This window comes from Buttiauxella ferragutiae (genome assembly GCF_022637515.1).
Taxonomy (GTDB): Bacteria; Pseudomonadota; Gammaproteobacteria; order Enterobacterales; family Enterobacteriaceae; genus Buttiauxella; species Buttiauxella ferragutiae.
Genome location: NZ_CP093332.1, coordinates 115,343 through 576,715, shown reverse-complemented (window position 1 = coordinate 576,715; position 461,373 = coordinate 115,343). Strand labels below are relative to the sequence as shown.

Annotated in this window: 427 protein-coding genes, 5 tRNA genes, 4 rRNA genes and 2 pseudogenes (1 of these 438 running past the window's edge); 172 read left to right on the top strand and 266 right to left on the bottom strand. The window is 50.8% G+C overall.

Annotated elements, in window-relative coordinates; all coding sequences use genetic code 11:
* The 3 genes in view from uhpA to rraB are tightly spaced (at most 57 nt apart) and all read right to left on the bottom strand, a layout consistent with a single transcriptional unit that may run on beyond the window.
* On the bottom strand, positions 1 to 339 hold the 5' portion of the coding sequence (gene uhpA / locus MNO13_RS02705; RefSeq protein ID WP_121814833.1) for a response regulator transcription factor UhpA. It extends 252 nt beyond the left edge of the window; only the first 339 of its 591 coding nucleotides appear in the window; it begins with the start codon at positions 337 to 339; its stop codon lies beyond the left edge, outside the window.
* A 55-nt stretch (positions 340 to 394) separates the two neighbouring features.
* Positions 395 to 1,171, bottom strand: coding sequence for a tRNA isopentenyl-2-thiomethyl-A-37 hydroxylase MiaE (gene miaE, locus MNO13_RS02700; protein ID WP_064543218.1), 777 nt, complete (start codon positions 1,169 to 1,171; stop codon positions 395 to 397).
* Between the two features lie 57 nt (positions 1,172 to 1,228).
* Positions 1,229 to 1,654: a ribonuclease E inhibitor RraB gene (gene rraB / locus MNO13_RS02695; protein WP_064543216.1), complete on the bottom strand. Its 426-nt coding sequence runs from the start codon at positions 1,652 to 1,654 to the stop codon at positions 1,229 to 1,231.
* Positions 1,655 to 1,818: 164 nt separating this feature from the next.
* Between rraB and argF the strand changes: the two genes are divergently transcribed.
* Entirely contained in the window at positions 1,819 to 2,823 is a 1,005-nt protein-coding gene (argF, locus tag MNO13_RS02690; RefSeq protein ID WP_064543214.1) for an ornithine carbamoyltransferase, read from the top strand.
* A gap of 179 nt (positions 2,824 to 3,002) precedes the next feature.
* Here argF and MNO13_RS02685 read toward each other — a convergent pair whose 3' ends face one another.
* On the bottom strand, positions 3,003 to 3,455 hold the full coding sequence (locus MNO13_RS02685; RefSeq protein ID WP_064543212.1) for a YhcH/YjgK/YiaL family protein: 453 nt from the start codon (positions 3,453 to 3,455) through the stop codon (positions 3,003 to 3,005).
* A gap of 624 nt (positions 3,456 to 4,079) precedes the next feature.
* On the opposite strand from MNO13_RS02685, the gene speFL reads away from it, so the two are divergent.
* The 6 genes from speFL (at position 4,080) to ridA (ending at position 10,306) form a co-directional block, all read left to right on the top strand.
* Complete coding sequence (gene speFL, locus MNO13_RS02680; RefSeq protein ID WP_121814831.1) at positions 4,080 to 4,184, top strand: leader peptide SpeFL; 105 nt, start codon at positions 4,080 to 4,082, stop codon at positions 4,182 to 4,184.
* Positions 4,185 to 4,509: 325 nt separating this feature from the next.
* Positions 4,510 to 6,672, top strand: a complete 2,163-nt coding sequence (gene speF / locus MNO13_RS02675) for an ornithine decarboxylase SpeF (protein WP_064543210.1) — start codon at positions 4,510 to 4,512, stop codon at positions 6,670 to 6,672.
* 118 nt (positions 6,673 to 6,790) lie between these two features.
* Positions 6,791 to 8,113, top strand: a complete 1,323-nt coding sequence (gene potE / locus MNO13_RS02670) for a putrescine-ornithine antiporter (RefSeq protein WP_064543205.1) — start codon at positions 6,791 to 6,793, stop codon at positions 8,111 to 8,113.
* Between the two features lie 283 nt (positions 8,114 to 8,396).
* Positions 8,397 to 9,329 carry an aspartate carbamoyltransferase gene (pyrB, locus tag MNO13_RS02665; protein WP_064543203.1) on the top strand — a complete coding sequence of 311 codons (933 nt, stop codon included), beginning with the start codon at positions 8,397 to 8,399 and terminating at the stop codon, positions 9,327 to 9,329.
* 17 nt (positions 9,330 to 9,346) lie between these two features.
* Positions 9,347 to 9,808, top strand: a complete 462-nt coding sequence (pyrI, locus tag MNO13_RS02660; RefSeq protein ID WP_064543200.1) for an aspartate carbamoyltransferase regulatory subunit — start codon at positions 9,347 to 9,349, stop codon at positions 9,806 to 9,808.
* A gap of 111 nt (positions 9,809 to 9,919) precedes the next feature.
* The gene (ridA, locus tag MNO13_RS02655; RefSeq protein ID WP_064543197.1) at positions 9,920 to 10,306 is read left to right on the top strand and encodes a 2-iminobutanoate/2-iminopropanoate deaminase; all 387 of its coding nucleotides are present in this window, start codon (positions 9,920 to 9,922) and stop codon (positions 10,304 to 10,306) included.
* A 40-nt stretch (positions 10,307 to 10,346) separates the two neighbouring features.
* Here ridA and MNO13_RS02650 read toward each other — a convergent pair whose 3' ends face one another.
* Both MNO13_RS02650 and mgtA read right to left on the bottom strand, forming a co-directional pair.
* The gene (locus MNO13_RS02650) at positions 10,347 to 12,740 is read right to left on the bottom strand and encodes a beta-N-acetylhexosaminidase (RefSeq protein WP_241939493.1); all 2,394 of its coding nucleotides are present in this window, start codon (positions 12,738 to 12,740) and stop codon (positions 10,347 to 10,349) included.
* A gap of 250 nt (positions 12,741 to 12,990) precedes the next feature.
* Positions 12,991 to 15,702, bottom strand: coding sequence for a magnesium-translocating P-type ATPase (gene mgtA, locus MNO13_RS02645; protein WP_133522303.1), 2,712 nt, complete (start codon positions 15,700 to 15,702; stop codon positions 12,991 to 12,993).
* A gap of 363 nt (positions 15,703 to 16,065) precedes the next feature.
* On the opposite strand from mgtA, the gene treR reads away from it, so the two are divergent.
* The 5 genes from treR (at position 16,066) to nrdG (ending at position 23,292) form a co-directional block, all read left to right on the top strand.
* Positions 16,066 to 17,013 carry a trehalose operon repressor TreR gene (treR, locus tag MNO13_RS02640; protein ID WP_133522273.1) on the top strand — a complete coding sequence of 316 codons (948 nt, stop codon included), beginning with the start codon at positions 16,066 to 16,068 and terminating at the stop codon, positions 17,011 to 17,013.
* 122 nt (positions 17,014 to 17,135) lie between these two features.
* Complete coding sequence (gene treB, locus MNO13_RS02635; protein WP_064543193.1) at positions 17,136 to 18,554, top strand: PTS trehalose transporter subunit IIBC; 1,419 nt, start codon at positions 17,136 to 17,138, stop codon at positions 18,552 to 18,554.
* Between the two features lie 130 nt (positions 18,555 to 18,684).
* Positions 18,685 to 20,343 (top strand): alpha,alpha-phosphotrehalase, encoded by a 1,659-nt coding sequence (treC, locus tag MNO13_RS02630; protein WP_133522274.1) that lies wholly within the window; start codon positions 18,685 to 18,687, stop codon positions 20,341 to 20,343.
* 348 nt (positions 20,344 to 20,691) lie between these two features.
* Positions 20,692 to 22,827: an anaerobic ribonucleoside-triphosphate reductase gene (gene nrdD, locus MNO13_RS02625; RefSeq protein ID WP_241939492.1), complete on the top strand. Its 2,136-nt coding sequence runs from the start codon at positions 20,692 to 20,694 to the stop codon at positions 22,825 to 22,827.
* The gene (gene nrdG / locus MNO13_RS02620; protein ID WP_241939491.1) at positions 22,828 to 23,292 is read left to right on the top strand and encodes an anaerobic ribonucleoside-triphosphate reductase-activating protein; all 465 of its coding nucleotides are present in this window, start codon (positions 22,828 to 22,830) and stop codon (positions 23,290 to 23,292) included. It begins immediately after the preceding gene.
* Positions 23,293 to 23,387: 95 nt separating this feature from the next.
* Here nrdG and MNO13_RS02615 read toward each other — a convergent pair whose 3' ends face one another.
* On the bottom strand, positions 23,388 to 24,029 hold the full coding sequence (locus MNO13_RS02615) for an NAD(P)H-binding protein (RefSeq protein WP_241939490.1): 642 nt from the start codon (positions 24,027 to 24,029) through the stop codon (positions 23,388 to 23,390).
* A gap of 15 nt (positions 24,030 to 24,044) precedes the next feature.
* The gene (locus tag MNO13_RS02610; RefSeq protein ID WP_121814820.1) at positions 24,045 to 24,488 is read right to left on the bottom strand and encodes a YhbP family protein; all 444 of its coding nucleotides are present in this window, start codon (positions 24,486 to 24,488) and stop codon (positions 24,045 to 24,047) included.
* Between the two features lie 53 nt (positions 24,489 to 24,541).
* On the opposite strand from MNO13_RS02610, the gene MNO13_RS02605 reads away from it, so the two are divergent.
* Positions 24,542 to 24,850: a GIY-YIG nuclease family protein gene (locus MNO13_RS02605; RefSeq protein WP_232886461.1), complete on the top strand. Its 309-nt coding sequence runs from the start codon at positions 24,542 to 24,544 to the stop codon at positions 24,848 to 24,850.
* Here the strand turns inward: MNO13_RS02605 and MNO13_RS02600 are convergent.
* Positions 24,834 to 25,340, bottom strand: coding sequence for a GNAT family N-acetyltransferase (locus MNO13_RS02600; RefSeq protein ID WP_064543180.1), 507 nt, complete (start codon positions 25,338 to 25,340; stop codon positions 24,834 to 24,836). The two genes, MNO13_RS02605 and MNO13_RS02600, sit on opposite strands and share 17 nt — an antisense overlap.
* Positions 25,334 to 25,858, bottom strand: a complete 525-nt coding sequence (ubiT, locus tag MNO13_RS02595; RefSeq protein WP_064543178.1) for a ubiquinone anaerobic biosynthesis accessory factor UbiT — start codon at positions 25,856 to 25,858, stop codon at positions 25,334 to 25,336. Before ubiT ends, MNO13_RS02600 begins: the two co-directional genes overlap by 7 nt.
* A gap of 258 nt (positions 25,859 to 26,116) precedes the next feature.
* Here ubiT and ubiU point away from each other — a divergent pair, with 258 nt between their 5' ends.
* The 3 genes from ubiU (at position 26,117) to MNO13_RS02580 (ending at position 29,109) form a co-directional block, all read left to right on the top strand.
* Entirely contained in the window at positions 26,117 to 27,112 is a 996-nt protein-coding gene (gene ubiU / locus MNO13_RS02590) for a ubiquinone anaerobic biosynthesis protein UbiU (RefSeq protein ID WP_064543176.1), read from the top strand.
* 8 nt (positions 27,113 to 27,120) lie between these two features.
* Entirely contained in the window at positions 27,121 to 28,005 is an 885-nt protein-coding gene (locus tag MNO13_RS02585; protein WP_121814819.1) for a U32 family peptidase, read from the top strand.
* A 93-nt stretch (positions 28,006 to 28,098) separates the two neighbouring features.
* Positions 28,099 to 29,109 (top strand): luciferase-like monooxygenase, encoded by a 1,011-nt coding sequence (locus MNO13_RS02580; protein ID WP_237931852.1) that lies wholly within the window; start codon positions 28,099 to 28,101, stop codon positions 29,107 to 29,109.
* Positions 29,110 to 29,837: 728 nt separating this feature from the next.
* Here MNO13_RS02580 and mtr read toward each other — a convergent pair.
* The 18 genes from mtr to rlmE form a co-directional block, all read right to left on the bottom strand.
* A complete protein-coding gene (mtr, locus tag MNO13_RS02575) occupies positions 29,838 to 31,082 on the bottom strand; it encodes a tryptophan permease (protein WP_133522278.1) in 1,245 nt (414 codons plus the stop codon).
* Positions 31,083 to 31,241: 159 nt separating this feature from the next.
* A complete protein-coding gene (locus tag MNO13_RS02570; protein WP_064543165.1) occupies positions 31,242 to 33,233 on the bottom strand; it encodes a DEAD/DEAH family ATP-dependent RNA helicase in 1,992 nt (663 codons plus the stop codon).
* On the bottom strand, positions 33,226 to 33,303 hold the full coding sequence (yrbN, locus tag MNO13_RS02565; protein ID WP_110510645.1) for a protein YrbN: 78 nt from the start codon (positions 33,301 to 33,303) through the stop codon (positions 33,226 to 33,228). Before yrbN ends, MNO13_RS02570 begins: the two co-directional genes overlap by 8 nt.
* 110 nt (positions 33,304 to 33,413) lie before the next feature.
* Positions 33,414 to 34,298, bottom strand: coding sequence for a lipoprotein NlpI (nlpI, locus tag MNO13_RS02560; protein ID WP_064543163.1), 885 nt, complete (start codon positions 34,296 to 34,298; stop codon positions 33,414 to 33,416).
* A 117-nt stretch (positions 34,299 to 34,415) separates the two neighbouring features.
* On the bottom strand, positions 34,416 to 36,545 hold the full coding sequence (pnp, locus tag MNO13_RS02555; protein ID WP_064543161.1) for a polyribonucleotide nucleotidyltransferase: 2,130 nt from the start codon (positions 36,543 to 36,545) through the stop codon (positions 34,416 to 34,418).
* A 245-nt stretch (positions 36,546 to 36,790) separates the two neighbouring features.
* Positions 36,791 to 37,060 (bottom strand): 30S ribosomal protein S15, encoded by a 270-nt coding sequence (gene rpsO, locus MNO13_RS02550; protein WP_002434239.1) that lies wholly within the window; start codon positions 37,058 to 37,060, stop codon positions 36,791 to 36,793.
* A 153-nt stretch (positions 37,061 to 37,213) separates the two neighbouring features.
* Complete coding sequence (gene truB / locus MNO13_RS02545; protein ID WP_064543159.1) at positions 37,214 to 38,158, bottom strand: tRNA pseudouridine(55) synthase TruB; 945 nt, start codon at positions 38,156 to 38,158, stop codon at positions 37,214 to 37,216.
* Entirely contained in the window at positions 38,158 to 38,562 is a 405-nt protein-coding gene (gene rbfA / locus MNO13_RS02540) for a 30S ribosome-binding factor RbfA (protein ID WP_034459684.1), read from the bottom strand. The genes truB and rbfA overlap by 1 nt, the downstream gene beginning before the upstream one ends.
* Positions 38,563 to 38,632: 70 nt before the next feature.
* A complete protein-coding gene (infB, locus tag MNO13_RS02535) occupies positions 38,633 to 41,317 on the bottom strand; it encodes a translation initiation factor IF-2 (protein WP_064543157.1) in 2,685 nt (894 codons plus the stop codon).
* A gap of 24 nt (positions 41,318 to 41,341) precedes the next feature.
* Positions 41,342 to 42,829, bottom strand: a complete 1,488-nt coding sequence (nusA, locus tag MNO13_RS02530; RefSeq protein WP_034459687.1) for a transcription termination factor NusA — start codon at positions 42,827 to 42,829, stop codon at positions 41,342 to 41,344.
* Between the two features lie 27 nt (positions 42,830 to 42,856).
* The gene (gene rimP, locus MNO13_RS02525) at positions 42,857 to 43,309 is read right to left on the bottom strand and encodes a ribosome maturation factor RimP (protein ID WP_241939489.1); all 453 of its coding nucleotides are present in this window, start codon (positions 43,307 to 43,309) and stop codon (positions 42,857 to 42,859) included.
* A gap of 210 nt (positions 43,310 to 43,519) precedes the next feature.
* Positions 43,520 to 43,596: transfer RNA gene (locus tag MNO13_RS02520), tRNA-Met, on the bottom strand.
* A gap of 60 nt (positions 43,597 to 43,656) precedes the next feature.
* Positions 43,657 to 43,743: transfer RNA gene (locus MNO13_RS02515), tRNA-Leu, on the bottom strand.
* A gap of 48 nt (positions 43,744 to 43,791) precedes the next feature.
* Positions 43,792 to 44,121, bottom strand: a complete 330-nt coding sequence (gene secG / locus MNO13_RS02510) for a preprotein translocase subunit SecG (RefSeq protein WP_034498820.1) — start codon at positions 44,119 to 44,121, stop codon at positions 43,792 to 43,794.
* A 231-nt stretch (positions 44,122 to 44,352) separates the two neighbouring features.
* Positions 44,353 to 45,690, bottom strand: coding sequence for a phosphoglucosamine mutase (glmM, locus tag MNO13_RS02505; RefSeq protein ID WP_064543155.1), 1,338 nt, complete (start codon positions 45,688 to 45,690; stop codon positions 44,353 to 44,355).
* Positions 45,683 to 46,531, bottom strand: a complete 849-nt coding sequence (gene folP / locus MNO13_RS02500; protein ID WP_064543154.1) for a dihydropteroate synthase — start codon at positions 46,529 to 46,531, stop codon at positions 45,683 to 45,685. Before folP ends, glmM begins: the two co-directional genes overlap by 8 nt.
* 99 nt (positions 46,532 to 46,630) lie before the next feature.
* On the bottom strand, positions 46,631 to 48,568 hold the full coding sequence (gene ftsH, locus MNO13_RS02495; RefSeq protein ID WP_064543152.1) for an ATP-dependent zinc metalloprotease FtsH: 1,938 nt from the start codon (positions 48,566 to 48,568) through the stop codon (positions 46,631 to 46,633).
* 56 nt (positions 48,569 to 48,624) lie between these two features.
* Positions 48,625 to 49,254 (bottom strand): 23S rRNA (uridine(2552)-2'-O)-methyltransferase RlmE, encoded by a 630-nt coding sequence (gene rlmE, locus MNO13_RS02490; protein WP_064543150.1) that lies wholly within the window; start codon positions 49,252 to 49,254, stop codon positions 48,625 to 48,627.
* A 125-nt stretch (positions 49,255 to 49,379) separates the two neighbouring features.
* Here rlmE and yhbY point away from each other — a divergent pair, with 125 nt between their 5' ends.
* Positions 49,380 to 49,673, top strand: coding sequence for a ribosome assembly RNA-binding protein YhbY (yhbY, locus tag MNO13_RS02485; RefSeq protein ID WP_034498826.1), 294 nt, complete (start codon positions 49,380 to 49,382; stop codon positions 49,671 to 49,673).
* A gap of 106 nt (positions 49,674 to 49,779) precedes the next feature.
* Here the strand turns inward: yhbY and greA are convergent, their stop codons facing one another.
* Positions 49,780 to 50,256 (bottom strand): transcription elongation factor GreA, encoded by a 477-nt coding sequence (gene greA, locus MNO13_RS02480; protein ID WP_064543148.1) that lies wholly within the window; start codon positions 50,254 to 50,256, stop codon positions 49,780 to 49,782.
* A gap of 253 nt (positions 50,257 to 50,509) precedes the next feature.
* Here greA and dacB point away from each other — a divergent pair, with 253 nt between their 5' ends.
* From dacB to pmrB, 3 genes are read left to right on the top strand one after another with little or no spacing between them, the layout of a single operon-like run.
* Positions 50,510 to 51,943 carry a serine-type D-Ala-D-Ala carboxypeptidase gene (gene dacB, locus MNO13_RS02475; RefSeq protein WP_232886464.1) on the top strand — a complete coding sequence of 478 codons (1,434 nt, stop codon included), beginning with the start codon at positions 50,510 to 50,512 and terminating at the stop codon, positions 51,941 to 51,943.
* Positions 51,944 to 51,946: 3 nt separating this feature from the next.
* The gene (gene pmrA, locus MNO13_RS02470) at positions 51,947 to 52,609 is read left to right on the top strand and encodes a two-component system response regulator PmrA (RefSeq protein WP_064543141.1); all 663 of its coding nucleotides are present in this window, start codon (positions 51,947 to 51,949) and stop codon (positions 52,607 to 52,609) included.
* The gene (pmrB, locus tag MNO13_RS02465; protein WP_064543139.1) at positions 52,606 to 53,664 is read left to right on the top strand and encodes a two-component system sensor histidine kinase PmrB; all 1,059 of its coding nucleotides are present in this window, start codon (positions 52,606 to 52,608) and stop codon (positions 53,662 to 53,664) included. The genes pmrA and pmrB overlap by 4 nt, the downstream gene beginning before the upstream one ends.
* A 39-nt stretch (positions 53,665 to 53,703) precedes the next feature.
* On the opposite strand, the gene cgtA is transcribed toward pmrB, so the two are convergent.
* The 4 genes from cgtA to rplU all read right to left on the bottom strand — a co-directional run bounded on the left by cgtA (position 53,704) and on the right by rplU (position 56,544).
* Entirely contained in the window at positions 53,704 to 54,876 is a 1,173-nt protein-coding gene (cgtA, locus tag MNO13_RS02460) for an Obg family GTPase CgtA (RefSeq protein WP_064543137.1), read from the bottom strand.
* 16 nt (positions 54,877 to 54,892) lie between these two features.
* Complete coding sequence (locus tag MNO13_RS02455) at positions 54,893 to 55,858, bottom strand: DMT family transporter (RefSeq protein WP_064543135.1); 966 nt, start codon at positions 55,856 to 55,858, stop codon at positions 54,893 to 54,895.
* Between the two features lie 98 nt (positions 55,859 to 55,956).
* Positions 55,957 to 56,214, bottom strand: coding sequence for a 50S ribosomal protein L27 (rpmA, locus tag MNO13_RS02450; RefSeq protein WP_024549632.1), 258 nt, complete (start codon positions 56,212 to 56,214; stop codon positions 55,957 to 55,959).
* A gap of 18 nt (positions 56,215 to 56,232) precedes the next feature.
* Positions 56,233 to 56,544, bottom strand: coding sequence for a 50S ribosomal protein L21 (gene rplU, locus MNO13_RS02445; protein ID WP_064543133.1), 312 nt, complete (start codon positions 56,542 to 56,544; stop codon positions 56,233 to 56,235).
* Positions 56,545 to 56,805: 261 nt separating this feature from the next.
* Here rplU and ispB point away from each other — a divergent pair, with 261 nt between their 5' ends.
* Positions 56,806 to 57,777, top strand: coding sequence for an octaprenyl diphosphate synthase (gene ispB / locus MNO13_RS02440; RefSeq protein WP_064543131.1), 972 nt, complete (start codon positions 56,806 to 56,808; stop codon positions 57,775 to 57,777).
* Between the two features lie 224 nt (positions 57,778 to 58,001).
* Positions 58,002 to 58,265, top strand: coding sequence for a DNA-binding transcriptional regulator SfsB (sfsB, locus tag MNO13_RS02435; protein ID WP_074388515.1), 264 nt, complete (start codon positions 58,002 to 58,004; stop codon positions 58,263 to 58,265).
* Positions 58,266 to 58,307: 42 nt separating this feature from the next.
* Here the strand turns inward: sfsB and murA are convergent, their stop codons facing one another.
* From murA to mlaF, 7 genes are all read right to left on the bottom strand, one after another.
* A complete protein-coding gene (murA, locus tag MNO13_RS02430) occupies positions 58,308 to 59,576 on the bottom strand; it encodes a UDP-N-acetylglucosamine 1-carboxyvinyltransferase (RefSeq protein WP_121814815.1) in 1,269 nt (422 codons plus the stop codon).
* A 53-nt stretch (positions 59,577 to 59,629) separates the two neighbouring features.
* Positions 59,630 to 59,884, bottom strand: coding sequence for a BolA family iron metabolism protein IbaG (gene ibaG, locus MNO13_RS02425; RefSeq protein WP_034459734.1), 255 nt, complete (start codon positions 59,882 to 59,884; stop codon positions 59,630 to 59,632).
* 125 nt (positions 59,885 to 60,009) lie between these two features.
* Positions 60,010 to 60,312 carry a lipid asymmetry maintenance protein MlaB gene (mlaB, locus tag MNO13_RS02420; RefSeq protein WP_064543128.1) on the bottom strand — a complete coding sequence of 101 codons (303 nt, stop codon included), beginning with the start codon at positions 60,310 to 60,312 and terminating at the stop codon, positions 60,010 to 60,012.
* Complete coding sequence (mlaC, locus tag MNO13_RS02415) at positions 60,312 to 60,941, bottom strand: phospholipid-binding protein MlaC (protein ID WP_064543126.1); 630 nt, start codon at positions 60,939 to 60,941, stop codon at positions 60,312 to 60,314. Before mlaC ends, mlaB begins: the two co-directional genes overlap by 1 nt.
* Positions 60,942 to 60,959: 18 nt before the next feature.
* Positions 60,960 to 61,511 (bottom strand): outer membrane lipid asymmetry maintenance protein MlaD, encoded by a 552-nt coding sequence (mlaD, locus tag MNO13_RS02410; protein WP_064543124.1) that lies wholly within the window; start codon positions 61,509 to 61,511, stop codon positions 60,960 to 60,962.
* Positions 61,512 to 61,515: 4 nt separating this feature from the next.
* A complete protein-coding gene (gene mlaE / locus MNO13_RS02405; RefSeq protein WP_064543170.1) occupies positions 61,516 to 62,298 on the bottom strand; it encodes a lipid asymmetry maintenance ABC transporter permease subunit MlaE in 783 nt (260 codons plus the stop codon).
* Between the two features lie 7 nt (positions 62,299 to 62,305).
* Positions 62,306 to 63,121 (bottom strand): phospholipid ABC transporter ATP-binding protein MlaF, encoded by an 816-nt coding sequence (mlaF, locus tag MNO13_RS02400; RefSeq protein WP_064543121.1) that lies wholly within the window; start codon positions 63,119 to 63,121, stop codon positions 62,306 to 62,308.
* A 230-nt stretch (positions 63,122 to 63,351) separates the two neighbouring features.
* Between mlaF and MNO13_RS02395 the strand changes: the two genes are divergently transcribed.
* The 11 genes from MNO13_RS02395 to npr all read left to right on the top strand — a co-directional run bounded on the left by MNO13_RS02395 (position 63,352) and on the right by npr (position 71,543).
* The gene (locus tag MNO13_RS02395) at positions 63,352 to 64,329 is read left to right on the top strand and encodes a calcium/sodium antiporter (protein WP_064543119.1); all 978 of its coding nucleotides are present in this window, start codon (positions 63,352 to 63,354) and stop codon (positions 64,327 to 64,329) included.
* Positions 64,330 to 64,344: 15 nt separating this feature from the next.
* Positions 64,345 to 65,331, top strand: a complete 987-nt coding sequence (kdsD, locus tag MNO13_RS02390; RefSeq protein ID WP_064543117.1) for an arabinose-5-phosphate isomerase KdsD — start codon at positions 64,345 to 64,347, stop codon at positions 65,329 to 65,331.
* Between the two features lie 16 nt (positions 65,332 to 65,347).
* On the top strand, positions 65,348 to 65,914 hold the full coding sequence (kdsC, locus tag MNO13_RS02385) for a 3-deoxy-manno-octulosonate-8-phosphatase KdsC (RefSeq protein ID WP_064543115.1): 567 nt from the start codon (positions 65,348 to 65,350) through the stop codon (positions 65,912 to 65,914).
* Positions 65,911 to 66,486, top strand: a complete 576-nt coding sequence (lptC, locus tag MNO13_RS02380) for an LPS export ABC transporter periplasmic protein LptC (protein ID WP_064543113.1) — start codon at positions 65,911 to 65,913, stop codon at positions 66,484 to 66,486. Before kdsC ends, lptC begins: the two co-directional genes overlap by 4 nt.
* A complete protein-coding gene (lptA, locus tag MNO13_RS02375; RefSeq protein ID WP_064543111.1) occupies positions 66,455 to 67,018 on the top strand; it encodes a lipopolysaccharide ABC transporter substrate-binding protein LptA in 564 nt (187 codons plus the stop codon). The genes lptC and lptA overlap by 32 nt, the downstream gene beginning before the upstream one ends.
* Positions 67,019 to 67,024: 6 nt before the next feature.
* Positions 67,025 to 67,750 (top strand): LPS export ABC transporter ATP-binding protein, encoded by a 726-nt coding sequence (gene lptB, locus MNO13_RS02370; RefSeq protein WP_064543110.1) that lies wholly within the window; start codon positions 67,025 to 67,027, stop codon positions 67,748 to 67,750.
* 173 nt (positions 67,751 to 67,923) lie between these two features.
* The gene (rpoN, locus tag MNO13_RS02365) at positions 67,924 to 69,357 is read left to right on the top strand and encodes an RNA polymerase factor sigma-54 (RefSeq protein ID WP_064543108.1); all 1,434 of its coding nucleotides are present in this window, start codon (positions 67,924 to 67,926) and stop codon (positions 69,355 to 69,357) included.
* 22 nt (positions 69,358 to 69,379) lie between these two features.
* A complete protein-coding gene (gene hpf / locus MNO13_RS02360; RefSeq protein ID WP_064543106.1) occupies positions 69,380 to 69,667 on the top strand; it encodes a ribosome hibernation promoting factor in 288 nt (95 codons plus the stop codon).
* Between the two features lie 207 nt (positions 69,668 to 69,874).
* Positions 69,875 to 70,366, top strand: coding sequence for a PTS IIA-like nitrogen regulatory protein PtsN (gene ptsN / locus MNO13_RS02355; RefSeq protein ID WP_064543104.1), 492 nt, complete (start codon positions 69,875 to 69,877; stop codon positions 70,364 to 70,366).
* A 53-nt stretch (positions 70,367 to 70,419) separates the two neighbouring features.
* A complete protein-coding gene (gene rapZ, locus MNO13_RS02350; RefSeq protein ID WP_120064597.1) occupies positions 70,420 to 71,274 on the top strand; it encodes an RNase adapter RapZ in 855 nt (284 codons plus the stop codon).
* Positions 71,271 to 71,543: a PTS phosphocarrier protein NPr gene (npr, locus tag MNO13_RS02345; protein WP_064543100.1), complete on the top strand. Its 273-nt coding sequence runs from the start codon at positions 71,271 to 71,273 to the stop codon at positions 71,541 to 71,543. Before rapZ ends, npr begins: the two co-directional genes overlap by 4 nt.
* A 5-nt stretch (positions 71,544 to 71,548) precedes the next feature.
* On the opposite strand, the gene mtgA is transcribed toward npr, so the two are convergent.
* The 4 genes from mtgA to mnmL form a co-directional block, all read right to left on the bottom strand.
* Positions 71,549 to 72,277, bottom strand: a complete 729-nt coding sequence (mtgA, locus tag MNO13_RS02340) for a monofunctional biosynthetic peptidoglycan transglycosylase (protein ID WP_121814814.1) — start codon at positions 72,275 to 72,277, stop codon at positions 71,549 to 71,551.
* Positions 72,274 to 72,927, bottom strand: a complete 654-nt coding sequence (gene elbB, locus MNO13_RS02335; protein ID WP_064543096.1) for an isoprenoid biosynthesis glyoxalase ElbB — start codon at positions 72,925 to 72,927, stop codon at positions 72,274 to 72,276. The genes mtgA and elbB overlap by 4 nt, the downstream gene beginning before the upstream one ends.
* A gap of 235 nt (positions 72,928 to 73,162) precedes the next feature.
* Positions 73,163 to 75,511: an aerobic respiration two-component sensor histidine kinase ArcB gene (gene arcB / locus MNO13_RS02330; protein ID WP_241939488.1), complete on the bottom strand. Its 2,349-nt coding sequence runs from the start codon at positions 75,509 to 75,511 to the stop codon at positions 73,163 to 73,165.
* A gap of 50 nt (positions 75,512 to 75,561) precedes the next feature.
* On the bottom strand, positions 75,562 to 76,494 hold the full coding sequence (mnmL, locus tag MNO13_RS02325) for a tRNA modification radical SAM protein MnmL/YtqA (protein ID WP_237929908.1): 933 nt from the start codon (positions 76,492 to 76,494) through the stop codon (positions 75,562 to 75,564).
* Between the two features lie 680 nt (positions 76,495 to 77,174).
* Between mnmL and gltB the strand changes: the two genes are divergently transcribed.
* Together gltB and MNO13_RS02315 are read left to right on the top strand one after the other, a co-directional pair.
* Positions 77,175 to 81,632, top strand: a complete 4,458-nt coding sequence (gltB, locus tag MNO13_RS02320; protein ID WP_121814811.1) for a glutamate synthase large subunit — start codon at positions 77,175 to 77,177, stop codon at positions 81,630 to 81,632.
* Positions 81,633 to 81,641: 9 nt separating this feature from the next.
* On the top strand, positions 81,642 to 83,060 hold the full coding sequence (locus MNO13_RS02315) for a glutamate synthase small subunit (protein WP_064543090.1): 1,419 nt from the start codon (positions 81,642 to 81,644) through the stop codon (positions 83,058 to 83,060).
* Between the two features lie 50 nt (positions 83,061 to 83,110).
* Here MNO13_RS02315 and nanQ read toward each other — a convergent pair whose 3' ends face one another.
* From nanQ to zapE, 11 genes are all read right to left on the bottom strand, one after another.
* Positions 83,111 to 83,578 carry an N-acetylneuraminate anomerase gene (nanQ, locus tag MNO13_RS02310; RefSeq protein ID WP_241939487.1) on the bottom strand — a complete coding sequence of 156 codons (468 nt, stop codon included), beginning with the start codon at positions 83,576 to 83,578 and terminating at the stop codon, positions 83,111 to 83,113.
* Positions 83,575 to 84,450 carry an N-acetylmannosamine kinase gene (nanK, locus tag MNO13_RS02305; protein ID WP_241939486.1) on the bottom strand — a complete coding sequence of 292 codons (876 nt, stop codon included), beginning with the start codon at positions 84,448 to 84,450 and terminating at the stop codon, positions 83,575 to 83,577. The genes nanQ and nanK overlap by 4 nt, the downstream gene beginning before the upstream one ends.
* Positions 84,447 to 85,136, bottom strand: a complete 690-nt coding sequence (locus MNO13_RS02300; RefSeq protein WP_064543084.1) for an N-acetylmannosamine-6-phosphate 2-epimerase — start codon at positions 85,134 to 85,136, stop codon at positions 84,447 to 84,449. The genes nanK and MNO13_RS02300 overlap by 4 nt, the downstream gene beginning before the upstream one ends.
* 1 nt (position 85,137) lies before the next feature.
* On the bottom strand, positions 85,138 to 86,622 hold the full coding sequence (locus MNO13_RS02295; protein ID WP_241939485.1) for an MFS transporter: 1,485 nt from the start codon (positions 86,620 to 86,622) through the stop codon (positions 85,138 to 85,140).
* A gap of 86 nt (positions 86,623 to 86,708) precedes the next feature.
* Positions 86,709 to 87,608 (bottom strand): N-acetylneuraminate lyase, encoded by a 900-nt coding sequence (gene nanA / locus MNO13_RS02290; RefSeq protein WP_241939484.1) that lies wholly within the window; start codon positions 87,606 to 87,608, stop codon positions 86,709 to 86,711.
* 181 nt (positions 87,609 to 87,789) lie between these two features.
* Complete coding sequence (locus tag MNO13_RS02285; protein WP_064543077.1) at positions 87,790 to 88,572, bottom strand: transcriptional regulator NanR; 783 nt, start codon at positions 88,570 to 88,572, stop codon at positions 87,790 to 87,792.
* Positions 88,573 to 88,736: 164 nt separating this feature from the next.
* Complete coding sequence (gene sspB / locus MNO13_RS02280; protein ID WP_064543074.1) at positions 88,737 to 89,234, bottom strand: ClpXP protease specificity-enhancing factor; 498 nt, start codon at positions 89,232 to 89,234, stop codon at positions 88,737 to 88,739.
* A gap of 3 nt (positions 89,235 to 89,237) precedes the next feature.
* On the bottom strand, positions 89,238 to 89,879 hold the full coding sequence (sspA, locus tag MNO13_RS02275; RefSeq protein ID WP_241939483.1) for a stringent starvation protein SspA: 642 nt from the start codon (positions 89,877 to 89,879) through the stop codon (positions 89,238 to 89,240).
* 321 nt (positions 89,880 to 90,200) lie between these two features.
* A complete protein-coding gene (gene rpsI, locus MNO13_RS02270) occupies positions 90,201 to 90,593 on the bottom strand; it encodes a 30S ribosomal protein S9 (protein ID WP_064543072.1) in 393 nt (130 codons plus the stop codon).
* A 14-nt stretch (positions 90,594 to 90,607) separates the two neighbouring features.
* On the bottom strand, positions 90,608 to 91,036 hold the full coding sequence (rplM, locus tag MNO13_RS02265; RefSeq protein ID WP_034459800.1) for a 50S ribosomal protein L13: 429 nt from the start codon (positions 91,034 to 91,036) through the stop codon (positions 90,608 to 90,610).
* Between the two features lie 248 nt (positions 91,037 to 91,284).
* Complete coding sequence (gene zapE, locus MNO13_RS02260; RefSeq protein WP_121814806.1) at positions 91,285 to 92,403, bottom strand: cell division protein ZapE; 1,119 nt, start codon at positions 92,401 to 92,403, stop codon at positions 91,285 to 91,287.
* 180 nt (positions 92,404 to 92,583) lie between these two features.
* Here zapE and zapG point away from each other — a divergent pair, with 180 nt between their 5' ends.
* The 3 genes from zapG to degS all read left to right on the top strand — a co-directional run bounded on the left by zapG (position 92,584) and on the right by degS (position 95,693).
* Positions 92,584 to 92,985 carry a Z-ring associated protein ZapG gene (zapG, locus tag MNO13_RS02255; RefSeq protein WP_064543068.1) on the top strand — a complete coding sequence of 134 codons (402 nt, stop codon included), beginning with the start codon at positions 92,584 to 92,586 and terminating at the stop codon, positions 92,983 to 92,985.
* A 183-nt stretch (positions 92,986 to 93,168) separates the two neighbouring features.
* The gene (gene degQ / locus MNO13_RS02250) at positions 93,169 to 94,539 is read left to right on the top strand and encodes a serine endoprotease DegQ (protein WP_064543066.1); all 1,371 of its coding nucleotides are present in this window, start codon (positions 93,169 to 93,171) and stop codon (positions 94,537 to 94,539) included.
* Between the two features lie 86 nt (positions 94,540 to 94,625).
* The gene (degS, locus tag MNO13_RS02245) at positions 94,626 to 95,693 is read left to right on the top strand and encodes an outer membrane-stress sensor serine endopeptidase DegS (protein WP_064543064.1); all 1,068 of its coding nucleotides are present in this window, start codon (positions 94,626 to 94,628) and stop codon (positions 95,691 to 95,693) included.
* A 64-nt stretch (positions 95,694 to 95,757) separates the two neighbouring features.
* On the opposite strand, the gene mdh is transcribed toward degS, so the two are convergent.
* On the bottom strand, positions 95,758 to 96,696 hold the full coding sequence (gene mdh, locus MNO13_RS02240) for a malate dehydrogenase (protein ID WP_133522285.1): 939 nt from the start codon (positions 96,694 to 96,696) through the stop codon (positions 95,758 to 95,760).
* A 433-nt stretch (positions 96,697 to 97,129) separates the two neighbouring features.
* Here mdh and argR point away from each other — a divergent pair, with 433 nt between their 5' ends.
* From argR to yhcN (MNO13_RS02225), 3 genes are all read left to right on the top strand, one after another.
* Positions 97,130 to 97,600 (top strand): transcriptional regulator ArgR, encoded by a 471-nt coding sequence (argR, locus tag MNO13_RS02235; RefSeq protein WP_064543060.1) that lies wholly within the window; start codon positions 97,130 to 97,132, stop codon positions 97,598 to 97,600.
* A 383-nt stretch (positions 97,601 to 97,983) separates the two neighbouring features.
* Positions 97,984 to 98,247, top strand: coding sequence for a peroxide/acid stress response protein YhcN (yhcN, locus tag MNO13_RS02230; protein WP_064543059.1), 264 nt, complete (start codon positions 97,984 to 97,986; stop codon positions 98,245 to 98,247).
* Between the two features lie 115 nt (positions 98,248 to 98,362).
* Positions 98,363 to 98,629 (top strand): peroxide/acid stress response protein YhcN, encoded by a 267-nt coding sequence (gene yhcN, locus MNO13_RS02225; RefSeq protein WP_064543057.1) that lies wholly within the window; start codon positions 98,363 to 98,365, stop codon positions 98,627 to 98,629.
* 68 nt (positions 98,630 to 98,697) lie between these two features.
* On the opposite strand, the gene MNO13_RS02220 is transcribed toward yhcN (MNO13_RS02225), so the two are convergent.
* The 5 genes from MNO13_RS02220 to aaeX form a co-directional block, all read right to left on the bottom strand.
* A complete protein-coding gene (locus tag MNO13_RS02220) occupies positions 98,698 to 98,970 on the bottom strand; it encodes a barstar family protein (RefSeq protein ID WP_064543055.1) in 273 nt (90 codons plus the stop codon).
* A gap of 41 nt (positions 98,971 to 99,011) precedes the next feature.
* On the bottom strand, positions 99,012 to 100,466 hold the full coding sequence (locus tag MNO13_RS02215) for an NAD-dependent succinate-semialdehyde dehydrogenase (RefSeq protein WP_241939482.1): 1,455 nt from the start codon (positions 100,464 to 100,466) through the stop codon (positions 99,012 to 99,014).
* Between the two features lie 73 nt (positions 100,467 to 100,539).
* Positions 100,540 to 102,501, bottom strand: a complete 1,962-nt coding sequence (gene aaeB, locus MNO13_RS02210) for a p-hydroxybenzoic acid efflux pump subunit AaeB (protein WP_241939481.1) — start codon at positions 102,499 to 102,501, stop codon at positions 100,540 to 100,542.
* A gap of 12 nt (positions 102,502 to 102,513) precedes the next feature.
* Entirely contained in the window at positions 102,514 to 103,446 is a 933-nt protein-coding gene (gene aaeA, locus MNO13_RS02205; RefSeq protein ID WP_064543049.1) for a p-hydroxybenzoic acid efflux pump subunit AaeA, read from the bottom strand.
* A 7-nt stretch (positions 103,447 to 103,453) separates the two neighbouring features.
* Positions 103,454 to 103,657, bottom strand: a complete 204-nt coding sequence (gene aaeX, locus MNO13_RS02200; protein WP_034498893.1) for a p-hydroxybenzoic acid efflux pump operon protein AaeX — start codon at positions 103,655 to 103,657, stop codon at positions 103,454 to 103,456.
* A 159-nt stretch (positions 103,658 to 103,816) separates the two neighbouring features.
* Between aaeX and aaeR the strand changes: the two genes are divergently transcribed.
* Complete coding sequence (aaeR, locus tag MNO13_RS02195) at positions 103,817 to 104,764, top strand: HTH-type transcriptional activator AaeR (RefSeq protein WP_064543048.1); 948 nt, start codon at positions 103,817 to 103,819, stop codon at positions 104,762 to 104,764.
* A gap of 17 nt (positions 104,765 to 104,781) precedes the next feature.
* Here aaeR and tldD read toward each other — a convergent pair whose 3' ends face one another.
* From tldD to csrD, 8 genes are all read right to left on the bottom strand, one after another.
* Complete coding sequence (gene tldD / locus MNO13_RS02190; protein ID WP_064543046.1) at positions 104,782 to 106,227, bottom strand: metalloprotease TldD; 1,446 nt, start codon at positions 106,225 to 106,227, stop codon at positions 104,782 to 104,784.
* A gap of 84 nt (positions 106,228 to 106,311) precedes the next feature.
* Positions 106,312 to 110,112, bottom strand: a complete 3,801-nt coding sequence (gene yhdP / locus MNO13_RS02185) for an AsmA2 domain-containing protein YhdP (protein WP_241939480.1) — start codon at positions 110,110 to 110,112, stop codon at positions 106,312 to 106,314.
* 59 nt (positions 110,113 to 110,171) lie between these two features.
* On the bottom strand, positions 110,172 to 111,641 hold the full coding sequence (gene rng / locus MNO13_RS02180) for a ribonuclease G (RefSeq protein ID WP_064543042.1): 1,470 nt from the start codon (positions 111,639 to 111,641) through the stop codon (positions 110,172 to 110,174).
* On the bottom strand, positions 111,631 to 112,224 hold the full coding sequence (locus MNO13_RS02175) for a Maf family protein (RefSeq protein ID WP_064543040.1): 594 nt from the start codon (positions 112,222 to 112,224) through the stop codon (positions 111,631 to 111,633). The genes rng and MNO13_RS02175 overlap by 11 nt, the downstream gene beginning before the upstream one ends.
* Positions 112,225 to 112,232: 8 nt before the next feature.
* The gene (gene mreD / locus MNO13_RS02170) at positions 112,233 to 112,721 is read right to left on the bottom strand and encodes a rod shape-determining protein MreD (protein ID WP_034459838.1); all 489 of its coding nucleotides are present in this window, start codon (positions 112,719 to 112,721) and stop codon (positions 112,233 to 112,235) included.
* Positions 112,721 to 113,725 (bottom strand): rod shape-determining protein MreC, encoded by a 1,005-nt coding sequence (mreC, locus tag MNO13_RS02165; RefSeq protein WP_064543039.1) that lies wholly within the window; start codon positions 113,723 to 113,725, stop codon positions 112,721 to 112,723. Before mreC ends, mreD begins: the two co-directional genes overlap by 1 nt.
* 67 nt (positions 113,726 to 113,792) lie before the next feature.
* Entirely contained in the window at positions 113,793 to 114,836 is a 1,044-nt protein-coding gene (gene mreB, locus MNO13_RS02160; protein WP_034498906.1) for a rod shape-determining protein MreB, read from the bottom strand.
* A gap of 308 nt (positions 114,837 to 115,144) precedes the next feature.
* Positions 115,145 to 117,085 (bottom strand): RNase E specificity factor CsrD, encoded by a 1,941-nt coding sequence (gene csrD / locus MNO13_RS02155; protein ID WP_121814803.1) that lies wholly within the window; start codon positions 117,083 to 117,085, stop codon positions 115,145 to 115,147.
* 284 nt (positions 117,086 to 117,369) lie between these two features.
* Between csrD and msrP the strand changes: the two genes are divergently transcribed.
* From msrP to fis, 11 genes are all read left to right on the top strand, one after another.
* Positions 117,370 to 118,374 (top strand): protein-methionine-sulfoxide reductase catalytic subunit MsrP, encoded by a 1,005-nt coding sequence (gene msrP / locus MNO13_RS02150; RefSeq protein ID WP_064543035.1) that lies wholly within the window; start codon positions 117,370 to 117,372, stop codon positions 118,372 to 118,374.
* A 1-nt stretch (position 118,375) separates the two neighbouring features.
* Positions 118,376 to 118,975 carry a protein-methionine-sulfoxide reductase heme-binding subunit MsrQ gene (msrQ, locus tag MNO13_RS02145; protein WP_064543033.1) on the top strand — a complete coding sequence of 200 codons (600 nt, stop codon included), beginning with the start codon at positions 118,376 to 118,378 and terminating at the stop codon, positions 118,973 to 118,975.
* Between the two features lie 232 nt (positions 118,976 to 119,207).
* Positions 119,208 to 119,660, top strand: coding sequence for a type II 3-dehydroquinate dehydratase (gene aroQ / locus MNO13_RS02140; protein ID WP_034459855.1), 453 nt, complete (start codon positions 119,208 to 119,210; stop codon positions 119,658 to 119,660).
* A gap of 21 nt (positions 119,661 to 119,681) precedes the next feature.
* Positions 119,682 to 120,155: an acetyl-CoA carboxylase biotin carboxyl carrier protein gene (accB, locus tag MNO13_RS02135; RefSeq protein WP_064543031.1), complete on the top strand. Its 474-nt coding sequence runs from the start codon at positions 119,682 to 119,684 to the stop codon at positions 120,153 to 120,155.
* A 10-nt stretch (positions 120,156 to 120,165) separates the two neighbouring features.
* Positions 120,166 to 121,512 carry an acetyl-CoA carboxylase biotin carboxylase subunit gene (gene accC / locus MNO13_RS02130; protein ID WP_064543029.1) on the top strand — a complete coding sequence of 449 codons (1,347 nt, stop codon included), beginning with the start codon at positions 120,166 to 120,168 and terminating at the stop codon, positions 121,510 to 121,512.
* Between the two features lie 116 nt (positions 121,513 to 121,628).
* On the top strand, positions 121,629 to 121,871 hold the full coding sequence (locus MNO13_RS02125; protein ID WP_064543027.1) for a YhdT family protein: 243 nt from the start codon (positions 121,629 to 121,631) through the stop codon (positions 121,869 to 121,871).
* Entirely contained in the window at positions 121,861 to 123,315 is a 1,455-nt protein-coding gene (gene panF / locus MNO13_RS02120) for a sodium/pantothenate symporter (protein WP_064543024.1), read from the top strand. Before MNO13_RS02125 ends, panF begins: the two co-directional genes overlap by 11 nt.
* 11 nt (positions 123,316 to 123,326) lie before the next feature.
* Positions 123,327 to 124,208 (top strand): 50S ribosomal protein L11 methyltransferase, encoded by an 882-nt coding sequence (gene prmA, locus MNO13_RS02115; protein ID WP_064543022.1) that lies wholly within the window; start codon positions 123,327 to 123,329, stop codon positions 124,206 to 124,208.
* A 175-nt stretch (positions 124,209 to 124,383) separates the two neighbouring features.
* Complete coding sequence (locus MNO13_RS02110) at positions 124,384 to 125,124, top strand: carbonic anhydrase (protein ID WP_064543020.1); 741 nt, start codon at positions 124,384 to 124,386, stop codon at positions 125,122 to 125,124.
* A 375-nt stretch (positions 125,125 to 125,499) separates the two neighbouring features.
* On the top strand, positions 125,500 to 126,465 hold the full coding sequence (gene dusB / locus MNO13_RS02105) for a tRNA dihydrouridine synthase DusB (RefSeq protein WP_034459869.1): 966 nt from the start codon (positions 125,500 to 125,502) through the stop codon (positions 126,463 to 126,465).
* Positions 126,466 to 126,490: 25 nt separating this feature from the next.
* Entirely contained in the window at positions 126,491 to 126,787 is a 297-nt protein-coding gene (fis, locus tag MNO13_RS02100) for a DNA-binding transcriptional regulator Fis (protein ID WP_003855228.1), read from the top strand.
* Between the two features lie 369 nt (positions 126,788 to 127,156).
* On the opposite strand, the gene MNO13_RS02095 is transcribed toward fis, so the two are convergent.
* Positions 127,157 to 127,423, bottom strand: a complete 267-nt coding sequence (locus MNO13_RS02095) for a hypothetical protein (protein ID WP_064543018.1) — start codon at positions 127,421 to 127,423, stop codon at positions 127,157 to 127,159.
* Between the two features lie 140 nt (positions 127,424 to 127,563).
* On the opposite strand from MNO13_RS02095, the gene MNO13_RS02090 reads away from it, so the two are divergent.
* The 6 genes from MNO13_RS02090 to MNO13_RS02065 all read left to right on the top strand — a co-directional run bounded on the left by MNO13_RS02090 (position 127,564) and on the right by MNO13_RS02065 (position 133,650).
* Positions 127,564 to 128,448, top strand: coding sequence for a LysR family transcriptional regulator (locus MNO13_RS02090; RefSeq protein ID WP_064543016.1), 885 nt, complete (start codon positions 127,564 to 127,566; stop codon positions 128,446 to 128,448).
* 319 nt (positions 128,449 to 128,767) lie between these two features.
* Entirely contained in the window at positions 128,768 to 128,989 is a 222-nt protein-coding gene (locus tag MNO13_RS02085) for a hypothetical protein (RefSeq protein WP_121814786.1), read from the top strand.
* Between the two features lie 504 nt (positions 128,990 to 129,493).
* The gene (locus MNO13_RS02080) at positions 129,494 to 130,519 is read left to right on the top strand and encodes an amino acid ABC transporter substrate-binding protein (RefSeq protein ID WP_064543014.1); all 1,026 of its coding nucleotides are present in this window, start codon (positions 129,494 to 129,496) and stop codon (positions 130,517 to 130,519) included.
* A gap of 70 nt (positions 130,520 to 130,589) precedes the next feature.
* On the top strand, positions 130,590 to 131,771 hold the full coding sequence (locus MNO13_RS02075; RefSeq protein WP_133522290.1) for an amino acid ABC transporter permease: 1,182 nt from the start codon (positions 130,590 to 130,592) through the stop codon (positions 131,769 to 131,771).
* A gap of 9 nt (positions 131,772 to 131,780) precedes the next feature.
* The gene (locus MNO13_RS02070; RefSeq protein ID WP_064543009.1) at positions 131,781 to 132,881 is read left to right on the top strand and encodes an amino acid ABC transporter permease; all 1,101 of its coding nucleotides are present in this window, start codon (positions 131,781 to 131,783) and stop codon (positions 132,879 to 132,881) included.
* Positions 132,882 to 132,891: 10 nt separating this feature from the next.
* Positions 132,892 to 133,650, top strand: coding sequence for an amino acid ABC transporter ATP-binding protein (locus tag MNO13_RS02065; protein ID WP_064514184.1), 759 nt, complete (start codon positions 132,892 to 132,894; stop codon positions 133,648 to 133,650).
* Positions 133,651 to 133,748: 98 nt separating this feature from the next.
* Here the strand turns inward: MNO13_RS02065 and rrf (MNO13_RS02060) are convergent.
* From rrf (MNO13_RS02060) to MNO13_RS02035, 6 genes are all read right to left on the bottom strand, one after another.
* Positions 133,749 to 133,864: ribosomal RNA gene (rrf, locus tag MNO13_RS02060) — 5S ribosomal RNA — on the bottom strand.
* A 39-nt stretch (positions 133,865 to 133,903) separates the two neighbouring features.
* Positions 133,904 to 133,979: transfer RNA gene (locus MNO13_RS02055), tRNA-Thr, on the bottom strand.
* Between the two features lie 15 nt (positions 133,980 to 133,994).
* A 5S ribosomal RNA gene (rrf, locus tag MNO13_RS02050) occupies positions 133,995 to 134,110 on the bottom strand.
* 111 nt (positions 134,111 to 134,221) lie between these two features.
* Positions 134,222 to 137,130: ribosomal RNA gene (locus MNO13_RS02045) — 23S ribosomal RNA — on the bottom strand.
* 221 nt (positions 137,131 to 137,351) lie between these two features.
* Positions 137,352 to 137,427 (bottom strand) — tRNA-Glu (locus MNO13_RS02040).
* Between the two features lie 90 nt (positions 137,428 to 137,517).
* A 16S ribosomal RNA gene (locus tag MNO13_RS02035) occupies positions 137,518 to 139,057 on the bottom strand.
* Together the 16S, 23S and 5S rRNA genes with 2 tRNA genes alongside form the textbook arrangement of a ribosomal RNA operon.
* Positions 139,058 to 139,567: 510 nt before the next feature.
* Between MNO13_RS02035 and MNO13_RS02030 the strand changes: the two genes are divergently transcribed.
* Positions 139,568 to 140,122 (top strand): gamma carbonic anhydrase family protein, encoded by a 555-nt coding sequence (locus tag MNO13_RS02030; protein WP_241939479.1) that lies wholly within the window; start codon positions 139,568 to 139,570, stop codon positions 140,120 to 140,122.
* Here the strand turns inward: MNO13_RS02030 and MNO13_RS02025 are convergent.
* From MNO13_RS02025 to dprA, 6 genes are read right to left on the bottom strand one after another with little or no spacing between them, the layout of a single operon-like run.
* Positions 140,098 to 140,355, bottom strand: a complete 258-nt coding sequence (locus MNO13_RS02025) for a DUF1488 family protein (protein WP_241939478.1) — start codon at positions 140,353 to 140,355, stop codon at positions 140,098 to 140,100. The two genes, MNO13_RS02030 and MNO13_RS02025, sit on opposite strands and share 25 nt — an antisense overlap.
* Positions 140,352 to 141,170 (bottom strand): shikimate dehydrogenase, encoded by an 819-nt coding sequence (gene aroE, locus MNO13_RS02020; protein ID WP_241939477.1) that lies wholly within the window; start codon positions 141,168 to 141,170, stop codon positions 140,352 to 140,354. The genes MNO13_RS02025 and aroE overlap by 4 nt, the downstream gene beginning before the upstream one ends.
* Positions 141,171 to 141,173: 3 nt before the next feature.
* Positions 141,174 to 141,746, bottom strand: coding sequence for an L-threonylcarbamoyladenylate synthase type 1 TsaC (gene tsaC, locus MNO13_RS02015; RefSeq protein ID WP_064542999.1), 573 nt, complete (start codon positions 141,744 to 141,746; stop codon positions 141,174 to 141,176).
* Positions 141,747 to 141,752: 6 nt separating this feature from the next.
* On the bottom strand, positions 141,753 to 142,295 hold the full coding sequence (locus MNO13_RS02010; RefSeq protein ID WP_064542996.1) for a DNA topoisomerase family protein: 543 nt from the start codon (positions 142,293 to 142,295) through the stop codon (positions 141,753 to 141,755).
* Between the two features lie 24 nt (positions 142,296 to 142,319).
* Entirely contained in the window at positions 142,320 to 142,793 is a 474-nt protein-coding gene (gene smg, locus MNO13_RS02005) for a DUF494 family protein Smg (RefSeq protein ID WP_064542994.1), read from the bottom strand.
* A complete protein-coding gene (gene dprA / locus MNO13_RS02000; RefSeq protein ID WP_064542992.1) occupies positions 142,765 to 143,889 on the bottom strand; it encodes a DNA-protecting protein DprA in 1,125 nt (374 codons plus the stop codon). Before dprA ends, smg begins: the two co-directional genes overlap by 29 nt.
* 128 nt (positions 143,890 to 144,017) lie before the next feature.
* Between dprA and def the strand changes: the two genes are divergently transcribed.
* From def to mscL, 5 genes are all read left to right on the top strand, one after another.
* A complete protein-coding gene (gene def, locus MNO13_RS01995; RefSeq protein ID WP_064542990.1) occupies positions 144,018 to 144,527 on the top strand; it encodes a peptide deformylase in 510 nt (169 codons plus the stop codon).
* Positions 144,528 to 144,548: 21 nt separating this feature from the next.
* Complete coding sequence (gene fmt / locus MNO13_RS01990) at positions 144,549 to 145,496, top strand: methionyl-tRNA formyltransferase (RefSeq protein WP_133522084.1); 948 nt, start codon at positions 144,549 to 144,551, stop codon at positions 145,494 to 145,496.
* Between the two features lie 76 nt (positions 145,497 to 145,572).
* Positions 145,573 to 146,862 carry a 16S rRNA (cytosine(967)-C(5))-methyltransferase RsmB gene (rsmB, locus tag MNO13_RS01985; RefSeq protein ID WP_121814780.1) on the top strand — a complete coding sequence of 430 codons (1,290 nt, stop codon included), beginning with the start codon at positions 145,573 to 145,575 and terminating at the stop codon, positions 146,860 to 146,862.
* 48 nt (positions 146,863 to 146,910) lie between these two features.
* Complete coding sequence (trkA, locus tag MNO13_RS01980; RefSeq protein WP_064542983.1) at positions 146,911 to 148,287, top strand: Trk system potassium transporter TrkA; 1,377 nt, start codon at positions 146,911 to 146,913, stop codon at positions 148,285 to 148,287.
* Positions 148,288 to 148,447: 160 nt separating this feature from the next.
* A complete protein-coding gene (gene mscL, locus MNO13_RS01975) occupies positions 148,448 to 148,861 on the top strand; it encodes a large-conductance mechanosensitive channel protein MscL (protein ID WP_241939476.1) in 414 nt (137 codons plus the stop codon).
* On the opposite strand, the gene MNO13_RS01970 is transcribed toward mscL, so the two are convergent.
* The 31 genes and pseudogenes from MNO13_RS01970 to rpsJ all read right to left on the bottom strand — a co-directional run bounded on the left by MNO13_RS01970 (position 148,815) and on the right by rpsJ (position 163,698).
* On the bottom strand, positions 148,815 to 149,078 hold the full coding sequence (locus MNO13_RS01970) for an alternative ribosome-rescue factor A (RefSeq protein WP_237931890.1): 264 nt from the start codon (positions 149,076 to 149,078) through the stop codon (positions 148,815 to 148,817). The two genes, mscL and MNO13_RS01970, sit on opposite strands and share 47 nt — an antisense overlap.
* A 62-nt stretch (positions 149,079 to 149,140) precedes the next feature.
* Positions 149,141 to 149,560 carry a Zn(2+)-responsive transcriptional regulator gene (gene zntR, locus MNO13_RS01965; protein WP_064543007.1) on the bottom strand — a complete coding sequence of 140 codons (420 nt, stop codon included), beginning with the start codon at positions 149,558 to 149,560 and terminating at the stop codon, positions 149,141 to 149,143.
* Positions 149,561 to 149,566: 6 nt separating this feature from the next.
* Positions 149,567 to 149,933, bottom strand: a pseudogene (locus tag MNO13_RS01960) (DnaJ family domain-containing protein).
* Positions 149,934 to 150,047: 114 nt separating this feature from the next.
* The gene (gene rplQ / locus MNO13_RS01955; RefSeq protein ID WP_034461760.1) at positions 150,048 to 150,434 is read right to left on the bottom strand and encodes a 50S ribosomal protein L17; all 387 of its coding nucleotides are present in this window, start codon (positions 150,432 to 150,434) and stop codon (positions 150,048 to 150,050) included.
* Between the two features lie 40 nt (positions 150,435 to 150,474).
* Positions 150,475 to 151,464, bottom strand: a complete 990-nt coding sequence (locus tag MNO13_RS01950; RefSeq protein WP_034461761.1) for a DNA-directed RNA polymerase subunit alpha — start codon at positions 151,462 to 151,464, stop codon at positions 150,475 to 150,477.
* A gap of 25 nt (positions 151,465 to 151,489) precedes the next feature.
* Positions 151,490 to 152,110 (bottom strand): 30S ribosomal protein S4, encoded by a 621-nt coding sequence (gene rpsD, locus MNO13_RS01945; RefSeq protein WP_034461762.1) that lies wholly within the window; start codon positions 152,108 to 152,110, stop codon positions 151,490 to 151,492.
* 31 nt (positions 152,111 to 152,141) lie between these two features.
* Positions 152,142 to 152,531, bottom strand: a complete 390-nt coding sequence (gene rpsK, locus MNO13_RS01940; protein WP_002438687.1) for a 30S ribosomal protein S11 — start codon at positions 152,529 to 152,531, stop codon at positions 152,142 to 152,144.
* A gap of 16 nt (positions 152,532 to 152,547) precedes the next feature.
* A complete protein-coding gene (rpsM, locus tag MNO13_RS01935) occupies positions 152,548 to 152,904 on the bottom strand; it encodes a 30S ribosomal protein S13 (protein WP_034461763.1) in 357 nt (118 codons plus the stop codon).
* Between the two features lie 146 nt (positions 152,905 to 153,050).
* On the bottom strand, positions 153,051 to 153,167 hold the full coding sequence (rpmJ, locus tag MNO13_RS01930; protein WP_000868187.1) for a 50S ribosomal protein L36: 117 nt from the start codon (positions 153,165 to 153,167) through the stop codon (positions 153,051 to 153,053).
* Between the two features lie 30 nt (positions 153,168 to 153,197).
* The gene (gene secY, locus MNO13_RS01925) at positions 153,198 to 154,529 is read right to left on the bottom strand and encodes a preprotein translocase subunit SecY (RefSeq protein ID WP_034499015.1); all 1,332 of its coding nucleotides are present in this window, start codon (positions 154,527 to 154,529) and stop codon (positions 153,198 to 153,200) included.
* A gap of 7 nt (positions 154,530 to 154,536) precedes the next feature.
* On the bottom strand, positions 154,537 to 154,971 hold the full coding sequence (gene rplO / locus MNO13_RS01920) for a 50S ribosomal protein L15 (RefSeq protein ID WP_034461765.1): 435 nt from the start codon (positions 154,969 to 154,971) through the stop codon (positions 154,537 to 154,539).
* 3 nt (positions 154,972 to 154,974) lie between these two features.
* Entirely contained in the window at positions 154,975 to 155,154 is a 180-nt protein-coding gene (gene rpmD, locus MNO13_RS01915; RefSeq protein ID WP_004846568.1) for a 50S ribosomal protein L30, read from the bottom strand.
* 6 nt (positions 155,155 to 155,160) lie between these two features.
* Complete coding sequence (gene rpsE / locus MNO13_RS01910) at positions 155,161 to 155,661, bottom strand: 30S ribosomal protein S5 (RefSeq protein WP_034461766.1); 501 nt, start codon at positions 155,659 to 155,661, stop codon at positions 155,161 to 155,163.
* Between the two features lie 14 nt (positions 155,662 to 155,675).
* The gene (gene rplR, locus MNO13_RS01905) at positions 155,676 to 156,029 is read right to left on the bottom strand and encodes a 50S ribosomal protein L18 (protein WP_034461768.1); all 354 of its coding nucleotides are present in this window, start codon (positions 156,027 to 156,029) and stop codon (positions 155,676 to 155,678) included.
* A gap of 9 nt (positions 156,030 to 156,038) precedes the next feature.
* Positions 156,039 to 156,572, bottom strand: a complete 534-nt coding sequence (gene rplF / locus MNO13_RS01900; protein ID WP_034461769.1) for a 50S ribosomal protein L6 — start codon at positions 156,570 to 156,572, stop codon at positions 156,039 to 156,041.
* 13 nt (positions 156,573 to 156,585) lie between these two features.
* On the bottom strand, positions 156,586 to 156,978 hold the full coding sequence (rpsH, locus tag MNO13_RS01895) for a 30S ribosomal protein S8 (RefSeq protein WP_034461770.1): 393 nt from the start codon (positions 156,976 to 156,978) through the stop codon (positions 156,586 to 156,588).
* A 30-nt stretch (positions 156,979 to 157,008) separates the two neighbouring features.
* Positions 157,009 to 157,314, bottom strand: coding sequence for a 30S ribosomal protein S14 (rpsN, locus tag MNO13_RS01890; RefSeq protein ID WP_034499021.1), 306 nt, complete (start codon positions 157,312 to 157,314; stop codon positions 157,009 to 157,011).
* A 13-nt stretch (positions 157,315 to 157,327) separates the two neighbouring features.
* Positions 157,328 to 157,867, bottom strand: a complete 540-nt coding sequence (gene rplE, locus MNO13_RS01885; protein WP_034461772.1) for a 50S ribosomal protein L5 — start codon at positions 157,865 to 157,867, stop codon at positions 157,328 to 157,330.
* Positions 157,868 to 157,881: 14 nt separating this feature from the next.
* Positions 157,882 to 158,196, bottom strand: coding sequence for a 50S ribosomal protein L24 (gene rplX, locus MNO13_RS01880; RefSeq protein ID WP_034461774.1), 315 nt, complete (start codon positions 158,194 to 158,196; stop codon positions 157,882 to 157,884).
* A gap of 10 nt (positions 158,197 to 158,206) precedes the next feature.
* Positions 158,207 to 158,578 (bottom strand): 50S ribosomal protein L14, encoded by a 372-nt coding sequence (gene rplN / locus MNO13_RS01875; protein ID WP_002438705.1) that lies wholly within the window; start codon positions 158,576 to 158,578, stop codon positions 158,207 to 158,209.
* Positions 158,579 to 158,744: 166 nt separating this feature from the next.
* Positions 158,745 to 158,999 (bottom strand): 30S ribosomal protein S17, encoded by a 255-nt coding sequence (gene rpsQ / locus MNO13_RS01870; protein ID WP_034499024.1) that lies wholly within the window; start codon positions 158,997 to 158,999, stop codon positions 158,745 to 158,747.
* Entirely contained in the window at positions 158,999 to 159,190 is a 192-nt protein-coding gene (gene rpmC, locus MNO13_RS01865; RefSeq protein WP_008457158.1) for a 50S ribosomal protein L29, read from the bottom strand. Before rpmC ends, rpsQ begins: the two co-directional genes overlap by 1 nt.
* Entirely contained in the window at positions 159,190 to 159,600 is a 411-nt protein-coding gene (gene rplP / locus MNO13_RS01860) for a 50S ribosomal protein L16 (protein ID WP_008927134.1), read from the bottom strand. The genes rpmC and rplP overlap by 1 nt, the downstream gene beginning before the upstream one ends.
* Positions 159,601 to 159,611: 11 nt before the next feature.
* Positions 159,612 to 160,313, bottom strand: a complete 702-nt coding sequence (gene rpsC / locus MNO13_RS01855) for a 30S ribosomal protein S3 (protein WP_000529945.1) — start codon at positions 160,311 to 160,313, stop codon at positions 159,612 to 159,614.
* Between the two features lie 17 nt (positions 160,314 to 160,330).
* Complete coding sequence (gene rplV, locus MNO13_RS01850; RefSeq protein ID WP_034461779.1) at positions 160,331 to 160,663, bottom strand: 50S ribosomal protein L22; 333 nt, start codon at positions 160,661 to 160,663, stop codon at positions 160,331 to 160,333.
* Between the two features lie 13 nt (positions 160,664 to 160,676).
* Complete coding sequence (rpsS, locus tag MNO13_RS01845) at positions 160,677 to 160,955, bottom strand: 30S ribosomal protein S19 (protein WP_001138115.1); 279 nt, start codon at positions 160,953 to 160,955, stop codon at positions 160,677 to 160,679.
* Between the two features lie 16 nt (positions 160,956 to 160,971).
* Positions 160,972 to 161,793, bottom strand: coding sequence for a 50S ribosomal protein L2 (gene rplB, locus MNO13_RS01840; RefSeq protein ID WP_034499027.1), 822 nt, complete (start codon positions 161,791 to 161,793; stop codon positions 160,972 to 160,974).
* Between the two features lie 17 nt (positions 161,794 to 161,810).
* A complete protein-coding gene (gene rplW / locus MNO13_RS01835) occupies positions 161,811 to 162,113 on the bottom strand; it encodes a 50S ribosomal protein L23 (protein WP_034499029.1) in 303 nt (100 codons plus the stop codon).
* Entirely contained in the window at positions 162,110 to 162,715 is a 606-nt protein-coding gene (gene rplD, locus MNO13_RS01830) for a 50S ribosomal protein L4 (protein WP_034461782.1), read from the bottom strand. The genes rplW and rplD overlap by 4 nt, the downstream gene beginning before the upstream one ends.
* Before the next feature lie 10 nt (positions 162,716 to 162,725).
* On the bottom strand, positions 162,726 to 163,355 hold the full coding sequence (gene rplC / locus MNO13_RS01825) for a 50S ribosomal protein L3 (RefSeq protein WP_034461783.1): 630 nt from the start codon (positions 163,353 to 163,355) through the stop codon (positions 162,726 to 162,728).
* 31 nt (positions 163,356 to 163,386) lie between these two features.
* A complete protein-coding gene (gene rpsJ, locus MNO13_RS01820; RefSeq protein ID WP_034461784.1) occupies positions 163,387 to 163,698 on the bottom strand; it encodes a 30S ribosomal protein S10 in 312 nt (103 codons plus the stop codon).
* A gap of 386 nt (positions 163,699 to 164,084) precedes the next feature.
* Between rpsJ and MNO13_RS24405 the strand changes: the two genes are divergently transcribed.
* Positions 164,085 to 164,597: a prepilin peptidase gene (locus MNO13_RS24405; RefSeq protein WP_074388513.1), complete on the top strand. Its 513-nt coding sequence runs from the start codon at positions 164,085 to 164,087 to the stop codon at positions 164,595 to 164,597.
* Here the strand turns inward: MNO13_RS24405 and bfr are convergent.
* The 11 genes from bfr to fkpA all read right to left on the bottom strand — a co-directional run bounded on the left by bfr (position 164,581) and on the right by fkpA (position 172,783).
* Positions 164,581 to 165,057 carry a bacterioferritin gene (bfr, locus tag MNO13_RS01815; protein WP_064542973.1) on the bottom strand — a complete coding sequence of 159 codons (477 nt, stop codon included), beginning with the start codon at positions 165,055 to 165,057 and terminating at the stop codon, positions 164,581 to 164,583. The genes MNO13_RS24405 and bfr overlap by 17 nt on opposite strands.
* A 72-nt stretch (positions 165,058 to 165,129) precedes the next feature.
* Positions 165,130 to 165,324: a bacterioferritin-associated ferredoxin gene (gene bfd, locus MNO13_RS01810; protein ID WP_034461786.1), complete on the bottom strand. Its 195-nt coding sequence runs from the start codon at positions 165,322 to 165,324 to the stop codon at positions 165,130 to 165,132.
* Positions 165,325 to 165,475: 151 nt separating this feature from the next.
* Positions 165,476 to 166,660, bottom strand: a complete 1,185-nt coding sequence (gene tuf / locus MNO13_RS01805) for an elongation factor Tu (protein WP_121814555.1) — start codon at positions 166,658 to 166,660, stop codon at positions 165,476 to 165,478.
* 73 nt (positions 166,661 to 166,733) lie between these two features.
* Complete coding sequence (fusA, locus tag MNO13_RS01800) at positions 166,734 to 168,848, bottom strand: elongation factor G (protein WP_034499038.1); 2,115 nt, start codon at positions 168,846 to 168,848, stop codon at positions 166,734 to 166,736.
* Positions 168,849 to 168,941: 93 nt separating this feature from the next.
* On the bottom strand, positions 168,942 to 169,412 hold the full coding sequence (gene rpsG, locus MNO13_RS01795; protein WP_034499040.1) for a 30S ribosomal protein S7: 471 nt from the start codon (positions 169,410 to 169,412) through the stop codon (positions 168,942 to 168,944).
* A gap of 90 nt (positions 169,413 to 169,502) precedes the next feature.
* Positions 169,503 to 169,877, bottom strand: coding sequence for a 30S ribosomal protein S12 (gene rpsL, locus MNO13_RS01790; protein WP_003023654.1), 375 nt, complete (start codon positions 169,875 to 169,877; stop codon positions 169,503 to 169,505).
* 126 nt (positions 169,878 to 170,003) lie between these two features.
* Positions 170,004 to 170,291, bottom strand: coding sequence for a sulfurtransferase complex subunit TusB (tusB, locus tag MNO13_RS01785; RefSeq protein WP_241939475.1), 288 nt, complete (start codon positions 170,289 to 170,291; stop codon positions 170,004 to 170,006).
* Positions 170,292 to 170,297: 6 nt separating this feature from the next.
* Positions 170,298 to 170,657, bottom strand: coding sequence for a sulfurtransferase complex subunit TusC (gene tusC, locus MNO13_RS01780; RefSeq protein ID WP_064542957.1), 360 nt, complete (start codon positions 170,655 to 170,657; stop codon positions 170,298 to 170,300).
* The gene (tusD, locus tag MNO13_RS01775; protein WP_064542954.1) at positions 170,657 to 171,043 is read right to left on the bottom strand and encodes a sulfurtransferase complex subunit TusD; all 387 of its coding nucleotides are present in this window, start codon (positions 171,041 to 171,043) and stop codon (positions 170,657 to 170,659) included. The genes tusC and tusD overlap by 1 nt, the downstream gene beginning before the upstream one ends.
* Positions 171,043 to 171,765 carry a helix-turn-helix transcriptional regulator gene (locus tag MNO13_RS01770; RefSeq protein ID WP_034460202.1) on the bottom strand — a complete coding sequence of 241 codons (723 nt, stop codon included), beginning with the start codon at positions 171,763 to 171,765 and terminating at the stop codon, positions 171,043 to 171,045. Before MNO13_RS01770 ends, tusD begins: the two co-directional genes overlap by 1 nt.
* A gap of 178 nt (positions 171,766 to 171,943) precedes the next feature.
* Positions 171,944 to 172,783: an FKBP-type peptidyl-prolyl cis-trans isomerase gene (fkpA, locus tag MNO13_RS01765; protein ID WP_133522086.1), complete on the bottom strand. Its 840-nt coding sequence runs from the start codon at positions 172,781 to 172,783 to the stop codon at positions 171,944 to 171,946.
* Positions 172,784 to 173,010: 227 nt separating this feature from the next.
* On the opposite strand from fkpA, the gene MNO13_RS01760 reads away from it, so the two are divergent.
* The gene (locus tag MNO13_RS01760) at positions 173,011 to 173,229 is read left to right on the top strand and encodes a protein SlyX (protein ID WP_034460204.1); all 219 of its coding nucleotides are present in this window, start codon (positions 173,011 to 173,013) and stop codon (positions 173,227 to 173,229) included.
* A 57-nt stretch (positions 173,230 to 173,286) separates the two neighbouring features.
* On the opposite strand, the gene slyD is transcribed toward MNO13_RS01760, so the two are convergent.
* From slyD to kefG, 4 genes are all read right to left on the bottom strand, one after another.
* Positions 173,287 to 173,871: a peptidylprolyl isomerase gene (gene slyD, locus MNO13_RS01755; protein WP_064542948.1), complete on the bottom strand. Its 585-nt coding sequence runs from the start codon at positions 173,869 to 173,871 to the stop codon at positions 173,287 to 173,289.
* Positions 173,872 to 173,970: 99 nt separating this feature from the next.
* Positions 173,971 to 174,171: a YheV family putative zinc ribbon protein gene (locus MNO13_RS01750; protein WP_064542946.1), complete on the bottom strand. Its 201-nt coding sequence runs from the start codon at positions 174,169 to 174,171 to the stop codon at positions 173,971 to 173,973.
* Between the two features lie 14 nt (positions 174,172 to 174,185).
* Positions 174,186 to 175,994, bottom strand: a complete 1,809-nt coding sequence (gene kefB, locus MNO13_RS01745; protein ID WP_241939474.1) for a glutathione-regulated potassium-efflux system protein KefB — start codon at positions 175,992 to 175,994, stop codon at positions 174,186 to 174,188.
* On the bottom strand, positions 175,994 to 176,548 hold the full coding sequence (gene kefG / locus MNO13_RS01740; protein ID WP_074388511.1) for a glutathione-regulated potassium-efflux system ancillary protein KefG: 555 nt from the start codon (positions 176,546 to 176,548) through the stop codon (positions 175,994 to 175,996). Before kefG ends, kefB begins: the two co-directional genes overlap by 1 nt.
* A 122-nt stretch (positions 176,549 to 176,670) precedes the next feature.
* Here kefG and MNO13_RS01735 point away from each other — a divergent pair, with 122 nt between their 5' ends.
* Entirely contained in the window at positions 176,671 to 178,575 is a 1,905-nt protein-coding gene (locus tag MNO13_RS01735) for an ABC transporter ATP-binding protein (RefSeq protein ID WP_064542935.1), read from the top strand.
* Positions 178,576 to 178,617: 42 nt separating this feature from the next.
* Here MNO13_RS01735 and MNO13_RS01730 read toward each other — a convergent pair whose 3' ends face one another.
* Both MNO13_RS01730 and prs read right to left on the bottom strand, forming a co-directional pair.
* Positions 178,618 to 180,102 carry a nicotinate phosphoribosyltransferase gene (locus tag MNO13_RS01730; protein ID WP_064542932.1) on the bottom strand — a complete coding sequence of 495 codons (1,485 nt, stop codon included), beginning with the start codon at positions 180,100 to 180,102 and terminating at the stop codon, positions 178,618 to 178,620.
* Positions 180,096 to 180,974: a ribose-phosphate diphosphokinase gene (gene prs / locus MNO13_RS01725; RefSeq protein WP_133522088.1), complete on the bottom strand. Its 879-nt coding sequence runs from the start codon at positions 180,972 to 180,974 to the stop codon at positions 180,096 to 180,098. The genes MNO13_RS01730 and prs overlap by 7 nt, the downstream gene beginning before the upstream one ends.
* Before the next feature lie 175 nt (positions 180,975 to 181,149).
* Here prs and MNO13_RS01720 point away from each other — a divergent pair, with 175 nt between their 5' ends.
* Complete coding sequence (locus MNO13_RS01720) at positions 181,150 to 181,878, top strand: NUDIX hydrolase (RefSeq protein WP_241940106.1); 729 nt, start codon at positions 181,150 to 181,152, stop codon at positions 181,876 to 181,878.
* 5 nt (positions 181,879 to 181,883) lie between these two features.
* Here MNO13_RS01720 and MNO13_RS01715 read toward each other — a convergent pair whose 3' ends face one another.
* Positions 181,884 to 182,483: a LysE family translocator gene (locus MNO13_RS01715; RefSeq protein WP_064542926.1), complete on the bottom strand. Its 600-nt coding sequence runs from the start codon at positions 182,481 to 182,483 to the stop codon at positions 181,884 to 181,886.
* A gap of 61 nt (positions 182,484 to 182,544) precedes the next feature.
* On the opposite strand from MNO13_RS01715, the gene MNO13_RS01710 reads away from it, so the two are divergent.
* From MNO13_RS01710 to MNO13_RS01700, 3 genes are all read left to right on the top strand, one after another.
* Positions 182,545 to 183,567 (top strand): hydrolase, encoded by a 1,023-nt coding sequence (locus MNO13_RS01710; RefSeq protein WP_121814771.1) that lies wholly within the window; start codon positions 182,545 to 182,547, stop codon positions 183,565 to 183,567.
* Positions 183,564 to 183,782, top strand: coding sequence for a YheU family protein (locus tag MNO13_RS01705; RefSeq protein WP_064542920.1), 219 nt, complete (start codon positions 183,564 to 183,566; stop codon positions 183,780 to 183,782). Before MNO13_RS01710 ends, MNO13_RS01705 begins: the two co-directional genes overlap by 4 nt.
* Positions 183,783 to 183,955: 173 nt before the next feature.
* Complete coding sequence (locus MNO13_RS01700; RefSeq protein WP_064542918.1) at positions 183,956 to 184,840, top strand: phosphoribulokinase; 885 nt, start codon at positions 183,956 to 183,958, stop codon at positions 184,838 to 184,840.
* A gap of 17 nt (positions 184,841 to 184,857) precedes the next feature.
* Here the strand turns inward: MNO13_RS01700 and MNO13_RS01695 are convergent, their stop codons facing one another.
* Positions 184,858 to 185,262, bottom strand: coding sequence for an OsmC family protein (locus tag MNO13_RS01695; RefSeq protein WP_064542915.1), 405 nt, complete (start codon positions 185,260 to 185,262; stop codon positions 184,858 to 184,860).
* 313 nt (positions 185,263 to 185,575) lie between these two features.
* On the opposite strand from MNO13_RS01695, the gene crp reads away from it, so the two are divergent.
* Complete coding sequence (crp, locus tag MNO13_RS01690) at positions 185,576 to 186,208, top strand: cAMP-activated global transcriptional regulator CRP (RefSeq protein WP_003852956.1); 633 nt, start codon at positions 185,576 to 185,578, stop codon at positions 186,206 to 186,208.
* 91 nt (positions 186,209 to 186,299) lie between these two features.
* Entirely contained in the window at positions 186,300 to 188,384 is a 2,085-nt protein-coding gene (locus MNO13_RS01685) for a YccS/YhfK family putative transporter (RefSeq protein ID WP_064542912.1), read from the top strand.
* Positions 188,385 to 188,387: 3 nt separating this feature from the next.
* Here MNO13_RS01685 and argD read toward each other — a convergent pair whose 3' ends face one another.
* The 4 genes from argD to ppiA form a co-directional block, all read right to left on the bottom strand.
* Positions 188,388 to 189,608, bottom strand: a complete 1,221-nt coding sequence (gene argD / locus MNO13_RS01680; protein ID WP_241939473.1) for a bifunctional acetylornithine/succinyldiaminopimelate transaminase — start codon at positions 189,606 to 189,608, stop codon at positions 188,388 to 188,390.
* 100 nt (positions 189,609 to 189,708) lie between these two features.
* Positions 189,709 to 190,272: an aminodeoxychorismate synthase component 2 gene (pabA, locus tag MNO13_RS01675; RefSeq protein WP_121814769.1), complete on the bottom strand. Its 564-nt coding sequence runs from the start codon at positions 190,270 to 190,272 to the stop codon at positions 189,709 to 189,711.
* Positions 190,273 to 190,304: 32 nt separating this feature from the next.
* On the bottom strand, positions 190,305 to 190,907 hold the full coding sequence (locus MNO13_RS01670; protein ID WP_241939472.1) for a putative adenosine monophosphate-protein transferase Fic: 603 nt from the start codon (positions 190,905 to 190,907) through the stop codon (positions 190,305 to 190,307).
* A gap of 107 nt (positions 190,908 to 191,014) precedes the next feature.
* Positions 191,015 to 191,587 (bottom strand): peptidylprolyl isomerase A, encoded by a 573-nt coding sequence (gene ppiA / locus MNO13_RS01665; RefSeq protein WP_064542900.1) that lies wholly within the window; start codon positions 191,585 to 191,587, stop codon positions 191,015 to 191,017.
* A 280-nt stretch (positions 191,588 to 191,867) separates the two neighbouring features.
* On the opposite strand from ppiA, the gene tsgA reads away from it, so the two are divergent.
* Positions 191,868 to 193,046, top strand: coding sequence for an MFS transporter TsgA (tsgA, locus tag MNO13_RS01660; protein WP_064542897.1), 1,179 nt, complete (start codon positions 191,868 to 191,870; stop codon positions 193,044 to 193,046).
* A gap of 43 nt (positions 193,047 to 193,089) precedes the next feature.
* On the opposite strand, the gene MNO13_RS01655 is transcribed toward tsgA, so the two are convergent.
* The gene (locus MNO13_RS01655) at positions 193,090 to 194,373 is read right to left on the bottom strand and encodes a cytosine deaminase (protein WP_064542894.1); all 1,284 of its coding nucleotides are present in this window, start codon (positions 194,371 to 194,373) and stop codon (positions 193,090 to 193,092) included.
* Positions 194,374 to 194,600: 227 nt separating this feature from the next.
* On the opposite strand from MNO13_RS01655, the gene nirB reads away from it, so the two are divergent.
* From nirB to MNO13_RS01630, 5 genes are all read left to right on the top strand, one after another.
* The gene (gene nirB, locus MNO13_RS01650) at positions 194,601 to 197,153 is read left to right on the top strand and encodes a nitrite reductase large subunit NirB (RefSeq protein ID WP_121814767.1); all 2,553 of its coding nucleotides are present in this window, start codon (positions 194,601 to 194,603) and stop codon (positions 197,151 to 197,153) included.
* Complete coding sequence (gene nirD / locus MNO13_RS01645; RefSeq protein WP_064542888.1) at positions 197,150 to 197,476, top strand: nitrite reductase small subunit NirD; 327 nt, start codon at positions 197,150 to 197,152, stop codon at positions 197,474 to 197,476. Before nirB ends, nirD begins: the two co-directional genes overlap by 4 nt.
* 216 nt (positions 197,477 to 197,692) lie before the next feature.
* On the top strand, positions 197,693 to 198,499 hold the full coding sequence (nirC, locus tag MNO13_RS01640) for a nitrite transporter NirC (RefSeq protein ID WP_064542885.1): 807 nt from the start codon (positions 197,693 to 197,695) through the stop codon (positions 198,497 to 198,499).
* A gap of 18 nt (positions 198,500 to 198,517) precedes the next feature.
* Positions 198,518 to 199,891, top strand: coding sequence for a siroheme synthase CysG (cysG, locus tag MNO13_RS01635; RefSeq protein ID WP_241939471.1), 1,374 nt, complete (start codon positions 198,518 to 198,520; stop codon positions 199,889 to 199,891).
* A gap of 213 nt (positions 199,892 to 200,104) precedes the next feature.
* Positions 200,105 to 200,278, top strand: coding sequence for a DUF4223 family protein (locus tag MNO13_RS01630; protein ID WP_241939470.1), 174 nt, complete (start codon positions 200,105 to 200,107; stop codon positions 200,276 to 200,278).
* A 48-nt stretch (positions 200,279 to 200,326) separates the two neighbouring features.
* On the opposite strand, the gene MNO13_RS01625 is transcribed toward MNO13_RS01630, so the two are convergent.
* From MNO13_RS01625 to MNO13_RS01530, 20 genes are all read right to left on the bottom strand, one after another.
* Complete coding sequence (locus MNO13_RS01625; protein ID WP_241939469.1) at positions 200,327 to 201,412, bottom strand: aminotransferase class I/II-fold pyridoxal phosphate-dependent enzyme; 1,086 nt, start codon at positions 201,410 to 201,412, stop codon at positions 200,327 to 200,329.
* 55 nt (positions 201,413 to 201,467) lie between these two features.
* Positions 201,468 to 202,772 carry a YhfT family protein gene (locus tag MNO13_RS01620; protein WP_241939468.1) on the bottom strand — a complete coding sequence of 435 codons (1,305 nt, stop codon included), beginning with the start codon at positions 202,770 to 202,772 and terminating at the stop codon, positions 201,468 to 201,470.
* Between the two features lie 10 nt (positions 202,773 to 202,782).
* A complete protein-coding gene (locus MNO13_RS01615) occupies positions 202,783 to 203,136 on the bottom strand; it encodes a DUF2620 domain-containing protein (RefSeq protein ID WP_034499110.1) in 354 nt (117 codons plus the stop codon).
* A 9-nt stretch (positions 203,137 to 203,145) separates the two neighbouring features.
* On the bottom strand, positions 203,146 to 204,036 hold the full coding sequence (locus MNO13_RS01610) for a phosphotriesterase-related protein (RefSeq protein ID WP_241939467.1): 891 nt from the start codon (positions 204,034 to 204,036) through the stop codon (positions 203,146 to 203,148).
* Positions 204,029 to 205,264, bottom strand: coding sequence for a phosphopentomutase (locus tag MNO13_RS01605; protein ID WP_241939466.1), 1,236 nt, complete (start codon positions 205,262 to 205,264; stop codon positions 204,029 to 204,031). The genes MNO13_RS01610 and MNO13_RS01605 overlap by 8 nt, the downstream gene beginning before the upstream one ends.
* A complete protein-coding gene (locus MNO13_RS01600) occupies positions 205,257 to 206,432 on the bottom strand; it encodes a YhfX family PLP-dependent enzyme (protein WP_121814761.1) in 1,176 nt (391 codons plus the stop codon). The genes MNO13_RS01605 and MNO13_RS01600 overlap by 8 nt, the downstream gene beginning before the upstream one ends.
* 91 nt (positions 206,433 to 206,523) lie before the next feature.
* Positions 206,524 to 206,880: a hypothetical protein gene (locus MNO13_RS01595; protein ID WP_064542862.1), complete on the bottom strand. Its 357-nt coding sequence runs from the start codon at positions 206,878 to 206,880 to the stop codon at positions 206,524 to 206,526.
* Positions 206,881 to 206,904: 24 nt separating this feature from the next.
* A complete protein-coding gene (gene yhfZ, locus MNO13_RS01590; protein ID WP_241939465.1) occupies positions 206,905 to 207,807 on the bottom strand; it encodes a GntR family transcriptional regulator YhfZ in 903 nt (300 codons plus the stop codon).
* Positions 207,808 to 208,202: 395 nt separating this feature from the next.
* A complete protein-coding gene (gene trpS, locus MNO13_RS01585) occupies positions 208,203 to 209,207 on the bottom strand; it encodes a tryptophan--tRNA ligase (protein WP_064542856.1) in 1,005 nt (334 codons plus the stop codon).
* A complete protein-coding gene (locus MNO13_RS01580; protein ID WP_064542851.1) occupies positions 209,200 to 209,913 on the bottom strand; it encodes a phosphoglycolate phosphatase in 714 nt (237 codons plus the stop codon). Before MNO13_RS01580 ends, trpS begins: the two co-directional genes overlap by 8 nt.
* A complete protein-coding gene (gene rpe, locus MNO13_RS01575) occupies positions 209,906 to 210,583 on the bottom strand; it encodes a ribulose-phosphate 3-epimerase (protein ID WP_064542848.1) in 678 nt (225 codons plus the stop codon). The genes MNO13_RS01580 and rpe overlap by 8 nt, the downstream gene beginning before the upstream one ends.
* Before the next feature lie 45 nt (positions 210,584 to 210,628).
* On the bottom strand, positions 210,629 to 211,447 hold the full coding sequence (dam, locus tag MNO13_RS01570; RefSeq protein WP_064542845.1) for an adenine-specific DNA-methyltransferase: 819 nt from the start codon (positions 211,445 to 211,447) through the stop codon (positions 210,629 to 210,631).
* 64 nt (positions 211,448 to 211,511) lie between these two features.
* Positions 211,512 to 212,834: a cell division protein DamX gene (gene damX / locus MNO13_RS01565; RefSeq protein ID WP_064542842.1), complete on the bottom strand. Its 1,323-nt coding sequence runs from the start codon at positions 212,832 to 212,834 to the stop codon at positions 211,512 to 211,514.
* Positions 212,835 to 212,932: 98 nt separating this feature from the next.
* A complete protein-coding gene (gene aroB, locus MNO13_RS01560) occupies positions 212,933 to 214,021 on the bottom strand; it encodes a 3-dehydroquinate synthase (RefSeq protein WP_064542839.1) in 1,089 nt (362 codons plus the stop codon).
* Between the two features lie 60 nt (positions 214,022 to 214,081).
* Positions 214,082 to 214,603 (bottom strand): shikimate kinase AroK, encoded by a 522-nt coding sequence (aroK, locus tag MNO13_RS01555; protein ID WP_064542836.1) that lies wholly within the window; start codon positions 214,601 to 214,603, stop codon positions 214,082 to 214,084.
* Positions 214,604 to 214,922: 319 nt separating this feature from the next.
* Positions 214,923 to 216,170 (bottom strand): type IV pilus secretin PilQ, encoded by a 1,248-nt coding sequence (pilQ, locus tag MNO13_RS01550; RefSeq protein ID WP_074388510.1) that lies wholly within the window; start codon positions 216,168 to 216,170, stop codon positions 214,923 to 214,925.
* On the bottom strand, positions 216,109 to 216,495 hold the full coding sequence (locus MNO13_RS01545; protein WP_241939464.1) for a HofP DNA utilization family protein: 387 nt from the start codon (positions 216,493 to 216,495) through the stop codon (positions 216,109 to 216,111). Before MNO13_RS01545 ends, pilQ begins: the two co-directional genes overlap by 62 nt.
* Positions 216,485 to 216,952, bottom strand: a complete 468-nt coding sequence (locus MNO13_RS01540; protein ID WP_241939463.1) for a HofO family protein — start codon at positions 216,950 to 216,952, stop codon at positions 216,485 to 216,487. The genes MNO13_RS01545 and MNO13_RS01540 overlap by 11 nt, the downstream gene beginning before the upstream one ends.
* Positions 216,936 to 217,490, bottom strand: coding sequence for a PilN domain-containing protein (locus MNO13_RS01535; RefSeq protein ID WP_064542827.1), 555 nt, complete (start codon positions 217,488 to 217,490; stop codon positions 216,936 to 216,938). The genes MNO13_RS01540 and MNO13_RS01535 overlap by 17 nt, the downstream gene beginning before the upstream one ends.
* Positions 217,487 to 218,311, bottom strand: a complete 825-nt coding sequence (locus MNO13_RS01530; protein ID WP_241939462.1) for a type IV pilus biogenesis protein PilM — start codon at positions 218,309 to 218,311, stop codon at positions 217,487 to 217,489. Before MNO13_RS01530 ends, MNO13_RS01535 begins: the two co-directional genes overlap by 4 nt.
* Positions 218,312 to 218,430: 119 nt before the next feature.
* Between MNO13_RS01530 and mrcA the strand changes: the two genes are divergently transcribed.
* The gene (gene mrcA / locus MNO13_RS01525; protein ID WP_064542821.1) at positions 218,431 to 220,983 is read left to right on the top strand and encodes a peptidoglycan glycosyltransferase/peptidoglycan DD-transpeptidase MrcA; all 2,553 of its coding nucleotides are present in this window, start codon (positions 218,431 to 218,433) and stop codon (positions 220,981 to 220,983) included.
* Positions 220,984 to 221,032: 49 nt separating this feature from the next.
* Here mrcA and nudE read toward each other — a convergent pair whose 3' ends face one another.
* Positions 221,033 to 221,593 carry an ADP compounds hydrolase NudE gene (gene nudE / locus MNO13_RS01520; RefSeq protein ID WP_064542818.1) on the bottom strand — a complete coding sequence of 187 codons (561 nt, stop codon included), beginning with the start codon at positions 221,591 to 221,593 and terminating at the stop codon, positions 221,033 to 221,035.
* Positions 221,594 to 221,941: 348 nt separating this feature from the next.
* Between nudE and MNO13_RS01515 the strand changes: the two genes are divergently transcribed.
* The 5 genes from MNO13_RS01515 (at position 221,942) to pckA (ending at position 228,732) form a co-directional block, all read left to right on the top strand.
* Complete coding sequence (locus MNO13_RS01515; RefSeq protein ID WP_121814756.1) at positions 221,942 to 224,083, top strand: intracellular growth attenuator family protein; 2,142 nt, start codon at positions 221,942 to 221,944, stop codon at positions 224,081 to 224,083.
* A gap of 60 nt (positions 224,084 to 224,143) precedes the next feature.
* Positions 224,144 to 224,824 (top strand): GMP/IMP nucleotidase, encoded by a 681-nt coding sequence (yrfG, locus tag MNO13_RS01510; RefSeq protein ID WP_241939461.1) that lies wholly within the window; start codon positions 224,144 to 224,146, stop codon positions 224,822 to 224,824.
* Complete coding sequence (hslR, locus tag MNO13_RS01505; RefSeq protein ID WP_133522101.1) at positions 224,824 to 225,225, top strand: ribosome-associated heat shock protein Hsp15; 402 nt, start codon at positions 224,824 to 224,826, stop codon at positions 225,223 to 225,225. Before yrfG ends, hslR begins: the two co-directional genes overlap by 1 nt.
* A gap of 28 nt (positions 225,226 to 225,253) precedes the next feature.
* The gene (gene hslO, locus MNO13_RS01500; RefSeq protein WP_064542806.1) at positions 225,254 to 226,132 is read left to right on the top strand and encodes an Hsp33 family molecular chaperone HslO; all 879 of its coding nucleotides are present in this window, start codon (positions 225,254 to 225,256) and stop codon (positions 226,130 to 226,132) included.
* Between the two features lie 980 nt (positions 226,133 to 227,112).
* Complete coding sequence (gene pckA / locus MNO13_RS01495; RefSeq protein ID WP_064542797.1) at positions 227,113 to 228,732, top strand: phosphoenolpyruvate carboxykinase (ATP); 1,620 nt, start codon at positions 227,113 to 227,115, stop codon at positions 228,730 to 228,732.
* Positions 228,733 to 228,787: 55 nt separating this feature from the next.
* Here the strand turns inward: pckA and envZ are convergent, their stop codons facing one another.
* Together envZ and ompR are read right to left on the bottom strand one after the other, a co-directional pair.
* Positions 228,788 to 230,146 (bottom strand): two-component system sensor histidine kinase EnvZ, encoded by a 1,359-nt coding sequence (gene envZ / locus MNO13_RS01490; protein ID WP_064542794.1) that lies wholly within the window; start codon positions 230,144 to 230,146, stop codon positions 228,788 to 228,790.
* On the bottom strand, positions 230,143 to 230,862 hold the full coding sequence (ompR, locus tag MNO13_RS01485) for an osmolarity response regulator transcription factor OmpR (RefSeq protein ID WP_001157751.1): 720 nt from the start codon (positions 230,860 to 230,862) through the stop codon (positions 230,143 to 230,145). Before ompR ends, envZ begins: the two co-directional genes overlap by 4 nt.
* A gap of 236 nt (positions 230,863 to 231,098) precedes the next feature.
* Between ompR and greB the strand changes: the two genes are divergently transcribed.
* From greB to feoC, 5 genes are all read left to right on the top strand, one after another.
* Positions 231,099 to 231,572: a transcription elongation factor GreB gene (gene greB, locus MNO13_RS01480; protein WP_064542790.1), complete on the top strand. Its 474-nt coding sequence runs from the start codon at positions 231,099 to 231,101 to the stop codon at positions 231,570 to 231,572.
* A gap of 119 nt (positions 231,573 to 231,691) precedes the next feature.
* On the top strand, positions 231,692 to 234,022 hold the full coding sequence (locus tag MNO13_RS01475) for a Tex family protein (RefSeq protein ID WP_064542787.1): 2,331 nt from the start codon (positions 231,692 to 231,694) through the stop codon (positions 234,020 to 234,022).
* Between the two features lie 858 nt (positions 234,023 to 234,880).
* Positions 234,881 to 235,105, top strand: a complete 225-nt coding sequence (gene feoA, locus MNO13_RS01470; protein ID WP_064542784.1) for a ferrous iron transporter A — start codon at positions 234,881 to 234,883, stop codon at positions 235,103 to 235,105.
* 54 nt (positions 235,106 to 235,159) lie between these two features.
* Entirely contained in the window at positions 235,160 to 237,481 is a 2,322-nt protein-coding gene (feoB, locus tag MNO13_RS01465; RefSeq protein WP_237932558.1) for a Fe(2+) transporter permease subunit FeoB, read from the top strand.
* Between the two features lie 9 nt (positions 237,482 to 237,490).
* Complete coding sequence (feoC, locus tag MNO13_RS01460; RefSeq protein WP_064542777.1) at positions 237,491 to 237,730, top strand: [Fe-S]-dependent transcriptional repressor FeoC; 240 nt, start codon at positions 237,491 to 237,493, stop codon at positions 237,728 to 237,730.
* Between the two features lie 26 nt (positions 237,731 to 237,756).
* On the opposite strand, the gene bioH is transcribed toward feoC, so the two are convergent.
* On the bottom strand, positions 237,757 to 238,533 hold the full coding sequence (bioH, locus tag MNO13_RS01455; protein ID WP_064542774.1) for a pimeloyl-ACP methyl ester esterase BioH: 777 nt from the start codon (positions 238,531 to 238,533) through the stop codon (positions 237,757 to 237,759).
* A gap of 38 nt (positions 238,534 to 238,571) precedes the next feature.
* On the opposite strand from bioH, the gene gntX reads away from it, so the two are divergent.
* A complete protein-coding gene (gntX, locus tag MNO13_RS01450) occupies positions 238,572 to 239,255 on the top strand; it encodes a DNA utilization protein GntX (RefSeq protein ID WP_064542771.1) in 684 nt (227 codons plus the stop codon).
* A gap of 58 nt (positions 239,256 to 239,313) precedes the next feature.
* Entirely contained in the window at positions 239,314 to 239,889 is a 576-nt protein-coding gene (nfuA, locus tag MNO13_RS01445; protein ID WP_064542768.1) for a Fe-S biogenesis protein NfuA, read from the top strand.
* Positions 239,890 to 240,642: 753 nt separating this feature from the next.
* Here nfuA and malQ read toward each other — a convergent pair.
* On the bottom strand, positions 240,643 to 242,724 hold the full coding sequence (gene malQ / locus MNO13_RS01440; RefSeq protein WP_064542765.1) for a 4-alpha-glucanotransferase: 2,082 nt from the start codon (positions 242,722 to 242,724) through the stop codon (positions 240,643 to 240,645).
* A gap of 8 nt (positions 242,725 to 242,732) precedes the next feature.
* Positions 242,733 to 245,135, bottom strand: a complete 2,403-nt coding sequence (gene malP / locus MNO13_RS01435) for a maltodextrin phosphorylase (RefSeq protein ID WP_241939460.1) — start codon at positions 245,133 to 245,135, stop codon at positions 242,733 to 242,735.
* 377 nt (positions 245,136 to 245,512) lie between these two features.
* Here malP and malT point away from each other — a divergent pair, with 377 nt between their 5' ends.
* Complete coding sequence (malT, locus tag MNO13_RS01430) at positions 245,513 to 248,221, top strand: HTH-type transcriptional regulator MalT (RefSeq protein WP_241939459.1); 2,709 nt, start codon at positions 245,513 to 245,515, stop codon at positions 248,219 to 248,221.
* Positions 248,222 to 248,318: 97 nt separating this feature from the next.
* On the opposite strand, the gene glpD is transcribed toward malT, so the two are convergent.
* The gene (glpD, locus tag MNO13_RS01425; RefSeq protein ID WP_241939458.1) at positions 248,319 to 249,827 is read right to left on the bottom strand and encodes a glycerol-3-phosphate dehydrogenase; all 1,509 of its coding nucleotides are present in this window, start codon (positions 249,825 to 249,827) and stop codon (positions 248,319 to 248,321) included.
* Positions 249,828 to 250,021: 194 nt separating this feature from the next.
* On the opposite strand from glpD, the gene glpE reads away from it, so the two are divergent.
* From glpE to MNO13_RS01410, 3 genes are read left to right on the top strand one after another with little or no spacing between them, the layout of a single operon-like run.
* On the top strand, positions 250,022 to 250,351 hold the full coding sequence (gene glpE, locus MNO13_RS01420) for a thiosulfate sulfurtransferase GlpE (protein WP_064542753.1): 330 nt from the start codon (positions 250,022 to 250,024) through the stop codon (positions 250,349 to 250,351).
* A gap of 54 nt (positions 250,352 to 250,405) precedes the next feature.
* The gene (gene glpG, locus MNO13_RS01415; protein WP_064542750.1) at positions 250,406 to 251,236 is read left to right on the top strand and encodes a rhomboid family intramembrane serine protease GlpG; all 831 of its coding nucleotides are present in this window, start codon (positions 250,406 to 250,408) and stop codon (positions 251,234 to 251,236) included.
* A 22-nt stretch (positions 251,237 to 251,258) separates the two neighbouring features.
* Positions 251,259 to 252,017: a DeoR/GlpR family transcriptional regulator gene (locus tag MNO13_RS01410; RefSeq protein ID WP_064542747.1), complete on the top strand. Its 759-nt coding sequence runs from the start codon at positions 251,259 to 251,261 to the stop codon at positions 252,015 to 252,017.
* Positions 252,018 to 252,244: 227 nt separating this feature from the next.
* Here the strand turns inward: MNO13_RS01410 and glgP are convergent, their stop codons facing one another.
* The 6 genes from glgP to asd form a co-directional block, all read right to left on the bottom strand.
* A complete protein-coding gene (glgP, locus tag MNO13_RS01405) occupies positions 252,245 to 254,692 on the bottom strand; it encodes a glycogen phosphorylase (protein ID WP_064542743.1) in 2,448 nt (815 codons plus the stop codon).
* Positions 254,693 to 254,714: 22 nt separating this feature from the next.
* Complete coding sequence (gene glgA, locus MNO13_RS01400; protein WP_064542740.1) at positions 254,715 to 256,148, bottom strand: glycogen synthase GlgA; 1,434 nt, start codon at positions 256,146 to 256,148, stop codon at positions 254,715 to 254,717.
* A 79-nt stretch (positions 256,149 to 256,227) separates the two neighbouring features.
* On the bottom strand, positions 256,228 to 257,511 hold the full coding sequence (gene glgC / locus MNO13_RS01395; protein ID WP_064542737.1) for a glucose-1-phosphate adenylyltransferase: 1,284 nt from the start codon (positions 257,509 to 257,511) through the stop codon (positions 256,228 to 256,230).
* 15 nt (positions 257,512 to 257,526) lie between these two features.
* Positions 257,527 to 259,509, bottom strand: a complete 1,983-nt coding sequence (gene glgX, locus MNO13_RS01390; protein WP_064542734.1) for a glycogen debranching protein GlgX — start codon at positions 259,507 to 259,509, stop codon at positions 257,527 to 257,529.
* A complete protein-coding gene (glgB, locus tag MNO13_RS01385) occupies positions 259,506 to 261,692 on the bottom strand; it encodes a 1,4-alpha-glucan branching enzyme (RefSeq protein WP_064542731.1) in 2,187 nt (728 codons plus the stop codon). Before glgB ends, glgX begins: the two co-directional genes overlap by 4 nt.
* 261 nt (positions 261,693 to 261,953) lie before the next feature.
* Positions 261,954 to 263,060 carry an aspartate-semialdehyde dehydrogenase gene (asd, locus tag MNO13_RS01380; protein WP_064542728.1) on the bottom strand — a complete coding sequence of 369 codons (1,107 nt, stop codon included), beginning with the start codon at positions 263,058 to 263,060 and terminating at the stop codon, positions 261,954 to 261,956.
* A 147-nt stretch (positions 263,061 to 263,207) separates the two neighbouring features.
* On the opposite strand from asd, the gene MNO13_RS01375 reads away from it, so the two are divergent.
* A complete protein-coding gene (locus MNO13_RS01375) occupies positions 263,208 to 263,801 on the top strand; it encodes a YhgN family NAAT transporter (RefSeq protein WP_064542726.1) in 594 nt (197 codons plus the stop codon).
* A 503-nt stretch (positions 263,802 to 264,304) separates the two neighbouring features.
* Here MNO13_RS01375 and yicI read toward each other — a convergent pair.
* Positions 264,305 to 266,629: an alpha-xylosidase gene (gene yicI, locus MNO13_RS01370; RefSeq protein WP_241939457.1), complete on the bottom strand. Its 2,325-nt coding sequence runs from the start codon at positions 266,627 to 266,629 to the stop codon at positions 264,305 to 264,307.
* 341 nt (positions 266,630 to 266,970) lie between these two features.
* Here yicI and MNO13_RS01365 point away from each other — a divergent pair.
* A tRNA-Sec gene (locus tag MNO13_RS01365) sits at positions 266,971 to 267,065 on the top strand.
* Between the two features lie 36 nt (positions 267,066 to 267,101).
* Here the strand turns inward: MNO13_RS01365 and MNO13_RS01360 are convergent.
* The 3 genes from MNO13_RS01360 to MNO13_RS01350 all read right to left on the bottom strand — a co-directional run bounded on the left by MNO13_RS01360 (position 267,102) and on the right by MNO13_RS01350 (position 269,169).
* Complete coding sequence (locus tag MNO13_RS01360) at positions 267,102 to 267,833, bottom strand: HIRAN domain-containing protein (RefSeq protein WP_241939456.1); 732 nt, start codon at positions 267,831 to 267,833, stop codon at positions 267,102 to 267,104.
* A gap of 18 nt (positions 267,834 to 267,851) precedes the next feature.
* Positions 267,852 to 268,793 (bottom strand): HipA domain-containing protein, encoded by a 942-nt coding sequence (locus MNO13_RS01355; RefSeq protein WP_241939455.1) that lies wholly within the window; start codon positions 268,791 to 268,793, stop codon positions 267,852 to 267,854.
* 178 nt (positions 268,794 to 268,971) lie between these two features.
* On the bottom strand, positions 268,972 to 269,169 hold the full coding sequence (locus tag MNO13_RS01350; RefSeq protein ID WP_241939454.1) for a toxin-antitoxin system HicB family antitoxin: 198 nt from the start codon (positions 269,167 to 269,169) through the stop codon (positions 268,972 to 268,974).
* A 131-nt stretch (positions 269,170 to 269,300) separates the two neighbouring features.
* On the opposite strand from MNO13_RS01350, the gene MNO13_RS01345 reads away from it, so the two are divergent.
* Positions 269,301 to 269,831, top strand: a complete 531-nt coding sequence (locus MNO13_RS01345) for a hypothetical protein (RefSeq protein WP_241939453.1) — start codon at positions 269,301 to 269,303, stop codon at positions 269,829 to 269,831.
* Positions 269,832 to 269,890: 59 nt separating this feature from the next.
* On the opposite strand, the gene MNO13_RS01340 is transcribed toward MNO13_RS01345, so the two are convergent.
* Positions 269,891 to 270,451 carry a Fic family protein gene (locus tag MNO13_RS01340; RefSeq protein WP_241939452.1) on the bottom strand — a complete coding sequence of 187 codons (561 nt, stop codon included), beginning with the start codon at positions 270,449 to 270,451 and terminating at the stop codon, positions 269,891 to 269,893.
* Positions 270,452 to 270,634: 183 nt separating this feature from the next.
* On the opposite strand from MNO13_RS01340, the gene MNO13_RS01335 reads away from it, so the two are divergent.
* On the top strand, positions 270,635 to 270,856 hold the full coding sequence (locus tag MNO13_RS01335) for a YgdI/YgdR family lipoprotein (protein ID WP_121814742.1): 222 nt from the start codon (positions 270,635 to 270,637) through the stop codon (positions 270,854 to 270,856).
* Positions 270,857 to 270,902: 46 nt separating this feature from the next.
* Here the strand turns inward: MNO13_RS01335 and MNO13_RS01330 are convergent, their stop codons facing one another.
* Entirely contained in the window at positions 270,903 to 271,817 is a 915-nt protein-coding gene (locus tag MNO13_RS01330; RefSeq protein ID WP_241939451.1) for an alpha/beta hydrolase, read from the bottom strand.
* A 261-nt stretch (positions 271,818 to 272,078) separates the two neighbouring features.
* Between MNO13_RS01330 and MNO13_RS01325 the strand changes: the two genes are divergently transcribed.
* A complete protein-coding gene (locus MNO13_RS01325) occupies positions 272,079 to 272,354 on the top strand; it encodes an AbrB/MazE/SpoVT family DNA-binding domain-containing protein (protein WP_208856718.1) in 276 nt (91 codons plus the stop codon).
* Positions 272,355 to 272,687: a type II toxin-antitoxin system PemK/MazF family toxin gene (locus MNO13_RS01320; protein ID WP_064542699.1), complete on the top strand. Its 333-nt coding sequence runs from the start codon at positions 272,355 to 272,357 to the stop codon at positions 272,685 to 272,687.
* Positions 272,688 to 272,720: 33 nt separating this feature from the next.
* Here the strand turns inward: MNO13_RS01320 and fdhE are convergent, their stop codons facing one another.
* Genes fdhE through fdnG form a run of 4 tightly spaced genes read right to left on the bottom strand, consistent with a single transcriptional unit; the run spans position 272,721 to position 278,247 of the window.
* A complete protein-coding gene (fdhE, locus tag MNO13_RS01315; protein WP_064542696.1) occupies positions 272,721 to 273,650 on the bottom strand; it encodes a formate dehydrogenase accessory protein FdhE in 930 nt (309 codons plus the stop codon).
* Positions 273,647 to 274,282, bottom strand: a complete 636-nt coding sequence (gene fdoI / locus MNO13_RS01310; RefSeq protein WP_064542693.1) for a formate dehydrogenase cytochrome b556 subunit — start codon at positions 274,280 to 274,282, stop codon at positions 273,647 to 273,649. Before fdoI ends, fdhE begins: the two co-directional genes overlap by 4 nt.
* Positions 274,279 to 275,184 carry a formate dehydrogenase subunit beta gene (gene fdxH / locus MNO13_RS01305; protein WP_232887125.1) on the bottom strand — a complete coding sequence of 302 codons (906 nt, stop codon included), beginning with the start codon at positions 275,182 to 275,184 and terminating at the stop codon, positions 274,279 to 274,281. The genes fdoI and fdxH overlap by 4 nt, the downstream gene beginning before the upstream one ends.
* Before the next feature lie 12 nt (positions 275,185 to 275,196).
* Entirely contained in the window at positions 275,197 to 278,247 is a 3,051-nt protein-coding gene (gene fdnG, locus MNO13_RS01300; protein WP_133522112.1) for a formate dehydrogenase-N subunit alpha, read from the bottom strand.
* A 160-nt stretch (positions 278,248 to 278,407) separates the two neighbouring features.
* On the opposite strand from fdnG, the gene fdhD reads away from it, so the two are divergent.
* The 6 genes from fdhD to MNO13_RS01270 all read left to right on the top strand — a co-directional run bounded on the left by fdhD (position 278,408) and on the right by MNO13_RS01270 (position 282,696).
* Entirely contained in the window at positions 278,408 to 279,232 is an 825-nt protein-coding gene (gene fdhD / locus MNO13_RS01295) for a formate dehydrogenase accessory sulfurtransferase FdhD (RefSeq protein ID WP_241939450.1), read from the top strand.
* Positions 279,233 to 279,351: 119 nt separating this feature from the next.
* Entirely contained in the window at positions 279,352 to 279,651 is a 300-nt protein-coding gene (gene asr, locus MNO13_RS01290; protein WP_422387206.1) for an acid resistance repetitive basic protein Asr, read from the top strand.
* A gap of 186 nt (positions 279,652 to 279,837) precedes the next feature.
* Positions 279,838 to 280,803 carry a chemotaxis protein gene (locus MNO13_RS01285; protein ID WP_064542676.1) on the top strand — a complete coding sequence of 322 codons (966 nt, stop codon included), beginning with the start codon at positions 279,838 to 279,840 and terminating at the stop codon, positions 280,801 to 280,803.
* A 136-nt stretch (positions 280,804 to 280,939) separates the two neighbouring features.
* Positions 280,940 to 281,104 (top strand): ash family protein, encoded by a 165-nt coding sequence (locus tag MNO13_RS01280; protein ID WP_232904837.1) that lies wholly within the window; start codon positions 280,940 to 280,942, stop codon positions 281,102 to 281,104.
* Between the two features lie 22 nt (positions 281,105 to 281,126).
* A complete protein-coding gene (locus tag MNO13_RS01275) occupies positions 281,127 to 281,576 on the top strand; it encodes a hypothetical protein (protein WP_241939449.1) in 450 nt (149 codons plus the stop codon).
* A gap of 109 nt (positions 281,577 to 281,685) precedes the next feature.
* Positions 281,686 to 282,696 carry a virulence RhuM family protein gene (locus MNO13_RS01270; protein WP_241939448.1) on the top strand — a complete coding sequence of 337 codons (1,011 nt, stop codon included), beginning with the start codon at positions 281,686 to 281,688 and terminating at the stop codon, positions 282,694 to 282,696.
* 28 nt (positions 282,697 to 282,724) lie between these two features.
* Here MNO13_RS01270 and rhaM read toward each other — a convergent pair whose 3' ends face one another.
* The 9 genes from rhaM to rhaB all read right to left on the bottom strand — a co-directional run bounded on the left by rhaM (position 282,725) and on the right by rhaB (position 292,715).
* Positions 282,725 to 283,039, bottom strand: a complete 315-nt coding sequence (gene rhaM, locus MNO13_RS01265) for an L-rhamnose mutarotase (protein ID WP_064542667.1) — start codon at positions 283,037 to 283,039, stop codon at positions 282,725 to 282,727.
* Positions 283,036 to 284,184, bottom strand: coding sequence for a lactaldehyde reductase (gene fucO / locus MNO13_RS01260; protein ID WP_241939447.1), 1,149 nt, complete (start codon positions 284,182 to 284,184; stop codon positions 283,036 to 283,038). Before fucO ends, rhaM begins: the two co-directional genes overlap by 4 nt.
* Positions 284,185 to 284,276: 92 nt before the next feature.
* Positions 284,277 to 285,281: an ABC transporter permease gene (locus MNO13_RS01255; RefSeq protein ID WP_064542661.1), complete on the bottom strand. Its 1,005-nt coding sequence runs from the start codon at positions 285,279 to 285,281 to the stop codon at positions 284,277 to 284,279.
* Entirely contained in the window at positions 285,274 to 286,281 is a 1,008-nt protein-coding gene (locus MNO13_RS01250) for an ABC transporter permease (RefSeq protein WP_133522122.1), read from the bottom strand. Before MNO13_RS01250 ends, MNO13_RS01255 begins: the two co-directional genes overlap by 8 nt.
* Positions 286,281 to 287,792, bottom strand: a complete 1,512-nt coding sequence (locus MNO13_RS01245; protein WP_241939446.1) for a sugar ABC transporter ATP-binding protein — start codon at positions 287,790 to 287,792, stop codon at positions 286,281 to 286,283. Before MNO13_RS01245 ends, MNO13_RS01250 begins: the two co-directional genes overlap by 1 nt.
* Positions 287,793 to 287,957: 165 nt before the next feature.
* Positions 287,958 to 288,950, bottom strand: a complete 993-nt coding sequence (rhaS, locus tag MNO13_RS01240) for a rhamnose ABC transporter substrate-binding protein (protein WP_064542652.1) — start codon at positions 288,948 to 288,950, stop codon at positions 287,958 to 287,960.
* Between the two features lie 88 nt (positions 288,951 to 289,038).
* A complete protein-coding gene (rhaD, locus tag MNO13_RS01235) occupies positions 289,039 to 289,863 on the bottom strand; it encodes a rhamnulose-1-phosphate aldolase (protein ID WP_064542649.1) in 825 nt (274 codons plus the stop codon).
* A gap of 123 nt (positions 289,864 to 289,986) precedes the next feature.
* Positions 289,987 to 291,246, bottom strand: coding sequence for an L-rhamnose isomerase (rhaA, locus tag MNO13_RS01230; protein ID WP_064542646.1), 1,260 nt, complete (start codon positions 291,244 to 291,246; stop codon positions 289,987 to 289,989).
* Positions 291,243 to 292,715, bottom strand: coding sequence for a rhamnulokinase (gene rhaB / locus MNO13_RS01225; protein ID WP_121814734.1), 1,473 nt, complete (start codon positions 292,713 to 292,715; stop codon positions 291,243 to 291,245). Before rhaB ends, rhaA begins: the two co-directional genes overlap by 4 nt.
* 300 nt (positions 292,716 to 293,015) lie before the next feature.
* On the opposite strand from rhaB, the gene rhaS (MNO13_RS01220) reads away from it, so the two are divergent.
* Together rhaS (MNO13_RS01220) and rhaR are read left to right on the top strand one after the other, a co-directional pair.
* Entirely contained in the window at positions 293,016 to 293,852 is an 837-nt protein-coding gene (gene rhaS / locus MNO13_RS01220; protein ID WP_064542800.1) for an HTH-type transcriptional activator RhaS, read from the top strand.
* A gap of 158 nt (positions 293,853 to 294,010) precedes the next feature.
* A complete protein-coding gene (rhaR, locus tag MNO13_RS01215; protein ID WP_064542641.1) occupies positions 294,011 to 294,859 on the top strand; it encodes an HTH-type transcriptional activator RhaR in 849 nt (282 codons plus the stop codon).
* Here rhaR and rhaT read toward each other — a convergent pair whose 3' ends face one another.
* Positions 294,860 to 295,894 carry an L-rhamnose/proton symporter RhaT gene (gene rhaT / locus MNO13_RS01210; RefSeq protein WP_241939445.1) on the bottom strand — a complete coding sequence of 345 codons (1,035 nt, stop codon included), beginning with the start codon at positions 295,892 to 295,894 and terminating at the stop codon, positions 294,860 to 294,862.
* 255 nt (positions 295,895 to 296,149) lie between these two features.
* The gene (locus MNO13_RS01205; protein ID WP_241939444.1) at positions 296,150 to 297,559 is read right to left on the bottom strand and encodes an L-fucose/L-arabinose isomerase family protein; all 1,410 of its coding nucleotides are present in this window, start codon (positions 297,557 to 297,559) and stop codon (positions 296,150 to 296,152) included.
* A 274-nt stretch (positions 297,560 to 297,833) separates the two neighbouring features.
* On the opposite strand from MNO13_RS01205, the gene sodA reads away from it, so the two are divergent.
* On the top strand, positions 297,834 to 298,454 hold the full coding sequence (gene sodA, locus MNO13_RS01200) for a superoxide dismutase [Mn] (RefSeq protein WP_034460735.1): 621 nt from the start codon (positions 297,834 to 297,836) through the stop codon (positions 298,452 to 298,454).
* Between the two features lie 78 nt (positions 298,455 to 298,532).
* Positions 298,533 to 299,207 carry a 6-hydroxyaminopurine reductase gene (gene yiiM / locus MNO13_RS01195; protein WP_064542630.1) on the top strand — a complete coding sequence of 225 codons (675 nt, stop codon included), beginning with the start codon at positions 298,533 to 298,535 and terminating at the stop codon, positions 299,205 to 299,207.
* 65 nt (positions 299,208 to 299,272) lie between these two features.
* On the opposite strand, the gene cspE is transcribed toward yiiM, so the two are convergent.
* From cspE to MNO13_RS01180, 3 genes are all read right to left on the bottom strand, one after another.
* A complete protein-coding gene (gene cspE, locus MNO13_RS01190) occupies positions 299,273 to 299,485 on the bottom strand; it encodes a transcription antiterminator/RNA stability regulator CspE (protein WP_034499351.1) in 213 nt (70 codons plus the stop codon).
* A gap of 440 nt (positions 299,486 to 299,925) precedes the next feature.
* Positions 299,926 to 300,087 (bottom strand): hypothetical protein, encoded by a 162-nt coding sequence (locus MNO13_RS01185; protein WP_241940107.1) that lies wholly within the window; start codon positions 300,085 to 300,087, stop codon positions 299,926 to 299,928.
* A gap of 812 nt (positions 300,088 to 300,899) precedes the next feature.
* On the bottom strand, positions 300,900 to 301,610 hold the full coding sequence (locus tag MNO13_RS01180; RefSeq protein ID WP_064542628.1) for a DUF3053 domain-containing protein: 711 nt from the start codon (positions 301,608 to 301,610) through the stop codon (positions 300,900 to 300,902).
* A 444-nt stretch (positions 301,611 to 302,054) separates the two neighbouring features.
* On the opposite strand from MNO13_RS01180, the gene MNO13_RS01175 reads away from it, so the two are divergent.
* From MNO13_RS01175 to uspF, 3 genes are all read left to right on the top strand, one after another.
* On the top strand, positions 302,055 to 303,437 hold the full coding sequence (locus tag MNO13_RS01175) for an MFS transporter (RefSeq protein ID WP_241939443.1): 1,383 nt from the start codon (positions 302,055 to 302,057) through the stop codon (positions 303,435 to 303,437).
* A gap of 258 nt (positions 303,438 to 303,695) precedes the next feature.
* Positions 303,696 to 303,986: an HTH-type transcriptional regulator gene (locus tag MNO13_RS01170; protein ID WP_064542621.1), complete on the top strand. Its 291-nt coding sequence runs from the start codon at positions 303,696 to 303,698 to the stop codon at positions 303,984 to 303,986.
* Between the two features lie 189 nt (positions 303,987 to 304,175).
* Positions 304,176 to 304,610, top strand: a complete 435-nt coding sequence (uspF, locus tag MNO13_RS01165; protein ID WP_241939442.1) for a universal stress protein UspF — start codon at positions 304,176 to 304,178, stop codon at positions 304,608 to 304,610.
* Between the two features lie 95 nt (positions 304,611 to 304,705).
* Here the strand turns inward: uspF and zntR (MNO13_RS01160) are convergent, their stop codons facing one another.
* Positions 304,706 to 305,125, bottom strand: coding sequence for a Zn(2+)-responsive transcriptional regulator (zntR, locus tag MNO13_RS01160; RefSeq protein ID WP_064542615.1), 420 nt, complete (start codon positions 305,123 to 305,125; stop codon positions 304,706 to 304,708).
* A gap of 137 nt (positions 305,126 to 305,262) precedes the next feature.
* Positions 305,263 to 305,535 (bottom strand): YdgH/BhsA/McbA-like domain containing protein, encoded by a 273-nt coding sequence (locus tag MNO13_RS01155; RefSeq protein WP_064542612.1) that lies wholly within the window; start codon positions 305,533 to 305,535, stop codon positions 305,263 to 305,265.
* A 411-nt stretch (positions 305,536 to 305,946) separates the two neighbouring features.
* Here MNO13_RS01155 and MNO13_RS01150 point away from each other — a divergent pair, with 411 nt between their 5' ends.
* The 4 genes from MNO13_RS01150 (at position 305,947) to MNO13_RS01135 (ending at position 311,802) form a co-directional block, all read left to right on the top strand.
* Positions 305,947 to 306,219: a YdgH/BhsA/McbA family protein gene (locus MNO13_RS01150; RefSeq protein WP_064542609.1), complete on the top strand. Its 273-nt coding sequence runs from the start codon at positions 305,947 to 305,949 to the stop codon at positions 306,217 to 306,219.
* Positions 306,220 to 306,282: 63 nt separating this feature from the next.
* Entirely contained in the window at positions 306,283 to 307,551 is a 1,269-nt protein-coding gene (locus MNO13_RS01145; protein WP_064542606.1) for a TolC family protein, read from the top strand.
* Positions 307,548 to 308,669, top strand: a complete 1,122-nt coding sequence (locus tag MNO13_RS01140; RefSeq protein WP_064542604.1) for an efflux RND transporter periplasmic adaptor subunit — start codon at positions 307,548 to 307,550, stop codon at positions 308,667 to 308,669. Before MNO13_RS01145 ends, MNO13_RS01140 begins: the two co-directional genes overlap by 4 nt.
* A 10-nt stretch (positions 308,670 to 308,679) precedes the next feature.
* Positions 308,680 to 311,802 carry an efflux RND transporter permease subunit gene (locus MNO13_RS01135; protein WP_121814730.1) on the top strand — a complete coding sequence of 1,041 codons (3,123 nt, stop codon included), beginning with the start codon at positions 308,680 to 308,682 and terminating at the stop codon, positions 311,800 to 311,802.
* Between the two features lie 170 nt (positions 311,803 to 311,972).
* Here MNO13_RS01135 and MNO13_RS01130 read toward each other — a convergent pair whose 3' ends face one another.
* The 8 genes from MNO13_RS01130 to MNO13_RS24400 form a co-directional block, all read right to left on the bottom strand.
* Positions 311,973 to 312,317: a hypothetical protein gene (locus MNO13_RS01130; protein WP_133522127.1), complete on the bottom strand. Its 345-nt coding sequence runs from the start codon at positions 312,315 to 312,317 to the stop codon at positions 311,973 to 311,975.
* 549 nt (positions 312,318 to 312,866) lie between these two features.
* Positions 312,867 to 313,130, bottom strand: a complete 264-nt coding sequence (locus MNO13_RS01125; RefSeq protein ID WP_133522128.1) for a hypothetical protein — start codon at positions 313,128 to 313,130, stop codon at positions 312,867 to 312,869.
* Positions 313,131 to 313,256: 126 nt separating this feature from the next.
* Positions 313,257 to 314,054 (bottom strand): tetratricopeptide repeat protein, encoded by a 798-nt coding sequence (locus MNO13_RS01120; RefSeq protein ID WP_133522129.1) that lies wholly within the window; start codon positions 314,052 to 314,054, stop codon positions 313,257 to 313,259.
* Positions 314,038 to 316,377, bottom strand: coding sequence for a VgrG-related protein (locus MNO13_RS01115; protein WP_241939441.1), 2,340 nt, complete (start codon positions 316,375 to 316,377; stop codon positions 314,038 to 314,040). The genes MNO13_RS01120 and MNO13_RS01115 overlap by 17 nt, the downstream gene beginning before the upstream one ends.
* Before the next feature lie 24 nt (positions 316,378 to 316,401).
* Positions 316,402 to 318,627, bottom strand: coding sequence for a type VI secretion system Vgr family protein (locus MNO13_RS01110; RefSeq protein WP_241939440.1), 2,226 nt, complete (start codon positions 318,625 to 318,627; stop codon positions 316,402 to 316,404).
* 331 nt (positions 318,628 to 318,958) lie between these two features.
* Positions 318,959 to 321,028: a glycine--tRNA ligase subunit beta gene (gene glyS, locus MNO13_RS01105; RefSeq protein WP_241939439.1), complete on the bottom strand. Its 2,070-nt coding sequence runs from the start codon at positions 321,026 to 321,028 to the stop codon at positions 318,959 to 318,961.
* 9 nt (positions 321,029 to 321,037) lie between these two features.
* On the bottom strand, positions 321,038 to 321,949 hold the full coding sequence (glyQ, locus tag MNO13_RS01100; protein ID WP_064542532.1) for a glycine--tRNA ligase subunit alpha: 912 nt from the start codon (positions 321,947 to 321,949) through the stop codon (positions 321,038 to 321,040).
* Between the two features lie 109 nt (positions 321,950 to 322,058).
* On the bottom strand, positions 322,059 to 322,241 hold the full coding sequence (locus MNO13_RS24400) for a YsaB family lipoprotein (RefSeq protein ID WP_422387205.1): 183 nt from the start codon (positions 322,239 to 322,241) through the stop codon (positions 322,059 to 322,061).
* A 271-nt stretch (positions 322,242 to 322,512) separates the two neighbouring features.
* On the opposite strand from MNO13_RS24400, the gene MNO13_RS01090 reads away from it, so the two are divergent.
* Positions 322,513 to 323,508 carry an acyltransferase gene (locus MNO13_RS01090; RefSeq protein WP_064542528.1) on the top strand — a complete coding sequence of 332 codons (996 nt, stop codon included), beginning with the start codon at positions 322,513 to 322,515 and terminating at the stop codon, positions 323,506 to 323,508.
* On the opposite strand, the gene MNO13_RS01085 is transcribed toward MNO13_RS01090, so the two are convergent.
* Together MNO13_RS01085 and MNO13_RS01080 are read right to left on the bottom strand one after the other, a co-directional pair.
* Positions 323,505 to 324,422 carry a GlxA family transcriptional regulator gene (locus MNO13_RS01085; protein ID WP_121814723.1) on the bottom strand — a complete coding sequence of 306 codons (918 nt, stop codon included), beginning with the start codon at positions 324,420 to 324,422 and terminating at the stop codon, positions 323,505 to 323,507. The two genes, MNO13_RS01090 and MNO13_RS01085, sit on opposite strands and share 4 nt — an antisense overlap.
* Complete coding sequence (locus tag MNO13_RS01080) at positions 324,419 to 324,961, bottom strand: isochorismatase family protein (protein WP_121814722.1); 543 nt, start codon at positions 324,959 to 324,961, stop codon at positions 324,419 to 324,421. The genes MNO13_RS01085 and MNO13_RS01080 overlap by 4 nt, the downstream gene beginning before the upstream one ends.
* 245 nt (positions 324,962 to 325,206) lie before the next feature.
* Here MNO13_RS01080 and MNO13_RS01075 point away from each other — a divergent pair, with 245 nt between their 5' ends.
* From MNO13_RS01075 to ghrB, 5 genes are all read left to right on the top strand, one after another.
* A complete protein-coding gene (locus MNO13_RS01075) occupies positions 325,207 to 326,226 on the top strand; it encodes a LacI family DNA-binding transcriptional regulator (RefSeq protein WP_121814721.1) in 1,020 nt (339 codons plus the stop codon).
* Between the two features lie 102 nt (positions 326,227 to 326,328).
* The gene (locus tag MNO13_RS01070; RefSeq protein ID WP_064542513.1) at positions 326,329 to 327,078 is read left to right on the top strand and encodes a sugar phosphate isomerase/epimerase family protein; all 750 of its coding nucleotides are present in this window, start codon (positions 326,329 to 326,331) and stop codon (positions 327,076 to 327,078) included.
* Positions 327,079 to 327,081: 3 nt separating this feature from the next.
* Positions 327,082 to 328,020 carry a sugar kinase gene (locus tag MNO13_RS01065; protein WP_241939438.1) on the top strand — a complete coding sequence of 313 codons (939 nt, stop codon included), beginning with the start codon at positions 327,082 to 327,084 and terminating at the stop codon, positions 328,018 to 328,020.
* 68 nt (positions 328,021 to 328,088) lie between these two features.
* Entirely contained in the window at positions 328,089 to 329,387 is a 1,299-nt protein-coding gene (locus MNO13_RS01060; RefSeq protein WP_064542507.1) for an MFS transporter, read from the top strand.
* Positions 329,388 to 329,448: 61 nt separating this feature from the next.
* Positions 329,449 to 330,423 carry a glyoxylate/hydroxypyruvate reductase GhrB gene (ghrB, locus tag MNO13_RS01055; RefSeq protein WP_241939437.1) on the top strand — a complete coding sequence of 325 codons (975 nt, stop codon included), beginning with the start codon at positions 329,449 to 329,451 and terminating at the stop codon, positions 330,421 to 330,423.
* 99 nt (positions 330,424 to 330,522) lie between these two features.
* Here the strand turns inward: ghrB and MNO13_RS01050 are convergent, their stop codons facing one another.
* From MNO13_RS01050 to MNO13_RS01035, 4 genes and pseudogenes are all read right to left on the bottom strand, one after another.
* Positions 330,523 to 330,885: a YibL family ribosome-associated protein gene (locus MNO13_RS01050; protein WP_034499383.1), complete on the bottom strand. Its 363-nt coding sequence runs from the start codon at positions 330,883 to 330,885 to the stop codon at positions 330,523 to 330,525.
* An 83-nt stretch (positions 330,886 to 330,968) separates the two neighbouring features.
* Positions 330,969 to 331,502 (bottom strand): annotated as a pseudogene (locus MNO13_RS01045) (MltR family transcriptional regulator); the annotation flags it as partial.
* 55 nt (positions 331,503 to 331,557) lie between these two features.
* Positions 331,558 to 332,703 (bottom strand): mannitol-1-phosphate 5-dehydrogenase, encoded by a 1,146-nt coding sequence (gene mtlD / locus MNO13_RS01040; protein WP_064542498.1) that lies wholly within the window; start codon positions 332,701 to 332,703, stop codon positions 331,558 to 331,560.
* A 176-nt stretch (positions 332,704 to 332,879) separates the two neighbouring features.
* On the bottom strand, positions 332,880 to 334,799 hold the full coding sequence (locus MNO13_RS01035; RefSeq protein ID WP_064542495.1) for a PTS mannitol transporter subunit IICBA: 1,920 nt from the start codon (positions 334,797 to 334,799) through the stop codon (positions 332,880 to 332,882).
* A 484-nt stretch (positions 334,800 to 335,283) separates the two neighbouring features.
* Here MNO13_RS01035 and MNO13_RS01030 point away from each other — a divergent pair, with 484 nt between their 5' ends.
* The 3 genes from MNO13_RS01030 to selB all read left to right on the top strand — a co-directional run bounded on the left by MNO13_RS01030 (position 335,284) and on the right by selB (position 339,192).
* Positions 335,284 to 335,892 carry a glutathione S-transferase gene (locus MNO13_RS01030; protein WP_064542492.1) on the top strand — a complete coding sequence of 203 codons (609 nt, stop codon included), beginning with the start codon at positions 335,284 to 335,286 and terminating at the stop codon, positions 335,890 to 335,892.
* A gap of 70 nt (positions 335,893 to 335,962) precedes the next feature.
* Entirely contained in the window at positions 335,963 to 337,351 is a 1,389-nt protein-coding gene (gene selA / locus MNO13_RS01025; protein WP_232887257.1) for an L-seryl-tRNA(Sec) selenium transferase, read from the top strand.
* Positions 337,348 to 339,192: a selenocysteine-specific translation elongation factor gene (gene selB / locus MNO13_RS01020; RefSeq protein ID WP_133522140.1), complete on the top strand. Its 1,845-nt coding sequence runs from the start codon at positions 337,348 to 337,350 to the stop codon at positions 339,190 to 339,192. Before selA ends, selB begins: the two co-directional genes overlap by 4 nt.
* Before the next feature lie 107 nt (positions 339,193 to 339,299).
* Here selB and exaC read toward each other — a convergent pair whose 3' ends face one another.
* Positions 339,300 to 340,838 carry an acetaldehyde dehydrogenase ExaC gene (gene exaC / locus MNO13_RS01015; RefSeq protein WP_064542486.1) on the bottom strand — a complete coding sequence of 513 codons (1,539 nt, stop codon included), beginning with the start codon at positions 340,836 to 340,838 and terminating at the stop codon, positions 339,300 to 339,302.
* 179 nt (positions 340,839 to 341,017) lie between these two features.
* Here exaC and MNO13_RS01010 point away from each other — a divergent pair, with 179 nt between their 5' ends.
* Positions 341,018 to 341,887, top strand: coding sequence for an ROK family protein (locus MNO13_RS01010; RefSeq protein ID WP_121814714.1), 870 nt, complete (start codon positions 341,018 to 341,020; stop codon positions 341,885 to 341,887).
* A 54-nt stretch (positions 341,888 to 341,941) separates the two neighbouring features.
* On the opposite strand, the gene MNO13_RS01005 is transcribed toward MNO13_RS01010, so the two are convergent.
* Positions 341,942 to 343,909, bottom strand: coding sequence for a glycoside hydrolase family 127 protein (locus MNO13_RS01005; protein WP_241939436.1), 1,968 nt, complete (start codon positions 343,907 to 343,909; stop codon positions 341,942 to 341,944).
* Positions 343,910 to 343,918: 9 nt separating this feature from the next.
* The gene (locus MNO13_RS01000) at positions 343,919 to 345,316 is read right to left on the bottom strand and encodes an MFS transporter (protein WP_241939435.1); all 1,398 of its coding nucleotides are present in this window, start codon (positions 345,314 to 345,316) and stop codon (positions 343,919 to 343,921) included.
* Between the two features lie 238 nt (positions 345,317 to 345,554).
* Between MNO13_RS01000 and MNO13_RS00995 the strand changes: the two genes are divergently transcribed.
* Positions 345,555 to 346,379 (top strand): helix-turn-helix domain-containing protein, encoded by an 825-nt coding sequence (locus MNO13_RS00995; protein WP_241939434.1) that lies wholly within the window; start codon positions 345,555 to 345,557, stop codon positions 346,377 to 346,379.
* A gap of 3 nt (positions 346,380 to 346,382) precedes the next feature.
* Here MNO13_RS00995 and MNO13_RS00990 read toward each other — a convergent pair whose 3' ends face one another.
* A complete protein-coding gene (locus tag MNO13_RS00990; RefSeq protein ID WP_133522144.1) occupies positions 346,383 to 346,856 on the bottom strand; it encodes a hypothetical protein in 474 nt (157 codons plus the stop codon).
* Positions 346,846 to 347,631, bottom strand: a complete 786-nt coding sequence (locus MNO13_RS00985) for a winged helix-turn-helix domain-containing protein (protein WP_064542467.1) — start codon at positions 347,629 to 347,631, stop codon at positions 346,846 to 346,848. The genes MNO13_RS00990 and MNO13_RS00985 overlap by 11 nt, the downstream gene beginning before the upstream one ends.
* A 617-nt stretch (positions 347,632 to 348,248) precedes the next feature.
* Between MNO13_RS00985 and MNO13_RS00980 the strand changes: the two genes are divergently transcribed.
* Positions 348,249 to 348,683 (top strand): winged helix-turn-helix domain-containing protein, encoded by a 435-nt coding sequence (locus tag MNO13_RS00980; protein ID WP_332879862.1) that lies wholly within the window; start codon positions 348,249 to 348,251, stop codon positions 348,681 to 348,683.
* Between the two features lie 319 nt (positions 348,684 to 349,002).
* On the top strand, positions 349,003 to 350,865 hold the full coding sequence (locus MNO13_RS00975; protein WP_241939433.1) for a methyl-accepting chemotaxis protein: 1,863 nt from the start codon (positions 349,003 to 349,005) through the stop codon (positions 350,863 to 350,865).
* 177 nt (positions 350,866 to 351,042) lie between these two features.
* Here MNO13_RS00975 and yajD read toward each other — a convergent pair whose 3' ends face one another.
* The 7 genes from yajD to hypA all read right to left on the bottom strand — a co-directional run bounded on the left by yajD (position 351,043) and on the right by hypA (position 357,364).
* Positions 351,043 to 351,390 carry an HNH nuclease YajD gene (gene yajD / locus MNO13_RS00970; protein ID WP_064542459.1) on the bottom strand — a complete coding sequence of 116 codons (348 nt, stop codon included), beginning with the start codon at positions 351,388 to 351,390 and terminating at the stop codon, positions 351,043 to 351,045.
* A 41-nt stretch (positions 351,391 to 351,431) separates the two neighbouring features.
* Entirely contained in the window at positions 351,432 to 353,516 is a 2,085-nt protein-coding gene (flhA, locus tag MNO13_RS00965) for a formate hydrogenlyase transcriptional activator FlhA (RefSeq protein WP_064542456.1), read from the bottom strand.
* A 137-nt stretch (positions 353,517 to 353,653) separates the two neighbouring features.
* On the bottom strand, positions 353,654 to 354,664 hold the full coding sequence (gene hypE / locus MNO13_RS00960) for a hydrogenase expression/formation protein HypE (RefSeq protein WP_241939432.1): 1,011 nt from the start codon (positions 354,662 to 354,664) through the stop codon (positions 353,654 to 353,656).
* A gap of 112 nt (positions 354,665 to 354,776) precedes the next feature.
* On the bottom strand, positions 354,777 to 355,898 hold the full coding sequence (gene hypD / locus MNO13_RS00955; protein WP_241940105.1) for a hydrogenase formation protein HypD: 1,122 nt from the start codon (positions 355,896 to 355,898) through the stop codon (positions 354,777 to 354,779).
* Positions 355,898 to 356,158, bottom strand: a complete 261-nt coding sequence (locus MNO13_RS00950; protein WP_034499454.1) for a HypC/HybG/HupF family hydrogenase formation chaperone — start codon at positions 356,156 to 356,158, stop codon at positions 355,898 to 355,900. The genes hypD and MNO13_RS00950 overlap by 1 nt, the downstream gene beginning before the upstream one ends.
* Positions 356,149 to 357,012, bottom strand: a complete 864-nt coding sequence (gene hypB, locus MNO13_RS00945) for a hydrogenase nickel incorporation protein HypB (protein WP_241939431.1) — start codon at positions 357,010 to 357,012, stop codon at positions 356,149 to 356,151. Before hypB ends, MNO13_RS00950 begins: the two co-directional genes overlap by 10 nt.
* Complete coding sequence (gene hypA, locus MNO13_RS00940) at positions 357,005 to 357,364, bottom strand: hydrogenase maturation nickel metallochaperone HypA (RefSeq protein ID WP_064542445.1); 360 nt, start codon at positions 357,362 to 357,364, stop codon at positions 357,005 to 357,007. Before hypA ends, hypB begins: the two co-directional genes overlap by 8 nt.
* A gap of 583 nt (positions 357,365 to 357,947) precedes the next feature.
* On the opposite strand from hypA, the gene hycA reads away from it, so the two are divergent.
* The 9 genes from hycA to hycI all read left to right on the top strand — a co-directional run bounded on the left by hycA (position 357,948) and on the right by hycI (position 365,880).
* Positions 357,948 to 358,403: a formate hydrogenlyase regulator HycA gene (hycA, locus tag MNO13_RS00935; protein WP_064542442.1), complete on the top strand. Its 456-nt coding sequence runs from the start codon at positions 357,948 to 357,950 to the stop codon at positions 358,401 to 358,403.
* A gap of 81 nt (positions 358,404 to 358,484) precedes the next feature.
* Positions 358,485 to 359,090 carry a 4Fe-4S dicluster domain-containing protein gene (locus tag MNO13_RS00930; RefSeq protein WP_064542565.1) on the top strand — a complete coding sequence of 202 codons (606 nt, stop codon included), beginning with the start codon at positions 358,485 to 358,487 and terminating at the stop codon, positions 359,088 to 359,090.
* Positions 359,087 to 360,895, top strand: a complete 1,809-nt coding sequence (gene hycC, locus MNO13_RS00925; protein ID WP_241939430.1) for a formate hydrogenlyase subunit 3 — start codon at positions 359,087 to 359,089, stop codon at positions 360,893 to 360,895. The genes MNO13_RS00930 and hycC overlap by 4 nt, the downstream gene beginning before the upstream one ends.
* A 10-nt stretch (positions 360,896 to 360,905) precedes the next feature.
* Complete coding sequence (locus tag MNO13_RS00920; protein ID WP_064542436.1) at positions 360,906 to 361,832, top strand: respiratory chain complex I subunit 1 family protein; 927 nt, start codon at positions 360,906 to 360,908, stop codon at positions 361,830 to 361,832.
* A 17-nt stretch (positions 361,833 to 361,849) separates the two neighbouring features.
* Entirely contained in the window at positions 361,850 to 363,559 is a 1,710-nt protein-coding gene (locus tag MNO13_RS00915) for a hydrogenase large subunit (RefSeq protein ID WP_064542433.1), read from the top strand.
* Positions 363,560 to 363,694: 135 nt separating this feature from the next.
* Positions 363,695 to 364,237, top strand: a complete 543-nt coding sequence (locus tag MNO13_RS00910) for a formate hydrogenlyase complex iron-sulfur subunit (RefSeq protein WP_064542431.1) — start codon at positions 363,695 to 363,697, stop codon at positions 364,235 to 364,237.
* Entirely contained in the window at positions 364,237 to 365,001 is a 765-nt protein-coding gene (locus MNO13_RS00905; protein ID WP_121814705.1) for an NADH-quinone oxidoreductase subunit B family protein, read from the top strand. Before MNO13_RS00910 ends, MNO13_RS00905 begins: the two co-directional genes overlap by 1 nt.
* On the top strand, positions 365,001 to 365,411 hold the full coding sequence (locus tag MNO13_RS00900; RefSeq protein ID WP_064542425.1) for a formate hydrogenlyase maturation HycH family protein: 411 nt from the start codon (positions 365,001 to 365,003) through the stop codon (positions 365,409 to 365,411). Before MNO13_RS00905 ends, MNO13_RS00900 begins: the two co-directional genes overlap by 1 nt.
* Entirely contained in the window at positions 365,404 to 365,880 is a 477-nt protein-coding gene (gene hycI / locus MNO13_RS00895) for a hydrogenase maturation peptidase HycI (protein WP_064542421.1), read from the top strand. The genes MNO13_RS00900 and hycI overlap by 8 nt, the downstream gene beginning before the upstream one ends.
* A gap of 144 nt (positions 365,881 to 366,024) precedes the next feature.
* Here the strand turns inward: hycI and MNO13_RS00890 are convergent, their stop codons facing one another.
* Entirely contained in the window at positions 366,025 to 366,705 is a 681-nt protein-coding gene (locus MNO13_RS00890; protein WP_064542418.1) for a hypothetical protein, read from the bottom strand.
* A gap of 483 nt (positions 366,706 to 367,188) precedes the next feature.
* Between MNO13_RS00890 and hydN the strand changes: the two genes are divergently transcribed.
* From hydN to MNO13_RS00870, 4 genes are all read left to right on the top strand, one after another.
* Positions 367,189 to 367,734 (top strand): electron transport protein HydN, encoded by a 546-nt coding sequence (hydN, locus tag MNO13_RS00885; RefSeq protein ID WP_064542415.1) that lies wholly within the window; start codon positions 367,189 to 367,191, stop codon positions 367,732 to 367,734.
* 36 nt (positions 367,735 to 367,770) lie between these two features.
* Positions 367,771 to 369,921 (top strand): formate dehydrogenase subunit alpha, encoded by a 2,151-nt coding sequence (gene fdhF, locus MNO13_RS00880; protein ID WP_121814701.1) that lies wholly within the window; start codon positions 367,771 to 367,773, stop codon positions 369,919 to 369,921.
* A gap of 124 nt (positions 369,922 to 370,045) precedes the next feature.
* The gene (gene hypF, locus MNO13_RS00875; RefSeq protein ID WP_241940104.1) at positions 370,046 to 372,265 is read left to right on the top strand and encodes a carbamoyltransferase HypF; all 2,220 of its coding nucleotides are present in this window, start codon (positions 370,046 to 370,048) and stop codon (positions 372,263 to 372,265) included.
* Between the two features lie 4 nt (positions 372,266 to 372,269).
* Positions 372,270 to 373,292, top strand: a complete 1,023-nt coding sequence (locus tag MNO13_RS00870) for a HoxN/HupN/NixA family nickel/cobalt transporter (protein WP_064542559.1) — start codon at positions 372,270 to 372,272, stop codon at positions 373,290 to 373,292.
* A gap of 92 nt (positions 373,293 to 373,384) precedes the next feature.
* On the opposite strand, the gene avtA is transcribed toward MNO13_RS00870, so the two are convergent.
* A complete protein-coding gene (gene avtA / locus MNO13_RS00865) occupies positions 373,385 to 374,638 on the bottom strand; it encodes a valine--pyruvate transaminase (protein ID WP_064542409.1) in 1,254 nt (417 codons plus the stop codon).
* 215 nt (positions 374,639 to 374,853) lie between these two features.
* On the bottom strand, positions 374,854 to 376,872 hold the full coding sequence (locus MNO13_RS00860) for an alpha-amylase (protein ID WP_241939429.1): 2,019 nt from the start codon (positions 376,870 to 376,872) through the stop codon (positions 374,854 to 374,856).
* A gap of 314 nt (positions 376,873 to 377,186) precedes the next feature.
* Between MNO13_RS00860 and MNO13_RS00855 the strand changes: the two genes are divergently transcribed.
* Complete coding sequence (locus MNO13_RS00855) at positions 377,187 to 378,020, top strand: protein bax (protein WP_064542404.1); 834 nt, start codon at positions 377,187 to 377,189, stop codon at positions 378,018 to 378,020.
* Positions 378,021 to 378,102: 82 nt separating this feature from the next.
* Here MNO13_RS00855 and xylR read toward each other — a convergent pair whose 3' ends face one another.
* From xylR to xylF, 4 genes are all read right to left on the bottom strand, one after another.
* Complete coding sequence (xylR, locus tag MNO13_RS00850; protein WP_064542401.1) at positions 378,103 to 379,281, bottom strand: D-xylose utilization transcriptional activator XylR; 1,179 nt, start codon at positions 379,279 to 379,281, stop codon at positions 378,103 to 378,105.
* A gap of 96 nt (positions 379,282 to 379,377) precedes the next feature.
* The gene (gene xylH, locus MNO13_RS00845; protein WP_241939428.1) at positions 379,378 to 380,559 is read right to left on the bottom strand and encodes a xylose ABC transporter permease XylH; all 1,182 of its coding nucleotides are present in this window, start codon (positions 380,557 to 380,559) and stop codon (positions 379,378 to 379,380) included.
* Positions 380,537 to 382,078: a xylose ABC transporter ATP-binding protein gene (locus MNO13_RS00840; RefSeq protein ID WP_232887246.1), complete on the bottom strand. Its 1,542-nt coding sequence runs from the start codon at positions 382,076 to 382,078 to the stop codon at positions 380,537 to 380,539. Before MNO13_RS00840 ends, xylH begins: the two co-directional genes overlap by 23 nt.
* A gap of 58 nt (positions 382,079 to 382,136) precedes the next feature.
* Positions 382,137 to 383,129, bottom strand: a complete 993-nt coding sequence (gene xylF, locus MNO13_RS00835; RefSeq protein ID WP_241940103.1) for a D-xylose ABC transporter substrate-binding protein — start codon at positions 383,127 to 383,129, stop codon at positions 382,137 to 382,139.
* A 503-nt stretch (positions 383,130 to 383,632) separates the two neighbouring features.
* Here xylF and xylA point away from each other — a divergent pair.
* Both xylA and xylB read left to right on the top strand, forming a co-directional pair.
* Positions 383,633 to 384,955 (top strand): xylose isomerase, encoded by a 1,323-nt coding sequence (gene xylA / locus MNO13_RS00830; RefSeq protein WP_064542392.1) that lies wholly within the window; start codon positions 383,633 to 383,635, stop codon positions 384,953 to 384,955.
* A gap of 96 nt (positions 384,956 to 385,051) precedes the next feature.
* Positions 385,052 to 386,506 carry a xylulokinase gene (gene xylB / locus MNO13_RS00825; protein ID WP_241939427.1) on the top strand — a complete coding sequence of 485 codons (1,455 nt, stop codon included), beginning with the start codon at positions 385,052 to 385,054 and terminating at the stop codon, positions 386,504 to 386,506.
* A gap of 46 nt (positions 386,507 to 386,552) precedes the next feature.
* Here xylB and gntU read toward each other — a convergent pair whose 3' ends face one another.
* The 5 genes from gntU to MNO13_RS00800 form a co-directional block, all read right to left on the bottom strand.
* Complete coding sequence (gntU, locus tag MNO13_RS00820) at positions 386,553 to 387,893, bottom strand: gluconate transporter (protein ID WP_121814698.1); 1,341 nt, start codon at positions 387,891 to 387,893, stop codon at positions 386,553 to 386,555.
* On the bottom strand, positions 387,890 to 388,423 hold the full coding sequence (gene gntK, locus MNO13_RS00815; RefSeq protein WP_064542383.1) for a gluconokinase: 534 nt from the start codon (positions 388,421 to 388,423) through the stop codon (positions 387,890 to 387,892). The genes gntU and gntK overlap by 4 nt, the downstream gene beginning before the upstream one ends.
* 148 nt (positions 388,424 to 388,571) lie before the next feature.
* Positions 388,572 to 389,567 (bottom strand): gluconate operon transcriptional repressor GntR, encoded by a 996-nt coding sequence (gene gntR, locus MNO13_RS00810; protein ID WP_064542379.1) that lies wholly within the window; start codon positions 389,565 to 389,567, stop codon positions 388,572 to 388,574.
* Positions 389,568 to 389,672: 105 nt separating this feature from the next.
* On the bottom strand, positions 389,673 to 390,368 hold the full coding sequence (locus MNO13_RS00805; protein WP_064542376.1) for a pirin family protein: 696 nt from the start codon (positions 390,366 to 390,368) through the stop codon (positions 389,673 to 389,675).
* A gap of 123 nt (positions 390,369 to 390,491) precedes the next feature.
* Positions 390,492 to 391,529, bottom strand: coding sequence for an oxidoreductase (locus tag MNO13_RS00800; protein ID WP_237931738.1), 1,038 nt, complete (start codon positions 391,527 to 391,529; stop codon positions 390,492 to 390,494).
* Positions 391,530 to 392,031: 502 nt separating this feature from the next.
* Here MNO13_RS00800 and yhhY point away from each other — a divergent pair.
* Positions 392,032 to 392,529 carry an N-acetyltransferase gene (yhhY, locus tag MNO13_RS00795; RefSeq protein WP_133522155.1) on the top strand — a complete coding sequence of 166 codons (498 nt, stop codon included), beginning with the start codon at positions 392,032 to 392,034 and terminating at the stop codon, positions 392,527 to 392,529.
* Positions 392,530 to 392,619: 90 nt separating this feature from the next.
* Here the strand turns inward: yhhY and ggt are convergent, their stop codons facing one another.
* Positions 392,620 to 394,386: a gamma-glutamyltransferase gene (ggt, locus tag MNO13_RS00790; protein ID WP_064542368.1), complete on the bottom strand. Its 1,767-nt coding sequence runs from the start codon at positions 394,384 to 394,386 to the stop codon at positions 392,620 to 392,622.
* 141 nt (positions 394,387 to 394,527) lie between these two features.
* Between ggt and MNO13_RS00785 the strand changes: the two genes are divergently transcribed.
* Positions 394,528 to 394,932, top strand: a complete 405-nt coding sequence (locus tag MNO13_RS00785; RefSeq protein WP_064542365.1) for a DUF2756 family protein — start codon at positions 394,528 to 394,530, stop codon at positions 394,930 to 394,932.
* Positions 394,933 to 395,026: 94 nt separating this feature from the next.
* On the opposite strand, the gene ugpQ is transcribed toward MNO13_RS00785, so the two are convergent.
* From ugpQ to livK, 10 genes are all read right to left on the bottom strand, one after another.
* Positions 395,027 to 395,767 (bottom strand): glycerophosphodiester phosphodiesterase, encoded by a 741-nt coding sequence (gene ugpQ / locus MNO13_RS00780; RefSeq protein ID WP_241939426.1) that lies wholly within the window; start codon positions 395,765 to 395,767, stop codon positions 395,027 to 395,029.
* Positions 395,764 to 396,834, bottom strand: a complete 1,071-nt coding sequence (locus tag MNO13_RS00775; protein ID WP_121814695.1) for a sn-glycerol-3-phosphate import ATP-binding protein UgpC — start codon at positions 396,832 to 396,834, stop codon at positions 395,764 to 395,766. Before MNO13_RS00775 ends, ugpQ begins: the two co-directional genes overlap by 4 nt.
* A gap of 3 nt (positions 396,835 to 396,837) precedes the next feature.
* Entirely contained in the window at positions 396,838 to 397,683 is an 846-nt protein-coding gene (ugpE, locus tag MNO13_RS00770; RefSeq protein ID WP_064542356.1) for a sn-glycerol-3-phosphate ABC transporter permease UgpE, read from the bottom strand.
* Positions 397,680 to 398,567, bottom strand: coding sequence for a sn-glycerol-3-phosphate ABC transporter permease UgpA (gene ugpA, locus MNO13_RS00765; protein WP_121814694.1), 888 nt, complete (start codon positions 398,565 to 398,567; stop codon positions 397,680 to 397,682). Before ugpA ends, ugpE begins: the two co-directional genes overlap by 4 nt.
* Before the next feature lie 113 nt (positions 398,568 to 398,680).
* The gene (ugpB, locus tag MNO13_RS00760) at positions 398,681 to 400,000 is read right to left on the bottom strand and encodes a sn-glycerol-3-phosphate ABC transporter substrate-binding protein UgpB (protein ID WP_237931746.1); all 1,320 of its coding nucleotides are present in this window, start codon (positions 399,998 to 400,000) and stop codon (positions 398,681 to 398,683) included.
* A 198-nt stretch (positions 400,001 to 400,198) separates the two neighbouring features.
* Entirely contained in the window at positions 400,199 to 400,912 is a 714-nt protein-coding gene (gene livF, locus MNO13_RS00755; protein WP_064542553.1) for a high-affinity branched-chain amino acid ABC transporter ATP-binding protein LivF, read from the bottom strand.
* A 17-nt stretch (positions 400,913 to 400,929) separates the two neighbouring features.
* The gene (gene livG, locus MNO13_RS00750) at positions 400,930 to 401,697 is read right to left on the bottom strand and encodes a high-affinity branched-chain amino acid ABC transporter ATP-binding protein LivG (RefSeq protein ID WP_121814693.1); all 768 of its coding nucleotides are present in this window, start codon (positions 401,695 to 401,697) and stop codon (positions 400,930 to 400,932) included.
* Complete coding sequence (locus tag MNO13_RS00745; protein ID WP_064542345.1) at positions 401,694 to 402,980, bottom strand: high-affinity branched-chain amino acid ABC transporter permease LivM; 1,287 nt, start codon at positions 402,978 to 402,980, stop codon at positions 401,694 to 401,696. The genes livG and MNO13_RS00745 overlap by 4 nt, the downstream gene beginning before the upstream one ends.
* Positions 402,977 to 403,903, bottom strand: a complete 927-nt coding sequence (livH, locus tag MNO13_RS00740; RefSeq protein ID WP_121814692.1) for a high-affinity branched-chain amino acid ABC transporter permease LivH — start codon at positions 403,901 to 403,903, stop codon at positions 402,977 to 402,979. The genes MNO13_RS00745 and livH overlap by 4 nt, the downstream gene beginning before the upstream one ends.
* 72 nt (positions 403,904 to 403,975) lie before the next feature.
* Positions 403,976 to 405,085 carry a high-affinity branched-chain amino acid ABC transporter substrate-binding protein LivK gene (gene livK / locus MNO13_RS00735; protein ID WP_121814691.1) on the bottom strand — a complete coding sequence of 370 codons (1,110 nt, stop codon included), beginning with the start codon at positions 405,083 to 405,085 and terminating at the stop codon, positions 403,976 to 403,978.
* A gap of 419 nt (positions 405,086 to 405,504) precedes the next feature.
* Here livK and panM point away from each other — a divergent pair, with 419 nt between their 5' ends.
* Positions 405,505 to 405,885: an aspartate 1-decarboxylase autocleavage activator PanM gene (gene panM, locus MNO13_RS00730; protein ID WP_064542336.1), complete on the top strand. Its 381-nt coding sequence runs from the start codon at positions 405,505 to 405,507 to the stop codon at positions 405,883 to 405,885.
* Positions 405,886 to 406,006: 121 nt separating this feature from the next.
* Here panM and MNO13_RS00725 read toward each other — a convergent pair whose 3' ends face one another.
* The 5 genes from MNO13_RS00725 to ftsY form a co-directional block, all read right to left on the bottom strand.
* Positions 406,007 to 407,110 (bottom strand): branched-chain amino acid ABC transporter substrate-binding protein, encoded by a 1,104-nt coding sequence (locus MNO13_RS00725; protein ID WP_064542333.1) that lies wholly within the window; start codon positions 407,108 to 407,110, stop codon positions 406,007 to 406,009.
* Between the two features lie 221 nt (positions 407,111 to 407,331).
* The gene (gene rpoH / locus MNO13_RS00720; protein ID WP_034499532.1) at positions 407,332 to 408,186 is read right to left on the bottom strand and encodes an RNA polymerase sigma factor RpoH; all 855 of its coding nucleotides are present in this window, start codon (positions 408,184 to 408,186) and stop codon (positions 407,332 to 407,334) included.
* Between the two features lie 258 nt (positions 408,187 to 408,444).
* Positions 408,445 to 409,515: a permease-like cell division protein FtsX gene (gene ftsX, locus MNO13_RS00715; RefSeq protein WP_269811582.1), complete on the bottom strand. Its 1,071-nt coding sequence runs from the start codon at positions 409,513 to 409,515 to the stop codon at positions 408,445 to 408,447.
* Positions 409,493 to 410,161 (bottom strand): cell division ATP-binding protein FtsE, encoded by a 669-nt coding sequence (ftsE, locus tag MNO13_RS00710; protein WP_064542330.1) that lies wholly within the window; start codon positions 410,159 to 410,161, stop codon positions 409,493 to 409,495. The genes ftsX and ftsE overlap by 23 nt, the downstream gene beginning before the upstream one ends.
* A 2-nt stretch (positions 410,162 to 410,163) precedes the next feature.
* Positions 410,164 to 411,813 (bottom strand): signal recognition particle-docking protein FtsY, encoded by a 1,650-nt coding sequence (ftsY, locus tag MNO13_RS00705; protein ID WP_241939425.1) that lies wholly within the window; start codon positions 411,811 to 411,813, stop codon positions 410,164 to 410,166.
* Between the two features lie 160 nt (positions 411,814 to 411,973).
* Between ftsY and rsmD the strand changes: the two genes are divergently transcribed.
* Both rsmD and MNO13_RS00695 read left to right on the top strand, forming a co-directional pair.
* A complete protein-coding gene (rsmD, locus tag MNO13_RS00700) occupies positions 411,974 to 412,549 on the top strand; it encodes a 16S rRNA (guanine(966)-N(2))-methyltransferase (RefSeq protein ID WP_064542324.1) in 576 nt (191 codons plus the stop codon).
* Positions 412,550 to 412,560: 11 nt separating this feature from the next.
* Positions 412,561 to 412,830: a DUF1145 family protein gene (locus MNO13_RS00695; protein WP_064542321.1), complete on the top strand. Its 270-nt coding sequence runs from the start codon at positions 412,561 to 412,563 to the stop codon at positions 412,828 to 412,830.
* A gap of 7 nt (positions 412,831 to 412,837) precedes the next feature.
* On the opposite strand, the gene MNO13_RS00690 is transcribed toward MNO13_RS00695, so the two are convergent.
* On the bottom strand, positions 412,838 to 413,200 hold the full coding sequence (locus MNO13_RS00690) for a DUF2500 domain-containing protein (RefSeq protein ID WP_064542318.1): 363 nt from the start codon (positions 413,198 to 413,200) through the stop codon (positions 412,838 to 412,840).
* 143 nt (positions 413,201 to 413,343) lie between these two features.
* Here MNO13_RS00690 and MNO13_RS00685 point away from each other — a divergent pair, with 143 nt between their 5' ends.
* Positions 413,344 to 413,970 (top strand): lysoplasmalogenase, encoded by a 627-nt coding sequence (locus MNO13_RS00685; RefSeq protein WP_064542315.1) that lies wholly within the window; start codon positions 413,344 to 413,346, stop codon positions 413,968 to 413,970.
* A gap of 142 nt (positions 413,971 to 414,112) precedes the next feature.
* Positions 414,113 to 416,311, top strand: a complete 2,199-nt coding sequence (gene zntA / locus MNO13_RS00680) for a Zn(II)/Cd(II)/Pb(II) translocating P-type ATPase ZntA (protein ID WP_241939424.1) — start codon at positions 414,113 to 414,115, stop codon at positions 416,309 to 416,311.
* 89 nt (positions 416,312 to 416,400) lie between these two features.
* Here zntA and MNO13_RS00675 read toward each other — a convergent pair whose 3' ends face one another.
* From MNO13_RS00675 to tusA, 4 genes are all read right to left on the bottom strand, one after another.
* On the bottom strand, positions 416,401 to 417,687 hold the full coding sequence (locus MNO13_RS00675) for a TRAP transporter large permease (RefSeq protein WP_064542309.1): 1,287 nt from the start codon (positions 417,685 to 417,687) through the stop codon (positions 416,401 to 416,403).
* A gap of 14 nt (positions 417,688 to 417,701) precedes the next feature.
* Positions 417,702 to 418,211 (bottom strand): TRAP transporter small permease, encoded by a 510-nt coding sequence (locus MNO13_RS00670; protein WP_241939423.1) that lies wholly within the window; start codon positions 418,209 to 418,211, stop codon positions 417,702 to 417,704.
* A 34-nt stretch (positions 418,212 to 418,245) separates the two neighbouring features.
* Positions 418,246 to 419,229: a TRAP transporter substrate-binding protein gene (locus MNO13_RS00665; RefSeq protein WP_064542303.1), complete on the bottom strand. Its 984-nt coding sequence runs from the start codon at positions 419,227 to 419,229 to the stop codon at positions 418,246 to 418,248.
* Between the two features lie 198 nt (positions 419,230 to 419,427).
* Complete coding sequence (gene tusA, locus MNO13_RS00660; RefSeq protein WP_064542301.1) at positions 419,428 to 419,673, bottom strand: sulfurtransferase TusA; 246 nt, start codon at positions 419,671 to 419,673, stop codon at positions 419,428 to 419,430.
* Between the two features lie 175 nt (positions 419,674 to 419,848).
* On the opposite strand from tusA, the gene MNO13_RS00655 reads away from it, so the two are divergent.
* Both MNO13_RS00655 and MNO13_RS00650 read left to right on the top strand, forming a co-directional pair.
* Complete coding sequence (locus tag MNO13_RS00655) at positions 419,849 to 420,514, top strand: 7-cyano-7-deazaguanine/7-aminomethyl-7-deazaguanine transporter (protein ID WP_064542299.1); 666 nt, start codon at positions 419,849 to 419,851, stop codon at positions 420,512 to 420,514.
* 72 nt (positions 420,515 to 420,586) lie between these two features.
* Entirely contained in the window at positions 420,587 to 421,144 is a 558-nt protein-coding gene (locus MNO13_RS00650) for a DcrB family lipoprotein (protein ID WP_064542296.1), read from the top strand.
* A gap of 10 nt (positions 421,145 to 421,154) precedes the next feature.
* On the opposite strand, the gene MNO13_RS00645 is transcribed toward MNO13_RS00650, so the two are convergent.
* Positions 421,155 to 422,378 (bottom strand): MFS transporter, encoded by a 1,224-nt coding sequence (locus MNO13_RS00645; protein WP_064542547.1) that lies wholly within the window; start codon positions 422,376 to 422,378, stop codon positions 421,155 to 421,157.
* Between the two features lie 141 nt (positions 422,379 to 422,519).
* Here MNO13_RS00645 and MNO13_RS00640 point away from each other — a divergent pair, with 141 nt between their 5' ends.
* From MNO13_RS00640 to MNO13_RS00630, 3 genes are all read left to right on the top strand, one after another.
* Entirely contained in the window at positions 422,520 to 423,569 is a 1,050-nt protein-coding gene (locus MNO13_RS00640; RefSeq protein WP_064542292.1) for an AI-2E family transporter, read from the top strand.
* 65 nt (positions 423,570 to 423,634) lie between these two features.
* Positions 423,635 to 425,017 carry a M24 family metallopeptidase gene (locus MNO13_RS00635; RefSeq protein ID WP_133522161.1) on the top strand — a complete coding sequence of 461 codons (1,383 nt, stop codon included), beginning with the start codon at positions 423,635 to 423,637 and terminating at the stop codon, positions 425,015 to 425,017.
* Between the two features lie 279 nt (positions 425,018 to 425,296).
* Complete coding sequence (locus MNO13_RS00630; RefSeq protein WP_241939422.1) at positions 425,297 to 426,223, top strand: LysR family transcriptional regulator; 927 nt, start codon at positions 425,297 to 425,299, stop codon at positions 426,221 to 426,223.
* 57 nt (positions 426,224 to 426,280) lie between these two features.
* Here MNO13_RS00630 and MNO13_RS00625 read toward each other — a convergent pair whose 3' ends face one another.
* Entirely contained in the window at positions 426,281 to 439,783 is a 13,503-nt protein-coding gene (locus MNO13_RS00625) for an autotransporter outer membrane beta-barrel domain-containing protein (RefSeq protein WP_241939421.1), read from the bottom strand.
* A 644-nt stretch (positions 439,784 to 440,427) separates the two neighbouring features.
* On the opposite strand from MNO13_RS00625, the gene MNO13_RS00620 reads away from it, so the two are divergent.
* The gene (locus MNO13_RS00620) at positions 440,428 to 441,009 is read left to right on the top strand and encodes an OmpH/Skp family outer membrane protein (RefSeq protein ID WP_241939420.1); all 582 of its coding nucleotides are present in this window, start codon (positions 440,428 to 440,430) and stop codon (positions 441,007 to 441,009) included.
* Between the two features lie 91 nt (positions 441,010 to 441,100).
* On the opposite strand, the gene MNO13_RS00615 is transcribed toward MNO13_RS00620, so the two are convergent.
* Positions 441,101 to 441,796 (bottom strand): winged helix-turn-helix domain-containing protein, encoded by a 696-nt coding sequence (locus MNO13_RS00615; protein WP_064542280.1) that lies wholly within the window; start codon positions 441,794 to 441,796, stop codon positions 441,101 to 441,103.
* A 667-nt stretch (positions 441,797 to 442,463) separates the two neighbouring features.
* Between MNO13_RS00615 and MNO13_RS00610 the strand changes: the two genes are divergently transcribed.
* The 3 genes from MNO13_RS00610 (at position 442,464) to MNO13_RS00600 (ending at position 444,757) form a co-directional block, all read left to right on the top strand.
* A complete protein-coding gene (locus MNO13_RS00610) occupies positions 442,464 to 443,324 on the top strand; it encodes a winged helix-turn-helix domain-containing protein (RefSeq protein ID WP_241939419.1) in 861 nt (286 codons plus the stop codon).
* Positions 443,321 to 443,788: a hypothetical protein gene (locus MNO13_RS00605; RefSeq protein ID WP_064542274.1), complete on the top strand. Its 468-nt coding sequence runs from the start codon at positions 443,321 to 443,323 to the stop codon at positions 443,786 to 443,788. Before MNO13_RS00610 ends, MNO13_RS00605 begins: the two co-directional genes overlap by 4 nt.
* A gap of 264 nt (positions 443,789 to 444,052) precedes the next feature.
* A complete protein-coding gene (locus MNO13_RS00600) occupies positions 444,053 to 444,757 on the top strand; it encodes a LuxR C-terminal-related transcriptional regulator (protein WP_064542271.1) in 705 nt (234 codons plus the stop codon).
* A 6-nt stretch (positions 444,758 to 444,763) separates the two neighbouring features.
* Here MNO13_RS00600 and MNO13_RS00595 read toward each other — a convergent pair whose 3' ends face one another.
* From MNO13_RS00595 to MNO13_RS00585, 3 genes are all read right to left on the bottom strand, one after another.
* The gene (locus tag MNO13_RS00595; protein WP_241939418.1) at positions 444,764 to 445,996 is read right to left on the bottom strand and encodes an MFS transporter; all 1,233 of its coding nucleotides are present in this window, start codon (positions 445,994 to 445,996) and stop codon (positions 444,764 to 444,766) included.
* Between the two features lie 241 nt (positions 445,997 to 446,237).
* Complete coding sequence (locus tag MNO13_RS00590) at positions 446,238 to 446,792, bottom strand: hypothetical protein (protein WP_064542544.1); 555 nt, start codon at positions 446,790 to 446,792, stop codon at positions 446,238 to 446,240.
* Between the two features lie 134 nt (positions 446,793 to 446,926).
* The gene (locus MNO13_RS00585; RefSeq protein WP_241939417.1) at positions 446,927 to 448,120 is read right to left on the bottom strand and encodes a BaiN/RdsA family NAD(P)/FAD-dependent oxidoreductase; all 1,194 of its coding nucleotides are present in this window, start codon (positions 448,118 to 448,120) and stop codon (positions 446,927 to 446,929) included.
* Between the two features lie 229 nt (positions 448,121 to 448,349).
* Here MNO13_RS00585 and pitA point away from each other — a divergent pair, with 229 nt between their 5' ends.
* On the top strand, positions 448,350 to 449,852 hold the full coding sequence (gene pitA / locus MNO13_RS00580) for an inorganic phosphate transporter PitA (RefSeq protein ID WP_064542262.1): 1,503 nt from the start codon (positions 448,350 to 448,352) through the stop codon (positions 449,850 to 449,852).
* 78 nt (positions 449,853 to 449,930) lie between these two features.
* Here the strand turns inward: pitA and uspB are convergent, their stop codons facing one another.
* The gene (gene uspB / locus MNO13_RS00575) at positions 449,931 to 450,266 is read right to left on the bottom strand and encodes a universal stress protein UspB (RefSeq protein ID WP_064542541.1); all 336 of its coding nucleotides are present in this window, start codon (positions 450,264 to 450,266) and stop codon (positions 449,931 to 449,933) included.
* 365 nt (positions 450,267 to 450,631) lie between these two features.
* Here uspB and uspA point away from each other — a divergent pair, with 365 nt between their 5' ends.
* A complete protein-coding gene (gene uspA, locus MNO13_RS00570; protein ID WP_034460563.1) occupies positions 450,632 to 451,069 on the top strand; it encodes a universal stress protein UspA in 438 nt (145 codons plus the stop codon).
* A 397-nt stretch (positions 451,070 to 451,466) separates the two neighbouring features.
* Here the strand turns inward: uspA and rsmJ are convergent, their stop codons facing one another.
* Both rsmJ and prlC read right to left on the bottom strand, forming a co-directional pair.
* Positions 451,467 to 452,219 carry a 16S rRNA (guanine(1516)-N(2))-methyltransferase RsmJ gene (gene rsmJ, locus MNO13_RS00565; RefSeq protein WP_064542259.1) on the bottom strand — a complete coding sequence of 251 codons (753 nt, stop codon included), beginning with the start codon at positions 452,217 to 452,219 and terminating at the stop codon, positions 451,467 to 451,469.
* An 8-nt stretch (positions 452,220 to 452,227) separates the two neighbouring features.
* The gene (gene prlC / locus MNO13_RS00560; RefSeq protein WP_064542256.1) at positions 452,228 to 454,270 is read right to left on the bottom strand and encodes an oligopeptidase A; all 2,043 of its coding nucleotides are present in this window, start codon (positions 454,268 to 454,270) and stop codon (positions 452,228 to 452,230) included.
* Between the two features lie 168 nt (positions 454,271 to 454,438).
* Between prlC and MNO13_RS00555 the strand changes: the two genes are divergently transcribed.
* From MNO13_RS00555 to MNO13_RS00540, 4 genes are all read left to right on the top strand, one after another.
* Positions 454,439 to 455,281: a 23S rRNA (adenine(2030)-N(6))-methyltransferase RlmJ gene (locus MNO13_RS00555; protein ID WP_064542254.1), complete on the top strand. Its 843-nt coding sequence runs from the start codon at positions 454,439 to 454,441 to the stop codon at positions 455,279 to 455,281.
* Positions 455,282 to 455,373: 92 nt separating this feature from the next.
* Positions 455,374 to 456,726, top strand: coding sequence for a glutathione-disulfide reductase (gene gorA, locus MNO13_RS00550; protein ID WP_064542251.1), 1,353 nt, complete (start codon positions 455,374 to 455,376; stop codon positions 456,724 to 456,726).
* Positions 456,727 to 457,026: 300 nt separating this feature from the next.
* A complete protein-coding gene (locus MNO13_RS00545; RefSeq protein ID WP_064542248.1) occupies positions 457,027 to 457,287 on the top strand; it encodes a hypothetical protein in 261 nt (86 codons plus the stop codon).
* 80 nt (positions 457,288 to 457,367) lie between these two features.
* Positions 457,368 to 457,700 (top strand): hypothetical protein, encoded by a 333-nt coding sequence (locus MNO13_RS00540; protein ID WP_064542246.1) that lies wholly within the window; start codon positions 457,368 to 457,370, stop codon positions 457,698 to 457,700.
* A gap of 132 nt (positions 457,701 to 457,832) precedes the next feature.
* Here MNO13_RS00540 and MNO13_RS00535 read toward each other — a convergent pair whose 3' ends face one another.
* Complete coding sequence (locus tag MNO13_RS00535; protein ID WP_241939416.1) at positions 457,833 to 459,449, bottom strand: STY4199 family HEPN domain-containing protein; 1,617 nt, start codon at positions 459,447 to 459,449, stop codon at positions 457,833 to 457,835.
* A 102-nt stretch (positions 459,450 to 459,551) separates the two neighbouring features.
* Positions 459,552 to 460,970, bottom strand: coding sequence for an aminotransferase-like domain-containing protein (locus MNO13_RS00530; protein WP_064542240.1), 1,419 nt, complete (start codon positions 460,968 to 460,970; stop codon positions 459,552 to 459,554).
* Positions 460,971 to 461,146: 176 nt separating this feature from the next.
* Between MNO13_RS00530 and MNO13_RS00525 the strand changes: the two genes are divergently transcribed.
* A complete protein-coding gene (locus MNO13_RS00525; protein WP_074388507.1) occupies positions 461,147 to 461,320 on the top strand; it encodes a DUF1127 domain-containing protein in 174 nt (57 codons plus the stop codon).
* Positions 461,321 to 461,373 lie beyond the last annotated feature (53 nt).

Here is a 461,373-nt window from a genome sequence, read left to right as displayed (position 1 = left end):
ACGGACGGCGGCAATCAACTCATCCGGGCTACAGCGTTTAGACAGGAAACCACGTGCGCCTGCGTTTAAAGCCTGCTCCACCAAAGCCGGACTGTCGTGCACCGACAGCATAATGGTCGCCATTCCTTTTGGCAGTTGGCCGAGCAGTTCCAGCCCGGAAATATCCGGCATCGAGATGTCACAAATACACACCTGCACACCGCGGCCCGGCAGCCCAGCCAGCGCTTCGCGCCCGGAGCCGAACTCAACCACAATCTGAAAGTCCGGCTCCAGCCCCAATAGCTGCGCAAAGCCGGAGCGGACGATGAGGTGGTCGTCAATAAGGGCGATGGTTGTCATGATACTTTCCAGGAAGGTAAAAACGCGCTTACCTTAGCGATAAGCGTGTTGCTGTTCAAGCCTTAAGCGATTGACCGCCAGGCACACCACTATGAAACCGAAATTCGTTATCCGGGCTGCTAATTAAAGCTGCTTCTATATCACCAAAGAAACGCACTCGTTCACGAATATCCCCACCAGCAATCTTTTCAGCTAACGCTAAATAATCCTGATAATGCCGGGCTTCTGAACGCAGCAGCGACAAATAGAATTTCTGTAGCTCATCATCCAGATGGGGCGCCAGTGCAGCAAAGCGTTCACAAGATCGCGCCTCTATATACGCCCCACAAATCAATTTATCCACCAGCATCACTGGCTCATGGGTACGTGTTTCGCTCAGTAAGCCTTTGGCATAACGGCTGGCCGTGATTTTAACGTAGGGAATATTGCGAGCGAGCATGATCTCGCGCACCTGAAAGAAGTGGTGCAGCTCTTCTTTAATCAACAAAACCATGCTGTCGATGAGTTGCTGACCCCAGGCGTTTTGCGTTTTTGGCATCACGCTTTTACTCAGGCTTTTATGCAGCGCGACAAAATCAGGTTCTTTGCCTTCACGGAAAGTGAAATCTTCGTAAGGTTTTAGCCAATCAAGTAAAACCTGCGCGCTACTCTTATCGGCGACATATTTACGAATCAGGAACATGGCGGTTTGCGCCGCTTTGAGTTCGCATACCAGATGGTCGGTGAGCAACAGAGGTAAATACTCAGGCTGCCGGGCTTTTTCAATCCAGGCGTCAGGCGTTGGGCAATGCAGGAAATTGAGTACCGGGGAGAGGAGTTGCGGGTAGTTCATATTGGATTATTGTCTTTCCTTGATGTGCAGCGGCATTACGCCGCTGCACTGAAGAGATTAGTGGCGTACGCCGTCGTCATCTTCGTCTAATAAATCTTCGTCATCGCCTTCTTCACCCTCTTCGCCGTTCGGGTCTTCGAAGTAAGTGCCCCAGCCGTCATAATCCACACCGAATTTCTCGGCGAGGTTTAGCAGTTGTTCAACTTGCTCATCCAGCAGTTCAGCTTTCAGCGCACATTCGCTCAGCACATCGCAGCAGATAACGGTGTCACCCTCTTCCACTTCCAGCTCTTCAGGGTCAGTCACTTCGTAACCCATTTTGAATGCCTCAACAGCGGCTTTTTCAAGAGTTTCGAAATCGTCTGCGGAAAGGTGATGCTCGATTGTGTACAGCGCGTCAGGATCGCTGCCGTCTTCCAGTAATTCTTCAATAATCAAACGCGTCTCTTCGCGTTGCTCTTCCAGCAGTTCTGGATTTGCCATGGCCCTTTCCTCAATTTTGTCGGCAGATACTTCTATTTTCACACACGGCTGAGTTTGCCTCCACCTTTCCCGCTAAAGATTTTACTTTCGGGGTTGCAAATGAATATTCATACATATAAATTGAATTTGTATTCAATTACTGGCTTGTGCCATGAGAGGAAAATATGAGTCATTTCTATCAAAAACATTTTCTAAAATTACTGGATTTCACCCCTGCACAACTTCAAGAATTGCTTGCCCTGTCTGCCAAACTGAAAAGTGACAAGAAAAAAGGCACTGAAGTTCAGCATCTTACTGGAAAAAATATTGCGCTCATCTTCGAAAAAGACTCGACTCGTACGAGGTGCTCTTTCGAAGTTGCCGCATTTGACCAGGGCGCGCGAGTCACCTGGCTCGGCTCAAGCGGCAGCCAAATTGGGCATAAAGAATCAATTAAAGATACGGCTCGCGTATTAGGCCGGATGTACGATGGCATTCAGTATCGCGGGTATGGCCAGGAAATCGTTGAAACGCTGGCGCAGTATGCCGGTGTGCCGGTTTGGAACGGGCTGACTAACGAATTTCACCCAACGCAATTATTGGCAGATTTGCTGACTATGCAGGAGCAAATGCCCGGTAAGACCTTCCAACAGATGACGCTGGTTTATGCAGGTGATGCGCGTAATAACATGGGTAATTCGATGCTGGAAGCTGCCGCGTTGACCGGGCTGAATTTGCGCCTGGTGGCTCCAAAAGCATGCTGGCCGGATGAAAAACTGGTGACAGAATGCCAGGCTCTGGCGGCTCACAACGGTGGGAATATCACGCTGACAGAAGATATTGCCGCAGGCGTGAAAGGGGCCGATTTCATTTATACCGATGTATGGGTGTCGATGGGCGAGGCTAAAGAGAAGTGGGCTGAGCGTATCAGCCTGTTACGGGATTATCAGGTCAATAGCGCAATGCTGGCGCTGACTGGCAATCCTGAGGTGAAATTCCTGCATTGCCTGCCTGCATTCCACGACGACCAAACGACACTGGGTAAACAAATGGCGGAACAATATGGTCTGCACGGTGGCATGGAAGTGACGGATGAAGTGTTTGAATCGCCAAACAGCGTGGTGTTCTCTCAGGCTGAAAACCGCATGCACACCATTAAAGCGGTGATGGTGGCGACGCTGGTTAAGTAACATCCCCTCACCCCGGCCCTCTCCCCAAAGGGGCGAGGGAGAAAGCCAGTCCCCTCTCCCCAAAGGGGCGAGGCAGAAAACAATCGACTCCGAGCTAGTCCCCTCTCCCCAAAGGGACGAGGGAGAAAGCTAGTCCCCTCTCCCTCAGGGAGAGGGCCAGGGTGAGGGTGAAAATTCCCTTATCCTACCAACATCTTCACCACAACTTTACGCACCGGCGCGGGTTTGCCCACCGCGCACAGTGGTTTGTGAACTTCGCCTGGGTAGAACACCACGAAATCCCCTTCATTCATGATAATGGTTTTTTCCTGCACACCTTCTGGCAGGAACGCGATGTCTTTTTCCGCCAACAAGTCAGTCTCAGGCGCGCCCGCAGGCTGACAGCTAAACGTCATCCCTTCCTGACCCTTCATCACAATCTGGATATCCAGATAGCGCTGGTGAAATTCCGCAGGGCGGTCTTCGATTGGTTGTGTGGAATCTTCAGAAACCAGCATAAACAGGCGGTTACCGTCGATGTCATGTTTACCAAGTGGTGTTTCTGGAGTGATGTGTTGTTTCACGTGTTCAATTGCCTGACGCAGTTCTTCCGGCAGCCAGGATTGCAAAGAATGAATGTTGCCAATAATCATGTTCGATACCTTTTTTGAAACGATGTTTTATTATGGTATTTATACGAGCATTCATCTTCTACCGCTACGAGTTTTTTATGAAAACCTGTGCTGCATCTTAAAAAATTCTACTTACACCGTTTTTGACCTTTTTAAGCGCGGGTGCCAGACACCGTAAACAGAAAAAAACAGCAGATAAAAGTCTTTAAACGATCAACATGCAGAGATATGCTTCATAAAATTCAAACTACACAGCATTTATTGCTTAGATAATTTGAGTGAATAAATATGCGAAAACAGATATAAAAAATGAATCATTATGTAGATCATGAAAATCTACCATTGCGACAAACGATTAACATTAAGGTTTCATCTTGTTATCACCCATGATGCTTTACGGGGTTCATTTTCAATAATGGGTGCGAATGTTCCTGATGCTTCGTGGCTATTTATTTAATACTCACCCCTCGCATAATAATAACTTCACATTTCAGCAACCCTGATAAACGATATTTTATTCATTTGACTTAAATAAAAACATTGTTTTATTTTTAACACTAAAACCATTAGTGACAAATGTCACAGTTTTATCTCTTCTCATGATTACAATGACCTCGATTTCCCACCATATAAGGAAATAGAGAAATGGAAAACAATAATAAATCCATGCCACACATACGACGTGTTACGCATATTATGATGCTAATACACCGTAGCTGTTTTGATTTTCATCTTTTCAACTCTAAGTAAACCCCTCCCCCACGGCATCTGCTTTTGTGGATACTCGTGCCTGCTTGTCTCTAAACACTGATAAATAAAGTAAGCTGTTGAATATAGCTACTATTATCTTTCGTTTTGCGTATGGCATTTGACTATCCAAATTAGCTTTTAGCCAATCCGGTGAATCAATCACCTGACATATATCGACTCATATCAGTAATTCAATAATAAGAATTATTGCGGGTAGTTATTGTCTTTAAAAAAATAATAAACATCGGATTCCCTGTGGGGAATATCTGACGACCATGTCATACCAAAATTTCAATTATTCAAAATACAAGAGAACAAAGTCAAAATGGAAAAATTAAAAATAGCAGTTAATACCAGCGCGACTGAATGCTTTAGTACCGAACGTGAAATCGTCGAGATAACAAATACTAATTTTACTGATGTGTCGGCCGCCGTCATTTCCGTAAAAGATGCAACATCAGGTATGTTAGATACCATTGAACAGACGGGTTTTGGTATTCCAATCTTTGTCGCCGTTTGCTGCGAAGAAGAGTTACCAGCCGAAGTGCTACCTCGCGTTACTGGCGTGTTTGAACTGTGCGATGGAAATGTGGATTTCTATGGCAAACAGCTGGAAGCCGCAGCGGTTAAATATGAAAAAGAAGTGCTACCACCGTTCTTTGGCAGCCTGGTGGAATATGTGCAGCAGGGTAATGCTGCCTTCGACTGCCCGGGACACCAGGGCGGCCAATTCTTCCGCCGTCACCCGGCTGGACGCCAATTCTTTGATTACTTTGGTGAAACGCTTTTCCGCTCTGACCTTTGTAATGCTGACGTCTCCATGGGTGATTTACTGATCCATGAAGGCGCTCCGTGTACTGCACAGATGCACGCAGCGAAAGTGTTTAACGCTGATAAAACCTACTTTGTCTTAAACGGGACTTCTTCTTCTAACAAAGTGGTGTTGAACGCATTACTGGCACCGGGCGATCTGGTGTTATTTGACCGTAATAACCATAAATCCAACCACCATGGTGCATTGATTCAGGCGGGCGCTACACCAGTTTATCTGGAAACAGCTCGTAACCCGTTCGGATTTATCGGTGGTATTGATGCTCACTGTTTTGAAGAGAAATATCTCCGTGATTTAGTGCGTGAAGTTGCACCAAATCGAGGTGCTGAGAAACGTCCATTCCGCCTGGCCGTTATCCAGTTGGGCACTTACGACGGCACTATTTATAACGCACGCCAGGTCGTTGATAAGATTGGTCATCTGTGTGACTACATCCTGTTTGATTCTGCATGGGTAGGTTATGAGCAATTCATTCCGATGATGAACGACTGTTCACCTCTGCTGCTTGAATTAAATGAAAATGACCCAGGCATTCTGGTCACACAATCCGTACATAAACAGCAAGCTGGCTTCTCTCAGACTTCGCAAATTCATAAAAAAGACAAGCATATCAAAGGGCAAGATCGCTATGTCAATCATAAGCGTATGAACAATGCGTTTATGATGCACGCTTCCACCAGCCCGTTCTATCCGCTGTTTGCCGCCCTTGACGTTAACGCCAAAATGCATGAAGGCGAAAGCGGTAAACGTATGTGGATGGACTGCGTAAAAGTCGGGATTGAGACCCGCAAGCTGCTGTTAAAACTCTGCAAACATATTCGTCCGTTCGTACCAGAAACTATTGATGGCCGTAAGTGGGAAGAGTTTGATACCGAAACCATGGCAAACGACCTGCGCTTCTTTAACTTCATCCCAGGCGAACGCTGGCACTCATTTGATAACTACGCCGAGCACCAATACTTCGTTGACCCATGCAAACTGATGCTGACCACTCCGGGTATCAACGTTCAGACCGGTGAATACGATAGCTTCGGCGTACCAGCGACTATCCTCGCCAACTTCCTGCGCGAGAACGGCATTGTCCCGGAGAAATGCGACCTCAACTCCATTCTGTTCCTGATGACACCTGCCGAAGACATGGCAAAAATGCAGCATCTTGTTGCTCAAATTTCCCGTTTTGAGCGCCTGATTGAAGAAGATGCGCCGTTATCTGAAGTTCTGCCATCAATCTATAAAACCTACGAAGAACGCTATCAGGGCTACACCATCCGTCAGTTGTGCCAGGAAATGCACGATTTGTACGTCAGCCATAACGTCAAACAGCTGCAAAAAGAGATGTTCCGTAAAGACCACTTCCCGAAAGTCGTGATGAATCCTCAACAGGCAAACATTGAGTTTGTGCGCGGTAACGTTGAATTAGTGGCGTTATCTCAGGTTGAAGGCCGCATCGCTGCTGAAGGTGCTCTGCCATATCCTCCAGGTGTTTTATGTGTGGTTCCAGGCGAAATCTGGGGCGGTTCTGTGCAGCGTTATTTCCTGGCGCTGGAAGAAGGGATCAATCTGTTACCAGGCTTTGCTCCTGAATTACAGGGTGTCTATATCAAACTGGATGATGACCGTAAAAAACGCGCTTATGGCTATGTTATTAAACAATAAATCTGAAATCAGCAGGCGTCAGCGTTACTGGCAAAAACTGATTTTCCCATAAAAAGAAACAGTGAAGAACCGTGATTTTTCGGTTCTTCACAACTCAAGTTTATTAAAGGAACAGATTATGAGTACGTCTAAGGGCAGCAACAAAATGGGCGTCGTTCAGCTCACAATTTTGACAGCAGTTAACATGATGGGATCAGGGATCATCATGTTGCCGACCAAATTAGCGGAAGTGGGCACACTTTCAATCGTTTCATGGTTAGTGACGGCATTGGGCTCGATGGCCCTGGCTTACGCCTTCGCTAAATGTGGGATGTTCAGCCGCAAATCAGGTGGCATGGGCGGTTACGCAGAATATGCCTTTGGCAAATCTGGTAACTTCATGGCGAACTACACTTACGGGGTTTCATTACTCATTGCCAACGTCGCGATTGCGATTTCTGCAGTGGGTTACGGCACCGAATTATTGGATGCCACGTTATCGCCAATCGGAATTTGTATTGCAACCATCGGGGTGTTGTGGCTGGCGACAGTTGCAAACTTTGGCGGTGCACGCATTACCGGGCGTATTAGTGGCGTGACCGTTTGGGGCGTAATTATTCCTGTACTGGGCATCTCAATCATTGGTTGGTTCTGGTTCAGTCCATCAATGTATGTGGCCTCCTGGAACCCGCATCATCTTCCTGTTTTTGAAGCCATCGGTTCTTCTATCGCCATGACGCTGTGGGCCTTCTTGGGTTTAGAATCTGCCTGTGCAAACACCGATGTTGTTGAAAACCCAGAGCGTAACGTACCTATCGCCGTATTAGGCGGGACGCTGGGCGCTGCGGTTATCTACATTATTTCGACTAACGTGATCGCCGGTATTGTGCCAAACATGGATTTGGCAAACTCAACCGCTCCGTTTGGTTTAGCCTTTGCTCAGATGTTTACCCCTGGCGTCGGTAAAATCATCATGGCATTGATGATTATGTCCTGCGTAGGTTCACTGTTGGGCTGGCAGTTCACTATCGCTCAAGTATTCAAATCTTCTGCTGACGAAGGTTATTTCCCGAAAGTTTTCTCTAAATTAACCAAAGCAGAAGCACCAGTGAAAGGGATGATCGTTATCGTTATCATCCAGTCAGTGTTGTCTTTGATGACCATCAGCCCATCGCTGAACAAACAGTTCAACGTGCTGGTTAACCTGGCCGTCGTGACCAATATTATCCCTTACATCCTGTCGATGGCGGCGTTGGTCATTATCCAGAAAGTGGCGAAAGTGGAACCGAGTAAAGCGCGTCTTGCCAACATCTTCGCATTCATTGGCGCGATGTATAGCTTCTACGCTCTGTATTCTTCCGGTGAAGAAGCGATGATGTATGGTGCCATCGTGACTTTCCTCGGCTGGACACTATATGGCCTTATCTCTCCGCGTTTTGAACTGCGTAAAACCGGTGTGTGATTGAACAAATCACTGGCGCATTTATAGCGGGTAAGTATCCACAGCAACCGATTGCGAATAGCTAAAATATGTGAATTAATCGCTTGAAGTGTCCCCTTACACGCGTATAATGCGCCACAATTTGCCGGGAGGAAGCATGGTCAAGTGTGTTCAAAAAATTGCCACACCACGTCGTCTAAAAGACGGCGCGAATCTGTTTTTCTTTCCGTTGCTTCAATCAATTCCAAAGGCCCCTCGTTGAGGGGCCTTTTTTTTGCCCGACGCCCGAGAGCAGGAGATAACCATGGCTAACCCCCTATATCAAAAACATATCATTTCCATAAACGATCTCAGTCGTGAAGAGCTTGAACTAGTGCTCGCGACCGCGGCAAAACTGAAAGCCAACCCGCAGCCGGAACTGTTAAAGCATATCGTCGTTGCCAGTTGTTTCTTTGAAGCTTCAACGCGTACACGCCTCTCTTTTGAAACCGCAATGCACCGCCTCGGCGCGTCAGTTGTCGGGTTCTCGGACAGCAGCAACACGTCGCTGGGTAAAAAAGGCGAAACGCTGGCCGATACCATTTCGGTGATCAGCACTTACGTTGACGCCATCGTCATGCGGCACCCGCAAGAAGGGGCTGCACGCCTGGCGACTGAATTCTCTGGCAACATTCCGGTGCTGAATGCTGGTGACGGTGCCAACCAGCACCCAACTCAAACGCTGCTGGATTTGTTCACCATCCAGGAAACGCAGGGCCGTCTGGAAAACCTGAACATCGCGATGGTCGGTGACCTGAAATATGGCCGCACCGTGCATTCTCTGGCGCAGGCACTGGCGAAATTTGAAGGTAACCGCTTCTACTTCATCGCACCAAATGCGCTGGCGATGCCGAAGTACATTCTCGATATGCTGGATGAAAAAGGGATTGCCTGGAGCTGCCATGAAGCTATCGACGATGTGGTCGCCGATCTGGATATTCTGTACATGACGCGAGTCCAGAAAGAGCGTCTTGACCCATCTGAATACGCCAACGTGAAGGCACAGTTTGTGCTGCGCGCGGCCGATCTGGTCGATGCTCGCGAAAACATGAAAGTCCTGCACCCGCTGCCACGCATTGATGAAATTACGACTGATGTCGACAAAACATCCCACGCCTGGTATTTCCAGCAGGCAGGCAACGGTATTTATGCCCGCCAGGCTCTGCTGGCGTTAGTTTTGCAACCTGAACTGGTTTGAGTGAGAGGAAGATTAAGATGACACACGACAACAAATTACAAGTTGAAGCGATTAAACGCGGTACGGTTATCGATCATATTCCTGCCCTGGTAGGCTTTAAGCTGCTGACTCTCTTCCAGTTAACGGAAACCGACCAGCGCATCACTATTGGCCTGAACTTGCCTTCTCGCGAACAGGGCCGTAAAGACCTGATTAAAATAGAAAATACCTTCCTGACGGACGAACAAGTTAACCAACTTGCGCTGTATGCACCGCATGCCACCGTCAACCGTATTGATGAATATGAAGTGGTCGGTAAAAGCAAACCAAGCCTGCCTTCACGTATTGATAAAGTGCTGGTTTGCCCGAATACCAACTGCATCAGCCGCAGCGAACCTGTTCATTCTTCATTCGCAGTGAAAAAGCGCGACGAAAGCATCAGCCTCAAATGCAAATATTGTGAGAAGGAGTTCGCACATTACGTTGTGCTGGCTGATTAATCATTGCCGCTTAAGCTCTCGTCCCTATAATGGACGGGAGCTTTTTGTTTGTAGGATGGATAAACGCCATCCACGACTCAAGCATCTACGAACTTTATTGAAGGAATTAATATGTCTCGTATTATCAGCACCGAAAACGCACCTGCAGCTATCGGCCCATATGTTCAGGGTGTAGACCTGGGCAGCATGATTATCACTTCAGGTCAGATCCCAGTGAACCCAAAAACTGGCACCGTACCGGAAGACGTAGCAGCGCAAGCGCGTCAGTCTCTGGAAAACGTGCAGGCGATTGTTGAAGCGGCTGGCCTGAAAGTGGGCGATATCGTGAAAACCACCGTTTTCGTTAAAGACCTGAACGACTTCGCTACCGTGAATGCGACTTACGAAGCCTTCTTTAATGAGCATAAAGCTTCTTTCCCGGCGCGTTCTTGCGTGGAAGTGGCTCGTCTGCCTAAAGATGTGAAGATTGAAATCGAAGCGATTGCGATTCGCCGCTAACGTTTCAGTCAAAAGGCCGCAAACGCGGCCTTTTAAATAATTACGGTTTCACACTCGCCCGCAATAATTTTTGCAACGGATACACCGCCGCAATCACCACTTCATCTTGCGTTTGTGCTGCATCATCGAGCTGTTTCTGAATCCCCTGAACTTCATCAGCGCTCAGCGTGCCCTGTCTAGCCACCAAATCCGTCAGACGCAGCCCTATTCCCGCCAGTTTATCGACGTTTTCAGCCACCGGTTTTAGCGCCTTGAGCTGATAATTACCGTCGATCAACTCCAGCACATCCGGCGTGTTACTTTGCCAGCGCGCAAAGGTATGGCGCAGGGAATCGACACTGTTGTTATCTTCCGGGTCAGCAATCAGTTTATCGACCCACAAATCCAGCGCACGCACCTGGCTGCTTTGCGCACCTAACGCATCAGCAAAACGGTTTAGCGGCTCAAAGTGATGATAGTTTCCGGCCTGGAATTTCAGATGCTGGCGCGTGTAGTACTGCGCTGGTTCAACCGCCTGAGCCAGAATTTGCAACGGCATAATCTCCGCCGTCCCCGCCAGGCGTGTCATTTGCCGCGCTGCCGCTGCGTGCTGCTGCAAACCCACAGAAACGGTCGACCAGGCGTCGATCGCCTGCATACGCTGGTACATATTGTCGACATCTTTCACGTCTTCCGTTGACCATAAACGCTCTGCCACCGCAAAAGTCCGTGGCCACAACTTGATATCCAGCAATGGCGATATCACGTTTTCAGCCCACAGCGCCGCTTCGCCACCCAGAATATTGTTCATCTGTTCAGGCGTTGGCACCACAGGCTGGATGCCGTCTGGCACATCATCCAGTTTCTGGCCAGTTGCCGGATAACGTACGTTGCCCACCAGCAAATAGCCGCTCAATTTGTCTTTATCAAGCGTTAATACCGGGCGGGTTTCCCCCATCCAGGTATCGACGGTAAAAGTCACCTGAGTCGGGCTCAACCAGTCAACATCACGCACCGCACGACGGGACTTTCCTTTAAAATCGATAAACCCACGCCACCCGCTTTGGCCACTCACCAGGGTGAAACTCCCTTCTACGGCACTGCCTTTCAGACGCGGCATACTGAAGAACCAGCTTTGGGCGCTGTCGGATTCGCTAATTTTGTCGATACCGTTCAACCCTTGCGGCAGGATCTCGTTGCGATAGTGGTAAGCGGTCGCCTGCGGTTGATCAACATAGAAGCCGGTCGACAAGATCCCTTTGTAGCCGTTGGCTGCCACAGCACCAAGTGCGTCCTGCCCTTGCCATGATTGGATCAGGATATTTTTCGGCAGATCCGGATGGTAGATCTCATCCCAGCCCATCATCTGGCGATGATGTTTTTCGAGGATCTTTTCCAGCCGTTGGTTGAAGTAAGTTTGCAAAGCGTGGGTGTCGGCCAAATTATGCTGCTTCATAAACGCCTGAATTTCTGGCGAAGCTTTCCACTGTGAGTCATCAACTTCATCACCACCGATGTGCAGATAACTGTCCGGGAAAATTGCGGTCAGCTCACCAATCAGCGTATCAACAAATTTATAGGCGGCTTCGTTGGTCGGATTCAGCAGCGGTTTTAACACGCCCCAATGGCGTTCCATTTGATACGGCCCCGGCGCGCTCATTAATTCCGGATAGGCCACAGCAATGGCTGAAGCGTGCCCTGGAAGATCCATTTCTGGCACCACGCGGATACCGAGCGATGTTGCATAGCGCACCACTTCTTTCATCTGTGCCTGGGTGTAAAAGTCCCCATCGCTGGCCAGTTGCTGCAATTTTGGATAGGCGGTTGAGGCAAAACGCCAGCCCTGGTCGTCGGTTAAATGCCAGTGAAAGACGTTCATTTTCGCGGCGGCCATGCCATCCAACTGGCGCAGAATATCGTTGACTGGCATGAAGTGACGAGCGGAGTCGAGGAGCAACCCACGCCACGGGAAGCGCGGCTGGTCTTTAATCGCAACAAACGGGATGGCGGTGTTTTCTGGGCCGTTTTGAATCAGCTGTAATAAGGTTTCCATGCCGCGCAAGGTACCAAAACGGCTATTCGCCGTCAGTTTCACACCGTCTGCGGTAACGCTTAATTCGTAGCTTTCATCGCTGTCGAGTTTAGGGAGTGGAGCAACCGCTTGTTTGATTTGAATGTCGATGGTGGGTTTTGCAGGGTTGGTCTGTGCCGGTTGTAGCTGCCAGCCAGTTTGCCGGGAAATGCGCTGACGCCAGCGTTCGGTGGCACCAGGCAGTTTGTCGCCAGTGATTTTTATGGAAATGGCATTATCGATAACCAGCGTCCCTTCCGCTGAAGGGCGATCGACCTGCTGCGGCCAGGGCATCAGCGGCAAATCGCCTGCCGGTGCCGCCCAAGCCTGGCAAGTTGCAGCGATGCAACCCGCCAGCAGGCTCAAACGAATTGATTTAAACATGAATATTCCTTTAACAGTGACGGGCCAGAAAAAAGCAAAAACAATCTGGTAACACGTGTAGAAATATTCATCAAGATTATGGGCGGGAAACGCGGGATGCAGATCACATCCCGCTGATATTTACTATACCCATTAGCATTCGAGTTGCAGCAAGGCGGCCAGGACGCTCACCCCAGGAGCTTACTTGAGTAAGTGACTGGGGTGAGCGTCTGCAGCCAACGCCGCTGCAGCTTGAAGGATGATGGGTATATTACTGCCAGCCGTAACGGCGGCTATAGAACCCTTTCACGCACTGCGTCAGCGTCATGTATCCGGCAAGGATCGCAATCAGCCATGGGAAGTAGCTCAGCGGTAGCGCCTGGAGTTGCAGGTAGCTTGCCAGTGGCGAGAACGGCAGACCAATCCCGACAACCATCACCACCAGCGTCATTACCAGTAACGGCCAGGCCGCACGGCTCTGAATGAATGGAATGCGACGGGTACGAATCATATGCACAATCAATGTTTGCGACAGTAACCCGACCACGAACCAGCCAGACTGGAACAGCGTTTGCGCTTCCGGCACATTTGCCTGGAACACCCACCACATTACGCAGAACGTCAGAATATCGAAGATAGAACTGATCGGCCCGAAGAACACCATAAAGCGCCCTAAATCCGCCGGGTTCCAGCGTTGTGGTTTCTGGATTTGCTCGTCATCGACGTTATCGAACGGAATCGCCACCTGGGACACATCGTACAGCAGGTTCTGAATCAGTAAGTGCAACGGCAGCATCGGCAAGAACGGCAGGAAGGCGCTCGCTACCAGCACGCTGAACACGTTACCAAAGTTAGAACTGGCAGTCATTTTGATGTATTTCAGCATGTTAGCGAAGGTTCTGCGCCCTTCAATCACCCCTTCTTCCAGCACCATCAGGCTCTTTTCCAGCAAGATGATATCTGCGGCTTCACGCGCAATATCGACCGCGCCATCGACGGAAATCCCGATGTCTGCCGCACGCAATGCGGGTGCGTCATTAATGCCGTCGCCCATAAAGCCGACCACATGCCCTTCGCCCCGCAACAGGCGCACAATACGTTCTTTGTGCATTGGCGTCAGGCGCGCAAATAGTGTGGTGCGCAACGCCAGTGCCGCGAGATCTTTGTCATTCATGTTTTCGATGTCGCTGCCAGTGACCAGCTCACCGACATCCAGCCCCACTTCGCGGCACACTTTCGCCGCCACCAGCTCGCTATCACCGGTGAGGATTTTCACCGCAATGCCGCTGGCTTTCAGCGCTTTCAACGCAGGTGCCGTGGTTTCTTTCGGTGGATCGAGGAACGCGATGTAACCTTCGAGAATCAGATCCGATTCGTCCACACGACCGTAATCGTCACAGCGTGCAGGCAGGACTTTGCTCGCCACTGCCACCACACGCAATCCCTGACGGTTAAGATCGTCCGTCACACGGCGAATACGTGCCAGCAAGGTTTCGCTGAGCGGCACGATCTCATCACCGTAACGCACTTGTGAGCAGACGTTGAGAACCTCCTGCAAGGCGCCTTTGCAGATCAGCTGATGCACTTGCGGTTGTTCGGAGACGACCACTGACATGCGGCGGCGCTCAAAGTCGAACGGGATCTCATCCACTTTTTGCCAGCGCGTCGCTGCATGACGCGCAGTCTCTTCATCCACCCCTTCCAGCACCGCCACATCCAGCAGGTTTTTCAGCCCGGTCTGGTAATGGCTGTTGAGCCAGGCGGTATGCAGAACGTGGTTGCTTGTCGCACCAAGAATATCGGTGTGCGACTCCAGCACAATGCGATCTTGCGTCAGCGTACCGGTTTTATCGGTGCACAGAATGTCCATCGCGCCAAAGTTTTGAATCGCATCGAGGTGTTTGACGATCACTTTCTGTTTAGAGAGTTTTACCGCCCCGCGAGCCAGCGTCGAGGTAACGATCATCGGCAGCATTTCTGGCGTCAAACCGACTGCCACAGAGAGCGAGAAGAGTGCGGCTTCCCACCAGTCGCCTTTGGTGAAACCGTTGATCAGCAAGACGATCGGCGTCATCACCAGCATAAAGCGAATCAGCACCCAACTGACGCGACTGATGCCTTTCTGGAACGCATTCGGCTCGCTTTCTTGTTGAGTCACGCGCCCGGCCAGTTGCCCAAACCAGGTGTTACCACCCGTTGCGATAATCATCGCGAGCGCCGTACCACTCACCACGTTGGTGCCCATAAAGCACAGCGTGTCGCATTCCAGCGGGTTGTTGTGCGACGTGTCGCGGCTGACCGCCACTTTTTCCACCGGCAAGGATTCACCGGTCAGCGAGGCCTGGCCGACAAAAAGATCGCGAGCCTGTATAACACGTAGATCTGCCGGGATCATGTCGCCCGCAGCCAGTTTAACGATGTCGCCTGGCACCAGTCTTTCGAGAGGGATTTCGATAAACGCATTTTCCCCCGTTTCATCCACCACGCGCAGCACGGTGGCGGTATTGCTGACCATTGCTTTGAGCGTGTCAGCCGCTTTGGTGGAGCGCGCTTCCTGGACGAAGTTCAGCAAAGTGGCGATCGCCACCATCAGCGCAATCACTCCTGCGGCAAACATATCCTCGGTGGAGTAAGAAACAATGCCGAGAATAGTGAGCAAAATATTGAATGGGTTGCGGTAGCACATCCAAAGATGCACCCACCATGGCGATGGCTTTTGCGCCGGGATTTGGTTTGAGCCATGTTGCTCGAGCGCACTCTCAACTTCACGCGCATTCAGCCCTTCAGGATGGCTGTGGAAATCGCGATACAGTTGTTCTTCGGATGCGTGCGCATACTTCAGGCACGATTCGCTCAGCGAAGCGGGAACCTCTTGCGCAAGTGCAATGGTATTGTCGTCCGGCATCAGGTCGCGCTGGATCAAGCGACGAGGCAGGTGGCGGCTGAGTTGTGCAAACAACTGCCGGGTCAGATTTTTTAACAGCATAGTAGTCCCTCGGCGCCACGTGTTGTGGCACCTGGTGACGTGCAGGCGCGGCTAATCCTTGCCTTGCAGGCCAAATTTTTTCATCAGCAGGGATATCATTAATTGAGAGATCTCTGCCTTACGCAATCCGGTAAGGCAGTCGCTTCAAAGAAGGGAGTCTTACCGGATTATTCCTGTCGTTACAGGGTCTGGACTGGGATCAGGTTCCATGTCGCCTCCGGTTAAAAGAAAAAGTCATTACGATACTGGCGGATATTCTACGCCGACAAAACTAAACCTCACGTAAACCAGATTTTTTCCGTTGTGGTATCGTTGACTAGCCTTAATTCTAATGAGCAATTGATTGCCAGGAACCGACACATGCAAAGCCGCCTCACTATCAAAGACATCGCCCGTTTAAGCGGTGTGGGTAAATCCACTGTCTCGCGAGTTCTGAATAATGAAAACGGGGTCAGTGCGCGTACACGTGAGCGCGTGGAAGCGGTGATGCAGCAAGAAGGTTTTTCCCCTTCCCGGTCAGCACGTGCGATGCGTGGACAGAGCGATAAAGTGGTCGCCATTATTGTGACCCGTCTGGATTCGCTATCGGAAAACCTCGCGGTACAAACCCTGCTGCCGTCGCTCTATGAGCAAGGCTATGATCCGATCATGATGGAAAGCCAGTTTTCCCCGAAACTGGTCGAAGAGCATTTAGGCGTGCTGAGGCGTCGCCATATCGACGGGGTGATTTTGTTTGGCTTCACCGGCATCAATGAGAAAATACTCGCTCCGTGGCAATCGACGCTGGTGCTGATGGCGCGGGACGCCAAAGGGTTTGCTTCGGTGTGTTATGACGATGAAGGCGCTATCGATATTTTGATGGCTCGTCTGTATGAGCAAGGCCACCGCCAGATTAGTTTCCTCGGCGTTCCCCATAGCGATGTCACTACCGGTTTTCGCCGCCATCAGGCGTATCTCGCGTTCTGTAAAAGCCACTCGCTAACACCGAATTTCGTCCTGCCGGGCCTGGCAATGAAACAAGGTTATGACCACGTGGCCGAAGTATTGACTCCGGAAACCACCGCGCTGCTGTGCGCCACCGATACCCTCGCTTTGGGTGCCAGTAAATATCTGCAAGAACAACAAAACAGCGCTTTGCAACTGGCGAGCGTCGGTAGCACGCCGCTGATGAAATTCCTCCATCCCGAGATCATTACCGTCGATCCCGGTTACGCCGAAGCCGGTCGCCAGGCCGCAAGACAACTGATCGGCCAGATCACCCAAACCCGCGATCTACAGCAGATCGTTATCCCCGGATCATTACAGTAATCTCCCCTCTTTTACGGTTTATTGTGATCGTCGCCTTATTTCGGGAACGTTCCCATTTTCGTAAAAAAGATTAAAAGATAACCTTGCTGGCAGATAACACCTCACTACCTCGGGACATCATCATGGCCAAAGTGAAACAACAAGATATAGACAGGCTGATAGAGCTGGTTGGCGGACGTGGCAACATCGCCACTGTGAGCCATTGTATTACCCGCTTGCGTTTTGTATTGAATAACCCAGCCGCTGCATCACCAAAACAGATTGAAGAATTACCGATGGTGAAAGGCTGCTTTACCAATGCCGGGCAGTTCCAGGTAGTGATTGGCCCCGAAGTCGGCGATTACTATCAGGCGTTGATCGCCACAAGTGGCCACAGCAACTCAGACAAAGAACAAGCAAAACTCGCCGCGCGCCAGAATATGAAATGGCATGAGCGTTTGATCTCCCACTTCGCCGAGATCTTCTTCCCACTGTTACCGGCATTGATCAGCGGCGGTTTAATCCTCGGCTTCCGTAATGTGATCGGCGACTTGCCGATGAGCAACGGGCAGACGCTGGCGCAAATGCACCCGTCGCTACAATCGATTTACGACTTCTTATGGCTGATTGGCGAGGCAATCTTCTTCTATCTGCCAGTCGGTATTTGCTGGTCAGCCGTGCGAAAAATGGGCGGGACACCTATCCTTGGGATTGTGCTTGGCGTCACGCTGGTATCACCACAGCTGATGAATGCCTATGAATTGGGTAGCAAAATTCCTGAAGTGTGGAACTTTGGCCTGTTTACCATCGAGAAAGTGGGCTACCAGGCGCAAGTGATTCCAGCTTTGTTGGCAGGCCTGGCTTTGGGCTTTATTGAGACGCGTCTGAAACGCATCGTGCCGGATTACCTCTATCTTGTAATAGTGCCTGTGTGTTCGCTGATTCTGGCGGTGTTCCTGGCGCACGCGTTTATCGGCCCGTTTGGCCGCTGGATTGGTGACGGTGTGGCCTTTGCAGTTCGCCATCTGATGACCGGCAGTTTTGCGCCGATTGGCGCTGCGTTGTTTGGCTTCCTTTACGCGCCGCTGGTGATTACCGGTGTACATCAGACCACGCTCGCCATCGATATGCAGATGATTCAGAGCATGGGCGGAACCCCAGTTTGGCCGCTGATTGCGCTGTCTAACATTGCTCAGGCATCTGCGGTGGTTGGCATCATTATTTGCAGCCGTAAGCACAACGAACGTGAGATTTCAGTTCCGGCGGCGATTTCTGCCTACCTCGGCGTGACCGAACCGGCGATGTACGGCATCAACCTGAAATACCGCTTCCCGATGCTGTGCGCAATGATTGGCTCAGGGCTTGCGGGCTTACTGTGTGGCCTGAGCGGCGTGATGGCAAACGGGATTGGCGTGGGTGGTTTACCAGGCATTCTGTCCATTCAGCCGCGTTACTGGGAAGTGTATTCGCTGGCGATTCTGATTGCCGTCATCGTGCCGATTGTATTGACCAGCGTGATGTATAAACGCAAACACCGTCAAGGTTTGTTGCTGGTGGTGTAATCGGTTCACAATCGGTGGTGGATGATGCTAACGCTTATCCACCCTACAACGGCTTTTCGTAGGTCGGATAAGCGCTAGCGTCATCCGACAACAGAGGTCACATTGGCCTCACTGGTTTTAGGAATGATTTATGAATACAACTCCTCCCTGGTGGCAACACGGTGTCATTTACCAGATCTACCCGAAGAGTTTCCAGGACACGACTGGCAGTGGTACCGGTGATTTGATTGGCGTAATTAAGCGCCTGGACTATCTCAAACTGCTTGGCGTGGATGCCATCTGGCTGACACCGTTTTATGTTTCGCCGCAGGTCGATAACGGCTATGACGTGGCGAACTACTGTGCCATCGATCATACCTACGGCACGCTGGATGACTTTGATTTACTGGTTGCAGGCGCCCACGAGCGCGGTATCCGCGTCGTTCTGGATATGGTGTTTAACCATACTTCCACGCAACATGCATGGTTCCACGAATCGCTGAACAAAGAGAGCCCGTACCGCGAGTTTTATATCTGGCGCGACGGTACGCCAGACGTTTTACCCAACAACTGGCGCTCTAAATTCGGTGGTAACGCCTGGCGCTGGCACGCAGAGAGCGGCCAGTATTATCTGCACCTGTTTGCGCCGGAGCAGGCGGATCTCAACTGGGAAAACCCGCAAGTTCGCGCTGAACTGAAAAAGGTCTGCGAATTCTGGGCCGACCGTGGCGTAGATGGTTTGCGTCTTGATGTGATCAACCTGGTTTCCAAGGATCAGGATTTCCCGGCGGATATTGAAGGCGGTGATGGACGTCGTTTTTACACCGACGGGCCGCGCATCCACGAATATCTGCAAGAATTAAGCCGCGATGTGTTTGTACCACGCGAGTTAATGACGGTGGGCGAAATGTCCTCCACCACGCTCGATAACTGCCAGCAATATGCCGCACTCAACAGCAATGAGCTGTCGATGACGTTCAACTTCCATCACCTGAAAGTGGATTATCCGGACGGGCAAAAATGGGCGCTGGCAGCCCCTGATTACATCGCACTGAAAGCGATTTTCAGCCACTGGCAACAAGGCATGCACAACGTAGCGTGGAATGCGTTGTTCTGGTGTAACCACGACCAGCCGCGCATTGTGTCGCGCTTTGGTGACGAAGGCGAGCTGCGTGTGCCGGCAGCCAAAATGCTGGCGATGGTGCTACATGGCATGCAGGGCACGCCGTATATCTATCAGGGCGAAGAGTTGGGGATGACCAACCCGCACTTCAAACGCATCATTGATTACCGTGATGTCGAAAGCCACAACATGTATGCCGAGTTGCGCGCCCAGGGCCGCGAGAGTGACAATCTGCTGGCGATCCTCGCCAGTAAATCGCGCGATAACAGCCGTACGCCGATGCAATGGGACGATGGCGAAAACGCAGGATTTACCACCGGAACGCCGTGGATCAACCTGTGCGATAACTATCAGACCATCAATGCCAGAGCAGCGGTTGACGATGCAGATTCAGTATTTTATGCCTACCAACGCCTCATCAAACTGCGTAAAGCCACCCCTGTTTTCACCTGGGGTAGTTATCAGGATCTGCTGCCTGAGCATCCGTATTTGTGGTGTTACCGCCGTGAATGGCAAGGGCAAACACTGGTGGTTGCGGCGAACCTCAGCCGTGAAAATCAATGGTGGATGCCGGAAGCCTTTGAAGGCGACTGGGATGTACTGATGAGCAACTACGCTGATGCAGCGGGGAAACCTGGCGAGATCAGCTTACGGCCATTTGAGGCGGTTTATTGGTTGCAGTGTTAATTTCCACCAGGAAGGATCTCCCTAATAATTGAGGGAGATCTCTCTGCCAAAATTTTAGGTCTTCTCCGCGTAGCCCATCCTTCCTACTACTACCGATTTACTTTGTTCTGCATCAATAAAATCGCAAACATCTTTGATGCAAAGCACTACATATAGACCTTAAAATGCGCCCCGACCCCACATATTGTATTTTTCGACTATTATAGCAACAAGTACCACAGAGGATTCAGGGGATTATCTGTGGATAAACATCGGCTCAAAATCATAAAGCCTATGGCAACGCGAGCAAATTTCGGCTTGCGAACAATTTCAATCCTTTGTGGATAACCTTTTTAGAATGGAGAGATCATGACACCGCATGTGATGAAAAGAGACGGGTGCAAAGTGCCTTTCACTTCAGAGCGCATTAAAGAAGCTATTCTTCGTGCAGCTAAAGCAGCGGGAGTCGATGACGCAGACTATTGCGCCACCGTCGCAGATATTGTTCGTGCGCAAATGGAAGGCCGCACTCAGGTTGATATCGGTGAAATCCAGACTGCCGTGGAAAATCAGCTAATGGCTGGTGACTACAAGCAACTGGCGCGTGCTTATATCGAATATCGTCATGACCGTGATATTGAGCGCGAAAAACGTGGCCGCTTAAACCAGGAGATCCGCGGTCTGGTTGAACAAACTAACTCCGCCTTGCTCAACGAAAATGCGAATAAAGACAGCAAGGTTATCCCGACACAGCGCGACCTGTTAGCTGGGATCGTGGCTAAACACTACGCCTCACAGCATTTGTTACCGCGTGATGTGGTACTGGCCCACGAGCGTGGCGATATTCACTATCACGATCTGGATTACTCCCCGTTCTTCCCGATGTTTAACTGCATGCTTATCGATCTCAAAGGCATGCTGACGCACGGCTTTAAGATGGGTAATGCGGAAATCGAGCCACCAAAATCCATCTCTACCGCCACAGCAGTGACTGCGCAAATTATTGCTCAGGTTGCCAGCCATATTTACGGCGGCACCACGATTAACCGTATTGACGAAGTGCTGGCGCCATTTGTCACCGCAAGCTTTGAAAAACACCGTGAAACCGCCGAAGAATGGCAGATCCCGGATGCCGAAGGTTATGCGCTTTCCCGTACTGAGAAAGAGTGTTATGACGCCTTCCAGTCCCTGGAATATGAAGTGAATACGCTGCATACAGCCAATGGTCAGACGCCGTTTGTCACCTTTGGTTTTGGCCTGGGAACTAGTTGGGAATCACGTCTGATTCAGAAATCTATTCTGCGTAATCGCATCGCAGGTCTGGGCAAAAACCGCAAAACGGCGGTGTTCCCGAAACTGGTATTTGCTATCAAAGAGGGTCTGAACCACAAGGCTGGCGATGCAAACTATGACATTAAACAGTTGGCTCTGGAGTGCGCCAGCAAGCGCATGTACCCGGATATCCTGAACTATGACCAGGTCGTGAAAGTGACCGGCTCGTTCAAAACACCAATGGGCTGCCGTAGTTTCCTTAGCGTATATGAAGAGAACGGCGAACAGATTCACGATGGCCGTAATAACATCGGCGTGATCAGCCTGAACTTGCCGCGTATTGCGCTGGAAGCAAAAGGCGATGAAGCCACGTTCTGGACGCTGCTCGAAAGCCGCCTGGAGCTGGCTTTTAAAGCCCTGATGACGCGTATCGCACGGCTGGAAGGAGTGAAAGCTCGCGTTGCGCCAATCCTGTATATGGAAGGGGCTTGCGGTGTGCGCCTGAAAGCCGACGACGACGTTTCTGAGATTTTCAAAAATGGCCGTGCGTCGATTTCCCTGGGTTACATCGGCATCCACGAAACGGTGAATGCGCTGTTTGGTAATCAGCACGTTTACGACAGCGAAGAACTGCGTGCGAAAGCCGTGGCAATTGTTGAGCGTCTGCGCCAGGCAACTGACACATGGAAAGAAGAAACCGGCTACGGTTTCAGCCTTTACAGCACGCCAAGTGAAAACCTGTGCGACCGCTTCTGCCGTCTTGATACCGCTGAGTTTGGCGTGGTTGCTGGCGTGACGGATAAAGGTTACTACACCAACAGCTTCCACTTAGATGTTGAGAAGAAAGTTAACCCTTACGACAAAATCGACTTTGAAGCAGCGTATCCACCTGTGGCAAACGGCGGTTTCATCTGTTACGGCGAATACCCAAATATTCAGCACAATTTGCAAGCGCTGGAAGATGTCTGGGATTACAGCTACCAACACGTTCCGTATTACGGCACCAACACCCCCATCGATGAATGCTACGAGTGTGGTTTTACCGGTGAGTTTGAATGCACCAGCAAAGGCTTCACCTGCCCGAAATGTGGTAACCACGACGCCGCTCGCGTCTCGGTAACGCGCCGCGTTTGCGGTTACCTCGGCAGCCCGGATGCTCGCCCGTTTAACGCCGGCAAGCAAGAAGAAGTGAAGCGCCGCGTGAAGCACCTCGGCAACGGGCAGATCGGCTAAGTGAACATGCACCAGTATTACCCGGTCGACATCGTCAACGGGCCGGGTACCCGCTGCACACTGTTTGTTTCAGGCTGCGTGCATGAGTGCGCAGGCTGTTATAACAAAAGCACATGGCGGGTGAATTCCGGTGTGCCGTTCACGCAGGAGATGGAAGACAGGATTATTACCGATCTGAACGACACGCGTATCCGCCGTCAGGGGTTGTCGCTTTCGGGCGGCGATCCGCTTCATCCGCAAAACATCGCGGATGTGCTGAAACTGGTGCAACGAGTGAAAACGGAATGTCCCGGCAAAGATATCTGGATGTGGACGGGCTATAGGCTTGAAGAATTAACCGAAGCTCAACGTGAAGTTGTTGATTTAATCAATGTGCTGATCGACGGTAAATTTGTTCAGGATCTCAAAGACCCGTCGCTTGTCTGGCGCGGCAGCAGCAACCAGGTTGTGCATCATTTACGATAAAGCCCCTCGTAGGTCGGATAAGCGCAGCGTCATCCGGCACCACTGATGCAAATGGTGGATGACGCTAAAACGCTTATCCACCCTACAAAAACACGTTAATCACCCTTTGCCAGCAATCTGAGGTCATGTGAATCCAGAATGTTCACGCCTTCGCGAGAGGGAGCCAGCGCTTCTCGCAACATCGTCTTTGCCACATCCCGCGCTTCAATGGATTTCCATTTCCCCGGCATGATTTTAAACAACGGCGCCAACAGCGATTCATTAAAGCGTTGTGATTCACGATGCCCAAGCAGCATAGACGGGCGAGCAATGGTTAAACGTGGCCAGTTCTGCGCGATAAGCGCCTCTTCCATTTCCCCTTTCACCCGGTTGTAGAAGAACGGAGATTTGCTGTTTGCACCGATAGCGCTGACCACCAGCATATGTTTTGCCCCCAGACGCAAGCCGGTTATCGCGGTATCCACCACTAGCGTGTAATCCGCTAATACAAAAGCCTCTTTGCTACCCGCTTCTTTCATAGTGGTACCGAGACAACAAAAGACCGTATCAAGCGGCTCGGTTAATTGTGTGAGTGCGTCACTCAACTGAGGATCGTAGGGATTGGTGACGTTGTTCATCGCAGGCAAGGGACGCCTTGTCGCCACAATGATGTGGCTGACTTGCGGCGCATTGATCAACATGCGTAATAGATGTCCACCAATGAGACCTGTGGCCCCTGTTAGCAAAACCCGGCTCATAAGTTCTCCTTTCGCTTATTCACCAAGCTTAGTTTCATCCCGCAGCCAGTGTAGTTTTTTTCCAAAACCGAGCGTGTTGTCGGTCATTTTTATTTCATCAAGCCGAAGTTCCCATACCGGTGCAGACATCATTCGGGCAACCGGGAAGCGCTTACAGTAACGGCTGCGGATACTGTCCACTTCGCCTTCTTCTACTAATTTGATTTCACCTCGGAACTGCACACCACGAATTAATGCGACAGTTTTCGGCTGCCCATTGACGGTTCCGGCGACATGGGCCTGCTGGCCAATTAACTCACCGTGACGGGTATGGGATTCACTGAGCAGATAAAAAGCCACCCGTTGTTCATCAAAGAGGTAGAACGCATTCGCGCACCATAAATCGCCGTGACTACCTGCGCAGTAAGTCAGTACATGCTGTTTGTTCAGCCAACGACTGATGGCATTGAGAGTTTCCATGTGTAACCTGAAGAGTGATATTCTGCGGGAAATGTCAATTATGCGCCTGACCTATGTCTCCCTGGTATCTCTATTTAGTCCGCACTCTCGATAACCGTTTATATACGGGCATTACCACTAATGTGGAGCGCCGTTTCTCACAGCATCAAACAGGGAAAGGGGCGAAAGCGCTGCGCGGGAAAGGCGAACTTACACTGGCATTCAGCCATTTGGTGGGCGATCGTTCCAGTGCGTTACGCCTGGAATATCGCATCAAACAACTACCGAAAGCGAGCAAAGAGATGTTGGTAAAGGGGATACTGCCTTTTGAAGACCTGCTGGCAGATCTTCAAAAGGCTCCGGAAATTAAAACTCCCGGTTGAAATGCTCGTGGTATTCCACCAGTCCTGAAACACCAGTCAGCGCATCGTCAGCTAACGGATGGATCAGGAAATAAGCTTCGGTGTCTGGCCAGGCACAGCGTAAGCCGTATTGAGCGGCAGGAACAAAACCAAAGCGGCTGTAGAGTTCCGGCTCACCTAAAGTCACAACGGCTGCGTAACCAAACTCATTGAGCGAATCCAGTCCTTCGTAAACCAGTTGCTTCGCCAGGCCCTGCCCACGGTAAGCTTCATCAACGGCAAGCGGCGCAAGCCCCACCCATTGCAGCTCTTCACCTTCTACGGCGACAGGACTGAAAGCGGCGTAACCCACAACCTGACCTTCGTCATCAGTGGCAACAACGCCAAGCGTTAGCAGGCCGTCTTCTCGTAAATCTTTGACCAAATCGGCTTCACCATCACCTTTAAAAGAACGGCGAAGTAAGGCGTCGATGCCCGGAGCATCAATGGGTATTTCTACACGAATTAGCATGGCTCACCTACCGAGTTACTTTCTGGAGCAGACTGATATTTCATACCTGCTTCGACAAAATCAGCCAGTTGTAGCAGCAGCATGCGTAATGGTTTAGGCATCGCATCCAGCTCAATGGCATCCATTAGGTTTTTAACATATAGCCCAAGTTCAGTGTCGCCTTCAATGACCAAACGGCGCTGGAAAAACAAGGTATCCGGATCTTGCTTGCGGGCTGCGATCATCAACAGATCGTTGGCGGTTGCACTGAAGCTGACATCTGCTGGGGCATCTTCACGCACTACCAGTTTATTATCTTGTACCGAAGTAAACCACTTCAGATCGAGGTCGCGTACTTCAATACTTAACCAGCGTCCCTCAAGAAATTCTAGCTCACCCTCTTCCATCGCCTGACGAAACTGCCAGCCAAGTACCTGCTCTAGCACCTGGCGCTTTAGAGCAAAGGGCGTGAGTTTAACCGGTGTTCTTAACAGTGACGGGCCAAGATGGACCAGGCGTGAACGCAATTTATCCAACACGAGCTTTACTCCTTGAGAAATTTATCCGCTATTTTGCCACACCAACTATTCTCCGTAGCGGTGCAAATCAACAATTACGCGGGTTATCAAGACGACTTATAGGTCACATCAATAAGCGATCAATACGCCATTAGCTGCCTTAAATCAAAATTTGTCGCTGTCGGGTTAACTAAAATCCCAGTTCGTTAACAATTTTGCGGCCCTTGCCTTGGGCTGCACGGGTCACCTCTGAGGTTTCCCGATGATTCAGGATAAATTATGGAGTTGCTTTGCCCAGCCGGAAACTTACCGGCGTTGAAAGCGGCCATCGATAATGGTGCCGACGCGGTTTACATTGGTCTTAAAGATGATACCAACGCACGCCATTTTGCTGGACTGAATTTCACGGAGAAGAAACTGCAAGAAGCGGTAAGTTACGTGCATCAACATCGCCGTAAGCTCCATATCGCTATCAATACGTTCGCGCACCCTGACGGCTACGTGCGCTGGCAACGAGCAGTGGATATGGCAGCGCAACTCGGAGCCGATGCCCTCATTTTGGCTGACCTCGCTATGCTTGAATACGCGGCTGAGCGTTATCCGCATATCGAACGCCATGTTTCAGTACAAGCTTCCGCCACCAACGAAGAAGCGATTCGTTTTTATCATCGTCATTTCGACGTGGCTCGTGTCGTTCTGCCGCGTGTGTTATCCATTCATCAGGTAAAGCAGTTAGCCCGCGTGACACCGGTGCCACTGGAGGTTTTCGCTTTCGGTAGCCTGTGCATCATGGCGGAAGGTCGCTGTTATCTTTCTTCTTATCTGACTGGCGAGTCGCCAAATACGGTGGGCGCATGCTCTCCTGCGCGCTTTGTTCGTTGGCAACAAACGCCACAAGGTCTGGAATCACGCCTCAATGATGTGTTGATTGACCGTTACCAGGATGGCGAAAACGCCGGTTACCCGACGCTTTGTAAAGGGCGCTATCTGGTTGATGATCAGAAATATCACGCGCTAGAAGAGCCAACCAGCCTGAACACGCTTGAGCTGCTGCCTGAATTACTCGCCGCAAATATTGCATCCGTGAAAATCGAAGGTCGCCAACGTAGCCCGGCGTATGTCAGCCAGGTCGCTAAAGTGTGGCGTCAGGCAATCGACCGCTGCATGGCCGATCCTGAAAATTACCGTGCACAACCGGCATGGATGGAAGCATTAGGGGCGATGGCCGAAGGCACACAAACCACTCTCGGTGCCTATCACCGTAAATGGCAGTAGGAAATCCCATGAAATATTCATTAGGGCCAGTGTTGTATTATTGGCCAAAAGAGACGCTGGAAAAATTTTACCAGGCTGCGGCAAAAAGCAGTGCTGAAACTATTTATCTTGGTGAGTCGGTATGCAGCAAACGTCGTGCTACAAAAACGGGTGAATGGCTGGATATGGCGAAAAGCCTGGCAAGCCAGGGCAAGCAAGTGGTGCTCTCTACTTTGGCACTGGTTCAAGCTCCGTCTGAGTTGAACGAGCTAAAACGCTATGTTGAGAATGGCGAGTTCCTGATTGAAGCCAATGACCTTGGTGCCGTGAACATGGCGGCAGAACGCAAGCTGCCATTTGTCGCCGGGCATGCGCTTAACTGTTACAACGCAGTGACGCTACGCTTGCTGCTCAAACAAGGCATGGTTCGCTGGTGTATGCCCGTTGAGCTGTCGCGAGATTGGCTGAAAAACATGTTGATTCAGTGCGATGAGTTGGGCATCCGCAACAAGTTTGAAGTTGAAGTCCTCAGTTACGGGCACTTGCCACTGGCCTACTCTGCCCGTTGTTTTACCGCTCGTTCAGAAGACAAACCGAAAGATGAATGCGAAACCTGCTGCATTAAATATCCTGTCGGGCGCAACATGCTTTCACAGGAAAATCAGCAAGTGTTTGTGCTTAACGGCATTCAAACCATGAGCGGTTATGTTTACAACCTCGGTAACGAACTGGCATCAATGAAAGGCCTGGTCGACATGGTGCGTTTATCGCCAATGGGCATGGATACCCTGCGCGTGCTGGAAGCATTCCGAAAAAATGAGAACGGCAATGCGCCTTTAACTCTGGCACAGCAAAGCGATTGTAATGGCTACTGGCGGCGCGTCGCAGGCTTAGAGTTAGTCACTCAGAGCTGAGAAAAGGCTCACTTTGTTACTTAAATGTTGATGATTTTCAGCAATACTGAAGAGATTATCAGCAAACGTAGTACCCAAACAAAGTGAGCCGTTATGCCTGACATCACAAAAGTCCCGTTCTCTTTACTCGATCTAGCCCCTATTCCACAAGGCTCCGAGCCTCGTGACGCATTTCATCGTTCTCTGGATTTAGCGCGCCTGGCCGAAAAACGTGGCTATCACCGCTACTGGCTGGCTGAACACCACAATATGACTGGGATTGCCAGTGCGGCAACGTCGGTACTGATTGGTTATCTGGCGGCGAATACCGAAACATTACGCCTGGGTTCCGGTGGCGTGATGCTGCCGAACCATTCACCTTTAGTGATTGCCGAACAATTTGGTACGCTGGAAACTCTTTATCCTGGGCGTATTGACTTGGGTTTAGGCCGCGCACCTGGTAGCGATCAACGAACCATGATGGCGCTGCGCCGCCATATGAGTGGTGATATCGATAACTTCCCGCGCGATGTCAGTGAGTTGGTCTCCTGGTTTGATGCAACCGATCCCAATCCAGCGGTGCGCCCGGTTCCGGGTTACAACGCTAAAATTCCGGTCTGGTTGTTAGGCTCCAGCTTGTACAGCGCCCAACTCGCGGCACAACTTGGGCTGCCATTTGCCTTTGCTTCGCACTTTGCGCCAGATATGTTGTTCCAGGCTCTGCAACTTTATCGCGCCCAGTTCAAACCCTCTGCTCGTCTTGAAAAACCGTATGCGATGGTATGTATTAATATCGTCGCCGCCGACAGTAACCGCGATGCCGAATTCCTGTTTACATCGATGCAGCAGGCCTTCGTTAAATTACGCCGTGGCGAAACCGGCCAGCTGCCACCACCGATTGAAAGCATGGATAGTTTCTGGAGTCCGGCAGAGAAGTATGGTGTGCAGCAAGCGCTGAGCATGTCACTGGTGGGTGATAAAGCGAAAGTGCGCCATGGGTTGATTTCGTTACTACGAGAAACCCAGGCCGATGAGATTATGGTTAACGGTCAGATTTTTGATACCGAAGCGCGGTTACATTCATTTGATTTGGCAATGGATGTGCATGAGAGCCTGACGGACTAACCTTCCCCTCACCCCGGCCCTCTCCCAAAGGGCTGTCTCTTATACACAACTCACCCGGGCATTTTGTCAGGGTGAGACCTGTAAGCCTCGTTGATTTTCCGTTCACCTGTGCGTTCTGTTATCTCTTTAATTCCCGAAAACGGTAAACGTATCAAGGGGTTAACGCCAACCCCTTGATAATCCAGGCGCCCGGCAAATCAATCGCCGCTAAAGCGGTAAACACCGTTTTTCACCCAACATTCGGGGTCGTTCGCGATTCGTTCCCGACGATCGCTCTCTCACGTGGCTCCCGGCCACGTGACCCCGACTGAAGGGTAAAAAACGGCGCGATTGAAGCCGGGGACAAGGTCAAAACCGCTCTGGCTTTTGACTTTGAATTTCGGGTCCGGCTTAAATCGCCTCCATTTTGACTCCAGGTGGCAGGGTCCAGCCGTCGGGAACGGCTGGAGGGCGCGATCGTCGGGAACGAATCGCAACCGACCCTGACACGGAGGCAAAATGGAGGTTTACCGCTTGCGGCGATTTATTTGCCGGGAGTCCGGGTTCTTAGGGTGACGACGGTGGTCACCCTAAGACGTTCACCAGTTCAGTGGCTATATGAAACACTGAACATCGGGTGAACGGAACTGCCTCCCGTCTCACAAAGATGTGACTAAGAGACAGCCCAAAGGGAGAGGGAGAAACCAATCAATCCCCTCGCCCTCAGGAAGAGGGTGAAGATCGAGAATTCAATGATAAACCGGCAGTAGATCGAAACTTGAAAGAATATGAATCGCGGCGTTAGTTACGCCAAAGACAAGAACCAGCACGATCATTTTGTTCCCGCCCCATACCCGATATATTGGGCTGCCGAATTTCTTACGTGAAGCTTTAGCCAACAGCGCCGGAACGATTGCTGCCCAGATAGTGGCTGCCAGCCCCGCAAAACCAATCGCGTAGATAAACCCGTCAGGCCAGATAAATCCCCCCAACATTGGCGGAATAAATGTCACCAACGCGGTTTTCAGGCGACCAACAGGTGAGTCATCGAACTTAAATAAATCGGCCAGATAATCGAATAAACCCAACGTCACGCCCAGGAACGAACTGGCAACGGCGAAATTGGAGAACACAATCAGCAATAAATCCAGTGCGCGGCTGTTCAGTACGCCACTCAACGCGCTGACCAACACATCAATATTCCCGCCTTTATCTGCAATGGCGATAAAGTCGTTGCGCGGAATATTTCCCATACTGCCAACCAACCAAATGATATACAGCCCCAGCGCCATCAGTGTTCCCCAGACCAGGCAACGCTTGATGGTTTGGGGATCTTTACCGTAATACTTCATCAGGCTCGGTACATTGCCGTGGTAACCAAATGAGGCGAGGCAAAATGGCAGCGTCATAAACAGATACGGTAAATAGCTTGGGTTGACTGCTTTGCTATCAAGAAGTGTTGCGGGTTCGACATGCCACATCAGGCCGCCAAACGTCATAAAAAAGGTCAGGATTTTGGCACCGAGCACAATCGTCGTCATGCGGCTAACTGCGCGCGTACTCAACCAGACAATAAACGCCACTACCAGGGCAAAGATTAGCCCGGCAAATCTCGCGGGGAAATCGACGGACATTTTTCCCAGCGTGTGATGAATCACTGAGCCGCTTGCCGAGATATAGGCGTAGGTCAGGATATACAGCACAAATGCGATGGACAGACCGTTAATCAGATTCCAGCCTTTGCCCAGTAAGTCTTTGGTGACGGTGTCAAAACTTGAACCCACACGGTAATTCAGGTTCGCTTCCAGAATCATCAAACCAGAGTGCAACATACAAAACCACGTCACAATCAGTGCCGCTAAAGACCAGAAAAACCACGCGCCTGACATCACCACCGGCAGGGAAAACATTCCGGCACCAATAATGGTGCCGCCAATAATCATGACTCCGCCGAAAATAGACGGCGATACCTGGGTGGTCGATAAGGTTGCCATACGAATTCCTGAAACATTGAACGGCTGTCGAAGCGACAGGTTTACTGCGCAACATTGTACCAGTACATGAGTACAATTTGGATAAAAAAAATCCCGGTTGCATTAACCAGGATTTTTATCACTGCCTGCTGATTAACAGCAGGCATAAACTTCTGTCAATTATGCTTCTGTGGTACGACGACGAGCAGGAGCTGCACCGTCTTCACGACGTGGGCCACGACCGCCTTCGCGACGTTCGCCGCTGAAGCTACGTGGTGCGCCAGCACCTGGACCGTCACGACGTGGACCACGACCGCCTTCACGACGCTCACCACCACCACCGAAGCTACGGCCTGCGCCTGCACCAGCACCGCCGCCACGACGTTCACCGCCACGGTCAGTACGTGGCTGTGCATCACCCATCAACTGCATATTCATTGGTTTGTTCAGAATACGAGTGCGGGTAAAGTGCTGCAGGATCTCACCTGGCATGCCTTTTGGCAGCTCGATGGTTGAGTGGGTACCGAACAGCTTGATGTTACCAATGTAACGGCTGCTGATATCGCCTTCGTTAGCGATAGCGCCAACGATATGACGAACTTCAACACCATCATCACGGCCAACTTCGATGCGATACAGTTCCATATCGCCAACGTCACGACGTTCACGACGTGGTGCATCGCCATCACGCTGTGGACGATCTGAACGCTCTGGACGGTCACCGCGTGGTGCACGATCACCACGGTCACCACGTGGAGCACGGTCTGAACGTTCGAAACGCTCATCACGTTCACGGAATTCACGACGTGGACGCATTGGTGCATCTGGTGGCAGGATCAGAGGACGTTCGCCCTGTGCCATTTTCAGCAACGCTGCTGCCAGTGTTTCCATATCCAGCGCTTCTTCTGATTCAGCAGAAGGTTGGATTTTCGCCAGCAGGCCACGGTACAGATCCAGATCGCTGCTTTCCAGTTGCTGCTGAACTTTAGCGGCAAACTTAGCCAGGCGACGCTCGCTCAGCAGTTCACGGTTTGGCAGTTCAACTTCAGGAATAGTCAGCTTCATGGTGCGTTCGATGTTGCGCAGCAGACGACGCTCGCGGTTCTCAACGAACAGCAGCGCACGGCCAGCACGACCTGCACGACCAGTACGGCCGATACGGTGAACGTAAGACTCTGAGTCCATCGGGATGTCATAGTTAACAACCAGGCTGATACGCTCAACGTCCAGGCCACGAGCCGCAACGTCGGTTGCAATCAGGATGTCCAGACGACCGTCTTTCAGACGCTCCAGGGTTTGCTCACGCAGTGCCTGGTTCATGTCACCGTTCAGTGCTGCGCTGTTATAGCCGCTTTGTTCCAGTGCTTCAGCCACTTCCAGAGTCGCGTTTTTGGTACGTACGAAAATGATCGCCGCATCAAAATCTTCAGATTCCAGGAAGCGAACCAGCGCTTCATTTTTACGCATACCGTGCACAGTCCAGTAGCTCTGGCTGATGTCCGGGCGAGTCGTTACGCTAGATTGAATGCGAACTTCCTGCGGATCTTTCATGAAGCGACGAGTAATACGACGAATTGCTTCTGGCATAGTTGCAGAGAACAGAGCGGTCTGATGACCTTCTGGGATCTGCGCCATGATGGTTTCAACGTCTTCGATGAAGCCCATACGCAACATTTCATCAGCTTCGTCCAGTACCAGACCTTTCAGGTTGGACAGATTCAGCGTACCGCGTTTTAAGTGGTCAAGCAGACGACCTGGGGTACCAACAACAATTTGTGGTCCCTGACGCAGGGCGCGCAGCTGCACGTCATAACGCTGGCCACCGTAAAGGGCTACCACGTTTACGCCGTGCATATGTTTAGAGAAATCCGTCATGGCTTCAGCAACCTGAACCGCCAGTTCGCGGGTCGGTGCCAGCACCAGGATTTGTGGTGCTTTCAGCTCTGGATCAAGGTTGTGCAGCAGCGGTAAAGAGAACGCTGCAGTTTTGCCGCTACCCGTCTGGGCCATACCCAGTACATCGCGGCCAGCCAGCAGCTGTGGAATACACTCTGCCTGGATTGGAGATGGTTTTTCGTAACCCAGATCGTTCAGGGCTTTAAGGATGGAGTCGTTAAGACCCAGATCAGAAAAAGTAGTTTCGATAGTAGTAGTCTCGATGATGTCAGTCATGTAGTACACGTGCCTCGTAGATGGCGGCCAGTCTACATAACTCATCGTGAAATTGACCTGCAATTTTCATTGAAAAGTGTGAACCGGCTCAAATTTGGTTGATTAACGAACAAAAACGCCCTCACCCGTTAAGGTGATGACTTTAATAAAAAAGTTTATGGGCTGATCGATGTTCGTCAGCTATTGCTGGTCCGATTCTGCCAGGTCATCTTGCTCCTGGCCCAAGAGCGCTAATTCCAACAATGCATAACGATGCTCAACGTAGTTGTGTACGTTGTTAGCGACCGCTAACTTGAACAGTGCCGTGGCGCTGTCCTTTTCCCCCAGACTTAGGTAGTACTTACCTAAATAGAAGTTGGTTTCACTGAGATGCTCAGCGAGCGAGGTGTTATCCGTTGCGTCCGCCTTGAGGCGTTCCATTAACGTTGCTTCGTTAATGTTCCCCAGGTAGAACTCGACAATGTTCCATCCCCATTGCTCTTTATCCGATTTATCGAGGCGCTGTTGTAACGCCACTTTAGCCTGCTTTGCATCTAAGTTGCTTTCAGCAAGGTAGAGCCACAGACTACGGAAAGGATCATTGGGATCGTCTTGATAAAACGCCAGCAGATCATCTTGCGCTAAACGATAACGACCACCGTAGTAGAGGGCGATACCGCGATTTAAATGCGCGTAGTTGTAAGTTGGATCAAGCTCAAGTACAGAATCAAACGCTTCATAGGCAGCATCAAAATTGCCTGCCTGCGTTAAATATATGCCTAAGTAATTGAATACTTCAGGCATATCGGGGCGGATTGCCAACGCTTGTGAAAAATCATTTCGCGCCAGAGCCCGCAAGCCGAGGCTATCATACAACACTCCGCGCTCATATAAAAGCTGTGCGCGTTCATCATCGGTTAAAGCCCGGCTGGCAAGTATCTGTTCCATGCGTGCAAGAATCACTTCTTGCTGCAAAGTCGGCTGCAATGGTACCGCCAGGACTTCACTTTTACGCCAGGCAGAGTTGCTGCATCCTGCCAGCGTGATAGCTGTCGCAACGAAACACCAGCGCAAAAAAGGCTTCATTTCCCACTCCCGAAGACAACTAATGGATGACGTCCTGTCCACCGGCTCTAAAACGAGACTCCCTGCCCCGTAATAAATAGCTCTCCATGTCGCCATGGAGAGCTTTATCGGTATCGCTTACTCAGCTTCTGGTGCAGCAGGTGCAGCGTTTTCCGCTGGAGACTGCTCAGTTGCTTCTTTGATGCTCAGACGTACACGGCCCTGGCGATCAACTTCCAGTACTTTAACTGGAACTTCTTGACCCATTTGCAGGTAGTCAGTCACTTTCTCTACACGCTTGTCAGCGATTTGAGAAATGTGTACCAGACCTTCTTTACCGCCGCCAATCGCAACAAATGCACCGAAGTCTACGATACGAGTGACTTTACCGTTGTAGATACGACCTACTTCGATTTCAGCAGTGATCTCTTCGATACGACGAATTGCGAATTTCGCTTTATCGCCATCGGTCGCAGCGATTTTCACTGTACCGTCATCTTCGATTTCAATAGTAGTACCGGTTTCTTCGGTCAGCGCACGAATCACAGAACCACCCTTACCGATCACATCTTTGATCTTGTCTGGGTTGATTTTGATAGTGTGAATACGTGGAGCGAACTCAGAGATGTCGCCACGCGGTGCATTGATAGCTTGCTCCATTACGCCAAGGATATGCAGACGCGCACCTTTAGCCTGGTTCAGAGCCACCTGCATGATTTCGCGGGTGATACCTTCAATTTTGATATCCATCTGCAGCGCAGAGATACCTTCACGGCTACCAGCAACTTTAAAGTCCATGTCACCCAGGTGGTCTTCGTCACCCAGAATGTCAGACAGAACCACAAAGTTCTCGCCTTCTTTAACCAGACCCATCGCAATACCGGCTACAGCGGCCTTGATTGGCACACCTGCATCCATCAGTGCCAGAGAAGCACCACATACGGAAGCCATGGAAGAAGAACCGTTAGATTCGGTAATTTCAGACACTACACGCACAGTGTACGGGAAGCGGTCAGCTTCTGGCATAACAGCCAGTACGCCACGCTTAGCCAGACGACCGTGACCAATCTCACGACGCTTCGGTGAACCGACCATGCCGGTTTCGCCTACGGAGTACGGAGGGAAGTTATAGTGGAACAGGAAGTTGTCGGTACGTTCGCCCATCAACTCATCCAGGTTCTGTGCATCACGAGCAGTACCCAGAGTTGCTGTAACCAGCGCCTGAGTTTCACCACGGGTGAACAGTGCAGAACCGTGAGTACGTGGCAGAACGCCAGTACGCACATCCAGACCACGGATCATGTCTTTTTCGCGACCATCGATACGCAGTTCACCAGCCAGAATACGGCTACGAACAACATTTTTCTCGATAGCGTGCAGAATATCGCTAACTTCGCCAGCATCAATTGAATCGTCTTCAGCTGACAGTGCAGCGATAACGTCAGATTTGATAACGTCGACTTGTGCGTAACGCTCTTGCTTATCAGTAATACGGTAAGCATCGCTCAGGCGGGATTCAGCAAGTGCCGCAACGCGCGCATTCAGCGCTTCGTTAACAGCTTCTGGCTGCCAGTCCCAACGTGGTTTGCCAGCTTCAGCAACCAGAGAGTTGATGTTCTGGATAACAACCTGCTGTTGTTCGTGGCCAAAGACTACCGCGCCCAGCATCTGGTCTTCGCTCAGCAGTTCAGCTTCGGACTCAACCATCAGCACAGCGCCTTCGGTACCGGCAACAACCAGATCCAGCTTGCTGGTTTTCAGTTCGTCAGCAGTTGGGTTCAGCACGTACTGGTCATTGATGTAGCCCACGCGAGCAGAACCAATTGGACCATTGAATGGAATACCAGACAGGCTCAGAGCGGCAGAAGCACCGATCATTGCAACGATGTCAGGGTGAACTTGCGGGTTCACGGAAACGACGGTTGCGATAACCTGTACTTCGTTAACGAAGCCTTCCGGGAACAGCGGACGCACTGGGCGGTCAATCAGACGCGCGATCAGTGTTTCGCCTTCACTTGGGCGGCCTTCACGACGGAAGAAGCTGCCTGGGATACGGCCAGCAGCGTAAGTACGCTCCTGATAGTTAACAGTCAGTGGGAAGAAGTCTTGACCTGCTTTCGCTTTTTTCTGACCAACAACAGTCACGAATACAGCAGTGTCGTCCATGCTTACCATTACTGCAGCGGTAGCCTGGCGAGCCATCATACCGGTCTCTAAAGTGACCGTATGTTGACCGTATTGGAATTTACGGACAATCGGATTTAGCAAAATAATATCCTTAATAATCTTTGGAAGCAGGTGATTGCACTTGCTTCGTTTAACCCGATCTAAATCGCATCCTCGCGACTAATGACAACCCTGACCCGCCCCTGCGGATAAAGCCTCTCATTAGCCGCGCGAACCTCTGCAATAAAGATCACACCCTGCAACAATACATTAGTTTCCATAGAATTGCTGCCATATGGTTGAAAAAAGGGGCCTTAAAAGGCCCCTTTTTCTGAAACTCGCAAGACTTAGCGACGCAGACCCAGACGCTCGATCAGGCTGGTGTAACGTGCTACATCTTTACGCTTCAGGTAGTCGAGCAGTTTACGACGCTGAGAAACCATACGCAGCAGACCACGACGGCTGTGGTGATCTTTTTTGTGTTCTGCAAAGTGACCTTGCAGGTGGTTAATCTGTGCAGTCAGCAGTGCAACCTGAACTTCGGTAGAACCGCTGTCGTTAGTACCACGACCAAACTCAGAAACGATTTTAGCTTTAGCTTCAACGCTTAGAGACATTTTAAACTCCAAAATTATAGATAAAAAGATAGAGTGCCGATCTCTAATTCAGCAACTCCAGTGCACTTTCACAACAATGTTAAACAAGGGTATGAAAGTTAAGCCGCTCCATTTTACCTGTAGCCACCTCTTATCGCAAGGCAACTCCAGGTGTCAGAGCGGATACTCAACGACCAGACGACGAGGCGCAACGCGTCCATCATCATCAATTTCAGCCATGCCGATAAATTTGCCTTCATCACCTTCGGTGACGCGAACTAACCCTTCTGCTGGGCTACCCGAGACTTGCACCGGCTGCCCATTCTTGAAGTAACCCGCAACAGCAGGTAATAAATTCACGATGGGGAAGTCCGAAGCAGGACTGTCCATTGGCATTAGCAGTGGATCTAGCAACACAGATGGCTCAATTTCTTGCGTTTGTGCTTGTTCAAGCAACGCATTCAATTGTTCAAGCGTTACCATGCGTTCGACAGGATACTTGCTCACCGCAAGGCGACGCAGGAAAGTCACATGGGCACCACAACCGAGTTTTTCACCTAGATCATCGGTGATAGTTCGGATGTATGTTCCCTTAGAACAGTGAATTTCCAACTCAAGCTCATTGCCTTCATGGCGAATAAACAGAAGTTCGTAAACCGTGATAGACCGCGCTTCACGCGGCACTTCTATACCCTGGCGTGCATACTCATAAAGCGGCTTGCCTTGATATTTCAGTGCGGAGTACATCGATGGAACTTGCTGTGTTTCACCACGAAAACTCTCTAAAGCTACTGCCAACTCTTGTTCGGTAAAAGTGACCGGGCGCTCCTGCACGACTGTGCCATCAGCATCAGAAGTATCAGTACGCTGCCCAAGGCGGGCAATAACACGGTAACGCTTATCGGAGTCGAGCAGATAACGCGAGAATTTCGTCGCTTCACCGAGGCAAATCGGCAGCATTCCGGTTGCAAGCGGGTCAAGCGCTCCGGTATGACCGGCACGGTTAGCATTATAAATACGCTTAACTTTCTGCAACGCATCGTTCGAGGATAAACCCTGAGGTTTATCTAACAACAGTACTCCGTGGATATCACGACCACGACGACGAGGACGACTCATTAATCCTCCTTGCTGTCATCCGTATCATTTACACGGCGCTCATCATCATTTCTGATGACGTTTGAAACCAGATTCGACATGCGCATACCTTCAACCAACGAGTTATCGTAGAAGAAAGTCAGTTCCGGCACGATACGCAGGCGCATTGCTTTACCCAGCAAAGAACGAATATAACCAGAAGCATCCTGTAAAACCTTGATGCCTTCTTTCACTGCTTGTTCGTCTTTGTCGTTCAGGAAAGTAACAAATACTTTGGCATAAGCCAGATCGCGTGACACTTCGACACCAGAAACGGTGGTCATCATGCCCAGACGCGGGTCTTTAATTTCGCGCTGCAGGATGATTGCGATTTCTTTCTGCAATTCCTGGGAAACACGCTGCGGGCGACCAAATTCTTTCGCCATAATAAATTCTCCATACAAATCGGGGGGCGCTCGGCCCCCCTAAAGATATTAGCTATTTGCTCGGCTGATATCAGGCGATGGTACGTTGGATTTCGATGATTTCGAAGACTTCGATCACATCACCAACACGCACATCGTTGTAGTTCTTCACGCCGATACCACATTCCATACCGTTACGAACTTCGTTAGCGTCATCTTTGAAGCGGCGCAGGGATTCCAGCTCGCCTTCATAGATAACAACGTTGTCGCGCAGTACACGGATTGGGTTGTGACGTTTGACCACACCTTCGGTAACCATACAACCTGCGATTGCGCCAAATTTAGGTGATTTGAACACATCGCGAACTTCGGCCAGGCCGAGGATCTGTTGTTTCAGTTCCGGAGACAGCATGCCGCTCATTGCCGCTTTAACTTCGTCAATCAGATGATAGATGACGGAGTAGTAACGCAGATCCAGGCTTTCTGATTCAATCACGCGGCGCGCAGATGCATCGGCACGGACGTTGAAGCCAACCAGAATAGCGTTAGAAGCTGCTGCAAGCGTTGCGTCAGTCTCAGTGATACCGCCCACACCAGAACCGATGATTTTAACTTTAACTTCATCAGTAGACAGTTTCAGCAAGGAATCACTGATTGCTTCAACAGAACCCTGAACGTCTGCTTTCAGCACAACGTTCACTTCGGACACTTCGCCTTCGGTCATGTTGGCGAACATGTTTTCCAGTTTAGATTTCTGCTGGCGAGCCAGTTTAACTTCGCGGAATTTACCCTGACGATACAGAGCAACTTCACGAGCTTTTTTCTCGTCACGAACAACTGTTACTTCATCACCCGCTGCCGGCACACCGGACAGACCAAGGATTTCAACAGGAATAGACGGACCAGCTTCAGTAACTTCACGACCCATTTCGTCACGCATTGCACGAACACGGCCATATTCGAAACCACAAAGAACGATGTCGCCTTTGTTCAGGGAACCTTCACGAACCAGTACAGTTGCAACCGGACCACGACCTTTATCCAGGAAGGATTCGATAACCACACCGCTCGCCATACCGTCACGCATTGCTTTCAGTTCAAGAACTTCAGCTTGCAGCAGGATTGCGTCCAGCAGTTCGTCAATACCAGTACCTGCTTTAGCAGACACGTGGATGAACTGGCTTTCGCCGCCCCACTCTTCTGGCATGATGCCGTACTGAGACAGTTCCTGCTTAACGCGGTCTGGATCGGCTTCTGGCTTATCGATTTTGTTTACCGCAACCACTACCGGCACCTGCGCCGCTTTCGCGTGCTGGATAGCTTCGATAGTTTGTGGCATTACGCCATCGTCTGCGGCAACAACCAGAACAACGATATCCGTCGCCTGAGCACCACGAGCACGCATAGAAGTAAACGCTGCGTGGCCCGGGGTATCCAGGAAGGTAACCATACCGTTGTCAGTTTCAACGTGGTATGCACCGATGTGCTGGGTAATACCACCCGCTTCGCCAGACGCTACTTTAGTAGAGCGAATGTAGTCGAGCAGTGAAGTTTTACCGTGGTCAACGTGACCCATGATGGTAACAACCGGCGCACGAGACTCAGCAACTGCGTCAGTGTCACGGTCGCTCATCAGCGCTTCTTCCAGCTCGTTTTCACGACGCAGGATAACTTTGTGGCCCATCTCTTCGGCAACCAGCTGTGCGGTTTCCTGGTCGATGACCTGGTTAATGGTTGCCATAGCACCCAGTTTCATCATTGCTTTGATGACCTGAGAGCCTTTAACAGCCATTTTGTTAGCCAGTTCTGCAACAGTAACGGTTTCGCCGATTACGACGTCACGGTTAACCGCTTGTGCAGGCTTGTTGAAGCCTTGCTGCAGTGAACTTGGTTTACGCTTGCCTTTACCGCCACGAACTGCAGCACGTGCTTCTTCACGGTCAGCTTTAGACTCGCCGTGTTTGCCGCCTTTCTTCTGGCGTGGTGCTTTAGTTGTCGCAGTACGAGCACGAGTACGGCCAGCTTCAACTTCGCGGTCGTTTTCGTCTTCAGCCTGGCGAGCGTGTTGAGAAGTGGTTACATGGTAATCAGATTTGTCGTCTTCCACTTTCTCTTCTTCCGTCCAAACACCTGCGTTAGCTTCAGCCATTTTACGGGCCTCTTCAGCTACACGGCGGGCGTCTTCTTCTAATTTGCGACGGGCTTCTTCTTCAGCAGCACGCTTCAGATCTGCAGCTTCTGCTTCGCGACGGGCTTTATCTGCCTGGGCGCTTTTTGTCATATCGTCTTGTTGATTGCTCACTTTGTCTTTTTCCGCAGCTTCACGTTTCGCTTTATCAGCGGCTTCACGCTTAGCTTTATCTTCAGCTTCACGTTTAGCTTTTTCTTGCGCCTGACGATTGGCAGCATCCTGCGCCTCACGTTGGGCTTGCTCTTCCGCTTCACGCTGCGCCTGTTCTTCCGCGGCAAGACGTTCTGTCTCTTGCGGATCACGTTTCACAAAGGTGCGCTTCTTGCGGACTTCGATTTGTACCGATTTACTTTTCCCACCGGTACCTGGAATGTTTAAAGTACTGCGCGTTTTGCGCTGTAATGTCAACTTATCTGGCGCAGAACCATGTTCACGGTTCAGGTGCGCCAGTAATGTTTGTTTTTCCTGGGCCGAGACAGAGTCATCAGCAGCCTTAGGGATCCCTGCATCAGCAAATTGCTGTACCAGGCGGTCCACGGAGGTCTGAATCTCTGCGGCCAGCGCTTTTACGGTTACATCTGTCATGCTGTTCCTTCCTGCTACAGTTTATTACGCTTCGCCGCCAAACCAGCAGATATTGCGAGCAGCCATAATCAACTCACCGGCCTTCTCGTTGGTTAAACCTTCAATATCTGACAGATCGTCGACACCTTGCTCAGCCAGGTCTTCAAGCGAGCTCACACCGCGCGAAGCGAGTTTAAATGCCAGGTTGCGATCCATACCTTCGAGGTTCAGCAGATCCTCTTGAGGTTTGTTATCGCCCAGGCTTTCTTCCTGCGCCAATGCCAGTGTGGTGAGGGCGTTTTTGGCGCGATCACGTAATGCTTCCACTGTATCTTCATCAAGGCCATCAATTTCCAACAGCTCTTTCATCGGCACGTAGGCCAACTCTTCGAGAGTGGAGAAACCTTCTTCTACCAATACAGTGGCAAAGTCCTCGTCGATCTCGAGGTATTTGGTAAAGGTATCAATGGCAGCATGTGCTTCAGCCTGATGCTTGGCTTGCAGGTCATCAACAGTCATTACGTTGAGTTCCCAGCCGCTCAGCTGTGCAGCCAGACGAACGTTTTGTCCGTTACGACCGATTGCTTGTGCCAGATTGCCTGCCTCTACCGCGATATCCATTGTATGTTTGTCTTCATCAACAACAATGGAAGCCACGTCAGCCGGAGCCATAGCATTGATAACGAATTGTGCTGGGTTATCGTCCCACAGCACGATATCAATACGCTCACCGCCCAGTTCAGTAGAAACTGCCTGAACACGCGCACCGCGCATGCCGACACAAGCACCTACTGGGTCAATACGCTTGTCGTTGGTTTTCACAGCGATTTTCGCACGAGAACCAGGATCACGAGCAGCGGCTTTGATTTCAATAACTTCTTCGCCAATTTCCGGCACTTCAATGCGGAACAGTTCGATCAGCATTTCAGGCTTGGAACGGCTAACAAACAGTTGAGCACCGCGAGCTTCCGGACGCACAGCATAAAGCACACCGCGGATACGGTCACCTGGGCGGAAGTTTTCACGCGGCAACATATCTTCGCGAAGAATAACTGCTTCAGCGTTGCTGCCGAGATCAAGAGAGATGTTCTCGCGATTAACTTTCTTCACGACACCAGTGATGATTTCACCTTCGTGTTCGCGGAACTGATCAACTACCATTGCGCGCTCAGCTTCACGTACTTTCTGTACGATAACCTGTTTTGCGGTCTGAGTAGTGATACGGTCGAAAGTCACAGATTCGATCTGGTCTTCAACGTATCCGCCAACATTCAGCTCTGGATCTTCGAATTGAGCTGCATCAAGGGTAATTTCACGCGTAGGTTGGGTCACTTCTTCAACAATAACCCAGCGGCGGAAAGTATCGAAGTCACCACTTTTACGATCGATGCTGACACGCACATCAATCTCTTGTTCGTATTTTTTCTTGGTCGCTGTTGCAAGTGCACTTTCCAGCGCTTCGAAAATCTTCTCGCGCGGCAGTGATTTTTCATTGGAAACTGCTTCTACAACAGCCAAAATTTCTTTGTTCATCCTGGGTTTTCACCTCAATCCAAACTATTAAAAGTGGGGTACCAGGTTCGCTTTCTGGATGTTGCTCAGCGCGAACACTTCATCTTTACTTTCCACCGTGACCGTGATCATCTCACCTTCTACGGCTTTAATTATACCCTGCCATTTACGACGGTTTTGCACAGCCATTCGCAACACAATGCTCACTTCTTCGCCGGTAAAGCGAACGTAATGCTCTGCGGTGAACATTGGGCGATCAAGGCCTGGTGAGGAAACTTCCAGGTTGTAAGCTACAGTGATAGGGTCTTCGACATCCAGAACTGCACTTACCTGGTGACTGACATCAGCACAATCATCAACATTGATGCCAGCTTCACTATCAATATAGATGCGCAGCGTAGATTGGCGACCTCGAACGAATTCGATACCGACTAATTCATAGCCCAGCGCCTCGACCGGTGCTGAAATCATCTCTGTTAATTTTTGCTCTAATGTGGACAAGCCCACCCCCGAGAAATAAAAAAAGGGCATATAGCCCAGTTATTCTGAAGTCAGATAACAAAAAACCCCGATAAATCGAGGCTTTATATAACTGAACCCTGTACACCGCAATTGCGGCCCGGACACCATCCAGGAGAATTTTTTTCTAAATTCTTCGCGAGGCACCAACTGGTGTTCACAGTATATTTGAAAAAGAACTCTCAGGGAAAGTGGTTGCGGGGGCCGGATTTGAACCGACGACCTTCGGGTTATGAGCCCGACGAGCTACCAGGCTGCTCCACCCCGCGTCCGAAAACGTGGCAAATATTACGCCGATATTGCATAAAATGCAAGAAATGCAGATATTTTGGTACCGAGGACGGGACTTGAACCCGTAAGCCCAATCGGGCACTACCACCTCAAGGTAGCGTGTCTACCAATTCCACCACCTCGGCACTTTGAACACGGTAATCACTTCTTACCGTATTGAAGCTTACTACTTATTACTGCGGGATATCGCTGCTCGGCTTGGTAGGTGCCGCTGGCTGTGACTCAGTTTTTGTAGGCTGAGTTAAATTATCCCACACACTTCCTTTATCGGTTTTGTTGGTATTGAGGTTACCCAGTACCAGGCTGATAATAAAGAACAGCGTTGCTAACACAGCGGTCATGCGGGTCATGAAGTTACCAGAACCGTTAGAACCAAACAGCGTAGCGGAAGCGCCTGCTCCGAAGGAGGCTCCCATATCAGCGCCTTTACCTTGTTGCAGCATGATAAGACCTACAAGGCCCAGGGCTACAATAAGGAAAACAACTAAAAGAGCTTCGTACATAATCAACCTGTTCCTTGCGGGATTACCGCATACCAAAGCTTCAAACCAGTCAAGCGGATACGTTTAAGTTTACCCACTGAAGCGGGTGAGAATACTAACCAAAGCCTTCGAACTGCGCAAGGGCAATTTATTCACATTTCGCTGACTGCGGAAAAAAACAGCAACACACCGATTTTCGCCTGGAAAACAGGCGGCAAATGCCGCCTTTTCACACAACAACCAAGAGTGACTTTAAACTGCTTTTACAGCATCAGCGATACGGTTGGCATATTCAATGACCAACGCTTCATCTTCGCCTTCAACCATTACGCGGATTAATGGTTCTGTGCCAGATTTACGCAGTAACACGCGGCCACGATTGCCGAGCGCCTCTTCAACTTCAGCAGTCACTTTTTTCACTGAATCGTGTTCAAGTGGATCACCGCTGCCTGCAGTAAAGCGTACATTTACCAAAATTTGCGGGAATAATTTCATTCCGCTGCACAAGTCATGCAAGCTCATATGGTTACGCACCATTGCAGTGAGTACTTGCAAACCTGCCACGATACCGTCGCCAGTGGTGGTTTTATCCAGAAGAATCACGTGACCTGAGTTTTCAGCGCCAATTCTCCAGCCTTTTTCCTGAAGCTTTTCCAGCACATAGCGGTCGCCCACTTTTGCACGCGCAAACGGAATACCGAGCTGTTTCAATGCCAGCTCCAGCCCCATATTGCTCATCAGTGTACCAACTGCACCACCGCGCAACTGGCCCTGACGGAGTCCTTCACGAGCGATGATGTAGAGGATCTGGTCGCCATCAACTTTGTGGCCCAGATTGTCCACCATGATGACACGGTCGCCATCACCATCCAGTGCAATGCCAATGTCAGCTTTCTCAGCCAGCACGCGCTCTTGCAGCATGCGCACGTCAGTAGCACCACATTTTTCGTTGATATTGACGCCGTTTGGCTCACAACCCACGGTAATGACCGTTGCACCCAGTTCACGCAGCACATTTGGTGCAATGTGGTAAGTCGCACCATTAGCACAATCGACAACAATCTTAAGGCTGCTGAGGCTTAATTCATTAGGGAATGTGCCTTTACAGAATTCGATATAGCGACCCGCGGCATCAACGATACGGCTGGCTTTGCCCAGTTCTGCAGAGTCAACACACGTGATCTCTTTTTCCATTTCCGCTTCAATGGCTTCTTCAACTTCATCTGGCAGTTTTGTGCCGTCGATTGAGAAGAATTTAATCCCGTTATCATAGAACGGGTTATGCGATGCAGAGATAACAATCCCGGCTTCTGCACGGAATGCACGGGTCAGATAAGCAACGGCAGGCGTTGGCATCGGGCCAGTGAATGAAGCAGACAAACCCGCCGCAGCCAGGCCCGCTTCGAGAGCAGATTCCAGCATGTAACCAGAAATACGGGTGTCTTTGCCGATAATAATTTTACGCGAACCATGACGCGCCAAGACTTTCCCTGCTGCCCAGCCGAGTTTCAGCACAAAGTCAGGAGTAATTGGGGAATCGCCTACACGACCGCGAATGCCATCTGTGCCAAAATATTTACGGTTACTCATAGCGTTTTTTTTCCTTCGCTGAAAGTGTGGCTTCCACCACGCGCATCGCTTCGACTGTCTCTTTCACATCGTGAACTCGAATGATATTAGCCCCCTGCATTGCAGCTATCACTGCACAAGCAAGACTGCCACTCAGGCGTTGATCCGGCCCGACATTCAGCAGTTGGCCAACCATTGATTTACGCGACATCCCCACCAAAAGTGGTAAACCAAAGTGATGGAATTCGGAGAGTCGGGCTAAAAGTTGGTAATTATGGGTCAGATTTTTACCGAAACCGAAGCCTGGGTCGAGTAACAATTTTTCTTTTGCGATACCAGCCGCTTCGCAGCGGGCAATTTGCTCGATAAAGAAGCGGTTCACATCAGCAAAGACGTCGTCATAATGAGGTGCCTGCTGCATATTTTTTGGTTCACCTTGCATATGCATCAGGCAAACTGGCAAACCAGTTTCCGCAGCAGCTTCAAGAGCACCAGGCTCCTGTAATGAGCGAATGTCATTGATGATATGTGCGCCGACTCGCGCCGATTCGCGAATGACTTCAGGCTTAGAGGTATCAACTGAAATCCAGATTTCAAAGCGTTGTGCAATGGCCTCCACAACAGGGATCACTCGCGACAGCTCCTCATCAACACTAACGTCAGCTGCACCTGGGCGAGTCGATTCACCACCGATGTCAATAATCGTCGCACCAGCGTTAATCATCGCGTTAGCGTGTTTTACGGCTTCAACTAATGAATTGTGCTGACCACCATCGGAAAACGAGTCTGGTGTGACATTTAAGATCCCCATAACATGAGGATGTGAGAGATCGAGCGTAGTGCCCTGTGCGGTGAGTTTCATCAAAATTCCCTGCATCGACTTTGGTTAAGACAAAAACAAAAACCCCGGGACAAGCCCAGGGTTTTATAGATTACTGCAGTAACATCCGACAGAGACGACTTATTTATCGCCCAACTGCTCTGACATAGTATTACCAGGATTCGGCGTACGCGGTTCGTCGACCGGACGCGGTGCACTTGGAGTACCGTTATTATCAGAATTGTTGTTGCCGTTGTTTGAATCTTCCCAACCTGCTGGCGGACGCACATCGCGGCGATTCATCAGGTCATCAATCTGTGGCGCATCGATGGTTTCATACTTCATCAGTGCGTCTTTCATGGTGTGCAGAATATCCATATTTTCATTCAGCAGCTGGCGAGCACGAGCGTAGTTACGCTCAATCAACAGCTTAACTTCCTGATCGATGATACGCGCAGTTTCATCGGACATATGTTTCGCTTTCGCGACTGAACGACCCAGGAACACTTCACCTTCCTCTTCCGCATACAGCAACGGACCGAGTTTCTCAGAGAAGCCCCATTGGGTAACCATGTTACGAGCGATGGATGTTGCTACTTTGATGTCGTTAGACGCACCAGTAGAAACATGCTCAGCACCGTAAATAATCTCTTCAGCAAGACGACCACCGTACAGCGTAGAAATCTGGCTTTCCAGTTTCTGACGGCTGGCACTGATTGCATCACCTTCTGGCAGGAAGAACGTTACACCCAGCGCACGACCACGCGGGATAATCGTTACTTTATGCACTGGATCATGCTCTGGTACCAGGCGGCCAATAATCGCGTGGCCTGCTTCATGGTATGCAGTTGATTCTTTTTGCGCTTCCGTCATCACCATAGAGCGGCGTTCCGCACCCATCATGATTTTGTCTTTCGCTTTTTCGAATTCAACCATCGAAACCACACGCTTGTTGCCACGGGCAGCAAACAAGGCAGCTTCGTTGACCAGGTTTGCAAGGTCAGCACCGGAGAAGCCTGGAGTACCACGTGCAATAATTGCTGGATCGACGTCTGGAGCCAGTGGCACCCTGCGGCTATGCACCTTCAGGATCTGCTCACGGCCACGTACATCTGGCAGACCAACAACAACCTGGCGGTCAAAACGGCCTGGACGCAGCAACGCTGGGTCAAGTACGTCTGGACGGTTAGTTGCAGCGATAACGATGATACCTTCGTTACCTTCGAAACCATCCATTTCAACCAGCATCTGGTTCAGTGTCTGTTCACGCTCATCGTGACCACCACCAAGACCCGCGCCACGCTGACGGCCTACGGCGTCAATTTCATCGATGAAGATGATGCATGGTGCCGCTTTCTTAGCTTGTTCAAACATGTCACGAACACGGGATGCACCCACGCCCACGAACATTTCAACAAAGTCAGAACCGGAAATAGTAAAGAATGGTACTTTCGCTTCGCCCGCAATGGCTTTCGCCAGCAAGGTTTTACCGGTACCCGGAGGGCCAACCATCAGCACGCCTTTCGGGATTTTACCGCCCAGTTTCTGGAAACGGCTTGGCTCACGAAGGTACTCAACCAGCTCAGCAACCTCTTCTTTTGCTTCGTCACAACCTGCAACGTCAGCAAAAGTGGTCTTAATTTGGTCTTCTGTGAGCATACGCGCCTTGCTCTTACCGAACGACATGGCACCTTTGCCACCGCCGCCCTGCATTTGACGCATAAAGAAGATCCAGACCCCAATTAGTAAAAGCATTGGGAACCAGGATATGAAAATAGAAGCCAGCAAGCTTGGCTCTTCAGGCGGTTCGCCTACTACTTTCACATTTTTGGTCAGCAGGTTATCAAGCAGTTTAGGATCGTTAACGGGGATGTAAGTCGTGTATCGGTTACTATCTTTCTTGGTAACGTTGATTTCACGTCCGTTGATACGCGCTTCGCGTACCTGGTCCTGATTTACTTCAGACAGGAAAGTGGAGTAATCCACCCTACGGCCATTTGACTCGCTGGGCCCAAAGCTCTGGAACACAGACATCAGCACAACCGCGATGACCAGCCAGAGTATTAGGTTTTTCGCCATGTCACTCAAGGGATTAACCTCATATTACAACTGTGTTAACAAACAGCGTCAGGGTACTATAGTTTTCGCCCAGTCGCTACAATGTACACTTCACGTGAGCGGGCACGAGAAGAGTCCGGTTTACGAACTTTAACTGTCGTAAACAGGGAGCGAATTTCTCGCAGGTATTCATCGAAACCTTCGCCCTGAAACACTTTCACTAAAAAACTACCGCCCGGTGCCAGAACGTCACGACACATTTCCAGTGCCAGTTCTACTAAATACATAGCCCGAGGAATATCAACTGCCGGTGTCCCGCTCATATTTGGAGCCATATCTGACATGACAACCTGAACTTTACTGCCACCAACACGATCCAACAGAGCTTTCACGACTAGTTCATCACGAAAGTCACCCTGAAGGAAATCAACACCAACGATAGGATCCATTGGTAAAAGATCGCAAGCAATGATTCGCCCCTGATTCCCGATCTGAGTCACGACATATTGTGACCAGCCTCCGGGAGCAGCACCAAGATCGACAATTGTCATTCCTGGCTTAAAAAGTTTGTCACTTTGCTGTATTTCATCAAGTTTAAACCAGGCACGGGAACGTAACCCTTTTTTATGCGCCTGAATTACATATTTATCGCTAAAGTGTTCCTGCAGCCAGCGACCAGAGCTGGCAGAACGCTTTTTACCTGTCATCTCATTTTCCAACTTTGTTCATCGTGAGTAGCAGGCTGTAGAGTTATCAGCACAGCCGATTGGCGATACGAGGGATATGGCGGTAGAATGAACCGTTTTCAATCCCAACGTAAGCAAAAAATACGATGAATCTGAGTACTAAACAAAAACAGCACCTGAAAGGTCTTGCACATCCGCTCAAGCCTGTAGTCATGCTTGGCAATAACGGTTTGACCGAAGGGGTACTGGCCGAGATTGAACAAGCGATCGAACATCATGAGTTAATCAAGGTGAAAATCGCAACTGAAGATCGCGAAACTAAAACCTTGATCGTCGATGCCATCGTGCGTGAAACCGGCGCCTGTAATGTACAGGTTATCGGTAAAACGCTGGTGCTCTATCGCCCGTCTAAAGAGCGCAAGATTTCTCTGCCAAAATAAGCAGAGAGTGTGCAAAATGCCACGCTCTGTTAGTTGATAAAAGGCCGCGATGCGGCCTTTTTCCTTTCTTTACAATACGCCACGTCATAAAAAAGCGTAGCAGATATTATAAATATTCCACTTTTACAATTTCGAACTCTACATCACCACCCGGCGTGCGGATAACAACGACATCATCCTGCTCTTTACCGACAAGGCCACGAGCAATCGGCGAGTTCACAGAAATAAGATTCTGTTTAAAATCAGCTTCATCGTCACCAACAATGCGATAAGTCTGCTCTTCTTCGTTATCCAGATTCAAAACTGTCACGCTCGCGCCAAAAATGACACGACCGTTATTAGGCATTTTGGAGATGTCGATAACCTGAGCATTCGACAGCTTAGCTTCGATATCCTGGATACGACCTTCACAAAAACCCTGTTGCTCACGCGCGGCATGGTATTCAGCGTTTTCTTTTAAATCGCCGTGTTCGCGGGCATCTGCAATCGCGGCAATAATTTGTGGGCGACGTACGGACTTCAGGAAATCCAGCTCTTCACGTAATCTTTCTGCGCCACGTAGGGTCATCGGAATAGGTTGCATTGTTATACCTCTTCAAAACTTTCCTGTTCAGAACTGCCCTGCGGCACCTCTGAATCCAGAGCCTGGTTTGCATAAGTAAGGCAAACCCCTGGCACTAAGCAAAATAAAACTGACCCGGCGCGAAGCACCAGGCCAGGAACGGTTTCCAAATTGACCTGTATTTTACCCTGGAGTTCACTGAGGGTCATCGTTTACTTTGCACCGCGATGCACCGTAGTATGACGACACGTTTCCAGGTTGTTACCGCGAGATTATGCGATTTTTTAGATTTGTCATTGGATTGACCAGTGCTGTGGTGTTTAACGTCCAGGCTGCCAACATAGAAGACTATACCTCCCAATTACCTGCGGGTGCGAATCTGGCTTTGATGGTGCAAAAAATAGGTGCGCCAGCTCCTTCTATTGACTACCACAGTCAACAGATGGCTCTGCCCGCAAGTACTCAAAAGGTCATTACGGCGCTAGCAGCACTGCTTCAATTAGGACCAGACTTCAGGTTTACGACCACCCTTGAGAGCCATGCTCAAGTCAGTAATGGTGTCTTACAAGGTGACCTTATTGCGCGATTTGGTGGCGATCCTACGTTAAAACGTCAGGATATTCGCAATATGGTGGCAGTCCTGAAAAAATCGGGTGTGCAGAAAATTCAGGGAAATGTGCTGGTAGATACCTCCGTTTTCGCCAGCCATGACAAAGCACCTGGCTGGCCATGGAATGACATGACACAGTGCTTTAGCGCCCCGCCAGCTGCCGCAATTGTTGACCGGAACTGTTTCTCTATTTCGCTATACAGCGCACCAAAAGCTGATGACTTAGCGTTTATTCGCATCGCTTCTTACTACCCAGTAGTGATGTTCAGCCAGGTTCGTACCCTCGCCAAAGGCTCCGCGGATGCACAATATTGCGAACTGGACGTCGTTCCGGGTGATTTAAATCGCTTTACGCTAACCGGATGTATGACACAACGTGCAGACCCTCTCCCGCTGGCATTCGCGATACAAGATGGCGCAAGTTACGCTGGTGCGATTTTGAAAGCTGAGCTAAAAGAAGCGGGCATCAGTTATAGCGGAACCTTATTACGCCAGACGCAAGCGAATACACCAGGAACGGTCATCGCCAGTAAGCAATCGGCCCCATTGCACGATTTGCTAAAGGTTATGCTCAAGAAATCGGACAACATGATTGCCGATACCGTTTTTCGTACTATCGGCCATAACCGTTTTGGAGTGCCGGGAACCTGGCGTTCCGGAGCTGATGCCGTACGTCAAATCCTCCGGCAGAAAGCAGGTGTTGATTTAGGTAACAGTATCGTCGTCGATGGTTCGGGGCTATCGCGCCACAATCTCATCTCCCCCGCCACTATGATGCAGGTGTTGCAATATATCGCCCAAAATGACAGTGAGCTTAATTTTATCTCAATGCTACCGTTAGCGGGTTATGACGGTTCATTACAGTATCGTGCTGGTCTTCATCAGGCCGGTGTTGATGGCAAAGTTTCTGCGAAAACCGGTTCACTGCAAGGTGTTTATAACCTTGCTGGATTTATTACCACTGCCAGCGGCCAAAGAATGGCCTTTGTGCAATATTTGTCAGGCTACGCTGTAGAGCCTGCCGATCAACGTAACCGCCGTATCCCATTAGTGCGATTTGAAAGTCGTCTCTATAAGGATATCTACCAGAATAATTGAGTTATGAAACTGCTGATTGTTGAAGACGATTTACTGTTGCGGGAAGGCCTGGTGCTGGCATTGAGCAGCGAAGGCTATGCGCTTGATTGTGCTACGACCGCCGCCGAAGCAGATGCGCTGATCGAAAGTGGCGAATACGGCATGATCATTCTCGATCTTGGCCTGCCTGATAAAGACGGAGCCACATTATTAAGACAATGGCGGCGTCGCAGTATCAGTACACCCGTGCTGATACTAACGGCTCGTGACGCACTGGAAGATCGCGTCAACGGACTGGATTCTGGTGCAGATGATTATCTGGTCAAGCCATTTGCTCTCGCTGAATTGCAAGCCCGCACGCGGGCGCTGATTCGCCGATATCAGGGTCATAGCGATAACCTTCTTCAGCATGATGATTTGACACTCAACCTGCAAACTCAACAGGTGCTATTGCAAGATCAGCCCGTCGAAATCACACCAAAAGAGTTCGCCCTGCTCACACGCTTGATGATGCGTATCGGTCAGACCGTGCACCGTGAAACTTTGCAGCAGGATATCTACAGCTGGCAAGACGATCCTGGCTCGAATACCCTTGAAGTCCACATCCACAACCTAAGACGTAAGTTAGGCAAAGACAGGATCAAAACTGTCCGTGGCGTGGGTTATCGGCTGGATAGCCGTGTATGAACAGCATGCGCCAGCGCTTGATGGTCCTACTCGCACTTATTCTTTTGTTTTTTCAGCTAATTAGCGTTATTTGGTTGTGGCATGAAAGCCGTGAGCAAATCAGTTTTCTGGTCAGTGAAACGCTATCAGCCAAAGCCCGAAATCAGCATGTAGAAAAGGAAATCCGCGAGGCGATTGCTTCGTTATTGGTTCCTTCTCTGGTGATGATTGGATTCACGCTTTTCTTCTCATTCTGGGCAATCACCTGGATTACCCGTCCGTTGAATCGCCTGCGTACCAGCCTTGCTAATCGATCTGCCGATAACCTGTCACCACTGTCAATGTATTCAGACATGGATGAGATGGTTGCTGTTACCAACTCGCTGAACCAACTCCTGGCGCGACTAAACCATACCATTCAGCAAGAGCGCTTATTTACCGCAGACGCCGCTCATGAATTACGAACTCCTCTGGCAGGCATTCGTCTGCACCTCGAGTTAATGGCAAATGCAGGCATTCAGCAGGCCCCTATGCTGTTGGAGCGTATCGATCAACTGATGCACACCATTGAGCAGTTGCTGATGCTCTCGCGCGCTGGACAAGCGCTGGCGAGTGGTCATTACGATACTCTCAACTGGCATCGTGACATTATCTCGCCGCTCAAAATGGAAATGGAAGAGATGGTGGCCTTGCGTAAGCAAAATATTATCTGGACGGAGGAAAATGAAATTATCGTTCAGGGTGATGCAGTACTGCTGCGTTTGATGCTGCGTAACCTTCTGGAAAATGCCTCTCGTTATAGCCCAGCTGAAAGTACCATCTCGGTCTCTTTAAACGCCCAGGATAACGGCGCGAAGTTAACTATTTCAGACCAGGGGCCAGGTATCGATGAAAAACATCGTCAGACGATTACCGATCCCTTCCGTCGAATGGATGAACGCTATGGCGGGAGTGGGCTTGGACTGAATATTGTCCAACGTATTGTTCAGCTTCATCATGGAAAACTAGCATTAGATAACGGTATCGATGGTGTTGGCCTGCAAGCAAGCTGCTGGATCCCATCGCAAAACCAATAAAAAAGGCCGGAAATTTCCGGCCTTTCATAAGATAACGTTTTATTTCTGATAGATGATTTCGACACCTTCGTCGTCATCTTCATCCCAGTCGTCATCCCAGTCTTCGTCTTCTTCCGCTTCCACGGCATCGAGTTGCTGTTGATGATAATCATCCCACATGAACTCAACTTTTTCCGGTGCAATCGGCTGGAGCTCAGCGATTTTCGGGTTAGCAATGATGAAGTCCATTACATCCCAGCACAGCGCATTCACGCCTTCGCGGTTAACGGCAGAGATCAGGTAGTATTTCTCTTCCCAGCCCATAGCGGTCGCAATTTCTTTTGCACGCGCTTCGGCGTCTTCTTTGCTCATCAAATCGCATTTGTTGAAGACCAACCAGCGTGGCTTCTCAGCAAGTTTCTCACTGTATTTTTCAAGCTCACCAATGATGACGCGGCCATTTTCAACCGGATCTGATTCGTCAATTGGTGCGATATCGATGAGGTGCAATAACACGCGGCAACGCTCAAGGTGTTTCAGGAAGCGGATGCCGAGGCCTGCGCCATCAGCTGCACCTTCGATAAGCCCTGGAATATCGGCAACCACAAAGCTCTTCTCGTTATCCATACGGACAACACCAAGGCTTGGGATAAGCGTAGTAAACGGATAATCCGCCACTTTTGGTTTTGCCGCAGAGACAGAACGAATAAAGGTAGATTTACCAGCATTTGGCAAACCAAGCATACCCACGTCTGCCAACAGCAGCAGCTCAAGTTGAATATCACGCTTCTCGCCAGGTGTACCCATGGTTTTCTGACGCGGAGTACGGTTCACAGATGACTTGAAACGGGTGTTACCCAAACCGTGCCAACCGCCCTTAGCCACCATCAAACGCTGACCATGCTGGGTCATATCACCCATGGTTTCGCCAGTGCCCTGATCGATAACTCGCGTTCCTACAGGTACTTTTACGGTAATGTCTTTACCACGTTTACCGGTACAGTCACGGCTCTGGCCATTTTGACCACGTTCAGCGCGGAAAGATTTCTCGAAGCGATAGTCGATCAGGGTGTTGAGGTTTTCATCCGCCTCAAGCCAGACATCACCGCCATCACCGCCATCACCACCGTCCGGGCCGCCTCTGGGAATATATTTTTCACGACGGAAGCTAACGCAGCCGTTACCGCCATCACCTGCTACGACCAGGATCGTTGCTTCATCAACAAACTTCATTTCACTTCTCCGTAAATCATTCGCCCGAACGTTGTACTGGAAGAACAGCTTCGGTTTTGCGCCAACGTCCCCAAAGACGGTGACCAATGGCTGAATACATTGCACCTGCAACCACGACGAACGCGCCGCTATAACCCACAAGGTTAAGTAACGGCATGGCGAAGAAATCGGGCCAGGCTAACGCTAATAAATCAGAAAATAGCAAAGTAAACAGCGGAGTCAGCGTAATAATGGCGCTAACCTGTGCCGCCTGCCACCGTGCCATGGCTTCTGCCAGTGCCCCATACCCAACCAGTGTATTCAGGCCACAGAAAACTAAACATGCCAGTTGCCAGTCACTGAGCTGGAAAATTTTATCCAACTGAGCCAGAGGCAAAAGTGCAAGAGTACATAAAGTGTACAGCAAAAGGAGGATCTGTTGCGAGGCCAGGCGGCGTAATAATACCTTCTGCGCCACGCCATAGATGACCCACACTGTCGCCGCCAGAACACCGAATATCACCCCAAGGGTGTAATCTGTCAGGCGGGTAAAAATCTCTATCAGGCTGGTGTTGAAGAACATCACCAACCCACAAAGTAACATTATGGCCCCAATGACTTGTGTGCCGCGCATCTTCTCTTTGAGCACAACCACACTTGCCACCATCATTCCCACGGGGGAAAGCTGGCCAATAACCTGAGATGCTGTTGGGCTCAGGTACTGCAACGATGAACTAAACAGCAAAAAGTTTCCGAACAAACCACCGGTTGCAATGGCGAGTAACGCCAACCAACGTGGTTTTCGGAACAGGCGTAATGGAGGTAATTTTCCGCGTATTGCAAGAATACTACCCAGCCCCAGGCTTGCCATCAGGAAACGATAAAAGACCACTGTCGGCGGTTCCATTACCGTCAGCACCTGTTTCATCGCAATCGGCAATGCCCCCCAGCAAACTGCTGTAGTGAGCGCCAACAGAATGCCAATGCCTGCCTGCTGTTTCATTGCTTATTCCCTGCGACTACCTGATTTACCGGTCGCAGAATGTAAAAAGCCCCGCAACGTGTTGCGGGGCTTCTATCCGTTACCGGGACGCGAAAAACTTATTCAGCAACGATGCTGATGAACTTACGGTTTTTCGGACCTTTAACTTCGAACTTAACTTTACCGTCAGTCAAAGCGAACAGAGTATGATCTTTGCCGCAACCTACGTTAGTACCAGCGTGGAATTTAGTACCACGTTGACGAACGATAATGCTGCCTGCCAGAACTGCTTCACCGCCGAAACGTTTTACGCCCAGACGTTTAGCTTCGGAATCGCGACCGTTACGAGTAGAGCCGCCAGCCTTTTTATGTGCCATTTAATATGCTCCCCTGTATTAAGCGCTGATGCCGGTGATTTTCACATCAGTGAACCACTGACGATGACCCTGCTGCTTACGGTAGTGTTTACGACGACGAAACTTAACAATCTTAATTTTCTCGCCACGACCATGAGCAACAACTTCAGCTTTGATTACGCCGCCATCGACGAAAGGAACGCCGATTTTGATTTCTTCACCATTAGCGATCATCAGAACTTCAGCAAACTCAACAGATTCGCCAGTTGCGATGTCCAGCTTTTCCAGGCGAATGGTTTGACCTTCGCTTACTCGGTGTTGTTTACCACCACTTTGGAAAACCGCGTACATATAAAACTCCGCTTTCCGCACGCACCCTATGTATGTTTCAGGTGGCGCTATAAATATTCACAATAGGGCGCGAATATTACGCAAAACGAGAGCCTTTGACAAGCCCTCTCATGAAACAGAGTAGAAAAAAAACGCAACATCACACCAGCCGTTTATCTGCCTCGTTTTTTCAGTACAATCTGTACTACATTATTACTCCTCTTCCCTCACGTGATTCCGTACAGGCATGTGGTAAACAGGACTTTAAGCCAGACTTTTGCGATGAATTTAGAAAAAATTAATGAGTTAACCGCGCAAGATATGGCGGGCGTCAATGCGGTCATCCTTGAGCAGTTGAATTCAGATGTCCAATTGATCAATCAGTTAGGGTATTACATCGTCAGTGGCGGTGGTAAGCGTATCCGCCCAATGATTGCTGTACTTGCTGCTCGTGCGCTCGGTTATCAGGGTAAGGCGCATGTCAATATTGCAGCGCTTATCGAATTTATTCACACGGCGACGTTGTTGCATGATGACGTAGTAGATGAATCGGATATGCGCCGTGGCAAAGCCACAGCCAACGCGGCGTTCGGCAATGCGGCCAGTGTACTGGTCGGCGATTTTATCTATACCCGAGCCTTCCAGATGATGACTCAACTTGGTTCACTCAAGGTACTTGAAGTCATGTCCGAAGCAGTGAACGTGATTGCTGAAGGTGAAGTTCTGCAATTAATGAACTGCAATGACCCGGATATCACTGAAGAAAGTTACATGCGGGTGATCTACAGTAAAACAGCACGCCTGTTTGAAGCGGCCGCTCAATGTTCCGGTATTTTAGCTGATGCCACTGTAGAGCAGGAGAAAGCCCTTCAGGATTATGGTCGCTATCTGGGTACTGCATTCCAACTCATTGATGATCTTCTCGACTACAGTGCGGACGGGCAAACTCTGGGTAAGAATGTTGGTGATGACCTTAACGAGGGCAAACCGACTCTCCCGTTACTGCACGCAATGCGTAACGGCAATGCAGAGCAAGCAAAAATGATCCGTGAAGCCATTGAACAAGGTAACGGGCGTCATTTGCTGCAACCAGTATTGGACGCGATGGCGGCCTGTGGTTCACTGGAATGGACTCAATTACGCGCAGAGCAAGAAGCAGACAAAGCCATTGCTGCGCTGAGTATTTTGCCAGAAAGTGAACACAAAGAAGCACTAATTGCACTGGCTCATATGGCCGTTCAACGCGACCGTTAATCTTTTTAGCGCGCCAGCTAAAGGCGCGCTAAGTTTCCAATAATTTTTTTTCCCCGCTTCAGCATGCTTCCTATAACCAATTTGTTTTCATTGGATTTCATTCACTTTGTGTGGGTTAACACAGATTTAATTTTTTAAGCCATTTATTGGAATCTTTTGGCACTTCGCTATGTTATAAACACTCTTGAGTAGACCGGTTAAACGAAACGGTTACAGGGAGGAACATGGAAAGTAATTATTCTGACTGGCACCCGGCAGACATAATCGCAGGGTTACGTAAACGTGGAACAAGCCTGGCGGCTGAATCCAGGAAGGCAGGGCTAAGTTCATCGACGCTGGCTAATGCGTTGACGCGCCCATGGCCTAAAGGTGAGTTAATCATAGCAACGGCACTGGATACATCACCCTGGATGATTTGGCCCTCGCGGTATTACGACCCACAAACTCATCAGTTAATTAACCGAGCGAGTTTAATGCGTAAGCGATAAAAAAACCGGGCATGCCCGGTTTTCTCTTGTTAACAACAAAATTTATTCGCTGCCACTACCTTTCACACGTTCAATCTTCGCACCCAACGCCTGAAGTTTATCTTCAATGCGCTCGTAGCCACGATCGATGTGGTAAATACGGTCAACAACGGTTGTGCCTTCGGCAATACAGCCAGCCAGAACCAGGCTTGCTGAAGCACGCAGGTCGGTCGCCATCACTTGTGCACCAGACAGTTTTTCAACGCCGTGGCAAATCACCGTATTACTTTCAATCTCTGCATGTGCGCCCATACGGATAAGTTCTGGAACGTGCATGAAGCGATTTTCAAAAATGGTTTCGGTGATAACACCCGTACCTTCAGCCACCAGGTTCAGCAAGGTGAACTGAGCCTGCATATCGGTCGGGAAACCAGGGTGCGGTGCAGTACGGATGGTCACGCCTTTCGGGCGCTTACCGTGCATATCCAGGCTCACCCAGTCTTCGCCAACTTCAATATCGGCACCTGCTTCGCGCAGTTTCGCCAACACCGCATCAAGGGTGTCTGGTTGAGCATTACGGCAAACAATTTTGCCACCGGAAATCGCCGCAGCCACCAGGAAAGTCCCGGTTTCAATACGGTCTGGCACTACGCGGTAAACACCACCACCGAGGCGTTCAACGCCCTGGATAGTAATGCGATCGGTACCTGCACCGGTGATTTTCGCACCCAGAGTATTCAGGAAGTTCGCTGTATCAACGATCTCCGGCTCACGAGCGGCGTTTTCAATGATGGTTGTGCCTTCGGCAAGCGTAGCAGCACTCATGATGGTGACGGTGGCGCCTACGCTCACTTTATCCATCACGATGTGTGCGCCTTTCAGACGGCCCTGTACAGAGGCTTTAACGTAGCCTTCTTCCAGTTTGATTTCCGCACCAAGTTGCTCAAGACCGGTAATATGTAAATCAACCGGACGAGCGCCAATTGCACAGCCGCCAGGTAAAGAAACCTGCCCCTGACCAAAACGTGCAACCAACGGTCCAAGCGCCCAGATAGAAGCACGCATGGTCTTAACCAGATCATAAGGTGCGCAGAAGATATTCACTTCACTGGCGTCGATCCATACGGAACCGTTACGTTCAACTTTGGTACCCAACTGGCTTAACAGCTTCATTGTGGTATCAATGTCTTTCAATTTTGGAACGTTCTGAATCTCAACTGGCTCTTCAGCCAACAGAGCTGCGAAGAGGATCGGCAGCGCGGCGTTCTTCGCCCCGGAGATCGTCACTTCACCACTCAGTCGGGTTGGCCCCTGAACTCGAAATTTATCCATTGCAACTGCTCTCTATTAAATTCAAATCGTTACAATCCGCCGCGGCGAATTGCTCAAAAACCATTAAGTTTACGATCGCGATCCCACTCTTGCGGAGTATAGGTCTTGATGGAAACCGCATGAATACGGTTATCAGCAATCAGCTCCATCAATGGCGCATAAACTGTCTGTTGCTTCTTCACGCGACTTAACTCGGCGAATAACTCACCCACCGCAATCACCTGAAAATGGCTACCATCGCCTGAGACGTGGACTTCCTGGAGGGGCAGTGCGTTCATCAGCACTGTCTGAATTTCATGATTTTCCATGGGATATAATTCGTCGGTTAAGGAAACAAGCCACACATCTTAGAGGAAAGTGGCGTTGTCTTAAATAAGCAAAAAGCCCCTGATCTCAATCGATCAGGGGCAATGATAGTAACGCTATGAAAACACTAGCCTGCAAATGCGGGAAGGATGTCTTCTGGAAGGTTATAAAGTTTAGTCAGTGTTTGTAGATTATCACTGGCTCCCTGAAGCTCTACTTCAACGTTTTGTCGTCTGGCGAAAGCCACAAGATGAATCAACAACGCTAAACCTGAGGTATCTACACGCGATAAACCAGAAAGGTTAAGCGCCTTGATACCTGCCATGATTTGCTCCCGTTGCCGCCATAAAGGCCCCACGGTGTCGCTATCCAGCTCACCCGTCAGGTGTAAAGTTGCTGCTTCACGCTGCCAGTTAAGCTCGCCTGCCATTACTTTTTCGCTTCCAGTGTAATTGGCATACGGGAAATACTTTGCAGTTGCGCCGTCAAACCATCGATACCTTTGGTACGCAAGATATCACTCCACTCATTTTGCTTAGTGGTGATCATGCTGACACCTTCAGCAATCATGTCGTATGCCTGCCAGCCACCGGTCTGGGTGTTTTTACGCCACTGGAAATCAAGACGTACTGGTGGACGACCGTTTGGATCGACGATGGTGACACGAATCGCAATGATAGTGGCATCACCCAGCGGCTGCTCAGGGGCGATTTGGTAGGATTGCCCGTTATACATGGCAAGAGCCTGGCCGTAGGCTTGCTTCAGGTACTCTTCGAATGCTTTGAAGTAAGCATCACGCTGCGCAGGGGTCGCATCTTTATAATAACGACCCAGAACCAGAGCCCCCGCGTATTTTACCTGCACGTAAGGCAGCAGTTCCTGACCAACGATCTCACGCAAATAATCAGGGTTTTGGCGAATTTTAGGTTGTTCGTTTTTAAGGCGGTCAAAAGTTTTTTGCGCCGCTTCGCCCATTAACTTGTAGGGATTACTTTGATCCGCAGCATTCGCCAGCGGTGCAATAACCAGCATAGCAATCATAATAAGTCTTTTAAACATAACACTTTTCCTCTTAGATTAATGCGTGGTACCAGGCTGTGGCGCTGCACTATTATTCTGTGAATCCTGCGATGAGGAATCCCCTGAATTCTGATTATCACCATTGCCGCTCTTATACAGGAATTGGCCAATCAGGTCTTCCAGCACCAGGGCTGACTTGGTGTCCTGAATCGTCCCGCCCTCTTTAAGGATAGATGAACCGAGTTCTGGATCATCAAAACCGAGGTTCAACGCGAGATATTGCTCGCCCAGCAAGCCAGAAGTACGGATAGCCAGCGAACTGGTATCCGGAATGTGGTTATAGCGTTCTTCGATATCCAGGGTGACTCGTGGTAAGTAAGTTTTCGGATCCAGAGTAATATCGTCAACACGACCAATCACCACGCCACCGAGGCGCAGCGGGGAACCCGTTTTCAAGCTACCGATGTTGTCAAAAGTCGCATAGACCCGGTACGTTGGCTCACTGCGTAGCGAAGTGACGTTTGCCACTTTCAGACACAAGAAGACGATGGCTGCCAGTGCAATAATTAAAAATGCTCCAACCCCAGTTTCAAATTTCTTAGTTTGCATGAACTTAATTCCCAAACATCAGTGCTGTGAGCACAAAATCCAGACCTAAAACGGCCAGTGAAGCGTGCACAACGGTTCGTGTTGTTGCCCGACTAATCCCTGCGGACGTAGGAATAGCATCGTAGCCATTGAATAAAGCAATCCAGGTCACTGTTATCGCAAACACCACACTCTTGATGACACAGTTAACCAAATCAGTCCGCCAGCTGACGGCGTTTTGCATTGCAGACCAGAAGAAGCCCGCATCGATTCCCTTCCAGTTCACACCCACCAGCGCCCCACCCCAAATGCCGACCGCAGCAAAAATAAGCGTCAGCAAGGGTAGTGAAATCACGCCAGCCCAAAAACGCGGTGAAACGACCCGGCGTAGAGGATCAACCGCCATCATTTCCATACTGGAAAGTTGTTCTGTTGCCCTCATTAAGCCGATTTCTGCGGTTAGTGCTGAACCGGCACGCCCGGCGAACAGCAATGCAGCAACGACAGGACCAAGCTCTCGCAGTAATGACAAGGCGACCAACATACCGAGGCTTGATTCCGCGCTGTAGGTCGTCAGCACCAGGTAACCTTGCAGACCAAGCACCATGCCGATAAACAAACCAGAAACAATGATGATAATCAGCGACAACACACCAACGTTATACAGTTGGCGAATAAGCAATGGTGTGTGTTTGCGGAATTCCGGTTTCCCCACCAGCGCATTAAAAAGCATTATCCCAGCCCGGCCAAATGACGCACAGGTTTTCAACCCCCGCCGTCCGAATGATGCCAGTGCATTAAAGAACATGAGCAACTTAACTCCCTGTTTCTGATAATAAGTCATTCCGATAATCCATTGCCGGATAGCGGAACGGTACTGGCCCATCGGCAATACCATCGAGGAACTGGCGCACTCGCGGGTCGCAATTTTCACGCAGGGCAGCAGGCGTGCCTTCAGCCACAATATGTTGATCCGCGGCAATATAGGCGTAATCGGCAATACTCAGTACTTCTGGGACGTCGTGAGAAACCACAATACACGTGACGCCAAGGGCGCTATTCAATTCTGAAATCAGTTTGACTAATACCCCCATAGTAATAGGGTCCTGACCAACAAATGGTTCATCAAACATGATCAGATCGGGTTCGAGCGCGATGGCTCGAGCTAGAGCTGCACGTCGGGCCATACCACCGGAGAGTTCGTTAGGCATCAGTTTAGCGGCACCACGTAACCCCACCGCCTCAAGTTTCATCATCACGGTGCTGTGCAACAACTCTTCCGGCAGGCGGCGATGTTCACGTAGTGGATACGCCACATTTTCAAAGACATTGAGGTCGGTAAATAGCGCGCCAGACTGGAATAGCATACTCATGCGTTTACGAACATTGTATAAACGCGAACGAGACATGGCGGGGACGTTTTCACCGTCAAACAGGATTTCACCGCTGTCGGGTTGAATTTGACCACCGATAAGCCGCAATAGCGTTGTCTTCCCAATCCCTGAAGGCCCCATTATGGCGGTAATTTTACCGCGGGGTACGTTCAGTGAAATATTGTCAAAGATGCGCCGACTGCCGCGAGTAAAACTTACTCCGCGAATTTCGACCAGATTAGTCTGCGTCTGGCTCATCATCTTTCCTTTTATCAAGTTCACGGACGAAGCATTTACTGGAAACTGAGTTCCAATCCAATATCCTTGCAGAATAATACCCGTCCTGATTAGCGAAAACTGGCATTTGTTTTACTTTTCTGCCACATAAAGTCAGAATTAAGAATCATGCCCGGCCCTACAGAACTGTATGCTCTGCCGGTACTTTCACAGCACAAGACCGGCGATTATACCTGAATTAAGGATTCTGCATGCTGTTAGCTACAGCTCTGTTAATTATTGGTTTGCTTTTGGTCGTCTATGGCGCTGACCGATTAGTGTTTGCCGCATCAATACTTTGTCGCAGTTTTGGGGTTCCACCACTGCTAATCGGTTTGACTGTGGTCAGTATTGGCACTTCACTACCAGAGCTCATCGTCGCCAGTTCTGCAGCCCTGCATGGTCAGTTGGATTTAGCGGTAGGGACCGCGTTAGGCTCAAATATCACCAATATTTTGTTAATTCTTGGCTTAGCGGCTCTTTTGCATCCATTTACCGTGAATTCCGATATTCTACGGCGCGAGTTACCCCTAATGTTAGTTGTCAGCGCAATTATTGGCTGGCTGCTTTTTGACAACCAGCTAAGCGTTGTTGATGGTGTTATTTTGATTACGGTATCAGTGGCGTATCTGCTGTTTACGATTAAAATAACGCGCCTTGCCGGAAATGAAGGTGCCGACAAACTGACCCGTGAACAGTTGGCAGAGCTTCCTCGAGAAGGAAACCGCCCCGTCGCATTTTTATGGCTCGCTGTTGCCCTAATTATTATGCCGATGGCCACACGCATGGTTATCGATAACGCCAGTGTGTTGGCGCACTATTTTGGCGTGAGTGAGTTAGTGATTGGCCTGACGATTATTTCGGTTGGCACTAGCCTGCCTGAACTAGCCACCACCATCGCGGGTGCCCGTAAAGGCGAAGATGATATTGCGATTGGTAATATTATTGGCTCAAACATTTTCAATATTGTTCTGGTAATGGGCATTCCTGCGCTAATCGCACCAGGTGAAATCGACCCACTTGTCTTTGCACGTGACTATTGGGTGATGTTGGTCGTCAGTGTCATTTTCGCCGTACTTTGCTGGCGAAAGCCTCGCTCTATCGGCAAGACAGCAGGCGCTCTGTTAACATGTAGTTTCTTCGTATGGATTGTGGTGCTGTGGTTTGTTGCATCACCGGTCGTTGGGTAAAACGGAACGGAAATTATGTCACAGATAGATTTACAACCGGGTTTTGACTTTCAGCAAGCAGGCAAAGAAGTCCTGAAGATCGAACGTGAAGGCCTGGATCAACTTGAGCAATACATCAACACAGACTTCTCGGCAGCCTGTGAAAAAATGTTTTATTGCCAGGGTAAAGTTGTCGTAATGGGCATGGGTAAGTCTGGTCACATCGGTAAAAAGATGGCGGCAACGTTTGCCAGCACCGGCACACCTTCATTTTTCGTCCACCCTGGTGAAGCAAGCCACGGCGATCTCGGAATGGTGAGCCCCCAGGATATTGTTATCGCGATTTCAAACTCCGGCGAATCAAACGAAATTCAGGCATTGATTCCTGTTCTCAAGCGCTTACAAGTGCCGCTCATTTGCATCACCAGCCGCCCGGATAGTTCTATGGGTAAAGCGGCAGATATCCATTTGTGTGTCAAAGTCCCGCAAGAAGCCTGCCCTCTTGGTCTGGCTCCAACCTCCAGCACCACAGCAACACTGGTTATGGGTGACGCCCTTGCCGTTGCGTTGCTTAAAGCTCGCGGCTTTACTGCAGAAGATTTTGCACTTTCTCACCCAGGCGGCGCATTGGGTCGTAAACTGTTACTACGCGTCAGCGATATCATGCACAGCGGTGATGAGATCCCTCATGTCAGTAAAGATGCGTCCTTGCGCGATGCTCTACTGGAAATTACGCGTAAAAATATGGGTATGACCGTAATCTGTGACTCCCTGATGAAAATCGAAGGGATCTTCACCGATGGCGATTTACGACGCGTCTTTGATATGGGCGTTGACCTCCACTCTCTGAATATCGCAGATGTCATGACTGTCGGTGGAATTAGGGTCCGTCCATCACTACTGGCTGTGGATGCGCTCAATTTGATGCAATCTCGCCACATTACCTCGGTATTGGTTGCAGATGGCGACCAACTTCTCGGTGTGGTACATATGCATGACATGCTACGCGCTGGCGTGGTTTAACAAAGGATTAGCCTTAATGAGTAACCATGAAGCGTCACTTGCCACCTGTTATGGCCCGGTAAGCACGCGCGTGATGGAGCGGGCAGAAAACGTGCGCCTGCTTATTTTAGATGTTGACGGTGTCATGTCTGATGGCCTGATTTACATGGGTAATAGCGGCGAAGAGCTGAAAGCATTCAACGTGCGTGACGGTTACGGAATTCGCTGCGTGCTGACTTCCGACATCGAAGTCGCGATTATTACCGGCCGCAAAGCAAAGCTACTTGAAGACCGATGCGCAACACTCGGGATTACCCATCTCTATCAAGGGCAATCTGACAAGCTTTTGGCTTTTCACGATCTATTAGATAAGCTCGCCATCCCCGCGGAACATGTTGCTTACGTTGGTGATGATTTAATCGACTGGCCAGTGATGGCAAAAGTGGGTTTGAGTGTGGCGGTTTCCGACGCTCATCCTTTACTGATTCCTCGTGCCGACTACGTTACACGTATTGCTGGCGGACGTGGGGCGGTTCGCGAAGTCTGTGATCTTCTGTTACTGGCACAAGGAAAGCTTGATGAGGCCAAAGGGCTATCTATATGAGTAAGACCAGACGTTGGGTTATCATCCTGCTTTCATTGCTGGCATTAGTGTTGATTGGCTTAAATCTGGTCGATAAAGACCCCGTTGCTACACCGACGGTAAACAGCAACGAGCCAACCTATCAAAGTGAACATTCCACGACACTCGCCTACAGTCCTGAAGGGGCTCTGAATTATCGGCTGGTTTCGGAACACGTTGAATATTTTTCTGAGACTGCTATTTCGTGGTTTACCAACCCGGTGATGACGCAGTATGACGAAAACAAAGTGGCAACCTGGTCTTTACGAGCGGATCGCGCCAAACTTACTAACGATCGGATGCTGTATTTGTATGGGAATGTGGTGCTGACGGCTCTGACGCCGGATTCTCAGCTACGCAAAATTACCACGGACAATGCGCAGGTTAATTTAGTCACTCAGGATGTTGCCTCTGATGACCAGGTAACCTTGTATGGAACCAGCTTTAACTCCACCGGCCTCAAAATGCGTGGAAATTTACGCAGCAAAAATGCCGAGCTGATTGAAAAGGTTAGAACATCCTATGAAATCCAAAATAAACAAACTCAGCCGTAATTTAGTACTAACCAGTACGCTTTTAGCCGCTAGTTTTTCGGCATTTGCGTTGACCGGTGATACCGATCAGCCGATTCACATTGAATCTGACCAACAGTCGCTGGATATGCAGGGCAACGTCGTCACCTTCACTGGCAATGTGATCGTGACACAAGGCAGTATCAAAATTAACGCCGACAAAGTGGTTGTGACTCGTCCTGGCGGCGAAGAAGGCAAAGAAGTCATTGATGGTTATGGTAATCCAGCCACGTTCTATCAGATGCAAGATAGCGGTAAACCCGTTAGCGGCCACTCAGCGACCATGCACTATGAGTTGCAAAACGACTTTGTAGTTCTGACCGGTAATGCTTATCTCGAGCAGGTCGACAGCAATATCAAAGGCGACAAAATTACTTATCTGGTGAAAGAACAGAAGATGCAGGCCTTTAGCGAAAAAGGTAAACGTGTCACCACCGTTCTGGTCCCTTCTCAACTGCAGAAAAAAGACGGCCAGGCTCCGGCACCAGCCCCTGCGCAGAAAAAGAGTAACTAATTCGTTATGGCTACTTTAATTGCAAAAAATCTCGCCAAAGCCTACAAAGGCCGCCGCGTCGTTGAAGATGTCAGCCTGGCTGTTAAGTCGGGTGAAATTGTCGGGTTACTTGGCCCAAACGGTGCCGGGAAAACCACCACCTTTTACATGGTGGTTGGCATTGTGCCGCGTGACGCCGGCAACATTATTATTGATGATGAAGACATCAGCCTTCTGCCACTTCATGCTCGTGCTCGTCGAGGTATCGGCTACTTACCGCAAGAAGCGTCTATTTTCCGCCGTTTAAGTGTGTTCGATAACTTAATGGCTGTGCTGCAAATCCGTGACGATCTTTCTGTTGAGCAGCGTGATGACCGCGCTAATGAGCTGATGGAAGAATTCCACATCGAACATTTGCGTAATAACCTCGGGCAGTCATTGTCTGGTGGCGAGCGTCGTCGTGTCGAAATTGCCCGAGCATTAGCCGCAAATCCAAAATTTATTCTTCTGGATGAACCTTTTGCTGGTGTTGACCCAATCTCCGTCATCGACATCAAGCGAATCATTGAGCATCTGCGCGACAGTGGGCTCGGGGTGTTGATTACTGACCATAACGTACGCGAAACGCTGGCTGTTTGTGAACGTGCCTACATCGTAAGCCAGGGCCATTTAATCGCCCATGGCACTCCAGCCGAAATCCTGGAAGACGAGCATGTTAAGCGCGTGTATCTGGGCGAAGAGTTCAGACTCTGATAGGGTAGTAAAAATTATAATATTTATACTCAAAATAATTCGAGTTGCAGGTAGGCGACAAGGGAGTTCATCCCAGGAGCTTACTTGAGTAAGTGACTGGGGTGAAGGAGTGCAGTCAACACCCCTGCAGCTCGAAGTATGACGAGTATAACCTGAGGAAGCTCGCTCTGAATATGAAGCAAGGTTTGCAATTACGGCTTAGCCAACAACTTGCTATGACTCCCCAGTTACAGCAGGCAATTCGTCTGTTGCAACTTTCGACGTTAGAGCTACAGCAAGAACTTCAGCAAGCACTGGAAAGTAACCCACTGCTTGAGCAAACCGATCTGCATGAAGAAGTTGAAACTCAGGAAGTACGTGAAAACGAAGCGTTAGATACCCGTGAGGCGCTTGAGCAAAAAGAAATGCCTGACGAGTTACCGCTGGATACCAGTTGGGACGAAATCTACACCGCAGGCACTCCATCAGGAACCGGAAGCGATTATATCGACGACGAATTGCCGGTTTATCAGGGGGAAACGACCCAGTCTCTTCAGGATTATCTGATGTGGCAGGTTGATCTCACCCCGTTTTCAGATACTGACACAGCAATTGCGACCTCTATTGTCGATGCCGTTGACGAAATGGGTTATCTCACAGTTTCTCTGGAAGAAATTCTGGAAAGCATGGGTGATGACGAAATCACCCTCGACGAAGTGGAAGCCGTACTCAAACGCGTTCAACGCTTCGATCCTGTGGGTGTTGCCGCACGTGATCTACGCGATTGCCTGCTCATACAGCTTTCACAGTTCGCTCGCGAAACGCCATGGTTAACCGAAGCCAGCTTGATTGTCAGCGATCACCTGGATCTGCTCGCTAACCATGACTTCCGCAGCCTGATGCGCGTCACCCGTCTGAAAGAAGAGGTGCTGAAAGAGGCAATGTGCCTGATTCAGTCTCTTGACCCACGCCCAGGGCAATCCATTCAGACCGGTGAACCGGAATATGTCATACCGGATGTTCTGGTGAAAAAAACGCAAGGTCACTGGACTGTAGAACTCAATGCCGACAGCCTCCCTCGCCTGAAAATAAACCAGCAGTACGCTGCAATGGGCACCAGTGCCCGCAATGACAGCGACTCGCAATTTATTCGCAGTAATCTGCAAGAAGCAAAGTGGCTGATTAAGAGCCTGGAAAGCCGGAACGACACGCTGCTGCGCGTCAGTCGCTGTATCGTTGAACAGCAACAAGGCTTTTTTGAACACGGCGAAGAGCACATGAAACCGATGGTGCTTGCTGATATCGCTCAGGTCGTAGAAATGCATGAATCGACCATTTCCCGAGTGACCACGCAAAAATATTTACATAGCCCACGCGGCATTTTTGAATTGAAGTATTTCTTCTCAAGCCACGTTAATACCGAAGGTGGAGGTGAAGCCTCCTCGACGGCAATTCGTGCATTGGTGAAGAAATTAATTGCTGCGGAAAACCCTGCGAAACCACTGAGTGATAGCAAGTTAACGACTATGCTATCGGATCAGGGGATCATGGTGGCACGCCGCACTGTTGCGAAGTACCGAGAGTCTTTATCCATACCACCGTCAAATCAGCGTAAACAGTTGGTTTGACTTAACCGATAAGGAAGACACTATGCAGCTCAACATTACAGGACATAACGTCGAAATCACTGACGCACTGCGCGAATTTGTGAGTACGAAGTTTGCCAAACTGGAGCAGTACTTCGATAGAATTAACCAAGTCTATATTGTGTTAAAAGTGGAAAAAGTCACGCATATTGCCGATTCAACGCTTCATGTAAATGGTGGTGAAATTCATGCCAGCGCGGAAGGGCAGGATATGTATGCGGCGATTGACGGTCTGATTGATAAACTGGCTCGCCAGTTAACCAAACATAAAGATAAACTAAAACAACACTGATAATCCGGGCAACTGTTTAAGCAGTTACCCAAAATAATTCGAGTTGCAGAAAGGCGGCTACACAGTGAATCCCCATGAGCTTACTCTGGTAAGTGACTGGGGTGAGCGAGGAAGCCAACGCATATGCAACTTGAAGTATGAAGGGTAAAGACGGCTCGTTGCGTGGAGTAGCGGGCCGTTAGCATAACAGGGTGCTTAGGTGAACTTATGATGAACAACGATTCTGCTCTACAACTTAGTCAAGTCCTGAACAAGGAATGTACCCGTACCAACGTACATTGCCAGAGTAAAAAGCGTGCACTGGAAATCATCAGTGAACTGGCAGCAAAACAGCTCGGCCTGCCACCACAAGTGGTATTTGAGGCTGTATTGACGCGCGAACGCATGGGCAGTACCGGTATCGGAAATGGCATCGCCATTCCCCATGGGAAACTGGAAGAAGATACGACTCGTGCCGTTGGGGTGTTTATTAAACTGGAAACCCCTATCGCTTTTGACGCCATCGATAACCAACCGGTTGACCTGATGTTTGCGCTGCTTGTTCCTGCGGATCAAACAAAAACGCACTTACATACTTTGTCTCTGGTAGCAAAACGTCTGGCTGACAAAACGATTTGCCGCCGCCTGCGTTCTGCACAGAGCGATGAAGAGCTTTATCAGATCATTACCGAAACAGAACAAGGTAGTGAAAGTGAATAATCTGGCTGCGGTCACGGGTATGCCGCAGCAAGAAAAGTTGGGGGAGTGAAAACATGGTGCTGATGATTGTCAGCGGCCGCTCTGGTTCAGGGAAGTCTGTAGCCTTGCGTGCACTAGAAGATATGGGATTCTACTGTGTAGATAACCTACCAGTGGTGCTATTACCTGATCTTGCTAAAACCCTCGCAGAACGCCAAATTTCTGCGGCAGTCAGCATCGACGTGCGTAACATGCCGGAAAATCCGGAGATCTTTGAACAGGCAATGACCAATCTGCCTGACTCATTCTCACCACAATTGTTGTTCCTTGATGCCGATCGCAACACGCTGATTCGTCGTTATAGTGACACGCGCCGCTTGCACCCGCTTTCCAGTAAAAATCTCTCGCTGGAAAGTGCGATAGATGAAGAAAGTGACTTGCTGGAGCCATTGAAATCCAGAGCCGATCTGATCATCGACACCTCTGAGATGTCGGTGCATGAGCTCGCGGAAATGCTGCGTACCCGTTTGCTTGGTAAACGTGAACGTGAGCTGACAATGGTGTTCGAGTCCTTTGGCTTTAAACATGGTATTCCGATTGATGCGGATTACGTGTTCGATGTGCGCTTCCTGCCAAACCCGCACTGGGACCCGAAGCTGCGCCCGATGACCGGTCTGGACAGACCTGTTGCTGCGTTCCTCGACCGTCATACCGAAGTCCACAATTTTATCTACCAGACGCGTAGCTATCTTGAGCTATGGTTACCTATGCTGGAAACCAATAACCGCAGCTATCTAACTGTGGCGATTGGCTGTACCGGCGGTAAACACCGTTCAGTTTATATCGCTGAACAGTTGGCAGATTATTTCCGTTCACGCGGCAAGAACGTGCAATCCCGTCACCGCACGCTGGAAAAACGTAAAACATGACCGTAAAACAGACCGTTGAGATAACCAACAAACTGGGCATGCACGCACGCCCAGCGATGAAGCTGTTCGAACTGGTACAAAGCTTTGACGCCGAAGTGATGCTGCGCAACGAGGCTGGCACGGAAGCTGAAGCCAATAGCGTCATTGCATTGCTGATGCTGGATTCTGCTAAAGGGGGTCACATTGAAATTGAAGTCACTGGCCCCGAAGAAGAACAGGCATTGAACGCCGTTATCGCGCTATTCAATGCCGGTTTTGACGAAGACTAATTAACTCACTTCAACTCATGCTGCGCCATAAACGATTCGCCACCTAGCTGGCGCATCTGGCGCAAAATCCATTGCTGACGCTGGTGTACATAACCGGAAGGAGCATTCGCTTTAAAGCGAATGGGATTAGGGAGAACGGCTGCGAGAAGTGCTGCTTCTGATGCCGTAAGGCGGCTGGCAGGTTTATGGAAATAGCGCTGCGAGGCGGCTTCCACACCAAAAACCCCATCACCAAACTCCGCGATATTCAGGTAAACCGCCAGGATGCGGCGTTTAGTCCAGACCACTTCCATGCCAAGGGTCAATCCCGCTTCCAGGCCTTTGCGCAGATAACTACGACCATCCCACAGGAATAGGTTTTTCGCCGTTTGCTGAGAGAGTGTGGATGCACCACGAACGCGATTTTCATTTCGCTCATTATGTGCAATAGCTTTCTCAATTGCCGTTACATCAAACCCCCAGTGATCAGGGAATTTCTGGTCTTCTGCCGCAATCACCGCCAGCCCCATCCACGGCGAGATCTCGTCCATGCTCACCCAATCCGAGTGCGCAACATAACTAAAATCACCGCTGAACCAGGCACTAAACTGCCGCTCGACCATCACTGCTGAAAACGGCACCGGCATAAAACTAAACAGGATTATCCCGGCCAGCCAAATTCCCGCCAGTGCCAGTAGACCACGCAACAGCCAGCGCTTGAAAAAGCTCAAGAGCGCGATACGCCCTTTCTTCATGCAGTCATATCCACGACACGGGCCACCAGCTTTTCGATACCCATTGCGGCTTCATCGATACGGGTCGCCAGCATATAAGCAGGCGTGGTCACCACTTTGTGTTCTTCATCAACCACAATATCGTCAACCGGGCACGGAACATGTTCGGCCCCCATTTCTTCAACGACTTCTGCCGTGTCGATATCTGTACCGATAGTCAAACGCACCGGCACATCAAGAATTTTTGGTAACATCACTGGGGCAATACAAATAAAGCCGAGTGGTTTACCCTGGGCATGGCAATCACGAGCCAGACGGCGTAGATCGCTATCAATCTGGCAGTCGCTCCCATGGCTTGCAAAATTACATAAGTTTTTCGCCGCGCCAAAACCGCCTGGCACAATAAGCGCATCCAGTTGACTGGCATCGGCCTGCGCTAATGGCGCTACCGCACCACGAGTAATTCGCGCCGCTTCAGCCAGCACATTACGATGCTCAATAGACTTATTATTAGTCAGGTGATTAATAACATCTGCTTGAGGTTTATCGGGTGCAAAACATACCGCTTCAGCACCTGACCGAGCGATAGCCAGCAGGGTAATCACAGCTTCCTGAATCTCACTTCCGTCGTAGACCCCACACCCACTGAGCACCACACCAATCTTCTTCATTCAGCCATTCCTTTTCATCATGCAAATTTCATCATCAGTTATGATGATTTGATCGCTATGCTTCACACATTTTACTGTTTCATGTAACAAACTATTTAAGATTTGCTATCTTAATGCCTGAGCAGCACACAAGATTATCGGCTGCGCCATTTGGATAAAGACTTATAACTCAACGGCGCAACCTGACTTTTCCCTGGTGTTGGCGCAGAATTCGCGCACCCCGGTTTATCCGGGGTCATTTTTTGGGAGCGTTTGCCACCCAGGCTTTCAGAACATCAACATCGTGTTGCCATTCTTGTTTCAACTCTTCAATCCACTCACCGACGTTTTCTGACCATGCAGGTAAGTCCGGCGATTGAATTTGCTGAGCAACTTGCTGCAAGTGACGTAGCCCAACAGACCCCGCGGCTCCTTTAATCTTATGACCTTCTTCCACGACCCCTTTCTGGTCGCGAGCAGTCATATTGGAGTCCAGTACACTCAGATAGCCCGGCATCATTTTTTCAAACATCGCCAGCCCATCAGTAATCAGTTTTGGTCCGACGAGGTCCATATACTGCTCAAGCATTGGAATATCGAGCAATGCTTGCTGCTTTTCACTATTAACTTGAGGCACTTGAGACTCCTTCTTAGACTCTGACTGTTGGTTGTCCCAGAATTTTTGGATCATCGCCATTAACGCCGGAACAGAGAGGGGTTTGCTCAGCACATCATCCATGCCAGCATCCAGGTACTCTTTTTTATCTTTCAATACGTTAGCAGTCAATGCCACCAGCGGTGGTAAATCTTCACGCGCATAATGCGTGGTCAGTTGCCGGGAAATATCCAGCCCCGTCATATCAGGTAACTGGATGTCCAACAGCACCAGGTCATATTCCCCTGGGGTGAATTTTTCTAGCGCTTCTTTACCGGTCATCGCGACATCGACGCTATTGCCGAGCTTCTCAAGCACGGAACGCGCAACAATCACGTTGAGTTCAATATCTTCAACCAATAAGACGTGCAATGCCGGCAGCGGCATTTCATCGTCTTCAAGGGTATCTTCAACTTCATCCGCAACACGCGGTGCCTGCACGGTCAGGGTAAACAACGAACCTTCACCGGGCTTGCTGCTAACGGTAATATCACCACCCATACTCTTCGCCAGACGGCGCGATACCGCCAAGCCAATTCCCGTACCGGTAGCCGGTTTACCGCCATGACTGTCTTTCACCTGATAATACATGGCGAAGATTTTGTCCTGTTCGTCTTGAGGAATGCCAATGCCGGAATCCTGAACTTCGAAGCGCAGCGTGTTTTCTTCTTCATAACACACGCGCACAGCAACCAGTCCTCCTTTTGGCGTGAACTTAACGGCGTTACTGATCAGATTCCAAAGGATTTGGCGCAGACGTGTTCCATCGGTCACCACTTTATGCGGCAGTGGTAACGTAGAGTTCATTTCCAGCTTCAGTCCTTTTTGCTGTGCTTGCAAACCGGAAAGATTCTCTAAATCAGCAAGGAAACCAGTGAAATCAATCGGCTGGTTATCAAGCTGGACTTTGCGACGTTCAAGCTTATCCATATCAATGATATCGTTGAAAATATTACCGAGTGTTATTGCCGATACATGAATGGTTTTGAGGTAATTGGTTTGTTCAGGATTCAGATCGGTATCGAGCAAGATACGGCTCAAACCGACGATCCCATTTAGCGGTGTACGCAGTTCATGGCTGATGGTTGAAATGAAGGTGGTTTTATCGCGACTGGCGCGTTCAAGTGCATCCTGGTAACGCTTGCGCTCGGTAATATCGCGGCCAAAGCCCATCAAACCGTGACGCTTACCCACGCGGTCGTAATACGGCACTTTGCGAATTTCAAAGCAGGCTTTGCGCCCATCGGGGTAATCCAGCCACTGTTCATAGGTGAGCGAAACGTTATGGCGGAACACTTTTTCATCCGTTTCGATAACCTTTTGGGCTGCTTCTGGCGAGTAGACCTCTTCTGGCTTCAGTCTGATCAGTTGCTTCTCACTTTTGCCCGTCAACAACTCCATGGCACGGTTACAGCCTGAAAATTCTTTATCTTCATTACGATAGAAAACCAGATCCGGGGAAGCATCGAGGAATGAGCGTAAAAACGACGATTGCTGCTCAAGCTGAATTTGCGTCTCTTCACGCTCCTGCATCTCAACTTTGAGTTGCTCAAGCATAGTTTGACGCTCATCTTCTGCTTTCACGCGAACGGCAATTTCCTGATTTAATTGCGCAATATTGTCTTTAAGCTGCACATTAAGTTTCAGGTCTCTTTCGCGCATCTCTTCAAGTTTCTGCACCAGTTTTGACAGCCTTTGGCGAGACTCTTCGAGTTGTTCAACCACCACAGAAAGGAAATAGACAGCCCAGGGAGTAATTAGCAGACCAAAAAAGATAGAGCGGACGACATCAATGCTTTCAACCTGGCCACGTAACAACATCGTCACGGCCATTTGCACCACAATAGCCAACACCACCAGGGCGGAAGCCAACAATAATGAGAAGCGCATTAATCCGAGCTTCACCATCAAATCAACGTAATATTGTGCCAGTAACCGGATTTGCTTCATGGAACGTTTCCCTCGCCTTCAATCAGCTAAATATACCGCACGCTTAGGGATTACGACAGAATTGCTGGGGTCCATGGCGAACCCAATGCCGAGCCTTGTGTTCCATGCTCCGTCAAATACTTATCGATTGCCCCCATTCCGGTCCATCGGTTCTCACACCACAGCGGTGCCAGCAGGGTCGGACGGCGGGCATTGGCAGATATGCGATGATAAACAATATCGATCGGCGTATGGCGGATCATCTCACCTGCGGTAGTCGCATACTCTTCCAGTTCGATGCCTTGCAGTCGTCCTGCCTGCCAACTTTTCGCCATCGTGCTACCGCTGACAATATGGAGTGGATGCAGTTTGATGCCATCCACGCCCGTCTCAACGACTTGCTTCAGCGTTTGCAGGCAATGTTCCTGACCTTCTCCAGGCAGGCCAACAATCAAGTGGCTGCAAACTTTCAAGCCGCGCGCACGGGCACGACGTGTCGTTTCCTGATAACAGGCAAAATCATGCCCACGATTTATTCGATGTAGCGTTTTGTCATGCGCCGTCTGCAAGCCAAGTTCTAACCAGACCTCATAACCTTTGTCATGATATTCACTTAACAAATCGAGCACGCTATCCGGCACACAATCCGGGCGCGTACCAACACATAAGCCGACAATACTGGCCTGGCTAACGGCTTGTTGGTACATCGAGCGAAGCACCTGCACTTCTGCCCACGTACTGGTGTAAGCCTGAAAATAAGCGAGATAGTGTTTTGCCCGGTTTACCAGCTGTGACTGGCGTTCGAGCTGCTCAGCGATAGAATGGTTTTGTTGGGTTTCGTCGGCGAAAGAAGCGACATTGCAGAAAGTACAGCCGCCGCGTCCAATAGTACCGTCGCGGTTTGGGCAACTAAAACCGCCATGCAGCGTGAGTTTATGGACTTTGTGACCATAACGACGCTGAAGATCCCCACCAAACATATTGACTAATTTCTGTAACTGCATAATCTGATGGGCCGCCCTGTAAAAGGGAGGTAGCCTGCCATTTTCTGCCCATTTTAGCGATGACCTGGATCAATCGCTCTGGCGCAGCTTTATCTATTGCATATAAATGCAAAATAAGTGCAATTCTAATCACAAGCAAGATGATTACTTTTCCTTATATTGACCCTCTATTTTTAAAGAATATGTGGCCTTGTGAAAAACAGTGTCATACAACACGCCACACCGCGTTGATAGCATAAGATCCTGCCAATACCATCATCTCCAGCACGCTCTGGAATTTTTCAGCCTCCAGGATAGTGAGAGAGATCACAATACCCAGGTGATTTTCTTGCCGCTTAAATCCGATAAAAATGATAATAAAATGTTTATATTCATAATGTTAAATAGAAATTAGCACATAATCGTATAAATAAGAATGCCATTTGACCTGTGTGCGCTTTCCCGATAACTTGGAAATCCGCTGGAAGCTTTCTGGGTGGGTTCTGTGCCCATCATATTTATGCAGTAATTTAGATTCCCTCTAAAGCAAGTCCTCAACACTTGTGAAACCGGATGCGTTAGACATCAAGAGGGCGACACGCGCGGTATGCGTAGATTCGCAAACCCCGTCGCCATGCCCTTGCTGCGTCTGGACGCAAACGGTATCGGGAATCACGTAGAGCCTCGGGAGGTTCACTGATATGTTGTACGATAAATCCCTTGAGAAGGATAACTGTGGTTTCGGCCTGATCGCCCACATAGAAGGCGAACCTAGCCACAAGGTAGTGCGTACTGCTATTCACGCACTGGCCCGAATGCAACACCGTGGAGCAATCCTCGCCGATGGTAAAACCGGTGATGGTTGTGGCCTGCTGTTGCAAAAGCCTGACCGTTTCTTCCGAATCGTTGCGGAAGAGCGTGGCTGGCGTTTGGCAAAAAACTATGCCGTCGGCATGATTTTCTTAAATAAAGATGATGCGCTGGCTAAAGCAAGCCGTCGTATCGTTGAAGAAGAGTTGCAAAACGAAACCCTGTCGATTGTTGGCTGGCGCGAAGTGCCAACCAATGAAGACGTACTCGGTGAAATCGCCCTCTCCTCAAAACCTCGTATCGAACAAATTTTTGTTAATGCTCCGGCTGGCTGGCGCCCACGTGATATGGAACGTCGCCTGTTTATCGCCCGTCGCCGCATTGAGAAACGTATTCAGGACAAAGACTTCTACGTTTGTAGTCTCTCAAACCTGGTCAACATCTATAAAGGTCTGTGTATGCCGGCAGATTTGCCGCGCTTCTACCTGGACCTGGCGGACTTACGCCTGGAATCAGCCATTTGCTTGTTCCACCAGCGTTTCTCCACCAACACCGTACCACGCTGGCCGCTGGCTCAGCCGTTCCGCTACCTGGCGCACAACGGTGAAATCAACACCATCACCGGTAACCGTCAGTGGGCGCGTGCGCGTACCTATAAATTCCAGACGCCACTGATCCCAGATTTGCATGACGCCGCGCCATTCGTTAACGAAACCGGCTCCGACTCAAGCTCAATGGATAACATGCTTGAGCTGCTATTAGCTGGCGGGATGGACATCGTTCGTGCCATGCGTTTGCTGGTGCCACCAGCCTGGCAGAACAACCCGAACATGGACCCGGAGCTACGTGCCTTCTTCGACTTTAACTCCATGCACATGGAACCGTGGGATGGCCCGGCCGGTATCGTAATGTCCGACGGGCGTTACGCTGCGTGTAACCTGGACCGTAACGGTCTGCGTCCGGCACGCTACGTCATTACTAAAGATAAGCTGATTACCTGTGCATCCGAAGTTGGGATCTGGGATTACCAGCCTGACGAAGTGGTCGAAAAAGGCCGCGTCGGTCCTGGCGAATTGATGGTTATCGATACCCGTATCGGGCGCATTCTGCATTCCGCTGAAACCGATGCCGATCTGAAAAGCCGCCACCCTTATAAAGAGTGGATGGAAAATAACGTTCGTCGTTTAGTGCCGTTTGAAGATTTGCCTGACGAAGAAGTCGGTACCCGCGAGCTGGATGACGATACGCTGGCAAGCTTCCAGAAGCAGTTCAATTACAGTGTTGAAGAACTGGATTCTGTGATTCGCGTGCTGGGTGAAAATGGCCAGGAAGCCGTCGGCTCAATGGGTGATGATACCCCGTTTGCCGTGCTCTCCAGCCAGCCACGCATTATTTACGATTACTTCCGCCAGCAGTTTGCGCAGGTGACCAACCCGCCAATCGATCCGCTGCGTGAAGCTCACGTAATGTCTCTGGCGACCAGCATTGGCCGTGAAATGAACGTCTTCTGTGAAGCAGAAGGCCAGGCGCACCGCCTGAGTTTCAAATCACCAATTCTGCTGTGGTCTGATTTCCAGCAGCTCACTTCGCTTGAAGAGCAGCACTACCGTGCCGATACGCTGGACATCACTTACGATGCTTCCGCTCAATCGCTGCATGAAACCGTCAACGCACTGTGCGACGAAGCTGAACGCATGGTTCGCAACGGTACAGTTTTGCTGGTGCTGTCTGACCGTAACATCGCGAAAGATCGCCTGCCGGTTCCAGCGCCAATGGCAGTGGGTGCGATTCAGACTCGCCTGGTCGAGAAGAATCTGCGTTGTGATGCCAATATTATTGTTGAAACGGCAAGTGCGCGTGACCCGCACCACTTCGCTGTTCTGCTTGGCTTTGGTGCCACCGCCATCTATCCATACCTCGCCTACGAAACGCTGGCGAAACTGGTCGATAACGGCGCGATTGAAAAATCTTACCGCGCAGTAATGCAGAACTACCGCAACGGCATCAACAAGGGCCTGTACAAGATCATGTCCAAAATGGGCATCTCGACTATCGCCTCTTATCGTTGCTCGAAACTGTTTGAAGCGGTTGGCCTGCATAAAGAAGTTTCTGAGCTGTGCTTCCAGGGCGTTGTTAGTCGCATTGGCGGTGCTGGGTTCAACGACTTCCAACAAGATTTGCTGAACCTGTCTAAGCGCGCATGGCTTGCTCGTAAGCCGCTGGACCAGGGTGGTCAGCTGAAATACGTCCACGGTGGCGAATATCACTCCTATAACCCAGACGTGGTTCAGACGCTGCAAAAAGCCGTAAACAGCGGTGAGTACAAAGATTATCAAGAGTACGCGAAGCTGGTGAACGAGCGCCCGGTGGCAACACTGCGCGATATGCTCGCACTGAATCCGCAAGGCGAAACAGTGAGAATCGAAGACGTTGAGCCAGCCACTGAGCTGTATAAACGCTTCGATACTGCGGCGATGTCTATCGGTGCGTTAAGCCCGGAAGCGCACGAATCACTGGCCGAGGCGATGAACAGCATCGGCGGCAATTCTAACTCCGGTGAAGGCGGTGAAGATCCTGCACGTTACGGCACCAACAAAGTGTCCCGTATCAAACAGGTCGCTTCTGGTCGTTTCGGTGTGACTCCGGCTTACCTGGTGAATGCGGATGTTATCCAGATTAAAGTCGCTCAGGGTGCTAAGCCTGGCGAAGGTGGTCAGTTGCCGGGTGATAAAGTCACGCCGTATATCGCAAAACTGCGTTATTCCGTGCCTGGCGTTACGCTGATTTCGCCTCCGCCGCACCACGATATTTACTCTATCGAAGATTTGGCGCAGTTGATTTTCGACCTTAAGCAGGTCAACCCGAAAGCGATGATCTCCGTCAAACTGGTTTCCGAACCAGGTGTCGGCACCATCGCAACCGGTGTGGCGAAAGCCTATGCCGACCTGATTACTATCGCCGGTTACGATGGCGGTACAGGTGCAAGCCCGCTGTCTTCCGTGAAATATGCTGGTTGCCCGTGGGAACTGGGCCTGGTGGAAACACAACAGGCACTGGTTGCCAACGGTCTGCGTCACAAGATTCGCCTGCAGGTTGATGGCGGCCTGAAAACCGGCTTAGACATCATCAAAGCGGCGATTCTTGGCGCAGAAAGCTTTGGTTTCGGTACCGGCCCGATGGTGGCGTTAGGTTGTAAATACCTGCGTATTTGCCACCTGAACAACTGCGCAACCGGTGTTGCAACTCAGGACGAAAAACTGCGTAAAAACCACTATCACGGCCTGCCGTTCAAAGTGACCAACTACTTTGAATTCATTGCCCGTGAAACCCGTGAGTTGATGGCGCAGTTAGGCGTGAAGCGCCTGGTTGACCTGATTGGCCGTACTGATTTGCTCAAAGAGCTGGACGGATTTACTGCCAAACAACAAAACCTGGATTTGTCGAACCTGCTGAAAACAGCCGAGCCGATGCCGGGCAAAGCGGTGTTCTGCACCGAAAATAACCCGCCATTTGATAAAGGCGACCTGAACGCGCAACTGCTTGCTCAGGCGAAACAGTATGTGGACGATAAACAGAGCAAAACGTTCTGGTTTGATATCCGCAACACTGACCGTTCTGTAGGTGCCACGTTGTCCGGTTATATCGCGCAACATAACGGTGACCAGGGTTTGGCTGCCGACCCAATTAAAGCGCATTTCAGCGGTACTGCCGGGCAGAGTTTCGGTGTGTGGAATGCCGGTGGCGTTGAATTGCATCTGACTGGTGATGCTAACGACTATGTCGGTAAAGGCATGGCAGGCGGTTTAATTTCATTGCGTCCTCCGGTGGGCTCCGCCTTCCGCAGCCACGAAGCGACCATCATCGGTAACACCTGTTTGTACGGTGCTACTGGCGGCAAACTGTATGCTGCTGGCCGTGCGGGCGAGCGTTTCGCAGTACGTAACTCTGGTGCAATCACCGTAGTTGAAGGTATTGGCGATAACGGTTGTGAATACATGACGGGTGGTATTGTCTGCGTCATCGGTAAGACAGGCGTGAACTTCGGTGCAGGTATGACCGGTGGTTTCGCTTACGTGCTGGATGAAGAGGGTGATTTCCGTAAACGCGTTAACCCTGAGCTGGTTGAGCTTATTAACGTTGAAGAGCTGGCGATTCACGAAGAACACCTGCGCGGTATGATTACCGAGCATGTGCAGCTGACGGGTTCCCAGCGCGGCGAAGAAATTCTGGCTAACTGGCCGGCATTTGCCTCGAAATTCACGTTGGTTAAACCGAAGTCCAGTGATGTCAAAGCATTGTTGGGTCACCGTAGTCGAAGCGCCGCCGAGTTGCGGGTGCAGGCGCAGTAAGAGGTCACGATGAGTCAAAACGTTTATCAATTTATCGACTTACAGCGCGTTGATCCGCCAAAGAAACCGCTCAAGATCCGTAAAATTGAATTTGTGGAAATTTACGAGCCGTTCTCAGAAGGCCAGGCCAAAGCACAGGCAGACCGCTGCCTGTCCTGCGGTAACCCGTACTGTGAATGGAAATGCCCGGTTCATAACTACATTCCAAACTGGCTTAAGCTAGCCAACGAAGGGCGCATTATTGAAGCGGCTGAATTGTCTCACCAGACAAACAGCCTGCCGGAAGTGTGCGGCCGTGTTTGCCCACAAGACCGCCTGTGTGAAGGTTCTTGTACGCTGAACGATGAGTTTGGTGCCGTCACCATCGGGAATATCGAGCGCTATATCAACGATAAAGCGATTGAGATGGGCTGGAAACCAGACCTGACCGGCGTGAAGCAAACCGGCAAACGCGTCGCTATCATCGGGGCTGGTCCTGCGGGGCTGGCGTGTGCCGACGTGCTGGCACGTAACGGTGTGAAAGCGGTGGTGTATGACCGTCATCCTGAAATCGGCGGCCTGCTGACCTTCGGTATTCCAGCGTTCAAGCTGGAAAAAGAAGTGATGACCAAACGCCGTGAAATCTTTAGCGGCATGGGTATTGAGTTCAAACTGAATACTGAAGTTGGCCGTGATGTTCAGATTGACGACTTGCTGAAAGAATTCGATTCCGTGTTCCTCGGCGTAGGGACTTATCAGTCAATGCGCGGTGGTTTAGAGAATGAAGATGCGACAGGCGTATTTGACGCGCTGCCATTCCTCATCGCTAATACCAAAAAGATCATGGGCTTCGGTGATTCACCGGAAGAGCCGTATGTGAATATGGAAGGTAAACGCGTAGTGGTGCTTGGCGGTGGTGATACCGCGATGGACTGCGTGCGTAGTTCTGTTCGCCAGGGTGCAACGCACGTTATCTGTGCTTATCGCCGCGATGAAGAAAACATGCCGGGTTCTAAACGCGAAGTGAAAAACGCGCGTGAAGAAGGTGTCGAATTCCAGTTCAACGTGCAGCCACTGGGTGTGGAAGTTAACGCTAATGGCCGCGTATCGGGTGTGAAAGTTGCCCGTACTGAACTGGGTGCACCGGATGCCAATGGCCGCCGTCGCCCGGAAATCGTTGCCGGTTCTGAGCACGTTGTGCCTGCTGATGCAGTGATTATGGCGTTTGGTTTCCGTCCACATGCTATGCAGTGGCTGGAAAAACACAGCGTTGAGCTGGACAGCCAGGGCCGCATTTTGGCACCGGAAGGCAGTGATAATCCATTCCAGACCAGCAACCCGAAAATCTTCGCCGGTGGTGATGCCGTTCGTGGTTCTGACCTGGTGGTGACAGCTATTGCTGAAGGCCGTAAAGCGGCTGATGGGATCCTGAACTTCCTCGAAGTTTAACGAACCGCCGATGTTAAAAAGCCCGGTGATATTCATATCACCGGGCTTTTTTATGCTTCGAGCGCGCTGCGATGCAGTTTGACAACCACTTTCTTGATAGGCTCCGCGTGCGTAACCACACATCCAGGCTTATGGGGTTCCAGCGGCATAAATACGGCAAACTGACCGGGATGGAGTGTTAGCACCTGTTGCTTATCAATATGGTTGCAAAGCTGGTAATCCTCTTCCGCATGAAATTTCTCACACTCACGCGCACTCTCAAAATTCCCATAGAAAATCCTTTCCGTCCCTTCCAGTAACACCTGAATATCGATGTATTCCCGATGTTGTTCCGCTTTCTTCTCATCGGCATGCTGGGTGGAAAACGTCATGACGTTCATAAACAGCGCCTCGCCTTGCAGAACGTACTTCCCCGGCTCCTTAAGCTGCGGCTGTTCGGCTAACGCAACACGAAGTGCATTCAGAATGGCTGCGGGTAAACCTGCGGCTTCTGGCTGATAAATATCTCCGGCGATCATGGCATGGCTTCCTGTGCTAAACGTGCAGCCCCTAGCAGGCCTGCGTTATGTTGATAATGCGCGGCGAAAAGCTGCGGGTGATAGATATCCGGCTCCTGGGCGAGAAACTCTTTAACCAAGGGCAAATAGCCAGTAGCAAGCCCGACACTGCCGCCAATCACCACACACTGGCAATCGGTAGCCGCTTTGGCATCAGCAATCAGGCGCGCCAGGGTCTGCGCGGAACGTTGTACCAGAGCATTCGCCTGGGGATCGCCTTGAGCTGCGCGAGCAAAAATCGTTTTCGCATCACAGCCTGCCAGCTCCCCTTGTGCCGCAGCAGCGATGCCCCGCCCGGATGCGATAGCCTCCACGCATCCTCTGCGCCCACAGCCGCAGCGCGGCCCGTTTGGATCAGCAAGCGTATGACCCAGGTGCCCTGCTAATCCTCCTGCGCCAACCAGCAGTTGGCCGTTGCTCACAATCCCACCGCCGACTCCTGTCGACACTGTCAAAAACACCATATCGCGGGCTTCTACTGTAAGTGCGTGATACTCCGCCCACGCCGCCGCCTGCGCATCATTCACGGCGATACAGGGTAAATGGGTCAAACGAGTTAGCACCTCGACCAGCGGAAAATGCGCCAGCCCGCCCAGGTTATCCGGGTTGATAGCCGTCAACATGCCATTTTCGATAATGCCGGTGGAAGCAATAGCAACGCGCTGCGCACGTAACGTCAGCGGAGCAACGAGTTCTGTAAGACAGGCCTGTAAAGCATCGGGATTTTGGCCGGCTCGCGTCATAGCCTCCCGCCTTTCGATGATATTCAGTTCGCTGTCCACCAGGGCTGCGGCCAGTTTTGTGCCGCCGAGATCTATCGCAAGCGTAGTCATTTAACCGCCTTTGTCAGCGCATCCTGATACCACTGGCAAATGTGTTCCAGACGCGTAATGGCAGAGCCAACGGTCACCGCCCATGCACCATGCTTCATAGCCTGCGCCGCCCATTCTGGCGAGTTATAACGGCCTTCTGCAATGACACGACAACCTTCATCGCTTAACGCCCGCACTAACGCAAGGTCAGGCTCATTGGGCGTGTGTGCCGTTAGATAACCAGACAGCGTGGTGCCTATCAGTTCAGCCCCCTGCTGCTGGCAATAAAAACCGTCCTGAACCGAAGAACAATCTGCCATCGCCAACAAATCGTATTGATGAATACGTGCCAACAGTTCACTGACTGGCACCGGGCGCTCCCGATCGGTGCCATCAAAAGCGATGATATTCGCCCCGGCTTGCGCCAGGGCGTCAACATCTTCGAGAAATGGCGTAATTCGCACCGGCGAATCGGGAAGATCGCGTTTGATAATGCCGATAATCGGCAGTGAAACCAGCGCCCGCGCGGCTTTCAGATTCTCAATACCTTCGATACGCAGCGCGACAGCCCCCGCTTGTTCCGCCGCAAGCGCCATAGCCGCAACGATTTCAGGCTTATCAAGTGGGCTTGCAGGAACTGGCTGGCAGGAGACAATCAGGCCGCCTGCCACTTCTATCTGCCGGGCCATTTTTTCAATCAGTGACATATCAGTTCCCTATCAATTTAGTCTTGTGGCTACCCGAAACGACCGCCCCACTAAATGGTTTTCCGTCGATGGCATCGTGAGTACGCACCGCTTCTGGATGGATCCAACGCTGGATACGTGATGGCATATCCAGGCCAATCAACAGGATGACTACAAACGTCAGGCTGAACGACAGTGATGCCAGCGCCGTCCCTAAATCAAGGTGCTGAGCGATAGTCGCGCCAATCACCGGAGCCAGTGCACCACCGAGCGCGCCGACGTTATAGGTAAAGCCAAGCCCTGCGGCACGCTGTTCGGTATCGAAATAACCGCCGATAAGCTTAGGTAATATTCCCGAAATACCCTGCCCCAACATTTGTTGTAAGAACAGCAGCAGGCCCAGCACCCAAATGTTGCCGCCACCAATTGCGAATACCGGAATAATTAACAGCTGTGATGCCAGCAGGCTGCAAACATAGGCTTTGCGCGTCCCTAGCCAGTCGCCCAGGAAGCCACCCACACAACAACCGACTGCGGCACCAAATCCACTAAAGAACAGAACATGAGCCACCGTTGCAGGGTCGTAGGCCAGTTCAGTTTTCAGATAAGTGGGCAGTAAGGCCTGAATCGGCCAGGAGTAGAGGAAGGCGAAGAACACGACGATCATCAACGTGACGCCTGTCGGCCAGCGTTTGCCACTACTTTGCACCATAAAGCTAATGAAGATGGCCGCACAAATCAGGCCGAGAACTGTAATCAGTAGCGCATTGCCAAGGTTACCGGCAAAGCAGAAGTAAAGTGCCGTTGCGACGACAATCGTCAGGCCGATATTGATAAGCCGGTGTTCGCCGCGATACAGAATATCCACCATGGTTTTGGTTGGCTTTTTATCGGCAAACTTCTCTTTCCAGTCTTCTGCTTCGGGGATGTTTTTACGCAGCCAGAGCGCGAAAATAATGGGCAAAATGCCGATGAAGAACAGTGCACGCCAGCCCCAGACAGGCACCACTACGCTATACACCTGAGCGGCGATCACCGCCCCAACAGAAAAGCCGGAGATCAGAAAACCACTCGCTTTATTCCGCATCTGTTTCGGCCAGCTTTCGATAACATAGGTAGCGCTCGAGCCGTACTCACCCGCCATTCCCATGCCAATCAGCAGTCGGGCAAAGAACATGGTGGTAAAACCTGGGGCAAAACCACAGGCCAGCGTGCCGAAAGAAAACAGTACGATACTGGTGATCATCGCCAGTTTGCGGCCATAGCGGTCGCCCATCGCCCCTAAAACCAGGCCGCCAAACCAGCGCGAGATAAATGCAGCCGAGATTAAACTCGCGGCCTGAATGGTCGTCAGGCCAAATTCACTTTGAATTTCAGTCAGTACTAACGCTATTAAGACAAAATCAAAACCATCCAGTAAGTAGCCAATCCAGGCTGCCGAAAACGCTTTCCATTGCGGTTTGGTAAGATGGCGATACCACGGGATCTGTTGGGTAGTGTTATTCATAAAGCACTCCCGGTGCGGGTTTGCGAAAACCCGCCCTTTGGTTAGATTAGGTATTAGCGATACTGGCGTTCAGCATCATTTATTATTCAGAACGTTGCACGCTCGCTCTGCAGCTGTTTTGCCAGCGCTTTCAGCTCCGGCAGATATTGCTCATCAACCGGGGCAAACGGCTTACGGCACAGCGGTACCGCTACCACATCCATATAGTGCAGCAGGGTTTTCAGTCCACGGAAAACGCCCACTTTAATCAACAGATCAATGACTTTATTACATTCGCTTTGTAGATGGCTTGCGCGCTGCATATCCCCTTCGAGCACCGCTTGTTTGATGGCGAGGTAACGCCAGCCCATCACATTGTAAGTGCTACCAATGCCGCCATCGGCACCTGCCACCAGGCCTGATGCGAAGATCTCGTCATAACCGTTATAGAGCACCAGATCCGGATGTGCACGGCGGATCTGCTCCATCTGATAAAGATCGCCGGAGGTTTGTTTTAATGCGCCCACTCCCGGCAAGTTGATAAGAGTACCAATCTGCTCAAGCGTCAGTTTCACGCCACTCAACGCAGGGATGTTGTAAACCACCATCGGCAAACCGCCGGATGAATCAATCACGGCGCGGTAATGGTCGCAATGTTCGTTAAAGCTGAATGGGTAGTAGAAAGGTGTCACTGCGGAGACGGCATCAAACCCGTAACGGTGTGCAGCACTCGCCAGCGTCTGGCTTTCATGGGTGCTGATACTGCCGACATGGGCAATTAAGGTCACTTTACCTTTAGCCTCTTCCGCGACGATTTCCAGCACCTGTTCACGTTCCTGTGAACTTTGCAGGAAGGCTTCCCCGGTTGAGCCGCCGACGTAAAGGCCATCAACCCCCTGATCAATATTGAAACGAACCAGGCGCCGTAAGCTTTCGGTGTCTATCTGCTGTTGCTGATTAAATGGAGTAAGCAGTGCGGGCATCACACCGCGAAGATTCTGTTTCATAAATGCCTCTGTGTTGTCTGGTTTCTGATGTTAACGACATACCTTTATACCTGTTATACCAGATCAAAAACTAAACACCACAGCGCGGAGAGCTAAGAATGCGATCCTGTTCATACGAAATTATGATGGGTATGCAGACGTTACCAGCAAAGACGTGCGCGGGATCGCAGATTAATGCAGGTTATTTTTTCGCTGTGCGTTTGCGTGGTGCGGGATAGTAAGAGGCAAATACACTTTTCAGGTGCGCTTTCAGGGCGGCGTCAGCCGCATCAGGATCGCGAGCCTGGATCGCGTTATAGATGTCGATATGCTGTTGGTAGCTAACCGTATTGTGGGCGAGAAGAACATCCTGCGAAACCGCGGGACGCGCGGCAATCAGCCAATCGAGCAAGGCGACATGCACCGCCATGAAGATCGGGTTATTGGGGATCTCGGCCAGCTCGCGGTGGAATTCAATATCGGATCGAATAAACAGATCGTTGTCATCCAGCGCCTGATTGTTCATCTCCAGCGCTTTTCCAAGACGGGCGATTTGCTCATCTGTGGCAAATTCCGCAGCGTAGCGGACCAGGCTTGATTCAAAGAACATGCGCAGTTGCTCGAAGTGCGCAATGCCGCCAGGCCGTGCGAGGAAATCTTTCGCGACGCCAGATAACTCACCAATAATGGTATCTGCGGAAGGGCGCGAAACGCGGGCGCGTTCGCCATTGCTGATTTGCACCAACCCTTTGCGTTTGAGCGCCGCCAGTGCTTCACGCACCGAAGGGCGGCCAACATTGAAAAAAGCCATCAGTTCACGTTCAGAAGGCAACTGCTCGCCTTCGGCAAACTCACGTCGGCGAATCATCTGCTCGAGCTCTTCTTCCACCATTTCTGAGAGTTTTTTACGCGCAAGCGGGCGACGGCGCATCGTATGGCCGATGGTTTCAGTCGTCTCAGGTGGCTGCTCGTCAAATGTGCTCATCGCGTCAGAATTGGCCGTTTAATGGAAGGAAGATCGCAAATAATATTGTCGAATCATAACACAGCAATTCGTGGCTTACGTAAAGATGCCGTTCGCATGTTTATTTTAGGCAAGAAAAAGCCAGTCATCAAACTGGCTTTCGATTTCCGATTAACGCTTGCGAATTACTTCACTACGCGCAGAGCTGGACGTCCACCACGTGGAGGTGGCTCGTCATCCGGACCGTTGTCATCTTCATCATGATCGGGGCGTGAGCCGTCGATAACTTGCATGACCATTTCTGAATCAGACGGCAACTGCTCAATATCATTATGACTTTCACCATCTTCGTCATAACTGGCTTCTGGCTCGAACATAGTGCCAGCACCATTTTCCCGAGCGTAGATAGCCAGAACCGCGGCCATAGGAACAAATACCTGGCGTGGAACGCCACCGAAGCGCGCGTTAAAACGCACGTCGCTGTTGGACAACTCCAGATTACCTACGGCACGTGGTGCAATATTCAGGACAATTTGCCCGTCACGTGCATATTCCATCGGGACATGTACGCCAGGCAATGTCACATCCACCACCAGATGCGGAGTGAGCTGGTTATCCAATAGCCACTCGTAAAAAGCACGAAGTAGATACGGACGACGTGGTGACAATTGTGACATATCCATCAATTAGCCCCGGGTCTGCAGACGCATTTCACGCTCAGGTTCGGTCAGAGAAGCGAGGAATGAATCACGTTCAAATACGCGAGTCATGTAGCCTTTCATCTCTTTAGAACCAGCGCCTGTCAGCTCGATACCCATCTGCGGCAAACGCCACAGCAGTGGTGCCAGGTAGCAATCTACCAGACTGAACTCATCACTCAGGAAGAAAGGTTTCTGAGTAAATACAGGTGCGATAGCCAGCAATTCTTCACGTAATTGCTTGCGAGCAGCATCAGCTTCTTGAGCCGAACCGTTCATCACGATATGCATCAGCGAATACCAGTCTTTCTGGATACGATGCATGTACAGGCGATTTTCACCACGTGCAACCGGGTAAACCGGCATTAATGGTGGATGCGGGAAACGCTCATCAAGATATTCCATGATGATACGGGATTCCCACAGAGTAAGTTCGCGGTCAACCAGGGTCGGTACGCTGTGATTTGGGTTGAGGTCAATCAGATCCTGAGGCAGGTTATCCGTTTCCACATGCTCAATTTCAACGCTAACACCTTTTTCCGCCAGTACGATACGTACCTGATGGCTATAGATGTCAGTAGGACCGGAAAACAGCGTCATCACCGAACGTTTGTTGGCAGCGACAGCCATGAAAACCTCCAAGTTTATTCAGAAAATTACTGCTAATAGCCGCAAGCGGCAACTAACCTGACCGTTTGATACCCATTACGCTGGAAGACCACCAGTTGCCTGAAAACGAGGCGAAAATAATCTGATGCCGACCACAGGGCAGAAAATTGGTTGATAGTTTACCAGATTTTACGGGTTTTGTGGGGAGCGGATCTGGAATTTGCCTAAAAAGTGTTTTATATCATAATGTTAGATACACTAAATATAATTTTCAGGCATAAAAAAACCCGGTACAAGACCGGGCTTTTTCGCAAATTGTACTCTGCAAAAAGCAGACGACAATTAACGCTTGGAGAACTGAGGACGACGACGTGCTTTACGCAGACCGACTTTCTTACGTTCAACTTCACGAGCATCACGAGTAACGAAGCCAGCTTTACGCAGTTCGCCACGCAGGGACTCGTCGTACTCCATCAGAGCGCGGGTGATACCGTGACGGATCGCACCAGCCTGACCAGAAGTACCACCACCTTTAACAGTGATGTACAGATCGAATTTCTCAACCATATCAACCAGTTCCAGCGGCTGACGAACTACCATGCGGGCAGTTTCACGACCGAAGTACTGTTCCAGAGAACGTTGGTTGATAACGATTTTGCCACTGCCCGGTTTGATAAAAACGCGAGCTGCGGAACTTTTGCGGCGACCAGTGCCGTAGTATTGATTTTCAGCCATTGCCATAATCCCGATTAAATGTCCAGAACTTGCGGTTGCTGTGCCGCGTGGTTGTGCTCGGTGCCCGCGTAAACTTTCAGTTTACGGAACATAGCACGGCCCAGCGGGCCCTTTGGCAGCATGCCTTTAACCGCGATTTCAATCACACGCTCAGGACGGCGGGCAATCATCTCTTCAAAGGTCGCTTGTTTGATACCACCGATGTGACCGGTGTGATGGTAATACACTTTGTCAGTACGCTTGTTGCCGGTTACAGCAACTTTTTCTGCGTTCAGAACGATGATGTAATCACCAGTATCAACGTGCGGAGTGTATTCCGCTTTGTGCTTACCGCGCAGGCGGCGAGCCAATTCAGTAGCCAGGCGACCTAAGGTCTTACCGTCAGCATCAACAACGAACCAGTCGCGCTGTACGGTTTCTGGTTTAGCTGTAAAAGTTTTCATTAAAAGCTTACCCAATAAATAGTTACACGTAGGTGTTCACCCAAACGTTTAAAATCAGTTCAAGGTTCACACGACAAAGTCCGGCAAACCTACCCCTTCGAATAGCCAATGCCAGCACGACCAAGTTTTGGGAAAAAAACTTTGGTTGTAACGTGGGGTCGCAAGATTATAGGGAAGTCGCCCCCAAAGGTCGAACCTTTTTGTAGTTTTTGTCGCAGTTTGTGGTCAGCTTGCATGCGAATTGTGGTTCACGGCATATGCGGCAATCGCAAATACTCTTCACTTTGCATTTCCTGCAGGCGAGACAGGCAGCGCTGAAACTCAAAGCGTAATCTTTCACCCTGATAAATCTCAAACAGCGGGACGTGCGCTGAAACCACCAGCTTGACGTGGCGCTCGTAAAATTCATCAACCAGCGCAATGAATCGCCGCGCTTCGTTTTCGTTTCGAATCCCCATCACCGGCACGTTAAATAGCATCACGGTATGAAAAAGACGCGACAGCGCAATGTAATCGAGTTGGCTGCGGGCATCGACGCACAAGGTATTAAAATCTACCGCCAGTGTTTGATTGGCAATTCCGAGGGTCGCTAAAGGACGATGGTTTATTTCCAGCACCGGCTCTCCTTCGCGTATCGCGCCAGCCAGTGCAGTGTAGAGTTTATCCATCTGCTGCGCGGTTTGGTCATTCAGCGGAGAAAGCCACAGGTGAGCCTGGGTCAGCGTTCTCAGGCGGTAATCAATGCCAGCATCCACGTTCATCACTTCGCAATGGCGTTTTATTGCCTCAATCGCAGGCAGAAAACGCGCACGCTGCAAGCCATTACGATACAGATCATCAGGGGGAATATTTGAAGTCGCCACAAGGGTAATCCCCCTGGCAAACAAGGCCTGCATCAGTGAACCAAGCAACATTGCATCGGTGATATCTGAAACAAAAAACTCATCAAAACAGAGAATATCTGTCTCAGACTTAAACTTATCGGCTATCAATTCCAGAGGATCGGTTTGCCCTTGAAGCTCACCCAACTCTTCGTGAACCCGCAACATGAAGCGATGGAAGTGCAGCCGAAGCTTACGCTCGCCAGGTAGACTCTGAAAAAACATGTCCATTAGCCATGTTTTCCCGCGCCCTACGCCGCCCCACATATACAGCCCGCGAACCGGCTCCTGAGCCACTGAAGCACTACGTTTACCAAACAGTTTGCCAAGGAAGCTACTGCTTGCAGGGAGCGTCGGTGTTTGGCTGCTTAACGCCTGCCAGATTGCATCCAGCCGGGTTACGGCTTCATGCTGAACATCATCGGGTTGATAGCTGCCCTCAGTCAGAGCTTGTTGGTAGCGCGATGCGGGAGAGAGATTTTGCATGGTATTATGGTATTTCCTTAAAAATCGGATTGCCGTTTACTTAGTACTCAAAAAAGGACGGTTGTCGAAAAAAAGGCCGTTCTACCCTAAGCGATGCTGCGTCAGGATTCCACTTCTCTTAGGTTAACGGTTATAGTGGCTACATTACCCTACGGAAACACAAGACAACGGGAGAAGTTCATGACCTGGGAATATGCGCTAATTGGGTTAGTTGTTGGCATCATCGTTGGTGCAGTTGCTATGCGTTTTGGCAACCGCAAGCTGCGTCAGCAGCAGGCCATGCAGTACGAAATCGAGAAAAACAAAGCAGAACTTGAAGAGTATCGTGAAGAGTTAGTCAGTCATTTTGCCCGTAGCGCAGAGTTGCTGGATAACATGGCTCATGATTATCGCCAGCTTTATCAACATATGGCGAAAAGCTCCAGCAGCCTGTTGCCTGAAATGTCAGCCGAAGCGAACCCGTTCCGTAACCGCCTCGCTGAGTCAGAAGCCAGTAATGATCAAGCTCCGGTGCAGATGCCGCGTGACTATTCTGAAGGTGCGTCCGGTTTGCTGCGTACCGAGCGCGCAAAACGCGATTAATCACAAATGTAAAATTTATCCTTGGGGTGCAGCTTTCGCACCCCAATCTCTCCTCAGCGCAGCTATCATTTACTAGTATCTATTCACTCTATAACAACATTGTTACCCGGCTGATATTTCAATAATATCGGCGTGTTATCGGGTTATCCTTTTCCAGGTTCAGGTCACGAGAGCAAGCCATCAATGAAGAAACAAACACTGTTGTTGAGTGCCTTAGCGTTAAGTGTCGGACTGACGTTCGGTGTTGCATCGCAAGTGAATGCGTCGTTGCCTGCGCAGATTCCGGGTCAGCCAGCGTTGCCGAGTCTTGCGCCGATGCTGGAAAAAGTATTACCCGCAGTGGTTAGTGTTCAGGTTGAAGGAACGGCCGCTGCCCCGACTCAGAAAGTCCCTGAAGAATTTAAAAAGTTTTTTGGCGAGGATATGCCCCCTTCTGAAGCTCAACCATTTGAAGGGCTGGGTTCCGGCGTCATCATAAATGCTGAGAAAGGCTATGTGCTGACCAATAACCACGTCATTAATCACGCCGAAAAAATCAGCGTGCAGCTGAATGATGGACGTGAGTTTGATGCCAAATTGATTGGCGGCGATGATCAAAGTGATATTGCGCTGATTCAAATCCAGAAGGCGACCGGCCTGACGCAAATCGCGGTAGCGGACTCAGACAAACTGCGAGTGGGTGATTTTGCAGTTGCCGTGGGTAACCCATTCGGTCTGGGGCAAACAGCAACTTCCGGGATTGTTTCAGCACTGGGGCGCAGCGGCCTAAACCTCGAAGGACTGGAAAACTTTATCCAGACAGACGCCTCAATCAACCGAGGTAACTCCGGCGGTGCACTGCTGAATCTGAATGGCGAGCTCATTGGTATTAACACGGCAATCCTTGCACCAAGTGGCGGTAGCGTCGGTATCGGCTTTGCTATTCCGAGTAATATGGCGCAAACCCTGGCGAAACAATTGATGGAGTTTGGCGAAATTAAGCGCGGCATGTTGGGCATTAAAGGCACAGAAATGAGTGCTGATATTGCCAAAGCATTTAATCTGACCACCCAGCGCGGCGCGTTCGTCAGCGAAGTATTACCTCAATCGGGTTCAGATAAAGCAGGCGTAAAAGCCGGTGATGTAATTACCAGTCTGAATGGCAAAAATATCAGTAGTTTTGCCGAGCTACGTGCCAAAATCGCCACAACGGAGCCTGGAACGGTGGTGAAACTTGGCTTGCTGCGTGACGGAAAACCACTGGAAGTGAGCGTGACACTTGATAAAAGTACCGCATCCTCTGCCAACGCGGAACTGGTCATGCCTGCGTTGCAAGGTGCAACGTTGAGCGACGGTCAGTTAAAAGATGGCACTAAAGGCATCAAACTGGATAGCGTTGAAAAAGGCACACCAGCTGCGCAAGCCGGCTTGCACAAAGATGATTTTATCATTGGCGTTAATCGCGAGAAGGTCACAAGCATTGCCGAGATGCGTAAGGTGCTGGAAAGCAAACCAGACGTAATTGCGCTGCATATTGCACGCGGTGAAGAGAGTCTCTATCTGTTAGTGCGCTAATCTGCTCAGTAATCGGACATCGCGGTACGATGTCCGATTAACTCATGCTATTCTGCTTCCGGTTTATCATTGACTAACTCAAATACATGTTTCTGAAGATATTACGCTCGGTGGTGATTGGCCTGATTGTGGCGGGATTGTTGTTGGTAACGATGCCAACGCTTCGCCAGAAAATCATTCCCTTAGCGCCCTCGAACTTTGACAGTGCCGACGAAACACCGCTGAGCTACAACTCAGCGGTGCGTCGTGCTGCGCCTGCTGTGGTCAACGTTTACAACCGCAGTGTCGGCAGCAATGCCAGTAACCAGTTACAAATTCGCACTCTCGGCTCTGGTGTCATCATGGATGAGCGCGGCTACATCATTACCAACAAACACGTCATTAATGATGCCGAGCAAATTATCGTTGCTCTGCAAGATGGTCGCGTTTTTGAAGCGTTACTTGTGGGTTCTGATAGCCTGACCGATTTGGCCGTGCTGAAAATTAATGCCACCAGCCTCCCGGTGATTCCAATCAACAATAAGCGCGTACCGCATATTGGTGATGTCGTCATGGCGATTGGTAACCCGTATAACCTCGGGCAGACCATTACACAGGGGATCATCAGTGCTACCGGTCGTATCGGCCTGAGCCCGTCCGGCCGCCAGTCGTTCCTGCAAACTGACGCTTCAATCAACCACGGTAACTCAGGCGGCGCATTGGTTAACTCGCTGGGCGAACTGATGGGTATCAACACCCTGTCGTTTGATAAAAGTAACGATGGTGAAACCCCTGAAGGTATTGGCTTCGCCATACCAACACAGCTCTCCACCAAAATCATGGATAAGCTGATTCGCGATGGCCGCGTGATTCGTGGCTACATTGGGATTGGCGGGCGCGAGATAACGCCATTACATGGCCCCGCAACCGGCATTGATCAGATTCAGGGAATTATCGTTAACGAAGTGACACCTGACGGCCCGGCGGCTAAAGCAGGCCTGCTGGTTAACGACGTGATTATCTCTGTGAACCACAAACCCGCAATTTCGGCTTTGGGCACCATGGATCAGGTGGCGGAGATTCGTCCAGGCTCTGTCATTCCAGTTGAAGTGATGCGTGAAGATAAGAAGCTGACGCTACAAGTCACGATTCAGGAATACCCCGCGACAAACTAATAAGTCGCAGGCGAAAAAAAACCGGAATCTACATTCCGGTTTTTTTATCTCTAAAGCTCAGGGTTTATTTGTTAACAAACTCTTCGCCAAGGGTAATATCTTTCTTCAGAGTATCCAGCATCCCTTCCAACGCCTGGTGCTCGAAAGCGCTCAGTTTGCCGTAAGATTTATGCTCTGCGATACCGTTTTTACCCAGCAGCAATGGCTGAGAGAAGAAACGAGCGTGTTCGCCATTCCCTTCAACGTACGCACATTCAACCACATTGCTTTCGCCTTGCAGCGCGCGAACCATTGACAGACCAAAGCGCGCAGCTGCCTGGCCCATTGACAGGGTTGCAGATCCGCCACCCGCTTTAGCTTCTACAACTTCGGTCCCAGCATTCTGGATACGCTTAGTCAGGTCAGCAACTTCTTGCTCGGTGAAGCTAACACCAGGAATCTGCGACAGTAGTGGCAGAATGGTCACACCGGAGTGGCCGCCAATGACAGGAACTTCGATATCAGTCGGCTGTTTGCCTTTCAGTTCCGCAACAAAGGTGTTGGAGCGGATGATGTCCAGCGTAGTCACGCCAAACAGTTTGTTTTTGTCGTAGACACCTGCTTTTTTCAGCACTTCCGCAGCAATCGCAACGGTGGTATTCACTGGGTTTGTGATAATACCGATACAGGCTTTCGGGCAAGTTTTAGCAATCTGTTGAACCAGATTTTTCACGATTCCCGCGTTGACGTTAAACAGGTCTGAACGATCCATACCTGGTTTACGTGCCACACCCGCAGAGATCAGCACGACATCTGCACCAACCAGTGCAGGTGTTGCGTCTTCACCGCAGAAACCTTTGATTTTCACATCAGTAGGGATATGACTCAGATCGACTGCAACACCAGGGGTTACCGGTGCAATATCATACAGGGAGAGTTCTGAACCTGAAGGCAGTTGGGTCTTGAGTAGAAGGGCAAGCGCCTGGCCAATACCGCCTGCTGCGCCGAGGACTGCAACTTTCATCCTAAACTCCTTATTATGGTTAGCAAATAGGTGCCGTAACTCCATGCGGTGGCGACCATAATCCAGGGAAGGGGTAATTACAATCTTCCCGCTTTAGGATTGCGAGGTTGAGCATTCCTGAAACGTTACTGCTGCATTTACTCGCCGGGTGGAAACGACGCCTTAGCGCCCGGTCACAACCTGATGTTGTCACATCAACGGCGGTTACATTACCCCTCCATCCGCAGCAAAACAACATCATTTTGATAACATTTAGTTTACTTGGCATCTTATTTTAGAGTCGTGACGAAGGCATGTTTCTCGATAACAAAATTTGATAATATCCGCCTCTTTCATAACATTATTTCAGGCCTTCACCCAGCCAATAATTTGCATAACAATTCATTTAAATGCATAATAATGTTATCTTCGTTGACCTGAACATGGGTGATATATGCGTATTTCCTCAAAACAAGAAGAATTAGTCAAAGCGTTCAAAGCATTATTAAAAGAAGAGAAATTCAGTTCTCAAGGTGAAATCGTTCATGCTTTGCAAAATGATGGTTTCGAAAACATCAACCAATCCAAAGTCTCTCGTATGCTGACCAAGTTTGGTGCGGTGCGTACCCGCAACGCCAAAATGGAAATGGTGTACTGCTTACCAGCCGAGCTTGGCGTGCCAACAACGTCCAGCCCGCTGAAAAACCTGGTACTGGATATTGATTACAACGATGCCGTTGTTGTTATCCACACAAGCCCAGGGGCGGCACAGTTAATTGCACGTTTGCTGGATTCGTTAGGTAAAGCTGAAGGTATTTTGGGCACTATTGCTGGTGATGACACCATCTTTACCACCCCGGCAAGGGACTTCACTGTAAAAGAATTGTATGAAGCAATTTTGGTGTTGTTCGAACAAGAGCTGTAAGCATTACTTCCGTATTCCCGCTGTCAGTACGGCGGGAATAACACCTTCATAACAATCCCCTGGCTGTCATCGTTTATACGTAAATCCCCTTATTTAGGCTTTCCCCAAATCTAAACATCTCTCTCATCAGCCGGTTATGTGATGAATCGCACAAAAAGCCAATTCATGGCATCTCATTGTTTTTACTTATATTTAACAAAAAATCAGCAATAAAAGACTCATTTTAATAACTTTACGTAATATAAAAAGCCTCTATTATTGTAAAGTTTCATAGAGAATAATTAGCGTGGTATTAATTTTGTAGGTTATTAGTGTATACTTGACTTTGTGATGAGGGTCACGAAATGAAGGCCCCAATAAAAGAATACGACGAGGCGAAAATTATGAACATGAAATCAACTTTAGTTACCGCAAGCCTGCTCTCGATGCTGTCATTCGGCGCTTTTGCAGCGACATCTATTAATACCGAACAGGCACAAAACCGCCAGGCGATGGGTTCAGTGTCTGTCAGCCAGGTCGGTAGTGCTCCGATGGACATGCACCAGTTGCTGAATAAGAAAGCTGAAGAGCAAGGCGCTTCTTCTTACCGCATCATTGAAGCCCGTACTGGCGACCAATGGCATGCAACAGCAGAGCTATACAAGTAACAGCCCGGTAGCAATAAGCAAAAGCAATACAACGATAATCCAGACAACGGCCCCAAGAACAATAAAGCAGTTTAGCCCTTCCGGTCGTTGAGAAAACCATTCAGGAGTAAAGATTATGAAAACCAAATTAACTATCGCAGCACTGAGCCTTTTCTCTGTTATCTCTTTCGGCGCTAACGCAGCCGCACATCAGGTAAACAGCGAACAAGCACAAAACATGCAATCTATGGGTAGCATTTCTGTCAGCCAGGTTGGCAGTGCACCAATGGATATGCGTCAGGAATTATCACAGAAAGCGACTAAAGAAGGTGCATCGGCATATCGTATTACCGAAGCACGTAGTGGCGATGCATGGCATGCCACCGCTGAACTGTATAAATAAACCCTCGTCGTCAAAACTGACGGCTTTGCCCCCGCTCGCGGGGGCTTTTTTATGCCCTAAAATCGTGATTAACCACGCACGTTGAAACGCAATTGCCCTTCCAGTTCCTCTTCTGCTTCGTCGAAAAGCAAAATCAACGCCCCGTAGCGCCGTCTTTGCATCTCCGGCAGGTGAACAAATTCTATTTCCACCGGGAGAGGTAAGATGCCTCCAACGACGACATCCCATAAACTATCGAGATCGTGAACCTGTTTTTTCTCAAGTTGAAATACCTGGATAAAGTGACGATAGAATCCCGGCTGATCTTCTATCTGACTAAAATCAAAGGTGTATTTTTTCATTACTTGCCACCTTAACCAGAGCGCTCTTATCTATTGAGCTTCTACAGCCCGCCAATATGCAAGGTTTTGACTTCCAGAAACTCATCCAGGCCCAGTACCGAGCCTTCTCGCCCTAGTCCAGACTCTTTCACTCCGCCAAACGGCCCCAACTCAGTCGACACCGCACATTCGTTAATACCAATCATCCCACTTTCAAGTGCTTGCGAAACGCGGAATACACGCGATAGATTTTGAGTATAGAAGTATGCCGCCAAACCAAATGGCGTATTATTCGCCCGCTCAATAACTTCCCCTTCCGTTTTAAAACGGAAGCAAGCAGCGAGTGGCCCGAAGGTTTCTTCATGTGCCAGTTTCATTTCATCGCTGGCATCGACAATCACCGTGGGCTGCCAGAAGTTGCCCCCCAACGCATGGCTCTTACCTCCCACCAGCACTTTGCCACCTTGCGCGATAGCATCTTCGATATGCTCACGCACTTTATCGACTGCGGATCTTTCAATTAATGGCCCGACAACTACGCCCTCTTCCAGGCCGTTACCGACTTTCAGTGCCTTAACCGCATCGGCCAGTTTATTCACGAACTGGTCATAAACACCGTCCTGAATAAAGAAACGATTCACGCTAACGCAGACCTGGCCTGCATTACGGAATTTGTTAGCAATGGCCCCTTTCACTGCGTCGTCGATATCCGCGTCATCAAAGACGATATAAGGCGCATTACCGCCTAATTCCATCGACACTTTCTTCATGGTTTCCGCGGCGTTGCGCACTAATGTTTTGCCAACTGCCGTAGAACCGGTAAACGAAATTTTACGAACCGCGTGGCTCGCCATTATCGCGTCGCTAATTTCTTGCGTGTTCCCTGCGACGGCATTTAATACCCCATCAGGTACCCCGGCTTTTTTTGCCAGCGCCAGTAAGGCAAAGGCTGATAGTGGTGTGTTGTTAGCTGGTTTAATCACGCCAGTACAACCCGCAGCAAGCGCCGGGCCGAGTTTGCGTGTCAGCATCGCCATGGGGAAATTCCACGGAGTAATTGCCGCGACAACACCAATTGGCTCGCGGGTTGCCAGAATGCGTGATCCAGGTTTGGCTGGAGGGATAATTTCACCATTTGCCCGTTTGGCCTGCTCAGCGAACCACTGGATAAAACTTGCGGCGTACTCAACCTCACCTTCCGCCTCTTTCAGCGGCTTGCCTTGTTCGGTGGTCATTAAGCGCCCGAGCCAGGCTTTGTTCTCAATAATTAACTGGAACCAACGGTAGAGGATGGTTGAACGTTCTTTGGCGGTTTTTGCACGCCATGCAGGAAAAGCTTTAGCGGCTGCGGAAATCGCATCTTCAGCTTCCTTTTTGCCTGCTTTTGCGACTTTAGCGACAACTTCACCGGTGGCAGGATTGAGAACGTCGAAGGTTTCGTTCAGCTTGTGCCATTCACCATTGACCAGATAACCCGTGTTAAATAATTCACTATCCTGGAGTGCCTGATTTGTCATAATTTTCTCCCGTTATGAATTGCGCATCCAATAAGTATAGATACAAAAAAGCCGACGCAGGCGTCGGCTCGGGTTAGGCATTTATCAGGGCATGCTGGTATTTATGCAACACATGCGCCAGCCGTTTCACCGGTTCGGTGACTTGTAGCGGCGCCTCCCAAACACGCAATTTCTCCTGGTAAATATCCAGCTCCTCCAATAATTGTTTGAAGTAGCGCTGTTTTTTATCATCACTTGATGCCGAAGTAAGCTTATCAGCCGTGTTTCGCAACTGGCGATGGAATGCTGAGAGATCATCATTCACCGGGATCGGTGCATCACGTAATCGCTGGTGCGCGATAATCAATGTCAGCGCCAGGCGGTAACGATCGATATCACCCGGGAACATATTGAGCAGTAAGAAAAGCTGCTGATAGAGTGCTGGCAGATGGTTTTCTTTACGGCGCGCTTTGTTGGTGGTCAGCGCAGAAACTGCCGCAGAAACAAATTGATTAAGCAGCGTGCGGCCCGTTCGCTCTTTTGAATTATCGCGGATAAGCAAGATAACCATCATAGCCAGGAAACAACCCACTATTTGCCCCAATGCACTGTCCAAAAACGAGCTGAAATGAAACGTCATTGGGTTATCTAAAACGATAATATTGATGGTACTTGCCAATGCCCCCATCGACCCTAAGCGGCGCTTTTGTACTTCAATGCCCATAAAGAAACCCAGCAATGCAAGGCTGATGCACAGCAGCAACATACTTTGCTGAGTCGACGGAATCACCACTAAAAAATAGAACGCACCGAGCGGCAAAGCGGCAATGGTACCGTACAGAAAATCAATCGCCACCATGCGCGGATTGGGTAAACGCATCGCCAGCGACGTCACAACGGCAATCATAACCATCGCACCACTGCCCGATGTCCAGCCTGTCCATAACCAAAATAAGCAGCCAAGAATGCAGGAAATCGTGGTACGCCAGAAGTTTATCATCGCGTGATGCCCTTCTGCAGACTGCACTTTGATGACCACTTCCTGGGTCAAAACCTCTTCTTCCACCGCGCTAATACGGGTGTTGCTGATAACGCCACGTTTTAGCAACAGATAGCGGCTGAACGCGCCTACCCAACTGCTTATTGTGGCGGGTGTATTTTTATCGCCGGTGTATGAAATGGCTCTGCGGATAACTTTCACCTGCTTATGAACATCAGCAGCGGTTTCTACAGGTAACTCAAACAACATACGGAATTCCTGAGTCATATATTCCGGACGCGTGTTTTGAATCAGAAATGTTTCGCAAGCCTGGGTGATAAGCGTTAGCGAGAGCGAGTTGATCGCTTTCAGGCGGCGATTAGCACGATTCCAGCGTGAGGATTCAATATTGAGATTCCCGCGCATCCCTTCCAGAGCGGTAGTGCGGCGCACCAGGCCACTCCAGGCCTTATCAACTTCCTCTTTGTCACCATGAGCAATACACAACTGCATCAGGCGATAGTGGTCCACCAGCAGGTTATCCACCTCACGATCAATTTCTTGCTTAATGGAACGCGGGGAAAAAATTAAATCGGCAAGAATCGCGCAAACAATACCAATCACAATCTCACTACACCGCTCGACCGCAAATTGTGGGGTGACAAGCGGGTTGGCTTGAATGGTGATAACAATGATTAACGCCGTGTAGCCAGAAAGCCCCCAGGCGTAGGAATTTTCAACTTTAACCAGCGAGGAAATCCAGGTACAAAAACCAGCCCAAATACAGCATACCAACAGCATCACAACAGGTGCACGAATCATTGAAGTGATGATTAACAGCGCGGCAATACAGCCAATAAAAGTACCGATGATACGCAGCATTCCGCGATAACGAATCGCCCCTGAATAGGGTTCACCGCCAGCCGCAAACGCCGGGCCAGCCGCTACAATCGCCGCAGTTAGCACCGCCCAGCGCGGAGTTTCCAGTTGAAAATGGAAACCAACAAACACCGCCAACACGATGGCAAAAGCCAACTTGAAGGCAAAGCGTAAATGTAAGTGCGAGATGAAATACATGTCAGCCTATGCTTAGCCGAACTCACGCAAACGATGCATGAATTTAATGAATACCGAATCGTGGTTGATATCTCTGTCTTTATCGCCAGTCACGACAACCGTGGCCGTGGTTCCCGCCGGGAAAAGGTTAGCTTGCTGATCATCAAGACGAATTCTCACGGGCACACGCTGCGCCAGACGCACCCATTCCAGGTTGGAATCAACCGTCGCCATCCCTTTTGCATCTTTGGTGCTGCTGGCGTTAGTCACCCCGGCAGAAATGCTATCAACCGTGCCGCGTAATACGCGATTACTGCCCAGTGGCGTGATTTGTACCCGGAAACCTGGGCGAATACCGTCAAGCTTGGTCTCTTCCATGTAGGCCAGAATGTAGAAACTACCCTGTTTTACCAACGCTACCGCCGTGGAACCACGGGTAATAAACTCGCCAGAGTAGACATTCAGGTTGGTTATCCAACCATCAGCAGGCGCGCGGATAATCGTGCGTTGCAAATCCAATGCAGCCAAATCACGGGTTGCTTCGGATTTTGCTAATTGATGCAGAACGGTTTGTAGCACGTTGTTAGATTGGTCAATTTCTTCCCGTGACATCGCCTGGGTGCCCAGTGAATTACGACGCCCAGCTTCACGGCGTTTCTCCCCGGCCAAAACCTGGTAATAAGCGACATCGGCCTGGGCTTGCTCCAGGGCTTTCTGATAACGTGGCTGATCGATGGTGAAGAGAATCTGATCTTTCTTTACCAGTTGGTTGTCATGGACTTTAACGTCAGTGATTAAACCCGATACGTCCGGAGCAATCGCGACAACATCTGCGGTGAAGCGGGCATCACGCGTCCACGGGGATTCGGTATAAAACACCCAGGCACGGAAGATAGCGATGAAAGCCAGCAGCACCAAAATCAGTGTGATGGCCGTGCGGGTCATTTTTCTTGTAAGTGCTTTCACATCAACCTCAAACAAACAGGCGCGAGATTAGATAAAACAGGCAGCAATAAAGCGCTGTATTAAATAATGCCGGGTGCCAGACAAAATCATAAATTCCCGTCGGAGTCAGCAGACGGCGAACCAACCAGAACAGCGCCAGCGAAAGAATTAGCTCGAAGAATATCGGCGGAAAAGAAAGACCGAATATCACGATAACGGGAAATAGACTCATGTTAACCTTGCAGAAAATTCGGAAGACACCAACCCAGGAGCTGCCAGAAATGCTGCGCTAACGACTGATACGGGTGGTGTTAGTAATAATATATTAACGTAATTGTTAGCGGGTTATCTATAATGTGTGATCTAAATCACTTTTAAGCCAGAGTGAACAATGGAAAGACTTAAACGCATGTCGGTGTTTGCCAAAGTGGTCGAGCTTGGCTCTTTTACCGCAACGGCCAGGCAGCTGGAAATGAGCGTATCGTCCATCAGCCAAACCGTTTCCAAACTTGAAGATGAGTTACAGGTAAAGCTGTTAAACCGCAGCACGCGTAGCATCGGGCTGACTGAGGCCGGTAAAATCTACTACCTCGGCTGCCGCAAGATGCTGCACGAAGCGCAAGAGGTGCATGAGCAACTCTACGCTTTTAACAACACGCCAATTGGTACGCTGCGTATCGGCAGTTCTTCAACTATGGCACAAAATGTCCTCGCGTCCATGACCGCCGAGATGCTCAAAGAGTACCCCGAGTTAACGGTTAATCTGGTGACAGGCATTCCCGCGCCCGACCTGATCGCTGATGGTCTGGACGTAGTGATTCGTGTAGGTGCTTTACAGGATTCCAGTCTGTTCTCGACACGGCTCGGATCGATGCCGATGGTGATTTGCGCCGCCAAAAGTTATCTCCAGCAAAATGGCACGCCGGAAAAGCCGGCCGATCTTGCCAGTCACTCGTGGCTGGAATACAGCATTCGTCCGCATAATGAATTCGAGTTGATAGCACCTGAAGGGCTGACGACGCGGATGATCCCGCAAGGGCGCTTCGTGACCAATGATCCTATGACATTAAGTCGCTGGCTAAAAGTGGGGGCTGGTATCGCTTATGTCCCGTTGATGTGGGTGATCGATGAGATCAATGACGGAACGCTTGAGATCTTACTGCCGAGTTATCAATCCGACCCGCGTCCGGTATACGCGTTGTATACGGAAAAAGATAAGTTGCCGTTGAAAGTACAGGTCTGCATTAACTACCTGACTGAATATTTCGTGAAGGTTTCGCACCTCTATCAAGGGGTACGAGATAAGAAAGGACGTGCGATAGAAAACAGCCGGGAGTAAACCCGGCTGTCATTGTTTTACGCTGTGCCGCCAACCGTCAGGTTATCGACTTTGAGCGTTGGCTGGCCGACACCGACAGGCAGGCTCTGCCCCTCTTTGCCGCAGACACCGACACCGTTATCCAGCGCCAGATCGTTACCGACCATAGAAATCTGCTGCATAGTTTCAATACCGGAACCAATCAGCGTTGCGCCTTTCACTGGTTTGGTCACTTTGCCATTTTCGATGAGATACGCTTCAGAAGTTGAGAACACAAACTTGCCGGAGGTGATATCCACTTGCCCGCCGCCAAAGTTCGGAGCGTAGATCCCGTATTCAACCGATTCGATAATCTCTTGTGGAGTCGATTTGCCCGCCAGCATGTAGGTATTGGTCATGCGTGGCATCGGTAGATGCGCGTAAGATTCACGACGACCATTACCGGTTGGCGCAACGCCCATCAGACGAGCATTGAGTTTGTCCTGCATGTAGCCTTTCAGCACACCGTTTTCGATCAATACGTTGTATTGGCCAGGCACACCTTCATCGTCAATTGCAACAGAGCCACGGCGGTTCGCCATGGTGCCGTCATCGACAACAGTACACAATTCTGAAGCAACCAATTGGCCTATCTGGCCACTGAACACGGAAGTGCCACGACGGTTAAAATCACCTTCAAGACCGTGCCCCACCGCTTCATGCAGCAAAACACCTGGCCAGCCCGCGCCAAGCACTACCGGGAACATGCCTGCTGGTGCTGCCACCGCAGAAAGGGTCACTAAAGCCATACGCACTGCTTCTTTCGCCCAGGCATCTGCACGAACTTCACCATCAACGGTTTCGAGGAAATATTCATAACCGAAACGACCGCCGCCGCCACTTGAGCCGCGCTCGCGTTTGCCGTTATCTTCAACCTGAACGCTGACAGACAAGCGCACTAGCGGGCGAACGTCAGCCGCCAGAGTCCCGTCAGTTGCCGCGACCAGAATCAATTCATAAACGCCCGTCAGGCTGGCAGTCACTTCCTGGACGCGGGCGTCTGCCGCACGGGCAACGCTATCAACGCGTTTCAGGATGTCGAGTTTCTCTTCACGCGTCATGCTTTGCAGAGGGTCGGCACTGGTATAGAGCGCGCTATGCTGCACGGCACCTAATGTTTGAACCCGGCCATTCCCTTTTTCCTGCACGATGCTTCGTGCGGCATGAGCACTTTGTTCCAGTGCCAACAAGCTGACCTGGTCGGCATAGGCAAAACCGGTTTTCTCGCCGCTCACGGCGCGCACGCCAACACCCTGATCGATGTTGTAAGAACCATCTTTAATGATGCGATCTTCCAGCACCCAGGATTCGTGATAACTGGACTGGAAATAGAGATCTCCGTAGTCGAGTCGGCGCTCGGACAATTGTCCCAAAATGGAAAACAGATCTTGATGGGTTAAGCCATTCGCAGACAGCAACTGCTCACTTACCAGGTTCAGACTCATCGTTTCGCTACTCTTTTTACAAACAAGTTGGGTGCCCTAAAGGCATATCTATTGAGCTTGCGGCAATTAACCGCGCACGTCAAATCACTTAGCCTCTTTCAGCCTTGGCTGGCGGAGCACTTCATTGATTTGCGGTTTATCGACCGATCCTGTGATGTGGTAGCGCAGTACAGATATTTTGCTCCATAGCGGCCCTAACACTTTGCTGGCGGCGAATACCGCGGCACCGATGATTGGGTTCACCACGAATGCCGTTGCCACGCCGACGGTGGCAGAAATTTCTGGTGCAATAACAGCTTCAACATCAAGTCGACGCTGAACTAAATCGACCGAGCCTTTCATGCCAATATCGGCTTCCAGTCCGTCCACCAGCGTATCATCGCTGTTCAGAACCCCGTCTTTAATCCAGGCGGTACTACGGATGGAATCAAAGTAGAAACCTTCACCAAAGGTGTCGCTGAAGTCGAAACGCAGTTTACGCATCAACGCATCGACACTGACTAAACGCAGCAATTGTCCGGCGTGGCCTGTACCCAGATCAGCAATTTGCCCTTTGCCTAATTTGATATGAAGAATACCGTTTAATGAGGCAAGCTGCGGCTGCCACGGTTTATCACGCCAGTGTAAATCATAGTCTGCATCAAACGATGAGCCTTGAATCGGCGTTTTGACGCCAAAGAAGTTGGTCGCAGCATCAAGTTTTTTGCCGTGTAGTTTACCTTTTAAAGACGTGCGTTCTTCTGCCGGGTTATTCACCCACACACCGCTGGCGGTAAGCTTTGCAAATCCGGCATCGATTAACCCGTTTTCCAGTTGTAGCGTGTTTCCTTTGACGGCGAAATCACCGTCAATACGGCCATATTTTTGCCCCCAAAGCCAACACTCGCCACAGCGAAGTTGTAAATCAGGCCATTCACGGAAATCAATCGCTTCATTGCCTTCCAACGGTGAAGCACTGGTCGATTTGGCTTTGCTATTACCCCAGTCAGGGTTGAAATAGAGATACTTGATTGCTGCACGCCACGGTGCATTGTTTTGTATCGTCAACGAGCCATTCACTTCACGCCCCTGCGCTTCGACGCGCGTGCCATTCGTAATGGCCTGGGAAACCAGACTCAGGTTGTTCCATTGCTGGCCAGCAAACGTCAGCGAAGGCGTGCGCAGTGTGACGTTAGTTGGGAATGATGCCGAGTTCCCCACGCTTTCCACCGCTCCATGGCTAAACAACGCCAACCATTGCGCACCATCCATCGCCGGAAGATCCAGTTCTAAGCCGGAGTTATCAGGTAATGGAGGAACGGTTTGGCTATTGGTTGCCCAAATTGCCCGGTCAAGAGTGAGCTTTTTATTCAGTAGCCAACGGCTGGAGAAATGATTTTTCGCACCGGAGTTACCCGTCAGATCGAAACTATCGAGATTTCCTTTCACCGCGACATTCAACGGTAGCGCTTGCCCCGCTGATTTATCGACAGGAGCAGGTAAGTGACTGCTCACATTTTTCAAGTCTGCGGCGACGTTGATCTGGTAATTCGGTTCTCCGCGATAAGGAAGCGTAATTGCTACATCGCCTTTCCACGGGACATTGCCACTCAATTCTTTGCTGATGGGTTCAGGGATGATACCCATTTTTGTCGGCTGCCAGTCGCCCAGCAAATTGACGCCAATCTGGTAGTCTTTCACGCCCGTTTTAGTATTGAAATCAATGCCAATCGGTTGGTTAAACCAGGTGGCTTTTAACGGTTCACTTTGCAAATCACCATTCACAAAGCTGAACTTACCGCTCAGGTTACTCAACGTGCTGGAGAGCGGTTTAATCAACAAGGTATTGTTCTTGAGTTGAACATCGCCCGAAGCGGTAGTCATTTTACCGTTCAGCGGGATATCCAGATGTAAGCGAGCATTCACATCGCCGCCAATCTGGAGTTCATCCAGTGCAGCAGACAGCGAATCTTTGAGCGGAGTTTCTTTGAAATACGGCCCAACCGCACTGCCCGGGCCAGTGATGTCAGAATCGACTAACAGCTTTTGCTTTTTGTAATCCGGGATATTTGCCGTCAGATTACGCCCGGTCACACCACCCAGTTTCACTTCATCCGATTTCATCCACAAACCGTTATTGATGAAATCCAGACTAATATTCAAGTTGTCTAATGCTGGCCAGTCAGGCTGGAAGGCAAATTTAGCGTTATACAGCGGGACGTAGACCTGGAACTGACCTTCGTTATGCACATAAGGGAAAAGACGCGGATTGCCGCCATACACTAGCGTCGCGTTATCGGACTCGCCACCTTGTATCGCACCGCTGAGGTAATCAACCAGCTGTTTTCCCATCAGGTTTTCAGGGAAGTAACGCCAGGCATCACCGCCATTATGCGTACTAATTCCGGCTAAAATCCCCAGCCAGGGTTCATCGCCTGTCGGCTGATAGTAGCGGAAGTCACCCGCAGCCCAGACAGAACGGGCTTTCACATCCAGGTTTTTGCCATCAAGCTGGAAACCTGCGGCATTCTTTTGCCATTCGAGCGTGGCAACGGCTCGTTCAACTTCCAGCGGGGCACGGAATACGCCCACGTATGGCATTTTGGCGTCAATAACCTGCGCATTAAGCTGCCCGTGCCCGACACCACCGGTGACCGACCCCGAGAAGTGTTCGACGCCGGGTAACATTTTCCATTGCTTCCAGCTAACGTCCTTCCAGCGCCCTTGCATACGAGTGTTTTCGGTCTGCTGAAGAGGAATATCCACGGCCAGCACATCAATGTGCCCGCGTGGTTGCAGCGTGTTCCAGATTTCACCGAAATCCGGTGAAATCTTCTCTGCAATCGGTAACAAACCGGTGAAGCTTTCCAGCTCCATATTAGTGGCACGTACACGTAACTCATCGCTGCGCGTACTCTCTTTTCCACCAACATTTTGCGGAGCAACCCACGCCAGTGATAAAGAACCTTTGGGCCAGGTTTTACCATCAAGGGTGATATTGGTCGATGGAATGGCAATATCCCAGCCCGCAGCAGAACGATTGACACGTGCCATCAAATTATCAACCGACATCTGATGCCCGGTGTTTTTCCCAGCCCAGCTGGCACCACCTTGCTTCAACCAGACGTTGCCACCTGAAATATCACCCGCTTTGATATCCATCCAGGCTTCGAGGGTGAACTCAGCGGTCTGCAAGTCGATATTGTCTTCCATCCAACGACCAAGCCACGGTTTCATATCAACATTTTCAGCCTGTAGCCAGACTTTACCGATGTTCAATAAGCCATTTTCGTCACGCAGATCCATGCGTACTTTCGCCACGCCGTGTTGGCCGTTAAAGCTCGATAAGCTGACCAGCCCTTCGGCGCGGTGACGGTTTTTGGAGTTAAGCCAGGTGAGTTGTGGAATGGCGAGTTCGGCGCGCTGACCGGAAATCGTCAGGAAACTCAGGGAACTGTCGCGAAGATCAAAGTGATCGAACTGGCGTAAAAAGAGATCGCTGATTTTACCCGGCTCGAGTTTGCTATCCCCTTTATTTCGACTTAACGGGGTATTGGTGCGCACCTGCAATTGGTAAAAAGTGAGGTCACGGAACTGCCAGCGGGCGTGCAAAATACTTTGCCAGAGATCGAGCGCCAACGTGACACGTTTCACGCTCATCTCACCACCATCTTTCAAGCCCGCTTTGATATCGCGGACATCAAGCGTTGGGCCATAGTTTTCCCAGTTGGCCTGGATCTGGCTGGCATCGACGGGGGTACCCGTCATGGCTTCAATTTTTTCGAGCAGCGCTGGACGCCAGGCATCGAGGTGCGGCAAAACCAGCCGCAAACCACTCACCAGCAGTGCGACGATAACGATCAACGTTGCGCCAGTGATCAGCAGAATGCCGGGCAGTCGCCTCACGAAAATCTCCTTGTTTGCCGCCGGAGCGGAACTCAAATCTGCACTATCCGTGCAGCGAGTTACATCATAACGACGTCGAATTGCTCTTGATTATAGAGCGGCTCGATCTGAACTTTGACTTGCTTGCCGACAAAAATTTCCACTTCTGCCAATGAATGGGACTCTTCGCTTTTCAGCGCTTCCCCCACAGCAGGTGATGCGTAAACCAGGAAACGGTCGGAATCATAAGCATGATGCACGCGCACAATTTCACGCATAATTTCATAACACACCGTTTCAACCGTTTTCACCGTACCGCGACCATGGCAAGTTGGACAATCGTTGCAAAGCACATGTTCAACACTTTCACGCGTGCGTTTGCGTGTCATCTCCACCAGTCCGAGCTGTGAGAAACCATTAATACTGGTTTTCACGCGATCTTTACTCAATGCCTGCTCGAGGGAGTGCAGCACGCGTCGGCGATGGTCTTCATTACTCATATCGATGAAATCAATAATGATTATGCCGCCGAGATTACGCAAACGTAACTGGCGAGCTATCGCCTGTGTCGCTTCAATATTGGTATTGAAAATGGTGTCATCAAGATTGCGGTGGCCAACGAAAGCCCCGGTGTTGATATCCACAGTCGTCATCGCTTCAGTCTGGTCGATAACCAGGTAACCACCTGATTTCAGCTCAACTTTTCGCTCCAGCGCACGTTGGATTTCGTTCTCAACGTCGAACAAATCAAAAATAGGCTGGCGACCGCTGTAGTGTTCGATTTTGTTGTGCATTTCCGGCATGTATTCTGCGGTAAATTCCAGCAGCATGTCGTAAGTCAGACGGGAGTCGACACGAATTCGGTCAAGAGCGGCATCAGCAAAATCACGCAGTACGCGCTGCGCCAGTGCTAATTCACCGTAAAGTTGGCAGCGGGTTTTGTTACGTTTTTTGCGCTCGCTGACTTTGGTCCAGACACGCTTGAGGTAAGCCGCATCTGAAGCTAAATCGTCTTCGCATACGCCTTCAGCTGCGGTGCGAATAATGAATCCGCCTTGCTCATCGCAATACGCATTCACTACACGTTTAAGACGTTCACGCTCGGCTTCACTTTCAATGCGCTGGGATACGCCAACGTGGGAAGCTCCTGGCATAAAGACCAAATAACGAGATGGCAGCGTGATATCGGTAGTCAAACGAGCACCTTTGGTACCCAGCGGGTCTTTCACCACTTGAACCATTAAGTCCTGGCCCTGACGCACCAACTCGGAGATATCGCGTACGGTGAAATTTTTCTGCTCTTCTCCCGCCACACATTCGGTATGCGGCATGATGTCAGAAGCGTGAAGAAACGCTGCCTTATCAAGGCCAATATCTACAAATGCCGCCTGCATCCCGGGAAGCACCCGGCTTACACGACCTTTGTAGATATTCCCTACGATCCCGCGGCGTGCTTCGCGTTCAATGTGAATCTCTTGCAGTATTCCACCATCAATGTAAGCCACCCGAGTTTCCGATGGCGTCACGTTGACTAATAATTCAGCCGTCATGTTTTCCTCGTCCATCACGCAATGCGTGAAAATTACTCAGCAATTCATAAGTTTCAACAAGCGGTAAACCGACTACTGCATGATAGCTGCCATTAATCTTCCTGACAAAACAGCCACCAAGCCCTTGAATACCGTATGCACCTGCTTTATCCATCGGTTCACCGCAGGCCACATAACCCGCGATATCCTGTTCTGATAATGCACGAAAAGTCACTTCAGTCGTTACCAGACAATCCAGCAAAGATTCACGGTCTGCCAGCGCAACAGCCGTCATTACCTGGTGCTGATTCCCGGATAACATACGCAACATCTCAGCAGCGTGTTGTTCATCTTTAGGTTTTTCCAACACCTTGCCATTGTAGATAACAATCGTATCGGCACCCAGAACAGGTAAGTCATGTTGCGCGAGCGCAACGCCCGCCCGCGCTTTATCACGCGCCAGGCGCACGACATACTGCTGTGCGCTTTCATGGCTAAGACGCTGTTCTTCTACATCAGTAATGATGCGCTCAAACGACACACCCAACTGAGTCAGTAATTCCTGACGACGCGGGGAGCCGGATGCCAGATACAAAGATGTCATGTTCAATCCTATTGCACTGCAAATTGTTGGCGAATTTTACGCATCAACAAGAATATCCATGGCCACAGTACACCATTGACCACGCTGCTCCAGAAAATTTCTGGGCGGAAAGAGACATTGATAACTAAAAATTCAGACCAGAAAACAATGACATCTGTCATCAATGACAACAGCATAACCACCAAAGCCTGTTGCCAAAGCGCGAGATTGCGGAATAGCTGGTACTTTAACGCCACCAGATAAGCAACGATGCTCAGAGATAATGCGCGCACGCCAAGGGTAGAGCCGCTGATTAAATCCAGTATGGCACCCACCACAAAACCTGTGCCTACATTTACGCGGTGTGGCAGAGCCAGAATCCAGTACAGCAGGATCAGTAATACCCAGTCAGGACGATAGATTTTTAAATCGTCAGGCCATGGCATGACTTGTAACAACAAGGCGACGAGGAAAGAAAGCCAGATGACCCAACGGCCCTGGCTACGGTAACTACCCACTACTGCCCTCCCAGGCTTGCTGGTGCAGCAGGGGCAGGAGTCGTAATACCCGTTGCCGGAGGAGGAACCGGAGCTGGTGGCCCGACAGAATCAGCCGCTGGTAAAACCTGCGGCATCATTTGCATCAAGCGCTCATTCGCCACGCGATGAACTTCATCAGGCGGCATCGGGGTTTTCCCTTCGCGATCCGCGCCCCACAACAGCAGCAAATAACGCAGACGTTGTAAGCCAGCAGTCGGACGAGCCTGAATAACCGTGTATGCGCGCTGAGTATCAAGCTTCACTGAAGAAACGACGCCCACAGGATAGCCTTCCGGGAAGCGGCCACCCAAACCAGATGTCACCAATACATCGCCTACGCGAATATCAGTATTAGCCGGTAAATGTTCCAGTTGCAGATCGTCAGTACAGCCGTTACCCGCCGCGATAATGCGGATGTCATTACGCAGTACCTGAATAGGCAGCGCATGGGTAGCATCACAAATCAGTAAAACACGGCTAGTGAGTTTCGCCACCGCGACAACCTGACCTACGACACCTTTATCACTGATGACGGGTTGACCTTCATAGACGCCGTTCACGCTGCCTTTATCAATAACCACCTGGTCACTGTAAGGATCGTTAACGGTAGAGATAACCTGAGTCACCATTTTTTGCTCGTCCTGACGCAACGGTGAGCCAAGCAGTTCGCGCAGGCGTGCGTTTTCCTGACGATATTGACCCATCATCAGTAATTCGCTGTTTTTCAGGATCAATTCCTGACGCAGTGCACGATTTTCGAGTTCTAGCTGGTCGCGTGATGCCAGTGTTTGCGAGACGCTGTCGAGCAATTCACGGGGACCATTTGAGACAAAATAGAAAGGGCTGACGGCAGTATCCATATACGTTCGAATCTGACTGAACGTACCCAGGCGACTATCGGCAATCATTACACCAATCGCCACCAGCACCGCCAAAATCAGGCGAAACTGTAACGAAGGGCCACGGCTAAAAATTGGCTTCATAGGCTATGCGTATTCCAGGGCCAGCAAGAAAGGGCAGTCTTGATGACTGCCCCTTACGTGCGGCTGATTACTCTTCGCTGAACAAGTCGCCGCCGTGCATGTCGATCATCTCCAGTGCCTTGCCACCGCCACGGGCTACGCAAGTCAATGGATCTTCTGCAACTACTACCGGAATGCCTGTTTCTTCCATCAGCAGACGGTCAAGGTTACGCAGCAATGCGCCACCACCAGTCAGAACCATACCGCGCTCAGAGATATCGGACGCCAGCTCTGGTGGGCACTGCTCCAGTGCAACCATCACCGCACTCACGATCCCCGTCAATGGCTCTTGCAGGGCTTCGAGGATTTCATTGGAATTCAGGGTAAAGCCGCGTGGAACACCCTCAGCCAGGTTACGGCCACGCACTTCGATTTCAAGCACTTCATCGCCTGGGTAAGCAGAACCGATTTCGTGTTTGATACGTTCAGCAGTGGCTTCACCAATCAGTGAACCGTAGTTACGACGCACATAATTAATGATGGCTTCGTCGAAGCGGTCGCCACCGATGCGTACGGAAGAGGAGTAAACCACGCCGTTCAGAGAAATAACGGCAACTTCAGTTGTACCACCACCGATATCCACAACCATTGAACCGGTTGCTTCAGAAACTGGCAGGCCAGCACCGATAGCCGCAGCCATTGGTTCTTCAATTAAGAAGACTTCACGAGCACCTGCACCTTGCGCAGATTCACGAATCGCGCGACGTTCAACTTGAGTTGCGCCAACTGGCACACAAACCAGTACGCGTGGGCTTGGGCGCATAAAGCTGTTGCTATGCACTTGTTTGATGAAGTGTTGCAGCATTTTTTCGGTCACGAAGAAATCGGCAATAACGCCATCTTTCATCGGACGGATAGCTGCGATGTTGCCGGGGGTACGACCCAGCATCTGTTTAGCATCATGGCCGACAGCCGCAACACTTTTAGGTGAACCGGCACGATCCTGGCGAATAGCCACGACAGATGGCTCATTCAGTACGATGCCTTGTCCTTTCACATAAATCAGGGTATTCGCGGTACCCAGGTCAATGGACAGGTCATTGGAAAACATGCCACGAAATTTTTTCAACATACTAAGGGATAATCCTGAAAGCTGGGGCGGAAACAAAATCCGCTTACTTTACCAACCACTCATTGCAGCGACAAGGCGCAAAAATGTTCTGCAATGGTGAAAAATTGTGCAGTTTACTACGACTAATACACTTTCGACACGTTTATCCTCGAACTGCCGAGGAAACAAACAAACGCTGTAGGTTAAACGAACAGTGCAAGGAAGCAAACCGGGTTCATTTCATGCTTCAACAATCTGGTCAGCAGGCGTATTAGCCCCCTTGAGATGCAGCGCGCGTTATTCTACGTGAAATATTCATAAACGGCAGGTTAAACCGAGTATCTTTGCGAATATTTTTTCACGTTGCTGTCTAGTGGTTGAGATGCCGCAAAAAAATCACCTTGAGCACCCGCCACGCCTTTCTCCACCAGTGTCTGCCATTCACTTCGCGTTCTGACTCCGACCGCAAAAACTTGCGTCTGAGTCCCATTACAGGCCTCAACCAGGCTCTGTACAAACAACTGATTTTCAGTTCGTTTCTCAATGTTTCGCACGAGCCCCGGATGCAGCTTTATCAACTCCACATCCAACTCCTTAATATAAGAAGCGCTCACTACGGTCAAACCCGCCTGGGAGACAGCAATACGAGCCCCCAAAGCTTTAATCAAGCGAATCACAGGCTGCAAACGGCTGATGTGTTGACAGACATCTGCCTCTGCAAGTTCAAAAAGAATCCGTCGTCGAAGCGATTTTTCTGACTGCATCAACGCATCACGCAACCAACGCTGGAACGGAGCGCGAATCAGTGATTCTACAGACACCTGAATAGCCAGTGTTTCTTCGGGCCAGAAACCGGCTAAAGGTAACAATCGGGCGATGGTTTGCCGGTCATATTGTTCCGCTAAACCAAACTGCTTCACCATCGGCAAATATTCTGCCGCCAGCACTTCTTGTTCGCCGTCAAAAATCCGACACATGATTTCACGATGATGTACGTAGCCATTACGCATTACCGCCGGTTTTTGATAGAAGCGTGGGCCACCGCGCTGTAACACTTGCTCAATGAGCGTACGCCATTTCACATTGCCGCGCCCTTTTTCCGGCAAACTATCGTCATAGACCGACCAACTATTCGCCCCTTGCAACGAAGCATTACGCGTCGCGACTTCCGCGTTCTCCATCACCTGCTCTTTGGTTTGCCCGCTACGCCATGCACAAATACCGATATGCATCATGTCATTGCGGTCGAGCATTCGGGTTGGCGGCAAGGTATCAACGGCTTTCAGCAACTGGCTGGCAATACTATCGGCTTCTTTTAATGTGCGATGAGGTAACAAAACGGCAAAATCGCTGCGGAAATAACGTGCCAGTAATGCGCCGGGATAACGCATCACAAATGTCGACAACAGATTGATGAGGGTAAATAAGTACTCCTCTACCGCCGCGCGCCCCCATGTTTCATGCAGGGTGTCAAAATCGGGCAGACGGATGATCATCACTACACCATGCGCGCCCACTTGCTCTTGTTCATCCAGCAACGTCGCCAGTTGATTATCAAAAAACAGACGATTATTCAGGCCTGTTTTCGCATCCTGCGCCGCAAAAGCACGAATCAAGGTGTCCATTCTGCTGCGTTGATCGTTCGCGTTTTGCAGATCGGAAAGCAACAAGTCCAAAGCGCTACTGGCTTTCGGAGGCCATTCCAGTACCGATCCGCGCACTTCAACGCCTCTTTCACCGTTCAGAATCCGTCGCGCCCGGTTCTCCAGTAACTCTTGCCCGGCGAGCTGCTTTTTCATCCAGCGGATAGCAAAAAACAGCACGATAAGCATGAAGCCAACCGTGATAGAAAGTGGAACGGTAGTGAAAAGTGAGTTGTAGTAATTCGCGACAGGATCGCGATAGGTGAGAGAGAGGAACATCCCCGGATGCTTCATTAACTCAACAGTCACGGTACGAAAACTGTAGCTATTGCCCAGTAAACGGTAGGATTGGCTCAACTGATGTTGGTAAACCGTGTTGCCGCCTATTTTGAATTTCACCTCGGTGATATCAATGGGCACCATCACTTCGTTGAGGCGATTGATCAGTTCTTCTGGAGAGCTTGAAACCAAATCGTTATCAATGATTGTGGCAACCGCCACCACACGCTGATGAACTTTAAAATGCATCGCATTAAAGAAGCTTAATGAACAACCCACGAGCGTCACAAAAATAGCGAGGCCAGTCAGCAACGTCATAAAAGCAGAAAGTTTCGTCGTTAATCGCATCCTTGAGTTAACTCCGTTTGGTGAAGATAAGACCAGCCTGACTTGATGCGGCATTACATAGTAAAAGAGCAATTCAGGCAAACACGGTGAACAGATTCTTATCCTTTGTTGCAAAGGATACGTAAATACACCGAAATTCAAGTATAGCCTTCATCGGCAGGTATCCCATTAACGCAACCGCAACGAAACCTATCCCTTCTTTAAGTTTCAATTTTTTGTGACATATTCGCAGGGTTCAGCGTTCTCCGTCATGCTTAGCCTATAAAGCCATGCCGGAGAACAAGATGAAAAAAGTAACCCGCTTTACGGAAGCAGATGTCACACCCGAATCGGTTTTTATGCTGAAACGCCGCCAGGTGCTGAAAGCGCTGGGCATCAGTGCCGCGGCTCTCTCGCTTCCTCAAACTGCCCATGCTGATATTCTCTCCTGGTTTAAAGGGAACGACAGGCCACCCGCGCCATCGGGAAAACCCCTGCAATTTAGCCAGCCTGAACAATGGCAGGCAAAACTCGCCATGACCCCAGAAGACAAAGTGACGGGTTACAACAATTTCTACGAATTTGGCCTTGATAAGGCCGACCCAGCAGCCAATGCCGGAAGCTTAAAGACCGATCCGTGGAAAATCACAATTAGCGGTGAGGTGGCAAAACCACAAACACTTGACCTTGACGATCTTTATAAGAAATTCCCACTGGAACAGCGTATTTATCGGATGCGTTGTGTCGAAGCCTGGTCGATGGTGGTGCCGTGGATAGGTTTCCCACTCAGTAAACTGCTCGCGCTAGTCGAGCCCACCAGCAAAGCAAAATATGTCGCCTTCGAAACGCTTTACGACCCGGAACAAATGCCCGGGCAGAAGGACCGTTTTATCGGTGGCGGGTTGAAATATCCCTACGTCGAAGGATTGCGTCTTGATGAAGCAATGCACCCTCTGACTCTACTTACGGTCGGCGTTTACGGGAAAGCGTTGCCACCGCAAAACGGTGCACCGATACGACTCACCGTGCCATGGAAATACGGCTTTAAAGGAATAAAGTCGATTGTCAGTATCAAACTGGTTAGCGAGTTACCGCCTACCACCTGGAATATGGCAGCACCTAATGAATACGGATTTTATGCCAACGTAAACCCAAATGTTGACCACCCACGCTGGTCGCAAGCCAGTGAGCGATTTATCGGATCAGGTGGGGTACTGGATGTAAAACGCCAGCCGACGCTGCTGTTTAATGGTTATGCCGACCAGGTCGGATCGCTATACCGCGGCTTGAATCTGAAGGAGAATTTCTAAAGTGCGATTAACAGCAAAACAGATAACCTGTCTTAAAGTCGTACTGCATCTCGCGGCCTTCTTACCTTTTGTCTGGTTGTTTTATGCTGCAAACCAGGGGCTTTTAAGTGCCGACCCGGCAAAGGATATCCAGCATTTTACCGGCAGAATGGCGCTTAAACTGTTGCTGGCAACGCTGCTAGTCACACCGTTGGCGCGATACGGGAAGCAGCCGCTGCTGATTCGAACCCGTCGGTTGTTAGGATTATGGTGTTTTGCGTGGGCCACACTTCATTTAGTCAGCTACGCCATGTTGGAATTGGGCATCAACAATCTGGCGCTACTTGGCCGGGAACTGGTCACGCGCCCGTATTTAACTTTAGGAATAATCAGCTGGTTGGTACTGCTATCATTGGCAGCAACATCTACGCAGTCGTTACAACGAAAATTGGGGCCACGCTGGCAAAAGCTGCATAACTTCGTCTATCTGGTCGCTATCCTTGCCCCGATTCATTATCTGTGGTCAGTAAAGGTTATCTCACCGCAACCATTGCTGTATGCTCTGGGCGCAATCATCCTTCTGGCCTTACGCTACAAGAAATTCCGTCAGTGGCGGCGTTAACGAAAGATATGTGTTGTTCCCCGCAGAAAAGTGATCAACCTGGCCCCGTTTAGGGATATGAGTTGATCATCTTCCCTGATAAGACCAGTATTTAGCTGCCAATTGCTACGAAATCGTTATAATGTGCGACTTTGGTTTTTCTGACAGGCCATTTTCTGGCTCTGAAGGTGACAACCGAGCAACTTAGGTATATTTTGTAAAATACCTACAAATTGCAGGAGATGGCAGCACGATGTCGGCTAATTTTCACATTTTGCTTTTGAACGGCCCGAATCTTAACATGCTGGGAACACGTGAGCCTGAGAAGTACGGCACGCTGACTTTAGCCCAAATTGTTAACTCGCTCGAAGAAGAAGCAAAAACGCTAAATGTCTCGTTCAGCCACCTGCAATCCAACGCGGAATATGAATTGATCGACCGAATTCATCAGGCTAAAGACACTGTCGATTTTATTCTGATTAATCCGGCCGCGTTTACTCATACGAGCGTTGCACTGCGTGATGCCTTATTAGCGGTAGATATTCCGTTTATTGAGATCCATCTGAGCAATGTGCATGCGCGCGAACCGTTCCGCCATCATTCATATCTTTCTGATAAAGCGGTTGGTGTCATCTGCGGATTAGGCGCTGACGGCTATTCATATGCACTACAGACGGCGGTAAAACGCTTGTCAAAATCCATCTAAACAAGAGTACGGAACCCACTCATGGATATTCGTAAGATTAAAAAACTGATCGAGCTGGTTGAAGAATCAGGCATTTCTGAACTGGAAATTTCTGAGGGCGAAGAATCTGTACGCATCAGTCGTGCACCGGCAAACACCGGTTACCCAATGATGCAACAGGCTTATGCTGCTCCAATGTACCAGCCACAGCCGCAACCTGGCCTGTCTAACGTTGTTGCACCTGCCGCTCCGGCAGAAGCACCAGCGGCTGCTGAAATCAGTGGTCACATCGTGCGTTCCCCAATGGTCGGTACTTTCTACCGCACCCCAAGCCCGGATGCTAAGTCATTTGTTGAAGTTGGCCAGAAGGTTAACGTTGGCGACACTCTGTGTATCGTTGAAGCAATGAAAATGATGAACCAGATCGAAGCTGACAAAGCCGGTGTGGTGAAAGCCATCCTGGTTGAGAATGGCCAACCGGTTGAATTTGACGAGCCGCTGGTCGTCATCGAGTAACGAGGCGATTATGCTGGATAAAATTGTCATCGCTAACCGTGGCGAGATTGCTCTGCGTATTCTTCGTGCCTGTAAAGAACTGGGTATCAAGACTGTCGCTGTGCACTCCACTGCGGATCGCGATTTAAAACACGTATTACTGGCGGATGAAACTGTTTGTATCGGTCCCGCTCCGTCGGTAAAAAGCTATCTGAATATCCCGGCAATCATCTCTGCAGCAGAAATTACTGGTGCAGTTGCGATTCACCCAGGTTATGGCTTCTTGTCTGAAAACGCCAACTTTGCCGAGCAAGTTGAACGTTCAGGCTTCATCTTCATTGGCCCGCGTGCTGAAACTATTCGTCTGATGGGCGATAAAGTGTCTGCAATCAACGCAATGAAGAAAGCTGGCGTACCTTGCGTACCAGGCTCTGATGGCCCTCTTGACGGCGATATGGATAAAAACCGTGCTCATGCTAAACGCATTGGCTACCCGGTTATTATCAAAGCGTCTGGCGGTGGCGGCGGTCGTGGTATGCGTGTCGTACGTAGCGATGCCGATCTGGAACAATCCATTAATATGACCCGTGCGGAAGCGAAAGCTGCTTTCAACAACGACATGGTCTATATGGAAAAATACCTGGAAAACCCACGCCATATCGAGATTCAGGTATTGGCTGACGGCCAGGGCAAAGCGGTTTACCTGGCAGAACGCGACTGCTCTATGCAGCGTCGTCACCAGAAAGTGGTTGAAGAAGCGCCAGCACCGGGCATCACGCCGGAACTGCGTAAATTCATCGGCGAACGCTGTGCTAAAGCCTGTGTTGATATCAACTATCGCGGTGCAGGTACTTTCGAGTTCCTGTTCGAAAACGGTGAGTTCTACTTCATTGAAATGAACACCCGTATTCAGGTTGAGCACCCGGTAACAGAAATGATCACCGGCGTTGACCTGATTAAAGAACAGCTGCGCATTGCTGCAGGCCAGCCGCTGTCTATCAAGCAAGAAGACGTTCATGTTAAAGGCCATGCGGTAGAATGCCGTATCAACGCCGAAGACCCGAATACCTTCCTGCCAAGCCCAGGCAAAATCACTCGCTTCCATGCGCCAGGTGGTTTTGGTGTGCGTTGGGAATCACACATTTACGCCGGTTACACCGTACCGCCGTATTATGATTCCATGATTGGCAAACTGATCTGCTTCGGTGAAACGCGTGAAGTCGCGATTTCTCGCATGAAAAATGCTTTGGCTGAACTGATCATCGATGGCATCAAAACCAACGTTGATTTGCAGACTCGCATCATGAACGATGAAAACTTCCAGCACGGTGGAACTAACATCCACTATCTGGAGAAAAAACTGGGTCTTCAGGACTAAGTTTTCTCAAGAAGTAACATCGTGATAAGGCCGGTTCTCCGGCCTTTTTCTTTTTTGATCCCCATCTTCTCGCTATGCGTTACAATCGCCGCTTTCCGCCAACTCAAGGGACAATAATGGACGCGCGTTTTGTTCAGGCCCATAAAGAAGCCCGCTGGGCGCTTTGGCTAACCCTTCTCTATCTTGCCGCATGGTTAGTGGCTGCTTACTTACCTGGTAATGAAATCGGCCCAACTGGCCTACCGCACTGGTTTGAAATGGCGTGCCTGCTGGTACCTTTGTTGTTCATTTTACTGTGCTGGGCAATGGTGAAGTTTATCTTCCGTGATATTCCTCTGGAGGATGATCATGCAGCTTGAAGTCGTATTACCGCTGGTAGCCTATCTATTAGTGGTTTTTGGCATTTCCATGTACGCCATGAAACGCCGCACCACAGGTAATTTCCTCAACGAATATTTCCTGGGTAGCCGCTCGATGGGCGGGTTTGTATTAGCGATGACGCTAACCGCCACTTATATCAGTGCCAGTTCATTTATTGGCGGGCCTGGAGCTGCTTATAAATATGGGCTGGGCTGGGTTTTGCTGGCAATGATTCAATTACCGGCGGTATGGTTATCTCTGGGTATTCTGGGTAAAAAGTTTGCCATTCTGGCGCGTCGCTATAACGCCGTTACCCTGAATGACATGTTGTTCGCCCGTTATCAAAGCCGTCTGCTGGTTTGGCTGGCGAGTCTTAGCCTGTTAGTGGCTTTTGTTGGCGCGATGACCGTGCAGTTCATCGGTGGCGCACGCTTACTGGAGACGGCAGCCGGTATTCCTTACGAAACGGGATTGCTGATTTTTGGTATCAGCATTGCGCTGTATACCGCGTTTGGTGGCTTCCGTGCCAGCGTTCTCAACGACGCAATGCAAGGCATGGTGATGCTGGTTGGCACGATTTTGCTGTTGGTGGGCATCGTTCACGCAGCCGGTGGTTTGCACAACGCAGTAGATACGCTGCAGCATATCGACCCTAAACTCGTTTCACCGCAGGGTGCCGATGACATCCTTTCCCCGACGTTCATGACCTCATTCTGGGTGCTGGTCTGCTTCGGCGTGATTGGTTTGCCGCACACGGCGGTACGCTGCATCTCTTATAAAGACAGCAAAGCCGTGCACCGTGGCATTATCCTCGGCACAATTGTGGTCGCGATTTTGATGTTTGGTATGCATCTGGCGGGCGCGTTAGGCCGTGCAGTGATACCGGATTTGAAAGTCCCTGATTTGGTTATCCCAACGTTGATGGTCACGGTGTTGCCACCAATAGCGGCGGGAATATTTCTTGCGGCACCCATGGCGGCAATTATGTCGACAATTAACGCCCAATTGCTGCAATCATCCGCTACGATCGTCAAAGATCTTTATCTGAATATGCGACCGGATCAGATCACTAACGAAAGGCGTCTGAAAAGAATGTCATCGGTGATCACGTTGATTCTGGGTGCGTTGCTGCTACTCGCGGCATGGCGCCCACCAGAAATGATCATCTGGCTGAATTTGCTGGCGTTTGGTGGGCTTGAAGCGGTATTCCTGTGGCCTTTAGTGCTCGGCCTTTATTGGGAGCGAGCCAATGCTGCGGGCGCGCTAAGTGCAATGATTGTCGGTGGCGGGTTGTATGCAGTGCTGGCGAGTTTCAAAATCCAGTTATTTGGCTTCCACCCCATTGTGCCATCCTTATTACTAAGTTTGCTGGCGTTCCTGGTAGGCAACCGTTTCGGTCAGCCGCTGCCTGCACCAGCACTCGTTCCAACTACTGATAAATAAAGAGTTTCGCTATGCCATGGATTCAACTGAAAATTAATACTACCGGCGCAACCGCTGAAGAACTCGGCGATGCACTGATCGAAAGCGGCGCAGTATCCGTGACCTTTCAGGATACCCATGACACACCGGTATTCGAGCCATTACCTGGCGAAACCCGTTTATGGGGCGATACCGATGTGATCGGTTTGTACGACGCTGAAACAGACATGGAAGAAGTCGTCGCGATTCTCGAAAACTGCCCACTGCTGAGCGTGGGTTTCCGTCACAAAATCGAGCAACTCGAAGATAAAGACTGGGAACGTGAATGGATGGATAACTTCCACCCGATGCGTTTTGGCCAGCGCCTGTGGATTTGCCCGAGCTGGCGCGATGTGCCCGACGCCAACGCGGTAAATGTCATGCTCGACCCAGGTCTGGCGTTCGGGACAGGTACGCATCCAACAACTTCGTTGTGCCTTGAGTGGCTTGATGGACTGGATCTGGCAGGCAAAACCGTTATCGATTTCGGCTGTGGTTCCGGCATTCTCGCGATTGCGGCGCTGAAACTGGGTGCTGCTAAAGCGATTGGTATTGATATCGACCCACAAGCCATTCAGGCCAGCCGTGATAACGCAGAACGCAACGGTGTTTCTGAACGCCTGGAGCTGTATCTGCCACAAGACCAGCCAGAAGCCATGAGCGCCGATGTCGTGGTCGCAAACATCCTTGCAGGGCCTTTACGTGAGTTAGCTCCTTTAATCAGCGTGCTGCCTGTTCAGGGCGGTTTCCTTGGGCTTTCTGGCGTGCTGGCAAGCCAGGCCGAAAGTGTTTGCGAAGCGTATCAGGACAAATTCACCCTTGATCCTGTCGCCGAAAAAGAAGAATGGTGCCGCATTACTGGTATCAAACGCTAAGTCCCCCTTCCCCCTTAAAGTGGCCAACTGGCCACTTTAAGTAAAAGTTAATACCTGATTTTATTGCCCCGCCATTTTTGCCCACTCTTTCCTGAAAACCGAGTTTTACAATGCGCCGCTTCAAACATGTCAGTTAAACGACGCTATTTAATAAAATTTATCAGGGAATGAATCAATGAAAACCACTTTGCGCACGCTGGCAATTCTCACTATGGGAATGCTGCCCGCTTTAGCCATGGCCTCTCACTGGAGTTACGAAGGTGAAGGCTCGCCAGAACATTGGGCCGAAGTCAGCCCAGAAAACCAAACTTGTAAAGTGGGGATGAATCAGTCGCCAATTGACATAAAAAACACGCTAAAAGCGCATATCAACCCGCTAAAATCTAGTTATGTAGACTCCCCTATCAACATCATAAATAACGGCCATACTATCCAGGCGGGTTTCGCAGCCAGTGTGAAAGATGTGGTGACAATTGATGGCGTTCCTTTCCAGCTTCAGCAACTCCATTTCCATGCGCCAAGCGAAAACACTCTCAATGGCAAACATTTCGCCATGGAAATGCACCTGGTGCATAAAAATGCTGAGGGAGAGATTGCCGTCGTCGCAGTGATGTTTGAAACCGGGACTGCCAACAGTGAACTCGCTAAACTCTGGCAGACGATGCCAGCCAAAGCCGATGAAAAAGCAGAATTAAAACAAAAAATCGATGTGAACAAATTACTACCAGAGGATCTGTCCCATTATCGTTTCAGCGGTTCGCTAACCACTCCACCCTGCTCTGAAGGTGTACGCTGGTTAGTGATGAAGCATCCTGTGACACTCTCGGTGCAGCAATTGAAACAATTCACCACAGCAATGCATCATGGAAATAACCGCCCAACACAACCCTTGCATGGCCGTGAAATTGTTGAGTAAACCACTTATTGCGGGGGAGTAAACTCCCGCTTTCTCGTTTATTGCCCCAAGGTCTGAATAGACGAATCCCGGCACCAAAATGAGACATTCCTCGCAGAAAAATGCCAAAACTGCTGAACAAAGCAGCAGTTTATCTGGCGCTTTGCGCCTAAAATAATGTTAATTGCTTTCCAATTTCACTAAAAATGAAAAGAGCACAAAACAACCACCTCAAGCTAACACAATGAAATTAATCATTAATTTATTTATGCTATCGCACAGGATGCGGATTCATTGATCTACGACAGCTGATTGTTCAAAGTTTGGCCTTTCATCTCAGGTCAAAAATGCGTAATATACGCCGCCTTGCAGGCAAGTATGGTCATTTCTTAACTCATGCGCATTGGACAACACCAGCTCAGAAATCGACTGATTGCAGCACCTATGGCTGGCATCACTGACAGACCATTCAGGACGCTGTGTTACGAGATGGGGGCCGGACTGACTGTTTCCGAGATGATGTCCTCTAACCCTGAAGTTTGGGCGAGTGATAAATCACGTTTACGGATGGTGCACGTGAATGAACCAGGTATTCGCACCGTGCAAATTGCCGGTAGTGACCCTGATGAGATGGCAGAGGCCGCACGCATTAACGTGGCTAATGGCGCCCAGATTATTGATATCAATATGGGATGCCCGGCAAAGAAAGTGAATCGTAAGCTCGCGGGTTCAGCACTTCTGCAATACCCAAGTCTGGTGAAATCTATCCTGACAACGGTAATTAACGCAGTGGACGTGCCTGTAACGTTGAAGATTCGCACTGGCTGGGATACGGCGCACCGTAACTGTGAAGAGATTGCCCAACTGGCTGAAGACTGTGGCATTCAAGCTTTGACGATTCATGGACGCACACGCGCCTGTTTATTTCAGGGCGACGCTGAATACGACAGCATTCGGGCAGTTAAGCAGAAAGTTTCCATTCCGGTAATCGCGAATGGTGACATTACTGACCCGCTTAAAGCCAGAGCTGTGCTCGACTACACAGGGGCTGATGCTCTTATGATAGGACGCGCGGCTCAGGGAAGACCCTGGATCTTTCGGGAAATCCAGTATTATCTGGACACTGGAGAGCTGCTTCCTCCCCTGCCTCTGGCAGAGGTGAAGCGCTTACTTTGTGGGCATATTGGGGAACTACATGACTTTTATGGTCATGCTAAGGGATACCGAATTGCTCGCAAACACGTTTCCTGGTACCTACAGGAACACGCTCCAAATGACCAGTTTCGGCGCACATTCAACGCCATTGAAGATGCAAGCGAACAGCTTGAGGCGTTGGAGGCATACTTCGAAAATCTTGCGTAATTAGAAATAAAGAGCTGACAGAACTATGTTCGAACAACGCGTAAATTCTGACGTACTAACCGTTTCCACCGTTAACTCACAGGATCAGGTTACCCAAAAACCTCTTCGTGACTCCGTGAAACAAGCACTGAAGAACTATTTTGCTCAACTAAATGGTCAAGATGTTAGTGATCTGTATGAGCTGGTATTGGCTGAAGTAGAGCAGCCATTGTTGGACATGGTGATGCAATACACCCGTGGCAACCAAACCCGCGCTGCCCTGATGATGGGCATCAACCGTGGCACGCTGCGTAAAAAATTGAAAAAATACGGCATGAACTGATATTAATCAGTTAAGTTGTTGTTTAAAAAGGCGCTACTCGGCATGGGGAAGCGCCTTTTTTAATCTCTGAGAGTATCAAAATAAGCCTGGTTCTTCCGGGAAGTGGAGTAGATAAAGGAACTATGGGTTGCTGGTGGTCATGGAAGAAAGTTATTTATCAGGGAAATAGCGTTCCATGCTAAGAAATCCGGGGAATTATGACATCAATTGCATTTATATGCTTAAATCTTAATTATGAAAAATGGTATTCAACAATCCTTTAGACGAAATGACATTATTGTTGATTTAAAACTCACAAAACAAATGAATACAAAACATAATATTCACCACGTGAATCAAGTTATTAATTGAAACAACTTACTTCATTTTTCAATGAGTAAATTCATTTCCTTCCAGTAACTTTTGCATTAGCCTTAACTCCTTCTTATATACATATCTTAATTGTTCTCCGAAAGGACGGGCATCATGCGAATCGAAAAAAACCAGACAAGGAAATGATTCTGGTAACGATTCTTGCAGGATAGACTCCAGTTCTTCGTCAGTGAATATTGAGGGGTTCAGAGGGCAGCTGTTAATACGCAGATAATCTTGTATAAACCATTTTTCAAACTTGGACTTATCGGTCAGGAGTTTCATTAAACCTTCTTTTAATTTGCGCGTTGAAGGCCATTATTAGGCCGTCTTCTGGACCCATACACAATAGAAGTTTTTAGAAGTCGCGCTTTAAAAAACTTTATAATACATATTAAATACATGATTTTATAGGAAGTTAACTTGTGAGCAATAAATTCGACTACAACCTAATCAAAACGCTGGTGATGATTTTTGAAACAAAAAGCATGACTAAATCAGCTCAGGCACTTGGGATATCGTCGCCGACACTAACATACTCATTAAATAAACTACGTGATTATTATCATGACGTCCTTTTTATCAAATCAGCCAGAGGGCTAAAAGCAACTCCAGTTGCCAGCCAGCTCTATCCATCCTTTAAGAAAATTGACGAAGAAATATCACATTCAATTATCATTAGTGGTAGCAACCAAACAGAAGTATCTAACATATTCATTCGAACCAATACTATGATTGAATATTATTTAATGAATAAATTGCTAAAAAACAATAAAATATCCGATCAGGTATCATTCACATTTAATAACCGTATCATGCTCGAAGATCAGCGGATTACCGCTTTGGTTTCAAGAGAAGTGGATATTGATATTGGTTCTGCAATTAAATATAACCACTCTTTCATTTCTACAAGGATTGCCCAATCTAAAATTATTGGTTTGTGTCGTATGGGGCATCCGAGAATTAAAGATAACTTAAGCCTTGAACAATGGATGAACGAAGAACATGCCGTCCTAAGTTCAGCTGAAACCAATGCGTACCTACCCGAAAAACTGTATGCAAACTCTCACCAGAGGATTATCCGTTATCGATCAAACTCTCTACTCAACATGCTGCATTGTATTGAAAAGAGTGACTTTGTCATGTTCTTCCCTGAATTTTTACTAAAACACATTCCTGAGTACTTTAATCTTCATTGTGTCACTATCCCATGGATGGAGAAAGACACTCTGGATATCTACGCCTACATTCATAGTAAGGCTAAAAATGATGAACGACTTAATCGAATCATAGAATTGTTGAAGAACTGATAAATAATCATAACATATTGATTGATTAATATTTTTTCCAAAATATGATAGTTCCTTACCCGACATAACTGATTGTCGCGACATAAGATTTTTATTGTCTGAAAATTATCATCCTTCATTTTCTCTCCATATTTACCTGCCTGAGTTCGTTTTTCTCCACTTTGTTTACACTGCACATGAATTGCAATTATTCCCCGCTCTTCACCAGACTTAGCGTAGTGATAAAGTTGCCTCATTCACCCCAACAGGTTTTTAGATAACTCTGTAGCCCTGGTGCACAAGTCATCCCTGGACGGGGTTTGGGTTAACGAGGTTCCATATGAAAAAGCTCATTGCCGCTGCGTTGCTTTCTACACTTCTGGCGGGTTGTGCGACTGACTCGCCTTGCGTACCGGTCTATGACGACCAGGGGCGTTTAGTGCATACCAATACCTGTATGAAAGGTACGACTCAGGATAACTGGGAAACCGCAGGCGCAATCGCCGGTGGTGCCGCTGCGATTGCAGGTTTAACGCTGGGTATCGTTGCGTTAACTAAATAAGTATTCCGTTCGAATCAGCAACAGCGCGCCTGACCAGGGCGCACTTTTTTATTGGGAAAATCCGTCTGCATCGTTTAAGTGCAAGCAAAAATAGGCCCTTCCTTTTTTAGTCATCAGCTCTGCTTTTTTAGCGTGAAACAAATCACTCAGTTTCGTACTTTTTTGTTTTGTTGCATCAACAGCCGTGATGCCTCTCACACCCCTGCATTAATAGCACCCCAGCTAATATTAACGTCAGAAACTACTTCTTTTCATATGATCAAAAACTGAAACTTTTTGTGCTGAAATGTGGCGTAGGTTTCATTTTTGCACCGTTTCAGGGCGCTGTGTGCGATTTTTCCTGTCTACACTCAGCTAACTGCGACGCGTGGTACACGCATACCGCGACTCGCAATCTTGGCACTCCCTTTGCTTTAACCAGACTGGCAGATGCCACAGACAGGAAAAACGACGCCACGCTAGCGTCAATACTTATAACGATAATTTCGCCACACAGGATGCATTATGAAAAAGACAATACTCTCCACTCTGGTCGCAGCCGGTGCATTATTCGCAATCGTCGGCCAGGCTCACGCTGGGACCACGTTTGAAGCGGTAAAAAAGAAAGGTTTTGTGCAATGTGGGATTAGCGATGGTCTGCCAGGTTTTTCCTATGCTGATGCCAATGGTAAGTTTACCGGCATTGATGTAGACGTTTGTCGCGGCGTTGCGGCTGCGGTATTTGGTGATGCATCGAAAGTGAAATACACCCCACTGACGGCGAAAGAGCGTTTTACCGCGCTGCAATCTGGTGAAGTGGACATTCTGTCACGTAATACCACCTGGACTTCCTCACGCGATGCCGGGATGGGCATGATGTTTACTGGCGTGACTTATTACGATGGCATCGGCTTCCTGACGCACAACAAAGCAGATCTGAAGAGCGCTAAAGAGCTGGATGGTGCGACTGTATGTATTCAGGCTGGTACTGATACTGAATTGAACGTGGCCGATTACTTCAAAGCAAACAATATGAAGTACACCCCAGTGACGTTCGACCGCTCCGATGAATCAGCGAAGGCGCTGGAATCAGGCCGCTGCGATACTCTGGCTTCCGACCAGTCACAACTCTATGCGCTTCGTATCAAACTCAGCACTCCAGGCGAATGGGTAGTTCTTCCTGAAGTGATTTCAAAAGAACCTTTAGGCCCAGTAGTCCGCCGTGGTGATGAAGACTGGTTCTCCATTGTACGCTGGACTTTGTTCGCCATGCTGAACGCCGAAGAAATGGGTATTGATTCTAAAAACGTTGACCAGATGGCCGCTAATCCAACAACACCAGATATGGCACACCTGTTAGGTAAAGAAGGTGACTTTGGTAAAGACCTGAAACTCGACAATAAATGGGCGTACAACATCGTCAAACAAGTGGGTAACTACGCTGAAATTTTCGAGCATAACGTAGGCTCTGAAAGCCCCCTGAAGATCAAACGTGGACAGAACAACCTGTGGAACAAAGGCGGTATTCAGTACGCACCACCGGTTCGCTAAGCGAGACGTCAGAAATGGGCACTACTGTTGTAGTGCCCAAAGTTTGAGTTTATGTAACTGAGGTTCGCTTATGCCCCATCGCCGCCCACTCGTAAAAGGGGATATCTCCTTTTCAAATCCTGCGGTTCGTGCGTGGCTGTATCAGATTATTGCGGTCGTCATCGTCGCTGGCATCGCCATTTACCTGATACACAACACCGTCACCAACCTTAGCAATCGTGGCATTACCTCCGGTTTTGCATTCCTTGATCGCAGCGCAGGCTTCGGTATCGTTCAGCACCTCATTGATTATGAGCAGGGTGATACTTATGGTCGCGTGTTCGTCGTCGGCCTGCTGAACACCTTATTGGTTTCCGCATTGTGCATTGTCTTCGCTTCATTTATCGGCTTCTTTCTCGGTTTAGCCCGGCTTTCCGATAACTGGCTTCTACGCAAACTTTCTACTTTTTATATCGAGACATTCCGCAATATCCCTCCTTTATTGCAGATTTTCTTTTGGTATTTTGCGGTACTGCGCAACTTACCTGGCCCCCGTCAGGCGGTTAATGCCTTTGATCTTCTCTTTCTGAGCAACCGTGGGCTTTATATTCCTTCTCCGCAAATTGGTGAAGGAGCACTGGCCTTTATTGCTGCTATTGCGGCTGCATTGGTCCTTTCTGCAGGACTGTATCGATATAACAAAATGCACCAGATAAAAACTGGGCAATTGCGCCGTACCTGGCCTTTCGCTTTGGGTTTATTGATATTGCTGCCGATTGTTGCTCAATGGATTTTCGGCGCAGCACTGCACTGGGATGTCCCAGCTTTGCGCGGTTTTAACTTCCGTGGCGGCATGGTACTTATTCCTGAGCTTGCGGCATTAACTCTCGCTTTGTCGGTTTATACCTCCGCTTTTATTGCCGAAATTATTCGTGCCGGAATCCAGTCTGTCCCTTATGGTCAGCACGAAGCGGCGCGCTCATTAGGGATACCCAACCCGGTCACATTGCGCCAGGTCATCATTCCTCAAGCCATGCGCGTGATCATTCCACCGCTCACCAGTCAGTACCTCAATATCGTGAAAAACTCCTCTCTGGCGGCCGCTATTGGCTATCCGGATATGGTTTCGTTGTTCGCAGGAACAGTACTCAACCAGACCGGTCAAGCCATTGAAACCATTGCCATAACGATGTCGGTTTACCTAATTATCAGCCTGACTATTTCGTTACTAATGAATATCTATAACCGGCGAATTGCCCTGGTTGAGCGCTAAGGAATTACGATGACAAAAGCATTAGTGTCACATCACGCGCGCCCAAAGGCTGTTCGCTCAGGTGCCGTACAGTGGGCTCGTAAGAATCTTTTTTCCAGCTGGTCTAATAGCTTACTGACTATTTTCTGCTTGTGGATGATGTGGGAACTGATTCCGCCATTGTTGAATTGGACGATTTTCCAGGCTAATTGGATTGGTGATAGCCGTGCTGACTGCACAAAAGAGGGGGCTTGCTGGGTGTTTATCCACGCACGTTTCGGGCAGTTTATGTATGGGTTATACCCGCATGATCAACGCTGGCGAATTAACCTTGCTCTGCTCATTGGCCTGGCTTCTATCATCCCAATGTTCTGGAATGCGATGCCTCGCCGTGGCCGTTACATCGCCGCATGGGCAGTCATCTATCCTCTGGTTGTTTGGGGTTTGCTATACGGCGGCTTTTTAGGTCTGGATCGTGTCGAAACTCGCCAGTGGGGAGGGTTAACTTTAACGCTTATCATCGCGTCAGTGGGGATTGCCGGTGCGTTACCGTTGGGGATCTTACTGGCCTTAGGCCGCCGTTCGACAATGCCCGTGGTTAGAATTTTGTCGGTGGTCTTTATCGAGTTCTGGCGTGGCGTACCGTTAATCACCGTCTTGTTTATGTCATCCGTCATGCTGCCACTGTTTCTTTCTGAAGGGACAAGCATCGACAAACTTATCCGTGCATTGGTTGGCGTGATCCTTTTCCAGTCCGCTTATGTCGCAGAAGTTGTACGTGGCGGTTTGCAGGCGCTACCAAAAGGGCAGTACGAAGCCGCAGAGTCTCTGGCACTGGGATACTGGAAAACCCAGGGATTAGTGATCCTGCCGCAGGCATTAAAGATGGTCATTCCAGGCCTGGTTAACACCATCATTGCACTATTTAAAGACACCAGTCTGGTGATCATTATTGGTTTGTTTGATCTGTTTAGCAGCGTACAGCAAGCCACTGTTGATCCTGCATGGCTGGGGATGTCGACCGAAGGCTACGTCTTCGCAGCCCTCATCTACTGGATTTTCTGTTTCAGCATGTCGCGTTACAGCCAGCATCTTGAAAAACGTTTTAACACCGGACGAACACCGCACTGAGGATGAATAAATGAGTCAAATTACTATGCAACCCGCTGATGCGATGATCATGCTGGAGAATGTGAATAAATGGTACGGACAGTTTCACGTACTGAAAGATATCAATTTGAAGGTACAACAAGGCGAGCGCATCGTACTGTGCGGGCCTTCAGGTTCAGGTAAATCCACAACGATACGCTGCATTAACCATCTGGAAGAGCATCAACAAGGACGTATTGTCGTTGATGGCACCGAGCTCAACGATGATTTGCGTAATATTGAGAAAGTCAGGACTGAAGTCGGGATGGTTTTCCAACACTTTAACCTTTTCCCACACCTTACAGTGTTGCAAAACTGCACACTTGCGCCGATTTGGGTGCGTAAAATGCCCAAGAAAGAAGCTGAAGCACTCGGCATGCATTATCTGGAAAAGGTACGAATTGCTGAACATGCGCATAAATTCCCGGGGCAAATCTCCGGTGGGCAACAGCAACGCGTAGCGATTGCTCGATCACTCTGTATGAAACCGAAAATTATGCTATTTGATGAGCCTACTTCTGCACTGGACCCGGAGATGGTTAAAGAGGTGTTGGATACCATGATTGGCCTGGCAGAATCAGGCATGACAATGTTGTGTGTAACGCATGAAATGGGTTTTGCACGGACGGTTGCTGATAGAGTGATCTTCATGGACCGGGGGGAAATTGTTGAACAGGCTCCTCCAAATGAGTTCTTTGCCCATCCAAAATCAGAACGCACGCGAGCATTTTTGTCTCAGGTTATTCATTGATATTTATAGATAAAGGTCACTTTCGTGGCTTTTATCTTTTTTACAACGATCCAAAACAAAAAGGCCATCCTTGCGGATGGCCTTTTTGTTTATTTGAAGCCTGGCAGTTCCCTACTCTCGCATGGGGAGACCCCACACTACCATCGGCGCTACGGCGTTTCACTTCTGAGTTCGGCATGGGGTCAGGTGGGACCACCGCGCTACTGCCGCCAGGCAAATTCTTTATCAAGCCGCCGAACTTTAACCTAAAAACTGGTGCTGATACCCAGAGTCGAACTGGGGACCTCACCCTTACCAAGGGTGCGCTCTACCAACTGAGCCATATCAGCACGCTTTAATTTGGAGCCTGGCAGTTCCCTACTCTCGCATGGGGAGACCCCACACTACCATCGGCGCTACGGCGTTTCACTTCTGAGTTCGGCATGGGGTCAGGTGGGACCACCGCGCTAGTGCCGCCAGGCATATTCTGTTTTGTTAACCGTTGCGTTATTCACACAACCATCAACTTAATCTCGGTTCAAGCTGAAAATCAAATGTCATAGTCTCTCAACCAAAACACCTTCGGTGTTGTAAGGTTAAGCCTCACGGATCATTAGTACTGGTTAGCTCAACGTATCGCTACGCTTACACACCCAGCCTATCAACGTCGTAGTCTTCAACGTTCCTTCAGGACCCTTAAAGGGTCAGGGAGAACTCATCTCGGGGCAAGTTTCGCGCTTAGATGCTTTCAGCGCTTATCTTTTCCGCATTTAGCTACCGGGCAATGCCATTGGCATGACAACCCGAACACCAGTGATGCGTCCACTCCGGTCCTCTCGTACTAGGAGCAGCCCCCCTCAATTCTCCAGCGCCCACGGCAGATAGGGACCGAACTGTCTCACGACGTTCTAAACCCAGCTCGCGTACCACTTTAAATGGCGAACAGCCATACCCTTGGGACCTACTTCAGCCCCAGGATGTGATGAGCCGACATCGAGGTGCCAAACACCGCCGTCGATATGAACTCTTGGGCGGTATCAGCCTGTTATCCCCGGAGTACCTTTTATCCGTTGAGCGATGGCCCTTCCATTCAGAACCACCGGATCACTAAGACCTGCTTTCGCACCTGCTCGAGCCGTCACTCTCGCAGTCAAGCTAGCTTATGCCTTTGCACTAACCTCACGATGTCCGACCGTGATTAGCTAACCTTCGTGCTCCTCCGTTACGCTTTAGGAGGAGACCGCCCCAGTCAAACTACCCACCAGACACTGTCCGCAACCCGGATTACGGGTCTACGTTAGAACACCAGCCATTAAAGGGTGGTATTTCAAGGTTGGCTCCACAAGAACTGGCGTCCTCGCTTCAAAGCCTCCCACCTATCCTACACATCAAGGACCAGTGTTCAGTGTCAAGCTATAGTAAAGGTTCACGGGGTCTTTCCGTCTTGCCGCGGGTACACTGCATCTTCACAGCGATTTCAATTTCACTGAGTCTCGGGTGGAGACAGCCTGGCCATCATTACGCCATTCGTGCAGGTCGGAACTTACCCGACAAGGAATTTCGCTACCTTAGGACCGTTATAGTTACGGCCGCCGTTTACCGGGGCTTCGATCAAGAGCTTCAGCTTGCGCTTAACCCCATCAATTAACCTTCCGGCACCGGGCAGGCGTCACACCGTATACGTCCACTTTCGTGTTTGCACAGTGCTGTGTTTTTAATAAACAGTTGCAGCCAGCTGGTATCTTCGACTGCCTTCAGCTCCATCCGCAAGGGACTTCACCTACCGACAGCGTGCCTTCTCCCGAAGTTACGGCACCATTTTGCCTAGTTCCTTCACCCGAGTTCTCTCAAGCGCCTTGGTATTCTCTACCTGACCACCTGTGTCGGTTTGGGGTACGATTTGATGTTACCTGATGCTTAGAGGCTTTTCCTGGAAGTGCGGCATTTGTTACTTCAGCACCGTAGTGCCTCGTCATCACACCTCAGCGTTAGATAAGAGTCCGGATTTACCTAAACTCTCCGCCTACATGCTTAAACCGGGACAACCGTCGCCCGGCTAACATAGCCCTCTCCGTCCCCCCTTCGCAGTAACACCGAGTACAGGAATATTAACCTGTTTCCCATCGACTACGCCTTTCGGCCTCGCCTTAGGGGTCGACTCACCCTGCCCCGATTAACGTTGGACAGGAACCCTTGGTCTTCCGGCGAGCGGGTTTTTCACCCGCTTTATCGTTACTTATGTCAGCATTCGCACTTCTGATACCTCCACCAGACCTCACAGTCCAGCTTCAACGGCTTACAGAACGCTCCCCTACCCAACAACGCATAAGCGTCGCTGCCGCAGCTTCGGTGCATGGTTTAGCCCCGTTACATCTTCCGCGCAGGCCGACTCGACCAGTGAGCTATTACGCTTTCTTTAAATGATGGCTGCTTCTAAGCCAACATCCTGGCTGTCTGTGCCTTCCCACATCGTTTCCCACTTAACCATGACTTTGGGACCTTAGCTGGCGGTCTGGGTTGTTTCCCTCTTCACGACGGACGTTAGCACCCGCCGTGTGTCTCCCGTGATAACATTCTTCGGTATTCGGAGTTTGCATCGGGTTGGTAAGCCGGGATGGCCCCCTAGCCGAAACAGTGCTCTACCCCCGAAGATGAGTTCACGAGGCGCTACCTAAATAGCTTTCGGGGAGAACCAGCTATCTCCCGGTTTGATTGGCCTTTCACCCCCAGCCACAAGTCATCCGCTAATTTTTCAACATTAGTCGGTTCGGTCCTCCAGTTAGTGTTACCCAACCTTCAACCTGCCCATGGCTAGATCACCGGGTTTCGGGTCTATACCCTGCAACTTAACGCCCAGTTAAGACTCGGTTTCCCTGCGGCTCCCCTATACGGTTAACCTTGCTACAGAATATAAGTCGCTGACCCATTATACAAAAGGTACGCAGTCACCCCATAAAAGAGGCTCCCACTGCTTGTACGTACACGGTTTCAGGTTCTGTTTCACTCCCCTCGCCGGGGTTCTTTTCGCCTTTCCCTCACGGTACTGGTTCACTATCGGTCAGTCAGGAGTATTTAGCCTTGGAGGATGGTCCCCCCATATTCAGACAGGATACCACGTGTCCCGCCCTACTCTTCGAGTTCACAGCATGTGTATTTTTGTGTACGGGAGTATCACCCTGTACCCTGCGACTTTCCAGACGCTTCCACTAATACACAAACTGATTCAGACTCTGGGCTGCTCCCCGTTCGCTCGCCGCTACTGGGGGAATCTCGGTTGATTTCTTTTCCTCGGGGTACTTAGATGTTTCAGTTCCCCCGGTTCGCTTCGTTAAGCTATGTATTCACTTAACGATAGTGCAACGAATTGCACTGGGTTTCCCCATTCGGAAATCGTCGGTTATAACGGTTCATATCACCTTACCGACGCTTATCGCAGATTAGCACGTCCTTCATCGCCTCTGACTGCCAGGGCATCCACCGTGTACGCTTAGTCGCTTAACCTCACAACCCGAAGATGTCTCGTAAGACACAATCGTATGTTGTGAAAATTTGAGAGACTCGAACATATCGTATTCCCATTCCTTATTACGGAGGAATGAGACGACATGTCGTTTCAATTTTCAGCTTGTTCCGGATTTTTAAAGAGCAATATCTCAAACATAACTCACTGAGTTAGTTTTGAGATATTCGGTGATAATGTCTTTCACATCATTATCTTAAGATGGCGTCCCCAAGGGGATTCGAACCCCTGTTACAGCCGTGAAAGGGCAGTGTCCTGGGCCTCTAGACGATGGGGACACGAATAATCCTTTGCAGGATATCGCTTTTTGCTCATTTACTTTCATCAGACAATCTGTGTGAGCACTACGCAAGTTCGTATCTATTAGGTAAGGAGGTGATCCAACCGCAGGTTCCCCTACGGTTACCTTGTTACGACTTCACCCCAGTCATGAATCACAAAGTGGTAAGCGCCCTCCCGAAGGTTAAGCTACCTACTTCTTTTGCAACCCACTCCCATGGTGTGACGGGCGGTGTGTACAAGGCCCGGGAACGTATTCACCGTAGCATTCTGATCTACGATTACTAGCGATTCCGACTTCACGGAGTCGAGTTGCAGACTCCGATCCGGACTACGACGCACTTTATGAGGTCCGCTTGCTCTCGCGAGGTCGCTTCTCTTTGTATGCGCCATTGTAGCACGTGTGTAGCCCTACTCGTAAGGGCCATGATGACTTGACGTCATCCCCACCTTCCTCCAGTTTATCACTGGCAGTCTCCTTTGAGTTCCCGGCCGAACCGCTGGCAACAAAGGATAAGGGTTGCGCTCGTTGCGGGACTTAACCCAACATTTCACAACACGAGCTGACGACAGCCATGCAGCACCTGTCTCAGAGTTCCCGAAGGCACTAAGGCATCTCTGCCGAATTCTCTGGATGTCAAGAGTAGGTAAGGTTCTTCGCGTTGCATCGAATTAAACCACATGCTCCACCGCTTGTGCGGGCCCCCGTCAATTCATTTGAGTTTTAACCTTGCGGCCGTACTCCCCAGGCGGTCGACTTAACGCGTTAGCTCCGGAAGCCACTCCTCAAGGGAACAACCTCCAAGTCGACATCGTTTACGGCGTGGACTACCAGGGTATCTAATCCTGTTTGCTCCCCACGCTTTCGCACCTGAGCGTCAGTCTTTGTCCAGGGGGCCGCCTTCGCCACCGGTATTCCTCCAGATCTCTACGCATTTCACCGCTACACCTGGAATTCTACCCCCCTCTACAAGACTCTAGCCTGCCAGTTTCGAATGCAGTTCCCAGGTTGAGCCCGGGGATTTCACATCCGACTTGACAGACCGCCTGCGTGCGCTTTACGCCCAGTAATTCCGATTAACGCTTGCACCCTCCGTATTACCGCGGCTGCTGGCACGGAGTTAGCCGGTGCTTCTTCTGCGAGTAACGTCAATCACTGCGGTTATTAACCACAATGCCTTCCTCCTCGCTGAAAGTACTTTACAACCCGAAGGCCTTCTTCATACACGCGGCATGGCTGCATCAGGCTTGCGCCCATTGTGCAATATTCCCCACTGCTGCCTCCCGTAGGAGTCTGGACCGTGTCTCAGTTCCAGTGTGGCTGGTCATCCTCTCAGACCAGCTAGGGATCGTCGCCTAGGTGAGCCATTACCTCACCTACTAGCTAATCCCATCTGGGCACATCTGATGGCAAGAGGCCCGAAGGTCCCCCTCTTTGGTCCGAAGACGTTATGCGGTATTAGCTACCGTTTCCAGTAGTTATCCCCCTCCATCAGGCAGTTTCCCAGACATTACTCACCCGTCCGCCGCTCGTCACCCAGGAGCAAGCTCCCTGTGCTACCGCTCGACTTGCATGTGTTAGGCCTGCCGCCAGCGTTCAATCTGAGCCATGATCAAACTCTTCAATTAAAAGCTTGATTTGCTTCAACTCGTGAAGCGGTGCTCAAAAATTAACTTTCGTAATAATTCACTTAAATGAATTACTGCTTGGTCACTCTTCAAGACTTGATATTTTTTTGATACCCGAAGGTATCTGAGATATCAATCCTGCGAGTGCCCACACAGATTGTCTGATAAATTGTTAAAGAGCAGTGAGTTACGCGCTTTCGCTTGCTAACTCGAGGTGGCGTATATTACGCTTTCCTCTTTCAGAGTCAACCCTTAATTTCAGGATATTTGACTCTCATCGCCGCCGTTACTCTGTGATGTTGTTCACATGTTCCGTGTCGATGGAGGCGCATTATAGGGATCTCTTTTTATTGCACAACTCTTTTTTCGATCTTTTCTTCCGACTGATTAGTTTTCGCCCTTTTCGCTGTGATCGTGTTCGATCTGCCCTGTTTTTGATGCTTTACCTCCTTGCCATAGGCTAAGAAAGCAGCCACAGTCTATCTATAAAGAGAACTGTCAGAGGTATTTATGTCCGCAGTATTACGACCTTTCCAAAAAACTTATCCTGAAATAGGCCAGCGCGTGATGCTTGATAGCTCAAGTGTTGTCATTGGTGATGTGCGCCTTGCCGATGATGTGAGCATTTGGCCATTAGTCGCTATTCGCGGCGACGTAAACTATGTGGCTATTGGCGCACGTAGCAATATTCAAGACGGTAGTGTGTTACATGTCACGCATAAGTCTTCTTATAACCCGGAAGGTAATCCGCTTGTTGTTGGGGAAGATGTGACTGTTGGGCATAAGGTTATGCTGCACGGCTGCACGATCGGAAACCGCGTGCTTGTGGGGATGGGATCGATTTTGCTTGATGGTGTAGTAATAGAAGATGATGTCATGATCGGTGCGGGAAGTTTGGTACCGCAGAATAAGCGTCTTGAAAGTGGTTACCTCTACTTGGGCAGCCCGGTAAAACAGATCCGTCCTTTAAAATCTGAAGAACTCGAAGGCTTAAAATACTCAGCCAATAACTACGTTCGCTGGAAAGATGAGTACCTTGCTCAGGAAAGCCAGACGCAGCCTTGATTGTCATCTTCACCAGCAACAATCAACTCCTCAGCTTCGTCTTCCAGGTCCCAACGGTTAAGACGAAAAAGCTCGAGCCATGATTCTTTATTATCGCTACCATAACGGCTGGCGATAATTTCCCCGGTAATCGCACACATCACCTGAAAACCATTTACTAATGCAGGGAAACAGATCGCCTGAAGTTGATCGTCCCATTGTTCACGGTCGGGAAATTGGATCGCCTGGTTCACTGCGCCATTTCCTGCTTTAGCTTCTCTATAACTGGGGCGATTTCAGGTAACACACCGTGCCACAAGAAAAAGGCATGCGCAGCCTGCCCCACCAGCATCCCCAAACCATCTGCATAATGTTGAACGCCGTGCTGTTTACACCAATGCAAGAAGGGGGTTTCGCCCTTTTGGTAGAACATGTCGTAGCAATGAACATTGTGCGAAAGCAACGATGCTGGAATAGCAGGAATGTCACCGGCAATACCACTGGAAGTCGCATTAAGGATGAGATCAAATTGATGCCCCTCCAGTTCAGATTGTTCTAAAGACTGGATGCTGCCCATATGGTTAAACAATTGTGCGAGTTCCTGGGCCCGTGAAAAGGTGCGATTGGTGATCGTCACTGCGCAATCAAGCGAGAGCAGCGGCAATAGTACGCCTCTTGCCGCGCCACCAGCGCCAAGCAGCAAAACACGTCGGCCCGGTTCTATAAGCGATAAGCGTTCGAGATCGGTTAATAACCCAATCCCATCGGTGTTATCGCCTAACAGACGACCATCTTCCAGGCGCTTGAGGGTATTTACCGCGCCAGCTAACGCAGCGCGTTCTGTTAGCTCATCGGCCCGGGCGAATGCCTGCTCTTTGAAAGGGACCGTAATGTTGATTCCTTTACCGCCCGCCAGGAAAAAGTGCTCAAGTGTTTCAATAAAAGCATCAACAGGCGCAAGCACGCGGCCATAGGGATGCTCAATTTGTAATTGCTCAGCAAACATCTGATGAATTTGCGGAGATTTGCTGTGCTGAATGGGATTACCAAAAACGGCGAAGGTTTCCATTATTTACCCCTGGCGGAAAAGTTCGCCGGTCAAAGCGTCACGGATTTCAGAAGGATTCTGTCTGCCACCGGTATCGCCACGTAGCACCGGGAAATCATCGCCAAATTGCAGCAAGACTTCATCGGCAGTACGGCAAGGCGGCAGCCCGGACAGATTGGCACTGGTAGACACCAAAGGTTTGCCATAAGCCAAACACAGCTCACGAACCAATGGGTGGTCAGTCACCCTCACCGCTAAAGACTCAAATCGGCCTGTTAGCCAGCGCGGTGTGGATGGCAGTGCAGGAAAGACAAAGGTCACAGGCCCCGGCCAACAGGAAAATACTGCATCTCGCTGCATTTGAGTCAGGGTTGCACTATCTATATAAGGAAGAAGCTGCTCGAAATTCGCAGCGATCAGAATCAGACCTTTGTCGACGGGGCGATGTTTTAGTTCAAGCAAACGCATGACGGCCACTTCGCTGTCGGGATCACAACCGACACCAAAGACAGCTTCGGTTGGATAAGCGATGACTTGTTGTTGTTTTAGGGCGGCAACGATCTCTACGAGTTGCTCTGATTGCAGGTTTGTCTTCACAAGCTTTTATTCCGCCGTTACCGGCTTTCCACATTGTTTACTGGCACAGAATTGCTTTAGCCCCTGCGCCGTTTTCTTTTCGATAAGTAAAGGATAGTGACATGCAGTGCATTCACCAGCCACCGGTTTGCTATTTATAACAAACTGGCATGTTGGATAGCAGTCGCACGACCAAAAGGTTTTGCCGAATCGAGAGCGTCGCTGGACTAATTTCCCTTGCTGGCATTGAGGGCAGCTGATTGCTGTTTCATCAGGCTTGTCGATGACTTCCGAGTGTTCACACGTTGGATAATCACTACAACCGATAAACATGCCAAAACGCCCCTGCCGCAACACAAGATTTTTCTGGCATACAGGGCAAAGCTGACCTTCAAGCACTTTAACTACGTGGCCATCAGCCTGGCTTTTTAGCGGGCGTACATAATCGCATTCCGGATAATGGGAGCAGCCAAGAAAAGGGCCGTGTTTACCGGAACGAATGACTAACCCTGCCCCACATTGAGGGCAGGGTTCATTTTTAGGCACAGTGAACAGTGCTGATTTGGTCATAACATCTCATGCTGCGACTTTAATTTAGTGCAGCATACCTTCATTTACTTCGAAGAGTAATTCTTCCATTTGTTGGTAAGCGTTTTCGCAACCCGGAATATTGAACAGCACCATCAGCACCACCCACTTTAAATCTTCCAGCTCGAACTCGGCGGTGTCTAATGCTAATACTCGCTCAATGACCATTTCACGGGTTTCGAGGTTCAGCACCTGAATCTGTTCAAGGAACAGTAAAAACCCCCGACAAGTTGCATCAAGTCGCTGGCATTCATCTGCGGTATACATACGCATTGAAAGTGGGTCAGCGGCCAGTTGCATGGGTTCAGTCAGACCTTCCTGATAGTCCGCCAGTTTTTCAAGCCATACAAGAGCGTTATAAATGTCTTCATGATCAAAACCGGCGTCGGCGAGATCACGTGTCAATTTATCTTGATCAACTCGCATTTCCACTTCGTTGTGGATGTAGGTTTCAAATAAGTACATTAGTACGTCGAACATGGCATGCCCTCCTCAATCGGACATAGCCGCCGGGTACAGCTGCGATCCATCCTGCTAACTCCAGTTCGAGTAGCTGGGCTACCGTCTCTGGCACAGGTTGGCCGGCACGTTCAGCGACGACGTCAACAGGTGTAACCTCATCTCCTACGTTAGCCAACAGCTCAGGAAATGGCAATGTGCGATCCCCCTCATTGTGTGAATATATTAATGCTTTGTGAGGTGAAGGAAGCCATTGCAGTTCGTTTTCCAGGTGCTCGAGTATGTCCGACGGGTGGCTTACCAGTGTAGCGCCTTGCTTAATCAACCAGTGTGGCCCTTCACTGCCGGGACTACCCACTGCGCCTGGTAACGCAAACAGTTCCCTGCCTTGCTCGAGTGCATAACGGGCCGTGACCAGCGATCCACTGCGCTCACTGGCTTCGACAACAAATACCGCACGACTCAGCCCACTGATGATGCGATTTCTGCGCGGAAAATTGCCTGGATAGGGAGAGGTCGTTAGGGGAAATTCAGAGATAATCGCCCCTCCTTCCGCAATTATCTGTTCGGCCAATTGCTTATGGCGCCTGGGGTAAATTCCAGCCAGCCCATTCCCCAACACCGCGATGGTTTTCCCGTGAACGTTTATTGCCGCGCGGTGCGCCACCGCGTCAATACCCAGAGCCAAACCACTGGTTATCGTTAACCCGGCAGTAGCTAATGGTTCGCAAAACATCCGGCACCACCGCTCGCCATATTGGGAAATACTGCGATTACCCACTACGGCAAGTTGGTTACTGGAAAGAAGCTCAATATCCCCCCTGACAAATAAAGCTGCAGGGTAGCAATCTATTGCACGCAACTGAGCTGGATAATGCTCACAGTCGGCCGTGAGAAGATGATGATCAGGTACTTCAAGCCAGTCCAATGACTCTTCCAGCTCTTTGCCACTAAATTCCAGAAAATGAGAAATCTGCTGGGTAGATAAGCCTGCTCTCGTCAGAGAAACAACCGAACACTCAGGCTCCTTCAACAAGAAATGGGCAATTTTTAATAGCTTATCGCCACTCAGGCTTTGAACCGCCATCAGACGTAACCAGATCTCTTTTGGTGGCATCTCATCCTCCTGCCATAAGCTATAAAAGCAATCCTTGCGATTGGTCACTGATGCTGTCAATCAGGCCGGGAAATGTCTAGAATAGAGGTAATAATCTTTCTATCAATTGAACACAGCTCTGGATATTTATGTCAGTTTTGCAGGTATTACATTTCCCGGACGAGCGCCTTCGCACTGTGGCGACTCCGGTCAAAGAGGTGAATGCGGAGATTCAGCAGATTGTCGATGACATGTTCGAGACAATGTACGCTGAAGAAGGTATTGGCCTTGCAGCAACACAGGTGGATATCCACCAACGAATTATTGTGATTGATGTTTCTGAAAACCGCGACGAGCGCCTGGTTTTAATCAATCCAGAGCTGCTGGAAAAAAGCGGTGAAACCGGCATCGAAGAGGGTTGCCTCTCTATTCCAGAACAACGTGCGTTAGTGCCTCGTGCCGAACGAGTCAAAATCCGTGCACTGGACCGTGAAGGTCAGCCGTATGAACTAGAAGCCGATGGCCTGCTTGCTATTTGTATTCAGCACGAAATGGACCATCTGGTTGGCAAACTGTTTGTCGATTACCTTTCACCGTTGAAACGTCAGCGTATTCGTCAGAAACTGGAAAAAATGGCTCGTCTGAATAAGAGCGCCTAATCCATCACAAAAGGGAATAATGTGTCTGATTCACTGCGTATTATTTTCGCCGGTACCCCTGACTTTGCAGCGCGTCATCTTGACGCGCTGTTGTCTTCTCAGCACCAGGTTGTTGGCGTATTTACACAACCCGACAGGCCCGCTGGGCGTGGCAAAAAGCTGATGCCGAGCCCTGTAAAAGTACTGGCGACTGAAAAGAATATCCCCGTTTTTCAACCCGCCTCTTTGCGTCCGGCCGAAAATCAGGAACTGGTTTCCAGCTTGAACGCCGATGTCATGGTGGTTGTAGCTTACGGCCTGATTCTGCCAAAAGCAGTTCTGGATATGCCACGCCTGGGCTGTATTAATGTTCATGGCTCGCTGCTGCCACGCTGGCGTGGTGCGGCACCTATCCAGCGGTCGTTATGGGCTGGTGATGCCGAAACTGGCGTGACCATTATGCAAATGGACGTGGGTCTGGATACTGGCGATATGCTGGTGAAACTCTCCTGCCCAATTGAAGCCACTGATACCAGCGCAACACTCTACGATAAGCTGGCAAATCTTGGGCCACAAGGGTTACTGGAAACGTTAAACCAACTGGCTACAGGGCTTGCAACACCAGAAGTTCAGAGCGAGGAATTGGTCACGTACGCTGAGAAACTCAGCAAGGAAGAGGCTCGTATCGACTGGTCGCTATCTGCTGCACAACTTGAGCGTTGCATCCGCGCCTTTAACCCATGGCCAATGAGTTGGCTGGAAATTGACGGCCAACCAGTCAAAATCTGGCAAGCATCAGTAATCAATCAACTCACTGATGCAACGCCTGGAACCATCATTGAAACCAATAAACAGGGTATTCAGGTGGCAACCGGCGAAGGGATTTTAAATCTGGAATCCCTTCAACCAGCAGGAAAGAAAGCAATGACTGCTCAGGATCTCCTGAACTCTCGCAGCGAATGGTTTAAGCCAGGTGCACTTCTCGCCTGATAAAAGAAATTCTTTGCGCCCAGGCCAAACACCTGGGCATTTTTGTTTTTAAGCGCCGGAAAACCAGAGCGTGGTTATGAAAAAAACACTAAATCTTCGCAGTATGGCCGCACAGACGATTGAACAAGTTGTGGAAAAAGGTCAATCACTCAGTAATGTGCTGCCTGCGGCGCAACACAAAGTTTCTGATAAAGATAAAGCATTGCTTCAAGAGCTCTGTTTTGGTGTATTGCGCACTTTGCCGCAACTCGAATGGCTGGTCAGCAAGTTGATGTCCCGCCCAATGACCGGTAAGCAACGCACCATTCACTATTTAATTATGGTGGGTTTTTATCAGCTGCTTTATACCAGAATTCCTGCCCATGCCGCTCTTGCAGAAACCGTTGAAGGTGCGGTTGCAATTAAACGCCAATCGCTCAAAGGTTTAATTAATGGCGTTCTGCGCCAGTTCCAGCGTCAGCAAGAAGAACTGATGGTAGAAGCCTCTAAACACGAGAGCCGTTTCCTGCATCCAACATGGCTACTGCAACGTTTGAAAAAAGCCTATCCAAATCAATGGCAATCCATAGTTGATGCGAATAATCAGCGCCCACCAATGTGGCTGCGTGTTAATCGCCAACACCATACTCGTGAAGAATGGATGGCGTTACTGGCTGAAAGCGAACTGGAAGGTCATATTCATCCTCAGTATCGCGATGCGGTACGCCTGGAAACGCCAGCACCTGTTCATACCTTACCTGGTTTTGAACAAGGGTGGGTTACCGTTCAGGATGCTTCAGCACAAGGTTCGGTAGATCTACTTGATCCGCAAAATGGTGAGATGATCCTTGATTTATGTGCAGCACCTGGCGGCAAGACGACTCATATTTTGGAAGCAGCCCCTAAAGCGCATGTGATGGCGGTCGACATTGATGAACAACGTCTGAAACGTGTACACGAAAACCTTCAGCGCCTGGGTATGACAGCAGATGTGAAATCTGGTGATGGACGATTTCCTGAACAATGGTGCGGCAACCAACAATTTGACCGTATTCTGCTTGATGCTCCTTGCTCAGCTACCGGTGTTATTCGCCGCCATCCAGATATCAAGTGGTTGCGCCGTGACAGGGACATTGCTGAATTAGCTGAGTTGCAGAAAGAGATTCTTGAGGCTATTTGGCCAAGACTAAAATCGGGTGGCACACTGGTTTATGCTACCTGCTCTATCCTGCCAGAAGAAAACTGGCAACAGGTAGCGGCTTTCCTGGCACAGCATCCGGAAGCACAACTGGTTGAAACCGGTACGCCTGAAAAACCAGGGATCCAGAATCTCCCTTCCCCGGAAGATGGTGATGGCTTCTTTTACGCTAAGCTAATTAAAAGCTGATTCAGGTTTGCTGAGTCTTAGGTTTCATCACCAATGAAGCTATAAAAAATGAAAATAATCATTCTCGGTGCGGGCCAGGTCGGCGGCACACTGGCAGAAAACCTGGTAGGTGAAAACAACGACATTACTGTTGTTGATACCAATCAAGATCGTCTGCGCAGCTTGCAAGATAAGTTTGATTTACGCGTTGTGCAGGGGCATGGCTCGCATCCACGCGTTTTGCGTGAAGCCGGCGCAGATGATGCCGATATGCTGGTCGCAGTAACCAGTTCGGACGAAACGAATATGATTGCCTGCCAGGTAGCGTATTCGCTTTTTAATACTCCAAATCGTATTGCGCGTATCCGTGCTCCAGATTATGTGAGGGATGCCGAGCGCTTATTTAACGCCGAAGCGGTGCCAATTGACCACCTAATCGCACCTGAACAGCTAGTTATCGACAATATTTATCGCCTTATTGAGTATCCTGGTGCACTACAGGTTGTTAATTTTGCCGAGGGGAAAGTTAGCCTTGCAGTGGTGAAAGCCTATTATGGCGGCCCGTTAGTGGGCAATGCACTTTCTACTATGCGTGAGCATATGCCGCATATTGAAACTCGCGTTGCTGCTATTTTCCGACACGACAGGCCAATTCGTCCGCAAGGTTCAACTATTGTTGAAGCCGGGGACGAAGTATTTTTCATTGCCGCTTCTCAGCATATTCGAGCGGTAATGAGTGAATTACAACGGCTCGAGAAACCCTATAAACGTATCATGCTGGTCGGTGGAGGGAATATTGGGGCGGGTCTCGCGCAACGTCTTGAAAAAGACTACAGCGTTAAACTCATTGAGCGTGATTCGCAACGCGCGGCCGAACTGGCTGAAATGTTGCAAAACACTATTGTTTTCTATGGTGATGCCTCAGATCAGGAATTATTAGCCGAAGAACATATTGAACAAGTCGATTTGTTTATTGCCGTCACTAACGACGATGAAGCAAATATTATGTCCGCGATGCTAGCGAAGCGTATGGGTGCCAAGAAAGTTATGGTGCTTATCCAGCGCAAAGCCTACGTTGACCTGGTTCAAGGTAGCGTGATTGATATTGCTATTTCACCACAACAAGCCACCATTTCGGCTTTGCTCGGGCACGTGCGTAAAGCCGATATCGTCGGTGTTTCCTCTCTGCGTCGAGGTGTAGCTGAAGCGATTGAAGCCGTTGCTCATGGTGATGAAAGTACTTCACGAGTTGTCGGTCGTTCAATTGATGAAATAAAACTTCCACCGGGAACAATTATTGGCGCAGTTGTACGTGGTAATGACGTCATGATCGCTAATGACAATTTGCGTATTGAACAAGGCGACCATGTAATTATGTTCCTGACAGATAAGAAATTTGTCAGCGATGTAGAAAGATTGTTCCAACCAAGCCCATTCTTCTTGTAATACTATTTGGCGGGGAATTTCTCCGCCAAGCTATTCCAACAATTCTAAAAACCACCATGTTATTAAGGAATTAGCATCAAAATCTTATTACCATAATGTAATGGCAATCGGGTTATCATTTGTTAAACTTATTAACGTCAGCCAGTACAAGGAGAGAAAAATGAGCATGTTAAAAGAATTCCGCGAATTTGCTATGCGTGGGAACGTTGTAGATTTGGCAGTGGGTGTGATTATTGGGGCAGCATTCGGGAAAATTGTTTCATCATTGGTTGCGGATATTATTATGCCGCCACTTGGATTGCTGATTGGGGGCGTTGATTTTAAGCAATTCGCCTTAATTCTACGACCTCCGGCTGGTGATATTCCAGCAGTGGTTATGCATTACGGTATCTTTATTCAAAATATCTTTGATTTCGTGATTGTTGCTTTCGCAATTTTCCTGGCAATCAAAGGAATGAATCAATTGAACCGCAAAAAAATAGAAGAACCTGCAGCGCCAGCGGCACTAACTAAAGAAGAAGTATTACTTAGCGAAATCCGCGACCTGCTAAAACAACAGAACGAGCGAGTTTAATTGCGCTAATTAAACGAGGAAGGCCAGTGGTAAAAAAGCAATTTGCTTGTTTGCCACTGGCCTCCCAGTTACCTTTTTTACCATGCTTAACAGTACGCTGATAGCTTCCCTTCCCTTTCTTATTCTGCTCAACTCGCTGACGAAACAGCGGGTCATGTAACAAAGCCTCAATGGCATTATCTTTGATGACCCCTTTCTTATGCTGATATTTACTCATACAAACTCCAGATTGTTTAAAATAACGGCGCAAGTGTATGCCCGTATTTGCTGAATCGCAATTTATTCTTTTCTCCGACTTGCACCTTGTTCAAGGGCCTCAAGAATTGAACAATATGCAGTGCTGTGAGCACTTCCACAACAAGCATCATTGAGTCTCTGCAACGATCGTCGCATATGCTGAAGTTCTTTTATTTTAGACTCTACTTCTACAAGCCTCGACTGCACGATGCTCTTTGACTCCTGACACGTGTGATGTTCAGGATCAATTCGGATCGACAACAACTCGCGGATAGTTTCCAGTGTAAAACCTAATTGCTTGGCGTAACGAATGAACTTCAGACGCTGCAAATCACTTTCACTATAAAGCCGAAAACCACCTTCAGTTCTGACTTCATGATCCATCATTTGCTGTTTTTCATAGTAACGTATGGTGTCAGGAGTTACATCCGCCAGTCTGGCCAACTCTCCAATGCGAAACATGATCATTCATTCCTCATCAATTTTATGAAGTAATTTGTCGGCATATTCACCGCGAAGAAAATCGGTGCTCATACCTGCCTGTTGCAGTTTTAACTCAAGTAATGCCAGTTTCTTACTTATACCCAGGTACTCTGAATTTTCTCGATCAATTGAATGAAGAAGCTCATTTAGCTCAATGGCATCTTTTCGTTGCTGGAGTACCGGAGGTAAACAACCCGAGTTTTTCAAAATACGCCAGGCTACTCGAAGCTCTGGTGGAATAAATGAATCATCGTCGAGTTTAAGAGGAGCACCGGAGCCCCGTAGAGAGTCACTCCCCATTGCGTTGCGCATCAAGAATATGACGTTCTGACCACTGGTCGATTAACCACATAACTTATGTCGGCGTTTGTTAGAGATGAAATAAAGATACGATGAATTGATGCATGAAGGGAAACTACAGATATAAAAAAACCGGGCAAGCCCGGTTTTTCCATGTTACTACAGATTACTCTGCAGCAGCTTCTGTTTGAGACTCGGCGCGATCAACCAGCTCGATGTAAGCCATCGGAGCATTGTCACCTGCACGGAAGCCACACTTAAGAATACGAGTGTAACCACCAGTACGGGCTGCAAAACGCGGACCCAGTTCATTAAACAGTTTTGCCACGATCTCGTTATCACGAGTACGGGCGAATGCCAGACGACGATTAGCAACGCTATCAGTCTTGGCAAGAGTAATCAGCGGCTCAACTACGCGACGCAGCTCTTTCGCTTTAGGCAGAGTCGTCTTGATGATCTCATGACGAACCAGTGAACCTGCCATATTGCGGAACATAGCCTGGCGATGGCTGCTGTTGCGGTTCAGTTGACGACCACTCTTACGATGGCGCATGACCTTATCCTTCTCAGTAAAACCTTAACCTGTGATCCGGTTACTCGTCAGCGATGCTTGCCGGTGGCCAGTTTTCCAGGCGCATGCCCAGAGACAAACCACGGGAAGCCAGCACATCTTTAATCTCAGTAAGAGATTTTTTACCCAAGTTAGGCGTTTTGAGCAGCTCAACTTCGGTACGCTGTACCAGATCACCGATATAGTGGATAGCTTCTGCCTTAAGGCAGTTAGCAGAGCGGACAGTCAATTCCAGATCGTCAACAGGGCGCAGCAGGATCGGATCGAATTCTGGTTTCTCTTCTTTAACTTCTGGCTGACGTACATCACGTAAATCAACGAAAGCTTCAAGTTGTTCAGCCAGAATGGTTGCCGCACGACGAATCGCCTCTTCAGGATCGATTGTGCCGTTGGTTTCCATTTCGATGACCAGCTTATCCAGGTCGGTGCGCTGTTCTACACGCGCAGCTTCAACATTGTAGGCAATTCGCTCTACAGGGCTGTAGCAGGCGTCGACCAGCAGACGGCCGATTGGGCGCTCATCTTCTTCCGAATGAATTCGGGCAGAGGCCGGCACGTAACCGCGACCGCGCTGAACTTTGATACGCATACTAATAGATGCGTTCTCATCGGTCAGGTGGCAGATCACATGCTGCGGCTTGACGATTTCGACATCACCATCATGGGTGATATCGGCTGCAGTCACAGGGCCAATGCCAGACTTATTCAGAGTAAGAATAACATCATCTTTACCTTGAACTCTCACCGCCAGCCCTTTCAGGTTGAGCAGGATTTCCAGGATATCCTCCTGAACGCCTTCTTTGGTGCTGTACTCGTGTAGTACACCATCAATCTCAACCTCTGTCACCGCGCAACCCGGCATCGATGAGAGCAGAATACGGCGCAGTGCATTACCAAGAGTATGGCCAAAGCCACGCTCTAAAGGCTCAAGGGTCACCTTGGCGTGCGTCGAACTCACTTGCTCGATATCTACCAGGCGCGGTTTTAGAAACTCTGTCACAGAACCCTGCATTGTGTCCTCTCTTTGGTACTAAGCTTTACTTGGAGTAAAGCTCGACGATCAGGTGTTCGTTAATGTCCGCAGACAGATCAGTACGCTCAGGCTTACGCTTGAACACACCTTCCATCTTAGCAGCATCAACTTCCAGCCAGGTTGGCTTTTCACGCTGTTCAGCCAGCTCCAGAGCGGCCTTCACGCGAGATTGCTTTTTGGCTTTCTCACGGATGCTAACTACGTCATTCGGAGTTACCTGATAAGAAGCGATGTTAACAACGCGACCATTTACCATTACTGCTTTGTGGCTAACGAGCTGACGTGATTCTGCACGAGTAGCACCGAAGCCCATACGGTAAACAACGTTGTCAAGACGACCTTCCAGCAGAGCCAACAGGTTTTCACCGGTGTTGCCTTTCAGACGAGCTGCTTCTTTATAGTAGTTACGGAACTGACGCTCCAGAACACCGAACATGCGGCGAACTTTTTGCTTTTCACGCAACTGCACACCATAGTCAGACAGACGCGGTTTACGCGCACCGTGCTGGCCAGGAGCTTGTTCAATTTTACACTTGGTATCGATCGCGCGAACACCAGACTTCAGGAACAGGTCTGTGCCCTCGCGACGGCTCAGCTTGAGCTTAGGACCCAAATATCTTGCCATTTTCTTTCTCCAACATTCCTAAAAACGAGCGTTATACGCGACGTTTTTTCGGCGGACGACAACCGTTGTGAGGGATCGGAGTCACATCAGTAATATTAGTGATGCGGAAACCAGCGGCGTTCAGAGCACGAATGGTAGATTCGCGGCCTGGACCCGGTCCCTTAACCATAACTTCCAGGTTCTTGATACCGTATTCTTTCACGGCTTCTGCGCAACGCTCTGCTGCAACCTGAGCTGCGAACGGAGTCGATTTGCGAGAACCACGGAAACCGGAACCACCGGCAGTTGCCCAACCCAATGCGTTACCCTGACGATCAGTAATAGTAACGATAGTGTTGTTGAAAGAAGCATGGACATGAGCCACGCCGTCAGAGACTTGTTTTCTTACACGCTTACGTGCACGAATTGGTGCCTTTGCCATTATTCAATCACCCCGATTATTTCTTGATCGGTTTGCGCGGACCCTTACGGGTACGTGCGTTGGTCTTCGTACGCTGACCGCGCACTGGCAGACCACGACGATGACGCAAACCGCGATAGCAACCAAGGTCCATCAGACGCTTGATGCTCATACTCACTTCACGGCGCAGATCACCTTCAACGACAAATTTGGCAACTTCGTCACGCAGCGTGTCGATTTGTTCTTCAGACAGCTCTCTGATCTTAACATCTTCAGCGATACCCGCCGCGGCACAAATTGCCTTTGAGCGAGTCTTGCCGACACCGTAAATCGAAGTTAACGCGATTACGGTATGTTTTTGATCAGGAATGTTAATGCCTGCTATACGGGCCACTATGCACTCCTACTATTTAGATTATGCGTCCCATACCGAAAAGCCCGTTTTCAGGATACTCAAATGGAAACGCATAGACATACAAAAGATTGGCTGGCTAATCTAGCCAGCTCAACCCAACTTTGCAAGAAAAATATGCGAGATAATCAGCCTTGACGCTGTTTATGCTTCGGTTCGGCGCTGCAAATCACGCGAATAACACCGTCACGCTTAACGATTTTGCAGTTACGACATAATTTCTTGACGGAAGCACGAACTTTCATTTTTACTCTCCGTAACTTCTCAAGCGACTATTAACGGCCGTAGCCTTTCAGATTCGCTTTCTTCAATGCAGACTCGTACTGACTAGACATCATCAGAGTTTGCACTTGAGCCATAAAGTCCATGATAACCACGACAACAATGAGCAGCGAGGTTCCACCGAAGTAGAAAGGCACTTTCATTGCGTCACGCATGAACTCCGGGATTAGGCAGATAAAGGTAATGTACAACGCACCAACCAAGGTCAGGCGGGTCATTACTTTATCAATATACTTCGCCGTTTGTTCTCCCGGACGAATTCCTGGTACAAATGCACCGGACTTCTTCAGGTTATCTGCTGTTTCACGAGGGTTGAAAACCAACGCCGTATAGAAGAAACAGAAGAAGATGATTGCAGACGCATAGAGTAACACATAAAGCGGTTGCCCAGGCTGCAAATACAGCGAAATTGTAGTCAGCCAGTTCCAACCGGTTCCGCCCCCAAACCACGATGCAATCGTTGCAGGGAACAGAATAATACTGGAAGCAAAGATTGCTGGAATAACACCAGCCATATTCACTTTCAGCGGTAAATGCGTGCTCTGCGCAGCATAGACACGACGACCTTGTTGACGTTTTGCGTAGTTTACCACAATGCGGCGTTGACCACGTTCAACAAAAACAACGAAGAAGGTCACTGCGAATACTAGTACTGCAACCAACAGCAACAGAAGGAAGTGCAGGTCGCCTTGCCTTGCTTGCTCGATAGTATGGCCAACGGCCGGCGGCAAACCCGCAACAATACCAGCGAAGATTATGATTGAGATACCGTTGCCGATACCACGCTCAGTAATCTGTTCGCCCAGCCACATAAGGAACATCGTTCCCGTGACAAGACTCACAACAGCGGTGAAGTAGAATGCAAAGCCTGGGTTTAACACCAGGCCCTGCATACCAGGCATATTCGGTAAACCGGTAGCAATACCGATCGACTGGAATATTGCCAGCACCAGAGTTCCGTAACGGGTGTACTGACTAATCTTACGACGGCCAGATTCCCCTTCCTTCTTCAACTCTGCTAACGCTGGGTGAACCACCGTTAACAGCTGGATAATAATCGATGCCGAAATATACGGCATGATACCCAATGCAAAGATAGAAGCACGGCTGAGAGCACCACCAGAGAACATGTTAAACATTTCAATGATAGTGCCTCGCTGTTGCTCAAGCAGTTTGGCAAGTACAGCGGCATCAATACCAGGGATCGGAATAAAAGAGCCAATGCGGAAAACAATCAGCGCACCGATAACAAACATCAGTCTGCGTTTCAGCTCACCTAGCCCGCCTTTAGCACTTTGAAAATCTAATCCCGGTTGCTTTGCCATCTGCTACTTATTCCTCGATTTTACCGCCAGCAGCTTCGATAGCAGCACGAGCGCCTTTAGTGACACGCAGGCCGCGAACAGTTACCGGACGAGAAACCTCGCCAGACAGAATCACTTTCGCGAATTCAATCTGAATACCGATAATGTTTGCTGCTTTCAGCGTGTTCAGGTCAACTACGTCGCCTTCAACTTTCGCCAGATCAGAGAGACGAATCTCACCGGTGATCATTGCTTTGCGAGAGGTGAAACCAAACTTCGGCAGACGACGGTACAACGGCATCTGACCACCTTCAAAACCACGACGTACGCCACCGCCAGAACGAGAGTTCTGACCTTTGTGACCACGACCGCCGGTTTTACCGAGGCCAGAACCGATACCACGACCCAGACGCTTGGAAGCGTGCTTAGACCCTTCGGCCGGAGACAGAGTATTTAAACGCATCTCTTACTCCTCAACTTTAACCATGTAGGAAACCGCGTTGACCATACCACGTACAGCAGGAGTATCCTCGCGCTCTACGGTGTGGCCAATACGACGCAGACCCAGGCCAAGCAGCGTTGCCTTGTGTTTCGGCAGACGACCGATTGCACTGCGGGTTTGTGTAATTTTAATAGTCTTTGCCATGGTCAATTACCCCAGAATTTCTTCAACGGATTTACCACGCTTGGCAGCGACCATTTCCGGAGACTTCATATTCGCCAGGCCATCAATAGTTGCACGAACCACGTTAATCGGGTTGGTGGAACCATATGCTTTAGCCAAAACGTTATGAACTCCAGCGACTTCCAGAACGGCGCGCATTGCACCACCGGCAATAATACCGGTACCCTGGGAAGCCGGCTGCATGAACACACGAGAACCTGTGTGCACACCTTTAACAGGGTGCTGCAGGGTGCCGTGGTTCAGCGCGACGTTAATCATGTTGCGACGGGCTTTTTCCATCGCTTTCTGGATAGCTGCTGGAACTTCACGCGCTTTTCCGTAACCAAAACCAATGCGACCGTTACCATCGCCAACCACTGTCAGAGCAGTGAAGGAGAAAATACGACCACCTTTAACGGTTTTAGATACGCGATTTACCGCGATCAGCTTTTCCTGCAGTTCGCCAGCTTGTTTTTCGATGTGAGCCATCTTACACCTCTACCTTAGAACTGAAGGCCAGCATCACGGGCAGCATCTGCCAGTGCCTGGACACGACCATGATATTGGAAACCAGCACGGTCAAAGGATACTTTCGTAATACCTTTTTCCAGTGCGCGCTCTGCAACAGCTTTACCCACAGCTGTAGCGGCGTCTTTATTTCCAGTGTACTTCAGTTGCTCAGCGATAGCTTTCTCTACAGTAGATGCAGCTACCAGGACTTCTGAACCGTTTGGTGCGATAACCTGTGCATAAATATGACGAGGCGTGCGGTGAATCACCAGACGAGTCGCACCCAGTTCTTTGAGCTTGTGACGTGCGCGGGTCGCACGACGGATACGAGCAGATTTCTTATCCATAGTGTTACCTTACTTCTTCTTAGCCTCTTTGGTACGCACGACTTCGTCGGCGTAACGAACACCCTTGCCTTTATAAGGCTCAGGACGACGGTAGGCGCGAAGATCAGCAGCCACTTGTCCAATCATCTGCTTATCAGCGCCTTTCAGCACGATTTCAGTTTGAGTTGGACATTCAGCAGTGATTCCCGCTGGCAGAGCATGTTCAACAGGATGAGAGAAGCCCAGGGCCAAACTCACCGCATTGCCTTTAACTGCTGCGCGATAACCTACACCAACCAGCTGCAGCTTCTTAGTGAAGCCTTCGGTAACACCGATAACCATTGCATTTAACAGCGCACGAGTGGTACCCGCTTGGGCCCACGCGTTAGCAAAACCTTCGCGTGGAGCGAAAGTCAGTGCATTATCAGCGTGTTTAACTTCAACAGCATCGTTGATTGTACGAGTCAGCTCGCCGTTCTTACCTTTGATCGAAATAACCTGACCGTTGAGTTTTACCTCTACGCCAGCAGGAATAACGACCGGTGCTTTAGCAACACGAGACATTTTATTCCTCCAATTAGGCTACGTAGCAGATAATTTCGCCACCAAGACCAGCTTGGCGCGCTGCACGATCAGTCATAACACCTTTAGAGGTAGAAACGACAGCAATACCCATACCGGCCATAACTTTAGGCAGCTCATCTTTTTTCTTATAGATGCGCAGACCTGGGCGGCTGACTCGCTGAATGCTCTCTACCACAGCCTTGCCCTGGAAATACTTAAGAGTCAGTTCCAGTTCAGGCTTGATGTCGCCTTCGATTTTAAAATCTTCAATATAGCCTTCTTCTTTCAGCACGTTGGCAATTGCCAATTTCAGCTTGGAGGAAGGCATGGTGACCGCAACTTTATTCGCGGCTTGACCGTTACGGATACGGGTCAGCATATCCGCGATCGGATCTTGCATGCTCATCTGTCTTTACTCCCGTGATTCAATTGGATATTACCAGCTAGCCTTCTTCAAGCCAGGTACTTCACCGCGCATAGCGGCTTCACGAAGCTTGATACGGCTCAACCCGAATTTGCCCACATAACCATGCGGACGACCAGTTTGGCGGCAGCGGTTACGCTGACGGGACGGGCTGGAATCACGCGGCAGAGACTGCAGCTTAAGAACAGCATCCCAACGATCTTCGTCGGATGAGTTCACACCAGAGATGATAGCTTTCAATTCCTCGCGTTTAGCGCGGTATTTGTCGGCCAGTTTCACGCGAACGACTTCGCGTGCTTTCATCGATTGCTTAGCCATTAGTAACCCTACCTTACTTACGGAATGGGAAGTTAAAGGCTGCCAGCAGAGCACGGCCTTCATCATCAGATTTCGCAGTAGTGGTAATGGTAATATCCAAACCACGAACGCGATCGACTTTGTCATAGTCGATTTCTGGGAAGATGATCTGCTCACGGACACCCATGCTGTAGTTACCACGGCCATCGAATGACTTAGCGGACAAGCCACGGAAGTCACGGATACGTGGTACAGCAATGGTGATCAGGCGCTCAAGAAACTCCCACATGCGTTCGCCACGCAGAGTTACTTTACAGCCGATCGGATAGCCCTGACGGATTTTGAAGCCTGCAACTGATTTGCGTGCTTTGGTGATCAACGGCTTTTGACCGGAGATTGCTGTCAAGTCAGCTGCTGCGTTATCCAGCAGTTTCTTGTCAGCGATCGCTTCACCCACACCCATGTTCAGGGTGATCTTCTCGACCCGAGGGACTTGCATGACAGAATTGTAGTTAAACTCAGTCATGAGTTTTGTAACTACTTCGTCTTTGTAGTAATCATGCAGTTTCGCCATCGTACTACTCCAAATTACTTGATAGTTTCGCTATTAGATTTGAAGAAACGGACTTTTTTGCCCTCTTCGAATCTAAAGCCTACACGGTCAGCCTTGCCGGTTGCCGCATTGAAGAGTGCAACGTTAGAAACTTGAATAGCAGCTTCTTTTTCAACGATGCCACCTGGTTGGTTCAGGGCCGGAACCGGCTTCTGATGTTTCTTAACCAGGTTAATACCTTCAACAATAAGCTTGCCGGAAGACAAGACATTCTTAACTTTACCGCGCTTACCTTTATCTTTACCGGTTAACACGATAACTTCGTCATCACGACGGATTTTAGCTGCCATGATTCGCTCCTTAGAGTACTTCTGGTGCCAGAGAGATAATTTTCATGAACTTTTCATTACGCAGTTCACGAGTTACCGGCCCAAAAATACGCGTGCCGATTGGTTGCTCGCTGTTATTGTTTAAAATAACGCATGCATTACCATCGAAGCGAATGACAGAACCGTCCGGGCGACGAACACCCTTCCTGGTGCGCACCACTACCGCTTTCAGGACATCGCCTTTCTTCACCTTACCACGAGGAATTGCTTCCTTGATGGTAATTTTGATGATGTCGCCGACGCCTGCGTAGCGACGGTGCGAGCCACCCAGAACCTTGATACACATTACGCGACGCGCGCCGGAGTTGTCGGCTACGGTCAGCATAGTCTGTTCTTGGATCATTTCAGTGCTCCGCTAATGTCAACTACTACTTCGGGACCCATAATTAGGTCGTTAAAAAGCCCCATAAACGAGGGCGCGGCATTATAACACCGGTTCCTGAATATGGGTAGAAAAAATAAACGGCTCATTTACTGAGCCGTTTATTCGTTAGACAAAGCTCACTGTATTACAGAACAGCTTTATCTACAACGCGAACAAGTGTCCAGGACTTAGTCTTGGACAGTGGACGGCATTCGCGGATTTCAACCACGTCACCGATACCACATTCATTGCTCTCGTCATGTACGTGCAGTTTGGTCGTACGTTTGATGAATTTACCGTAAATCGGGTGTTTCACCACACGTTCGATAGCAACAACGATGGATTTCTCCATTTTGTTGCTAATCACGCGACCTTGCAGAGTACGGATTTTATCGGTCATTACGCACCCGCCTTCTGAGTCAATAAAGTCTTAACACGTGCAACATCACGACGCACTTGCTTCAGCAGGTGAGTCTGTTGCAGCTGGCCACTTGCTGCTTGCATACGCAGATTGAACTGCTCACGCAGCAAATTCAGCAGCTCGGTGTTCAGCTCTTCAACACTCTTTTCACGCAGCTCTTTTGCTTTCATTACATCACCGTCTTAGTTACAAAGGTGGTTTTAATCGGCAGTTTCGCTGCTGCCAGCTTGAATGCTTCACGGGCCAGCTCTTCTGGTACGCCGTCCATTTCATACAGGACTTTGCCAGGCTGAATCAAGGCAACCCAATACTCTACGTTGCCTTTACCTTTACCCATACGCACTTCAAGCGGCTTTTCGGTGATCGGTTTGTCCGGGAATACACGGATCCAGATCTTACCCTGACGCTTAACTGCACGGGTCATTGCACGACGTGCTGCTTCGATCTGACGTGCAGTCAGACGACCACGGCCAACAGCTTTCAGACCGAAAGTGCCGAAGCTAACATCCGTACCAGCAGCCAGACCACGGTTGCGGCCTTTGTGCACTTTACGGAATTTTGTACGCTTTGGTTGTAACACAGCGACTCTCCTTACTTACGGCCTTTACGCTGCTGCTTTTTAGGTTGAGCAGCCGGTTTTTCCGGTTGTTCAACAGCAGCCATCCCACCCAGGATCTCACCTTTGAAGATCCACACTTTAACGCCGATTACACCATAAGTGGTGTGCGCTTCAGAGGTGTTGTAGTCAATGTCAGCACGCAGTGTGTGCAATGGCACGCGACCTTCACGATACCATTCGGTACGTGCGATCTCAGCGCCACCCAGACGGCCGCTAACTTCAACTTTGATACCTTTAGCGCCCAGACGCATGGCATTCTGTACAGCACGCTTCATAGCACGACGGAACATAACACGACGTTCCAGCTGTGAAGTGATGCTATCAGCAACCAATTTTGCGTCCAGTTCAGGCTTACGAACTTCGGCGATATTGATCTGTGCAGGAACGCCAGCGATATCCGCTACGACCTTGCGCAGTTTTTCTACGTCTTCGCCTTTCTTACCGATTACGATGCCAGGGCGAGCAGTGTGAATAGTCACACGGATGCTCTTAGCTGGACGCTCGATAACGATACGAGATACAGACGCCTTCGCCAGTTCCTTAGTCAGGTACTGACGAACTTTAAAATCGCTGTCCAGGTTGTCAGCGAATTCTTTGGTGTTCGCAAACCAAGTAGAGTTCCAAGGTTTTACAATACCCAGGCGAATACCATTAGGATGTACTTTCTGACCCATTGCTAGTCTCCAGAGTCTCAGCGATCGGACACAACCACAGTAATGTGGCTGGTGCGCTTCAGGATGCGATCTGCACGACCTTTTGCACGCGGCATAATGCGCTTCATGCTTGGGCCTGCGTCTACGAAGATTTTCGCGACTTTCAGATCGTCAATGTCAGCGCCATCGTTGTGTTCAGCGTTAGCAATGGCAGATTCCAGAACTTTCTTGACCAATACAGCCGCTTTCTTGTTGGTGAAGGTCAAAATTTCCAGTGCCTGCGACACTTTCTTACCGCGAATAAGGTCTGCAACAAGGCGAACCTTTTGAGCAGAAGAACGAGCGTGGCGATGTTGAGCTAAAGTTTCCATCTCTTCCTCCTACTTATTTCTTCTTGGCTTTTTTATCAGCAGCGTGGCCGCGATAAGTACGTGTCGGTGCAAATTCACCCAGTTTGTGACCGACCATTTCGTCGGAAACAAATACCGGAACATGCTGACGACCATTATGGACAGCGATGGTCAAACCGATCATGTTAGGAAAGATCGTTGAACGACGGGACCAAGTGCGCAGGGGCTTCTTGTCACCGCTTTCCACCGCTTTCTCTACCTTCTTCAGCAAGTGCAGGTCAATAAAAGGACCTTTCTTGAGAGAACGTGGCATGGCTTATCCTCTAAAATTATTTGCTACGGCGACGTACGATGAATTTATCAGTACGCTTGTTGCTGCGGGTCTTCTTACCTTTGGTCTGAACGCCCCACGGAGTTACCGGGTGCTTACCAAAGTTACGACCTTCACCACCACCATGTGGGTGGTCGACTGGGTTCATCGCAGTACCGCGAACGGTAGGACGAACACCACGCCAGCGTGCAGCACCTGCTTTACCCAGAACGCGGAGCATATGCTCAGAGTTGCCGACTTCGCCCATGGTTGCACGGCAGTCAGCTTCGACTTTACGCATTTCACCAGAACGCAGACGCAGGGTAACGTAAGCACCATCACGTGCAACGATCTGCACATAGGTACCAGCAGAACGTGCAAGCTGACCGCCTTTACCTGGTTTCATTTCTACGTTATGAACGGTAGAACCAACCGGGATATTGCGCATCGGCAGGGTGTTACCTGCTTTGATTGCAGCATCAACGCCAGATTGAATCTGGTCGCCAGCTTTCAGGCCTTTAGGGGCCAGGATGTAACGGCGTTCGCCATCTTTGTACAGAACCAGTGCGATGTTCGCAGAACGGTTCGGATCGTACTCAAGACGTTCAACAATTGCCGGGATACCGTCTTTGTTGCGTTTAAAGTCAACAATACGATAAGCCTGCTTGTGACCACCACCGATGTGACGAGTAGTGATACGACCATTGTTGTTACGGCCACCGGATTTGCTGTTTTTTTCAACCAGCGGAGCAAATGGTTTGCCCTTATGCAGCTCAGGGTTGACCACTTTAACTACGTGGCGACGACCCGGAGATGTCGGTTTACATTTAACAACTGCCATTGTTTTTCTCCTCCGACTTACTCAGCGCCGCCGACGAAGTCCAGATTCTGGCCTTCCTTCAGGGTGACGTAAGCTTTTTTCCAGTCGCTACGACGACCGATACGCTGTCCATGACGCTTAGTTTTACCTTTAACAACCAAGGTATTAACGCCTTTAACTTCAACTTCGAACAGTTTCTCAACAGCAGCAACGATCTCTGCTTTGGTCGCGTCTTTTGCAACTTTGAGAACGATGGTATTTGTTTTTTCCATCGCCATAGATGCTTTTTCAGATACGTGCGGCGCGCGCAGTACTTTCAGCAGACGTTCTTCACGGATCATGCCAGCATCTCCTCAACTTGCTTAACTGCATCAGCAGTCATAACGACTTTGTCGAAGGCGATCAGGCTAACTGGATCGATTGTTGCTGCGTCGCGCACGTCAACCTTATGCAGGTTACGCGCAGCCAGGAACAGATTCTCATCCAGTTCGCCAGTTACGATCAGCACATCTTCCAGGGCCATGTCTTTCAGTTTCTGAGCAAGCAGCTTAGTTTTAGGCGCTTCAACAGAGAACTGTTCGACAACGATCAGACGATCCTGACGTACCAGTTCGGACAGAATGCTTTTCAGCGCTCCGCGGTACATCTTTTTGTTAACTTTTTGACTGTGGTCCTGCGGGCGAGCAGCGAAGGTTACGCCACCGGAACGCCAGATCGGGCTCTTGATAGAACCTGAACGCGCACGGCCGGTACCTTTCTGGCGCCACGGCTTTTTACCGGAACCAGTTACTTCAGCACGGGTCTTCTGAGCACGAGTACCTTGACGGGCACCAGCTGCATAAGCAACTACAACCTGGTGTACCAGCGCTTCGTTGAAATCACGACCGAAGGTAGTTTCGGAAACAGTCAGCGCGCTTTGCGCGTCTTTCAATACTAATTCCATTGCTATCTCCTCACGCCTTCACAGCTGGTTTAACAATAAGGTCGCTACCGGTTGCACCCGGAACTGCACCCTTAACCAGCAGCAGGTTGCGCTCAGCGTCAACGCGTACTACATCCAGGCTCTGAACAGTTACACGTTCGTTGCCCAGTTGGCCTGCCATTTTCTTGCCTTTGAACACTTTGCCCGGAGTCTGGTTCTGACCGATAGAACCCGGAACGCGGTGAGACAAGGAGTTACCGTGTGTAGCGTCCTGGGTACGGAAGTTCCAGCGCTTAACGGTACCTGCGAAACCTTTACCTTTAGAGGTGCCAGTTACGTCAACTTTTTTAACTTCAGCAAACAGCTCAACGCTAATGTCTTGACCTACAGTGAACTCTTCGCCTTCTGCAAGACGGAATTCCCAAAGGCCACGGCCAGCTTCTACGCCAGCTTTAGCGAAGTGACCAGCTTCCGGCTTAGTTACACGGCTAGCTTTTTTAGCGCCAGTGGTAACTTGAACAGCACGGTAGCCGTCGTTAGCCAGGTCTTTAACCTGAGTAACACGGTTTGCTTCTACTTCGATCACGGTTACTGGGATAGAAACGCCGTCTTCTGTGAAGATACGGGTCATACCCACTTTTTTACCGACTAAACCAATCATTGTTTCAACCTCTCAATCGTCAATGACCTGATTAACCCAGGCTGATCTGCACGTCAACACCAGCAGCCAGATCCAGACGCATCAGAGCATCAACGGTTTTCTCAGTTGGCTCAACGATGTCAACCAGACGCTTGTGAGTGCGAATTTCGTACTGATCACGCGCGTCTTTGTTGACGTGCGGAGAGATCAGAACGGTAAAGCGCTCTTTGCGGGTCGGCAGCGGGATCGGACCACGTACTTGCGCACCAGTGCGCTTAGCAGTCTCGACGATTTCCGCAGTTGATTGATCGATCAGACGATGATCAAACGCTTTAAGGCGGATACGGATTCTTTGGCTCTGCATGAGACCATAGCTCCAATTATTTTATAGACGAAAAAAATCACTACTCACACCCATTACGATTGATGGGGGAGTGTAATCGTTCATACATAGTTCCCCAATTGGGAACATTGTCGACAGCAGCTTCGCTGTCAGGCTCATATCGAGCCAGCCGTCGATTAAGACAGGCCCGCGCATTATACGTAAATCTGCTTCTTAAGCAAGTCATGGATACGAATTAAACAATCTTTTGCATCTGGTTGCACTTCACCTCCCACAAAATTTGTAACACGATCTGATTAGCATATTCTCTGCGGAACATTACACGTAACTCTTCAAACTCCATTTTGCTTTACAAAGTTCATTGATTTAGCTTTAAAACTCATTTTGCCTGATACTGGTCAACCACGATGCTTATAGTCCCTTCTCTTCCGGCATTCCTTTTTATTGGCCTGCACATTGGCTGTCTATTGCGTTTAGCATGGGTCGATTATCATTGCCTACTTCTACCAGATAGATTGACGTACCCTCTGCTTTGGTCTGGTTTACTTTATCAAGTCTGTTTTTCCACTGACCATTTGTCGGAATGTGTAATAGGTGCAATTGCTGGGTATATGATTTTATGGATGCTTTACTGGATTTACTTTCTTTGGCGCAAGGTCGAGGGCATTGGCCACGGTGATATGAAGCTTTTGGCTGCACTAGGGGCATGGCATGGATGGCAAAGTCTGGGTTGGATTATATTTGCTGCAGCGATGACTGGTCTAATATGGGCATTAATAACACGAGTTTATCGGAAGAATTACGTGTTACTGACTACCACTCCGCTACCTTTCGGACCAAACCTTGCGATAGCGGGTGGTTCTATAGGGTGGATATGCACTTCCTTCCCACAGTTTAAAGAACTCAGTTTCCTTCTTTGATTTGCGACTGAAGATAATTCTGCAAACCAATTTTAGAGATGAGGTCCAATTCAGTTTCCAGCCAGTCAATATGATGCTCTTCTTCAGTAAGAATTTGGATGAGCATATCGCGACTGACATAATCATGAATGGTATCTGCGTAAGCAATAGCCTCACGTAAATCTTTGGCACCATCCAGTTCTAGTTTGAGATCAGACTGAAGCATTTCTTCAACATCTTCACCGATATGAAGTTTGCCTAAGTCTTGCAGGTTAGGAATGCCTTCGAGGAACAAAATACGCTCGATATATTTATCGGCGTGTTTCATTTCATCAATGGATTCGTGATATTCAACTTCGTTGAGGCGCATTAAACCCCAGTTTTTGAACATTCTCGCATGGAGAAAATACTGATTGATCGCGACAAGCTCGTTTCCCAATAATTTATTGAGATAATTTATTATCTTAATATCACCTTTCATTTTTTACTCCCTCCGCTTCCACTACATGAAGCGTAGATGTAGCACGGAGTAAGTCAAAAAAAAGTGACTGGCTTAGGCAATCTCTTTAAATTCTGGGATCTGCAATAGCTCTTCTTGCATGATTTCTCGTGCTGCGCGAATGCACTTGCCACACTGGTTACCCACTGGCACAAACTTGCGAAGCTGCTGGAAAGATTGTGGATGAAACTGGCGTACAGCCTGCCGAATTTTTTTATCACTAACACCATTACACAAACAAACGTACATAAGTACTCCCGTTCAAATTACGCGCAAATTGTAAATGAGAATAGTTATGATTACAATAGCACACGCTTGTTTGATGCACGTGATAAGCGGCAAAAAATGCAAAAAAAAAAGAGCGCCTGAGCGCTCTTTTTTCATACAAAGATATCAGCGATTAAGCGATAACTTTAGCAACAACACCAGCGCCTACAGTACGGCCGCCTTCACGGATTGCGAAACGCAGACCGTCGTCCATTGCGATTGGGTGGATCAGGGTAACAACCATTTTGATGTTGTCGCCCGGCATTACCATCTCAACGCCTTCTGGCAGTTCGATGGTGCCAGTCACGTCAGTTGTACGGAAGTAGAACTGTGGACGGTAGCCTTTGAAGAACGGAGTATGACGGCCGCCTTCATCTTTGGACAGAATATAAACTTCAGATTCGAACTGGGTGTGCGGCTTGATTGAGCCTGGCTTAGCCAGTACCTGACCACGTTCGATATCTTCACGTTTAATACCACGCAGCAGAACACCAACGTTCTCACCAGCACGGCCTTCGTCCAGCAGTTTGCGGAACATTTCAACGCCAGTACAGGTTGATTTCACGGTATCTTTGATACCAACGATTTCAACTTCTTCACCAACTTTAACGATACCGCGCTCTACACGACCGGTAACAACTGTACCACGGCCGGAGATGGAGAATACGTCTTCGATTGGCAGCAGGAACGGCTTGTCGATAGCACGTTCTGGTTCTGGGATATAAGTATCCAGGAAGCCAGCCAGTTCGATGATTTTAGCTTCGTAATCTGCGTCGCCTTCCAGTGCTTTCAGCGCTGAACCACGTACGATTGGAGTATCGTCGCCTGGGAAGTCGTACATAGACAGAAGTTCACGAACTTCCATTTCTACCAGTTCCAGCAGCTCTTCATCATCAACCATGTCGCATTTGTTCAGGAACACGATGATGTAAGGAACGCCAACCTGACGACCCAGCAGGATGTGCTCACGAGTCTGTGGCATTGGGCCATCAGTCGCAGCAACAACCAGGATAGCGCCGTCCATCTGAGCAGCACCGGTGATCATGTTTTTAACGTAGTCGGCGTGCCCTGGGCAGTCAACGTGCGCATAGTGGCGAGTCGGGGTGTCATATTCAACGTGGGAAGTGTTGATGGTGATACCACGAGCTTTTTCTTCTGGTGCGTTATCGATCTGGTCGAAAGCACGAGCAGAACCACCGTAGGTTTTAGCCAGAACGGTAGTGATTGCTGCAGTCAGAGTGGTTTTACCATGGTCAACGTGGCCGATAGTACCGACGTTGACGTGCGGTTTTGTACGTTCAAATTTTTCTTTAGACACGGCTATATTCCTTACTGTTGCGCTCTCCCCTCAAGGAGAGAGCACGGGATCAATGTTTTTTAAAACCCGGGGTTTATTTACCGCGAGCTTCGATTACGGCCTGAGCAACGTTGTTTGGCGCGTCATCATACTTCAGGAATTCCATGGAGTAAGATGCACGACCTTTGGTCAGTGAACGCAGTTGAGTTGCGTAACCGAACATTTCAGACAACGGAACTTCAGCGTGAATCTGAACGCCAGTAGCGTTAGATTCTTGACCTTTCAGCTGGCCACGACGACGGCTAAGGTCACCGATAACGTCACCAGTGTTCTCTTCTGGAGTTTCAACTTCAACCTTCATGATAGGCTCAAGCAGAACTGGTTTCGCTTTCTTAAAGCCATCTTTGAAGGCAATAGAAGCGGCCAGTTTAAACGCCAGTTCAGAGGAGTCAACGTCGTGGTAAGAACCGAAGTGCAGACGCACGCCGAGATCTACTACTGGGTAACCCGCCAGAGGACCAGACTTCAGCTGTTCCTGGATGCCTTTATCAACAGCAGGGATGTATTCCGTTGGGATCACACCACCTTTGATGTCGTTGACGAACTCGTAACCTTTCGGATTCGAACCCGGCTCCAGTGGGTACATGTCGATAACAACATGACCGTACTGACCACGACCACCAGACTGCTTAGCGTGTTTACCTTCAACATCGGTAACTTTCGCGCGAATCGCTTCACGGTAAGCAACCTGAGGTTTACCAACGTTAGCTTCAACGTTGAATTCACGTTTCATACGGTCAACGATGATGTCGAGGTGAAGTTCACCCATACCAGCGATAATGGTCTGGTTAGTTTCTTCATCAGTCCATACGCGGAATGATGGATCTTCTTTAGCCAGACGACCCAGAGCCAGACCCATTTTTTCCTGGTCAGCTTTGGTTTTCGGTTCAACAGCGATAGAAATTACCGGTTCAGGGAATTCCATACGCTCCAGAATGATCACATTGTCCTGATCACACAGGGTATCACCGGTAGTCACTTCTTTCAGACCAATAGCTGCAGCGATGTCGCCAGCGCGAACTTCTTTGATCTCTTCACGTTTGTTAGCGTGCATCTGTACGATACGGCCCAGACGCTCACGTGCTGATTTCACCGGGTTGAACACGGTGTCGCCAGAGTTAACCACACCAGAGTAAACGCGGAAGAAGGTCAGGTTACCAACAAACGGGTCAGTTGCGATTTTGAACGCCAGAGCAGCAAACGGCTCGTTGTCGTCAGAGTGACGAACAGCCGGAGTGTCTTTACCGTCGTCCAGCATACCGTTAATCGCAGTAACGTCAGTTGGAGCTGGCAGGTATTCAACAACCGCATCCAGCATCGCCTGAACACCTTTGTTCTTAAATGCAGAACCACAGGTAACCAAGATAATTTCGTTGTTCAGTACGCGCTTACGCAGAGAAGTTTTGATCTCTTCTTCAGTCAGCTCTTCGCCACCAAAGAATTTCTCCATCAGTTCGTCAGAACCTTCAGCAGCGGCTTCAACCAGTTTCTGGCGCCATTCTTCGGCCAGTTCCTGCATATCAGCTGGGATCTCTTCGTATTCGAAGGTCACGCCCTGATCGGCTTCGTTCCAGTTGATGGCTTTCATTTTCACCAGGTCAACAACACCGGTGAATTTCTCTTCCGCGCCGATTGCCAGTTGCAGAGGCACCGGAGTTGCGCCCAGACGTTTTTCAATCTGATCAACAACTTTCAGGAAGTTAGCACCCATACGGTCCATTTTGTTAACGAACGCAATACGTGGAACTTTATATTTGTTTGCCTGACGCCATACGGTCTCAGACTGTGGCTGAACACCACCAACAGCACAGTAAACCATTACCGCACCATCAAGAACACGCATGGAACGTTCAACTTCGATGGTGAAGTCAACGTGCCCTGGGGTATCAATGATGTTGATGTGGTGTGGTTCGAACTGTTTAGCCATACCTGACCAGAAACAGGTGGTCGCAGCGGACGTGATGGTAATACCACGTTCCTGCTCCTGCTCCATCCAGTCCATGGTGGCTGCGCCATCATGAACTTCACCGATTTTGTGGTTTACACCGGTGTAGAACAGAACACGTTCGGTAGTAGTTGTCTTACCGGCGTCGATGTGAGCACTGATACCAATGTTGCGGTAGCGCTCAATGGGTGTTTTACGAGCCATTTGATTCCTCTATATCCTGGGACGTTCATTTAAGTAACCCAAAGCGGGCAGCTTATGTGAAGCGCCCGCTTGGTGACTAACACTCCGAAGGGATTACCAACGGTAGTGTGCGAACGCCTTGTTGGCTTCAGCCATACGGTGAACGTCTTCACGTTTCTTAACTGCAGTACCTTTGTTCTCTGCAGCATCAGAAAGTTCGTTCGCCAGGCGAAGAGCCATGGATTTATCACCGCGTTTACGAGCAGCTTCTACGATCCAACGCATTGCCAGAGCATTACGACGAACCGGACGTACTTCTACTGGAACCTGATAAGTAGAACCACCAACACGGCGGGACTTAACTTCGACAGTCGGACGAACGTTGTCCAGAGCGACTTCGAAAGCTTCCAGTGCTTGTTTACCAGAACGCTGAGCCAGGGTCTCCAGCGCGGTATACACGATAGATTCAGCAGTAGATTTCTTACCATCTACCATCAGAATGTTTACAAATTTGGCCAGCAACTCTGATCCGAACTTAGGATCTGGAAGAATTTTACGTTGACCAATGACGCGACGACGTGGCATGGGAATACTCCGTTGTTAATTCAGGGTTGTCCAAAACTCTATTGAGTTTGACATTTATTTAAAACGTTTGGCCTTACTTAACGGAAACCATTAAGCCTTAGGACGTTTCACGCCATACTTGGAACGAGATTGCTTACGGTCTTTAACGCCGGAGCAGTCAAGTGCACCACGAACGGTGTGGTAACGAACACCTGGCAAGTCTTTTACACGACCACCACGGATCAGGATCACGGAGTGTTCCTGCAGGTTGTGACCTTCACCGCCGATGTAGGAGGTAACTTCAAAACCGTTAGTCAAACGCACACGGCATACTTTACGCAGTGCGGAGTTTGGTTTCTTAGGAGTGGTAGTATATACACGAGTACATACGCCACGTTTCTGCGGGCAGGCTTCCAGCGCAGGCACGTTGCTTTTTGCAACTTTGCGAGCGCGTGGTTTGCGAACCAGCTGATTAACTGTTGCCATTAAATAGCTCCTGGTTTTAGCTTTTGCTTCGTAAACACGTAATAAAACGGCCTCATATAATATGAGGACGCAGAATTTTAGGGCTGAGCCGAAAAGGTGTCAAGAAATATACAACAATCCTGGATTTTACCAGGTAATCTGCTGTTCGTGTTTAACTGTCAATCTGACGAAGTCAGTATAGCTGACCTTGCCTATGCTGGTTGAAATTTGAGCAGTTAAGCCGCGGGCCTCAATATCTTCCTGCAGAGCGTAGATAGAAACGGGGGCAGCGAGCAACAAATCAAGGGCCTTCGTTCCTGAGAGTGCGACAATAACCGCATCCTGAATCAATAACAACTCATCGCCTTGCTTAACGCAGCGCAGCATCGATTCTAGATCCGTATGAAAAGGTGAGTGTTGTAAAATATGCAGCATGTAGCCTCAGAAGGTTAGCACGACATCAAACTGATGAAGCATTTCACCCAGCGAATCCGGTTCTAGCGGTTTTGCATCCAGAACCCACGCATTGTCTGGTGATAATCCCCGCTCACGGATAGAGGCAGCACAGAGATAACACTGTTCAATGTCATATAACGGCAGTACACGAAATGTCGCGATGTAATCCCTGGCAAGAATAAGACCAGGCTGTTGCCCCGGAATCAGCTGCAATATTCCGTCACCAATGAAAAACACCCCGATATCTTCTGTTAGTGCCGATGTTGCCAGCAAGGCATCTAACCCTTCCCGGCCAGCAGAGCTGCCATGGGGGGCTGATTTAAATACAAATGCCACACGCTTCATCAGAATTGCACCGTGCGATCGCATGTCAGCGTTGCTTGTGCCAGCGCCCCAAGACCACTGAGCGTAAAACCTGGCTGCAAGTTATGGTTCGGTAAACCGAGTTGAGTGGCTTGCTCTTCGTCCGTCACGCCACGACGCAGTGCCGCTGCGACACAGATATGCAGTTCAACGCCATGTTGCTGATGCAATTGCTGCCACGCATGCACGACATTGAATTCGTCGCTCGCAGGCGATGTCAGAAGGTTTGCGTTGAGGACACCTTCACGATAGAAAAACACGCTTTCTAACGTATGACCTTGCGCGATGACAGCCTGAGAAAATTGCAACGCACTGCTCGACTGCTGAGTACCGTACGCCGGGCCTGTCACCAGAATAGCAAAACGCATTACTTATCTTGCCCCTGGAAATCACCGTTCTTGAATTGACGGATGTAGAGATAAACCGTGTGCTTAGAAATATTCAAACGGTCAGCAACCTGGTTGATCGCATCTTTAATATCAAAGATACCTTTCTCGTAGAGGTTCAACACAATCTGTCGATTCTTAGCATTGTTGGACACATTGCGATCGGCATTCACTTCTTCAATCGTGAATTCCAGAGCCTGCATAACCAGATCTTCCACAGAAGAAGCAAAGTTAACAGATGAAGCAACTTCCGGCGTTTCCGGCGGAATAAACGTCGACATAATTTGCGAGAACGGCACATCCAGGTTGATGTTGATACACAACAGGCCAATGACACGTTCATCACGATTACGGATGGCGATAGTTTCTGATTTCATCAGAACGCCACTTTTGGCACGCGTAAAATAGCATTTAGAAACGCTACTATCCGCACCGGTCATATCATGCAGCATACGCAATGCGAGATCGGTAATTGGCGAACCAATTTTACGCCCGGTATGTTCACCATTTGCAATACGAATGGCAGAACATTTCAAATCTTGCAGCGAGTGCAATACAATTTCACAATGAGAACCAATCAGCATCGCTAACCCGTCCACAACCGCTTCGTAGGATTTTAATATTTCAAAGTCGGTTTGTTCAAAAGGACGCTGGTCCAGTAAGTCAAGCTCACTGGTTTCATTGGTTAAAAGCGAATTGGACATTTAAAGATACCACCCTCTACAGAGAGCCTGTCGCGCTTAAATGGTGTCAGGGCAGACTCATACTCAGTTGAAACGCCGTCTGCTAAGGTAATACAGCGTCAGATACGCTTTCCAGCTTTTATTATATCTTGCCTCAAATAAAAAACCGCCGCCCCTGAGGGCGGCGGTTAATCATACCTTACTTGCTCTTAGCTGCTTCAGCTTCTGGAGCAGGAGCGGCATCTGGTTTAGCGTCTGCTTTAGCGGCTGGTTTGATATCCAGCAGTTCAACGTCAAATACCAGTGTGGAGTTTGCAGGAATTCCTGGAACGCCAGTTTTACCGTAAGCCAGTTCTGGTGGAATAACCAGTTTGATTTTCCCGCCTTTCTTCAGGTTTTTCAGGCCTTCAGTCCAACCAGGGATAACACCGTCAAGACGGAAAGAGAGTGGCTCACCACGGGTGTAAGAGTTATCAAACTCTTTACCGTCGATCAGCGTGCCTTTGTAGTTCACCACGACAGTGTCGCTATCTTTTGGTGCTTCACCGGTACCGGCTTTGTCGATTTTATACATCAGGCCAGTAGAAGAAGTTTTAACACCTTTCTCTTTTGCGAAAGTATCACGGAAGGCTTTGCCTTTATCCGCATTTTCTTTAGCGTCTTTTTCCATTTTCGCTTGAGCGGAAGATTTCACGCGAGCTTCGAAAGCTTGCAGCGTCTGCTCAATTTCCTGGTCAGACAATTTGCTCTTGTCAGCAAATGCGTCCTGAACACCAGCGATCAACTGGTTTTTATCCAGTGTAATCCCTAGTTTTTCTTGTTCTTTCAGAGAGTTTTCCATGTAACGGCCCAGCGAAGCACCTAATGCGTACGCAGATTTCTGGTCGTCATTCTTGAATGCCGCGTTGCTGGCAGCAGGTGCAGTGGCAGCCGGAGCAGCGGTTGCAGGTGCTGCTTCGGTTGGAGCAGCGAACGCCGGAGCGCTCAGGGCAACGGCCATCGTGGTCGCCAGTAGCGTTACTTTAAACAGTGATTTCATCCATTTCTCCAGGGCCGGGGCCTCAAACCCCAAGGTTATTATCAACTAAGAGATGTACTATAACGTCGTGGAAGAAATCTACACAATCTCTCCGCGTCTTATCGAGACAATTTCAGACTCTTTTTGTTTAAAGAAGTTTCGTCCAGAGCAAAACTGCGCTGTAACATGCCGAATTTTTCAGTAGAATCGCCGGAAATTGTCCATCCGCAAGCAAGGAGAGATTAACCATGCAGCAAAAATCGACCGAACAACGGCTGGAAGAACTTGAGAGTCGTCTCGCTTTTCAGGAGATTACGATAGAAGAGTTAAATCAGACGGTAACGGCGCACGAATTAGAAATGGTCAAACTGCGCGAGCATTTCCGATTGCTGGTTGAAAAGTTAAAAGCTAGCCAACCGTCAATGGTGGCTTCAGAAGCCGAAGAAACTCCACCTCCGCATTACTAGCTATCAGCACAAAAAGAAAAGGCGTGTCAATGACACGCCTTTTTTATCTCTAACGGATTAGTGGCAACCGCAGCCGCCGTTACCGCCACAACCGCCTTTGCCATGTTCGTGATCATGGTCGTGGCCTTGACCACCACAGCAACCACCTTCGTGGTCATGGTCGTGGTGATGATCGTGCTCGCCGTGAACGTGACCATGAGCCAGTTCTTCAGCGGTAGCTTCACGAATAGCGATAACTTCTACGTTGAAGCTCAGGTTCTGGCCTGCCAGCATGTGGTTGCCATCGACAACAACGTGCTCATCTTCAACCGCAGTGATTTCAACAGGTACTGGACCCTGGTCGGTATCAGCCATAAAGCGCATACCTACTTCCAGCTCATCAACACCCATGAACACATCTTTAGGAACGCGTTGAACCAGATTTTCGTCGTACTGACCGTAAGCGTCATTTGCGCCAACGTTCACATCGAAACGATCACCCACTACGTGGCCTTCCAGCGCAGTTTCCAGGCCTGAAATCAGGGAACCGTGACCATGCAGATAGTCCAGCGGCGCACTCACCGGAGACTCATCGACCAACACACCATCTTCTGTACGTACCTGATAGGCCAGGCTGACCACCAGGTCTTTTGCTACTTTCATGATATCTCCTGAGCGAGCATGGGGAAAAAAACTGGCGCCGATTGTAGCGGAATTTAGCGCCGGTGTACCCCTAAGCTTAAAAAAAGCTGGCGCATCTCGCTAGTCCGGATGAAAAATCCCGATGACTTGCTCTTGTTCGCGAACATGCTCGCGTGCTTGCTTATCCGCCTCACGCATTTGGTGACCGCACTTAACACACTCAACAATATCGACATTATTCTCACGCCACATCGCGAGGGAATCCCGCGTCTGGCACTCAGGGCAAACAGCCCCGGCAATAAATCGTTTACGCACCGGCATTAGCTTCACCTTTTTTATTCAAAATCATCCCAACCATCGAACTGGCGACGTTCTTGCTGCATCTCTCGTTCGAAGATCTCTTCTAATTCACGACGTGCTTCACGCACCCTGGAAATTTGTGCGTTATCGGTATGAATCGGCATTAATTCACGCAGCATGCTCATATCCAGACGCCGGAAATGAAGCTGCGCACGATGCGCCTGATGAGGATGCATTCCGAGCGTCATCAGTGCCTTACGCCCCAACTCTAGCGCACTGGAAAATGTCTCGCGTGAAAATTGGCTGACTCCAGCTTGCAACAATTCATGTGCTTCTACACGGCCCCTGGCGCGCGCCAGTATCGCCAGATGTGGAAAGTGTTGTTGACACAAATGCACCACTTTCATTGTGTCTTCCGGCTCATTACAGGTAATCACGATAGATTTTGCTGTCTCGGCACCCGCGGAACGCAGCAATTCAAGTTCGGTGGCATCGCCGTAGTAAACCTTATAGCCATATTTGCGCATCAGACTGACAGAACTGATGTCTCTCTCGAGTACCGTGATGCGCATTTTGTTCGCCATCAGCAAACGTCCAATCACCTGCCCGAAACGCCCGAAGCCCACAATAATGACTTGTGGTTGATCGTCTTCTACGTACGGTTTCTCTTCATTTTCATCATCAACAACATTAAAACGTCGAGCAAGAATAGCATCCACGCCTTTCATCAGTAGCGGCGTGGTCATCATCGAAAGTGTGACGGTCACCAGCAACAGTGGCATTTGGTCACCGCTGAACAGCTTTTGTGATGAAGCCGTAGAGAAAAGTACGAATGCAAACTCCCCGCCCTGACTTAGCACGCCTGAAAACTGTAAGCGCTCGGAACTCCGCAAGCCAAAAAACCACGAAAGGCCATACAACACCCCGGCTTTGACCGCCACCAGCACCAACACACCTAAAACGACCCAGAAGATATGGGTGTAGAGCACGCCAAGATTTAAAGCCATGCCAACGGAGATAAAGAACAACCCCAGCAATAATCCTTTAAAAGGATCAATGGCGATTTCCAGTTCGTGCCGGTATTCACTTTCCGCCAATAACACGCCGGCGATGAACGTCCCAAGCGCCATTGAGAAGCCCAGCGCATCCATAAATAACGCCGACCCCAATACCAGCAGCAATGCCGCGGCAGTAAACACTTCACGCACGCCGGAACCAGCAATAAACCGGAAGACAGGTTTCAGCAGGTAACGTCCGCCAATCAACATGCCAGCGAAAGCCAGCACTTTGAGGCCGATTTTTATCCAGTCCGTATGACCACCGTCATTACCCGCCAACAGCGGTACCAGCGCTATCGCCGGGATCACCGCTAAATCCTGAAACAGCAGTACAGAAAAACCGAGCTGCCCGGACTCATTGCGATTCATGCCTTTGTCGCGCATCAACTGCAACGCCATCGCAGTTGATGACATCGCCAGTCCAATACCGCCAATCACTGCCGCCTGCCAGGAAAACTGCGTCAGCATCAGCAAACCTGCCAACACCACCGCACTGAGCAACACTTGTGCCGCACCCACGCCAACAATAGAGCGCCGGAGTTGCCACAATTTAGCCGGATTCAGCTCCAGCCCGATGATAAACATCAGGAACACCACGCCCAATTCAGAGAAGTGAAGAATTTCATCCACGTCACTGATAAAACCTAAGCCCCACGGCCCAATCGCGATACCCGCCAACAAATAGCCAAGCACCGCGCCAATGCCTAAACGGGCAGCAATGGGCACCGCCACCACCGCGGCAAATAAAAACAACACTCCCGCCATCAATACGTCAGAACCTTCCATTAGCGACCTCCCGGCAATAACGGTGCAGCCAACCACTCGCCATAAGCCTTCGCATGGCTGGCAAGCTCCTGGGGAGACTGACGGCGCGCCCAGTACACAATGATGGGATTCATCCAGTGCATACGGCACATCGCGGCAGTAAGTTCAAAAGGACGCAAAATATCGGTCAGCGGAAAGCGATTAAAACCGTCATGCCGATAGGCGCCTTCCGGCTCTCCGGTGGTAATCACACTACGCCAATACTTTCCCTCCAGAGCATTCCCTCCGACACCGCTGGCAAAACCACGGCTCAACACACGGTCCAGCCACTCTTTGAGTAACGCCGGGCAGCTATAGGTATAAAGGGGATGCTGGAAGACGATGACATCATGCTCTTGCAACAATGCCTGCTCATGATAGATATCGATAAAAAAATCAGGATAGTGCGCATAAAGGTCATGCACTGTGACATTAGCGAGCTTCTGCGCCGGCTGGAGTAGGACGCGGTTTGCGACCGAGTCTTGTGACTCCGGATGGGCATATAGCAGCAAAACTTTCGGCGGCTGCAACATCATTACCCTCCAGGGCGTCGTCATAGTCTTTATTTTGGGCTACCATGCAGCCCGACGCGAAGGCTGAAGCTTCACGTTACCTAAATATAATGACAATTTAACATACTCTGAACATACGGCGCTTTATGATTGTTTTCTCCTCGTTACAAATTCGTCGCGGTACCCGCGTTCTGCTGGATAACGCCACCGCTACCATCAATCCGGGCCAAAAAGTGGGTCTGGTGGGTAAAAACGGCTGCGGCAAATCCACGCTGCTGGCGCTGCTGAAGAACGAGATCAGCGCCGATGGCGGAAGTATGACCTTTCCAGGCAACTGGGCATTAGCCTGGGTAAACCAGGAAACCCCGGCGCTGGCCATGCCCGCCATTGAATATGTTATTGATGGCGACCGTGAATTCCGCCAGCTTGAAGCCGAACTGGCAAAAGCCAATGAACGCAATGACGGTCATGCTATCGCTCTGGTTCACGGTAAACTGGATTCAGTTGACGCCTGGACCATTCGCTCTCGTGCTTCCAGCCTGCTGCATGGTTTAGGCTTCAGCAATGAACAACTCGAACGCCCGGTCAGCGACTTTTCCGGTGGCTGGCGTATGCGCCTCAACCTGGCACAGGCGCTGATTTGCCGTTCTGATTTGCTGCTGCTCGATGAACCAACCAACCACCTGGACTTAGACGCCGTTATCTGGCTCGAACGCTGGTTGAAAAGCTATCAGGGCACCTTGATTCTGATTTCCCACGACCGCGACTTCCTTGATCCGGTGGTCAGTAAAATCATTCATATCGAGCAGGAATCGATGTTTGAATACACCGGTAACTACTCGTCGTTTGAAGGCCAGCGTGCGACACGCCTTGCTCAGCAACAGTCGATGTATGAAAGCCAGCAGGAGCGTGTCGCGCATTTGCAAAGCTTTATCGACCGCTTTAAAGCCAAAGCTAGTAAAGCAAAGCAGGCCCAAAGCCGCGTGAAGATGCTTGAGCGCATGGAATTGATTGCGCCAGCGCACGTCGACAACCCATTCCATTTCAGTTTCCGTGCTCCTGAAAGCTTGCCAAACCCACTGCTGCGCATGGAAAAAGTCAGCGCCGGTTATGGCGACCGCGTGATCCTTGATTCCATCAAGCTGAACCTGGTTCCAGGCTCGCGCATCGGTCTGCTTGGCCGTAACGGCGCAGGTAAATCGACGCTTATCAAACTACTGGCGGAAGAAATTCAACCATTGCAGGGTGATATTGGTCTGGCTAAAGGCATCAAGCTGGGTTACTTCGCGCAGCATCAGCTCGAATACTTACGCGCTGACGAATCACCATTGCAGCACCTGGCGCGTATTGCACCGAAAGAGCTGGAGCAAGGGTTGCGGGACTACCTCGGCGGTTTTGGCTTCCGTGGCGATAAGGTCACCGAACATACGGCACGTTTCTCAGGCGGTGAAAAAGCACGTCTGGTTCTGGCGCTCGTCGTCTGGCAGCGCCCTAACCTGCTGCTGCTTGATGAACCGACCAACCACCTTGATCTCGACATGCGTCAGGCGCTAACCGAAGCATTGATTGATTTCGAAGGCGCGCTGGTCGTTGTGTCGCACGACCGCCACTTACTGCGCTCGACCACTGACGATTTGTATCTGGTTCACGACGGTAAAGTCGAAGCGTTTGATGGCGATCTGGAAGACTACCAACAGTGGCTTATTGACCTGCAAAAGCAGGAAAACCAGCCGTTGGATTCGGCAAAAGATAACGTCAACAGTGCGCAGGCGCGTAAAGACCAAAAGCGCCGTGATGCCGAGTTACGTACCCTGACTCAACCACTGCGCAAGCAAATCACCACGCTTGAAAAGCAAATGGAAAAGTTAAATGCGCAGCTTGCAGCAGTAGAAGAGAAGCTGGCTGATAGCGCCATTTACGACCAAAGTCGTAAAGCGGAAATGACCGAATGCCTGCAAACTCAGGTGAAGGTGAAAGCGGCGCTAGAAGAGTGTGAGATGGAATGGCTGGATGCGCATGACCAGTTAGAACAGATGATGCAGGCTGAATAAAATCAATGGGGGAAGAAATTCCCCCATTAGCGAATTATACCCTCACAAAGCCGCCACCAGCCGTTGACGAATGGTTTCCAGGTGGTCGGTATTATAAAGTTTGCCATCAAGGAAGCGGGTTTTTAGCTCTCCTTCCTGCTCCTGCTGCCAGGTTTGCTCATCGTGAAGCTGGAAATCTCCCGCCTCATCGCGCACCACTTGCAACAACCCTCTGGCCGAACGCTTAAGGCCGTTATCGGTTTTCGGCTCTTTGAAGATAACCCTTCCGACTCCGTTCACCTCGCCATAAGTGGCCTTCATCGCAAACCCGAAAGTGTCACGCGTGTGGTATTGGTAGGTAAAAGACCCAACGCCAAACACCACATTCGAGCTGGCAAAACCTTTCGCTTCCAGGCGGCGCAGAATTTCTTCTGCTCGCTCAAGCGTAATGGAATCGCCATAGATCAGCCCGACATGCGGATCTAACACCTTGTAGCCTTTCTCGTTGATGGTGCCGCCAAAAATCTCCCACAACACTTCTACCGACCCTTTTTCCTGCGCGGTGCGTTCAGGGGAATTATCTGCCCCCGTACCGCAGAGTATATCCACCGGGTCGCCGCTGTCCGGGCGAAACACCACGCGCCCCTGACGCGACATAATTAACGGCTTAAGCTCCCTGGTGTATTCCGTCAACACCTGCCAGTAATCCCAGGTATCAGAAACTATCGACACAAATCCCTGTGGATATAAGTCAGCAATCAGGCGGCGAAAAGTTTCGATTTCATGATTTTTCTCGCCCATGCACATCACGCTGTGTTCCGTTGCCGGAATACTTGCCGCGATAAAATAGTCCTGGCTGTCGGTGTAGTGCTGCCGGGCATAGAGAATGGCAGGAATGCTGTCCGTGCCTTTGAAACTCAAAAGATGGCCACAGCCGGATTGCGCCGCATCATGTAAACCCGACATGCCGCGAAACGCAAAATCATGGCACTGGAAATCAAGATGGCTAAGATCGCTACAGGTCCGTTCCGCCCAACGCTGGCAAATTTTGCGGTAATGATGGGCGATAGTGGCGCAGGTGGAGGATTTCCATAGTTCAGCAGAGAGCACGGTTTCAAGATAATTCACCAGCCAGAAAAATTCGTCTCGGGTATTGGTGATAGTCAGGACCGGAATTTTCATGCCGACTTTGCTGCCTTCATCTAATCCCTTGATATGCAAAGGCAGGTATCCCAGGCGATGCAATGCGCGGATCGGTTCAATCGCCACACTGTCTTTACCGATATAGCTGTCCATGAGTTGCTTGTATTCAGCAACCACCTGCTCCTCAGGCGCGGCGAAAAACTTTTCATTAAACAGATCCACCATAAACCACTGCAAAAAACCCTGAAGCCCGAAAAACACCAGTTTGCCGTCGTCTACCGGAGAATGAAAATAGTGGTCGCTGCGCGGGGTAAAGTTTGAGTAAACCTTTGTTGTCCCCAGCGGATATTGTTCACGATGCGAAACCTTGTAGCCATCAATCGCCAGAATAGGGTTCATTAACATGATTTCATCTCCTGTGCCTGGAAGAGTGGCGCAATATCAATAAGTTCAACGCCTTGTTGCGCAGCCTCTGCGGGCGCAATGGATGTCGTCGTGTAGATTTTGTCGATCCCCTGATTCAGAAGATGTGCCACTCCTTTTGAAAAAAGACCGTGCGTCACATACAAACCGACACTCCGTGCGCCAGCCTTGCGCAGCACTTCGGCTGACCCTATAAATGTTCCTCCTGCGTCGCAAAGATCGTCGGCAATCAGCACGTCTTTCCCTGCCACATCGCCTGCAACTAATGCAAAACCGGTTAGCACGCCGCTTGCCACATCGCGCTGCTTGGTCAGGATACCGAAGGTGCTCGCCCCGGTAGCCTGAGCCACCAGATGGATTTTTTTCAATGCGCCCGCGTCCGGGGCAATCAGCATTAACCGCCCTTCGCGTAATGCGCTAACCAGAGCGTTGCTCCCCTGTAGACAGACTTCCTGCGGGATAGCCACCAGATTATTAATGGCAGCAGCGGCAGCTTCGCTGTGAGGGTCAAGGACAAACACTTTGTCGAAACCGAGGGTATTGAGCTGCATGGCAAACACTTTAAGCGCAAAACTATCTCCGGCTTGCATATGCCGATCCTGTCGGGCATAAGGCAGCCAGGGAAGTTCAAGGTGGCTGAAACGCACATCGCAAGCATGGCGAATCGCCTCCACCAACTGCGCCAACAGCATAAAATCATCCATGTTTTTCATTGCGCAGGCGCGAATCCGCATCAACTCTACACGTTTAGGTAACGTACCCTGCACCTTCAACCAGACCGCACCATCAGGAAACACACCGCTGTTAATTTCCGGGGTGATGCCATCCAGAGAAACCTCAAGTTTTATCGCCATAATGTCGTGTCCTTCCTCTTTATTTCGATTATTGTCCTTGTGACACATTTAATATTGTCCATAAGACAATATTAAGCAAGCACTATTTTTTGCCGATCCTGGTTGATAAAGGTTGTCAGTGGCGATGGACATCCGTAAATTTGTCCTAACGACAGTTTTAAGCGTACATATCGTTATGCGTTCTGAAGAAAGATACCTGAAAGATTATGATGCCTCGCGCTTCGCCTCTCCGATTGTCACTGTCGATAACGTATTGTTTTCGCTGGATAACAATGAACTAAGCGTATTATTGGTTAAACGAGCTAATCACCCTTACCAGGGGGCCTGGGGGCTGCCCGGTGGGTTTATTGATATGACCCTGGATGAGTCCACGCGTGATACCGCCTTACGCAAACTGGTTGAAAAAACGGGCGTCATTCCCCCGTGGCTCGAACAACTGGAAACCTTCTCTGGCAAGTATCGTGATCCACGCGGCTGGAGCCTGACGACGGCCTGGTTCGCCCTGATCGCCAGAACCGATTGCCAGCCACATATTGAAAGCGTCAGCGATGCGAAATGGTTACCGACTCACCAACTGACGCAGCAGACTCTGGCCTTTGATCACGGTGAGATTATTACCCATGCACTAAACCGGCTACGGCAAAAAACGCGCTATTCACTATTGCCGGTCTATTGCCTGGCAGAAGAGTTCACGCTCACGCAATTGCAGGAAGCGACAGAAATTATTCTCGGGCAGGCGATACAGCGCAAAAGCCTGATTCGCCGCTTTGAGGCGTCAGGCATGTTTGAAGATACAGGGAAAAGTAAGGCGACTGGGGCGCGTAAAGCGCGGCTTTATCGGAGAAAAGAAGGAGTGGATATCCATCTTTTCTCACGTAACTTGCTCAATGATACTGCCGGGTAGCGGCATCAATGCCAAATCAGCAACACACATGCCGCAGTCAGCAATCCCATAAAGACATTAAAGATTGTCCAGGCACGGCGGCTACGAAGTAGCTTGCCAATCATGCTGCCAAACGCAATCCAGATGATGCCAGCAACGATGTTGACCAGCGCGATACCGATGCTGATTAACACCACAGAGTGCAGGTACTGAGCACCCGCAAGGCTAAAACTTGCGACTGCACCTAGCGCCATCAACCACGCTTTCGGGTTGATAACCTGTAATAAACCACCCTGCCAGAATGGGATAGGTGACGGCGGCGGCGCATCGGTTTCCAGCGTTTCATAAGTCGCGGTGCCGATTTTCCATGCCAGCCATAACAGGTAAGCACTCCCGGCAATCTTCAGGATGAGGTGCAAAGCAGGATACAATAGGATTAAGCTACCGACGCCAAAAGCCACCAGCAACAAAATGCACTGCATCCCCAACATGATACCTATCATCAAAGGGAGGGTTCGCATAAAGCCGTAGTTGGCGCCGGAAGAAGTCAGCAACATATTGTTTGGGCCGGGTGTAATCGCCGCGACCCACAAAAAACCAAGCATTGAGAAGAAAAGCGTTTCCATGAAATGGGTGATCCGCACCCGGTAAGTTAATTAGCAAACTAAATGAAACTAACAGTGTGATATGGCCACGACAAGTCCCGCAGCATTGAATTTTAATCACGTAGACGATGAACAATTTCGTCCGTTAAAGGGTGTCAGTAATCCGCACCTGCAAACCATGCTCCCACGCTTAATTCGCCGCCGCCTCAATTTCAAACCTCACTGGCAGCGTCTGGATATGCCGGATGGGGATTTTGTTGATCTTGCATGGAGTGAAGACCCACGCCAGGCAACGCATAAACCACGGTTAGTCGTTTTTCATGGTCTTGAAGGAAGCCTGCACAGCCCGTATGCACATGGGTTAATTGATGCCGCGCGTAAGCAAGGCTGGTTGGGTGTGGTGATGCACTTCCGTGGCTGTAGCGGCGTGCCGAATCGCATGAAACGCATCTATCACTCCGGCGAAACCGAAGATGGCAGCTATTTCCTCAACTGGCTCTCTACACGTTACGGTAAAGCCCCCACGGCGGCGGTCGGGTTTTCTCTCGGCGGTAACATGCTCGCCTGTTTAATGGCAAAACAAGGCGCAGATTGTACGCTACAGGCAGGTGTAGTGGTTTCTGCCCCGCTAATGCTTGAGCATTGTAGCAAGCATATCGAGAAAGGTTTCTCGCGCGTTTACCAACATTATCTGTTGAATCTGCTGAAGAAAAATGCGGCACGTAAGCTCAGAAGCTATCCAGGCACACTCCCGGTAGATATGCGCCAGCTTAAAGGAGTGCGTCGTCTGCGTGAGTTTGACGATTTGATCACCTCGAAGATTCATGGCTTTGCAGATGCTATCGACTACTATCGTCAATGCAGCGCCATGCCGTTGCTGCCGCAAATCAAAACGCCGACGTTAATCATTCACGCTAAAGATGACCCGTTTATGGATCACCATGTGATCCCCGACACAGCGATACTGCCTGCCAATATTGAGTATCAACTGACGCGCTATGGTGGGCATGTTGGATTTGTTGGTGGCACGCTACGGCGTCCGGAAATGTGGCTCGAGCAACGCATCCCGCAGTGGTTGTCTAAATTTTTGGACCCGTCATTATGATGATTCCCTGGCAAGATCTCCCCCCCGAAACGCTTGATAATCTGATTGAATCCTTTGTATTACGTGAAGGTACCGATTATGGTGAACAAGAGCGTTCGCTGGAGCAAAAAGTGGCCGATGTTAAGCGCCAGCTACAAAGTGGCGAGGCTGTGCTGGTATGGTCGGAGCTTCACGAAACGGTGAATATCATGGCTCGCGGGCAGCTTCGCGGCTAAGCGTTTATTCTATACTGCATAGTAAAACCACACTCACCCCGGCCCTATCCCTGAGGGAGAAGGGGAAGAACCAAAGAGAAATCCGGACAGTCTCCTCTCCAGGGGGAGAGGGTTAGGGTGAGGGCCAGCCCTTACGAACACAAACTTGTGATTACCCATGGAGTTGTTGCCTTATGTCAGCCAAACATCCGGTTATTGCCGTAACAGGTTCCAGCGGCGCGGGAACGACCACCACCAGCCTTGCCTTCCGCAAAATATTCCAGCAACTCAACCTGCGCGCTGCCGAAGTTGAAGGTGACAGCTTCCATCGTTTCACGCGTCCTGAAATGGATATGGCTATTCGTAAAGCACGCGACTTAGGCCGCCATATCAGTTACTTCGGTCCGGAAGCGAATGACTTCGGCCTGCTGGAACAAACGTTTATCGAGTACGGAAAAACCGGGCAAGGTAAATCGCGTAAGTATCTTCATACCTATGACGAAGCCGTCCCCTGGAACCAAATTCCTGGGACGTTTACACCGTGGCAATCGCTGCCTGAACCGACCGATGTGTTGTTCTATGAAGGATTGCACGGTGGAGTCGTCACCCCACAGCACGATGTGGCGAATGCCGTCGACTTGCTGGTTGGCGTAGTGCCGATTGTCAACCTGGAATGGATTCAAAAACTGGTGCGTGATACCAGCGAACGTGGGCATTCCCGGGAAGCGGTGATGGATTCAGTGGTGCGCTCAATGGACGACTACATCAATTACATCACGCCACAATTTTCACGCACGCACATTAACTTCCAGCGTGTCCCGACTGTCGATACCTCTAACCCGTTTGCTGCACGCGGAATTCCATCGCTGGATGAAAGTTTTGTGGTGATTCATTTTCGCGGGTTGGATGACATCGATTTCCCGTACTTGCTCGCCATGTTGCAAGGCTCATTCATTTCCCACATCAATACAATAGTGGTACCGGGCGGCAAAATGGGGCTGGCGATGGAATTGATCATGACGCCGTTAGTGAAGCGTCTGGCGGAAGGACGAAATATCAATAATCAGGGCGGCGAGTAACCGCCCTGTTTTGCACACTAGCCTTCAATGACTTCGTAGCTGTGCGTGATATTTACGGCTTTTTCCAGCATCAGTGCAACAGAGCAATACTTCTCAGCAGATAAATCAACCGCGCGGGAAACCGCGTTATCTTTTAGCTCTTTGCCTGTCACGATGAAATGCAGATTGATGTGAGTAAAAAGACGAGGAGCTTCTTCGCGACGCTCAGAGGTCAATTTCACTTCGCAGTCGGTGACGTCGTAGCGGCCTTTTTGCAAAATAGAAACCACGTCTATTGCACTGCAACCCCCGGCAGCCATCAGTACCATTTCCATCGGGCTCGGTGCTTTATCGCCAGAATTACCGTCCATCAGAATCTGGTGTCCTGAAGCGGATTCACCAAGGAAAGTTAACCCTTCAACCCATTTCACACGTGCCTGCATGTTGCTTCTCCCATTGAAAAAATTACCTTCCAGAGTACGCGGATGCAGCAAAACTGGCAACGGAAGGCGACCTACGTCATGCTGAAACGAGACAATAGGAGACACCTGCCAAAAGCTATGCTAAAACAATCCGGATGCTACATTGATACATTGACGTAATGCATAGATGCAAAGGACGTCACTAATTACAGGCAGCAAGAATGACTTGCATGCCATCTCCCCAAAGTGGGGAATATTCTAATACTTGCAACGCCAGACAGGATGTTTAGCGTCCTGTCGTTGGTAGCCAGTTATAAACAGAGGATAACCGCGCATGGTGCTTGGCAAACCGCAAACAGACCCGACTCTCGAATGGTTCTTGTCCCATTGCCACATTCATAAGTATCCATCGAAGAGCACACTGATCCACCAGGGTGAAAAAGCAGAGACGCTGTATTACATCGTCAAGGGCTCTGTAGCTGTTCTGATCAAAGATGAAGAGGGCAAGGAAATGATCCTCTCCTATCTGAATCAGGGCGACTTTATTGGTGAGTTAGGGCTGTTCGAAGAAGGCCAGGAACGTAGTGCCTGGGTCCGTGCTAAATCTGCCTGTGAAGTGGCTGAAATTTCCTATAAAAAATTCCGCCAGCTGATCCAGGTAAACCCAGACATTCTGATGCGTCTTTCTTCCCAGATGGCTCGTCGTCTGCAAGTCACTTCTGAGAAAGTCGGTAACCTGGCATTCCTCGATGTGACTGGTCGTATCGCGCAGACACTGTTGAACCTGGCAAAACAGCCTGATGCAATGACTCACCCAGACGGTATGCAGATTAAAATTACCCGTCAGGAAATTGGTCAGATCGTCGGTTGTTCTCGTGAAACTGTCGGTCGTATCTTGAAAATGCTGGAAGATCAGAACCTGATCTCCGCTCACGGCAAAACGATCGTCGTTTACGGCACTCGTTAATTTCCGTTTCAAAAAAGGCGTGTTGCTTTATGGACACGCCTTTTTTTGTCTTTAAAATCCAAACACCTGCAACACAAAGTATGACAAGCATATGTGGAGAAGATTAATCTATCACCCTGAAGTTAACTATGCACTGCGGCAAACGCTGGTGCTGTGCCTTCCTGTGGGGATCGGTTTACTACTGGGGAATTTGCAGTTAGGTCTGCTTTTCTCGTTAGTGCCCGCTTGTTGCAACATTGCTGGTCTGGATACACCCCATAAGCGTTTTTTTAAACGCCTGATTGTTGGCGGCACTCTTTTTGCGACCAGCAGTTTAATCATGCAGCTTTTGCTGCTCTACACCGCGGTCCCATTGCCCATCATTCTTATGGTGATGGCGCTCTTGTTAGGCGTCACCGCTGAAATCAGCGCCCTGCACGCACGTTTGCTTCCGGCATCGCTGATTGCGGCCATCTTTACGCTAAGTATGGCCGGCAATATGCCTATCTGGAAGCCGATGGTGTTATATGTCTCCGGCACGATTTGGTACGGAGTCTTTAACTGGTTTTGGTTCTGGATGTGGCGTGAGCAGCCGCTGCGCGAAACGTTAAGCCTGCTCTATCGCCAATTGGCGGAGTACTGTGAAGCCAAATACGGCATGCTGACACAACATGCTGATCCCGAAACAGCGCTGCCTCCACTGCTGGCTCGCCAGCAAAAAGCCGTAGACCTGATCACCATCTGCTACCAACAGCTGCATATGCTGTCGGCAAATCAGCAGAACGGTTACAAACATTTGTTACGCTCTTTTCAGATAGCGTTAGATTTGCAAGAGCACATCTCCGTCAGTTTGCACCAGCCTGCCGAGGTGCAAAAACTTGTCGCGAAAAGCCATGCAGAAGCGGTTATTCGCTGGAATGCGCAGACCATTGCGGCACGCTTGCGCGTGTTGGCCGATGACATTCTCTACCATCGTTACCCACAGCGTTTTACGATGGAGAAACAAATTGAAGCCCTCGAGAAAATTGCTCGCCAGAATCCGGACAACCCGGTTGGGCAGTTTTGTCATTATCACTTCAGCCGTATCGCCCGCGTGCTGCGCATCCAACGCCCTCTGTACGCCCGTGATTTAATGGAAGACCGGCAGCGCCGTTTACCGCTGTGGGCAGCACTGAAAAGCTATTTGTCGTTGAAATCTGCCGCCCTGCGCAACGCCGCCCGACTAGGCGTAATGCTAACCATCGCCAGTCTTTTCGGGGCATTTTTACATCTGCCGAAACCCTACTGGATTTTAATGACGGTGATGTTCGTTACGCAAAACGGCTACGGCGCCACGCGGGTACGCATTCTGCACCGTTCGGCAGGGACCATTGCTGGCCTGGCGATTGCGGGTATCGCCCTGCACTTTCACTTCCCACAAAGCATTGCCCTGGCCGCGATGCTGGTCATTACGCTGGTCAGCTATTTGTTTATTCGCCAGAGCTATGGCTGGGCGACGATTGGTTTTACCGTGACGGCGGTATATACCCTGCAACTGCTCACACTCAGCGCCGAGCAATTTATCGTCCCGCGCTTGATTGATACTCTGCTCGGCTGTTTGATTGCCTTCGGCGGCATGGTTTGGCTGTGGCCGCAGTGGCAAAGCGGTTTGTTGCGCCAGAACGCCCATGACGCGCTTGAAAAAGACCAGGACGCGATTCGCCTGATTCTGAGCAACGATCCCGAACCCACGCCGCTAGCCTGGCAACGAATGAAGGTCAATCAAGCCCATAATGCGCTGTTTAACTCACTGAATCAGGCGATGCAGGAACCCGGTTTTAACTCGCATTACCTGGCAGATATGAAATTGTGGGTGACGCACAGCCAGTTTATTGTCGAGCACATCAACGCCATGACTACGCTTGCGCGCGAGCACAACATGCTGACACCGGATTTAGCCCAGCGCTATTTGCAGTCGTGTGAAATTGCGCTGCAACGATGCCAGCAGCGGCTGCAATATGATGGGCCTGGCGAAACCCAGGATGCGAATATTCTTGACCCACTGGAAGGGCTTCCGAGTGGGCCATTGAGCACGATGGAACAACATTTACAGCGGATTTTGGGCCACCTCAGCACCATGCACACTATTTCTTCGGTTGCATGGCGTCAGCGGCCACATCATGGTATCTGGCTGAACCGATTGCGGCGGTCGGATTAACGACTATCCGTTAACGATCTTCGCCACTGCTTTTGCAAAGCGCGCCATACCTTCATCAATATCGGCATTTTCAACAATCAAGGCTGGCGCGAAGCGCATAACATCAGGACCGGCATTCAACACCATCACCCCTTCCTGAGCAGCGGCATGCAGGAATTCACGTGCACGGCCTTGGTATTGCGGTTTCAGCTCAGCGCCAATCAGCAAACCCATACCGCGAATATCGCTGAACACATCATACTGCTCGTCAATGTGCTGCAAATGCTTGACGAACAGCTGGCGTTTTTCCGTAACGCCATTCAACACTTCCGGCGTGTTGATAACATCAAATGCTGCCCCTGCCACCGCACACGCCAGCGGGTTTCCGCCGTAAGTGGAACCGTGGGTGCCGACATGGAATGCAGACGCTATTTCCTGCGTCGTCAGCATCACACTCACCGGAAAACCGCCGCCGAGCGCTTTAGCGCTGGTCAAAATATCTGGCGTCACGCCGTAATGCATATACGCGAACAACTCGCCGATACGCCCCATGCCGCACTGAACTTCATCGAATACCAACAACGCTTTGTGCTCATCGCACAAGGCACGCAAACCTTGCAGGAATTCTGGTGTCGCCGCCGTTACGCCGCCCTCGCCCTGAATTGGCTCCACCACCACCGCGCAGGTGTGATCGTCCATCACCGCTTTTACTGCATGTAAATCGTTAAACGGGACATGGATAATATCGGCGGGTTTCGGGCCAAATCCGTCAGAATATTTTGGCTGGCCACCAACAGAAACGGTAAACAGCGAGCGACCGTGGAAGGCGTTATGGAAGGCGATAATTTTGGTTTTGTAAGGGCTATGGCGTGTAGAAGCGTAATAACGCGCCAGTTTAAAGGCGGTTTCATTCGCTTCGGTGCCGGAGTTCATAAACAGCACGCGCTCAGCAAAAGTGGCATCAATCAGCTTACGCCCGAGGCGCAACGCAGGTTCGTTAGTGAAAACATTGCTGGTATGCCATAGCTTTTCGCCCTGGCTTTTTAACGCTTCCACAAGCGTGGGATGGCAGTGACCCAGCGCCGTGACTGCGATGCCGCCCGCGAAATCAACATACTCTTTCCCTTGTTGATCCCAAACGCGGCTTCCCTGACCTTTTACCGGGATAAATTCAGCCGGTGCATAAATCGGCAGAATCACTTCATCGAAAGTTGCGCGGGTAATTGCGGATTGTTCAGTTGCCATTTATTACCTATCCCCTTTTTACGCATAAAAACTTCATGAGAGACACGTGAAAATATAATCATGAAATATGCATAAAAAATCATTTATTGGCAATAAAAAATCAATACTTCAGGAAATTGGCTAACAGTTGATGCCCCTGCTCGCTGAGAATACTTTCCGGGTGAAACTGCACACCCTCCAGCGCCAGTTCGCGATGACGAATACCCATAATTTCTTGTTTATCCGTCCACGCTGTCACTTCAAAACACTCAGGTAACGATGGCGGGTCGATAACCAAAGAGTGATAACGCGTCACGGTCAGAGGGTTGTTCAGGCCGCTGAAAACACCAGTATTGTTATGGGTGATAGCCGAGGTTTTACCGTGCATCACTTTTTCGGCACGGACAATGGTTGCACCAAATGCTTGTGCAATCGCCTGGTGTCCAAGGCAAACGCCGAGGATCGGTAGCTTTCCGGCGAAGTGAGTAATCGCCGCAAGGGATATGCCCGCTTCAGTTGGCGTGCAAGGTCCGGGAGAGATAACCAGTTTTTCAGGTACCAACGCGCTGATTTCAGAAAGGGTCAGCTCATCGTTACGTTTCACCACTACTTCCGCGCCTAATTCGCAAAAGTACTGATAAAGGTTCCAGGTGAATGAGTCGTAATTGTCGATAAGCAGTAGCATCGCGGCTCCGGAGTAAAAAGAACCGCACTATTCTATTCGCTTTCGCACGCTTCACTCACCACTTTAGTGAAAATCTCCGTCAGCGCTGCCAGCTCACCCAGCGCTCCAGCCTGATTGGCTTCTTGCCAGGCTTGCGGAGCAACGTCCTTCCAGTCCAGAACATAACCGGCATGAATCGCTAACTGCTCGAAGAAAACGCGCTGCGCACGACCACTGCCAACAAAAAACGGGTGAAGTACGTTAATCTCACAATAGAAATGTGCCAGGCGTTGAACGAACTCAGTTCTGGAAAGCCCGACCAGGTAATGTTCGTCCTCCATTTCCTGCATCAGATCGTTACCTTCATTTTCGATGTACTCGAAATGACAGAACTGTGTCTCCCCTTTGGAAATATCAACATCCCGTATCTCGCCTGCCCAGTCGAAAATATCCTGAAACAGCTGCTGATGGATGGCACACAACCAGGGTAATCCGCGATGCAGCGGGCCAAGTTCAATCGTTTCTACGCGCTGTGCGATAGTCTCATCTTGCGCATGAGGCTCAAGAATATCCAGCCGGGAACTGGCGTGAAATGAACGGCTTCGCTGTTGCTGCCAAAGGCGGGACTTTTGTTTGTCGGTAAGTTTCTTTGCCATGGTGCCTCCCTAACATGACCCTTTCTTGCCACAAGTATAAGCAGCAATCGGTGGAAGTGCTGGAAGGAGGAGATTGCGCGAGTAGAGAATACCCGCGCGGGAATTTTTTACGGCAGGACTTTTGCGGAGAGAATAACTACAGGTTTTGACGGAACATTTTGATATGGACCGACATCATGCGTCTGTACCTGAGAGATCTTATCGGCAACTTCCATCCCTTTCACAACTTTACCAAATACCGCGTAACCGAAGTCGCGTTGGCCGTGATCGAGGAAAGCATTGTCTGCAACGTTGAGGAAGAACTGGCTGGTTGCGCTGTCTTTATCTGCGGTACGTGCCATAGAAATAGTGCCACGAGTATTGCGCAGACCGTTATCAGCTTCGTTTTTGATCGGTGGATTTGGCTGCTTCTGGTTCATATCTTCAGTGAAGCCGCCGCCCTGAAGCATAAAGCCTGGGATTACACGGTGGAAAATGGTGTTGTTGTAGAAGCCACTGTTCACATAATCCACAAAGTTTTTCGTAGAAATCGGGGCTTTTTGGCTGTTTAACTCAAGCTCAATTTCACCCGCTGACGTGGTCAACAGGACGTGTGGATCCCCTTTAGCAGCAAGTGCCGCAGGAGATAGCGCGGTAAGAGCAAACACGGTTGCTACGGCCGCCAGTGTCGATTTGAGCATGAAAAATTCCTTACGAAGGCAGTGAATGAAGCAAGTTGCTAGATTGTAAAGAGGCACTCCTCTATGCGCCAGCCATTTACTGTTTTTTACTTTCACACAAATCAATAAGTTAAATGAATGACTAATGAGAATACATGCTCAATTGTGATTCATATCACTTAAAGAGCAGTAACAAACCCTAAATGATTCATAAAATGTATGAATGAATCACGTTTTTGACTAAAATCCATTCTTCTCGAGTGCTGTCAAAGCACTTTACATTTCTATTCACAGGCTTGTCATGACTAACAGCAACCGCATTAAGCTCACATGGATCAGCTTTTTCTCCTACGCACTGACCGGCGCGTTGGTGATCGTCACCGGGATGGTGATGGGCAATATTGCCGAATACTTCCACGTACCCGTCTCCAGCATGAGTAATACCTTTACCTTCCTGAACGCGGGTATTTTAATTTCTATTTTCCTGAATGCCTGGTTAATGGAAATCGTGCCACTGAAAACTCAGTTGCGCTTTGGTTTTATACTGATGGTTCTGGCGGTTGCCGGGCTTGTCTTTGGCGATAACCTAACCATTTTCTCGGCGGCAATGTTTGTGCTTGGGCTGGTCAGCGGTATCACGATGTCAATTGGTACATTCCTGATAACTCACATGTATGAAGGCCGTGAACGCGGTTCACGCCTGTTGTTTACCGATTCCTTCTTCAGCATGGCGGGGATGATTTTCCCAATGGTTGCCGCGATTCTGCTGGCTCGCAGCATCGACTGGTACTGGGTTTACGTCTGCATCGGTCTGGTGTACGTCGCTATCTTCATCCTGACTTTCGGTTGCGACTTCCCGGCATTAGGCAAACACGCCGCACCAACCGAGAAAGTGGCCGAGAAAGAAAAATGGGGGGTTGGCGTGCTGTTCCTGTCGATTGCCGCGCTGTGCTACATCTTAGGCCAACTGGGCTTTATCTCCTGGGTTCCGGAATACGCCAAAAGCCTCGGCATGAACCTGAATGATGCCGGTCAGTTAGTCAGTGATTTCTGGATGTCTTACATGTTCGGTATGTGGGCGTTCAGTTTCATTTTGCGTTTCTTCGATCTGCAACGCATTCTGACTGTTCTTGCGGGTGCAGCTACCGTTCTGATGTACCTGTTCAACACCAGCGAACCCACTCATCTGGCATGGTTTATTCTGGCTCTGGGCTTCTTCTCTAGCGCGATTTACACCTCGGTTATCACCCTTGGTTCATTGCAGACCAAAGTTGCCTCACCAAAACTGGTTAACTTCGTCCTGACTTGCGGCACTATCGGCACCATGCTGACCTTTGTGGTTACCGGCCCGATCGTGGCTCACAGCGGCCCGCATGCGGCGCTGCAAACCGCAAACGGCTTGTATGCCGTGGTGTTTGTTATGTGCCTGATTTTGGGTCTGGTGACGAAACACCGTCAGCATAACGCGACAATACATTAATCGTTTTATAGGGCGGATAAGCGCAAGCGCCATCCGCCACTTTTCATCCACCAAATGTTATCTCTTCGGCTTCATCCAGCATCACCCAGGTTTGCGACAACTGCGTGGTCGCAATCACCTTCCCTGCCCGCACTGACCAACGCACTGGCACCTGCCTGCGCACCGCATCAAAGCCATTTTCAGCCGGAAGAATAATCAGGTTCGCTGCATTTCCCTCGGCAATGCCGTAATCCTGCACGCCGAAGGTGCGCGCACTGTTATCGGTAATCAGTTTTAAGCCTTCATCAATTTGCTGATAGCCCATCATCTGGCAAACATGCAGCCCCATATGCAGCACCTGCAACATATTGGCGGTGCCCAGCGGATACCACGGGTCGAATACATCATCATGACCAAAACAGACGTTAATTCCTGCTTCGAGCAACTCTTTAACCCGCGTGATACCACGGCGTTTCGGATAATCATCAAAGCGCCCTTGCAGATGAATATTCACCAGCGGATTGGCGACAAAGTTAATCCCCGAAAGCTTCAGCAAACGGAACAGGCGCGAGGTGTAAGCGCCATTGTAAGAGTGCATTGCCGTGGTATGGCTGGCGGTAACGCGTGCGCCAATGCCATCCCGTAGCGCCAGCGCGGCTACGGTTTCCACAAAGCGCGATTGTTCATCGTCAATTTCATCACAGTGAATATCTAACGGACGGTCATATTTGCGCGCCAGCGCGAAAGCTTTATGCAGCGACTCAACGCCATATTCGCGGGTGAATTCAAAATGCGGGATAGCGCCCACCACGTCAGCACCCAGCCGTAAGGCCTCCTCCAGCAAGGCTTCACCGTTGGGATACGAAAGAATCCCCTCCTGCGGAAATGCCACGATTTGTACCTCAATCCACGGCGCGGCCTCTTTTTTCACTTCCAGCATCGCTTTAAGCGCGGTCAGCGTCGGGTCGGAAACATCAACGTGTGTACGCACGTACTGAATACCGTTGGCAATCTGCCACTTCAGCGTTTGCCAGGCGCGCTGCTTCACGTCCTCGTGGGTCAGCAACGCCTTGCGTTCAGCCCAGCGTTCAATGCCTTCAAACAAGGTACCTGATTGATTCCAGCTCGGTTGCCCGGCAGTCTGCGTGGTATCAAGGTGGATGTGCGGCTCAATAAATGGCGGGATTGCCAGACCGCCGCGCCCGTCAAGAATCTGCTGGCTCTCTGGCTGCGTTTCGCACATCGGCTTAATGGCCTTGATGCGCCCATTTTCGAAGGCTAATTGCCACAAACCTTCACGCCCCACCAGGCGCACATTTTGAATTAACTCCAACGTCTTGTTGCTCATACCCACCCCTTCTTGATTAGCCGCCTCTATTTCATAGCACACACCGCAAAACGAGGACATTTATTGTCGGCCCGCGAATAACTAAACATTTCCACGACTTATAAAAACTCACTAAAATCAAACATATACCTCTTAAGAGGTATATAAAGGTGTATTTGATTTGTATCAATAACCACCAATGCTGAATCGTTAAGGTAGGCGGTAATAGAAAAGAAATTGAGGCAATTATGAGCAAAGTCAAAATCGCAATCATCGGTAATGGCATGGTCGGCCATCGCTTTATCGAAGACTTACTTGATAAAGCCCAGCCAGGCCAATTCGACATTACTGTGTTCTGTGAAGAGCCGCGTAAAGCCTACGACCGCGTGCATCTGTCTTCCTATTTTTCGCATCATACCGCTGAAGAGTTATCGCTGGTCCGTGAAGGCTTTTACGAGAAACACGGCGTAAAAGTGCTGGTTGGCGAACGCGCCATCACCATTAACCGCCAGGAAAAAGTCATCCACTCGAATACCGGTCGTACCGTGTATTACGACAAGCTGGTGATGGCCACCGGTTCTTACCCGTGGATCCCACCGATTAAAGGCTCTGAAACACAAGACTGTTTCGTCTACCGTACCATTGAAGATTTGAACGCCATCGAAGCCTGTGCGCGCCGTAGTAAACGCGGTGCCGTGGTCGGTGGTGGTTTGCTGGGCCTCGAAGCCGCAGGCGCGCTGAAAAACCTCGGCGTCGAAACACACGTGATTGAATTCGCCCCGATGCTGATGGCCGAGCAACTCGACCACATGGGTGGCGAGCAGCTACGCAATAAAATCGAAAGCATGGGCGTGCGCGTTCATACCAGCAAGAACACCCTGGAAATCGTACAACAAGGCAACCAGGCACGTAAGACTATGCGCTTTGCCGACGGCACCGACCTGGAAGTAGATTTCATCGTCTTCTCCACCGGTATCCGCCCACGCGATAAACTCGCGACCCAATGCGGCCTGGCAACGGGTCAACGCGGCGGTATTGCGGTTAACGACACCTGCCAGACTTCTGACCCGGACATTTACGCCATCGGCGAATGCGCCAGCTGGAATAACCGCACCTTCGGCCTGGTCGCCCCTGGCTACAAAATGGCGCAAGTCACCGCTGACCACCTGATCGGTAGCGAAAACGCCTTTGAAGGCGCAGACATGAGCGCCAAGCTAAAACTGCTGGGTGTGGATGTCGGCGGGATTGGTGATGCACATGGTCGCACGCCAAACTGCCGCAGCTACGTTTATCTGGATGAAAGCAAAGAAGTTTATAAGCGCCTGATTGTTAGCGCTGACAACAAAACCCTGCTCGGTGCGGTTCTGGTAGGCGACACCAGCGACTACGGCAACCTGCTGCAACTGGTACTCAATAACATCGAACTGCCGGAAAACCCGGACGCGCTGATTCTGCCTGCGCATGCCAGTTCCGGTAAGCCAGCGATTGGCGTCGACAAACTGCCGGACAGCGCGCAAATCTGTTCCTGCTTCGATGTCACCAAAGGGCATCTGGTTAAAGCCATCAACAACGGCTGCCATACCGTTGCCGCGCTGAAAGCAGAAACCAAAGCCGGTACCGGCTGTGGTGGCTGTATTCCATTGATTACGCAAGTATTGAATGCCGAACTGAGCAAGCAAGGCATCGAAGTCAACCACAACTTGTGTGAACACTTCGCGTTTTCACGCCAGGAGCTGTATCACCTGATCCGCGTTGAAGGCATTAAATCCTTCGACGAGCTGCTGCAAAAATACGGCAAAGGTTACGGCTGTGAAGTCTGTAAACCGACCGTCGGTTCGCTGCTGGCTTCTTGCTGGAACGACTATGTGCTGTCACCAAAGCACACGCCGCTTCAGGACACCAACGACAACTTCCTCGGCAACATCCAGAAAGACGGCACTTACTCGGTGATCCCGCGTTCTGCTGGCGGGGAAATTACCCCAGAAGGTTTGATGGAAGTGGGCCGTATCGCTCGCGAATTTAACCTCTACACCAAAATCACCGGTTCCCAGCGTATCGGCCTGTTTGGTGCGCAGAAAGATGATTTGCCAGAAATCTGGCGTCAGCTGATTGAAGCCGGTTTTGAGACAGGCCACGCCTATGCGAAGGCACTGCGTATGGCAAAAACTTGTGTTGGTAGCACCTGGTGCCGTTACGGCGTTGGCGATAGCGTTGGCTTCGGCGTTGAGCTGGAAAACCGCTACAAAGGCATTCGTACTCCACACAAAATGAAGTTTGGTGTGTCCGGCTGTACCCGTGAATGTGCGGAAGCACAGGGTAAAGACGTCGGGATTATCGCCACTGAAAAAGGCTGGAACCTGTACGTCTGCGGTAACGGCGGTATGAAACCACGTCACGCCGATTTACTGGCAGCAGATTTAGACAGTGAAACGCTGATCAAATACCTCGACCGTTTCATGATGTTCTACATCCGCACCGCCGACAAACTGACCCGTACCGCGCCGTGGCTCGACAGCCTGGAAGGCGGCATTGAGTACCTGAAACAAGTCATTATCGACGACAAACTGGGTCTGAATGATCAACTGGAAGCTGAGCTGGCGCGCCTGCGCGAGAAAGTGATCTGCGAGTGGACTGAAACGGTGAATACACCGGAAGCCCAGGTTCGCTTCAAACACTTTATCAACAGCCCACACCGCGACCCGCATGTACAAATTGTGCCTGAGCGCGAGCAACACCGTCCGGCTACGCCTTACGAACGTATCCCGGTAACCCTGGTAGAAGAAGTGGAGGAAAATGTATGAGCCAGTGGACTACCGTTTGCCAGTTAAACGACATTCTGCCTGCTACCGGTGTTTGCGCATTGGTGGGTAATCAGCAGATTGCTATTTTCCGCCCACGTAATGATGACCAGGTTTTCGCCATCAGCAATATCGACCCATTCTTTGAGGCCAGCGTGTTGTCTCGCGGCTTGATTGCTGAACATCAGAATGAATTGTGGGTTGCCAGCCCGTTGAAAAAGCAGCGTTTCAGACTGCGTGACGGGTTGTGCATGGAAGACGAGAGCCGTTCAATTGCGCATTACAAAGCGCGCGTACAAGACGGCCAGGTTCAGATTAAAGCTTAAGTCTTAAAACAACCCTCACCCTAGCCCTCTCCCTGAGGGAGAGGGAATTAAATCGGTGTTCTCCCTCTCCTTGGGGAGAGGACATTAATCGGTGTTCTCCCTCTCCTTGGGGAGAGGACATTAAATCGGTGTTCTCCCTCTCCTTGGGGAGAGGGCCGGGGTGAGGGGAAAATTTCAATTATTTATTTTTTCTTTCAATTTATTGGGATAACAAAAATGTTCACCGATACCATTAACAAATGTGCGGCGAATGCCGCGCGCATTGCCCGATTGTCGCAAAACAATCCACTCGGATTCTGGATAAGCTCTGCCATGGCAGGCGCTTATGTCGGCCTCGGCATCATCCTGATCTTCACCCTCGGTAATCTGGTTGATCCCGCGCTGCGTCCACTGGTAATGGGTGCCACCTTCGGGATCGCCCTGACGCTGGTTATCATCGCAGGCTCTGAACTATTCACCGGACACACCATGTTCCTGACGTTCGGCGTCAAAGCAGGCACCATCACTCACGGTCAAATGTGGGGTATTTTGCCGCAAACCTGGCTGGGTAACCTGGTGGGTTCCGTGTTTGTTGCCCTGCTCTACAAATGGGGCGGCGGTAGCCTGCTGCCGTTGGACACCAGCCTGGTTCACACCGCGGCGCTGGCAAAAACCACTGCTCCGGCGATGGTACTGTTCTTCAAAGGTGCTTTGTGTAACTGGCTGGTTTGTCTGGCAATTTGGATGGCCGTGCGTACTGAAGGTGCTGCGAAGTTCATCGCTATCTGGTGGTGTCTGCTGGCGTTTATCGCTTCCGGTTACGAACACTCCATTGCCAACATGACGCTGTTTGCACTCTCCTGGTTTGGTCATCATAGCGACGCCTACACCATGGCGGGTATCGGTCACAACCTGTTGTGGGTAACGCTTGGGAATACCCTTTCCGGTGTAGTATTCATGGGTCTGGGTTATTGGTATGCTACGCCGAAAGCCGAGCGCCCACAGCCTGCGCAAGTCGCCGCGCCGGAGACTGCACGCAACTAATTTATTTGAGGATTGACCGTGGATCACCTGCCTATATTTTGTCAATTACGAGGTCGCGCCTGCCTGTTGGTCGGCGGTGGCGATGTCGCAGAACGTAAAGCACGTTTGTTGATGGAGGCAGGTGCACAGGTCACTGTGAATGCCCTGGAATTCTCCCCACAATTTCATGTGTGGGCGGAACAGGGCATGATCACCCTTGCTGAGGGTGAATTCGACCCCGCGCTGCTTGATGTTTGCTGGCTGGCCATTGCCGCAACTGACAACGAAACAGTGAATCAACAAGTCAGCGAAGCATGCGAATCACGCCGCATTTTCTGCAACGTGGTCGATGCCCCTAAACAAGCCAGTTTCATCATGCCTTCGATTATTGACCGTTCGCCGCTGATGGTGGCTGTCTCTTCCGGTGGTACCTCTCCCGTTCTTGCCCGCCTGCTACGTGAAAAACTCGAAGCCATTCTGCCACTGCATTTGGGGAAAATTGCCTCTTATGCCGGTACGTTGCGCGGGCGAGTAAAAACAAATTTCAAGGCCATGGCAGAACGCCGTCGCTTCTGGGAAAAGTTCTTCACTAATGACCGTCTGGCGCAATATCTGGCGAACGAAGACCAGCAAGCCATCGATAAAGAAACCGAGTCTATGTTTGCTACACCGCTCGATCACCGTGGTGAGGTCGTTTTGGTGGGTGCAGGTCCAGGCGATGCCGGATTGCTGACGCTCAAAGGGTTGCAACAAATTCAACAAGCCGATGTGGTGGTTTATGACCGCCTGGTTTCTGATGACATCATGAATCTGGTGCGCCGTGATGCCGACCGCGTTTTCGTGGGTAAACGCGCGGGTTATCACTGCGTCCCGCAAGAAGAGATTAACCAAATCCTGCTGCGTGAAGCGCAAAGTGGCAAACGCGTTGTCCGTCTGAAAGGTGGCGATCCGTTTATCTTTGGTCGCGGCGGTGAAGAGCTAGAAACCTTGTGCGACGGCGGTATCCCGTTCTCCGTGGTGCCGGGCATTACTGCGGCATCCGGCTGTTCAGCTTATTCAGGCATTCCATTAACCCACCGCGATTACGCGCAAAGTGTGCGCCTGGTGACCGGCCACCTGAAAACCGGCGGTGAATTAGACTGGGAAAACCTGGCGGCAGAAAAACAAACGCTGGTCTTTTACATGGGTTTAAACCAGGCTCCTGCGATTCAGGAAAAGCTGATTGAACACGGCATGACTGCGGAGATGCCGGTCGCGCTGGTTGAAAACGGCACAGCGGTTAACCAACGTGTAGTCAGTGGCGTATTACGCGAACTCGGTGAATTATCGACACAGGTTGCAAGCCCGGCGCTGATTATTGTCGGTCGCGTGGTGGCATTGCGCGATAGGTTGAATTGGTTCTCGAACCACTAATTCTAATTTAAGATAAAAAAAAGGCTTGTCAGATTATTCCGGCAAGCCTTTTTATTTATAAGTTATTAATTATTTTGCCAATCATTATAGGCAATATTTATTTCATGTAACCATGCGTCTGGTTTCAGACTTAGTGATATAGCAAGCAGCCCCTATACTTAATTGCCTTTTTGAAGTGCCTCATTACATCCAAGTAAATGATAGGGAATATCAATGAACAAGTTCGTAAAAGCTGCATCTGCACTGGCTGTCCTGGCTCTGTTGTCTGGCTGTACTGGTCATATTGAGAACAAAGACAAATCTTGCGGTTATGATTATTTACTGCACCCAGTCATTTCTATTTCTAAAATTATTGGTGGTTGTGGCCCAGCAACTCCACAGAAATAATAATAGCCACAAATTTTTAATACGCCCTCCCAGTGAGGGCATTTTAATTTATAACCCTTCACAACTTTCTTTTAATATTCGCAATACCGTCTGCGCCCCACTACGATTAGGATTTATACGGATCATACGTTGCTCAAGCGTTGGGTCAGACTGGCGGAAAGTCCCGGACAGCCGATAAAAAAGCGGCGGGATTTCATATTTCGACTCTGCCCCCACAGGATAAGGCAACGCGCCCAGCTTCTGTGCCGCCGCCAATACTTGCTCGGCAATCGGCTGATGAAACTCCACTAACAGCACTTTGGATTGCGCATTTGCGATAAATGCATGCTTCACTTGCGGCACCGCTTCGGTATTGAGCGCTTCAACCAGTTTATCGTTTACCTGCGCCTGCACCGCGTGCATCACTGGCGCAAACACTAATCCGCGCAACGCTTCCATCGCCTGGAAACCCTGCACCTGGCTGCCACCGGAATACATACTTTTTCGCACCGCATTTACTGTCTTTTCTTCACCCACCACCACGCCAATTCCCAGTGGGCCGAAGAGTTTAAAACACGAGAATGTTGAAAGTGTGGACCCACATTCGCAACCAATCTTTTCGACTTTCATCACCGCGTAGTTGTCATCAGTCAACGACGGTAAACCATGCTGATTAAAACAATTAATCACCTCACCCAACAGATATGAATCATCCATTTTTTGCCGGGTATGCTGAATAAGTGCAGCCTTCGGTTGGTACGACTCAATTGTCCTTTTAACGTCATCAAGTTGATTAAAATCGGCACGAATTAGCGTTAACCCCATCTGTTCAGCGATGACTGCTGTGGTGGGGTAAAGAGGGGCATCGTGAACAAGCAAGCTATCCCCCGCGTTAAGAAGTGCCGCTAATCCGCTACGAATTGCCCCGGTTCCCGCACCTTGCACCAGTGCCGCAGCCGGTGCGCCAAAGAAATCCGCCAGAACTGACTCCACACGCCGCGTCATTTGTGGCTGATTCAGACCGGGGACTAAGCCGAAATCTCCGGCATTGAGGAAATCAGCGCCGGGAAAATGGCGGCAAATAATATCCACCAGTTGAAATTGCTTACTCTGCGCCTGCTCCATCGTCAGGCTTTGCAACGGCCAGGTTTTCACTTTATTCACTCCGTGAAGCCTGCCGCAGACCATTACGGCAGGCATTGAGAAGGGATCAGGCCGGAACGAACAGGCCACAGTAGTAAAGAATGTTCAGAATGATGCCGGTTATCAACACCGCGACAACCGGAGAGGCCATTTTCTGAACCGGCCGACCCAGCGATTCGTTGAGGAAGTAAATCGCCGCCGCAATAGAAAAACCGGTATAGCCCGCCATTTTGATAGCCGCAAAGATAGAGCCAACCAGCAGCGCCATTTCCATCAACATATTCATCGAGTTACGGATGTTATCCGATGCGTTACGCACCGATGGATAACGCCCGAGCCATTTGCCGATGGAACGTAGCAGCAATACTTCAACGGAAATCACCACCGCACCCACCGCAAACGCTAACAGCGGGTTAGAAATCAAGTATCCGGCTGCGTAAACAAAGGTGAAACCAGCAACGGCGTACACACCCGTCGCCAGCGCCGTGGTGGCAATCAGTGGAACAAATCCCAGCCCACGCATAAACTCCGCAAGTGCGGCCTGATGCACCAGGGTTTGTGACTGCTCAGGCGTGATGCCTGCGGAATAAGCCTTCTCCAGCGTAAAGATCGACACTTCAGAACCGGCAAAAATCTTCATGCTGGCGACGACCGCAATCAACCCACCAACAACCGCGATATACGGTAGGTGCTTGATAATGCGCAATGTTCGCTCCTCAAAGACCGATACCCCCTCGGTATCATGTTCTCGCTCATCACGGGTACGGTGATCCTGAGTAATCGCAATCCCCAGCAGCATCACCATGCCGACGAAGATTTCGATAGATTCGGGATTGAGGTGCGGGAAGAAACGCACGATCAAAACGCGCGTCATTAACACCACAAAGGCTGCGAGCAGACTGCTCTTCCAGCCAAATTGATAGAAAATTGCCACCAGTGGGAACAGCGCAAATGCAGAAACCACTGGCGAGCTCAACTCACCCAACGAACCCAACACATCCACTGGCAGTGCCGTCAGCAAATGGTTTACCGGGATCAAGCAAGTCAGGATCAAAATTCCCCAGACTGCGCCCAACCCAAACGCCAACAAACTATTTGCCGCTAAGACTCCGAGGATATCTGTCGGCAGGAATAACAACCATGCATTAAGCAACCCAGTTTTCAGCGTAAACGAAATACCCACCGACGCCACGAAACCAATGCTCAGACCGAAAGCGATACTGCCCGCCTCGCGGCGATTCATATTACCTTCGATAAGCTGCGGCAAAATGGGGCGAATGCCGTCGTGGAACACGGCTGCTGACTTATGCGCCAGCAAGGCCGTCATCCCGGTCAGGCAGGCCACCACGATTATTTGAATGTAGAAATCCATAGCGCGGCCTTTATTTTAAATGGGCGATAAGCATCGGAATGGCATGCTCGATATGCTCAACCGACAGACCAAAAGCAACTTTCCCATCCGCCACCATTTTGGCCACCTGTTCTTCTTTTGCCTTAATGCCAGGCTTGGCGATGGTGCAGCTTTTGTTGTAACCAATCACCGCGATGGCAATGGAAAGTGCTGCCCCAGCGCCGGTATTACAGGCACCAATGTAGTAATCAAGCTGCCCGGATTTCACTTTCATGGCAGCTTCCATATCGTTGTAAATAAACACTTCAAAGCAGTCAGGTGCAGACGTTTCGATGGTTTTTTTAATAAGTTCACGCTGTAAGCCAGCAACACCGATCTTTTTCATGGGAAATCCTTATTTAAAGAAGACAGAGGGGTTGTCACGTAACATCAAATCAACGTCGGCCTGAGAGAAGCCTGCCTCGAGCAAAAGAGGCACGAACGTTGTCAGCAAATAATCAAAACCAAGCCCACCGTTCGCCTTCAGATGTGAACGACGGGTAATATCCATGGAAAGCATGACGTGGTCGAGCAACCCGCGGCTGGCAATTTCTTGCAGCATCGCCACGCGTTTCTCATCCGGGTAATAGTTGTTTTTCCCGATGGTATCGAACTGCACATACGCGCCCTGCTCAATCATGCGCAGAATGTTGTCGAGGTTATCTTTCAGGTCGCAGTGGCCCACAACAACGCGAGATAAATCCACACCGTGGCTTTTCAGCAGCGTCAGTTGTTCCAGCCCCATAGTGCTAAAAGAGGTGTGAGTTGAAATCGCACACCCAGTTTCACGGTGCGCTAAAGCCGCAGCAGCAAAAATTTTGACTTCATCAGGGGTTATCACATCCACGCTCGAACCAATTTCAGCAATGATCTCGGCCTTTAATTCGGTGCCATCAATACCTTGTTCAATTTCGTCGATCATCTCCTGCGCCAGTTTTTCAACGGGAGTTGTGGCGACGTGAGCCGGGAAAAAGTCATGCTGGTAATAACCGGTACACGCGACGACGTTCATTCCGCTATCACGCATGATATCCAACATAAACTGAGGGTTACGCCCCATGTAGCGGTTGGTCATTTCGATGATGTTGCGCACGCCCAGCGCGTACAGCGTTTTCATTTCCGCACAAATCAGGTCGTATTGATCCAGGCGGCAATCGATGTTGTTTTTGAATGACGACAAGTCGATATGCAGATGTTCATGCGCATAGGTGTAGCCCGACGCATCAATTCGTTGCTGTTCAGCCATGGTTGCCTCCGGTGTTCGTGGTGTGCAGTTGTGACAAGAATGAAGTGCCGTTTTGTGGCACATTTGCGTTGAAGAAATCGCAAACGGTAGCACCCACATCAGACAGTGTTGTTCTGCGGCCAAGATTTGCGCCGGTGATCCCCCGCTGCCAGACGAGTAGCGGCACATTTTCACGGGTGTGTTTGCTGTGGCCGATGGTCGGATCGTTGCCGTGATCGGCCATGACCACCAGGTAATCACTGGGCTGCATCACGTCCATTAACTTGCCGAGATTTTTATCCACCACCTGCAAACGCTCGGCGTAACGTGCGACATCCTGAGCGTGCCCGGCGAGGTCGGTTTCCTGAATGTTGGTGCAGATAAAAACGTCACCGGGCTTTTGGACTTCAGCAAGCGTGATGTCCATGATTTGCTGGGTATCAACGAGGTTCTGGTAGCTGACACCGTGCGGATTGATGGCGATGTCGGCCACTTTCCCTACCAGTACTGTTTTGATAGCGGACTCATGCAGTTTTTGTGGCACCTGTACGCTGGCATTCACCCCGAACCCCATATGAACGACCTGAAAACCGTGCTGATACACCCCGGATCGCGGCGCGTTAATGCCAATGTATTTGCCCTGTTTTTCCTCGGCGGCGTTCTGGAGTTGCAAACTGCTTTCCAGCAGGCCGCCAAACGCAATCACGCGCCCAACCTGCACGCAACGGCGGACAATTTCGCCGATATTGCGTACTTCCTCGAAAGAGATCGCATTCAGATTGGCACTGATGTTAAACACCTGGCCGAGGTCAGCTTCAAGGTTGTCGCCAATCGCCACCGCCTGATTGACCCACAAATATTGCAGCCCACTGCCCACCCGCTCGACCTGCCAACAATCGGCAATCAGTGCACGCTCTACTTCATCAATCACTTCAGAGAAAGGCATACGCAACGGCGCTTGTGGACGGGTACCGAGAATTTCCTGGTGCCCCATAAAAGTATCGCCACCTTCGTGTTGCAGCGCGGCTGTTCCGTAAACTGCATTCGCTGAAGGGCGCATGGCTCCGGTGGTAAAACCCAGCGCGTTGATCAAGCCAAGCTGTTCCAGCACCGGTAAACGTAATTGTGGGAAATGCTGCAAAATATGCCCGCAGGTATTTGCACCGACATCCTCCGGCCTGACTTGCGGCACATCGTCCATCGCGCCGACGCCAAAACTATCAATCACCACCACCACAAACTTACTCACGCGAACCTCCGCAAATGGGGTTACCAAGGCTGTCATACAAAGCTTCGAGTACAGGTTCTCCGCGGCTGATTCCGGACACCAGTGCCACATCGCTGCGCGTGACAAAAACCTGAGTACGGAAACACATCACCACTGGCGTGCTGACCGGGAACTCGCCCGCCAACCCGATGTGGTAATCAATGCTGCTGTCGTCCATCGGTAGCAATTTTGCTGATAAAGCTTCACCGTCCAGAACAGGGAAAACCAGCGCGTTTTGCGCATGACCACGGCGGTAATAACCGCCGCCGAAGCAATAGCTGTTGCCCTGAAACTGGTGTGAGATTTCGGTGAGATAGAGCATGGCGATGTGTTCTGGCTGGTCGCCATGCTGGTTAGCGGGAATCGTTCCGGTTAGAGCATGACCCGGTTCGGCATGGGTCACACCATATTCAGCCAGCAACGGTAAAGTGCTGCAACTTGAAGCCGATGGCGCGTTGAGCTGAGCCACGTCTATGCCCTGCGCACGAAGCATATCGCGCGCCTGCAATAGCGTATGCAGATTGGGCGTGGGCAGCGTTTGCTGTAATTCTTCATCCCAGAGCAGGCAGGGGAAGTGGGTCAGCCCGGCGATTTTCACGCCCGGCATGTTCTTGAGAGCGGCAACCACGTTATCCAGTGCTGACAACGGGAACCCGGCTTCCTGGCCTGAATACAGGTGGTCTTGTTCATCGAACACTTTCAACATGATGGGCTGGATATGCCCAAGACGTTGCGCTGCAACAGAGATTTCCTCGGCTTTATCCAGCGAGAAAACGGTGATCATTTCAGGTGAAACGGTGACGTTTTCCGTTACCAGACTTTTTGGTAGCTGAACTAAATGTCCGACATGGGAAACCGGTACTTCTGCATTGCGCAGCGTGCGGGCTTCTTTGAAATCCACCGCAACGGTACCGTGAAAACCCAGCTCAATCAGACGCTTCGCCAGCCACGGATTACGCCCCAGTTGCTTGGTCATCAGATACAGCGTGATGCCATGACGCTCTGCTGTTTCAAGCAGGCGGCGTCCATTTTCCAAAACCTTATCAACATCAATGACGCAGGTATCTGGCAATATCTCTCCCTGCTGCCATAACTTCAGTGCGGCCCCAATCAGTGCTGGGTTTTGTGCCTTGAGTGCTTCAATAAACATGCCCTTGCCTCTCGACTCCATGCTGCAAAAAAACTTAAATAATCATTTTTTTGAATATTTAAGTTAAAGCAGACGGCTGACAAAAAAATTCTTAGCCTTTGCTAACCATCCACAAACTAAACAGGTTCGCGAGCAGATAGCCTTCTTCATTCGGGTGAATATTCACATCAAAGGGCGCCAGCATCGCCTGGTGAATCGGCAGCAGTTCGGCATAAGCCTGAGAAGTGACAATTTCTTCCAGCAGGTCTTCATCAAGTGGGCCGATTTCTTCACCCCGACGGCTGCGCATCAGCGCGTTTGCCATATGGGTGATCGCCATTTCCCCTTGTTCATTACGCATGGGAATGGCCCACACCGTTTCCATTTTCTCAACGACAGCAATCATGCCGTCGCAAATATCTCTGTCGATAACGCCCGCATCACACAGCAGGTTTAGCCGTTCTTCCATCCTGATTTACCCTTTGATGAAGTTCTAATAGCTTGGCTCCTGCTCACCCAGCAGCACTCTTTGTTGGTGAGCAAGCAGCTCATTTTTGTTCACCACTGTGCGCAGCAATTGATTAATTGGCGCATCATCGACGCGAGTCAGCACCACGGCCTCAGAAGCCTGCAAAAAACGCGAGTCGCCTTTAAGGGGCTGCGCTTGCAGGCCGAGTAACTCAAGATCCGCCTCACTACCCACGTTCCAGATAACCGCATCAATTTCGCCTTTGGCGATACGATTAAGGCTCTCGTGGTAAGGCACATCGAGGATCTCAACCGGCTGACCCGCGAAATAAATGTCCGTCATAATGCGCTGATCGGCGGAACGCGGGTCGAGGCCGACACGTCTAATTTGCTGATTACCGGTACGGCAAATCAATTTGTGTTCGCCAACGTAAGTGTGTGGCCCAAGTTCCAGCGCCATAAAGACATCGCTGTTATCGAGATAGCTCTGCGCGGCAAGCCTTGAGACAACCGCAAGGTCATAGACGCCATTCAACAAGCATTCCACCCGAACATCTGAGCCACGCATATGCGCGTAGTAAAATGGGATGCCATCAAACTGCGCTTTCAGGCCACTGGCTAAACCTTCATAAAGCCGGGTGTAAGGCAGCGGCATCGCACACACGACATTGCCGATATCAGCAAAAGCCAATAAGGCTTTGTTATCCATGCTGACCAGATAGCTGCCGTTGCGCCCGCGTCTCTCAACTTTTACCGCTCCGGCATTCTCAAGGGTTTTTAACGCCGCCTGAATCAGCCCGACGGAAAAGCGACATTCGCTCGCCAGTTCATCAATGGTTTTCAGTCGGTTACCGCTTTTCTCGCCCAGCAAATAACGCGCCAGACTGGCCTGGGCAACCCCTTCTTTTTTGATAAAGCTACGGCTCATATTTAATCTTCAATTTATTGAATGGTTATATCTTCATTAAATTGAATATAAATGGCAAACGGGAAAGATGCAAAAAGAGAATGGGATCACAAAAGATATTTAGCTGGGGAATTTATGGGGAGGGACGCCCTCACCCCGGCCCTCTCCCACAGGAGAGGGAGAAAACCGATCAATCCCTTCTCCTGCAGGGCAGGAGAAAACCGATCAATCCCTTCTCCCTCAGGACAGGGGAAAACCGATCAATCCCTTCTCCCTCAGGACAGGGGAAAACCGATCAATCCCTTCTCCCTCAGGACAGGGGAAAACCGATCAATCCCTTCTCCCTCAGGACAGGGGAAAACCGATCAATCCCTTCTCCCTCAGGGAGAAGGTTAGGATGAGGGTTGTGTTAAAAATTATGGGTGTGCGACAAACCCAATAACTTCATAGACCTTTTTCAGCGTGGCACTGGCGTGCGCACGTGCTTTCTCGGCACCGTCTTTCATCACTTGCTGCAAGAATGCTTCATCGTTACGGAAACGATGAAAACGCTCCTGCAACTCGGTCAACATGTCTGAAACAGCCTCAGCCACGTCGCCTTTCAGGTGCCCATACATTTTGCCTTCAAACTGCTGCTCAAGCTCAGGGATAGATTTACCCGTCACACCCGCCAGGATATCCAGCATGTTGGATACGCCCGCTTTGTTGGCAGTATCGTAACGCACGACAGGTGGCTCGTCCGAGTCAGTTACCGCGCGTTTGATTTTCTTCACGACAGATTTCGGGTCTTCCAGCAGGCCAATAACGTTGTTGCGGTTATCGTCTGATTTAGACATTTTCTTGGTCGGCTCAAGCAGAGACATTACGCGCGCGCCAGATTTCGGGATGAACGGCTCTGGTACTTTGAACACATCACCGTACAACGCATTGAAACGTGCAGCGATATCGCGGCTCAGTTCCAGGTGCTGTTTCTGGTCTTCACCAACGGGCACCAGGTTGGTCTGGTACAGCAGAATGTCAGCGGCCATCAGCACCGGATAATCAAACAGGCCAGCGTTAATGTTTTCAGCATAGCGGGAAGATTTATCTTTGAACTGAGTCATGCGGCTTAGCTCACCAAAATAGGTGTAGCAGTTCAGTACCCAGCCCAGTTGTGCATGTTCAGGCACATGGGACTGTACAAAAATTGTACTTTTCGCCGGGTCAATACCGCAAGCCAGGTACAACGCCAACGTATCGAGAGTACGGCTGCGTAGTTGTGTCGCATCCTGACGCGCGGTAATCGCGTGCTGGTCAACGATGCAGTAAATGCAGTGGTAATCATCCTGCATATGGACCCACTGACGCAGCGCACCCATGTAGTTACCAATGGTCAATTCACCTGATGGCTGTGCGCCACTAAAGACGATGGGCTTACTCATGTTCTGATTCCTGATGTTCTTTGTTAGAGAGCCCTAATGCGGGCAATAAATCGTTGAAATGGTCGTACACGAAATCGGGTTTGCTCAACTCGATGGCTTCACCGTAGTTATAACCATAAGTCAGGCCAATGGAACAGCACCCAGCCGCCTGTGCAGCGAGAATATCGTTGCGTGAATCACCAACAAACAGCAGCTCTTCAGCACTGAGGTTCAACTTCTCCATCACTTTGTGCAGCGCTTCGGGATGCGGTTTCTTATTTTCCACATCATCGCCACCAATAATGATTTTGAAGTAATGCGCGATGCCTAATCTTTCCAGCATCGGCAGCACAAATGGAGTCGGCTTGTTAGTGACCAGGCCCATCGGCAGGCCTTTCTCGGCCAATGCCGCCAGAGTGTTAGCCACTTCAGGGAACAGGAAACTGCCCTCTTCCGCAGTTTGTGCATAGAAAGCATCAAACAGTTTACGCGCGATACGGCACTGGTCGTCTTGTGGCTCTTCGCCTTTTAACGCCCAGGTCAGCGCACGCTTAACCAGCACATCGGCACCATTGCCGATCCACTTTTCAACTTTGTCTTCACCTGCTGTTGGCAACTCCAGCGCATACAGCGCCTGGTCCATTGCCTGCGTCAAACCCAATGCGGTGTCAACCAGCGTACCGTCTAAATCAAAGGCGATACCGCGAATTTTATTTAACTTATCCATGAGTTACCTTTGCCAACTCACTACGCATACGGTCAATAACCGCTTTGTAATCCGGCTGGTTGAAAATCGCAGAACCGGCGACAAACATATCTGCACCTGCTGCGGCAATTTCTGCGATGTTGTCCGCTTTTACACCACCGTCGACTTCCAGGCGGATGTCATAACCGGAAGCATCAATACGTTCACGCACCTGACGTAATTTTTCCAGCGTATGAGGAATGAAAGATTGCCCACCGAAACCGGGGTTAACGGACATCAGCAAAATCACATCCAGCTTATCCATAACGTGATCAAGCCAACTGAGCGATGTCGCCGGGTTAAACACCAGGCCTGCTTTACAGCCATGCTCTTTAATCAGTTGCAGGGAACGGTCAACATGCTCTGACGCTTCCGGGTGGAAGGTGATGATATTGGCACCGGCAGCGGCGAAGTCCGGAATAATACGGTCAACGGGTTTCACCATCAGATGCACATCAACAGGAGCGGTAATACCGTAATCACGCAGGGCTTTTAGTACCATCGGGCCGATGGTGAGGTTGGGGACGTAATGGTTATCCATAACATCAAAATGGACGACATCCGCACCAGCAGCCAGTACCGCAGCCGTGTCTTCACCCAGGCGGGCAAAATCGGCTGAGAGGATTGATGGGGCAATCAAAAACTGTTTCATCCGCTTCTCCAATAGCAAATCAAAAACGACCGCGGGCGAAACAGCTTAGGCACCGACTTTGTAAAGCGCCAGCAGTTCGTCCACCTTGTTACGTTTTCCACCATCCCGACTGATGCTGCGCCGAACCTGCAACTTATGCATTTTCGCCTGCTTGTACCATAACCGAGTCAACTCAGTGTCATGGTTTGAAATCAGCACCGGGATGCCACCTTCTTGCAAGTTTTCAGCTAACTGCGCCAGATGTTGTTGCTGCACCATATTAAAGCTATCAGTGTGATACGCCGTAAAATTAGCCGTGGCAGACAATGGCGCGTAAGGCGGGTCGCAATAGACTACAGAACCCGCAGCGACATTCGCCATGCTGACATCATACGACTGGCACAGGAACGTGGCGTTTTGTGCTCGCTCGGCAAAATGATACAACTCTTCTTCCGGGAAGTAGGGTTTGATGTAGCGGCCGAACGGGACGTTGAATTCACCACGTAGGTTATAACGACAAAGGCCGTTGTAACAATGGCGGTTCAGATATAAAAACAGAAGTGCACGACGGAACTCATCTTTGCACAGATTAAATTCAGTTCGATTGAGATAGAACGCTTGCTCGTCGTTTTGTGCCGCAGTGAAGAGTTTTCTGGACTCTTCAACGTACTCATCCGTACGTGTTTTGACGATGTTATATAGGTTAATCAGATCGCTATTAATATCTGCGAGGATATAACGGGAGTAATCAGTATTCAGAAAGACTGAGCCAGCACCAACAAACGGCTCAATCAGACAATCACCTTTCGGCAGATACTTTTTAATGTCTTCGAGCAGGGGGTATTTCCCCCCCGCCCATTTCAGAAAAGCGCGATTTTTTTTCATGCTGCCTAACTATTTACACCTTTTCCTGCTGTGGAAAGGTTCCAACAGCGGCTGCGCTTGTTCATCACTTCAGATCAGACTGAACCTGATGGATAGGTTTTGCCCACGGGTTCTTAGCCTGTACATCAGCTGGCAATGTTGCTACGGCACGTTTTGCCTCATCTTTGCTGGCGTAAATACCGCTAACCAACACATACCATGGCTGACCATTTCGAACTGTCTGGTAGACCATATAGTGTTGCAGTTTCTCTTTCTTCGCCCAGGCATTCAAGTTATCTGAGTTAGAAGAGGAGCTGAGTTGTAAGGTGTAATTGCTACCAGGAGCGCCTTTGATTGCGCCCGCATCACCCGCTACAGCACCTGTTGCTGCTGTCACTGGCGCGGCGGCTGTTGCTTTCGGAGCCGGAGTGGCTGCGGTAGCAGTGGTCGTAGTCGTCGCTTTCGGTGCAACTTCGGTCACAGGGACTTTCACAGATGTAGTCGCAGTTGGTGCTGGAACTGGAGCTGGCTCGCTACGTTTCGCAGTCGTTACCGGTTTTGGTTCCGCTACTGGCGTTTTCGCCACAGTCTGTTGCTTAGCAGGCTGAGTTTTGTGCGGCTCAATCACTGCAGTTTTACGTTCCTGGCGTGGTGCTGCTGGCTTCGCAGGCTCTGATTTCGCGACCGGGCGTGGTGCTGTCGTTGCGCCATTACTACCTGCAACTGCGGCAACTGTAGCCGGTGCGGTTGGCAACGTTGAATTGCTCACCACATTATCAATCTGGCCGGATTGTTGAGTCAGGGCGTTATTCAGATCACCCGGAACTTCAACACGCTGCTGGCCCTGAGGTGCAGGCTGAGTTTGTGCGTCAGTCGGGGTTGACGAAATGGCAGGAAGAGTCACTTCTTGTGGGTTTCCTGCATTTTCTGTCTGGTTAGCCGCAGATGTCGAACCTGGCTGAGGTTGAGTACCATTAGCCTGATCGCTAGTAGAACCAGACAGATCAATGTTTTTCTCGGCAGACGGATTCTTATTCACGGTTTCCGTATCAGAAGATGGGGCTTTCAGCGCCGAACCAATCCCAATGATGAGCAGCAACAGAACGAGAATACCAATGCCCATCATCAGGTGCTGACGGGATACCGGAACTTTCGGTTTAGCGGATTTTTTGCGGGCACGTGCCGGACGACGTTCTTCTGCATCAACTTGCATCTCGTCATCGTTTTCATACTCTTCTTCATCACGAGTACGGCGGGAACGCGCAGGACGAGGCTCGTCGGCGTCTAACTCAACATCATCGACATTGAAATGTGGCTCACTGTCGCGCTCATCAGCTTTACGGTTACGGCCTGAACGGCGATCGCTGGGATCAGGTTTCAGTTCGTCTTCCGGTTTAAACTCATCCATTTAACACCCCACTCAAAGGCTTATGCCAGCAATTCGAACTCAGCACATCACCCGAAGTTAAAAATCGCCTGACTACAAGCGACCGAAATTTCTAATAATTAAGCCTGCTGACAATCAGCAATGGCGGACAAAACGACATCGTGTGGCACTCCGCCACGCATTTCACTCTTCCCGATTGCCAGTGGCAGCACCAAGCGCAGCTCACCAGCTAAAACTTTCTTGTCACGCATCATGTGGGGCATATACGCGGCGGCAAGCATTTCTTTCGGCCCGGTCACTGGCAGCCCGGCACGTTGTAGCAGTTTGATGATTCTGCGCACATCGGCCTCACTGAAATTCCCAAGACGCTGTGCTGTACGAGCCGCCATCACCATACCTGCAGCAACAGCTTCACCGTGCAGCCAGTTGCCATAGCCCATTTCAGCTTCTATAGCGTGACCAAAGGTGTGGCCCAGATTCAGTAAAGCACGTAAGCCGCTTTCGCGCTCGTCAGCGGCAACAACTTCGGCTTTCAGCTCACAACAACGACGAATACACCAGGACATCGCTTTGCCATCAAGCGCCAGCAATGCGTCCAGGTTTTCTTCAAGCCAATCGAAGAATTCACCGTCGAGAATAATGCCGTATTTAATCACTTCAGCCAGGCCAGAGGCTAACTCCCGCGGCGGTAAAGTTTTCAGACAGTCGAGATCCACCACAACCGAAGCTGGCTGGTAGAACGCACCAATCATATTTTTACCGAGGGGGTGGTTAACGGCTGTTTTTCCGCCAACTGAAGAGTCCACTTGCGAAAGCAAGGTGGTTGGGACTTGAATAAAACGCACGCCACGTTGATAGCTCGCCGCAGCAAAGCCAGTCAGGTCACCGACGACACCGCCACCAAGGGCGATGAGTGTCGTATCACGACCGTGTGGCTTTTCAAGCAACGCGGTAAAGACAGTATCTAATACTGCGAGGCTTTTAAATTGTTCGCCATCCGGAAGGATGACGGAATCGACTTTAACGCCCGCTTGCTCAAGCACGCCACGCACCTTATCCAGGTAGAGCGGCGCCAGGGTTTCATTGGTCACCAGCATCGTTTGGTCGCCAGCTTTCAGCGGCCCAAAAGATGCCGAGTCACTAAATAACCCAGCAGCAATGGTGATAGGGTAACTACGTTCCCCGAGAGTGACTGTTAACCTCTCCATAACGCGAAGTCCACCTTGATGTTGCTTAGCCCGCAGGCGTTTTTTTCGATTAAGCCAGAATCAGTTGCTTTCCAACATATGAATAATCTGGTTGGCAACCACTTTGGCGCTTTGGTCGTCAGTGCGAATCGTCACATCAGCAATCTCTTCGTAAAGAGGATTGCGCTCTTGAGCTAATGCTTCAAGAACTTCACGCGGTGGAGTCTCAACTTGCAGCAGTGGGCGCTTTTTATCGCGCTGTGTACGAGCAAGCTGTTTTTCGATTGTGGTTTCAAGATACACCACAACTCCACGGGCGGAGAGACGGTTACGGGTCTCACGAGACTTCACAGAGCCGCCGCCAGTTGCCAGCACAATGCCCTGCTTTTCAGTGAGTTCGTTGATGATTTTTTCTTCGCGATCGCGGAAGCCGTCTTCGCCTTCAACGTCGAATACCCAGCCCACATCAGCTCCAGTACGTTTCTCAATCTCTTGATCAGAATCGAAAAATTCCATATTGAGTTGCTGAGCTAACTGACGCCCAATAGTGCTTTTGCCGGCACCCATAGGCCCAACCAGAAAGATATTGCGTTTCTCTGCCATTTTTTCGGTACTACTAAGACAATTCGTTGATGATAAACCCGCCCTGTTAAAACCAGGTGCAGCGGGACATGAACTGAAACCTCATAAGCGATAGTGCGAGAGTCAGACTGAAAATTATCTCAATACTCAAGGTGGTTTGGCAACCGATTATATTCCCCAGCGTTCTTATGAAGAAGAAAATGCATAAATCAGGGTTATCTGTCACAAGTCTTGAGCATCCAGCCTCTCGAAACGGTACACCTTGTAAGCTAATTCCTCTCTGCCGTCAAACACCTGGGCACCGTTTCAAAGAAAAACTCCACTATGGCGAAAGAAAACACTATAGAACAGGGATAAGTCGCGGAGTAATAAATACCACTAATTCGCGGCGCTGATGGTTTTTAGCATCGTGGCGAAACAGGCTCCCGACGAGTGGGAGCGAGCCGAGAATGGGTACACTATCATTGCTGTCTTTGTTTTGCTGCTGGAAAATCCCACCCAGCGCGAGGGTTTCGCCATCTTTCACCGCCACCACAGTTTCTATCTCTTGCTTGTCTATCGCCAGCACTTCGCCATCAGCCTGCTGAATACTTCGGCCCGGCATATTTTGGCTGATACGTAGCTTCAAACGAATATTGCCATGAGGCTGAATGGTTGGAGTCACTTCCATCCCCAGAACCGCTTCCTTAAATTCAATTGCGGTTGCCCCACTCTCACCGCTAGAAACCTGATAGGGAATTTCAGTCCCTTGTTTAATGCTGGCAGGTTGCTGGTGAGCTGCCATCAAGCGCGGGCTGGCAATAATCTCTAATTGTTGCTGCTGCTCCAGAGCAGATAGCTCCAGTTCCAGCAGCCGGCCATCGATGCGAGCAATATTGAAACCGACTTTAGTCGTGGCGTTTGCGACCGAGAGATCGGCCGAGATTCCCGTAGGCTGGTAAATTTTACTTTCTCCAGTTTGCTCCGCAGCAGACCATTTCACACCCAGCTCGCGCAGCTTGTCCTGATTGATAGTGACGATATGGGCTTCGATTTCCACTTGCCCAATGGGTAAATCCATTTCAGCTATCCAGGCGGTAATCTGTTTCAATACATCCTTATTGTCATGCACAATCAGCCGATTAGTTCGCTTATCTACCGTGACATAGCCCATGGCGCTCATTAGTTTCGCGCCAGCCGATTTCAATGCACTGGCTAGCTCTTCAACATCAGCATGATGGGGGGCAAAAACCTGCTGCAACATCGGTTGGTTGAGAGTGAGCTGTTTACGCTGTTCCATTGCTAACGCTTGCTGTTCGCGCTGGCGAGCCTTAGAAAGAATTTGTATGACATTGCCGTCCCGTTGCTGAGTCAGCTCAGCGCTATTGAGCACCAGTTGAAACGCTTGTTTCCACGGCACATTGATTAAATTAAGCGACAGCACACCTTCAACACCAGGTGCAATCAACAGATTAACTCGTTGGGTTTCAGCCAGCGCCTGCAACACCTGGCTTATCGGCGCATCATCAAGTACCAGCGAAATACCTTTATCGGCCTGGCTGGTGAATGGCAGCACCAGCGTCAGAAGTAATACCCGCATCCATTGCATGTGTTTTTCCTTTTATATCCCAACGGTAAGAAGAGATTGGGCAACCTGGACCAAGTTTGGCGACCACATATCCCTCACCCACGCTTTCAATCTGAGCACCTTCAAAGAGCTCGCTATCTTGCTTGATTCGCCGCCATGCACCTTGTGGGCCGAGCATCAAAGCCGTGCTGGTGTTGGTTGAAGTGATAACGCCATTTAACGACCAACTCTCAAGTTGAGTAGCCAGACTTTCACAGAGCGAAATGTGTGGCTGAAAGGGATTTGGAGGTATCGCCCACGCCGGGGAGAGAACCAGGAAGACCAACCCGCTAATGCTACGGATCATCGGCAAACTCCATGCCCAGAACCAGATTGAGTAACTCCCCTTGGGCCGTGATGGTGAACGAGTGGTCTGCCACAACACGGTATTCAGCGAGCCATATGAATAATCCTGGCAATTTTTCCCACGGAACCAACATAGTCAGAACAGCGCTTCTCTCTTCCGGCTGCCACTTCACTAATTGCCCGTCCGCTTGTCTGACAAACTCCACCACGGAAAACACTGGCGAATTTGACGACATAACAGGTTGTTCATGTGCAGCCAACTGCCGGATTTTGTGTCTTAACAGTGCCAGTTGTTGACTCGCTTTCATGCTGTTCGCTTGCAACTGTTGAATCTGAGAATGCTGCGGCACTACCAGCAACAGCCATACGGCAAGAATGACCATGCTACTTAAGATGGCAAAGGTAACGACGCGTACCCAGTGCGCACCACTAAACCAGCGTTCAATCAGCCAGGGCATTGGCTACCTCAGACAGCGTGAGTGTGAAACCGAAGCCAAACCCACCGGGTGTTTCATGCTGAACCGCATCCGTCTGAACTGTCGCCACATCGCCAAGCTGAGCAAGGTCCTTTTCCAGCGTCCGTATATCTTCCAGTTCCATTGCGTGTCCCTTAATCTCAAATCGCCCCTTTTGTAGGGTGAGAGAGGACAGCCAGGCTCCGGCAGGCAAGCCGCTCGCCAGACGAAGTAATCGCCGTTCCCATACCTGCACGGCCTGTTGCTGTGCATCGCGAATTTGCTGCAACTGCAGTAATTTTCTGTTCTGTTCCTGCAAACCCAATTGTTGCTGATACAGGGCTTGCAAGGCGGGAAGCGTACTTGTCAGATATGCATTTTGAATCTGCTGCTGGCTTAATTTCCATGCCGATAACTGCCGGGCGCCAGCGGCAAATAAAGGAGCGAGAATGAAAACCGCAGCCAGCAATACACTCCAACGGCATATCCTCTGTTGGCGCAGTGTCTTCCTCCAGGGCAATAAATTTATTAGCCCTTTCATCGGGAAACCTGACCGATTGCCAGCGCTATTGCCACCGTAAATATCCCGCCATGACGTGGCAATGGCGGCTGCAAACGTGAAAGTGCCTCCCAGGCGTCCAAAAGTAATACCCCAGTTGGCAGTGACTGTGGCTGCGCGAAACTCAGTGCCACTCTGTCTGGCGCAGTTTTTAATTGCAGGCATAGCTCGGCAATCGTTGGGACAACATGGGTATCAACCCATCCCCAACGTGGCATGGCTTCAGCAGAGGCCCACAACCAGTGATCCCCTTCGTGATGTACCAAATACTGGCACTTCTCCAAATGACACGGCGCAATGAGCGCTGGCAATGCACTCGCACCGGGAGTTAGCGTTGCCGGATAGAGCCTTATCGCTGCCAGACTTTTTATCAACGCTGCGACATCTGTCTGGCGCGCAGCTATGATCAGATACGGGTCAGTAACATCTTGTGACGCTAAATAATCCCAGCACAATTGAGCCGGTGTCATCTGCAACTGCCGGGCAGTAGCTGATGCGATATACGCTTCACTTGCAGGTTCCGCCAGACGTTTATCAGGCGCAGGAATGGGGCGTTGCAATGTCCGTTGGGTTGGGAAAGAAACGCGTAATTGATGGCGAACCGGCAATTCTTTTCGCCAGTCCAGCAAAGCTTTAGTGAAAGCTTCAGAATTAGTTAATAAACCATCACGAAAGGTGCCTTCGGGCAATGGAAGTTGCCACCAATGCCGAAGCTGCCACCCTTGCCGCTGGCGCTGGACAGCCACAGCACGAATGCTTTCATGTTGAATATCCAGGCCTATTTGCCAGGTCGAGAACATCATGATTACGATCTCCTTATCGCCGTGCGAGGAAAATGCCATACCAATGCCACTGGCTTGCCTTTATACTACCGCGCGGTTGTTTATAAACTGCCCAATGGAAACGTAATGGGAAATTTAAGGTGAAGTTCGTAAAGTATTTATTAATCCTTGCAGTGTGTTGCATTCTGCTGGGAGCAGGCTCGATCTTCGGGCTCTACAAATTTATTGAGCCGCAGTTGCCTGATGTCGCCACGCTTAAAGACGTGCGACTCCAGATCCCAATGCAGGTTTATAGCGCCGATGGTGAGCTGATCGCACAATACGGGGAAAAACGCCGTATCCCGGTTACGCTCCAGCAAATTCCGCCAGTGATGGTGAAAGCGTTTATTGCAACTGAGGACAGCCGTTTCTACGAGCACCACGGTGTTGACCCTGTCGGGATCTTCCGTGCTGCCAGTGTGGCGCTGTTTTCGGGTCACGCTTCTCAAGGTGCGAGTACCATCACGCAGCAGTTGGCACGTAACTTCTTCTTGAGCCCTGAACGCACGCTGATGCGTAAGATAAAAGAAGTGTTCCTGGCGATTCGTATCGAGCAGTTGCTGACTAAAGATGAAATCCTCGAGTTATACCTTAACAAGATTTATCTCGGTTACCGTGCCTATGGTGTCGGTGCGGCAGCACAAGTCTATTTCGGTAAGCCGATTGATCAACTCACACTGAGTGAAATGGCGGTGATTGCCGGCTTGCCAAAAGCACCGTCAACCTTTAACCCGCTTTACTCAATGGATCGTGCCACTTCCCGTCGTAATGTCGTGTTATCGCGTATGTTAAGCGAAAACTATATTACGCAGGCGCAGTATGATGAAGCGCGTAATCAGCCTATTGATGCTAATTATCACGCGCCAGAAATCGCTTTCTCTGCGCCGTATCTTTCAGAGTTGGTGCGCCAGGATATGGTGGCGCGTTATGGTGAAAAAGCCTACGAAGATGGTTTTAAGGTTTACACCACCATCGCGCGCAAAAATCAGCAAGCCGCGCAGCAAGCCGTACGCAATAACGTAATTGCTTACGATATGCGCCATGGTTACCGCGGCCCATCCAATGTGCTGTGGAAAGTGGGCGAAACACCGTGGGATCAAACCAGGATTGTTGATTCGTTAAAGAATCTACCGGTCTACGGCCCAATGTTCCCTGCCGTTATTACCCAGGCAACCCCGACAGAAGCGACAGCGATGATGGCTGACGGCAGCGCCGTTTCCATCAGTATGGAGGGCATGCGCTGGGCGCGTCCTTATCGTTCAGATACCGCACAAGGCCCAACGCCGCGCAAAGTGACGGATGTCGTGCAAGCTGGGCAACAAATCTGGGTGCGTAAGGTTGAAGAGAGTTGGTGGCTTGGGCAAGTCCCGGACGTAAATTCCGCACTGGTTTCTATCAATCCACATGACGGTGCAGTTGTCGCATTGGTGGGTGGTTTTGACTTCAATCAGAGCAAGTTTAACCGCGCCACGCAGGCATTACGCCAGGTTGGCTCCAACATCAAACCGTTCCTTTATACAGCAGCAATGGATAAAGGTCTGACCCTGGCGAGCGTGCTGAACGATGTGCCGATCTCGCGCTGGGATGCCGGTGCCGGATCCGACTGGCGCCCGAAAAACTCTCCGCCAGAATATGCAGGTCCAATCAGGTTGCGCCAGGGGCTTGGTCAATCGAAAAACGTGGTGATGGTGCGTGCGATGCGAGCCATGGGTGTCGATTATGCAGCTGAATACCTGCAACGTTTCGGCTTCCCTGCGCAGAATATTGTGCACACCGAATCTCTGGCCTTAGGTTCAGCCTCGTTCACACCGATGCAGGTCGCTCGCGGCTATTCTGTGATGGCCAACGGTGGCTTCCTGGTCGACCCGTACTACATCTCAAAAATTGAGACTGAAGTTGGCGGCACTCTTTTTGAAGCCAAACCGAAAGTGGCTTGTGCTGATTGTGATATTCCAGTGATTTACGGCGAAACGCAAAAGTCTAATGTGCTGGAAAATCAGGATGTGGAAGATGTCGCACAATCTCAGGAACAGCAGAACGCCAGCGTGCCAATGCCGAAACTGGAACAAGCGAACAGCGAGTTGGTGGCACAGAGCAGCCCGCCGGAGTACGCACCGCATGTGATTAACACTCCATTGGCATTCCTGATCAAAAGTGCGCTGAACTCCAATATTTATGGCGAACCAGGTTGGCAAGGTACCGGCTGGCGTGCGGGTCGTGATCTAAAGCGTAACGATATTGGCGGCAAAACCGGCACCACGAACAGCTCGAAAGACGCGTGGTTCTCAGGCTACGGACCTGGTGTGGTGACATCCGTATGGATTGGTTTTGACGATCATCGCCGTGACCTTGGACGAACCTCCGCATCAGGCGCTATTAAAGATCAAATCTCAGGTTATGAAGGTGGGGCGAAGAGTGCTCAACCAGCATGGGATGATTTTATGAAAGCCGCACTGGAAGGCGTACCGGAAGAACCGTTAACCCCACCACCGGGCATCGTCACCGTGAATATTGACCGTTACACCGGGCAATTGGCGAATGGTGGAAGTAGCCGTCCGGAATTCTTTATCGAAGGCACTCAACCGACGCAGCAGGCTGTGCATGAAGTGGGTACCACGATAATTGATAACGGCGAGAGCCACGAGTTGTTCTAAGACGTTGATGCAGCCCGCCTCACTTTGATGCGGGCTGCATTGAGCAGAACTACAAACGCCCCTGCTCTTTCAACCATTCACGCACCAGGAAAAGCGCACTGACATTTCGCGCCTCGCTAAAATCTTCTTCATTAAGCAAATCAAGCAGCGACGCCAGCGGCCAACGGACTTGTGGCAACTCTTCAGGCTCGTCACCTTCCAGCGATTCGGGATAAAGATCCTCAGCAATCACGATATTCATTTTGCTGGAAAAATAGGACGGTGCCATTGTCAGCTTTTTCAAAAACGTCAGCTGATTAGCGCCAAATCCAACCTCTTCTTTGAGTTCGCGATTTGCCGCTTCAAAGACGGTTTCGCCAGGGTCGATTAACCCTTTAGAGAAACCAAGCTCATAGGATTCAGTTCCAACTGCGTATTCACGGATCAAAATCAAATGATTGTCGATGATAGGCACTATCATTACAGCTTCGCGCGCAGACGGGCGCATCCGCTCATAGACGCGGCGCACACCGTTGCTAAATTCCAGGTCCACCGTTTCGACATTAAACAGCCGTGAACGGGCCACGGTTTCAACATGTAAAATGGTCGGTTTTTGTAATGGTTTACTCATTGTGGCTGGGCTAACAGTAAATGCAGGTACTTCATTGTGCGGTATGCCACATATCTCACGCAACGAACATTCGAAATTATTTACATTCCTGTAACTTTACAGTGATTTTTCTCAGTCTCTGCTACATGTCAACGGGCTGCAAATGAAATAGGAATTTGCTGATATTTCTCGCAAAGTCGCTTTGCTAACATTATGTTACAGCACGCTATGCACCAAAAATGTCTCAAGAAAGACGTCATAGCTGCCGATAAAGATGTAGCTTAAAGTCTGTTGGGCAGACGCCCGAATGCTGTAAGGGGTGCAACTTGCTGCGTTTTAATAAAAAAACGAGTGTTTGATGGGGAAAGCATGAGCACCTTATTACTTCTTTTAGCTGCTATGCTGGCCTGCATCTTAATTGCGGGGTGGCTGATTTGGCGCAACCTGCGCTTACGCGCTCGTGTCTCACAAGCACAATCATTTAGTGGCGCGACCTCGCGCAAGCTAACTGCTGATGAACGCGCCGCTGTTGAAAATTACATCGAATCTTTAGCCCGCACGCAGGATATCGTCGGGCCTTCTGGTGCCAGCGCCGCGCCGCCCAAACTGGTGCTCAATGCGTTGAGTAACACCGCGCTTTCGCTCACTCGCGCTATCACCCGCTATGGCTTATCCACCGACGATCCGAATAAGTGGCGTTACTACCTCGATTCTGTAGAGGTACATCTTCCGCCATTCTGGGAACAGTACATTACCAACGATAACTACGTTGAGCTGATTCGTACTGAAACCATGCCGCTGGTGATTTCCCTTAACGGACACACACTTATCGATTACAGCAGCGAAAATTTTGGTTTCGCTCTGGAAAAGAACCCTCACAGCCAGGCGTCGATTCGTGGGGAAGAAAGCGAACAAATAGAACTGCTGAATATCCGCCAGGAAACGCCTGAAGAGTACGCGCTGAGTCGTCCCGACGGATTACGTGAGGCCTTACTCATCTGTGTGGCTTTCATTATGCTGTTTTTGTGTCTGGTGACCCCATCGGTCGTTTTACCGTGGTTAGTGGGTGGCGCCTTTATGCTGTTGGCCGCGAGCCTGTGGGGTTTATTTGCTCCGCCAGCAAAAAATGCGCTGCGTGAAGTTCACTGCTTACGCGGCACGCCTAAACGCTGGGGGCTATTTGGCGAATCGAATCAGGAACAGATTAACAATATTTCGTTAGGGATAATCGACCTGATCTATCCAGCTCACTGGCAACCGTATGTTGCTCAGGATCTCGGGCAAAAAACGGATATTGATATTTATCTCGACCGCCATGTCATTCGCCAGGGGCGTTTTCTGTCATTGCATGACGAAGTCCGCAACTTCCCTATCCAACATTGGGTCCGCAACCTGGTGATTGCCATCGGTAGCCTGTTAGTGCTGACGATGCTGACAATCTGGGTACCTTTAGAAATGCCGCTCAAGCTAAGTATCTCCTGGCTGGAAGGCGCGAAAACTATCGAAGCCAAAACGGTGGCTGATCTCGATAAAACAACGCTCCGGGTTGGCGACACGCTGAAAGTAAACGGTACGGGGATGTGTAACGTCCATACGCCAGGAAACTACACCACGCGACAAACTTATCCGTTTACGCCGTTCGACTGTTCACAAATTATCTGGAATACCGCCCAATCTCTGCCGGTGCCGGAATCAGATATTATGGATAAAGCCACGGCGTTAACGCAGGCAGTCAGTGGGCAAATCCATCCGCAGGCCAGCGATGATTCAAAAGTTAACCCGCAGTTACGCAGTGCTATTCAGAAATCAGGCATGGTGTTGCTGGACGATTTCGCCGGTATTGTGCTGAAAACTCAGGCGCTTTGTACCAGTGACGACGAATGTGTACGACTGAAAAATGCGTTGGTAAACCTCGGCAATACCAAAGATTGGGATACGCTGACCAAAAAAGCGGATTCTGGAAGACTCGCTGGCGTGAATGTACTGCTGCGCCCAGTCAGTGCCGAGTCGCTGGATAACCTGGTGACCACCTCTACGGCACCGTTCTTTATTCGTGAAACATCACGCGCGGCACAGGCTCTGAATAGCCCAGCACCAGGCGGATACGTGATTATTAGTGACGAAGGTAGCGACCTGGTTGAGCAACCGTTGCCGCCCGTTCCGCTATACGATATTCCAGCGCAAGAGCAGTGGTCTGAGTTCCAGCGGCTAGCCGAAATGCTGCTCAAAACGCCATTTAAAGCCGAAGGCATTATTACCGGCATTAGCCAGGATGCGAACGGCACTAAGCATATTACTCTGCACCGAGTCCCGGATAGCAGCGGACTATGGAGTTACATCAGTACCACGCTGTTGCTTATCAGCATGGTTATTTGTCTGCTGGTTAACGGTGTACTGGCTATTCGCCGTTATCGCCGTAATCGCAACCGTCTGGCGCAAATCCAGCAGTACTATGACAACTGCATCAATCCGTCTCTTACCACAATCTCCGCTGTACGCCCGCTGTTCTAAACTTCGCGTGACAGGTTGTGCTAACCTGTCACGCAGTTTTTCTTAATCAGGTCCGAACCTATGCATATTGATATTGCCTGGCAAGATGTCGATACCGTCTTGCTGGATATGGACGGCACGTTGTTGGATCTCGCTTTCGACAATCACTTCTGGCAGAAACTGGTTCCAGAAACACTCAGTGAACACAGATCGATTCCTTTGGATGAAGCCCATCAGCTGATTCGTCAGGAATATCACGCGGTGCAACATACGCTAAACTGGTACTGTCTGGATTACTGGAGTGAGCGTCTGGGTTTGGATATTTGTGCGATGACCACCGCACAAGGGCCAAATGCGGTGTTACGTGAAGATACCGTCCCGTTCCTTGACGCCCTTAAATCCTGCGGAAAGCGCCGCATTTTGCTGACCAATGCGCATCCGCATAATCTGGCCGTCAAACTTGAACATACCGGTTTAGCTCAGCACCTTGATTTATTACTTTCTACCCACACATTTGGTTATCCGAAAGAAGATCAGCGGTTGTGGCAAGCCGTTACTAAACACACCGGGCTGGAACCTGAGAAAACGCTATTTATAGATGATAGCGAACCAATTCTGGATTCCGCTGCGAAGTTTGGCATTCGCTATTGCCTGGGTGTGACCAATCCCGATTCAGGCCAGCCCGACAAAACCTGGCAACGCCATCCGGCATTGAACGATTATCGCCAACTACTCCCGAAGTTGATGTTTAAGGAGTCGTGATGAAAGAAAAAGCGTCTGAAGGTGTGCGTCTCGACAAATGGCTGTGGGCAGCGCGTTTTTATAAAACCCGTGCCATTGCCCGGGAAATGGTGGAAGGCGGGAAAGTGCATTACAACGGCCAACGCAGCAAGCCGAGTAAAATCATTGAGCTGAATGCCATGCTGACACTCCGCCAGGGTAATGACGAGAAAACCGTCAAAGTGCTGGCCATTACTGAGCAACGTCGTCCGGCCACTGATGCCTCACAGCTTTATGAAGAGACAGCAGAAAGTATCACTAAACGGGAAAAAGTGGCGCTGGCGCGCAAGATGAATGCGCTGACGATGCCACACCCCGACCGACGCCCCGATAAAAAAGAGCGTCGCGATTTGATGAAATTTAAACACGGTGGCAACGAATAGCTGCCATCTTGATGCATGAGAGAAAATTATGGCTCAACACGACCAACTACATCGTTACTTGTTTGAAAACTTCGCCGTGCGCGGTGAACTGGTAACGGTTTCCGATACCTGGCAGCAAATCATGGAACACCATGATTACCCGGCCCCGGTGAAAACTATTCTTGGTGAATTGCTGGTCGCGACCAGCCTGCTGACGGCGACCCTCAAATTTGATGGCGACATTACCGTACAATTGCAGGGTGATGGCCCAATGAACCTTGCCGTCATCAACGGCAACAATAACCAGCAAATGCGTGGTGTTGCGCGTTATAAAGGTGAAATCCCTGCCGATGCAGATTTGAAAACCCTGGTGGGCAATGGCTACCTGGTGATCACCATCACTCCGGCTGAAGGCGAGCGCTATCAAGGTGTGGTTGGGCTGGAAGGCGATACTTTGGCGGCATGCCTGGAAGATTACTTCTTGCGTTCCGAACAGCTCCCAACGCGCCTGTTTATCCGCACCGGCGATGTTGAAGGCAAACCTGTGGCTGGCGGTATGCTGCTGCAAGTGCTGCCAGCTCAAGACGCGCAAGCAGACGACTTCAACCACCTGGCTGCACTGACTGAGACAATTAAGGCTGAAGAGTTACTGACATTGCCAGCCAATGATGTGCTGTGGCGTTTGTATCACGAAGAAGAAGTAACACTTTACGACCCACAAAACGTCGAATTTAAATGTACTTGTTCACGTGAGCGCTGTGCCGATGCGCTGAGAACTCTGCCTGATGAAGAAGTGAACAGCATCATCGCAGACGAAGGTGAAATCGACATGAACTGCGATTATTGCGGCAACCACTACGTGTTCAACTCGATGGACATTGCTGAGATCCGCAACAATGCCTCCCCGGCAGATCCGCAGGTTCATTGATTGTTTTTTGCCCATTTTGGTGTTCTCCTTCTCCTGTGGGCTGTCTCTTGTACACAACTCATCCTGGCTATCTTGTCAGGGTGAGATCTGTAAGCCCTGCTGGTTTTCCGTTCACCCGTGTGTTCAGTTATCTCTTTAATTCCCGCAAACGGTGAACGTATCAAGGGGTTAACGCCAACCCCTTGATAATCCAGGCGCCCGGCAAATCAATCGCCGCTAAAGCGGTAAACACCGTTTTTCACCCAACATTCGGGGTCGTTCGCGATTCGTTCCAGACGATCGCTCTCTCACGTGGTTCCCGACCACGTGACCCCGACTGAAGGGTAAAAAACGGCGCGATTGAAGCCGGGGACAAGGTCAAAACCGTTCTGGCTTATGACTTTGACCTTGAATTTCGGGTCCGGCTTAAATCGCCTCCATTTTGACTCCAGGTGGCAGGGTCCAGCCGTCGGGAACGGCTGGAGGGCGCGATCGTCTGGAACGAATCGCAACCGACCCTGACACGGAGGCAAAATGGAGGTTTACCGCTTGCGGCGATTTATTTGCCGGGAGTCAGGGTTCTTAGGGTGACGACGGTGGTCACCCTAAGACGTTCACCGGTTCAGTGGCTATATGAAACACTGAACATCGGGTGAACGGAACTGTCTCCCGGCTCACAGAGATGTGACCAAGAGACAGCTCCATCAGGGAGAGGGCCAGGGTGAGGGCATCCAGGCCTAAATCAATTTCAAAGTTTGCACACAAGTGCGCTCTCAGTCACACCTCGTCCGTTAATCGCACTATTTTTTAACATATTCAGAATATTTTCCCCGATGCATTTATATTTCCTGCCATACTCTCACCCCGTTGTGACTCGCTTCACAGCGTTTTCCGCTATATGGATTCGAGTGGATGCTCAAATCTATGATAGGTGTCGCGGTTAACAACCAATAAACAACCCTACAATCTCAAGCAGTACAAATTGGCTAAGGAGCAGTGAAATGCGAGTTAAAGGCATAACCCCGCAAGATCTCAAGGCTTATGGAATTCATGACGCAAGTGAAGTGATTTATAACCCTGATTACGACACCTTGTACCACGAAGAACTAAATCCCAACCTGGAAGGTTTTGAGCGCGGCATAGAAACAAATCTCGGTGCAATTGCTGTTGATACCGGCATTTTTACCGGTCGTTCCCCGAAAGATAAATACATTGTCCGTGATGACACGACGCGCGATACCCTGTGGTGGGCGGATAATGGTAAGGGTAAAAACGATAATAAACCGCTCAGCGAAGAAACCTGGCACCATCTGAAAGACCTGGTCACCAACCAACTGTCTGGAAAACGCCTGTTTATTATTGATGCTTTCTGCGGTGCGAACGCAGATACCCGTCTTTCAGTGCGTTTTATTACCGAAGTGGCCTGGCAGGCTCATTTCGTTAAAAACATGTTCATCCGTCCTACAGACGAAGAATTAGCCACCTTTGAAGCTGATTTTGTGGTGATGAACGGTGCAAAATGCACTAACCCACAGTGGCAAGAACAGGGTCTGAACTCTGAAAACTTCATCGCATTTAACCTTACCGAACGCGTGCAACTGATTGGCGGGACCTGGTACGGCGGCGAAATGAAGAAAGGTATGTTCTCGATCATGAACTACCTGCTGCCGTTGAAAGGCATCGCCTCAATGCACTGCTCAGCAAACGTCGGCGAAGAAGGCGATGTAGCTGTGTTCTTTGGTCTGTCTGGCACCGGTAAAACTACGCTTTCTACCGATCCAAAACGTCGCCTGATTGGCGATGATGAACATGGCTGGGACGATGACGGCGTGTTCAATTTCGAAGGCGGCTGCTACGCAAAAACCATTCGTTTATCCAAAGAAGCAGAACCGGAAATCTTTAATGCGATTCGCCGTGATGCGCTGCTGGAAAACGTCACCGTGCGTGACGATGGTTCTATCGACTTTGATGACGGTTCTAAAACCGAAAACACCCGTGTTTCCTACCCGATTTACCATATCGATAACATCGTTAAACCGGTTTCTAAAGCGGGCCACGCCAACAAAGTTATCTTCCTGACCGCTGATGCCTTTGGCGTTCTGCCTCCGGTTTCACGCCTGACGGCAAATCAAACTCAGTACCACTTCCTGTCTGGCTTTACTGCCAAACTGGCCGGTACAGAGCGCGGTGTCACAGAGCCTACACCAACGTTCTCCGCTTGTTTCGGTGCTGCATTCTTGTCTTTGCACCCGACTCAATACGCAGAAGTGCTGGTCAAACGCATGCAGGCCGCAGGCGCTCAGGCTTATCTGGTTAATACCGGCTGGAACGGCACAGGCAAACGTATCTCCATCAAAGACACGCGCGCGATTATTGATGCGATTCTGGATGGTTCTCTGGACGACACTGAAACCTTCACGCTACCAATCTTTGGCCTTGCGGTTCCAACTGCGCTGCCAGGTGTTGATACCCACATTCTGGACCCACGTAAAACCTACGCATCCCCAGAATTGTGGCAGGAAAAATCTGAGCAACTGGCTAAGTTGTTTATCGAGAACTTTGATAAATACACTGACACTCCAGCAGGTGCAGCACTGGTGAGTGCAGGGCCGAAGCTGTAATTCGCACTGTAATTGATAGTAAAAAGCCCTCTCAATCTCTCTGAGAGGGCTTTTTTTATTCCCGCTCGTTATTGAGAGGCTGAGGAGATTTATTCATCGGCAACGGCAAATAAGCCTTTATCCGCAAACCACCGCGTTCGCTAACGCCGATGTCCAGCAAGCCGTTATGGTTGTCGATAATACGTTGCACAATCGCCAACCCTAAACCGGTACCGCTGGTGCTGCGAGCACTGTCGCCGCGCACAAATGGCTGGAACAGATGCTTGAGCTGGTCAGGTTTAATCCCTGGGCCGTCGTCCTCTACCTGGAACCAGGCACGGTTTAACTCACCGCCACTGCTGACTTTAATCCAGCCATTACCGTAACGCGCGGCATTAACCACCATATTGGCGGCAGCACGTTTAATGGACAACGGATGGATATTCACCAGCAATTCGCCTGCTTGCAGATCGGTGTCGATTTCCCGCTCGTAACCACTTTCCGCGGCCACCACTTCACCCAACACACTGTTGAGATCGGCAGTCTCCAGCGGCATCTCTTGCCCGGTACGCAGGTAATCGATGAACTGCTCGATTATCGCATTACACTCTTCGATATCTTTGTTAATCGACTCGGAGAGATAGCCATCTTCCTCACTCATCATTTCTGTTGCCAGACGAATACGAGTGAGCGGCGTACGTAAATCGTGGCTGACGCCCGCCATTAACAGCGTGCGGTCATCGGCGAGCTGCTTCACACCGGCGGCCATATGGTTAAACGCCCGGGTAACTGAGCGCACCTCTGACGCGCCATATTCACGCAACGGCGGCGGAATAATACCTTTACCGACCTGCAAAGCGGCGTGTTCCAGGTCAACCAAGGGTCGGTTCTGGATACGGATAAACAACCATGCACCACCAATCGCCAACAGCATTATCGCCAGCGTATAGCGGAACAACGGTGAGAAGTCGCCCTGATGGATTTCAGTCAGTGGTACACGGACCCAAATATTCGGCGACAGCCACGTCTTCAGCCAGACAACCGGCGAGCTCTTGTTAACCTCAACGCGCACTTCGGTTGGGCCACCCAATTGCTGCGCCATTTGATGACTGAGGAATTCGTAATGCTGCGCCCAGCGCAAACCCGCGTCTTCCGCCGCTTCATTGGAATAGAGAGAGATTCCCAACTCACGATAGATTTCACGCCGAAAAGCAGGCGGAACCACCAGTTGCGTACCATCTTCGAGTTGCAGTTTATCGGTCATCAGCATACGAACTTCGTAAGCCAGTACCTTATTAAACTGTTGCAAGCTCGGCAGAATGGCAAAGTTCAACACCACAAGGTAGGTCGTCACCAGGCTGACGAACAGCAAGGTGACAATCAGTAATAACGTGCGGGCAAACGAGCTTCTGGGGGAGAAGCGGACTCGCCTCATGCCTTGGAACCGTCCGGCACAAATACGTAGCCCAGGCCCCAAACGGTCTGGATATAGCGTGGATGCGCAGGATCTTCTTCGACCATGCGACGCAGACGAGAAATCTGCACATCAATTGAGCGTTCCATCGCACTGTATTCACGGCCACGGGCCAGGTTCATCAGTTTATCGCGTGATAACGGTTCGCGCGGATGGCTGACCAACGCTTTCAGAACCGCGAACTCGCCGCTGGTTAATGGCATAGGTTCGTCTTCACGGAACATCTCACGGGTGCCGAGGTTCAGTTTAAACTTACCAAAGGCGATAACCGCTTCTTCCTGAGAAGGTGCACCAGGCAGTTCATTAGCCTGACGGCGCAGAACAGCACGGATACGTGCTAACAGTTCACGCGGGTTAAACGGTTTTGGAATGTAGTCATCAGCGCCAATTTCCAGGCCCACGATGCGGTCAACTTCTTCGCCTTTCGCGGTCACCATGATGATTGGCATTGGGTTGCTTTGGCTGCGCAGACGGCGGCAGATAGACAAACCATCTTCGCCTGGCAACATCAGATCAAGGACCATCAAATGGAAGGATTCACGGGTTAGCAGGCGATCCATCTGTTCTGCGTTAGCAACGCTACGGACCTGGAAGCCTTGTTCGGTGAGGTAACGTTCCAGCAGCGCACGCAGGCGCATGTCGTCATCCACGACCAGAATCTTATAATTCTCTTGCATTCTTATACTCCCAAAGGCTCGAACAGTGAGTGCGTATTCTTAAAAAACTGCGGCGTTACGACCAGTCAATTCTGGTATATATTCTAGTCGAAATTGTTACAAAGCATATTAAACAGATGGTTATAGGCACTTTTTCAGCAAAAATAATGACGTAGTTCGCAGATCTCCGGGATTGCCATCACCCTGATAATTCGGTTTAAATCACCTTTATTGTGCTACCCATTCAAGGCTTGATAATGAAAACGCCACTGATTACCCGTGAAGGCTACGAAAAGCTCAAACAAGAAAAGGACACTTTGTGGCGTGAGGAGCGTCCTGAGGTGACAAAAAAGGTTACCTGGGCGGCAAGTCTGGGCGATCGCAGTGAAAATGCCGACTACCAGTACAACAAAAAAAGGCTGCGAGAAATAGATCGTAGAGTGCGATATCTCACGAAATGCCTCGAACAGCTGAAAATTGTCGACTATTCGCCGCAACAAGAAGGCAAAGTGTTCTTTGGTGCGTGGGTAGAGGTTGAAAATGATGATGGCAACCAGCTGCGTTTTCGCATCGTCGGTTATGACGAAATCTTTGGTCGCAGAGATTACATCTCGATTGATTCCCCGATGGCACGTGCGCTACTGAAAAAAGAAGTGGGCGATCTGGCGGTGGTACAAACTCCGGCAGGTGAAGCCCAGTGGTACATCAATGATATCGAGTATGTGAAATAGGCCACAGGCCAGCAACAGAACAGTCTGATTCATCACCTCTCGGGCGCTGTGGCTGGCATTTTTACCCTCCAATCCGTATAACTATCCCCTGAAATTTCGACTAACACAGATGAAAAACCATGATGAATGATTCACTCTGCCGCATTATTGCCAGCGAGCTAAAGGCCAGAAATGAACAGGTTGATGCTGCCGTTCGCCTGCTGGACGAAGGGAATACCGTGCCGTTTATTGCACGTTATCGTAAGGAAGTTACCGGCGGTCTGGATGACACGCAACTGCGTCAGTTAGAAACCCGTCTGAGTTATCTGCGCGAATTAGAAGACCGCCGCCAGGCGATCCTCAAATCCATTACCGAACAAGGCAAATTGAGTGACGAACTCGCCGCGGCCATTAACGGCACGCTGAGCAAAACCGAGCTTGAAGATCTCTATTTGCCGTATAAGCAAAAACGCCGCACGCGCGGGCAAATTGCTATCGAAGCAGGGCTTGAGCCACTGGCGGAGCTGCTTTGGAATGACCCGTCACACACACCTGAAGAAGCCGCAGCAAGTTACATTGATGCCGATAAAGGTGTCGCTGATACCAAAGCCGCACTGGATGGCGCACGCTATATATTGATGGAGCGCTTTGCCGAAGATGCCGCGCTGCTGGCAAAAGTGCGTAACTACCTGTGGAAGAACGCCCATCTGGTCGCCACCGTGGTGGCAGGCAAAGAAGAGGAAGGTGCAAAATTCCGTGATTATTTCGACCATCACGAACCGATTGCCACCGCCCCGTCCCACCGTGCACTCGCCATGTTCCGTGGCCGCAATGAAGGCATTTTGCAGCTGGCACTGAATGCCGATCCACAGCACGACGAGCCACCCCGTGAAAGCTACTGCGAACAGCTGATTATCGACCATCTCGGCCTGCGCCTGAACAATGCTCCGGCAGACGCGTGGCGTCGTGCCGTGGTGAGCTGGACCTGGCGTATCAAAGTACTGATGCACCTTGAAACCGAGCTGATGGGCACCGTGCGCGAACGCGCCGAAGATGAAGCGATTAACGTTTTTGCCCGTAACCTCCACGACTTGTTGATGGCGGCTCCAGCTGGCTTACGCGCCACCATGGGTCTGGATCCGGGCTTGCGTACCGGTGTGAAAGTCGCGGTGGTTGATTCCACCGGCAAGCTAGTCGCCTTCGATACCATCTATCCCCATACAGGGCAAACGGCGAAAGCCGCGGTTGCCGTTGCGGCTTTGTGCGAAAAACACAACGTTGAACTGGTGGCTATCGGCAACGGTACCGCATCGCGTGAAACCGAGCGTTTCTTCCTCGACGTACAAGAGCAATTCCCGAAAGTCACCGCGCAGAAAGTGATTGTCAGTGAAGCTGGCGCTTCGGTGTACTCAGCTTCTGAGCTGGCAGCACTGGAATTCCCGGATCTTGACGTTTCGATTCGTGGCGCAGTATCCATTGCCCGTCGCCTGCAAGACCCGCTTGCGGAGCTAGTGAAAATCGACCCGAAATCTATCGGCGTCGGCCAGTATCAGCACGATGTCAGCCAGTCGCAGCTGGCGAAGAAGCTGGATGCGGTAGTCGAAGACTGCGTGAACGCCGTCGGTGTGGATCTGAACACGGCCTCGGTGCCGCTATTAACTCGCGTGGCCGGCTTAACGCGCATGATGGCGCAGAACATCGTTAACTGGCGCGACGAAAATGGCCGCTTCCAGAACCGTCAGCAGTTGCTGAAAGTCAGCCGTTTAGGGCCGAAAGCGTTTGAACAGTGCGCGGGCTTCCTGCGCATTAACCACGGCGACAACCCGCTGGATGCCTCAACCGTTCACCCGGAAGCCTACCCGATTGTGGAGCGTATTCTGGCGGCGACCGAACAGGCGCTACAGGATTTAATGGGTAACGGTGAAGCGTTACGCGGCCTTAGCGCCCGTGAATTTACCGACGAGCGTTTCGGTGTGCCAACGGTGACCGACATCATCAAAGAGCTGGAAAAACCAGGCCGTGACCCGCGTCCAGAATTCAAAACCGCGAAATTTGCCGATGGCGTCGAAACCATGAACGACCTTCAGCCTGGCATGGTGCTGGAAGGTGCCGTCACCAACGTGACTAACTTTGGTGCGTTTGTTGATATCGGTGTCCATCAGGACGGTTTAGTTCACATCTCCTCGCTCTCCGACAAGTTCATCGACGACCCGCATAAAGTGGTGAAAGCCGGTGATATCGTCAAAGTGAAAGTGATGGAAGTGGATATGTCGCGCAAACGTATCGCGCTGACGATGCGTCTTGATGAACAGCCTGGCGAATCCAACCGCCGTGGCAGTGCACCACGCGAGCAAAACGAACGCCGTCCGGCACAACAGCAGAAACCTCGCGGGCGTGATAACGCCAGCAGCAGTGCGGGCAACAGTGCGATGAGTGATGCGCTGGCCGCCGCATTAGGTAAAAAGCGTTAATCGTTAGCCATTTTTCCGCCCTCTCCGGCTCGTCCTGTCTCTTATCCACAACTCGCCCTGGCAATCTTGTCAGGGCGAGATCTGTAAGTCTTGCTGATTTTCCGTTCACCCGTGTGTTCAGTTATCTCTTTAATTCCCGAAAACGGTGAACGTGCCAGTGGGATAACGACATCCCCCTGGCGACCCCGTCGCCCGGTGATTGATTTGCCGGGAGTCCGGGTTCTTAGGGTGACGACGGTGGTCACCCTAAGACGTTCACCAGTTCAGTCGCGACATAAACACGCTATCGCCTGGTGAACGGAACCTTCTCCGGCTCGGCAGGAACCGGCCCTCAAAGATGTGACTAAGAGACAGCCGGCTCGTCAGGGGAGCGGCGGAAACATCGGGTTATTATTTCCCCTCTCGCCCAATTCAGCACAATTTGCCTGTTTAATCCCCAACTGCTTATTAACAACATTTCATTAGCATTATCTGAATTTTGTCAAAAAAATAGAATGAGTTTGCGATAGATCAATTTCCTAAAAAACGGTAAAAACAACACCAATATTTATCACAGCTGTAACAGATGAAATATTCAGACAACATTCACAACGATAAAATAATAAACTCTTCATTTTTAAAAATTCATAACATACTGTTATTTATAAAATAATAATAAACACCCTCATAAAACCCGCACTGGTAAAACAATCAACCGGCCTGATTTAAATAAACCAAAACGTATTATTCATCACAAAAATAATCATTGAAGACAGAAACCATTCTCATTATCATTGGTTTGTTCGTTATTTCTCCTTTATCCAACGAAATCTCTCGTTAGCGTAAATACCAGAGCACAACTCTAAGTGGGTCCGTCCTATGCGATTCTTACCAAAAAGTACGTGGAAAATTACCGGCTTTGCCAGTGAAATTAGCCCGTCATATCGCCAAAAATTACTGTCACTCGGTATGTTGCCCGGTTCTTCATTCAGCGTTGTGCGTGTCGCACCTTTAGGCGATCCGATTCATATCGAAACGCGTCGCGTCAGTTTGGTATTACGAAAAAAAGATCTCGAATTACTGCACGTTGAAGCCATTGCCTGACTGGCGGGGTGAGCGCTTGCGCTCGTTGCAATTCTCTTTAAGTTCGCGAAAAAAATGAAAAAATTAACTATCGGCTTAATCGGTAACCCCAACTCCGGGAAAACCACCTTATTCAACCAACTCACCGGCTCTCGCCAACGGGTTGGCAACTGGGCGGGCGTCACCGTAGAACGTAAAGAAGGTCAGTTTTCAACGCTTGCGCACCAGGTCACGCTGGTCGATTTACCCGGCACCTATTCCCTGACCACCATTTCATCGCAAACCTCTCTCGACGAGCAAATCGCCTGCCACTACATCCTGAGCGGTGATGCTGATCTGCTTATCAACGTTGTTGATGCGTCAAACCTGGAACGTAATCTGTATCTGACGCTGCAACTGCTTGAATTAGGCATTCCGTGTGTGGTCGCGCTTAACATGCTCGACATCGCCGAGAAGCAAGATATTCGTATCGATATTGACGCCCTTGCCGCCCGTCTGGGCTGCCCGGTTGTGCCACTGGTATCCACGCGTGGCCGGGGTATGGAAGGCCTGAAACTGGCTATCGACCGCCGCCAGCCGAACACGCATAGCGATTTAGTGTTGTACCCGCCAAAACTACTGGAAGAAGCCGACAACCTGGCCGCTGAAATGCCGCATGATATGCCTGCGCAACAGCGCCGTTGGCTGGCACTGCAAATGCTGGAAGGCGATATTTACAGCCGCGAATATGCCGGTCATGCCGCAGATAAACTCGATGTGATTCGTACCCAACTGGCGGAAGAACACGAAGACCCGGCGCTGCTAATTGCCGATGCCCGTTACCAAACGATTGCCGCCATCTGCGATTCTATCAGTAACAGTCTCACCGCCGAACCGCACCGCTTAACGGCGATGATGGATAAAATCATCCTCAACCGTTTTCTCGGCTTGCCTATTTTCTTGCTGGTGATGTACCTGATGTTCTTGCTGGCGATTAACATCGGCGGCGCGTTGCAGCCTATTTTCGACGGTGGCTCTGCGGCTATCTTTATCCATGGTATTCAATGGATTGGTGCCACATTACACCTCCCAAGCTGGCTGACAATTTTCTTAGCGCAAGGGATTGGCGGCGGTATCAACACCGTGCTGCCACTGGTGCCACAAATCGGCATGATGTACCTGTTCCTGTCGTTCCTTGAAGACTCCGGTTACATGGCGCGTGCGGCATTCGTTATGGACCGCTTGATGCAGTCGCTCGGCTTGCCGGGTAAATCCTTCGTGCCGTTGATTGTTGGCTTCGGCTGCAACGTGCCTTCGGTGATGGGCGCGCGTACCCTGGATGCACCGCGTGAACGCCTGATGACCATCATGATGGCACCGTTTATGTCGTGCGGTGCGCGTCTGGCTATTTTTGCGGTATTTGCCGCAGCGTTCTTTGGCCAGCAAGGTGCATTGGTCGTCTTCTCGCTCTACATTCTTGGCATTGTGATGGCGATTCTGACCGGCCTGATGCTCAAACACACCATCATGCGCGGTGAAGCCTCGCCGTTTGTGATGGAGCTGCCGGTCTATCACGTTCCACACCTGAAAAGCCTGTTGCTGCAAACCTGGCAACGCCTGAAAGGCTTCGTGATGCGCGCCGGTAAAGTGATTGTCATCGTCAGTATTTTCATTGGTGCGCTGAATAGCTTCTCGTTCAGCGGCAAAGAAGTCGACAGCATCAATGACTCCGCGCTGGCGTCCGTCAGCCGTGTGCTCACTCCGCTGCTAAAACCGATTGGTGTGCATGAAGATAACTGGCAAGCGACAGTCGGCCTGTTCACTGGCGCAATGGCGAAAGAAGTGGTGGTGGGGACGCTCAACACGCTCTACACCGCAGAAGATATGCACGAAGAGCCGTTTGATGCTGCAAGCTTCAACTTGTTCGATGAATTAGGCGGAGCCGCTGGCGAAACCTGGCAAAGCCTGAAAGACACCTTCAGCCTGAGCGTACTGCTAAACCCAATCGAAGCCAGCAAAGGCGATGGTGAAATGGCAAGCGGTGCGATGGGCGTGATGAGCAGCAAGTTTGGCAGCGCGGCGGCAGCGTACAGCTATCTTATTTTCGTGCTGCTCTACATTCCTTGTATTTCTGTGATGGGTGCTGTGGCGCGTGAATCAAGCCGTGGCTGGATGATGTTTTCGGTGTTGTGGGGGCTGAATATTGCTTACTCGCTTTCCACGCTCTACTACCAGACCGTGACGTTTAATGCGCATCCGCAATACAGCCTGGTTTGCATCCTTTCAGTGGTGTTATTCAATGTGCTGCTGATTGGTGGTTTGCGTAAAGCTCGCAGCCGTGTAGATGTCAGCCTGATGACGACCCGTAAAACAGTCGAAGCAGCATGTTGCAAAAGCGCCGCTGGCGATTGCCACTAAGGAGAAGGTATGGCGAGTTTAATTGAGATTCGTGATGCATTAGCGCTGCAAGGGCGACTGGATGCGACGCAAATTAGCCAACAGCTCGCCACCCCGTTGCCGCTGGTGAATGCGATGCTGAGCCGTCTTGAAGCGATGGGTAAAGCCATGCGCGTGACCGAAGATTCGAGCGATTGCCTGAGCAGCGGCTGTAAAAGCTGCCCGGAAAGTAAGAAGTGTATTCGCGAAGTGTGGGCGCTACGCGCTTAAACTTTGTGTAACGGGTGGATGACCGCCTAAGGCTTATCCACCTTACAAAATTCCTCAAGCACCCGGCAAACATCCTGCGGGTGCGAAATAAACGGCGCATGGGCGGCTTTCGGGAAAATCACCGCTTCACTTTGTGGCCACTGCGCATCCAGCAAACCAGCGATTTTGCGCGGCACCAGCCCATCCAGATACCCGTACAATCGCAAGAACGGCACTTTCAACTGGCTCAGCGGCTGGCGTAAGTCCGCCGTTTTCAGGATCTCCAGCCCACCGTTTAACACTTCAACGCTCGGCATCGGTTGCTCAAGCACCACTGACTTGAGGCGGCGAGCATCCTGGCGTGCGCTTTCTGTCCCCAATGTTTGCAACGCCAGAAAACGCTCCACGGTACGTTGAAAATCATCACTCAATTGCTGCTGGAAACCTGCCAGCACTTCAGGCTTGATACCCGGCCAGTCACCTTGCGCGGTGAAACAAGGCGAGGAAGCAATAGTCACTAACCTTTTCACGCGCGACGGATGGCTTAACGCAATCTGGCTTGCCACCAGCCCGCCCAAACTCCAGCCCAGCCAAATAGCCTGTTCCGGCGCTTGGGCCAGCACCACTTCTGCCATTTCCTCGAGCGTCAACGCGCCAAAATCCTGGCTACGGCCATAACCGGGTAAGTCGACCAGATGAAGGCGAAAATGCGAGCTGAGTTCCTCGCAAATGCAATGCCACACTTGGGCATTCAGCCCCCATCCGTGCAGCAGCACAAGATCATCTTTTCCTTCACCTTTTGTCTGCCACCAAAGCTTACTCATCAGTTACTGTTCTCATCTTTATCTGCAAGGAAGCGAATATGCTAACAATCCCAGGGCTATGTTGGCTATGCCAGATGCCCCTCGCTTGTGCACATTGGGGGATTTGCTCACGTTGTAGCTACGCCTTACCTGCGCCACCGCCTTGCTGCCCGCGTTGTGGATTGCCCTGCGCGTACAGACATTCGCCTTGCGGACGTTGCCTGCAAGAACCGCCCGCATGGGATTCAATGCTGTTCGTCACGGATTACTGCCTACCGCTCAACCGGCTCGTCCAGCGATTTAAATTTAACGCCACCGTAGCACTGGCTCCGGCTTTGGCGCGGTTAATACTATTGCGCGTGCTGGATGCAAAACGCCAGCCGTTGTGGCAAAAGCCCGACTGCATGGTCAGTGTTCCATTGCATTCGCGTCGTGCCTGGCGTCGTGGTTTTAACCAAAGTGACCTGCTGGCGAACTGTCTTGCGCGCTGGTTGCAGTGCGACTATTTCCCTAAAGGAATCAGGCGGATTCGAGCCGGGCAATCACAACATCAGCTCAATGCCAGAATGCGGCGCAACAATCTAAAAGGCGCTTTCAGGGTTGATTTTCCGGTGGCAGGCCGCCATATAATTATTGTGGATGATGTCGTCACGACGGGCAGTACGGTGGCGGAAATTGCGCGGCTGCTGAAAAAGCAGGGCGCGGCGACTATCCAGGTGTGGTGCCTTTGTCGAACCTTGTAGACCCTCGATGATGGGCGTATTATAACCGACTAAAATAGTCAACTATTGAGCAATCGTTATGATCCGTATTTCCGATACAGCACAATCCCACTTTGCCAAACTGCTGGCAGGTCAGGAAGAAGGGACGCAAATCCGCGTATTCGTCATTAATCCTGGTACTCCAAATGCGGAGTGCGGGGTTTCTTACTGTCCGCCGGATGCGGTAGAAGCATCAGATACTGCCCTCAAATTCGAGCAGTTGACCGCATATGTCGATGAACTGAGCAAACCTTATCTTGAAGATGCTGAAATTGATTTCGTGACCGACCAGCTCGGTTCACAGCTGACGCTGAAAGCGCCAAACGCCAAAATGCGCAAGGTTTCAGATGATGCACCATTAATGGAACGCGTTGAATACATGCTGCAAGCCACGGTTAACCCGCAGCTGGCAGGCCACGGCGGCCGTGTCACGCTGATGGAAATCACTGATGAAGGTTTTGCGATTCTGCAATTCGGCGGCGGCTGTAACGGCTGTTCAATGGTCGACGTGACCCTGAAAGAAGGCATCGAAAAACAACTGCTGGCCGAGTTCCCTGAACTGAAAGGCGTTCGTGATTTGACCGAACACCAGCGCGGCGAGCATTCGTACTACTGATTTTCACCCTCACCCCGGCCCTCTCCCCCAGGAGAGGGAGCAAAGAAAGTTCCCTCTTCTGGGCTGTCTCTTATACGCAATTTTGAAGGGCAGTTCTTGCCAATTCGGAGAAGGTTCCGTTCACCAAACGAAAGTGTATTTATGTCGCTACCGAACTGGTGAACGTCTTAGGGTGGCCACCGTCGCCACCCTAAGAACCCGGACTCCCGGCAAATAAATCGCCGCAAGCGGTAAACCTCCATTTTGCCTCCGTGTCAGGGTCGGTTGCGATTCGTTCCCGACGATCGCGCCCTCCAGCCGTTCCCGACGGCTGGACCCTGCCACCTGGAGTCAAAATGGAGGCGATTTAAGCCGGACCCGAAATTCAAGGTCAAAGTCAAAAGCCAGAGCGGTTTTGACCTTGTTCCCGGCTTCAATCGCGCCGTTTTTTACCCTTCAGTCGGGGTCACGTGGTCGGGAACCACGTGAGAGAGCGATCGTCGGGAACGAATCGCGAACGACCCCGAATGTTGGGTGAAAAACGGTGTTTACCGCTTTCGCGGCGATTGATTTGCCGGGCGCCTGGATTATCAAGGGGTTGGCGTTAACCCCTTGATACGTTCACCGTTTTCTGTAATTAAAGAGATAACTGAACGCACGGGTGAACGGAAAATCAGCGAGGCTTACAGATCTCGCCCCGACAAGATTGCCAGGGCGAGTTGTGTATAAGAGACTGGACTCGGGAGAGAGTTAGAGTGAGGGCGTATTACACCTTCACCGTTTCTTACGCCGCTTATCCAAATCCTTCAGCAACTTATTCACTTCTTCGTCTGCGAACATCGCCTCAAGCGAGGTCGATAACTTGCGCCGCCAGTTTTTGTACTGATAACTGGTGCCCGGAATATTCACCGGTTCGGCCACGCCAATCCAGTCTTCCGGTTGTAGCCCCAACAACGCGCTGTTGCTGTCGGCAATATAACGCTGCATCCCGCGATTAAGCGTTGCCGTCATCGCCATCAACGAGGCTTTATGCCCTGCGCGTTTAGGTAGACAACCGTACTTATGCAGGCCCTCCAGCAAACCTTGTTTGGCACGTTCGCGATCCTGATACAGCTCAGTCAACATCTCTTCATCAGGATACAGGCCAAGCGTTTTACCCAGCGTCAAATCACCGCTTTCCCAGTAACCGCGCAGTGTCGGTAAATCGTGAGTCGTAGCAACCGCCATTGACTGCTTCGGCCACGCTTTTGGCGCGCGGAACTGCTTTTCGTTGTCATGCTCGAAATAGAGCACTTTGTACGAATAAACTCCGCTGTCGCGCAGCTTGCCGACGATCTCCACCGGCACGGTTCCCAGATCTTCACCGATCACCATGCAGTTATGACGCTTACTTTCCAGCGCGAGGATCGACAGCAAATCGTCCACCGGATAATGCACGTAAGCGCCTTTATCCGCGGTTTCGCCATACGGGATCCACCACAAACGCAGCATCGACATAACATGGTCGATACGCAGTGCACCGCAGCTAGTCATGTTCGAACGCAGCAGTTCGATAAACGGCTGATAGGCACGCGCCGCAATCACATGCGGGTCCATCGGTGGTAAACCCCAGTTCTGGCCGAGCGGGCCAAGAATATCTGGTGGCGCACCCACCGAGGCTTTCAGGCAATAGAGTTCACGGTCACACCAGGTTTCCGAGCCGCCTTCTGCCACACCAACCGCCAGGTCACGATACAAACCAATCGGCATCTTGAAACCCTGGCTGGTTTGCCAGCACGCTTCAAACTGGGTGTAAGCCAGGAATTGCAGCCACAGATAGAAATTCACTTCGTCACTGTGTTCGGTGCAGAAAGCTTTAACTTCTGGGTTATGCGCGTCGCGGAAACCTTCCGGCCAGACCGGCCAGCCCCAACGCATTTCATCTTCTTTGACCTGATATGCATGTAGCGCATCGAATGCTGCCTGGTAATACAGGCTATCGCCGCCTTCCTGCACAAACTTCTGGAATGAAACAACGTGTTCGTCACGCGCACCGCGCCGTGAAAACTGCTTCCACGCCATCCGCAGCGCGGCCATTTTCAGTACGGTGACGGTTGAATAATCTACCCACTGCGCGTCACGGGCTTCACTCAGCATTTGCTGCGTGACCGGCATTTTCCACCAGTCTTGCGCTTCATCACTCAGCAAGAAATCATCCACCGCGTTCACGTCGATATAAATCACGTTCAACCAACGGCGCGATGACGGGCTATACGGGCTGGCACTTTCTGGATTCGCAGGATACAGCGCATGAATAGGATTCAGGCCGATAAACGCCCCGCCCCGCTTCGCGACATCCACCAGCATGCGCTGCAAATCGCCGAAATCACCAATGCCCCAGTTATGCGCGGAACGTAAGGTGTAGAGTTGCACACACGCGCCCCACAGCTTTTCATCCTGCATCAGTGCGGCAGGTTCATAACAACGCTTTGGCGCAACAATCACCCGGCATTGCCAGTGATGCTCATTCTGGCTGACTGTCAGGTCGTGATAGCCTTCCGGCAGTGCAGCAGGTAGCACCAGCTTTTTGCCAGCCAGAGCATGCCCTTTATGCTGCTTGCCATCTTCGGCGGTCAGTTGCCAGGTGTAATCGCCGTTGCCTTCCAGCAGTGTTGCCAAACGCGAGCCGGAGGTAAACACCAGCACATTTGGCACTGGCGTCACCGCCACCTTTTTCAAGGTGGTGGGACGGCTCATGGCTTCCAGCAAACGCAGCTTGGTATCCGCAGGAATAGCCTGTGGTTTGCCGTGGGCGTTAATGTAGTTTGGGCTAATTCCCGCCTCAAGAGCGGCGTTATCAAGACGTTTGCTGTCCATGCGTTCCCTTAGCGTTTTGCCTGCCAGATACGTTGCTGATAATCACGGATCGAGCGGTCGGAGCTGAACATCCCGCAACGTGCCGTGTTAAGAATGGCGGCGCGTGTCCAGGCATCCTGGTCGAGATACAGTGCATCCGCGAGTTTTTGCGCTTCCGCATACGTCGTGAAATCAGCCATCACTAAATACGGGTCGCCGCCTTGTTTGCCGATGCTGTGCAGCATCTGGTCAAAGGCATGTTTGTCGCCGTCGCTGTAAATGCCCTTCTCCAGCTCTTTGAGCACCGCATCCAATACTTTGTCTTTCTTACGCCATTTCACCGGGTCGTAGCCTTTGGCTTTCAGCGCTTTCACTTCTTCCACGGTATGGCCGAAGATAAAGATGTTTTCCTCACCGACTTTCTCGGCGATTTCGACGTTTGCACCGTCCAGCGTACCGACTGTCAACGCGCCATTGAGCGCCAGTTTCATGTTGCCGGTACCAGAAGCTTCTTTACCCGCAGTTGAGATTTGCTCAGAAATATCCGCCGCCGGGATCATCACTTCCGCCGCAGAAACGCAGTAATCCGGCAGGAATACCACTTTCAACCGATCGCCAACGATCGGATCGTTATTGATAGCCTGTGCCACTTTGTTAATGGCAAAGATAATGTTTTTCGCCAGGTAGTAACCCGGTGCTGCTTTCGCGCCGAACAGATACACACGTGGTACGCGGGCGGCTGTTGGGTTCTCGCGGATTTCTTTGTACTGCGCCAGAATATGCAGCAAATTCAGGTGCTGGCGTTTGTATTCGTGCAGGCGTTTGATTTGCACGTCGAACAACGCATCCGGGCTTATCACGATGCCGGTACGCGCTTTCACAAACGCCGCCAGCTTCACTTTGTTCTGGTATTTGATATCGCGGTATTCTTTGCGGAATTTCGCGTCGTCGGCGTATTTTTCCAGCCCTTCCAGCACGTCGAGATTGTTAGCCCACTCTTTCTTGAGCTTTTTATCGAGCAATGCCGCCAGTGCCGGGTTGCACTGTTTAATCCAGCGGCGTGGTGTAATGCCATTGGTGACGTTATGGAATTTGTTCGGCCACAGTTGGTGATATTCCGGGAACAGATCTTTAACCACCAAATCTGAGTGCAACGCGGCAACACCATTCACTGCAAAGCCACTGACCACGCACATGTTCGCCATGCGAACTTGTTTGTTATGCACCACCGCCAGTTTCGCCCACACCGCTTCATCGCCCGGCCAGGTTTTATCCACCAGTTTCTTAAAGCGGGTGTTGATTTCGTTGATGATCTGCATATGGCGCGGTAGCAACGCTTTCACCAGTTTCTCGTCCCAACATTCCAGCGCTTCAGGCATCAACGTGTGGTTGGTGTAAGCAAAGGTTTTGCTGGTGATGGCCCATGCGTCGTCCCAGTTCATCTGGTGCTCGTCGATAAGCACACGCAGCAGTTCTGGAATGGCGATAGTCGGGTGGGTATCGTTAAGCTGAATCACTTCATAATCAGCCAGTTCTGCAAGCTTGCGGCCAGCCAAATGGTGGCGGCGTAAAATATCGCCCACCGAACATGCGCACTGGAAATACTGCTGCATCAGGCGCAGTTTCTTGCCGTTCAGGTGGTTGTCGTTCGGGTACAGCACTTTGGTCAGTTTTTCAGCGTCGATACCCTGTTGTTCTGCTTTCAGGAAATCGCCGTCGTTGAATTTAGTTAAATCAAATGGATGGGCGTGTTTCGCCTGCCACAAACGCAGCGGTTGCGCTACGCCATTACGGTAGCCAACCACCGGCAAATCCCAGGCTTCACCGTGGAAGATAAACGCCGGTTCCCAGCGCACGGTTTTGCCGTCTTTAACCACTTTACCGCCAACACCCACTTGCACGTCGAGTGCGGAGTTGTGCTGGAACCAGGGATAGCTGCCGCGATGCCAGTCGTCCGGCGCTTCCATCTGCTGCCCATCTTTGAAGGATTGACGGAACAGACCGTACTGGTAATTCAGGCCGTAACCAATCGCCGACTGGCCGACGGTGGCCATGGAATCCAGGAAACACGCTGCCAGGCGCCCTAAGCCACCGTTACCTAATGCCGGATCGGTTTCTGCTTCCAGCAAATCGCTCAGGTTGATATCAAACGCTTTCAGTTCATCCGCTACTTCCTGATACCAGCCCAGGTTCAGCAGGTTGTTACCTGTCAGGCGACCAATCAAAAACTCCATCGAGATGTAGTTAACGTGACGCTGATTTTTTTCAGGTTTCGCCACCGGCTGCGCGGCCAGTAATTCTGCCAGCGCACCGCTGACAGCATGCCACCATTGTTGCGGGGTCATTTCGGCGGCTGAATGCAGCCCATATCGCTGCCACTGACGTGTCAGTGCAGCCTGAAATTGTGCTTTATTGAAGGTCGTCTGTGACATAGGGGCTCGGGTCCTGTGATGTTCTAATTTCATTACCCGCTAGTGTGACGGGTGGCCTGGGCTAATTCCTCCTCCTGAGGGGCATTACGGAGGGAGGAGTCGCGGGGAGTAGCTAAAAATGTGACCGCTGCCACTAAAAGTGAGCCGCTGTTAGCTGAAACGCCCACCAGCTCTGGGTTTTCACTTCAGACACCGACATTTCACAATTGAATTCATCTAATCAATAGATTTGTGACCAGGAGCAACTTACAACGCCTCAAACCCTCAACAATCTTGCAATAACCCGCAAACTGGTCGACTTTGTAGTAAGTATTAATTACGAAGCGTAAAAAAAATCACATTCGTACATATTTCTTACACAGTGAAGTGGTAGACCCATGCTGATCCCCTCCAAATTAAGTCGTCCAGTACGTCTGGAAAATACAGTGGTCCGCGACCGGCTATTGATGAAATTATCAACAGCCAATAATTATCGTGTGGCACTGATAACCAGCCCGGCGGGTTATGGGAAAACGACCCTTGTTTCTCAATGGGCAGCAGGGAAGAAAGAGCTCGGTTGGTACTCTCTGGATGAGAGTGATAACCAGCAAGAACGTTTTGCCAGCTATTTGATAGCGGCCATTCAGCAAGCAACGTCCGGTCATTGTGTGACCAGCGAAGTGATGGTGCAAAAACGCCAGTACTCGAGCTTAACGGCTCTGTTCGCACAACTATTCATTGAAATGGTGGAGTGGCATCGCCCGCTGTTCCTGGTGATTGATGATTACCATCTGATTACCAACCCGGTTATTCACGAAGCGATGCGCTTTTTCATCCGCCACCAGCCAGAAAACCTGACGCTGCTGGTACTGTCGCGTAATTTGCCACAGCTCGGCATCGCCAATTTGCGTGTGCGCGATCAACTGCTGGAAATCGGCAGCCAACAACTCGCTTTTACCCATAATGAAGCGAAACAGTTTTTCGACCATCGGCTCAATTCACCACTCGAACATACCGAGAGCAATAGCCTGTGTGATGACGTCGCCGGTTGGGCGACCGCGCTGCAACTTATTGCGCTTTCCGCACGGCAAAGCAGTAACTCCTCAGCACAGCATTCTGCACGTCGGCTTTCGGGGATTAACGCCAGCCATTTGTCTGATTATCTGGCCGATGAAGTGCTGGATAATGTCGATCCCCAAACCCGTAACTTCCTGCTGCGCAGCTCGATTCTGCGTTCGATGAATGACGCGTTGATTGTGCGTGTCACGGGTGAGGAAAACGGCCAGATGCGCCTCGAAGAAACCGAACGTCAGGGGTTATTCATTCAACGCATGGATGACAGCGGCGAGTGGTTCCGTTTCCATCCGCTGTTTGGCAATTTCTTGCGCCAGCGTTGCCAGTGGGAACTGGCGACTGAGCTCCCGGAAATCCATCGTGCCGCAGCAGAAAGCTGGATGGCGCAGGGTTTCCCAAGCGAAGCCATTCACCATGCTCTGGCCGCAGGCGACGCCAGCCTGCTGCGCGATATTTTGCTCACTCACGCCTGGGCGCTGTTTAACCACAGCGAACTAGCGTTGCTGGAAGAATCTTTAAAAGCGTTACCGTGGGAAAGCCTGCTGGAAAATCCAAAACTTGTTTTGCTGCAAGCGTGGCTGATGCAAAGCCAGCATCGCTATAGCGAAGTGAACATGTTGTTGGCGCGTGCCGAGCAGGAAATGAATGTCGTAATGGATGAAACCATGCACGGTGAATTCAATGCGTTACGTGCCCAGGTGGCGATTAACGACGGCAATCCGGAAGAAGCCGAACGGCTGGCAATGATCTCCCTGGACACACTACCGCTGGCCAGTTTCTACAGCCGTATTGTCGCGACGTCGGTCCACGGCGAAGTGTTGCATTGCAAAGGTGAGCTGACTAAATCGCTTTCTGTGATGCAGCAAACCGAACAAATGGCACGTCGCCACGATATGTGGCATTACGCGTTATGGGGTTTATGCCAGCAAAGCGAGATTTTACTGGCGCAAGGTTTCCTGCAGTCAGCCTGGGAAGCACAAGAGAAAGCCTTCGCATTGATTGAAGAGCAGCACCTTGAGCAACTCCCGCTCCACGAATTTCTGCTACGCATTCGCGCACAATTGCTGTGGGCGTGGTCGCGGCTCGACGAAGCCGAAGCATCAACACGCATGGGACTGGAAGTACTTTCCGGTTACCAGCCGCAGCAGCAATTACAATGCATGGCGTTGTTAGTGCAATGCTCGCTGGCGCGAGGGGATCTGGATAACGCCCGTAATCACCTGAACCGCCTGGAAAACTTATTGGGCAATGGCTCATTCCACAGCGATTGGGTATCCAACGCTGACAAAGTGCGGGTGATTTACTGGCAAATGACCGGTGATAAACAATCTGCCGCCAACTGGTTACGCCTGACGCCGAAACCCGAGTTTGCCAATAACCATTTCCTGCAAAGCCAGTGGCGCAATATTGCACGAGCGCAGATTTTACTGAGTGATTTCGAGCCCGCCGAAATGGTGCTGGAAGAGTTAAACGAAAATGCTCGCGGCCTGCGTTTGATGAGCGATCTTAACCGTAACCTGCTGCTGTTAAACCAGCTGTACTGGCAGGCCGGGCGTAAAAGTGATGCTCAGCGCGTGTTACTGGAAGCGCTAGCGTTGGCTAACCGCACCGGTTTTATCAGCCACTTTGTGATTGAGGGCGAAGCGATGGCGCAACAATTACGCCAGTTGATTCAACTCAATACGCTACCTGAACTTGATCAACATCGTGCGCAGCGCATTTTGCGTGAGATTAACCAGCATCATCGCCATAAGTTCGCCCATTTCGATGAGAACTTTGTTAGCCGTTTATTGACGCACCCTGAAGTGCCGGAGCTTATTCGCACCAGTCCACTGACACAACGCGAATGGCAAGTGTTGGGGCTGATTTATTCAGGCTACAGCAATGAGCAAATCGCCGGTGAGCTGGATGTAGCAGCCACGACGATTAAAACGCACATTCGAAATTTGTATCAGAAGCTCGGTGTCGCACATCGCCAGGATGCGGTGTTACATGCGCAGAAATTACTGAAGATGATGGGGTATGGGGTTTAGCTTCTGAAATAAAACTGGCGGATGACGCCTACGCTTATCCGCCCTACGGGAAAGGTGTTGTAGGGTGGATAAGCGCGAGCGTCATCCACCATTAACATCACGATGCCAAAGACAACTTCGCCCTACCGCCCCGCTTTACCAGCCACTGCGCCACCCGCGCCTGCTGTTCTTCGCTCAACCACATCCCTAATTTGGTACGACGCCAAATAGCATCATCAACGCCACGCACCCACTCATGCTCCACCAGGTAACGTAATTCCGCTTCATAAAACTCATGACCGAAATCTTCACCCAACTCAGTGACGCTGGTTGCACGGCCCAGAATCAAGTCGCTGTTACTGCCATAAGTACGTGAGAAACGACGCGCCAGGTTTTCTGTCAGGAACGGGTAACGGCGGCGCAGTTGAGCGGCGTAATCATCACGGTCACCGTTAATATCGCCACCCGGCAAGGTACTGCCTTTAGTCCATGCTGGCCCCATTTTTGGGTAGTAGCCTTTCAGTTTATCCAGTGCGTGTTCTGCGAGCTTACGGTAAGTGGTGAGTTTGCCGCCAAACACTGACAACAGTGGCGCTTTGCCCTGCTCATCATGAATATCGAGGGTGTAATCACGGGTGATAGCTTGCGGTGAATCTGACTCATCATCACACAGCGGACGCACGCCGGAGTAAGTCCAGACGATGTCGTCGCGGCTTAGCGTCTTTTTAAAGTGCGCGTTGTAGGCATCTAACAAGTAGTTAATTTCATTGTCATCAATGTGGACGTCTTTCGGGTCACCCTTATATTCCACATCAGTGGTGCCAATAATGGAGAACTCATCCATCCACGGAATGACAAACACGATGCGCTTATCTTCGTTTTGCAGAATGTAAGCCTGCTTCTGGTTATGCACACGTGGCACCACAATATGGCTGCCTTTAATCAGGCGGATGCCGTATGGCGAAGGCAGTTGCAGGCCGTCGTCAAAGAAGTTTTTCACCCACGGGCCAGTGGCGTTCACCAGACCGCGAGCACGCCAGGTGAACGTTTCACCGGTATCAATATCTTGTGCTTCAACAACCCACAGGCCGTTTTCACGGCGAGCGCGGGTTGCGCGGGTACGGGTTTTCACCTCACCGCCTTCACGCGTCACCATCTGCGCGTTGGCTAAAACCAGGCGCGCATCATCAACCCAACAGTCGGAATATTCGAAACCGCGCACAATATTCGATTTTAGAACTGAATCTGCACCAAAACGCAAACCGGTGGACGCAGGCAAACTAGTACGTTTACCGAGATGGTCGTACATAAACAGACCAATACGAATCATCCATGCCGGGCGTAGATGCGGGCGGTGTGGCAGACGAAAACGCATCGGGAAAGCGATATGAGGAGCCATGTTCAGCAGCACTTCGCGCTCGGCTAAGGCTTCACTCACCAGACGAAATTCGTAATGCTCAAGGTAACGCAAGCCACCGTGAATCAATTTCGAGCTGTTTGAAGAGGTGGCACTCGCCAGATCTTGCGCTTCAAGCATCAACACAGATAAACCACGGCCTGCGGCGTCAGCGGCGATACCTGCCCCGTTAATTCCTCCGCCAATCACAATCAGATCTTTAGTTTCCATGTCACCCTCACGCACTTTCGTTAAAGTTCAAATATGTTCGTTATCGCTCATACTAGCAAGTCCGTGCGCGCTTTGTAACGAAAAAAAAACATTACTGCGTGATATGGATAACATAATGGCGTTAATATCAGCGGCCAGAGGGCAGATTCCCTTAATATGGCGCAAGCCGATTCAATATTATGACGAGCATAACCATGGAAACTTTTGAGTGTATTGGTGTGGAAGAAGCGCACCAGAAGTTGCAGCAAAAACACGCTGTGTTAGTTGATATCCGCGATCCACAAAGCTTTGCGATGGGCCATACGCCGGGCGCGTTTCATCTGACTAACGATCGTCTGGTGGCTTTTATGCAACAAACCGATTTTGAAACGCCGGTGCTGGTGATGTGCTATCACGGCAATAGCAGCAAAGGGGCAGCGCAATATCTGCTGCAGCAAGGTTACGACCAGGTGTATAGCGTCGACGGGGGTTTTGACGCCTGGCATCGCCATTTCCCGGCTGAAGTCGCGCACGGCGCGTCTTAAATTGCTGCGTTAGAGGTATACTGCTTCCTTTTGTATGGATTTGGCTGAAACCTTATGATCATGATTACCTCGTTTGCCAACCCGCGAGTCGCGCAGGCATTTGTCGACTATATGGCGACGCAGGGGATTATCCTCACTATTCAACAACACGAACAAACGGATATCTGGCTGGCAAACGACAGCCAGGAATCCCATGTTCGTGCTGAGCTTGAACAATTCCTCGCAAACCCGGGTGATTCGCGTTACCTCGCAGCAAGCTGGAATACCGGTCATACCGGTAGCGGTTTGCAGTACCAGCGCTATCCTTTCCTCGCGACTATTACGCAAAAAGCTGGCCCGTTCACCATGGTTATCATGGCCGCCTGTGTGCTGGTTTACCTAATGATGCAGGTGATGGGCGACCGAGCGGTGATGGTGTGGCTGGCGTGGCCGTATAAAGAGAGTTTGGACTATGAACTGTGGCGCTATTTCAGCCATGCGTTGATGCACTTCTCTATCATGCATATTGCGTTTAACTTGTTGTGGTGGTGGTATCTCGGTGGCCCGCTCGAAAAGCGTCTCGGTAGCGGCAAACTCATTACCCTGACGCTGGTTTCTGCGCTGTTGAGCGGCTTTGTACAGGCGAAATTTGGCGGCCCACTGTTTGGTGGTTTGTCGGGTGTGGTTTATGCGCTAATGGGCTATGTCTGGCTGCGCGGCGAACGCGACCCGGACAGCGGCATCTATATGCAGCGCGGCCTGTTAGCCTTTGCTGTTCTGTGGATTGTAATAGGATTTTTCGATGTTTTAGGAATGTCGATCGCCAACGCCGCGCATATTACCGGCCTGGTTGTCGGGCTTGCGATGGCGCTGGTTGATACCCTACACGCGCGAAAACGAACATAGCATTTCAGGAGAATAAAACAGCGTGAAGCAAACACAACGTCATGATGCCATTGTCGAACTGGTTAAAAAACAGGGCTATGTCAGCACTGAAGAGTTAGTCGAAGAGTTTGCGGTTAGCCCACAAACCATTCGTCGCGATCTGAACGATCTGGCCGACCAGAACCTGATCATGCGCCATCACGGTGGCGCCGCGTTACCGTCGAGTTCCGTGAATACACCGTGGCATGATCGTAAGGCGACGCAGACAGCGGAAAAAGAGCGTATCGCCCAGAAAGTTGCCAGCCAGATCCCCAACGGTGCCACGCTGTTTATTGATATCGGCACCACACCGGAAGCGGTGGCACATGCGCTACTCAACCACAGCAATTTACGGATCGTCACCAATAACCTGAACGTGGCGAACACGCTTAAGGTGAAAGAGGATTTCCGTATTATTCTGGCGGGCGGTGAATTACGCAGCCGAGACGGCGGGATTATCGGCGAAGCAACGCTCGATTTTATCTCTCAGTTCAGGCTGGATTTCGGCATTCTGGGGATTAGCGGCATCGATGGCGACGGCTCATTACTGGAGTTTGATTACCACGAAGTACGCACCAAACGCGCGATTATTGAAAACTCACGCTGCGTGATGCTGGTTGTCGACCATTCTAAATTTGGCCGCAATGCGATGGTGAATCTCGGCAGTATTAGCCTTGTTGATCAGGTTTATACCGATGTAATGCCACCGTCAGGCGTGATGCAGGTAATTGCTGAGAACAATGTGCAACTGGAGTTATGTTGATATTTGCGTGAGAACAACCCTCACCCCGTCCCTCTCCCTGAGGGAGAGGGGGAATACCGGGCTAGCCCCCTCGCCCCTTTGGGGAGAGAGGGAATACCGAGCTAGTCCCCTCGCCCCTTTGGGAGAGGGGGAATACCGAGCTAGTCCCCTCGCCCCTTTGGGGAGAGGGGGAATACCGGGCTAGTCCCCTCGCCCCTTTGGGGAGAGGGTTAGGGTGAGGGGAATAATTACAATCTCACCGGCTTAATATGCCAAATCTCATCGGCGTATTCCTGAATCGTCCTGTCAGACGAGAAATACCCCATGTTGGCAATGTTATGGATGACACGGAAAGTCCACTCTACTTGCTGGCGATACACTTCATCTACCCTATCCTGGCAATCTACATAACTGCGGTAATCTGCCAATACCTGATAGTGGTCACCAAAGTTAATCAGTGAATCCAGCAGGTCACGGTAACGTGTAGGTTCGTCAGGGCTGAAAGTCCCGGTACCAATTTGCGTCAGCACCTGATGCAGTTCTTCATCCTTTTCATAATACTCGCGTGGCTTATAGCCTTCGCGCCGTAGCGTTTCGACCTCTTCGGCCGTATTACCAAAGATAAAGATGTTATCCGCACCCACGTGCTCCAGCATTTCGACGTTTGCGCCATCCAGCGTGCCAATCGTCAGCGCGCCGTTCAGACCAAACTTCATATTACTGGTGCCGGAAGCTTCCGTTCCCGCCAGAGAAATCTGCTCCGAGAGATCCGCCGCTGGGATAATGATCTGCGCAAGACTGACGCTGTAGTTCGGGATAAACACCACTTTCAGGCGATCCTTTACCACCGGATCGTTGTTGATCACCGCCGCCACATCGTTGATGAGATGAATGATGTGTTTTGCCATGTAGTACGCCGACGCCGCTTTACCGGCGAAGATGTTCACACGCGGTACCCAATCGGCTGTTGGGTCTGCCTTAATGCGGTTGTAGCGCGTAATCACATGCAGCACATTCATCAACTGGCGTTTGTACTCATGAATACGTTTGATTTGCACATCAAACAACGCATTTGGGTTCACCACCACATTGAGATGCTGGCCGATGTAACTTGCCAGCCGTTTCTTGTTAGCCAGCTTCGCCTTACGCACATCCTGATGCACAGTTGGGTAATCAATATGCTGCTTCATCTCGTTCAGCTGGCTCAGATCAGTACGCCAGGTGCGGCCAATATTTTTATCTAACACTTCTGAAAGTGGTGGGTTCGCCAAAGCCAGCCAGCGACGAGGTGTCACACCGTTGGTTTTATTGCAGAAACGCATCGGGAAGATAGCGGCGAAATCGGCAAACAGCGACTGCACCATTAAGTTGGAGTGCAGCTCCGAAACACCGTTGACTTTGTGGCTGACGACAACCGCAAGCCACGCCATACGGACTTTACGGCCGTTCGACTCATCAATAATCGAAGTACGCCCCAGCAGCTCGGTATCGTTCGGATGTTGCTCCTGCAAGGTTTTCAGGAAGTAGTCGTTAATCTCGAAAATTATCTGTAAGTGGCGCGGCAAAATTTTGCCTAACATGTCCACTGGCCAGGTTTCCAGTGCTTCACTCATCAGCGTGTGGTTGGTGTATGAGAATGCCTGGCAGCAAACCTCAAACGCATCTTCCCAACTGAATTTATGCTCATCAATTAACAAGCGCATCAGCTCAGGGATCGCCAATACCGGGTGCGTGTCATTGAGGTGGATGGCGATTTTATCCGCCAGATTGTCATAAGTTTTATGTAGCTGGTAATGGCGGCTGAGAATGTCCTGCACGGTAGAGGACACCAGGAAATATTCCTGACGCAAACGCAGCTCACGGCCTGAATAGGTCGAGTCATCTGGATAAAGGACTCGCGAAACGTTTTCTGAATGGTTCTTGTCTTCCACCGCCGCGAAATAATCGCCCTGGTTAAACTTACCGAGGTTAATTTCGCTACTCGCCTGCGCATTCCACAGGCGCAGCGTATTGGTGGCATCAGTATCGTAGCCGGGGATTATCTGGTCATAGGCTACCGCCAGAATCTCTTCGGTTTCTACCCAGCGGAATTTTTTAGCTTCCATTTGCACGCGCCCGCCAAAGCGAACTTTGTAGCGTGTGTTGTGGCGCTTGAATTCCCACGGGTTACCGTATTCGAGCCAGTAGTCCGGTGATTCTTTCTGGCGACCATCAACAATGTTCTGTTTAAACATGCCGTAATCGTAGCGAATGCCATAACCACGGCCAGGCAAACCGAGTGTCGCTAATGAATCGAGAAAACAGGCGGCAAGACGACCGAGCCCGCCATTACCGAGGCCGGGGTCGTTCTCCTCGTCTATCAACTCTTCAAGATCCAGCCCCATCTCTTCCAGCGCATTTTTGACATCTTCATAAATGCCTAACGAAAGCAGCGCGTTAGAAAGGGTCCGGCCAATCAAAAATTCCATCGACAGGTAATAAACCTGGCGAACTTCCTGGGAAAGCTGAGCGCGGTTGGAACGCAGCCAGCGTTCGACCAACCGGTCACGAACCGCAAATAGCGTGGCGTTCAGCCACTCATGCTTATTGGCGATAACCGGGTCTTTCCCAACGGTAAACATCAGTTTGTAGGCGATTGAGTGCTTTAAAGCCTCAATGCTCAGCGTCGGTGACGAATAGGAAAATGGTGCGTTCATATCAGTGATTCCTGGTGGATGGCTACAGCAAACGTTGGTACAGATCGCGGTAGGAATGCGCCGCCACCTGCCAGCTAAAATCCATGCCCATCGCCTGACGTTGGACAAATCTCCACAACGACGGGCGGGACCACAACACGAAGGCACGCCTGATTGCTCTTAACAACGACCAGGCATTACTGTCCTCAAACACAAATCCACTGGCGATTCCGTCAGCCAGGTTTTCCAGTGAGCTATCAGAAACCGTATCGGCAAGCCCACCAGTGCGCCGCACCAGCGGCAAAGTGCCATACTTCAGACCATACAATTGTGTTAAACCACAAGGTTCAAAACGGCTTGGCACCAGTATCACGTCAGCTCCGCCCATAATCCGGTGCGAGAACGCTTCGTGATAACCGATCTGAACGCCCACTTGCCCCGGATGCTCCGCGGCAGCCGCCAGGAAACCTTCCTGCATCACGGTGTCACCGGCTCCCAGCAACGCCAGTTGCCCACCTTGCTCAAGTAAACCCGGCAACGCCTCCAGCACCAAATCCAACCCTTTCTGGCTGGTTAAACGGCTCACCACCGCAAACAGCGGCGCTTTCTCGTTCACTTTCAGCCCCATCGCCACCTGCAACTGGCGTTTGTTTTCCGCCTTTTCTTCCAGCGTATCGCGGGTATAGCGTGAAGCCAGAAGTAAGTCATGGGCCGGGTCCCAAATTTTTTCGTCCACGCCATTGAGGATGCCGGACAACCGCCCCTCACGGTGACGCTGACGCAACAGCCCTTCCATACCGTAAGCAAATTGCGGCTCGGTTATTTCGCGAGCATAGGTCGGGCTGACCGCCGTAATATGATCAGCATAATAAAGGCCCGCTTTCAAGTACGAAATTTGACCATTAAACTCCAGGCCGTTCATGTCGTAGAACGACCATGGCAGGTCAATTTCATTCATATGATGAGCGAAAAACAGCCCCTGATAAGCCAGGTTGTGCACGGTAAAGACTGACTTTGCCGGACGCCCTCGCGCTTCCAGATACGCTGGCACCAGGCCCGCATGCCAGTCATGCGCATGCACAATATCCGGATGCCAGAAGGGATCCAGGCCACAGGCCATTTCCGCCCCCACCCAACCCAACAGCGCAAAACGATGCACGTTGTCGGTGTACGCGAACTGGTTAGTATCGTGATACGGGCTACCCGGTCGGTCGTATAAATGTGGAGCGTCAATGAGGTAAATCCCCACGCCGTTGAAGTGGCCATATAACAAAGTCATATGACCCGCGAAGGTGTCGCGATGGGCGACCACTTGCGCGTCAACGATGCCACGACGAATGTCAGGGAAAGCAGGCAGCAAGACTCGCGTCTCAACGCCGCCTGCGATTTGTGCCGCAGGTAGCGCACCAATCACATCCGCCAGGCCACCCGTTTTCAGCAGTGGAAAAATTTCAGAACATACATGTAAGACCTGCATTATCGCTCCCGTATGGAAAGTCGTGGCGCGCTCTTAATGTCACAGCAGGCGCGCCGCGCGTGGGTCATTCCTTCACTTATTAACCATGCAATTTGGCAAGCATCTCGCGCGTCACCAGCACAATACCTTCTTCTGAGCGGTAGAAACGGCGAGCATCTTCTTCGGCATTTTCGCCAACCACCATGCCTTCCGGGATGACACAAGCGCGGTCAATAATGCAACGGCGTAAACGGCAGGAGCGCCCGACGATGACATCAGGCAACAATACTGACGAGTCAATGTTACAAAACGAATTAACACGCACGCGCGGGAACAGCACCGACTGAACCACCACTGAGCCAGAAATAATGCAGCCGCCGGAAACCAGCGAGTTCAGCGTCATGCCATGGCTACCGGAGCGGTCTTGCACAAATTTCGCGGGCGGCAGCGGCTCCATATGGGTACGGATCGGCCAATCCCGGTCGTACATATCCAGTTCTGGTGTCACCGAGGCGAGATCGAGGTTCGCTTTCCAGTAAGCTTCCAGCGTGCCGACATCGCGCCAGTACGGCTCGGCATTCGGGTCAGACTGCACGCAAGAAAGCGGGAAGGGATGGGCAAAAGCAACGCCGGATTTCATCACGTTCGGGATAATATCTTTCCCGAAGTCATGGCTTGAGGAGTCGTCTTTGTCGTCAGCCTCTAACAGTTCGTAAAGGTAATCAGCATCGAAAACGTAGATTCCCATACTGGCGAGCGCTTTGCTGTCATCACCTGGCATCGACGGCGGATTAGCCGGTTTCTCAACGAATTCAATGATTTTCTCTTCGTTATCTACCGCCATAACGCCAAACGCCGAGGCTTCATGTAGCGGCACTGGCATACATGCCACCGTGCAGCGTGCGCCTTTTTCTACGTGGTCAATCAACATGCGCGAGTAATCTTGCTTGTAGATATGGTCGCCCGCGAGGATCACCACGTATTCCGCTTTGTAACGGCGGATAATATCGAGGTTTTGTGTCACCGCATCGGCGGTGCCGCGATACCAGTTTTCACCGTGTACACGCTGCTGTGCCGGGAGCAAATCCACAAACTCGTTCATCTCTTCACTGAAAAACGACCAGCCACGTTGGATATGTTGAATCAAGGTATGTGACTGATATTGGGTAATCACGCCGATGCGGCGAATACCCGAGTTAATGCAGTTCGACAACGCAAAATCGATAATTCGGAACTTGCCACCAAAGTGAACGGCAGGCTTAGCGCGCGTTGAGGTCAAATCTTTCAATCGGGTACCGCGCCCACCAGCCAGAATCAGGGCCACGGATTTATTTGGCAGTTGACGTGCCAACATCAGAGGATCGTTCTTATCAAGCTTAACCATGACTGACTCCTTTTTTTATGACTTCTGGAATACGCAGACTCCGTGCGCAGGACCATGCCATACAGCCATCACCACCGGGTTGTCTTCACCGGCAAACGGAGGAATGGCTCGCCATTCCCCTTCGGGTAGTACGATGTCAGCCAACTCTTCGGTCGCGTTAATCGTAATGAGCCAACGTTCAGAAAGTTGGATTTGCAGGCGATGAACCCCGTTTTCCCACTCGTCAGCACTCAGAGGCTGAGCCTCTTTATTCCACCAGCGAACATTGTCATCACCTTCCTCCCACCAGAGATTTCGGGTTAGTGCCGGAATCGTCTTGCGTAGATGAATCAATGCCGCGGTAAATGTGGTTAAGCCATCGTTACAGTGTTCCCAATCAAGCCAGGTCAGTTGGTTGTCCTGACAATAAGCATTATTGTTGCCGTGCTGGCTGTGGCCATGTTCATCACCAGCCAACAGCATCGGCGTTCCCTGAGAAAGCAGTAACAATGTGAGCAAGGCGTGCACGCTGTCGCGCCGCCGCTCTTTGATATTCAGTGAAGCTTCCAGTCCTTCGAAACCATAGTTATTGCTGTAGTTATTATTAGTGCCATCGCGGTTATCTTCGCCGTTCGCTTCGTTATGTTTTTGATTGAAGCTGACACAATCACGCAGCGTGAAGCCGTCGTGGGCAGTGATTAAATTGACACTGGTTGAAGGCTTGCGCTCTCCACGACGGTAGACATCGCTTGAACCAGCAAAGCGGCAAGCGAATCCCCCCAACGATAGATCTTGTCGCAGCCAGAAACGCCGCATGCCGTCACGAAAATGGTCATTCCATTCCGCAAATAGCGGCGGATAGTTCCCCACCTGATAACCTCCCGCGCCAATATCCCACGGTTCAGCAATCAGTTTTATTTGCGACAAAACAGGATCGTTTTTTATCGCTTCGAACAACGGAGCATCCTGCCGGAACTCCGGCGTACGCCCCATGACCGAAGCTAAATCAAAGCGAAAACCATCGATATGGCAGCTATCGACCCAATAACGGAGACAATCCACCATCTGAGCGACCACGCCCGGCGTGCTCAAATTCAACGTGTTACCGCAACCTGTCCAGTTCTGGTAATCACCGTTTTCCATTAACCAATAATAGCTACGGTTGTCGATTCCGCTCAGTGAGAGGGTTGGGCCATCGCGGTCCAGCTCAGCACTGTGGTTCAGAACAATATCGAGAATGACCTCAATGCCCGCTTCGTGCAGTGCTTTTACAGCCCCCCGTAGCTCATTGGCGGCCACCAGTGGATCTTGATTTACCGCGTAATAACCTTCGGCGGCGTACAGCGCACGGGGGTTATAGCCCCAATAATTACTGAGCCCTAAATGGGCGATGCGTGGCTCGGTGACAAAATGCGCCACCGGCAACAATTCAAGCGCCGTAATCCCCAGGCGTTTGAAATAGTTAATCATCACCGGATGACCAAGTGCGGCATAAGTGCCCCGCAACTCTTCCGGGATGCCAGGATGAAGCAGTGTCAGGCCACGCACATTGGCTTCGTAAATTACCGTGTCGCCCCACGGGATTCGTGGGTGCACATCGTCTTCCCAGTCGAATTTATCCTGCACCACCACACATTTCGCCATGTGCGGAGCGCTATCTTCCAGGTTGGGTTCATCATAACCGCCATGCAGATGCGGATGGTCGGCTGCACCGCCAACTACCACGCGAGCACAAGGGTCGAGCAGCAATTTTGCCGGATTAAAACGATGGCCGTTTTGCGGTTCCCACGGCCCATGCACACGATAGCCGTATTTCAGACCAGGTTTAGCGTTGGGCAAATAGCCGTGCCAGATGTCACCGGTTCGCACCGGTAAATCGTAACGTTGCTCGTGACCATGCTCGTCGAACACACACAGTTCGACTTTATGAGCATTGGCAGAAAACAGGGTGAAGTTCACCCCTTTTCCATCGAAGTATGAACCGTATGGCGCGGAATTCCCGGCGCTGAGTTGTGTCATTCAGCCTCCCGTACCAGCCAAATGGTCGACAGCGGTGGCAGCGTCAAACTTAAAGAGTGATCGCGCCCGTGGCTTGGAATGGCATCGCTGTGTACCGCCCCGCTGTTCCCGGCATTGCTGCCGTGATAATGCATTGAGTCAGTATTCAGTTCTTCACGCCAGCGTCCTGGCTGGTTAATGCCGAAGCGATAGTGGTAACGCGGTACCGGCGTAAAGTTGCTGGCGACAATGATTTCATTACCTTGTGAGTCGCGGCGCACAAAGATAAATACCGAGTTAACGTTGTCTTCCACCACCAGCCATTCGAAACCGTAACTGTCAAAATCCAGCTCGTGCATCGCGGCATGTTGGCGATAAGTGCGGTTCAAATCACGCACCAGACGTTTCACGCCGTGGTGCCAGTTGTCGCCGCCTTCCAGCAAGTGCCAGTCGAGGCTGCTGTCATGGTTCCACTCGCGCCCTTGAGCAAACTCATTGCCCATAAACAGCAACTTCTTGCCAGGGAAGGCCCACATCCAACCGTAATAAGCACGCAAGTTGGCAAACTTTTGCCAGGCATCGCCAGGCATGCGGTCGAGAATCGATTTTTTACCGTGTACCACTTCATCGTGCGACAACGGCAGGACAAAGTTTTCGGTGCTGTTGTACAACATGCCGAAGGTCATTTTGTCGTGATGATACTGGCGATGCACCGGGTCAAGCTTCATGTAGTCGAGAGTGTCGTGCATCCAGCCGAGGTTCCATTTAAACCAGAAACCCAGTCCGCCCATCGACGCTGGACGCGACACGCCCGCAAAGTCGGTCGACTCTTCCGCCATGGTCACGGCACCAGGCGTTTGCTCGCCAATGATGCGGTTGGTGCTACGCAAAAATTCGATCGCCTCGAGGTTTTCACGGCCGCCTTTATCGTTGGGGATCCACTCGCCTGGCTGGCGGCTGTAATCGCGGTAAATCATCGACGCCACCGCATCAACGCGCAAACCGTCAATGCCGAAACGCTCAATCCAGTACAGACCATTGCCGACCAGATAGTTGCTGACTTCACGCCGCCCATAGTTGTAAATCAGCGTGTTCCAGTCCTGGTGATAGCCTTCGCGCGGGTCGCCATGTTCGTACAGCGACGTACCATCGAATTTCGCAAGCCCGGCGTCATCCGTCGGGAAATGCCCTGGCACCCAGTCGAGCAACACGTTTAAGCCCGCAGCATGTGCGGCATTAATAAAGTAACGGAAGTCTTCTCGCGTGCCGAAACGGCGCGTCGGCGCATACAGCCCTTGTGGCTGGTAACCCCAACTGCCATCGAACGGGTGTTCGTTAATCGGCAACAGCTCGAGGTGGGTAAAGCCCATCTCTTTCACGTACGGCACCAGTTGGTCCGCCAGTTCGCGGTAACTGAGCCAGAAATTATTGTCAGTGTGGCGGCGCCACGACCCGAGATGCACTTCGTAAATTGAAATTGGCTGATCGAAGCCATTGGCGCGCTGGCGCGCTGGGCTAAGGGTAGTTTTTTCTGGTAACCCGCAAATCAGCGATGCCGTTTCCGGGCGCATTTGCGACTCAAACGCATACGGGTCGGCCTTCAGGCGCAGATGCCCGTCGGTATCAATCAGTTCGAATTTGTATAACTGCCCAGGGTGAGCGCCAGGGATAAAGAGTTCCCAGATCCCGCTTTCGCGGCGTAAACGCATCGGATGGCGACGGCCGTCCCAATAGTTAAACTGGCCAACGACGGAAACACGGCGGGCGTTAGGTGCCCAAACGGAGAAACGCGTGCCGGTGACGCCATCCATCGTGTCGGCGTGCGCACCGAGAGTTTCATAAGGACGCAAATGCGTGCCTTCGGACAACAGCCAACTATCCACTTCCTGGATTAGCGGCCCAAAGCGGTAAGGATCATCAATAAGATTTTCATGGCCATGCCACATGACGGCCAGTTGATAACGGAATGGATTTTTACGCCGGGGAATAACCCCGCAAAAGAAACCGCGCGAATCAAGGCAGTCTAATTTACCGACCTTACCCCCAGTTTTTGGTTCGATAACCCACACTTCGGTGGCGTCAGGTAACAGGGCACGCACTTCCAGCCCGGCATCCGTTTTATGCATTCCCAGCAAGGAAAAAGGATCAGCAAAGTGACCCGCAATTAGCGCATTTATCACGTCTTTTTCTGGATGAACAGACATGGATTTTGTCCTGTTTTTTTGTCTTATCCTGACGCTACGCTTACGCGCTCAGGATAACGTTATCATTGACCCAACGGGCAGCGTAAATGAACTCCTGTAAGCTGCTCCGCCCAACAACCTATCAAGACGGTTTTTTCCGCCCTGAATAAAGCATAGCCAACGCGCTGTTTTACTCCTGAAAAATAATTAATAACGATCATACGCTCCATGTATGACGCGAAAAAAAAGGGGCTGCAATGCCCCTTATGTAAACAAGTGTACTTATGCGAGCAGACGCAACATTCTACGTAACGGTTCTGCAGCACCCCACAGAAGCTGGTCACCCACGGTGAACGCTGAAAGGAATTCAGGGCCCATATTGAGTTTACGCAGGCGTCCAACTGGCGTGGTCAGCGTGCCGGTGACGGCAGCAGGCGTCAGTTCGCGCATGGTGATCTCGCGATCGTTTGGCACCACTTTCGCCCACTCGTTATGCCCGGAAAGCATCGCTTCAATGGTTGGCAGAGAGACATCTTTCTTCAGTTTGATGGTGAATGCCTGGCTGTGGCAGCGCAATGCGCCCACGCGAACACACAAGCCATCAACTGGAATAATCGTGCCGGTGTTGAGGATTTTGTTAGTCTCAGCCTGGCCTTTCCACTCTTCGCGGGTCTGGCCGTTATCCAGTTGCTTGTCGATCCACGGGATCAGGCTTCCTGCTAGTGGCACGCCAAAGTTATCCGTTGGCAGGCCGCCGCTACGGGTCAAGTCAGTCACTTTGCGCTCGATGTCCAGAATGGCAGACGCAGGATCAGCCAGTTCAGCCGCAACGTGATTATGCAGTTGGCCCATCTGGCTCAGCAGTTCACGCATATGACGCGCACCGCCGCCGGACGCTGCCTGATAAGTCGCCACAGACACCCAGTCAACCAGGTCATTCGCAAACAAGCCGCCGAGGGACATCAGCATCAGGCTGACGGTACAGTTACCGCCAACAAAGGTTTTGACGCCGTTGTTCAGCCCTTCCTGAATGACATGCTGGTTAATTGGGTCAAGAATGATGATGGCGTCATCTTTCATACGCAGTGAAGAGGCGGCATCAATCCAGTAACCCTGCCAACCGCTTTCACGAAGCTTTGGATAGATTTCGTTGGTATAATCGCCGCCCTGGCAGGTAATGATAATATCCAGCGCTTTCAACGCTTCCAGGTCATAAGCATCTTGCAGGGTGCCATTATTCTGGCCTGCAAAAGACGGGGCCGCGAGGCCGAGCTGAGAAGTGGAGAAGAAAACCGGACGAATGGCGTCAAAGTCGCGTTCCTCAACCATGCGCTGCATGAGAACGGAACCGACCATACCGCGCCAACCGATAAAACCAACATTTTTCATAGAGACTAATCCTGCGAAGAAGATGTGTGCGTTGTGTGCATTAATTGGAAACAGCCTTCACATTACAAAATGCTGCCAAAGTCGCAAGTGAAATTAATCAATGATATGCAAGCGATTAGAAATACAACTTATTAGAGACAATTATTCATGACCGAAATCATTTCTGCGGCAGTGCTGTTAATCCTGATTATGGACCCGCTGGGCAACCTGCCGATCTTTATGTCAGTGCTCAAACATACCGAGCCAAAGCGCCGCCGCGCCATCATGATCCGCGAGCTGCTGATTGCGCTGATCATCATGCTGATTTTCTTATTCGCCGGGGAAAAAATTCTCGCATTCCTTAACTTACGCGCCGAAAGCGTTTCCATATCCGGCGGGATTATTCTGTTCCTGATTGCGATTAAAATGATTTTCCCAAGCCATGAAGGCAATGCCTCTGGCCTGCCTGCGGGTGAAGAACCGTTTATCGTGCCGCTGGCAATCCCGCTGGTTGCCGGACCGACGCTGCTGGCGACATTAATGTTGTTATCGCATCAGTATCCGAATCAGATGGGCCACTTAGTGATCGCGTTACTGCTGGCCTGGGGCGGTACCGTGGCGATTTTGCTGCAATCATCGCTGTTCTTGCGCCTGCTGGGCGAGAAAGGCGTGAATGCGCTGGAACGCCTGATGGGCCTGGTGCTGGTGATGCTGGCAACGCAGATGTTCCTCGATGGCCTGCGGGTGTGGATGAAGGGATAAACTTGCGTCCCCTCTCCCCCAACTGTCTCTTGTACACATCTTTGAAGAACAGTTCCTGCCAATTCGGAGAAGGTTCCGTTCACCAGGCGATTGAATGTTTATGTCGCCACGAAACCGGTGAACGTCTTAGGGTGGCCACCGTCGCCACCCTAAGGACCCGGACTCCCGGCAAATAAATCGCCGCAAGCGGTAAACCTCCATTTAGCCTCCGTGTCAGGGTCAGTTGCGATTCGTTCCCGACGATCGCGCCCTCCAGCCGTTCCCGACGGCTGGACCCTGCCACCTGGAGTCAAAATGGAGGCGATTTAAGCCGGACCCGAAATTCAAGGTCAAAGTCATAAGCCAGAGCGGTTTTGACCTTGTTCCCGGCTTCGATCGCACCGTTTGCGGGAATTACAGAGATAACTGAACGCACGGGTGAACGGAAAACCTGCGGGGCTGACAGCCCTCAGGGAGAGAGTTAATTGTAGGGCGGGCAAGCGCAAGCGCCCCCGCCACAAACATTAAAGCTCGATAACCAATCCCGCCTCGTACGAATCCGGTGTAATCACCACACCGTGTTCACCCGCTGCACTCTTGCCTTGCTTCACGCCTTTCACACTGCCGATATTACGCAGACACAGCGTCCAGTCTTTCGCCTGGCCTGCGCTTTGTACCGCCAGCGTATTGCCTTCGCGACGCACCTTCAGCGTGAAGACAACCGAACCGTCTGCCGCCGGGACTTCACAAATCGCCTCGCGGCCATCGTCCAGGTTAAACAGCTGGAAAGCGGTGCCTTCGTGCCACGCGTAATCTGGTTTCTGGTCATTATTACCCAGCGCCAACAGCGTATTGTCTCGCACATAAACCGGCAGGCTCTGGAAATCATGCTGCTCTTTATGCCAGCGGCTACCTTGCGCTTGCTGGTTGTTGAGCAGATGCGTCCAGCGCCCTTCTGGCAGATAGAACTGCACGTCGCCCGCCTCAGAGAACACCGGCGCAACCATCACTGACTCGCCCAACATGTACTGGCGATCGAGATAATCGCAGCCCGGATCGTCCGGGAACTCCAGCATCATGGCGCGCATCATCGGCGTACCGCATTCCGCAGCCTGCGCCGCCTGGCGATACAGATACGGCATCATGCGCGATTTCAACTGCGTGAAGTGGCGCACCACATCGCAAGCTTCGTCGTCATACGCCCATGGCACACGGTAGGATTTGCTGCCATGCAGGCGGCTGTGGCTGGAAAGCAGCCCGAATGCGCACCAGCGTTTATAAACATGCGCCGGAGCGGTATTTTCGAAGCCGCCAATATCGTGGCTCCAGAAACCAAAACCAGACATGCCGAGCGACAAACCACCGCGCAGGCTTTCTGCCATTGACTCATAGTTGGCATAGCAGTCGCCGCCCCAGTGAACCGGGAATTGTTGTGCGCCAACGGAGGCCGAACGGGCAAACAGTACGGCTTCTTCGTCGCCCAGTTCCTGCTTGAGCACGTTCCACACCAGCTCGTTATAAATGAACGCGTAATGGTTGTGCATTTTCTGCGGGTCGGAGCCATCGTGCCACACCACATCGGTTGGGATGCGCTCGCCGAAGTCAGTTTTGAAGCAATCCACACCCATGCGCACCAGGCGTTTCAGATGGCCTGCGTACCAGTCGCAAGCCGCCGGATTGGTGAAATCAACAATCGCCTGGCCTGGCTGCCATTTATCCCACTGCCACACCGCGCCGTTCGGGCGTTTGAGCAGATAGCCTTTTTCCATCCCTTCGCGGAACAGCGGAGATTTCTGGCCGATGTACGGGTTAATCCACACGCAGATTTTCAGACCACGCGCTTTCAGGCGTTTCAACATGCCTTCAGGATCGGGGAAGGTCACCGGGTCCCACTCGAAATCACACCACTGGAAGGCTTTCATCCAGAAGCAGTCGAAGTGGAACACGTGCAGCGGCAGGTTACGTTCGGCCATGCCGTCGATAAAACTATTCACCGTCGCTTCGTCGTAGTTGGTGGTAAAGGAAGTGGTGAGCCACAGGCCAAACGACCACGCTGGCGGCAGCGCCGGGCGGCCAGTGAAGCGGGTATAACGGTCGAGAACCGCTTTCGGCGTTGGGCCGTCAATCACGAAGTATTCGAGATATTCACCTGCCACGCTGAACTGCACTTTAGAGACTTTTTCGGAACCAACTTCAAAGGAGACACATTCCGGATGATTCACCAGCACGCCGTAGCCACGGTTGGTGAGGTAGAAAGGAATGTTTTTGTAAGATTGCTCGGTGCTGGTGCCGCCATCGCGGTTCCAGGTTTCCACCGTCTGGCCGTTTTTCACCAGCGCGGTAAAACGCTCGCCCAGACCATAAACCGTTTCGCCAACGCTCAAATCCAGGCGCTCGAACATGTACGTGTTGCCGCTGTTAGCATCCTGCACATAACCGTTATTTTTCACCGCACTGCCGGTGATGCGCACGCCATCGCGCAGGAAATCCAGCGCCCATTCAACGCCTTTGGTGACACGCACCGCCAGATTGCCGCTTTTCAGCTCGGCAAACTCAGCGGTGTTTTGCATCGACACTTTCACGTCGTGCAACACGTTCAGCGGATAATGCGGGCCGTTATTCACCGCGCCCTGGAAATGCTCGATACGCACGCCGACCACACCTTCCTGCGGGGAGAAAAAGCGTAACGTAAACAGTGGGGTATCAAGCTGATTTCCCCGCTCGCGCACATCCTTCATGCCTGCATACACCACCATCTCATTACCCTGCTGTTCCACATCAAACACTTGCACCGGGTGGATAAGCGCTAAACCGGGCTGGATAAGCCAGTTACCGTCACTAATTTTCATTATGCCGTCCTTTTCAATGCTGAATTTTTTGGAAACGGTGTGCCCGTGGGTCTGGTGCGCACCTTCAAAAATGAATGTGAAAAATTCGATATCAAAGGTTGTAAAGCATCGGGGACGGACGATGAATTCTAATTTCTGGTTATCAGATTATGTTTCTTGATAAGTGTGAGCGGAGTCGCTCTCTTAGCAGACTAAGATTTAAGGAATGGGTGTTTTTCGCGCGGTTTGATTGATCTGGCTAATAGTTTCAGAAGAATCATGGGGTAAAGGGGAAAGCATTGTTTGGTAAGGGGGAAAAACTGGGTATACTGCGCACCGCCTCCATGTAGCAATCGAGGCAAGGAAGATCGTCGTCTCCGGTGAGGCGGCTGGACTTCAAATCCAGTTGGTGCCGCCAGCGGTGCCGGGCAGGTTCAACTCCTGTGATCTTCCGCCATTTTTTGCTGCTATTGTCAAATCTAATCAATAATTTCTAGTTAGAATAATCAAAATACTCTAATGACCTGAAAGGTTCAAAACCATCTGGCCAAGAGGTTGTCATTTTGCATAGAAGTCGATATTGCTCTGGTGCAGCAATGTTAACTTTAACTACAAAGATACTAATCTTTGATGTGAATAAATTTAAATTTTCTAACTTTCTAAAATCTTTGTTTAAGTACCTTGGATAATAACCGATCTTAATGGAATTTTTTTTATTTAAAAGAATAATTGCATCCCCATCATTTTTATTCTCATCATCATGGGCATACCCTAATCCTTGCCCAGGCAACAAATTTTCGATTACACTTTTCTCAATCAAATCTAAATATCTAACCCCACTGACAAAAAACTTAAACTCATATGTTCCATTCTGATTTTCTGGAATGCTAATGATTCTAAAATTGTCTGTTTTCCTAGCGCCGCCTGAAATGGCAAGTAAAGACAATGGGTCAAAATCTTCATTTTCTAAACCAGTCCATTCTAACATACTAGAATATTCCGGTCTTCTTTCTGGCATGATTCTATTTTTAAAAAATGGAAATAGAGTATTTGATTTATATTCTTTATCTAAATCAGTCATTCGCGGAAATGCTACAAATCGAGGATGCTTCGCACCATTCGTATAATTTAATTTGTAACTATCATCATCCATAGTGGTTAATTTGGCTACAGGATGCCACATTCTATCATCTCGATCCTGCCAAATAACAAATACACTTTTCATATTAATACACCAATTTTATCAAACGATGAAAGTATTAATTTCCTTCTTTAATTTCAATAAATTATTTTTATTACATCGTATTATTTCATATGCAAACTGTTTTGCAGTAAATGACATTCTTTCTTCAGGGACTCTACTAATTACTTGATAAATCATCGAATCCTCCAAATCACTTAATCTTTCTAACCATGCCATTGCCGCACTTGGATTTATTCTAGCAGAATTTTCAAATGCTTGCAGTATTTTTAGCCTGCTATTACTCGTGTTGTAAAAATGAGATTTTGCTTTTAATACATAGGTTTCTACACTTCTCCCAATATCATTTGTATCCAATCTAATTCTTCGTTTTTCATCACTTTCATTGCGCCCTAAACTAGCGGCGTGGTCAAAAGAAGGTGCTAAGTGAGTTGTCGCTTTATCCGTCTCAATCATTCCCCAGTTTTCTACATGACGATCTTGGTTCGAAATCAAACTATCTAACATCAGATACCCAACAAAAAAATCACTTGCTGTTTTAATCTTATCTAACTCCTTAAAACCAATAGGCTTCCTTTTTATTATCCGTTCCATTATTGTAAAAACACGAGTTATTCTTTGAATGCTATCATTTTCAGTTGATGATGTAGCATTCATCCTTTCAATTAATTCATTACCAGTGGAAAGTCGCTCACCTTTTCCTAAAATAAAGTTAGGGCTAATTACACCATCCATCCCATTATAAGTTGCTAATTCATATTTCGCATGTGGTATACCAAGTAACTCAGCTAATTCACTGGCAATTTTCTCAGCCCAATCCTCTCCGTATCGAAAAACATCTTCCATGGCTTTGTTCTGTGTTTTTATAGATTTAAACAAGTAGGAGTCGCCATTATTATCTTCATACCAAAATTTTGATTTTGTCCCCAGTTGCTCAAACTCTTCTATTTCAAACTCAGATATATCTATAATGTTATATTCCATATAACCTTCATAGTTTAAAAATGCAGACAAAATAAGATATTTGTAAATAATATGATTAATATAGTCACTTGATGAATTACTGTAAACAATTATTTTTATTAATATGAAAGTTGCGAGAGTGTTAGCAAAATGAATGCAATACGACTAATAGTCGAAGATATAATATTTATAGTTAAAGTTACTCCTTCTTCATATTTTTAGTCACTAAATGCTCCAACTCCTTCCTCCCAAGCTCTTTCAGCCAATTACCCAAACTCATGCCTGCATCTTTCGCTGCAACTTCAAATTGAGCTTTCAGTTCCGGTGTGATGCGGATCTGAAATGTTGGAGAAAGACCATTTCCCTTCGGGCTTTTGTCATGTTTGATAGTTGACATGTAGGTGAGTTCTCCTCAGTATGATATCCATATCGTACGTACACTTTGGCGATATTTAATTGAGCAACGCCCCAATAGTGCTAGGAACACTACCGAGGCGTTTAACCACAAACGTTAATGGAGTTAACGGCATGGCTAACACGAATACTATCACAACCAATCCCCTTGAAACCGCATACACACAACCAGTTACTGAATCCGCAATCACAGCGCTATTAAAAACCCCGCTCGGCGCCACACATGATCTCTTCCAGGTGCTCGACGCCTGCCAGCATTATGTTAATGCGCTGATTGAAAACGACGACAACACCGAATGTATGGCGCTTTGTGGGCGTTTGTATGCAGCACTGGAAATGTTGAAGTTCGCGCTTAAAGCGCCGCTACCAGCCCATCTAATCGAACGCCTGACGGTGGATGTGGCAGAACCCGATAATTATCGCGGCGCGCTTTCTACCGATTCTGAAACCCTGCGCGAATACTGCGCTGCGTTAGTCATGCTCTTGTTGCAGCGCCAGCAGTCGCCGGAACAAAGCGAACACATCACCGGATTATTATTCGAGTTGATCAACGTTCTGGTCGAGGATTTAAAAGCTCCGCGCTTTGTGCAAACAGATGGCGGGCTGGTGATGATTAACGGTGAAGCGTTGCCGGGCATTCACTAAGTATCGTCAGGAAGAACCCCACAATTTCAGTTAGTGTTGTGGGGTATCCAGAATGCAGGCTAGCTTAATGTATATCCCTGTTTGGGTGAATTAGGCTTATTAGGAAACGCTAGCTTCAGTTGCTTTGCGTCCACCATGGGTTTTAAGTAATTCTGACGTATGCTTTGAGCCTTACGTCCCAGTAATATCTCCATTACTGATACTGACAAGTAATGTCCGTTACACAAGTCCATAAGTAGTTCTTTCATGACTTCCGTATCCAAGCGTCGATGCTCTCTGGATGGCGCTGTAAGATCTTCAAGACATGCTCGGAACTCTGCATTTAATACTTCAAGATCATCAATAAATGGCTTATCAAGAAGCTCATGGATAAAGCGGCCATTCCCATCTCTTCCCTGATGACTATCCGTTAAGTTGAGCTCGCTATGCGTTAAGTCAGAGCCGCTATGCGTTAAGTTGTGCGCGGCACTTAACGCATTAGCAAAGACATCCTCCGGAGAAGGAGGCTCCATTCCAGATTTGGTGAAAACGTTCTGGTCGAGGATTTGAAAACACCGCGTTTTGTTCGTACCGATGGTGGACTGGCAATGACTAGCGGCGAAGCGGTTCCAGGAATTCACTAGTTTTCCCAGGGCGGTTAAGCGCAGCGCCACCCGCCAAAAAACGGTGGATGACGCTGCGCTTATCCGCCCTAAAAATGCCTCGCAATCAGTCCAGAAATAAACCCTTCGTAATACACCTTAACATTCTGTCTTACTCTCAACAGGTACTATTCTGGTTCACTATTAAAGGGATATTTCTGCATGAATAAGTTGATGAAAATTTTGTTGTTAAGCGGCGTTGCGTTGTCTGCTACTGCTTGTTCAAGTGACTATGTGATGTCGACTAAAACCGGTGACATGATTGTGACGCAAGGGAAACCGCAGGTGGATAAAGATACCGGCCTGATTAGTTACACCGATGCGCAAGGTAACGAACGCCAGATTAATGACGAGCAAATCGTGCAGATGATTAAGAAGGACTGATTTGCTGTGCAGATACCAGCCAGCCCATGCTGACTGGTATCTCGTCTTAGCGTGCTTGACCTACCCGCCACGCAACATCACGCATGGCGTCGCGCGCTGCCTGGCTGATACCACCAAGCTGGAAGAAGCCGTGGATCACGCCAAGATAGCGTTGGCAGGTGGACTCAACGCCTTGATCCATCAGGCACTCATGCAAGACCTCACCTTCATTGCGAAGTGGGTCGTATTCAGCGGTGATGATATGCACCGGTGGCAGGCCTGCAAAATCTTCACGAAATAACGGGCTGGCTTCATCATCCATTGGGTCAAGATCGGCCATATAGGCTTCGTAACCTGAAAGCAGCGTATCGCGGGTAATGATGTAGTCGTAGCCATTTTCCTGATAGCTGACAGATTCCGCCGTCGCGTCCAGCATCGGGTAAATCAACATCAGCCGCGCAGGCAACCAGTTTCCCGCACTTTTCAGGCGCAGGGCCGTCACCAGGGCAATATGTCCACCAGCGCTGTCGCCCGCTAGCGTTACTCGTTCACGATCTACTTCCAGCTGTTCAGCCGCTTGCCAGATAGCGTCCGCTGCACGCTCAGCATCATCATGCGCTGCCGGATAAGTGTGCTCTGGTGCCACGCGATACTGAACGGCAATCACCCGGCAACCACTGTAATAGCAAAGCTGGCGTAACTGATTGTCATGGGTTTCAAACCCACCGCTAACAAAACAACCACCGTGGTAATAGATCACGGCTGGAAGCGATCCGGTCGCATTTAGCGGGGAAAATATGCGTAACGTGCAGCCATTAAGGCTGATATCTTTCACGTCGACTCGGGTTTCCGTTTCACCCGCTAAAACAGTGCTGGCGATATACCCAGCCCGGCGTTCGGCAAAAGTTTGTTGGCGTGAAGAAGGGCGGCCAGAGTCGATGAATTCATCAACCAGCCCGGCGATTGCGGGTTCGAGGGACATAGCGGAATTCCTTTTATGCTGTATAGATGAACAGTTATATCGCATTTATGGGATCGCGTGAACCGAGTTTTTTCACTATTTCAGCATTCTGGAAAGCGCCTCGAACAAATGAAAACTACCAGGAAAAAACAGATAACCGTACGCTTTTTGCGGTTTATAGTACCCAGCAAGCTCATTCACAAAACAACATTAGATACCGTAAATAATGTAGATGGCTAAACATTGTGCGATTTACCCATCGTGTTAAGATGAGTTTAAACATTGTTTAATTTGGTAATCATGGTGAAAACGCTGATTCGTAAATGGGGTAATTCCGCAGGGGCCATTATTCCTGCAGCTGTTCTGGAGAAAGCTGGGATGAGAATAGGTGACAAAGTGGATATTGAAGCCGTTGAGGGAGGAATTATGTTGCGGGTCGCAAAGCCGATATACACGCTAAGTGAGTTACTGGCCCAATCACCCGAAGGAAGTTTCGAGCTTGATGATGAAGACCGTGAATGGCTGAATTCTCCTCCTGTTGGCAAGGAGATCGATTAGGTGAGTCTTTATATGCCTGATAGAGGCGATGTAGTGTGGCTCGATTTTGATCCTGCCGCTGGTCACGAGCAAGCCAAAACTCGGCCTGCGCTAGTATTGTCACCAGTCGAATTTAGCCGCAAGGCTGGCATGGCGATTGTGGCACCAATAACATCTCGTGTTCGTGGCAATGCATTTGAAGTACATCTGACAGAAACTCACACCCGGGGAGTTGTCATTTGCCATCATGTAAAATCAATCGATTTCCGGGCCAGACAGATGCGTTTCATTGAAAAAGCACCTGAAGAAGTCACAGAAGAGGCGCTGTCCAGAGTTAAGGTATTTTTCGAATAACACAGTGGGATGCAAAGCATCCCACTGCATCATTTACTCGCCTTCCCCTGGGAACAGGAAAGGATTGATGCTGCTGCGGGCAAAGCCTTCTTGCTCCATGCGCGCATCCAGCACCAGCGAGGCTAAATCGTCGGCCACGGCTTCCACTTTGGCATCTTTTTCCTGATAGAGAATCTTCAGGTAAGTGCCGCAGTCGCCACAGCTTTCCGCTTTAATCGCTGACTGTTCGCTTTCCAGCGACCAGTAGTTCAGGTCACGGGTTTGCTCGCAGTTGCTGCATTTGATACGCACCACATGCCATTCGGTTTCGCACAGGTTGCAGTGCAAATAACGCAGGCCGCTGGTGCCGCCAATCTGCACCACGCTGGAAACAGGAATCGAGCCGCAAACCGGGCAGAACTGGCGTTGTTCACCGTATTCAGCTTTCGCACGGCCTGGGATCAGGCTCGCCATTTGCGCCCAGTAGAGCGATAACGCCGCCCAAATGAACGGGGCTTTATCACTGCTTACCAGCGCAAAATCAGCGTTAAACAGCGCGGTCGCCATCTCTTCGAGTTCTTGCGTCGACGCCTTTTCCAGGTTTTCGATAACTGCCAGTGCCTGGCCGCTCATCTCTGGTTTCAGCTCGGCAATCAACGAATTCAGCAGGCGCTGCCAGTGGGGATCACGCGGTAAAACGTGAATATCCAGCGGCGGCTTGCCGGTTTCCGATGACTTCTGAATCAGCGCCGTTAAATCCATTTCCAGCGGGTGGTCGTACAGCACCACTTCCTGGGCGTGGGCGATCAGTGCAGCAAAGCGCAGGAAATCACCCAGCGGATTATCGGTCGCCAACTCAAGCAGGCGTTCAGCGCGGCGGTTATAGAGATTTTTCAGCCTGGGGAACAGCAACGGCGGGATCATCTCCGCCGTGCGTTTATCGCTCTTCTCCAGCTGGTCTTGCGGGATTATGCGAATACTCATTCCGATCGTTTTTCCTGTTTTTGGCGAACTTCACGATACCATTTCGGATGGTGTTTTTTGGCCCAGGTCGTGGTGACCCAGCCTTCCACCATCGCGGTAATCGTGCCTTTCACCCAAAGGGCGGCATAGATGTGGACCATAATAACCACAATCAGTGCCACTGCTGCAAATGAATGCACCAACAGGGCAACGCGAATCAACGGGATTGAGAATGCAGGCGCGAAGTAAGGGCGCCAGATAATCACGCCGCTCACCAGCAACAGTACCAGGAAGATAATCGCCGCCCAGAACACGCATTTCTGGCCGAAGTTATACCGCCCGGTGTCCCCCACTTCTTCGTTAACGACGATCTTGCGAATATTCTTCGCCCAGAAAATATCGTCACGATTGATGAGGTTATGGTGCCAGTAACGGAAAAACATGATGATAAACGAGGCAAACATCACCACACCGACGAACGGGTGGAGAATGCGCGCCAGTTGCGGTGTGCCCAGAACGTTCATTAACCAGTTAAAGGAGGGGAAGAAAAACCCCAGCCCGCTGATGGCCGCCAGCATAAAGCAGAAGGCGGTTACCCAGTGGTTGATACGTTCAGGCGCGCTGTAACGCTGAATAGTCACTTGTTTTTTCATGGTTTGCGCACCTCGTCGTCGTCATGGTGCAGGTTATCGTCCTCTTCTTCGGCACGGTTCGGGCCGACCCCCACATAGTGGAACACGCTGGCGGCGAAGGTTGCAGCAAAGCCAATAGCGGCGAGCGGCTTCCAGACACCTTTCCAGAATTTCACGGTTGGGCTGATGGACGGGTTCTCTGGCAGGCCGTGATACAACGTCGGCTTGTCCGCATGGTGCAGCACATACATAACATGTGTGCCGCCAACGCCTTCCGGGTCGTACAATCCGGCGTTGTCATAACCGCGCGTTTTCAGCTCTGCCACACGTTCACCCGCCAGGTTTTTCATATCCTCTTTCGAGCCGAAATGAATTGCACCAGTTGGGCAAGTTTTCACGCAGGCAGGCTCCTGGCCGACGGTCACACGGTCTACGCACAGGGTGCATTTGTAGACACGGTTGTCCTCCGGGTTCAGGCGCGGCACGTCGAACGGACAACCGGCGATGCAGTAACCGCAGCCGATGCACTGCTCAGACTGGAAATCGACAATACCGTTGGCATACTGAATGATTGCGCCTTCAGCCGGACACGCTTTCAGGCAGCCTGGGTCCGCGCAGTGCATACAGCCATCTTTGCGGATTAACCATTCCAGTTTGTCGTTTTGTTCCACTTCCGAGAAGCGCATCACCGTCCATGATTTGGCGGTCAAATCTGCCGGGTTATCGTAAACGCCGACGTTGCTGCCGATCTCATCGCGCAGATCGTTCCACTCCGAACAGGCCACCTGGCAGGCTTTGCAGCCGATGCAGGTGGTCACGTCGATAAGTTTCGCAACCTCTTGCTGGTGATCCCGCGCTTGTGGCGCGGGTGTGAGGCCATTGGTGGCGGAACGACGGATGATGTCCTGAGATTGATAAGCCATAATTCGTCTCCGTTACACCTTTTCCACATTGACCAGGAACGCTTTAAATTCAGGCGTTTGCGTGTTGGCATCACCGACAAATGGCGTCAGGGTATTAGCGATAAAGCCTTTCTTCGCCACACCTTCATAACCCCAGTGAATCGGAATACCGATGGTGTCCACTTTCTGACCATTCACATCTAGCTGGCGAATACGCTTGGTCACCACCGCTTTGGCTTTGATAAAGCCACGGTTGGAGGAGACTTTCACCGTGTCGCCGTGCGCGATACCGAGTGAATTCGCGAGCTTCTCGCCAATCTCGATAAACTGCTCTGGCTGCGCGATGGCGTTCAGTACCGCGTGTTTGGTCCAGTAGTGGAAATGCTCAGTCAGACGATACGTGGTGCCGACATACGGGAACTTGTCATGCTTGCCCATCGCTTCCAGGTCACCTTTGAACACGCGCGCCGCCGGGTTAGAAACCACGTTCGGGTGCAGCGGGTTGGTGCCAAGTGGCGTTTCAAACGGCTCGTAGTGTTCCGGGAACGGCCCTTCTGCCATCTTGTCGATAGCAAACAAGCGCCCTAAACCTTCCGGCTGCATGATGAACGGCCCAACGTCAGTACCCGGTGCGGCAGTGCTGTAGTCGGCAATATCTGCGCCGCTCCACTTCGCGCCATCCCAGGAAATCAGGCGGCGTTTTTCGTCCCACGGTTTACCTGCAGGATCGGCGGAAGCACGGTTATACAGAATGCGACGGTTAAGCGGCCACGCCCAGGCCCAGCCTAGCGTGTTACCCAAACCTGATGGGTCCGCGTTATCGCGGCGTGCCATCTGGTTGCCGTCTGGCGTCCAGCTACCGGCGAAGATCCAACAGCCACTGGAAGTGGTGCCGTCGTCGCGCAGTTGTGCAAACGAGCTGAGTTGCTGGCCTTTTTTCACCAGAACCGCACCAGTTGCCGGGTCGACCACGTCCTGCAACGCTTTACCGTTGCTTTCCATCGCCACTTCTTCTGGAGCCGGGTTGTCAGGAGTCTGGTAGTTCCAGCTCATGTTCAGCACTTGCTCAGGCAGCGCACCGCCTTCGCTCTGGTACATGTGGCGCAAACGGCTAAAGATACCCGCGAGGATTTCGCCGTCGTTCAGCGCTTCCCCTGGGGCGTCCGCACCTTTCCAGTGCCACTGCAACCAGCGGCCGGAGTTAACGATAGAACCGTTTTCTTCGGCAAAGCAGGTAGATGGCAAGCGGAACACTTCGGTCTGGATTTTCGACGGATCAACGTCGTTCATCTCGCCGTGGTTCTGCCAGAAGTTCGAGGTTTCGGTGTTCAGCGGGTCGATGGTCACGAGGAATTTCAGCTTCGACAGTGACGCAATGACTTTGTTTTTGTTCGGGAACGAAGCGACAGGGTTAAAGCCCTGGCACAGGTAACCGTTCACCTTGCCCTGGTTCATCATCTCGAAATATTGCAGGACGTCGTAGCCCTTGTCCCACTTCGGCAACCAGTCATAACCCCAGCTGTTTTCTGCTGTGGCTTTGTCACCAAAGAAGGCTTTCATCATCGAAACGAAGAATTTCGGGTAGTTGCCCCAGTAGTTGACCTGGCCTTCCAGCAGCGGTTTCGGCGTGTTGGCGGCAAGATAAGTCTGGATGTCAGGCTGTTTCTCGTTCGGCAGCGTCATGTAGCCTGGCAGGCTTTGTGACAACAGGCCGAGATCCGTCAGACCCTGAATGTTGGAGTGCCCGCGCAGTGCGTTCACGCCGCCGCCCGCCATCCCCATGTTGCCAAGCAGCAACTGAATCATCGCCATAGTACGAATGTTCTGCGCGCCCACGGAGTGTTGCGTCCAGCCCAGTGCATACAAGAACGACGCCGTTTTATTCCTGGCGCTGGTTTCTGCGATGTATTCACATACTTTCAGGAAATCATCTTTCGGGGTACCGCAAATATTGGAAACCACGTCTGGCGTGTAGCGGGAAACGTGCTCTTTGAGCAGGTTCCACACGCAGCGCGGATGAGTCAGCGTCAGGTCGCGTTTAGCGAAGCCTTTTTCGTCCAGCTCATAGTTCCAGGTGGTTTTATCGTATTTACGGTTTGCCGCGTCGTAGCCTGAGAACAGGCCGTCTTCGAAGCTGTAATCCTCACGCACAATCAGATTGGCGTTGGTGTAAGCCTCGACGTACTCGCGGTTAAATTTATTGTTGTTGATCAGGTACAGCAGTACGCCAGACAAGAAAGCGATGTCTGAGCCGGAGCGAATCGGGGTGTAGAAATCCGCCACCGAAGCGGTACGCGTAAAGCGCGGATCGATAACGATCAGCTTCGCGCCGTTGTGGATTTTGGCTTCCATCGCCCAGCGGAACCCAACTGGATGCGCTTCTGCCGCGTTTCCACCCATCACAATAACGAGATCGGCGTTCTTAATATCAACCCAGTGGTTGGTCATCGCACCGCGACCAAATGTTGGAGCAAGACTTGCTACCGTTGGTCCGTGTCAGACACGCGCCTGGTTATCCACGGCTAACATGCCGAGGGCGCGGGAAAATTTCTGGGTTAAATAACCGGTTTCGTTACTGGACGCTGATGCGCACAACATGCCGGTGGAGAGCCAACGGTTGACCGTGGTTCCCTGAGCGTTCTGCGCAATAAAGTTAGCGTCGCGGTCTGCTTTCATCAGTTTGGCGATACGGTCAAATGCCGTTTCCCAGCTGATTTGTTCCCACTTATCCGAGCCTGGTGCGCGGTAAGAAGGGAATTTTAGACGGCTTTCACTGTGGATGAAATCCACCAGACCTGCACCTTTCGGGCAGAGTGCACCGCGGTTTACCGGATGGTCCGGGTCGCCTTCAATATGGAAGATGGATGCTTTGGCATTTTTCGCGCCGTCACCGAGGCTGTACATCAATAGCCCACAACCGACGGAACAATATGTGCAGGTGTTACGGGTTTCACGTGTACGCAGCAGTTTATATTGCCGTGTTTCCGCAAGTGCAACACCTGGGGCAAAGCCCAGTGCCGCTGCCGTAGTCCCTGCCATACCGCCAGCACAGATCTTAAAGAACTGTCGTCTGCTGACCTGCATGGATGCTCCTTTTTTCGACATTTTTCACATGACTTATAAGTGTAATTTTTGCGGTTTAAGCCGCAAAGGTTCAAACTGGCAATAGCCCTTCATCCGGAAGGGATAGTGTTTCAAGAATACCACATTAGTTTTAAGGCTGTTCCAATCAGGTTAAGACAAAGTGAACAATCCCAACCCGAATCAAAGCAAAATTGTGAACGCCATCACTGGCGCACGGACGATAGATTTGTGGCAACGCCACGATTTACAGCAAGCCAAAGGCGACTGGCTGGCTGAAGAAATCCCGGTAGCACTGGTCTACAACGGTATTTCGCATGTCGTAATGATGGCATCCCCCAAAGATTTGGAACTCTTTGCGTTAGGTTTTTCCTTATCAGAAGGAATTATAGAATCCCCTGCCGATATTTACGGAATGGATGTTATCGCGGTGTGCAATGGTCTGGAGGTACAAATAGAGCTTTCCAGCCGCCGTTTCATGGGGTTAAAAGAACGCCGTCGCTCTCTTGCCGGGCGCACCGGTTGCGGCGTCTGCGGCGTTGAACAGCTCAATGATATTGGCCGCCCGATTACGCCACTGCCGTTCACACAAACTTTTGATTTGAATAAACTGGACGCGGCGTTAAACCAGATGCGCGACTACCAGCCCGTCGGGCAACTCACCGGTTGTACGCATGCCGCACTTTGGCTTAATGAGAACGGCACGATTCTGGATGGCAAAGAAGATATTGGCCGCCATGTGGCGCTGGATAAACTGCTTGGGGTGCGAGCCCGCGAAAGCTGGAACACTGGCGCAGTGTTAGTCTCCAGCCGTGCCAGCTATGAAATGGTGCAAAAATCGGCCCAGTGCGGCGTCGAGATTTTGTTTGCTGTTTCTGCCGCCACCACGCTTGCGGTGGAAGTTGCCCAGCATTGCAATTTGACGCTGGTCGGCTTTAGTAAACCAGGCCGCGCCACGGTTTATACCCATCCGCAGCGGCTGCGTTAAGGAGTTGTACATTCCGTTACTTACCGACACCAATCACTCACGGAAGGTATTTGTTTATTGGAATAGAGTTATTTCAACGGGCCAACCGGCCGCACATAAACAAATACGAGACTATCAAAATGAAAAAAGTATTAACTCTGATTGCTGTCGCTGTAATGGGTCTGTCTTCTGTTGCTTTCGCGGCTGATACCACCGCAGCACCTGCTCCGGCAAAACACACTACTGTGCACCACAAAAAACACCATAAAGCAGCACCGGTAGCGCAGAAAGCGCAAGCAGCTAAAAAACACCACAAAAAAACCACTCACACAGCAACACCAGCCGCTCCACAGAAAGCTCAGGCTGCCAAAAAGCACCACAAAAAAGCGGCTACCACAGTAGCGCCAGCGGCAAAACCAGCGGTTAAACCTGCTGCATAAGTCAGCCACACAATCCCTCTTCTCTAAAAACACTCGGCTTGCCGGGTGTTTTTTTCTTTGTTAGGGGGGAAGCGATTACGCCGTCTATCATTCACTCGTAATCGCACTCCATTTTTCCCGCAATCTGCCGATAACTTCTACAGGCGCCAGGGCGATTTTCCGCCAGGTTATCGAACAGAGGTTTAAATGGATAGTTTTCAAAAAGATATCGATGAAAGAGCTAACCTGGCGTTATCCAATAAATTTGAGCTGTTACTTTTCCGCTTAGGCGATGGCCAGCACGGTGGGAAATCTGAGTTGTATGGCATTAATGTTTTTAAGCTGCGTGAAATTGTACCGATGCCAAAAATTAACCGTGCAGCGGGAATGATGTCGCCGCTGTTGGGCATGGCAAATATTCGCGACCAGTTTATCCCGGTTATCGACCTGCCAGCCGTTACAGGCTGCACACCAAAAACCGGGCTGAATCTGTTACTGATAACCGAATATGCCCGCAGCACGCAGGCGTTTGCAGTAGAGTCGGTGGAAAATATTATCCGCCTCGACTGGAGCCAGGTTCACGCTGCCGAATCAGGCGTGAGCAGCCGTAACATCACCAGCATTGCCTCACTGGATAGCGACGAGCACAAAGGCGAACTGGCGCTGGTGCTCGATGTTGAACAGATCCTCTACGACATCATCCCTTCCGGGCGCAAAGTCGATATGGCGGCAATCGAAGGCAATACCAATCCGTTAAAACCCGGTGCGGTGGCGATTGTTGCCGAAGATTCCAAAGTCGCACGCCTGATGCTTGAGCAAGGGCTGAAAGGCATGGGCATTCCGGCAATGATGCATTCCACGGGGCTTGAAGCGTGGGAGAAAATCAAGGTTATCGCCGCAGAAGCTAAAGCCGCAGGCCAGCCCATCACCGACCGCATTGGCATGGTGTTAACTGATATTGAAATGCCGGAAATGGATGGCTTTACCCTGACGCGCAACATCAAAACGGATATCACGTTAAAACACATTCCGGTGGTGATTCACTCGTCTTTATCCGGCAGCGCCAACGAAGATCACGTGCGCAAAGTAGGCGCGAACGGCTATGTGGCAAAGTTCGATGTGAAAGAGCTTTCACAGGTGATTAATAAGGCGCTGGAAGGGGCGGTGGTTTAGTTTGCGAGCAATGCCGCAGAGCTTAACTTTCCGCACGCAAACCGCTTGCTGGCAATAATCAATCGCAGTATCGTTGCGCCGTACCTGCAAAATCAGGTGCCGGGATTAGCCTCTCGATTATAGTTACAGGCGGTATATGACGCGCCAGCGTCTTTTTTTATACCGTGCGTTCGGCTACACCCTAATTATGGTGGGCTGGATGGGGGCGTCGAAAGATGCGCCGGTTTCCTGTAACACCGGTAAGGCTAACCTCGTTCAGCTCACCACCCAGAGATTAGCCTCTCAGGTGGTGGGAATATAACCCGTTACAGGAGGCTGCCACTATGGCTACTACCCCAACCCAAACTCAAACTTCAGAAAACTCACCGCTTACGCTTTCTTTTGATATTAATACCGATTTCACTGTGCTTGCCGACTATTGCGAACGCTTCGCCGACTCGCTGATTGAAAGTGCGAAGCCTGGGGAAAGACGCGTGCTTTGTTACCGCCTCGCGGAATGCCTGGAGCTGCTTTACTCGACGCTGAACGACCCCATTCCAGAACATCTGATTGAAAGTTTCACCATGGATAACATTCCGGTGCAAGCCCCCGCTTTAGAGCCTGAACCGGAAGATCTTTGCCGCTATTGCCTGACGCTGGCGCAAATTCTCAATAGTCACAATTTTTCCGCCAGTGAAGAAAAAGCGCTGACCGGGCTACTGTTTGAACTCACGGGTTATTTTGCCGATGAGTTAAGAACGCCGCGTTTTGTTAGAACGGCCCTGACAATGTAAATCTGCGAACCCGGTTCAGAAAGGGCTGGGTTCTTCTTCTTTTGGTTCAGCGTGACTCAGTTCGTCCTGTATCATCGACACGTCACGCTATAACTCAAGGATGGAAATAATGTCTGATAACGATCCGATCCTCTACACCTCCGAAGACGGCGAATCCCAGTTTATTTTGCGTGAGTTGGGGGGCCAGGTATGGCTTACGCAACTAGAAATTGCTGAGCTTTATCAAACAACTAAGCAGAACATCAGCCTGCATGTGAAGAACATTTTTGCCGAAGGAGAGTTGAGCCGTGAGGCAACCGTCAAGGATTACTTGACAGTTCAAAGTGAGGGCGAGCGGAATATCCAACGCCAGCTTGCTCATTACTCGTTACCGATGATTATTGCCATCGGTTATCGCGTGAAATCCCCTCGGGCAACGCAATTCCGGCAGTGGGCGACACGTATCCTCCACGAATATATGCTTAAAGGCTTCGCTATGGATGACGAACGCCTTAAAGATCCTAAGTGGGATTACTTTGACGAATTGCTGGAGCGCATCCGCGAAATACGCTCTTCAGAGCTGCGCTTTTATCAAAAAATTCGCGATCTATTTACCCTTTCCGAAGACTATCACGCCAACGAAAAAGACACTGGCCTGCTGTTTGCCGAAGTGCAAAACAAACTGTTTTTCGCGGTCACCGGTTATACCGCCGCCGAACTGGTGGTACAGCGTGCAGATGCAACGAAATCCAATATGAATTTGCTGAGTTTTAAAGGCTCACGTGTGCGCAAAGCGGATGTGGTGATCGCCAAAAATTACCTTAATGAAGACGAACTCGATAGCCTGAATCGTCTGGCCTCGATGTTTTTAGAATTCGCAGAGTTTCGCGCCAAACAAAAACAACACCTGAAGCTCGCAGACTGGCGTAAATTTATCGACAACTTTATGGCTTTTAATGAACAACCACTTTTGAATCACCGTGGTTCTGTTAGCCGTGAACAGATGAAATCCGTGGTAAATGAGCGTTATGAATCATTCGATAAATCCAGAAAAATAGCTGATGCGCGTGAAGCCGACCGCATTGAGTTGGAACAGTTAGAACAGCTCGAAAAACGCCTGAACCTAAAAAAGGGCCACTAACATGGCCCTCGTTTTACGATGAAAAACCTTACTCTAAATAAAACACCTCTTTCAGCTCCGCACTGACCGGGCTGTTATCCGGGTTGCTCGGCATAATCTCGCTCATGTGCTTCCACCAGCGTTGGCAAACTTCGGTTTGGGCAACCGCGTTCCAGCGGGCTTCAGACTCAATTTCTACCGTGGCAAAAAGTAGATGGCGTTCAGCATCAAGATAGATAGCGTAGTGATGAGCACCGTGCTGTTTAAGTACCGCTTCCAGCTCAGGCCAAATCGGCGTATGGCGACGCTGATATTCTTCATGGGCATCGGGATTCACCTGCATAACAAAAGCTTTGCGGATCATAATGCCTCCAGGTACAGCTCGCGGACTTCCTCACGCGTGGCAACGCGTGGATTGCATGGCGCGCATGGATCAGCCAGCGCGTTGTCCAGCCAGCCTTCGATGTCTGCGGTTTGAATACCAAGCTGGCTAAAGCCAGATGGGATGCCGACACGTGTGGAAAGCGCACGAATCGCCAGAATAGCCTCAAAGCTGGCTTCTTCTTCTTCCATATCCTGAGTATTCACGCCCATTGCTGCGGCGACTTTCGCAAAGCGAGCCACTGCTTTCGGGCGGTTAAAGGCTTCGATTACCGGCAACAAAATTGCGTTACACACGCCGTGCGGCAGGTTGTGCGTCGCACCCGGCTGGTGTGCTAGCGCATGCACCAGGCCAAGACCGGCACTGTTAAACGCCATACCCGCCAGATATTGGCCGTAAGCCATCATTTCACGCGCTTCAAGGTTTTTGCCGTCATCTACCGCTTTCGGCAACCACTGGCTAATCAGGCGGATAGCCTCCAGCGCATTGGCGTCGGTGAGCGGATGAGCGGCGACAGAAACGTAAGCTTCGATGGCGTGAGTCAACGCATCCATACCCGTTGCGGCAGTGACGCTCGCCGGGATATTCAGCATGACGCTGGCGTCATCGACGGCGATGTCCGGAATCAGGTTAGTGTCGATAATAACTTCTTTTACATGGCGCACGGAATCGATAATTACCGCATTGCTGGTCATCTCTGCCGCAGTTCCCGCAGTGGTGTTAATCGCCACTAGCGGCACGCCAGGATTAGTCACTTTGCCCACACCGGAATACGCGGTTGATGGGCCTGGGTTTGCGGTCAGGATTTTCACCGCTTTGGCGGTATCAATCGGGCTGCCGCCGCCAAAGGCAATCAGGTAATCGCAACCTGCGGCCTGATACGCCGCAAAGCCTTTTTGCACCAGTTCTTCAGTCGGGTTCGGGAACACTTCATCGAACAGTTCGTAAGAAAGCTGATGTTCGTCGAGCGCGCTAAACAGGCTTTCGAGCAAACCCATTTTCACCAGTTGCCCATCGGTGATGATTAACGCTTTGCCCCAGGGTTTAGCGGCAATCAATTTCACCATATCGCCGATAGCGCCCGCGCCGTGAAGGCTGATTTTTGGTAAGGCCAACATAAAGCTCATAGCTATTCTCCATAATATTGATGTTTTAAAAATCCATATCCTCACCCCGGCCCTCTCCCCCAGGAGAGGGGGGAAACCAGAGCGGGAAAAAATCAAACTCGCCGACGCCCTAAAAAACGCCGGGTAATAATGGGCAGTGAAATCACCACTATCAGCATCGAGCCGACAATAATCGACATCACGATACCTGGCACATTCAACAGGCTCAGGCCGAACGTCACCAGCCCCATCAGGAATGCGGCGATAATCACCCCCGCCATGCTCCCCGAACCGCCCAGAATATTGACGCCTCCGAGCACAGCCATGGTGACCACGCTTAACTCCCAACCTATTGCGATGGTCGGGCGCGTGCTCCCGAGGCGTGAGGTCAACAACACTGACGCCAGCCCCGCCATCACACCAACCAGCACGAACAGCATCAGGTTGTGGCGTTTCACGTTGATACCGGAATACCAAGCACCCGTCGGGTTATTGCCGATGGCGTAAGTCCGGCGGCCAAAGTTGGTTTTGTGCAGCAAGAAAGCGAACACCGCCGCCAGCACTATGAACAAGGCAAATTCAAACGACAGCGCCCCCCAGACATAACCCTGGCCAAACCATGCAAAACTTTCCGGGTACTTATTTAGCGCCTGATCACCCAGCAATATGTAGGTAATGCCGCGGTACAAACTCATGGTGCCGATGGTGATAACAATCGACGAAAGGTTGAACCGCGTAACCAACAAGCCGTTGAACAAACCGCACAACAATCCGACGCCAAGCCCGATGCACACCAGCCCTGTGGTATCGACTCCCGCCTGCGCACAGAAGCCCATTGCCGTCGAGCTAAGCGCAATAGTCGACGCTACCGACAGGTCAATTTCACGGGCAATAATCAGCATCGCCATCGGCAGCACGATGATCGCCTTTTCCGTGAAGTTGAAAGTGGCGTCCGACAGGTTCCAGATGTTGAGGAAATATGGCGAAGCCAGCGCGTTGGCGATAAATACAGCCAGCGTCACCGTCAGCAAAAATGTCTCCCAGCACAGCAAGCGGCGCAATAGTGATGCGGACACCGCCTGCGATGGCACAGATTCAGAGATCAGCGTTTTATTCATGACTCACTCCCGGAGCTTGCCGCGCAAGCACTGCGTCGCGCAAAATCAGCCGTCCTTTGCGTTTATTGCCGCGTTCGTTGAGCAACACCGCAATCACAATCACCGCGCCTGAAATCGCCATTTGCCAGAACGGCGAGACGCCAATCACCGGCAGCGCGTTGTTGATAACACCAAGGAACAGAGCGCCCAGTAAGCAACCAAGCACGCGCCCGATACCGCCCATGGTGCTGATCCCGCCAATCACACAGGCCGCTACGATTTGCAGTTCAAAACCGTTCGCCACGTCGACATACGCCACAGCAAAACGAGAAATCCACAAATAGCCGCAGAAACCTGCCAGCGCGCCCGAAAGGCTGAAACTGATGAACTGCATTTTTCCGGCGTTGATTCCGGTGTAATACGCGGCGGTAGCGTTGCCGCCTGCGGTATACATCGCCCGGCCAGTGCGGCTGTAACGCAAAAAATAGCCGACCAACAACAATGCTGCGACCGCACACCAACTCAGCAACGGCATTCCCAAAATCACCGCACGCGGCAACCCGAGGAAATCGCTACTCATCTGGTGGGCGTTTATCCAGCCACCATTCGAAAGCAGGAAAATAATGCCGCGATAAATACTCATGGTGCCAAGCGTGACGACAATCGCCGGAATACCGAGCTTCCAGACCAACAAACCGTTGATTACGCCCATCAGCAAGCCCAGAACGGTTGCCAGCGAAAGCAGCGCCCAGACGGGAATTTGCGGATAGTGGAAGTTGAGTAACGCGACAATCATGCCGGTAAGCGCCAGGTTTGCCGCCATCGACAAATCAATGCCTTTGGTCAGCAGCACCATCATTTGGCCGAGGGCGAGAATGATAAGAATCGAGGTGTCGTTGAACATCTCCACCAGGTTGCCAGGTGCGAGGAACGACGGCGCACGGCTGCCAATACCCAGTACCATCAACAGGATGACGCCCGCGAGGAGAAATTCACGATGTTTGAGCAGGGTTTGCCACATTATGCTGCCTCCTCATGCGAGCCGCTGGCGGCGCTGACGATCATTTCCGCACTGGCTTCACCTGCGCGATATTCGGCAACCATTAGCCCTTCATGCATCACGATAATGCGGTCGGCCATGCCCATCACTTCCGGCAATTCGGACGACACCATAATCACCGCCAGGCCGTGACCCACCAGCTCAGACATAAACTGATGCACCGCAGCTTTGGAGCCGATATCGATGCCTTTAGTCGGCTCATCGAGAATGATCACCTCTGGCTGAGTCGCCAACCATTTACCGATTACCACTTTTTGCTGATTACCGCCGGATAGCGTTTCAACCGGTTGTTTCCAGCTAAAAGCTTTGACCTGCAAGCGTTTGGCGTATTCATCGGCCAGCGCCCATTCTCGCGCATCGTTGAGTACACCACGCGGGTTGAGGCGGCTCAGTTGTGGCAAGCTGATGTTTTGGTAGATAGGCAGTTCAATGATGGCACCCTGCTTCTGGCGCTCTTCCGGCACACAGACAATCCCGGCTTTGATGGCATCCGCAGGCTGGCGGAATTGCATCGGCTGACCGTTCAGCAAGATTTCACCATGCGATGGCCGCGACACGCCTGATAATGCCTGCATCAGTTCGGTCCGCCCGGCACCCACTAAGCCGTAGAAACCGAGGATTTCCCCTTTGCGTAACTGGAAATTGATATGGGCAAATTCAGTTGGATGGCAGAGATCGTTGACCTCCAGTACCACATCGCCAAGTTCGCAGTGCACTTTCGGGAAGGCGTGAGTGATTTCACGGCCGACCATCATGGTGACCATGCGCTCTTCGGTTATCTCATTGATTTGCCCGGAACTGATATACACCCCGTCGCGCAGAATGGTGTAGTGATCGGCAATGGCAAAAATCTCGTCGAACTTGTGCGAGATAAACAGAATCGCTTTGCCTTCGCGTTTCAGGCGCTCAATGATTTGATAAAACTCGACAATTTCATGCTGCGACAGCGCGGCGGTTGGTTCATCCAGAATGACAACCTGTGCCTCAAACGACAATGCGCGCGCAATCGCCACCATATGACGCTGAGCAATACTGAGAGTTTTGAGAGTAGCGCGAGGGTTAATCTGGACTTCAAGACGGGTAAGGATTTCTTCAGCCTGTTGGTGCATCGCGGGCCAGTCGAGTTTTTTGAAGAAACCGCGATAAATATAGTGGCCGACAAAAATGTTTTCAGTGACGGTCAGTTCATCAAACAGCACCGTTTCCTGGTGAATGGCTGTGATACCGACTTTGTGCGCCGCTTCTGGGTTTGGCAGCGTAATCGGGATCGCTTTATATAACAGTTCGCCTTCTTCTGGCTGGTAAATCCCGGTCATGACTTTCACCAGGGTGGATTTACCGGCACCGTTTTCCCCGATGAGCGCCGTAACCTTTCCCGGCCACAAATCGAGGTGGACATTTTCGAGCGCGCGAACGCCGGGGAAGACTTTGGTGATCCCCTTGAGGGATAGCAGTGGTGTCGTGAGTGCCATGGTTAAGTTCTCCGTTGATTCTGGTTGCCCTCACCCCGGCCCTCTCCCCCAGGAGAGGGAGAACACCGATCTGTCCCCTCTCCCTCAGTAAGAGGGAGAAAACCTTGGTCGGTCCCCTCGCCCTCAGGGAGAGGGTTAGGGTGAGGGTGGCTTCTAAAACCTAAATCAGAAGATTTTGGAGAATTTATCGATGTTGCTGGCATCGTAAACAAACGGCTCAGCCATCGCGCCGTTGCCATCCGCATCCAGCTTCACTTTGCCCAATTTACCCATGCTAGCTTCCTCTTTCGTCGCCGTACCTTTGACTAAATCGTCTGCCAGGTAAGTGGCGGCGTAGCCGAGATCGATTGGGTTCCAGATGGCAAAACTTTTCGAGGCACCTGATTTCACGGCACCCGCCATTTCAGACGGCAAGCCAAGGCCGGTCACGTAGACTTTGCCGATTTTGCCCTGGTCTTTCACCGCTTGTGCTGCGGCAACAATTCCGACGGAAGACGGCGAAACGATCACTTTTAAATCAGGATAAGATTTCAGCAGGCCGACAGTTTCACGGTAGCTTTTATCGGAAAGATCGTCGCCATAGGCCACGGTGACCAGATTGATAGACGGGTACTTCGGCAGTACCTTTTTCATCTCTTCAATCCAGATATTCTGGTTAGTTGAGGTCGGCGTGGCGCTCAGTATCGCGACATCACCTTTTTCGACGTTCATCGCTTTTAACGCATCTGCGGCCAGTTTGACGTTGGTTTCGCCAATCAATGCGTTATTAGAAGGGTTCAGGTGAATCTGGCGGCCATCTTTTGCCACACCGGAATCCCATGAAACGACTTTAATGCCACGCTGCATGGCCTTTTTCAGCACCGGAACCAGCGCGTCTGGGTCATTAGCAGAAATAGCAATGGCATCAACACCTTGAGCGATCAAGCCGTTGAGAACTTCAATTTGTGCTTCAGCTGTGGTGGTGGTTGGGCCGGTATAAATAACTTTAACGTCCCCCAACTCTTTGGCGGCTTCCTGCGCCCCGACGTTTGCTGCTTCAAAGAAACCATTACCAAGCGATTTCGCCACCAGCGCGATTTTCACTTCAGCAAGGGCAGAACCAGAGAGTGCTAGTGCGACAACGGTAAGCGTACAACCTAATATTGCTTTAGTTTTCATTGCTTGTACTCCGATGTTTGTAGGGTTTGCAGGTATTTTTATTTTTTTAAGGCGGATGGCATCAGCTCACCCGCCCCAGTATTGCTGTTTACAACTCTAAAGCGCTTGCTAATGGGGTGACGCCAAAACGCTTACCGAGCGCGATAAGTTCATCGCGAGAGATGGTTTGTTTCATGCCACCCATCGAAATAACTTTTACCAACACTTCAGCAGACTTCTCAGCGGTATCAATAAGACCAAACGCTTCATCAAGCGTTGGGCCGCTACCGAATACCCCGTGGAACGGCCACAGAACCAGCGAGTGTTTTGCCATCTCGTCAGCTGTCGCATTTCCAATTTCATCGGTGCCTGGCACCATCCACGGCAGAATGCCCACGCCGTCCGGGAACACCACCAGACATTCGGTGCTGCCTTCCCACAATTTGCGGGTGATGACTTCGGTGGTGTTTTCCAGCACGTAGGTCAGGGCAATCAGGTTGGTGGCATGACAGTGCATGATCACGCGATCTTTACCGCCGGTGGTTTTGATGCGTACGCTGTGTGACTGGAAGTGTGCCGCCAGTTCAGACGTTGGCACCGCTTCGTTTTCCAGCCCCCACAAAATGTGGTAGCCAGTTCCGCGGTTGTCCACTTTCACCACGCCAATATTTGCCGCTGGATCCAGTTGTACGTTGCGGAAGAATTTGCCAGAGCCAGTGACGATAAACGGCGTATTCGCCAGTTCAGGCATCGGCTGGCTTAATGCGATGTAACGAGGTGCGGCGTGGAAATCAGCCTGGAATGGCGTGATGTCCGCTTCATCCAGACGCATGGTGATGTTGCCGCCATTGCGCTCATCCCAGCCTTTCAGCCAGGCATCACTTGTTGCTTTGATCATGCCTTCTACAAACCAGGCTTTGAGGATGTTCTGCATAGTCTTGTGGTTCCTTTGGTATTGGTGAGGGCTTTTTCCCCTCACCCTGGCCCTCTCCCAAGGGAGAGGGAATTAATCATGTTTTCTCCTTCTCCCTCAGGGAGAAGGTCGGGATGAGGGTGGTTAACCGCGTTTGCTCAACACGTCCTGCTCGTAAGTACGCACAGTTTTCAGCCACTGGGCATCAACCGGCGTGTCATTACGCTGGCAATACATTTCCCAAACCGCTGCCCATGGCAGTGATTTTTGCTCTTCCAGCAAGGCCAGACGCGCGGTGTAATCACCATCACGCTCAAGCTGGCGCAGAGTTTCAGTTGGCTCCAGCAATGCACGCAGCAGTGCTTTTTTCATGTTGCGAGTACCGATAACCCACGCCGCAATGCGGTTAATGGAGGCATCGAAGAAATCCAGCCCGATGTGTACGCGGTCAAACAGGTCGTGGCGGATAATTTCGCTGGCGATAGCTTGAGTTTCGTCATCCAGCAGTACCACGTGGTCGCTGTCCCAACGCACCGGGCGGCTCACGTGCAGCAGCAGGCGCGGTACATACAGCATGGCGCTGGAGATTTTATCGGAGATAACTTCAGTCGGATGGAAGTGACCGGCATCCAGGCACAGCGCGGTCTGGCGGCTGGTGGCATAACCGAAGTAGAACTCGTTGGAACCCACGGTGTAGCTTTCGGCACCAATACCGAACAGCTTGCTTTCTACCGCATCGATGTGATGTTGCGGGTTGAGTTTTTCGCTCATCGCTTCATCCAGTGCCGCGACCAGACGCTGGCGCGGAGCCAGGCGATCAACAGTGATGTCTTTCATGCCATCCGGGATCCAGATGTTCATTACTGACGGCGTACCTAACTGCTCGCCGAAGTAAGCAGAAACTTTGCGGCTGGCTTTAACGTGGTCAATCCAGAACTGACGAATTTCATCGTTAGCGTGGGACAACGTAAAACCATCGGCGCTTAACGGGTGCGAGAAACAAGATGGGTTGAAATCCAGCCCTAACTTGTTGGTTTTCGCCCACTCAACCCAGTTTTTGAAGTGTTCTGGTTTGATTTTGTCGCGTGAAACTGGCTGCTCAGATTCCAGATAAATGGCGTGCAGGTTCAGGCGTTTTGGGCCAGGGATCAGGCTTAATGCACGATCCAGATCGGAGCGTAATTCAGTCGCGTTGCGCGCTTTACCCGGATAGTTACCGGTGGCTTGAATCCCGCCGCTCAGCGCACCTTCTGGGTTTTCAAACCCGGCAACGTCATCGCCCTGCCAGCAGTGCATAGAAACCGGCAAGCGGTCGAGCTGTTGCAGAGCAGATTCAACATCAACACCGACAGCAGCAAAACGCTGTTTCGCCAGTTCCCAGGCTTGATCAAGAGGTGTGGTCATGCGCAAAACTCCTTTTGTTTTTGATTGCTCAGCGGGAACTGCGCGATATACCGGGCAATTTCGCTATCTGTTTGTGGGGTAAAAGATTTCAATTCATAGCTGGCGGCGACGATTTTGCGGAAGTCGTCAACGTCAGTGATTTCATCCAGCGCCATTAACTGGCAGCCGATATTGCCGAGCGTTGAGGCTTCAATCGGGCCGGCGAATACCGGAATCCCGCAGGCGTCAGCGCATAGCTGGTTCAGTAATTCGTTCTGGCTACCGCCGCCGACAATATTCAGGCAGCTAAACTCATGGCCACGAACGCTGGCCAGTTCTGCCAAAGTTTTGGCGTACAACAGCGCCAGGCTGTCGAAAATGCAGCGTGCAAGCTCGTTGTCTGTGAATGGAACCGGCTGGTTGCTTTCGCGACATGCCGCCTGAATTTCACGGCTCATGCTTTCAGGGTTAATAAAACGATCGTCGTTCGGGTTGATCACAAAGCGGCAGGCCGGAGTTTTACGGGTGCGATCGATAAGATCGCCCAGATCCGTGATCTCCAACTCTCTCGTGACGCGCTGTAACAACCATAGGCCCATAATGTTTTTCAGCACCCGATAACGCCCTTCCGCACCACCTTCGTTGGTGATGTTGGCGGCTAATGCTGCGCTATTGGCATACGGCGTTTTGCTCTCAAAGCCCATCAACGACCAGGTGCCAGAAGAAAGGTAGGCGGCGTTTTTATCTTTCAGCGGTGCGCCGATGACCGCGCTGGCGGTGTCGTGCGTCGCGACTGATACTACCGGGATTTTGTTCCCTTCGCGGCAAATCCACTGACCGATAACGTTGCCCGGATGGGTCGGCGTGCCGAACCATTTGCCTGGTACGCCCGCCCACTCGAGCAGGGTTTCATCCCAGTTATCGCTATTGATATTGACCAGCTGCGTGGTTGTGGCGTTGGTGTATTCCCAGTTCAACGCGCCCGTCAGGCGGTAGCAGAAATAGTCCGGGATCAGCAGTGCGTGTTCGACTTTATCGAACAGTTCTGGCTGTTGCTGCGCCAAAGCTCGGAACTGGTAAAGCGTGTTGAAAGGCAGGAACTGAATACCAGTACGACGATAGATTTCTTCGCGACCTAACTGGTTGAAAGCTTCGTCCATCACGCCGTCGGTGCGGCTGTCGCGATAAGAAACAGGCTGCCCAACTCGATTACCGTCGCGGTCAATCAGCACGTAATCAACACCCCAGGTGTCAATGCCGATACTGTCAATGGCGATACCTTCATCGCAGGCTTTTTGCAGGCCAGTGCGGATTTCCATTTCCAGCGCGTCCACATCCCACACAGTGGAACCGTCGACCTGTTTTAAACAGTTGGTGAAACGATGAATTTCTCGCAGACAAATGCTGCGGGTATCACGTTCAAAGCGCGCCAGCATGACACGGCCGCTTGATGCGCCCAGGTCTACCGCAACGCTATGGCGTAGAGTCATTTTGGGGGTCCTTGCTAAATTAATTGACCCCACTCTAAAAAGTAACGCTGTTGACCACCTTCTCGTTACTGACAGCGCTAATCCGCCGCTGGCAAAGAAGCAAAGATGAACGTGAGTCATGTCACAGATTCGTGTTTATCACCCATAAAACCGGGCTGTGACACTCTCCGCATTTCCTGATAATTCCCGACCTTTCTTAAAAAACGAGCAGGATTTAACGGATTTCGCGTCGAAAACTTAAGGTGCAGATGAGAAGCGTTATCTACTATCTGCTCATCGCAAAACGGTTTGGGGTTAATGATGACGGTATTACATGGTTTTGACTTTTTCCCATCTGGGCATTCGTCTGTGGCGATTGAGCCGCGTTTACCCCAGGCCGCCTTTCCGGAACACCATCATGACTTTTGCGAAATCGTCATTGTTGAGCACGGCACTGGAACCCACGTTTTTAACGGCCAGCCGTACACATTAAGCGGCGGTTCCGTCTGTTTCGTTCGCGATCACGATCGCCATTTGTACGAGCACACCGAAAATCTGTGCCTGACCAATATTCTGTACCGTGCGCCAGACGCATTTTGCTTTTTGTCCGGGTTGGATAAGTTGCTGCCGCAAGAGCAGGACGGCCATTACCCGTCGCACTGGCGCGTGAATCAACCCGTTTTGCAGCAAGTACGCGGGCTGATTGAACAGTTTGAGCAAATTGGTGAAGCTTCGGATACCCATTCTGTCGCCAACCGTGAAATTCTGTTTATGCAGTTGCTGGTATTGCTGCGCAAAGGCAGCATGGTGGAAGGTGCTGCAAGTTCAGAAGGCCGGTTAAATCTGCTGATGGCATGGCTTGAAGATCACTTCGCTGAAGATATTTGCTGGGAAGCACTGGCTTCACAATTCACACTTTCCCTGCGTACTCTGCATCGCCAGCTAAAACAGCGAACGGGTATGACGCCCCAACGCTATCTCAACCGTTTACGTTTGATGAAAGCGCGTCACTTGTTGCGCCATGGCGACGAAAGCGTCACAGACATCGCTTTTCAATGCGGTTTTGGCGACAGTAACCACTTTTCGACGCTGTTTAAGCGTGAGTTTTCCTGGTCACCGCGTGAGATTCGCCAGGGCCGAGATACGCAACTTCAGTAATCGCGAGGGCAATCACCGTTTTTTTAGCCAAAAAAGCCAATACTTGCCTGTTAGTTTGTCGGATGGCGCTGCGCTTATCCGACCTACGGTGCTTGTTTTGTCGGGTGGATAAGCGAAACGTCATCCACCATTTAGATTTTGGTTTTTGAGGCATTACGGTGGCAAATCATTTAGTTCTCAAAAAAGCGGATTTCTTCGTTTCTGCCACGCAGCCCGTGGCGGTGGCGGATCGCTATCCGCAAAATGTCTTTGCCGAACATACCCACGATTTCTGCGAGCTGGTGCTGGTTTGGCGCGGTAACGGCTTGCACACCCTCAATGACCGGCCGTATCGCATCACCTGCGGCGACCTGTTTTATATCCGTGCGGAAGACCGCCACAGCTACGAATCGGTTAACGGTTTAGTGCTGCATAACATCATCTACTGCCCTGAAAGGCTCAAACTCAACGTCGACTGGAATGATTTGTTGCACAGCACACGGGCTGCCGGGAAAGATCCACGCTGGCGGCTGAGTAGCCACGGCATGGCACAAGCGCGGCAGTTAATCGGCCAACTGGAACACGAAAGCGTGAAAATGGACGCGCTGTCGGTGTGTCTGACCGAGAGCCTGTTCCTGCAACTGTGCATTTTGTTGCGCCGCCACCGCTATCAATCTCAGGATGCAACTGGGCCAGACAGTAGCGAAACGTTCGATTTATTGCTGGCAGCGTTGGGGAAAAGCCTCGATTCGTCCTTTGAGCTTGCGCATTTTTGCCAGCAACATCAGGTGGCAGAGCGCCATTTACGGCAGATTTTTCGCCAGCAAACCGGCATGAGCATCAGCCAGTATTTACGCCAGTTACGCATCTGCCAGGCACAGGATTTATTGCGTCATAGTGAGCTGTTGATTGGTGATATCGCCACACGATGTGGCTTTGAGGATAGTAACTATTTTTCGGTGGTCTTTACCAAGGAAACGGGGTTGACGCCACGGCTGTGGCGTCAACGATATGCTATTGAAACATAATTAATTTGCCATGCCGAGGCCGACGATGTTGGCAGCAATAATAATCACCACACAACCGACGCTCAGTACCCCAACAGGACGAGTTCCTGCCGATTTCCACTCTTTCATAATCAAGCCAACCAACCCGCCGCACAGCACGTAGAAGCTCATGTGCAACATCCAGCTCATGTAGTCGTACTGCGCAGGAATTTTAGCGTGGCCCCAGGCGTAGAAGAAGAACTGCAGATACCACATCAAACCGGCAAGTGCCGCGAACAACACGTTGCTGATGATTAATGGTTTTGCCAGTGAGAAGTCTGCTTTTATCGACAAGTTCTGCATTTTTGCCAGACGAATGAAGCAGAAGCCAAGGTTGACAAGCGCGCCGCCGCCCATAATCACCACGTAACTTGGCAAGGCCACATACAGCGGGTCAACGCCCAGTGCTGCTGCCGCTTCGTGCATCGGTTTTGCGGCGTCCATCGCAAAGGACATACCTGCTGAGAAAATGCCGCACAACACCGCCAGAACCAGCCCTTTTTTCAGGTTGAACTCTTCAGCCTTGATGCCCATTTTGCGTTCTTTGAGTTGGCCTGCGCGGGTGACAATGGCCACGCCGATCAGCGCAACCAGAACACCCAGCAACGTCATGCGTCCACCAGGTGTGCCAATCAGCACATCAAATTTTCCGGCAATTATTGGCGTCATTAAGGTGCCGACAATCAGCGTGATGCCAATCGCAATACCGATGCCCATCGACATGCCCAGGTAGCGCATGGTCAGGCCATAGTTAATGTTACCAATGCCCCACATTGCGCCAAACAAGAAGACTGGCAACAAAGTTGAAGCGTTAAACGAGCCGAAGTAAGCCCAAAAATCAGGAAGTAAAACGTAACTCACCGTCCATGGCAAAATAATCCAGGAAACGAAGCCGCCAACCGCCCACATTGTTTCCCATGACCAACGCTGCACTTTTTTAAAAGGGGCGTAAAAACAGGCAGCGCTCGCGGCGCCCACGAGATGCCAAATTATCCCCATCGTTATTGCATTACTCATTATCCATATCCCTCTGTTTTAACTAAAAAACTCAGGGGTGACAGCTGACTACCCCATTGCCACTGAGTCTAAGGATTGAGCAACTTGCTAACCTTCTATGTGCTGCCGTGGCGGAGAGAAAAATGGCAAAATTCAGGGGGTGCGATTGACGGGGGTCACAGTTCTTTATAACCATGATATTTCAAGTTGTGGGTCGATTAGCTGCGAATGAAAGTGAGCGGTGGATAAGCGCAAGCGCCATCCACCGTTTTTGGACTAACAGATTTTTGTGGTTTGCACGCCGAGCAACCAGGCAAGTTTTTCCAGAACCGCCCCCTGATGCCCCAGACCAATCGCACAATGGTGCGCTGGCCCACCGAGACACCATTGCGTGGTGAAATCGCGCGCCGAAAGCGCGAAGCGATAGCGACTGTTGGTATTGCCAATATCCAGCACTTCGCCAGCCACCGCCTCCCCTTCGGCATACTGCAAACGCACGCCGTTGTGTGCATCCTCAACAATCGACAGGAACGTAACAGGGCCGGGTTTAACGGTCATCTGAATAGAGACGCCTTTACCCGGCTTGCCGTGATAAACCAGCCGCACATTGCTTTCGGCCATCAGTGGATGTGCCGGGCCATCGTGCCCCCACAGCACCACATCATCCGCGAATTCAATGCCATACGGCTCAGAGAACGAGCCACCCGCGCCCAGCAATTGCTGGATTTTCATCGCCAGCACATTTTTGATCTCATACTCACCGGCAACGGGAATGCCACGCTGAGTCAGTAACGTGTTACCGAGAATAATCGAGGTAATGATGTTCTCGTAAGCGTTGCCATTGCGCCCTTCGTAGTAATACGCCAGCGCACCAAGGTGGTTGTTTTCTATCAGTTGATCCATGGCGCAAGCGGTCTGGACGGCACGTTCTAATTCGTTTTTTTCACAGGCGGGATCGATTTGCAGCGAGGCTTCCACTTCTTGCCATTTTTGCCTGCTGGCGGTTTGCGTGACCAGCTCGCGGTATTCGGCCAGCTCGCACATTTCCAGCGGCTTGAAGCGCACGCCGAGTTTGGCGCTCAGGTTGGTCATGTTGCTGTAAACGTCGACCATGCCGTCGTAATAATGCCCCAACACGCCCACCTGGCAAGCCGCCAGCTGTTTGTGTACTTCGAGGGCTTGCAGCCATTGTTCCGTTTGCTGCCAGGCATATTCATCACCCTGCAATGCCCCGACGATCAGCTGGTAACGAATCCCCGCGCGATTAAACACGTTTGCCAGTTCCGGTGCGCTGCACGCCTGGCAGTGTGCCAGCCATTCGCCGGTACGTTCGCCACGATCGGCCATCTCGCGGATTTTCCCGTACGGCAAACCCAGTTCTGGTTGCAGGGCGAGGATAATCACCGGCTTGTTGATCTTTTGCACCAGCGGCAGCACCGTGGAACTCAGCGCGTAGGTGCTGATATACAGCACGATGGCATCGACCGGTTGACTTTGAAGTTGTGTAGCAAAGCGGTCAGCTTTGGCGACGCTATCAATCAGGCCACCATTAATCACCGTCGCGTTAAGCCCGGCGAGACGATGGTCAATTTGTTGCAGATAGCCTGTAAGGCGCTGTTCCAGGCCAGAAAATTGCGGCCAGTAGGTATCAAGGCCGATACCGAAAAGGGCGACGTTAAGCGACATAGTAGTGCTCCAGGCAAGAATGAAGCGCCGACTATCACCCTATTTACCCAACGCTACCTTTGCGGCAATGCCAGTTTCTGTGGCTGATGGCAAAAAACGATTTATCTGCCTGACAGTGCTCACATTTTCTCCATCATGACGAAAAGTTATAACCTTGCTAAAAGTACGGCATTGATAATCATTTTCAATATCATTTAATTAACTATAATGAACCAACTGATTACGCGGCGTTAACAGCTTGTGCGCCGTTCGATAATAAATGGAGATGATGAACATGAGTTATACACTGCCATCCCTGCCTTACGCATACGACGCTCTGGAACCGCATTTCGACAAGCAAACGATGGAAATCCATCACAGCAAACACCACCAGGCGTACGTAAATAACGCTAATGCAGCGCTGGAATCTCTGCCAGAGTTCGCAAGCCTGCCAGTTGAAGAGCTGATCGCTAAACTGGATCAACTGCCAGCTGACAAGAAAACCGTTCTGCGTAACAACGCAGGTGGCCACGCTAACCACAGCTTCTTCTGGAAAGGCCTGAAAACTGGCACCACCCTGCAAGGTGACCTGAAAGCAGCCATCGAGCGTGACTTCGGTAGCGTTGATAATTTCAAAGCAGAATTTGAGAAAGCTGCGGCAACTCGTTTCGGCTCCGGCTGGGCGTGGCTGGTTCTGAAAGGTGACAAACTGGCTGTGGTTTCCACCGCAAACCAGGACAGCCCGCTGATGGGCGAAGCGGTTTCTGGCGTATCCGGCTTCCCAATCGTGGGTCTGGATGTGTGGGAGCATGCTTACTATCTGAAGTTCCAAAACCGTCGCCCTGACTACATCAAAGCATTCTGGGATGTGGTGAACTGGGACGAAGCAGCAGCACGTTTTGCTGCTAAAAAATAAGTTGCAAAGCAACTGATGAAAAGCGAGCCTGATGGCTCGCTTTTTTTATATCTGTCGTCTGGCCACAGGGAGGATCCGATGCACTATCCGCTAAACGTATATATTGGCAAAGTTCGTGAGTATGCAGGCAGCAGGCCAAGTGCGATCGCCAAATATCAGGTCGATGGTGAGCTGAAACTCACTGAGTTGGGTCTGGAAGGCGATCAACAGGCTGAAAAAATTGTTCATGGTGGGCCAGATCGCGCGTTGTGCCATTATCCGCGCGAGCATTACACCTGGTGGGCGCGTGAATTCCCCGAACAGGCTGAACTGTTTACCGCCCCAGCCTATGGTGAAAATTTATCGACCGAGGGGCTGACAGAAAAAGATGTCTATATTGGCGATATTTTCCGTTGGGGCGATGCACTGATTCAGGTCACACAACCGCGCTCACCGTGCTACAAGCTGAATTATCATTTTGGCATTAACAATATGTCTTCGCTGATGCAGGAAACGGGTTATTGCGGCTGGCTGTATAAAGTCGTGCTGGCAGGCAATGTATCGACAGAAAATCCACTGGAACTGGTTTCCCGAGTAAGTGATGTTTCGGTGGCTGAAGCTATCGCCATCGCCTGGCATATGCCATTTGATGACGAACAATTCCATCGCTTGCTGTCCGCCGCCGGACTATCGACAAGCTGGACGCGCACCATGCAGAAACGACGTCTTTTTGGAAAGGTTGAGGATAATTCACGACGGTTGTTTGGGAAGTAAATTCCAGAAACAAAAAACCCGCCAGAGGCGGGTTTTTTTAATTCTTAGCTTCGCTAACGCTAACCTTACAGGCTAGTTACGTTACCAGCAGCTGGGCCTTTAGCACCACTTTCGATGGTGAAAGACACTTTCTGGCCTTCGTCCAGAGACTTGTAGCCATCGTTCTGGATAGCAGAGAAGTGTACGAACACGTCTTTTGAGCCATCGTCAGGAGTGATGAAGCCGAAGCCTTTGTCAGAGTTGAACCATTTTACGAGACCAGTCATTTTGTTAGACATAGATATTACCTTTTAAATTAAATTTGCCTTCCGGCGCAATTGGAATGTTTTACAGATTTTTTAAAGCGATAAAGGAAGGTAGATCACGTCGAAGGGTATCTATGATAACTCTTTGAGGACTGCGCTACTAAACTGCTTAAAGGTTCTGTGCTTCAAACCGATGAATGCATTAACTCATATAACCACGGTGAATGACAAGGTTTATTTTAGCCGTCCACAGGGCTGGAGCTCAGGCCGCCTCTGGGCTGAGCGCCTGAAGCATCGCTCTATTTAGTAAATAACTGAATGGCGATACAAAGCCGATTCAAAATCTTCCTTCATGCTTGCGTAGAGTAAAATACTGATTTCATCATGATTGTTATGGTCATAAAAACAACGATACTCATTTTCCACACCCAGCCATTCACGAATTCTGACACCTTTGTCTGCCAGCGTAGCGTTTATCCGATATCGGTTGGGTCGGCCTCTTCTAGCTGACGTTCTGCTGCGGTCTGGACGAAGAGTTCCGCAACACCATTCCTGGTAACGAATACTCCGCCTTCAAACAGCTCAGGGTTGCTTAACCCTTCACGGGCGGTCTTTTGGGACATTGTATTTGGCATGAGTATTTCTCATTACTGACAGTTAATGATGAGTTTATGAACAGCGTCAGGCGGTGTCATATTTATGACAAATTTGTACACGCGACGTGAAATTAGAAGGAATGGGACGACTAAAAGAGGGAAGCATCCCCCGTCATTAAGCGCTGTCTCTTAGTCACAACTTTGAGGGCCGGTTCCTGTCGAGCCGAAGAAGGTTCCGTTCACCAGGCGATTGAGTACTTATGTCGCCACAGAACCGGTGAACGTCTTAGGGTGGCCACCGTCGCCACCCTAAGAACCCTGACTCCCGGCAAATAAATCGCCGCAAGCGGTAAACCTCCATTTTGCCTCCGTGTCAGGGTCGGTTGCGATTCGTTCCAGACGATCGCGCCCTCCAGCCGTTCCCGACGGCTGGACCCTGCCACCAGGAGTCAAAATGGAGGCGATTTAAGCCGGATCCGAAATTCAAAGTCAAAAGCCAGAGCGGTTTTGACCTTGTCCCCGGCTTCAATCGCGCCGTTTTTTACCCTTCAGTCGGGGTCACGTGGTCGGGAACCACGTGAGAGAGCGATCGTCTGGAACGAATCGCGAACGACCCCGAATGTTGGGTGAAAAACGGTGTTTACCGCTTTAGCGGCGATTGATTTGCCGGGCGCCTGGATTATTAAGGAGTTGGCGTTAACTCCTTAATACGTTCACCGTTTTCGGGAATTAAAGAGATAACTGAACGCACGGGTGAACGGAAAACCTGCGGGGCTTACAGATCTCGCCCCGACAAGATTGCCAGGGCGAGTTGTGTATAAGAGACAGCCATTAAGCGGGGGAAATCACCATTACTGCATGGAGCTTTGTGCAGCCGAGTACGCCTGCATAAATGCCTGATGCTGTGATGCCAGCGGAGCAATCAGCGAGTTGTACTGGCTTGCCTGCTGTGAGGTTGGGAACTGAATGCCGCCTGCGGTAAAACCAACCTGAGTTCCCTGCTGCTGGATGAAATCACCCACTTGCACCAGTTGAGCAGTAAAGGTTTGTGCCGCAGGAATCAGTGGAGCCATCGCCGCTGCCGGGCCCGTAACCACTTTCTGATATACCTGATCGTAAACGGGTTTCAGTTCGTCGGCTTGCTTCAGGGTGGAGCGAGCGCTGTCTGCCTGCATTTTGGCATTCTGTACTTGCTGACCTAATACGTTAAGTGAGCCATTTGCCTGACGCAGTGGACCGCTCTGGGTCATATAATCTTGCGGCACACGAATACTGTTTACGCTATCGGCGACCGGCTTCATGCCATCGTCCATAACCTGGTTCATCTGTTGGGAGAAGCCATACAGAATCGCGTAATCAGAAACCAGAGGGCCAAATTGCTTTTTCTGATCGGTAGTCAGCGTCGGTAAACGTTCACCGCTGCGCATCGCCGTATTTTGCAAGAAATCGATAAACGCCTTGCGCTGATCGCCTTCTTTATCAAAGCAACCACTCAGGCTCACCACCATTAAAATTGCCGCAAGCGGCGCAAACCAGCGTGACCAGGACTTACCTGTCGCCATCTTTTCTACTCCTTTCATCATTCAGTGCCAAAGCGCAAATGCGTACCCAATAATGCTGCTAAGGATAGTCCAACCAGCCTTTGCAAGATACCCTTTACGGCTAATCTCTTAAGGCAAATTTGTACGATTAATAGCGGCTTTTGACGCGGAGTTAGCGCTTAATCTTTGATGGTTGTTCCACCTCTTCGCGAACTAATGTTGCTTAATTGTTACACCCCTCACAAATCCGATGACATGACACCTGCGTTGAACCACTTTTAAGCTATTAATACTAAAGCGTTTATTTTTCAACGCCCGACGCCGCCCGCCGAATCAGTACGATAATCGCACACAAACACCCGTGGGATGATTGCCCAACTGCCTGTTGAGTGGTTTGATTTAACGAACGATTAACGAATCTTTGTTCGATAATCGAACACCTCAGCATCCTTCAGGACTTGCCTTATGACAAAGACAACAACAACTGATATTCAGGCATTTATAAACAACAATCGGTTTTCCAAATTCCAGTGGATGATTCTCGTGCTGTGTTTCATCACAGTCGCGCTGGACGGGTTCGATACCGCGATTATTGGTTTTATCGCCTCCGACCTGGTACAGGAATGGGGCGTGCAGAAATCTGACCTCGGCCCGGTAATGAGTGCCGCACTGGTTGGGTTGGCGGTCGGTGCATTAACCGCAGGGCCGATGGCTGACCGCATTGGGCGTAAAAAAGTGCTGGTACTTTCGATTCTGGTGTTTGGCGGTTTCAGCCTTCTGACAGCCTTTGCCACCAGTCTGACATCCCTCGCCTTACTGCGCTTCCTCACAGGTCTGGGCCTGGGCGCGGCCATGCCAAACGCAGCAACATTAATGTCGGAATACGCTCCGGAACGTAAACGCGCTTTATTGGTGAACCTGATGTTTGTTGGCTTCCCGATTGGCTCGTCAATGGGCGGCTTTGTCTCCGCCTGGATGATCCCACATTACGGATGGCAAAGCGTGCTGGTTCTGGGCGGTGTAATGCCACTGATTCTTTCGGTGGTACTGATGATTTGGCTGCCGGAATCAGCACGATACCTGGTGGTAAAAAACAAACCACAGAAAGATATCGCCACTATTTTGCGACGCATCGCGCCACTTCCATCAGGTGAAAACCTGTGCTTTGTGCTCAACGAAGTCGGCGGACACATCAAAGATAAAACCGCGTTGGGCGTAATTTTCTCGCCACGTTATCTGGTAGGGACATTAATGCTGTGCCTGACTTATTTCATGGGCTTGCTGATTTTCTATCTCCTGACCAGCTGGCTGCCGCTGCTGATTCGTGAAACAGGCGCAACACTTAGCCAGGCGTCGATTATCACGGCGCTGTTCCCACTCGGTGGTGGCATTGGCGTGCTAATTATTGGCGCGTTGATGGATAAGTTGAACCCGAACAAAGTCGTCGCAGTCGGTTATTTGCTGACCGGGCTGTTCGTCTGCCTGGTGGGCTTCTCCACTTCAAGCCTGGTGCTGATGGGCGTGATGGTGTTTATCGCCGGGACGATTATGAACGGCGCGCAATCTTCAATGCCAGCACTGGCGGCAGGTTTCTATCCAACCCAGGGGCGTGCAACCGGCGTTGCGTGGATGTTAGGGCTCGGGCGTTTCGGCGGGATCCTTGGAGCGTTTAGTGGCGCATTCCTGATGCAGGCTGAACTGTCGTTCAAAACCATCTTCATGCTGCTGGCGATTCCGGCAATACTTTCAGCCACCGCGCTGCTGGTGAAATCCTGGGCAGGCCAGCGTACTCCTGGTGAAAACCGTGCAGAAAACCATGAGCTAGATAAAGTTACGCAAAAAGCATGATGGAAAATCTTTCAACTGCGGCGGGCTAGTCCCGCCCTTTTGCATAAAATATCTAACCATTTACAAATTTATACTCATTCCCCAGGTACGCAGCGTTTTCAATTCGTTATGCCGCTTAGGTTTTTTGCTGAAACGCATAAGCCCCTTTATGTTTAAAAATAGTTAGCCTCGAAAGCATCGTCACACTTTTTTTCGAACTATTCTTAATGAGCTTCTTACGTGTTCACTATCCATTGTGTGATTTATGAGGAGTACTCGATGGAATATAAAGATCCAATGTATGAGCTACTAAGTAACCTTGAGCAGATTGTTTTTAAAGATAAACAACAAACGATGGCTCTTAATGATAAGCCCAATGCATTTTCTGAGTTTGAGCAGTTAAGAAAAAGTACCGGGCTTAAGATTGATGATTTTGCCCGTGCGATGGGTGTGAGTGTTGCCATGGTGCAGGAGTGGGAATCAAAACGACTCAGACCCTCCACGACCGAACTGAAGTTGATGCGCTTAATGCAGGCGAATCCCACTATCAGTAAGCAATTGATGGAATGATTAAGTACTTTGTACCCTAATGCCTTAATCAAAACCCCGTTAACGCGGGGTTTGTTGTTTCTGGAAGCTACTAAAATAGTATGAAACGAAGCGGCAATCTCAAAAAACCGGACCTGTATCACTCCTCAAATAACAAATCTAATCCATAACTTAAAGAGGGTTATTTACGAGAAAACAAAAGGAGGTTGTATGTCTAAGAAAATCCTGGTTCCTATCGATATTTCTGAAATGGAGCTGACGCGACAAGTCATTCCGCATGTGGAAGCTTATGCCAGACAAGACGACGCCACGATCCACTTCCTGGCAGTCATCCCTGACTATACCTATTTTGCCTCTTACGGCCTGGGTTACACGTCGATTGCGCCCGATGCCAGAGAACGGGAAGTGGCCGCCATGAAAACGCTGAGCGAGATTGTCGCGCAGTTCAGCTTACCTGGCGACAGAGTGAAAAAGCACGTGCTGAGCGGCACACCGAAAGATCATATCCTGCAGTTGGCCGAAGATATTGACGCGGATGTGATTATTCTGGCGTCCCACAGACCGAGTATGTCCACTTATCTTCTTGGTTCAAACTCTGCGGCAGTGGTGCGTCACGCCGAGTGCTCGGTACTGGTTGTTCGCTGAACGGAGCAGCAGCCTCAAACCTCTTCGTCGGCCGGATAAGCGACAAAACTGGCGCAAAGGGTGGATGACGCTATCGCTCATCCACCCTACAACACTCAAGACTTACCGCCTTCAGCACCTTGTTCAAGGGCTTCAAGAATCGTGCAATAAGTGATGCAGTGATCGCTATCGCAGCAAATATCATTTAAATCTCGCAATGAACGCTGCATAGCCTGGAGCTCTTCAAGACGCGCTTCAACTTCATTCAACCGTGCCTGGACAATATTTTTGGAATTATGGCAACCGTCATCATTGGGTTCGATTCGAATAGCAAGTAGATGCCGAATCGAATCCAGGGTAAATCCCAGGTTGCGGGCATAACGAATAAACCGTAGTCGTTGTAGGTCATTTTCCACATACAGACGAAAACCACCTTCGGTACGGATATTATGGTTCATTAAATGTTGCTTTTCGTAATACCTAATCGTATCAGGTGTTACACCCGTCAACTTTGCTAATTCCCCGATGCGGTACATATCATTATTTTCCTTATATATCTGATGCCAGCAGTTATCCGCACACTTTCTATAAAGAAAGTGGGGGTTTAATTTGATAGTAAAAAATGAAGAGTAAAAGGGGACCAGGTATTAACGGCCCCCGTTTACTTTAACTGTTATTTTTCTTTATATAACACTGCATTAGCCCCAAACCCCGTATTACCACGCGTGAATCGGCTAACATAATAATAATCAGCCCCGGCTTCAGCCGCCTTCATATTAATATTAGATTTAGCATCATCGGGTGAAAAATATTTACCCCCGACAGAAATATCACCAACATGAACGTACTTGCTGGTTTCATCCCATGAGATTTCTGTAGCAGCAAATGAAGGGAGTGATATCACGGAAGTGATGACGGCAGTGGTTAGCATTATTTTCTTGAACATATTCTCTTTCCTTACGATATGATTATTTATTTTTAAATGTGCAGCAGTTCGCTGTTTTTTCACCATAACATTGGAGTTAACTTTAGTTTCAATAGCATATTATTTATATTTAACTTAATTTTCACAATCATGACAATTATGGAGAATCTTCATTATAAATATGACTACACAACAATCATAAATAACTCTAACACATTATTTTTAAACACTTTAAACAACAACACCCTTCATAAACCCTGTGAAAACCTTTGGTTTACTTAATTCTCATACTTGCTTACTCAACAATAAACACACTTTCTACATTCAGAAAATGTAAAGCCAGGTAAATACACGACTTTTATATTGAATCTGGAGTTGGTTCAGATGGCTATCATTATGCTTACCTCCATCATGACCTGAAAAGGATGCATTATGATTCGTAAAACTGCTGCGTTAACCATGTTGTTATTTTCTATTTCCTTCTCCGCTTCTTCGGCGACAGAAATTAAAAACAATGAAGCAAAGGCTTATCAGGAAATAGGTCACATTTCAGTTTCTGGTAAACCGTCTTCAGAAGAAGCGGTTGCCGCGATAAAAACACGAGCTGAAGAATCTGGAGCAGATTACTTTTCGATTGTAAGACTAACCACCCCTGGTGATAGCAGTAAATGGAGTGCAAATGCGGTGCTTTATAAATCCCAGTAACTCTATTTTATTTAATCACCGGCATCACCGATATGGGATGTCTGTTCTTACCAGGAGAGAGATATGCGAATCTGGACGCTGACACTGTTTATTTTTATTGCTCCGGGAAGCATTGCTCTGGCAGCAACAACGGTTCCTCCTACCCTTTCTGAACTTCAACAATATGCACTCAAAAATAATATCAGCTCACCCGATCAGCAAGCGCAATTGAGCTCACTAATAGGAGGCTCAGAATCCGCTGACGCGCTGTTATTTAACAATCCGGTCATCGATGGGAATAGCGGAAAAAGACGTTCTGTGGCGGGTAACCCTGACAATATTCAACAAACTGAATGGGGCGCGGGTGTTTCCCAGACATTTGAAATTGCGGGGCAACAAGGATACCGACAGGAATCAGCTCAATTCGCCATGAGTGCCTTCCGGGAGGAGTCGCTGGATACGCGAAATCAGGTATTGCTGACCACATCAACGCTGTTCTACCAGATTGTGACTTTGCAGGAAAAAGTCCGTCTGGAAAGAGAGGCCGTTGAGTTGTTTTCTCGAGCAGAACTTGTGGTGTCCCGGCAACGGCAGTCAGGTAGTGCCACCCGCCTGGATAACAACGTTGCCACCATTGAGCGCCAGCTTGCCAATAACCAGTTACTAACCGCCCAACAAGACTTAAAGGACACCCGCAACGAACTTGCGCGTTTTTTGCTGACCTCTGAAGACGCGATACCTGAAATGAAAGGGGATTTCGACACAACCGCCAAACCCCTCCCCTATACCTACGCTTCTCTGGGGTCGCGGCTAGAAAAGAGCCCTAAACTCGCGGCGCTGGAATGGCAGGAGAAAAGTGCCATTGCTGAGCTGGAACTCCAGAAAGCAGCTCGGATCCCGGATGTCACCCTTGGCGTCAGCTATTCGCAGGATGGGCCGGATGACAGCCGTGAAGATCTGACCACCTTATCGATTTCCGTACCGCTTCCACTATTTCAGCGAAACGAGGCGGGTATCGGGCAGGCGACCACCGCGGTGACGCGTTCACGTCTGGCCATCAACACCGCTAAGAATGAACAACAGCAAACTCTTAAAAATCAATGGGACAAGCTGAACAACCTGAAAGACAGGGTACGGATCCTCAATCAACAGGTCCTGCCAGCTACAGACATGAACAAACAGCTCACCCTGCTGGCACAGGAAAATGGGCAAAGCAGCCTGCCAGATGTTTTGCTGACCAGCCAACAGATCCTGAATGCCCAACGCACCAGGCTAGACACACTTCTCGAGTACCAGACAACGCGTCTGAAACTAGAAAATATCGCTAACTGGAGTGGACAGGAGCTCCCATGACTCAGAATAATGCGCAGTACCGCCGTTTGCCATCCGCACTGTATTTTATTGTTTTTGTAGGTTTCTTTTCCCCAGCAGTCAGTGCATCACCCGACGATTCAGAAGAAGCGGAGACTGTGTCTACTCCGAAGGAAGTCCTGCTCGAAACTATCGGCCCTGCCCCGATGACCAACGAGTTTCGAGCGCTGGCCACCATCCAGTTAGATCCCCAACGTTCAGCTACCATTTCTTCGCGGATAAACGGCTGGATCACTTCTGTTAATGCTCTTCCGGGTAAAAAAGTGAGTAAAGGAGACACTCTCGCGACCCTGGACAGCATACAGCTTCGTGATGAAAACAATGTCGTTAAGCAGGCCAGGGCAGCACTCAATGCCGCCTCTGAACTGCTCAAGCGTAAACAAAAAATGATGGCAGAAGAGATAATCCCTCGCAACGATCTGACTGCTGCGACGCTTGCTTACCAGCAAGCAAAAGCCGAGTTTGATGCGGCGCAGGCCCGACAAACATTATTCGGCTCCAACGGTAAATCAGCTTCGCTGTCGACAATTACCGCCCCCTTCAGCGGCACCGTTCTGACCACAACGGCCCGCCAGGAGCAAGCCGTCACCCCCGCAGACGTTCTGTTTACCCTCAGTGATCTGAGCACCGTACTGATTACTGCCAATGTGCCGGAATCTCAGGTTCGTTTCCTCGAGCCAGGAGCCACGGTGCGTATTCAGGCCAGTGCCTGGCCCGACGAAACATTTTCCGGTCAGATTGTGAGTACTGCCGGCACCCTTGATTCCTCATCCCGCACCCTTGCGACCTATATTGCCGTCAATAACGAGGATGGACGTCTGAAACCGGAAATGCAGGTCACCGCTTATGTCCGTTATAACCCCCCTAAGCCAGTCATCAGCGTACCGGACTCTGCATTAACACTGATGGATGGCAAGTCGTCGGTATTTGTCGCAAATGGTGAAAATAAATATCAACCCGTCCAGGTTACGACCGGGAAAAAGGGTCTGGACAGGACAGAAATTACCAGTGGGCTGAAGCCCGGGGACCGTGTGGTTGTTAACCAGACTTACGATCTGAAATCCCGACTGCTTATCGCAGAAACGGCTGGCGGGCACTAAGGAGACACACATGCTCGGTTCGTTGATAAACCTATCTCTGAAATACAAGCTGCTGATCATTGTGTTGTTTATGGCCGTTGTCGGCTATGGCGTCATGGCATTCCGAAGCGTCCCCGTGGACGCCTTCCCCGATGTGACGCCGGTGCAGGTGAATGTCTATACAGAAGCTTCTGGCCTGGCCGCCGAAGATATTGAAAAGCTGTTCACCGTTCCGGTAGAAAGCAATATGGCCGGGTTACCCAATGTGGAACAAATCCGTTCAATGTCATTGGCGGGCCTTTCCTACATCAGTATCAATTTTAAAGACAACACGGATATTTATCTTGCTCGCCAGTGGGTCAGTGAAAAACTTCAGGAGATCGGGGACTCGCTCCCGGCGGGGTACAGCCCGCCAGTGCTGGGAGCCAACTCCTCCGGACTGGGGCAAGTTTTCTGGTATACCCTGGATGCGGGTAATTCCGGCCTCAGCACCATGGAATTACGTTCACTCCAGGAATGGACCATCAGGATGATCCTGAAAACGGTGCCAGGTGTGGATGATGTGGTTTCATGGGGCGGGAATGAAAAACAGTATCAGGTCACCCTCGATCCGGAAAAAATGGCGCTGTACAGCATCACGTTGGCTGACGTGCTCCCGGTGCTTGCAGGGAATAACCGCCAGGCCGGTGGGCAAAGCGTCAACATCGGTGAGGAACAGTATCTGGTTCGGGGTTATGGCCAGCTGGAAAGTCTTTCCGATATTGCAGGTCTGCGCATCACAAGTGCCGGTAACCACCCGGTCTATATTCGGGATATCGCCAAAGTGGAGTTCACACCAGCCGTTCGTGCAGGTGCGGTCACCCAAAATGGGCAGGAAGTCGTCATGGGGATGGTTCTGTCGCGCATTAACGAAAATGCCAGTGATGTCGTTAATGGTGTAAAGGACAAAATCTCAACAGTGGTGAATTCACTGCTGCCTGAAGGTGTCACGCTGAAAACAGTTTATGATCGAACAAACCTGGTTGATCTGGCGCTGAAAACGGCACAAAGCGCGCTGCTGGAAGGAGCTTTGCTGGTTGCCATTGTCCTGTTTTTGTTCCTCGGGGAACTCCGTTCAGCGCTGATTGTGATTATCACTCTGCCCGGCTCCATGCTGATAGCCTTTATTCTGATGCAACAATTCGGCTTGTCAGCAAACCTGATGTCGCTGGCAGGTCTGGCTATCGGTACCGGCATGATGGTGGATGGTGCAGTGGTCATGGTGGAGAATATCCATCGAAGACTGGCGCTCAATCATGCCAGTGGCGCGAAAAACAGCTTCGCGCTGCAAATCCAGGAAGCCGCCAGGGAAGTGGCGATACCGGTGGCCTTTGCGATTTTAATTATCGTCGTGGTCTTTACTCCGCTGCTAACGCTCGATGGTCTTGAAGGCAAGCTGTTCCGCCCGATGGCACTGACGATTATTTTCGCGATGCTGGGGTCGTTAATTCTCTCGCTGACCATCGTACCTGTGCTGTCGTCGCTGTTGCTCAAGCCCGCACATGAAAATGAAACCCGCATAGTCAGATGGATTACTGCAGGCTACCAACCGTTACTGAACAAAGTGTTATCACGCAGGAAAGCGACAATAAGCATCGCGCTGACCGCGTTTTTGTTTTCCCTGGCACTGTTTCCATTTTTGGGGAAAAGCTTTATGCCCCAATTACAGGAAGGCAGCCTGATGTTCAGGATCACTTCCATTCCATCCACATCACTGGACAGTACGCTGGCACTCTCGCGCAAAGTTTCTGATGATATTCGTGGCCAGTTCCCTGAAGTGAAAGATGTGGTCGCCACCATTGGACGTGCCGAAAAAGGCGAAACCGCAGACGTCAATTCAATGGAGGTTTTGTTGACGATGAACCCGCGGGAAAACTGGCCTGAAGACATTTCTTATGACCAACTGGCCCGTAACATCCAGGCGGTTCTTGAAGAAAAACATCCAGGGGCATTGTTCAGTGCAACACAGCCGATTCAGATGCGTGTCGATGAACTGATTTCGGGGATCCGCGCCACTCTGGCCCTGAAAATTTATGGGCCAGATAGCGCCACACTAGATTCCCTGAGCCAGCAAATCCAGGCCACACTGAATAAAATCCCGGGCGTAGAAGAACTTTCAACGGAGTCCAGCAAGGGTAAACCCCAGGTGATTATCCGCGTCGATCGTGAAAAAGCGGCGGGTTATGGCATCAATACCAGCGACATCATGGATGTGGTGGAGTCCGGTATTGGCGGTGCGAGCATCTCAAGCATCATCGAAGGAACCGCTCGTTTTGATCTGGTGACCCGATTTAGCGCGCCTTACCGGGAGTCTGTTTCAGCTATCAGTGCCATCCCGCTACGTGGGGCGTCAGGCCAACTGATTTCGCTGTCGCAGGTTGCGGATATTGAGCTGGCTGAAGGGTACGCCTTCCTGCGCCGGGAAGGGCTACAACGTTACGTCGTGCTACAGATGGAAGTTGAAGGGCGTGATATTGACGGCTTTGTGAAGGAAGCCAGCCAGGCCATTGAGAAAAACAACCCGCTACCGGAGGGATACTGGAGCACCTGGGGTGGAGCCTTTGAAAATCAGCAACGCGCGATGGGCAAACTGTCTGTGATTCTGCCGCTGACCATTGGGCTGATCTTTATTCTGCTCTACACCGCATTCGGAACTCTGCGACATGCCACACTCATCATCGCGAACGTTCCGTTTGCCATGACGGGAGGAATTCTTTCCCTGTTCCTGAGCGGACAATATATGTCGGTCCCTTCCTCGGTCGGATTTATTGCCGTCTTTGGTGTCTCAATGCTCAACGGGATTGTGATGGTGTCATTCTTTAACGAACTGAGACAACAAGGAGCCAGTATCCGCGATGCTGTCCGACTGGGTGCGGTTCAGCGTCTGCGTCCAGTATTGATTACTGCGACGGTCGCGATACTGGGGCTGATCCCAATGCTGCTTTCCAGCGGCGTCGGTGCCGAAGTACAGCGTCCATTAGCGACGGTGGTGGTCGGAGGATTATTAACGTCCACAGCTCTGACATTATTCTTGCTGCCGCTGCTGTATGAAATGACGGAGAACTGGCATATGAAGCGCAATGCTGCTGCCCAAAAGGAACTGGATGCTCAATAACTAGCAACAAATAACAACGGGGAATATCTTACGATATTCCCCGTTAATTTTTATAACCGCTAAACGCTTATTGCAGCAGAGAAATATCCGCAACCTGCAATAGCTTTCAGTATCACCCGAAGAATATACACTACTGGCGTTATTTCCTTAGCATGCTTGATGATTCAAAATTATTCCCTTGGGCCAATTCCTGTTCCAGTAGGTTTTATTGAACTCGAATGAACCCATCCATCTACAGTCTCTCCATTTTTTTTGAAAAATATAACAGATAAAAATCCTTTGTATTCTGAATAAACATCAACTAAATCCCCGTGAATTATAAAAAGGTCTTTTATCTTACATCTCTCATCAGGAGCACTATAGAAATAAACTCGAGCATTATCACTCACAACATAACCTGACTCAGATGTAGAGATGACGTTTTGGTATATTTCTGCACGAGAATTAATATCATGACACTCTCCCCACGAAGAAAATGAACATACTAAAAAAAATAAAAGCAATAGAGTCTTCATCGTCACCCGCCCTCTCATCATACTAATCACTTTATTTGCAAAATTTGAATCTGTTGTATGCCCTACACTCTATAATACTAACAGTATTTTGAATATTTTCTGTAGCAAATAAACTCATAGTCATGCATTTTACTGACAGCCAAGGGCATTTTCTTTATCACACTGTAATTTACTGGCTAAATCACTCAAGTTATCAGTCTTTGTTTTGATAAAATTGTATCTGTACTCATTATTTAATTTCACATTGAATACAGCCCCCTATTCTTCTTTGTTATCTTCGCATTTACTAAATATGGAATATTTACATTCACCATTAATAAAACTTACCTCCAAATAATCAGTTTGGAAGCGAGAGTAATGATTATAGCGAAATTTACTGTATGCAGGCGAGTTTGAGCTAAATTCAAGCCTGCCTTTATCCCCTGCCATCCTATAAATTAACCGATTATTTGCCATACTCAAGGTTGCAACCCCTTTGATAGTATTGCAAGAAAAATACTCATCTTGCGCCAGGATTAGAAATATCTGATTGGGATATCATATGCCCCCTTATTTACTGAAGCGATGCCTTTCTAAGAGAATAGCTGAGACATAATCATCATCATTTTGAAATTTGAAGTAACTCCAGGAATTACCAGTCTCACTTTGAGCAACTGCTTTTATAGCAGCAACTTCACAAGATAAGCTCATAACCGCTGACTGATAGTCAGAGTCATCTATCGTGTCCCCTTTATAGAAAATTATAAAATCCAGAGGCTCCAATTTTCCATTAATGGGTGTAACTGGAACATAAATATTGCTCAAAGTATCCAAAAACACCACCGGATGCATATGTCACAAGGCTTCACTGCTGCGGATCTCCGGCACATCCTTCAACCACACCAGCTTGTTAATATACACCATATTATACTTTGCCAGATTCGAATACACTTCAAGAAATCACAGCGTCCTGTCAATTGCCCTTTGAGGTATCTTTTTGCTTTGCCCAAGCCCCTGCATTAGTTCAACATATTTTTTATATTTCACTTTCGCTTCTGCTCTATTTCCAGCATCCCAATATGAATCAGCCAGGTTCAAATAGGCGGGAATTCTGCCTGGGCTTCTATTAATTACAACAGTTAAATACTTCACAGCTTCGTCTGGCATATTATTTTGCTGTAAAAAAAAACCATAGTCGTTATAAATGTCAACATTATAATAATTATTAACCAAGGACTCAACCATGTATGGCTCAAGCGAGTTGACTGCAGAGGACACATTATGCACCTTGAAAAACCTCAATGCATTGAAATAATTAATCTTAATTAACTCATCGAAATAATCATTGTAACCAAAAACATTTTTATATATTACCTCATAGTCTCCGGAAAAATTACTGCCTATTGGACAAACATCTAATCCCTCCGAAATTAGCATAATGTGACTTCTGTCACTTCTATTAATTTCGAATAATGCACTGCCCTGTTCTTTTTCAGAATACCCCATAGTATCAGAATAAAATGGTAGTAAAGAAGCAGAAAACCCTTCAGGAATTTTCTTTAGTTTAAATTTTACTACACAATCTGCAGGAGATGAACTCCCAGACTCAATACTTCCACCAAGCAAAGTCGATGATATTAAATCTCTTTGGCCAGATTTTTCCAAGCCAAGAAGAGTTGTAGTGCTTTTATATATAACAACACTAGAATTTGCATAAGAAAAAATCAAAAATAAAAAAACACTAATAACCCACTTCATTATCTAACCTCCCTAAAGCTTCAGATTTTTCACTTACAAACCTAGCACTTACACCGGTCTGTACCTCTGGTAAATTTCGAGAAAAGTACACAAGATTTCCATCCGTTTTTTTCTTCCCTCTTTCGGTATAAATGGCAATAATAAGATTTCTATCATAATCTCTTGTTTCTGAAGCTGTTCCACCCAGTGACTTAATAGCATTGATAATGACATTATTTTCTGGCCCATGCTGCACTGATGTAGACCACACGACATCATTGAGAGTGTGCGAATGATATCTAACATCCACTTCGGTTTCTTCAAGAGTATAATCTACTAATTTATCAAAGTGAGTTTTCCTGATAAATTCATGCTCAATTACTTTGAATGCATCACCCTCTCTAGTTACAACCGTTCTCCATTTTGATGTAAAATCTGCAGAACCTGGAGTTAAATCGGTAAATTCATTCCTCCATATAAAAGAATCATCATTGACAAATTTTTTAACCGTGCCACCAATTATTATTCTCTCTATACCACGAACTGTAATTTTTACTTGGCTTGTCATTTGGTAAGAACCGTAGGAAACACCACCGGCATCCCCATGTCCGCCAGATACAGTTAAAGGCCCCCGACCTCCGGTTTCATATATTGATGATAATGACCCTAAATCGTAATCTCTTCGACGACGTTCATTTTTAATACATGACAAAAACACCACCGGATGCATATGCCACAAGGCTTCACTGCTGCGGATTTCCGGCACATCCTTCATCCACACCAGCTTGTTAACGTACTCCTTATTATACAATGCCAGTTCAGGGTAGCTTTTTTCCTGTTCATCCAGAGCCGCCTGCCACAACGCCGACATACCATCCTTCAGCCATTCACTGTGATGCTTCACCACCAGACGTTGTACCTGATATTGTATATCTGCCTGATTATTATGCAGGTACCGCCATAACTCGTTGGTATCTATCAAACCATCCTGATTCATATCCATCTGCTGAAGTAACTTCTTATAGCTTTCAGCATCTCCCGACGAATAGGTGTCATCGGCATCACTTCGGGTCAGCTCTTCCAGCCGACCAAACGTCTGACGCAGCCATCCTTCTTCCGGGGTCTGGAAGAGACTCTGAGGTTCCTCATTCTGCTCCAGCCGGATAAAACCTCGTTTCTCAAGGTCAAACTGACTCACCTTCTCCACATCATCTGCTGACATCCATGCCGACTCTGCGGGAATCTCGTACCAGGTTTTTCCGTTTGATTCTTTACTCTGGCACTCGCTTTCTGTTGTGAGCCGTTCTGCTTTCGAAAAAAGGGTCACCCCGCCAACACCCGCCACCTCAAATGCCGCACTCTCTTCGTTGTACTTCCACAGCTTCTTACCCGCCAGCGTATGCAATTCTGCTGCACCACTCGTCACGCCTGCTTTATTCGCCAGAAAATCCCCCATACGTGAATCCTGGCTGAAGACCTCCAGATGACAGAAATACTGCGAACCCGCCTCAGGACGCTCGTGATAACTCAGATGACCTATCACTTCACCGGCTTTTACTTCGATGCTTTCGCCAGATACGGCCTGGTTAAATACACCATGCTCACGGGCCCTTTGCATCCACGCAGGCAGGCTGCTGGCACCGCGCCTGACGTATTTATCCAGACCGGAGACCCATCCTGATCCACCTGCTGCCAGTCCGGATTCTTTCCCGTCCGGCACAGATTTAACCCGAACAAACATGAAGGGGGCCGGTTGATTATTAAGCAGGAACGTCGCTTCCTCCTCAATCTCAACGACACTTCCGCGTGGCAAAGTGGTTTCGGTGTCCAGGGGAGCCTCATAGTTGCGACCAGCATCAGCAACATTTCCGTCCGGTAGACCGGCACGCACCCAGCCTTCAGCCGGATTATCCTCGCGAACTTTAAGCGAACTGGCAGTAACTGTGGCTGTGGGGGATTCTGCACCGTATTCAGAAAGCGGTGCTATCTGCACCCACAGGGTGTAAAACTCCAGAGCGTTCTCGGGTTTATTGTTGTCCGGAATGCAGGTGGATTTAACGAGCACAAACGTCGAGCTAAATTTCAGTGATTCCGTACCGTACTTAGCAGTCTGGTAAGCATCATTCAGACGCCAGGCCACTACCTGCCCATCAGTCATGCATTTCAGCCCATGACTTTCCGGATTGTAGACAGCGTTATCCGCAAAACCATCATAAAAGTGAATACCTCCATGCCAGTATTCACCGGGTTTCAGCAGCCAGTACGTATCACCTTGCGTACCTTGCATGGCCTCCATTAACTCCCTGGCCGAACGATATCCGTCAACGGGTAATACCATTTTCATCTTACTCTCCCTGCTCTTATGCGATTATGAAAAGAAAAACCAAACGCCGGACTCTTCACTTTCCGGCTCGTCCGGTTCCTCTGGCCCCTCTCCATTTCCCGAGCCGCCTCCACCACTTCCGTAACCGCTGCTCCTTTCACCATCCTGCGGCGGCTCAACGGGTGCATCTCCCTCACCTGCCAGCGCACTCAACACCGCCGGCAGTTGCGTCAGCACCGGATCCCCCGGTCTGCCGCCGCTGTTAAGGTTGATTTTCAGCCCGCTGATATCCACGCCGCCGGGGTGTATCACCACAAACGAACTTCCCACCCGCAGCGTGATTTTCGTATTGCTCTGCAGCACGATATCGCCCTGTGCATCCGCGCCCAGCGCACCCGCCACTTTCTGGGCCAGGTCGCCTTTGACCTCCAGGCTGTGGTTACCTTCCACCAGGCTGAGGTGGTCTTTCGTGGTTTTATGCGCCTGGCTGCCGTCGACTGTTACTTTGCGGTCATTTGCCACAGTCAGCGCGTCATCACGGCCGGTATTCACGGTGTGGTCACGGGTGACTTTCAGGGTCTGGTCATTGCGTACCGTGATACTGCGGTCGTGCGCCACGGTGATGTTCTGGTCATGCCCGCCGGCATTCTCTTTGCCGACCTTCACCGTCTGCCCCAGCCCGACGATGATTTTCTGGTTGTTGCCGATGGTTTCCGTGTGGTTGACCTTCACATCAGTGGTGCGGTTATTGAGCACCTCGGTGTCCATGTTTTTCTGCGCATGGAGATACACCTGCTCATTAGCTGTCGCATCGTCGAATTTCAGTTCGTTAAATCCGCTGCCCTTATAGGTTTTTGAGCGCAGGGTCATCTGGGTTTTCGTCCACGGCAGACTACCCGGCGAGCGGTTATTTTCATGATACGTACGCCCCATCACGATGGGCTGGTCCGGGTCGCCGTTGAGGAAATCGACTATCACTTCCTGGCCGACACGCGGTATCGCCAGGTGACCGAACCCGGCACCGGCCCACGCCTGCGACACCCGTATCCAGCACGAGCTGTCTTCTGTTTCGCCGTGATAACGGTCCCAGCGGAATTTCACCCGCACCCGCCCGTGTTCGTCGCAGAAAATCTCCTCCCCCGGCGGGCCGGTGACCACCGCACTCTGCGGGCCATCGACCTTTGGTTTCTGCGGGCGATTCGGGCGCCAGGTGCGGTCTCCCGGTATGGCCACAAACCGGTTGGTGAGGGTGGTCCCCTCGCCGCGACTGCCGTGCAGGGCCTGTGGCTGTTCCCCGGTCATCGCACTGCTGATGACCTGCCATTGCCGGTTGTGGCTTTTTATCGGGTGGCCGGAAAGGGGGAAACGCACGCCAGGCGACAGCGCCGGAGAATTGCTGGTGCCGGTGGCGGTTTCGGCCTGGTTATGCCAGGCGTCCAGTTTATAGCGGGTGAAATCTTCGCCGTGCTGTTCATCCTTAAAACGCCCCGGATAATCCAGAACTTCATACTGCGAGCGCTGGCCATTCAGGCTCTGTGCTTTATGGCGATAGCCCCCCGGCCAGTCCGGCATCTTAAAGGTGTAATCCAGGCTGGTGACCGATGATGGCGCAATGCCCGCTTCGTGACGAAACACACTGATGTGCTCCGTGGTGGCGCCTGTCGACACATTCGGGTTAAAGGGAAACGCATCCTGCCGCCTGCGCAGGCCGGTCACATCATCAGTCAGCATCAGCCGCTGCCCCCCTTCCGGGGAGACGTCGTCAAAGAAGAAAATGCCTTCTTCGGCCCACAGTCTGGATAAAAAAGCGAAGTCACTTTCCCCGTACTGGGCGCAGAACTCGCGGGCCGGATGGGATTCATAAAACACCGACGTCCAGTTGGTGACGCCGTTTTCTGCCAGCAACGTGGCGGTGATGGTCTGAATATCCTGCTGCTGGAAGATGCGGAAGTTCTGGCGCAGACCGCAGCGCCACAGGGGAGGATGAATACGCAGGGTGTACTGCATCTGCCAGCCGTTGTGCTCGCTCATGCCGAAGGTGGCAATAATGCCGCTGACATGGCGCAGGACTTTCTGCCCCTGCCAGAGCGTCAGGGTGACGTTTTTCTCCAGCAACGGGTCAGCCGTCTGGCGGAAAGACTTACTGGCGACGTCAGCATCGAGGACAAATGCAGCGGAGTTATGCTGCAGCAGGCGAAAGCTCACCACCGCAAAGGTGTCCGGCTCCAGCCCTTCCACCTCCAGTGTGAAACGCAGTCCTTTTAATGACATGATCCTTCCCTGGGCCGACAGAATGCCGGACAAATGATAAACATCGTTAACAGGTGAAGGAGAATAATAGGTCTGGTTTTTTATAATGTGATAGCCATCAATTCTTCAGGCTGAAAATCAAATAAATCCTAAATAAAACAATTAAATATCAATAGTTTAATTGGTTATTTGTATGAATCAGATAATGAAATTCGCGTTGTGAATTAAACGAGATATTGAAGGTTACATGCAGTCCTGTAATCCGCTGCACGCCCTCAGCCACATCAGCTCAAACCAAAAAAAACGCCCCCGGCCATCAAGGTCGGAGGCGTTTCAAATGTCAAAACAACGCTTATTGCAGCAGAGAAATATCCGCAACCTGCAAGAACAGCTCGCGCAGTTTGGCAAGCAGCGTCAGACGGTTGATACGCAGTTCTTTATCTTCTGCGTTCACCATCACTTTGTCGAAGAACATATCCACGGGTTCACGCAACGCAGCCAGTTCCACTAACGCTTCCTGGTAACGGCCTTCGGCGAAGAACGGTTCCAGTTTGTCGCGCAGGATAACCAACTGACGAGCAAGATCCATCTCTTCTGGCTCTTTCAGAACCGAAGCACGTACGTGATCTTGTAGCTCTTCGTCTGACTTCGCCAGAATGTTGGAAACACGCTTGTTGGCTGCCGCCAGTGCTGCTGCCGCTTCCAGAGTACGGAAGTGCGACACCGCTTTCATGCGCGCATCAAAATCTGCTGGTTTAGTTGGACGACGTGCCAGAACAGCCTGGATGGTATCTACGCTGTGGCCTTCTTCCTGATACCAGGCACGGAAACGGCCCAGCATAAAGTCGATGACTTCGTCGGTAACCTTCTGGTTGGTCAGCTTATCACCGTAAAGACGTACGGCCTCTTCGGTAAGAGTTTGCAGATCAAGCGGCAGGTTTTTCTCAACGATGATACGCAGAACGCCAAGAGCGGCACGACGCAGAGCAAACGGGTCTTTGTCACCTTTCGGGTGCTGGCCAATACCGAAGATGCCCGCAAGGGTATCCATTTTATCGGCGATTGCCACAGCACAGGCCACCAGGTTAGACGGCAGTGCATCACCTGCAAAACGTGGCTGATATTGCTCGTTGAGCGCAACAGCAACGTCTTCAGCTTCGCCGTCGTGACGCGCATAGTGCATGCCCATCACGCCCTGGGTGTCGGTAAACTCGAACACCATGTTGGTCATCAGGTCGCATTTGGACAGCAAACCGGCGCGAGTTGCGTGGTTTACGTCTGCGCCAATCTGGCCAGCAATCCAGCCTGAAAGGGCTTCGATGCGGTTGGTTTTGTCACGCAGTGTACCGAGCTGTTGCTGGAACAGAACGGTTTCCAGACGCGGCAAGTTGTCTTCCAGGCGCTTTTTACGGTCGCTATTGAAGAAGAACTCGGCATCGGCCAGGCGTGGACGCACAACTTTCTCGTTACCAGAGATAATCTGAATCGGGTCTTTCGACTCGATGTTGGCAACGAAGATGAAGTTTGGCATCAATTTGCCGTCGCTTGCGTAAACAGGGAAGTACTTCTGGTCACCTTTCATGGTGTGAACCAGCGCTTCCGCAGGCACTTTGAGGAATTTCTCTTCAAATTTCGCGGTCAGAACAACCGGCCATTCCACCAGCGAAGTCACTTCTTCCAGCAGGCTTTCGCTCAGATCGGCATTTCCGCCAAGTTTGCGAGCCGCTTCTTCAGCGCCTTCTTTGATTACCGCTTTACGCTGCTCGTAGTCGGCAATGACTTTGCCGCGTTCCAGCAGAATTTCAGGGTACTGATCGGCGTTGTCGATGGTGAATTCCGGCTCGCCCATAAAGCGGTGGCCGCGAATCACGCGATCGGATGCAATCCCAAGGATGGTAGCGGGAATGACTTCCGCGCCCAACAGCAGGGTCACAGTGTGCACCGGACGCACGAATTGGGTGTTGTTATCGCCCCAGCGCATCAGTTTTGGAATTGGCAATTTGGTCAGCGCGGTGGCAATCATTGCCGGCAGCAGCGCTTGTGCGCTTTCGCCTTTAACGTGCGCACGGTACATCAGCCATTCGCCTTTGTCAGTCGCCAGACGTTCAGCTTCAGCAACGGTGATACCACAACCACGAGCCCAGCCTTCTGCGGCTTTGCTTGGATTGCCTTCTGCGTCAAAAGCAGCAGAAATTGCCGGGCCGCGTTTTTCAACTTCACGGTCTGGTTGAGACTCAGCCAGATTAGCAATCTTCAGCGCCAGACGGCGCGGTGCTGCAAACCATTTCACTTCGCCGTGGGCGAGGTTCGCCGCATCCAGCTCCGCTGTTACTTGCGCCGCAAAGGATTCCGCCAGGCTGCGCAGGGCTTTTGGTGGCAGCTCTTCAGTGCCGATCTCCACCAGAAAAGTTTTTTCAGACATGGCAGCCTCTTATTTGTTCTTATTGCACATCGGGAAGCCAAGCGCTTCACGAGAAGCGTAATAGGCTTCGGCCACAGCTTTGGTCAGAGTACGAATACGCAGAATGTAGCGCTGACGTTCGGTAACCGAGATGGCCTTACGGGCATCAAGCAGGTTAAAGCTGTGCGCGGCTTTCAGAATGCGTTCGTAAGCAGGCAGCGGCAGTGGGTTTTCCAGCGCCAGCAGGTGCTGCGCTTCTTTCTCATACTGCTCGAAGCAGGAGAACAGGAAGTCCACATCGGCGTGTTCGAAGTTGTAAGTTGATTGCTCAACTTCGTTCTGGTGGAACACGTCGCCGTAGGTGGTTTTACCCAGCGGGCCATCGCTCCACACCAGATCATAAACGCTATCTACGCCCTGGATGTACATCGCCAGGCGCTCTAAACCGTAGGTGATTTCACCGGTAACAGGTTTACATTCCAGGCCGCCCACTTGCTGGAAGTAAGTGAACTGCGTCACTTCCATACCGTTGAGCCACACTTCCCAGCCCAGACCCCAGGCACCCAGCGTTGGGTTTTCCCAGTTGTCTTCTACGAAGCGAATATCATGAATAGTTGGGTCCATACCCAGCTCTTTAAGCGACCCAAGGTACAACTCCTGAATGTTTTCTGGAGAAGGCTTGATGACCACCTGGAACTGATAGTAATGCTGTAAGCGGTTCGGGTTTTCACCATAGCGGCCATCGGTAGGGCGGCGAGATGGCTGCACATATGCAGTCGCCATCGGCTCTGGCCCTAAAGCCCGTAGGCAGGTCATTGGGTGAGAGGTGCCGGCGCCGACTTCCATGTCCAAAGGTTGAACAATGGTGCAGCCCTGGCGAGCCCAGTAGTCCTGTAAAGTCAGGATCAGGCCTTGAAAGGTCTTGGTATCAAACTTTTGCATGTTGATTTCGCACGCGTTCGAGAGGGTTAAAAAGGGAAGCGACCAGTATACCTGTTGATGGGAAGATAATCAGCCTGCATTCTCAGGCTGATGACGTTGTGTTGCGGCTTTATGTAGATGAAAGGTGCAAAAACTGACCACTTTCGTCAAAAGAGCAGGTAAAACCCTCCCGGCGCGTGGTACTGCCAAGAATTTCATAGCTTCCCTGATACTGCTTAAAATCCACCACGCTGATGCGCTGGGCCTGCGTGTTGTAACGATGTGCAGCTTCCTGCTTGCAGGTTTCGATCATCACTACCCCCTGAATTGTGGGGTGTTGCGCGACTTGCGCATACTGTGTTTGCTGCTCCGGCGAACTACAAGCACTCAAGAACAAGGCTGCTAAAGCTAGCGCCCATCGGCTATTTTTTATTTTTGGCATCATCATTCGTTAACTGTACGTTAAAATCTTTTCTGTTAATCAATAATTAACAGGTATTTCATATTCTGCAAACCCACATGGCGCCATACAAGAGGGAAAATGCAAACTCAGATTTATACCTGTTCAGTACTCCGAGGAACGAATGCAGCAGAAAATTAACTGGATTGATAACTTGCGCGGGATTGCATGCCTGATGGTGGTGATGATTCACACCACCACCTGGTACATCACCAATGCGAAGATTGTCACGCCATTTAGTTGGGATTTATCGAACGTGCTGAACTCAGCTTCTCGCGTTAGCGTTCCCCTCTTCTTCATGATTTCGGGTTATCTTTTTTTTGGTGAACGCAGTGCGCAGCAGCGCCACTTTTTGCGGATCGCCACCTGCTTGTTGTTTTACAGCGTGATTGCGCTCATCTACATCAAGCTGTTTACCCCAATCAACGCCGGCCTTTCACTGCGCTACATCCTGCAAAAACCGGTGTTTTATCACCTGTGGTTTTTCTTTGCGATCATGGTGATTTACCTGCTTTCACCGTTGATTCAGGTGAAGAAAGTTAACGCGGTGACAATTCTGGGCCTGATGGTGTTACTTGGCGTGATTGCCAACCCGAATACCGTGCCGCAAACGCTGGCGGGCGTGAAATGGCTACCGATTAATTTATACATCCGCGGCGACACGTTTTATTACGTGTTGTATGGATTGCTTGGGCGTGCGATTGGCATGCTGGAAACGGATAAACGCTGGATTAGCGGGCTGGCTGCGGGCTTGTTTGCACTGTGCATTTTTTCGATTTCGACGGGCACACGTCACCAACTGGAAGTGAACGGTAATTTTGCCGACACCTTCTACGTTTATTGTGGGCCGCTGGTGTTTATCGCCGCCATTAGCTTGTTGGTGCTGGTGAAGAATTGCCTGAATGGCCGCCCGTTGCCTGGGCTGACGTTAATCTCGCGACATTCGCTGGGCATTTACGGCTTCCACGCGCTGATCATCCACTTCTTACGCACTCATGGTTATCAAATAACAAATTCGCCGGTGCTGGATATTCTGTGGATTTTCGGCGCGACGCTTGCCGGAAGTTTGCTGCTTTCCATGGCATTGCAGCGCATTGATACCCGTAAAATGGTGAGTTAAGCGTTGCGGGCGCGGGCGCGATGTAACTGGCGTGGCGACGAAAAGCCCGCCGCAACTGCCGCCTGCTCCATGCGTTGCCCCTGTAACAAGCGCTGTTCGGCAACTGCCAGGCGCAATTGCTCCAGATAATCCCGCACCGATATCCCCAAATGCTGCTGAAAAAGCCGCGACAAATGGCGTGAACTGACATGCACTTTGTCGGCAATTTCCTGCACATCCCACGCTGATTCGGGTGTCGCAGAAAGCAAATCCTGAGCACGATGCACCGCCGGGTGAATGTGGTTGCGGTAACGCAGCCACGGCGATAATTGCGGGTCGTCGCCCGAACGGCGGAACCACACCACCATTTCACGCGCTACATCCAGCGCCGCTTTGGGGCCGCAATAGCGGTTAATCAGATGCAGCGAGAGATCAATCCCGGAAGTAATCCCCGCGCTGGTCCAGATACCCCGATCTTCAACAAAAATACGGTTATCTTTCACCTGCGCGGTGGGTGCGGCGGCACGTAATCTGACCAATACATCGTGATGCGTGGTGCATTGCACGCCGTTCATCAGCCCCGCTTTCGCCGCCAGCAACGAACCGGAACAGACGCACATCAAGTTGAGTTGCTGGCTATGAATTTGCGGTTGCAGGCGCGTCAGCCAACGGCGCACCTGTTCGGCTTGTGGCGTCTCAAAGTAGCGATTTGAATCGCACACGCCGGGCAAAACCAGCAGGCTACCTGGCGTGAAGCTGTCCGGTAGCGCTTCGATACCCGAAAAATTCAGCCCAATTGAAGTGGTGACTTGTGGGTCCGGGCCGATGAAATGCAGGTGAAAAGCGTCGCCTGCCAGCGCCAGCGTTTCGGCTGGGCCAGTCAAGTCGAGGGATAAAACACCAGGCAAAACAACGAACCAGACCCCAATACTCACGATAAAGACTCCAGGCACTCGGCAACGGTTTGGATTTGCGCAAAACGCCCCGTCAGCACTGTTTCAGTACGGTGGCGCAGAGTTGCGGCATCCAGCGTAACCCCTTTCCAGCTCATCGGGAAGGTGAGCATCGCTTCGCTAACAAATGAAACGCGATAACCCAAATCAGACGCCACCCGCGTGGTCGTTTCGCAACATTGCTCGGTACGAATCCCACAGATAATCAGATGGTTAATGTCACGGCTACGCAGCCAATGATCGAGGCCGGTATCGGTAAATGCGTTGTGAACGTGTTTCTGGAAGGCCACATCAGCCTGATGTTGCAAGAAAGGCATGGCTTTAACATAGCCGGAAGCCAGCGAGAACGGGCCTTCATCACTCACGTGGAAAATATCCACCACCGGTATATTCAAATCCTGGCAGCCGGAAATCAGCTGTGAAATGGCCTGCTGGAATGCCGGAAAATCGTCTTCTTGCCAGAAATCGCGATGGAAGAAAGATTGTTGTGTGTCGATATTAATCAGAACGGAACGGGACATTTTCGGACTCCTCATCAGTGGGTATGAATCCATTGTGACAAGGGTTGTCCGTATTGCTAATACCAAAAACGGACAGAGTGAGGATGATTTGGGACCAGATGAGATCTTTGAGATGGTGGCGGATGACGCTCACGCTAATCCGACCTTCGAAACACCAGGCCTTGGTCAGGTGGATAAGCACCAGCGTCATCCACCAGCCTGCATAATTTATGTTACTCTCCAGAAAGTTACCCTCGGAGAAAATCATGAACAGCAAGGCTGCGCGCCCCACGATAAGCGATGTCGCGAAAGCGGCAAAGACCGGAAAAACCAGTGTTTCCCGCTATCTTAACGGCGAGCAAAGCGTGTTGTCCGATGACCTTCGTCTGCGCATTGAAACAGCGATAGCCGAACTCGATTACCGCCCAAGCCAAATGGCGCGCGGCCTGAAACGCGGGCGCACCCGTTTAATTGGCCTGATCATCGCCGATATCACCAACCCTTACTCTGTCGATGTGCTGAGCGGTATTGAAGCGGCGTGTCGGGAAAAAGGCTTTACGCCGCTGGTCTGTAACACCAATAACGAAGTGGATCAGGAGCTGCATTACCTGGATTTGCTGCGCAGTTATCAGGTGGAAGGGATTGTGGTGAATGCTGTCGGCATGCGCGAAGAAGGGTTAAACCGCCTGCAACAATCCGCGCTACCGATGGTGCTGATTGACCGAAAAATCCCAGATTTTGCTTGTGATGTGGTCGGTTTGGATAACACACAAGCCGCCACAACCGCCACCGAACACCTTGTCGAACAAGGGTTTGAAGCCATTCTTTTCCTCAGCGAACCGCTCGGCACAGTGAACACCCGCCGCGAGCGTCTGAATGCTTTCCACGCCACGCTTAAACGCTACCCTGGGATTGTTGCCGAAAACGCGGAAGTGCCTTTGCACGAAGGCGAGTTGATGGACAACACGCTGCGCCAGTTCCATTCCGGCCATCGCGGTATGCGCAAAGCGGTGATTTCCGCCAACGGCGCACTCACACTACAAGTTGCACGCTCACTGCGGCGCATCGGCCTGCACTGGGGCAGCGACATCGGCCTGTTAGGCTTCGATGAACTCGAATGGGCAGAGCTTGCCGGTGTCGGCATCACCACGCTTAAGCAACCGACCTGGCAGATTGGTTACGCCGCACTCCAGCAAGTTGTGAAGCGCATTGAAGGCGGCAGCGACAGCGTTTATGAACAGGTCTTTTCCGGCGAGTTAATCGTTCGCGGCTCCACAGTACGCTAATCAATGTTCGTGATAGCGATCATAAATTAAGCATCGCTGGCTTTTCTTTGGAACCGGTTCCATTTAGCGTAATAAACATCATTACGACACCGGACGAAGTTAATGCCGAGAAAAATTATTATTGTCACTGCCGCTTACGGGCATGACCGCATCGCCGCTTTGGGTGGCCAACACGCGCTACTGCCGGTCATCGCCAATGCCGGTGCTGACGGTGTAGAAATTCGCCGCGAACTATTTAGCCGCACCCAGCTTGATGCCCTGCCAGAACTGGCGCAGCAAATCGCTGAACACAAACTTCAGGCCTGTTATTCCGCACCGGAGCCACTGTTTGTTGAAGACGGTAAACTGAATCCGCTCATCCCTACTTTGCTGCTTGAAGCCCACCAGCTCAACGCCAGCTGGTTAAAACTTTCACTCGGCAACTACCGTAGCAGCCAGCAATTTGCGCTTTTGCAGCAGTGGCTTGCTCAAAGCGATGTGCCACTGGTGGTGGAAAACGATCAAACAGCCTGCGGCAAGCTTGCGCCGATGCAGCGCTTCCAGGCCGCCTGTAACGTGCTGAATCTTCCGGTGACACTCACTTTTGATATGGCGAATTGGCTGTGGGTTGATGAATCGCCGGAAGCCGCCGCACGTGTACTGGCACCATCGGTCAGTTACATCCATGTCAAAGCCGCCGTGGCGCACCATTATCACTATCGCGCCATCGCGCTGGATGATGCCGAACCTCGCTGGCTGGAAATCCTGAAAAGCCTGCCAGCAGACGCACCACGCGGAATTGAATTCCCGCTCGAAGGCCGCGACCTGACTGCTGTCACCCGCCATTACGTCAACTTATTACGCGAGGAGTAAGCAATGTCGAGACAACTTGATGTCATCACTATTGGTGAAGCGATGGCGATGTTTGTCGCCAGCCAAACCGGCGATCTTGCCGCCGCTGAGCAGTTCGTCAAACGTGTGGCGGGCGCTGAACTGAACGTTGCTACCGGCCTTGCGCGCCTTGGCCTGAAAGTGGGTTGGGTCAGCCGCGTGGGTAATGATTCTTTTGGCCGTTATGTGCGGCAACAACTGGCAAAAGAGCAGATCGACAGCCGTGGCGTGACAACTGACGAGCGATTCGCAACCGGCTTCCAGCTTAAATCCAAAGCCGAAAATGGAACCGATCCCATTGTGGAATACTTCCGTAAAGGTTCTGCCGCCAGCCATCTGTCAGCGGCTGATTTTAACGAAGAGTACTTTTGTTCCGCACGCCATCTACATTTAAGCGGCGTGGCGGCAGCGCTTTCTGATACCTCACTTGAGTTGCTCAATCATGCCGCCCGCGTGATGAAGCAAAAGGGCAAAACGATTTCTTTTGACCCGAATCTGCGCCCGGTGCTGTGGAAAAGTGAAGCCGAAATGGTTAAACAATTGAATCAGCTCGCCTTCCAGGCAGACTGGGTGCTGCCAGGGTTAAGCGAAGGCGCGATTCTGACCGGCCACAAAACACCGGAAGCGATTGCTGATTTCTATCTCGACCACGGCGTTAAGACCGTAGTGCTGAAAACGGGCGCTGACGGCGCATGGTTCAAAACGGCCTCCGGTGAAAAAGGGGCCGTAAGCGCGGTAAAAGTCGACAACGTCGTCGATACCGTCGGCGCAGGCGACGGTTTTGCAGTGGGCGTGATAAGCGCCCTGCTTGAAGGGAAAACCTTAGAACATGCCGTCAGCCGCGGGAATAAAATCGGCTCACTGGCGATACAGGTCATCGGCGATAGCGAAGGGTTACCGACCCGTAGCGCGCTTGGCGAATAAACGAAGACTGCATCAGCTGTGCCCTACACCCGGCATGATGCGACTCTCCTCAACATAGAGGCAAGCCCATGAAAACCCAGTCCCTTTCATCAAAGGTAATCGCGCCAAAACGTTGGTGGTACATCATGCCAATCGTGTTTATCACGTACAGCCTGGCGTACCTCGACCGTGCCAACTTTAGTTTTGCTTCTGCCGCCGGTATTAACGACGATCTCGGTATCACCAAAGGGATTTCGTCTTTGCTTGGCGCACTGTTTTTCCTCGGTTATTTCTTCTTCCAGATCCCTGGCGCAATGTACGCCGAACGCCGCAGCGTGCGTAAGCTTATCTTCGTCTGCCTGATTTTGTGGGGCGGCTGTGCGTCATTAACCGGCATGGTCAGCAACATTCCGGCGCTGGCGGCGATTCGTTTTATCCTCGGCATCGTGGAAGCCGCGGTAATGCCAGCGATGCTGATTTACATCAGTAACTGGTTTACTAAATCCGAACGCTCACGGGCTAACACCTTCTTAATTCTCGGTAATCCAGTCACGGTGTTGTGGATGTCGGTGGTTTCTGGCTACCTGATTCAGGCGTTCGGCTGGCGTGAAATGTTTATTTTTGAAGGCATTCCAGCGGTTATCTGGGCCTTCGCCTGGTGGGTGCTGGTCAAAGATAAACCGGCGCAAGTGGGTTGGTTATCTGATGCTGAAAAATCCGCGTTGCAGGCGCAACTCGAAGAGGAGCAGCAAGGGATTAAAGCGGTGCGTAACTACAGCGAAGCGTTCCGTTCGCGCAATGTGGTGCTGCTGTGTATGCAGTATTTTTGCTGGAGTATCGGCGTGTATGGCTTCGTGCTGTGGCTGCCTTCTATCATCCGTGGCGCAGGCACCGCGGGAATGGGCATGGTCGAAGTGGGCTGGCTGTCGTCTGTTCCGTATCTGGCGGCGACCATCGCGATGATTGTGGTTTCCTGGGCTTCGGACAAGATGCAGAACCGTAAGCTGTTTGTCTGGCCGCTGCTGCTGATTGGCGCGCTGGCCTTCCTCGGTTCGTGGCTGGTTGGTGCCGATCACTTCTGGGTTTCCTACACCCTGCTGGTGATTGCCGGTGCGGCAATGTATGCGCCATACGGTCCATTCTTTGCGATTATTCCGGAAATGTTGCCGCGCAATGTCGCGGGTGGCGCGATGGCATTAATCAACAGTATGGGGGCGCTCGGTTCGTTTGTTGGCTCCTGGTTTGTTGGCTACCTTAACGGTGCAACGGGCAGCCCGTCGGCTTCCTATGTCTTTATGGGGGTGGCATTGCTCGCCTCAGTGTGGCTAACTCTGATTGTGAAGCCGGCGAAAAACCAACACGTCCCAGTGGCAGCACACCACGCCTAATCTCAGGCCAGGCGGCCGTTAAACCGCCAGGCCTGTCTATAACTATTTAACGGAGAACGCCATGAAGCCGCCCGTCATCCTCTACAAAAAGTTACCTGACGACCTGCTTGCCCGTCTTGAAAGTCACTTTAGCGTCACTCAACTGAATAACCTAAGCCAAGAAACCATCAAGCAAAACGCGCAAGCCTTTGCCGATGCGCAAGGGATTCTGGGTTCCAGCGAAACAGTGGATAAAGCGTTTCTGGAGCACACTCCGAATCTGCGCGCAGCGTCGACCATTTCCGTCGGCTACGACAATTTTGATGTTGATGCACTGAGCGCGCGCGGTATCGCGCTGATGCACACGCCAACAGTTCTGACAGAAACCGTCGCCGACACCATGATGACGTTAGTACTGGCGACCGCACGTCGCGCGCTGGAAGTGGCTGAACGAGTGAAAAAGGGTGAATGGCAAGGCAGCATTGGAGCGGATTGGTTTGGCATCGACGTGCACCATAAAACGTTAGGGATTCTGGGCATGGGCCGCATTGGCCTGGCACTGGCACAACGTGCGCACTTCGGCTTTAGCATGCCGATTTTGTATAACGCTCGCCGCCATCACCAGGAAGCCGAAGACCGTTTTAACGCACGTTATTGCGACCTGGATACCTTGTTAGCCGAATCCGATTTCGTCTGTATTTCTCTGCCGCTGACGGACGAAACTTATCATCTGATTGGTGCTGAGCAATTGGCTAAAATGAAATCCTCAGCGATTTTGATTAACGCCGGACGTGGCCCGGTAGTTGACGAAAAGGCACTGATTCAAGCGCTGGTAGACGGCAAAATTCACGCCGCTGGGCTGGATGTTTTTGAACAAGAACCGCTGCCGGTTGATTCCCCGCTGCTGAGCCTGCCGAACGTCGTGGCGCTGCCGCATATCGGTTCCGCGACCCACGAAACCCGCTACAACATGGCCGCCTGCGCGGTGGATAACTTAATTGCAGCGTTGAGTGGCAAGGTGAAAGAGAACTGCGTGAACCCGCAGGTATTGAAGTAATTGATTGTTGGCGGATGACGCTTGCGCTTATCCGCCCTACGAACGATAACCAGTAGGTCGGGCAAGCGCAGCGCCCCCGACATATTGACTAAAGCCAGATTAGAAATCAGTCTTAGAAAAACCAGTCATTTCTTCGAGGCCCATCTCACGGCCTAACGCCGTCATTGGATGCACGATAACCAGGCCGCGCACTGCTTTTTTCAGGGCACCCATGTTGGCTTGTTCTTTCTTGGTAATTGGACGCTTGTACGGCAGCGCCATCAGCTTTTGCGCTTCTTTGCTCAGCTTCTGGTTGCGCACCGCTTGCAGGCGCACGATCTCAATTTCCAGCTTCGCTTTCTCTTTTTCCATCTCAGCGTACTTTTCAGCGTCATTGATCAGATGCAGTTCAGGCATCTCGTGACGGATAAGATCGAGGCGATCGCTAAGACGTTTGATTTCTGCTTTTTCGATTTCTTTCATTTTTAATTAACCGTGAATAACTTTCATTGCTGGCAAGGATACACCATTCGGCTTAAGAGGGCGAAAAGGGTGTTCGGTCAGAATTACTTCTGGAAGGCTTTTTTTAAGCTGATCCGTGAGATCAGCTCGGTTAAAGAGAGCACCATCGTGGAACGAACAATTTGCTGATAACGCTGTTTCTGCATGGCAATCAGCTCAGGATCGCTGCCATCCACAAACTTTGGCGTCGGAGGCAGAGCGGAAACACAATGCAATTCACCAAACGGGCCAAGCATTTCATCGTCGGTAAATTTGTAGTCGTTACCGTCGTGATTAAGTTCCTCACGCAGCGCCATCAGCAGCTCGCAATCTTCGTACTCCGCGCGATTAAGCACGCCAAGGCCGTAGATGAGTTTGAGGCGTACAGAAAGCTCCCCTAACGGGCCATCCCCTTCCAGCAACGGTTCAACGGCATATTTCACCGCATAGTCGTCTTTACGGAAGACCTGAATCACCAGGATATTAACCGCTTCGGTGAGAAGCTCGACAGCAGCAATCAGCAGGCTGCGTACGGTTTTGCCGGCATTAAGACGCTCAAGCACACGGTTTTCAAAGGCCTGGGTTTCTTCCATCTTTGCCTACATCACTAAAAGTATTATTGGGTGCAGCGTCTACTGCACCCGCTTTGCATCACTATTTGCCGTTATAAGCATTCACCGCTTCAGCAACAACATCGCTGTTAGCATCAAGGCCAGAGATTTCAGCCAGCGCTGCTTGTGGGCCTTTTTCTGCCAGTAATTGTTCCAGTTCCTGCGCTTGTGGATCTTGCTCGCTGCGATAATGCATCGCCGCGGCAATACCTTTAACCAGGAATTGGTGCGGTAAACCGTATTCGATAGTGCCCAATAACGGTTTAATCAGTCGGTCGCCCGCGCTTAATTTACGCAGTGGCTGGCGGCCAACGCGTTCCACATCATCTTTCAGATACGGGTTTTCGAAACGACCGAGGATTTTCTGGATATAGGCCGCATGCTTGTCTGCATCAAAGCCATAACGCTTGATCAGCACCGCACCACTTTCATCCATTGCGCCTTTCACCACCGCACGGATTTTCTCATCGAGAATCGCATCGCGAATGGTCTGGAGACCCGCAAGCTGACCAAGGTACGCGGTTATAGCATGGCCGGTATTCAGCGTGAAGAGTTTACGCTCAACAAACGCCATCAGATTATCAGTAAGTTCCATGCCAGGAATGTTTGGCAGGTCACCTTTGAACTGAGTTTTATCAACAATCCATTCGCTGAATGTTTCAACTGTGACTTCAAGCGGATCGTTAGTGGCAGATTCAGAAGGAGGCACGATGCGGTCAACCGCGGAATCCACGAAGCCAACATGCTGCTCAACCCAGGCTTGATCATCCTCAGAAAGCGCCTTCATCACATGCGCTTTAAGCTGGCTGGTGCCACGCACCATATTCTCGCAAGCGATAATGTTCAGTGGTTTTTCATTACCATTGGTGCGACGCAGAACCAGCCCTTTTGCCACTGCTGGCGCGATACGTTCCAGCACGACTGGTCCAACAGCCGTGGTGACCAGGTCAACTTCTGCAATCAGCGTGACGACCTCGTCACCGATGCTGCTGACGGCATTCACATTAGAAACGGTATCGATTTGCTTTTGCTCGCCCACCACGTGAACCTGGTAGCTATGGCGCGCGTTCAGCGCATCAAGAACGGTTTGGTTGACGTCCGCAAAGGTCAGTTGGATACCGGCATCTGCCAGCAGTTTGCCGATAAAGCCACGTCCGATATTACCTGCGCCAAAATGTAATGCTTTCATGTCGTTCACCTTCTTAAATTTGAATCACCCGAGAGGGTTCGGGTGAGGAGGTATGCGGTGCTGACCACCCTCACCCTAACCCTCTCCCTGAGGGAGAGGGAACTAGATCGGTATTCACCCTCTCCTGGGGGAGAGGGCCGGGGTGAGGGCGACCGGAGCCACCCACACCACCACTGCTACTTCTTACCTGCCAGCAGGTCGAGCACTTCCTGAACACTGGTGGTGTTAGCCAGGCGCTCAATCACTGACTCATCATCCAGCGCGTTGGTCAGGCTGGTGATAACCTGGATGTGTTCGTTATTGCGAGCGGCAATACCGATAACCAGGCGGGCAATATCATCAGGTTCTTCACCGAAGTGAACACCATGCGGATACTGGCAGAACACAACGCCGGTTTTCAGGACGCGGTCTTTCGCTTCAACCGTACCGTGTGGAACGGCAATGCCTTCGCCCAGATAAGTTGGGGTCAGTTTTTCGCGTTCAAACATCGCATCAACATATTCAGGCTGTACGTAACCGCCGTTCACCAGTTGCTCACCGGCAAAGCGAATCGCTTCTTCTTTGGTTGTCGCAGTCAGGCCAAGGAACACGTTACCGGCACCAAGGCGGAACAACCCTTCTTCGCTTGGCACAAAGCTGTCTTCCAGGCTGCTCATCACCTTAACTTCTTTCTCGCTCAGGTTATGAGAGGCCACCAGACGCTCGGTCAGGTTGGAGTACAGGCTGCTGTCGAGGAAGTTAGTCAGGGAAATATGCTGTGCCTGTGGAACCTGGCGCATCGCACGTTCGGTCAGGTCACGGTGCGTAATCACCAGGTCAACGTCATCCGGCAAACTGTTGATTGCACAGTTAGTCACGGAGATATTTTTCAGGCCCGCATCGCTGACTTTCTTACGCAGCACACCCGCACCCATCGCACTTGAACCCATGCCTGCATCGCACGCTACGATGATTTTACGTACGTGGCTGAGGTCGTTAGACAGACCAGCACCGACCGCCAGTGGCGTAGCGCCACCTTTGGATTCAGCTTTCATCTCTTCCACACGGCGAGCCGCTGCTTCGATGTCGTCTTCTTCTTTAACCTTGCTTGTTTTCAGCAAGATGGCAGAAACCACGAAGGACACGGCTGTTGCCGCAACGATTGCCGCGATGTTAGCGAAGTAAGCACCTTTTGGCGTCATCGCCAGAATCGCGAGTATTGAACCCGGAGATGCCGGAGAAACCAGGCCGCCGTTCAGAATAGTCAGCGTAAACACGCCAGTCATACCGCCGAGAATAACGGCGAGGATCAGACGTGGGTTCATCAGCACATATGGGAAGTAAATTTCGTGGATACCGCCCAGGAAGTGGATGATTGCCGCGCCGCCCGCAGACTGCTTAGCATTACCGCGACCGAAGAACATGTACGCCATCAGCACGCCCATACCAGGGCCAGGGTTTGCTTCAATCAGGAAGAAGATTGATTTGCCCAGCTCGTGGGACTGCTGAATACCCAGCGGCGAGAAGATACCGTGGTTGATTGCGTTGTTCAGGAACAGGATTTTCGCAGGTTCTACGAAGATAGACGCCAGCGGCAGCATGTCATGGACAACCATGAAGTTAACGCCCGCCGCCAGAATTTTGGACAGGACTTCAACCGCAGGGCCGATACCCATGAACGCCAGAATCGCCAGAATCATACCGATGATGCCAGCGGAGAAGTTGTTCACCAGCATTTCAAAGCCGGATTTGATCTTGCCATCAACCCATGCGTCAAAATGTTTAATTGCCCAACCACCCAGAGGACCGGCAATCATTGCACCGAGGAACATCGGCATATCCGCACCGACGATAACACCCATAGTGGTGATCGCACCGACCACACCACCACGGTCGCCACCGATTAAGCGACCACCGGTAAAACCGATGAGCAACGGCAGCAGGTAAGTAATCATCGGGCCAACCAGTTTCGCCAGTGTCTCGCTTGGCAACCAACCAGTTGGAATAAATAACGCCGTGATAATACCCCAGGCGATAAATGCGCCGATGTTTGGCATTACCATGTTACTCAGGAAACGACCAAAGCTTTGCACTCTGATCTTGATATCGGATGACATACGCACACCCCTTATTGTGTTCACGTGCTGAAAAAGCAGCCCGAGGTTTATTGTTAATGTGGTGGCAAGCAGTGCTGCCAGATGCTCTAAGTGAGGCGAATCTGGCACTGAATCGTTAAGCTGTCCAGTACACGGGATTTTATGTGATGCAGATCACTCATCACTGGGTGTAACGAAGCATAATCAGGAGATCTTGATCACATAATTGATGTGTAAAAAAAACACAGCAGCTATTTTTTGCGCTGAATTGACCCATGTGTGTGATTAAAATCACATTTCTCGATTATCACTTTGTTATTTATATGTGACATTAATCACAAAATATCTTCATCGAAATTTTCCTACTGCTCTCCAGGGCAGTCATCGCGAAAGCGGTCATTTCATTTTGTTATAAAATTACAGCGCAGCGGCAGGCGACTCTTCACTACTTTTTCATGCATCCTGATCCATACTTACCGTTTGTCGATTAAAAATGGACGATGTAATGAAACTTATCGGTAATTACACCAGCCCGTATGTGCGCAAAATATCGGTGATACTGCTGGAAAAAGGCATCACTTTTGAATTCGTAAACGACAACCCGTGGACATCCGAAAGCACCACGCCCCATTACAATCCGCTGGGCAAAGTGCCTGCGCTGGTCACCGACGAGGGCGAATACTGGTTCGACTCCCCGGTGATTGCGGAATACCTCGAGCTGTTGAATATTGCCCCAACTCTTATCCCGCGTGAGCCTCAAGCCGCATTACAAATGCGCCAAATGGAGGCCCTTGCCGATGGCATCATGGATGCCGCTCTGGTTTCAGTACGCGAACGCCAGCGCCCAATCGAACAGCAATCTGAAGTCGAACTGCTCCGCCAACGGGAAAAAATTAGCCGTGGCCTGACGCTGCTCGAACAATACGCCGCAGATAAAAAACTGAATGCCGAAAACCTGTGTGTGGCAACCATTGCGGTGGCATGTGCAGTGGGATATCTCAATTTCCGCCGCGTTTCCCCAGGCTGGTGTGTAGAGCGGCCACATCTGGTGAAACTGGTCGAGAAACTTTTCGAACGGGAAAGTTTTGCCAGGACAGAACCGCCAACAGCATGATCTCCCGCCATGACAGGGGGCCAACTCCCCCTGTAAACTAATGCGAAATTTCACCACTCTGCGGCTTGTTATGACTACCCATCGCACCTTGTACAGCCAACTTCCTGCCATCGACAAACTGTTACGTGATGCCTCATTTTGCGAGGTACTGCGCAATTTTGGCCACTCTCAGGTGGTTAATACCTTACGAACGATGCTGGAAACCGCGCGCGAACATATCCGCACTCAGGAACAACTGCCTGACTGGAATGACGATTGGGCAGCACAAGTGCAGGCACGTCTTGAATCGGGCCTGCGCAGCGCATTGCAGCCGGTGTTTAACCTGACGGGCACGGTACTGCATACCAATCTTGGCCGTGCATTGCAGTCTGAAGCGGCAATTGAAGCTGTGACACAAGTGATGCGCACTCCCGTCACGCTGGAATATGACTTAGACGGCGCGGAACGTGGGCATCGCGATAAAGCGCTGGCATCCCTGCTTTGCGAGCTGACCGGTGCGGAAGATGCCTGCATCGTCAATAACAACGCGGCGGCGGTACTGTTGATGCTGGCGGCCTGCGCCAGTGGCGAAGAAGTCGTGGTATCTCGTGGTGAACTGGTGGAAATCGGTGGAGCATTCCGTATCCCGGATGTGATGCGCCAGGCAGGCTGCCAGCTGGTCGAAGTCGGCACCACCAACCGCACACATTTGAAAGACTACCGTCAGGCCGCCGGTGAAAACACCGCGTTACTGATGAAAGTCCACACCAGTAACTACCAAATTGCGGGCTTTACTAAAGCAGTCGACGAAGCCGAGCTTGTCGAGCTAGGCAACGAGCTGAACATTCCTGTTGTGACTGACCTCGGTAGCGGTTCACTGGTTGATCTCAGCCAGTGGGGCTTGCCGGAAGAACCGATGCCGCAACAGCTAATTGCCGCAGGCGTAAGCCTGGTGAGTTTCTCCGGCGACAAACTGCTTGGTGGTCCTCAAGCGGGCATTATCGTTGGCAAAAAAGAGCTGATTGCCCGCATTCAGCAACATCCTCTCAAACGCGCGTTGCGCGCCGATAAAATGACACTTGCGGCACTGGAAGCCACATTACGTCTGTATCAACATCCAGAAACGCTGGTTGAAAGATTGCCGACATTACGCCTGTTAACGCGTGATGCCAGTGAAATCACAGACCTTGCACAGCGTCTGTTGCCTGCTTTTGAGGGTAAATATGGCGAGCAGTTTACTGTTTGCGTCGAGCCTTGCTTATCGCAAATTGGCAGCGGATCGCTACCGGTTGACCGCTTACCCAGCTCAGCGCTGACTTTCACACCAAAAGATGGCCGCGGCACCACGCTAAACACGCTGGTAGAGAACCTGCGCGATTCATCCACACCGATTATTGGCCGCATCAACGATGGGCGTTTATGGCTGGATTTACGCTGCCTGGAAGATGAAGCTGGTTTCATGGAGAGCCTGAACCGATGATTATTGCCACCGCCGGTCACGTTGACCACGGCAAAACCACCCTGCTGCAAGCCATAACTGGCGTGAATGCTGACCGTCTGCCAGAGGAAAAAAAACGCGGCATGACTATCGACCTCGGTTACGCCTACTGGCCGCAACCCGATGGCCGCATTCCTGGTTTTATTGATGTGCCAGGACATGAAAAATTCCTCGCCAATATGCTGGCGGGCGTGGGTGGCATCGATCACGCGCTGTTAGTGGTGGCATGCGATGACGGAGTGATGGCGCAAACACGCGAGCATCTGGCCATCCTGCAATTAACCGGGAAACCGTCGCTCACTGTCGCCTTAACCAAAGCCGACCGCGTGAGTGAATCGCGTATTGATGAAGTGCGCGAAGCCGTACTAGCAACACTCAGTGAATTTGGCTGGCAAGATGCCACTTTATTTGTCACCGCTGCCACCAGTGGTAGCGGAATTGACGAACTACGTGCGCACCTCCTTTCATTGCCCGAACGTGCACATCCGCGTCAGCACCGCTTCCGCCTCGCCATTGACCGCGCTTTTACCGTGAAAGGTTCTGGCCTGGTAGTGACCGGCACGGCGTTAAGTGGCGAAGTGAAGGTGGGCGATTCATTGTGGCTAACAGGTGCCGATAAACCGATGCGCGTGCGCGGGCTGCATGCGCAAAACAGCAAAACTGACACCGCCTGTGCCGGGCAGCGTATCGCGCTCAATATCAGCGGCGATGCGGAAAAGCTCGATATCAAACGCGGCGACTGGTTACTGGCTGAAAAACCCCTGCAACCGGTAGAGCGGGTGATTGTTCAGTTGCAAAGCCACGCCCCACTACAACAATGGCAACCGCTGCATATTCACCACGCTGCCAGCCACGTCACCGGACGTATATCGCTACTGGAAGATGACCTTGCCGAACTGGTTTTAGATGTCCCGCTGTGGCTTGCCGAAAACGACCGTCTGGTACTGCGTGATATTAGTGCTCGGGTTACGCTTGCAGGTGCGCGCGCAATACTGCTGCATGCACCACGCCGTGGTAAACGTCAGCCCGCATTTTTGGCGTGGTTACAGCAACTTAAACATGCGGAAACTGACCGCCAGACGCTCGATATTCATTTGCAGCGCAGCGCCGTCACGCTAACTGACTTCGCCTGGGCACGGCAACTGACGACCCAGGGATTGCAGGAATTACTGACCCATCCCGATTTTTTGCGCGCGGGTAACAGCTTGCTCAGCGATGAAATGGCCGCCCGCTGGAAACAAAAACTGCTCGACACTCTCGAACGTTATCATCAACAGCATGATGACCAACCCGGCCCTGGTCGCGAGCGCCTGCGCCGCATGGCACTACCGAGTGAAGATGAACCATTGGTTCTGGCGCTGATAGAAAAAATGCGTCAGGAAGGATTGTTGGCTAGCCGCCAGGGCTGGCTGCACCTGCCCGATCACAAACCGGGTTTTTCTGCAGAACAACTGGCAGTGTGGCAAAAAGTTGATGCGTTATTTGGTGATGAGCCATGGTGGGTACGCGATTTAGCGCGGGAAACTCAGCAAGACGAACAAGCAATGCGCCAGCTATTGCGCTTTGCCGCCCAACTTGGGCTGGTCACGGCGATCATAAAAGATCGTTATTATCGTAACGATCGGATTCAGGTTTTCGCCAATTTGATCCGCGAACTGGATCAAACGCAAGGTGCCACCAGCGCGGCAGATTTCCGCGACAGCCTGGGCGTGGGCCGCAAACTTGCGGTGCAAATTCTCGAATATTTCGACCGCATTGGTTTTACCCGCCGCCGTGGCAACGACCATTTACTGCGTGATAAGGCGTTGTTTATGGTTGAGTAGTGACGACGCAACCCCCGGCTTCGTAGGTCGGATAAGCGCCAGCGTCATCCGACACAACAGGTAAAAATGGTGGATGACGCTAGCGCTCATCCACCCTGGCAAACCCGTCAGAACAACCCTAACGGCTTATCGGAATAACTCACCAGCAAACATTTAGTCTGCTGATAATGCTCCAGCATCATTTTATGGGTTTCGCGCCCGATGCCAGATTGCTTATAACCCCCAAACGCGGCATGTGCCGGATAAGCGTGATAACAGTTCGTCCACACGCGCCCAGCCTGAATGCCACGGCCCATTTTGTAAGCCAGATTGCCGTTACGGCTCCAGACACCTGCGCCGAGGCCGTATTCAGTGTCGTTCGCCAGTTCCAGCGCCTCTTCCATGGTTTTGAAGGTTGTCACAGCGAGTACCGGGCCGAAGATCTCTTCCTGGAAAACACGCATGTTGTTTTTACCAAACAAAATCGTCGGCTCGAGGTAATAACCGGCTTTCAGGTCGCCTTCCAGTGCTTTACGACGCCCGCCAGTGAGCACATCCGCGCCCTCTTTCTTGCCGATATCAATGTAATTGAGGATGGTTTCCATCTGCCCTTGTGAAACCTGCGCCCCCATTTGTGTCCGCGAGTCCAGCGGGTTGCCGCTACGGATAGACTCAACGCGGCGAATGGCGCGTTCCATAAAGCGTTCGTAGATGGATTCCTGCACCAGCGCGCGGCTCGGACAGGTACAGACTTCACCCTGGTTGAAAGCAAACAGCGCGAAACCTTCCAGTGCTTTGTCGAAGAAGGCGTCTTCTTCATCCATCACGTCGGCAAAGAAGATGTTCGGGGATTTGCCACCCAACTCCAGCGTTACCGGAATAATATTCTGCGTCGCATACTGCATGATCTGCTGTCCGACTTCCGTCGAGCCGGTAAATGCCACTTTGGCGATACGTTTTGAGGTCGCCAAATATTCACCGATTTCACCACCAGCGCCATTCACCACGTTGATAACACCCGGCGGCAGTAAATCGCCCACCAGCTCCATCAGCAACAAAACTGACAGCGGCGTCAGACGCGCTGGCTTCAACACGACGCAGTTACCTGCCGCCAGTGCCGGAGCCATTTTCCAGCTCGCCATCAGCAACGGGAAGTTCCACGGAATAATCTGCGCGACCACACCAAGCGGTTCGTGGAAATGATACGCCACAGTATCGCCGTCAACTTCACTGATCCCGCCTTCTTGTGCGCGGATGCAGGAAGCAAAATAGCGGAAATGGTCGATCGCCAAAGGCACGTCAGCGCCACTGGTTTCACGGATCGGTTTGCCGTTATCCCAGGTTTCTGCCGCCGCGAGCAGTTCAATGTTCTGTTCCATACGGTCAGCAATTTTGAACAGGATATTGGCGCGGTCCTGAACAGACATACTGCCCCAACCGGCTTTTGCGTCATGTGCGGCATCCAGCGCTAAATCGATATCGCCTTTACTGGAACTGGCTATCTCGCACAGCGGCTGGCCGGTCACTGGGGTAAGATTTTCGTAGTATTTGCCGTCGACTGGCGGCACCCATTGGCCACCAATAAAGTTGTCATAACGCGGTTTAAGTTTGAGTGGGAAACCATACTCGCCGGGGATAATTCGGCTATCGGGAGGATTATTTGTCATCGGTATCTCCTTGTCGTTTGCACTCTCAAGCGTAGTCGGCAGTGGTGATTTCTTCGCCAGTGTTTAGAGGCTTTACGACACAGGTCACGGATTAGTCATCGAATGATTAGGAGTATTCAACCTGCAGGCTATTGGTTTTGATACATACTTAAATTTTGCCTTTCCAACAAGGATTGCTCATGCGCCTCTTTATAGGCTTCGACGTAGGCGGTACTCATGTTAAGCACGGTTTGTTCACTGAAGATGGCGAGGTGCTGATTGCCGAAGAATATGACACCCACTACGACAAGCAGCTGTTTCTGGATGCCTGGCAAAGTGTGGTGGCAGGTTATCGGCAGCATAATGAAATTGCCGGGATTGCTATCAGCTTCCCCGGATACATCAACCCGCACACCGGGAATGTCCCTAAGGCGGGCGCGCTAGAGTTTCTTGATGGCAGCAACCTACTGGAGATTTTCGGTGCGCTGACCGACCTTCCGATCACCGTTGAAAATGACGCCAACTGTGCAGCTCTCGGTGAGATGTGGCTGGGCGCGGGCAATGAATATGACTCGCTGGTCTGCATCACGATTGGTACTGGTATCGGCGGCGGCATTATCGTCAACCGCGAATTAATGCGTGGCTCCCATTTCAGGGCGGGCGAATTTGGCGTACTGCCGGTGGGCAAATACGGCGAAGATATGCACCAGCTTGCCTCGGCCAAAGGGCTGATGGAAGCGTGTCGGCGTGAGATGAACATCCCTGCCGAAGAGAAAATCAACGGCCGAGATATTTTTGCCCGTGCCGAAACAGATCTGCATATTCAGGGCGTTATCGACAACTGGGTGAAATACCTGGCGCGCGGCATTTACAGCGTGGTATCGCTGTTTGATCCACAAGCCATTTTGCTTGGTGGCGGCGTCAGCACCCAGCCAATGCTGTATCCGATGCTGGAGCGCCACCTCGAAGGCTTTAAATTTTGGGATGTACTGAAAGTCCCGATTCGCCCCTGCAAACTCGGTAATAAAGCAGGAATGCTCGGAGCGGTATGGTTGGCGAAGCAGAAGTAGATAACAAGATTTTGGTGGATGTCGCTTACGCTAATCCACCTTACAAAAGTCTCATCACTCGCCATTAACCCAAATACGCATTTCCCCTTCCCCGCGGTTTGCCCAACTAAACCACGGAATAAAGGTCAGTTTTTTTGGCTCCGCGCTGACTGGAGATTTGTCGTAGTGATACAGCGCCTGCTGTTCAGCCTGTTTGCTTGCCATGCACAGGCCATCGGCCTGAATCAGCACTTTGTGGGCGAAAATGCCTTTGCCCTCAATCAGGTTAAATGTGCTGTCTTTCGGCAACCATAAGTTATGCAGCTCTGCACCGTTATCGGCCTCTTCAAGGCAGTAGACCAGTGGACCACGTTGCACCGCGACTTTCCCGGCGACATGGCGCAACAGCGGGTTGCCATACACCCGGCGCACTGGCATCGGTAACGTCATGGCGATGCGATCGCCCTCTTGCCAGGTACGCGTGATGTGCAAGTAACCCTTACGCATTTCACCCTGACACGTTTCACCGTTAAGCATCACAGACGGCTGTGAGCACCAGTCCGGCATACGCAGTGCAATGGTGTGTTGCACGGGTTGAGGTGAAGTCACCGCTATTTCCACCTGCTCATGCCATGGATAATCGCCACTGATTTTCAGCCCCAGAGATTTGTTACCCACTGGAACGTCCATCTCATTGCCGACGTATAAATGAACGTAGAGCGCCTCCGGTTGCGGGGTGTAAATGTAATGGCCGAGCGAAGTCAGCACGCGGGCGATGTTCGGCGGGCAACAGGCGCAACCAAACCAGCGCTGGCGAACCGGTTTTACGTGGTCGTAAATATGGTTGAACGCCAGGGTTTTCGGGTGCACTTCCAGCGGATTCACATAGAAGAAGTGTTTTCCATCCAGCGCCATTCCACCCAGCACCGTGTTATACAGCGCGCGTTCCATCACGTCGGCAAAGCGGCTGTCAGCTTCCATCTGCAACATGCGGCGGGCGTACATCATCAGGCCGATGGACGCGCAGCTTTCGGCGTACACCGTGTCGTTTGGTAAATCGTAATCCGAGCTGAACGCTTCGCCGCTGCTTTGTGAGCCAATGCCGCCGGTAATGTACATCTGGCGCTGCACCATGTTGTCCCACAAACGCAGGCAGGTCTGGCGTTTTTCTTCGTCTTTATGCAGCCGCGCCAGATGCGCTACTCCCGCCATCAGGTAGACAAACCGCACCGCGTGGCCAATCGCCGTTTGCTGCAAGGCCAGCGGTTCATGTGCCTGGCTGTAGGCTTTGTCTTTCACCATCCACGCCGGGCCGTGAATATTCCAGTGCGAAGTACGCCCACGTTTTTCATATTCGATGTCGTAGAAATGCGGCTGTGCGCCACGTTCTTCAACAAAGTAATTCACCAGATTTAAATAGCGCGGATTGTCGGTCACTTCATACAAACGCATCAGCGCCAGTTCGATTTCCGGGTGACCGGGGTAACCGTGTAGCTGGTTAACGCCGGGGCCAAACACGCAGTCGATATGGTCAGCCAGGCGGCAAACCACCTCCAGTAAACGGCGCTTACCGGTTGCCTGGAAGAACGCGACACCCGCTTCAATCATGTGCCCGGCGCAGTAAAGTTCATGGCATTCGGCGAGATTCGTCCAGCGCAGCGTCGGTTCTTTCACCGTGAAATAAGTATTCAGATAACCGTCTTCGCACTGTGCGGCCTCGATCAGTTCGATCACTTCATCGGCGGTTTTTTCAAGTTCGGCATCGGGCTTCTGGCACAGCGACCACGCCACCGCTTCCAGCCATTTCGCCACGTCGCTGTCCTGGAAAACCATGCCGTAAAACTCGCCGTCTTTGCGCCCTGCAGCTATCTCAAAGTTTTCGATGGCGTGGCTTGGGTCAGCTTCGGTAATGCGGTCATTCAACGCATCCCATTGATAGGGAATCACCACATCGCGCACCAGCCGTTGGTACTGGCCCAAAAACGCATCGGTCACTTTCAGTTTGTGCAGGTCAACTTCCTGTAATACATCGGGCTGATTCATAACAACTCCTCAGGCGGTCTGGACATGGCGCTGACGTAAGTCAGTGGAAATCTGCGCCATCATCGGGTTATTCAGGCGGCAACGGCGAATAGCCATAGCCAGTAACAAATGGAATACGGCTGGCAGCAGGGTTTCCAGCGCCGTAATGCCGGAGAGCGACGCCGCCGTTTGGTGTTCAGGGCCAGGCTGATACGCCACGAAAATAAACACCAGGCTGATGATTCCAGCACTGGCGGCCCAGGCTAATTTGATGAAGAACAGATTGAAGGCGAAGTTCATACCCGATGAGCGCACGCCGGTTTTCCATTCGCCGTAGTCATCGGCAAACGCCATGATGGAAAAGTGCAATGGCAGCGTAAAGCCGAGGATCACGCCGTTGGCCAATATTACCACCAGCCATAACGTCTGGAACGCCGCGCCAGTGGGCAACAGCCACATGCCAACGGCAAGTACCGCCAGCACCAGGTTGGTGTAGTAATAGAGTTTGACGGTATCGAACCGCTTCGCCAGCGGGTTGACAATCACCGCACCCAGAATCGAGGCGAAGGTCACCATGGTGAAGAACAACGAGGCAAAACCGGCGCTGCCTTGCAGCACGTAAGTGATGAAGTACATGTAGCCGCCGCCGCGCAGGTTAAAGACGTTGATCAGCAAGAATGACATCACCAGACTCAACAATAACTGGTCGTTTTTGCGCAAGCCCGCCAGGTGTTCGCGCAGCGTGAACTTGCCCATTAACGCCAACGGCACCCGTTCGCGCACCCAGAAGAAGCAGCACAGGAACATCACCACCGCCACTGCGCACAAAATGCCGACACCCATCTGGTAACCTTTGGCGGCATTACCCTGGCCGATGATTTCCACCAGCCACGGCAAGCCAACCGACACCAAAAAACCCGCCACGCCGCACAATACAAAACGCCAGGACTGGCAGGAAATCACCTCGTCGTGGCGCGTCGTCATGGTGTTGATCAGTGCGCAATACGGTACGTTAATGGCGGTGTAACTGACGGAAAGTAAAAGATAAGTGCCGAAAGCCCAGAGGATTTTCATGTTGTAACTGAGATCGGGCACGGTGAACGTCAACACACCGATCACGCCAATTGGCACCGCAACCCATAACTGCCACGGACGGAAGCGGCCAAAGCGACTTTGTGTTCGGTCAGCCAGAATGCCCATTAACGGATCGGAAATAGCGTCAAAAACACGCAGTGCGATAAACAGCGTGCCGACAATAGCGGGAGTTAAACCAAAAACATCGGTGTAGAAAAAGGTCAGGAAATTCATGATAAGACAGGTAATAACGGTACCACCCGCATCACCTAATCCGTAACCTATTTTCTCGCGTATGGAGAGCCTGCCGTTTAACGCCGAAGTAGCAATATTATCTATAGCGGTAGAGGTCATGATAAAGCCTCGCATCGGGTAAGAAGTCTGGAGTTATTATTTTTTGTATTTGCAAAGTACCCGAATAATTTTGCATTCAATTTCAATACCAACAAGGCGATAACAAAGTATAAAAAGATGACAATTCCGACCTGAAGATAAAACTGTGAAGGAGATCGCCAAACGCCGTTAACAATCCCATCGGGCAGTTTATTTTATCTACACTGCCGCAGTGTGAATGGATTAAAGGAAAATCTAATTGTTTGATTTAAAAATATCTTTACCCATTTCAGTGCAAAATGGCGGCTTGTTTATTTCGCGTGGCATCGGCAGCCATCCGCAACGTGAACTGGACTCATGGGAATTAATTTTCGTAGAAAAAGGGACACTTACGATCCGTGAGGATGACACGCTGTTTAGCGTCAGAGAAGGTGAGAGTTTATTACTTTGGCCACATCGAAAACACGTCGGCACAGGAACCTTCCCGGCAGACTTAAAATTCTACTGGCTTCATTTTGAACTCACTCCGCAGTGTGACAAAAAAACAGATTTTCCGGCATCGTTAATCTCGTTACCCCAACACGGGCAAGTTCTTAATCCCCAATACGTTATTTCGTTATTCCGTCAGTTTTTAAGCGAACAAGAGTCCATGACGCGCAGCAGCGCACTGGAATTAATTTTATTGCTGATCATGCAGCAACTTTCCGTGGCGGCGCACGACAGTATACAGGTCGATAACAGTGGCGCGGCCCTTGCCTACAAAGCACAGCAGTTAATTCGCACCCAATTTCATTTGCCAGTTTCCACCTCAACACTTGCCAGCCAGCTACATTGTAATGCGGATTATCTTGGCCGCGTTTATCGCCAGACTTTTCAGCTAACCATTACCGATGCCATTCATCGCCAGCGCGTGTTGTGCGCTGAAAAAATGCTGATTACCGACTCCTGCTCATTGAGCGAAGTCGCCGAACGTTGCGGATTTCAGGATGTGAGTTATTTCAGGAAGGTGTTTCGTAAAAAAATGGGATTAACACCCGCCGCCTGGAAGCGGCGTTATTGTAAGGTGCATATAAATTCGGACTGAGGCTCATTTCTGCTTTGCCTGCATACAATAAAACAGCGGTGTACCATCGTAACTAAACAAATAACTTGAGACATTTTCACGTTCAACTTGCAGGCTAATACCGCGTTCACGGTATAGGAAGAAGTCCGGTGTTTGCGGGAAATACTGGCCAAATAAATTCTCAACGCCACTGCTTTCTGTCGAAATCATGATGATATTGTCATCCTGATGCCAGTATTTAAAAGTGAAGTGGTTATTGGTATTCAACTCAGGCTTTCCTTTTTCATGAAGTTGCCCAAGCGACGTGTAAACTCCCTTTCCGTTTTCAAAGGTAAAATGGGTCAGCATTTCATAGACGATATTTTCGCCAATAATGGTCGCAGTCGCATCACAGGAAAAGTGATCGCGTTTGTAAGACTGGTACCAGGCAAAGAGTAATGGCAACGCAATCAATACAATAATCAACACCCAACACATTCCCCTTTTTTTAGGCTTCATAGCGATCTTTCCTGAATATGTAGGATTGGCATTCTGCATTACTGTATTCAATTTTTCGGTTACACAGCAGTACCGACAAACCCTGCAGAGAACGGTTAAGGGTCAAATAAGCGACACCGCCAGACTCACAGGCAAGGGGATAACGTTTATCCAACAACTTAAAAGTATGCAGACTTTTCTCCTCGCCAGACCAGGAGGAATAAAGAGCACAACCGTTGACCTGCCCTATATAGCTGTAATCGGAATAGTGGGATTCACCGCCCGACTGTTGGTGATAAAGCACACCGCAGGAAATAATAAATGCCACTCCAGCAGCCAGATACGCCCAGCGTGAATAGTGGCGCGCAGCAAGGTTGTGAGGCTGAACGCCCGGCTGTTCAACTTTAGGCGCGGGCGATAAAACGGTAGCCTCCACAGGCGTAATAAAGTCAGTTATTGTTCCCTCACGTAGCGTGGCAATTGATTTAAACCCCATTTTTGGTACGGTTTTAATGATGTTTTCCGCAAGCCCCGCTGACTGAAGCCCTTTTCTTAGCGATGCGATACTTTGATAGAGCGCATTAGTGGTGACCACCGCACCGTGCTTTTCCCACACTTGCTCAAAGAGAAATCTCTGCGTTAATACCTGTTGGTTGTGGCGAAGCAAAAGCAATAAGCATTCACTTGCTGGCGTGTGGATAACCACTTTGCTGCCAGGCTGCCCATCCATCGGCCGCAGGCTGTGTTCGTCCGGGTCAAACAGCACGGTTTCATTGATTAAAAAGACGGTGTTCATGTTGTCATCCTCGCCACAACCTATTCGGTCAATAAAGCCTTTTGCATGAGTTTCCCTGGAAAAAAATCTTATTCAGATTTTTTCCTCTTAAAATCAATCCATTAAAGGAACAGCATCCGTAGCCACTCTCTGTGTGAGCAGACTTCTGACTAAGTATAAATCATATAAAATCACTCCTCCTTGCGGAGGAAATCGCTATGCTGATGCCATCTCAAAAACGAGCGGTTCAGAGATTACCCCTTCAGGGTTAAGGAATAATTTCACCACGCCACATAGCGAGTGATGCGCTGAAATAGATTTCTAAAACAGTCCATTAACTTTTTAAGCAGAACAATATTCTATATATATCAATGAATTCGATATTATAACTTGAGCCATAAGATAATGATGATATTTTAGATTTAAAAAACGACATTCATTCCATTTGCGATATTTTATTCCTGTAATTCAAATTACAACGAAGCTAAATTCCATAAAAAGCCAGAATGTGACGATGGACTACTCTGCTTACCCATGAGTTGTAAGTATTCACCGGAGTCATATAATCCATCCGTATAAACAGTAGGGCTTATAGGAAATGAACACGAGCAAGGGTGCCACAGTCGGATTTATTTTATATGAGCATGAAAAATATGGACTATCAATTGCATGGATTTATGATCGGCAAAGAAATCCATTTCGATATTGATAATGGAAGGTTGTATCGCCTTCCTTCTAGCAGTACAGAACGTAATTTTATTTTTGGCTCGATTTTCTTTAATGAAACCATGCTACAGCTATTTATTTATCTGTTGCTTCATGCGCGCCATAAGAAAGTGACCAAAGATGAATTACTCAAGAATGTCTGGGAAGAAAATAACCTTATTCCATCAACGCAACGTTTATGGCAGGTATTAAACAATCTTAATAAAAAGCTACATCTGCTGGGGTTACCCGGTGATTTCATTCAAAATATGAAAGGGAGTGGCTATATAATAAATCACATTGATGTCATACCCATTTATTACAAATTAAGTGATCTCACCCTTACCTCTGGGAAAGAAAAGGATTAATACCATAAGGTCGTACCTTGAGTAAGTGCGACCAACGTAGGATGCTTTTGCCCTGACTATGGAAATACTCAGGGCCCTTTTTTTTATAAATATCTTCACTGGTAACTGGTTTTGCAACCTCTCCGTTCGAAATTCAGTTGCCGGTGAGGGTATTTATAAAAGGTATTACCACTTGTATTTTTAGAATGATAGCAATCTTTATATAACAACGCTCACCAAAGGCTCTGGGGCCATTACTGGATAAAATATGAGTATAACGAATACATTTTCAAATTTAAAAGTCAGCAGAAAACTCAGCTTAGGGTTTGCTGTTGTTTTTGTGATCACAATTATTATCGTGATGACTGGGATGCTGGGTCTGCGAAACGTCCAGGATAAAATAAGCAAAAGTGCCTTAACTGTTGAGTTAAATAAGAACCTGATTGCGGCACGGTTAAGCCGAACCAATTACCAATATACCCATGGTGTTCATTACCTTGATCAAAACAGCAAAGCATTAAATCAACTGGCAGAAACGGTTACCCAACTGAAAAAATTGAGTTGGGCACCAGACAGTATGGATGCCGTGCTGAAAACAGAAAGTGCGGTGAAAAGTTACCTGGTCAGCACCCCTCCATTTATTAATGCGCTGAACCAAACGAAGCGTGATGAAGAACGTCTGGATTCAAAAGATCTGTATAAAAAGTCTGTTATGGCAGACAAACTCAGCCGCAGCCAAACGCTGCCAGCAGAACAACGCACTCAAGTAGCTCAACTGGGCTTTATATTTAATGACATCGACTCGATGTTAAATGATTACAAAACCCTACCCACTGAGAAATCGCGAGAGATTTTACAAACACGCTTAACCGCAGGCATTGCCCATGCCGAGCAATTGCTTCCTTTGCTACCCGCATCTGAGCAAACATGGGTACAGGCGGGTATCGCTGAAGCACAGGGCTATGTCACTGAGCTGCCTGCGTATCTTGCAGCGTGGACACAACAAAATACACTTTCCGCACAGCTCACTGACCGGGCGGTGGAGCTTACCCGCGCGATTAATGTGCTGTTCGATCTCCAGCAGTTGAAAGCTGAAAAAGTGGTTGCGACATCTGAGTGGGAAATGTCACTCGTTGCTCTGATTGGGGTATTGGCAGGTGTATTGATAGCGCTGGCGATCACCCGTTCGATCACCCGCCCGCTTAACCAAACTCTGTTAGTCGCCGAGCAAATCGCCAAAGGTGACCTCACCGGCACACTGGAAAGCCAGCGCGGTGATGAACTTGGTTTGCTGATGCAGGCGGTGTCGACGATGAATAATAATCTGAAGGATATCCTGCATAACGTACGCGATGGCGTCGATAGCGTCGCTCGTTCGTCTTCGGAAATTGCCGCAGGAAATATGGATTTATCTTCACGCACTGAGCAGCAATCCGCAGCGGTGGTGGAAACCGCCGCCAGTATGGAAGAACTGACTTCTACCGTCGCCCTGAACGCTGAAAATGCTAAGCATGCCCGCCAGTTAGCGGAATCCGCCTCGCAAAAAGCCAATGAGGGAAGCCAGATTTCGAAGATGGTTATCGACACCATGAAAAACGTGCAAAGCAGCTCGCACCGTATTTCTGAAATCACGACCGTGATTAATAGCATCGCCTTCCAGACTAATATTCTGGCGCTGAATGCGGCGGTTGAAGCGGCGCGAGCTGGGGATCAGGGGAAAGGTTTTGCCGTGGTCGCTGGTGAAGTACGCAACCTGGCACAGCGAAGTGCGCAGTCGGCAAAAGAGATTGAATCGTTAATTCACGAATCCGTTTCTTATGTCGATTCAGGTTTCCGCCTGGTGGAAGGTGCTGGGGTGGCGATGGACAACATCGAAACGTCAGTTATCCAGGTGAGAGACATCATGAGCGAAATTGCCGCAGCCACTGATGAGCAGAGCCGGGGGATTTCGCAGATTGCGCAGGCAATGGCGGAAATGGATACCACCACGCAGCAAAATGCGGCGCTGGTTGAAGAATCTTCGGCTGCCGCCAGCTCACTTGAAGAACAAGCAGTACAACTTGAAAAAGTGGTGTCGATATTTAGGGTTTCAAAAAACCAGGGTGAGACAACAACCGCTCGTCCATCTACTCACAACTTAGTCACTGCAATGCCAACCAGAACAGCTGCGCTCAACAATAGAGATAGCTGGATAGAATTTTAAAGTTTGTTTTTATTGTGCCAACACCAGAGAAATAAAGGGCGGGAAACCGCCCTTTCTGACTAATGACACAACTGGCGTAAATGGTGGATGACGCTAACGCTTATCCTCCCTACAAAGTCATAATCGAACCGTAGCTCATACAGCAGCGTCATCCGAAAAAACCGGTTCATCCGCCAATTATTTCTTCTTATTCAACAGCGACTTCAAATCAGCGAACGGGTTGTACGTCGCTTCGCCAACGTCTTTTTGCGCGTCTTCACCGGCAACTACCGTGGTGCCGTATTGGTCGGCTTCGGTGTATTTCGAGTGCTCGTGGTCGTGACAATACAGGCACAATAGCTCCCAGTTACTGCCATCTTCCGGGTTATTAGTGTGGTCATGGTCGATATGGTGAACCGTCAGTTCGCGCAGGTTTGAATAGACAAACTCACGCGAGCAACGCCCGCATACCCACGGGTAAATTTTTAACGCTTTCTCACGGTAGCCACTTTCCAGCCGCGTGTAGTTTTTTGGGATCAGTGCCATGGTTAAGGTTACCTGGTAAATAATGTAGGGTTATAACTAGTTTATATTCCCTCTTTATCAATCCCCAAGCGTTTCATGCGCGAAAGCAAGGTGGTGCGTTTTAGCCCCAGCCGTTGTGCCGCACCACGCGGGCCAGCAACTACACCGTTGGTCTCTTTTAGCACACGCAAAATTCTCTGCGCCTCATCTTCCCCTTCACGAATTTCTTCGCTCGCCACCAGACGCGCTGGTTTTTCTTCCGGCTGGATGTAATCCATTTCCGGTAAAGAAAGGTGCAGCACATTGCCGCGAGTCAGCAGCACCGCACGTTCAATGACATTTTCCAGTTCACGAACGTTGCCCGGCCAGTCCATACGGCTTAACGTACGTAAAGTTTCAGCCGGAATACTGTCGATATTACGGTTCATACGATGAGCGATTTTAAAGGTGAAAGATTTCACCAATAGCGGAATGTCTTCCGGGCGCTCACGCAGCGGCGGCAGCGTAATGGGGAACACGTTCAGGCGATAATAAAGGTCACTACGGAATTCGCGCTCGACCACCATCTCTTTGAGGTTGCGGTTGGTCGCGGCAATTAAGCGTACGTCCACCTGCTGAACTTTGTTGCTACCCAGCCGCTCAAATTCCTGCTCTTGCAACACACGCAACAGTTTAGGCTGCAGTTCGAGCGGCATATCACCGACTTCATCAAGGAACATCGAGCTTTTGTCGGCCAGTTCAAAACGCCCGATACGCTGCGTGTTAGCACCAGTAAACGCACCACGTTCATGGCCGAACAGGTCGCTTTCCAGTAATCCGGCAGGCATCGCCGCACAGTTAATTTTCACCATGCGGCGGCTGTTACGCTCGCTGAGGTTATGAATCGCCCGGGCAATCAGCTCTTTACCGGTGCCAGTTTCACCGAGGATTAGCACCGTACTGTCGCTTTTCGCCACCATTTCAACTTGTTTGAGCACGTTGGACATCACGTCGCTGCGGCCAATAATCTCGCCAAAATCACTGGCGACATTATTGATTTGCTCGGTGAGGTAGAGGTTTTCGTCGACGAGATTTTCTTTTAAGCGATTGATTTCCTGGTACGCCAGCGCGTTGTCCACCGCAATGGCAATACGCTCAGCAATCTGGCGCAGCAGTTTAAGGTTTTGCGGGGTAAAGACCCCTGCCTCGCATTGCGCCAGCTTCAGCACACCCAGCATGTTGTTGCCAAAGGTCAGCGGCAGCAGGCACAAAGTCTGGATTTGGTTGCCCCACATTTCAAACAGCATGCGCTCATACGGCGCGAGTTGGTCACCGTGATGCAGATTCAAAAGCAGCATTTCACCGCTTTTGAATACGCGTTCGGAAAGCGTACCCGCCAGTGCCACATCGCTCTGGTCGTGGATAGACGACTGCTCTTTCACGAAATGCGTGGAGTAGACGGTCAGGCGGTCTTTGCGGTTGCCGCGCAAAACGATGCTGATGGAATCTATCGAGAAATAGTGATGAATTTCGTTGGCGATTTCGCTGATCAGTTCATCGAGATCGAGCTTCGACAAGACCGCGTTGGTCACCGCTACCAGGATTCGGTAGTCATCACGTTCGCGGCACAGTTGTTGGTAATCGTGGCTGGAATCGAGCCGCGACTGGATTTGTTCTGCCACCAGCCCAACCACTTGCGCCAGCGTATGCAGGCGATTAAGTTCTTTGTCGGTCCAGGGGGCGTCGTTATTACGAATAAACTCGCAGCCGCCAAAGATTTTACCTTCAGCCGCCAGAGGCAGCAGGCAATAGCGACTAAATGGCGCATACAGCTCAAGGTTCATCACCTGCGGCCAGGTGTCGTTAAATTCTTCTTCGGTACAAATCAGCGCTTCCGGGCGCGACAGTACACGCCGCACGGGCCCATTAGCCAGCACCATTTCATCTTCGTAATGCAGTTCTTTGCCGTGTATATCCAGGCCATAAAAGGCCACACGCTGATGCAACGGATGGTAAAGCAGAATATTCACTCTGTCCGCCAGTGCGCCCTGCTTTGCCATTTGTGTCAGGCAGTGGGCAAGCGCCGGGAGATCAGGTTGCTGCAACAGGGTGCGCGTTATATCAAATAAACCCTGTTGCCCGAGATCGCTCATCGGTGTGTATGGCATTTTGCTTATCCAATTGGTAGTGCGGAGGCGGTGGATGACGCTGGCGCTTATCCACCCTACGAAATCAAACGCCGGCGATTTGTATTATGAAACCGCTCAAGTGTAGCCAGGACGGCACTCGGCGTTCCTGGCTTAGGTCAACAAATCCGTGGTAGCGGCTCTGAATGTGGCAAATCGAGTGTCCGTTTTACGCCATAAAGACCGGCGACTCGCACGCCTTTGCGCTCGACGACATCACCAATAATAGCCGCGTCCTGGCCTAATGGGTGCGCTCGTAACGCAGCCAGCACCGCGTCGGCAGATTCACGTTGTACCGCAATGACCAGTTTGCCTTCATTAGCAAAATTCAACGCATCAAGGCCAAGTAATTCACACACACCACGTACCGCAGGGTTCAGAGGTAACTGGCTTTCGGTGATTTCCATGCCGCACCCGCTTGAGGCAGCAAACTCATGCAGCACCGCATTTACGCCACCGCGCGTCGCATCACGCAGCGCTTTCACACCCGCAATATTCAACAAGGGCGCGATTAACGGAGTCAACACCGCGCAGTCACTCATCAACGCACCTTCTAAACCCAACGATTCCCGCAAGTTAAGGATAGTCGCTCCGTGGTCGCCCAATGTTCCGCTAACGATTAACACATCGCCTGCGCTAATGTGTTGTGCGCCCCAGCTTAGCCCGGCAGGAATGGCACCGATGCCCGCAGTGTTAATAAACAGCTTGTCTGCCGCGCCGCGCTGCACGACTTTGGTGTCACCAGTTACTACTGCGATACCCGCCGCTTTGGCGGTTGCCGCCATACTGGTGACCACGCGTTCCAGGGTTTCAATCGGCAAACCTTCTTCAAGGATAAACCCGCACGATAACCAGCGCGGGGTCGCGCCGCTGACGGCAACGTCATTCGCGGTTCCGCAAATGGCTAACTTGCCGATATCACCGCCGGGGAAAAACAATGGGTCGATAACGTAGCTGTCGGTCGAAAAGGCTAAGCGGTCGCCGCTGGCGGTTAACTCAGCGAGCGGTAATCGCGCCTGGTCTTCTTGTTCTGCCAGCCATGGGTTATCAAACGCCTGCATAAACAAGTCGGCGATCAACTTTTGCATTGCCTGTCCGCCACTGCCATGGGCTAATTCGATTGTTTTCATGATTTTTACCTGTGTCGGATGGCTATGTCGGATGGCGCTAACGCTTATCCGACCTACATTGGACTCGTTTTTGTAGGTTGGATAAGCGTTAGCGTCATCCAACGAAAAGAATTTATGCTTCGCACTCCTGACCGCGATACTGATACCACGCGGCACATGCGCCTTCGGATGACACCATCAACGCGCCAAAGGCATTTTGCGGGTTACAGGTTTTGCCAAACATTGGGCACTGGTGCGGTTTGCAACGCCCGGTGAGCACATCACCACAACGGGCGAGCGGGTCGTCGTAAACCTGCTGCGGTGCGGGTTTGAAATGGTCTTCGGCATCAAACTGGCGATAACCTTCTGTCAGTTGAACACCAGAATCACTGATAGTGCCAAGCCCGCGCCATTCGGCATCACCGCGCACAGTAAATACTTCGGCAATCGCCTGCTGCGCAAGGTTATTACCCGCATCCGGCACCACACGTTTGTATTGGTTTTCCACTTTGCTGTGCTGATGGATTTTCTGCTCCACCAGCATCACCACGCCTTGCAGCAAGTCGAGCGGTTCAAAACCGGCAACCACCAGCGGGCGATGATGTTGAGTGGCAATAAAGTCATAGGCTTCTGTGCCTATGACCATGCTGACATGGCCTGGTGCCAGGAAAGCATCAATGCCGTTGTCGGGCTGATCCAGCAGACTGCGCAGTGTAGGAATCAGCGTTATATGCTGGCAGAAAAAGTAAAAATTGTTGATGCCCTGCGTTTTGGCTTGTTGCAGGGTGATAGCCGTGGTCGGCATGGTGGTTTCAAAACCGAGGCCGAAGAACACCACTTTACGCTCCGGGTTCTGGCTCGCCATCGCCAGGGCGTCCATTGGCGAATACACCACGCGCACATCTGCACCACGAGCTTTGGCCTGCATCAGTGAGCCATTTTTGCCCGGCACGCGCATAGCGTCGCCAAAGGTACAAAAAATCACTTCGGGATGGCTGGCGATTTCGATACATGCGTCAATACGGCCCATCGGTAACACGCAAACCGGGCAACCCGGCCCGTGGATAAACTCAATGTTTTCCGGCAGCAGTTGATCGAGGCCAAACTTAAAGATGGCGTGAGTATGCCCACCGCACACTTCCATAATGCGCAGCGGGCGTTGTGCGGTGTAGGCCAGCTTAGGCGCACGCTCACGCAGTACGTCTATCAACTGCATGACTTTTTCTGGCGCGCGGTATTCATCAACAAAATGCATCATCCGCGTTCTTCCCCAAACAACAGGCCGCCGACATCGGGTTCCACTTCAAACATGTTTTGCAGCGCATCGAGCGTGTCACGAGCTTCGGCTTCATCAATAATCGCCATCGCAAAACCGACATGCACCAGCACCCACTGGCCGATTTGGGCGTCGCCCACCAGCATCAGGTTGACATCACGCTTGATGCCGCAGACGTCGACTTTGGCGCTGCCATCCGGCAAGCGTTCGACGATTTGACCCGGAATGCCTATGCACATCGCTGTGTCTCCAGCCAGTTCAGCCATTCGTCCATACCTTCACCGCTCGTTGCAGAAACCAGCAGGATTTCAATATTCGGGTTCACCTGGCGAGCGTAGTCGAGGCACTTCTCAACATCGAACTGCAAATATGGCAACAGGTCGATTTTGTTGAGTAGCATTAATGAAGAGGCGGCAAACATATGCGGGTATTTCAGCGGTTTGTCTTCGCCTTCGGTCACCGAAAGCACCGCTACTTTATGGCGCTCACCCAAATCAAAACTCGCCGGACACACCAGGTTGCCGACGTTTTCGATAAACAGAATGCCGTTGCGCTCAAGCGGCAGGCGTTGCATGGCGTCGCGGATCATCTGCGCATCAAGGTGGCAGCCTTTACCGGTGTTCACCTGAATCGCTGGCGTGCCGGTGGCGCGAATGCGTTCGGCATCGTTTACGGTTTGCTGGTCGCCTTCAATCACCGCGCAAGGTACACGGCCAATCAGGCGTTTCAGGCTTTCCGTCAACAGTGTTGTTTTACCGGAGCCGGGGCTGGAAACCAGGTTCAGCACCAGTTGCTGCTGTTTCGCGAACTGTTCGCGGTTATAGATGGCGAGCTGGTTATTTTTATCCAGCACGTTGAGTTCGATTTCCAGCATCCGGCGTTGAGTCATGCCTGGCGCGTGAGTGCCTGCGGCACCATGGCCATAATGCAGGTCGCCTTGTTCATCGGCGGAGGGGGCAAATTTAACTCCAGTGATTGGCGTTAAAGCCCGTGCGGCTGGCGCGAAAGGTGCGCTACGGAATCCAGAATGCGGGTTGCGCTCGTCGCCTTCTATATACAGGTTGCCTTCAGCGCAACCACAAGTACTACACATGATTCGTCTCCTCTACTTCCAGACGCTTAATCTGCACGCCATCATCGGCAACGATGCGTAAATTGCTGCCCTCGCACAACGGACAACGCCGGACTAGCTGGGTTAACAAGGTGATGTGCTGCTGGCAGTCATAGCACCAGCATTCCGCTTCTTGCTGATGGATATGAAGCTGGCAACCTTCAGCGAGGGTGTCGCGGCACACCAGTTCGAAACAGAACTCCAGCGCGCTTTGTTCAACGCAGGAGAAAGCACCCACTTCCAGCCAGACGGCGGTGACACGTGTCGCGCCGTGTTGGCGGGCTTGAGCTTCGATGAGTTCCAGTGCGCGTTGGCAGAGAGTGATTTCGTGCATGTTGCCTCCGGGGTATCTGGGGGGAGGTAATGCAAGGATGATGCCAGGGTTTATATCCATTTCTCTGACAGACCGAATTTATTCCGTTCACTGAAAGTTTACCGATCCCTGAACTTACCGAAACGGTGAACGTCAAAAGCCGAACCGGTTTTGACCTTGAGTCCCGGTATAAATTGCCCCAGCGTTACCCATAAGTCAGGGCTGAGCTGCCGGGAGCAGCGAAAGAGAGCGATCGCCGGGAGCGAGTCGCGAACGACCCTGAACGTTGGGGATAAGCTGGGGTTTACCGCGCAGCGGCAATTTAATCACCGGGCGCCGGGGTTGCCAGGGGGCTGGCGTGAGCCACCTGGCACGTTCACCGTTCGCAGATATATGAAGGACCTGAGATCTCCCGGGTGAACGGAACACCACCTTACTCAGCATAAACAATGCTGACATTCCCCCGTCAAACATGTCGAAATGACATGTCAATCCTGTGGTTACTCACTCGCAATTAATACAAAAATCAATAATTTCAAAAAGATACAATGTTGGCACGAAACGTGCTCTGTAGACGCAACAGCAAAAACAGAGTGATTTAATAATGAACATTTGGGAACTGAGCGAAAAAGCCGAATACATTGCCGACAAGCACCAACGCTTGCTCACGCAGTGGCAACATTACTGCAATAGCTTGATTCAGGGCATCACCCTTTCTAAGGCCAAACTGCATCACGCCGTGGGATGCAACCCTGATGATTCACTGCGCTTCTTCTTATTTGACCATTTCGTCATTCACGTCCGCCTGGCAGAAGGCTTCAACAGCCACACCATCGAGTACTACGTCGAGAAGCGTAACGGCGAAGACAGAGTGTTGATTGCTAAAGCAATCCTTGATGACGAAGGCCGTATCGATAGCACCATCAGCAACCGTAGTCGCGACGATGTGCTCGAGCATTACCTCGAAAAAATCCATCCGGTATACGAAAGCCTGTACAGCGCAGTTCACAGCGACACGCCTGTGTCGATGGGCCAACTGCAACAAAGCTCTCAGGCTTGATAGTCATGCGGGGTGTCGAAAACTGTCGAAACGGCAGCCGTCGGCACTATTTCGTCAAAAATGATGAAAATGATGAAAATGATGAATCGCTTTATAATCGCCGACTCCAAACTCTGCATGGGTTGCCATACCTGCGAGGCGGCTTGCTCTGAAACGCACCGCCTGCACGGCCTGCAATCCATGCCACGCCTGAAAGTGATGCGTGACGCGAATGATTCCGCGCCGCAAATGTGCCATCACTGTGAAGATGCGCCTTGTGCTGGCGTCTGTCCGGTAAATGCCATTAAACGCGTTGATGGCGCAGTACAGCTTAATGAAAGCCTGTGCGTCAGTTGCAAACTGTGCGCTATCGCCTGCCCATTCGGTTCTATCGAATTCTCCGGCAGTCGCCCAATTCATATCCCGGCTAATGCCAACAGCCCGAAAGCGCCTCCTGCACCGCCAGCCCCTGCGCGTGTCAGCACGCTTATCGACTGGGTGCCGGGCATCCGCGCTATCGCCGTGAAATGCGACTTGTGCAGTTTCGACGAAGATGGCCCGGCGTGCGTGCGCACCTGCCCAACTAAAGCGCTGCGCGTGGTTGATAACAACGACATTGCCAAATCAAGCAAACGCAAACGTGAATTGACCCTGAGCACCACGCTTGGCGATCTCACCCTGTTTACCCAGCCTGAGGTAAAAAAATGAGTGCATTTATCCTGATTCATTGGGCACTAATGGGATTTGTGCTAAGCGCAGTGCTGGCAGGAATCACGGCATTTAATAAACCGCTGAGCGGTTTTATCGCCGGGATTGGCGGAGCTATCAGTTCGGTGCTGGTGCTGATTGCCGGTTTCGATGCCTTAACCGGTTTTAGCGGTATGGCACAAGTCTGGCAACTGCATTTACAGCTCAACGCCTTTAACGGCATCTGGCTGGTGACGTTGGGTCTGCCAGGTCTGTTTATCTCGCTGTTTAATATCGACTGGCATCGCCATCAGGCAGTCAAAGCCAATGGCTTGCTGGTGAACCTGGTGATGGCTGCGGCGGTTGCGGCACTGGTGGCTGATAACCTCGGCATGTTAGTGGTGCTGGCAGAAATCGTCGCACTCAGCGGCTACTTCCTGACGGGCTGCCAGAAATCCGGGCAGCTGTGGTTTGCGCTGGGCCGCCTCGGCACCGTGCTACTAGCCATCGCGTGTTGGATGCTGTGGGAACAGTACGGCACGCTGAGCTACGTCGAACTGCATTTGTTGACCAATGGCGCGCCAATCAGCTCCGTCGTCTGGTTGCTGGGTCTGGTTGGTTTTGGCCTACTGGCAGGCATTATCCCGCTGCACGGCTGGGTGCCTCAGGCACACGCCAATGCGTCTGCTCCTGCTGCGGCGCTGTTTTCTGCAGTGGTGCTGAAAATTGGTTTGTTCGGCATTATGAGTTTCTCACTGATCAGCAACGTGATTCCGCTGTGGTGGGGCATTCTGGTGGTGATTCTGGGGATGATTACAGCGTTTATCGGCGGCCTGTACGCGCTGATGGAACACAATATCAACCGCCTGCTGGCTTACCACTCGCTGGAAAACATCGGCATTATTCTGCTCGGCCTCGGCGTTGGCCTGATGGGTCTGGCGCTGAACGAATCCACGCTGGTTGCGCTGGGCATGATTGGTGGCTTGTATCACCTGTTCAACCATAGCGTATTCAAAACCACGTTGTTCCTCGGCGCTGGCGCAGTCTGGTTCCGCACTGGCCATCGCGACATCGAAAAACTGGGCGGGATTGGCAAGCGTATGCCGCTGATTTCCATCGCCATGCTGATTGGCCTGATGGCGATGGCTGCTCTGCCTCCGCTCAACGGTTTTGCTGGCGAATGGGTGATTTACCAGTCGTTCTTCCACCTCGGCACCTTGCCGCTGTTTATCGCTCGCTTCTTAGGCCCGTTGCTGGCTGTAGGCCTGGCGATTACTGGCGCGCTGGCAGTGATGTGTATGGCGAAAGTTTATGGCGTTACCTTCCTGGGCGCACCGCGCACACCGGAAGCTGAAAACGCCACATCTGCACCGTTCTTGATGAACCTGAGTGTGGCTGCACTGGCCGCCTGTTGTGTGATTGCCGGTGTTGCTGCGCCATGGCTGATTCCGCTGTTGCAGAACGCTATTCCGCTGCCGCTGCAAACCGCAAATACCACCGTTTCACAACCGATGATCACCCTGTTGCTGATTGCCAGCCCACTGCTGCCATTGATTTTGATGGTGATTTTCCGTGGCGATCGCCTGCCAAACCGTTCGCGCGGCACGGCCTGGGTTTGTGGCTACGACCACGAACAAGCGATGGTGATTACTGCGGGTGGTTTTGCTCAACCAGTGAAAGCGGCGTTCGCGCCACTGCTGAAACTGCGCAAAACCCTGAACCCGGTGAAATGGGTGCCTGGCTGGCAGTGTGATTGCCTTGCCGGTACGTTCCGTCGCCTGGCGATGATTGAGCTGGCGGTGTTGCTGGTTGCGGTTTGCGCTTAAGGAGCCTGAGATGAAGTTCATTTTATTACCCATGATTCAGGCGCTGGTGTTGTTTGCTATCGCGCCGCTGTTGTCTGGTATTACCCGCGTCACTCGCGCCCGTATGCACAACCGCCGCGGGCCTGGCGTGATGCAGGAATATCGTGACCTGTTCAAATTGTTCAGCCGCCAGAGCGTAGCACCAGCCGCGTCCGGTTGGGTGTTCCGCCTGATGCCGTTTGTGATGGTTGGCGTCATGCTGACGATTGCCACCGCGCTGCCGGTCGTCACCCTCTATTCACCGCTGCCGTCGTTGGGCGATTTGATCACCCTTATCTACCTGTTCGCCATCGCCCGTTTCTTCTTCGCGATTGCAGGCCTCGACACCGGTAGCCCGTTTACCGGTATCGGTGCCAGCCGTGAAGCGATGCTCGGCGTATTGGTTGAGCCAATCCTGATTCTGGGATTGTGGGTTGCCGCGCAAGTCGCTGGCAGCACCCACATCAGCAATATCGCTTCCACCATTTACCACTGGCCAACTGCGCAGAGTTTAACGCTGATTCTGGCATTCGCCGCTTGTGCCTTCGCCACGTTTATCGAAATGGGCAAACTGCCATTTGACCTCGCAGAAGCCGAGCAAGAGTTGCAGGAAGGCCCATTGACCGAATACAGCGGGGCGGGTTTTGCGGTGCTGAAATGGGGTATCTCCCTCAAGCAATTGGTGGTGCTGCAAATGTTCGTTGGCGTGTTCCTGCCGTGGGGCCAGATGAGCGAATTTAGCTGGGGCGGTCTCGTCATCGCGCTGGTTCTGGCGGCAGTTAAGCTGGTGCTTGGCGTGCTGATTATCGCGCTGTTCGAAAACAGCATGGCGCGTTTACGCATGCTGGAAACTTCGCGCATTACCTGGGCCGGTTTTGGCTTTGCCTTTTTAGCCTTCGTCTCCTTGCTGGCGGCGTGATTTAAGAGAATTTATCTATGTCTGAAGAAAAGATTGGCCAACACTATCTCGCCGCTTTGCATAAGCAATTTCCTCATGCGGTGATCGACGAAGCGTGGCAGACCAAAGACCAAATCACCGTCAACGTGAAGCTCAACATGCTGCCAGAAGTGGTGGAATGGCTTTACTACCAACAGGGCGGCTGGTTATCCGTATTGTTCGGTAACGATGAGCGCCAGTTGTGCGGCAACTATGCGGTTTATTACGTGCTTTCAATGGAAACTGGCGTGAAATGCTGGATTACCGTGCGTGTAGAAGTCGATGCCGACAAGCCTGAATTCCCGTCCGTCACGCCGCGTGTGCCAGCGGCGGTGTGGGGCGAGCGTGAAGTGCGTGATATGTACGGCCTGCAACCTGTTGGCCTGCCAGATGAGCGCCGTTTAGTGCTGCCCGATGATTGGCCAGACGATTTGTATCCGCTGCGCAAAGACAGCATGGATTACCGTCAGCGCCCTGCCCCAACCAGCGATCAGGAAACCTATCAGTTCATCAATGAGCTGGGCAGCAAGAAAAACAACGTGGTGCCAATTGGCCCTCTGCACGTTACCAGCGATGAACCGGGCCACTTCCGCCTGTTCGTTGATGGCGAAAACATCATTGATGCCGATTACCGCCTGTTCTATGTTCACCGTGGCATGGAAAAACTGGCTGAAACCCGCATGGGCTACAACGAAGTCACCTTCTTGTCTGACCGCGTTTGTGGCATCTGTGGCTTCGCCCACAGCACCGCGTACACCACGTCTGTCGAGAATGCGATGGGTATCGTGGTGCCAGAACGCGCCCAGATGATCCGTGCGATTTTGCTGGAAGTTGAACGCCTGCACAGCCACCTGCTGAACCTCGGCCTGGCTTGCCACTTTGTCGGCTTCGACTCCGGCTTTATGCAGTTCTTCCGCGTGCGTGAGATGTCGATGAAAATGGCGGAAATCCTCACCGGTGCACGTAAGACTTACGGCCTGAACCTGATCGGCGGGATTCGTCGCGATCTGTTGAAAGACGACATGATCCAGACACGCCAGCTCGCACAGCAAATGCGCCGCGAAGTGAAAGACCTGGTCGATATTCTGATGAGCACGCCAAACATCGAACAGCGTACCGTTGGTATTGGCCGTCTTGACCCGCAAATCGCTCGTGATTTCAGTAACGTCGGTCCAATGGTTCGCGCCAGCGGTCATGCCCGTGACACTCGCGCCGATCACCCGTTTGTCGGTTACGGTTTGCTGCCAATGGAAGTCCACAGCGAAACCGGCTGCGACGTTCTGTCGCGCCTGAAAGTACGCATCAACGAAGTGTATACCGCGCTGAACATGATTGATTTCGGCCTGGATAACTTGCCTGGCGGCCCGCTGGCGGTAGACGGTTTCACCTATATTCCAAACCGTTTTGCACTGGGCTTCTCTGAAGCGCCGCGTGGCGATGACATTCACTGGTCGATGACCGGCGATAACCAGAAGTTGTACCGCTGGCGCTGTCGTGCGGCGACTTACGCCAACTGGCCGACGCTGCGCTACATGCTGCGCGGCAACACTGTTTCTGATGCGCCGCTTATCATCGGTAGCCTTGACCCTTGCTACTCCTGTACCGACCGCATGACGGTGGTTGATGTGCGTAAGCGCAAGACCAAAGTGGTGCCGTACAAAGAGCTTGAGCGCTACAGCATTGAACGCACCAATTCGCCGCTGAAATGATTGAGATGCCTTTGGCTAATGCAACCCTCACCCTAACCCTCTCCCTGAGGGAGAGGGAACCTTCTTTTCCCCCTCTCCAGGGGGAGAGGGCCGGGGTGAGGGCAAATACAGCCAAAGCAAAACACCGGAGTCACCATGTTTAACTTCATCAAAAAAGCCATTAAAGGCGGCGTGGCCACTGAGTCGTACCCGCTACAGCCGATCGCCGTGGACCCAAACTTCCGGGGCAAGCCGGAACATAATCCGCAGCAATGCATTGGCTGTGCGGCATGCGTTAACGCATGCCCATCCAACGCATTAACGGTGGAAACCGATCTGGTGGCCGGCCAACTGGCGTGGACTTTCAACCTTGGGCGCTGCATTTTCTGCGCACGCTGCGAAGAAGTCTGCCCAACGGCTGCCATCAAGCTTTCTCAGGAATATGAACTGGCAGTGTGGAACAAAGCCGATTTCCTGCAACAGGCGCGTTTTGACCTGTGCAACTGCCGCCAGTGCAGCAAGCCTTTCGCGGTGCAAAAAGAGATTGATTACGCCATTGCCCTGCTTGAGCACAACGGCGACAAACTTGCCGAAGCGCATCGCGCTGCGTTTGAAACCTGCCCGGAATGTAAACGCCAGCAAAGCCTGGTCTCTTCCGACCAAATCGACCTTAGCCGCCAAATTAGAGAGGCCAGCTAATGAGTATGTTACTCGGCCCACGCGACGACAACGGCATGCCAGTGCCAATGACGGTGGATGAATCCATCGCCGCGATGAAAACATCGTTGCTGAAAAAGATTAAACGTTCCGCCTATGTTTACCGCGTTGACTGCGGTGGCTGTAACGGTTGCGAAATCGAAATTTTTGCTACCCTTTCACCACTTTTCGATGCAGAACGCTTCGGGATCAAAGTGGTTCCGTCACCTCGTCACGCGGATATTTTACTGTTTACCGGCGCTGTGACTCGCGCCATGCGTTCCCCCGCGCTGCGTGCCTGGGAATCAGCGCCGGACCCAAAAATCTGTATTTCTTACGGCGCATGCGGTAATAGCGGCGGCATCTTCCACGACCTGTATTGCGTCTGGGGTGGCACCGACAAAATCGTCCCGGTCGACGTGTATATTCCAGGTTGCCCGCCAACACCTGCGGCAACGCTGTATGGTTTTGCTATGGCACTAGGCTTGCTGGAGCAAAAAATCCACGCCCGTGAAGCCAGTGAAATGGATGCACAACCGGCGCAAATCCTGCATCCGGATATGGTTCAGCCACTGCGTGTTCGTATCGACCGCGCAGCGCGCAGCCTTGCGGGTTATCGCTATGGCCGCCAGATTGCTGACAGCTATATGGAAAATCTCACCGCCGGTGGCGGCAGTGTTCAGCAGTGGCTGGCACATGAGAACGATCCGCGTCTGACTGAGATCGTCACGCATCTGGAAGAACTGGTTAAGCAGGAGCGCGTGTAATGAGCGAGTCGGTGGTGTTTTGCCAGCTTAGCCGTAAGTTTGTCGATGAAAACGACAACACCCCGAGTGATGCGCAACAGGTGGTTTATTACAGCCTGGCAATCGGCCACCATCTCGGCGTTATCGACTGCCTGAAAGAAAATTTAGTGTGTTCGTTTGAGCCTTACAAAGCGTGGATTGCCACGCTTGAAGAGGGCAGCGAAGCGCGGCGCAAAATGGAAGGTGTGCCGCGTTACGGTGAAATCGTTATCGATCAGAGCCATGTGGTTTTGTTGGCAAAAGCATTTGATGCCGCAAAACCGAATCAAACTGAACAGCAGCAAGAATGGAGCCAGGCGTTGCTCGATATGCTGCAAGCCATTCAACAAGAACCCGCCATTTATTTGATGGTACGGAGACGCTATGACTAACGTTTTACTTTGTGTCGGCAACAGCATGATGGGTGACGACGGTGCTGGCCCGTTGCTGGCAGAAAAGTGCCAGGCCGCCCCACAAGGCGACTGGATTGTTATCGACGGCGGCACCGCACCGGAAAACGATGTGGTGGCGATTCGTGAATTACGCCCGCAAAGATTGCTGCTGGTTGATGCCACGGATATGGGCCTGAACCCAGGTGAAATCCGTATCATCGACCCGGATGACATCGCCGAAATGTTTATGATGACCACCCACAACATGCCACTTAATTATTTGATCGATCAGATTAAAGAAGATGTTGCCGAGGTGATTTTCCTCGGCATTCAGCCTGATATTGTTGGTTTTTACTACCCAATGACCGACGCGATAAAAGCGGCGGTGGAAACGGTGTATCAGAGCCTGGCAGGCTGGGAAGGTAAAGGCGGCTTCACGGATTTAGAAGCACCTGATTTTGAGATGTAATGACGGCTGGGCATGGATGCCCATTCACGTCCTGTTTTTATCTCTTTACCAGGGAAGGATGCGAGCTAAATAATAGACGTTACATCGACGAACAGTCCCCCAACCAATAGAAATGCAACGTCAAATATCATTGATCAAATTAATTTATATAAAATTACTGACTGACATGGTTGTGTATGTTCTATATTGAGAATGAAACACCATATGTAGCGCACCTTCCATTTTCTTACGACCGACAAAATCATTTGGATAAATAATTTCACCCAAATTAGAATCAAAGAAACAAATATCGCGAGCGGCTATCTTCAGAGCAACGGAATGCCCAACGCTTGCGTTAACCATATTTATTTCATGCTTACCATTCATTACCAATTCATTCATCAAAGCTGATGCCGATACTCTACTTAGTCTGACCATACCTCTATAACGAATATGACCTTCTATTCTTACAATCTCATTAAATATTTCTTCTCTGGGAAGTGAGGTATACGCCAAAGCAACATGATAATGTTGATATTGGAGATTCATAACCCCGCGAATAATGCTCTGAGTTTTTGGCAAATGAAAATAATTCTCAACATTGCACGAATGCGGAGGTGAAATAAGGTAAGCTGCGCTAAATCCATAACAAGCCCCCCCCAATCCATATATTTCCTTGCCCTGAATATCCTTTTTCCCTGTTGCTCCAGTCCACACACCACCCAACTTTGTTCGATCGGTACCTGACCAACCGTACTTCCTCATGTAAGCACTCTGGCTAAAGTAATTGTATTTACCCTTAGTATTTCTGACATAAGTCATTAATGCATTTACTATGTTTGGCATCCAATCCCTTATATAGACTCATACGCATAAATTAAACAATACATAACAGATCACAGCGTTATCTCAATGGCTGAGATTTATGTAATAATTTGGGGTGGCACGCTATCACAAATATTATTACCTTTATACTTAAATAGTTATTAAGTATTATATAGTCATTATTAAAACCAATGATAAACCTCACAAATAAAACTATTTAATTAAAAAAGAAAATATATTATTAATATATTTGATATTGACACTACTTCATTGTTATCGATTACCTGAGTTTGAACGGCCAGGAAAAGCCGTTTATCTCCTGGTGAGGGCAACTCAATCCACTCTCTGTCATCTGCCCAAATGACATCGTCAAATGTGTCGATGTCACTGTCATCCCACCCCGGATCAATGCGCAAAGCCTTGAATCACGCTAGTTTCAAAGTTGGCACACTTTATGTATGCCTAAAGCAGTCTTATAAAAAACACTCTATCCAGGAGTCTCTGATGAACCGCTTCATCATTGCTGATTCGAGCAAATGTATTGGCTGTCGCACTTGCGAAGTGGCCTGTGTCGTGTCCCACCAGGAAGCACAGGATTGCGCGGCATTAACACCGCAAACTTTCCTGCCTCGTATTCACGTGGTTAAAGGCGTGAATGTTTCTACCGCAACGATGTGCCGCCAGTGCGAAGACGCACCTTGCGCCAACGTCTGCCCTAACGGGGCTATCAGCCGCGAACATGGTTTTGTGAATGTGATGCAGGAACGCTGCATCGGCTGCAAAACCTGTGTGGTTGCCTGCCCATATGGCGCGATGGAAGTGGTTGTTCGCCCGGTTGTGCGTAACAGCGGCGCGGGTCTTAACGTGATGGCTGAAAAAGCCGAAGCGAATAAGTGCGACCTTTGCCACACCCGTGCAGAAGGCCCGGCCTGTATGGAAGCCTGCCCAACCAACGCCATTATCTGCGTTGATCGCAACAAACTTGAACAAATGAATATCGAAAAACGCCGCCGTGCTGCGTTTGATGCGACTTCATCTATTTATTTCTAAACCCCTTTAACTTCACTTTTAACAGGTCTGTTACTGATGAAAAAAATTACCAGCGTCTGCCCTTACTGTGGCGCAGGCTGCAAACTCAAACTGGTTGTTGAGAAGAATAAAATTATCCGTGCCGAAGCGGCTGATGGCGTGACGAACCAAAATGAACTCTGCCTGAAAGGCTATTACGGCTGGGATTTTCTCAACGACACAAAACTGCTCACACCGCGTCTGACGCAGCCGATGATTCGTTATGAAAAAGGCGGCAAGCTCCAGCCTGTTAGCTGGGATGAAGCCATTAGCTATACCGCGAAACGCCTGAAAGCTATTAAAGAGCAATATGGCCCGCGTTCCATTATGACGACCGGTTCGTCACGCGGAACGGGTAACGAAACTAACTATGTGATGCAGAAGTTTGCCCGCGGTGTGCTGCATACCAACAACGTCGATTGCTGTGCGCGTGTTTGCCACGGGCCGTCGGTGGCGGGTTTGCAGGTGACGCTGGGAAATGGCGCGATGAGTAACTCCATCGGCGACATCGAACATTCAAAATGCCTGTTGGTATTTGGTTATAACTGCGCCGATTCGCACCCGATCGTGGCGCGTCGGGTGATTAAAGCGAAAGAAAATGGCGCGAAAATTATTGTTTGTGACCCGCGCCGCATCGAAACCGCGCGTATTGCAGACCAACATTTGCAGCTGAAAAACGGCTGTAATATGGCGCTGGTGAATGCCTTTGGCTACGTGCTGCTCGAAGAGAACCTCTACGATAAAGAGTACGTGGCGAAATTTACTGACGGTCTGGATGCTTACCGTGAAGTGGTAAAAGGCTACGCGCCAGAAGACGTTGAGCATTTGACTGGCGTACCGGCGCATCAGGTTCGTCAGGCGATGCGGACGTTCGCCGCAGCTCCTTCAGCCACCATCATGTGGGGCATGGGCGTGACGCAGTTTGGTCAGGCAGTCGACGTGGTAAAAGGCTTATCAAGCCTGGCACTGCTGACCGGTAACCTGGGGCGTGAAAACGTTGGCGTTGGCCCGGTACGTGGGCAAAACAACGTGCAGGGTGCGTGTGATATGGGCGTGCTGCCGAACCAGTTCCCTGGCTATCAGGATGTGGTTGACCCGGACGTTCGTGCCAAATTTGCCAAAGCATGGGGCATCAACGTTGATGATATGGACGACAAAGTCGGCGTGCGTATCACCGAAGTGCCGCATATGGCCATCGAAGGCGAAATGAAAGCCTATTACATCATGGGCGAAGACCCGTTGCAGACCGAAGCCGATCTTGGCCTGGTGCGCAAAGGGTTTGAAGCGCTCGATTTTGTGGTAGTGCAGGACATCTTTATGACCAAAACCGCCGAAGTGGCGGATGTGATTTTGCCAGCGACTTCCTGGGGCGAACACGGTGGCGTATTCACCTGTGCGGACCGCGGCTTCCAGCGTTTTGAAAAAGCCATTGATGCGAAATACAACGTCAAACGTGACTGGGAAATTATCAGCCTGCTCGCAACCGAGATGGGCTACCCGATGCACTACGACAACAACCAGCAAATCTGGGACGAACTGCGCGAACTCTGCCCGCTGTTCTTTGGTGTGACCTGGGAAAAAATGGGTGAAATGGGCCATGTTCAGTGGCCGTGCCCGACGCTTGACCACCCTGGCACGCCGTATCTCTACAAAGACAGCAAGTTTGATACACCAAATGGTAAAGGCCAGCTTTTTGCCGCGCAGTGGCGTGCACCTGCCGAAGTGCCAGATGCCGAATATCCGCTGGTGCTGTGTACCGTGCGTGAAGTTGGCCACTACTCTTGCCGCTCGATGACCGGTAACTGTGCGGCGCTGCAAACCCTGGCCGATGAACCTGGATTTGTGCAAATGAACCCGACAGACGCCAACCTGCTCGGCATTAAAGACAAGCAACTGGTGTGGGTCAGTTCACGTCGCGGCAAAGTTATCAGCCGTGCAGAAGTGAACGAGCGCATTAACGTAGGCTCCGTTTACATGACCTACCAATGGTGGATTGGTGCGTGTAATGAGCTAACGCAGGACAACCTGGACCCGATTTCCAAAACACCGGAAACCAAGTATTGCGCGGTCAACGTTAGCCAGATTGCCGACCAGCAATGGGCAGAAAACTACGCTCAGACGACCTATAGCGATATGAAAGCGCGTTTGCGTCAGGCTGTAGAAGTTTAAGTGTAAAAACAACCCTCATCCCAACCTTCTCCCTGAGGGAGAAGGAGTATTCCCCCTCTCCTGTGGGAGAGGGTTGGGGTGAGGACGAAAGTTTTAAGGAACAATTGTGAATTTTAACGGCGTGATGCTACGCATTCGCGGCAAAGTGCAGGGCGTTGGCTTCCGGCCATTCGTCTGGCAACTGGCGCAACAACTCAGCCTCACCGGCGATGTCTGCAATGACGGCGCGGGTGTGTTAGTGCGCCTGACATCCACCGCCGATGCGTTTATCACCAGGCTTCACGCCCATTGCCCGCCACTGGCGCGTATCGATAGCCTTGAACAATCGCCAATGCAGTGGGAAACGCTACCCCAGGATTTCACCATTCGCCACAGTCACAGCAGCGCGATGGAGACACAAATCGTCCCCGACGCCGCCACCTGCCCGGATTGCCTGCGCGAACTCAATGATCCAAACAATCGCCGTTATCGCTATCCGTTTATCAATTGCACCCACTGCGGCCCGCGCTTCACCATTATTAATGCCATGCCGTATGACCGGCCAAACACGGTGATGGCGGCTTTTCCACTTTGCCCAGCGTGTGAAAAAGAGTACCGCGAACCAATGGACAGGCGCTTTCATGCGCAGCCTGTCGCTTGCCCGGAATGTGGGCCGCAAATCAGCTGGCAATGTGATGAGCAACACCTTGAGCGCGAAGGCGCTTTGCAGGCAGCCATTGCAGCGTTAAAAGCCGGGAAAATCGTGGCGATAAAAGGGCTGGGCGGCTTTCATCTGGCGGTTGATGCGCGTAACGATGCAGCGGTTTCACGGCTGCGCGAGCGTAAACAGCGCCCGTCCAAACCGCTGGCGGTGATGCTGCCAGATTCAGACGGCTTACCAGAAAATGTACTCGCCCAACTGACAACGCCTGCGGCACCGATTGTGTTAATGGCAAAGTCTGCGCTGCCTGGGCTAAGTGCGTTTATCGCCCCTGGCCTTCGCGAAGTCGGCGTGATGCTACCCGCCAACCCGCTACAACACCTTTTGCTTCAGGGTTTTGGCGGCCCGCTGGTAATGACATCCGGCAATTTAAATGGCAAACCGCCAGCCATCACCAATCAGCAAGCGCTTGAAGAACTGGCCGATATTGCCGACGGCTGGTTGTTGCACAACCGCGACATCGTGCAGCGAATGGATGATTCCGTGGTGCGGGCAAACGGTGAGATGCTGCGCCGCGCCAGAGGGTTTGTGCCAGATGCTCTGCCGTTGCCGCCAGGTTTTTCAGGCCTGCCGCCGATTCTGGCGTTAGGTTCCGACCTGAAAAATACCTTCTGCTTGCTGCGTGGCAACCAGGCGGTGCTCAGCCAGCATCTTGGCGATCTCGCAGAAGAAGGCGTTGAAGAGCAGTGGCAAAAAGCACGCACACTGATGTGCGAAGCCTATGATTTTACGCCAGAACAGATCGTGATAGACGCCCACCCAGGCTACCACAGCGCCCGCATCGGCCAGGAAATGGGCATGCCTGTGAGCAAAGTTTTGCATCACCATGCTCATGCAGTGGCATGTATGGCGGAACACAGTTGGCAGTTGGACGGCGGTGATGCGATCGCGCTAACCCTTGATGGCATTGGCTACGGCGAGAACGACCAGTTGTGGGGCGGCGAGTGCCTGCGGGTGAACTATCGCGATTGCGAACATCTCGGTGGCTTGCCCGCTGTAGCGCTGCCGGGTGGCGATCTCGCCGCTCGCCAGCCGTGGCGCAACCTGTTCGCCCAATGCCTGGCTTTTGTGCCGGACTGGCAACAATGCCCTGAAACCGCCGTGGTGCGCGAACAAAACTGGCCGCTGCTGGCAACGGCGATTGCGCGTGGGATTAACAGCCCACGAGCCTCCTCCACGGGCCGCCTGTTTGATGCAGCTGCGGCGGCGCTGAACTGCGCTCCGCTACAGCAAAGCTACGAAGGGGAAGCCGCCTGTCGCTTTGAAGCGCTGGCGTCACAAAGTGGTGCGTGTCTGCATCCTGTTACCCTGCCGCTTATCAAAGGCCAACTCGATATGGCGGTGTTCTGGCAGCAATGGCTGAACTGGCACGACTGTGCACCCGCTCGCGCCTGGGCTTTTCATGATGCGCTGGCAAAAGGGTTGGCTGATTTAGCCCGCAGCCACGCAGACAAGCTGGCGATTAAAACCATCGTATTCAGCGGTGGCGTGCTGCATAACCAGCTGATGCGCGAAAGATTTTCGTATCACCTAGCGGATTTCAATCTGCTCTTCCCGACACAGTTGCCAGCCGGTGACGGTGCCCTTGCATTGGGCCAGGCGCTGGTTGCCGCCGCCCGCTTCCACCTTCCTTCACAAGGATAAAATGATGTTCTTGCGTATTCTTCGTGACAACCCGCGCGCCGCTGTTTTGCTGGCTGTTTTAGTTGCCGCAAACCTTGCCGCCTGGGCCTGGGCGCTGGTTTCGTTTCACCACAGCACGGCATTGATGGCCGCAAGTTTACTGGCCTGGTGCTACGGCCTGCGCCATGCGGTCGACGCCGACCACATCGCAGCAATTGATAACGTGACGCGCAAGATGATGCAGCAAGGGAAACGCCCGTTTGGTATTGGTGCCTGGTTCTCGCTCGGTCATTCCAGCATTGTGGTGCTGGCTTCAATCGCGATTGCCGCAACCGCTGCGGCATTTAAGAATGATATGGACTGGTTCCATGAGGTTGGTGGCGTGATTGGCACGGCCGTATCGGCGTGTTTTTTGCTGGCAATGGCACTGGTTAATCTGGTGATTTTACGTGGCGTATGGCGCAATTTTCACCAGCTCAAGCGTGGTGAACCGTTGTCTGCCGAGGCGACTGATTTCACTGGTGGCGGCATGATGAGCTGGCTGTTCCGCTCCACATTCAAGCTGATCAATAAAAGCTGGCATATGTATTTGGTCGGTTTTTTGTTTGGTTTAGGGTTTGATACGGCAACAGAAATTGGCGTGCTGGGCATTTCTGCCGCCAGCGCGTCTAGCGGGATGTCGATATGGTCGATTCTGGTGTTTCCGGCGCTGTTTGCCAGCGCGATGGCGCTGATTGATACGCTCGACAATATGATTATGGTTGGCGCTTACGGCTGGGCGTTTAACAAACCGCAGCGCAAACTTTATTACAATATGACGATTACCGGCACCTCGGTTGTGGTGGCGCTGTTTATCGGCGGCATGGAAGCATTAGGGTTGTTGGCGGATAAATTCGACCTGCACAGTGGTGTATGGAAATGGGTTGATGCGTTGAATGAAAACCTCGGCAATGCGGGCTTTATCGTGGTTGGGCTGTTTATTGGCTGCTGGATTGTGTCGATGCTGAACTACCGCTGGAAGGGGTACGATTCTTTGGTGGTGCGTTAATTCGGTTATGGATCGTCGGATGACGCTGCTGTATGACCTACGGTAATCGTTGTAGGGCGGATAAGCGCTAGCGCCATCCGCCATTTCACAAATTACTTCGCTTCAGCCCACGCGCGCTCAATCTCTTCGGCAAGAATCTTCACACCGGCTTCGATTTTCTCAGGCTCCGGCACGTAGTTCATGCGCATGCACTGATGCGTGTGCGGCCACGGTTTATCGAGCCCTGGGAAGAAATAATCCCCCGGCACCATCAACACACCGCGTTTTTTCAGGCGCTGATAAAGCAATTCCGTGGAGATCGGCAGGTCTTTAAACCACAACCACAGGAAGATCGCCCCTTCTGGTTTGTGAATTAAGCAGCGTTCTGGTGACAAATAGCGACGAATAATCGCGATCGTGTCCTGAACTCGCTGATAATAGAACGGTTTGATAACGGTTTCGGACAAGCGCAGCAAATCGTTACGCTTGATCATCTCACACGCCATTGCCGGGCCAACACCACCCGGAGCCAGACTGATAATCCCATTCATGTTACTGATAGCTGAGATGATTTTGTCATTGGCGATGATGATGCCACAACGGCTACCCGGCAAGCCCAGTTTGGACAGGCTCATGCACAAGATGATGTTTGGGTTCCACAGCGGGCGGGCTTCACTAAAAATAATCCCCGGGAATGGAACGCCATACGCGTTATCAATAACCAGCGGAATACCGTGTTGATTGGCCAGCGCATCGAGTTTGATCAGCTCTTCATCGGTAATCACGTTGCCCGTTGGGTTGGTCGGGCGTGAGACGCAAATCATCCCGGTATCAGGGCCGATATGCAGATGTTCAAAATCTACATGATATTTAAACTGGCCTTCGGGCAGCAGTTCAATATTAGGACGCGTCGAAACAAACAGGTCTTCTTCAAGGCCGGAATCAGCATAGCCGATATATTCCGGTGCCAGTGGGAACAACACCTTTTTGGTACTGCCATCGGCATAACGGCCAGCAAACAAGTTAAACAAGTAGAAAAACGCGCTCTGACTACCATTTGTCAGTGCAATATTCTGCGGAGTAATATCCCAACCTAATTCTTTGCGCAGCATATCCGCAAGCGCGTCAAGTAACTCACTTTTCCCCTGCGGACCATCGTAATTACAGAGAGCGTCGGTCATTTTCCCGTTTGCCAGCATGTCTGCCAGCAGATCCTGGAAGTAGTCATTCATTGCAGGAATTTGCGCAGGATTACCACCACCGAGCATGATCGCTCCAGGCGTGCGCAGACCATCGTTCAGATCCTCCATCAGGCGGGTAATGCCTGCATGGCGGGTAAATTTGTCGCCGAAAAGTGAAAACGTCATAACGTAGATCTGTCTTTGACCATCAAAAGAGGCTAACCATAACGCCGTAAAAGACGCGGTGCAAACGCATTAAGATTAGCGTCTCGTGGTCAATATGCTGCTTTAATTCATATTAAAAGCATTAAGTGCTGATATTTTTCCGCCGGATGACGCTGCGCTTATCCGGCCTACGGGGAATTTGTAGGGCGGATAAGCGCAGCGTCATCCGCCATCATTTACTGGTTGCCCGCCCAAACCACCAGCACTTTGTCATCGCCGGATTCACGCGTAAAACCGTACCCTTGCCTCATACTCACCGTATTCTGCTCGCCCGCGCCAATGGCCGGATGACGGGCGCGGAACTGGCTGATTTTTTGCCAGTGGGAAAGCGTGGCAACGTTTTGTCCCCAGTTCATATCTGAACGCGTACCTTGCAGCGGGTCAGAACCTGTTGGGCCAAACGGGCGTTCTGTTTCATCACCATAGAAAATCTGTACTGCCCCCGGAGCTAAAAGCAGTAACTCTGCAGCACGCTGGCCACCCTCGCGGAACAGGCGGGTATCGTGCGACGAAAGGTAGCTAAGAACATTAAAATCCTGCAACTTAGTCGCCATTTGCTGCCAGGTGAGATCGATATTCGATAAACAATCCACTGCTTTTGCCGCTTGTTCCTGGTAATCAAAGTTGATCATCGCGTCAAAGCCGCTGTTGTAGTAATCGCTTTTCATCACACCATGCCCCCAGGATTCTCCGGTCATCCAGAAAGGGGTGTCATCCAGCTTCTTCTCTGGATTGGCTTTTTTCCATTCAGCCAGTGCGCTAACCGACTGTTCTTTAAGTTGCTGCCAGGCTGCTTTTTCGACATGTTTCGCGGTATCGACCCGGAAACCATCAATGCCGTAATCACGCACCCACTGGCTCAGCCAATGAGTCAGATAATCTCGCACCGTATCGCCCGCAATTTCTTTAGCGTGAGTATCAGGTTTATGACGGTAAAAAATCGGCAAACCCGCCGCTTGCGTGGATTCCGTTTTCAAATCCGGCAGGAACGCCAGCGACATAGTTAAGTCATCAAAACCTGGGCTGTCGTAATCGCCAATATCGGTACGGATCCAGTTTTTACCCCACCAGTTTTGCCAGGCTGCTTTATCGCCAAAATTGATGTAATCATTAAATGAGTGCCAGCTTTGTCCCGGACCTGGCTTCCAGTTCGTCCAGTGTTGACCGAGGGTTTTCGTCAGCTCATCCCCCTGAAGGTAGAGCGCGCCAAACTGATACTCCTGCATATCGGCAAGCGTTGCGTAGCCGGTGTGGTTCATCACAATGTCGAACAGGATACGCATCCCGCGCTTATGGGCTTCATCCACTAACGTGCGTAATTCATCCTCGGTGCCCATATTGCCATCGAGTTTGGTCCAGTCCATTGTGTAGTAGCCGTGGTAGGCGTAGTGCGGGAAATCCCCTTTGGTACCGCCGCCCACCCAGCCGTGGATTTGTTCCAGCGGCGAGCTAATCCACAACGCGTTCACGCCCAGTTTCTCCAGGTAATCGAGCTTTTGAGTTAACCCCGCGAGGTCACCGCCGTGGAACGTGCCGATTTCTTGCATTCCATCTTTGCGGCGGCCATAGCTGTTGTCGTTTTTTGGATTACCATTTTCAAAACGGTCGGTCAGCACAAAGTAAACGGTGGCATTGTGCCAGCTAAACGGTGCCGCCTGTTTGGTGCTCGCGGATTCCAGCAGCAACAGGCCATTGCTGTTTGCGGCAGGCATCAGGGTAATCTGGCCTTGTTTGACCGTTGCCGTCGCACCGCTGTAGAAATCGCGCACTTCGCTGCCCTCAGCAAAAGTTTTGCTGACATCAACAGTGAGCGGTTGGCCGTCCCATTTAGGGCACTGGCGAGTCACATCAACTGGCACAGCTTGCGCTTCGCTATTAATACCCAGGCTAAGCGTGGGAGTACCGCTGCGGGTGTCAATTTGAATCTGGTATTCGCCGTCCCGGAATAGCCGCCAGACGGGTGCCTCGCCCTCGCAAGGTTTTAACGAAAGTGCCTGATTCAGTTTAATGGATTCTGCGGGCTGCCAGCAGGTCTGGTTGAGTTTCAGGCTCAGCGGGAGTGTGCCTTTTGACAGCTTTGCCTCACTGACAAAGACGCCTGCAGTTTGCTCTTTGAACGCAGGGATTCCAGGGGCTGTCCACGCGGATTGCGCAAGGCCTGGAAACAAAAGAAACAACAGAGGTAATTTTTTCATAGGGTTAAGCCCGCGATTATCTTTTATCCAGTGTGGCACTATTTTTAGTCGCAGAGTTCATCCCAAAAATGGATAGTTGGGGAGGAGATAATAGGGTGAGTGATGGCGGTATCAATTCAATAAAATATGGGATAACCATCGCAAAATATGACACTTTTTGCCGTCATAAGAAGTTCGTACGTGACATCATTTAAGAATCGGATTATTTCTTTTGGTGCTCAAGAGGTCTATTTTTGTTAGTATCTGCCTTTCCTTTTTTCGAAACCTTCGACAATTAAGGCACTGGCAACGTAACGATCCGACCAGGAGATCTAATGATATCAACCCCAATCCGACGATTTGGGGCTGCGATACTTATGTTACTGACCTTCAGTTTTTCAGCTGGGGTATTAGCAAGTAAACATGAGCCAAAATCGCATAAAGCCCCTTTAGTTCAGACAAAAAGCACGAATACACAAAGTAAGAAATTGGCAAGTAGTAAGAAAGAGTATTCTCGCAATAGTGAAATTGCATCGCTCCCTGATTTGCGAAAATACCCTTCCGGAACACCTAGAAAAAAAGCGTTTCTCCGGACGGTCATGCCATATATTAAGAGCCAAAATGCCGCCATCACTGCTGACCGTAACTGGTTGGTTTCTAAACAGTATGAGCAGCGTTGGTCACCATCAGAGCGTACGCGTCTGAAAGATATTACTAAGCGCTATAAAATTGCGTGGAACGGTAATACTAAGCGCGTGCCGTGGAACACACTGATGGAAAAAGTCGACATCATTCCTACCAATATGGTAGCAACGATGGCCGCAGCCGAGAGTGGCTGGGGTACGTCTAAACTCGCGCGTAGCAATAACAACTTGTTTGGCATGAAGTGCAGCAAGCGCCATTGCAACAGCGAACCAGGCAAAGTAAAAGGCTATTTGCATTACGATTCAGTTAAAGAAGGCGTTAACTCTTACGTAACAAATCTGAATACGCATCCGGCCTATAAGTCTTTCCGTAAATCACGCGCACAATTGCGCAAAGCGGATCAAGAAGTTACAGCCAGCAATATGATTCATAAGCTGAAAGGGTATTCCACGAAGGGTAGTAGCTATAACAACTATCTATTTGCGATGTACCAAACCAATCAGCGTTTTATGGCACCGAACTAAATAATTAAAATAGATTGTTAATAATAAGTAATAAATTCACGCCTTCATATTGAAGGCGTTTTTTTTTGCCCCAAATCATTCATCAGACTAATATTTCGCTATACCTTTCGCGGTGTTCCTTCGGCGTCGCGTCATATTCTTTCTTAAACACTGAATAGAAATACTGCAGTGAGGGATAACCACACATCTGCGATATTTCGTTGATCGACAAGGATGTAGAGACCAACAAGCTGCGGGCTTTTTCCAGTTTTTCGGCGTGAATCATTGCATGAATCGTCTCGCCAACTTCCTCTTTGAAACGCTTCTCCAGGTTTGAACGCGAGATCCCCACCGCATCCAACACCTGTTCCACTTTTATCCCTTTGCAGGCGTGATTACGGATGTAGTGCATGGCCTGAATCACGGCAGGGTCGTGCAAAGAACGGTAATCCGTTGAGCGCCGTTCGACCACGCGTACCGGTGGCACCAGAACTCTTTGTAAGGCGAGCGGTTCGTTGTCCATCAAGCGATGCAGTAATTTGGCCGCCTGATACCCCATTTGCCTTGTCCCTTGTGCGACCGATGAAAGTGCTACGCGTGATAAGTAACGCGTCAGCTCTTCGTTATCAATGCCAATCACACACAGCTTCTCCGGCACTGGAATATGCAGATGTTCGCAGACTTGCAGCAGATGCCGCGCACGAGCATCTGTCACCGCGATAATCCCAGTCTGTGGAGGCAGCGTTTGCACCCAATCAGCCAAACGATTTTGCGCGTGTTGCCAGTTTTCCGGCGCCGTTTCTATTCCCTGATAAACCACACCGCGGTATTTTTCTTTCGCCACCAGTTGGTTAAAGGCATATTCGCGCTCCATTGCCCAGCGTTTACCGCTCGAGTTCGGCAGACCATAGAATGCAAAACGCTGAACGCCCTTCTCCTTAAGATGCAGAAATGCACTTTCCACTAATGCGTGGTTATCAGTGGCGATGTAATGCACTGGTGGATAATGTTCGGGTAAATGATATGACCCACCGACACCCACAATTGGAACGTCAGCGCCGTCGAGCAAACGCTGGATTTGCGCATCATCGAAATCGGCAATCACCCCATCGCCTAACCATTCTTTGATGTTATCGATACGAGCGCGGAAATCCTCTTCAATAAAAATGTCCCACTCAGATTGAGACGCCTGCAAATATTCGCCAACCCCTTCCACCACCTGGCGGTCGTAGGCTTTATTGGCATTGAATAACAACGTAATGCGATGACGTTTCTCAAACATACTTTTTCATTCCTGATGACAAAACCGTATGTGCAATACCATAACTGTAACAATGCCGGGGAACCTGGCCCCGGCATTGTGATCCTTTGCACACTCTTATGCGCGGCGCTTGGTCGCCGAATCCATCCATACCGCCAGCAGCAAAATCGCCCCTTTGACGATGTATTGCCAGAACGTGGGCACATCCATCATGCTCATTCCGTTATCCAGAGAAGCCATGATAAAGGCGCCCATCACCGCTCCGGCAACGCTGCCCACGCCTCCCGCGAGGCTGGTGCCACCAATCACACATGCGGCGATGGCATCAAGCTCAGCAATGTTCCCGGCAGACGGTGAACCAGCCCCCAGACGTGAGCTTAGAATCAACCCGGCAATTGCTACCATTAACCCGTTGATAGCGAAAACGGCCAACTTGGTGCGCTCAACATTAATACCAGAAAGTCGTGCCGCTTCGATATTGCCGCCAATCGCATAAATGCGCCGCCCAAATGCAGTGCGGGTCGCCATAAACATGCCAGCCAGCAGTAAGAGCGTGAGGATCAATACCGGCGTTGGCACACCGCGGTAATCATTGAGCAGCCAGATTGCGCCAAGTACGATGACCGCGGTGATAGCCTGCCGCCCGACAACGCCTGTCGATGCTGGTGTTGCCAGCCCCAAAGCCTGACGGCGAATACGCATCCGCCATTGCCAGGCAACAAAAGCGACCAGCCCTAAGGTGCCGATACCAAAGCCAATGCCGTCCGGCAGATAACTTTGCCCGATTTGCGACATATCGACGCTGGTTGGAGAAACAGTGGTGCCGTTGGTAATGCCAATCAAAACGCCACGAAATGCCAACATGCCGGCGAGCGTGACGATGAACGAAGGGACTTTGCGATAAGCCACCCACCAACCGTTCCACGCCCCCAACACCAGACCAAGCGCCAGTGTCACGACGATAGTCAGTGGTAACGGCCAGCCTAACCAGACATCAAAAATCGCCGCCACACCACCCAGCAAGCCCATCATCGAGCCGACAGAAAGGTCAATTTCCGCAGAGATAATGACGAATACCATGCCGACCGCCAGGATTCCGGTAATGGCTGTCTGGCGCAGTAAGTTGGAAACGTTTCTGGCGCTGAGATAGGCGCCTTCAGTGGTCCAGGTAAAGAACAACATGATCACCACAATCGCGGCAATCATGACAAAAACCTGTAGATTTAGCGCCCGCACCCCCGCAAAAGGTGAAGCTGCTGGTGCCGTGAGTTTCAGTTCAGACGGATTGCTTTTCGACATGCTTTTCGCTCCTCAGTGCAGCTTCCATAACCTGTTCCTGGGTCAAATTGTTATTAATCAGGTCGGCTTTGATTCGCCCCTCGTGCATCACCAGCACTCTGTCGCTCAGACCGAGCACTTCCGGCAATTCAGATGAGATAACAATCACCGCAATGCCTTGCTGCACCAGTTGGTTGATCAGTTTGTAGATTTCATATTTCGCACCGATATCAATGCCGCGCGTGGGTTCATCCAGAATCAGGATGCGAGGATTGAGCAGCAGACAGCGCGCCAGAATTGCTTTTTGCTGATTACCACCACTCAGGCGGCCAATAGCCAAATCAGGCGACGAAGTTTTCACTTTTAACCGCTCAATTGATTGCAGGATGCAGTTAAGTTCTGCGGCGTCATCAAGGTGAGTGAGAGCTCCAGAAAACTGGTTCAAGGCGGCAAGGGTGATGTTTTGCCCTACCGCCATAATCGGCACGATGCCGTCTCTTTTTCGATCTTCAGGCACCATGGCAATACCGTGGGCAATAGCTTGCTGGCAATTGCTGATAGCGACAGGTTCGTTATCAATGAAAATACGACCTTCAGATTTCCCGGGCCAAACGCCGAACAGGCACTGAACCGCTTCGGTTCGCCCTGCGCCAACCAGCCCCGCTATTCCAAGGATTTCGCCTTTGTGCAGTGAAAATGAAATATCGTTGACGCGTTTGATATGCCGGTTGACGGGATGCCAGGCAGTAAGATGCTCAACGCGAAGAATTTCATCACCGGTCTGATGCGGTTCATTTGGGTAGAGCGCGGTTAACTCACGCCCAACCATCATGGTAATGATGTCTTCTTCCTGCATGAGTGCTGCATCGCGTGTACCAATCGGTTTTCCGTCGCGGATAACGCAAATGGTATCGGAAATCGCTTTAACTTCATTGAGCTTGTGGGAGATATACACACAGGCGATGCCGTGCGCTTGCAGGTCACGAATAATTCCCAGCAGCACCGCCGTTTCTTGCTCTGTTAACGAGGCCGTTGGCTCGTCGAGAATCAGCAATCGCACTTGTTTATTCAGCGCTTTGGCAATTTCGACCAGTTGCTGCTGCCCCAGCCCAAGCGACCCTACGCGGGTATCCGGAGAGATATTTAAGCTCACCTGCGCGAGCAACTTTTGGCAACGAAGGGTCATGCTGTCGTAGTCCAGCACACCATGCCGTGAAATTTCTGCCCCAAGGAAAATATTTTCCAGCACCGTCAAATTCTTAACCAGCGCCAACTCCTGGTGAATGATCGCAATCCCTTTGCGTTCGGTGTCGCGGATATGGCTCGCCTGCAGTTTTTCCCCGGCAAACCAGATTTCACCCTCGTAACTGCCGTAAGGGTAAATACCGCAAAGTACTTTCATCAGCGTGGATTTGCCGGAGCCATTTTCACCACAAAGTGACATCACCTCACCGGAATCTACTGACAGGCTGACACTATCAACCGCCTTCACGACGCCGAAGGTCTTGGTGATATTTTTCATTTCCAGTAAACAAGGCATAGCCCCTCCTTTACCTGGTTACAGGATAGCGCCCGTGGGAAAACACGGGCGCAGCAGGTTATAGCTCGCTCTTTTTGTGGAAACCGTCAGCCACAATGGTGCTGTCGATATTAGCTTTGTCGACTTCGATTGGAGTAAGAAGGCGTGAAGGGACATCTTTAACGCCATTATTCAGCTTGGCATCCGATGCCGGTTGTTTGCCCTCGCCCAGTTCAACGGCAATTTCCGCTGCTGTATTTGCGAGTTGGGTGATTGGCTTATAAACCGTCATGGTCTGCGTACCGGCGATAATACGTTTTACACCGGCTAAATCGGCGTCTTGCCCAGAAATGGCCACTTTGCCCGCCAACCCTTGCGCACTTAACGCCTGGATTGCCCCACCAGCTGTCGCATCATTTGATGCCACAACCGCATCAATTTTATTGTTATTAGCCGTTAGCGCATTTTCCATGATTTTCAATGCGTTTTCAGGCAACCAACCATCAGCCCATTGATCGCCGACGACTTTTATTTTCCCGCTATCAATATATGGTTTTAATACTTTCATTTGCCCTTGACGGAATAACTTCGCATTATTATCAACTGGCGAACCGCCCATCAGGAAATAATTACCAGAAGGTACTTGATTAACAATGCTTTGTGCCTGAAGCTCACCGACTTTTTCATTATCAAATGAAATATAATAATCAATGTCGGCATTATTAATCATGCGATCATAAGCTAATACTTTTATGCCCTCTCTTTTGGCTTCGGCAATCACGTTGCTCAATACCTGGCCGTTATAAGGAATAATGACCAGCACATCCACGCCACGGTTGATCATGTTTTCTATTTGCGACATTTGCGTTTCTTCGTTGCCATTAGCGGACTGTACAAAGACTTTCGCCCCCAAAGATTCGGCTTTCTTAACAAAAATATCGCGGTCTTTCTGCCAGCGTTCCAGGCGTAAATCATCAATTGCCATGCCGATTTTAACTTCTTTGGCGATACTGCAGGCACTGGTTAGAACAAGCGAGGCACACAACGTTAGTAAGAGGTTCTTAATCTTCATTCGCATTTTTTTATACCTGTGTAGGGTGGGATAAATCGGATTAAAAATTATTAACATCTGTTGACCGGTTCGAATTGTTGACTGTGAATACAAATCCAGCAATTACAGATTTTCATCTTCCCATTACGTTTTTTGGTTTAATTTCTAATTTATGATGGCGATCTGCTTTTAATTTAACAAATGCATTCGTTGCTTTATTTATTGGAATAACCATAAAGATACTTCATTCATTATTTTCAACATTTTTTGCGAGGCAGCGCACATTTGAGCATTCTCTTAATCACAGTGTGAAATAACGTAATTGAGCAAACTCCAGGGAAAATACAGGATGGTTACAGAATCGCTTACTTGCTATACCCAAAATAATTCGAGTTGCAGGAAGGCGGCAATCGAATGAATCCCGATGAGCTTACTCAGGTAAGTGATTCGGGTGAGTGAGAGCAGCCAACACCCCTGCATCTTGAAGGACGACGGGTATATTCCCCCTGATTACGGAGTCAATTATGCAAGCCTATTTCGACCAACTTGAACGTGTACGTTTTGAAGGCCCTAAAACCGCTAACCCACTGGCATTTCGTCACTACAATCCAGATGAAATCGTGCTGGGTAAACGTATGGAAGAACACCTGCGCTTTGCCGCTTGTTACTGGCATAACTTCTGCTGGAATGGTGCCGACATGTTTGGTGCCGGTTCGTTTGAACGTCCGTGGCAGCAAGCTGGCGACGCATTAGGCCTGGCAAAATTAAAAGCTGATGTGGCGTTCGAGTTCTTCCACAAGCTGAATGTCCCGTATTACTGCTTCCATGATGTGGACGTTTCGCCAGAAGGCGCATCGCTGAAAGAGTACCTGAATAACTTCGCGAAAATGACCGAAGTGCTGGCGAAAAAGCAGCAAGAAAGCGGCGTGAAATTGCTGTGGGGTACAGCCAACTGCTTTACCAATCCTCGTTATGGCGCAGGTGCTGCGACCAGCCCAGATCCAGAAGTATTCTCCTGGGCGGCAACGCAAGTCGTCACCGCAATGAATGCCACTCACCAGTTGGGCGGCGAAAACTATGTGCTTTGGGGTGGCCGTGAAGGTTACGAATCCCTGCTCAATACCGATTTGCGCCAGGAACGTGAACAAATTGGCCGCTTCTTGCAGATGGTGGTTGAGCACAAACATAAAATTGGTTTCCGCGGCACGTTGCTTATCGAACCGAAACCGCAGGAGCCAACCAAGCACCAATACGATTACGATGTTGCGACGGTCTACGGTTTCCTGAAGCAGTTCGGTCTGGAAAAAGAGATCAAAGTAAACATTGAAGCGAACCACGCGACACTTGCCGGTCACTCATTCCATCACGAAATTGCCAGCGCCATTGCGTTGGGCATCTTCGGTTCCGTCGATGCCAACCGTGGCGACCCGCAACTGGGCTGGGATACCGACCAGTTCCCGAACAGCGTGGAAGAAAACTCACTGGTGATGTACGAAATTCTCAAAGCAGGTGGTTTCACCACTGGCGGCCTGAACTTTGACGCCAAAGTGCGCCGTCAGAGTACCGATAAGTACGACTTGTTCTATGGGCACATTGGTGCGATGGATGTGATGGCGCTGTCACTGAAAATTGCCGCACGCATGATTGAAGATGGCGAACTGGATAAACGCGTTGCGAAACGTTATGCCGGTTGGAATGGTGAACTTGGTCAGCAAATTCTGAAAGGGCAAATGTCGCTTTCACAAATTGCACAGTACGCTGAACAGCATGACCTGAATCCACAGCATCAAAGTGGGCATCAGGAATTACTGGAAAACCTGGTCAATCATTACCTGTTCGACAGATAAGTTTAAACCGTAGTTGAAATGGTGGGTGACGCTTTGCTTATCCACCCTACGAATTCCCGCGCCACGTTTTACGTGGCGCGTTTGTAAGGAGTCGATATGTACATCGGAATCGATCTCGGCACCTCGGGTGTGAAAGCGATTTTGCTGGATGAGCAAGGTGAAGTGCTGGCGACACGTACTGAAACACTGACGGTGTCGCGCCCGCATCCGTTGTGGTCGGAGCAAGATCCTGAACACTGGTGGCAAGCAACAGACCGCGCAATGAAAGCGCTCGGCGAGCAGCACTCTCTTAAAGATGTGAAAGCGTTGGGGATTGCTGGGCAGATGCACGGTGCAACACTGCTCGATAACCAGCAGAACGTGTTGCGCCCGGCAATTTTATGGAATGACGGTCGCAGCGCAGAAGAGTGCGCCTTGCTTGAAGCAAGCGTACCCGATTCCCGCCAAATTACCGGCAACCTGATGATGCCCGGTTTTACCGCACCAAAACTGCTGTGGGTGAAACGCCATGAACCTGAAGTCTTCGCGAAAATAGATAAAGTCCTGCTGCCGAAAGATTACCTGCGTCTGCGTATGAGCGGCGTGTTTGCCAGCGATATGTCTGACGCCGCAGGTACCATGTGGCTGGATGTCACGAAGCGCGACTGGAGCGATAAAATGCTCGACGCGTGCCAGTTGAGTCGCCAGCAAATGCCAGATTTATTCGAAGGCAGCGAGATTACTGGCACATTGAAAGCAGACGTCGCACGTGCGTGGAATATGCCTGCCGTACCGGTGGTTGCAGGCGGTGGCGATAACGCCGCGGGCGCAGTCGGTGTCGGCATGATGGATGCGGGCCAGGCTATGTTATCGTTGGGAACGTCTGGCGTTTACTTTGCGGTAAGTGAAGGATTCCTCAGTAAACCGGAAAGTGCCGTCCACAGCTTCTGCCATGCTCTACCCCATCGCTGGCACCTCATGTCAGTGATGCTCAGCGCCGCATCGTGTCTCGATTGGGCGGCAAAATTAACCGGTATCGAGAGCGTTCCGGCACTGCTGGAAGCCGCCGAAAAAGCCGATGAAGACGCTGGTGAGATCTGGTTTTTACCGTATCTGTCTGGCGAGCGTACGCCGCACAATAATCCACAGGCAAAAGGCGTTTTCTTTGGCCTGACCCATCAGCATGGGCCGGCCGAACTGGCCCGCGCCGTGTTAGAAGGCGTGGGTTATGCGCTGGCGGATGGTATGGACGTGGTGCATTCCTGCGGAGTCACACCGCAAAGTGTCACACTGATTGGCGGTGGGGCGCGCAGCCCGTACTGGCGGCAAATGCTGGCAGATATCAGTGGGCAAAGGCTGGATTATCGCACCGGTGGAGATGTCGGCCCAGCGCTGGGTGCAGCACGGCTGGCGCAAATCGCCATGTCGCCAGATAAACCGCTGCAAGCGCTGCTTCCGCAGTTACCGCTTGAGCAACAGCACAAACCAGACATGGCCCGACATGAGCAATATCAGGTACGTAGAAAAGTGTTTAACCAGATTTATCAGCAGTTGTTACCGCTGATGTCGTGACACAAAACATAACGCTCTGGATTTACCAGAGCGTTAAATCACATACTTAAGACAGCAGCGTAAACGCAATCATCCCGACAACTGCACCAGTGGTACCAAGAATGGTTTCCATCATGGTCCAGGTTTTCAGGGTTTGCCCTTCTGTCGCGCCGGTAAATTTACCGAAAAGCCAGAAACCGGCATCGTTAACGTGGCTCACGACGATGGAACCCCCAGCAATACAAATCGACAATGCTGCCATTTGTGCGCCGCTGTAGTTGAGCTGTTCGATAACCGGCATCACCAGGCCAACTGCAGTCAGACAAGCTACGGTTGCCGAACCCTGGATGATACGCACCGCTGCCGCCAGCACGAAGCAGGTCAATGCAATTGGCAAGCCCAGGCCAGTCAACGCTTCGCCCAATGCCGGGCCAACACCTGAATCCACCAGCACTTGTTTGAACACGCCGCCCGCACCGATAACCAGCAGGATGATTCCCGCAGGTTGCAGCGCGTGACCACAGATTTCCATGACCTTCTCTTTCGCCATACCCTGGCGGTACGCCAGACCGTAAATCGCCACCAGGCAAGCAACCAGAATCGCCGTGAACGGATGGCCGATAAATTCCAGCCACTGGTACAAGCTGGAACCCTGCTCGACGAAACGCGCAGCGATAGTTTTCATGCCAACTAACACCAGCGGCAGCAGGATCAGCGAAAGACTGAAACCGAACGATGGCAGTTTGCCTTCGCCCAGGTGCGGTTCAGTGATGTCGTCAGGAATATGTAGTTCGACGTATTTGCTGATGAAGTTACCAAACAGCGGCCCGGCAATAATCATACTTGGAATCGCCGCGCACAGACCCAGCAGAATCATCCAGCCAAAATCGGCGTGCATTTGGGAGGCGAGCAGCATTGGCGCAGGCCCAGGCAGCAGAAATGCCGCAGCGGCTGCAACGCCCGCAAACAGAGGAATAACCAGTTTAACAAGGTTAGTGCCGGTGTGGCGCGCCATGGAAAAGGCTACGCTTATCAGCAATACAATAGCGACTTCGAAGAATAGCGGCAGCGCACAAATCAGGCCAGCCAGGCCAATCGCATAGTGCGCGCGACTGTGACCAAAAGACTTCAGCATTTTGACCGCAATCTGGTCTACCGCGCCGGTTTCATGAAGAATCTTGCCAAACATCGCGCCGAGCGCGACGACGATAGCCAGAAAGCCAAGCGTTCCGCCCATCCCTTTTTCCATGGTTGCCGCGATTTTATCGAGCGGCATCCCGGAAAATATCCCTGCCCCAATTGAAACCACCATCAAAGCAACGAAGGCGTGCATTCGCGCCTTCATCACTAAAAACAGCAGCAGCAAAACCGAGCCAACTGCTGTTAAAACAAGCGTTAATGTACTCACTGCGCACTGCCTTTATTAATGACCTCAATGGTGCTCGCCACCACGTTTTCCAGTGACTGGTCGATATTTACCACCAGAACATCCGGCTCATCCGCCTTCGGCTCTTGCAGCGTTTCAAACTGAGTCACCAGCATCTGCGTTTTGAAGAAGTGGCCTTTGCGTGCTTTCAGGCGGTTTTCAATCACTTCAAAATCACCTTTCATGTAGATGAAAGAGAGATTCGGGTTACCTTCACGTAATTGGTCGCGATAGACTTTTTTCAACGCAGAGCAAACGATCAAGGAGACTTTGTTGGTGCGCTGCATAGCGAAAGCTGCATCGTTTAATGCTTGTAGCCACGGCTTGCGATCTTCATCGTTAAGCGGCTCACCGGAAGCCATTTTCGTGATATTGCAGCGTGGATGCAGGAAGTCGCCGTCCAGGAACGCCGCTTTGAGTTGGTGTGCAACTTCGCTTGCAACAGCAGATTTACCGCTGCCAGAAACGCCCATCAGGACGTAGATATGGTGGTCGTGGTTGGTAGTGCTCATCGCGTAGCTCCGACTGGCGCAACAATTTGTAATTAGAAATTGTTACGGGTAACTGTTATCGGTAACATTGTCAGTAGAGCGTTCGCAATAAGCAATAACCATTCACTTAAAAAGTGAATAAGTGTGAACTATATCAAAAATTATGGCGCTAAATTGAACCGCCAGGGGAAAGTGTAAAGCCCAAATCGAGCATTTGCGGCGTCACTGCTTCACCGCGAATTCTCGCCAGTAAACGCTCAGCACCAATGCGCCCCATACGTTCACGCGGCGTTAACACACTGGCAAGACGGGGTTCCATAACCTGACCAATATCGTGGCCGTGGAAACCGGCAATCGCCATATCTTTTGGAATGCTCAGCCCCTGGCGTTGGCATTCAAATGCCGCGCCAATAGCTAAGTCATCGTTAGTACAGAAGATACTGTCGAGCTGCGGATATTCACGACGCGCCTGGCGGAACAATTCGATACCAGTGGAGTAAGAAGAGGATTGTTCGACCATCACGCTGTACGGCACCAGACCGGCGTCCAGCATCGCTTGCTCGTAGCCTTTTTTCTTGATCACGGTACGTTCATCAAGGCGTGCGCCAAGATACGCAACGTGACGGTGACCACGGGCAATTATCGCGGCAGTCATTTGGCGTGCGGCTTCGAAGTTATCAAACCCCACGGCGATGTCGAGACACGGTGAAATGCTGTCCATCAGTTCCACTACCGGAATACCTGCCACTTCAATCATTTTTAGGGTGCGCGGGGTATGGGTGCGTTCGGTGAGGATCAAGCCGTCGATATTCCAGGAAAGCATTGATTCCAGACGCTCTTCTTCCAGCTCAGGTTTGTAGCCGTAGTGAGCGAGCATGGTCTGGTAGCCGTAAGCATCAACCACGTTTTCAATGCCACGCAGCACTTCCGCAAAAACCTGGTTGGTCAGCGAGGGTAGTAACACGCCGATAGCGCGGCTTGTGGAATTAGAAAGGATGTCTGGTGCGCGGTTGGGAATGTAGCCAAGTTCATCAAGTACGGCAGCAATTTTTACCTGTAACGTCGCGGAAACCTGGTCAGGGTTACGTAAAAATCGGCTGACCGTCATTTTGGTCACCCCTACGCGGTCTGCAACGTCCTGTAATACCGGTCTTTTCTTTTTCATTATCCTGCTGTACTGGTTGACTATCGACAACGAAGTTTAGCACGGACAAAGCACAACCTTCCCCCTGTTTTGAGGAAGGTTGTGACCGGTAACTATCAGTATTTATTAGACTGGTGGTAAATCAAACAGCAGGACTTCACTTGCTTCATTGGCATGAATCGAAATCGCTTGTTCATCCCACACAGCAATAGCATCACTGGTTTTTGCCTGAGTCCCGTTGATAGACACATCACCTTTGACAACCTGCAGCCAAATGCGGCGATCTGCCGGAATCTGGTAGACAGATTGTTCGTCTTTAGCCAATGCCCAACGCGACAATTCCATATCTTGATTCACCTTCAGGGAACCGTCACGAGCATCTGGAGACAGCACCAGTTGGCGGCCCTGTGGTGCATCAAAACGACGCTGATCGTAACGCGGCGTGATGCCTGTTTTATCCGGGATGATCCAGATTTGGTACAGACGCAGGCGCTCGGTTTTGCTTGGGTTGTACTCCGAGTGAGTAATCCCGGTACCGGCACTCATAATCTGGAATTCCCCCGCTGGAACCTGTTCTTCGTTACCCATGCTGTCGCGATGCGCAACCGCACCTTCCAGTACATAGGTCAGGATTTCCATGTCTTTGTGTGGGTGAGTCCCAAAGCCTTCACCGGCTTCCACGACGTCTTCGTTAATCACACGTAATGCCGAGAAACCCATGAAATTGGCATCGTAATAGTTAGCGAATGAGAAGGTGTGCCAGCTATCCAACCAACCATGATTGGCGTGACCACGTTCTTCAGCTTTTCTTAAAAAGATCATCTTTGTTTCTCCGCAATTCGTTTGATGGGCTAAGTGTGGACCCGAATCGGAAATGATCATAGAGGGCGAAAATTGACGCCTCTGTTCAAAAAATGTGAACGAGTCAGAGGCGTCAGAGCGGAGCTAAGCGAGGGTCACGACAGAAGGAGAAGGCTGTTCGAAACCGCGCTCAAGGATCTCGAGGTTGGTCAGTGCTTCAATTTCTCTGACGTAATTAGGTTTGCCGTTAACAATGGTTTCATACAGCGCGTCGTACACGCGGCCATAGTCGCCCTGCTCCGGTTTAATCTCTTCGCGCACGGTTTCACCCGCGTCGTTGACGTATTCAAGCACGCCGACGCTGCTGTCTGCTGCAAAGCCCGGCTCACCGGGCATGATGTAAGCCTTGAGGCTGGTTTCTTGCTGGTCGATGCCGTATTTAAGGTACGAGCCTTTGGTGCCGTGAACCTGGAATTTCGGATAGTCGATTTTCACCAGGTGGCTGGTTTTAACGATAGCTTTCAGGTCACCGTAAAACAGCTGTGCTTCAAAAGTATCGTCTGGATTAGCCTTATTGCGCACGCTACGAATATCGTAAGCGACGCGATCCGGGCGGCCAAAGATTGAGATGATCTGGTCCATGGTGTGCACGCCAAGGCCGTAGAAAGCACCATCTGCAAAGGTGCCTGGTGCGGTTGCCGCTTCCGGGCGATACATATCAAAGTGGCTTTCTATTTCAACAATTTTGCCCAACTTGCCACTTTCGATGGCTTTTTTCATCGTCAGGAAACAGGAATCAAAACGGCGATTCTGATAAGGCGTGACGGTCAGTCCTTTCGCTTTAGCCAGTTCAAACAGTTGTTTAGCTTCAGCCAGTGTCGGGGTGAAAGGCTTTTCCACCAGCACATTTTTGCCCGCTTCCAGCGCGCGTTTTGCGTATTCGAAATGGCTGTCCTGATGAGTACATACCACCACCAGTTTGACCTGCGGGTCGTTGAGAATGTCATCAAGCTGGCTGGTGAAATGGATGTGGCTGTATTGCGGTTGCTGCTCAATTTCTGGTTTTTCATGGCGACGGAAAATATGCGCGACGTGAAGTTTATCTTTGCGAACCAGAACGTAAGGCAGGTGGTAGCGGGTAGTGCTTTTGCCAAAACCTATAAAAGCGCAGTGTAGGGTCATTGCTTCGTCCTTTTTGACTTTAAATTGCAATTACCCTACTTCATTCTTTGGTTTTTTGGCACCGTGTTTTTTGGCGGATGACGCTGCGCTTATCCGCCCTACGAAAAGACAAAGTGACTGCTTTGCCCAAATTAGTTGGAACTGTTCATGGTTCAGCCGTCGGCGGCGCAGCCAGTTTGTTCACGACCTGCGCGCAGAAACCGGAGCGTACTTAAAGTACGTGAGGATTTCGAGCACAGCTCGGGGACAAAATGGTAAGTAAGCCAGGCTGAAAAAAGAATAAAAAAAAGCCAGCTCAAGGCTGGCTAAAGTAATACTGGAAGCAATGTGAGCAATGTCGTGCTTTCAGGTTATCTCCGTAGGGGTCTCCCCTGAACGCATGGCAATAATAATCATTATCATTCGCACTTGTCTACTAATTTTTAGAAAAACTTAGCAGTTGACGAAAACTAAAAAGTCACTGATGTTTAAGAGGTTACTTAACTATTTGAGGAGAAAAGGAATGAGTGAGATCGTGATACGCCACGCTGAATTAAGAGATCTTGATGCTTTACGTCAGATTAATGCCCAGTCAGAGGTTTATCACAACACGCTACAACTCCCTCATCCTTCTCTTGAAATGTGGGAAGAACGAATGAAGCATCCACCCGCAGGACGCAAACAGCTGGTGGCTTGTGTCGACGATGTTGTAGCAGGGCATCTGGCGCTGTCTGTCGAACAAAACCCGCGTCGTAGCCATGTGGCAACATTTGGTCTTAGCGTTTGCGGGCAACATCGCAATCGCGGTATCGCAAGTGCATTAATGGCAGCCATGACCGACCTGTGTGATAACTGGCTGCGCATCGAGCGCATTGAACTGACAGTGTTTGTTGATAACGAACCCGGCGTGGCGGTTTACCGTAAGTTCGGTTTCGAGATTGAAGGCACCGGTAAGAATTACGCGCTGCGCGATGGTCAGTATGTGGATGCGTATTTTATGGCGCGGTTTAAGCCTGAATAAATCGCCCTCACCCTAACCCTCTCCCTCAGGAGAGGGGACTCGACGGCTTTCTCCTTCTCCTTTGGGAGAGGGCCGGGGTGAGGGGCAAACTTAATATCCGGCAGTCAAATCATCCACCGAACGCGGGTCAGAAGCACCGTATAACGCACCATCTGGCCCTACCATAATGCTCTGCGTACTGCCCATCGCTTCTTTCACCTTCACGTTCTGCCCTTTATCTTTCAGCAATTTGACTGTATCCGGGCTAAAGCCTTTTTCGACTCGTAGCTCATCAGGCAACCACTGGTGATGGAAGCGCGGCGCGTTGGTGGCTTCGGCAACGTTCATCCCGTAATCGATGGTGTTCATCACCATTTGCAGCACAGTGGTGATGATACGGCTACCGCCAGGGCTGCCGGTTACCAGCCAGGTTTTGCCATCTTTCACCACGATTGTCGGCGACATCGACGACAGCGGGCGTTTATGCGGCCCAACGGCGTTGGCATCGCCACCCACCAGCCCGTAGACATTTGGCACACCAGGTTTTGCAGAGAAATCATCCATTTGGTTGTTCATCAGGATGCCGGTGTTACCTGCCACAATGCCCGTACCGAACACGGTATTGAGCGTATAAGTCACCGCTACAGCGTTGCCGTCTTTATCCACCACCGAGAAATGCGTGGTCTGGTTGCTTTCATATGGCGCGAGTTTGCCGGGTTTAATTTCGCTCGATGGACGTGCTTTGTTAATGTCTATCTGCTCAGCCAGCGATTTGGCGTAGGCTTTGTTGGTCAGCGCCTGCCACGGCACTTTGACAAAGTCAGGGTCACCGAGATATTCCGAACGATCGGCATAGGCATATTTTTCCGCTTCAGCCGTTAATTGCATCGCATCAGCGCTGCCAAAACCGTATTTGGCGAGATCGAAGTTTTCCAGAATATTGAGGATTTCCACAATGTGGATGCCGCCTGAAGACGGTGGTGGCATGGAGAAAATCTGGTAGCCACGGTAATCACCGCTAATCGGCGCACGTTCTACGGCTTTGTAATTCGCCAGATCAACCTTGCTAATCAACCCGCCATTCTTTGCCATTTCTTCGGCAATCTGGTCAGCAATTGCGCCTTTGTAGAACGCATCCGGGCCATTTTCGGCAATCATTTCCAGGCTTTTGGCGAGGTTGGTTTGCACCAGTTTGTCGCCCTTTTGCAGCGGTTCGCCGTCAGCCTTCCAGAAAATAGCTTTGCTGTTTGGATGATTCGGGAGAACTTCTGCACCATAAACTTTCAGGTCTTCAGCCAGTGCATCGTTCACCGTGAAACCGTCCTGTGCCAGTTTGATTGCAGGCTGGATAACTTTGTTCAGCGGCAGTGTGCCGTATTTTTCCAGCGCCAGAGCGAAGCCCGCCACGGTGCCAGGCGTGCCTGATGCAAGATGTGAGGTAAGGGATTTTTTGCTGTCTGCATTGCCTTGCGCATCGAGGAACATGTCGCGCGATGCTTTTTCTGGTGCCATTTCACGGAAATCAATGGCGGTGGTTTTACCATCTTTGGTGCGCAGCATCATAAAGCCACCGCCGCCGATGTTCCCCGCCTGCGGGTGGGTTACCGCCAGCGCAAAACCGACTGCAACAGCGGCATCGACCGCATTCCCGCCCTGCTTGAGAATCTCGACACCGACTTGTGTGGCCAGCGAATCCTGCGAGGCAACCATGCCATTTTCAGCACGTACTGGATGGAAGACATCGGCTTCGACGCCGTAAGATACAGGAGCCGCAACCGGAGGCGGTGCGGCACTAACAGAAAGGCACAGTCCTATCATTAGCGCAGGAATGGTCATCCAACGCAGAATTTCCAGACGAATATTTTTCCACTGCTTCATCGTTATGTTCTCCATGTTTGGGGAATCCCACGATAAGCCTGGCCCAAAATTGGAAACCCGCCTGGCTAAAAATCCTAAATAATCATCGTAGTGTCAGAAAACGATTAAACTTAGTAGATCCCCCAAATGGAGGAAGTGACGATGAAAAAAATACTTATGCTGGCAGCTTTGCTGCCATTGACCTGTTTGGCACAGCCGATTAATACCCTGAATAATCCCAATCAACAGGGTTATCAGATCCCGAGTCAGCAACGGATGCAGCAACAAATGCAAACCCAGCAGATACAACAAAAAGGGATGTTAAATCAGCAGTTACAAACGCAAACCCGCGTGCAGCAACAGCATCTGGAATCGCAGATAAATAACAATTCGCAGGGCGTCTTTAAATCGACAACAACGCCTGCGAATGAGCTGGATGTCGGGACACAACAAGTGTTGCCAAATACCAATGGTGGCATGTTAAACAGTAGCGCGACCAGCAGCGGGCAACAGCATATGCTGCAACCGACGACCAATGGCAGCATGTTGAATCCTGGGACTCATTAAGCCCCGACGTAAGGAAAATGGTGGATGACGCTCACGCTTATCCCCCCTTACCGTAGGTCGGATAAGCTTGCATCATCCGACATGGACCTGGCATTTAGTACGTAAAATCTGCACCAATTTGGTCGATACAGTCGGTACAGATGATATCCACACCCCAGCGCAGCAGCGTAGCTGCTCGTTGGGGATTATTCACCGTATAAACCAGAATATGTAATCCCGCCGCTTTCAGCTCCTGCACACGCGCTTCATCGAGCAATTTATGATTCAAGTGAATGGCAACACAACCCAGGCGGGCGGTCAGTTCACACCAGTCATCGCGCCATTCGTCGAGTAACAACCCACGCGGTAATTCAGGCACGGCAAATTGTGCGGCTTCCAGCGCTTCGATAGAAAACGAAGACAGCAATGGCGCGGTTTGCCCTTGCCATAATTCAAGTGCTGCCAGCGCGATCGTTTTTCCGGTTAGCGCATCAGTACCGGTGGTCGGTTTGATTTCAATATTCGCCATCATGCCATGTTGCTTACACCGCGCGGCAACTTGAGAAAGCAGCGGCAATGGTTCGCCTTTAAACTCACCGCTATACCAACTTCCGGCATCGACATTCAGCAGTTTATCCCAGGGTAAATCGCCCGCGATGCCCCAGCCGTTACTGGTGCGTTCCAGAGTGTCGTCATGCAGCAGGAAAATGTGCCCATCCTGTGAAAGCTTGGCGTCGAACTCAATCATGGTGTGCCCGTAACGCGCACCGACATCAATCGCTGCCAGCGTATTTTCCGGTGCCAGTTTGCCACCGCCACGATGGGCCGCGACTTTCGGGTATGGCCAGTTGCTCATAAACGTTGTCCATTATCTTTAGCAAAGAAATGTAGATGATTTTCAGGCAGATGTAGCCACAGCGTACTACCGGGTTGTGGGCGTTCCTGATGCGTCAGGCGCACCACCATTTTTTGCTCGCCCCAGCGCCCGTGCACTAAATTATCTGCACCGAGCATCTCCAGCGTATCCACCAAAAAGGGCACGCCGCCTGCGGATTGTGAGCTTAGCGCAATATGTTCCGGGCGGATACCCAGCGTCACCGCAAGCCCCTGAAGCCCATTCGGCGCATTGCCTAATGGCAACGCCATGCCGCTTGCCAGTTCAAAACGCGTGCCGTCAGCACTGATTTTACCTTCCAGCAGGTTCATGGCGGGCGAGCCGATAAAACTCGCCACAAAGCGGCTTGCCGGGCGTTCGTAGACTTCAACAGGCGTGCCGATTTGTTCGGCGACGCCTTTGTTCATCACCATCACGCGCTGCGCCAGCGTCATCGCTTCGACCTGGTCGTGCGTCACGTACAAACTGGTAGTTTTCAGGCGGCGGTGCAGCTGTTGTAATTCGAGGCGCATTTGTACGCGCAGTTTGGCATCCAGGTTGGATAACGGTTCATCGAAGAGGAAAACCGCCGGATCACGCACAATAGCGCGCCCCATCGCCACGCGCTGGCGTTGGCCGCCGGAAAGTTCGCGTGGGCGGCGTTTCAACAAGCCATCGAGTTCAAGAATACGCGCCGCTTCCACCACTTTCTGCTGAATATGCGCTTTGCCCATGCCGCGGATTTTCAGCCCCCACGCCATGTTTTCTTCCACACTCATATGCGGATAAAGCGCGTAGTTCTGGAACACCATCGCGATGCCACGCTCTTTCGGTTCCATTTCGGTGACGCGCTGGCGGTCAATCCAGATATCGCCGCTGGTGACGCGCTCAAGCCCGGCAACCATGCGCAGCAGCGTCGATTTACCGCAGCCCGACGGCCCCACCATCACAATAAATTCACCGTCTGCGACATCCAGCGTCAGCGGCTCAATGACCTGAGTTTTGTTGTCCCAACTTTTGCTCACTGCCTGTAGTTTTAGTCCTGCCATGGGTTACTTCTCACTATCAACAAGGCCACGCACGAACGCTCGTTGCATGGCTAAAACGATAATTACCGGCGGAATCAGCGTCAGCAGCATCGCCGCCATCACCTGGTTCCACTGGGTGGAGCCTTCACCGGAAGACATCATGCCTTTAATACCCGCCACGGCGGTGCCAAGGTTGACGTCGCTAATAATCAGCAGCGGCCAGAGATACTGGTTCCAGCCGTAGATAAAGGTGATGACAAAGAGTGCTGCGAGATTAGTTTTTGAGAGCGGCAAAACGATGTCACGGAAGAAGCGCATCGGCGATGCGCCGTCGATACGTGCCGCTTCCATTAACTCGTCGGGAAGCGTCATAAAGAACTGGCGGAACAAAAAAGTAGCGGTTGCCGAAGCCATTAACGGCAGCGTCAGGCCGGTGTAGCTGTCGAGCATTTTGAGGTTTGCGATAACTTCTACCGTCGGGAAAATACGCACTTCAACCGGCAGCATCAGGGTGATAAAAATCATCCAGAAGAACAGGTTACGGAACGGGAAGCGGAACCAGACAATCGCAAAGGCTGAAAGCATTGAGACAGTGATTTTGCCAATGGTGATGACCATCGCCATGACAAAACTGTTTAGTAGCATCAGGCCAAACGGCGCACTGTTGGCACCGACGCCGTGCGTCCAGATATAAGACATGTTTTCCAGCAGATGCGTACCTGGAATCAGCGTCATCGGCGTCTGGAAGACGGCTTCGTTATCCAGTGTCGCCGCGACAAACGCGACATACAGTGGGAACAAAATCACGATAATGCCCAGAATCAGCATCGTGTGGCTGAAAATCGTCAGCCCGCGGCGGTTCTCAATCATTGGTAGCGCACCTTACGTTCCACGAAGCGGAACTGAATCACGGTCAGGATGATGACTAAGAACATCAACACCACGGATTGCGCCGCCGACGCGGAAAGATCGAGTCCGGCAAAACCTTCGCGATAAATTTTGTAGATAAGCGTGGTCGTCGCTTGTACTGGTCCACCGCCGGTCGCGGCGTCAATAACCGGAAAGGTATCGAAAAAGGCGTACACCAGATTAACCACCAGCAGGAAGAAACTCACCGGCGCAATCAGCGGTAACGACAGCTTGAAGAAGCGCCGTACCGGGCCTGCCCCGTCAATAGAAGCAGCTTCAATCAACGAACGCGGAATCGACTGTAACGCCGCAAAGAAGAACAGGAAGTTGTAGCTGATTTGCTTCCACACCGAGGCAAACACCACGAGGAACATCGCCTGGCCGCTGTTTTGTGCGTGGTTCCAGTGGTAACCAAACTGCTCAAGCACGTGAGTTAGCAGGCCGCGCCCGGGGTTAAACAGGAAAATCCACAGTACGGCAGCAATCGCCGGAGCCACCGCATACGGCAGCAGCATTAACGTTTGGTAAATTCGGCTGCCACGAATGACGTAATCCGTGAGCGCGGCGAAAAACAGCGACACCAGCAAACCGCTGCCAGCGACTAATCCACTGAAAATTAAGGTGGTATAGAAAGAGTCAAGATAGTAGCTGTCATGGAAGAGTTGTTTGAAATTTTCCAGGCCAACAAACGTGCTTGAAAGCCCAAACGGATCGACATTTTGCAGTGAATACCACAACGCTTCGCCCGCAGGCCAAATAAAAAAGATAATGGTGATAAGCAGTTGCGGCAGCACTAGCGCATACGGCAGCCAGCCGGAACGGAACACCGGACGAGAAGATGACATAGCGTGACTCTTATAAATAGCATTGTCGCCCTCACCCCGACCCTCTCCCCCAGGAGAGGGGGAAAAGAAAGTCCCCTCGCCCTCAGGGAGAGGGTTAGGGTGAGGGTTGTTTATCAGGACTTAGTCGATTGCTCGAAACGGCGCAGCAACTGATTACCACGCTCAACCGCGCTATCTAATGCTTGCTGAGGGGTTTTCTTGCCGGTCCATACCGATTCCAGCTCTTCATCCACAACGGCACGAATCTGCGGCATGTTGCCCAGACGCAAGCCTTTAGTGAACGGCAATGGCGGCTTGTTCAGCATCTGGCGCGTGGCGATATCAGCACCTGGGTTTTTCTCGTAAAAGCCTTGTTCACGCGTCAGGTCGTAAGCAGCTTTAGTGATAGGTAAGTAACCGGTTTTCTGGTGCCATTCAGCCGCAATTTCTGGTTGAGTGAGGAACTGCATAAACTCGGCAACGCCTTTGTAAGTCGTGGCGTCTTTACCCTGCATCACCCACAAACTTGCCCCGCCGATAATGGCGTTTTGTGGCGCATTCGGGATGGTTGCGTCGTAAGGCATCATGCCCACGCCGTAGTTGAATTTGGCGTATTGACGGATATCAGCCAGCGAGCCAGAAGACGCGGTGGTGATGGCGCAATCCCCGCTGTAGAACTTTTCGGTAGATTCATCTTTGCGGCCAAAGTAGCTGAAATCGCCCTTCTTGTTCAGCTCTTCCAGCATCGCAATGTGTTTCACTTGCTCGGGTTTGTTGAATTCCAGAACCGCATCGGTGCCATCAAAACCGTTGTTTTTGGTGGCAACCGGCAGGCCGTTCCAGGCGCTGAAGTTTTCGATTTGAATCCAGCCTTGCCAGCCACTGGCATAACCGCATTTCATGCCTGCCGCTTTAAGTTTGGCGGTGTACTCGGCCAGGTCTTGCCAGGTTTTTGGTGGCTGATCCGGGTTCAGGCCAGCTTTCTTAAAGGCGTCTTTGTTGTAATACAGAACTGGCGTGGAGCTGTTAAATGGTTGGGAGAGCAGACGCCCGGTTTTTGAATCGGTGTAGTAACCGGAAACCGTTGGCACAAACTGAGATTCGTCGAACTTAATGCCTGCATCGCTAAAAACTTCATATACCGGCTTGATGGCTTTCGAGGCCATCATGGTCGCCGTACCCACTTCATAAACCTGCAAAATGGCTGGCGCATTGCCCGAACGGAAAGCCGCAATCCCTGCCGCCAGGTTTTGTTCGTAATTACCTTTATACACCGGGACAATTTTGTAATCAGGGTGCGTCTGGTTGAAGCGTTGAGCCAGTGAATCGACTTCTTTGCCCAGCTCACCTTCCATTGAATGCCAGAACGGAATGGAGGTGGCGGCGATAGCGCTGCTGCTAAGTACGCATCCAAGCGCAAGGCAAAGTGTTGTGAGTCGTAACGATGCAGTCATGTGTATATCCCTGGAGGTTGTCATTAGGTCACTGCGCGAAAATACGCGTTTTTGTTCGCATCAAAACATGACATGCGCGAATGACAGAAAAATAACCGTGGGGTGACAGAATTGTTACAGTGAGGTGAAGGGAAAGTGGTGATCGGAGTATTGTCATAAAAAAGGAGCCAAACGGCTCCTTGTTGATTAAGCGATAATTTAGCCGCCGAGGTAGGCGCTACGCACCGCTTCGTTAGCCAGCAGCGCGTCGCCGGTGTCTTCCAGTACCACGTGGCCGTTTTCCAGCACGTAGCCACGGTCAGCGAGTTTCAGCGCCTGGTTGGCGTTCTGCTCGACGAGGAAGATGGTCATGCCTTCGCTGCGCAGCTGCTCGATGGTATCGAAAATCTGCTGAATGATGATTGGCGCGAGGCCAAGCGACGGCTCGTCCAGCAGCAGTAAGCGCGGTTGGCTCATCAGCGCACGGCCAATCGCCAGCATTTGCTGTTCACCGCCGGACATGGTTCCCGCACGTTGAATACGGCGTTCCAGCAGGCGCGGGAACAGTTCGTATACGCGTTGGATGCGTTCATGATACTGGTCGCGTTCCGCGAAGAAGCCGCCCATCGCCAGGTTTTCTTCCACCGTCATACGTGAAAACACACGGCGGCCTTCCGGCACAATCGCCACCGCTTCACGCATGATGCGAGCGGTGTGCCAGTCGGTGATGTCTTTGCCATCAAAGGTAATCTTGCCGCTGGATGCGCGCGGGTCACCGCACAGTGTACCCAACAGCGTGGTTTTGCCCGCACCGTTCGCACCAATCAGAGTGACGATTTCGCCCTGTTTAATATGCAGACTGACCCCGTGAAGCGCCTGGATTTTTCCGTAATGGGCGCTCACCTGGTTAAATGACAACATGATATTTTCCATCTTTGCCTCACCCATTCTTATGCTTCACCCAGATACGCGCGGATTACGTCAGGGTTATTCCGGATTTGTTCCGGTGTGCCGTTCGCAAGCGGCGTCCCCTGGTTTACCACGTAAATCCTGTCAGAAATGCCCATGACCAGTTTCATGTCGTGCTCGATTAACAGCACGGTGGTGTTGTGGTGGTTACGTAACTCCATGATTAACTCGTCGAGTTCGTGGGTTTCTTTCGGGTTAAGGCCTGCGGCGGGTTCATCGAGCATCAGGATTTCTGGTTGCGTCACCATACAACGCGCAATCTCCAGGCGACGCTGATCGCCATACGCAAGGTTGCTTGCCTGGCGGTTGGCCTGCTCAAGCAGACCGATACGGTCAAGCCAGATGGCTGCACGATCCAGCGCTTCGCTTTGTGAGCGGCGGAAAGCAGGTGTTTTCAGTAAACCAGCAAACACGCCGGTTTTCAGTTGCTGATGTTGAGCCACCAGCAAGTTTTCAATCACGGTCATTTCACGGAACAGACGCACGTGCTGGAAAGTACGCACCACACCCATCCGCGCGATTTGTTGGCCTGGCAGACCTTCAAGGTGCTGGTCGCGCAACAGAATCGTACCGCCTGATGGCTTGTAAAAACCGGTCAGGCAGTTAAATACCGTGGTTTTACCGGCACCGTTCGGGCCGATTAACGAAACAATTTCTTGTGGATGCAGTTCCAGAGAAACATTGTTTACGGCGAGCAGGCCGCCAAAACGCATCATCAAGCCGTTTACGGATAACAATGGCTGACTCATGCCTGCTCTCCTTTCACTTGTTCCACTTGCTCTTTTTTAAGCTTCAACTGAGGGCGTGACATTGGCAGCAAGCCTTGTGGACGCCAGATCATCATCAGCACCATCAGGCCACCGAGCACCAGCATGCTGTATTCGTTGAGATCACGCATCAGTTCGCGTGACACCACCAACAGGACTGCGGCGAGGATAACGGCAAATTGCGAGCCCATACCGCCTAGCACGACGATCGCCAGCACGAATGCAGATTCGGCAAAGGTGAAGGATTCCGGGCTCACAAAGCCCTGACGGGCCGCAAACAGCGTACCGGCAAAGCCTGCGAACGCGGCGCTGATGGTAAAGGCGGTCAGTTTGATGCGCGTCGGGTTCAGGCCCAGCGAGCGGCAGGCGATTTCGTCTTCACGCAATGCTTCCCATGCGCGACCGAGCGGCATACGCAGCAAGCGGTTAATCACAAACAGCGACAACACCACTAATAGCAACGCGACGAGGTACAGGAAGATAATGCGGTCACCGGGGTTATACGCAACGTTGAAGAAGTTGCTAAAGGTATCCCAACCCCCTTCACGCGCGCTACGGCTGAATTCCAGACCAAACAACGTTGGTTTTGGGATCTGGCTGATACCGTTCGGCCCACCAGTAATTTCGGTGTTGTTAAGCAGTAAAATACGGACGATTTCACCAAAGCCGAGCGTCACAATCGCCAGGTAGTCACCGCGTAAACGCAGCACCGGGAAGCCGAGCAGGAAACCCGCCGCCGCAGACACCAGGCCCGCGATTGGCAAGCACGTCCAGAACCCTAAGCCGTAATAATGGTTGAGCAACGCGAAGGTATAAGCGCCGATGGCATAAAAACCGCCATAGCCCAGAACCAGCAAGCCGGACAACCCCACCACCACGTTCAGGCCCAGGCCGAGAATGATATAAATCATGGTCAGCGTGGCGATGTCGACCGTGCCGCGTGAAACCACAAACGGCCACGCAACCGCGAGCACCAGCAGCGCCAACAGGAACAGTTTTTGCTTCGGCGTAGAACCGTCTAACGCAGGCAGCACAAACTTCGGTCCGGAGACTTTTTTCATGCCTTTCTGGAATGCAGGGCGCAGCAACTGGAAGACGAAGACAATCGCCGTACCAATCAGAACCCACTCCCAGCGCACCGTTTCCGCACTGTGAACGACAAGTTTAGTCCCATCGAGACTCAGCTGAACGCCCATAAAGACGCCCGCCAGCACGAAAAATATCGCCGCCGAAAGCAGCGCAAGAACAACATGCATCGGTTTCATACTTTTTCTACCTCCGGACGGCCCAGGATACCGGTTGGCATCACCAACAGAACCACGATGAGCAGTGCAAAGGAGACAACATCTTTATATTCGGTGCTCAGATACGCCGAGGTCAGCGCTTCTGCAACACCTAAAATCAGGCCACCAATCATCGCGCCAGGAATACTGCCGATACCACCAAGAACCGCTGCGGTGAAGGCTTTCATCCCGGCCATAAAGCCGATGTATGGGTTGATAACGCCGTAGAATTGGCCGAGCAGAACGCCCGCTACCGCCGCCATAGCAGCGCCAATCACGAAGGTCAGGGAGATAACGCGGTCGGTGTTGATACCGAGCAGGCTCGCCATTTTCAAATCTTCTGCACACGCACGGCACGCACGCCCCATGCGTGAGTAACGAATAAATAGCGTCAGTGCCAGCATCGCGATGAACGTCACGACCCAAATAACCAGCTGCATGGTGGTAATGGTTGCAGTGAAGTTTTCGCTGGCACCCACCACCCACTGGCCGTTAAACAGGCTTGGCAGTGCGATATCGCGTGAACCTTCAGTGAGGCTGACGTAGTTTTGCAGGAAGATCGACATCCCGATAGCAGAGATCAGTGCAATCAGTCGCTTAGAGTTACGCACCGGTTTATACGCGACACGTTCGATGCTCCAGCCGTAAGCACTGGCAATAACAATCGCGCCAATGAAACCGGCGCCGACCAGCATCCAGCCCACATCAATGCCCAGCATCATCAGCGCTGCGATGATCATGAACGAGACATAGCTGCCAATCATATACACCTCGCCGTGGGCGAAGTTGATCATGCCGATAATGCCGTAAACCATGGTGTAACCGATGGCAATCAACGCATAAGTGCTGCCCAGCGTGACGCCGTTAAACATCTGCTGCAGGAAGTAGAGGAACTGCTCGGACATACAATAACCTTATTTATTTCCCCTCCAGCGCATAGCCGCCGGAGAGGAGGGATGACCCAGAATTATCAGCCGTTACTTCGCCACAGAGGACGAACCGTCGGCATGCCACTGGAAGACACCAAATTCAAATCCCTTCAGATCGCCTTTCTCATCCCAGTTCAGCGGCCCAATCACGGTTTTCGCACCGTTTTCTTTTAAGTCTTTAATTAAATCAGCAGGTTCTTCACTACCAGTACGCTCAAGCGAGGTCGCCAGAGATTGCACCGCAGCGTAGGTGATCCACACATACGGGCCGCTTGGATCTTTCTTCTCAGCTTTCAGTTCATCAACGATAACTTTGTTCGCCGGGTCCTGGTCATAGCGTTTTGGCATGGTGACTAACATCCCTTCACCCGCCGCACCCGCGATGTTGGACAGCGATGCGTTACCCACACCTTCTGGTCCCATAAACTGGGTTTTCAGGCCAACAGCACGCGCCTGACGCAGGATCTGACCCATTTCCGGGTAGTAACCGCCGTAGTAAACGAAGTCGATGTTTTCTTTTTGCAGACGCGCAACCAGCGTGGAGAAATCTTTGTCGCCCGCGGTGATCCCGTCGAAGAAGACGATGTCCGCGCCGCCTTTTTTCAGGCCATCTTGTACAGAGCGCGCCAGGCCTTCGCCGTACTGCTGTTTGTCATGAATGATGGCGATGCGCTTTGGCTTCACGGTTTCAAGAATGTATTTAGAGGCGGTTGGGCCCTGAGAAGAATCCAGGCCAGCGGTACGCATAATCATTTTGTAGCCGCGGCTTGTCAGCTCTGGGTTAGTCGCACCAGGGGTAATCATCAGAATGCCTTCGTCTTCGTAGATATCAGACGCTGGCTGAGTAGAAGAGGAGCAGAGGTGGCCGATAACGTAACGCACACCGTCGTTGACGATTTTGTTGGCAACCGCAACGGCTTGTTTCGGGTCACAAGCATCATCGTATTCAACCGCAACAAGTTTGTCGCCTTTGATGCCGCCTTTAGCGTTGATGTCTTTGATTGCCTGGCGAGCACCGTTGAATTCCATGTCGCCCCACTGCGCAACCGGCCCTGACATAGCACCAACAACCGCAACCTTAATGTCTGCTGCCGCTGCCGCGTGAGACACCGCCAAAGCAACAAACCCGGCGAGTAATGTCTTCGCGTTTACTTTCATTCTTTGAATCCCCATTTATCGTGATTTTGTGGTTTTATTATGGTCAAAAAGCATGCTGTTCACTTTTCAACCTTTAGCCATTTTTATGAGTGTCGTTAAGGGCTTAGCGTTAATATTTACAATATTTAAGGCTAAACTCTCTATTTTTCAGGCTATTAAGCAAAGATATTATTCTGTATTTGATGATAGTTAAACAAAAAAAAGCACCTTTTTCAGCATAAAATAGCGATACAAAGAGCGGAATAAAACACTAGGTTTTAGGGTTTTATACTGGCCATTTTTCAATCCACCACTTATCAAACTGGCATACGTTTGAGGCAAAAATTAATCGTCTGGTATATGGCAGATAAAAGATAAAGCGTCTGACGCAAATAAATTGGTTACACTCGGGGTTTTCCCGCTTTTTGGTTAGCTCGCTTATGAAACTCACCATCATTCGTCTGTTTGAGTGTAGTGCTCAGGATAAGATTGATCTTGCAAAGATCTGGCCGGAATATTCCAGCGCCTCACTGGCTCTTAGTGACGCCCACCGTATTTACGCGGCAAAATTTAACGATCGGCTATTAGGCGCGGTACGCGTCACACTTGCGGGTGCCGAAGGCGCTTTAGATTCGCTGCGGGTACGTGAAATTACCCGTCGTCGTGGCGTTGGGCAGTATTTAGTCGAAGAGGTGATTCGCGATAACCCAGGCATCACCAGTTGGTGGATGAGTGACGTTGGTGTGGAAGAGCGTGATGTTATGACGGCGTTTATGCGGGCGGTAGGGTTTGCGGAGCAAAGTGGTGGTTGGGGGAAATGAGATGAATGCGTCGGATGACGCTGGCGCTTATCCGACCTACGAAAACCGTGCCCTGTAGGGTGGATAAGCGCCAGCGTCATCCAGCAAAATACCCGCTCTACAAGAGCGGGTATTGTAAAACTTACTTAGCGTCAGTCGCTGTACCGTTGGCATGCCAGGTAAACACGCCAAACTCAAAGCCTTTCAAATCCCCTTTCGCATCCCAGCTCAATGGACCCATTACGGTTTCCACAGAAGCGCCTTTCAGATAAGTAGCGATTTCAGCCGGATCTTCTGACTTGTTCAGGCCCGCAGCCAGAGATTGCAGCGCTGCGTAGGTTGTCCAGACGAATGCGCCACTTGGGTCTTGTTTCTTCGCTTTGATGGCATCCACAACTGGTTTGTTCGCAGGAACCTGGTCGTAGTTCTTAGGTTTGGTGACTAACAAGCCTTCAGCAGATTCGCCGGCGATGTTAGACAGAGAAACGTTTGCCACACCTTCTGGCCCCATGAACTGAGTTTTCAGGCCTGCTGCGCGAGACTGACGCAGGATCTGGCCCATTTCTGGGTGGTAACCACCGTAATACACGAAGTCGATGCTTTCTTTCTTCAGACGCGCTACCAGCGTGGAGAAGTCTTTCTCGCCGGCAGTGATACCGTCAAAGAACACTACGTTTGCGCCGCCTTTTTTCAGGTTGTCCTGAACAGAGCGAGCCAGGCCTTCGCCGTACTGTTGTTTGTCATGAATGATCGCGATGTTTTTCGGTTTTACGTGATCAAGAATGTATTTTGCCGCCGTTGGGCCCTGATCAGAATCCAGGCCGGTAGTACGCATTGTCAGTTTGTAACCACGCGCAGTCAGCTCAGGTGCTGTTGCCGCCGGGGTAATCATCAGAATGCCTTCGTCCTCGTAGATGTCAGACGCAGGCTGAGTGGAAGAAGAACACAGGTGGCCGATAACGTATTTGATGCCATCGTTAACCACTTTGTTGGCGACCGCTACCGCTTGTTTCGGGTCACAAGCGTCGTCGTATTTGGTGATAACCAGTTTGTCGCCTTTGATGCCGCCTTTGGCATTAATATCTGCAACCGCTTGTTCTGCACCGGTAAATTCCTGGTCGCCATATTGTGCAACCGGGCCAGACATCGCCCCAACTACCGCTACTTTGATATCCTTCGCAAATGCCGCGTTGCTCATCGCAAGTGCAATACAACCAGCCAATAATGCTTTGCCCTTCATTTTCATCCTGAGATCCCCATTTTTGTTGTGATTGGTATTTGTTGTGTTGTTTTGGCACGGTTTTATTTTTGATTGACGAATACCGCGTGTGCCTTCGCCGCACTCAGAGTTAAAAACATACCCGAATTTGCGGCTTTTGGAATAACAATTTTTTCACAAGTTGAATGGGAAAGTGACAGGCATAAAAAAACCGCCCCGGAAGGCGGTTTTTTATCTGACGAAATAACTTACGCTTCGATGGCCATGCGCAGTTTTTTCATCGCGTTCTTTTCAAGCTGGCGTACACGCTCAGCGGAAACGCCGTAACGGTCGGCCAGTTCTTGCAGCGTGCTTTTGTTGTCTTCATCAAGCCAACGGGCACGGATAATATCCTGGCTGCGTTCATCCAGACCTAGCATGGCATCGCTGAGTTTATCAGCCGCGTGCGATTCCCAGTTGTCGTCTTCAATGCCATCGGCAAAGTTAGAAGACTTATCCTGCAAGAACAGCACAGGAGCCATTGGCGCGCTGTCTGAATCGTCGTCGTTGCCCATGTCGAACGTCATGTCCTGCGCCGCCATGCGCGATTCCATTTCACGGACATCTTTGCTGGAAACCCCCAGCTCGTTGGCGACCATTTCCACTTCGTCCTGGTTGAACCAACCCAGACGTTGCTTGGTTTTACGCAGGTTAAAGAACAACTTACGTTGTGCTTTAGTGGTTGCCACTTTCACAATACGCCAGTTACGCAGCACGTATTCGTGAATTTCAGCTTTAATCCAGTGCACAGCAAACGACACCAGACGGACACCCACTTCCGGGTTAAAGCGGCGCACAGCCTTCATCAGGCCGATGTTGCCTTCCTGAATCAAGTCAGCCTGCGGCAAGCCATAGCCCGAGTAATTACGAGCGATATGAACAACAAAGCGCAGGTGAGACAGGATCAGCCTTTTCGCTGCTTCCAGATCGCCCTGGTAATGCAGCTTTTCAGCCAGCTCCTTCTCTTCCTCAGCCGTTAACATCGGCCAGGAATTAGCGGCCCGGATATAAGATTCCAGGTTACCAACAGGGGCTAAAGCTAAATTTTGCATTTCTTTGGTCATTCAAACCCTCTCTTAGAAACTAAAGTACAGGTTGCTACAATCTTGCTGCACCAGGCTATTCGCCAGGCGCCAAACCGTACCATTCACAGTAACCTCAGACAGTGAGGTTATCCACAAGTTCACTGTAAAGCTGTGCTTGTATTACACACAAAATGTGACAGAGCTATGAAACTGGGCAGGAGAAACACTAACCGAGGTGGGAGCGTGTCCCCTGCTGACGGGTACTTCGTAGCAGGGGACAAGTATATCAAAAAATTTTTACTCTGGGGTAAAACGACGTAAATGTTGCACGGTCGCGATCCACGCCGCCAGCCAACCGCTCATCGACGCCACCAGCAGCAACAGCAAGCATTCGTCGAAACCTAAGCCCGTGAGGTCAAACTTAGTGCCAAATACTTGTGCGACTTGCGTGACCGCAGAGGACAATCGCCACACCAGAATTTCAGTCAGAATCAGCGACAAAAATGCGCCGCTGAAACCTAACAGTGCACCACCGTACAGGAACGGGCGCAGGATAAATCCATCGGTAGCACCAATCAGTTTTTGCACGTTGATGGTGTCGCGACGGGCAAAGATGCTCAGACGTACGCTGTTACCAATCACCAGGAACACCGCTGCAACCATCAACACGCCAATCATTGCTGCGACACGCCCCACAAGACCGGTCAGCGAGGCAAGACGAGCAAACCAGCTGTCATCCATACGGACTTCATCGACACCGTTAATCCGTGCCACGCGGTCACGCAAGGTATTCAGATGGTCGGTAGTCTGGAAGTCGAGTTTTGGATTCACCACCGCAACCGCAGGCAGCGGGTTTTCTTCCAGCATATCCAGCGCGCCACCAAAGCCCGACCAGTTGCGGAACTCACCCAGCGCTTCGTCACGCGAAAGATAGTTAACTTTATCGACGCCCTCTTCCGCCTGAATCGCGCCGACGACTTGCTGCGCGGCGTTATCATCGAGCGCTTTGTCGAGATAAACGGTGATTTGCGGGGAAGGATAATATTGCGTAGCGGCCTGATTGACGTTCTTGTAAACCATGTAGCACACGCTTGGCAACGTCAGGGAAATGGCAATCACCATCACCGTCAGGAAGGTGGCTAAAGGCTTGCTGCGCAGGTCTTGTAAAGCACCCTGCCAGGCGTAACGGAATTGTTCGTTTACGCCGCCTTTGAGCGATTTACTTTTCGACTGAGGCCCTTTGCCGCGTTTTTTCACCGAGCGGCCTAAATCCCCTAACTTACTCAGCGAGTTGATTTTATCCAGCCTGTTGCTGAAGCGCTTTATATGATTGAGCGCGCTGCGTTTATTCACCTGCCAGGCCTCCATGCAAATGGCCGTCACTTAACGTCAACATGCGATAGTTACGGCGGGAAATCAGCCCCATATCGTGCGTCGCCATCAGAACCGTTACGCCGACGCGGTTAAATTCCTCGAACAGACGTAAAATCCCTTCCGAGAGTGCATCATCAAGGTTACCGGTTGGTTCATCTGCCAGCAACACAGCGGGCTTATTCACAACCGCGCGGGCAATCCCCACACGCTGTTGTTCACCACCAGAGAGTTGGATCGGGAAACTTTTCGCTTTATCGAGCAGGCCGACTTTATCGAGTGCCGCCGAAACACGGCGGCGAATGTCTTCACCGCTGGCACCCGCGATAATCAGCGGGATAGCCACGTTGTCGTACACGGTTCTGTCCATCAACAAATGGTGATCCTGGAAGATCATGCCAATCTGACGACGCAGGAACGGCACTTCGCGGCTCTTGAGGCGGCTAATATCATGGCCGCCAAAAGCAATTTTCCCCGCACTTGGCCGCTCAATACCGCAGATAAGCTTGAGCAGAGTACTTTTCCCTGCTCCAGAGTGACCGGTCAGAAAAGCCATCTCACCAGGTTGCATATGGAAGGTCACTCCCTGCAACGCTTGTCTCCCGCCGAGATAGGCCTTACTAACGTGTTCAAAGCGAATCATGGTTAATCCTCTCGGGCAAAAAGTGCCTCAATAAAATCGCCCGCATTAAACGGACGCAAGTCCTCAATACGCTCGCCGACGCCAATATAGCGAATCGGAATACCAAACTGATCGGCAACGGAGAAAATCACGCCGCCTTTGGCTGTACCGTCCAGTTTGGTTAGCGTAATGCCTGTCAATCCAACGGCTTCATGGAACAATTTAGCCTGGCTAATCGCGTTCTGACCCGTGCTGGCATCGAGGGTGAGCATAACCTCATGCGGTGCATCTTCGTCCAGTTTTTTCATTACGCGGACGATTTTCTTCAGCTCTTCCATCAGGTGCGCTTTGTTCTGCAAACGCCCTGCAGTATCCGCCAGAAGTACATCGACGTTACGCGCTTTCGCAGCCTGAATGGCATCGAAAATCACTGACGCAGAATCAGCACCAGTATGCTGGGCAATAACCGGAATATTGTTGCGATCGCCCCATACCTGCAATTGTTCTACCGCTGCGGCACGGAATGTATCACCCGCTGCCAGCATTACAGATTTACCTTCTTGCTGGAACTGACGCGCCAGTTTGCCGATGGTGGTGGTTTTACCCACTCCGTTAACACCGACCATCAGGATAACAAATGGTGTTTTGCCTTCAACTTTCAGTGGCTCATCGACTTTCGCGAGGATTTCGCCCATCTCTTCTTTCAGCAGGCCGTATAACGCTTCGGCGTCACGCAACTCTTTGCGGCTCGCACCTTCTGTCAGATTGGTGATGATTTTGCGTGTGGTTTCGACGCCCACATCGGCGATAAGCAACTGCTCTTCGAGTTCTTCAAACAGATCATCGTCGATTTTCTTGCCGCGGAATAGACTGATAAATCCGGAACCGAGGTTCTGTTTAGTCTTAATTAAGCTGCGTTTGAGACGCGCAAAGAAACCTTCTTTGGTTGGTTTTTCTTGTTCTTGCTGAGGCTCTTGTTCTTGCTGAGGTTCTTCTTCAGCCGGAGATTCTTCGGCTTCTTCAGGTTCCAGCTCGGCCTGCACTTCTTCAACAACGATGGCAGCAACAGGAATAGCTTCAATCAGCGCTTCCTCAACAACCACGTTTTCTACCGGAAGAATGGTCACTTCTTCAGGTTCAGCAAGCGCCTCAGGCTCAACAACATCTTCAACAATATCTTCAACAACAACTGGCTCTTGCTCCGGCTGCCACTCTTCTGGCTCCGGTACTGGCTCAATTTCTGGAGCGATCTCTTCTGGAACCGGCAACTCTTTGTGTTCAACAGCAACTAGTGCCGTTACTTCAGGTTCTGGAGTGATTTCAGGCTCAACCACCACCACTTCGCTCTCCGCGAGCTTTTCGGTGACTTCGACGATCTCTTCTGCGAAGGCTTCGGGCTCTTCGTGCTTATCAAGCACCACAGGTTCGGCTTCAGGCAGAGTTACTGGCTGAATTTCAGGTTGAACCTCTGTCTGGATTTCTGGCTTAGCGTCGTCAGGCTGTACAGTTTCTTCCGCCGCTTGTGGCTGTTCAGGCTCAATAGCCTGCTCAACAACTTCTTCGGCAACTGCTTGTTCTTCTGTTACTTTTTGTTCTGATTCTGCTTCAGAAGCCTGCTCTTTCTGGCCAAAGCCTAGCCATGAAAAAAAGCCACGTTTTTTCTCTTTCGCCATTTGCGAACACACCCCTCGCTGTTAATTCATGGCACAGGCCCGATTGAGCTTGCCACGGGCACTGAAAATAATTATCGAATGAATACGTTAGTCTATCACTTTCCCCGCTTTACACACACCGTTACACTAGACGGCAAGAAATTGCATCGCAGTGAGTCTCATGAAAAAACCGCAATCTACTGGCACCGGCCAGATCCGTATTATTGGCGGCCAATGGCGCGGCCGTAAACTGCCCGTCCCAGACAGCCCTGGCCTGCGTCCAACAACGGATAGAGTACGTGAAACCCTGTTTAACTGGCTGGCACCGTCAATGGTCGAGGCTACCGTGCTGGACTGCTTTGCCGGAAGCGGTGCGCTGGGGCTGGAAGCCTTATCGCGTTACGCCACCAGCGCTACCTTGCTGGAGATGGACCGCCATGTTTCGCAACAGTTGCAAAAGAATCTCGCCACCTTAAAAGCGGCTAATGGAAAAGTAGTGAACACCAATACGCTCAATTTCCTGGCACAACCTGGCGAGCCGCACACTATCGTGTTTGTTGATCCGCCTTTCCGCAAAGGGTTGTTGGACGAGACATTAGCGCTGTTAGAAAGCAATGGCTGGCTGGCAGACGAAGCACTGATTTACGTTGAAAGCGAAGTTGAAAATGGCATGCCCGCAGTGCCAGCAAGCTGGTCGCTGCATCGTGAAAAAGTCGCAGGCCAGGTCGCTTACCGTTTATTTAGTCGTGAAATTTAAGGAACGACATCATGCTGATTAATATAGGCCGCTTGTTGATGCTGGGCGTTTGGGGATTTTTGTTATTAAATATTTTCCAGCCGTTCCCACGGCCGCTGAATATCTTTGTTAACGTCGCGCTGATCTTCACCGTGTTGATGCACGGTATGCAGCTGGCGCTGCTGAAATCAACCCAACCGAAAGATAGCCCGCCGTTGAGCCGTGCTCAGCAAATTAAGATTTTCATCTTTGGGGTGTTTGAGTTGCTGGTCTGGCAGAAGAAACTCCGCCAGGGCAAGTAAAGTCATCCTATTGGGGGTCGGGGATGAAGCCAACAAACCGCGTCCCCTTATACTGCAACGTCCCCGTATCTCCGACACTCATCGCATGATACTGCACCGCCGCCACACGCATTTTCAGATCCAACCCGCCGCTGAGTGGGCGAAACCAAACCTCATAACGCATCGAGTCTTCAACCGGCGTGACTTCACGTTGCCGTGAGCGACGTTCATTACCTGGCGTTTCGCGTTTCGTCGCCACCTGCACATGACTTTGCAGCACTGGCGCTGCATCATTTTCCGCATTCTGACGACGCTGCTGCACAAAGCGAAACGATGCCGCCACGATGATTACCGCCACAACAGCAATGAAGAAAAGTGGCATTTTACTCATAGATTTATCTCGTATTGTCAGGCACTTTTAAGAATACCCTGCCGCTCAGAATATTGTCATCTGGCGCTATTGGTCACTAGACTGACAGGTAGAATCTTGCTTTTAGTACGGTACATTTTAATTTAATACCCTAAGGACAAGCCATGCTTTGGTCATTTATCGCTGTATTCCTCTCCGGCTGGCTCTACGTTGATGCCTCCTATCGCGGGCCAACCTGGCAACGCTGGGTCTTCAAACCTGTCACCCTTTTACTTTTATTACTGCTGGCCTGGCAAGCGCCAATGTTCAACGCAACAGGCTATTTGATCCTCGCGGGGCTTGCGGCAACGCTGCTCGGTGACGCTCTCACCCTGCTGCCCACTCAGCGCATGCTGTACGCCATCGGGGCATTTTTCCTCTCTCACCTGCTGTATACCCTCTATTTTGCCAGTCAGATGACCTTTAGTTTGTTCTGGCCTTTACCGCTGATTTTGTTAGTGGTGGGGGCGTTATTAGTGGCAGTGATTTGGACGCGACTCGAAACGTTCCGCTGGCCGATTCTGACGTTTATTGGCATGACGCTGGTGATGGTTTGGCTGGCCGGTGAGCTGTATTTCTACCTGCCAACGCGCCCAAGTTTCTCGGCCTTTGTGGGTGCCGCGCTACTGCTTTTAGGCAATATTGTTTGGTTGGGTAGCCACTATCGCCGCCGCTTTACGGGCGACAGCGCTATCGCCGCGGCCTGCTATTTTGCCGGGCACTTTATGATTGTCCGCGCGTTGTACATTTGAGGCTAAACAGTGTCGGATGGCGCAAGCTTATCCGACCTACAAATGCCGCGAACTTAATCTGGAAAATTTCCCTCTTGACTCTGGAGTCAACTCCAGAGAGTAACATGGGTAATGAGAACATTATCATTACCCAGGAGGGCACATGCTCAACTCCCAAAAACCACCGCAATTTGCTAAAGCAAAGCTCAGTCCATTGCCTGCGCAAACGTCCTCCTGCTGTAACAACGACACCTGCAACGCAGCACCGGAAGCAGAAACCATTCCTGACACCGGTGAGCGTTATAGCTGGCTGGTTGATGGCATGGACTGCGCCGCCTGTGCTCGCAAAGTTGAAAATGCGGTGAAGCAACTGGCGGATGTCCAGCGCGTGCAGGTGCTATTCGCCACCCAAAAACTGCTGGTGACTGCGAGTAGCGATATTCGCCCGCAAGTTGAGAAAGCGGTAAAAGCCGCCGGATACAACCTGCGAAATAGCGCCGCCCCGGCGGAGAAAACATCCAGCTGGCGCGAAAACTTACCACTCATGTTGCTGATCGTGATGATGGCGCTGAGCTGGACTCTTGAACAATTTAACCATCCATTCGGCAAGTTCGCGTTTATCGCCACCACGCTGGTTGGCCTGTGGCCGATAGCCCGCCAGGCGGTGCGCCTGATACGCAGCGGCAATTGGTTCGCCATTGAAACCTTGATGAGCGTCGCAGCCATTGGCGCGCTGTTTATCGGCGCGACCGCCGAAGCCGCGATGGTATTGCTGCTGTTCTTAATTGGCGAACGTCTGGAATCTTACGCTGCCAGCCGCGCACGCCGTGGTGTCAGTGCGCTAATGGCGCTGAAACCGGAAGTCGCTACCCGTATTCGAAACGGCGAGCGCGAAGCTATCGCACTGGCTGAGTTACGCCCGGGCGATGTCATTGAAGTGGCTGCTGGCGGGCGTTTACCTGCTGATGGCCGACTGCTAACGCCATTCGCCAGTTTTGATGAAAGCGCGCTAACAGGCGAATCTATTCCGGTCGAACGCCAGCAAGACGAGAAAGTGCCTGCGGGCAGTACCAGTGTCGACAGGTTAGTGCAGCTCGAAGTGATTTCAGAACCCGGCGACAGCGCCATCGACCGCATCTTGCGTTTAATTGAAGAAGCAGACGAACGCCGTGCACCGATAGAGCGCTTTATCGACCGTTTCAGCCGGATATACACGCCGATTATCATGGCCATTGCGTTACTGGCAGCCGTCGTCCCGCCACTGTTTTTCGGGCAAAGCTGGGATGAGTGGATTTACAAAGGGCTGGCGCTGTTACTGATTGGTTGCCCATGCGCGCTGGTGATTTCTACCCCTGCGGCGATTACCTCCGGGCTTGCCGCCGCCGCTCGACGCGGTGCATTAATCAAAGGCGGAGCCGCACTTGAACGCCTCGGTAAAATTCAGCATATCGCTTTCGATAAAACCGGTACCTTGACCGCGGGTAAACCGCAGGTCACCGCCATTGAAATGAATGGTGAGATTAATGAAAACGAGCTGCTGGCACTGGCGGCGGCGGTAGAACTTGGTTCGTCACACCCGTTAGCACAAGCCATTGTTCGTGAGGCACAAAACCGTGGGCTGGCATTACCGGTGCCCAGCGCCAACCGCGCGCTAGCAGGTATTGGGGTGGAAGCCACTATTAACGGCGAAACCGTGCTCCTGAGCGCACCGGGTAAACTCGCAGAAAACATTCTCGACACCAGCTGGCAGCAGCGAATTACCCAGCTTGAAGCTGAAGGCCAAACGGTGATTGCGGTGGTGCAGCAAAATCGCTTACTCGGCGCGATTGCACTACGAGATACCTTGCGTAGCGATGCTAAACAGGCTGTTGCTGACCTGAGAAAAATCGGGGTGCAGAGCGTGATGTTAACTGGCGATAACCCGCGATCGGCAGCAGCCATCGCTGGGGAATTAGGCATGGATTACCGCGCCAGCCTGCTACCTGCCGATAAAGTCAGCGTGGTGAATGAACTCAACTCCCGTTCATCTCTGGCGATGGTGGGTGATGGCATCAACGATGCGCCAGCCATGAAAGCGGCAACCATCGGCATCGCAATGGGTAGCGGCACGGATGTGGCGCTCGAAACCGCAGATGCGGCGCTTACGCACAACCGCCTGACCGAGCTCGCCAGCATGATTGGCCTCGCCCGCGCAACGCATAACAATATTCGCCAGAACATTACTATAGCATTGGGACTGAAGGGGATTTTCCTGGTGACCACGCTGCTGGGACTCACCGGCCTGTGGCTTGCCGTGTTAGCCGATTCCGGCGCGACGGCACTGGTTACAGCGAATGCGTTGCGGTTGCTGCGCAAAAAATAAAAAAGTCGGGTGACGCTTGCGCTTACCCGACCTACGGAACATCTGGTTTTGTAGGGTGGATAAGCGCAAGCGTCATCCACCGTTTTGCCTTAATTCATGCCCAACATATGCGGTAACCACAACGAAACCGCCGGAATGTAAGTCACCATCGCCAGCACCACCAGCAACACGGCGTAAAACGGCAACATGGCGCGCACCACCACTTCGATTTTCTGTTTACTCACCGCACTGGCAACAAACAGCACCGAACCGACTGGCGGAGTAATCAAACCGATGCCGAGGTTCACCATCATGATCATACCGAAATGCACCGGATCGATGCCCAGCGAATTGGTCACCGGCAGCAAAACTGGCGTGAGGATCAGGATGATCGGCGCCATGTCCATCAAGGTGCCAATCAGCAACAGCATGACGTTGAGATACATCAGGATCACGTATTTGTTGTCAGACAGCGAAGTGAAAAATTCCGTGATACGTGACGGCAACTGCATGAAAGTCATCACCGCGCCAAACGCCGACGCAAAACCAATCAAAATCATTACTATAGAGACCGTTTTTACCGTGCGGAACATCAGCTTTGGTAACTCATTCCATTTGTAATCGCGGTAGATAAACATGGTGACGAAGAATGCCCAGACGCAAGCCACCGCCGCCGATTCTGTCGCCGTAAATACCCCCGTCAGAATCCCGCCGAGAATAATGACCACCGTCATCAAACCCCACAGCGCATCGAAGAAAATTTTCACCGCTTGTTTGAAGGGAATGCGTTCACCTTTTGGGTAACCGCGTTTATGGGCAAAGCCGAGGCACATCACCATCAGGCAGAAACCCAGCAACAATCCTGGTAAAATACCCGCGATAAACAGTGTGGCTATAGAGACCGTACCGCCTGCCGCCAGGGAGTAAATCACCGAGTTATGGCTCGGCGGGATCAAAATCGCCTGCACCGATCCGCTCGCCGTGACCGCTGCTGCATATTCGCGCGGATAACCCTTTTTCTCCATTTCCGGGATCATCACGCTACCGATGGATGCGGTATCCGCCACGGACGATCCGGAAATTGCGCCGAAGAACGTAGAAGCGACGATATTCACCAGTGACAAACCACCACGAATAAACCCAACGAAGATATAAGCAAAGTTCACCAGGCGGCGGGCAATACCGCCTTCCGCCATAATCGCCCCGGCCAGAATGAAGAACGGTATCGCCAGCAGGGTAAATTTATTCACCCCACTGGTGATTTGAATCATGATCGCTTCCAGCGGCAAATCTATCCATAACGCCCCGACAATGGCGCTTAGCCCAACGGCAAAGGCCACGGGCATTCCCACTGCAAGCAGCACCGCAAGTGTCGCTAATAAAATAAATGCGTCCATGTTATCCCCTGGTCTTAACCGTGATTACCCAGCAACACGATTGGGCGGTTCTCTTGAGAGCCAAACAGCAAGCGCTCGACAACAAACAGAATGAGTAAGATCGCGCCCACAGGCAGCGGGAGGTAGGTTTGGCCGGAAGTGAGGAGCGGGAATTCAGCAACTGGCTGTTCCCATAAATCGGCGCACAGGTAGAAGCTGTAATAGAACATCACCAGCGAGATAAGCAGCATCAGCAGATCAACAATGCGTGCGCAAAACGTCTGCAACGCCAGTGGCAGACGGTCTGTCAGCATATTCACTGCGATGTGCGAACCGGCGCGGTAACTCACCGCCGCGCCGATGAACGTGAAGGTCACCATGCAGATAATCGCTACCGGTTCCGGCCAGGACTCCCCACGGTTCAGGACATAGCGCGAGAAAATGCCAATCGGAATAATCACCGTCATCACTAACAGTGAAAACCCCGCAATAATCATCGCCAGCAAATAAACCTTATCCATCAAATCTGAGTAGCGTTGGGACATAAGATCCCCTCCACGCAAGGGTTAGCGATAATAACTACTGAACTTCAGCAATAGCTTTCATCAGGTCCTGATGCTTATCGCCATACTCTTTGCGCACCGGCTCAGTGGCTTTCACAAACCAGGCTTTGTCGATTTCGTGGAACTGAACGCCACCGGCTTTCATTTTTTCCAGCGCTTGTTTGTTGTAAGCATTCCACAGTTCACGCTGTTCCATTTGCGTAGCACGCGCCAGGGTAAGGATTTTTTGCTGCTGGTCAGGCGTCAGTTTGTCCCACTTCACTTTGGAATAAAGCAGCATTTCTGGGGTAATGAAGTGGCCGCTCAACGTGTAGTTTTTGGCGACCGGCATGTAGTTGTGGGCAATAAACGTCGGTGGGTTGTTTTCCGCGCCGTCGATAACGCCGGTTTGCATCCCGCTATACACTTCGCTCACGCCCATTGCGACCGAGTTTGCGCCCATGTCTTTTAGCGTTGCCAGAGCCACTGGGCTACCCTGAACGCGGATTTTCATCCCTTTAAGATCTTCAGGTTTCACCACCGGATTTTTGGTAATCAGGTTACGCGTGCCTGAGTCCATCCAGCCGAGGAACACCAGGCGGGATTTCGGGTTATTCGTCAGCTTAGCGCCAATCTCTTTACCTAAATCGCCGTCAATCACTTTGTGCATATGATCTTCATCGCGGAACACATACGGCAAGGTAAAGACTTCAACATCCGGCAGGATCGCCGCAACCGGTGCCATCGACACACGGATCATGTCGATCGCCCCCATCTGCGCCTGTTCAATCATCTGTTTTTCATCGCCCAGCACACCGCTCGGGAACACTTTGATCTCTAAATCACCATTGGTTTCTTGTTTGAGTTTTTCACCCATATGCTGCACCGCGACCACATTCGGATAACCTTCCGGATGAACGTCGGCAGCTTTAATCACCTGGGCGCAAGCCGTTTGAGCAAACAGAACGGACGCGGTAGACAGACATAAACCAGCAAAAGCAGGCAGAAAGGTCTTCTTCATTGGGTCGCTCCAGCAGAGGTAGAAATTTGAGATAAGAAGTAAAACAATGTTTTAATTTGTAGATTAAAAACTAGACTACGTGGAGAAAAGCGAGGGTGAAGCACTTCACAAAAAGTGACAAAAAATGAAATTGGGGTTCAAAGCAGATGTAAAGCGGGTTCAGAAGCCCGAAGCAAGACGCCAGGGGCTGAAGCGGTTTTATTGCCCTTTACGCAGCAAGTAGCGATAAGGCAATGATTCCACTTGTTTAGCAATAAGCTCGTGTTCCATAAAAACACAAAACCCGGGGATGTCACGCGTGGTCGCGGGGTCATCAGCAATGATAAGTAACGTTTCACCGGCCTGCATATTGCGCACGGTTTTACGCACCATCATCACAGGTTCGGGGCAGCGCAGGCCCAAAGCATCAAGAGTGTGGTCAGGATTGGCAAAAAGATCGGTCATCAGCGGTCTCGTATTTAACAAACCGCGCTAGTTTACCCCCGGCAGATTATCGCGCAAGTCACGTGAACGATTGCGCTAAAATTAACCATTGCAATGCGGGGTTAAAGCAGTATCATCGCCCCCGCTTTAAAAAAGACCAGGGTTCCCTCACCCCTTTCACTAAAAAGGCTACAAAATGACGCAGTTCAATTCTACTCAGCGCACTAAAGCGCTGTTCTGGCTATCGCTATTCCATTTGCTGGTGATTACTTCCAGTAACTATTTGGTGCAATTACCGGTCGCGGTTTTTGGTTTCCATACCACCTGGGGCGCGTTTAGCTTTCCGTTTATCTTCCTCGCAACCGACCTGACGGTACGCATTTTTGGTGCACCGCTGGCTCGACGCATTATTTTTGCCGTGATGCTGCCCGCGCTGGTGATTTCCTACGGTATTTCCGCGCTGTTTTATATGGGTACCTGGCAAGGGTTCGACGCACTTTTGCATTTCAATTTGTTCGTCGCCCGTATCGCTGTTGCCAGCTTTATGGCTTACGCATTGGGGCAGATTCTGGATGTGCACGTGTTTAACCGCCTGCGCCAGAGCCGCTACTGGTGGCTTGCGCCAACGGCATCCACGCTCTTCGGAAATATCAGCGACACACTGTCATTCTTCTTTATTGCTTTCTGGCGCAGCCCGGATGCCTTTATGGCGCAACATTGGGTAGAAATCGCCATCGTCGATTACTGCTTTAAAGTGCTAATCAGCATTGTATTCTTCCTGCCGATGTACGGCGTGCTACTGAATATGTTGTTGAAACGTTTGGCAGATAAGTCTGAAAGTTCGGCGTTGCAGCCGGGTTGACGGTGGTTGAATTATCTTGTGATAAGATGCTGAAATCAGCCGCGAAGGCTTGCTAACGTAAAGGAAGAAGTCATGGGTAATCTGGTAAAATATGTCGGTATTGGCCTGCTGGTATTAGGCCTGGCCGCTTGCGATAACAATGACAGCAAAACAGCCACTGCGAATGAAGCGGCACAAAGCAGCGCAACCGGTCAGCCCGTCAGTTTGCTGGATGGGAAAATCAGCTTTGCACTGCCTGCGGAGATGACTGACCAGAGCGGTAAACTGGGCACTCAGTCAAACAACATGCACGTCTACTCTGATGCATCTGGTCAGAAAGCGGTGATTGTGATTGTTGGCGATGATACTTCTGAAGAGCTGTCAGCTCTGGCGAAACGTCTTGAAGATCAACAGCGTGCCCGTGACCCACAGTTGCAAGTTGTGACCAATAAATCTATCGAGATCAAAGGCCACACGCTGCAGCAGTTAGACACTATTATCTCAGCAAAAGGCCAGACAGCTTACTCGTCGGTTATCCTGGGTAAAATTGATAACCAGCTGTTAACTATGCAAATCACACTGCCTGCTGATAACCAGCAACTGGCGCAAACGGCTGCTGAAAACATCATTAACACCATCACCATTAAGTAATTATTTTCTGTTACTGCTGTGATGATGACACGGCCTCCGGTTGCTCAATCGGGGGCCGTTTTTTTAACTGCCACGCCATCAGTAATGCGATACAAACCAAAGCCGCCGCGGCCAGGTAAATCACCGAAACACCCGCATACGCCATCACGAACCCCGCCAACGGCCCGGTAATCCCCAGCGATAAATCCATAAACACGGTGTAAGTTGCCAGCGCGCTGCCCTGATTTTGTTGCGGTACCATCTTCACCGCCACCACGCCAAGCGCCGGGAACACCAGCGAGAAACCCGCCCCTGTCAGGAATGTACCGGCTTTTGCCATCCACGGTTCAACCGCCAACCCTACCAGCAGCAAGCCAATAATCTCGACCGAGAAACAAATCATCGCCACGTTCAAACCGCCCATGCGGTTAATCCCATTAGGGAAAAGTAAACGCGTGCCGACGAAAGCACAGCTAAACAGCGTGAGCGCGAAGGCTGCGCCGTCCCAGCCTTTGGCATCGTAAAACAGGGTGATAAACGTGGCGATCACCCCAAACCCTGCCGATGCCAGCGCGAGCGCCATTCCGTATGGCCACACACGCCCAAGCACCGCACGAAATGGCAGTGGTTTGCCTTTACTGGCTTTCACCGCCGGGCGCGGAAGCGCCAGCAGCACGGCTATCAGCGCCACTGCCATAATGATTCCCGCTAACAGTTTAAGGCCGCCAAGGTGATAGAACAGCACGCCAAGCGGTGCGCCCATCGCCATCGCGCCATAAGTCACAATACCGTTCCAGGAAATCACCCGTCCAATATGCAACGACCCGACGACACCCACGCCCCAAAGCGTTGAACCGGTACCCGCAAAACTCTGCCCAATCCCTAAAATGACGCGCCCAAGGCAGAGCAACAGCAGGCTAACCAACGGCCATGCGCTACCAAACGCCGCCAGCATGTAGCTCGCGCCACTGAGGAAACAGCCGCACAAACCGAAGATAACGATTTTTTTTGGGCCCAGAATATCGGCGTAACGCCCGGCGTGCGGGCGGCTCAGCAGTGTGGCGAAATACTGGAGGCTAATCACCAGCCCCGCCCAAAACGCGCTGTAGCCCATCACGTCATGAACGTAACCCGGCAATACCGCGAGCGGCAGGCCAATCGTCATATAGCTGGCAAAGTTGAACATCACTACAGAGACAATCTGTAGGTTAAGACGGTAACTGCTTAATGCGGGGGTGGGTGTGAGATCAGGCATGGTCATTCACTTTTAAAACAGCGTTCCTCAGTATATACACTTCAGGTTTCACATTTCAGCACCAGTATTTCAGAGTTGCCCTGCCGTGAGAAAAAAACGAAGCGCTACACTAAGAAGATTCTCCGCGCATAGGATCTCCCGATGGTCGCTCCTGAACCCGATAAAACCGGGCTACATATTCTGCTAAAACTTGCCGCACTGGTGGTTATTCTCGCCGGGATTCATGCAGCGGCAGACATCATTGTCCAGCTCTTGCTGGCACTGTTCTTCGCCATCGTCCTAAACCCGCTGGTCACCTGGTTTATTCGCCGTGGCGTAAACCGACCCCTGGCTATTTCGATAGTGGTCTTCGTGATGTTGATTGTGCTCACCATGCTGGTCGGGGTGCTGGCCGCGTCAATGAGTGAATTCATCGATATGCTGCCGAAATACAACAAGATGCTGACGCAAAAGGTGTTTGAGCTCGAAAAGATGTTGCCGTTTATGCACCTGCGATTATCGCCCGAGCGCATGTTGCAGCGCATGGATTCCGAGAAAGTGATGTCGTACGCCACAACGCTGATGACCGGGCTTTCCGGCGCGATGGCCAGCATTTTACTGCTGGTGATGACCGTGGTCTTTATGCTGTTCGAGGTGCGCCACGTTCCGTATAAACTGCGCTTCTCTCTGGCCAACCCGAAAATTCATATCGCCAGCCTGCATCGCGCACTCAAAGGTGTGACGCATTATCTGGCACTCAAAACGCTGATTAGCCTATGGACCGGGTTGATTATCTGGCTCGGGCTGGAGTTGATGGGTGTGCAATTTGCGCTGATGTGGGGCGTATTGGGCTTTTTGCTGAATTACATCCCTAATATTGGTTCGGTTATTTCCGCTATCCCGCCAATGATTCAGGCATTTTTGTTTAACGGCACCTACGAAATGGTTATGGTCGGCTCACTGTTCCTTGCGGTGCATATGGTGTTGGGGAATATTGTCGAGCCGCGCATGATGGGCCGTGGCCTCGGGATGTCGACCTTCGTGGTCTTCCTTTCGTTACTGTTCTGGGGCTGGCTGCTCGGCCCGGTGGGCATGCTGCTTTCAGTGCCGCTCACCAGCGTATGTAAAATTTTGATGGAAACCACTCAGGGCGGCAACAAGCTGGCCTTGTTACTGGGTCCTGGTCGTCCCAAAACTCGGTTACCGGGATAGGCTCAAAATTAGCCAGGTGGTAAGTTAACGTTTATTCAGGGTAAAGAAAAAGGAGTGACAGACCCATGCCAATTACGCTTGCCACCATCAAACAACCCGAGATTTACCTCAACGTGCCGAGCGTTGTGTTAAATGACCAGACCCTTCAACAACGCCGCAGCAAAATTTTGCAGGCAATGGCGCGACAGAACCTGGATGCGCTGGTCATCTATGCCGACAAAGAACATGGCGGGAACTTTGAGTATCTGACCGGTTTCATCCCGCGCTTTGAAGAAGGTTTGTTGGTGCTGCATAAAAGCGGTGAAGCGGTGCTGGTACTCGGTAATGAAAACCTTAAGCTCGCCAGGCACTCCAGAGTTCCAGCCCGTGTGGTTCACGCTCCGTGGTTTTCATTGCCCAACCAACCGATGGACACCACGCTTTCACTGAGCGAAGTACTGCAACAGGCCGGGCTTCGCGAGCAACATCGCGTTGGCATCGCTGGCTGGAAACTGTTCACCGGAACCCACGATAACAACCCGTCACTGTTTGATATTCCGACATTTATTTTCCAGGCACTTCAGGCCGCACTCACTTCCGAATGTGAGCTGCTCAATGCCACCGGGCTGTTTATTTCACCGCGTGATGGCGCTCGTATCATCAATAACGCCAACGAAATCGCCCATTATGAATACGGCGCAAACCTGGCGTCGAGTGCCGCGCTAACGGCACTGAATGCGGTTGAATTGGGTAAAACTGAAAAGTCGATTGCGGCATTGTTGGCCGCCGACGGACAAGCTAATAACGTTGTGACTATTGCCGCAACTGGCGAGCGTTTTGCCAACGCCAATTTATATCCTGCCGATAAACAGATTCAGGCTGGCGACAAATTCTCGCTCACCGTCAGCTACAAAGGCGGTTTAACCAGCCGCGCGGCATATGTAGTGAACAACGCCAGCGAACTTGCTGAAGAAGTCCGTGATTATCTCGATGTGGTCGCCATCCCTTATTACCACACGGTGGTGAACTGGCTGGAACATATGCGCGTCGGTGTGAAAGGCCACGAAGTCTATGAACTGATTGAAGGTGTTTTGCCGAAAAATGAATACCACTGGCACCTGAACCCTGGCCATTTAGTTGCCGATGAAGAATGGCTCTGTTCACCGATTTACCCGGCATCGGATATTCCTTTATCCAGCGGAATGTTGCTGCAAATCGACATTATCCCATCGCGCCAGGGTTACGCCGGAGCCAGTATTGAAGACACTATTGCCCTTGCCGATGAACCTTTGCGCTTGCAATTAGCCGCACTGTATCCAGAAGTTTGGCAGCGTATTCAACAGCGTCGCACCTACATTCGCGATGTATTAAATATCAAACTTCACGACGATGTGTTGCCGTTATCCAACACAGTGGGTTATTTACGACCTTACTTGTTAAATAAAGAAATGGCGTTAATTTGCCAATAACACTTTCGCCTGACAATAAAAACCTGATGGGTGACGAGTTCACTCTTTATCCATCAGAATAAGATGAATTAAAAAATAATATTATAACCCTGACAATTGAAGACATTTAAATATGCTTATTTTTAGAATAAAGCAGATAAAACGTTCTATGCTTTAGAAGTAACCATCAGCATTTTAGATCAAACATAATGCATTAAAATACTTTAAAATCAGCTAGTTATATACATTTAACCATAAAAAACATATAAATTTTAACGCTATTTTCTGCAAGGTGACGTTATGCGTAGCGACTCATCAAGAAAGTTTGATGCAATAAAGAATTTCGATTTGAACTTATTAATCGTGTTCGAGATGGTGTATTTACACAAAAGCATGACCAAGGCTGCAACCAAAATGCAGGTTACGCCATCGGCTATCAGCCAATCCTTACAGAAGCTGAGAACCTACTTTGATGATTCATTGTTTATCAGAGAAAATAATCTTCTCAGAGCCACATTGCTTGCCAACGAACTCCATCATCAGATAGAGAAAAAACTCGAACCTTTTATTGATTACGTGGGGCATGTTGTCACTTCTGATACCAAAACCCATTATGTTATTTATTGCTCTAATTATTACTCATGGAACGTCTTCCCATTGTTGGTCAATAACATCTATGAAAATAATGAAAACTACAGTATTCAACACGTCAACCAATATGGAGTAGAAGTCACAGATGACGATATTTTATCGAAACAATATGCTGACATTGTGCTGGATATCAATGAAAACCATAATCCAGCCTATGCCAGCGAGGTGGTTTATCACGACTCATTGATTTTTATTTGCAGTAAAAATCATCATCTTGCCAACGGACCAGTGGACTCTGACTCACTACAAAAAGAAAAATACATATCAATATCAAGCAATTCACTGGCAGCCAGAAAAATTAAAAACACCATCGAAATGCAGCACGGGAAATTTTCCTATCAATTTTCCACACCGTCATTAACGACATTATTTTCCGTGGCAGAAAATTCCTCTTTACTGGCTTTAGTACCCTTTAAAGCTTATGAAAAATTCAAGTCGACTTATAATCTTTCAGCGGTGACGTTTAAAGATGAGTTTATTATTCCCGATATCACGCTGTATATGACATACAAGAAAAAGTCGCTGAAAAATAAAGCCTTCTCATCGATTATCAAATCGATCAAAGGCTTATTATAACGGGAAATAAAAGGGTGGATGTCGCAGGCGGATTAACGCTGCGACATCCACGTTCTATCAGAAGCTGTATTTCACCCCCACCATCGCCGAGGCATCGCTGTAGCCTTTATCCCCCACCTGGACGCCCACATTGCCCCACAGATTGAGCCGTGAGTTAAGCTGCCCTTCCACACCGGTTTTAATTTCCCCGATATTCCGCGCGCCACTTTGTGTCAGGCTCACGCCATCCATACGCGTACCGAAGCTCTGGGTGTTATGTATCCAGTTCACTTCGACAAACGGCTGGAAGGTACGGCCCTTGCCGTCATCGATTTTATTGTGCCCTTTCAGATACGTACGCACACCCAGACGGGTCTGAACGTTGCCGTCGCCTTCACCGCTGACGCGTGTGCCGTTGCTTTCACGGTGGTCATCAGCTTCAACCCCCATCCAGATAGCCTGCGCCTGCGGCTGGATAAACCATTCATTCAGCGAACCCTGGCTGCCAGCAAATTCACCCAGTTTATGCGTATAACCCATCTCCAGCGACGCCGTGATACCGCTGGATTTGTAGGACTCACCCTTAATGTCCTGGCCATTCACCTCGTTGTTGAACCAGCCGTACTGCGCCCAGCTGTCCACATACGCGCCCTGACGGGTTTCGTCATTCTGATACCAGGTGGCATACAGCCCGGCACTGTAACCATCCACCGACCCTTCGGCACGGTATCCGGTCACATTCGAGCGGCTTTTACTGCTGCTGGTTCCGTAACCCGCCATCACCCCGAGGTGCAGGCGTTGCAGGCCATCCGGGCTCCACTGGGCGATATCACCACCCAGTTGCGTGACGTAACGGTTGCTCTGGGTTTCGATTTGCCCGCTGCTGTCTTTCCAGCGGTTTTGCCCGCCAAGCTGGCGCAACCACATGCTCGTCACTTTCTGCTCGCCCGTCAGCGCATCGGTGTACTGCGTTTCACCCAGGCGGTCATGCAGGCTGGTGATAAACATAGTGTTGGCTGCTGCCAGATTAGCGGTGTAAGCCGCCGCTTCCGGACGCACCGTCGGCTGGCCTTTTTTCTCAGGCTCTGGTGATGGTTCGCCAGGCTTCGCAGGCTCTGGCGGTTTCGCCGTGGTATCCAGGCTGGTGAGGAACCAGTCAGCGCCTTTTTTCACCAGGCTATAATCATACGCCCCGGCGACAATACGCCCGGATTTGGTGAACGTCCCGTCAGACTGGCCTTTCACTTCCACCACGCGGATCCCTTCCACCGTCTGCGCGCCGCTTCCACCCGCATTGTTGACCTTCATAAAGGTGTTGCCGCTGGTATTGCCGTTCACCAGCAGTTTATCGGTGACGGAGTTGTCACCCCCCAGCACGGTGTTCAGCACCAGAGTGCCGCCCTGGCCGTTCCAGTTGTTCGCCGTCAGCGTGCGGCCTGCGGCCATTGGCATGCTGCCCGGTGCCACATAATTCAGCGTCCCCGCAAGGTTAACGTCATCAACCAGCGAATCCGCCGTCATGTTCCAGGTACTGGCGCTATCGATGTTCACATCCGTCGGATCAATCCAGCCGGTCAGGCTGGCACCGTTGCGCAGCGACAACGCGGTGTTGTCTTTGGCAATGATGTTACTGACCAGTTGCGCACCGCCCTGTGAGCCGTCGAGCGTCAGTTCACCCTCATCAATCAGGGTGTTGCCCGTCCAGTCGGTTTTACCGGTCATCACCACTTCACCGGCACCGCGTTTAACGACTTCGCCCGTGCCTTTGATGGTGTTATCCATCGTGCCGGTTGCGCCATCCAGCACCAGTTTACCGGTGCTGGTGATTTCGCTGCTGCCCAGACCGTCAACATGATTGAGGCTGACCGTCGCGCCTGCGGCGACAGTCGTTGCCGCCGTCAGCCCATTGTTCGCACCCTGCACATCAAGCGTTCCACCGTTGACATTGAGTTTCCCGCCACCCGCTAGTGTGCCTGCCGAAGTGCCACCATTGCTGAGATCCAGCGTACCGCCATTGAGATTCAGGGTCGAACCCGTTTCACCGTTCAGCGCGCCGAGTGTCTGGGTTTTGCCGTTCAGATCGAACGCACTTGCGCTCGCCAGGTTTAACTTGCTGGTCTGGCCCAGCGCGTTATCACTGCCCGCCTGCAACGTTCCCGAATTAACGCTGGTTTCACCGCGGTAATCGTTGGTGATGTTAGTCAGCGACAGCAGGCCGCCACGGGCGTCGATAGCCAGATTACCGCTGCCGGTGATTTTGGCAGACATATCCGCTGAAGCGCCGTTCGCTGCCGTATCCTGCGTCAGTGTCAGCGTCTGGTCTGCCTGCAAATCCAGTTGTTTCAGGCCGTAGTTCACATACAGACCATTACTCTGCGCGCCGGAGGTCAGACGGTAGTCGTAGGTCGCTTTCGCGACGGTATTGCCATCCTGGCTGACGTCGATCTCGCGTGCCGCGGTGATTTTCTCGCCGTTCTGATCCACCAGTTCTAGTGCGCCACCGCTGCCGGTGACCGCGCCGGATCTGACCAGTTGTACGCCCGTTTCGCCCTCATCCTGCATCAGCAGGTTGGTGGCATTCGGTGTGTCTGGCGCGCTGGCGGTCAGCGGCTCCGGCAGTTTCACCATCACGGTGCCGGTGCGGTTGATGTCTAGCGCACCCGCAGTGATAAGACTGGTCGCCACACTTTGATCCGGTGCCGTGGCGTTGAACTTCATGGTGCCGCCATTCAGGGTTAACCCGCCGATCTGCTGATCGCCGTCACCGACAGTGGTCACGTTGCCAGTACCGACCTGTAATGTCGCACGAGTTAATGCTGTGGTGTTGTCGCCTGTCAGATCAAAGGTGTTGTCCGTCAGATTCGCGGTACCGGCAAAGTTCGCGCCCACGCCGCTGCCGAAGCTGAACGCATTCCCGCCACTGGACGCATTCAGCGTACCGGCTCCGGTCAGTGCGTTGTCGAAGCTGAACGCGCCGCTGGTCTGTGCATTCACAATGCCGCCCGCCGCAATGTCCACCGCACCGCTGCCCAGATTAGGCGTGCTGCTGGTCGCGGTGCTGTCCACTGCCAGTGTGCCGCTACCCGTGACATTCCAGTTGCCGGTATAGGCTGAGTTATCCGCCGTGATGGTCGCCTGTGCGCCGCTCACCGTGGTGGCTCCGGCACCCGCCAGTTGGTTATCGAAGACACTGGCGGTGGCTAGCGCCAGCTCAAGACCCGCTGCAGTATCGATATTCACCACGCCCGTTCCTGCACCGTCAGCGTCGGTCAGTTTCAGTACCCCACCAGAAATCGTGGTGTTGCCGCTGTAGCTGTTAGCGCGAGCAAAGGTCAGCGTACCGGTGCCGTTTTTAGTGACGGCACCCGCGCCATTGATCGCATTATCCAGCGTCCAGTCCGTCGCGGTGTCGACGTTAAAGGTGCCGGCATTGTTAATGGCCGCCGTACCCAGATTCGCCGCCTGCGTGGCGGTCAGACGGGTACCTGCGTCGGTATTCCAGCTTCCCGACAGCGCACTGTTACCCGCCAGCGTCACATCGGCGGCGTTGCTCAGTTTCACTGCACCCGCGCCATTGATGACGTTATCCAGCGAGCCAGTTGCCGCATCCACCACCAGCGTACCGGCGGTGGTGATCACACTGCTGCCCAGGCTGTCGACATGATTGATCTTAACGGTAGCACCACTGGCAATCGCCGTGGTCGCCGTCAAACCGGTGTTTTCACCCTGCACATCAAGCGTGCCGCCGTTAACGTTCAGTTGCCCGGTACCGGTCAGCGACCCGGCTGACGTGCCGCCATTACTGAGGTTCAGCGAACCGTTGTTGATATTCAGCGTTGAACCCGCAAGGCCATTCAGTGCACCGATCGTCTGCGTTTTAGCGTTGAGGTCAAAGGTGGTGGTATCCGCGAGGTTTAACTTGCTGGTATTACCCAGTGCGTTATCGCTGCCCGACTGCAACGTCCCGCTGCTCACACTGGTTTCACCGCTATAGTCGTTGAGGGCGTTGGACAGCGACAGCACATCACTACGGGCATTAATCGCCAGGTTACCGCTGCCGGTGATTTTGGCCGACATATCCGCCGCCACGCCGCTGGCTCCGGTATCCTGCGCCAGTGTCAGCGTCTGGTTTGCCTGAAGATCCAGTTGTTTCAGACCGTAGTTCACATACAGGCCATCGTTCTGCGAACTGGAGGTCAGACGGTAGTCATAGGTCGCCTGCGCCACAGTATTGCCGTTCTGGCTGATGTCTATCTGGCGTGCCGCCGTGATGACATCGCCGTTCTGGTCGGTCAGTTCGATAGCGCCACCGCTGCCCGTGACGGAACTGGCGATGACCAGTTGTACACTGACGTTCTCTTCATCCTGCTTCAGCAGGTTGGTGGTGTTCGGTGTATCCGGCGGTGCCGGGGTGAACGGTGTTGGCAGGTTCAGGCGCACCGTGCCGGTATGGTTGATTTCCAGCGTGCCCGCCGTGATATGGCTGGTTGCCAAAATCTGCTCAGGGGCCGTGGCGTTGAACTGCATTCTGCCGCCATTAATGGTCAGCCCGCCGATCTGCTGGTTGCCATCGCCGACCGTGGTCACGTTGCCAGTACCAACTTCCAGCGTGGCGCGGGTCAGCGCGCTGGTGTTGTCACCTGTCAAATCAAAGGTGTTATGGGTCAGATTCGCGGTACCGGCAAAGTTCGCGCCCACGCCGCTGCCGAAGCTGAACGTATTTCCGTTGTTTGAGGCATTCAGTGTACCGGCTCCGGTCAGTGCGTTGTCGAAGCTGAACGCGCCCGTAGTCTGTGCATTCACAATGCCGCCCGCCGCAATGTCCACCGCACCGCTGCCCAAATTAGGCGTGCTGCTGGTCGCGGAATCAGGCACGGCCAGTGTGCCGCTGCTGGTGACATTCCAGTTACCGGTGTACGCGGAGTTGTTCGCCGTGATGGTCGCCTGCGCGCCACTCACCGTGGTGGCTCCGGCACCCGCCAGTTGGTTGTCGAAGACACTGGCGGTAGCAAGTGCCAGTTCAAGACCCGCTACGGTATCGATATTCACCACGCCCGTTCCTGCGCCATCAGCGTTGGTCAGTTTCAGTACCCCACCAGAAATCGTGGTGTTGCCGCTGTAGCTGTTAGCGCGAGCAAGGGTCAACGTACCGGTGCCGTTTTTAGTGACGGTACCCGCGCCATTGATCGCATTATCCAACGTCCAGTCCGTCGCGGTGTCGACGTTAAAGGTACCGGCATTGTTAATCGCCGCCGTCCCCAGATTCGCCGCTTGCGTGGCGGTCAGACGCGTACCTGCGTCGGTATTCCAGCTTCCCGACAGCGCACTGTTACCCGCCAGCGTCACATCGGCGGCGTTGCTCAGTTGCACTGCACCCGCGCCATTGATGACGTTATCCAGCGAGCCGATAGCCGCGTCCACCACCAGCGTACCGGCGGCGGTGATCACACTGCTGCCCAGGCTGTCGACATGATTGATCTTAACGGTAGCACCACTGACAATCGCCGTGGCCGCCGTCAGGCCGGTGTTTTCACCCTGCACATCAAGCGTGCCGCCGTTAACATTCAGTTGACCTGCACCGGTCAACGAACCGGCTAACGTGCCGCCATTACTGAGGTTCAGTGTACCGTTGTTGATATTCAGCGTTGAACCCGCAAGGCCATTCAACGCACCAAGGGTCTGCGTTTTAGCATTCAGATCGAATGTCGTGGTATCTGCGAGGTTTAGTTTGCTGGTGTGACCGAGCGCGTTATCACTGCCTGCCTGCAACGTGCCGGTGGTGACGCTGGTTTCGCCGCTGTAGTCGTTGGTGGCATTCGACAGCGACACCACACCGTTACCAGCATCGATCTGAAGGCTACCGCTGCCGGTGAGTTTGGCGGACATATCAGCAGACGTGCCATTTGCGCCGTTACTTTGCGCCAGCATCAGCGTCTGGCCTGCCTGCAATGCCAGCTGGCTCAGACGATAGGCGGCGTATAATCCGTCCACGGTGCTGCTGCCTGCGGCGCGAGTTGCCAGCCCGTAAGAATAGCTGCCCACCGCCACGGTGTTACCGCCCTGAACGATGTTAGATGTGCCGGTGGTCAGTACATTGCCGGCCAAATCTTTCAGCACCAGATTGCCTTCAGAGCCTGTCACCGAAGTGGCAGAAATCAGCTGCCGGGTGGTGCCTTCGTCCTGCACCAGCAGGTTGCCGGAAGTACCTGCATCTTGCGTATCCAGCTGAACATTGCCGGTGGTCAGTGCCAGGGCGTTGGTTGCCACGGTGCCAGATGGCAGATTCGAGAATAACATTGTGCCGCCATTGAACGTCAGGTTGCCGATAGCCTGGCTACCTGCGCCGACGGTGGTAACGTTGCCCGCATTCATGTTCAGCGTGGCGCGGGTCAGTGCGGTGGTGTTGTCACCGGACAGCGCAAAGCTGTTGTCCGCCAGATTGACCGTACCGGCAAAGTTAGCACCCACTCCGCTGCCAAAGCTGAGCGCCTGCCCGTTGTTCGAGGCATCCAGCGTGCCGCTGCCGGTCAGCGCGTTGTTAAAGCTGAACGCGCCCGTGGTTTGCGTATTAACAATACCGTCTGTGGCAATGTCTACCGCGCCCGTTCCCAGATTAGTGGTGCTGCTGGTCGCCGTATTAGCAACCGCCAGGGTGCTGCTGCTGGTGACATTCCAGTTGCCGGTGTACGCAGAATTATCCGCAGTGACCGTGGTTTGCGCCCCGTTCACGGTGGTGGTTCCGGCTCCGGCTAACTGGTTATCAAAGGTACTGGCTGAGGCAAACGCCAGCTCAAGGCCAGTCGCCGTGTTGATATTGACAGTGCCTGTACCTGCCGCATCAGCGTTAGTCAGCTTCAGCAGACCGCCCGCAATAGCGGTGCCACCGCTGTAAGTGTTGGCCGTGGTCAGCAGCAAGGTACCGGCATCCGCTTTGTGCAGCGCACCGGCACCCGAAATCACGCCATTCATGGTCAGCGTGGTGCCAGTGTCAACATCGAACGTCGCCGAACCGGCGTCGATTGTCGCAGTACGGTCAGATGCCATGGTGGTGGTGGTTTCCAGCGAGCCACCATTGAAGGTTAATGCGCCAGAGGCCGCGCCAAGGCTGGCATCGCTGGATACCTGGATTTTACCGGCGTTGAACACGGTGCCGCCGCTGTAGGTACTTGTTCCGGCCAGGGCTAATGTCCCGGTACCGGATTTATTAAGTGCGCCACTGCCCTCAATAATACCGTTCAGCGTCAATGTGGTGCCGTCGTCAACATTCAGCGTTGCACCCGCAGCATTGAGCATAGTGGTACGTGTCGAGGTCATCGATGCGCTAGTTTCCAGGGTAGCATTATCGATGGTGAGCACCCCATCAGCCGCACCAAGCGCACTATCACTGGCCACACTCACCGTACCTGCGCTGATCTCGGTACCACCGCTATAAGTATTTGCGCCACTGAGCACCAGTTTACCGGCATCGGTTTTGGTCAGTTTGCCCACACCGCTAATCACACCGCTCAGAGTCAGCGTCTTCCCGGTATCGACATCAAGTGTGCCGCCCTTAGTATTCAGCGTGGTGGTGCGTGCGGTGGAGAAGGTGCCGCTGCTTTCCAGCGTACCGCCATTGAACGCCAGTGCGCCCGCAGCCGCCCCCAGGTTGCTGTCACTGGAGACATTCAGCGTGCCGTTGTTCATCGTCGTGCCACCGCTGTAGGTGTTGCTGCCGGTGAGTATCAGCTTACCTTTATCGGTTTTGGTGATTCCGGTGCTGCCCTGCAAAACCGAGCCAATCGTCGCGGTATAGCCAGCCCCCGTATCACTGCCATCGCCGACACGAATCGTGGTGCTGTTGGTACCGGAAGATGTCTCAAGCAGGTCTATCGTCCCGCCCACCAGTGAGTACCCACTAACCGCGAACTGTAAGCCGGTGGTGGAAATCGAGCCGTAAGTGTTGTCCACCGTCACGGTCGCTGGCGTGCCCTGGAAAATAACGAACGACGTTGGAGTATAAGTTGAGTTGATTGAACTGCTGGCATCACCCCAGGACTGGTTCGCCAGATTGCGGTTCCAGACCCCGCTGCCGCCATCCGCCGCGCCATTGTTGTATTTAGTTGGGTTACTACCGTCCCAGACAGCGGTGAGGATACCGGTGGTGTTGATCAGGTTGATTTGCCCCGGAACCCCGGTTTGCAGCGCAACCGTGGTGGATGGTGGCATGTTGCCCAGCGCCAGGCCGTTGTTGGTCAGGGTGCCATCATAGTTGAAGATGCGGTAGATACCGGGGTCGAAGGTTCCGCCGGTTGGGATAGTCACATCCAGACGGCCGTCGAGCGTCAGGTTACCCCGGACATTGGTCAGGCTGTTTTGCGCCACACCATTCACCGAACCGAAGGTATAACGCAAGATTGACGTGCCATTGAGGGCAAGATTGCCCTTCACGGTTAAAGTGCCGCCAGTCCCATTGGTGCTGCCCGGAGCCAGAATGGCGTCATTGGCGATGGTGACATTACCGCCTATGGTGCCGGTGCCGCCCAATACCGCATTGGCAGCAACGGTAGTCGCGCCCGTGGCCGCCGACTGATCGCCATTCACAATCAACCCACCGGTCGATACAGTGGTTGCCCCTGTGTAGCTATTGTTGCCGGTCAGGTAAGTGTAGCCCGCACCGTTTTTCTGTAAGCCGCCAGTACCAGAAATGGTGCCAGTAAAGTTCACCGTATCGCTACGGTTAAAGGCCAGTGTGCCGTTGTTGATAACATTGTCAGTAATGGAACCGGTTGTTCCGCCATTGCCGATCTGCAAGGTGCCGGAATCAATAGTGGTATCACCCGCATTGGTATTCGTGCCGGTCAGTATCGTGGTACCGGTGCCGCTCTGGTGAATCGTGCCACTGCCAGTTATTGTTCCGTCATAGGTGTAAACGTCGCTTCGTTTGAAAGCTAAGTTGCTGTTATTGATAATATTACCGGTAACCGACCCGCTCGCCCCGCCATTACCGAGCTGCAAGGTACCTGTCGTAATAGTGGTGCCGCCAGTGTAAGTATTGGCACCGCTCAGGGTCGTGGTGCCGGTGCCGTTTTGTATCACCCCACCGCTACCGAAAATAGCATTGCCATAGTTAGCGGTATCGCTGCGATTAAAGACTACTGTGCCGCTGTTACTGATATTTCCGCTCACCGCGCCGGTGGTGCCACCGTTACCGATTTGCAGCGTCACCCCATTCACATAAGTGCCGTTAGGGCTGGCATTACCAGCAATGATAATCGTGCCGCTTCCCGAACCTGAATTGTTATATCTGAGAGCGCCGCCACCCGAGATAGACCCACTCAACGTCAGCGTCGCACCATTGATGGTCTGGATGGTTCCCCCGGTGTTAGCCGTGCTGATGTTTCGCGCAATACTCAGACTGTTCAGCGCTTGCAGGACCGCGCCGTTATCCATTGTCAGACCACCGGACACCGCCCCCATGCTGGCATCACTCGTGACCCCGAGTATCGCGTTGTTGATGTAGGTGCCACCGGTATAGGTACTGTTGCCTGTCAGATAAACGCTGCCTTGCCTGGCACCCAGCAGACCTCCACCGGAAATGTTACCGCTCAGCGTTAATGGGGTTGACCAACCCGCACTACCAAAACTCCCCTGAGAACCGGCATCGATAATCACATCGCGCGCCAGCGTAGTCGCGGTATTCGCTATAAGCCATGCGGTGGCAGTATTTCCGGTAAAACGCAGCCGACTTGATGATGCGCCAAGGTTGGCGTCGCTGCTCACATACAGACGGTTAGTCCCGGAGCCACTCATCAGTGTGTCACCGGTGTAAGTATTAGCCCCACTCAGGGTGAGCGAGCCGACGCGCTGTTCCACCGAACCACTGCCGGAAATCACTCCCGCATAGGTGTATGACGCATTACGGTTAAAGAGCAGTTTGCTGTTGTTAACGATATTGCCAGTGACCGAGCCAGCACCACCGCTATTCCCTAACTGCAATGTGCCAGCGTTGATCGTCGTGCCACCGCTGTAGTTGTTGTTATTTGTCAGGATGGTGGTACCGGTGCCGCTTTGTGCCACGGAACCGGTGCCCGAGATAACCCCACCAAAGGTCACGGTGTTGCTACGTTTGAATACCAACCCGCCAGGGGTGGTGACTGTTACACCACCGGTACCCAGCGTACCGGTGGTGCCGCCATTACCAACCTGCAAGGTGCCGGATGAAATTGTGGTGGTGCCACTGTAACTATTGGCACCGGTCAGAATTGTGGTGCCTGAACCAATTTGATTGACGATACCGGTACTGGAAATCACGCCGCCGAATGTGGCGGTATCACTGCGATTAAACACCAGCGCGCTGTTGTTGAGCACATCGCCAATAATCGATCCAGAAGTGCCGCCATTACCGAGCTGCAAGGTGCCTGCGCTAACGGTTGTGCCGCCAGTGTAGGTATTGGCACCGGTGAGGATCAGCGTACCGCGGTCGGTTTTGGTTACTGCTGTACTGCCCTGTAGCACTGAACCGACGGTAGCAACATAGTTACTTCCTGCGGTGGTCCCATCACCCACACGGATGGTGGTTTGCCCTGAACCTGGCGTAGTTTCGGACAGGTTGATGGCATCGCCAGCGACGGTATAACCGTTGGTGGCAAACTGCATCCCTTCGGAGGTCACCGCGCCAAGACTGTCATCCACCGTGACGGTACCAGGTGTGCCCATGAATGCGGCGTAACCCTGGCTGTAAACCCCATTCGTCGTCCCCGCAGCATTAGACCAGTTACTGTTGGCCCCCGCTCCGCTGTTCCAGATCCCGGTGCCGCCATTCACGGCACCATTGTTCTGGGCGACATCCCAGTAACGCATATTACCCAACGAGTTGACCAGGTTAACCTGGCCGTTAACCGAGGTCTGCAACTCAGTATTCGAGCCCGCAGGCATTGACCCAATTGCCAGGCCGTTGTCGGTCAGTGTCCCGGTATAACTGATGATGCGGTAAACACCGGCCCCAAAAGTCCCACCGGCGGTAGTGTTGACGTTCAGCGTGCCGTCCAGCGTCAAGTTGCCACCGACCACGGTCTGGTCGTTATATTGCCCGCCGACGACATCAGACTGCCCGAGGTTATAGTTCAGAATCGAACCGCCAGAAAGCAGCAAGTTACGGCGAATCGTCAGCGTACCCGCCGCGCTATCTGAGGCTCCCGGTGCCAGAATGCCGCCGTTGGCAATCGTCACATCGCCGCCAATGGTGCCTGCGCCGCCCAGGGTCGCTCCGGATTCGACGGTGGTCGCCCCGGTAGCATTGGTCTGGTTACCGTTGATATATAACGAACCCGCCGCAACGCGTGTCGTGCCGGTGTAGGTGCTGTTACCGGAAAGCGTAGTGCTGCCGCTGCCATTTTGAGTGAGCGTACCGGTCCCCGAAATCGCCCCCGCGTAGCTGTAAGCATCTGACCGGTTAAACACCAGCGAACTGCTGTTGACGACGTTCCCCGTCCCCAACGAGCCTGATGCCCCACCATTGCCGACCTGCAATGTCCCCTCGGCAATGTTAAAACCAGAAGTCGAGGAGCTGGTCCCCGCCAGCACCAATGTCCCGGTATTAGTTTTGCGTAAAGCGGAGTTGCTGCCATAAATGTCGTTATTAACGGTCAATGTCATATTAGGTGCGACATCGACAGTCACACCACCAGTGTTGAGCCCAATCCTGTTAATCGCATAACTGCCTGTCACCACCAGCGTACCGTTGCCGATATTGACATCTTTTCCGCTACCCAAAGCTGCAGCATTGGATACTATCGCTTTAACGCCGCCTTGCAGATAAGTGGTGTTGGTGTAAGTGTTGGTACCATTGAGGTAGACCGTGCCGCCAGGGCTACCCGCACTGGTGAGCAGAAGCCAGCCACCGCCAGAAATTGTCCCGTTTAGCGTCAGCGACGTTCCGTTGAAGGTTTCGAAGGTACCATTATTGCTTAACACCACATTGCGCGATGTGGTGAAGTCGCTGAGCAAACGCAACGTGCCGCCATTGATGAAATTCACACTACCGGTAGCCGCACCGAGGTTGGCATCATTTGACACCGACAGGTAACCACCCCAGATATTAGTGCCGCCGGTATAAGTGTTAGCCCCGGTCAGAATCACGTTACCGGCATAAACGCCAAGCGCGCCAGCACCCGACACGACACCGTTCAGAGTCAACGGTGCATTGGCATTCGCACTACCGAGATAACTGTTAAACCCGCTGTCGATAACGACATTACGCGCGGTAGTGAACGAAGAGTTAGCAAGAAAGTTGCCACCTCCGGTGAAATGGATCTGGCTTGACGATGCGCCAAGATTGTTATCGCTATCAACTTGCAGCGTGCCACTTTTTATCTGTGTCTCGCCGGTATAAGTATTGATGCCCGAGAGGATGGTGGTGCCGCCGTTTTGCTGCACCGCACCGCTGCCGGAGATCACCCCCGCCTGGGTATAAGTATTGTTATGGCTAAAGCTAAGTAAACCGTTGTTGGTGATATTGCCGGTAATCGAACCCGTTGCACCGCCGCCACCAATTTGCAGCGTACCTGCATTAATGGTGGTGCCACCGCTATAGGTATTTGCGCCCGTAAGTATGGTGGTGCCGCTGCCGCTCTGCACCAGTTGCCCGGTACCGCTAATCGCCCCCGCATAGGTGTAGCTATTGCTGCGGTTGAAAGTCAGAGTGCCATTATTGGTGACCACACTGCTGCCCAGCACACCCGTCGTGCCACCGTTGCCAATTTGCAGGGTGCCAGACGAAACGGTTGTTGTGCCGGTGTTAGTGTTCGCGCCGGTGAGGATCAACGTGCCAGCGCCATTTAAGGTGAGTGCACCAGTACCGCTCATCACGCCGCCAACGGTCGCCGTTGCACCCGATGCCACATTGATAATACCGCCGCCCTGAGCAAGCGCGACATTACGGGTACTAATGAAAGGCCCGCCGGTGATAGCCAGCGTACCAAGAGATGACAAATTACCCAGAGTCAGTAAACCCGCCGCCGCCCCCAAACTACTATCCGAGGAGACTCGCAGAGTACTGTTATTGGTAATGGTGGTGCCGCCGCTATAAGTGTTAGTGCCGCCGAGCACCAGAATACCGCCGCCATTAATATCCACACGGCCAGTACCCGCGATAATAGAATTCACCGTGGCGGTGTTGCCGCTGCCGACATTAATCCCCATGGTGCCTGAAGCCGTACTCAGCGTCCCACCATTAATAATGTAACCATTGACGTTGAATAACAGATCCTGAACGGTTATCGGGTTAGTCACAGTGATGGTGCCCGCCGTGCCGCCAAACAAGGCACTATCCCCGGCAAGGTTGTTCCATGGCAGCATCACCGTGCCGTTGAACCATTCGCTATCGATCACATTCCAGGTTCCGCTTCCCCCGGAGCCTTGCCCGGTTGGGGACCATGTCACCGTTGAAGCATGCACCGTTCCGGACAATGCAAACATCGCCAGCACTACAACACCTGGGCCCGTTTTACTGCGAGAGCTTTTGCTGCGGCCTTTGGTCAACTCAGAGACGGCCATCCAGCATTGCTTTGCCACGCTCCATATAATGCGATAAACAGTGTTCATGATTTAATTCACTTTTCGAGTATTTATATTTGTCCGCAGGTCGCGTACTGAAATTAAAAATATTTGCCAGAAGAAGCCGAGGGATAGGAGTGTTGGCTTGGGCTTTTGTTCGCGCGTGCACACAATGCTGACACCGCTTATAAGTTCTATTTTATATACCAATTTGATGTTTTTATTTTACCAAACGGTAATAACAAAAAAATAGCTTTCGCATTACGCAAATGCAAACGAGGTGAGTAATATTTTTTGCCAAACTAGCTACATCGCCAAAAGCACTGAACTTAACGCAAACTATTATTTCGCCATAAAAAATGGCACTAAATACATAATAAGATAAGAAATTAACACCACGCGAAGGTAAGATTTTATTGTATGAACAAAATACACAACCCGTTGATATAATTCACAAACATAGAATCTGCAACAAACCATGCTATGAGTTTAACTTTTTTCTTATCTTATTATCCAAGTCAGATAAATCCTACTAAAATGCCTACGTAAGAAGATATGATAGAATCATTTGTCGGCAATTTTATTTCAACGCCGTGATGTATTGCGATAACGTTACTGTTGCCTTAGACTCTAAAAAATCCAATCTTGTGAATTAACTCATTGAACACTCACGCCTCCGGGAGTATTACAGAGTGGCAGACAAGTATCTGAAAGAGAAGATAGAGATGAAATGGAATAAAAGTTTGCTGGTTAAGTTACCTCTTTGTATTGCGTTGTTGAGTATTGCTGGCTGCGATCAAATGGGTTTGAGCCAACAAAAAATTGCCTATGTGAATATGGCTAAAATTCTGGAAACGTCTCCAATAGGTAAGCAAGAACAAGAATGGGGCGAGAAAGTTAAAGATGTACTGGTTAAAGCCAGTACAGATGCCCAGGCAACCTACGCGAACATTCCTGCGGATCAACAACAGAAAGCCCGCGAAGCTGATGCTATGACCTTAAACCGCCAGTGGGATATCGAGCGCAGCAGTGCGCGGGTTAAAAGCGTGAAAGCCATTGTCGCAGTAGTTGAAACCTACCGTACTGGTAACAAAATCGACCTGGTTCTCGACAGTAGCCAGGTTGTGGCCTCTAATCCGGCTAACGACATCAGTCAGCAGATCATTACCCAACTTGCCAACACCAGGGTAGATTACGGCAAATTGCCGGAAGTTGTCGTCAATAAACAGATGGGCAAAACTGAGATTGAACCAAAAAATATGGAGCCCAAATAAGCCCATAACATACAGCCGCCAGTGAATCGAATAACACTGGCGGCTGTTTAATTATTCATAATTAATAGATAGAAAATCACAACATTAGTTTTCAGTCACTTTTATTAAAAGTCACCGCATCTTTATTAGATGTCACTGGCTCCATAGTACAATCCGATTGGGGTTTCGAATTGACATTGGTCTTATCGCTATTGAATGAAGAAATATAGAGTTCGCTCTCATGCACCAGCTCTCTTCTTAGCAGAATGCACAATACCAATATCAGTGTCATGGCCGCAGGCAGTACATAAGTCATGAGCACTTTATACTTCTTCTTTATGGTCTGGATATCCTCCGCATCAATATCCATTGTTGAAATCGTGTTTAACAGTTCTTTATTCTGCTCGACCTGAATTTGATTTTTCGGCTGCGTGCTACTGTCTGTCGCTTGCGTCTGAGTATCTGTTTTCACAATATCAATACTCGACGACAAACATAACCCTTTACGAGGTACGGTTATTATGAGTTTTGGCTCGTACTTAATTTCAGAAAAGGAACGGCGCAGGTTCAGAATGCACTGATAAAAAGTGTTATAAGAAACATCGTTATGCGTATCTGGCCATGCAAATAAAAGGAATTCACTCTGGCTAATGACTCTGGATGGATTTTCCAACATAAGAATCAAACAGCGCGTACAGGTAGCATGCATCTTTTTCTTCTTATGTGTAAGAAGGTTATAGATACTTTTATCTTCCGGGTCAAAAACCACCATACCATCTATAATATACTTATCGCCAGGATTGGACATCCTTTAACCTCGTACTGTCAATTGGCACCTGCCAACTCGTATAAAGATTAACCAAAGCAAATTAACTTTTGCTTATAAAGCCATTAAATTTCATTTAACCAACGAGGATTAAATTTATCATGTAAGGATTTTTACTTTTTATATCAATGCACTAGCCATCATAACAAATGAATCACAATTTATACAAACACTTATTATGCTATTCGTTGATATACTACTTATGAGTTATTGTGATAAGAGGATTCCAAAAAAAATGCTCCATAAGATGATAATTAATATCATCAAAGCATTATAAATTTTCTAAACCACGAAGGAACTCCAGCCAACAGCGATAGAAAGTAGTCTTGCGCGATCTGATATAAATAAGTGATTTCAATAAGGGACAAATCCAGGGGAAAGCAGTGCTGGAAAAATGGAGTATTCATCACAATTCACAATAAAATAAGATACATAAGAACTACACAAACAGAAACACTTACCAAAATACAGCGTAAGACAATGATCTAAAAGACATTTATTTCACACCTTACTCTGACGGCAGAAAAACTAAATCCTATTAACCTTTCTGCACTTTATGTTAAAAACAGACCATTTAGCGTAGAGTAAAGCTTGTACGGGATTAATATTTAATATGAATTGTTTTTAGATTTATTAACAGGAATGTTTTATGTCAGATTTGAACCCGCCAAAAGATAAAATATTCACCATAGACAATATAGTGATATTTGATCCTCATGCCCGGAGCTTATTCAACCAGCAGACAAATACCAGCAATACCCTGCATGCAACATGTACTCGCTGCCTTGTCCATTTACTGGAGCAACGTGGAAACATCGTTAGCTATGATGATTTGCTGTCTGTTATCTGGCCTGAAAACCATAAAAACATCTCATACAATACTTTTTACCAGTGTATCCTTAACTTAAGAAAAGCCTTTGTACACATTGGCTATAGCAATAAATTTATTATCACAGTACCTAAAAAAGGGCTGTGCATTGCATCAGAAACTGATGTGCAAAAGACAGAACGCAGCCTCTACGATTCAACACCCGTCGTCGCTACGGCTCTTCATGACGAGGAGCAAAGCAATGAGTCTGATGAGGAGCATGACGACGAGTTGTGTGAAATCCTGGTAGAAGGAAAGAATAAGAAAACAATCGCGGCAGTCCACAACACCGACAAAAAAAATAAAATTATCTGTGCTGTTTTAGCCATATTCTTTGTAAGCTCATTAGCCTACCTGTACTCTTTATTTAATGATGATTATTTCAGCGATTATACCGAATATACGTTGATAGATAACAAATGCAGCATCTACATCGACCCAGATACCTTCGATAAAGACAGAATTGATAGCATCCTCAAATCTGAAAATGCGATATGTAAGAGTAAGAGTATTATTTATCTCACTGCGCCAACAAACATAAGCCGGGTATCTGCTTTAGTTTGCAACAAAAAATTCAGTTATTTCTCTGAAGCCAGTTGTGTGTCGTACTATTATCCAATTTACCCACAGGTGCGAAAATGAAAAAAATCATCGCCGCAATGTCATTTGCTTACATCATAATTGCTTCGACGTTACTTGTTATGATTTACAACAAAAACCAAAAGACATCCAACTTCACCTGTGCGACTGATATTGTATTGACAAACAAGGATCGTGTTTTTTCTGGTCTTATTGATTTTAACGTCTCTCCGACTAGCGGTCTGGTAAATATTAATGGTTATTTTACTGCGCCAGATAAGAAAGAATACATGGTCAATCGTAGTATTATCTTCCAGGCCAGTCTGCAAGGTAATGCCCCAGTCTGGATGTCGAAAGAGATCTCGCTGGCCGTCGCAGATACGGCCCCGATAGAGCAACTGCGTGGGCTCGTTCCTCTGGTTTTTCTTGAGCCATCGAGGATTGGCAACGTCGAAATCAAGAGACTGAACAAATCAGCTTACCTGCTGACAAAAGAAAACCTGCCTTATGCTTATTGTAAGTTTTAACTGCTAAATTTTAGGCCATGCTCCGCGAGTAACATCACTACTTTCCTCGCGGATCATGGCCTTAGATATATTTTAAAAGCATCTTTTGAATCATTTTTAAATATTTAACTGCAAACATTAAAATCACGAAATTACGTCAATTAATAACCTTAAGTTAACCATCTTATATTCCATCACGTAAGGTGATATCGATTTAACGCTGTTGAATTTACATACTGTCGAGCCTATAACTAAATATTGACTGCTGTATTAGGCTTTTAATTTATGATTCAACTTATATCAACAGACCATTATTTCATTAATGGCTTCAGAGCATTACTGGACGATATTCCTGCGAGAATTATGCAGAACATGCCGTGCAACGGCAGGATGTGTATCGTCGATGTGTCGCACCCAGGCGCTCTGGATCACTTAGCAAAAAATAACTATTGTCATTTCATCTATGTGGTAAAAAATGACAAGGTTCATGGCATTATTCCATCCCTTCAGTCGCCCTCTCATGATTACACGATCATTAATCGTAAAGCGCCGTACAGACATATAAAAGAACGCCTGCTCAGGACGCTGACGGCAATCATGAGAAAAGAGTGTTTTATGACGGGTGTATCAATGAGTCACCGCAACAAAGCCACTTCTCGTGAATTGCAAATCATTGAGTATGTTGAAACGGGATTAAGCACCAAAGAGATTAAGGACATACTGAAGATTGACTGCAAATCAGTCTATGCTCATCGCCGGTCATTTATGCTCAAAGCCAACGCCCACAGTATTGGAAGACTGTTCTTTGCGTTATCAGAAGTCAGGACTATCGCCAGCATTATGGAGCTTCAGACCAAAATTGAGCCGTCACGTAATGATGAAACCTATTATTGCCGGCGGATAGTACCGGTGGTAAGTGATAAGAAAGTGATACCACTCAACTCCGCTCTTCAACCAGGGCAAAAAGCCTGTTGCTCAGCAAAGGGATAACTTTAGCTAGTGCTCCCTGATTTGCACCGAATTGTCGAGCCGCCTGATAGCAGGCGTGAAACTTGCGGCAACGGTTGCTATCACCACTGCCAGGGCTGAAACCAGTAAGACTCTGGAGTTTCCGTAGTGCATCGCCAGCGGGCCCGCTGCAAGCTCGCCAATCGGAATCGCCACGAAGGAACCTAGCGCGTCATAAGCATACACACGTGCCAGTTTCTCCGGTGGGATATGGGTTTGCAAAGATTGCGCCCAGACCACGCCGAACAACCCAAAACCGACTCCGGCAACAAAGAACGCCGCCATCAGTAGTGCCGTCGATGGTAGTAGCGCCAGAATAACAATCGGCCCGGCGCAAAATATCACCAGCATGGTGCCGATCAATAAATCGCGCCGTGGCCGCCAGCGCAGAGCAATAAAGGAACCGACGATCAAGCCAACGCTTTGCGCAGCAATCGCCATTCCCCAGCCCGCCCGGCCAAATGTGGAATCCGCCACGACCGGGCCGAACACCATCATCACACCGCTAAATGCCGCATTAACAATGGTAAATTGCACCACGATGGCCCAGACCCAGGTGCGCGAAATGAACTCGGTCCAGCCATCTTTTAAATCCTGAAGAATATTAGATTGCGAACCTTGTGGCTGGGCGAAGCTGGTGCGAATCATCAGGTAAAGAGGTGCCGATGCGGCAAATCCTACGGCATCCACCATCAGGCCCCATCCAGGACCTGTCAGACTGGTGAGAACGCCACCTAACGACGCCCCAATCACCGTCCCGCCGTAGATACCCAACTGAATAAAAGCATTGGCTTCACGCAGACTGTGCACCGGCACAGTTTGTGGAACCATGGATTGTGAAGCGGGCAATGAGGTCCCTGCCGCCGCACCATTTATTGCGCCCAGCACCGCCAGCAACATGATTGTTGCTGAGCCATCCAGTACCAAACAGGCAGCGATCGCCTGAGATATTGCGGCGATAACCGATGAATAGAGCAGAACTTTGCTTCTGGAATAGCGATCGGCAAGCACCCCGCCAATCAGCAAGAAAGCGACGTTAAAGATTGAACGTGCGGCAATAACAATCCCCAAATCGGCCGCCGTTCCGCCCATATCCAGCACCGCGAAAGCCAGAGCAATCGGTGCAATTCCATTGCCCAGAACGGTCAATAGACGAGCAAAAAACAAATGGCGAAACGCAGCGTAGTGAAATGCCCGCCTGGAATGTATCGCTGCCGACACTTTATCCACCTTAATTGCCCGCCAATGTAGAGTGACAATAAAGTTGTATACTTAAAATTGAAAATAACATTAAAGTTGCATACTTAATCTTGGGATACAGGTAAAGGTCAACCTGGATTTTACAACGTGCATAACTGTTTGTCCCAAATCCTGCCGACCATTCCATATCTGGGCCCGCTTGCAGAAGGAAAATATCCTACATCATAAAAAAACAGCATATTACCTGTTAAGAATCAGCGCCCTATATTGCTAAGCTTTCATCTGGCACATGAATAAGACTGAGATTTTTGATCATATTAAAATCATCTACATGCATATTTTGTTCTAAAATTATGACCGTGGTGTTTGAAAAATTGATCGCTAAGAAGCGATTTCCAATACCCTTCCCTTTATGATGACCTATACGGGAAAAATCTTCCCATGCAACAAATGTTTGTTTAAGGTCAAAGAGTCGGTATTGAGCATCGTAGAGATTGAAAGTGAGCCCTTCTTTATAGATGTCAATGTAAAAACCATCCTGACCAGCTTCAGCTATTTTCATGCGCTCAAGTTTGGCCGCTTTGCCTGCTTGTATATATGCATATATTATTCCGGCCAAAGTTAGCAGAACTAATAATATTAGCAGTATGCTGATGATATTTTCTTCCAAAGAGTTACTTGGTGAAGGCGGGATCTGCATAATTCCACTGAATCCCATAAGAGGAAGTATCAGCAGAAATATGAACCCGGTTTGTTGGCTACTAATGTTCTGATGGAATGCACAGCGCCGGATAAACTCGTTCGGATTTTCTTTCATTACGAACACTCTCAATAAATACAGGGAGGACATAAGGTGAGGAATTTATCATTTATGTTCTGTGTTTCCCATTTTACCAGGTCTTCTTCTTGTATCTTCATACTAAAAATCCTCACTACGCCACATTGAATGGTTCACTCACCAGCCAAATCCTGAGCACAAGCCCAGGCGGAACTCCACGCCCACTGGAAGTTATAGCCACCTAACCAGCCGCTAACGTCCATCACTTCACCAATGAAATAGAGACCAGGCACATTACGCGCTTCCATGGTGCGCGAACTGAGTTCTTTAGTGTCCACTCCGCCCAGCGTCACTTCCGCAGTGCGATAACCTTCGGTGCCGTTCGGTTGTACACGCCAGTTTTGCAGGGTGTCGGTCAATTCGCTTTGTTGACGGGTGTTGAGTTGTTTTAGCGTAACGTCCGGAATTTGCCCGAGCTGTTGCAAACATTCCACCAGACGTTTTGGTAGCACCATACCTAAGGTGTTTTTCAGGCTTTGATTCGGGTGCGCGTTGCGCTGCTCGTTGAGAAGCTCGTCGAGATCGGTATCAGGAAGTAAGTTAACGCTCACAAACTCGCCAGGTTGCCAGTAACTGGAAAGCTGCAATACCGCAGGACCAGAGAGGCCGCGATGGGTAAACAGCAAGCTTTCACGGAAGCTGACCCCGTTTTCTGCCGTGATCACTGACGGGACAGAAACGCCAGACAGTACCTGTAATTGTTCGAGCAGAGGTTTGTGAAGGGTAAATGGCACCAGACCGGCGCGAGTCGGTAACACTTTCAGCCCAAACTGCTCGGCAATTTTATAGCCGAACGGTGTGGCTCCAAGGCCAGGCATTGACAACCCACCTGTCGCAATAACTAATTTTGCCGCTTGAACGGTATCGCCATTTAATTGGATGGCATAGCCGTTTTCGTCACGTTCGATGCCTAACACCTCGCTGCGCAGGCGCGTGATGACTTGCCCTTTCTCACATTCGGCCACCAGCATATCGACAATTTGCTGCGCGGAATCATCGCAAAAAAGTTGGCCGAGCGTTTTCTCATGCCAGGCGATACCGTGCTTACCGACCATGTCGATAAAATCCCATTGGGTATAACGCGCAAGGGCAGATTTGCAAAAATGAGGGTTTTGGCTGAGATATGCCGCAGGCTCGATATAAAGATTAGTAAAGTTGCAACGCCCGCCTCCGGACATCAGGATTTTACGGCCCGGCTTTTTACCGTTATCGATAAGCAAAACACGGCTTCCTGACTGTCCTGCCATCGCTGCACAGAACATTCCTGCGGCACCTGCACCAATAATAACGGCATCAAACTTTCCCACGACCTACTCCCGACTATGCTTAATGAAAGGAATTGTAAAGATAGCGGGCAGGTCGCACCAGCTAAATGCGTCTTAACAATTGCAGGTGATTGAAAATAAATATGTAAATCTTTTCAATGTTTGACGTTCAACTAACAAACATCAAGAAAAGGCCATATTTCTGTTGGCGCATTACGGAGTTGTCTTACATAATGCGCCGCGTTCATGTCCTCACAATGGCGTAACGTCTATGGAATTTCTGTTTACCGGCCTGGATCTACATACCGGGCTCTTGTTATTACTTGCCCTGGCATTTGTTCTCTTCTACGAAGCGATCAATGGCTTCCATGACACTGCGAATGCAGTGGCAACTGTTATCTATACGCGTGCAATGCGATCGCAACTCGCGGTGGCAATGGCTGCGTTATTTAACTTCCTCGGCGTTCTGCTCGGCGGATTGAGCGTGGCGTATGCGATTGTGCATATGTTGCCAACCGATCTGCTGTTGAACGTAGGGTCCGCTCATGGCCTCGCCATGGTGTTCTCTATGTTGTTGGCCGCTATCATCTGGAACCTCGGCACCTGGTATTTTGGTCTGCCGGCATCCAGCTCCCATACGCTTATCGGTGCCATCATTGGTATTGGTTTGACGAACGCGTTGATGACCGGTACTTCGGTGGTTGATGCGCTGAATATTCCGAAAGTGATTGGAATTTTCATGTCGTTGATCCTGTCGCCAATTGTGGGTCTGGTGGTTGCGGGCGGGTTAATCTTTTTGCTACGTCGCTACTGGAGCGGCACCAAGAAGCGCCGCCGTATTCACCTAACACCTGCTGAACGTGAAAAACAAGACGGCAAGAAAAAACCACCATTCTGGACCCGTATCGCCCTGATTATCTCCGCTATTGGCGTGAGCTTCTCTCATGGCGCTAACGATGGTCAGAAAGGCATTGGTTTGATAATGCTGGTGCTGATTGGTGTGGCGCCTGCGGGCTTTGTGGTGAATATGAATGCTTCCGGTTACGACATCGCTCGTACTCGTGATGCCATCACCCACCTGGAGCAATACTACGCGCTGCACAGCGATGCGATTAAGCACGTGATTGATCTCAACCCGGCCATTCCTACTCCTGAAGAAACGCAGGACCAGGGTAAACCGGCTGAGTTCCATTGCGATGCCAGCCGCGCCATGATTGCAGTACAGCGTGCCAAAGAGTTGCTGGGCAATATCGACAGCTACGATAAGCTGAATATTGAACAGCGCAGCCAGATGCGCCGTCTGTTGCTTTGTATCTCTGACACTTCAGAAAAAGTCGCTAAGCTGCCGGAAACCAAACCGGACGATAAGCGCTTCCTGAAAAAGCTGAAAACTGACTTGCTGTATACCATCGAGTACGCACCAATCTGGATTATCATGGCGGTCGCTCTGGCGCTCGGCATCGGTACCATGATCGGCTGGCGTCGTGTGGCAACAACTATCGGTGAGAAGATTGGTAAGAAAGGCATGACCTATGCGCAGGGTATGTCCGCGCAGGTGACCGCCGCCGTCTCCATTGGTATTGCGAGCTACACCGGTATGCCGGTTTCTACCACTCACGTGCTTTCATCTTCCGTAGCGGGGACGATGGTGGTTGATGGCGGTGGTTTGCAGCGTAAAACGGTAACCAACATCCTGATGGCCTGGGTGTTCACTTTGCCGGTGTCGATTGTGCTTTCCGGTACTCTTTACTGGATTTCACTGCACTTCATTTAACCGTGAAGCAGTGAGATAGAAACAACAAAAAGCGGGTCAGAATACTGGCCCGCTTTTTTATGCGCTATTTTCAAACCCCTAATGCCAAATCATCAAACCGATCAGGCTAATCATCACAAGCCCACACAACGCGCTGGTCAAAATAAACTGGCGGCGCAGGCGTTCACAGCGGCGGATAAACTCGTCGTCGTGATGATCGAGATAACGCTGGGCGTAGATATAACTCACTAAGCGAATCTGTTTGCTAGGCTGCCCGTGAGAGGTAAAAAAACCGCCTCCATCGACATATTGATACAACAGCGGATCGCATCCGCGCAGTACCACCAGCAATGCGCGCAAAGATGAGTAATAACGCGCCATATTCACCACACAAACTACACAAAGCGCCCAAAAAAGCGCGACGGTGCTGATCATCATAATTCCCCTCCCGGTGAAGCCCCAGTACATCACTCCAGGGCAACCTCTCACCCCGAAAACCAGAAAGACCGTTCAGCGAGCCCAAAAAACCGATCCAGTTCACATTACTATTTCGGAACGGCTTATTTAATAGTGTAGGAGATCCGTTAATTTTTTTGCCACATCGTTAACCTTTATCAAAGCGATAAAGGCCATATAAAGCTTAAATGTATACGGCGATGACACATTTACGATATCTATCGTTCGCTATAGGGTAGAAATATCATCTACAATTTAGGTCTTTACACGCGGGTAACGTTATTTAGCGGCATCGTGTTACCCGGCCAGGCTGGTCATCGACAACTTATGGAAGGAGTAAAATTATGGCTTACAAACACATTCTGATCGCGGTAGACCTCTCCCCGGAGAGCAAAGTACTGGTGGAAAAAGCAGTTTCTATGGCTCGTCCATACAACGCTAAGGTTTCCCTGATTCATGTCGATGTAAATTACTCCGATCTCTATACCGGATTGATCGATGTAAATCTGGGTGATATGCAGAAACGCATTTCTGAAGAAACTCACCATGCACTGAGCGAGCTGTCTACCGGTGCGGGTTACCCAATCACTGAAACCCTGAGCGGCAGCGGCGATCTTGGCCAGGTTCTGGTGGATGCGATTAAGAAATACGATATGGATTTAGTGGTCTGTGGTCACCACCAGGATTTCTGGAGCAAACTGATGTCTTCCGCTCGTCAGCTGATCAACACCGTTCACGTTGATATGTTGATTGTTCCATTGCGTGACGAAGACGAAGATTAAGCTTAAAACTTTTTAGCCCTCACCCTAACCCTCTCCCCCAGGAGAGGGAATAGTATGGTTTCCCCTTCTGGGGAGAGAGGGAATAGTATGGTTTCCCCTTCCTGGGAGAGAGGGAATAGTATGGTTTCCCCCTCCTGGGAGAGAGGGAATAGTATGGTTTCCCCCTCCTGGGAGAGAGGGAATAGTATGGTTTCCCCCTCCTGGGAGAGAGGGAATAGTATGGTTTCCCCCTCCTGGGAGAGAGGGAATAGTATGGTTTCCCCTTCCTGGGGGAGAGGGAATAGTATGGTTTCCCCCTCCTGGGAGAGAGGGAATAGTATGGTTTCCCCCTCCTGGGAGAGAGGGAATAGTATGGTTTCCCCCTCGCCCTCAGGGAGAGGGTCGGGGTGAGGGTTGTTTAAACAGCCGTACCCGAATAAATATCAAAGCGATGGCCTTTGGTGACCACCGCGTTATGCGTTTCCACACCCGCCAGCGGCGGCGCGTAATCCGGGCGTTTCACGACCACGCGTTTTGTTGCAAGCCTCCTTGCAGGTTCCAGCAAACCATCAGCATCTTCGTCCGGCCCCACCAACGACTGGAACACGCGCATCTCTTTCTTCACCAGCGCACTTTTCTGCTTATGCGGGAACATCGGGTCGAGATAGACCACTTCCGGGCGCGGAGTAATATCACTTAATGCCGTCAGACTTGAGGCGTGAATCAGCTGCAAACGTTCCTGCAACCAACCGCCGATTTCGGCATCCTGGTAACCACGGCGCAAACCATCATCCAGCAACGCGGCAACCACCGGATTGCGCTCCAGCATCCGCACGTGGCAGCCAACGGACGCCAGCACAAACGCATCGCGCCCCAACCCCGCCGTAGCATCCACCACATTGGGCAGATAACCGCTCTTAATTCCCACCGCTTTCGCTACCGCTTCGCCGCGCCCACCGCCAAACTTGCGGCGATGTGCCATCGCTCCCGAGACAAAATCGACAAAAATACCGCCGAGTTTTGGCTCATCGCGTTTACGCAACTCAAGGTGTTCAGCCGTTAAGACCAACGCCATCAGGGACTCTTCATCATGCTCGAGCCCCCAGCGTTCACTCAAAATAGATAAGGCGCCGGAGTCGGCGCCTGTTTCAGTTATCAGGCAGATTTTCACAGAATAAATCAGCCCTTGATGCCGTAATGAGCCAGCATCGCATCCAGCTGCGGTTCGCGGCCACGGAAGCGTTTGAACAGCTCCATTGGTTCCTCAGAACCGCCACGGGTCAGGATGTTATCGAGGAACGACTGCCCAGTTTCGCGGTTGAAAATACCTTCGTCTTCAAAGCGTGAGAACGCATCCGCCGCCAGCACATCGGCCCACAGATAGCTGTAGTAACCCGCTGCATAACCGCCAGCAAAGATATGGCTGAACGCATGTGGGAAACGGCCCCACTTCGGTGACGGCACAACCGCAACCAGCTTCTTGATTTCGTACAGCGTTTCCAGCACTTTCGCGCCCTGCTCTGGGTTAAATTCCGCATGCAGCCGGAAGTCGAACAAGCCGAACTCAAGCTGACGCAGAATAAACAGCGCGGCCTGGTAGTTCTTCGCTGCCAGCATTTTATCCAGCAGCTCTTTTGGCAGTGGCTCACCGGTTTCGTAATGGCCGGAGATAAACGCCAGCGCTTCCGGCTCCCAGCACCAGTTTTCCATAAACTGGCTCGGCAACTCGACCGCATCCCACGGCACACCGTTAATGCCAGAAACGCCTGCGGTTTCGACTTTAGTCAGCATGTGGTGCAAACCGTGGCCGAACTCATGGAACAATGTGATCACTTCATCGTGAGTGAACAACGCCGGTTTGCCATTGACCGGGCGATTAAAGTTACAGGTCAGGTAAGCGACAGGTTTTTGCAGCGAGCCATCAGCTTTGCGCATCTGGCCGACGCAATCATCCATCCACGCCCCGCCGCGCTTGTTTTCACGGGCATACAAGTCGAGGTAGAAGCTACCGCGCAACTCATTTTTCTCGTCGTACAGCTCGAAGAAACGCACATCAGAATGCCAGACGTCGATATCTTTACGCTCTTTGGCGGTGATGCCGTAAATGCGTTTCACCACTTCGAACAAACCGTTTACCGCGCGGTCTTCCGGGAAGTACGGGCGCAGTTGCTCGTCGCTGATGCTATACAAATGCTGTTTCTGTTTTTCGCTGTAATAGGTGATGTCCCACGGTTCCAGCTCGGTGACGTTAAATTCTTTTTGGGTGAACGCACGCAGTTGCGCCAGTTCCGCTTCGCCCTGTGGACGCGCACGTTTCGCGAGATCGGTTAAGAACTCCAGCACCTGCTGCGGGTTTTCAGCCATTTTGGTGGCGAGGGATTTTTCAGCGTAGTTACCAAAACCCAGCAGTTCCGCCAGTTCGTGGCGCAGCGCCAGAATCTCTTCCATTACCGGCGTGTTGTCCCACTTACCGGCATTCGGGCCTTGATCGGAGGCGCGAGTCGCATAGGCGCGGTACATTTCTTCACGCAGTTCGCGGTTGTCGCAGTAAGTCAGCACCGGCAAATAGCTTGGGATATCCAGCGTCAGCAACCAGCCGTCTTGTTCTTTGGCTTCGGCCTGCGCACGAGCAGCCGCCATGGCGCTCTCCGGCATACCAGAAAGCTCGGCATCATCGGTAATCAGCCTGGTCCAGCCCTGAGTCGCATCCAGCACGTTGTTGCTGTAGGTCGAACCCAGTTCAGACAAGCGCGCCGCGATTTCGCCATAACGCTTCTGTTTTTCTTCTGGCAAACCAATGCCAGACAGCTCGAAGTCACGCAGTGCGTTATCCACGGCCTTCTTCTCTGCAACGCTAAGATCCGCGTAATACGCGCCATCACGCAGGTTGCGGTATGCCTGATAAAGTCCTTCGTGTTGACCCACCCAGGTGCTGTATTCGGACAGCAACGGCAGCGTCTGCTCGTAGGCTTCACGCAGTTCTGGGCTGTTTTGTACTGAATTCAAATGGCTGACCGGCGAGAAAATACGCCCCAGACGGTCGTCCACTTCAGCCAGCGGCTGGCAAAGATTATCCCAGTTATAAGGTGCGCCCTGCGCCACCACACTTTCGACTTTCGCACGGCAATCATCCAGCGCTTGCTGCACGGCAGGGACAATATGTTCAGGTTTCAAAGCGGAAAACGGCGGCAGGTCGAAAGGCGTCAACAATGGATTGGTCATAAGCGCGGTTCCTGATGTCTGATAAGTGAAGCGCGCCAGGCGCGCTAAAAAGCAATACCTTTTAACATGAGGCTTAGTGTAGTTAATTTCAATGCCAGGCGGTGAGCATAAGGCTGTATACTGTGCAGAATAGTTGTTCTTCTTTTGTCTTTGGAAACCCTTCAAGCCATGCTCAGTTATCGCCACAGCTTTCACGCCGGCAACCACGCCGACGTACTGAAACACACCGTTCAAAGTCTGATTATTGAATCCTTAAAAGAGAAGGATAAGCCTTTTCTGTATCTGGATACTCACGCAGGCGCTGGCCGATACAAACTGAGCAGCGAGCACGCCGAGCGTACCGGTGAGTACCTGGAAGGTATCGGCCGCATCTGGCAACACGATGATTTGCCTGCTGAACTTGAAGCATACATCGGTGCGGTTAAAGCTTATAACCACAGCGGCCAACTGCGTTACTACCCAGGCTCCCCGCTGATTGCGCGCCAGCTTTTGCGCGAGCAAGACAGCCTGCAACTGACCGAACTGCACCCATCAGATTTCCCGCTGCTGCGTTCTGAATTCCAGAAAGACAACCGCGCTCGCGTTGAACGTGCGGACGGTTACACCCAGTTGAAGTCAAAACTGCCGCCAGTTTCACGCCGTGGTCTGATTCTTATCGACCCGCCGTACGAGATTAAAACCGACTACCAGGCCGTTGTGACAGGCATTAACGAAGGCTATAAGCGTTTTGCTACAGGGACTTATGCGCTGTGGTATCCGGTGGTTATGCGCCAGCAAATCAAACGTATGCTGCGCGAACTGCAAGAAACCGGTATTCGCCGTATTCTGCAAATCGAGCTGGCCGTTCTGCCAGACAGCGACCGCCGCGGCATGACAGCTTCAGGCATGATTGTTATCAACCCGCCGTGGAAACTCGAGCAGCAAATGGCTAATGTACTGCCGTGGCTGCATAAAACCCTGGTTCCGGCTGGCACCGGGTCTACCACTCTGAGCTGGGTTGTGCCTGAGTAAACCGGCTATTACAGCTATCGGTGGAACCTTCGCTCTAAAATTTCTCGGCGCGCTACAATCGCGCATATTTTTCGACTCAAAAGGGAAACATCATGACCAAACATTATGACTACCTCGCCATTGGCGGCGGCAGCGGCGGTATTGCCTCCATTAACCGTGCGGCAATGTATGGAAAGAAATGCGCACTGATTGAGGCGAAAGAGCTGGGCGGCACCTGCGTCAACGTGGGTTGCGTGCCGAAAAAAGTCATGTGGCATGCGGCGCAAATCGCCGAAGCTATCCACAACTACGGTCCGGATTATGGTTTTGATACCACCGTCAATAAGTTCGACTGGGACAAACTGATCGCCAGCCGTACCGCGTATATCGACCGCATCCACACCTCTTACGACAACGTGCTGGGTAAAAACAACGTTGACGTGATTCGTGGCTTTGCCAAATTTGTCGACGCGCACACCGTGGAAGTCAACGGCGAAACCATTACCGCAGACCACATCCTGATTGCCACCGGTGGCCGTCCAAGCCGCCCGTCCATTCCAGGTGCAGAATTCGGTATTGATTCCGATGGTTTCTTCGCACTACCCGCGCTGCCAAAACGCATTGCTGTAGTGGGCGCAGGCTACATCGCGGTTGAAATCGCTGGTGTGGTGAACGCGCTGGGTTCCGAAACTCACCTGTTTGTGCGCCAACACGCGCCGCTGCGTACTTTTGATCCGCTGATTGTCGAAACGCTGCTGGAAGTGATTAACACCGAAGGCCCGACGCTGCACACCCAGGCGGTGCCAAAAGCCATTGAGAAGAATGCCGATGGCAGCCTGACTCTGCATCTGGAAGATGGCCGTTCCGAAACGGTAGATTGCCTGATTTGGGCGATTGGCCGCGAACCAGAAACGGACAACTTCAACCTGGCGGCGACCGGTGTGAAAACCAACGCCAAAGGTTATATCGAAGTCGATAAATTCCAGAACACCAGCGTGCCGGGCATTTATGCCGTGGGCGATAACACCGGTGCGGTGGAACTGACGCCAGTTGCCGTAGCGGCAGGCCGTCGTCTGTCTGAGCGTTTGTTTAACAACAAGCCGGATGAGCATCTGGATTACAGCAACGTGCCAACAGTAGTCTTCAGCCACCCGCCAATCGGCACGGTCGGCTTAACCGAACCACAGGCACGTGAGCAATACGGCGACGACAACGTGAAAGTCTATAAATCGTCCTTCACCGCGATGTATACCGCTGTGACTTCGCACCGCCAGCCATGCCGCATGAAGCTGGTTTGCGCAGGCCCGGACGAGAAAATCGTCGGTATTCACGGCATTGGTTACGGTATGGATGAAATGCTGCAAGGCTTCGCGGTGGCACTGAAAATGGGTGCGACTAAGAAAGATTTTGATAACACAGTGGCAATTCACCCGACTGGTTCGGAAGAATTCGTGACCATGCGCTAAATTACGCTTTCGTCTTGCAAAGACGGGAAAAAAATAATCAGGCTGTGGATCTTAATATCCACGGCCTTTTTAATGCCTGCATCAGCCCACCTCGCAAAAAACCAGCTCAAATAATCAAAACGCTAACTCATTAATTCTTATTTGGAAATGCAATAAAACCCGTATAAGTGCAAAATAATATATATTTCAAACTATTTGGTTACATTTAGACATAACTGACGAACTTATACTGCTTAGGTTTTTTTTTGCTTCAATTTTGATTTATTCGGATCGTATCACTTATATTCCAGGAATTATCTAATGAACAAGACATATACCCTCGTTGGTATACTGACCGGCATAGTGCTTGTGTCAACACTATCTATTAGTGCTGCAAATGCAACAACCCAAGGCCAGCAACGCCGCGAAGCTCGGGATACTCGTCAGGACACGCGTCAAGATGCACGGCAGGATAAACGTTCTTGTGTGGTCAGTAATGATAAAAGCAATCATGATTGTCGCCAGGATAAACGCCAAAGCAAACAAGATGGCCGCCAGGAAGCACGCGATATTAAATATTAAAACTGGCAATTTCCAAGGCTGAGCAGAATAAAATCGAAGCGCGAGTGAATGCGCATATTTATGTCCAGGAGGACAAGTTAGTGAAAAAATATATTCCAGGTTTATTGATTTTATCTTTCGCTTTTTCAGGCAACGTATTGGCTCTTGATAAAACATCGGGTGGCGCACTCGCCGGTGCTGCAATTGGTGCCGCGACTGGTAAAAGCGTGAAAAGCACCGTGGGTGGCGCGGTTGTCGGCGGCGGTACAGGTGCTATGTTCAAGAGCGGAGACACCGGTAAAGCAGCTCGCAAAGGCGGCGCAATTGGTGCTGCTGTGGGTGGCGTTGCGGCGGCCGCAACCGGCAATAGCGTGTTGAAAGGCGCGGCAGTAGGTGCAGGCGGCGGTGCGCTGATCGGCGAAGCGTCTCACTGATCCTGAAGCCTGAGATCGGGTGTTAAAGGGTGGATAATTGATAGCGTCATCCACCCTTTGTGCCCGTTGTTACAGATAAAAGTGTCGGATGACGCTATCGCTTATCCGACCTACAAAATCGGTCCGTTGTTTTCAACGTATCGCATCGTAAATCGCTTTCTGAATCTCCACAGCACGTTTTGCGTCGCTTGTGGCTGGGTCAGAATTGTGTTGTTGCTGCGCACTTAACCGTTGTTTTGCTCGTTCTAAATCTTCTTTCTGCCACTCGATAACCTCAGGGGTACGGCAAAACGTTTGCAGAAATTGTTTACGTAGCGAAGTGAGACTTTGCCCGTCGTTCATCGCCTGGCTGATAGTCCTTACCATGCGCCGGCACGGGCGTTCTTCATCCATTTGCGAACGGTATTGCAGCAAAGCGTAGAGTGCATCGCGGTAATCTGCGGCCAGCGCGGATTCGGTGTAATAGACTTTCCAGTTCATGCCGCTTTGCATGAACAAACGCACCACAGTAGAATCACCACGCTCAATGGCCGATCGCAAATTACCCTCTTCCCATGTGATGCCAATATTCGCCAGCTTTTCACGCGCACTCTCGCTTAGCGGCAGTGAATCAATTGCGGTCACTTTCGCCGCCTCACGTTGTGCCAGCGCGGGTTCATTTGTAAGATCACTCAGAAAGTACATGCCGAAAATAGCGATGATAATCAACGCGATACCTGGCACGAACCACATCATCATGCGTAGCGTTTCACCGGTATCCTGCTTTTTTTTGCTATGCCGCAAGTCGGGGTGATCAATGGTGTCACGCACTTCTTCCGTATCACGCCCCGCTTCGCGATATTTTTTCTGCGCCAGCTCAATAAATGCTTGTACCTGAGCGTCATCAGCAGCCATCAGTGCGGATGGGTTTACTGTTGTCCGCCCTTCATCAAAGGCACGCTGAACCGCCGCACTACATTCGTGGTAATAGCTATCCAGTAAAACGAGTTGCACAGAAGTGAGTGGCGGTTGTTGAATGAGGTTATTGCGAATTTCACGCACGTCGTCGAGGAAGGTTTGTAGTGTTTTACGTTGATCAATAAATAGATTCAGCTGCGGTGAGCTGTGAAGTATTTCGGCATAGTGGTTGGCAAACTCCTTTTTATCGACCACCAATAACGCCAGTTCGCTAAATCGCATCCCACTTAACACATCACCCTGCTCGCCATGTTTTAACCAACGGCGCACACAGTCAGCACCAAACTGCTTCTTCAGTTTATTCACCAGCTGCGATTGGCTGGGATAACATTTATTAATCATCCCTCGCAGCATTAATTCCAGCGCGCGCATCTGGCGTAACGCTTTTTGTTGCTGCGCTTCACTATGGGTGTCGAGATCGGTTGAATAACCCAGTAGTGGCTGCCTCAGGCGTACCAGCTCGAGATAACTGACGAAACGCAGTGCGGAAATAAGTTGGTTATGGCTGATTTCCTGGCCGCTTTCATATTGCGGCACCAACTGCTGGAAATGGCGCAACAGTAGGGTGAACTGCGAAAGCTCCGCATCGTTAAGGTTTAACCGCTTTGCTACCTCCATCCAACTACCCAGCGCCAGGCGAGCCTGCTCAAGCTGTTGAAAAAACCATTGCGGATCTTTGCCTTCAGAGGCTTTGATAGAAAGCAGTGGCAGGATTTGCAATGACGCCTGGCGGCAAACGCTCAGGCAAGTCTCAAATTTATCCCGCATCAGCAACTGTGCAGTGCTGGTCATGGTTATCCTTTATTGGGTACGAGCGCCTGACTAGAAAGGCGCTATTACGCAACAGACTAACGCAACAGTTACCTGCACAATGGCCATAAAAGAGAGGGAAAACTACGCGTTTTCGACTACCTGATTTAACGCTTCACCGGTTTTACGCAGCGCCGCTTCGGTGGCTGCATCACACGGCATGGCGTAATTGAGGCGCAAACAATTACGATACTTCCCGGATGCTGAAAGCAAAGACCCCACCGCAATATGAATATGCTCTTCGCGCAGTGCACAGCAAATCGGCACAATATCGATATTTTCCGGTAGCTCAACCCACATCATAAAGCCGCCCTGTGGGCGACTGACGCAGATACCGCACGGGAAATAGTGCCGCACATGGCAGGTAAAATCCTCGAGATTACGTTGATAAAGTTGGCGCATCCGCCGCAGGTGGCGATGGTAGTTGCCGTTACGAATAAACTCCGCCACCGCGAGTTGTGCAAAGGTCGAAGTGCTGCCGGTGACGATGTATTTCATGTGCAAAGCACGGTCAAGATAGCGGCCCGGTACAATCCAGCCGACGCGCAAACCTGGCGCCAGCGTTTTAGAAAAAGAGCTACACAACAGCACTCGACCATCGACATCCATCGACTTGATGGTCATCGGGCGGGGATATTCATAGGCCAGCTCGCCGTAAACATCATCCTCAATGATGGCAATATCAAAACGTTGCGCGAGATTCAGCACCGCTTTTTTACGAGCATCCGGCATGATAAACCCGAGTGGGTTATTGCAGTTTGGCACCAGTATTACCGCTTTAATCGGCCACTGTTCCAGCGCTAACTCTAGTGCTTCCACGCTGATCCCTGTCACAGAATCCGTTGGTATTTCAACAACTTTAATACCAAATGCCCGCAGCATCTGCATGGTGCCATGAAATGATGGAGACTCCACCGCCACGATGTCGCCCGCCTCGCAGACCGCGCGGATGGCAATCGACAAGGCTTCATGACAACCGGTGGTAATCAGAATATCGTCAGCCGATGCCACACAACCGCTATCCAGCATCAGGCGGGAAATTTGCTCGCGCAGCGTGCGCATACCATGAATGCTGTCATAGCCGAGCAATTCGGGTTGCTGATATTGCGCAATGCGGCTGAGTTCACGCCATAACGGTTTGATGGTCGGTTGTGTCACATCCGGCGCACCGCTACCAAAAGCGACAATATCGCCTGCTTCACGGGCAACAAGTTGCTCAAGCACAGCGTCCCACTGCGTGATCTCAACCGGCCTCTGTACCGGGCGAGTCAGTTGTGGAACGGGCGGTTGTGCTTTGCGTTGTGTGACGAAATAACCGGAACGTGGCTGCGGTGAAATCAGCTGTTTGTCTTCAAGAAGATGATAAGCCTGCTGTACGGTGCTAATACTGACGCCATGTTCACTGCTCAGGCTGCGCACCGACGGTAAGCGCTCGCCACTGCGATACAGCCCTTGTTCAATACGTTCGGCCAGTAAAGTGGCCAGATGTTGGTAGCGCGTCATGCTGTATCCTCTTAATCAACCATACAGACAGTAAAACCAGTACAGAATGACGATAAACTTGCCATTCAGTTCATGTTTTAGCGCTTCTGTATGTTAAATAAAAGTAATATTTGAATCTGTCGGCTATCTGTATGGCGGCGCATGATGAACCTCGAACTGACAAGAGGAGCAACATCATGGGCTTTGAAGAAAACCGTCCGCGCAAACCGTTTTATGGTTTTGTGATGATTTATCATTATTTCCGGCAACGCTGGTTACAACGCCAGACGGCGCGCGTACTAAAAGGGCTGAATAAGGAACAATTACGCGATATTGGACTGACAACGGATGATTTATCACGCTGGCAATAACACTTAATAACGGTGCTAAATATTGGCGCCGTTATTTTTTGCTATGCCCAAAA

What these genes read in the sequence shown, in the direction of transcription:
- miaE (WP_064543218.1), bottom strand. Translation starts at nt 1,171, where the DNA reads ATGAACTACCCGCAACTCCTCTCCCCGGTACTCAATTTCCTGCATTGC.
- rraB (WP_064543216.1), bottom strand. Translation starts at nt 1,654, where the DNA reads ATGGCAAATCCAGAACTGCTGGAAGAGCAACGCGAAGAGACGCGTTTG.
- argF (WP_064543214.1), top strand. Translation starts at nt 1,819, where the DNA reads ATGAGTCATTTCTATCAAAAACATTTTCTAAAATTACTGGATTTCACC.
- MNO13_RS02685 (WP_064543212.1), bottom strand. Translation starts at nt 3,455, where the DNA reads ATGATTATTGGCAACATTCATTCTTTGCAATCCTGGCTGCCGGAAGAA.
- speFL (WP_121814831.1), top strand. Translation starts at nt 4,080, where the DNA reads ATGGAAAACAATAATAAATCCATGCCACACATACGACGTGTTACGCAT.
- speF (WP_064543210.1), top strand. Translation starts at nt 4,510, where the DNA reads ATGGAAAAATTAAAAATAGCAGTTAATACCAGCGCGACTGAATGCTTT.
- potE (WP_064543205.1), top strand. Translation starts at nt 6,791, where the DNA reads ATGAGTACGTCTAAGGGCAGCAACAAAATGGGCGTCGTTCAGCTCACA.
- pyrB (WP_064543203.1), top strand. Translation starts at nt 8,397, where the DNA reads ATGGCTAACCCCCTATATCAAAAACATATCATTTCCATAAACGATCTC.
- pyrI (WP_064543200.1), top strand. Translation starts at nt 9,347, where the DNA reads ATGACACACGACAACAAATTACAAGTTGAAGCGATTAAACGCGGTACG.
- ridA (WP_064543197.1), top strand. Translation starts at nt 9,920, where the DNA reads ATGTCTCGTATTATCAGCACCGAAAACGCACCTGCAGCTATCGGCCCA.
- MNO13_RS02650 (WP_241939493.1), bottom strand. Translation starts at nt 12,740, where the DNA reads ATGTTTAAATCAATTCGTTTGAGCCTGCTGGCGGGTTGCATCGCTGCA.
- treR (WP_133522273.1), top strand. Translation starts at nt 16,066, where the DNA reads ATGCAAAGCCGCCTCACTATCAAAGACATCGCCCGTTTAAGCGGTGTG.
- treB (WP_064543193.1), top strand. Translation starts at nt 17,136, where the DNA reads ATGGCCAAAGTGAAACAACAAGATATAGACAGGCTGATAGAGCTGGTT.
- treC (WP_133522274.1), top strand. Translation starts at nt 18,685, where the DNA reads ATGAATACAACTCCTCCCTGGTGGCAACACGGTGTCATTTACCAGATC.
- nrdD (WP_241939492.1), top strand. Translation starts at nt 20,692, where the DNA reads ATGACACCGCATGTGATGAAAAGAGACGGGTGCAAAGTGCCTTTCACT.
- MNO13_RS02615 (WP_241939490.1), bottom strand. Translation starts at nt 24,029, where the DNA reads ATGAGCCGGGTTTTGCTAACAGGGGCCACAGGTCTCATTGGTGGACAT.
- MNO13_RS02610 (WP_121814820.1), bottom strand. Translation starts at nt 24,488, where the DNA reads ATGGAAACTCTCAATGCCATCAGTCGTTGGCTGAACAAACAGCATGTA.
- MNO13_RS02605 (WP_232886461.1), top strand. Translation starts at nt 24,542, where the DNA reads ATGTCTCCCTGGTATCTCTATTTAGTCCGCACTCTCGATAACCGTTTA.
- MNO13_RS02600 (WP_064543180.1), bottom strand. Translation starts at nt 25,340, where the DNA reads ATGCTAATTCGTGTAGAAATACCCATTGATGCTCCGGGCATCGACGCC.
- ubiU (WP_064543176.1), top strand. Translation starts at nt 26,117, where the DNA reads ATGGAGTTGCTTTGCCCAGCCGGAAACTTACCGGCGTTGAAAGCGGCC.
- MNO13_RS02585 (WP_121814819.1), top strand. Translation starts at nt 27,121, where the DNA reads ATGAAATATTCATTAGGGCCAGTGTTGTATTATTGGCCAAAAGAGACG.
- MNO13_RS02580 (WP_237931852.1), top strand. Translation starts at nt 28,099, where the DNA reads ATGCCTGACATCACAAAAGTCCCGTTCTCTTTACTCGATCTAGCCCCT.
- mtr (WP_133522278.1), bottom strand. Translation starts at nt 31,082, where the DNA reads ATGGCAACCTTATCGACCACCCAGGTATCGCCGTCTATTTTCGGCGGA.
- MNO13_RS02570 (WP_064543165.1), bottom strand. Translation starts at nt 33,233, where the DNA reads ATGACTGACATCATCGAGACTACTACTATCGAAACTACTTTTTCTGAT.
- yrbN (WP_110510645.1), bottom strand. Translation starts at nt 33,303, where the DNA reads ATGAAAATTGCAGGTCAATTTCACGATGAGTTATGTAGACTGGCCGCC.
- nlpI (WP_064543163.1), bottom strand. Translation starts at nt 34,298, where the DNA reads ATGAAGCCTTTTTTGCGCTGGTGTTTCGTTGCGACAGCTATCACGCTG.
- rpsO (WP_002434239.1), bottom strand. Translation starts at nt 37,060, where the DNA reads ATGTCTCTAAGCGTTGAAGCTAAAGCTAAAATCGTTTCTGAGTTTGGT.
- truB (WP_064543159.1), bottom strand. Translation starts at nt 38,158, where the DNA reads ATGAGTCGTCCTCGTCGTCGTGGTCGTGATATCCACGGAGTACTGTTG.
- rbfA (WP_034459684.1), bottom strand. Translation starts at nt 38,562, where the DNA reads ATGGCGAAAGAATTTGGTCGCCCGCAGCGTGTTTCCCAGGAATTGCAG.
- infB (WP_064543157.1), bottom strand. Translation starts at nt 41,317, where the DNA reads ATGACAGATGTAACCGTAAAAGCGCTGGCCGCAGAGATTCAGACCTCC.
- nusA (WP_034459687.1), bottom strand. Translation starts at nt 42,829, where the DNA reads ATGAACAAAGAAATTTTGGCTGTTGTAGAAGCAGTTTCCAATGAAAAA.
- secG (WP_034498820.1), bottom strand. Translation starts at nt 44,121, where the DNA reads ATGTACGAAGCTCTTTTAGTTGTTTTCCTTATTGTAGCCCTGGGCCTT.
- glmM (WP_064543155.1), bottom strand. Translation starts at nt 45,690, where the DNA reads ATGAGTAACCGTAAATATTTTGGCACAGATGGCATTCGCGGTCGTGTA.
- folP (WP_064543154.1), bottom strand. Translation starts at nt 46,531, where the DNA reads ATGAAACTCACCGCACAGGGCACTACGCTCGATCTCTCACATCCTCAT.
- ftsH (WP_064543152.1), bottom strand. Translation starts at nt 48,568, where the DNA reads ATGGCGAAAAACCTAATACTCTGGCTGGTCATCGCGGTTGTGCTGATG.
- rlmE (WP_064543150.1), bottom strand. Translation starts at nt 49,254, where the DNA reads ATGACAGGTAAAAAGCGTTCTGCCAGCTCTGGTCGCTGGCTGCAGGAA.
- yhbY (WP_034498826.1), top strand. Translation starts at nt 49,380, where the DNA reads ATGAATCTGAGTACTAAACAAAAACAGCACCTGAAAGGTCTTGCACAT.
- greA (WP_064543148.1), bottom strand. Translation starts at nt 50,256, where the DNA reads ATGCAACCTATTCCGATGACCCTACGTGGCGCAGAAAGATTACGTGAA.
- dacB (WP_232886464.1), top strand. Translation starts at nt 50,510, where the DNA reads ATGCGATTTTTTAGATTTGTCATTGGATTGACCAGTGCTGTGGTGTTT.
- pmrA (WP_064543141.1), top strand. Translation starts at nt 51,947, where the DNA reads ATGAAACTGCTGATTGTTGAAGACGATTTACTGTTGCGGGAAGGCCTG.
- pmrB (WP_064543139.1), top strand. Translation starts at nt 52,606, where the DNA reads ATGAACAGCATGCGCCAGCGCTTGATGGTCCTACTCGCACTTATTCTT.
- cgtA (WP_064543137.1), bottom strand. Translation starts at nt 54,876, where the DNA reads ATGAAGTTTGTTGATGAAGCAACGATCCTGGTCGTAGCAGGTGATGGC.
- MNO13_RS02455 (WP_064543135.1), bottom strand. Translation starts at nt 55,858, where the DNA reads ATGAAACAGCAGGCAGGCATTGGCATTCTGTTGGCGCTCACTACAGCA.
- rpmA (WP_024549632.1), bottom strand. Translation starts at nt 56,214, where the DNA reads ATGGCACATAAAAAGGCTGGCGGCTCTACTCGTAACGGTCGCGATTCC.
- rplU (WP_064543133.1), bottom strand. Translation starts at nt 56,544, where the DNA reads ATGTACGCGGTTTTCCAAAGTGGTGGTAAACAACACCGAGTAAGCGAA.
- ispB (WP_064543131.1), top strand. Translation starts at nt 56,806, where the DNA reads ATGAATTTAGAAAAAATTAATGAGTTAACCGCGCAAGATATGGCGGGC.
- sfsB (WP_074388515.1), top strand. Translation starts at nt 58,002, where the DNA reads ATGGAAAGTAATTATTCTGACTGGCACCCGGCAGACATAATCGCAGGG.
- murA (WP_121814815.1), bottom strand. Translation starts at nt 59,576, where the DNA reads ATGGATAAATTTCGAGTTCAGGGGCCAACCCGACTGAGTGGTGAAGTG.
- ibaG (WP_034459734.1), bottom strand. Translation starts at nt 59,884, where the DNA reads ATGGAAAATCATGAAATTCAGACAGTGCTGATGAACGCACTGCCCCTC.
- mlaB (WP_064543128.1), bottom strand. Translation starts at nt 60,312, where the DNA reads ATGGCAGGCGAGCTTAACTGGCAGCGTGAAGCAGCAACTTTACACCTG.
- mlaC (WP_064543126.1), bottom strand. Translation starts at nt 60,941, where the DNA reads ATGTTTAAAAGACTTATTATGATTGCTATGCTGGTTATTGCACCGCTG.
- mlaD (WP_064543124.1), bottom strand. Translation starts at nt 61,511, where the DNA reads ATGCAAACTAAGAAATTTGAAACTGGGGTTGGAGCATTTTTAATTATT.
- mlaE (WP_064543170.1), bottom strand. Translation starts at nt 62,298, where the DNA reads ATGTTCTTTAATGCACTGGCATCATTCGGACGGCGGGGGTTGAAAACC.
- mlaF (WP_064543121.1), bottom strand. Translation starts at nt 63,121, where the DNA reads ATGAGCCAGACGCAGACTAATCTGGTCGAAATTCGCGGAGTAAGTTTT.
- MNO13_RS02395 (WP_064543119.1), top strand. Translation starts at nt 63,352, where the DNA reads ATGCTGTTAGCTACAGCTCTGTTAATTATTGGTTTGCTTTTGGTCGTC.
- kdsD (WP_064543117.1), top strand. Translation starts at nt 64,345, where the DNA reads ATGTCACAGATAGATTTACAACCGGGTTTTGACTTTCAGCAAGCAGGC.
- kdsC (WP_064543115.1), top strand. Translation starts at nt 65,348, where the DNA reads ATGAGTAACCATGAAGCGTCACTTGCCACCTGTTATGGCCCGGTAAGC.
- lptC (WP_064543113.1), top strand. Translation starts at nt 65,911, where the DNA reads ATGAGTAAGACCAGACGTTGGGTTATCATCCTGCTTTCATTGCTGGCA.
- lptA (WP_064543111.1), top strand. Translation starts at nt 66,455, where the DNA reads ATGAAATCCAAAATAAACAAACTCAGCCGTAATTTAGTACTAACCAGT.
- lptB (WP_064543110.1), top strand. Translation starts at nt 67,025, where the DNA reads ATGGCTACTTTAATTGCAAAAAATCTCGCCAAAGCCTACAAAGGCCGC.
- rpoN (WP_064543108.1), top strand. Translation starts at nt 67,924, where the DNA reads ATGAAGCAAGGTTTGCAATTACGGCTTAGCCAACAACTTGCTATGACT.
- hpf (WP_064543106.1), top strand. Translation starts at nt 69,380, where the DNA reads ATGCAGCTCAACATTACAGGACATAACGTCGAAATCACTGACGCACTG.
- ptsN (WP_064543104.1), top strand. Translation starts at nt 69,875, where the DNA reads ATGATGAACAACGATTCTGCTCTACAACTTAGTCAAGTCCTGAACAAG.
- rapZ (WP_120064597.1), top strand. Translation starts at nt 70,420, where the DNA reads ATGGTGCTGATGATTGTCAGCGGCCGCTCTGGTTCAGGGAAGTCTGTA.
- npr (WP_064543100.1), top strand. Translation starts at nt 71,271, where the DNA reads ATGACCGTAAAACAGACCGTTGAGATAACCAACAAACTGGGCATGCAC.
- mtgA (WP_121814814.1), bottom strand. Translation starts at nt 72,277, where the DNA reads ATGAAGAAAGGGCGTATCGCGCTCTTGAGCTTTTTCAAGCGCTGGCTG.
- elbB (WP_064543096.1), bottom strand. Translation starts at nt 72,927, where the DNA reads ATGAAGAAGATTGGTGTGGTGCTCAGTGGGTGTGGGGTCTACGACGGA.
- arcB (WP_241939488.1), bottom strand. Translation starts at nt 75,511, where the DNA reads ATGAAGCAAATCCGGTTACTGGCACAATATTACGTTGATTTGATGGTG.
- mnmL (WP_237929908.1), bottom strand. Translation starts at nt 76,494, where the DNA reads ATGCAGTTACAGAAATTAGTCAATATGTTTGGTGGGGATCTTCAGCGT.
- gltB (WP_121814811.1), top strand. Translation starts at nt 77,175, where the DNA reads ATGTTGTACGATAAATCCCTTGAGAAGGATAACTGTGGTTTCGGCCTG.
- MNO13_RS02315 (WP_064543090.1), top strand. Translation starts at nt 81,642, where the DNA reads ATGAGTCAAAACGTTTATCAATTTATCGACTTACAGCGCGTTGATCCG.
- nanQ (WP_241939487.1), bottom strand. Translation starts at nt 83,578, where the DNA reads ATGATCGCCGGAGATATTTATCAGCCAGAAGCCGCAGGTTTACCCGCA.
- nanK (WP_241939486.1), bottom strand. Translation starts at nt 84,450, where the DNA reads ATGACTACGCTTGCGATAGATCTCGGCGGCACAAAACTGGCCGCAGCC.
- MNO13_RS02300 (WP_064543084.1), bottom strand. Translation starts at nt 85,136, where the DNA reads ATGTCACTGATTGAAAAAATGGCCCGGCAGATAGAAGTGGCAGGCGGC.
- MNO13_RS02295 (WP_241939485.1), bottom strand. Translation starts at nt 86,622, where the DNA reads ATGAATAACACTACCCAACAGATCCCGTGGTATCGCCATCTTACCAAA.
- nanA (WP_241939484.1), bottom strand. Translation starts at nt 87,608, where the DNA reads ATGAAACAGAATCTTCGCGGTGTGATGCCCGCACTGCTTACTCCATTT.
- MNO13_RS02285 (WP_064543077.1), bottom strand. Translation starts at nt 88,572, where the DNA reads ATGAGCACATTTGACGAGCAGCCACCTGAGACGACTGAAACCATCGGC.
- sspB (WP_064543074.1), bottom strand. Translation starts at nt 89,234, where the DNA reads ATGGATATGTCACAATTGTCACCACGTCGTCCGTATCTACTTCGTGCT.
- sspA (WP_241939483.1), bottom strand. Translation starts at nt 89,879, where the DNA reads ATGGCTGTCGCTGCCAACAAACGTTCGGTGATGACGCTGTTTTCCGGT.
- rpsI (WP_064543072.1), bottom strand. Translation starts at nt 90,593, where the DNA reads ATGGCTGAAAATCAATACTACGGCACTGGTCGCCGCAAAAGTTCCGCA.
- rplM (WP_034459800.1), bottom strand. Translation starts at nt 91,036, where the DNA reads ATGAAAACTTTTACAGCTAAACCAGAAACCGTACAGCGCGACTGGTTC.
- zapE (WP_121814806.1), bottom strand. Translation starts at nt 92,403, where the DNA reads ATGCAAAATCTCTCTCCCGCATCGCGCTACCAACAAGCTCTGACTGAG.
- zapG (WP_064543068.1), top strand. Translation starts at nt 92,584, where the DNA reads ATGACCTGGGAATATGCGCTAATTGGGTTAGTTGTTGGCATCATCGTT.
- degQ (WP_064543066.1), top strand. Translation starts at nt 93,169, where the DNA reads ATGAAGAAACAAACACTGTTGTTGAGTGCCTTAGCGTTAAGTGTCGGA.
- degS (WP_064543064.1), top strand. Translation starts at nt 94,626, where the DNA reads ATGTTTCTGAAGATATTACGCTCGGTGGTGATTGGCCTGATTGTGGCG.
- mdh (WP_133522285.1), bottom strand. Translation starts at nt 96,696, where the DNA reads ATGAAAGTTGCAGTCCTCGGCGCAGCAGGCGGTATTGGCCAGGCGCTT.
- argR (WP_064543060.1), top strand. Translation starts at nt 97,130, where the DNA reads ATGCGTATTTCCTCAAAACAAGAAGAATTAGTCAAAGCGTTCAAAGCA.
- yhcN (WP_064543059.1), top strand. Translation starts at nt 97,984, where the DNA reads ATGAACATGAAATCAACTTTAGTTACCGCAAGCCTGCTCTCGATGCTG.
- yhcN (WP_064543057.1), top strand. Translation starts at nt 98,363, where the DNA reads ATGAAAACCAAATTAACTATCGCAGCACTGAGCCTTTTCTCTGTTATC.
- MNO13_RS02220 (WP_064543055.1), bottom strand. Translation starts at nt 98,970, where the DNA reads ATGAAAAAATACACCTTTGATTTTAGTCAGATAGAAGATCAGCCGGGA.
- MNO13_RS02215 (WP_241939482.1), bottom strand. Translation starts at nt 100,466, where the DNA reads ATGACAAATCAGGCACTCCAGGATAGTGAATTATTTAACACGGGTTAT.
- aaeB (WP_241939481.1), bottom strand. Translation starts at nt 102,501, where the DNA reads ATGTATTTCATCTCGCACTTACATTTACGCTTTGCCTTCAAGTTGGCT.
- aaeX (WP_034498893.1), bottom strand. Translation starts at nt 103,657, where the DNA reads ATGAGTCTATTTCCCGTTATCGTGATATTCGGTCTTTCTTTTCCGCCG.
- aaeR (WP_064543048.1), top strand. Translation starts at nt 103,817, where the DNA reads ATGGAAAGACTTAAACGCATGTCGGTGTTTGCCAAAGTGGTCGAGCTT.
- tldD (WP_064543046.1), bottom strand. Translation starts at nt 106,227, where the DNA reads ATGAGTCTGAACCTGGTAAGTGAGCAGTTGCTGTCTGCGAATGGCTTA.
- rng (WP_064543042.1), bottom strand. Translation starts at nt 111,641, where the DNA reads ATGACGGCTGAATTATTAGTCAACGTGACGCCATCGGAAACTCGGGTG.
- MNO13_RS02175 (WP_064543040.1), bottom strand. Translation starts at nt 112,224, where the DNA reads ATGACATCTTTGTATCTGGCATCCGGCTCCCCGCGTCGTCAGGAATTA.
- mreC (WP_064543039.1), bottom strand. Translation starts at nt 113,725, where the DNA reads ATGAAGCCAATTTTTAGCCGTGGCCCTTCGTTACAGTTTCGCCTGATT.
- mreB (WP_034498906.1), bottom strand. Translation starts at nt 114,836, where the DNA reads ATGTTGAAAAAATTTCGTGGCATGTTTTCCAATGACCTGTCCATTGAC.
- csrD (WP_121814803.1), bottom strand. Translation starts at nt 117,085, where the DNA reads ATGCGATTAACGACGAAACTTTCTGCTTTTATGACGTTGCTGACTGGC.
- msrP (WP_064543035.1), top strand. Translation starts at nt 117,370, where the DNA reads ATGAAAAAAGTAACCCGCTTTACGGAAGCAGATGTCACACCCGAATCG.
- aroQ (WP_034459855.1), top strand. Translation starts at nt 119,208, where the DNA reads ATGTCGGCTAATTTTCACATTTTGCTTTTGAACGGCCCGAATCTTAAC.
- accB (WP_064543031.1), top strand. Translation starts at nt 119,682, where the DNA reads ATGGATATTCGTAAGATTAAAAAACTGATCGAGCTGGTTGAAGAATCA.
- accC (WP_064543029.1), top strand. Translation starts at nt 120,166, where the DNA reads ATGCTGGATAAAATTGTCATCGCTAACCGTGGCGAGATTGCTCTGCGT.
- MNO13_RS02125 (WP_064543027.1), top strand. Translation starts at nt 121,629, where the DNA reads ATGGACGCGCGTTTTGTTCAGGCCCATAAAGAAGCCCGCTGGGCGCTT.
- panF (WP_064543024.1), top strand. Translation starts at nt 121,861, where the DNA reads ATGCAGCTTGAAGTCGTATTACCGCTGGTAGCCTATCTATTAGTGGTT.
- prmA (WP_064543022.1), top strand. Translation starts at nt 123,327, where the DNA reads ATGCCATGGATTCAACTGAAAATTAATACTACCGGCGCAACCGCTGAA.
- MNO13_RS02110 (WP_064543020.1), top strand. Translation starts at nt 124,384, where the DNA reads ATGAAAACCACTTTGCGCACGCTGGCAATTCTCACTATGGGAATGCTG.
- dusB (WP_034459869.1), top strand. Translation starts at nt 125,500, where the DNA reads ATGCGCATTGGACAACACCAGCTCAGAAATCGACTGATTGCAGCACCT.
- fis (WP_003855228.1), top strand. Translation starts at nt 126,491, where the DNA reads ATGTTCGAACAACGCGTAAATTCTGACGTACTAACCGTTTCCACCGTT.
- MNO13_RS02095 (WP_064543018.1), bottom strand. Translation starts at nt 127,423, where the DNA reads ATGAAACTCCTGACCGATAAGTCCAAGTTTGAAAAATGGTTTATACAA.
- MNO13_RS02085 (WP_121814786.1), top strand. Translation starts at nt 128,768, where the DNA reads ATGAAAAAGCTCATTGCCGCTGCGTTGCTTTCTACACTTCTGGCGGGT.
- MNO13_RS02080 (WP_064543014.1), top strand. Translation starts at nt 129,494, where the DNA reads ATGAAAAAGACAATACTCTCCACTCTGGTCGCAGCCGGTGCATTATTC.
- MNO13_RS02075 (WP_133522290.1), top strand. Translation starts at nt 130,590, where the DNA reads ATGCCCCATCGCCGCCCACTCGTAAAAGGGGATATCTCCTTTTCAAAT.
- MNO13_RS02070 (WP_064543009.1), top strand. Translation starts at nt 131,781, where the DNA reads ATGACAAAAGCATTAGTGTCACATCACGCGCGCCCAAAGGCTGTTCGC.
- MNO13_RS02065 (WP_064514184.1), top strand. Translation starts at nt 132,892, where the DNA reads ATGAGTCAAATTACTATGCAACCCGCTGATGCGATGATCATGCTGGAG.
- MNO13_RS02030 (WP_241939479.1), top strand. Translation starts at nt 139,568, where the DNA reads ATGTCCGCAGTATTACGACCTTTCCAAAAAACTTATCCTGAAATAGGC.
- aroE (WP_241939477.1), bottom strand. Translation starts at nt 141,170, where the DNA reads ATGGAAACCTTCGCCGTTTTTGGTAATCCCATTCAGCACAGCAAATCT.
- MNO13_RS02010 (WP_064542996.1), bottom strand. Translation starts at nt 142,295, where the DNA reads ATGACCAAATCAGCACTGTTCACTGTGCCTAAAAATGAACCCTGCCCT.
- smg (WP_064542994.1), bottom strand. Translation starts at nt 142,793, where the DNA reads ATGTTCGACGTACTAATGTACTTATTTGAAACCTACATCCACAACGAA.
- dprA (WP_064542992.1), bottom strand. Translation starts at nt 143,889, where the DNA reads ATGCCACCAAAAGAGATCTGGTTACGTCTGATGGCGGTTCAAAGCCTG.
- def (WP_064542990.1), top strand. Translation starts at nt 144,018, where the DNA reads ATGTCAGTTTTGCAGGTATTACATTTCCCGGACGAGCGCCTTCGCACT.
- rsmB (WP_121814780.1), top strand. Translation starts at nt 145,573, where the DNA reads ATGAAAAAAACACTAAATCTTCGCAGTATGGCCGCACAGACGATTGAA.
- trkA (WP_064542983.1), top strand. Translation starts at nt 146,911, where the DNA reads ATGAAAATAATCATTCTCGGTGCGGGCCAGGTCGGCGGCACACTGGCA.
- mscL (WP_241939476.1), top strand. Translation starts at nt 148,448, where the DNA reads ATGAGCATGTTAAAAGAATTCCGCGAATTTGCTATGCGTGGGAACGTT.
- MNO13_RS01970 (WP_237931890.1), bottom strand. Translation starts at nt 149,078, where the DNA reads ATGAGTAAATATCAGCATAAGAAAGGGGTCATCAAAGATAATGCCATT.
- zntR (WP_064543007.1), bottom strand. Translation starts at nt 149,560, where the DNA reads ATGTTTCGCATTGGAGAGTTGGCCAGACTGGCGGATGTAACTCCTGAC.
- rplQ (WP_034461760.1), bottom strand. Translation starts at nt 150,434, where the DNA reads ATGCGCCATCGTAAGAGTGGTCGTCAACTGAACCGCAACAGCAGCCAT.
- MNO13_RS01950 (WP_034461761.1), bottom strand. Translation starts at nt 151,464, where the DNA reads ATGCAGGGTTCTGTGACAGAGTTTCTAAAACCGCGCCTGGTAGATATC.
- rpsD (WP_034461762.1), bottom strand. Translation starts at nt 152,110, where the DNA reads ATGGCAAGATATTTGGGTCCTAAGCTCAAGCTGAGCCGTCGCGAGGGC.
- rpsK (WP_002438687.1), bottom strand. Translation starts at nt 152,531, where the DNA reads ATGGCAAAGGCACCAATTCGTGCACGTAAGCGTGTAAGAAAACAAGTC.
- rpmJ (WP_000868187.1), bottom strand. Translation starts at nt 153,167, where the DNA reads ATGAAAGTTCGTGCTTCCGTCAAGAAATTATGTCGTAACTGCAAAATC.
- secY (WP_034499015.1), bottom strand. Translation starts at nt 154,529, where the DNA reads ATGGCAAAGCAACCGGGATTAGATTTTCAAAGTGCTAAAGGCGGGCTA.
- rplO (WP_034461765.1), bottom strand. Translation starts at nt 154,971, where the DNA reads ATGCGTTTAAATACTCTGTCTCCGGCCGAAGGGTCTAAGCACGCTTCC.
- rpmD (WP_004846568.1), bottom strand. Translation starts at nt 155,154, where the DNA reads ATGGCAAAGACTATTAAAATTACACAAACCCGCAGTGCAATCGGTCGT.
- rpsE (WP_034461766.1), bottom strand. Translation starts at nt 155,661, where the DNA reads ATGGCTCACATCGAAAAACAAGCTGGCGAACTGCAGGAAAAGCTGATC.
- rplR (WP_034461768.1), bottom strand. Translation starts at nt 156,029, where the DNA reads ATGGATAAGAAATCTGCTCGTATCCGTCGTGCGACCCGCGCACGTCAC.
- rplF (WP_034461769.1), bottom strand. Translation starts at nt 156,572, where the DNA reads ATGTCTCGTGTTGCTAAAGCACCGGTCGTTATTCCTGCTGGCGTAGAG.
- rpsH (WP_034461770.1), bottom strand. Translation starts at nt 156,978, where the DNA reads ATGAGCATGCAAGATCCGATCGCGGATATGCTGACCCGTATCCGTAAC.
- rpsN (WP_034499021.1), bottom strand. Translation starts at nt 157,314, where the DNA reads ATGGCTAAGCAATCGATGAAAGCACGCGAAGTCGTTCGCGTGAAACTG.
- rplE (WP_034461772.1), bottom strand. Translation starts at nt 157,867, where the DNA reads ATGGCGAAACTGCATGATTACTACAAAGACGAAGTAGTTACAAAACTC.
- rplX (WP_034461774.1), bottom strand. Translation starts at nt 158,196, where the DNA reads ATGGCAGCTAAAATCCGTCGTGATGACGAAGTTATCGTGTTAACCGGT.
- rplN (WP_002438705.1), bottom strand. Translation starts at nt 158,578, where the DNA reads ATGATCCAAGAACAGACTATGCTGACCGTAGCCGACAACTCCGGCGCG.
- rpsQ (WP_034499024.1), bottom strand. Translation starts at nt 158,999, where the DNA reads ATGACCGATAAAATCCGTACTCTGCAAGGTCGCGTGATTAGCAACAAA.
- rpmC (WP_008457158.1), bottom strand. Translation starts at nt 159,190, where the DNA reads ATGAAAGCAAAAGAGCTGCGTGAAAAGAGTGTTGAAGAGCTGAACACC.
- rpsC (WP_000529945.1), bottom strand. Translation starts at nt 160,313, where the DNA reads ATGGGTCAGAAAGTACATCCTAATGGTATTCGCCTGGGTATTGTAAAA.
- rplV (WP_034461779.1), bottom strand. Translation starts at nt 160,663, where the DNA reads ATGGAAACTTTAGCTCAACATCGCCACGCTCGTTCTTCTGCTCAAAAG.
- rpsS (WP_001138115.1), bottom strand. Translation starts at nt 160,955, where the DNA reads ATGCCACGTTCTCTCAAGAAAGGTCCTTTTATTGACCTGCACTTGCTG.
- rplB (WP_034499027.1), bottom strand. Translation starts at nt 161,793, where the DNA reads ATGGCAGTTGTTAAATGTAAACCGACATCTCCGGGTCGTCGCCACGTA.
- rplW (WP_034499029.1), bottom strand. Translation starts at nt 162,113, where the DNA reads ATGATCCGTGAAGAACGTCTGCTGAAAGTACTGCGCGCGCCGCACGTA.
- rplD (WP_034461782.1), bottom strand. Translation starts at nt 162,715, where the DNA reads ATGGAATTAGTATTGAAAGACGCGCAAAGCGCGCTGACTGTTTCCGAA.
- rplC (WP_034461783.1), bottom strand. Translation starts at nt 163,355, where the DNA reads ATGATTGGTTTAGTCGGTAAAAAAGTGGGTATGACCCGTATCTTCACA.
- rpsJ (WP_034461784.1), bottom strand. Translation starts at nt 163,698, where the DNA reads ATGCAGAGCCAAAGAATCCGTATCCGCCTTAAAGCGTTTGATCATCGT.
- MNO13_RS24405 (WP_074388513.1), top strand. Translation starts at nt 164,085, where the DNA reads ATGCTTATAGTCCCTTCTCTTCCGGCATTCCTTTTTATTGGCCTGCAC.
- bfr (WP_064542973.1), bottom strand. Translation starts at nt 165,057, where the DNA reads ATGAAAGGTGATATTAAGATAATAAATTATCTCAATAAATTATTGGGA.
- bfd (WP_034461786.1), bottom strand. Translation starts at nt 165,324, where the DNA reads ATGTACGTTTGTTTGTGTAATGGTGTTAGTGATAAAAAAATTCGGCAG.
- fusA (WP_034499038.1), bottom strand. Translation starts at nt 168,848, where the DNA reads ATGGCTCGTAAAACACCCATTGAGCGCTACCGCAACATTGGTATCAGT.
- rpsG (WP_034499040.1), bottom strand. Translation starts at nt 169,412, where the DNA reads ATGCCACGTCGTCGCGTCATTGGTCAACGTAAAATTCTTCCAGATCCT.
- rpsL (WP_003023654.1), bottom strand. Translation starts at nt 169,877, where the DNA reads ATGGCAACAGTTAATCAGCTGGTTCGCAAACCACGCGCTCGCAAAGTT.
- tusB (WP_241939475.1), bottom strand. Translation starts at nt 170,291, where the DNA reads ATGCTGCATATTTTACAACACTCACCTTTTCATACGGATCTAGAATCG.
- tusC (WP_064542957.1), bottom strand. Translation starts at nt 170,657, where the DNA reads ATGAAGCGTGTGGCATTTGTATTTAAATCAGCCCCCCATGGCAGCTCT.
- tusD (WP_064542954.1), bottom strand. Translation starts at nt 171,043, where the DNA reads ATGCGTTTTGCTATTCTGGTGACAGGCCCGGCGTACGGTACTCAGCAG.
- MNO13_RS01770 (WP_034460202.1), bottom strand. Translation starts at nt 171,765, where the DNA reads ATGTCCAATTCGCTTTTAACCAATGAAACCAGTGAGCTTGACTTACTG.
- fkpA (WP_133522086.1), bottom strand. Translation starts at nt 172,783, where the DNA reads ATGAAATCACTGTTTAAAGTAACGCTACTGGCGACCACGATGGCCGTT.
- MNO13_RS01760 (WP_034460204.1), top strand. Translation starts at nt 173,011, where the DNA reads ATGCAGCAAAAATCGACCGAACAACGGCTGGAAGAACTTGAGAGTCGT.
- slyD (WP_064542948.1), bottom strand. Translation starts at nt 173,871, where the DNA reads ATGAAAGTAGCAAAAGACCTGGTGGTCAGCCTGGCCTATCAGGTACGT.
- MNO13_RS01750 (WP_064542946.1), bottom strand. Translation starts at nt 174,171, where the DNA reads ATGCCGGTGCGTAAACGATTTATTGCCGGGGCTGTTTGCCCTGAGTGC.
- kefB (WP_241939474.1), bottom strand. Translation starts at nt 175,994, where the DNA reads ATGGAAGGTTCTGACGTATTGATGGCGGGAGTGTTGTTTTTATTTGCC.
- kefG (WP_074388511.1), bottom strand. Translation starts at nt 176,548, where the DNA reads ATGATGTTGCAGCCGCCGAAAGTTTTGCTGCTATATGCCCATCCGGAG.
- MNO13_RS01735 (WP_064542935.1), top strand. Translation starts at nt 176,671, where the DNA reads ATGATTGTTTTCTCCTCGTTACAAATTCGTCGCGGTACCCGCGTTCTG.
- MNO13_RS01730 (WP_064542932.1), bottom strand. Translation starts at nt 180,102, where the DNA reads ATGTTAATGAACCCTATTCTGGCGATTGATGGCTACAAGGTTTCGCAT.
- prs (WP_133522088.1), bottom strand. Translation starts at nt 180,974, where the DNA reads ATGGCGATAAAACTTGAGGTTTCTCTGGATGGCATCACCCCGGAAATT.
- MNO13_RS01720 (WP_241940106.1), top strand. Translation starts at nt 181,150, where the DNA reads ATGCGTTCTGAAGAAAGATACCTGAAAGATTATGATGCCTCGCGCTTC.
- MNO13_RS01715 (WP_064542926.1), bottom strand. Translation starts at nt 182,483, where the DNA reads ATGGAAACGCTTTTCTTCTCAATGCTTGGTTTTTTGTGGGTCGCGGCG.
- MNO13_RS01710 (WP_121814771.1), top strand. Translation starts at nt 182,545, where the DNA reads ATGGCCACGACAAGTCCCGCAGCATTGAATTTTAATCACGTAGACGAT.
- MNO13_RS01705 (WP_064542920.1), top strand. Translation starts at nt 183,564, where the DNA reads ATGATGATTCCCTGGCAAGATCTCCCCCCCGAAACGCTTGATAATCTG.
- MNO13_RS01700 (WP_064542918.1), top strand. Translation starts at nt 183,956, where the DNA reads ATGTCAGCCAAACATCCGGTTATTGCCGTAACAGGTTCCAGCGGCGCG.
- MNO13_RS01695 (WP_064542915.1), bottom strand. Translation starts at nt 185,262, where the DNA reads ATGCAGGCACGTGTGAAATGGGTTGAAGGGTTAACTTTCCTTGGTGAA.
- crp (WP_003852956.1), top strand. Translation starts at nt 185,576, where the DNA reads ATGGTGCTTGGCAAACCGCAAACAGACCCGACTCTCGAATGGTTCTTG.
- MNO13_RS01685 (WP_064542912.1), top strand. Translation starts at nt 186,300, where the DNA reads ATGTGGAGAAGATTAATCTATCACCCTGAAGTTAACTATGCACTGCGG.
- argD (WP_241939473.1), bottom strand. Translation starts at nt 189,608, where the DNA reads ATGGCAACTGAACAATCCGCAATTACCCGCGCAACTTTCGATGAAGTG.
- pabA (WP_121814769.1), bottom strand. Translation starts at nt 190,272, where the DNA reads ATGCTACTGCTTATCGACAATTACGACTCATTCACCTGGAACCTTTAT.
- MNO13_RS01670 (WP_241939472.1), bottom strand. Translation starts at nt 190,907, where the DNA reads ATGGCAAAGAAACTTACCGACAAACAAAAGTCCCGCCTTTGGCAGCAA.
- ppiA (WP_064542900.1), bottom strand. Translation starts at nt 191,587, where the DNA reads ATGCTCAAATCGACACTGGCGGCCGTAGCAACCGTGTTTGCTCTTACC.
- tsgA (WP_064542897.1), top strand. Translation starts at nt 191,868, where the DNA reads ATGACTAACAGCAACCGCATTAAGCTCACATGGATCAGCTTTTTCTCC.
- MNO13_RS01655 (WP_064542894.1), bottom strand. Translation starts at nt 194,373, where the DNA reads ATGAGCAACAAGACGTTGGAGTTAATTCAAAATGTGCGCCTGGTGGGG.
- nirB (WP_121814767.1), top strand. Translation starts at nt 194,601, where the DNA reads ATGAGCAAAGTCAAAATCGCAATCATCGGTAATGGCATGGTCGGCCAT.
- nirD (WP_064542888.1), top strand. Translation starts at nt 197,150, where the DNA reads ATGAGCCAGTGGACTACCGTTTGCCAGTTAAACGACATTCTGCCTGCT.
- nirC (WP_064542885.1), top strand. Translation starts at nt 197,693, where the DNA reads ATGTTCACCGATACCATTAACAAATGTGCGGCGAATGCCGCGCGCATT.
- MNO13_RS01630 (WP_241939470.1), top strand. Translation starts at nt 200,105, where the DNA reads ATGAACAAGTTCGTAAAAGCTGCATCTGCACTGGCTGTCCTGGCTCTG.
- MNO13_RS01620 (WP_241939468.1), bottom strand. Translation starts at nt 202,772, where the DNA reads ATGGATTTCTACATTCAAATAATCGTGGTGGCCTGCCTGACCGGGATG.
- MNO13_RS01615 (WP_034499110.1), bottom strand. Translation starts at nt 203,136, where the DNA reads ATGAAAAAGATCGGTGTTGCTGGCTTACAGCGTGAACTTATTAAAAAA.
- MNO13_RS01610 (WP_241939467.1), bottom strand. Translation starts at nt 204,036, where the DNA reads ATGGCTGAACAGCAACGAATTGATGCGTCGGGCTACACCTATGCGCAT.
- MNO13_RS01600 (WP_121814761.1), bottom strand. Translation starts at nt 206,432, where the DNA reads ATGTTTATTGAAGCACTCAAGGCACAAAACCCAGCACTGATTGGGGCC.
- MNO13_RS01595 (WP_064542862.1), bottom strand. Translation starts at nt 206,880, where the DNA reads ATGGAAGAACGGCTAAACCTGCTGTGTGATGCGGGCGTTATCGACAGA.
- yhfZ (WP_241939465.1), bottom strand. Translation starts at nt 207,807, where the DNA reads ATGAGCCGTAGCTTTATCAAAAAAGAAGGGGTTGCCCAGGCCAGTCTG.
- trpS (WP_064542856.1), bottom strand. Translation starts at nt 209,207, where the DNA reads ATGAGTAAGCCCATCGTCTTTAGTGGCGCACAGCCATCAGGTGAATTG.
- MNO13_RS01580 (WP_064542851.1), bottom strand. Translation starts at nt 209,913, where the DNA reads ATGGATAAGTTAAATAAAATTCGCGGTATCGCCTTTGATTTAGACGGT.
- rpe (WP_064542848.1), bottom strand. Translation starts at nt 210,583, where the DNA reads ATGAAACAGTTTTTGATTGCCCCATCAATCCTCTCAGCCGATTTTGCC.
- dam (WP_064542845.1), bottom strand. Translation starts at nt 211,447, where the DNA reads ATGAAAAAAAATCGCGCTTTTCTGAAATGGGCGGGGGGGAAATACCCC.
- damX (WP_064542842.1), bottom strand. Translation starts at nt 212,834, where the DNA reads ATGGATGAGTTTAAACCGGAAGACGAACTGAAACCTGATCCCAGCGAT.
- aroB (WP_064542839.1), bottom strand. Translation starts at nt 214,021, where the DNA reads ATGGAGAGGTTAACAGTCACTCTCGGGGAACGTAGTTACCCTATCACC.
- aroK (WP_064542836.1), bottom strand. Translation starts at nt 214,603, where the DNA reads ATGGCAGAGAAACGCAATATCTTTCTGGTTGGGCCTATGGGTGCCGGC.
- pilQ (WP_074388510.1), bottom strand. Translation starts at nt 216,170, where the DNA reads ATGCAATGGATGCGGGTATTACTTCTGACGCTGGTGCTGCCATTCACC.
- MNO13_RS01545 (WP_241939464.1), bottom strand. Translation starts at nt 216,495, where the DNA reads ATGATCCGTAGCATTAGCGGGTTGGTCTTCCTGGTTCTCTCCCCGGCG.
- MNO13_RS01540 (WP_241939463.1), bottom strand. Translation starts at nt 216,952, where the DNA reads ATGCCCTGGCTGATTGAACGCTGGTTTAGTGGTGCGCACTGGGTACGC.
- MNO13_RS01535 (WP_064542827.1), bottom strand. Translation starts at nt 217,490, where the DNA reads ATGAAAGGGCTAATAAATTTATTGCCCTGGAGGAAGACACTGCGCCAA.
- MNO13_RS01530 (WP_241939462.1), bottom strand. Translation starts at nt 218,311, where the DNA reads ATGATGTTCTCGACCTGGCAAATAGGCCTGGATATTCAACATGAAAGC.
- nudE (WP_064542818.1), bottom strand. Translation starts at nt 221,593, where the DNA reads ATGAGTAAACCATTACAAAAACCGACCATTTTACATGTTGAAACCGTG.
- MNO13_RS01515 (WP_121814756.1), top strand. Translation starts at nt 221,942, where the DNA reads ATGAGCACCTTATTACTTCTTTTAGCTGCTATGCTGGCCTGCATCTTA.
- yrfG (WP_241939461.1), top strand. Translation starts at nt 224,144, where the DNA reads ATGCATATTGATATTGCCTGGCAAGATGTCGATACCGTCTTGCTGGAT.
- hslR (WP_133522101.1), top strand. Translation starts at nt 224,824, where the DNA reads ATGAAAGAAAAAGCGTCTGAAGGTGTGCGTCTCGACAAATGGCTGTGG.
- hslO (WP_064542806.1), top strand. Translation starts at nt 225,254, where the DNA reads ATGGCTCAACACGACCAACTACATCGTTACTTGTTTGAAAACTTCGCC.
- pckA (WP_064542797.1), top strand. Translation starts at nt 227,113, where the DNA reads ATGCGAGTTAAAGGCATAACCCCGCAAGATCTCAAGGCTTATGGAATT.
- envZ (WP_064542794.1), bottom strand. Translation starts at nt 230,146, where the DNA reads ATGAGGCGAGTCCGCTTCTCCCCCAGAAGCTCGTTTGCCCGCACGTTA.
- ompR (WP_001157751.1), bottom strand. Translation starts at nt 230,862, where the DNA reads ATGCAAGAGAATTATAAGATTCTGGTCGTGGATGACGACATGCGCCTG.
- greB (WP_064542790.1), top strand. Translation starts at nt 231,099, where the DNA reads ATGAAAACGCCACTGATTACCCGTGAAGGCTACGAAAAGCTCAAACAA.
- MNO13_RS01475 (WP_064542787.1), top strand. Translation starts at nt 231,692, where the DNA reads ATGATGAATGATTCACTCTGCCGCATTATTGCCAGCGAGCTAAAGGCC.
- feoA (WP_064542784.1), top strand. Translation starts at nt 234,881, where the DNA reads ATGCGATTCTTACCAAAAAGTACGTGGAAAATTACCGGCTTTGCCAGT.
- feoB (WP_237932558.1), top strand. Translation starts at nt 235,160, where the DNA reads ATGAAAAAATTAACTATCGGCTTAATCGGTAACCCCAACTCCGGGAAA.
- feoC (WP_064542777.1), top strand. Translation starts at nt 237,491, where the DNA reads ATGGCGAGTTTAATTGAGATTCGTGATGCATTAGCGCTGCAAGGGCGA.
- bioH (WP_064542774.1), bottom strand. Translation starts at nt 238,533, where the DNA reads ATGAGTAAGCTTTGGTGGCAGACAAAAGGTGAAGGAAAAGATGATCTT.
- gntX (WP_064542771.1), top strand. Translation starts at nt 238,572, where the DNA reads ATGCTAACAATCCCAGGGCTATGTTGGCTATGCCAGATGCCCCTCGCT.
- nfuA (WP_064542768.1), top strand. Translation starts at nt 239,314, where the DNA reads ATGATCCGTATTTCCGATACAGCACAATCCCACTTTGCCAAACTGCTG.
- malQ (WP_064542765.1), bottom strand. Translation starts at nt 242,724, where the DNA reads ATGGACAGCAAACGTCTTGATAACGCCGCTCTTGAGGCGGGAATTAGC.
- malP (WP_241939460.1), bottom strand. Translation starts at nt 245,135, where the DNA reads ATGTCACAGACGACCTTCAATAAAGCACAATTTCAGGCTGCACTGACA.
- malT (WP_241939459.1), top strand. Translation starts at nt 245,513, where the DNA reads ATGCTGATCCCCTCCAAATTAAGTCGTCCAGTACGTCTGGAAAATACA.
- glpD (WP_241939458.1), bottom strand. Translation starts at nt 249,827, where the DNA reads ATGGAAACTAAAGATCTGATTGTGATTGGCGGAGGAATTAACGGGGCA.
- glpE (WP_064542753.1), top strand. Translation starts at nt 250,022, where the DNA reads ATGGAAACTTTTGAGTGTATTGGTGTGGAAGAAGCGCACCAGAAGTTG.
- glpG (WP_064542750.1), top strand. Translation starts at nt 250,406, where the DNA reads ATGATCATGATTACCTCGTTTGCCAACCCGCGAGTCGCGCAGGCATTT.
- glgP (WP_064542743.1), bottom strand. Translation starts at nt 254,692, where the DNA reads ATGAACGCACCATTTTCCTATTCGTCACCGACGCTGAGCATTGAGGCT.
- glgA (WP_064542740.1), bottom strand. Translation starts at nt 256,148, where the DNA reads ATGCAGGTCTTACATGTATGTTCTGAAATTTTTCCACTGCTGAAAACG.
- glgC (WP_064542737.1), bottom strand. Translation starts at nt 257,511, where the DNA reads ATGGTTAAGCTTGATAAGAACGATCCTCTGATGTTGGCACGTCAACTG.
- glgX (WP_064542734.1), bottom strand. Translation starts at nt 259,509, where the DNA reads ATGACACAACTCAGCGCCGGGAATTCCGCGCCATACGGTTCATACTTC.
- glgB (WP_064542731.1), bottom strand. Translation starts at nt 261,692, where the DNA reads ATGTCTGTTCATCCAGAAAAAGACGTGATAAATGCGCTAATTGCGGGT.
- asd (WP_064542728.1), bottom strand. Translation starts at nt 263,060, where the DNA reads ATGAAAAATGTTGGTTTTATCGGTTGGCGCGGTATGGTCGGTTCCGTT.
- MNO13_RS01375 (WP_064542726.1), top strand. Translation starts at nt 263,208, where the DNA reads ATGACCGAAATCATTTCTGCGGCAGTGCTGTTAATCCTGATTATGGAC.
- yicI (WP_241939457.1), bottom strand. Translation starts at nt 266,629, where the DNA reads ATGAAAATTAGTGACGGTAACTGGCTTATCCAGCCCGGTTTAGCGCTT.
- MNO13_RS01360 (WP_241939456.1), bottom strand. Translation starts at nt 267,833, where the DNA reads ATGAAAAGTGTATTTGTTATTTGGCAGGATCGAGATGATAGAATGTGG.
- MNO13_RS01355 (WP_241939455.1), bottom strand. Translation starts at nt 268,793, where the DNA reads ATGGAATATAACATTATAGATATATCTGAGTTTGAAATAGAAGAGTTT.
- MNO13_RS01350 (WP_241939454.1), bottom strand. Translation starts at nt 269,169, where the DNA reads ATGTCAACTATCAAACATGACAAAAGCCCGAAGGGAAATGGTCTTTCT.
- MNO13_RS01345 (WP_241939453.1), top strand. Translation starts at nt 269,301, where the DNA reads ATGGCTAACACGAATACTATCACAACCAATCCCCTTGAAACCGCATAC.
- MNO13_RS01335 (WP_121814742.1), top strand. Translation starts at nt 270,635, where the DNA reads ATGAATAAGTTGATGAAAATTTTGTTGTTAAGCGGCGTTGCGTTGTCT.
- MNO13_RS01330 (WP_241939451.1), bottom strand. Translation starts at nt 271,817, where the DNA reads ATGTCCCTCGAACCCGCAATCGCCGGGCTGGTTGATGAATTCATCGAC.
- fdhE (WP_064542696.1), bottom strand. Translation starts at nt 273,650, where the DNA reads ATGAGTATTCGCATAATCCCGCAAGACCAGCTGGAGAAGAGCGATAAA.
- fdoI (WP_064542693.1), bottom strand. Translation starts at nt 274,282, where the DNA reads ATGAAAAAACAAGTGACTATTCAGCGTTACAGCGCGCCTGAACGTATC.
- fdxH (WP_232887125.1), bottom strand. Translation starts at nt 275,184, where the DNA reads ATGGCTTATCAATCTCAGGACATCATCCGTCGTTCCGCCACCAATGGC.
- asr (WP_422387206.1), top strand. Translation starts at nt 279,352, where the DNA reads ATGAAAAAAGTATTAACTCTGATTGCTGTCGCTGTAATGGGTCTGTCT.
- MNO13_RS01285 (WP_064542676.1), top strand. Translation starts at nt 279,838, where the DNA reads ATGGATAGTTTTCAAAAAGATATCGATGAAAGAGCTAACCTGGCGTTA.
- MNO13_RS01280 (WP_232904837.1), top strand. Translation starts at nt 280,940, where the DNA reads ATGACGCGCCAGCGTCTTTTTTTATACCGTGCGTTCGGCTACACCCTA.
- MNO13_RS01275 (WP_241939449.1), top strand. Translation starts at nt 281,127, where the DNA reads ATGGCTACTACCCCAACCCAAACTCAAACTTCAGAAAACTCACCGCTT.
- MNO13_RS01270 (WP_241939448.1), top strand. Translation starts at nt 281,686, where the DNA reads ATGTCTGATAACGATCCGATCCTCTACACCTCCGAAGACGGCGAATCC.
- rhaM (WP_064542667.1), bottom strand. Translation starts at nt 283,039, where the DNA reads ATGATCCGCAAAGCTTTTGTTATGCAGGTGAATCCCGATGCCCATGAA.
- fucO (WP_241939447.1), bottom strand. Translation starts at nt 284,184, where the DNA reads ATGAGCTTTATGTTGGCCTTACCAAAAATCAGCCTTCACGGCGCGGGC.
- MNO13_RS01255 (WP_064542661.1), bottom strand. Translation starts at nt 285,281, where the DNA reads ATGAATAAAACGCTGATCTCTGAATCTGTGCCATCGCAGGCGGTGTCC.
- MNO13_RS01250 (WP_133522122.1), bottom strand. Translation starts at nt 286,281, where the DNA reads ATGTGGCAAACCCTGCTCAAACATCGTGAATTTCTCCTCGCGGGCGTC.
- MNO13_RS01245 (WP_241939446.1), bottom strand. Translation starts at nt 287,792, where the DNA reads ATGGCACTCACGACACCACTGCTATCCCTCAAGGGGATCACCAAAGTC.
- rhaS (WP_064542652.1), bottom strand. Translation starts at nt 288,950, where the DNA reads ATGAAAACTAAAGCAATATTAGGTTGTACGCTTACCGTTGTCGCACTA.
- rhaD (WP_064542649.1), bottom strand. Translation starts at nt 289,863, where the DNA reads ATGCAGAACATCCTCAAAGCCTGGTTTGTAGAAGGCATGATCAAAGCA.
- rhaA (WP_064542646.1), bottom strand. Translation starts at nt 291,246, where the DNA reads ATGACCACACCTCTTGATCAAGCCTGGGAACTGGCGAAACAGCGTTTT.
- rhaB (WP_121814734.1), bottom strand. Translation starts at nt 292,715, where the DNA reads ATGACTCTACGCCATAGCGTTGCGGTAGACCTGGGCGCATCAAGCGGC.
- rhaS (WP_064542800.1), top strand. Translation starts at nt 293,016, where the DNA reads ATGACGGTATTACATGGTTTTGACTTTTTCCCATCTGGGCATTCGTCT.
- rhaT (WP_241939445.1), bottom strand. Translation starts at nt 295,894, where the DNA reads ATGAGTAATGCAATAACGATGGGGATAATTTGGCATCTCGTGGGCGCC.
- MNO13_RS01205 (WP_241939444.1), bottom strand. Translation starts at nt 297,559, where the DNA reads ATGTCGCTTAACGTCGCCCTTTTCGGTATCGGCCTTGATACCTACTGG.
- sodA (WP_034460735.1), top strand. Translation starts at nt 297,834, where the DNA reads ATGAGTTATACACTGCCATCCCTGCCTTACGCATACGACGCTCTGGAA.
- yiiM (WP_064542630.1), top strand. Translation starts at nt 298,533, where the DNA reads ATGCACTATCCGCTAAACGTATATATTGGCAAAGTTCGTGAGTATGCA.
- cspE (WP_034499351.1), bottom strand. Translation starts at nt 299,485, where the DNA reads ATGTCTAACAAAATGACTGGTCTCGTAAAATGGTTCAACTCTGACAAA.
- MNO13_RS01185 (WP_241940107.1), bottom strand. Translation starts at nt 300,087, where the DNA reads ATGCCAAATACAATGTCCCAAAAGACCGCCCGTGAAGGGTTAAGCAAC.
- MNO13_RS01180 (WP_064542628.1), bottom strand. Translation starts at nt 301,610, where the DNA reads ATGGCGACAGGTAAGTCCTGGTCACGCTGGTTTGCGCCGCTTGCGGCA.
- MNO13_RS01175 (WP_241939443.1), top strand. Translation starts at nt 302,055, where the DNA reads ATGACAAAGACAACAACAACTGATATTCAGGCATTTATAAACAACAAT.
- MNO13_RS01170 (WP_064542621.1), top strand. Translation starts at nt 303,696, where the DNA reads ATGGAATATAAAGATCCAATGTATGAGCTACTAAGTAACCTTGAGCAG.
- uspF (WP_241939442.1), top strand. Translation starts at nt 304,176, where the DNA reads ATGTCTAAGAAAATCCTGGTTCCTATCGATATTTCTGAAATGGAGCTG.
- zntR (WP_064542615.1), bottom strand. Translation starts at nt 305,125, where the DNA reads ATGTACCGCATCGGGGAATTAGCAAAGTTGACGGGTGTAACACCTGAT.
- MNO13_RS01155 (WP_064542612.1), bottom strand. Translation starts at nt 305,535, where the DNA reads ATGTTCAAGAAAATAATGCTAACCACTGCCGTCATCACTTCCGTGATA.
- MNO13_RS01150 (WP_064542609.1), top strand. Translation starts at nt 305,947, where the DNA reads ATGATTCGTAAAACTGCTGCGTTAACCATGTTGTTATTTTCTATTTCC.
- MNO13_RS01145 (WP_064542606.1), top strand. Translation starts at nt 306,283, where the DNA reads ATGCGAATCTGGACGCTGACACTGTTTATTTTTATTGCTCCGGGAAGC.
- MNO13_RS01140 (WP_064542604.1), top strand. Translation starts at nt 307,548, where the DNA reads ATGACTCAGAATAATGCGCAGTACCGCCGTTTGCCATCCGCACTGTAT.
- MNO13_RS01135 (WP_121814730.1), top strand. Translation starts at nt 308,680, where the DNA reads ATGCTCGGTTCGTTGATAAACCTATCTCTGAAATACAAGCTGCTGATC.
- MNO13_RS01130 (WP_133522127.1), bottom strand. Translation starts at nt 312,317, where the DNA reads ATGAAGACTCTATTGCTTTTATTTTTTTTAGTATGTTCATTTTCTTCG.
- MNO13_RS01120 (WP_133522129.1), bottom strand. Translation starts at nt 314,054, where the DNA reads ATGAAGTGGGTTATTAGTGTTTTTTTATTTTTGATTTTTTCTTATGCA.
- MNO13_RS01115 (WP_241939441.1), bottom strand. Translation starts at nt 316,377, where the DNA reads ATGAAAATGGTATTACCCGTTGACGGATATCGTTCGGCCAGGGAGTTA.
- MNO13_RS01110 (WP_241939440.1), bottom strand. Translation starts at nt 318,627, where the DNA reads ATGTCATTAAAAGGACTGCGTTTCACACTGGAGGTGGAAGGGCTGGAG.
- glyS (WP_241939439.1), bottom strand. Translation starts at nt 321,028, where the DNA reads ATGTCTGAAAAAACTTTTCTGGTGGAGATCGGCACTGAAGAGCTGCCA.
- glyQ (WP_064542532.1), bottom strand. Translation starts at nt 321,949, where the DNA reads ATGCAAAAGTTTGATACCAAGACCTTTCAAGGCCTGATCCTGACTTTA.
- MNO13_RS24400 (WP_422387205.1), bottom strand. Translation starts at nt 322,241, where the DNA reads ATGATCGAAACCTGCAAGCAGGAAGCTGCACATCGTTACAACACGCAG.
- MNO13_RS01090 (WP_064542528.1), top strand. Translation starts at nt 322,513, where the DNA reads ATGCAGCAGAAAATTAACTGGATTGATAACTTGCGCGGGATTGCATGC.
- MNO13_RS01080 (WP_121814722.1), bottom strand. Translation starts at nt 324,961, where the DNA reads ATGTCCCGTTCCGTTCTGATTAATATCGACACACAACAATCTTTCTTC.
- MNO13_RS01075 (WP_121814721.1), top strand. Translation starts at nt 325,207, where the DNA reads ATGAACAGCAAGGCTGCGCGCCCCACGATAAGCGATGTCGCGAAAGCG.
- MNO13_RS01070 (WP_064542513.1), top strand. Translation starts at nt 326,329, where the DNA reads ATGCCGAGAAAAATTATTATTGTCACTGCCGCTTACGGGCATGACCGC.
- MNO13_RS01065 (WP_241939438.1), top strand. Translation starts at nt 327,082, where the DNA reads ATGTCGAGACAACTTGATGTCATCACTATTGGTGAAGCGATGGCGATG.
- MNO13_RS01060 (WP_064542507.1), top strand. Translation starts at nt 328,089, where the DNA reads ATGAAAACCCAGTCCCTTTCATCAAAGGTAATCGCGCCAAAACGTTGG.
- ghrB (WP_241939437.1), top strand. Translation starts at nt 329,449, where the DNA reads ATGAAGCCGCCCGTCATCCTCTACAAAAAGTTACCTGACGACCTGCTT.
- MNO13_RS01050 (WP_034499383.1), bottom strand. Translation starts at nt 330,885, where the DNA reads ATGAAAGAAATCGAAAAAGCAGAAATCAAACGTCTTAGCGATCGCCTC.
- mtlD (WP_064542498.1), bottom strand. Translation starts at nt 332,703, where the DNA reads ATGAAAGCATTACATTTTGGCGCAGGTAATATCGGACGTGGCTTTATC.
- MNO13_RS01035 (WP_064542495.1), bottom strand. Translation starts at nt 334,799, where the DNA reads ATGTCATCCGATATCAAGATCAGAGTGCAAAGCTTTGGTCGTTTCCTG.
- MNO13_RS01030 (WP_064542492.1), top strand. Translation starts at nt 335,284, where the DNA reads ATGAAACTTATCGGTAATTACACCAGCCCGTATGTGCGCAAAATATCG.
- selA (WP_232887257.1), top strand. Translation starts at nt 335,963, where the DNA reads ATGACTACCCATCGCACCTTGTACAGCCAACTTCCTGCCATCGACAAA.
- selB (WP_133522140.1), top strand. Translation starts at nt 337,348, where the DNA reads ATGATTATTGCCACCGCCGGTCACGTTGACCACGGCAAAACCACCCTG.
- exaC (WP_064542486.1), bottom strand. Translation starts at nt 340,838, where the DNA reads ATGACAAATAATCCTCCCGATAGCCGAATTATCCCCGGCGAGTATGGT.
- MNO13_RS01010 (WP_121814714.1), top strand. Translation starts at nt 341,018, where the DNA reads ATGCGCCTCTTTATAGGCTTCGACGTAGGCGGTACTCATGTTAAGCAC.
- MNO13_RS01005 (WP_241939436.1), bottom strand. Translation starts at nt 343,909, where the DNA reads ATGAATCAGCCCGATGTATTACAGGAAGTTGACCTGCACAAACTGAAA.
- MNO13_RS01000 (WP_241939435.1), bottom strand. Translation starts at nt 345,316, where the DNA reads ATGACCTCTACCGCTATAGATAATATTGCTACTTCGGCGTTAAACGGC.
- MNO13_RS00990 (WP_133522144.1), bottom strand. Translation starts at nt 346,856, where the DNA reads ATGAAGCCTAAAAAAAGGGGAATGTGTTGGGTGTTGATTATTGTATTG.
- MNO13_RS00985 (WP_064542467.1), bottom strand. Translation starts at nt 347,631, where the DNA reads ATGAACACCGTCTTTTTAATCAATGAAACCGTGCTGTTTGACCCGGAC.
- MNO13_RS00980 (WP_332879862.1), top strand. Translation starts at nt 348,249, where the DNA reads ATGAGCATGAAAAATATGGACTATCAATTGCATGGATTTATGATCGGC.
- yajD (WP_064542459.1), bottom strand. Translation starts at nt 351,390, where the DNA reads ATGGCACTGATCCCAAAAAACTACACGCGGCTGGAAAGTGGCTACCGT.
- flhA (WP_064542456.1), bottom strand. Translation starts at nt 353,516, where the DNA reads ATGCCATACACACCGATGAGCGATCTCGGGCAACAGGGTTTATTTGAT.
- hypE (WP_241939432.1), bottom strand. Translation starts at nt 354,664, where the DNA reads ATGAAAACAATCGAATTAGCCCATGGCAGTGGCGGACAGGCAATGCAA.
- hypD (WP_241940105.1), bottom strand. Translation starts at nt 355,898, where the DNA reads ATGCATTTTGTTGATGAATACCGCGCGCCAGAAAAAGTCATGCAGTTG.
- MNO13_RS00950 (WP_034499454.1), bottom strand. Translation starts at nt 356,158, where the DNA reads ATGTGCATAGGCATTCCGGGTCAAATCGTCGAACGCTTGCCGGATGGC.
- hypB (WP_241939431.1), bottom strand. Translation starts at nt 357,012, where the DNA reads ATGTGTAGTACTTGTGGTTGCGCTGAAGGCAACCTGTATATAGAAGGC.
- hypA (WP_064542445.1), bottom strand. Translation starts at nt 357,364, where the DNA reads ATGCACGAAATCACTCTCTGCCAACGCGCACTGGAACTCATCGAAGCT.
- hycA (WP_064542442.1), top strand. Translation starts at nt 357,948, where the DNA reads ATGAACATTTGGGAACTGAGCGAAAAAGCCGAATACATTGCCGACAAG.
- MNO13_RS00930 (WP_064542565.1), top strand. Translation starts at nt 358,485, where the DNA reads ATGAATCGCTTTATAATCGCCGACTCCAAACTCTGCATGGGTTGCCAT.
- hycC (WP_241939430.1), top strand. Translation starts at nt 359,087, where the DNA reads ATGAGTGCATTTATCCTGATTCATTGGGCACTAATGGGATTTGTGCTA.
- MNO13_RS00920 (WP_064542436.1), top strand. Translation starts at nt 360,906, where the DNA reads ATGAAGTTCATTTTATTACCCATGATTCAGGCGCTGGTGTTGTTTGCT.
- MNO13_RS00915 (WP_064542433.1), top strand. Translation starts at nt 361,850, where the DNA reads ATGTCTGAAGAAAAGATTGGCCAACACTATCTCGCCGCTTTGCATAAG.
- MNO13_RS00910 (WP_064542431.1), top strand. Translation starts at nt 363,695, where the DNA reads ATGTTTAACTTCATCAAAAAAGCCATTAAAGGCGGCGTGGCCACTGAG.
- MNO13_RS00905 (WP_121814705.1), top strand. Translation starts at nt 364,237, where the DNA reads ATGAGTATGTTACTCGGCCCACGCGACGACAACGGCATGCCAGTGCCA.
- MNO13_RS00900 (WP_064542425.1), top strand. Translation starts at nt 365,001, where the DNA reads ATGAGCGAGTCGGTGGTGTTTTGCCAGCTTAGCCGTAAGTTTGTCGAT.
- hycI (WP_064542421.1), top strand. Translation starts at nt 365,404, where the DNA reads ATGACTAACGTTTTACTTTGTGTCGGCAACAGCATGATGGGTGACGAC.
- MNO13_RS00890 (WP_064542418.1), bottom strand. Translation starts at nt 366,705, where the DNA reads ATGCCAAACATAGTAAATGCATTAATGACTTATGTCAGAAATACTAAG.
- hydN (WP_064542415.1), top strand. Translation starts at nt 367,189, where the DNA reads ATGAACCGCTTCATCATTGCTGATTCGAGCAAATGTATTGGCTGTCGC.
- fdhF (WP_121814701.1), top strand. Translation starts at nt 367,771, where the DNA reads ATGAAAAAAATTACCAGCGTCTGCCCTTACTGTGGCGCAGGCTGCAAA.
- hypF (WP_241940104.1), top strand. Translation starts at nt 370,046, where the DNA reads ATGCTACGCATTCGCGGCAAAGTGCAGGGCGTTGGCTTCCGGCCATTC.
- MNO13_RS00870 (WP_064542559.1), top strand. Translation starts at nt 372,270, where the DNA reads ATGTTCTTGCGTATTCTTCGTGACAACCCGCGCGCCGCTGTTTTGCTG.
- avtA (WP_064542409.1), bottom strand. Translation starts at nt 374,638, where the DNA reads ATGACGTTTTCACTTTTCGGCGACAAATTTACCCGCCATGCAGGCATT.
- MNO13_RS00860 (WP_241939429.1), bottom strand. Translation starts at nt 376,872, where the DNA reads ATGAAAAAATTACCTCTGTTGTTTCTTTTGTTTCCAGGCCTTGCGCAA.
- MNO13_RS00855 (WP_064542404.1), top strand. Translation starts at nt 377,187, where the DNA reads ATGATATCAACCCCAATCCGACGATTTGGGGCTGCGATACTTATGTTA.
- xylR (WP_064542401.1), bottom strand. Translation starts at nt 379,281, where the DNA reads ATGTTTGAGAAACGTCATCGCATTACGTTGTTATTCAATGCCAATAAA.
- xylH (WP_241939428.1), bottom strand. Translation starts at nt 380,559, where the DNA reads ATGTCGAAAAGCAATCCGTCTGAACTGAAACTCACGGCACCAGCAGCT.
- MNO13_RS00840 (WP_232887246.1), bottom strand. Translation starts at nt 382,078, where the DNA reads ATGCCTTGTTTACTGGAAATGAAAAATATCACCAAGACCTTCGGCGTC.
- xylF (WP_241940103.1), bottom strand. Translation starts at nt 383,129, where the DNA reads ATGAAGATTAAGAACCTCTTACTAACGTTGTGTGCCTCGCTTGTTCTA.
- xylA (WP_064542392.1), top strand. Translation starts at nt 383,633, where the DNA reads ATGCAAGCCTATTTCGACCAACTTGAACGTGTACGTTTTGAAGGCCCT.
- xylB (WP_241939427.1), top strand. Translation starts at nt 385,052, where the DNA reads ATGTACATCGGAATCGATCTCGGCACCTCGGGTGTGAAAGCGATTTTG.
- gntK (WP_064542383.1), bottom strand. Translation starts at nt 388,423, where the DNA reads ATGAGCACTACCAACCACGACCACCATATCTACGTCCTGATGGGCGTT.
- gntR (WP_064542379.1), bottom strand. Translation starts at nt 389,567, where the DNA reads ATGAAAAAGAAAAGACCGGTATTACAGGACGTTGCAGACCGCGTAGGG.
- MNO13_RS00805 (WP_064542376.1), bottom strand. Translation starts at nt 390,368, where the DNA reads ATGATCTTTTTAAGAAAAGCTGAAGAACGTGGTCACGCCAATCATGGT.
- MNO13_RS00800 (WP_237931738.1), bottom strand. Translation starts at nt 391,529, where the DNA reads ATGACCCTACACTGCGCTTTTATAGGTTTTGGCAAAAGCACTACCCGC.
- yhhY (WP_133522155.1), top strand. Translation starts at nt 392,032, where the DNA reads ATGAGTGAGATCGTGATACGCCACGCTGAATTAAGAGATCTTGATGCT.
- ggt (WP_064542368.1), bottom strand. Translation starts at nt 394,386, where the DNA reads ATGAAGCAGTGGAAAAATATTCGTCTGGAAATTCTGCGTTGGATGACC.
- MNO13_RS00785 (WP_064542365.1), top strand. Translation starts at nt 394,528, where the DNA reads ATGAAAAAAATACTTATGCTGGCAGCTTTGCTGCCATTGACCTGTTTG.
- ugpQ (WP_241939426.1), bottom strand. Translation starts at nt 395,767, where the DNA reads ATGAGCAACTGGCCATACCCGAAAGTCGCGGCCCATCGTGGCGGTGGC.
- MNO13_RS00775 (WP_121814695.1), bottom strand. Translation starts at nt 396,834, where the DNA reads ATGGCAGGACTAAAACTACAGGCAGTGAGCAAAAGTTGGGACAACAAA.
- ugpE (WP_064542356.1), bottom strand. Translation starts at nt 397,683, where the DNA reads ATGATTGAGAACCGCCGCGGGCTGACGATTTTCAGCCACACGATGCTG.
- ugpA (WP_121814694.1), bottom strand. Translation starts at nt 398,567, where the DNA reads ATGTCATCTTCTCGTCCGGTGTTCCGTTCCGGCTGGCTGCCGTATGCG.
- ugpB (WP_237931746.1), bottom strand. Translation starts at nt 400,000, where the DNA reads ATGACTGCATCGTTACGACTCACAACACTTTGCCTTGCGCTTGGATGC.
- livF (WP_064542553.1), bottom strand. Translation starts at nt 400,912, where the DNA reads ATGGAAAATATCATGTTGTCATTTAACCAGGTGAGCGCCCATTACGGA.
- livG (WP_121814693.1), bottom strand. Translation starts at nt 401,697, where the DNA reads ATGAGTCAGCCATTGTTATCCGTAAACGGCTTGATGATGCGTTTTGGC.
- MNO13_RS00745 (WP_064542345.1), bottom strand. Translation starts at nt 402,980, where the DNA reads ATGAAACCGATGCATGTTGTTCTTGCGCTGCTTTCGGCGGCGATATTT.
- livH (WP_121814692.1), bottom strand. Translation starts at nt 403,903, where the DNA reads ATGTCCGAGCAGTTCCTCTACTTCCTGCAGCAGATGTTTAACGGCGTC.
- livK (WP_121814691.1), bottom strand. Translation starts at nt 405,085, where the DNA reads ATGAAAGTAAACGCGAAGACATTACTCGCCGGGTTTGTTGCTTTGGCG.
- panM (WP_064542336.1), top strand. Translation starts at nt 405,505, where the DNA reads ATGAAACTCACCATCATTCGTCTGTTTGAGTGTAGTGCTCAGGATAAG.
- MNO13_RS00725 (WP_064542333.1), bottom strand. Translation starts at nt 407,110, where the DNA reads ATGAAAATGAAGGGCAAAGCATTATTGGCTGGTTGTATTGCACTTGCG.
- rpoH (WP_034499532.1), bottom strand. Translation starts at nt 408,186, where the DNA reads ATGACCAAAGAAATGCAAAATTTAGCTTTAGCCCCTGTTGGTAACCTG.
- ftsX (WP_269811582.1), bottom strand. Translation starts at nt 409,515, where the DNA reads ATGGAGGCCTGGCAGGTGAATAAACGCAGCGCGCTCAATCATATAAAG.
- ftsE (WP_064542330.1), bottom strand. Translation starts at nt 410,161, where the DNA reads ATGATTCGCTTTGAACACGTTAGTAAGGCCTATCTCGGCGGGAGACAA.
- ftsY (WP_241939425.1), bottom strand. Translation starts at nt 411,813, where the DNA reads ATGGCGAAAGAGAAAAAACGTGGCTTTTTTTCATGGCTAGGCTTTGGC.
- rsmD (WP_064542324.1), top strand. Translation starts at nt 411,974, where the DNA reads ATGAAAAAACCGCAATCTACTGGCACCGGCCAGATCCGTATTATTGGC.
- MNO13_RS00695 (WP_064542321.1), top strand. Translation starts at nt 412,561, where the DNA reads ATGCTGATTAATATAGGCCGCTTGTTGATGCTGGGCGTTTGGGGATTT.
- MNO13_RS00690 (WP_064542318.1), bottom strand. Translation starts at nt 413,200, where the DNA reads ATGAGTAAAATGCCACTTTTCTTCATTGCTGTTGTGGCGGTAATCATC.
- MNO13_RS00685 (WP_064542315.1), top strand. Translation starts at nt 413,344, where the DNA reads ATGCTTTGGTCATTTATCGCTGTATTCCTCTCCGGCTGGCTCTACGTT.
- zntA (WP_241939424.1), top strand. Translation starts at nt 414,113, where the DNA reads ATGCTCAACTCCCAAAAACCACCGCAATTTGCTAAAGCAAAGCTCAGT.
- MNO13_RS00675 (WP_064542309.1), bottom strand. Translation starts at nt 417,687, where the DNA reads ATGGACGCATTTATTTTATTAGCGACACTTGCGGTGCTGCTTGCAGTG.
- MNO13_RS00670 (WP_241939423.1), bottom strand. Translation starts at nt 418,211, where the DNA reads ATGTCCCAACGCTACTCAGATTTGATGGATAAGGTTTATTTGCTGGCG.
- MNO13_RS00665 (WP_064542303.1), bottom strand. Translation starts at nt 419,229, where the DNA reads ATGAAGAAGACCTTTCTGCCTGCTTTTGCTGGTTTATGTCTGTCTACC.
- tusA (WP_064542301.1), bottom strand. Translation starts at nt 419,673, where the DNA reads ATGACCGATCTTTTTGCCAATCCTGACCACACTCTTGATGCTTTGGGC.
- MNO13_RS00655 (WP_064542299.1), top strand. Translation starts at nt 419,849, where the DNA reads ATGACGCAGTTCAATTCTACTCAGCGCACTAAAGCGCTGTTCTGGCTA.
- MNO13_RS00650 (WP_064542296.1), top strand. Translation starts at nt 420,587, where the DNA reads ATGGGTAATCTGGTAAAATATGTCGGTATTGGCCTGCTGGTATTAGGC.
- MNO13_RS00645 (WP_064542547.1), bottom strand. Translation starts at nt 422,378, where the DNA reads ATGCCTGATCTCACACCCACCCCCGCATTAAGCAGTTACCGTCTTAAC.
- MNO13_RS00640 (WP_064542292.1), top strand. Translation starts at nt 422,520, where the DNA reads ATGGTCGCTCCTGAACCCGATAAAACCGGGCTACATATTCTGCTAAAA.
- MNO13_RS00635 (WP_133522161.1), top strand. Translation starts at nt 423,635, where the DNA reads ATGCCAATTACGCTTGCCACCATCAAACAACCCGAGATTTACCTCAAC.
- MNO13_RS00630 (WP_241939422.1), top strand. Translation starts at nt 425,297, where the DNA reads ATGCGTAGCGACTCATCAAGAAAGTTTGATGCAATAAAGAATTTCGAT.
- MNO13_RS00625 (WP_241939421.1), bottom strand. Translation starts at nt 439,783, where the DNA reads ATGAACACTGTTTATCGCATTATATGGAGCGTGGCAAAGCAATGCTGG.
- MNO13_RS00615 (WP_064542280.1), bottom strand. Translation starts at nt 441,796, where the DNA reads ATGTCCAATCCTGGCGATAAGTATATTATAGATGGTATGGTGGTTTTT.
- MNO13_RS00610 (WP_241939419.1), top strand. Translation starts at nt 442,464, where the DNA reads ATGTCAGATTTGAACCCGCCAAAAGATAAAATATTCACCATAGACAAT.
- MNO13_RS00605 (WP_064542274.1), top strand. Translation starts at nt 443,321, where the DNA reads ATGAAAAAAATCATCGCCGCAATGTCATTTGCTTACATCATAATTGCT.
- MNO13_RS00600 (WP_064542271.1), top strand. Translation starts at nt 444,053, where the DNA reads ATGATTCAACTTATATCAACAGACCATTATTTCATTAATGGCTTCAGA.
- MNO13_RS00590 (WP_064542544.1), bottom strand. Translation starts at nt 446,792, where the DNA reads ATGAAAGAAAATCCGAACGAGTTTATCCGGCGCTGTGCATTCCATCAG.
- pitA (WP_064542262.1), top strand. Translation starts at nt 448,350, where the DNA reads ATGGAATTTCTGTTTACCGGCCTGGATCTACATACCGGGCTCTTGTTA.
- uspB (WP_064542541.1), bottom strand. Translation starts at nt 450,266, where the DNA reads ATGATCAGCACCGTCGCGCTTTTTTGGGCGCTTTGTGTAGTTTGTGTG.
- uspA (WP_034460563.1), top strand. Translation starts at nt 450,632, where the DNA reads ATGGCTTACAAACACATTCTGATCGCGGTAGACCTCTCCCCGGAGAGC.
- prlC (WP_064542256.1), bottom strand. Translation starts at nt 454,270, where the DNA reads ATGACCAATCCATTGTTGACGCCTTTCGACCTGCCGCCGTTTTCCGCT.
- MNO13_RS00555 (WP_064542254.1), top strand. Translation starts at nt 454,439, where the DNA reads ATGCTCAGTTATCGCCACAGCTTTCACGCCGGCAACCACGCCGACGTA.
- gorA (WP_064542251.1), top strand. Translation starts at nt 455,374, where the DNA reads ATGACCAAACATTATGACTACCTCGCCATTGGCGGCGGCAGCGGCGGT.
- MNO13_RS00545 (WP_064542248.1), top strand. Translation starts at nt 457,027, where the DNA reads ATGAACAAGACATATACCCTCGTTGGTATACTGACCGGCATAGTGCTT.
- MNO13_RS00535 (WP_241939416.1), bottom strand. Translation starts at nt 459,449, where the DNA reads ATGACCAGCACTGCACAGTTGCTGATGCGGGATAAATTTGAGACTTGC.
- MNO13_RS00530 (WP_064542240.1), bottom strand. Translation starts at nt 460,970, where the DNA reads ATGACGCGCTACCAACATCTGGCCACTTTACTGGCCGAACGTATTGAA.
- MNO13_RS00525 (WP_074388507.1), top strand. Translation starts at nt 461,147, where the DNA reads ATGGGCTTTGAAGAAAACCGTCCGCGCAAACCGTTTTATGGTTTTGTG.